The organism is Dyella sp. SG562, from assembly GCF_011759495.1.
Taxonomy (GTDB): Bacteria; Pseudomonadota; Gammaproteobacteria; order Xanthomonadales; family Rhodanobacteraceae; genus Dyella_D; species Dyella_D marensis.
Genome location: NZ_JAAOYS010000004.1, coordinates 1 through 400665, shown reverse-complemented (window position 1 = coordinate 400665; position 400665 = coordinate 1). Strand labels below are relative to the sequence as shown.

At 67.7% G+C, this 400665-nt stretch carries 338 protein-coding genes, 1 tRNA gene and 2 riboswitches; of the genes, 194 read left to right on the top strand and 145 right to left on the bottom strand.

The annotated features are described in order from the left end of the window. The first annotated feature begins 353 nt into the window (after nt 1-353). Nucleotides 354-803 carry a DUF192 domain-containing protein gene (locus FHW84_RS11060; RefSeq protein WP_167255381.1) on the top strand — a complete coding sequence of 150 codons (450 nt, stop codon included), beginning with the start codon at nt 354-356 and terminating at the stop codon, nt 801-803. A 233-nt stretch (nt 804-1036) separates the two neighbouring features. Here FHW84_RS11060 and FHW84_RS11055 read toward each other — a convergent pair whose 3' ends face one another. Continuing rightward, a complete protein-coding gene (locus tag FHW84_RS11055; RefSeq protein ID WP_167255379.1) occupies nt 1037-1222 on the bottom strand; it encodes a rubredoxin in 186 nt (61 codons plus the stop codon). A gap of 95 nt (nt 1223-1317) precedes the next feature. On the opposite strand from FHW84_RS11055, the gene thiE reads away from it, so the two are divergent. Both thiE and hemL read left to right on the top strand, forming a co-directional pair. Beyond that, complete coding sequence (thiE, locus tag FHW84_RS11050) at nt 1318-1956, top strand: thiamine phosphate synthase (protein ID WP_167255377.1); 639 nt, start codon at nt 1318-1320, stop codon at nt 1954-1956. Beyond that, nucleotides 1953-3233, top strand: a complete 1281-nt coding sequence (gene hemL / locus FHW84_RS11045) for a glutamate-1-semialdehyde 2,1-aminomutase (RefSeq protein WP_167255376.1) — start codon at nt 1953-1955, stop codon at nt 3231-3233. The genes thiE and hemL overlap by 4 nt, the downstream gene beginning before the upstream one ends. 53 nt (nt 3234-3286) lie before the next feature. On the opposite strand, the gene FHW84_RS11040 is transcribed toward hemL, so the two are convergent. The 5 genes from FHW84_RS11040 to FHW84_RS11020 all read right to left on the bottom strand — a co-directional run bounded on the left by FHW84_RS11040 (nt 3287) and on the right by FHW84_RS11020 (nt 8627). Beyond that, a complete protein-coding gene (locus FHW84_RS11040; RefSeq protein ID WP_167255374.1) occupies nt 3287-4522 on the bottom strand; it encodes an acetylornithine transaminase in 1236 nt (411 codons plus the stop codon). A gap of 603 nt (nt 4523-5125) precedes the next feature. Next, nucleotides 5126-6463, bottom strand: a complete 1338-nt coding sequence (locus FHW84_RS11035; RefSeq protein ID WP_167255372.1) for a sigma-54 dependent transcriptional regulator — start codon at nt 6461-6463, stop codon at nt 5126-5128. 213 nt (nt 6464-6676) lie between these two features. After that, the gene (locus FHW84_RS11030; RefSeq protein WP_167255370.1) at nt 6677-7099 is read right to left on the bottom strand and encodes a VOC family protein; all 423 of its coding nucleotides are present in this window, start codon (nt 7097-7099) and stop codon (nt 6677-6679) included. A gap of 12 nt (nt 7100-7111) precedes the next feature. Further along, on the bottom strand, nt 7112-7930 hold the full coding sequence (locus FHW84_RS11025; RefSeq protein WP_167255368.1) for an NAD(P)-dependent oxidoreductase: 819 nt from the start codon (nt 7928-7930) through the stop codon (nt 7112-7114). Nucleotides 7931-8033: 103 nt separating this feature from the next. Then, nucleotides 8034-8627 carry an LON peptidase substrate-binding domain-containing protein gene (locus FHW84_RS11020; protein WP_167255425.1) on the bottom strand — a complete coding sequence of 198 codons (594 nt, stop codon included), beginning with the start codon at nt 8625-8627 and terminating at the stop codon, nt 8034-8036. A gap of 108 nt (nt 8628-8735) precedes the next feature. On the opposite strand from FHW84_RS11020, the gene FHW84_RS11015 reads away from it, so the two are divergent. Both FHW84_RS11015 and FHW84_RS11010 read left to right on the top strand, forming a co-directional pair. Continuing rightward, on the top strand, nt 8736-9659 hold the full coding sequence (locus tag FHW84_RS11015; protein ID WP_167255366.1) for an ABC transporter ATP-binding protein: 924 nt from the start codon (nt 8736-8738) through the stop codon (nt 9657-9659). Continuing rightward, complete coding sequence (locus tag FHW84_RS11010; RefSeq protein WP_167255364.1) at nt 9656-11068, top strand: hypothetical protein; 1413 nt, start codon at nt 9656-9658, stop codon at nt 11066-11068. The genes FHW84_RS11015 and FHW84_RS11010 overlap by 4 nt, the downstream gene beginning before the upstream one ends. 19 nt (nt 11069-11087) lie before the next feature. On the opposite strand, the gene mpl is transcribed toward FHW84_RS11010, so the two are convergent. Then, on the bottom strand, nt 11088-12449 hold the full coding sequence (mpl, locus tag FHW84_RS11005) for a UDP-N-acetylmuramate:L-alanyl-gamma-D-glutamyl-meso-diaminopimelate ligase (protein WP_167255362.1): 1362 nt from the start codon (nt 12447-12449) through the stop codon (nt 11088-11090). A 95-nt stretch (nt 12450-12544) separates the two neighbouring features. Next, nucleotides 12545-13129, bottom strand: a complete 585-nt coding sequence (locus FHW84_RS11000; protein WP_167255360.1) for an adenylate kinase — start codon at nt 13127-13129, stop codon at nt 12545-12547. Between the two features lie 196 nt (nt 13130-13325). Here FHW84_RS11000 and FHW84_RS10995 point away from each other — a divergent pair, with 196 nt between their 5' ends. Further along, nucleotides 13326-14597: a 6-phosphofructokinase gene (locus FHW84_RS10995; RefSeq protein ID WP_167255358.1), complete on the top strand. Its 1272-nt coding sequence runs from the start codon at nt 13326-13328 to the stop codon at nt 14595-14597. Here the strand turns inward: FHW84_RS10995 and FHW84_RS10990 are convergent. Further along, nucleotides 14587-15294: an NAD(P)H-dependent oxidoreductase gene (locus FHW84_RS10990; protein WP_167255356.1), complete on the bottom strand. Its 708-nt coding sequence runs from the start codon at nt 15292-15294 to the stop codon at nt 14587-14589. The two genes, FHW84_RS10995 and FHW84_RS10990, sit on opposite strands and share 11 nt — an antisense overlap. A 95-nt stretch (nt 15295-15389) precedes the next feature. Here FHW84_RS10990 and gcvA point away from each other — a divergent pair, with 95 nt between their 5' ends. Beyond that, nucleotides 15390-16289, top strand: coding sequence for a transcriptional regulator GcvA (gcvA, locus tag FHW84_RS10985; RefSeq protein ID WP_167255354.1), 900 nt, complete (start codon nt 15390-15392; stop codon nt 16287-16289). A 106-nt stretch (nt 16290-16395) separates the two neighbouring features. On the opposite strand, the gene FHW84_RS10980 is transcribed toward gcvA, so the two are convergent. From FHW84_RS10980 to FHW84_RS10970, 3 genes are all read right to left on the bottom strand, one after another. After that, on the bottom strand, nt 16396-17163 hold the full coding sequence (locus FHW84_RS10980) for an alpha/beta hydrolase (protein WP_343203591.1): 768 nt from the start codon (nt 17161-17163) through the stop codon (nt 16396-16398). Continuing rightward, nucleotides 17164-17688 carry a hypothetical protein gene (locus tag FHW84_RS10975; protein ID WP_167255352.1) on the bottom strand — a complete coding sequence of 175 codons (525 nt, stop codon included), beginning with the start codon at nt 17686-17688 and terminating at the stop codon, nt 17164-17166. It abuts the gene before it with no gap. Nucleotides 17689-17755: 67 nt separating this feature from the next. Continuing rightward, nucleotides 17756-17989 (bottom strand): hypothetical protein, encoded by a 234-nt coding sequence (locus tag FHW84_RS10970; RefSeq protein ID WP_167255350.1) that lies wholly within the window; start codon nt 17987-17989, stop codon nt 17756-17758. A gap of 336 nt (nt 17990-18325) precedes the next feature. Between FHW84_RS10970 and FHW84_RS10965 the strand changes: the two genes are divergently transcribed. The 6 genes from FHW84_RS10965 to ppa all read left to right on the top strand — a co-directional run bounded on the left by FHW84_RS10965 (nt 18326) and on the right by ppa (nt 28469). Next, nucleotides 18326-18796, top strand: a complete 471-nt coding sequence (locus FHW84_RS10965; protein ID WP_167255349.1) for an RcnB family protein — start codon at nt 18326-18328, stop codon at nt 18794-18796. Between the two features lie 188 nt (nt 18797-18984). Then, nucleotides 18985-21036, top strand: coding sequence for a sodium-translocating pyrophosphatase (locus FHW84_RS10960; RefSeq protein ID WP_167255347.1), 2052 nt, complete (start codon nt 18985-18987; stop codon nt 21034-21036). 432 nt (nt 21037-21468) lie between these two features. Beyond that, nucleotides 21469-24594, top strand: coding sequence for a TonB-dependent receptor (locus FHW84_RS10955; RefSeq protein WP_208399740.1), 3126 nt, complete (start codon nt 21469-21471; stop codon nt 24592-24594). Nucleotides 24595-24767: 173 nt separating this feature from the next. Next, the gene (locus FHW84_RS10950; RefSeq protein WP_167255345.1) at nt 24768-26873 is read left to right on the top strand and encodes a prolyl oligopeptidase family serine peptidase; all 2106 of its coding nucleotides are present in this window, start codon (nt 24768-24770) and stop codon (nt 26871-26873) included. A 104-nt stretch (nt 26874-26977) separates the two neighbouring features. Next, complete coding sequence (locus tag FHW84_RS10945; protein WP_167255343.1) at nt 26978-27814, top strand: 2OG-Fe(II) oxygenase; 837 nt, start codon at nt 26978-26980, stop codon at nt 27812-27814. 115 nt (nt 27815-27929) lie between these two features. After that, nucleotides 27930-28469 carry an inorganic diphosphatase gene (ppa, locus tag FHW84_RS10940; RefSeq protein WP_167255341.1) on the top strand — a complete coding sequence of 180 codons (540 nt, stop codon included), beginning with the start codon at nt 27930-27932 and terminating at the stop codon, nt 28467-28469. A 70-nt stretch (nt 28470-28539) separates the two neighbouring features. Here ppa and FHW84_RS10935 read toward each other — a convergent pair whose 3' ends face one another. Both FHW84_RS10935 and FHW84_RS10930 read right to left on the bottom strand, forming a co-directional pair. Further along, the gene (locus FHW84_RS10935; protein WP_167255339.1) at nt 28540-29331 is read right to left on the bottom strand and encodes an SDR family oxidoreductase; all 792 of its coding nucleotides are present in this window, start codon (nt 29329-29331) and stop codon (nt 28540-28542) included. 96 nt (nt 29332-29427) lie between these two features. Next, on the bottom strand, nt 29428-29976 hold the full coding sequence (locus tag FHW84_RS10930; RefSeq protein ID WP_167255337.1) for an ester cyclase: 549 nt from the start codon (nt 29974-29976) through the stop codon (nt 29428-29430). A gap of 192 nt (nt 29977-30168) precedes the next feature. Here FHW84_RS10930 and FHW84_RS10925 point away from each other — a divergent pair, with 192 nt between their 5' ends. From FHW84_RS10925 to FHW84_RS10915, 3 genes are all read left to right on the top strand, one after another. Next, nucleotides 30169-30444, top strand: a complete 276-nt coding sequence (locus tag FHW84_RS10925) for a metal/formaldehyde-sensitive transcriptional repressor (RefSeq protein ID WP_167255335.1) — start codon at nt 30169-30171, stop codon at nt 30442-30444. A gap of 42 nt (nt 30445-30486) precedes the next feature. After that, a complete protein-coding gene (locus tag FHW84_RS10920; RefSeq protein WP_167255333.1) occupies nt 30487-31596 on the top strand; it encodes an S-(hydroxymethyl)glutathione dehydrogenase/class III alcohol dehydrogenase in 1110 nt (369 codons plus the stop codon). Between the two features lie 96 nt (nt 31597-31692). Then, nucleotides 31693-32418 (top strand): hypothetical protein, encoded by a 726-nt coding sequence (locus FHW84_RS10915; protein ID WP_167255331.1) that lies wholly within the window; start codon nt 31693-31695, stop codon nt 32416-32418. Nucleotides 32419-32422: 4 nt separating this feature from the next. Here the strand turns inward: FHW84_RS10915 and FHW84_RS10910 are convergent, their stop codons facing one another. Further along, nucleotides 32423-32785 (bottom strand): glyoxalase superfamily protein, encoded by a 363-nt coding sequence (locus FHW84_RS10910; protein ID WP_167255329.1) that lies wholly within the window; start codon nt 32783-32785, stop codon nt 32423-32425. Between the two features lie 40 nt (nt 32786-32825). Next, entirely contained in the window at nt 32826-33596 is a 771-nt protein-coding gene (locus FHW84_RS10905) for a hypothetical protein (RefSeq protein WP_167255327.1), read from the bottom strand. A gap of 361 nt (nt 33597-33957) precedes the next feature. Between FHW84_RS10905 and FHW84_RS10900 the strand changes: the two genes are divergently transcribed. Continuing rightward, nucleotides 33958-35724 (top strand): chloride channel protein, encoded by a 1767-nt coding sequence (locus FHW84_RS10900; RefSeq protein ID WP_167255419.1) that lies wholly within the window; start codon nt 33958-33960, stop codon nt 35722-35724. A 3-nt stretch (nt 35725-35727) separates the two neighbouring features. Here FHW84_RS10900 and FHW84_RS10895 read toward each other — a convergent pair whose 3' ends face one another. The 3 genes from FHW84_RS10895 to FHW84_RS10885 form a co-directional block, all read right to left on the bottom strand. Further along, the gene (locus FHW84_RS10895) at nt 35728-36624 is read right to left on the bottom strand and encodes a PD40 domain-containing protein (protein ID WP_167255325.1); all 897 of its coding nucleotides are present in this window, start codon (nt 36622-36624) and stop codon (nt 35728-35730) included. A gap of 137 nt (nt 36625-36761) precedes the next feature. Then, the gene (locus tag FHW84_RS10890; protein ID WP_167255323.1) at nt 36762-37586 is read right to left on the bottom strand and encodes a hypothetical protein; all 825 of its coding nucleotides are present in this window, start codon (nt 37584-37586) and stop codon (nt 36762-36764) included. Further along, complete coding sequence (locus FHW84_RS10885; RefSeq protein ID WP_167255321.1) at nt 37586-38494, bottom strand: LysR family transcriptional regulator; 909 nt, start codon at nt 38492-38494, stop codon at nt 37586-37588. Before FHW84_RS10885 ends, FHW84_RS10890 begins: the two co-directional genes overlap by 1 nt. Before the next feature lie 137 nt (nt 38495-38631). Here FHW84_RS10885 and FHW84_RS10880 point away from each other — a divergent pair, with 137 nt between their 5' ends. Together FHW84_RS10880 and FHW84_RS10875 are read left to right on the top strand one after the other, a co-directional pair. Continuing rightward, a complete protein-coding gene (locus tag FHW84_RS10880) occupies nt 38632-39369 on the top strand; it encodes an SDR family oxidoreductase (protein ID WP_167255319.1) in 738 nt (245 codons plus the stop codon). A gap of 32 nt (nt 39370-39401) precedes the next feature. Next, on the top strand, nt 39402-40304 hold the full coding sequence (locus FHW84_RS10875; protein ID WP_167255316.1) for an SDR family oxidoreductase: 903 nt from the start codon (nt 39402-39404) through the stop codon (nt 40302-40304). A 181-nt stretch (nt 40305-40485) separates the two neighbouring features. Here FHW84_RS10875 and dkgB read toward each other — a convergent pair whose 3' ends face one another. Together dkgB and FHW84_RS10865 are read right to left on the bottom strand one after the other, a co-directional pair. Beyond that, nucleotides 40486-41289 carry a 2,5-didehydrogluconate reductase DkgB gene (gene dkgB, locus FHW84_RS10870; RefSeq protein WP_167255314.1) on the bottom strand — a complete coding sequence of 268 codons (804 nt, stop codon included), beginning with the start codon at nt 41287-41289 and terminating at the stop codon, nt 40486-40488. Between the two features lie 28 nt (nt 41290-41317). Further along, nucleotides 41318-42529: an MFS transporter gene (locus FHW84_RS10865; protein ID WP_167255312.1), complete on the bottom strand. Its 1212-nt coding sequence runs from the start codon at nt 42527-42529 to the stop codon at nt 41318-41320. A gap of 101 nt (nt 42530-42630) precedes the next feature. On the opposite strand from FHW84_RS10865, the gene FHW84_RS10860 reads away from it, so the two are divergent. After that, entirely contained in the window at nt 42631-43521 is an 891-nt protein-coding gene (locus tag FHW84_RS10860) for a LysR family transcriptional regulator (RefSeq protein WP_167255311.1), read from the top strand. Between the two features lie 85 nt (nt 43522-43606). Here the strand turns inward: FHW84_RS10860 and FHW84_RS10855 are convergent, their stop codons facing one another. The 3 genes from FHW84_RS10855 to FHW84_RS10845 form a co-directional block, all read right to left on the bottom strand. Beyond that, a complete protein-coding gene (locus tag FHW84_RS10855) occupies nt 43607-44629 on the bottom strand; it encodes a DUF2333 family protein (protein ID WP_167255309.1) in 1023 nt (340 codons plus the stop codon). A 141-nt stretch (nt 44630-44770) separates the two neighbouring features. After that, nucleotides 44771-46651: a phosphomethylpyrimidine synthase ThiC gene (gene thiC, locus FHW84_RS10850; protein WP_167255307.1), complete on the bottom strand. Its 1881-nt coding sequence runs from the start codon at nt 46649-46651 to the stop codon at nt 44771-44773. A gap of 80 nt (nt 46652-46731) precedes the next feature. Then, nucleotides 46732-46826: riboswitch (TPP riboswitch) on the bottom strand. 61 nt (nt 46827-46887) lie between these two features. Then, entirely contained in the window at nt 46888-47538 is a 651-nt protein-coding gene (locus tag FHW84_RS10845; RefSeq protein WP_167255305.1) for a TetR/AcrR family transcriptional regulator, read from the bottom strand. An 89-nt stretch (nt 47539-47627) separates the two neighbouring features. On the opposite strand from FHW84_RS10845, the gene FHW84_RS10840 reads away from it, so the two are divergent. The 3 genes from FHW84_RS10840 (at nt 47628) to FHW84_RS10830 (ending at nt 50143) form a co-directional block, all read left to right on the top strand. Beyond that, complete coding sequence (locus FHW84_RS10840; RefSeq protein ID WP_167255303.1) at nt 47628-47963, top strand: hypothetical protein; 336 nt, start codon at nt 47628-47630, stop codon at nt 47961-47963. 168 nt (nt 47964-48131) lie between these two features. Then, nucleotides 48132-48791: a protein-L-isoaspartate O-methyltransferase gene (locus tag FHW84_RS10835; protein WP_167255301.1), complete on the top strand. Its 660-nt coding sequence runs from the start codon at nt 48132-48134 to the stop codon at nt 48789-48791. 35 nt (nt 48792-48826) lie between these two features. Further along, entirely contained in the window at nt 48827-50143 is a 1317-nt protein-coding gene (locus FHW84_RS10830) for a TolC family outer membrane protein (RefSeq protein ID WP_167255299.1), read from the top strand. 70 nt (nt 50144-50213) lie between these two features. Here the strand turns inward: FHW84_RS10830 and waaA are convergent, their stop codons facing one another. Further along, nucleotides 50214-51479, bottom strand: coding sequence for a lipid IV(A) 3-deoxy-D-manno-octulosonic acid transferase (waaA, locus tag FHW84_RS10825; RefSeq protein WP_167255297.1), 1266 nt, complete (start codon nt 51477-51479; stop codon nt 50214-50216). A 104-nt stretch (nt 51480-51583) separates the two neighbouring features. Between waaA and lpxL the strand changes: the two genes are divergently transcribed. Beyond that, nucleotides 51584-52510, top strand: a complete 927-nt coding sequence (lpxL, locus tag FHW84_RS10820; RefSeq protein ID WP_167255295.1) for an LpxL/LpxP family Kdo(2)-lipid IV(A) lauroyl/palmitoleoyl acyltransferase — start codon at nt 51584-51586, stop codon at nt 52508-52510. Between the two features lie 67 nt (nt 52511-52577). Next, the gene (locus FHW84_RS10815; RefSeq protein WP_167255293.1) at nt 52578-53492 is read left to right on the top strand and encodes a DUF535 family protein; all 915 of its coding nucleotides are present in this window, start codon (nt 52578-52580) and stop codon (nt 53490-53492) included. A 12-nt stretch (nt 53493-53504) separates the two neighbouring features. Here the strand turns inward: FHW84_RS10815 and FHW84_RS10810 are convergent, their stop codons facing one another. From FHW84_RS10810 to FHW84_RS10795, 4 genes are all read right to left on the bottom strand, one after another. After that, on the bottom strand, nt 53505-54296 hold the full coding sequence (locus tag FHW84_RS10810; protein WP_167255291.1) for a glycosyltransferase family 2 protein: 792 nt from the start codon (nt 54294-54296) through the stop codon (nt 53505-53507). After that, nucleotides 54286-55551, bottom strand: coding sequence for an O-antigen ligase family protein (locus FHW84_RS10805; protein ID WP_167255289.1), 1266 nt, complete (start codon nt 55549-55551; stop codon nt 54286-54288). The genes FHW84_RS10810 and FHW84_RS10805 overlap by 11 nt, the downstream gene beginning before the upstream one ends. An 87-nt stretch (nt 55552-55638) precedes the next feature. Beyond that, nucleotides 55639-56766, bottom strand: a complete 1128-nt coding sequence (locus FHW84_RS10800) for a glycosyltransferase (RefSeq protein ID WP_167255287.1) — start codon at nt 56764-56766, stop codon at nt 55639-55641. Between the two features lie 98 nt (nt 56767-56864). Then, entirely contained in the window at nt 56865-57074 is a 210-nt protein-coding gene (locus tag FHW84_RS10795) for a zinc-finger domain-containing protein (RefSeq protein ID WP_167255417.1), read from the bottom strand. 186 nt (nt 57075-57260) lie between these two features. On the opposite strand from FHW84_RS10795, the gene FHW84_RS10790 reads away from it, so the two are divergent. Beyond that, nucleotides 57261-58511, top strand: a complete 1251-nt coding sequence (locus tag FHW84_RS10790; protein WP_167255285.1) for a Yip1 family protein — start codon at nt 57261-57263, stop codon at nt 58509-58511. An 86-nt stretch (nt 58512-58597) separates the two neighbouring features. On the opposite strand, the gene FHW84_RS10785 is transcribed toward FHW84_RS10790, so the two are convergent. Together FHW84_RS10785 and FHW84_RS10780 are read right to left on the bottom strand one after the other, a co-directional pair. Further along, nucleotides 58598-59182, bottom strand: a complete 585-nt coding sequence (locus FHW84_RS10785) for a YceI family protein (RefSeq protein WP_167255283.1) — start codon at nt 59180-59182, stop codon at nt 58598-58600. A 52-nt stretch (nt 59183-59234) separates the two neighbouring features. Beyond that, a complete protein-coding gene (locus FHW84_RS10780) occupies nt 59235-59831 on the bottom strand; it encodes a malonic semialdehyde reductase (RefSeq protein WP_167255281.1) in 597 nt (198 codons plus the stop codon). Nucleotides 59832-59963: 132 nt separating this feature from the next. On the opposite strand from FHW84_RS10780, the gene FHW84_RS10775 reads away from it, so the two are divergent. After that, a complete protein-coding gene (locus FHW84_RS10775; RefSeq protein ID WP_167255279.1) occupies nt 59964-60947 on the top strand; it encodes a mitochondrial fission ELM1 family protein in 984 nt (327 codons plus the stop codon). Here the strand turns inward: FHW84_RS10775 and glnE are convergent. Beyond that, on the bottom strand, nt 60944-63805 hold the full coding sequence (gene glnE / locus FHW84_RS10770) for a bifunctional [glutamate--ammonia ligase]-adenylyl-L-tyrosine phosphorylase/[glutamate--ammonia-ligase] adenylyltransferase (protein ID WP_167255277.1): 2862 nt from the start codon (nt 63803-63805) through the stop codon (nt 60944-60946). The genes FHW84_RS10775 and glnE overlap by 4 nt on opposite strands. Nucleotides 63806-64043: 238 nt before the next feature. On the opposite strand from glnE, the gene FHW84_RS10765 reads away from it, so the two are divergent. After that, the gene (locus FHW84_RS10765; RefSeq protein WP_167255275.1) at nt 64044-65936 is read left to right on the top strand and encodes an LTA synthase family protein; all 1893 of its coding nucleotides are present in this window, start codon (nt 64044-64046) and stop codon (nt 65934-65936) included. 217 nt (nt 65937-66153) lie between these two features. Next, on the top strand, nt 66154-66579 hold the full coding sequence (locus FHW84_RS10760) for a hypothetical protein (RefSeq protein ID WP_167255273.1): 426 nt from the start codon (nt 66154-66156) through the stop codon (nt 66577-66579). Nucleotides 66580-66705: 126 nt separating this feature from the next. On the opposite strand, the gene FHW84_RS23235 is transcribed toward FHW84_RS10760, so the two are convergent. From FHW84_RS23235 to groES, 4 genes are all read right to left on the bottom strand, one after another. Beyond that, on the bottom strand, nt 66706-66933 hold the full coding sequence (locus FHW84_RS23235; protein ID WP_167255271.1) for a virulence RhuM family protein: 228 nt from the start codon (nt 66931-66933) through the stop codon (nt 66706-66708). Beyond that, on the bottom strand, nt 66873-67487 hold the full coding sequence (rhuM, locus tag FHW84_RS10750; RefSeq protein ID WP_243868063.1) for a RhuM family protein: 615 nt from the start codon (nt 67485-67487) through the stop codon (nt 66873-66875). Before rhuM ends, FHW84_RS23235 begins: the two co-directional genes overlap by 61 nt. Before the next feature lie 155 nt (nt 67488-67642). Beyond that, nucleotides 67643-69286, bottom strand: a complete 1644-nt coding sequence (gene groL / locus FHW84_RS10745; protein ID WP_167255267.1) for a chaperonin GroEL — start codon at nt 69284-69286, stop codon at nt 67643-67645. A gap of 59 nt (nt 69287-69345) precedes the next feature. Continuing rightward, nucleotides 69346-69639, bottom strand: coding sequence for a co-chaperone GroES (groES, locus tag FHW84_RS10740; protein ID WP_026634928.1), 294 nt, complete (start codon nt 69637-69639; stop codon nt 69346-69348). Between the two features lie 227 nt (nt 69640-69866). Here groES and cutA point away from each other — a divergent pair, with 227 nt between their 5' ends. Then, the gene (gene cutA / locus FHW84_RS10735; protein WP_167255265.1) at nt 69867-70190 is read left to right on the top strand and encodes a divalent-cation tolerance protein CutA; all 324 of its coding nucleotides are present in this window, start codon (nt 69867-69869) and stop codon (nt 70188-70190) included. Here cutA and FHW84_RS10730 read toward each other — a convergent pair. The 3 genes from FHW84_RS10730 to FHW84_RS10720 form a co-directional block, all read right to left on the bottom strand. After that, complete coding sequence (locus FHW84_RS10730) at nt 70154-70591, bottom strand: cupin domain-containing protein (RefSeq protein WP_167255263.1); 438 nt, start codon at nt 70589-70591, stop codon at nt 70154-70156. The genes cutA and FHW84_RS10730 overlap by 37 nt on opposite strands. A gap of 11 nt (nt 70592-70602) precedes the next feature. After that, the gene (locus FHW84_RS10725) at nt 70603-71616 is read right to left on the bottom strand and encodes a TlpA disulfide reductase family protein (RefSeq protein ID WP_167255261.1); all 1014 of its coding nucleotides are present in this window, start codon (nt 71614-71616) and stop codon (nt 70603-70605) included. A 97-nt stretch (nt 71617-71713) separates the two neighbouring features. Next, a complete protein-coding gene (locus tag FHW84_RS10720) occupies nt 71714-73156 on the bottom strand; it encodes a PLP-dependent aminotransferase family protein (protein ID WP_167255259.1) in 1443 nt (480 codons plus the stop codon). Between the two features lie 109 nt (nt 73157-73265). On the opposite strand from FHW84_RS10720, the gene FHW84_RS10715 reads away from it, so the two are divergent. From FHW84_RS10715 to purH, 12 genes are all read left to right on the top strand, one after another. Further along, nucleotides 73266-73967 (top strand): glutathione S-transferase N-terminal domain-containing protein, encoded by a 702-nt coding sequence (locus FHW84_RS10715; protein ID WP_167255257.1) that lies wholly within the window; start codon nt 73266-73268, stop codon nt 73965-73967. Between the two features lie 182 nt (nt 73968-74149). After that, a complete protein-coding gene (locus tag FHW84_RS10710; protein ID WP_167255255.1) occupies nt 74150-75049 on the top strand; it encodes a DMT family transporter in 900 nt (299 codons plus the stop codon). A gap of 160 nt (nt 75050-75209) precedes the next feature. Continuing rightward, nucleotides 75210-77342, top strand: a complete 2133-nt coding sequence (locus FHW84_RS10705; protein ID WP_243868062.1) for a protein-disulfide reductase DsbD — start codon at nt 75210-75212, stop codon at nt 77340-77342. Then, nucleotides 77342-77887: a TlpA disulfide reductase family protein gene (locus tag FHW84_RS10700; RefSeq protein ID WP_167255251.1), complete on the top strand. Its 546-nt coding sequence runs from the start codon at nt 77342-77344 to the stop codon at nt 77885-77887. The genes FHW84_RS10705 and FHW84_RS10700 overlap by 1 nt, the downstream gene beginning before the upstream one ends. 151 nt (nt 77888-78038) lie before the next feature. Then, the gene (gene aroQ / locus FHW84_RS10695) at nt 78039-78488 is read left to right on the top strand and encodes a type II 3-dehydroquinate dehydratase (protein ID WP_167255249.1); all 450 of its coding nucleotides are present in this window, start codon (nt 78039-78041) and stop codon (nt 78486-78488) included. A gap of 65 nt (nt 78489-78553) precedes the next feature. After that, nucleotides 78554-79012, top strand: a complete 459-nt coding sequence (gene accB / locus FHW84_RS10690; protein ID WP_167255247.1) for an acetyl-CoA carboxylase biotin carboxyl carrier protein — start codon at nt 78554-78556, stop codon at nt 79010-79012. A 19-nt stretch (nt 79013-79031) separates the two neighbouring features. Beyond that, nucleotides 79032-80396 carry an acetyl-CoA carboxylase biotin carboxylase subunit gene (accC, locus tag FHW84_RS10685; RefSeq protein WP_167255245.1) on the top strand — a complete coding sequence of 455 codons (1365 nt, stop codon included), beginning with the start codon at nt 79032-79034 and terminating at the stop codon, nt 80394-80396. Between the two features lie 197 nt (nt 80397-80593). After that, nucleotides 80594-81547 carry a 50S ribosomal protein L11 methyltransferase gene (prmA, locus tag FHW84_RS10680; RefSeq protein WP_167255243.1) on the top strand — a complete coding sequence of 318 codons (954 nt, stop codon included), beginning with the start codon at nt 80594-80596 and terminating at the stop codon, nt 81545-81547. A gap of 93 nt (nt 81548-81640) precedes the next feature. Then, nucleotides 81641-82435, top strand: a complete 795-nt coding sequence (locus FHW84_RS10675) for a zinc-ribbon and DUF3426 domain-containing protein (protein ID WP_167255241.1) — start codon at nt 81641-81643, stop codon at nt 82433-82435. Nucleotides 82436-82601: 166 nt separating this feature from the next. Next, nucleotides 82602-82889 (top strand): helix-turn-helix domain-containing protein, encoded by a 288-nt coding sequence (locus tag FHW84_RS10670; protein WP_051548587.1) that lies wholly within the window; start codon nt 82602-82604, stop codon nt 82887-82889. 37 nt (nt 82890-82926) lie between these two features. Next, nucleotides 82927-83373 carry a GNAT family N-acetyltransferase gene (locus FHW84_RS10665; RefSeq protein ID WP_167255240.1) on the top strand — a complete coding sequence of 149 codons (447 nt, stop codon included), beginning with the start codon at nt 82927-82929 and terminating at the stop codon, nt 83371-83373. Nucleotides 83374-83433: 60 nt separating this feature from the next. Continuing rightward, nucleotides 83434-85044, top strand: coding sequence for a bifunctional phosphoribosylaminoimidazolecarboxamide formyltransferase/IMP cyclohydrolase (gene purH, locus FHW84_RS10660; protein ID WP_167255238.1), 1611 nt, complete (start codon nt 83434-83436; stop codon nt 85042-85044). Between the two features lie 62 nt (nt 85045-85106). On the opposite strand, the gene FHW84_RS10655 is transcribed toward purH, so the two are convergent. Then, nucleotides 85107-86105 carry a bile acid:sodium symporter family protein gene (locus tag FHW84_RS10655; protein ID WP_167255236.1) on the bottom strand — a complete coding sequence of 333 codons (999 nt, stop codon included), beginning with the start codon at nt 86103-86105 and terminating at the stop codon, nt 85107-85109. Between the two features lie 95 nt (nt 86106-86200). Between FHW84_RS10655 and FHW84_RS10650 the strand changes: the two genes are divergently transcribed. Continuing rightward, nucleotides 86201-87115, top strand: a complete 915-nt coding sequence (locus FHW84_RS10650; RefSeq protein ID WP_167255234.1) for a LysR family transcriptional regulator — start codon at nt 86201-86203, stop codon at nt 87113-87115. Between the two features lie 43 nt (nt 87116-87158). Next, nucleotides 87159-87863, top strand: coding sequence for a glutathione S-transferase (locus tag FHW84_RS10645; RefSeq protein WP_167255232.1), 705 nt, complete (start codon nt 87159-87161; stop codon nt 87861-87863). 189 nt (nt 87864-88052) lie between these two features. Here FHW84_RS10645 and FHW84_RS10640 read toward each other — a convergent pair whose 3' ends face one another. After that, nucleotides 88053-88484: an EamA family transporter gene (locus FHW84_RS10640; protein WP_167255230.1), complete on the bottom strand. Its 432-nt coding sequence runs from the start codon at nt 88482-88484 to the stop codon at nt 88053-88055. A gap of 7 nt (nt 88485-88491) precedes the next feature. Further along, nucleotides 88492-88950, bottom strand: a complete 459-nt coding sequence (locus FHW84_RS10635; RefSeq protein WP_167255228.1) for a DUF2782 domain-containing protein — start codon at nt 88948-88950, stop codon at nt 88492-88494. Between the two features lie 163 nt (nt 88951-89113). Between FHW84_RS10635 and polA the strand changes: the two genes are divergently transcribed. Together polA and FHW84_RS10625 are read left to right on the top strand one after the other, a co-directional pair. Next, a complete protein-coding gene (polA, locus tag FHW84_RS10630) occupies nt 89114-91843 on the top strand; it encodes a DNA polymerase I (RefSeq protein WP_167255226.1) in 2730 nt (909 codons plus the stop codon). 341 nt (nt 91844-92184) lie between these two features. After that, nucleotides 92185-93219 (top strand): LacI family DNA-binding transcriptional regulator, encoded by a 1035-nt coding sequence (locus FHW84_RS10625; protein WP_167255224.1) that lies wholly within the window; start codon nt 92185-92187, stop codon nt 93217-93219. 99 nt (nt 93220-93318) lie between these two features. On the opposite strand, the gene FHW84_RS10620 is transcribed toward FHW84_RS10625, so the two are convergent. The 6 genes from FHW84_RS10620 to FHW84_RS10595 all read right to left on the bottom strand — a co-directional run bounded on the left by FHW84_RS10620 (nt 93319) and on the right by FHW84_RS10595 (nt 106316). Next, nucleotides 93319-94827: an MFS transporter gene (locus tag FHW84_RS10620; RefSeq protein ID WP_167255222.1), complete on the bottom strand. Its 1509-nt coding sequence runs from the start codon at nt 94825-94827 to the stop codon at nt 93319-93321. Continuing rightward, nucleotides 94824-97016: a Six-hairpin glycosidase-like protein gene (locus FHW84_RS10615; RefSeq protein WP_167255220.1), complete on the bottom strand. Its 2193-nt coding sequence runs from the start codon at nt 97014-97016 to the stop codon at nt 94824-94826. Before FHW84_RS10615 ends, FHW84_RS10620 begins: the two co-directional genes overlap by 4 nt. Nucleotides 97017-97058: 42 nt before the next feature. After that, on the bottom strand, nt 97059-99071 hold the full coding sequence (locus FHW84_RS10610; protein ID WP_243868061.1) for a glycoside hydrolase family 13 protein: 2013 nt from the start codon (nt 99069-99071) through the stop codon (nt 97059-97061). A gap of 216 nt (nt 99072-99287) precedes the next feature. Next, a complete protein-coding gene (locus tag FHW84_RS10605; protein ID WP_167255218.1) occupies nt 99288-101579 on the bottom strand; it encodes a TIM-barrel domain-containing protein in 2292 nt (763 codons plus the stop codon). A 47-nt stretch (nt 101580-101626) separates the two neighbouring features. Then, nucleotides 101627-103057, bottom strand: a complete 1431-nt coding sequence (locus FHW84_RS10600) for an alpha-amylase family glycosyl hydrolase (RefSeq protein WP_343203590.1) — start codon at nt 103055-103057, stop codon at nt 101627-101629. A 364-nt stretch (nt 103058-103421) separates the two neighbouring features. Further along, nucleotides 103422-106316, bottom strand: a complete 2895-nt coding sequence (locus FHW84_RS10595; protein ID WP_167255214.1) for a TonB-dependent receptor — start codon at nt 106314-106316, stop codon at nt 103422-103424. 448 nt (nt 106317-106764) lie between these two features. Between FHW84_RS10595 and FHW84_RS10590 the strand changes: the two genes are divergently transcribed. Both FHW84_RS10590 and FHW84_RS10585 read left to right on the top strand, forming a co-directional pair. After that, complete coding sequence (locus FHW84_RS10590) at nt 106765-108375, top strand: alpha-glucosidase family protein (protein WP_167255212.1); 1611 nt, start codon at nt 106765-106767, stop codon at nt 108373-108375. Between the two features lie 68 nt (nt 108376-108443). Continuing rightward, nucleotides 108444-108662 (top strand): hypothetical protein, encoded by a 219-nt coding sequence (locus FHW84_RS10585; RefSeq protein ID WP_167255210.1) that lies wholly within the window; start codon nt 108444-108446, stop codon nt 108660-108662. A 110-nt stretch (nt 108663-108772) separates the two neighbouring features. On the opposite strand, the gene FHW84_RS10580 is transcribed toward FHW84_RS10585, so the two are convergent. Then, nucleotides 108773-111049: an ATP-dependent DNA helicase gene (locus FHW84_RS10580; RefSeq protein ID WP_167255208.1), complete on the bottom strand. Its 2277-nt coding sequence runs from the start codon at nt 111047-111049 to the stop codon at nt 108773-108775. A 227-nt stretch (nt 111050-111276) separates the two neighbouring features. Between FHW84_RS10580 and FHW84_RS10575 the strand changes: the two genes are divergently transcribed. Beyond that, nucleotides 111277-111612, top strand: coding sequence for a hypothetical protein (locus FHW84_RS10575; RefSeq protein WP_026634959.1), 336 nt, complete (start codon nt 111277-111279; stop codon nt 111610-111612). A 23-nt stretch (nt 111613-111635) separates the two neighbouring features. Here the strand turns inward: FHW84_RS10575 and FHW84_RS10570 are convergent, their stop codons facing one another. From FHW84_RS10570 to FHW84_RS10560, 3 genes are all read right to left on the bottom strand, one after another. Beyond that, entirely contained in the window at nt 111636-112895 is a 1260-nt protein-coding gene (locus FHW84_RS10570; protein ID WP_167255206.1) for a heme biosynthesis HemY N-terminal domain-containing protein, read from the bottom strand. Then, on the bottom strand, nt 112892-113983 hold the full coding sequence (locus FHW84_RS10565; RefSeq protein ID WP_243868060.1) for a uroporphyrinogen-III C-methyltransferase: 1092 nt from the start codon (nt 113981-113983) through the stop codon (nt 112892-112894). Before FHW84_RS10565 ends, FHW84_RS10570 begins: the two co-directional genes overlap by 4 nt. A 75-nt stretch (nt 113984-114058) precedes the next feature. Further along, nucleotides 114059-114823 carry a uroporphyrinogen-III synthase gene (locus FHW84_RS10560; RefSeq protein ID WP_167255202.1) on the bottom strand — a complete coding sequence of 255 codons (765 nt, stop codon included), beginning with the start codon at nt 114821-114823 and terminating at the stop codon, nt 114059-114061. Nucleotides 114824-114981: 158 nt separating this feature from the next. On the opposite strand from FHW84_RS10560, the gene FHW84_RS10555 reads away from it, so the two are divergent. From FHW84_RS10555 to FHW84_RS10545, 3 genes are all read left to right on the top strand, one after another. Continuing rightward, nucleotides 114982-115449 carry a YiiD C-terminal domain-containing protein gene (locus FHW84_RS10555; RefSeq protein WP_167255200.1) on the top strand — a complete coding sequence of 156 codons (468 nt, stop codon included), beginning with the start codon at nt 114982-114984 and terminating at the stop codon, nt 115447-115449. Nucleotides 115450-115509: 60 nt separating this feature from the next. Then, nucleotides 115510-115926 (top strand): hypothetical protein, encoded by a 417-nt coding sequence (locus FHW84_RS10550; RefSeq protein WP_167255198.1) that lies wholly within the window; start codon nt 115510-115512, stop codon nt 115924-115926. Nucleotides 115927-116173: 247 nt separating this feature from the next. Next, nucleotides 116174-116617, top strand: coding sequence for a rhodanese-like domain-containing protein (locus tag FHW84_RS10545; protein ID WP_167255196.1), 444 nt, complete (start codon nt 116174-116176; stop codon nt 116615-116617). A gap of 62 nt (nt 116618-116679) precedes the next feature. Here FHW84_RS10545 and FHW84_RS10540 read toward each other — a convergent pair whose 3' ends face one another. After that, nucleotides 116680-117738, bottom strand: a complete 1059-nt coding sequence (locus FHW84_RS10540) for a 2Fe-2S iron-sulfur cluster-binding protein (protein ID WP_167255194.1) — start codon at nt 117736-117738, stop codon at nt 116680-116682. A gap of 63 nt (nt 117739-117801) precedes the next feature. Between FHW84_RS10540 and FHW84_RS10535 the strand changes: the two genes are divergently transcribed. Next, a complete protein-coding gene (locus FHW84_RS10535) occupies nt 117802-118245 on the top strand; it encodes a hotdog fold thioesterase (protein WP_167255192.1) in 444 nt (147 codons plus the stop codon). A 232-nt stretch (nt 118246-118477) separates the two neighbouring features. Continuing rightward, nucleotides 118478-119428, top strand: a complete 951-nt coding sequence (locus FHW84_RS10530) for a serine/threonine protein kinase (protein WP_167255190.1) — start codon at nt 118478-118480, stop codon at nt 119426-119428. Nucleotides 119429-119452: 24 nt separating this feature from the next. Here the strand turns inward: FHW84_RS10530 and FHW84_RS10525 are convergent, their stop codons facing one another. Beyond that, nucleotides 119453-122410, bottom strand: coding sequence for a LysM peptidoglycan-binding domain-containing protein (locus FHW84_RS10525; RefSeq protein ID WP_167255188.1), 2958 nt, complete (start codon nt 122408-122410; stop codon nt 119453-119455). 242 nt (nt 122411-122652) lie between these two features. Between FHW84_RS10525 and FHW84_RS10520 the strand changes: the two genes are divergently transcribed. From FHW84_RS10520 to rmuC, 6 genes are all read left to right on the top strand, one after another. After that, nucleotides 122653-123213: a DUF1190 domain-containing protein gene (locus FHW84_RS10520; RefSeq protein WP_167255186.1), complete on the top strand. Its 561-nt coding sequence runs from the start codon at nt 122653-122655 to the stop codon at nt 123211-123213. Continuing rightward, entirely contained in the window at nt 123213-124391 is a 1179-nt protein-coding gene (locus FHW84_RS10515; protein WP_167255184.1) for a glutathionylspermidine synthase family protein, read from the top strand. Before FHW84_RS10520 ends, FHW84_RS10515 begins: the two co-directional genes overlap by 1 nt. Nucleotides 124392-124533: 142 nt before the next feature. Then, entirely contained in the window at nt 124534-124971 is a 438-nt protein-coding gene (locus FHW84_RS10510) for a hypothetical protein (RefSeq protein ID WP_167255182.1), read from the top strand. Between the two features lie 106 nt (nt 124972-125077). Further along, nucleotides 125078-126256, top strand: a complete 1179-nt coding sequence (locus FHW84_RS10505; protein ID WP_167255180.1) for a class I SAM-dependent rRNA methyltransferase — start codon at nt 125078-125080, stop codon at nt 126254-126256. 47 nt (nt 126257-126303) lie between these two features. Next, nucleotides 126304-127212: a hypothetical protein gene (locus tag FHW84_RS10500; protein WP_167255178.1), complete on the top strand. Its 909-nt coding sequence runs from the start codon at nt 126304-126306 to the stop codon at nt 127210-127212. 60 nt (nt 127213-127272) lie between these two features. After that, nucleotides 127273-128715, top strand: a complete 1443-nt coding sequence (gene rmuC, locus FHW84_RS10495; RefSeq protein ID WP_167255176.1) for a DNA recombination protein RmuC — start codon at nt 127273-127275, stop codon at nt 128713-128715. A 114-nt stretch (nt 128716-128829) separates the two neighbouring features. Here rmuC and FHW84_RS10490 read toward each other — a convergent pair whose 3' ends face one another. Further along, the gene (locus FHW84_RS10490) at nt 128830-129645 is read right to left on the bottom strand and encodes a shikimate 5-dehydrogenase (protein ID WP_167255174.1); all 816 of its coding nucleotides are present in this window, start codon (nt 129643-129645) and stop codon (nt 128830-128832) included. A 156-nt stretch (nt 129646-129801) separates the two neighbouring features. On the opposite strand from FHW84_RS10490, the gene FHW84_RS10485 reads away from it, so the two are divergent. The 12 genes from FHW84_RS10485 to FHW84_RS10430 all read left to right on the top strand — a co-directional run bounded on the left by FHW84_RS10485 (nt 129802) and on the right by FHW84_RS10430 (nt 139986). Beyond that, on the top strand, nt 129802-130581 hold the full coding sequence (locus FHW84_RS10485) for a hypothetical protein (protein WP_167255172.1): 780 nt from the start codon (nt 129802-129804) through the stop codon (nt 130579-130581). Nucleotides 130582-130640: 59 nt separating this feature from the next. Further along, on the top strand, nt 130641-131240 hold the full coding sequence (gene folE / locus FHW84_RS10480; RefSeq protein WP_167255170.1) for a GTP cyclohydrolase I FolE: 600 nt from the start codon (nt 130641-130643) through the stop codon (nt 131238-131240). After that, nucleotides 131240-131575: an EF-hand domain-containing protein gene (locus FHW84_RS10475; RefSeq protein WP_167255168.1), complete on the top strand. Its 336-nt coding sequence runs from the start codon at nt 131240-131242 to the stop codon at nt 131573-131575. The genes folE and FHW84_RS10475 overlap by 1 nt, the downstream gene beginning before the upstream one ends. 101 nt (nt 131576-131676) lie before the next feature. Further along, entirely contained in the window at nt 131677-133041 is a 1365-nt protein-coding gene (locus tag FHW84_RS10470; RefSeq protein WP_167255166.1) for a TCR/Tet family MFS transporter, read from the top strand. Continuing rightward, a complete protein-coding gene (locus tag FHW84_RS10465; protein WP_167255164.1) occupies nt 133038-133544 on the top strand; it encodes a DUF1993 domain-containing protein in 507 nt (168 codons plus the stop codon). Before FHW84_RS10470 ends, FHW84_RS10465 begins: the two co-directional genes overlap by 4 nt. 94 nt (nt 133545-133638) lie before the next feature. Next, nucleotides 133639-134286, top strand: a complete 648-nt coding sequence (locus FHW84_RS10460; RefSeq protein WP_167255162.1) for a DsbA family oxidoreductase — start codon at nt 133639-133641, stop codon at nt 134284-134286. Nucleotides 134287-135263: 977 nt separating this feature from the next. After that, nucleotides 135264-137366, top strand: a complete 2103-nt coding sequence (dinG, locus tag FHW84_RS10455; RefSeq protein WP_167255160.1) for an ATP-dependent DNA helicase DinG — start codon at nt 135264-135266, stop codon at nt 137364-137366. Next, nucleotides 137363-137920, top strand: a complete 558-nt coding sequence (locus FHW84_RS10450) for a HutD family protein (RefSeq protein WP_343203589.1) — start codon at nt 137363-137365, stop codon at nt 137918-137920. Before dinG ends, FHW84_RS10450 begins: the two co-directional genes overlap by 4 nt. A gap of 39 nt (nt 137921-137959) precedes the next feature. Next, nucleotides 137960-138538, top strand: coding sequence for an NnrU family protein (locus tag FHW84_RS10445; protein ID WP_167255158.1), 579 nt, complete (start codon nt 137960-137962; stop codon nt 138536-138538). Nucleotides 138539-138712: 174 nt separating this feature from the next. Next, nucleotides 138713-138910, top strand: coding sequence for a hypothetical protein (locus FHW84_RS10440; protein WP_167255156.1), 198 nt, complete (start codon nt 138713-138715; stop codon nt 138908-138910). Between the two features lie 4 nt (nt 138911-138914). Continuing rightward, complete coding sequence (locus tag FHW84_RS10435) at nt 138915-139505, top strand: DUF938 domain-containing protein (protein ID WP_167255154.1); 591 nt, start codon at nt 138915-138917, stop codon at nt 139503-139505. 46 nt (nt 139506-139551) lie between these two features. After that, nucleotides 139552-139986 (top strand): YchJ family metal-binding protein, encoded by a 435-nt coding sequence (locus tag FHW84_RS10430; protein WP_208399737.1) that lies wholly within the window; start codon nt 139552-139554, stop codon nt 139984-139986. Between the two features lie 155 nt (nt 139987-140141). Here the strand turns inward: FHW84_RS10430 and FHW84_RS10425 are convergent, their stop codons facing one another. The 5 genes from FHW84_RS10425 to gltB form a co-directional block, all read right to left on the bottom strand. Further along, complete coding sequence (locus FHW84_RS10425) at nt 140142-140915, bottom strand: NRDE family protein (RefSeq protein ID WP_167255152.1); 774 nt, start codon at nt 140913-140915, stop codon at nt 140142-140144. Nucleotides 140916-140919: 4 nt separating this feature from the next. Beyond that, nucleotides 140920-141801, bottom strand: coding sequence for a methylglyoxal synthase (locus tag FHW84_RS10420; protein WP_167255150.1), 882 nt, complete (start codon nt 141799-141801; stop codon nt 140920-140922). Between the two features lie 140 nt (nt 141802-141941). Then, a complete protein-coding gene (locus FHW84_RS10415) occupies nt 141942-144722 on the bottom strand; it encodes a TonB-dependent receptor (protein WP_167255148.1) in 2781 nt (926 codons plus the stop codon). A 383-nt stretch (nt 144723-145105) separates the two neighbouring features. Then, nucleotides 145106-146518 (bottom strand): FAD-dependent oxidoreductase, encoded by a 1413-nt coding sequence (locus tag FHW84_RS10410; RefSeq protein ID WP_167255146.1) that lies wholly within the window; start codon nt 146516-146518, stop codon nt 145106-145108. Nucleotides 146519-146687: 169 nt separating this feature from the next. Then, a complete protein-coding gene (gene gltB, locus FHW84_RS10405) occupies nt 146688-151133 on the bottom strand; it encodes a glutamate synthase large subunit (RefSeq protein ID WP_167255144.1) in 4446 nt (1481 codons plus the stop codon). 396 nt (nt 151134-151529) lie between these two features. On the opposite strand from gltB, the gene FHW84_RS10400 reads away from it, so the two are divergent. From FHW84_RS10400 to FHW84_RS10390, 3 genes are all read left to right on the top strand, one after another. After that, complete coding sequence (locus tag FHW84_RS10400; protein WP_167255142.1) at nt 151530-153815, top strand: TonB-dependent receptor; 2286 nt, start codon at nt 151530-151532, stop codon at nt 153813-153815. 14 nt (nt 153816-153829) lie between these two features. Further along, nucleotides 153830-154558: a phosphatase PAP2 family protein gene (locus FHW84_RS10395; RefSeq protein WP_167255139.1), complete on the top strand. Its 729-nt coding sequence runs from the start codon at nt 153830-153832 to the stop codon at nt 154556-154558. 231 nt (nt 154559-154789) lie between these two features. After that, the gene (locus FHW84_RS10390) at nt 154790-156772 is read left to right on the top strand and encodes a UvrD-helicase domain-containing protein (protein WP_167255137.1); all 1983 of its coding nucleotides are present in this window, start codon (nt 154790-154792) and stop codon (nt 156770-156772) included. A 235-nt stretch (nt 156773-157007) separates the two neighbouring features. Here the strand turns inward: FHW84_RS10390 and FHW84_RS10385 are convergent, their stop codons facing one another. Next, nucleotides 157008-157700, bottom strand: a complete 693-nt coding sequence (locus FHW84_RS10385) for an XRE family transcriptional regulator (protein WP_167255135.1) — start codon at nt 157698-157700, stop codon at nt 157008-157010. A gap of 136 nt (nt 157701-157836) precedes the next feature. Here FHW84_RS10385 and FHW84_RS10380 point away from each other — a divergent pair, with 136 nt between their 5' ends. The 22 genes from FHW84_RS10380 to FHW84_RS10275 all read left to right on the top strand — a co-directional run bounded on the left by FHW84_RS10380 (nt 157837) and on the right by FHW84_RS10275 (nt 175770). Continuing rightward, complete coding sequence (locus FHW84_RS10380) at nt 157837-158523, top strand: hypothetical protein (RefSeq protein WP_167255133.1); 687 nt, start codon at nt 157837-157839, stop codon at nt 158521-158523. Nucleotides 158524-158820: 297 nt separating this feature from the next. Then, nucleotides 158821-159171, top strand: a complete 351-nt coding sequence (locus FHW84_RS10375) for a putative holin (RefSeq protein ID WP_167255131.1) — start codon at nt 158821-158823, stop codon at nt 159169-159171. Further along, nucleotides 159164-159445 carry a phage holin family protein gene (locus FHW84_RS10370; protein ID WP_167255129.1) on the top strand — a complete coding sequence of 94 codons (282 nt, stop codon included), beginning with the start codon at nt 159164-159166 and terminating at the stop codon, nt 159443-159445. Before FHW84_RS10375 ends, FHW84_RS10370 begins: the two co-directional genes overlap by 8 nt. Beyond that, nucleotides 159442-159915 carry a lysozyme gene (locus FHW84_RS10365; RefSeq protein WP_243868059.1) on the top strand — a complete coding sequence of 158 codons (474 nt, stop codon included), beginning with the start codon at nt 159442-159444 and terminating at the stop codon, nt 159913-159915. Before FHW84_RS10370 ends, FHW84_RS10365 begins: the two co-directional genes overlap by 4 nt. A 118-nt stretch (nt 159916-160033) precedes the next feature. After that, nucleotides 160034-160444 (top strand): phage tail terminator-like protein, encoded by a 411-nt coding sequence (locus FHW84_RS10360; RefSeq protein ID WP_167255127.1) that lies wholly within the window; start codon nt 160034-160036, stop codon nt 160442-160444. 92 nt (nt 160445-160536) lie between these two features. Further along, nucleotides 160537-161445, top strand: a complete 909-nt coding sequence (locus FHW84_RS10355) for a phage tail tube protein (RefSeq protein ID WP_167255125.1) — start codon at nt 160537-160539, stop codon at nt 161443-161445. Further along, a complete protein-coding gene (locus tag FHW84_RS10350; protein WP_167255123.1) occupies nt 161442-161834 on the top strand; it encodes a hypothetical protein in 393 nt (130 codons plus the stop codon). Before FHW84_RS10355 ends, FHW84_RS10350 begins: the two co-directional genes overlap by 4 nt. A gap of 68 nt (nt 161835-161902) precedes the next feature. Beyond that, nucleotides 161903-162115, top strand: a complete 213-nt coding sequence (locus FHW84_RS10345; RefSeq protein WP_167255121.1) for a hypothetical protein — start codon at nt 161903-161905, stop codon at nt 162113-162115. Beyond that, complete coding sequence (locus FHW84_RS10340) at nt 162108-163331, top strand: phage tail tape measure protein (RefSeq protein WP_167255119.1); 1224 nt, start codon at nt 162108-162110, stop codon at nt 163329-163331. Before FHW84_RS10345 ends, FHW84_RS10340 begins: the two co-directional genes overlap by 8 nt. After that, complete coding sequence (locus FHW84_RS10335) at nt 163324-163659, top strand: phage tail protein (RefSeq protein ID WP_167255117.1); 336 nt, start codon at nt 163324-163326, stop codon at nt 163657-163659. Before FHW84_RS10340 ends, FHW84_RS10335 begins: the two co-directional genes overlap by 8 nt. Then, on the top strand, nt 163656-164366 hold the full coding sequence (locus FHW84_RS10330; RefSeq protein WP_167255115.1) for a phage minor tail protein L: 711 nt from the start codon (nt 163656-163658) through the stop codon (nt 164364-164366). Before FHW84_RS10335 ends, FHW84_RS10330 begins: the two co-directional genes overlap by 4 nt. After that, a complete protein-coding gene (locus FHW84_RS10325; RefSeq protein ID WP_167255113.1) occupies nt 164363-165118 on the top strand; it encodes a C40 family peptidase in 756 nt (251 codons plus the stop codon). Before FHW84_RS10330 ends, FHW84_RS10325 begins: the two co-directional genes overlap by 4 nt. A 2-nt stretch (nt 165119-165120) precedes the next feature. After that, nucleotides 165121-165459, top strand: coding sequence for a hypothetical protein (locus FHW84_RS10320; RefSeq protein ID WP_167255112.1), 339 nt, complete (start codon nt 165121-165123; stop codon nt 165457-165459). A 64-nt stretch (nt 165460-165523) separates the two neighbouring features. Beyond that, complete coding sequence (locus FHW84_RS10315; RefSeq protein WP_208399736.1) at nt 165524-166192, top strand: tail assembly protein; 669 nt, start codon at nt 165524-165526, stop codon at nt 166190-166192. 2 nt (nt 166193-166194) lie between these two features. Beyond that, nucleotides 166195-169638 (top strand): host specificity protein J, encoded by a 3444-nt coding sequence (locus FHW84_RS10310; protein ID WP_167255110.1) that lies wholly within the window; start codon nt 166195-166197, stop codon nt 169636-169638. Next, nucleotides 169635-170012 (top strand): hypothetical protein, encoded by a 378-nt coding sequence (locus FHW84_RS10305; RefSeq protein ID WP_167255108.1) that lies wholly within the window; start codon nt 169635-169637, stop codon nt 170010-170012. Before FHW84_RS10310 ends, FHW84_RS10305 begins: the two co-directional genes overlap by 4 nt. Further along, nucleotides 169996-170184 carry a hypothetical protein gene (locus FHW84_RS10300; protein ID WP_167255106.1) on the top strand — a complete coding sequence of 63 codons (189 nt, stop codon included), beginning with the start codon at nt 169996-169998 and terminating at the stop codon, nt 170182-170184. Before FHW84_RS10305 ends, FHW84_RS10300 begins: the two co-directional genes overlap by 17 nt. 74 nt (nt 170185-170258) lie before the next feature. After that, nucleotides 170259-171389 carry a hypothetical protein gene (locus FHW84_RS10295; protein ID WP_167255104.1) on the top strand — a complete coding sequence of 377 codons (1131 nt, stop codon included), beginning with the start codon at nt 170259-170261 and terminating at the stop codon, nt 171387-171389. 108 nt (nt 171390-171497) lie between these two features. Next, nucleotides 171498-172478 (top strand): tail fiber domain-containing protein, encoded by a 981-nt coding sequence (locus tag FHW84_RS10290; protein ID WP_167255102.1) that lies wholly within the window; start codon nt 171498-171500, stop codon nt 172476-172478. Nucleotides 172479-172604: 126 nt separating this feature from the next. Further along, entirely contained in the window at nt 172605-173516 is a 912-nt protein-coding gene (locus tag FHW84_RS10285) for a tail fiber domain-containing protein (protein WP_167255100.1), read from the top strand. 112 nt (nt 173517-173628) lie between these two features. Next, nucleotides 173629-174555, top strand: coding sequence for a hypothetical protein (locus FHW84_RS10280; RefSeq protein WP_167255098.1), 927 nt, complete (start codon nt 173629-173631; stop codon nt 174553-174555). Nucleotides 174556-174633: 78 nt separating this feature from the next. Next, nucleotides 174634-175770: a carbohydrate binding domain-containing protein gene (locus tag FHW84_RS10275; protein ID WP_167255096.1), complete on the top strand. Its 1137-nt coding sequence runs from the start codon at nt 174634-174636 to the stop codon at nt 175768-175770. Nucleotides 175771-175789: 19 nt separating this feature from the next. Here the strand turns inward: FHW84_RS10275 and FHW84_RS10270 are convergent, their stop codons facing one another. After that, on the bottom strand, nt 175790-176821 hold the full coding sequence (locus FHW84_RS10270; RefSeq protein WP_167255094.1) for a hypothetical protein: 1032 nt from the start codon (nt 176819-176821) through the stop codon (nt 175790-175792). Between the two features lie 166 nt (nt 176822-176987). Between FHW84_RS10270 and FHW84_RS10265 the strand changes: the two genes are divergently transcribed. The 5 genes from FHW84_RS10265 to ubiE all read left to right on the top strand — a co-directional run bounded on the left by FHW84_RS10265 (nt 176988) and on the right by ubiE (nt 184123). Beyond that, the gene (locus FHW84_RS10265) at nt 176988-177878 is read left to right on the top strand and encodes an HAD family acid phosphatase (RefSeq protein ID WP_167255092.1); all 891 of its coding nucleotides are present in this window, start codon (nt 176988-176990) and stop codon (nt 177876-177878) included. 338 nt (nt 177879-178216) lie between these two features. After that, entirely contained in the window at nt 178217-179185 is a 969-nt protein-coding gene (locus FHW84_RS10260) for a hypothetical protein (protein ID WP_167255090.1), read from the top strand. A gap of 61 nt (nt 179186-179246) precedes the next feature. Further along, nucleotides 179247-181904 carry a glycerol-3-phosphate 1-O-acyltransferase PlsB gene (gene plsB / locus FHW84_RS10255; RefSeq protein WP_167255088.1) on the top strand — a complete coding sequence of 886 codons (2658 nt, stop codon included), beginning with the start codon at nt 179247-179249 and terminating at the stop codon, nt 181902-181904. Nucleotides 181905-181962: 58 nt separating this feature from the next. Next, nucleotides 181963-183321, top strand: coding sequence for an amidohydrolase family protein (locus tag FHW84_RS10250; protein WP_167255086.1), 1359 nt, complete (start codon nt 181963-181965; stop codon nt 183319-183321). 46 nt (nt 183322-183367) lie between these two features. Beyond that, complete coding sequence (gene ubiE / locus FHW84_RS10245) at nt 183368-184123, top strand: bifunctional demethylmenaquinone methyltransferase/2-methoxy-6-polyprenyl-1,4-benzoquinol methylase UbiE (RefSeq protein ID WP_167255084.1); 756 nt, start codon at nt 183368-183370, stop codon at nt 184121-184123. A 15-nt stretch (nt 184124-184138) separates the two neighbouring features. On the opposite strand, the gene FHW84_RS10240 is transcribed toward ubiE, so the two are convergent. The 4 genes from FHW84_RS10240 to FHW84_RS10225 all read right to left on the bottom strand — a co-directional run bounded on the left by FHW84_RS10240 (nt 184139) and on the right by FHW84_RS10225 (nt 187915). Continuing rightward, complete coding sequence (locus FHW84_RS10240) at nt 184139-185170, bottom strand: sensor domain-containing diguanylate cyclase (RefSeq protein WP_167255081.1); 1032 nt, start codon at nt 185168-185170, stop codon at nt 184139-184141. 160 nt (nt 185171-185330) lie between these two features. After that, on the bottom strand, nt 185331-185855 hold the full coding sequence (locus tag FHW84_RS10235; protein ID WP_167255079.1) for a hypothetical protein: 525 nt from the start codon (nt 185853-185855) through the stop codon (nt 185331-185333). Nucleotides 185856-186195: 340 nt separating this feature from the next. Then, entirely contained in the window at nt 186196-186915 is a 720-nt protein-coding gene (locus FHW84_RS10230; protein ID WP_167255077.1) for an RES domain-containing protein, read from the bottom strand. Continuing rightward, nucleotides 186902-187915, bottom strand: coding sequence for a hypothetical protein (locus FHW84_RS10225; protein WP_167255076.1), 1014 nt, complete (start codon nt 187913-187915; stop codon nt 186902-186904). Before FHW84_RS10225 ends, FHW84_RS10230 begins: the two co-directional genes overlap by 14 nt. Before the next feature lie 280 nt (nt 187916-188195). Between FHW84_RS10225 and FHW84_RS10220 the strand changes: the two genes are divergently transcribed. From FHW84_RS10220 to FHW84_RS10210, 3 genes are read left to right on the top strand one after another with little or no spacing between them, the layout of a single operon-like run. Continuing rightward, nucleotides 188196-188831 carry a TMEM175 family protein gene (locus FHW84_RS10220; protein ID WP_167255074.1) on the top strand — a complete coding sequence of 212 codons (636 nt, stop codon included), beginning with the start codon at nt 188196-188198 and terminating at the stop codon, nt 188829-188831. 17 nt (nt 188832-188848) lie between these two features. Beyond that, the gene (locus FHW84_RS10215; protein ID WP_167255072.1) at nt 188849-189508 is read left to right on the top strand and encodes a Pr6Pr family membrane protein; all 660 of its coding nucleotides are present in this window, start codon (nt 188849-188851) and stop codon (nt 189506-189508) included. Between the two features lie 58 nt (nt 189509-189566). After that, nucleotides 189567-190109, top strand: coding sequence for a hypothetical protein (locus FHW84_RS10210; RefSeq protein ID WP_167255070.1), 543 nt, complete (start codon nt 189567-189569; stop codon nt 190107-190109). Between the two features lie 5 nt (nt 190110-190114). Here FHW84_RS10210 and FHW84_RS10205 read toward each other — a convergent pair whose 3' ends face one another. The 3 genes from FHW84_RS10205 to FHW84_RS10195 form a co-directional block, all read right to left on the bottom strand. After that, the gene (locus tag FHW84_RS10205; RefSeq protein ID WP_167255068.1) at nt 190115-190801 is read right to left on the bottom strand and encodes a glutathione S-transferase family protein; all 687 of its coding nucleotides are present in this window, start codon (nt 190799-190801) and stop codon (nt 190115-190117) included. A 295-nt stretch (nt 190802-191096) separates the two neighbouring features. Beyond that, nucleotides 191097-191393: a cupin domain-containing protein gene (locus tag FHW84_RS10200; RefSeq protein ID WP_167255066.1), complete on the bottom strand. Its 297-nt coding sequence runs from the start codon at nt 191391-191393 to the stop codon at nt 191097-191099. Nucleotides 191394-191400: 7 nt separating this feature from the next. Next, nucleotides 191401-192330 (bottom strand): DMT family transporter, encoded by a 930-nt coding sequence (locus FHW84_RS10195; RefSeq protein ID WP_167255064.1) that lies wholly within the window; start codon nt 192328-192330, stop codon nt 191401-191403. A gap of 111 nt (nt 192331-192441) precedes the next feature. Between FHW84_RS10195 and FHW84_RS10190 the strand changes: the two genes are divergently transcribed. From FHW84_RS10190 to FHW84_RS23480, 3 genes are read left to right on the top strand one after another with little or no spacing between them, the layout of a single operon-like run. Continuing rightward, nucleotides 192442-192948, top strand: coding sequence for an Lrp/AsnC family transcriptional regulator (locus FHW84_RS10190; protein WP_167255062.1), 507 nt, complete (start codon nt 192442-192444; stop codon nt 192946-192948). A gap of 53 nt (nt 192949-193001) precedes the next feature. Beyond that, complete coding sequence (gene pip, locus FHW84_RS10185) at nt 193002-193958, top strand: prolyl aminopeptidase (RefSeq protein ID WP_167255060.1); 957 nt, start codon at nt 193002-193004, stop codon at nt 193956-193958. Beyond that, nucleotides 193882-194163, top strand: a complete 282-nt coding sequence (locus FHW84_RS23480; RefSeq protein WP_343203588.1) for a hypothetical protein — start codon at nt 193882-193884, stop codon at nt 194161-194163. Before pip ends, FHW84_RS23480 begins: the two co-directional genes overlap by 77 nt. Here the strand turns inward: FHW84_RS23480 and FHW84_RS10180 are convergent. Continuing rightward, a complete protein-coding gene (locus FHW84_RS10180; RefSeq protein ID WP_167255058.1) occupies nt 194145-194906 on the bottom strand; it encodes a hypothetical protein in 762 nt (253 codons plus the stop codon). The two genes, FHW84_RS23480 and FHW84_RS10180, sit on opposite strands and share 19 nt — an antisense overlap. Before the next feature lie 154 nt (nt 194907-195060). Here FHW84_RS10180 and FHW84_RS10175 point away from each other — a divergent pair, with 154 nt between their 5' ends. The 5 genes from FHW84_RS10175 (at nt 195061) to FHW84_RS10155 (ending at nt 200542) form a co-directional block, all read left to right on the top strand. Continuing rightward, entirely contained in the window at nt 195061-195693 is a 633-nt protein-coding gene (locus tag FHW84_RS10175; protein WP_167255056.1) for a glutathione S-transferase family protein, read from the top strand. A gap of 129 nt (nt 195694-195822) precedes the next feature. Next, nucleotides 195823-197694 carry a M1 family metallopeptidase gene (locus tag FHW84_RS10170; RefSeq protein WP_167255054.1) on the top strand — a complete coding sequence of 624 codons (1872 nt, stop codon included), beginning with the start codon at nt 195823-195825 and terminating at the stop codon, nt 197692-197694. 82 nt (nt 197695-197776) lie between these two features. Continuing rightward, complete coding sequence (locus tag FHW84_RS10165; protein WP_243868058.1) at nt 197777-198796, top strand: alpha/beta fold hydrolase; 1020 nt, start codon at nt 197777-197779, stop codon at nt 198794-198796. A 22-nt stretch (nt 198797-198818) separates the two neighbouring features. Continuing rightward, entirely contained in the window at nt 198819-199250 is a 432-nt protein-coding gene (locus FHW84_RS10160; protein ID WP_167255052.1) for a hypothetical protein, read from the top strand. 95 nt (nt 199251-199345) lie between these two features. Continuing rightward, nucleotides 199346-200542: an MFS transporter gene (locus FHW84_RS10155; RefSeq protein ID WP_167255050.1), complete on the top strand. Its 1197-nt coding sequence runs from the start codon at nt 199346-199348 to the stop codon at nt 200540-200542. A gap of 90 nt (nt 200543-200632) precedes the next feature. On the opposite strand, the gene FHW84_RS10150 is transcribed toward FHW84_RS10155, so the two are convergent. Further along, nucleotides 200633-201403, bottom strand: a complete 771-nt coding sequence (locus FHW84_RS10150) for a YgjP-like metallopeptidase domain-containing protein (RefSeq protein WP_167255048.1) — start codon at nt 201401-201403, stop codon at nt 200633-200635. A gap of 260 nt (nt 201404-201663) precedes the next feature. Next, entirely contained in the window at nt 201664-202581 is a 918-nt protein-coding gene (locus FHW84_RS10145; RefSeq protein WP_167255046.1) for a recombination-associated protein RdgC, read from the bottom strand. Nucleotides 202582-203028: 447 nt separating this feature from the next. Here FHW84_RS10145 and FHW84_RS10140 point away from each other — a divergent pair, with 447 nt between their 5' ends. Then, complete coding sequence (locus tag FHW84_RS10140) at nt 203029-206061, top strand: TonB-dependent receptor (RefSeq protein ID WP_167255044.1); 3033 nt, start codon at nt 203029-203031, stop codon at nt 206059-206061. 41 nt (nt 206062-206102) lie between these two features. Here the strand turns inward: FHW84_RS10140 and FHW84_RS10135 are convergent, their stop codons facing one another. The 3 genes from FHW84_RS10135 to ttcA all read right to left on the bottom strand — a co-directional run bounded on the left by FHW84_RS10135 (nt 206103) and on the right by ttcA (nt 209679). After that, nucleotides 206103-207464, bottom strand: coding sequence for a DUF2252 family protein (locus tag FHW84_RS10135; RefSeq protein WP_167255042.1), 1362 nt, complete (start codon nt 207462-207464; stop codon nt 206103-206105). A 110-nt stretch (nt 207465-207574) separates the two neighbouring features. Continuing rightward, complete coding sequence (locus tag FHW84_RS10130) at nt 207575-208777, bottom strand: amino acid aminotransferase (RefSeq protein ID WP_167255040.1); 1203 nt, start codon at nt 208775-208777, stop codon at nt 207575-207577. Nucleotides 208778-208806: 29 nt separating this feature from the next. Beyond that, nucleotides 208807-209679 (bottom strand): tRNA 2-thiocytidine(32) synthetase TtcA, encoded by an 873-nt coding sequence (ttcA, locus tag FHW84_RS10125; protein ID WP_167255038.1) that lies wholly within the window; start codon nt 209677-209679, stop codon nt 208807-208809. 140 nt (nt 209680-209819) lie between these two features. On the opposite strand from ttcA, the gene FHW84_RS10120 reads away from it, so the two are divergent. Further along, nucleotides 209820-210026, top strand: coding sequence for a DUF465 domain-containing protein (locus FHW84_RS10120; RefSeq protein ID WP_167255036.1), 207 nt, complete (start codon nt 209820-209822; stop codon nt 210024-210026). A gap of 111 nt (nt 210027-210137) precedes the next feature. Here FHW84_RS10120 and FHW84_RS10115 read toward each other — a convergent pair whose 3' ends face one another. From FHW84_RS10115 to FHW84_RS10090, 6 genes are read right to left on the bottom strand one after another with little or no spacing between them, the layout of a single operon-like run. Then, nucleotides 210138-211850 carry a Zn-dependent hydrolase gene (locus FHW84_RS10115; protein ID WP_167255034.1) on the bottom strand — a complete coding sequence of 571 codons (1713 nt, stop codon included), beginning with the start codon at nt 211848-211850 and terminating at the stop codon, nt 210138-210140. Between the two features lie 43 nt (nt 211851-211893). Then, nucleotides 211894-213099 (bottom strand): ABC transporter permease, encoded by a 1206-nt coding sequence (locus tag FHW84_RS10110; protein ID WP_167255032.1) that lies wholly within the window; start codon nt 213097-213099, stop codon nt 211894-211896. Continuing rightward, nucleotides 213096-213830, bottom strand: coding sequence for an ATP-binding cassette domain-containing protein (locus tag FHW84_RS10105; protein WP_167255030.1), 735 nt, complete (start codon nt 213828-213830; stop codon nt 213096-213098). The genes FHW84_RS10110 and FHW84_RS10105 overlap by 4 nt, the downstream gene beginning before the upstream one ends. After that, the gene (locus FHW84_RS10100) at nt 213827-215404 is read right to left on the bottom strand and encodes an alpha/beta hydrolase (protein ID WP_167255028.1); all 1578 of its coding nucleotides are present in this window, start codon (nt 215402-215404) and stop codon (nt 213827-213829) included. The genes FHW84_RS10105 and FHW84_RS10100 overlap by 4 nt, the downstream gene beginning before the upstream one ends. A gap of 54 nt (nt 215405-215458) precedes the next feature. Beyond that, the gene (locus FHW84_RS10095) at nt 215459-215665 is read right to left on the bottom strand and encodes a helix-turn-helix transcriptional regulator (protein WP_167255026.1); all 207 of its coding nucleotides are present in this window, start codon (nt 215663-215665) and stop codon (nt 215459-215461) included. A 4-nt stretch (nt 215666-215669) separates the two neighbouring features. Then, the gene (locus FHW84_RS10090; RefSeq protein ID WP_167255024.1) at nt 215670-216278 is read right to left on the bottom strand and encodes a hypothetical protein; all 609 of its coding nucleotides are present in this window, start codon (nt 216276-216278) and stop codon (nt 215670-215672) included. A 441-nt stretch (nt 216279-216719) separates the two neighbouring features. On the opposite strand from FHW84_RS10090, the gene FHW84_RS10085 reads away from it, so the two are divergent. The 5 genes from FHW84_RS10085 to FHW84_RS10065 all read left to right on the top strand — a co-directional run bounded on the left by FHW84_RS10085 (nt 216720) and on the right by FHW84_RS10065 (nt 222945). After that, nucleotides 216720-217253, top strand: coding sequence for a fimbrial protein (locus FHW84_RS10085; protein WP_167255022.1), 534 nt, complete (start codon nt 216720-216722; stop codon nt 217251-217253). Nucleotides 217254-217385: 132 nt separating this feature from the next. Continuing rightward, on the top strand, nt 217386-218123 hold the full coding sequence (locus FHW84_RS10080) for a molecular chaperone (protein WP_167255020.1): 738 nt from the start codon (nt 217386-217388) through the stop codon (nt 218121-218123). Then, nucleotides 218120-220891, top strand: coding sequence for a fimbria/pilus outer membrane usher protein (locus tag FHW84_RS10075; protein ID WP_167255018.1), 2772 nt, complete (start codon nt 218120-218122; stop codon nt 220889-220891). Before FHW84_RS10080 ends, FHW84_RS10075 begins: the two co-directional genes overlap by 4 nt. After that, complete coding sequence (locus FHW84_RS10070; protein WP_167255016.1) at nt 220891-221913, top strand: fimbrial protein; 1023 nt, start codon at nt 220891-220893, stop codon at nt 221911-221913. Before FHW84_RS10075 ends, FHW84_RS10070 begins: the two co-directional genes overlap by 1 nt. Before the next feature lie 96 nt (nt 221914-222009). Further along, entirely contained in the window at nt 222010-222945 is a 936-nt protein-coding gene (locus FHW84_RS10065; protein ID WP_167255014.1) for a fimbrial protein, read from the top strand. Between the two features lie 4 nt (nt 222946-222949). On the opposite strand, the gene FHW84_RS10060 is transcribed toward FHW84_RS10065, so the two are convergent. Then, a complete protein-coding gene (locus tag FHW84_RS10060) occupies nt 222950-223294 on the bottom strand; it encodes a hypothetical protein (RefSeq protein WP_167255012.1) in 345 nt (114 codons plus the stop codon). A gap of 301 nt (nt 223295-223595) precedes the next feature. Beyond that, the gene (locus tag FHW84_RS10055) at nt 223596-224342 is read right to left on the bottom strand and encodes an FAD-binding oxidoreductase (protein WP_167255010.1); all 747 of its coding nucleotides are present in this window, start codon (nt 224340-224342) and stop codon (nt 223596-223598) included. Between the two features lie 90 nt (nt 224343-224432). Between FHW84_RS10055 and FHW84_RS10050 the strand changes: the two genes are divergently transcribed. The 5 genes from FHW84_RS10050 (at nt 224433) to FHW84_RS10030 (ending at nt 228801) form a co-directional block, all read left to right on the top strand. Beyond that, complete coding sequence (locus FHW84_RS10050) at nt 224433-225401, top strand: ABC transporter ATP-binding protein (protein WP_167255008.1); 969 nt, start codon at nt 224433-224435, stop codon at nt 225399-225401. Next, entirely contained in the window at nt 225398-226174 is a 777-nt protein-coding gene (locus FHW84_RS10045) for an ABC transporter permease (RefSeq protein ID WP_167255006.1), read from the top strand. Before FHW84_RS10050 ends, FHW84_RS10045 begins: the two co-directional genes overlap by 4 nt. Before the next feature lie 5 nt (nt 226175-226179). Beyond that, complete coding sequence (locus FHW84_RS10040; RefSeq protein ID WP_167255004.1) at nt 226180-226899, top strand: pseudouridine synthase; 720 nt, start codon at nt 226180-226182, stop codon at nt 226897-226899. A 99-nt stretch (nt 226900-226998) separates the two neighbouring features. Continuing rightward, nucleotides 226999-227313 carry a metalloregulator ArsR/SmtB family transcription factor gene (locus FHW84_RS10035; protein ID WP_167255002.1) on the top strand — a complete coding sequence of 105 codons (315 nt, stop codon included), beginning with the start codon at nt 226999-227001 and terminating at the stop codon, nt 227311-227313. Nucleotides 227314-227397: 84 nt separating this feature from the next. Next, on the top strand, nt 227398-228801 hold the full coding sequence (locus tag FHW84_RS10030) for a DUF2867 domain-containing protein (RefSeq protein ID WP_167255000.1): 1404 nt from the start codon (nt 227398-227400) through the stop codon (nt 228799-228801). Here FHW84_RS10030 and FHW84_RS10025 read toward each other — a convergent pair. Genes FHW84_RS10025 through FHW84_RS10015 form a run of 3 tightly spaced genes read right to left on the bottom strand, consistent with a single transcriptional unit; the run spans nt 228796 to nt 233242 of the window. Next, on the bottom strand, nt 228796-229500 hold the full coding sequence (locus FHW84_RS10025) for a c-type cytochrome (protein ID WP_167254998.1): 705 nt from the start codon (nt 229498-229500) through the stop codon (nt 228796-228798). The genes FHW84_RS10030 and FHW84_RS10025 overlap by 6 nt on opposite strands. Nucleotides 229501-229510: 10 nt before the next feature. Further along, nucleotides 229511-232123, bottom strand: coding sequence for an MtrB/PioB family outer membrane beta-barrel protein (locus FHW84_RS10020; protein WP_167254996.1), 2613 nt, complete (start codon nt 232121-232123; stop codon nt 229511-229513). A gap of 12 nt (nt 232124-232135) precedes the next feature. Beyond that, the gene (locus tag FHW84_RS10015) at nt 232136-233242 is read right to left on the bottom strand and encodes a DmsE family decaheme c-type cytochrome (RefSeq protein ID WP_167254994.1); all 1107 of its coding nucleotides are present in this window, start codon (nt 233240-233242) and stop codon (nt 232136-232138) included. 220 nt (nt 233243-233462) lie between these two features. Here FHW84_RS10015 and FHW84_RS10010 point away from each other — a divergent pair, with 220 nt between their 5' ends. Both FHW84_RS10010 and FHW84_RS10005 read left to right on the top strand, forming a co-directional pair. Beyond that, entirely contained in the window at nt 233463-234416 is a 954-nt protein-coding gene (locus FHW84_RS10010; protein WP_167254992.1) for a LysR substrate-binding domain-containing protein, read from the top strand. A 130-nt stretch (nt 234417-234546) separates the two neighbouring features. Further along, nucleotides 234547-235473, top strand: a complete 927-nt coding sequence (locus FHW84_RS10005; protein ID WP_167254990.1) for a DUF2167 domain-containing protein — start codon at nt 234547-234549, stop codon at nt 235471-235473. A gap of 98 nt (nt 235474-235571) precedes the next feature. Here the strand turns inward: FHW84_RS10005 and FHW84_RS10000 are convergent, their stop codons facing one another. Beyond that, nucleotides 235572-236273: a helix-turn-helix transcriptional regulator gene (locus FHW84_RS10000; RefSeq protein ID WP_167254988.1), complete on the bottom strand. Its 702-nt coding sequence runs from the start codon at nt 236271-236273 to the stop codon at nt 235572-235574. A 374-nt stretch (nt 236274-236647) separates the two neighbouring features. On the opposite strand from FHW84_RS10000, the gene FHW84_RS09995 reads away from it, so the two are divergent. After that, complete coding sequence (locus tag FHW84_RS09995; protein ID WP_208399734.1) at nt 236648-238003, top strand: Fic family protein; 1356 nt, start codon at nt 236648-236650, stop codon at nt 238001-238003. Between the two features lie 55 nt (nt 238004-238058). Here the strand turns inward: FHW84_RS09995 and FHW84_RS09990 are convergent, their stop codons facing one another. Continuing rightward, nucleotides 238059-240290: an NADP-dependent isocitrate dehydrogenase gene (locus FHW84_RS09990; RefSeq protein ID WP_167254986.1), complete on the bottom strand. Its 2232-nt coding sequence runs from the start codon at nt 240288-240290 to the stop codon at nt 238059-238061. Nucleotides 240291-240549: 259 nt separating this feature from the next. Here FHW84_RS09990 and FHW84_RS09985 point away from each other — a divergent pair, with 259 nt between their 5' ends. Continuing rightward, entirely contained in the window at nt 240550-241032 is a 483-nt protein-coding gene (locus FHW84_RS09985; RefSeq protein WP_208399733.1) for a cupin domain-containing protein, read from the top strand. A gap of 69 nt (nt 241033-241101) precedes the next feature. Here FHW84_RS09985 and FHW84_RS09980 read toward each other — a convergent pair whose 3' ends face one another. The 5 genes from FHW84_RS09980 to FHW84_RS09960 all read right to left on the bottom strand — a co-directional run bounded on the left by FHW84_RS09980 (nt 241102) and on the right by FHW84_RS09960 (nt 250012). After that, a complete protein-coding gene (locus FHW84_RS09980) occupies nt 241102-241605 on the bottom strand; it encodes a hypothetical protein (RefSeq protein WP_167254984.1) in 504 nt (167 codons plus the stop codon). Nucleotides 241606-241619: 14 nt separating this feature from the next. After that, nucleotides 241620-241913 (bottom strand): LysM peptidoglycan-binding domain-containing protein, encoded by a 294-nt coding sequence (locus tag FHW84_RS09975; protein WP_167254982.1) that lies wholly within the window; start codon nt 241911-241913, stop codon nt 241620-241622. A gap of 136 nt (nt 241914-242049) precedes the next feature. Then, nucleotides 242050-245181 carry an efflux RND transporter permease subunit gene (locus FHW84_RS09970; RefSeq protein ID WP_167254980.1) on the bottom strand — a complete coding sequence of 1044 codons (3132 nt, stop codon included), beginning with the start codon at nt 245179-245181 and terminating at the stop codon, nt 242050-242052. A gap of 217 nt (nt 245182-245398) precedes the next feature. Beyond that, nucleotides 245399-248644, bottom strand: coding sequence for an efflux RND transporter permease subunit (locus tag FHW84_RS09965; RefSeq protein ID WP_167254978.1), 3246 nt, complete (start codon nt 248642-248644; stop codon nt 245399-245401). Nucleotides 248645-248749: 105 nt separating this feature from the next. After that, nucleotides 248750-250012 (bottom strand): efflux RND transporter periplasmic adaptor subunit, encoded by a 1263-nt coding sequence (locus FHW84_RS09960; RefSeq protein ID WP_167254976.1) that lies wholly within the window; start codon nt 250010-250012, stop codon nt 248750-248752. Between the two features lie 368 nt (nt 250013-250380). Here FHW84_RS09960 and FHW84_RS09955 point away from each other — a divergent pair, with 368 nt between their 5' ends. Continuing rightward, nucleotides 250381-250902 carry a c-type cytochrome gene (locus FHW84_RS09955; RefSeq protein WP_167254974.1) on the top strand — a complete coding sequence of 174 codons (522 nt, stop codon included), beginning with the start codon at nt 250381-250383 and terminating at the stop codon, nt 250900-250902. 125 nt (nt 250903-251027) lie between these two features. Here the strand turns inward: FHW84_RS09955 and FHW84_RS09950 are convergent, their stop codons facing one another. Genes FHW84_RS09950 through FHW84_RS09940 form a run of 3 tightly spaced genes read right to left on the bottom strand, consistent with a single transcriptional unit; the run spans nt 251028 to nt 252251 of the window. Then, entirely contained in the window at nt 251028-251324 is a 297-nt protein-coding gene (locus FHW84_RS09950) for a type II toxin-antitoxin system RelE/ParE family toxin (RefSeq protein WP_167254972.1), read from the bottom strand. Further along, nucleotides 251321-251596, bottom strand: a complete 276-nt coding sequence (locus FHW84_RS09945) for a YlcI/YnfO family protein (protein WP_167254970.1) — start codon at nt 251594-251596, stop codon at nt 251321-251323. The genes FHW84_RS09950 and FHW84_RS09945 overlap by 4 nt, the downstream gene beginning before the upstream one ends. Before the next feature lie 49 nt (nt 251597-251645). Then, nucleotides 251646-252251, bottom strand: a complete 606-nt coding sequence (locus FHW84_RS09940) for an ACP phosphodiesterase (protein ID WP_167254968.1) — start codon at nt 252249-252251, stop codon at nt 251646-251648. Between the two features lie 57 nt (nt 252252-252308). Between FHW84_RS09940 and FHW84_RS09935 the strand changes: the two genes are divergently transcribed. Both FHW84_RS09935 and zapE read left to right on the top strand, forming a co-directional pair. Further along, on the top strand, nt 252309-253001 hold the full coding sequence (locus FHW84_RS09935; protein WP_167254966.1) for an alpha/beta fold hydrolase: 693 nt from the start codon (nt 252309-252311) through the stop codon (nt 252999-253001). Between the two features lie 23 nt (nt 253002-253024). Further along, nucleotides 253025-254140 (top strand): cell division protein ZapE, encoded by a 1116-nt coding sequence (zapE, locus tag FHW84_RS09930; protein WP_167254964.1) that lies wholly within the window; start codon nt 253025-253027, stop codon nt 254138-254140. Between the two features lie 162 nt (nt 254141-254302). On the opposite strand, the gene FHW84_RS09925 is transcribed toward zapE, so the two are convergent. Both FHW84_RS09925 and FHW84_RS09920 read right to left on the bottom strand, forming a co-directional pair. Then, nucleotides 254303-255175, bottom strand: coding sequence for a serine protease (locus tag FHW84_RS09925; protein WP_167254962.1), 873 nt, complete (start codon nt 255173-255175; stop codon nt 254303-254305). A 431-nt stretch (nt 255176-255606) separates the two neighbouring features. Then, nucleotides 255607-256479, bottom strand: coding sequence for a serine protease (locus FHW84_RS09920; RefSeq protein WP_167254960.1), 873 nt, complete (start codon nt 256477-256479; stop codon nt 255607-255609). A gap of 262 nt (nt 256480-256741) precedes the next feature. On the opposite strand from FHW84_RS09920, the gene FHW84_RS09915 reads away from it, so the two are divergent. Then, a complete protein-coding gene (locus tag FHW84_RS09915) occupies nt 256742-258070 on the top strand; it encodes an amidohydrolase (protein WP_243868057.1) in 1329 nt (442 codons plus the stop codon). A 22-nt stretch (nt 258071-258092) separates the two neighbouring features. Here FHW84_RS09915 and FHW84_RS09910 read toward each other — a convergent pair whose 3' ends face one another. Next, nucleotides 258093-258953, bottom strand: a complete 861-nt coding sequence (locus tag FHW84_RS09910) for an alpha/beta hydrolase (RefSeq protein ID WP_208399732.1) — start codon at nt 258951-258953, stop codon at nt 258093-258095. Between the two features lie 66 nt (nt 258954-259019). On the opposite strand from FHW84_RS09910, the gene FHW84_RS09905 reads away from it, so the two are divergent. From FHW84_RS09905 to FHW84_RS09890, 4 genes are all read left to right on the top strand, one after another. Continuing rightward, nucleotides 259020-259400, top strand: coding sequence for a peptidase C13 (locus FHW84_RS09905; protein ID WP_167254956.1), 381 nt, complete (start codon nt 259020-259022; stop codon nt 259398-259400). Between the two features lie 125 nt (nt 259401-259525). After that, a riboswitch (cobalamin riboswitch) is annotated at nt 259526-259750 on the top strand. A gap of 151 nt (nt 259751-259901) precedes the next feature. Beyond that, entirely contained in the window at nt 259902-262415 is a 2514-nt protein-coding gene (locus FHW84_RS09900; protein ID WP_208399731.1) for a ribonucleoside-diphosphate reductase subunit alpha, read from the top strand. Between the two features lie 13 nt (nt 262416-262428). Next, nucleotides 262429-262656 (top strand): hypothetical protein, encoded by a 228-nt coding sequence (locus FHW84_RS09895; protein WP_167254954.1) that lies wholly within the window; start codon nt 262429-262431, stop codon nt 262654-262656. 32 nt (nt 262657-262688) lie between these two features. Continuing rightward, nucleotides 262689-263693 (top strand): ribonucleotide-diphosphate reductase subunit beta, encoded by a 1005-nt coding sequence (locus FHW84_RS09890; RefSeq protein ID WP_167254952.1) that lies wholly within the window; start codon nt 262689-262691, stop codon nt 263691-263693. 176 nt (nt 263694-263869) lie between these two features. Here the strand turns inward: FHW84_RS09890 and FHW84_RS09885 are convergent, their stop codons facing one another. From FHW84_RS09885 to FHW84_RS09875, 3 genes are all read right to left on the bottom strand, one after another. After that, nucleotides 263870-264547, bottom strand: a complete 678-nt coding sequence (locus tag FHW84_RS09885) for a DUF2076 family protein (RefSeq protein ID WP_167254950.1) — start codon at nt 264545-264547, stop codon at nt 263870-263872. Nucleotides 264548-264723: 176 nt separating this feature from the next. Next, nucleotides 264724-265605: a prohibitin family protein gene (locus FHW84_RS09880; RefSeq protein WP_208399730.1), complete on the bottom strand. Its 882-nt coding sequence runs from the start codon at nt 265603-265605 to the stop codon at nt 264724-264726. Nucleotides 265606-265611: 6 nt separating this feature from the next. Further along, the gene (locus FHW84_RS09875; RefSeq protein ID WP_167254948.1) at nt 265612-265809 is read right to left on the bottom strand and encodes a hypothetical protein; all 198 of its coding nucleotides are present in this window, start codon (nt 265807-265809) and stop codon (nt 265612-265614) included. A 440-nt stretch (nt 265810-266249) separates the two neighbouring features. On the opposite strand from FHW84_RS09875, the gene FHW84_RS09870 reads away from it, so the two are divergent. From FHW84_RS09870 to FHW84_RS09860, 3 genes are read left to right on the top strand one after another with little or no spacing between them, the layout of a single operon-like run. After that, nucleotides 266250-266636 (top strand): BlaI/MecI/CopY family transcriptional regulator, encoded by a 387-nt coding sequence (locus FHW84_RS09870; protein WP_167254946.1) that lies wholly within the window; start codon nt 266250-266252, stop codon nt 266634-266636. A 1-nt stretch (nt 266637) separates the two neighbouring features. Continuing rightward, nucleotides 266638-268710: a M56 family metallopeptidase gene (locus tag FHW84_RS09865; protein WP_167254944.1), complete on the top strand. Its 2073-nt coding sequence runs from the start codon at nt 266638-266640 to the stop codon at nt 268708-268710. Between the two features lie 30 nt (nt 268711-268740). Further along, complete coding sequence (locus FHW84_RS09860) at nt 268741-269652, top strand: hypothetical protein (RefSeq protein ID WP_167254942.1); 912 nt, start codon at nt 268741-268743, stop codon at nt 269650-269652. Nucleotides 269653-269850: 198 nt separating this feature from the next. On the opposite strand, the gene FHW84_RS09855 is transcribed toward FHW84_RS09860, so the two are convergent. Then, the gene (locus FHW84_RS09855) at nt 269851-272184 is read right to left on the bottom strand and encodes a S9 family peptidase (RefSeq protein ID WP_167254940.1); all 2334 of its coding nucleotides are present in this window, start codon (nt 272182-272184) and stop codon (nt 269851-269853) included. Between the two features lie 178 nt (nt 272185-272362). Here FHW84_RS09855 and FHW84_RS09850 point away from each other — a divergent pair, with 178 nt between their 5' ends. Beyond that, nucleotides 272363-272752, top strand: a complete 390-nt coding sequence (locus FHW84_RS09850; protein ID WP_167254938.1) for an acyl-CoA thioesterase — start codon at nt 272363-272365, stop codon at nt 272750-272752. An 87-nt stretch (nt 272753-272839) separates the two neighbouring features. Here the strand turns inward: FHW84_RS09850 and FHW84_RS09845 are convergent, their stop codons facing one another. Continuing rightward, nucleotides 272840-273739, bottom strand: coding sequence for a LysR family transcriptional regulator (locus FHW84_RS09845; protein ID WP_167254936.1), 900 nt, complete (start codon nt 273737-273739; stop codon nt 272840-272842). 122 nt (nt 273740-273861) lie between these two features. Between FHW84_RS09845 and FHW84_RS09840 the strand changes: the two genes are divergently transcribed. The 3 genes from FHW84_RS09840 (at nt 273862) to FHW84_RS09830 (ending at nt 276452) form a co-directional block, all read left to right on the top strand. After that, a complete protein-coding gene (locus FHW84_RS09840) occupies nt 273862-274854 on the top strand; it encodes an aldo/keto reductase (RefSeq protein ID WP_167254934.1) in 993 nt (330 codons plus the stop codon). Between the two features lie 41 nt (nt 274855-274895). After that, nucleotides 274896-275717 (top strand): NADPH-dependent 7-cyano-7-deazaguanine reductase QueF, encoded by an 822-nt coding sequence (queF, locus tag FHW84_RS09835; RefSeq protein WP_167254932.1) that lies wholly within the window; start codon nt 274896-274898, stop codon nt 275715-275717. A 159-nt stretch (nt 275718-275876) separates the two neighbouring features. Then, entirely contained in the window at nt 275877-276452 is a 576-nt protein-coding gene (locus FHW84_RS09830; RefSeq protein ID WP_167254930.1) for a hypothetical protein, read from the top strand. Nucleotides 276453-276564: 112 nt separating this feature from the next. On the opposite strand, the gene FHW84_RS09825 is transcribed toward FHW84_RS09830, so the two are convergent. Then, on the bottom strand, nt 276565-277575 hold the full coding sequence (locus tag FHW84_RS09825) for an NAD-dependent epimerase (RefSeq protein WP_167254928.1): 1011 nt from the start codon (nt 277573-277575) through the stop codon (nt 276565-276567). Beyond that, nucleotides 277575-278852 (bottom strand): Vi polysaccharide biosynthesis UDP-N-acetylglucosamine C-6 dehydrogenase TviB, encoded by a 1278-nt coding sequence (gene tviB, locus FHW84_RS09820; RefSeq protein ID WP_167254925.1) that lies wholly within the window; start codon nt 278850-278852, stop codon nt 277575-277577. Before tviB ends, FHW84_RS09825 begins: the two co-directional genes overlap by 1 nt. A 455-nt stretch (nt 278853-279307) precedes the next feature. On the opposite strand from tviB, the gene FHW84_RS09815 reads away from it, so the two are divergent. The 3 genes from FHW84_RS09815 to FHW84_RS09805 all read left to right on the top strand — a co-directional run bounded on the left by FHW84_RS09815 (nt 279308) and on the right by FHW84_RS09805 (nt 281957). Next, nucleotides 279308-279553 (top strand): hypothetical protein, encoded by a 246-nt coding sequence (locus FHW84_RS09815; RefSeq protein ID WP_167254923.1) that lies wholly within the window; start codon nt 279308-279310, stop codon nt 279551-279553. A 320-nt stretch (nt 279554-279873) separates the two neighbouring features. Next, nucleotides 279874-280161: a hypothetical protein gene (locus tag FHW84_RS09810; RefSeq protein WP_167254922.1), complete on the top strand. Its 288-nt coding sequence runs from the start codon at nt 279874-279876 to the stop codon at nt 280159-280161. Between the two features lie 14 nt (nt 280162-280175). Then, a complete protein-coding gene (locus FHW84_RS09805; RefSeq protein ID WP_167254919.1) occupies nt 280176-281957 on the top strand; it encodes a GGDEF domain-containing protein in 1782 nt (593 codons plus the stop codon). 43 nt (nt 281958-282000) lie between these two features. On the opposite strand, the gene FHW84_RS09800 is transcribed toward FHW84_RS09805, so the two are convergent. The 3 genes from FHW84_RS09800 to FHW84_RS09790 form a co-directional block, all read right to left on the bottom strand. Then, nucleotides 282001-283128, bottom strand: a complete 1128-nt coding sequence (locus tag FHW84_RS09800; protein WP_167254917.1) for a Fic family protein — start codon at nt 283126-283128, stop codon at nt 282001-282003. 156 nt (nt 283129-283284) lie between these two features. After that, nucleotides 283285-283361 (bottom strand) — tRNA-Arg (locus FHW84_RS09795). Nucleotides 283362-283508: 147 nt separating this feature from the next. Continuing rightward, a complete protein-coding gene (locus FHW84_RS09790) occupies nt 283509-285407 on the bottom strand; it encodes a M61 family metallopeptidase (RefSeq protein WP_167254915.1) in 1899 nt (632 codons plus the stop codon). 269 nt (nt 285408-285676) lie between these two features. Between FHW84_RS09790 and FHW84_RS09785 the strand changes: the two genes are divergently transcribed. Further along, the gene (locus tag FHW84_RS09785; RefSeq protein WP_167254909.1) at nt 285677-286270 is read left to right on the top strand and encodes an outer membrane beta-barrel protein; all 594 of its coding nucleotides are present in this window, start codon (nt 285677-285679) and stop codon (nt 286268-286270) included. Between the two features lie 76 nt (nt 286271-286346). Here FHW84_RS09785 and FHW84_RS09780 read toward each other — a convergent pair whose 3' ends face one another. The 9 genes from FHW84_RS09780 to FHW84_RS09740 all read right to left on the bottom strand — a co-directional run bounded on the left by FHW84_RS09780 (nt 286347) and on the right by FHW84_RS09740 (nt 301344). After that, complete coding sequence (locus tag FHW84_RS09780) at nt 286347-288251, bottom strand: M61 family metallopeptidase (protein ID WP_167254907.1); 1905 nt, start codon at nt 288249-288251, stop codon at nt 286347-286349. Between the two features lie 597 nt (nt 288252-288848). After that, nucleotides 288849-290282 (bottom strand): amino acid permease, encoded by a 1434-nt coding sequence (locus FHW84_RS09775; protein WP_167254904.1) that lies wholly within the window; start codon nt 290280-290282, stop codon nt 288849-288851. A 76-nt stretch (nt 290283-290358) separates the two neighbouring features. Further along, nucleotides 290359-291603 carry a sterol desaturase family protein gene (locus tag FHW84_RS09770; protein WP_167254902.1) on the bottom strand — a complete coding sequence of 415 codons (1245 nt, stop codon included), beginning with the start codon at nt 291601-291603 and terminating at the stop codon, nt 290359-290361. Then, nucleotides 291600-292292, bottom strand: coding sequence for a lysoplasmalogenase (locus FHW84_RS09765; protein ID WP_243868056.1), 693 nt, complete (start codon nt 292290-292292; stop codon nt 291600-291602). Before FHW84_RS09765 ends, FHW84_RS09770 begins: the two co-directional genes overlap by 4 nt. Nucleotides 292293-292585: 293 nt before the next feature. After that, nucleotides 292586-294865 carry a TonB-dependent receptor gene (locus FHW84_RS09760; protein WP_167254898.1) on the bottom strand — a complete coding sequence of 760 codons (2280 nt, stop codon included), beginning with the start codon at nt 294863-294865 and terminating at the stop codon, nt 292586-292588. A gap of 374 nt (nt 294866-295239) precedes the next feature. Next, a complete protein-coding gene (locus tag FHW84_RS09755) occupies nt 295240-296568 on the bottom strand; it encodes an ectonucleotide pyrophosphatase/phosphodiesterase (protein ID WP_167254897.1) in 1329 nt (442 codons plus the stop codon). Between the two features lie 64 nt (nt 296569-296632). Beyond that, nucleotides 296633-297727 carry a glycerophosphodiester phosphodiesterase gene (locus FHW84_RS09750; protein WP_167254896.1) on the bottom strand — a complete coding sequence of 365 codons (1095 nt, stop codon included), beginning with the start codon at nt 297725-297727 and terminating at the stop codon, nt 296633-296635. Between the two features lie 387 nt (nt 297728-298114). Further along, nucleotides 298115-300379, bottom strand: coding sequence for a TonB-dependent receptor (locus tag FHW84_RS09745; protein ID WP_243868066.1), 2265 nt, complete (start codon nt 300377-300379; stop codon nt 298115-298117). A 179-nt stretch (nt 300380-300558) separates the two neighbouring features. Next, the gene (locus tag FHW84_RS09740; protein WP_167254894.1) at nt 300559-301344 is read right to left on the bottom strand and encodes a helix-turn-helix transcriptional regulator; all 786 of its coding nucleotides are present in this window, start codon (nt 301342-301344) and stop codon (nt 300559-300561) included. Between the two features lie 97 nt (nt 301345-301441). Here FHW84_RS09740 and FHW84_RS09735 point away from each other — a divergent pair, with 97 nt between their 5' ends. Together FHW84_RS09735 and FHW84_RS09730 are read left to right on the top strand one after the other, a co-directional pair. Then, nucleotides 301442-302482, top strand: a complete 1041-nt coding sequence (locus tag FHW84_RS09735; RefSeq protein ID WP_167255397.1) for a DUF1501 domain-containing protein — start codon at nt 301442-301444, stop codon at nt 302480-302482. A 518-nt stretch (nt 302483-303000) separates the two neighbouring features. Further along, nucleotides 303001-303297, top strand: a complete 297-nt coding sequence (locus FHW84_RS09730) for a hypothetical protein (RefSeq protein ID WP_167254893.1) — start codon at nt 303001-303003, stop codon at nt 303295-303297. 116 nt (nt 303298-303413) lie between these two features. Here FHW84_RS09730 and FHW84_RS09725 read toward each other — a convergent pair whose 3' ends face one another. From FHW84_RS09725 to glk, 5 genes are all read right to left on the bottom strand, one after another. Then, the gene (locus FHW84_RS09725) at nt 303414-305159 is read right to left on the bottom strand and encodes an alkaline phosphatase (RefSeq protein WP_167254892.1); all 1746 of its coding nucleotides are present in this window, start codon (nt 305157-305159) and stop codon (nt 303414-303416) included. Between the two features lie 975 nt (nt 305160-306134). Continuing rightward, a complete protein-coding gene (locus FHW84_RS09720) occupies nt 306135-307211 on the bottom strand; it encodes a heparan-alpha-glucosaminide N-acetyltransferase domain-containing protein (RefSeq protein WP_167254890.1) in 1077 nt (358 codons plus the stop codon). Then, nucleotides 307208-309424 carry a family 20 glycosylhydrolase gene (locus FHW84_RS09715; protein ID WP_343203587.1) on the bottom strand — a complete coding sequence of 739 codons (2217 nt, stop codon included), beginning with the start codon at nt 309422-309424 and terminating at the stop codon, nt 307208-307210. The genes FHW84_RS09720 and FHW84_RS09715 overlap by 4 nt, the downstream gene beginning before the upstream one ends. Nucleotides 309425-309705: 281 nt before the next feature. Further along, the gene (locus FHW84_RS09710) at nt 309706-312477 is read right to left on the bottom strand and encodes a TonB-dependent receptor (RefSeq protein ID WP_167254888.1); all 2772 of its coding nucleotides are present in this window, start codon (nt 312475-312477) and stop codon (nt 309706-309708) included. A gap of 98 nt (nt 312478-312575) precedes the next feature. Further along, nucleotides 312576-313628: a glucokinase gene (gene glk, locus FHW84_RS09705; protein WP_167255393.1), complete on the bottom strand. Its 1053-nt coding sequence runs from the start codon at nt 313626-313628 to the stop codon at nt 312576-312578. 426 nt (nt 313629-314054) lie between these two features. Between glk and FHW84_RS09700 the strand changes: the two genes are divergently transcribed. The 5 genes from FHW84_RS09700 (at nt 314055) to FHW84_RS09680 (ending at nt 321047) form a co-directional block, all read left to right on the top strand. Further along, nucleotides 314055-315347, top strand: a complete 1293-nt coding sequence (locus tag FHW84_RS09700; protein WP_167254886.1) for a sugar MFS transporter — start codon at nt 314055-314057, stop codon at nt 315345-315347. Between the two features lie 95 nt (nt 315348-315442). Beyond that, entirely contained in the window at nt 315443-316573 is a 1131-nt protein-coding gene (locus FHW84_RS09695) for a LacI family DNA-binding transcriptional regulator (RefSeq protein WP_167254884.1), read from the top strand. A gap of 37 nt (nt 316574-316610) precedes the next feature. Beyond that, complete coding sequence (locus tag FHW84_RS09690) at nt 316611-317645, top strand: SIS domain-containing protein (RefSeq protein WP_167254882.1); 1035 nt, start codon at nt 316611-316613, stop codon at nt 317643-317645. After that, complete coding sequence (nagA, locus tag FHW84_RS09685; RefSeq protein WP_167254880.1) at nt 317645-318805, top strand: N-acetylglucosamine-6-phosphate deacetylase; 1161 nt, start codon at nt 317645-317647, stop codon at nt 318803-318805. The genes FHW84_RS09690 and nagA overlap by 1 nt, the downstream gene beginning before the upstream one ends. Nucleotides 318806-319025: 220 nt before the next feature. Next, the gene (locus FHW84_RS09680; RefSeq protein ID WP_167254878.1) at nt 319026-321047 is read left to right on the top strand and encodes an alkaline phosphatase family protein; all 2022 of its coding nucleotides are present in this window, start codon (nt 319026-319028) and stop codon (nt 321045-321047) included. A gap of 178 nt (nt 321048-321225) precedes the next feature. Here the strand turns inward: FHW84_RS09680 and FHW84_RS09675 are convergent, their stop codons facing one another. Beyond that, nucleotides 321226-322908: an LTA synthase family protein gene (locus tag FHW84_RS09675; RefSeq protein ID WP_343203586.1), complete on the bottom strand. Its 1683-nt coding sequence runs from the start codon at nt 322906-322908 to the stop codon at nt 321226-321228. A 246-nt stretch (nt 322909-323154) separates the two neighbouring features. On the opposite strand from FHW84_RS09675, the gene FHW84_RS09670 reads away from it, so the two are divergent. Next, a complete protein-coding gene (locus FHW84_RS09670; RefSeq protein ID WP_167254874.1) occupies nt 323155-325140 on the top strand; it encodes a bifunctional 2',3'-cyclic-nucleotide 2'-phosphodiesterase/3'-nucleotidase in 1986 nt (661 codons plus the stop codon). Nucleotides 325141-325365: 225 nt separating this feature from the next. Here FHW84_RS09670 and FHW84_RS09665 read toward each other — a convergent pair whose 3' ends face one another. Beyond that, nucleotides 325366-325893 (bottom strand): DUF2501 domain-containing protein, encoded by a 528-nt coding sequence (locus FHW84_RS09665; protein WP_167254872.1) that lies wholly within the window; start codon nt 325891-325893, stop codon nt 325366-325368. Between the two features lie 134 nt (nt 325894-326027). Between FHW84_RS09665 and FHW84_RS09660 the strand changes: the two genes are divergently transcribed. From FHW84_RS09660 to FHW84_RS09570, 19 genes are all read left to right on the top strand, one after another. Then, nucleotides 326028-326177: a hypothetical protein gene (locus FHW84_RS09660; protein WP_167254870.1), complete on the top strand. Its 150-nt coding sequence runs from the start codon at nt 326028-326030 to the stop codon at nt 326175-326177. A gap of 181 nt (nt 326178-326358) precedes the next feature. After that, on the top strand, nt 326359-327423 hold the full coding sequence (locus FHW84_RS09655; protein WP_167255391.1) for a homoserine dehydrogenase: 1065 nt from the start codon (nt 326359-326361) through the stop codon (nt 327421-327423). Continuing rightward, nucleotides 327420-328409, top strand: a complete 990-nt coding sequence (locus tag FHW84_RS09650; protein WP_167254868.1) for a homoserine kinase — start codon at nt 327420-327422, stop codon at nt 328407-328409. Before FHW84_RS09655 ends, FHW84_RS09650 begins: the two co-directional genes overlap by 4 nt. Beyond that, a complete protein-coding gene (gene thrC, locus FHW84_RS09645) occupies nt 328406-329734 on the top strand; it encodes a threonine synthase (protein ID WP_167254866.1) in 1329 nt (442 codons plus the stop codon). Before FHW84_RS09650 ends, thrC begins: the two co-directional genes overlap by 4 nt. A 703-nt stretch (nt 329735-330437) precedes the next feature. After that, on the top strand, nt 330438-332045 hold the full coding sequence (locus FHW84_RS09640; RefSeq protein ID WP_167254864.1) for a 2-isopropylmalate synthase: 1608 nt from the start codon (nt 330438-330440) through the stop codon (nt 332043-332045). Further along, the gene (locus FHW84_RS09635) at nt 332042-332983 is read left to right on the top strand and encodes a branched-chain amino acid transaminase (RefSeq protein WP_167254862.1); all 942 of its coding nucleotides are present in this window, start codon (nt 332042-332044) and stop codon (nt 332981-332983) included. Before FHW84_RS09640 ends, FHW84_RS09635 begins: the two co-directional genes overlap by 4 nt. Further along, nucleotides 332980-334392, top strand: a complete 1413-nt coding sequence (gene leuC / locus FHW84_RS09630; protein WP_167254860.1) for a 3-isopropylmalate dehydratase large subunit — start codon at nt 332980-332982, stop codon at nt 334390-334392. Before FHW84_RS09635 ends, leuC begins: the two co-directional genes overlap by 4 nt. A 101-nt stretch (nt 334393-334493) precedes the next feature. Further along, nucleotides 334494-335078 (top strand): 3-isopropylmalate dehydratase small subunit, encoded by a 585-nt coding sequence (gene leuD / locus FHW84_RS09625; protein ID WP_167254858.1) that lies wholly within the window; start codon nt 334494-334496, stop codon nt 335076-335078. After that, the gene (leuB, locus tag FHW84_RS09620; RefSeq protein WP_167254856.1) at nt 335075-336172 is read left to right on the top strand and encodes a 3-isopropylmalate dehydrogenase; all 1098 of its coding nucleotides are present in this window, start codon (nt 335075-335077) and stop codon (nt 336170-336172) included. The genes leuD and leuB overlap by 4 nt, the downstream gene beginning before the upstream one ends. A 168-nt stretch (nt 336173-336340) precedes the next feature. Next, nucleotides 336341-338062, top strand: a complete 1722-nt coding sequence (locus tag FHW84_RS09615; protein ID WP_167254854.1) for a dihydroxy-acid dehydratase — start codon at nt 336341-336343, stop codon at nt 338060-338062. Further along, complete coding sequence (gene ilvC, locus FHW84_RS09610) at nt 338059-339087, top strand: ketol-acid reductoisomerase (RefSeq protein WP_167254852.1); 1029 nt, start codon at nt 338059-338061, stop codon at nt 339085-339087. Before FHW84_RS09615 ends, ilvC begins: the two co-directional genes overlap by 4 nt. 137 nt (nt 339088-339224) lie before the next feature. Next, nucleotides 339225-341027 carry a biosynthetic-type acetolactate synthase large subunit gene (gene ilvB, locus FHW84_RS09605; RefSeq protein ID WP_167255389.1) on the top strand — a complete coding sequence of 601 codons (1803 nt, stop codon included), beginning with the start codon at nt 339225-339227 and terminating at the stop codon, nt 341025-341027. A gap of 10 nt (nt 341028-341037) precedes the next feature. Next, the gene (ilvN, locus tag FHW84_RS09600; protein ID WP_167254850.1) at nt 341038-341286 is read left to right on the top strand and encodes an acetolactate synthase small subunit; all 249 of its coding nucleotides are present in this window, start codon (nt 341038-341040) and stop codon (nt 341284-341286) included. Further along, nucleotides 341283-342866 carry a threonine ammonia-lyase, biosynthetic gene (gene ilvA / locus FHW84_RS09595; RefSeq protein ID WP_167254848.1) on the top strand — a complete coding sequence of 528 codons (1584 nt, stop codon included), beginning with the start codon at nt 341283-341285 and terminating at the stop codon, nt 342864-342866. The genes ilvN and ilvA overlap by 4 nt, the downstream gene beginning before the upstream one ends. 160 nt (nt 342867-343026) lie before the next feature. Then, a complete protein-coding gene (locus FHW84_RS09590; RefSeq protein ID WP_167254846.1) occupies nt 343027-345000 on the top strand; it encodes a S8 family serine peptidase in 1974 nt (657 codons plus the stop codon). 372 nt (nt 345001-345372) lie between these two features. Next, complete coding sequence (locus tag FHW84_RS09585) at nt 345373-345933, top strand: sigma-70 family RNA polymerase sigma factor (RefSeq protein ID WP_167254844.1); 561 nt, start codon at nt 345373-345375, stop codon at nt 345931-345933. After that, entirely contained in the window at nt 345930-346952 is a 1023-nt protein-coding gene (locus FHW84_RS09580) for a FecR domain-containing protein (RefSeq protein WP_167254842.1), read from the top strand. Before FHW84_RS09585 ends, FHW84_RS09580 begins: the two co-directional genes overlap by 4 nt. A 49-nt stretch (nt 346953-347001) precedes the next feature. Further along, entirely contained in the window at nt 347002-349860 is a 2859-nt protein-coding gene (locus tag FHW84_RS09575) for a TonB-dependent receptor (protein ID WP_167254840.1), read from the top strand. A 372-nt stretch (nt 349861-350232) separates the two neighbouring features. After that, nucleotides 350233-352764 carry a TonB-dependent receptor gene (locus tag FHW84_RS09570; RefSeq protein ID WP_208399729.1) on the top strand — a complete coding sequence of 844 codons (2532 nt, stop codon included), beginning with the start codon at nt 350233-350235 and terminating at the stop codon, nt 352762-352764. 120 nt (nt 352765-352884) lie between these two features. Here FHW84_RS09570 and FHW84_RS09565 read toward each other — a convergent pair whose 3' ends face one another. After that, nucleotides 352885-353235: a hypothetical protein gene (locus FHW84_RS09565; RefSeq protein ID WP_167254838.1), complete on the bottom strand. Its 351-nt coding sequence runs from the start codon at nt 353233-353235 to the stop codon at nt 352885-352887. 236 nt (nt 353236-353471) lie between these two features. Here FHW84_RS09565 and ubiA point away from each other — a divergent pair, with 236 nt between their 5' ends. Further along, nucleotides 353472-354365, top strand: a complete 894-nt coding sequence (gene ubiA, locus FHW84_RS09560; RefSeq protein WP_343203592.1) for a 4-hydroxybenzoate octaprenyltransferase — start codon at nt 353472-353474, stop codon at nt 354363-354365. Between the two features lie 449 nt (nt 354366-354814). On the opposite strand, the gene FHW84_RS09555 is transcribed toward ubiA, so the two are convergent. After that, on the bottom strand, nt 354815-355429 hold the full coding sequence (locus FHW84_RS09555) for a TetR/AcrR family transcriptional regulator (RefSeq protein ID WP_167254834.1): 615 nt from the start codon (nt 355427-355429) through the stop codon (nt 354815-354817). Between the two features lie 104 nt (nt 355430-355533). Between FHW84_RS09555 and FHW84_RS09550 the strand changes: the two genes are divergently transcribed. The 4 genes from FHW84_RS09550 (at nt 355534) to FHW84_RS09535 (ending at nt 362216) form a co-directional block, all read left to right on the top strand. After that, nucleotides 355534-356274, top strand: coding sequence for a 3-oxoacyl-ACP reductase family protein (locus FHW84_RS09550; protein WP_167254832.1), 741 nt, complete (start codon nt 355534-355536; stop codon nt 356272-356274). Further along, nucleotides 356267-357814 (top strand): MFS transporter, encoded by a 1548-nt coding sequence (locus FHW84_RS09545; RefSeq protein WP_167254830.1) that lies wholly within the window; start codon nt 356267-356269, stop codon nt 357812-357814. The genes FHW84_RS09550 and FHW84_RS09545 overlap by 8 nt, the downstream gene beginning before the upstream one ends. 305 nt (nt 357815-358119) lie before the next feature. Then, the gene (locus FHW84_RS09540; protein WP_243868055.1) at nt 358120-360633 is read left to right on the top strand and encodes a TonB-dependent receptor; all 2514 of its coding nucleotides are present in this window, start codon (nt 358120-358122) and stop codon (nt 360631-360633) included. A gap of 62 nt (nt 360634-360695) precedes the next feature. Beyond that, nucleotides 360696-362216, top strand: coding sequence for a CehA/McbA family metallohydrolase (locus FHW84_RS09535; RefSeq protein ID WP_167254828.1), 1521 nt, complete (start codon nt 360696-360698; stop codon nt 362214-362216). Nucleotides 362217-362261: 45 nt separating this feature from the next. Here FHW84_RS09535 and FHW84_RS09530 read toward each other — a convergent pair whose 3' ends face one another. From FHW84_RS09530 to FHW84_RS09510, 5 genes are all read right to left on the bottom strand, one after another. Next, nucleotides 362262-363518: a HipA domain-containing protein gene (locus tag FHW84_RS09530; protein ID WP_167254826.1), complete on the bottom strand. Its 1257-nt coding sequence runs from the start codon at nt 363516-363518 to the stop codon at nt 362262-362264. After that, complete coding sequence (locus FHW84_RS09525) at nt 363518-363862, bottom strand: helix-turn-helix transcriptional regulator (RefSeq protein ID WP_167254824.1); 345 nt, start codon at nt 363860-363862, stop codon at nt 363518-363520. The genes FHW84_RS09530 and FHW84_RS09525 overlap by 1 nt, the downstream gene beginning before the upstream one ends. A 113-nt stretch (nt 363863-363975) precedes the next feature. Further along, nucleotides 363976-364779: a thioesterase family protein gene (locus FHW84_RS09520; protein WP_167254822.1), complete on the bottom strand. Its 804-nt coding sequence runs from the start codon at nt 364777-364779 to the stop codon at nt 363976-363978. A gap of 21 nt (nt 364780-364800) precedes the next feature. Next, on the bottom strand, nt 364801-365520 hold the full coding sequence (locus FHW84_RS09515) for a ComF family protein (RefSeq protein WP_167254820.1): 720 nt from the start codon (nt 365518-365520) through the stop codon (nt 364801-364803). A 16-nt stretch (nt 365521-365536) separates the two neighbouring features. After that, nucleotides 365537-365743 carry a hypothetical protein gene (locus FHW84_RS09510; protein ID WP_167254818.1) on the bottom strand — a complete coding sequence of 69 codons (207 nt, stop codon included), beginning with the start codon at nt 365741-365743 and terminating at the stop codon, nt 365537-365539. A gap of 346 nt (nt 365744-366089) precedes the next feature. Here FHW84_RS09510 and bioB point away from each other — a divergent pair, with 346 nt between their 5' ends. From bioB to bioC, 5 genes are read left to right on the top strand one after another with little or no spacing between them, the layout of a single operon-like run. After that, a complete protein-coding gene (bioB, locus tag FHW84_RS09505; protein WP_167254816.1) occupies nt 366090-367151 on the top strand; it encodes a biotin synthase BioB in 1062 nt (353 codons plus the stop codon). 10 nt (nt 367152-367161) lie between these two features. Beyond that, a complete protein-coding gene (bioF, locus tag FHW84_RS09500; protein WP_167254814.1) occupies nt 367162-368355 on the top strand; it encodes an 8-amino-7-oxononanoate synthase in 1194 nt (397 codons plus the stop codon). Between the two features lie 25 nt (nt 368356-368380). Next, nucleotides 368381-369136, top strand: coding sequence for a sulfurtransferase (locus tag FHW84_RS09495; protein WP_167254813.1), 756 nt, complete (start codon nt 368381-368383; stop codon nt 369134-369136). Further along, nucleotides 369133-369903: a pimeloyl-ACP methyl ester esterase BioH gene (gene bioH, locus FHW84_RS09490; RefSeq protein ID WP_167254811.1), complete on the top strand. Its 771-nt coding sequence runs from the start codon at nt 369133-369135 to the stop codon at nt 369901-369903. Before FHW84_RS09495 ends, bioH begins: the two co-directional genes overlap by 4 nt. Then, entirely contained in the window at nt 369900-370781 is an 882-nt protein-coding gene (gene bioC / locus FHW84_RS09485) for a malonyl-ACP O-methyltransferase BioC (RefSeq protein WP_167254810.1), read from the top strand. Before bioH ends, bioC begins: the two co-directional genes overlap by 4 nt. On the opposite strand, the gene FHW84_RS09480 is transcribed toward bioC, so the two are convergent. The 4 genes from FHW84_RS09480 to FHW84_RS09465 all read right to left on the bottom strand — a co-directional run bounded on the left by FHW84_RS09480 (nt 370778) and on the right by FHW84_RS09465 (nt 374326). Then, nucleotides 370778-371647 (bottom strand): MBL fold metallo-hydrolase, encoded by an 870-nt coding sequence (locus FHW84_RS09480; RefSeq protein WP_167254809.1) that lies wholly within the window; start codon nt 371645-371647, stop codon nt 370778-370780. The two genes, bioC and FHW84_RS09480, sit on opposite strands and share 4 nt — an antisense overlap. A 334-nt stretch (nt 371648-371981) precedes the next feature. Continuing rightward, a complete protein-coding gene (locus FHW84_RS09475) occupies nt 371982-372551 on the bottom strand; it encodes a DNA-3-methyladenine glycosylase I (RefSeq protein ID WP_167254808.1) in 570 nt (189 codons plus the stop codon). Nucleotides 372552-372663: 112 nt separating this feature from the next. After that, on the bottom strand, nt 372664-373407 hold the full coding sequence (locus FHW84_RS09470; RefSeq protein ID WP_167254807.1) for an MHYT domain-containing protein: 744 nt from the start codon (nt 373405-373407) through the stop codon (nt 372664-372666). A 151-nt stretch (nt 373408-373558) separates the two neighbouring features. Beyond that, nucleotides 373559-374326 (bottom strand): hypothetical protein, encoded by a 768-nt coding sequence (locus FHW84_RS09465; protein ID WP_167254806.1) that lies wholly within the window; start codon nt 374324-374326, stop codon nt 373559-373561. 251 nt (nt 374327-374577) lie between these two features. On the opposite strand from FHW84_RS09465, the gene FHW84_RS09460 reads away from it, so the two are divergent. Next, complete coding sequence (locus tag FHW84_RS09460; protein WP_167254804.1) at nt 374578-375462, top strand: DMT family transporter; 885 nt, start codon at nt 374578-374580, stop codon at nt 375460-375462. Nucleotides 375463-375563: 101 nt separating this feature from the next. On the opposite strand, the gene FHW84_RS09455 is transcribed toward FHW84_RS09460, so the two are convergent. Together FHW84_RS09455 and FHW84_RS09450 are read right to left on the bottom strand one after the other, a co-directional pair. Beyond that, nucleotides 375564-376511, bottom strand: coding sequence for a pyridoxal-phosphate dependent enzyme (locus FHW84_RS09455; RefSeq protein ID WP_167254802.1), 948 nt, complete (start codon nt 376509-376511; stop codon nt 375564-375566). After that, nucleotides 376508-377518, bottom strand: a complete 1011-nt coding sequence (locus FHW84_RS09450; RefSeq protein WP_167254800.1) for an aldose epimerase — start codon at nt 377516-377518, stop codon at nt 376508-376510. The genes FHW84_RS09455 and FHW84_RS09450 overlap by 4 nt, the downstream gene beginning before the upstream one ends. Nucleotides 377519-377586: 68 nt before the next feature. Here FHW84_RS09450 and pepN point away from each other — a divergent pair, with 68 nt between their 5' ends. After that, the gene (gene pepN, locus FHW84_RS09445; protein ID WP_167254798.1) at nt 377587-380238 is read left to right on the top strand and encodes an aminopeptidase N; all 2652 of its coding nucleotides are present in this window, start codon (nt 377587-377589) and stop codon (nt 380236-380238) included. A gap of 36 nt (nt 380239-380274) precedes the next feature. Here pepN and FHW84_RS09440 read toward each other — a convergent pair whose 3' ends face one another. Beyond that, the gene (locus FHW84_RS09440) at nt 380275-380553 is read right to left on the bottom strand and encodes a hypothetical protein (RefSeq protein WP_243868054.1); all 279 of its coding nucleotides are present in this window, start codon (nt 380551-380553) and stop codon (nt 380275-380277) included. Nucleotides 380554-381056: 503 nt separating this feature from the next. Between FHW84_RS09440 and mnmG the strand changes: the two genes are divergently transcribed. The 4 genes from mnmG (at nt 381057) to FHW84_RS09420 (ending at nt 388234) form a co-directional block, all read left to right on the top strand. Continuing rightward, a complete protein-coding gene (mnmG, locus tag FHW84_RS09435) occupies nt 381057-382931 on the top strand; it encodes a tRNA uridine-5-carboxymethylaminomethyl(34) synthesis enzyme MnmG (RefSeq protein ID WP_167254796.1) in 1875 nt (624 codons plus the stop codon). 85 nt (nt 382932-383016) lie between these two features. Further along, nucleotides 383017-383790, top strand: a complete 774-nt coding sequence (locus FHW84_RS09430; protein ID WP_167254795.1) for an RDD family protein — start codon at nt 383017-383019, stop codon at nt 383788-383790. A gap of 145 nt (nt 383791-383935) precedes the next feature. Continuing rightward, nucleotides 383936-386269, top strand: a complete 2334-nt coding sequence (locus tag FHW84_RS09425; RefSeq protein ID WP_167254793.1) for a Tex family protein — start codon at nt 383936-383938, stop codon at nt 386267-386269. Nucleotides 386270-386389: 120 nt separating this feature from the next. Beyond that, nucleotides 386390-388234 carry an autotransporter domain-containing protein gene (locus FHW84_RS09420; RefSeq protein ID WP_167254791.1) on the top strand — a complete coding sequence of 615 codons (1845 nt, stop codon included), beginning with the start codon at nt 386390-386392 and terminating at the stop codon, nt 388232-388234. 83 nt (nt 388235-388317) lie between these two features. Here FHW84_RS09420 and FHW84_RS09415 read toward each other — a convergent pair whose 3' ends face one another. Both FHW84_RS09415 and FHW84_RS09410 read right to left on the bottom strand, forming a co-directional pair. Then, nucleotides 388318-389196, bottom strand: coding sequence for a DUF1481 domain-containing protein (locus FHW84_RS09415; protein WP_167254789.1), 879 nt, complete (start codon nt 389194-389196; stop codon nt 388318-388320). 303 nt (nt 389197-389499) lie between these two features. Beyond that, entirely contained in the window at nt 389500-392553 is a 3054-nt protein-coding gene (locus tag FHW84_RS09410) for a TonB-dependent receptor (protein WP_167254787.1), read from the bottom strand. Nucleotides 392554-392893: 340 nt separating this feature from the next. On the opposite strand from FHW84_RS09410, the gene FHW84_RS09405 reads away from it, so the two are divergent. Next, nucleotides 392894-393460, top strand: coding sequence for a helix-turn-helix transcriptional regulator (locus tag FHW84_RS09405; RefSeq protein WP_167254785.1), 567 nt, complete (start codon nt 392894-392896; stop codon nt 393458-393460). Between the two features lie 61 nt (nt 393461-393521). On the opposite strand, the gene glyS is transcribed toward FHW84_RS09405, so the two are convergent. Both glyS and glyQ read right to left on the bottom strand, forming a co-directional pair. Further along, nucleotides 393522-395669 carry a glycine--tRNA ligase subunit beta gene (gene glyS / locus FHW84_RS09400; RefSeq protein ID WP_167254783.1) on the bottom strand — a complete coding sequence of 716 codons (2148 nt, stop codon included), beginning with the start codon at nt 395667-395669 and terminating at the stop codon, nt 393522-393524. Next, nucleotides 395666-396586 (bottom strand): glycine--tRNA ligase subunit alpha, encoded by a 921-nt coding sequence (glyQ, locus tag FHW84_RS09395; RefSeq protein ID WP_167254781.1) that lies wholly within the window; start codon nt 396584-396586, stop codon nt 395666-395668. Before glyQ ends, glyS begins: the two co-directional genes overlap by 4 nt. Before the next feature lie 93 nt (nt 396587-396679). On the opposite strand from glyQ, the gene FHW84_RS09390 reads away from it, so the two are divergent. Further along, entirely contained in the window at nt 396680-398500 is a 1821-nt protein-coding gene (locus tag FHW84_RS09390) for a GspE/PulE family protein (RefSeq protein WP_167254779.1), read from the top strand. Between the two features lie 39 nt (nt 398501-398539). Continuing rightward, entirely contained in the window at nt 398540-399265 is a 726-nt protein-coding gene (locus FHW84_RS09385; RefSeq protein WP_167254777.1) for a glutamine amidotransferase, read from the top strand. Nucleotides 399266-399268: 3 nt separating this feature from the next. On the opposite strand, the gene FHW84_RS09380 is transcribed toward FHW84_RS09385, so the two are convergent. Further along, nucleotides 399269-399595, bottom strand: coding sequence for a DUF1820 family protein (locus FHW84_RS09380; RefSeq protein WP_167254775.1), 327 nt, complete (start codon nt 399593-399595; stop codon nt 399269-399271). A gap of 10 nt (nt 399596-399605) precedes the next feature. Next, nucleotides 399606-400289: a rhomboid family intramembrane serine protease gene (locus FHW84_RS09375; protein WP_167254773.1), complete on the bottom strand. Its 684-nt coding sequence runs from the start codon at nt 400287-400289 to the stop codon at nt 399606-399608. Between the last annotated feature and the right edge of the window lie 376 nt (nt 400290-400665).

The window sequence follows — 400665 nt, the reverse complement described above, 5'->3', positions numbered from 1 at the left end:
TGGACATGAATCCATCCAACGCAAGACGCCCACACAAGTCACCTGCGCACACTGTCAAAGATCAATCACTTGCGATCCGTTCTTCGAATCGCCCCGAGACGTTTCGTCCCGGGTGAGCCGCCCATTCTACATCGTCTTTCCGGTCCGTCAACACCTGCAGCGAAGAATTTTCATCGTGCCGTGTTGCCGTGGAACCCTTCGTCGAAGGCGTTTCGTCGAAGGGGCGAGAATCATATCGTCCATCCAGGAATCTGTGAAGGGGTTGCGCGGAAAATTTTTCCATCAGATGACAATCCGCGCCCCGCTACACTCGCGCGCATCCACTCACCTATAGAGAAGGACTCGAGGTAGCGATGAAAAGCCTGCTAGTAGCGCCCCTGTTGTTCGCCATCACCGCATGCGCCGCCGCGGCGCCTTCGTCACAGCCCAGCGTGACGCTGCACGGCAAGCGTTTCACCACCGAGTTCGCCACTACCGATGCCACGCGTGCGCGCGGCCTGATGATGCGCACCTCGCTCGCGCCCGATCACAGCATGCTGTTCGTGTTTCCCGATACCGATCAGCGCTCGTTCTGGATGAAGAACACGCTCATCCCGCTCGACATCCTGTACTTCGATGCCGACCGCAAGCTGGTCTCGATGCAGCTCGACGTGCCGCCGTGCAAGGCGGACCCGTGCGCCACCTATCCGAGCAATGCCCCGGCCCGCTACGTACTGGAGCTGCCCGCGGGCACCGCCGGCCGCATCTATGCGACGCCGGGCGACGAACTGACGGTGGAAGGAAACGTCGGCAAGGTGGAGTGATCGGCCGTTGCGGCCTGATCGTGTGCGATGGGCACGCCGATGCGGAACGGAATCAGCGATTCGGGAAGCAGCTTTTCCAGGGCATCCCAATCGTCTTCGAACGGTACGAACTGTTGCATGTGAGGCTCCCTGCTGAAGCGTCCCTCTGCGAGGGACGCGGGAGCATCAGAACACGCGGCCCGGTCAATGCGATGGCAAATTCGGGCCGCGTGCTGACAGAAGCGGGAGCGCGTTCAGTCGACCTCGACCATTTCGAAGTCGGCCTTGGTCGCGCCGCAGTCCGGGCAGGTCCAGGTATCGGGCACGTCTTCCCAGCGGGTACCCGGGTCGATGCCTTCGTCGGGCACGCCCTCGGCTTCGTCATAGATAAAGCCGCAGACCACGCACATCCACTTCTTGTTGGGAGAGCCCTGACTCATCGTTATTGCGCTGCTTGAAAAGGGAACAAGAGGCGCATTCTCGCAACTCGGCCGGCCGTGCGGAAGCGTACGGCGACCATTCGCCAGCAGATTCCATGCATCCGAAGCTCAGAAACCCCGGCCTCTACGCCATTACCGACGGCCCCCGCGACGGCCTGCTGGCCGCCGTGGCCCAGGCGCTGGAAGGCGGCGCCCGCCTGGTCCAGTATCGCGACAAGAGTACCGACCCGGCCCGCCGCCATGCCGAAGCCGCCGCGCTGCGGCAGCTCTGCGCCGGCCATGGCGTGCCGCTGATCGTCAATGACGACGTCCGGCTCGCCGCCGCCATCCAGGCCGACGGCGTGCATCTGGGCGAGCACGATCCCGCGCTCGCGGCCGCCCGCGCGGCGCTGGGCGCGCAGGCGATCATCGGCGTGTCCTGCTACGACTCGCTCGAACGCGCGCAGGAGCTGGCCGCCGCCGGCGCCGACTACCTTGCCTTCGGGGCCTTTTTCCCGTCGCCGACCAAGCCGCTGGCCCGCCGCGCCGCGCCGGAACTGCTGCGGCAGAGCGCCGCGCTGGGCCTGCCCCGTGTGGCGATCGGCGGCATCACGCCGGACAATGCCGGCTCCCTGGTGGACGCCGGCGCGGATTATCTGGCGGTGATTTCCGCCCTGTTCGGCGCCGCCGACGTGCGCGCCGCCGCGCAAACCTTCTCCGCCCTGTACACCACTGCTTCCGGAACCCCGCGATGACCAACCACGAACTCTTCCAGCGCGCCAAGCAACTGATGCCGGGCGGCGTGAATTCGCCCGTGCGCGCCTTCAAGTCGGTCGGCGGCGAGCCGTTCTTCACCGCGCGCGCCGATGGCGCCTATCTGTGGGATGTGGAAGGCAAGCGCTATATCGACTACGTGGGTTCGTGGGGCCCGATGATCGTCGGCCACAACCATCCGCGCGTGCGCGAAGCGGTGGAGCGGGCGATCAAGGACGGTCTTTCGTTTGGCACGCCCTGCCCCGCCGAAGTCACCATGGCCGAGACCATCACCCGCCTGGTGCCGTCGGTGGAGATGGTGCGCATGGTCAATTCCGGCACCGAAGCCACCATGTCGGCGATCCGCCTGGCCCGCGGCGCCACCGGCCGCAGCAAGATCGTGAAGTTCGAAGGCTGCTACCACGGCCACGGCGACAGCTTCCTGGTGAAGGCCGGCTCCGGCGCGCTCACCTTCGGCGTGCCCACCTCGCCCGGCGTGCCGAAGGCGGCGGCGGATCTCACGCTCACCCTCGCCTATAACGACCTGGCCGCAGCCGAGGCGCTGTTCGCCGAGCACGGCAGCGATATCGCCGGCCTGATCATCGAGCCGGTCGCCGGCAACATGAACTGCATCGCGCCGAAGGACGGCTATCTGCAGGGCCTGCGCGATCTATGCACGCGCCACGGCGCGCTGCTGATCTTCGACGAGGTGATGACCGGCTTCCGCGTGGCGCTGGGCGGCGCGCAGGCGCATTACGGCATCACGCCGGACCTGAGCACCTTCGGCAAGATCATCGGCGGCGGCATGCCGGTGGGCGCCTATGGCGGCCGCCGCGAGCTGATGGAACAGATCGCGCCGGCCGGCCCGATCTACCAGGCCGGCACCCTCAGCGGCAATCCGGTAGCGATGGCGGCGGGCCTGGCCATGCTGGAGCTGATCCAGGAGCCGGGTTTCTACGACCGCCTCGCCGCGCGCACGCGCCTGCTGGCCGATGGCTTCCAGGCGGTGGCCGACGGCGAAGGCGTGCCGTTCAGCACCAACCGCATAGGCGGCATGTTCGGCCTGTTCTTCACCTCGGAGAAGGTCGAAAGCTACGCCCAGGCCACCGCGGCCGACACTGCTGCGTTCAACCGCTTCTTCCACGGCATGCTGGAGCGCGGCGTGTATCTGGCGCCGTCGGCGTTCGAAGCCGGCTTCCTGTCCAGCGCGCACAGCGACGAAGACATCGCCGCGACGCTGGAAGCGGCCCGCCAGACCCTGCGCGCCACCCGCGCCTGAAACGAAACCGGCGCCGCGTTCGCACGCGGCGCCGGATACCCGTGCGAAGTGGATCAGCGCTTGCCGACGAAATCGGTCAGCGCCGCGCGCAGGCGCGACAGGCCTTCGGCCAGATCCGCATCGGTGATGTTCAGCGGCGGCACGAAGCGCAGCACATCGGGGCCGGCCTGCAGCACCAGCAAGCCGTGCGCCGCGGCGTGATCGAGCACTTCGCCTGCGCGCCCCTTGTATGCCTCCGCCAGCACCGCGCCGATCATCAGGCCGCGGCCGCGCACGCCCTCGAACAGGTGCAGTTCCGCATCGATCGCCGCCAGCCCATCGCGCAACGCCTGCGCCTGCCGCGCGACATTCGCCATCAGCTCCGGGGAACCCAGCTTGCGCAGCGCCACCCGCGCCACCGCCGCGGCCATCGGGTTGCCGCCGAAGGTGGTGCCGTGCGCGCCGTACTGCATCACTTCGGCCACCTTGGGGCCGGCCAGCATGGCCCCGACCGGGAAACCGCAACCCAGCGCCTTGGCCAGGGTGACGACGTCCGGCGTCACACCGTCCTGCGCATGCGCGAACAGCGTGCCGGTGCGGCCCATGCCGCACTGGATCTCGTCCAGCACCAGCAGCGCCTCGTGCGCGTCGCACAGTTCGCGCGCGCGGCGGATAAAGGCCGGCGAAGCGGGCACCACGCCGCCTTCGCCCTGCACCGGCTCCAGCATCACCGCGGCCACGTCGCCCTGGGCGAACGCCGCTTCCAGGCCGGCGACGTCGTTGAAATCGAGATAGCGGAAACCGCCCGGCAGCGGCTCGTACTGTTCCTGGTACTTCGGCTGCGCGGTGGCGGTCACCGCGGCCAGGGTGCGGCCGTGGAAGGAGCCGCGGAAGGTCAGGATCACGCGCTGTTCCGGCGCGCGGCCCTTGGAGGCGGCCCACTTGCGCACCAGCTTGATCGCGGCCTCGTTCGCCTCGGTGCCGGAATTGCACAGGAACACGCGCTCGGCGAAGCCCGAAGCCTGCACCAGCTCCTCGGCCAGGCGCAGCGGCGGCTCGGTGTAGAACACGTTGCTGCTGTGCCAGAGCTTGTGCGCCTGGGTCACCAGCGCGTCGAGCAGGTCCGGGTCCTGGTGGCCCAGCGCGTTCACCGCGATGCCGGCGCCGAGGTCCACGTAGTCGCGCCCTTCGGTATCCCACACGCGCGCGCCTTTGCCGTGATCCAGTACGACCTCGCGGGGTCGGTACACCGGCAGCCAGTAGCGCTTGCCGAGTTCGATCAGGGACGACGAGGAATCCTGCGCGTGCATGTAAAGGGCTCCGGGCATTGCCATGCGGCAACACCGCTGAATGGTTGAGTGGGAAAACGCCTGCTTGGGAGCGGGGCGTCCCGCATCGTAGAACCAGCGCCCGCGCATTTCCACGCGCCATGCGCGGGCGTTGTCCGCCCGGGCGTTACAGCGGCACGCCGGTGTTACATCCCTTCACGGAGGTTCCGCGCCTTGCCTGGCGCCATCGCGCTGCGCCGCGCCCCACCATCGGTGCAACACCGCTGTTACAGCAGCCCTGGAGGCGTTTTCGCAAGCCGTTGAAATTGCTCGGCACAGCCCGTGCCGGGAGGCTGGCACGCCACTTGCCCTATGAATCAGCGACCCAGTTCAAAGCCATCCCCTCCGATGGCGACGCGGGCGGTAACCCGGCGATCCCTGTGGCCGGGCACCAACGGAGGCCCCCGGCTGACCCCTGTAGGCCGGGGGCCCTCCGTCTCTTCCTTGCCCGCATTCCGGACCTGGACGTAGGTTGGGGTGAGCCAAAGGCGAACCCCAACAGTGCGAGACGTCAGGATGCGGCCATGTTGGGGTTCGCTGCGCTCACCCCAACCTACGGCGCTGCGCCGGAATGACGAACTGCGATCAGCGCAGCTGTTCCAGCGCCAGCCCATGCTTCTTGCACAGGCGATAGATGGTGACGCGCGAGACCTTCAGCCGCCGCGCGCACTCGCTCACGTTGAAATGGCATTCGCGCAGGCAGCTGATCACCGCCTCGCGCTCCGCGGCCACGCGCGCGCTGCCCAGCGTGGCGCGGCCCGAGGGCATCTGCGACACATGGGCCAGGTCCAGGTCTTCCGGCGTGATCAGCGCATCCTCCGCCACCACCGCCGCGCGCTGCACGCGGTTGAGCAGCTCGCGGACATTGCCCGGCCAGCCGAAATGGCGCATCGCCTGGCGCGCGGCGCTGCTGAAGGTGCGCGCGTGGCTGCCGTGGTGTTCGCGGAACGCGTCGAGGAAATGCTGGGCCAGCAGCACCACGTCGTCCTCGCGCTCGCGCAGCGCCGGCATATGCAGGCGCAGCACGTTGAGGCGGTAGTACAGGTCTTCGCGGAAGCGGCCCTGTTCCACCGCGCGCTCCAGGTCCACGTGCGTGGCCGCCAGCACGCGCACGTCCAGGGTGATCGACTGGCTGCTGCCCACGCGCTCCAGCGTGCCTTCCTGCAGAAAGCGCAGCAGGCTGGTCTGCGCGTCGGCCGGCAGGTCGCCCACCTCGTCGAGAAAGACCGTGCCGCCGGCGGCGGTCTCGAAATGGCCCAGGCGCCGCGCATTGGCGCCGGTGAAGGCGCCGCGCTCGTGGCCGAACAGTTCGGACTGCACCAGGTTCGGCGGCAGCGCGCCGCAGTTGATCGCCGCGAACGGCCGCCCGGCGCGCCGCGACAGGCTGTGCAGCGCGCGCGCCGCCACTTCCTTGCCGGTGCCGGTTTCGCCGGTGATCAGCACCGGCAGGTCCACCGGCGCGTACTTGCGCACGCTGGCGATCACCGCGCGGGTGGCCTTGCTGTGTCCGGTGATGCCCAAGTCGTCCGGCTCCGCCGCGACGATGTCGCCGCCGAGATAACCCAGGGAATCGAGCAGGCGGTCGACGTCGACCGGTGCGGTGAAGACATCGACGCAGGTGTCGATCATGCCGCCCAGGGCCGGCTCGCCGGCCGGCATCTCCGCCGGCATCAGCGCCAGCCACGGCAGGCCCGGGTGGGCGTCCATCACCAGTGCCATCGCGGTCATGCTCGCGGCCTCGGCTTCGCGCAGATCCGCCACCGCCACCACGGTATTGCCGCCGCGCGTGCCGATGCCGCCCACGGCGGAAGCGTCGGCGACGCGGACATACCAGCCGGCCCGGTTAAGACGCATGCGCTCGGTGGCGCTGGGCTGGCCGAACCACACGACGCAGCGCTTGGCGTCTGCCTTGCTCACAGCCATGGGCCTTTCCCCCGTCGCCGGTCTCGGACGTGGCGCGGTCTCCCAGCCGCACCCTGCGGTCACGTTCCGCAGTCCCTTCCCCCGGGGTTGCTACAGAAGTGTGATATGCCTCACACGTTATAGGTTCACGGGTGTCATGGGCACCGGCCGAATGGACGGCGCAGGGTCAGCCAGATGGGGGAGCGGGCGCGCGGTGCGCCCGCTGAACGGCACTCACCAGACGCCGGTATTGGCCATCGAGGCCCACGGTTCCTGCGGCGGCAGATGGCCGTCGCGCTGCAGCAGCTCGATCGAGATCAGGTCCGGCGAGCGCACGAAGGCCATGTGGCCGTCACGCGGCGGGCGGTTGATGGTGTAGCCCAGGTCCTGCAGGTGCTGGCAGGTGCGGTAGATGTCGTCGACCTCGAAGGCGAGGTGGCCGAAATTGCGCGCGCTGCCGTAATCCTCGTCGGAGCCCCAGTTGTAGGTGAGCTCCACCTCGGCTTCCGGCGAGGCCGGCGCGGCGAGGTAGATCAGGGTGAACTTGCCGGCGGCGCTTTCCATCCGCCGCGTTTCCTTCAGCCCCAGGCCTTCGCAGAAGAAACGCAGGCTGGCGTCGACGTCGCGCACGCGGACCATGCTGTGCAGGTACTTCATGGGTTGTCCTCTTCAATCCAGAAACAGATCGGGCAGCAGCGGCTTCGACGGATCGACGGCGTACGGGGCGAAGTCGGTGACGCCCGCCTCGCGCAGCACCTCCTCGTCGATCAGGAACTGCCCATGGAACCCCTGGGCCGGCCGCACCAGTACCGCATGCGCGGCGTCGGCGACGATCTCCGGCTTGCGGCAGCGGGGCACGTCGACGCCGGGAATCATGTTCAGCGCATCGGTGGCCACGATGGTGCGCGGCCACAGCGCATTCACCGCCACGCCCCGCGGGCCGAATTCGCCGGCCAGGCCCAGGGTGACGAAGCTCATGCCCATCTTGGCCAGCGTGTAGCCGGTATGCGGCGCCCACCATTTGGGATCGAGCGACGGCGGCGGCGCCAGCGTGAGGATGTGCGGATTGGCGGACTTCAGCAGATGCGGCAGGCAGGCCTGTGCGCACAGGAACGAACCGCGCGCATTCACCTGCTGCATCAGGTCGAAGCGCTTCATTGGCGTGTCGAGCGCGCCGGCCAGCCAGATCGCGCTGGCGTTGTTGACCAGGATGTCGATGCCGCCGAAGGCTTCGACGGTGGCGGCAACCGCCGCTTTCACTTCGTCCTCTTCGCGGATGTCGCACTTGATCGCCAGGCCCTTGCCGCCGGCGGCGTCCACTTCCGCCGCGGCGGTGTGGATGGTGCCGGGCAGTTTCGGATTCGGCACGCTGCTCTTGGCCGCGATGGCGACGTTGGCGCCGTCGCGCGCGGCGCGCAGCGCGATCGCCAGGCCGATGCCGCGCGAGGCGCCGGTGATGAACAAGGTCTTGCCCTGGAGACTCGCCATGGCCTTGCTTCCCGCTGGAAAACGCCAAGTGTAGGAGCGGCCAGGGCATGCGCAAAGCGCATGGAGGATCGGGCAAGTTTTAAACGTTCACGCCGTCTTTCGATCAGGCTTTCTGGAAGCGCGGCAGGATGTGCTGCAGCTCGGCCAGGCGGCGCACCGGGTCGGTCAGTTCCAGCAGGCGCTGGTGTTCTTCCAGTTCCAGCGGCAGCAGTTCGGCCAGGCGGAAGCCGAGCCAGCTGGCGTCGTCGTAATCGGCCATGGTGGCGTGGCGCCATTGCGGCGCCATGTGCTCGAGCAGGCGGCCCAGGATGGTCTGCAGCAGGGCGAACTCGACCGGCACCGTGTCGCTGCGCTCGGCGGGCCAGTGCTCCACCTGGCCGGTGACCAGGCCGTCGGAGCGCACGCGCGTGCGCGCCACGCGGAAACGTTCCTCGCCCTGCGCGACGATGCCGAGCAGGCCGTCGTCGCCATGGCTGAAGTCGATGATGCGCGCCAGCGTGCCCACCGCGGCCGGCATGGCCGGCTCGCCCACTTCCTGGCCCTTGAGGATCAGGCACACGCCGAAACCGGTGCCGCGGCGCGAGCAGTCGCGCACCATGTCCAGGTAGCGCCGCTCGAACACGCGCAATGACAGATGCCCGCCGGGATACAGCACGGTCGAGAGCGGAAACAGCGGCAGTTCGTCGGGCAGCGGCATGGCCATGGGGTGGCAGTGTAGCCAGTCGGCATCACTGGACGGCGACCGGCCCGGCACCGCACAGTGTTCCGACCCCATCGTGCCGTTTCCCCGCAGGAGCCCCGCCGGATGTCCGCCGCCGAACTGCCGCTCACCCTGCTCGACCCTGTCGCCCTGCCCGCCGCGCCCGTGTTGCAGGTGCGGGGCCTGGTCAAAGCCTTCGACAAGCGCGAAGTGCTGCGTGGCGTGGACTGGACGGTGCCGGCCGGGCGCGTGATCGGCCTGCTCGGCCGCAACGGCGCCGGCAAGACCACCTTGCTGCGCTGCCTGCTCGGGCTGTCGCCGATCGACGGCGGCGAAGTGCAGCTGCTCGGCGCGCCGATGATCGAACCGGGCGGCGAGCGCATGCATCGCATCGGCTTCGTGCCGCAGACCTTCGATCTGTTTCCGTGGATGAAGGTGCGCGCGTATCTGGATTTCACCGCCGCGTTCTACGCGCGCTGGGACCACGCGCTGGCCGCGCGCCTGCTGGAAAGCTGGGAGCTGGATCCGAAGCAGAAGATCGGCCAGCTCTCGCAGGGCCAGCGGCAGAAGCTGGCGATCGTGCGCGCGATCGCGCCGCAGCCGGACCTGCTGGTGCTGGACGAACCCGTCGCCAGCCTCGACCCGCAGGCGCGCCGCGCCTTCATGACGGAACTGCTGGAGCTGATGCGCCACCCGGGCAAGACGGTGATCTTCTCCACCCACATCACCGCGGACCTGGAACGCGCCGGCGCCGATATCGCGCTGCTGCGCGATGGCCGCATCCAGTTCACCCGTCCGCTGGCGGAACTGCGCGAGCGCTTCGTGCGCGCGGTGCTGACGCGGGCGGAAGGCTGGCCGCAGACACCGACCGTGGCAGGACTGTTGAAAGCCCATGCATCCGGCGCGGAATTGCAGATGCTGCTCGAAGACGCCGACCCATCCGCGCTGCGCGCGCTGGCCGAGGACAGCGGCGCGGCGCTGCGCACCGAAACGCCGTCGCTCGAAGACCTGTTCGTGGAACTCGCATGAAAGCGGTCTGGCAACTGTGGCTGCAGTTGTGGAAGCGCATGCCGGTGCTGGCCGTGCTGTCGATGCTGATGTGCCTGACCGGCCTGGTGCTGGCGCTGATCGCGATGCTGGATGCGCGCGTGGCCTACCTGGGCATGGGCTTCGTCGCCTTCGCCTCGTGGTTCTGGCATATCGGCCTGGGCCAGGTGCTGCGCGGCGTGTGCCGGCCGGAAAGTTTCCTGTTGCCGGGCTTCCGCTCGCGGCTGGCCTGGCTGGGCGTGGCCGGCGTGGTGCAGTGGGTGCTGCTGCCGGGCGCGCTGCTGGTGCTGGCGGGGCCGCCGCATGGCGCGCTGATCATCGCCGGCCTGTTCGTGGTCGCGTCGCTGGGCCTGGCGCTGGGTTGCGGGCGCCGCGTGAGCCTGGCGATCTGGGCAGTGTTTATCGCGGCCGGCTGGATGCCGCGGCTGGCCGCGCAGGTGACGACGGTTGCGCTGGCTTCGCCGTGGACCGCGCCCTTGCTGTTCCTGTGCGCGGCCTTGCTGATCCGCTACGCGCTGGCGCCGCTGCTGCGCATCCAGGATGTCGAAACGCCCACCTCGCCGCTGGAGAACGCCAGCATCGGCCGCAACAGCCAGTCCGCGCTCGACGACACGCCTTCGCGGCGCGGTGCGTGGAATCGCTGGCTGGGCGAATTGTTCGACCGCGCCGCGCAGCGCGCACTGGAGCGCAGCCTGCAGACGTATCGCCAGCGGCCCAGCGCCGCGGGCCGCCTCGCCCTGGTGCGGCGCCTGCTGCTGCCGCACGACAACCCGCAGGCGATCGCGCTGCGCCTGGTGCTGGTCGCCGGCATGGTGGCGATCTATTTCCTGGCGGTGATGCATCGCCAGCATTTCGATGCGGCGGTGATCGGCGCCTACGCCGTGCTGCTCACCATGGCGCGCTTCCCGCAGCTGGGCCGCGGCATGCTGCGCATGCGGCCGAACCTGGCCGACCTGTATCTGACCCTGGCGCCGGCCACGCGCGGCGAATACCAGAAGATCATGGTCGACGCGCTGATACTGCTGGTGCCGGTAAGCGTGCTGACCGCGCTGGCGTACACGCTGCTGGGCAGCGTGCTGGCACATGCGGCGGAGCCGCTGCGGATGCTGCTGACCGCGGCCATCGTCGCCACCTCCGCCAGCCTGGTGGCGCTGGCGGTGCATCTGATCGGACCGGAAGGCAGTTTCGGGCGCGGCGCGATCAACCTGGTGCTGATCTTCGGCGCGATGGCCACCTACTGGGGCGGCTACTGGCTGCTCGGCGCGCTGGGCCTGGCCTGGGGCGCGCTGGCGCTGGGCACGGTGACGATCAGTTTCGGCGGTGGCGTGTGGTACGCCGCGCAGCGCGAATACCAGCGGCGGGCGCCACGCTTCGACGCGCCGCTGGGCTGACAAACCGCAGGCTGAGGCTTTAGCCGCGCAGCGCTTCGACGAAGCGGCGCGGTGCGTTTTCAAAGCCGCCGTTGGACATGAACACCACGTGGTCGCCCTCGCGCGCCTGCGTGCGCAGCGAGGACACCAGCGCATCCACCGACGGCACGGTGGCGCCGCGGCCTTGCAGCGCGTCGGTGACGCGCTTGGCATCCCACGGCAGCTCGGGGCGATGCAGGAACACCACGCCGTCCGCATCGGCCAGCGACGGCGCCAGCCCTTCGGCATGCGCGCCCAGGCGCATCGAATTCGAACGCGGCTCCAGCGCCACCAGGATGCGCGCCTTGCCCACCTTGGCACGCAGGCCGGCCAGGGTGGTGGCGATGGCGGTGGGGTGATGGGCGAAGTCGTCGTACACACGCACGCCGGCTACTTCGCCGACCAGTTCCATGCGGCGCTTGACGCTTTCAAAGGTGGCGAAGGCCGGCAGCAGTGCGCGCGGATCGGCGCCGGCCGCGGTGGCGGCGGCGAGTGCGGCCAGCGCATTCATCACGCTGTGGTTGCCGAGCAGCGGCCAGCGCACTTCGCCCAGCAGCTCGCCGTTGCGGTGCACGGCAAAGGCCGAGCCGTCCGCTTCGAGCAGCCGCGCCTGCCAGTCGCCCTGGCCGATACCGAAGGTTTCCACCGGCGTCCAGCAGCCCATGGCCAGTACTTCGGCGAGGCGCTGGTCGTGCGCGTTGACGATCAGGCGGCCGTTGCCGGGCACGGTGCGCACCAGGTGATGGAACTGGCGCTGGATCGCGGCGACGTCGGGGAAGATGTCGGCGTGGTCGTATTCGAGGTTGTTGAGGATGGCGATGCGCGGGCGGTAGTGCACGAACTTGGAGCGCTTGTCGAAGAACGCGCTGTCGTATTCGTCCGCCTCGAGCACGAACGGCTTGCCGCTGCCGAGCCGCGCGGAGATACCGAAATTGCCCGGCACGCCGCCGACCAGGAAGCCCGGCGCCAGCCCCGCGCTTTCCAGCAGGTGCGCCAGCAGGCTGGTGGTGGTGGTCTTGCCGTGGGTGCCGGCGACGGCCAGCACTTCGCGCCCGGCCAGCAGCGTTTCGCCCAGCCACTGCGGGCCGGAGACATAGCGCAGCTGCTGGTCGAGCATGTACTCGATGGCGGGGTTGCCGCGCGTCATCGCATTGCCCACCACGATCAGGTCGGGCTTTTCGCGCCCCTGCAGATGCTCGGCGGTGTAGCCCTGCATCAAGGTGATGCCGAGCGCCTGCAGCTGGTCGCTCATCGGCGGGTAGACGTTGGCGTCGGAACCTTCGACCGGCAGGCCGAGTTCGCGCGCCAGCGCGGCGACGCCGCCCATGAAGGTGCCGCAGATGCCGAGGATGTGCAGACGCATGGAGAACCTGTCGAACGCGTGGCGCGGCGCGTGGCCGTCACGAAAAGAGAGAGGCCGGATGAAGAACGGGCCGCGCGTGGCGGCCCGTGTCCGGATCAGCCGTTGGCGGCTGCCGATTCCTGTGCGAGCGCGCGCTTGACGCGTGCGGTGACTTCGTCGAGCTCGCCCACGCCGTCGACCACCTGCAGCTGGCCGCGCTTGGCGAAGAAATCCGCCACCGGCGCGGTCTGCTCGGCATAGACCTTCAGGCGGTCGCGCACCACGGCCGGATCGTCGTCCTTGCGGTGCTCGGCTTTGAAGCGGATCTCGACGCGGCCGATGATGGCTTCGTCCGGCACGTCCAGCTTCACCACCGCGTCCAGCGGCTGGCCGATCTTGGCCAGCAGGTGGCCGAGCGCTTCGGCCTGGGCGACGTTGCGCGGATAGCCGTCGAGGATGAAACCGTTCTTGACGTCGTCCTGCGACAGGCGTTCTTCCAGCATGGCCAGCAGGATGTCGTCGGACACCAGCTTGCCCGCATCCATCACCGCCTTGGCTTTCAGGCCGGTGGGCGTGCCCGCGGCCACGGCCGCGCGCAGCATGTCGCCGGTGGAAATGTGCGGCACGCCGAGTTCAGCCTTGAGGCGCGCAGCCTGGGTACCTTTGCCCGAGCCGGGCGGGCCAAGAAGGACGAGTCGCATAATGCTCCGAGGTTCCGTGTCGCCGCGGCACGCTGCCGCTGGCCGCAGGAAAAGAAAATTGACAGTCACGTTAACGTCTGTGGGGGGTGCCGTCAAACGAGATGGCGCGCTCATTTGCGCCAAGTCACTGTTGCAAAAGCGTTCTCCCCACCGCGTACGATTGCCGCACTGCAACGATCATCCTAGGAGATAGCCCATGAAGCGTTCGTCTCGATCCTCTGCCGGCCGCCTTTTGTATGCCCAGTCCGGCGGCGTGACCGCGGTGATCAATGCCACCGCCGCCGGCGTGATCGAGGCCGCCCGGGCCAAGGGCGTGCAGGTGTACGCCGCGCGCAACGGCATCCTGGGCGCGCTGCGCGAGGAACTGATCGACACGTCGAAGGAAACCGCGGCCGCCATCGCGGCCCTGCGCCACACGCCGGGCGGCGCGTTCGGCTCCTGCCGCTACAAGCTCAAGTCGCTGGAGGCGAACCGCGCCGAGTACGAGCGCCTGATCGAAGTGCTGCGCGCGCACGACATCCGCTGGTTCCTCTATAACGGCGGCAACGATTCGGCCGACACCGCGCTGAAGATCTCGCAGCTGGGCAAGGCGATGGGCTACGACATCCGCTGCATCGGCGTGCCCAAGACGGTGGACAACGACCTGGCGGTGACCGACTGCTGCCCCGGCTTCGGCTCGGTGGCGAAGTACACCGCCGTCTCCACGCTGGAGGCGAGCCTGGACGTGGCCTCGATGGCGGACACCTCGACCAAGGTGTTCATCCTGGAAGTGATGGGGCGCCATGCGGGCTGGATCGCCGCGGCCGCGGGCCTGGCCGGCGACAGTGCGGATGCGCCGCCGCATCTGATCCTGTTTCCCGAGCGGGTATTCGACGAAGCCGCGTTCCTGTCCAAGGTGAAAGCGACGGTCGAGCGCGTGGGCTGGTGCACGGTGGTGGCTTCGGAAGGCATCCGCAATGCGGAAGGCCAGTTCCTTGCCGAAGCGGGCGGGCGCGATGCCTTCGGCCATGCGCAGCTGGGCGGCGTGGCGCCGGTGCTGGCGGCACTGGTGAAGGAGAAGCTCGGCTACAAGTACCACTGGGCGTTGCCGGATTATCTGCAGCGCTCCGCCCGCCATCTCGCTTCGAAGACCGATGCCGACCAGGCCTACGCGGTGGGCAAGGCGGCGGTGGAGTACGCGCTGGCCGGCCAGAATGCGGTGATGCCGGTGATCGTGCGCACCGCGGATGCGCCGTATCGCTGGAAGATCGAATCCGCGCCGCTTTCGAAGATCGCCAACCGCGAGAAGAAGATGCCGGCTTCTTTCCTTACGCGCGACGGCTTCGGCATTACGGCCGCGGCGCGGCGCTACCTCGCCCCGTTGATCCAGGGCGAGGCGCCGCTTCCGTATGGCAAGGATGGGTTGCCGAAGTACGTGCAGCTGAAGAACCTGGCGGTGGCCAGGCAGTTGCCCGCGTTCAAGCCATGACCGCGTGCTGGCCGGCGTGCTGCGCGCGCTCGGCCAGCAGGGTGTCGACCAGTTCGTCCACGGCCGCCTCGGCTGCGCTCAGCGAGGCCGCCAGGCGGTCGCCGGCGAATTCGTCGTACTCGACGGCAACGCTGCGCACATCGGTGATGCCGATGTAGCCGAAGGCCGTGCGTACGGCGGGTTCGACGTGATTCATGGCCTCGATGCGGCCGCCCGGGCCGTAGCCGTAGTCGCCGCGCGAACCCAGCAGCACCAGGGTGCGGGGGCGTTCGTCCAGCAATGGCCAATAGGGTTCGCCGGCGCGCGCGCGGTCGAAGCCGAAGCTGCGGCCCACGCGCACGATGTTGTCGATATACGCCTTGAAGCCGCTGGGCACGCCGAAGTTGTACATCGGCACGCCGGCGACGATCAGGTCGGCGCCGATCAGTTCGTCGACCAGCGCGTCGCTTTCGGCGAGGCGCTGCTGCATCCATGGAGCGCGCTTGGCCTCCGGGGTGAAGGCGGCATGGATCCAGGCGCCGTCGACCGGGGCGGGCGGGGATTGGCCGATATCGCGGTAGAGCACCGGGTCCGACGCGCGGGCGGCGTGCCAGCGGGCGGCGAAACGGGCGCTGAGGCGGCGGGTGTGGGAACCGTAGGCGTGGAGGTCGGAACGGCCGACGCGGGCGCTGGCGTCGAGATGCAGCACGGTGGTCATAAGGTTTCCTATGCATGAACTCCATTCACGGGATGGAGAATGAGGCGCATGCTAGGGAGGCTTTCTTACCCTGAAAAACGATGGTTTCTCACCCGATGGATGAGCTGAATTCATCTTTGGCCCGCCGCCTGCCGCCCCTGAGCGCGCTGAGGGCATTCGAGGCGGCCGCGCGCCACCAGAGTTTCCGGATGGCGGCGGAAGAGCTTTCCGTTACCGCCACGGCGGTGAGCCATCAGATCCGCCAGCTCGAACGCCTGCTCGGCGTGGCGCTGTTCGAACGGCAGGTGCGCAAGGTGACGCTCACGGCGGAAGGCCGGCTGTTGTTTCCGGCCTTGCGCGAGAGCTTCGACCTGATGGCGGCAGCGGTGGCGCCGCTGCTGCGGCCCAGGCGGCGGCGGATGCTTACGGTTTCCGCCACGCCGGCTTTTGTTGCGCGGCTGCTGGTGCCGCGCTTGGCGGCGTTCCAGGCCAGCCATCCGGAGCTGGACCTGCGCCTGCATGCGTCGACGCAGCCGGTGGATTTCGCCGCGCAGCAGATCGACGCGGCGATCCGCTACGGCAAGGGGCCTTATCGGGACCTGCGCAACGAACCGCTGCTGCATACGCAGTTCGCGCCGATGTGCAGCCCTGCACTGAAGCTGCGCACGCCGAAGGATCTCGCGCGCCATCCGCTGCTGCATTTCCAATGGCAGCCGAGTTTTCGGGAGCCGCCGGACTGGGCGGCGTGGCAGCGGGCGGCGGGGTTGCGCACGCTCGATGTTGCGCGCGGCGTTACTTTCAGTGACGAGACTCATGCGATCGATGCGGCGATCGCCGGCCAGGGCGTGGCGCTGCTGAACACCGCGCTCGTGGCCGACGAACTGGCACGTGGCACGTTGGTGCAGCCGTTCGGGCCGGCGCTGGATGGGATGGATTACCAGCTGGTGTATCCGCCGGCCGCGGAAAGCGACCCGGCACTCGCGGCGCTGCGCGAATGGCTACTCCATTTGAGTTGAGCCCCTTCTTCAACTCAAATGGAGTTGAATGCTTCCATTCCGCTTAATCACATCAAATTGAATTGAACGGGTTCTTCAAATCAATTTGATTTGAAGTGTCCGCACGCTACGGAAAGAAACGCGTGAGGCTGGCGCGGTACGCCAGATAGTCCTGGATATCGTTATGCCCCGCCTCCGGCACCACCTGCAGCAGCGGCGGCGTGGCGAAGCTGGCCGCCAGCGCGGCAGTGCGCTCGGCCGGCATCAGCTGATCCTCGCCGGCGCGCACGATCAGCACCGGGCAACGCACCTGCGGCGCATAACGCCAGGAATCGAAGCGATCGCGTGCCAGCCAGTCGACCGGAAACCACGGATAGAAGCCCTGCGCCACACGCACCAGGCTGTCGAACGGCGTCACCAGCGCCAGCCGCTCAACGGGCCGCCGCGCCGCCAGCTGCACCGCAACGCCACTGCCCAGGCTGCGCCCCAGCACGGCCACCGAAACGTGGTCCTTCGCCACCCGGTCGAACCAGGCAAGCGCATCGGCCACCAGCGCCGGCTCCGTCGGCTCGCCTTCGCTAGCCGCATAACCGCGATACGGCAGCAGATACACGGTGCGCTCGGGAAACCACCGCGCCAGCTCCTCGCGCGCATCCTCGACCCGTTCGCCATTACCGCCGAAATACAGCAGCGCACGCGGCTTGCCGGGATTCACCACCCAGCCGCGCAAGGTCACGCCCTGGTTGACCAGCACCAGGTCCGGCGCATGCGCCACGCGCCAGCTGAATTCGGGGTGGTAGATCATGCCGCGCTGGTTGAAGTACAGCGCGGCCGCGAAAGCGATGTAGAGCAATCCAGCCAATACGGCCATCACGCCGATAACGCGCAGGAACACTCAGCGATCCCTGCCCGCCGGCTGCTTCTCGTCGACCGTCTCGATACGCGTCACCCTGCCCGCCTTCAATGTGATGCGGATGGTCCGCTCCATGGCGCGCGACGATACCGCATCCGGCAGCACCAGCTCGCCGCTATACCACTCGGCGAACACCGGCTTGCCCGGCGCCACGCCGAACAGTTCCGGCAGCGTGGCGCGATGGCATTCGCCGGCATAGACGGCCGCGTCGATGCAAAGCCAGGTATCGATGTCCACCAGGTAGAGGCGGTCGTCTTCCAGGCGCCAGCGGCCGGTATAGCCGCGCTCGTCGTCGGTGGCGCTGCGCAACGGCGCCGGCATGAAGCGCGGCCGCTCGCGGCCGGCGTAGTGCTGGGCCAGCGGATCGCCCAGCACGTCGTAGGTGCGGCCATGCCATTCCAGGCGTTCCGGCGGGGAAAACGCCTGTGCGGCCCACGGCAGCAGCAGGCAGGACAGCGCGAGCCGCCCCGGCCACCTGTGCGCAAAGCTTTTCACTGGCCGCTTCATGGGGCGCAGCTTGCCACAAGGTCTTGCGAGCGCCTGTACGCCTTTCGGCAAGGGCGCGCGAGCCGCGTCACGCTTCCGCATCGGCCATTTCGCCAGCGACATGGAACAAGCCGACCGGCCGGCGCAGGTTGTCCATCCGCTCCTGCGGGGCCGTGCCGGCTCCCTTCACCAGGACCGTGTTCCGGCGGATCGTCTCGATCACATGGCGCACGGCAACGCCGATCTCACCGATGCGGTCGGACTGCCGCGACTGTTCGCGCTGATTCCCGTCACCGTGCGACACCTCCACGGCGCCTTCCACGATGCGCTGCAGTGCCTGCGGCCAGGGCCATGCCCCATGCCGGCTTCGACCATGCCGCGGCTGTCCTCGATCCGGTGGCGGAAGTCGCGTGCCGCCTCGGCGCGGCGCCGGGCCAGCCGGCGCACTCGCCGGCGACCACGGCAGCGGCCGTCCCGCTGCTGCAGCTCAGAAGAAATCTTATTTCAAATCAATCATTTCAATTCGATAGAACAACGGTGTCGTGGCGGTGACACGGCTGACCGCCAGATGAAGATCCTGTGACGAATAAGCCTCGGCGTTCAGACGCAGCTTTCTACGATCTTTCCTAACGACGGCAGTCCGTCGGGAGGAGCGCATATGAAGACGCCAAGCAAACAGTTCTTCGGCAAACAGTTCCTCGGCAGCCTGTTCCTCGCCGCCGGCCTGCTGCTCGGCAGCGGCGCCGCGCTGGCCGACAACGACCATGGCCGCGGGCACGACCGCGGCGACCGCCATGGCCACTACGACCGCGACCGCGGCCATGGCAACTGGGAACGCAGGGACGGTCATCGGGATTGGGGCCGCCGCGACTGGGACCGCCACGACCATTGGCGCGGCCCCGACCGCGGCTGGCACGACGACCGCCGCTACTACCACGGCGGCTACTACCGCCCGCACCATCGCTGGGCGCGCGGCGAGCGCTACTACGGCCCGGTCTACGTGGTGAACGACTACCGCTACTACCGCCTGCGCCCGCCGCCGTACGGCTATCACTGGGTGCGCGATGATGGCGGCTATCTGCTGGTCGCCATCGGTACCGGCATCATCCTGGACATGGTGCTCAACTAAGCGGCACGCGCGGCCAGGGAAGGAACTTGGTGAAGGCGGTGTCTACGGACACCGCCTTTTTCTTGCGCGGATGCAATCGTCATGGCCTGCGCGTTGCGTCGCACAACAGAAGCCTCGCCGACCTCTGCCTATACTCGCCGGACCCGCCCGCAAAGGGCGGTCACTACAACCGGGATGGGGAGGCTTCGATGCTGCAGCAGTATGGCTTGTGGATCGTGCTTGCATGTGCGGTCGTGGCAGTTCTGTATGGCGCGCTCTCGGTGCGCTGGATCTTGGCGAAATCACCGGGCAACGAGCGCATGCAGGAGATCGCCGCGGCGATCCAGCAAGGTGCGCGGGCCTACCTCAACCGGCAGTACGCCACCATCGGCGCCGTCGGCGTGGTGCTCTTCATCGTCATCGGCCTGGCCCTGGACTGGGGCACGGGCATCGGCTTCGCCATCGGCGCGGTGCTGTCGGGCGCCACCGGCTATATCGGCATGAATGTCTCGGTGCGCGCGAACGTGCGCACGGCCGAGGCGGCGCGCGGCGGCCTGGCCGCGGCGCTCAACGTCGCGTTCCGCGGCGGCGCGATCACCGGCATGCTGGTGGTCGGCCTGGCGCTGCTGGGCGTGGCGGCGTACTACGCGGTGCTGCGCCACCTGGGCTACGAGGGCATGCGCGCCCTGCACGCCCTGGTCGGCCTGGCCTTCGGCTCTTCGCTGATCTCGATCTTCGCGCGCCTGGGCGGCGGCATCTTCACCAAGGGCGCGGACGTCGGCGCCGACCTGGTCGGCAAGGTCGAGGCGGGCATTCCCGAGGACGACCCGCGCAATCCGGCGGTGATCGCGGACAACGTGGGCGACAACGTCGGCGACTGCGCCGGCATGGCGGCCGACCTGTTCGAGACCTACGCGGTGACCCTGATCGCCACCATGCTGCTGGGCGGCGTGATGGCCGAGCAGACCGGCGCCAACGGCGTGCTGTTCCCGCTGCTGCTGGGCGGCGCCTCGATCATCGCCTCGGTGATCGGCACCTTCTTCGTGCGCTCGCGGCCGGGCGGCAAGATCATGAATGCGCTGTACGCCGGCGTGGCGGTGTCCGCCGTGCTGGCGGCGATCGCGTTCTGGCCGATCACCAGCCAGCTGATGTCCGAATCCGCCTACGGCGTGGGCAAGCTCTACGGCTGCGCGCTGATCGGCCTGGCCCTCACCGGCGCCATGGTGGTGATCACCGAGTACTACACCGCCACCGAATACGGCCCCGTGCGCCACGTGGCGCAGGCGTCCACCACCGGCCATGCCACCAATATCATCGCGGGCATCGGCGTGTCGATGAAGTCCACCGCGCTGCCGGTGCTGGCGGTGTGCGCGGCGATCTGGGGCGCGTTCGCGCTGGCCGGCCTGTACGGCATCGCCATCGCGGCCACGGCCATGCTGAGCATGACCGGCATGGTGGTGGCGCTGGACGCCTACGGCCCGATCACCGACAACGCCGGCGGCATCGCCGAGATGGCCGAACTGCCGCCGGAAGTGCGCGGCGTCACCGACCCGCTCGACGCCGTCGGCAATACCACGAAGGCGGTGACCAAGGGCTACGCCATCGGCTCGGCCGGCCTGGCCGCGCTGGTGCTGTTCGCCGACTACACGCACAACCTCAGCCAGCACCTGGGCGTGAGCGACTTCCGCTTCGACCTCTCCAACCACTACGTGATCATCGGCCTGCTGATCGGCGGCCTGATCCCCTACCTGTTCGGCGCGATGGCAATGGAAGCCGTCGGCCGCGCGGCGGGTTCGGTGGTGGAAGAGGTGCGCCGCCAGTTCCGCGAGATCAAGGGCATCATGGAAGGCACCACCAAGCCGGATTACTCGCGCGCGGTGGACATGCTGACCAGGTCCGCGATCAAGGAAATGCTGGTGCCCTCGCTGCTGCCGGTGCTGGTGCCGGTGCTGGTGGTGTTCGGCTTCAAGTGGCTAGGCGGCGCCGAGGCCGGCGCGCAGGCGCTGGGCGGCGTGCTGATCGGCACCATCGTCACCGGCCTGTTCGTGGCCATCTCGATGACCACCGGCGGCGGCGCCTGGGACAACGCCAAGAAGTACATCGAGGACGGCCACCACGGCGGCAAGGGCTCGGACGCGCACAAGGCGGCCGTCACCGGCGACACCGTGGGCGATCCCTACAAGGACACGGCGGGTCCGGCGGTGAATCCGCTGATCAAGATCATCAACATCGTGGCGCTGCTGCTGATCCCGCTGCTCTGAATCCGGCGCCATCCATTTAGACGTCTAAACTTCGGACGTCCATACAGAAAAAGCGGCCCGCAAGGGCCGCTTTTTCTTTGCCCGTCACGTTCACGCAAGCAGGCAGCAAGTCCGGCGTAAGTTTCAGCGATCGTCGCGCAAGGCCCTACGGCCGCGCATGTCTCTGTAAATCATTGACGTCGCAGCAATGTGAAAAATACCTATACGTTTTTTGTTACGAACGTGTTGACCCATTCGTAAGTCTTCGCTAGAACCGATCTAGGCCGGAAGTCATCCGGCCACGGGGGAAACGCAATCCGACGCGCATTTCTGGTTCCTGGGGAGGAACCGGAGCAGGTTCTTGCGGCCTGCTGCCGCCGGAGTGCGTCCCCTTTTGACCGCGCGGGCCCGCACCCGCGCCTTTCGAATTCATCTCTGGGGGAGTCTGTTGTAATGACCATCACCACCTTCACGGCGGCGCGTTCGCTGCGCTATTCCGCACTGACGCTCGCCATGGGCCTCGCGTTCGCCAGCACCGGCGCGCTCGCGCAGTCCAACACCACCGGCTCGATCTTCGGCCAGATCGCCGCCAAGCAGGGCACCACGGTCGTCGCCGAAAACACCGAGACCGGCTTCAGCCGCACCGCTACCGTGGACGACAGCGGCCGCTACCGCTTCTCCACCCTGCCGGTGGGCAAGTACAAGGTGACGCTGCAGAACAATGGCGCCTCCGTCAGCACCCGCGACAACATCGTGGTCGCCATCTCCAGCGGTACCGAGGTGTCCTTCGGCGCGGCGGCCGCGGCCGGCGGCGACGCGAAGAACCTCGAGGGCGTGTCGGTGGTGGCCTCCGCGCTGCCGGCGATCGACGTGTCCTCGGTGGACACGCGCACCGTGCTCACCTCCGAGCAGCTCAACAAGCTGCCGATCGCGCGCAGCGTCGGCGCCGCCGCCCTGCTCGCGCCGGGCGTGGTGGAGAACTCCAGCTACAGCACCACCGGCTTCGGCAACATCCCGAGCTTCGGCGGCGCGGCTTCGTCGGAGAACGCGTACTACATCAACGGCTATGCCGTGACCAACCCGCTGCAGTCGCTGGGCGCCACCACCCTGCCGTTCGACGCGATCGACCAGGAGCAGGTGCTCACCGGCGGCTACGGCGCCGAGTTCGGCCGCTCCACCGGCGGCGTGATCAACATCGTCACCAAGCGCGGCTCCAACCAGTGGAAGGGCGGCGTCTACGCCATCCTGCGTCCGGAAGCGCTGCGCGCCAACCCGCGCAACAACTACTTCCCGAAGACCGGCTACTACGGCCCCGGCAGCGCCACGCCCACCGACGGCACGCTGTACTGGTACCGCAACAAGAACCAGTACTCGTACAACACCTACGGCGCCTACTTCAGCGGCCCGCTGATCAAGGACAAGCTGTTCTTCTACGTCGACGGCGAGATGACCAAGCAGAGCGGCAACGCCGTCGCTTCGTTCTCCAACTCGTCCAGCACCACCGCCAAGACCGGCTGGAACGACTACACCTACAAGATGCCGCGCTGGACGGCGAAGATCGACTGGAACATCACCGACAGCAACATCCTGGAATTCACCGGCGTCCAGGACAACATCGTCTACGACTCCAGCCGCTACGCGTTCAACTACGGCGACTCCTCGCACGGCAACGTCAAGAACGGCGGCGTGCACCAGAAGGACAGCAGCCGCCTGTACATCGCCAAGTACACCAGCTACGTCACCGACGACCTGACCGTGTCGGCGCTGGTCGGCAAGCAGAACCTCGAGCATCTGCAGCAGCCGTTCGGCTATGACCCGAACTGCCCGTACATCTCGTCCTCGGCGACGGTGCAGGCCCCGGGCCTGACCTACAACGCCTGCCAGCAGGGCGCGGTGACCTCGCTGCTGATCCCGGGCGCCAACGACAAGACCCACGGCTGGCGCCTGGACGTCGAGTACCGCCTCGGCGACCACACCCTGCGTGCCGGCTACGACGCGCAGACGGCCGAATCGCTCACCGGCTCGTCCTATCCGGGCGGCTACGCCTGGGTGTACGGCTGGCAGAAGGACCCGACCATCGGCATCGATGCCAGCCACGGCGTCGCCTCGCCGGCCTCGGCCGGCGGCCTGGGCACGCAGGGCTATTTCGTCTCGCGCGCCTACAACACGCAGAACGCCAAGGTGAAGACCGAGCAGCAGGCCCAGTTCATCGAGGACCGCTGGCAGATCTCCGACCGCTGGCTGCTCTCGCTGGGCCTGCGCAACGAGCAGTTCACCAACTACAACGGCAACGGCGAGGCCTATGCGCGCCAGCGCCACCAGCTCGCCCCGCGCATCGGCGCGGCCTGGGACGTCTACGGCGATTCCTCGCTGAAGCTGTTCGCCAACGCCGGCCGCTATCACCTGGCCATGCCCAATAACGTGGCGGTGCGCGGCGCCTCCGGCTCGCTGATCACCAACGAGTACTACACCTACACCGGCGTCGACCCGAAGACCGGCGCGCCGACCGGCCTGACCGCGGTCGCGGTGGACCGCAGCAAGGGCTACACCTGCGGCAACACCAATGCCATCTCCAGCAACCTGGAGTGCGGCACGGCGCCGGATCCGCGCACCGTGGCGGCGAAGGGCCTGAAGTCGCATTACCAGGACGAGTACATCGCCGGCATGGAGCAGCAGCTCTCCCCGACCTACAACTGGGGCGCCAAGCTTACCTACCGCAAGCTGCGCAGCGCGATCGACGACACCTGCGCCCCGGCGCTGGGCGGCGCCTGCTTCCTGTTCAACCCGGGCACCACCAACACCTTCCTGCAGGAACAGGCCGACGGCAGCTTCAAGGCCGTCACCTACACCCGCGAGCAGCTGGGCCTGCCCGAACTCAAGCGCAAGTACTACGCGCTCGACCTGTTCCTGGAGCATCCGTTCGCCGACAAGTGGTACGGCCGCGTCGACTACACCTACTCGCGCAACTACGGCAACACCGAAGGCCAGCTGGCCTCCGACCTGGATACCGGCAACGGCGGCCAGGCCGACGTGTCGACCACCCAGGACTGGGACCTGCCGCAGCTGATGGTCGGCTCCAACGGCCTGCTGCCGAACAACCGCAAGCACCAGATCAAGGCGTTCGGCTACTTCCAGGCCACCGAGGAATGGCGTTTCGGCGCGTCGCTGATCGCCGCCTCGGGCCGTCCGAAGAACTGCACCAGCCACTACCCGACGGCCGACAAGGGCCTGTACAGCGGTGCGGCCTACTGGTTCTGCGGCCTGTCCGGTTCGGGTACGGCTCCGGGCAGCGCGGGCTACAAGCCGGCGGCCGCGGACTACGCCTTCTCGCCGCGCGGCTCGCACGGCTCGGCGCCGTGGACCTACCAGCTGAACCTCAACGTGGCCTATTCGCCGGCCTGGCTGAAGGAGCTGACCCTGCAGCTGGACGTGATCAACGTGCTCAACCGCCAGGTGGCCACGGCCTACAACTATCGCTACGAGACCAGCTCGCGCAACACGCCGAACCAGCTCTACCTGCGTGAACTGAACGTGTCGGACCCGCGCTACTTCCGCATCACCGCGCGCTACGACTTCTAAGCGAAAGGCATTACACAACAACCGAGCCCGGCGCCAGGCATGGCGCCGAGGTCTTCGGGTCTCCCCGAGTGCCGCCGGTTCTCCCGGCGGCTTTTTTTTGCGTCGCGGGCCGGTTTCGTGTTCCATGGCGAACTGCTTGAATGGTCCGACCGCCTCCCCCGCAAGGAATCACGGTGAACAAGCTCGCCCTTTCCCTCCTGATGGCCTTTTCCATGACCGGCATCGCCCACGCCGCCACGCCTCCCGCCACCGACGCCAACCTGTGGCTGGAAGACATCGACGGCGCGAAACAGCTCGACTGGGTGCGCCAGCACAATGCCGAGACGGTAAAGAAATACGCCGACACGCCCGAGTTCAAGCAGCTCGACGCGCGCATCCTGGAAGTGCTCGACTCCAACGCGCGCATTCCGTTCGTGGCGAAGATCGGCGACCACTACTACAACTTCTGGCGTGACAAGGAACACCCGCGCGGCCTGTGGCGGCGCACCTCGCCCGCCGAGTACGCAAAAGAACAGCCTGCCTGGGAGACGGTGCTCGATCTCGACGCGCTGTCCAAGGCGGAGCAAGAAAACTGGGTGTGGCACGGCGCCGACTGCCTGAAGCCGGCCAATAAGCGCTGCCTGCTGATGCTCTCGCGCGGCGGCGCCGACGCCGACGTGGTACGCGAGTTCGACCTGGCCTCGAAGCAGTTCGTCAAGGACGGCTTCGCCCTGCCCGAGGCCAAGACCCAGGTCACCTGGAAAGACCAGGACACCTTGTACGTGGCCACCGATTTCGGCCCCGGCTCGATGACCGCCTCCAGCTATCCGCGCATCGTCAAGGAATGGAAGCGCGGCACGCCGCTGTCGTCGGCCGCCACCGTATACGAAGGCAAGCACGAGGACATGAGCATCTCCGCCGAGCGCGATCACACGCCCGGTTTCGAGCGCGACTTCGTGCACCGCCAGATCGCCTTCTACGACAGCGAGACTTTCCTGCGCGGCAAGGACGGCAAGCTCGTCAAGATCGACGTGCCCAGCGACGCCAGCACCGACGTGCAGCGCGAATGGCTGCTGGTCACGCCGCGCAGCGACTGGACGCTGGGCGGCAAGACCTACAAATCCGGCTCGCTGCTGGCGGCGAAGTTCGACGACTACATGGCCGGCAAGTACCGGGACGGCAAGCTGCCGCTCACCGTGCTGTTCGAACCCACCGAAAGCACCGCGCTGGACGCCCACTCGTGGACGCGCCATCACCTGATCCTCAACGTGATGGACAACGTGGTGAACCGCCTGGAGGTGCTCACGCAGCAGGATGGCGCGTGGAAACGCGAAAGCCTGGGCGGCGCGCCGGAGCTCTCCACCATCGCCGCGACCGGCATCGACGCGGACGACAGCGACGATTACTTCCTCACCGTCAGCGGCTTCCTGCAGCCGACCACGCTGTACGCCGGCACGCTCGGCAGCGGCGAGCCGCAGGCGATCAAGCACAGTCCGGCGTTCTTCGACGCCTCCAGGTACCGCGTCAGCCAGCATTTCGTGGCCTCCAAGGACGGCACGCGCGTGCCCTACTTCGAGATCGCCTCCAAGGACCTGAAGGCCGACGGCAAGAACCCCACCCTGCAGTACGGCTATGGCGGCTTCGAGATCTCGCTGCAGCCGGCCTACAGCGGCAGCGTGGGCCGAGCCTGGCTGGACAAGGGCGGCGTGTACGTGATCGCCAATATCCGCGGCGGCGGCGAATACGGCCCGCGCTGGCACAAGGCGGCACTCAAGGCCAACCGCCTGCGCGCCTACGAGGATTTCGCCGCGGTCTCGCAGGACCTGATCAAGCGCGGCATTACTTCACCGGCACACCTGGGCGCGATGGGCGGCAGCAATGGCGGCCTGCTGATGGGCAACATGCTCACGCTGTATCCGCAGCTGTACGGCGCCATCGTCAGCCAGGTGGCGCTGCTGGACATGCAGCGCTACACGCATCTGTCCGCCGGCGCTTCGTGGATGGCCGAATACGGCGATCCGGACAAGCCGGAGGAATGGGCCTGGATCAAGGCCTTCTCGCCCTACACCAATGCCAAGGCCGGACAGAAGTATCCGCCGGTGCTGTTCACCACCTCGACGCGCGACGACCGCGTCGGTCCGGTGCATGCCCGCAAGATGTACGCGAAGCTGGCGGGGCTGGGCTACGACGCCGCTTTCTACGAGAACATCGAAGGCGGCCATGGCGCGGCGGCGGACAACAAGCAGTCGGCCTTCATGAATGCGCTGGGCTATACGTACTTGTGGGAGCATCTGAAGTAGGGTGAGCCGAAGGCGAACCCCAACGGGTCTGGCATGGTCATCGCCGCGTTGGGGTTCGCTGTGCTCACCCCAACCTACTCACCGCCCCGTCCAGTCGATATCGCATGAAATCCTTCCACAAGACCCGCCCCGAACTGCGCGACTGGATCCTGGCCACGTCCCGCGGCGGCCACACGCCGCTGGAAGTGGTCAAGCTGATGCAGGAAGCCGGCTACGACCAGCAGCAATGCCACCGCGCGGTGGCCGAAGTGCTGGGCGTGCCGCTGGCCGCATTGAACGCCACCATCCCGCGGGCCGGGGCGAAGCGCACCACGCATCCGGCCGCGCCGTCCAGCATCGCGGACGGCCATCCGGTGCGCATCAGCACCAGCCTGGACAGCCCCGTGGTGCGCGTGCTCGACGGCCTGCTCACCGACGGCGAATGCGAAGCACTGATCGGCCTCGCTTCGCCGCGCCTGGCCCGCTCGCTGACCGTGGACGAAGCCGGCCGCCACCAGACCGACGAGCGCCGCACCAGCAACGGCATGTTCTTCAGCCTCGGCGAGACGCCGCTGATCGAACGCATCGAGCGGCGCATCGCGGAACTGGTCGATCTGCCGGTGGATCACGGCGAAGGCCTGCAGGTGCTGCACTACCGGCCCGGCCAGGAATACGAGCCGCATTTCGACTGGTTCGATCCCACCCAGCCGGGCTTTACCGCGGTGACCGCACGCGGCGGCCAGCGCATCGCCAGCATCGTGATGTACCTCAACACGCCCGAGGAAGGCGGCGGCACCGGCTTTCCGGCGGCCGGCCTCACCGTCACGGCCCTGCGCGGTTCGGCCGTCTATTTCGCTTACGACACCGGCGACCAGAGCTCGCTGCACGCCGGCCTGCCGGTGCTCAAGGGCGAAAAATGGATTGCCACCAAGTGGTTGCGCGAGCGCCCCTACCAGCGCTGAGCGCGCCGCGGCACTGACGCCGCCCTGAACCCGCCGGCCCGGCCTGCTGCGACGCAGCAGCCTTTGCCGTATGCTTGCGAGCTCTCCCCAAGCCTTATCCAGTCAAGGAATCACCATGGGTCTGCATCTCGTCTCCGCCGGCCGCGACGTGCCGAACGAAATCAACGTCATCATCGAAATCCCCAAGGATTCCGAGCCGGTCAAGTACGAGGTGGAGAAAGAAAGCGGCGCGATCTTCGTCGACCGCATCCTGTCCACGCCGATGCGCTACCCCTGCAACTACGGCTACGTGCCGGGCACGCTGGGCGGCGACGGCGACCCGCTGGACGCGCTGGTGATCCTGCCGCTGCCGCTGGTGCCGGGCTCGGTGATCCGCTGCCATCCGGTCGGCATGCTGAAGATGACCGACGAAGCCGGCGCCGACGAGAAGCTGGTGGTGGTGCCGGTGGCCAAGATCTTCAACGGCTACTCGCACATCAAGGACATCAAGGAAGTCTCCGGCCACTGGCTCGAGCGCATCGGCCACTTCTTCGAGCACTACAAGGACCTGGAGAAGGGCAAGTGGGTGAAGGTCGAGGGCTGGGCCAATGCGGACGACGCCAAGGCGGAGATCCTGAGCGGCATCGAGCGCTACAAGGCCGAGAAGAAGGGCTGATCCGCCGCTTCCGCCGTTGAAAAAAACGCCCCGCATCGCGGGGCGTTTTTGTTTGGACGGCTGCGAAAACTCAGATCGTATCGACCACGCCGCCATCCACGCGCAGCGACGCGCCCGTCGTCGCCGAGGCCTGCGGCGAGCAGGTGTACACCACCATGTTCGCCACTTCTTCCGTGCTGGCGATGCGCTGGATGATCGAGCTGGAACGGTGCGCCTTGACGAACTCGTCGCCGATCTGTTCGTAGCTCTTGCCTTCGCGCTCGGCCTGCTCGCGCACCAGGTCCTTGAAACCGTCGGACAAGGTCGGTCCCGGCAGCACGCTGTTCACGGTGACGCCGCTGCCCGCGGCCACCTTGGCCAGGCCGCGCGCGATCGACAGCTGCGCCGTCTTGGTGAAGCCGTACTGCACCATGTCCACCGGGATGTTGAGGCCCGACTCCGAGGAGATGAACACCACGCGGCCCCAGTTGCGCTCCAGCATGCCGCGCATGTAGTGGCGCGACAGGCGCACGCCGGACATCACATTGGTCTGGAAGTAGCGCTCCCATTCCGCGTCGTCGATATCGAAGAACGGAACGAGCCCGAAGATGCCGGCGTTGTTGACCAGGATGTCGACGCTGGGCACCGCATCGGTCAGCGCTTTTGCGCCCGCGGCGGTGGACAGGTCCGCTGCCGCGCCTTCGATGTTCGCGCCGTGCAATTGCTTGCGCAGCTTGTCGACCACCTCCTGCACGGTGCCGGGATGGCGGCCGTTGATGATCACGTTGGCGCCCGCCTGCGCCAGGCCGGTGGCGATGGCCAGGCCGATGCCGGCGGTGGAGGCGGTGACCAGGGCGTTCTTGCCGGAAAGATCGATGTGCATGGGCTTACCTCGGAAAGGAAATCAGCGGGTGATGGAAGCTGCGCGGCAACGGGCCATGCTGTCGCAGAGGGTGTTGCAAAAAGGTGCATGGAACGCTCAGGAAGACTTGCCCGGCGCCGGCAGCTGCCCCAGCTGCTGCAGCACGGTGAGGTTGTCTTCCAGATGCCAGTTGTCGGTGATGCGGCCGCCGGCCACGCGGTAGATGTCGGTGGCGATGAAATCGATCGCCTGGCCGCGGCCCTGCGTGTCCTCGAAGCGCCCGGTGAAATGCCCGCGGAAATGCAGGTGCGTCGCCACGCGGTCGCCGGCCACCAGCATCTGCTCGATCTCGCAGCTCAGGTCCGGGATCGCCGCGCGCATGGTCTTCGACGCCGCCAGCGGACCGGCCAGCCCTTGCGCACGGCCCGGCGGTGGCGTGCGGTCGGTGAAGCCCGGTGCCAGCGCGGCCTTGGCCAGCGCTTCGTCGCCGGTATTCCAGAACGTGTCGTAGCGGCGCGCGGCCAGCATCTGCGCCTCGGCCTGCGCCTTCGGCAGGCTGCCGTCGACGATCAGGGCGCGCGGCTGCAGCAGCGCAGGTTCGGCAGGTGCAGCGGCGGCGAGCGAAACGGCGGCGACGGCCGAAAGCGCACAGAGCGAGCGGAGCATGGGATCAACCTCGATAGTCGCCGCCGCGGGACGCGGCCGGCCGATGAGGGAGATGCTAGCTTTTCGATTTGCGACGACATAGCAGCCCGAAGCGTAGACAGCTTTTCCAAAACGGAAAAGATCGGCCTCGTGTTTGACCCCCGCCGCGCCCGCCTAGATACTCTACCCCAGTATAGATACCGGACCCCGGGCATGCCCCACTCCCTCCCCGAAAAAAAGCGCGTCCTCGGCCGCGTGCGCCGCATCCGCGGCCAGCTCGAAGCATTGGAGCGCGCGCTGGAAGCCGGCGCCGACTGCGCCCCGGTGATGCAGCAGATCGCCGCCGTGCGCGGCGCGGTCAACGGCCTGATGGCCGAGGTGATGGAGGCGCATATCCGCGAGGAATTCGGCGCGCCCGCCGCCTCCGACGAACGCCGCGCCGAACGCGTGCGCGAGATGACCGAGCTGGTCCGCTCCTATCTGAAATAAGCCCTGCCCTTTCTTTGTTGCCGTTTGCTGGAGACACACACCATGAAATCACGCGCCGCCGTCGCCTTCGGACCGGGCCAGCCGCTGCAGATCGTCGAGATCGACGTCGCCCCGCCGCGCAAGGGCGAAGTCCTGGTCCGCATCACTCATACCGGCGTCTGCCATACCGACGCCTTCACGCTCTCCGGCGACGATCCGGAAGGCCTCTTTCCCGCGGTGCTCGGCCATGAAGGCGGCGGCATCGTGGTGGAAGTGGGCGAAGGCGTCACCAGCGTGAAGCCGGGCGACCATGTCATTCCGCTGTACACGGCCGAATGCCGCCAGTGCAAATTCTGCCTCTCCGGCAAGACCAACCTGTGCCAGGCCGTGCGCGCCACCCAGGGTAAGGGCCTGATGCCGGACGGCAGCACGCGCTTCTCCTACAACGGCGAGCCGGTCTACCACTACATGGGCACCAGCACTTTCAGCGAATACACCGTGGTGCCGGAAATCTCGCTGGCCGTGGTGAATCCGCAGGCGCCGCTGGAAAAGGTCTGCCTGCTCGGCTGCGGCGTCACCACCGGCATCGGCGCCGTGCACAACACCGCCAAGGTGAAACCCGGCGACACCGTGGCCGTATTCGGCCTGGGCGGCATCGGCCTGGCGGTGATCCAGGGCGCGGTGCAGGCCAAGGCCGGGCGCATCATCGGCATCGATACCAATCCGGGCAAGTTCGAACTGGCGCGCGCGATGGGCGCCACCGACTGCGTGAATCCGAAAGATCACGCCAAGCCGATCCAGGAAGTGATCGTCGAACTGACCGACGGTGGCGTCGACTTCAGCTTCGAATGCATCGGCAACGTGGACGTGATGCGCGCCGCGCTGGAGTCCTGCCACAAGGGCTGGGGCGAGAGCGTCATCATCGGCGTGGCCGGCGCGGGCCAGGAAATCCGCACGCGTCCGTTCCAGCTGGTGACCGGCCGCGTGTGGCGCGGCAGCGCGTTCGGCGGCGTCAAGGGCCGCACGCAGTTGCCGGGCATGGTGGAGCAGGCGATGAACGGCGAGATCCGGCTCGATCCGTTCATTACGCACAACTTGCCGCTGGAGCGCATCAACGAGGCGTTCGACCTGATGCACGAAGGCAAGTCGATCCGCACCGTGATCCATTTCTGAGACCACCAGCGTCTTCTGACGCGGCAGCCATCACGTTTCTCTTGCGGGCGGGACCACAGCATCGTGGCCCCGCCTTTTTAGTTCAGGAGTCCCGCGATGTCCGGCAGCCAGCGTTTCCTGACCGTCTATTCCGGCGTGCTTACCGCCGTGTTCGCCGTCACCGTGCTGAGCGGTTTCATCGACGCACCGAAAAAGCTTTCGCTCGAGCAGCTCGACGTGCAACGCATCAATATCCGCGAACCGGACGGCACGCTGCGGCTGGTTGTGTCCAATACCGACAAGGCGCCGGGTATCTACATCAGGAACAAGGAATACCCGCACCCCAGCCGCAAGACCGCGGGCATGATCTTCCTCAATGACGAAGGCACCGAGAACGGCGGCCTGATCTTCGGCGGCGAAAAGAGCGCCGATGGCACCAGGCAGAGCTACGGCCATCTATCGTTCGACGCCTACGAGCAGGACCAGACCATGACCCTGGACGCGAGCCAGGACGGCGACGCGCACAGCAACCGCATCACCCTGATCGACCAGCCGCCCTTCCCCATCCTGGAGCTGATCCAGCTGCTGGACCAGATCAAGAACCTGCCGCCGGAAGAGCAGACCAAACGCATCGAGGCGTTCTACGCCTCGCACGGCGGCAAGCCGAAGACGCGCCTGTCGATGGGCCGCGGCCAGGACGGCACCGTCGGGCTGGGCATGATGGACACACAGGGCCGCCCACGCCTGCTGCTGATGGTGGCGGCGGATGGCACGCCCAAGGTGCAGACGCTGGACGAGCACGGCAAGGTCACCGGCGAGTTGCCCGTCGCCGCAGCGCACTGAGGCGCTACGGCTGCGCGTAGAAGATCAGGCGGTTGCCGAACGGATCGTGCGCCGCCAGCTCGCGCAGGCCCCACGGCATGGTTTCCACGCCGGGGCGGCCATAGCGGTACTGCTTCGCGCTCAGCTCGGCATGCAGGGCGTCGATATCGTCGATCGCGATGCGCACTACCGCGCCGGGGCTGGCGTCGCCGTGGTGCTCCGACAGATGCAGCGCGCAATCGCCGCGCGATACCTGCATGTACAGCGGCGTGCCCGGCTCGAAGCGGTGTTCCCAATCCACCGCGAAGCCGAGGAAGTCGAGATAGAACTCGCGCGCCTTGGCGATATCGAACATGCGCAGGACGGGAATCACGGGGCCGAGCTTCATGGACGGCGTCTCGCGGGAGGGCGGAGGCGCCATCGTACGCTCAGCGCTGCGCCGTGTAGCGCCGCATCGACTCCTCGAAGCTCAGCCGCGGCGCCACGATGCTGCCATCGGGCTGCAGCTTGCCGCCCAGCGGGTCGATCGGCTCGATCAGGTAGGCGTCCTGGCCGGGATCGAGGCCATCGACGATCACATCGAACGTCGTCGCGCGTGATGATGCCGGCGTAAACCAGTGGATGTTGTCCTTCTCGGTGGTCATCGCGGCGGCGTCGCCGATGCCGCCGACGTGATCGCCGGTGGGACGGATGCGCAGCGCGCCTTCTTCCTCGCCGATGCGGTCGAAGGTGCGGATGCGCACCTTGCCTTCCACCACCATATGCGCCGAAGCCATGTGCCGGTGCGCGTGCGGCGTGATCACGCTGGACGGACCGAACTCGAACAGCGCCGCGGCGTAGGCGAGATGGCGCGGCTCGCCCTGCGCGTCGAGGAAGCGCAGGCTGCGTTTCACCGGGTCGCGCATGAAAGGCACGTTGCGGGTGGCATGGGCGCGCATCGCTTCGGCCATCAGTTCGGCCACGTCCACTTCGCGCGCCAGGCGGTTGACCTCGTCATGCCAGGCCATGTGCGCGACCGTGCCGGCGCGCAGGGCGTGGGCCAGCTCGTCCTGGCGATCGATCCAGTAGCGGGCCGAGAGGCCGCGACGCGGAATCGCTTCCGTCGCGTGTGCTTCGCGCAGCAGGGCATAGAGTGCAAATGACGCGAATGAAGCCGTGCGCAGAAAGTTGCGGCGGCCTTGCTGCATTTCATCTGGCATGGCGACCCTCAATCCTCAAGAGCGAATCCTTCTCCTTTCGGGAGAAGGTGGCGGCAGCCGGATGAGGGTTCGGCCGGAGTACAACGCCCCACTCCGCCCCGACCCTCACACCGACGCTCTCCCGTCGGGAGAGGGGCTAATCCCTGCCGCCTGCGCAGCCTGCCCCACACTCAAGGCACCACCGCGACCACCGGATGGCGCTGTTCATTTTCCAGCCAGCTACGCGCCGCCGTTTTGCGTAACCTTGCGCGGCTGCACGCCTTCCTCAGGGTTCCTTCCCATGTATACGCCTCAAGAACCGCACTCGCGTGCGGCGCTTCCGCTCGCCCCTTCGCTGGACCCGTCGCTCGCCGATGCCCATATGCCGCGCCGGTTCCGGCCGCTCAGCACCCGCGTGGTGTGGATCGGTGCGCTGGCCATGCTGCTGGGCGCGCTCGTCGCCCTGGTGGCGCGCGCGCTCACCGGGCTGATCGGGCTGGTCACCAATCTCGCCTTCTACGGCCGCTGGAGCTTCGAGTTCTCCAGCCCCGCGGATAACCATCTCGGCCTGTGGGTCATCGCCATTCCGGTGATCGGCGGCCTGATCGTGGGCGTGATGGCGCGCTTCGGTTCTCGCGCCATCCGCGGCCACGGCATTCCCGAGGCGATGGAACAGGTGCTGCTCAACGAGAGCCGCATTCCGCCGCGCATCACCTGGCTCAAGCCCGTGTCCTCCGCCATCGCCATCGGCACCGGCGGCCCGTTCGGCGCGGAAGGCCCGATCATCGCCACCGGCGGCGCGCTGGGTTCCCTGGTCGGCCAGCTGCTGCATGTCACCGCGGAAGAGCGCAAGACCCTGCTTGCCGCGGGCGCGGCCGCCGGCATGGCGGCGGTGTTCAATGCGCCGGTATCGGCGGTGCTGCTGGCGCTGGAGCTGCTGTTGTTCGAACGCCGCGCGCGCTCGCTGATTCCGGTGGCGCTCGGCGCCGCGGTGGGCACCGGCGTGCGCTTCGCGCTGGAAGGCAGCGAGGCGATGTTCGCCATGCCCGCGCTGGCCGCGCCCGATATGCGGGCGCTGCTGGCCTATCTGGTGCTGGGGCTGATCATCGGCGCACTCAGTGTCGGCATCACGCGCGTGGTCTATGCGATCGAGGACGGCTTCGAGAAGCTGCCGATCCACTGGATGTGGTGGCCGGCACTCGGCGCCGTGGTCACCGGCATCGTCGGCTATGTCCTGCCCACCACGCTGGGCGTGGGCTACACCAATATCAGCGCGGTGCTCGGCGGCCAGCTCGGCCTGGGCGCGATGCTGGCGCTATGCCTGCTCAAGTTCGTGTCGTGGTCGATCTCGCTGGGCAGCGGTACCTCCGGCGGCACGCTGGCGCCGCTGTTCACCATCGGCGGTGCGCTCGGCGGCGTGTTCGGCACGCTGGCCGTCACCTATCTGCCCTGGCTGCACGTGGATCCGCGCATGGCCGCGCTGGTGTGCATGGCGGCGATCTTCGCCGGCGCTTCGCGCGCCTTCCTCACTTCGGTGGTGTTCGCGTTCGAGACCACGCAGGAACCGCACGGCCTGCTGCCGCTGCTGATCGGCTGCGCCGCCGCGTATCTGATCTCCGGCCTGCTGATGCGCAACACCATCATGACCGAGAAGATCGCGCGCCGCGGCGTGCGCGTGCCGGCCGACTACGCGGCCGATTACCTCGACCGCATCCTGGTGCGCGACGCCTGCTCGCGCGAGGTGGTGATGCTGCCGGCGGAGCAGACGCTGGAGGCGACGCGCGCATGGCTGGAGATCGGCGGTGTCCAGGCGCAGCACCAGGGCTTCCCGGTCGTGGATGCCAACGGCGCGCTGCGCGGCGTGGTCACGCGCCGCGACCTGCTCGACCGGCAGATCGCCGGCGACCGCACGGTGGGCGAGCTGGTGAAGCGCCCCGCGCTGGTGGTGCGCGAGGACCACAGCCTGCGCGAAGCCGCCGACCACATGGTCGAGGCGAATGTGGGCCGCCTGATCGTGCTGGGCGCGGATGGCGGCCACCGCATGGTCGGCATCATCACCCGCGGCGACCTGCTGGCGGCGCATGCACGGCGCCTGCGCGAAACCCACGTCACCAGCCAGACGCTGGGCCGCCGCCCCGCTACGCCCTGAGGCTTACTTCCGGCGCGCCGCGCCGGAAGTCTTCGCCTGGCCGCACATCGGCGGCCAGGCTTCTGCCCCCTGCGGCTGCCACACGAAGAACTCGCCCGACTCCGGCTCGCCCGTGTCGCGCGCGAACAGCAGCGACTTGCCGCTGGGCGAGAACGCCGCGCCGATCTCGCTGCCGTTGACGTTCACCTCGGGGCCGAGCTTTTCCTTCTTCGTCCACCGGTGGCCATCCCAGTGCGACTGGTACAAGCCGCCGTCGGCCATCACGATCAGGCGCTTGCCGTCCGGCGACGGCAGCGGCTCGTATTCGTCGCCCGCGGTGTTGATGGCGGGGCCGGCGTTCTCCACCGTCCACTGGCCGGGGCTGGTTTCCTTCGCGCGCCAGATATCGTTCTTGCCCAGGCCGCCGGCGCGGTTCGAACCGAAATAGAGCCAGCCATCCGGCGCCATGCGCGGGAACCACTCGGCCTCGCCGGAATTCACCGGTTCCGGCAAACGCACCGGCTTCTGCCAGCTGCCGTCGGCGTTGCGGTCGGCGCGCCAGATATCCAGGTCCTTGCTGTTCTGGCGTCCGGTGGCGCGGGTCGAGATGAAGTAAATGCTGCGCCCATCCGGCGTGAACCACGGATCGGCTTCCGCGCCCGGCGCCGCGAACGGCGCATCCACCGGCGTCGACCATTGCCTGCCATCGCAATGCGAGGTGAGGATGCGCCAGCCTTTGAATTCCTTGGAACTGCGCACGAAGTAGAGATCGCCGGTGCGCGGGTCGAAGGCGGGGTGGGATTCGAACAGGTCGCTGGAGACGCCGGCGGGAGTCCATGGGTGCACCGTCGATGGTGCTTCTTTTGCCGCGGCGCAGACCGGTATCAGCATGGCGAGCAAGGCGGACAGCGGACGCTTCATGGCAAGTACCGTGAGTTCTCCGGAGTGCGAGGATGGTATGCGCTGACGCTGCCGCCTGCCTTGGTACTTCTGGCACATGGGCAACGGCCGGGCGGTGCCGCGGCACTTCCTACACCGTCATTCCGGCGTGGTGGTGCTCAGGCCGACTGGAACAGTGCGAGGCTTTCGGTGCTGACCTTGCCGTCCGCGCGCAGCCACGATTCGGCTGCAATCACCTTGGTGCATGGACCAAAGCTCGCGACGCGCACGGGGCGGTGCGCCGCTTCACGCCTGATCGCACCCAGCACGCTACGCATCACCTCGCCAGTAAACGGCGTGTACAGATAGAACAGCGTCGCTTTCGAGAAATCGGCTTCGCGCGCATCGCCGCACTCGAACGCAACACGTCCAACGCCGAGGTTCTGCGCACACCGCTGCGCCGCATCCACGTACGCTTGCTCGCGCTCGACGCCGATAGCGCGTGCCGCGGTGGTCATGGCAACCAGCATGGGCACGATGCCCAGGCCGGCACCCAGATCCATCACCATGTCGTGCTCGCTCAGCTCCGCGCGGCGAATCAGTTCGAAGATATGCCGCGCCGGCGTGGGTTGGTAGAACACCATTTCCGGCGGCAATGGCGCGACGTCGCCCGGCTCGTCGAGTGCCAGCACGCCGCTGACCAGATCGTCGCGATCGTCGTAGCCATCGCCCTCGGGCGCGGCTTCCAGCGCATCGATCCACGGCGCCAGCGCGTTCTTTCCGTCGCGGATGTCCTGGCGAAGCGCGGCATAGAGGCCGCGGTTGATCTCTTCGAAGTTTGCGCGCAATGCCTCTGCGCGCATGAGCAGTTCCGCGTCGCCGCTGCTTTCCGCATGCAGCTCCAGGCGATCCAGCACGTCGAGCCGTTCGCGCAAGCGCATCGGCTCGCGCAAGGAAACTTCGCCTTCGGCGTATGCGATCCACTCCCGCAGCCCCGCCGGCATCAGCCCATCTCCCCGAACTTTTCGCGATAAAGCGTCGCCGCCCAATCGACGAACACGCGCACGCGCGGCGACAGCTGGCGGTGGTACGGATACATCGCCGACACCGGCAAGCCGGGCGAGCGCCAGCCGGAAAGCACCTCGACCAAGCTGCCGTCATCCAGGTGCTCCTGCACGCGATAGCGCGGCAGCTGGATCAAGCCGCAGCCTTGCTGTGCGGCGACCAGATAGCTCGAAGCATCGTTGACCGACAGCCACCCGGCCAGCTCGTACTCGCGCAACTGCCCGTCCACCACCAGCTCAAACGGATAGTTGTGATCGCGCCCGCTGGCGAAGAATCCCACCGCCTGATGGCGCAGCAGGTCTTCCGGATTCACCGGCACGCCATGCCGCGCCAGATAGTCCGGGCTCGCGCAGATCGCTTCCGGCATCACCGCCAGCCGCCGCGCGACCAGGCTGGAATCCTTCGGCGTGCCGGCGCGGATCACGCAGTCGATGCCTTCGCGCACCAGGTCCACGAGGCGGTCGCCGCTGCTGATCTTCAGCTCCACGTGCGGATAGCGCTGGCGGAACTCGTTGATCCGCGGCAGCACGATATGCGTGGCGTGCGCGCCGTGCAGGTCCAGCCGCAGGGTGCCGCGCGGGTTGGCGGCGGTGTGGCCAAGCGCGGCTTCGGCGTCTTCCAGTTCCGCCAGCAGGTGCACGCAGCGCTCGTAATAGGCCTGCCCGTCCAGGGTGGGGCGCACCTGGCGGGTGGTGCGTTCCAGCAGGCGGGTGCCGAGGCGGGCTTCCATGTCCTTGATGGCGTAGGTGGCCGTGGCGCGCGGCAGGCCGCGCTCGTCGGCGGCGCGGGAAAAGCTGCCGAGCTCGACGATGCGGGTGAACAGGCGCATGGCGTCCAGGCGGTCCATGGGGGCCGATTATTCAATATAGGCGAATAGATATGCCAGTTCCTGGCGATTTATCCGTGCCAGTCAAAACAAAAGAATGCTCCCCACACCAACCCACGGCCCGGTCCCGGGCCACCTGTCACCCTCGGAGAGCATCCATGAGTCAGCAGCAGAAGACAGCCCTGGTCACCGGCGCCTCGGGCGGCATCGGCCGCGCGATCGCGTTGCGCCTAGCCGCGGACGGCTTTGCCGTCGCCGTGCATTTCGCCGGCAACCCGGCCACCGCCGGCAAGGTGGTGAAGGAGATCGAACAGGCCGGCGGCCGCGCCGCCGCCATGCAGGGCGACGTCGCCGAACCGGAAGACATGCGCCGCGTGTTCGACGACGCCGCCCAGCTCACCGGCGCGGTCGACGTGGTGGTGCACAGCGCCGGCATCATGAGCAACCTGCCGATCGCCGGCGGCGACCTGGCGCAGTTCGACCGCCTGATCCGCACCAACCTGCGCGGCGCCTTCGTGGTGCTGGGCGAGGCGGCGCAGCGGGTGCCGCCGGGCGGCCGGATCATTGCGCTGTCCACCAGCGTGATCGGCAAGGCCTTCCCCACCTACGGCCCCTACATCGCCTCCAAGGCGGGCGTGGAAGGGCTGGTGCACGTGCTGGCCAACGAGCTGCGCGGCCGCAACGTCGCGGTGAATGCCATCGCCCCGGGCCCGGTCGGCACCGAGCTGTTCTACCAGGGCAAGAGCGAACAGCAGATCGCCCAGATCGCCAACCTCGCGCCGATGGAGCGCCTGGGCACGCCGGACGACATCGCCCGCGCCGTGGCCTTCCTGGCCGGCCCCGATGGCGCCTGGGTCAACGCGCAGGTGCTGCGCGTGAACGGCGGCATGGTCTGAAACCCCCACAGCCCGATTCGAGGAGAAACCCCATGCAGCAGATCATCCTGATCACCGGCGCCTCCAGCGGTTTCGGCGCGCTCGCCGCCCGCGCCATGGCCCGCGCCGGCCATACCGTCTACGCCAGCATGCGCGATACGCAAGGGCGCAATGCCGCGCAGGTGGAAGCCGTAAAGACTTATGCGAAAGAGCATGGCGTGGACTTGCGCACGGTCGAGCTGGACGTGCAGTCGCAGGACTCCGCCGATGCCGCCATCGCGCACATCGTGACCGCGCACGGCCGCCTCGACGTGGTGGTGCACAACGCCGGCCATATGGTGTTCGGCCCCGCCGAAGCCTTTACGCCGGAACAGTTCGCCCAGCTCTACGACGTGAACGTGCTGGGCACGCAGCGGGTCAACCGCGCCGCGCTGCCGCAGCTGCGCAGGCAGGGCCGGGGCTTGCTGCTGTGGGTGTCCAGCAGCAGCACGCGCGGCGGCACGCCGCCGTATCTCGCGCCCTACTTCGCCGCCAAGGCGGCGATGGATTCGGTAGCGGTGAGCTATGCGGGCGAACTGGCGCGCTGGGGCATCGAGACCTCGATCATGGTGCCGGGCGCGTTCACCAAGGGCACCAACCACTTCGCGCATTCCGGCACGCCGGCGGACAAGGCGCGCGCGGCGCAATACACGGAAGGTCCGTACCGGGGTTTCGAAGAGGAGATCCTGCATGGCCTGGCCGCGTGCGAACCGGCGGATGCGGATGTGGCCACGGTGGCGGATGCGATGGTCGACATCGTCAACCTGCCGTTCGGCAAGCGTCCGTTCCGCGTGCATGTGGATCCGGCGGATGACGGCGCGGCCGTGGTGGCGGCGGTGGCGGATCGGATCCGCGTGGATTTTCTGCGGAGGATTGGGCAGGAAGCGCTGCTGTCGCCGCGGGTGGTGGTGCAGTAACTGGACTCAGTTCCTCAAGCTTGAACCCTTCTCCCTTCGGCGACCCGAAGGTAGTCCCCGTGGGAGAGAAGGTGGCGGCAGCCGGATGAGGGTCCGGCCGGAGCGATGCACATCATTCTTGCGCTGCGCCCGTACCCTCACCCCAACCCCTCTGCCAGGGGGAGAGGGGCTCAAGCTCGTTTCAGTCCCAGGCCGGCGCCAGGCTCGCCGGATTGGCAAGACGCTCCCCACGATCCAGCGTGGCAATGCGCGCCATATCCTCATCGTCCAGCTTCAGCTTTTCCGCTTCGAGATTACCGGCAAGATTCGCCCGCTTGGTCGACGACGGAATCACCGAATATCCCAGCCGCAGCGCCCAGGCCAAGGCTACCTGCGCAGGCGTCGCGCCGTGCCGCCTGGCGATATCCACGATCACCGGATCCTGCAGCACCTTGCCGTAGGCCAGCGTCATGTACGACGTGAGATGGACACCCTGCGCCTTGGCGAATTCCGCCAGCTTGCGGTTCTGCAGATAAGGATGGATTTCCACCTGATTGGTGGCGATGTTCGCGGCGCCAGCCAGATCGATGCTCTGGCGCAGCAGGTCGACGGTGAAGTTGGACACGCCGAACTGCTTCGTCAGCCCCGCCGCCTGCGCTTCGCGCAGCGCATCCAGCGATTCGTTCAACGGCACCGCACCCTTGGGCGAAGGCCAGTGGATCAGGGTGAGCTCGACGTGATCCGTGCGCAAGCGCTGCAGGCTTTCGCGCAGGCTGGGGATCAGGCGCCCGGGCGCGAGGTTATCGGTCCAGATCTTGGTGGTGATGAACAGCTCGCTGCGCGGCAGCTGGCTGTCGGCCAGCGCCTGGCCGATATCGGCCTCGTTGTCGTAGATCTGCGCGGTGTCGATGGCGCGGTAGCCGACATCGAGCGCGTCGCGCACCGAGTCGATGACGGTCTGGCCCTTGAGGCGGAACGTGCCGAGGCCGAAGGCGGGGATGCTCATGGGGAGACTCCGTAACAGGGAAAGGAAATCAATGGCCGCCCGCGTAGGCCGAAGCGCGGCTTGCGATGGCGGCGAACTGCGGGTCGCGGCGGTCCAGGCGTCCGCTCCAGGCGGTGAGCGCCAGCGCGCCCAATACCACCAGCGCGCCGATCCACGCGGTGTGGATGAGGCCGACGTGGGCGACGATCAAGCCGCCGCCCCAGGCGCCGCCGGCGATGCCGAGATTGAACGCGGCGATGTTCAGGCCCGAGGCCACGTCCACCGCCTGCGGCGCATAACGCTCCGCCTGCTGCACCACGTACACCTGCAGGCCCGGCACATTGCCGAACGCCACCGCGCCCCAGGCCAGCACCGTGAGCAGCGCCAGCCACGGCACGTGCGCGGTGAAAGTGAGCACGCCGAGCACGGCGGCCAGGCCGAGGAAGATCACTTTCAGCGCGCCGATTGGGCCGCGCCGGTCGGCCAGCCTGCCGCCCCACAGATTGCCCACCGCCACCGACACACCGTAGACCAGCAGCACCAGGCTCACCGCGCCTTCGCTGAAACCGGTGACGTTCTGCAGGATCGGCGAGAGAAAGGTGAAGGCGACGAAGGAGCCGCCATAGCCCACCGCGGTCATCGCATACACCAGCAGCAGCCGCGGCTGGCGCAGCACGGCGGCCTGTTGCAGCAGCGAAGCCGGCGCCTGGTGCGGGATATCGCGCGGCACGAAGGCCAGGCTGCCGAGAAAGGCGATCACGCCCAGCGCCGACACCGCCAGGAAGGTGGACTGCCAGCCCAGGTGCTGGCCGATGAAGGTGCCCAGCGGCACGCCGGTCACCAGCGCCACGGTCAGGCCGGTGAACATGATGGCGATGGCGCTGGCGGCCTTTTCCTTCGGCACCAGGCTGGTGGCGATGGTCGAGCCGATCGAGAAGAACACGCCGTGGGCCAGCCCGGTGAGCACGCGCGCGATCACCAGCGCCTCGTAGCCCGGCGCCTGCCACGCCAGCAGGTTGCCGATGGTGAACAGCACCATCAGCGACAGCAGCAGCGCCTTGCGCGGCACGCGGCCGGTGAGCGCGGTAAGCAGCGGCGCGCCGAGCGCGACGCCCAGCGCGTACAGGCTGACCAGCAGGCCGGCGGACGGCAGGCCGACGCCGAGGTCGCCCGCGATGGTGGGGATGAGGCCGACGATGACGAACTCCGTCGTGCCGATGGCGAAGGCGCTGATGGTCAGCGCCAGCAGGGCAAGCGGCATGGTTGCGCTCCGGATCTTTGAAAGGATGCGCCTAGTTTCGGCACGCGACTCTTTCAGAAAAACCTGCTAAACAGCGAAAGAGTCTTGCCCAGGAAGCAATAATGAAGACCAGCTTGGACGAGTTGCAGACCTTTGCGACCGTGGTGGACACCGGCTCCATCACCGCCGCGGCCGAGCAGCTGGGCCAGACCGTCTCCGGCATCAGCCGCTCGCTGAGCCGGCTGGAGGGCAAGCTGGACACCACCCTGCTCCGCCGCACCACGCGGCGGCTGGAGCTGACCGAGGAAGGCCGGTTTTTTCTGGACCGCGCGCGGCAGATCGTGGCCGCGGTGGAAGACGCCGAAGACGAGATGACCGCGCGCCGGCAGAAACCGGCCGGGCGCCTGCGCGTGAACGCGGCCTCGCCCTTCATGCTGCACGTGATCGTGCCGCTGGTCGGCGGCTTCCGCGCGCGCTTTCCGGAGATCGAGCTGGAACTCAACACCAGCGACCAGATCATCGACCTGCTGGAACAGCGCACCGACGTGGCGATCCGCATCGGCGCGCTGCGCGATTCCACCCTGCATGCGCGGCCGCTGGGCCTGAGCCGCCTGCGCATCCTGGCCAGCCCGGCTTATTTGAAGCAGCGCGGCCAGCCGCGCCATGTGCGCGATCTGTCGCGCCACAGCCTGCTGGGCTTCACCTTCACCGAAACCTTGAACGACTGGCCGCTGCGCCACGCCCAGGGCGACAGCCTGCGCATCGCGCCCACCCTGCTCGCCTCCAGCGGCGAAACGCTGCGCCAGCTCGCGCTGGCCGGCGACGGCATCGCCTGCCTGGCCGACTACCTCACCGCGCAGGACCAGGCCGAGGGACGGCTGGTGCAGGTGCTGGCGCGCGACACGCTGGACGTGCGCCAGCCGATCAACGCGGTGTACTACCGCAATACGCAATTGGCATCGCGTATCCGCTGCTTTCTGGATTACGTCGCAGAGGCAATGACACCGGCGTAGGTTGGGGTGAGCCAAAGGCGAACCCCAACGTGGCGAACGCCCGCACGTCTGTTGGGGTTCGCCTGCGGCTCACCCCAACCTACGCCTACGCCGGATTCGGGGCTTTACGCAGCTCTTCGCACAGATCGAACACCGCATCGTCGATGCGTTCGACCGCGTCGGCCAGCGCCAGCGCGTGCTCGGGCAGGCGCACCATCGGCGCACCGTCCAGCGCCAGCGGATTGGCGGGGCCGGACTGCAGCGCTTCCAGCTCGTGGATGGCTTCGCGCAGGTCTTGCTTCGCCTGCTCGCTCTTCAGGGTGGGGCCGAAGTCGTGCTGGAACGCCTTCATCTGCGTCAGCAGGGTGGTGGTGTAGCCGCGCGCTTCGTACAAGGTCTCGTCGGCATGGCGCCACGGCAGGCCGCCGCGGCGCATGGCCAGGGCGGAGGCGACGATGGGCCAGCGCGGCGGCGTGAACTCGCCGGGATGCGGCGGGATCATGCCGGCGGCCAGGCGCTCCTGCAGCGTGTCGAGGCGGTCGCTGACCACTTCCAGGTAGTCGGCCAGCGCGGCGGCGCTGAGATAGAAATGCGCGTTGTCCGGGTCGTCGTCGGTCAGGCGGTCGAGATAATCGAGCAGATGGTCGGCCACCTTGCGGTACTGGCTTTCGGCGCTGCGCAGCGGCAGGTGGCCGGGACGGCTGGCGAGCAGCGCGTCGGCGGCGGCCAGGTCCTTGTCTTCCATCAGCGGCGCCTGCGGCCGCGCGAAGTCTTCGCGCAGGGCGTGCAGCAGATCGCGCGAGGCCATCAGCGAACCGCGCTCCCAGCCGGGCGTGTCCTGCATGTCCGCGCCCTGTGGATGATGGTGGCCGCGCAGCGGATGCGCATGCCGGCCGGCCAGGCCCTGCACCGCGCGTATCACGCTGATGGTGGTGGCGGCTCCCGGGGTCATCGGCCGCTTCATCGCCACCTGTTCGGTGCGCGGCGGCGTCGATGGGTTGACCAGGTTCGGCTCGCGGTCCCACCACCACAGCGCGATGCAGGCGATCAGCAGGGGCAGGGCCAGCGCGACCAAGGCCACGCGCAAGACGGCGTGGTTCGGCCTGGCGGTCGGGTCCGTCGCTTGCATCGGTGGATTTCCTCGGGCTCCGGTCGGGGCATGAACGCGCTAAAGGTAGCGCGGGATGACGCGGCGAGACAGCGCGGCGCTTCAGAAAAAAGCCGCGCGTCGCAGCGACGCGCGGCTTCGGCCGGGCCAGCGCCTCGCGGCTCAGGCGCGGTGGTAGACCTCCGAACCCTGCTCGCGGAACTCGGCGGCCTTCTCCGCCATGCCTTCGTCCAGCGCGGCGGTCTCGTCGACGCCGTGCTCGGCGGCGTAGTCGCGCACGTCCTGGGTGATCTTCATCGAGCAGAATTTCGGCCCGCACATCGAGCAGAAGTGCGCGGACTTGTGCGCGTCCTTGGGCAGCGTCTCGTCGTGGAATTCCTTGGCCTTTTCCGGATCGAGACCCAGGTTGAACTGGTCGTCCCAGCGGAACTCGAAGCGCGCCTTGGACAGCGCGTTGTCGCGCACCTGCGCGCCGGGGTGGCCCTTGGCGAGATCCGCCGCGTGCGCGGCGATCTTGTAGGCGATGATGCCGTCGCGCACGTCCTGCTTGTTCGGCAGGCCGAGGTGCTCCTTCGGCGTGACGTAGCAGAGCATGGCGGTGCCGAACCAGCCGATCATCGCCGCGCCGATGGCCGAGGTGATGTGGTCGTAGCCCGGCGCGATGTCGGTGGTCAGCGGCCCCAGGGTGTAGAACGGCGCCTCGTGGCACTTCTCCAGCTGGCGCTCCATGTTTTCCTTGATCAGCTGCATCGGCACGTGGCCGGGGCCTTCGATCATGGTCTGCACGTCGTGCTTCCAGGCGATCTGGGTGAGCTCGCCCAGGGTGTCCAGCTCGCCGAACTGGGCGGCGTCGTTGGCGTCGGCCACGCAGCCCGGGCGCAGGCCGTCGCCGAGGCTGAAGGACACGTCGTACGCCTTCATGATTTCGCAGATTTCCTCGAAGTGCGTATAGAGGAAATTCTCGCGGTGATGGGCCAGGCACCACTTGGCCATGATCGAGCCGCCGCGCGAGACGATGCCGGTGACGCGCCGGGCCGTGAGCGGCACGAAGCGCAGCAGCACGCCGGCGTGGATGGTGAAGTAGTCCACGCCTTGTTCGGCCTGCTCGACGAGGGTGTCGCGGAACAGCTCCCAGGTGAGTTCCTCGGCCACGCCGCCCACTTTCTCCAGCGCCTGGTAGATCGGCACGGTGCCGATCGGCACCGGCGAGTTGCGGATGATCCACTCGCGGGTTTCGTGGATGTTCTTGCCGGTGCTCAGGTCCATCACCGTGTCGCCGCCCCAGCGGATCGACCACACCAGCTTCTCCACTTCCTCGGCGATGCCGGAGGACACGGCGCTGTTGCCGATGTTGGCGTTGATCTTGGTAAGGAAATTGCGGCCGATGATCATCGGCTCGCTTTCCGGATGGTTGATATTGGCGGGGATGATCGCCCGGCCGCGGGCCACTTCGTCGCGCACGAATTCCGGCGTGATCAGGCGCGGCAGCGAGGCGCCGAAGGACTGGCCCGGATGCTGGTTGCGCAGCGCGCTCTCGGCCAGCGCCTCGAGCTTCTGGTTCTCGCGGATGGCGATGTATTCCATCTCCGGCGTGACGATGCCCTGGCGCGCGTAGTGCATCTGCGTGACGTTGGCGCCGGCCTTGGCGCGCAGCGGCTGGCGCAGGTGATGGCGGAAGCGGATCGGGTCCAGCTTGGCGTCGGCGGCGCGCTGGCGGCCGAAGTCGGAGCTGAGGCCGGTGAGGCGCTCGACGTCGCCGCGCTCTTCGATCCAGGCCGCGCGCAGGGTGGGCAGGCCGGCGGCCAAGTCGACCTGGTAGCTCGGGTCGGTGTACGGGCCGGAGGTGTCGTAGACGGTGACGGGCGGGTTGTCTTCGCCGCCGAACAGGGTGGGCGTCCTGGCCTGGCAGATTTCGCGCAGCGGCACGCGGAGGTCGGGGCGGCTGCCCTGCACGTGGATCTTCCGCGAACCGGGGATCGGCCGGGTAACGGCCTCGGAGAGTTCCTGCGCGGCGCGCGCGAGATCGTTGGGCTGGGCATTCATCGACGTGGCGTCCTTCGTGAGGCGGGGAAACACGAAGCGGCGGCGCCGGAGGCACGAACTGCCTGGGTTCAGCAGGCTTGGGATCGTGCGGCGAAGCTCCCTACACCGGTGCTAACCGGATCAGGTTCGAAGGGACTCTCTCAGCCGACCGTGGTCGGCACCCCCGCTTCCAGAAGGCTGACATTCAAGCACGAATCGCCGGATACGGGCGAGTACGCGGCGTGAAGAGGGGGGATTCAGCGCGGCAGGTAGGCGCGCAGGAAGGTGGACACGCCGGCGCGGGCGTTCGATTCCACCTCGCTGGCGAAGGCGTCCTGGCAGCCGTCGCAGCCGAACATGCGGCGCAGCACGAGGTCGCCCTTGATCAGGGCCAGGAACTGCACGCTGGCCTGGGCGACGTTCTCGATCTCCAGCTTGCCGTCGTCAACCGCCTGTTCCAGCAGGCGTTCCATCAGCTTGTGCGTGCGGGTGGGGCCTTCTTCCCACAGCAGCTTGCCGTAGCGCGGATTGCCCTGGCGGCAGTCGCTGAGGATGGCGCGGAAGGTGCCGACGTTCTTCGGGTCGCAGTCGATGTGGGCGTGGGTCATGGCGACGCGCATGAGCAGGTCGCTGATCTCCGTGGCCGGGTCGTACAGGTAGGTGTCTTCCGGCAGCAGGTCCTGGATGTGCGCGCGGATCACCTCGCGGAACAGGTTGTCCTTGTCGCCGAAGTGGCTGTAGACGGTGAGCTTGGACACGCCCGCCTCGGCGGCCACGGCGTCCATGCTGGTGCCGGCGAAGGCGTTGCGCACGAACAGGCCCTTGGCTGCCTCCAGGATCGCGGCGCGCTTCTCCATGTCCTTAGGGCGGCCAGGACCCTGGGGCTTGGTTTGCGCGATCGTGTTCATGCCGTTCTACACCTTCACAAAGGAATAACCGGGGTTTAGTATACGCGCCGGTTTACTTATTTTCCACCGCCGTCCTGAACGGCCGACCCATGACCTCTACTATCGCAGAACTCACTCTCAGCGGCCCTTATCGCCATGCCCAGCGCATGCTTGCCGCGTGGCTGGAGCATGGCCAGGCGCTTGCCCGTCGCCGCGCTTTCGCCGTGCGCGTGGCGCTGGCCGCGCTGAATGCGCCCGAGCGCCACCGCATCGCGCGCTGGCTGGCCTGGCTGGCGGTCGCGGCGGAAAGCCGCCGGCAGCCGGCCCTGCTGCCGCGCATCCGGCTGCTGGATGCAGCGCTCGGACAAGCGACCGAAGATGCGTTCGCACGCCTGCCGGTGGACATCGCCGCCAAGCGGGCGGATAACCGTCGCCTGACGGCTTGAGTGTCCGCGGACACCGCGCTGCGCATGACTTCCGTCAGCTCGTCGCGGTGACTTCCGGCACTTCGTGGGGAAGCAGGCAAGCTCCAGGCTTTTGAACATTGTCGGGACTGGTCTAAGCGCTTATCCTTTCTGACCTTTTTTCGACTTTGCACGGGACGTAGGCTGACCATGGCGATGAACTTCGAACAGGCGCGGCAGAACATGGTGGAAAACCAGGTGCGCCCCTGGGAGGTGCTGGACGCGCGCGTGCTCGACGTGCTCGGCCGCCTGCACCGCGACCAGTTCGTCGCCCCGGAGCATCGTGCGCTGGCCTATGCCGACGTCGGCCTTCCGATAGGCCATGGCGAGAGCATGCTCAAGCCGGTGCTGGAAGGCCGCGTGCTGCAGGCGCTGGAGCTGAAGGAAACGGAACACGTGCTGGAAATCGGCACGGGCTCGGGCTTCCTCACCGCCTGCATGGCCAGCCTGTCCGGCCATGTCACCAGCGTCGATATCCATGCCGACTTCATCGCCGCCGCGGCGCAGCGCATCGCGCAGGCGGGCATCGACAACGTGACGCTCGCCACGGGCGAGGCGGTCAAGGCCTGGCAGCCTGCCGGCCAGTTCGATGCGGTGGTGGTCACCGGCGCCGTGTATGAAATTCCCCAGCGTTTCCTCGGCTGGCTCAAGCCGGGCGGCCGCCTGCTGGCGGTGCGCGGCGAGTCGCCGGTGCAGCAGATGGTGCTGCTGACCCACGAGGGCGAAGGCCGCTATCGCGAGGAGAGCATCCTCGAGACCGACTTGCCCTACCTGGTGCACGCCGAGCCGCCGCGCAAATTCGTTTTCTGACCTGACCCGATTTCCCATTCCCCAAGAGGCAACCCATGCGTTTGAAGCTTCTGACCCTTGCCCTGGCCCTGACGGCGCTTCCGTTGTCCGGCCACAGCGAGGATTTGCTGGATGCATACCGAGAAGCCCGCGCTAACGATCCGGTGCTGGCGCAGTCCGACGCCAATCGCCAGGCCACCGGCGAGGGCATCACGCAGGCGCGCGCACTGATGCTGCCGCAGCTGAGCGCGGGGTTGACCTTCAACCAGTACAGCGGCAACAACAGCCAGGACTCCGCCGGCGGCCATTCGCGCTCGCGCACCGAGAACGCCACCCTGAGCCAGAGCGTGCTGGACATCAGCAAGTGGACGAGCCTGAAAACCGCCCGCTCGCAGTCCGACGCGCAGGAACAGCTCTACCAGGCCGCGCTGCAGAACCTGTACGTGCGCGTCACGCAGGCCTACTTCGGCGTGCTCACCGCGCAGGACACGCTGACCTTCAACAAGGCCAACGAAGAAGCCTACCGCCAGGCCTATGAGCAGGCGGACCAGCGCTTCAAGGTCGGCCTGGCCGCGATCACCGACGTGTACCAGGCCAAGTCGTACTACGAGCTGGCCAAGGCGCAGACCATCTCCGCCGAGAATTCGCTCAACGACGCCAAGGAAGCGCTGCGCCAGATCACCGGCCAGCCGGTCACCGAGCTGAAGAAGCTGCGCGACGACCTGCCGATGGACGCGCCCTCGCCGGCCGACCCGAACACCTGGGTGGAAGAGGCGCTCAAGCACAACCCGAACGTGCTCTCGCAGCAGTACAGCGTGGAAGCGGCCGAGCACAGCATCGACACGGCGCGCGCCGGCCACCTGCCGACCATCAACGCCACGGTCACCCGCGGCCAGACCAACGCCTGGGCCGAGAACGGCGGCCTGGTCACCCCCGGCAACGGCCGCTGGGGCACCACCGCCGGCCTGACCCTGTCGGTGCCGATCTTCGAAGGCTTCGGCACCCAGTCGCGCGTGCGCCAGTCGATCTACAACCGCGACGCGGCGCAGGATTCGCTGGAATCCACCCGCCGCCAGGTCTCGCGCGACACGCTCAACTACTACCGCTCGGTCGGCGCCGGCATCCTGCAGGTGCAGGCGAACCGCGCTTCGGTCGAATCCGGCCAGAAGGCGCTGGAAGCCACCCGCGCCGGCTTCGACGTGGGCACCCAGACCATGCTGAACGTGCTCAACGCGATTCAGACCCTGACCCAGGCGCAGAGCAGCTACTCGCAGGCGCGCCACGCCTTCATCCTCAACAAGCTGCAGCTGAAGCAGTCGGCGGGCACCATCGACATGCCCGACCTGGAAGCGGTCAACGCGCTGCTGCAGTAAGCAGGTTCAGCACGCGCAAACGAAAAGGCCGGGCATTGCCCGGCCTTTTTTCATGCCCTGAACGAGCCGCTCATTCCTGCAGCTGCTTGTCGATCAGCTCCATCACCCGCTGCACCGCGCCGCGCTCGCGGTCGAACACCACCTGCGCATGCAGGCCCATGCTCTTGCGCCGCTCCGCGTCGCGCAGCAGCTGCAGCACGGCGGTGCCCAGCTCGCTGGCGTCGTTGAGGCGCACCGCGGCGCCTTCGCCGATCAGGGTCAGGGTGATTTCCTCGAAATTGAAGGTGTGCGGCCCCACCAGCACCGGCCGCGACAGCGCCGCCGGCTCCAGCACGTTGTGCCCGCCGATCGGCACCAGGCTGCCGCCGACGAAGGCGAGGTCCGCCGCGGCGTAGAACTGCATCAGCTCACCCATGGCGTCGATCACGAACACCTGGTGCGCAGCGGTCGGCACGCGGTCGGCGCTGCGCGTGGCCATGCTGAAACCCAGGCTGCGCACCGCGCTTTCCACCAGCTTGAAACGCTCCGGATGGCGCGGCGCGATCAGCAGCAAGGCGTCCGGCAGGCGCTTGAGCACCTGCAGGTGCGCTTCCAGCACAGGCAGCTCCTCGCCCTCGTGCGTGCTGCCGGCGATCCACACCGGCCGCAGATGGCCCCATTGCCGGCGCAGTTCCTCGCCGGCCTGCACCGCGGCATACGGCACCGGCATGTCGAATTTCAGATTGCCGCTGACCACGATGCGCGCCGGCTCCACCCCCAGCAGCCGGTAGCGCGCCGCGTCCGTGCGCGACTGCGCCGCGATCTGCCGCACGCAGCTCAGCGCCGAGCGCACCAGCCCCTGCAGCGGGCGGTAGCCGCGCAGCGAGCGCTCGGACAGGCGCGCATTGACGATCATCAGCGGAATGCCGCGCTTCTTGCAGGCGAAGTAGAGGTTCGGCCAGATTTCGGTCTCCACGATGATCGCCAGCCGCGGCCGCACCCGCTGCATGAAGCGCGACACCGCGAACGGCAGGTCGTACGGCAGGTACACGTGGTACACGCTGTCGCCGAACAGCTGGCGCACGCGCTCGGAGCCGGTCGGCGTCACCGTGGTCACCACCAGCGGCGCATTGACGTAGGCCTCGCGCAGCGACTTGATCAGGGGCTCGGCCGCATTCACCTCGCCCACCGACACCGCATGCACCCAGATGCTGCCGCGCAGGGTCGGGCCGCGGTAGAAGCCGAAGCGCTCGCGCCAGCGCCGGTGGTAGTCGCGGTAGCGCACGCCGCGCGCCAGCAGCCGCATCACGATGATCGGCGTCACCAGGTACATCGCGAGGGTGTAGAGATAGCGCAACGGCGGGGCTCGAAGGGGCAGGCGCGGCAGTATAGCCAGTGCCTCCGCGCGGGGCAGGCAAACACCCGGCCGCGGCCCGCGCTCTTGCTACAATCGCGGCCCTCATGCCCGGTGCACCTCGTCCCTCCTTCCAAGCCAAGCTGCTGTCCCCGGTCCAATGGCCGGCGTGGCTGGGCGTGGGCATCCTGAAACTGGTCGCGCGCCTGCCGCGCCACGCGCTCATGGCCGTGGGCCGCGGGCTGGGCGTGCTGATCCAGCATTTCCCCTCGCGCCGCCGGCACATCGCCGAAGTGAACATCGCGCTGTGCTTTCCGGAGCTGTCCGCGGCGGAGCGGGCCGCCCTGGTGGACGCGCACCTGCGCGACATCGGCCTGATGATGATGGAGTTCGCGCTGGGCTGGATGGGCACCGAGCGCGCGATCGAGCGCGTGCCGGTGACGCTGGAAGGCCTGGAGCACCTGGAAGCCGCGCGGGCGCAGGGCAAGGGCGTGCTGCTGGTCGGCGGGCATTTCTCGCATCTGGAGCTGTGCGCGCGGCTGGTGTCGCGGCATATCCGCATCGCTGGCATGTATCGGCGCATGGATTCGGCGGTGTTCGAATGGGCCGTGCTGCGCGCGCGCCTGGACTACGCCGCCGCCATGTTCGACAAGGACGACATCCGCGGCACGGTGAAGTACCTGCGCAGCGGCGGCACGCTGTGGTACGCGCCCGACCAGGACATGCGCAGCAAGGACAATGTCTTCGTGCCGTTCTTCGGCGTGCCGGCGGCGACCATCACCGCGACGCATCACCTGGCGCGCCTGTCCGGTGCGCTGGTCGTTCCGTTCTTCCATCGCCGCCTGCCCGACGGCCGCGGCTATGCACTGCGCCTGGGTGCGCCGCTGCAGGATTTCCCCAGCAGCGACGCCGCGTTCGACACCGCACGCGTGAATGCGAGCATCGAGCAGATGGTGCGCGAAGCGCCCGAGCAATACCTGTGGGTGCACAAGCGCTTCAAGACGCGCCCGCCGCACAGCCCGGAAGTTTATTGAGCCGCGACAGGCAGGCGACAGACTGCTCAAGTACAAGGCATGCGCGGTTTCCCCATTCTTGCGCGCCATGTCCATTCGTTTGTTCTTGCGCTCGCTACGCCATCGTCATGACTGGCGCGGCGCCGCACCAAAACGCATCGCCTCCGGGCTGAAATACCTGCTGCGCTGCGCCCGCATGGCGCGGCGGCAATCCGCGTGGCTGCAGTTCGTGTACGGCTCGCCGCGGCTCAGCGCGATCCTCGCGCAGGATCCGCGGCTGCTGGAGCGTTGGCATCACCATTACATCAATCGCCGGTTCGGCCGCGCGCGCCGGATGGAGATCGTCGCCGATCATTTCCGCTTCGCCTTCGTGCAGTTGCCCGAAGACATGGCCGACGGCGTCTATCTGCACGGCGGCTACCGCATTGGCGCGCTGACGCTGAAGGACAACAGCGAGCTGCGCATCGAACTGCGCCGCCCCACCGGCCGCAGCCGCGAAGGCGAGCTGGCGCTGTGCCTGACCAACAGCCATGACCAGGTGCTGTCGTCCGCGGTGTTCACCGTGGCCGACGAAGGCAGCAGCCTGCTGATCGGCTGCATGCAGGGCGCGTCGGCGGAGCTGGGCCGCGAAGCGGTGCGCGAGCTGACCAGGCAGTGCCATGGCCTGCGCCCGAAGAATCTGCTGTTCTCGCTGCTGCTGGCTTTCGCCGCCGAATACGGCATCGAACGCGTGCGCGGCGTCGCCAATCTGGCGCATCCGTTCGCCGGCGAGGCGGACAAGATCAAGGCCGACTACGACGCCTTCTGGCAGGAATGCCAGGGCGAGCCGCTCACCGACGGCTTCTACGCCCTGCCCGCGCAGGAGCCGCTGCGCGACGAGACCCAGGTGGAGAGCAAGCACCGCTCCGCCTTCCGCAAGCGCGAGGCGCTGCGGCGCGAGGCCTGCGGGCTGCTCATCACGGCGCTGCGCGGCCAGGTGTGGCCGCTGGACCGGGCGGCATAAGCCAATGGACGGCTAAACGTCCTTGCGCTCCGGCGCAGGGATACGTGTTTCCCTCTGCTCCGCCCGCGTCGCCTCGTAAAGCTTGGCGTACTTCAGGAACGCATAGAACGCGTGGATGCGTGCGGCGATAAAGCCCGCCCAGCCCGAGCGGTAATGCCCGCGCAGCAGGTAGTAGCGGAAGAACGCGGCCCAGGCATTGGTGAGCATGCGCAGGCGCAGGCCGCTGGCGCGGCGGCCGGCCAGGTCCGCCACCTGCAGGCTGGAATAGCGGTTGGCCTTGTCCACGCGGCCGGCGATATCGCGCTCGCCGTAGTGGTCCATCACCAGGTCCAGCACGCCGACGCTGCCGTCGACGGTGACTTCCTCGTGCACGCGGTGGCCGCTCATGCGCGCGCGGCGGCGGTCGAACAGGCGCACATAGTGATTGAGGCGGCTGCGCGGCGACTGCCATTGCCAGAAGATCCATTCGCGGCGCCACAGCAGGTAGCCGGCATGCGCCGGCTGCGCGAGCACGTGCTGGATGATCTGCGCGGCGTTCGCCGGCATGGCTTCGTCGGAGTCGAGCAGCAGCACCCAGTCGTGCCGCGCCAGGTCGATGGCCGCCTGCTTCTGCGCGCTGTAGCCGGCGAAGGGCTGGCTCTCGACGCGCGCGCCGTAGTGCGCGGCGATGGCGAGCGTAGCGTCGGTGGAGCCCGAATCCAGCACCACCACCTCGTCGGCCCAGCGCACGCTGGCCAGGCAGGCGTCGAGCGTGGCGGCGCTGTTGTAGCTGGTCAGCACCACCGACAGGGGCTCACGCGCCATCGGCGTCCTCCGCGGCCACGTACAGGCTGGCGCACCACAGGCCCAGCACCCAGGCGAACAGCAGGCCCCACCACGCCGAATAGAAAGCCAGATGGGTATTGAGCGGGAACAGCATTACGCCCAGCGCCACCGTGGCGGGAAATGCGCGGGCGCGCGCCGCCGCTCCCGCCGCATGCCAGCGGCGTATCGCCAGCACCGCGCCGGCCAGCCACAGCGCGAGGCCGGCCAGGCCGGTTTCGCTCAGCACTTCCAGCACCACCTGGTGCGCATGGCAGGCGCCCTCGCCCGCGCCGCAGTTCTCGCCGGTGGCCACGAAGTGGTCGTCCGGCGGCGCCACCTGGCGATAGGCGTAGCGATAGCCGCGCACGCCGACGCCGTTGAGCGGATGCGCTTCGAACATCCACCAGCTGGTGCGCCAGATATCCAGCCGTCCGCTGAGCGCCATATCCACCGCGTGGTCCGACGCCCGGAAGGCGAGCAAGGTCTTTTCCATGCGCGCGTGGAAACGCTCCGAGGTCTTCCATGCCAGTCCGCCGGCGGCCGCGGCGACCAGGGTGCCGGCGCAGCAGATCAGCACGAAGCGCCTGGCCGAGCCGGCCTCGCGCCAGGCGAAGGCCAGCACCACCAGCGCGTAGGTAAGCCACGATGCACGCGATCCTGAGAGCAGCACCGGCCCGAGCAGGGCCAGCGCGGCCAGCACCAGCCCCAGCCGCCCCCGGCGCCAGCGCGCGGCCCACAGCGCGAACGGCGCCAGCACGGCGAGCGCGGGGCCGAGCTTGAGATTGTCGGCGCCGAAGATGCCGGACACGCGCTCCTGCTCCGCATGCCCGCCCAGGCTCCAGCCGGTCAGCGCCTGCACCCAGGCATCCAGCACCCACACGGCGAGCACGGCGGCGACGGCGACATAGAGCGCATCGAGCTTGCCGGCGCGGCGGATGGCGAAGCACGCATACAGCCCCAGCGGCACGTAGCGCAGCAGCGCCGCCACCGTCGACCAGCTCTTGCCCGGCGCCACCGCCCCGAAGCACGACAGCAGCGCCGCGCCGATATACGCGCCCAGCAGCCACAGCAGCAGCCGCGCGCCGGCATGCTCGCCCAGCGCGCGCGGATGCCGCGCGAACAGCAGCACGACGCCGAGCAGGCACAGGAAGGTGCCCAGCTCCGAGCTGCGCCCGAACGGCAGCAGTGCGATCACCAGCCAGAACGGCAACAGCGGCGAGCGCAGGGCGGCCTTGAGCGCAGGGAGAACAGGCATGCGGGAACCCGGTAGGAAAAGCCGGGGCATTGTAGGCGAGCCGCCACCCTGCTCGTCATTCCGGCGCAGGCCGGAATGACGAGCGAGTCAGCCGGCGACCACTTCCTCGTACAGCGCCAGCGTGGCCTGCTGCATGTCCGACAGGCGGTAGCTCTGCAGCATTGGGATTGGCGGCGCCACGCGCAGCAGCTCGGCCGCGCGCTCCACCAGGCGTTCGCGGTCGCCGACCGGCACGCGGCCGGCCGGATACAGCTCGGCCAGTAGCTCGCCGACGCCGCCGTGGGCATAGCCCAGCACGGGGCGGCACAGCGACAGCGCCTCGACCACGGTGCGGCCGAAGGATTCGGGCTTGTTCGACAGCTGCAGCACCAGCGCCGACACGGCGTAGATGTCGCGCACGTCGTTGCGCGGCGGGGTCAGCACCACCTGGGATTCGATGCCGCGCGCGCTGATCAGCTCGCGCAGCTCGGCCACGTAGGCTTCGCGGCCCGGCTCGATCACGCCCAGCAGCAGCAGGCGCGCGTCGATGCCGCGGCGCTTGAGTTCCGCGATCAGCTCGACGGCGTCGTGATGGCCCTTCAGCCGCGTGCCGCGGCCCGGCAGGGTCAGCAGCGGCGCGCCGGCCAGGCGCGGAAATTCGGTGAAGAAGGCTTTCTGCCAGGCATCGTCCGGACGGTGGCCGTACGGAAATGCCTCAGGGTCGATGCCGCGGGGAATCACCCGCACGCGCGAGGGTTCCAGCCAGCGGTAGTGGCTGAGCACGTAGTCGCGCAGGGTCTGCGAGACGGCGATCACCCGCTCGCCGCGCAGCATGATGGAGCTGTAGCGCCCGGGCGTATTCAAGCCGTGCACGGTGGTAACGAAATGCGGGCGCGGCTGCAGCCCGCGGATCGCCCACCAGCCCAGCCAGGCCGGCAGGCGCGAGCGGGCGTGCACGATGTCCGGCTTCAGCTGCGCCAGCACGCGGCGCAGGGCGCCCACCCGCAGCAGGGTGCGCAGCGACTTGCGGCCGATGTCCAGGCTGATGTGCTCGCTGCCCTCGGCTCCCAGCTGGCCGGCCAGGCGGCCGCCGGCGGAGATCACCACCGAACGGTGACCGGCCTGCACCAGCGCGCGCGCGACTTCCAGCGCCGACCGCTCGGCCCCACCGGACTGCAGGGCCGGGATCAGCTGGACCACGGTCAGCGACCGGGCTGGCGCGGCAACGGCGGACATGGACGGTTCGAGTAAAGCCTTCATCCTTGGGGACAAGCAGCAATCGTGCCGATTGCCGCCTGAAGTTCGATGCGGTGCCTTGCCTGGCCCCGGCCGGTTCAGTCGTTCAGGACGTAACGCGCGCCGCAGTAGGGACAGCTGGATTCACCGCCGTCCTCGACGATCGGCAGGTACACCTTCGGGTGCGAGTTCCACAGCGCCATGCCGGGCAGCGGGCAGGACAAGGGAAGGTCCTTGCGCGTCACTTCATAACGATTTTCGGCATTGGCCAAAATCTGCCGTGCGGGCTCGGCGGGGGAAGCGGGCATGGGATCAAGCTCCAGACTGGACATCGGGCCGACAATGGTAGCAGGCTGCACCGCCCGGCCGGCGCGGCGGGCACAGGGAAGAAACATGCTGTGAACCGGCTCCGGGCCGATTGTCATCGGGCGGCGGCATCATCGGCTGCCCCGGCGGACCACCGCCGCACCATCCAGCTTGAAGGGGAACATCCAATGGATTTCGGAAAGATCATGGCCCGCGCGCGGGCGATCCTCACCACGCCCAAGACCGAATGGCCGGTCATCGCCGCGGAGCCGGCCACCGTGCAGGGCCTCTATACCAGCTACATCCTGGTGCTGGCCGCGCTGCCGGCCGTCGCCGGCTTCATCAAGAACAGCCTGATCGGCGTCAGCCTGATGGGCATGACCTGGCGCGCGCCGTTCGGCTCCGGCCTGGCCGGCATGGTGCTGCAGTACGTGCTGTCGCTGGTGCTGGTCTATGTGATGTCGCTGATCGTCAACGCGCTGGCGCCGAGCTTCGGCGGCCAGAAAGAGCCGGTGCAGGCGCTGAAAGCCGTGGCCTATGCCTGGACCGCCAGCTGGGTCGCCGGCGCTGCGGTGATCCTGCCCTGGATCGGCTGGCTGATCGCCATCGCCGGCGGCATCTACTCGATCTACCTGCTCTACCTGGGCCTGTCGGCCACCATGCAAAGCCCGGTGGAGAAGACGGCGGGCTATACGGCCGTGAGCATCATCATCGGCATCGTGCTGGGCTGGATCGTCAGCATGATCGTGGCCGGCGTGGTCGGCACCGCGGCACTGACCGGCGCCGCCATGAGCGGCGGCCACGTCACCCTCAGCGGCGACAACGGCAGCGTCACCGTCGACAAGGACAGCGCGGCCGGCAAGCTGGCCGAGATGGGTGCGCGCGCCGAGCAGGCCAGCAAGGAGCTGGAGGCCGCGCAGAAGTCCGGCGACACCTCCGCCCAGCAGGCCGCGATGAGCAAGATGATGGGCAACGACGGCAACGTGCAGTCGCTGTCGGCCGACCAGATCAAGGCCTTCCTGCCCGACAGCGCCGGGGGCCTCAAGCGCCAGAGCCTGTCGGCCGAGCGCAGCGCCGGCGTGGGCGTGCAGATCACCGTCGCGCACGGCCAGTACGGCGACGGCAGCCGCAACATCGAGCTGGAAATCTCCGACACCGGCAGCATGAAGGGCATGATGGCGGTGGCCAATGCCTTCGCCGCCGAGTCCGAGCAGCAGACCGACAACGGCTACGAGAAGACCTACAGCAAGGACGGCCGCCTGGTGCACGAGTCCTGGGACAAGGTCAACAAGACCGGCGACTACACCGTGGTGGTCGGCCAGCGCTTCTCGGTGAAGGCCAGCGGCAACGCGGAGATCGACCAGCTCAAGGACGCCGTCAACAGCGTGGACCTGGGCAAGCTGGAGTCGCTGAAGAACGAAGGCGTCAGCAAGAACTGAACTTCCGCCAGCGGCACCAAGAAAAAGCCCGCGCCATCACGGCGCGGGCTTTTTTCATGCGGCGCCGCGAACGGCGCCGGCATGCATCAATCCGCCTTCGGCACCGAAGCCTCGGTGGTGATGTGGATCTTGATCTCGTCGCTGACGTTCGGCACGTAGGCGCCCATGCCGAAATCCGAGCGCTTCACCGTGGTGCTGGCGTCGAAACCCACGGTCTGCACCTTCAGCATCGGGTGCACGCCGCTCTTGTTGAGCTTGGCGTCCAGCACCACCGGCTTGGTCACGCCGTGCACGGTCAGGTCGCCGGTCACCTTGTACTTGCCGCCGCCGAGCGACTGCACCTTGGTGCTCTTGAAGGTGATGTTGGCGAACTTGTCGGCGTCGAAGAAATCCGGCTTCTTCAGGTGCTCGTCCAGCTTGGACACGTGGGTGTCCAGGTTGGCCAGCGGCAGGGTCACTTCGACCGAGGACTTGGCTGCGTCCTTCTCGTCGAACACCAGGGTGCCTTCGCCCAGGCCCAGGTTCGCGGTCGGGTTGGAGAAGCCGAAGTGGTTCCAGCTGAACAGCACATTGGTGTGGCCCGGGTCGAGCTTGTAGGTGACCGGGTCGGCCTGCGCGGTGACGGCGGCGCCGATCAGGCCGGCGAGAACGAGGTAACGAAGTGCACGCATGGGTAGTTCTCCGTGGAAGAGGGGGCTGCGGTTAAAGGCGGACGCATCGCGCTCAGGCGATGCGGCACGCCTCCTCGAACGACAGGCGCGGGTTGCGCGGGAACAGGTCGCGGCTGGCATCGCCGTAACCGAGATTGATCAGGAAGTTGGACTTCACGCTGGGCGTATCGGCGAAGAACGCCTTGTCCACGCCGGCGTTGTCGAAGCCGGACATCGGGCCGCAGTCCAGGCCCACCGCGCGCGCCGCGATGATCAGGTAGGCGCCCTGCAGGGTGGCGTTGCGGAATGCGGTGGTGTCGATCATCGGCTGGTTGCCGACGAACCAGCTGCGCGCATCGGCATGCGGGAACAGGCGCGGCAGGTGCTCGTAGAACTCGTGGTCGACGCCGACGATGGCGGTGACCGGCGCCTTCATGGTCTTGGCGCGGTTGCCTTCGGACAGGAATGGCTCCAGCTTGGCCTTGGCTTCGGCCGACTTCACGAACACGATGCGCGCCGGCGAGGAGTTGGCGCTGGTGGGGCCGAACTTGGCCAGCTCGTAGACCTGGCGCAGCACCTCGTCGCTCACCGGCTTGTCCAGGAAGGCGTTGTAGGTGCGGGCCTCGCGGAACAGCTGGTCGAGGGCGGCCTCGGAAAGCAACTCGCTCATGGGTATCCTTCGATAGAACGCGCCGGGCGGCGCCGTGGCCCCGAAGTGTACGGGCACGCAAGGGCGAACAGGACTGGGCGGGATAGAACGTACTGTGGCGAGAATCGAAACAATCCCGGGCCAGCACCCCGCATGACCAGGCTGCACGGCGAATGCTGGGTGGTCACCGACGGCCGCGCCGGCAACGACCGCCAGGCCCTGGCCCTGGCCGAAGCGCTGGGCCTGCCGTTCCGCCATCTGGTGCTGGGACTGCGCGCGCCCTGGTCCTGGTTCGCGCCGCGCCTGCTGCCCGGCGGCCGCTTCGCCCTGCCCGCGCCGCAGCGCCGCGGCATCGTGGTGCCGCCGTGGCCGGCGGTGATCGTCGGCTGCGGCCGCGCGGCGGCGTATTACACGCGGCTGGTGCGCGAACTGTCCGAAGGCGGCAGCTATGCGGTGCAGATTCTCGATCCGCGTATCGATCCGCGGCATTGGGACACGGTGATCGCGCCACGCCATGACGGCCTGGACGGACCGAACGTGCTGCATCCGCTGGGCTCGCTCAATCCGGTCGACGACGCCTGGCTGGCCGAAGGCCGCGACGTCTGCCCCGCCTTCGGCGACTTGCCGCAGCCGCGCGTCGCGGTGCTGGTGGGCGGGCCGCGCAAGGGGATTCCGATCGACGCTGCGTATGCCCACGCCCTGGCCGAGCGGCTGGTGGCGCAGCAGCGGCGCGACGGCGGCAGCCTGCTGGTGCTGGCCTCGCGCCGCACGCCGGCCGGCGTGGTCGCGGTGCTGCGCGAACGCCTCGCCGGCCTTCCCGGCGTGGTGTGGAGCAGCGAGGAATACGGCGCCAATCCCTACCCCGCCGCCATGGGCTGGGCCGACCGGCTGGTGGTGACGCCGGACTCGATCAACATGCTTTCCGAAGCCTGCGCCATCGGCTGCGCGGTGCAGACCCTGGTGCGCGCACCGCTGCCCGGCAAGTTCGCGCGGTTCCACCAGGCGCTGCGCGAAGCGGGGCTGCTGCATGGGCTGGACGACATGCCGCCCGCACGGCAGACGCCGCTGCGCGAAACCCGCGCCATCGCCGAGACGGTGCGCCAGCGCATCGCGGCGCGCAACGCCAGCCGCAGCTAGACCGTCGTCGCTTTCGCGGCGAACGCGAAGCCGAGCTCCGCCGTCACCCGCCGCACTTCTTCGCTCAATGCATCCAGCGCCGGCTCGCGCGGCGCGATGCGCGAACGCAGGTCCAGCGTGCAGGCCAGCGCACGGCGCAGCAGATCGCCATGCGCGCGCGCGAACACTTCCGCCTGCGCGTCGTCGAGCAGGCCGCTGGTACGGCAGGCTTCGATCAGCGCCGCGTTCGCGGTGGACAGCAGCAGCAGCGGCCGCTCCGCCGCGTGCGCCAGCACCAGGCCCTGCAGGGCGAACTCGATATCGAGCAGGCCGCCGTGGCCTTGCTTCAGATCGAACAGGCGCTCGTCGGAACGGTCGCGCTCGGCGCGCCAGCGCCGGCGCATGTCGCTGACGTCGGCCAGCACGCGGGCACGCTCGCGCGGCACGGCGAGGATCTCGCGGCGCACGTCGAGCAACTCCGCATTCAACGCGGCATCGCCGGCCACCGGGCGGGCGCGCAGCAACGCCTGGTGTTCCCACGTCCATGCGCGGCTGCGCTGGTATTCGGCGAAGGCTTCCAGGCTGCTGACGAGCAGGCCCTTGGAACCGTCGGGACGCAGCCGCGTATCCACTTCGTACAGACGCCCGGCGCGGGTCAGCACGGTCAGCCAGTTCATCACGCGCTGCGCCAGGCGCTGGTACCAGCGCGAGCCTTCGATCGGGCGCGCGCCATCGCTCATCGCATGGGCGCGGCGGGTGTCGTAGACGAAGACCAGGTCCAGGTCGGAGGCGAAGCCCAGCTCCTCGCCGCCGAGGCTGCCGTAGCCGAGCACGGCGAAGCCGCTGCCTTCGCCCGGCAGGCGGCCGTGCTGTTCGGTGAGTTCGCGTTCCGCCAGCGCCATCACCGCGATCACCACCGACTCCGCCAGCGCGCCGAGGCGGCGCGCCGTGGCGACCGCGTCGGCGCGGCCGTCGTTGAAGGCCAGGCCGAGGCGGAACGCCGTGCTGGCCTTGAATTCGTTGATGCGCTCCAGTTCCGCTTCGGCCTCGCGCTCGTCCAGCGTGCCCAGCACGCGGCTGATTTCCGCGCTGATATCGGCGCGCTTGAGCGGCAGTTGGTCGATGCGCGGATCGAGCACGTCGTCCAGCAGCAGCGGCTGCGCGATCACGCGTTCGGCGAGGAAGGCGCTGCGTGCGAACAGGTCGGCCAGGCGTCGCCGCGCCGCCGGCTGTTCTTCCAGCAAGGCCAGATACGAGGAGCGCCGCGCCACCGCCTGCACCAGCCGGCACAGGCGCAGCAGGCCCGGCACCGGCGCCGCGCTGTCGCGCGCCAGCGCCAGCAGCTGCGGCATCAGGCGGTCGAGCTGTTCGCGCGAACGCGGCGGCATGGCGCGCACCGTTGCGGCCTGCGGCAGCTTGAGCAGCGCCTCGGCGGCTTCGGCGCCGGGCTGGAAACCTGCCGCTTCGAGCAGGCCGGGATCGATCTCTTCCGCGCAGACGCGCCGCCACAGCGCCACGTCTTCCACCGGCACGCTCGCGGTGCGGCCGCCCTGCGGCACCAGCACCTCGGCGAATTCCTCGCTGACCACGGCACGATGGCGCGCCAGTTCCGCCGCCAGCGCTTCCCACGAGGCATGGCCCAGGCCGAGCGCGATGCGCTCGCGGCTCAGTGCGTCCTCCGGGATGTCGTGCGTCTGCGCGTCGCGCAGCATCTGCACGCGGTTTTCCACCCGGCGCAGGAACACATAGGCCTCGCGCAGCGCCTTGGCGCGCGAGGCGGCGATATGGCCGCGCGCCTCGCAGGCGGTCAGCGCCGGCAGCAGGCCGCGCACGCGCAGGCTCGGTTCGCGGCCGCCGCGGATCAGCTGGGTGAGCTGCACGATGAATTCGACTTCGCGGATGCCGCCGGGGCCGAGCTTGAGATTGTCGGCCAGGTCCTTGCGCGCCACCTCGGCGTCGATCAGCGCCTTCATTTCGCGCAGGCCGGCGAAGGCGGTGTAGTCCAGGTATTTGCGGAACACGAACGGCCGCAGCAGTTCCTGCAGCTGCTTGCCCGCATTGCGGTCACCGGCCACGGGGCGCGCCTTGATCCAGGCGTAGCGCTCCCAGTCGCGGCCTTCGCTCTGGTAGTACTGCTCCATCGCGCTGAACGGCAGCGCGAGGCGACCCGCATTGCCGAACGGGCGCAGGCGCAGATCGACGCGCGCGCAGATGCCGTCGACGGTGGGCTCGGCCAGCAGGCGCACCAGCTGGCGGCCCATGCGCACGAAGTATTCGCTGTTGTCGAGCGGCCGCGGGCCGTCGCTCTGGCCGCTGTGCGGATAGGCCAGCACCAGGTCGATATCGGAGGAGAAATTCAGCTCGCTGCCGCCGAGCTTGCCGAAGCCGACCACCACCATGCGTTGCAGGACGCCCTCGTGGTCGCGGCCGTGGCCATAGCGCGCGGCCAGCGCGCGCTCGGACCAGCCCAGCGCGGCGCCCAGCAGCGCCTCGTAGAGCACGCTGGTGGCGGACAGCGTCTCGGGCAATTCGTCCAGCCCGTTGACGTCGCGGAACACCAGGCGCAGCGCCTCGGCGTGGCGGAAGCGGCGCAGCGTGGCCATGCAGGCGGCTTCGTCCGGATCGAGCCTGAGCGTCTCGATGCGCGTGCTGGCGTCGCCACCGGCGCGCAGGCGTTCCAGCCCCTGCGGCGCCAGCAGCTGCGGCTGGCGGAACCAGATGTCGTAGGCGAAATCGCTGGCCAGCAGGGCGCGGCGGATGCGCTCGGCCACGCCGGCGTCGTCGTGCAGCGCAACACCGGCCAGGCGGCAGCGCGCGGCCAGTTCGGCGTAGCGGTCGTCGATCAGGGCGCGTAGCGCCGGGGATTCCTTGGGCTGCATCCGGACATTGTGCCTTCCGCGCCGGTGTGCCGTCTGCGCCCGTCCGCGCGATGCCAAGATGACCGGCAGATGACCGCGAGATCCTGCACGGCAGGGGCGCGTGCACGCACCGCTTCGCCATCACGTTGGCACTGCTCGAAAAGTACGCAAGCACCACGAACGCCGAACACCTGGTTCATGCCGGCATCGTTACATTCCGATGTCCGAGCCATGACAGCGCAATCCCCCTAGGACTGCCATGACCAAGACCCTCAATCCAGCCGCCAGGCCCGGCCTGGCCCGCCGCGTCGCCCTCCCCTTGATGCTGGCGGTGGCTTTCGTGCTGTTCACCGGCTGGCTCGACGGCGGCGAAGGCGTTGCGCCGCAGCAGCTGTTCCAGCAGCCGCTGTACCTGCTGGCCAATGCGCTGCCGGGGCTGCTGCTGGCCTTGCTGCTGATGGTGCTGAGCCGGCGGCCGCTGCTCTCGTTCGGCCTGGCCTTCCTGCTGCAGGGCGTGCTGTACGGCGTCAATGCGCTGAAGGTGAGGCAGCTGGGCACGCCGCTGATGCCGGCCGATTTCCGCATGCTCGGCCAGCTGCGCAAGGGCGGCCTGCATCTGCTCGGCGGCTATCTGCCGACCACGCCCTGGCCGTACCTGGCGCTGGCCGCCGGCATCGCCCTGGTGGTGCTGGCCTGGCGCAAGGAGCTGCCGCTGTTCCCGCGCCGCACCCGCGGCAAGCGCCTGCTCGCCGGCGCCTCGGTGCTGGTGGTGCTCGGCTCGCTGCTGGGCGGCGCGCCGGCATGGGGCCGCTTCTACGACGGCGAGACGCTGTGGATGGAGCCGTGGTCGGCCTCGTCCACCGCGCAGCATTCGGGGCTGGTCAGCTCGCTAATGATGTTCCATCTGCATTTCGGCCAGCAGCGCAAGAAGGCCGACCCCAATGCGGCGATGCAGCTGATCGGCCAGGCCGACGGCGCGCTGCGCGAACGCATGCGCGGCGCGTCGGGCGATACCGGCGCCATGCCCGACATCGTGGTGGTGCAGAGCGAATCGTTCTTCGATCCGGCCATCCTCAAGGGCTTCGAGCACCACGACCTCACGCCGAACCTGCACCGCCTGGCGCAGCAGGGCTACAGCGGCGCGCTGCACGTGCCGACCTTCGGCGGCGGCACCATCCGCACCGAATTCGAAGTGCTGACCGGCCTGTCGCTGCGCTACTTCGACGACCTGCAGTTCCCGTACCTGCAGCTCAACACCAAGGTGGTGCCGGGCATGGTGCGCACGCTGCGCTCGCACGGCTATCGCACGATGGCGATCCACGGCAACAACCCCGCCTTCTGGAACCGCAGCACGGCGTTCCGCGCAATCGGCTTCGACCGTTTCGTGTCGCAGGGCGGCTTCGTCAACGCCAAGGATCTGGACGGCCAGTACATGGCCGACCGCGCCATGACCGACGAAATCATGGCGCAGCTCAAAGATGCCGGCCCGCCGCAATTCCTGTTCGCCATCAGCATCGAAGCGCACGGCCCCTACGACGTGACGCCGGCCGATGCGGTCAAGCGCGATGCGATCCCCGTGCCGGACGGCCTTGCCGCGGAGGACAAGACCGAGCTGCGCAACTACCTCTATCACATGCAGCACGCCGACGAAGAACTGGGCCGCCTGGCCAGCCTGCTGGCGCAGCGCGAGCGCCCCACCCTGCTGCTGTTCTACGGCGACCACCTGCCGGGCCTGAGCGGCAGCTTCGAAACGCTGGGCTTCGTCGACGGCAAGGACATGCTGAGCGAGCCGGGCACCTGGCTGCTGGTCGATCCGCGCAATCAGGTGCAGCCGCAGCGCGAGGATCTCGCCTCGTGGATGCTGCCGGGCAAGGTGCTGGAGCAGGCCGGCATCCACGACGATGCGTACTTCGCGCTGACCCAGGTACTGGCGCCGCAGCTGGCCGCGCTCACCCGCGCACCGGGCGCGCCGCCGCAGGCCGAGGACGGCAGCGAGCAGCGCATCGACGCGGCGATGGAGAGCGTGGCGCTGCTGCGGCTGAAAGGAAGACTCGACCGCATGCTGCCGCGCGCCGATGCGCTTTCGGAACATACCGGCTTCGCGCAGGAAGGCGCCGCGCCCGCCGCCGCCACCGAAGGCGCGCATCAGTGATGCCGCGCAAGGCGCATTCCCACTAGCTGCGCGAAAGAAAACAAGAGTGCGCGGAACGCGTTTTTCATCGGCACGCACCGGCGATTCAGCGACATGTCCGCCGGCTTAAGCAAACCGGAGCAGCCCGAAAAAATTCAGGATTCAGCAGGCAAACCGCCTCTAGCGTGATTCCACCGCGGCACGTTGCGTCGCGGCACTCACATCGGAGGTTTACCCCATGCGTAAGACCCTGCTTGCTGCTCTCGTCCTCTCGGCCACCGTGCTGACCGCCCCCGCCTTCGCCCAGGCCCAGGCGGCCGCCAAGGCCGGCGCGAGCGTCAATGCCGGCACCTCGGTGCAGGACGCCACCAAGGCGAGCGCGAACCTCAACGCCGGCGCCGCGGTGCAGGACGTCACCAAGACGACGGACCAGGTTGCCACCAAGACCGCCGACAGCGCGACCGACACCGTGAAGAAGGCGACGCACAAGGCCAAGCACGCCGGCCACAAGGCGGCCAAGACCACCGAGTCGGCCGCGAGCAATGCCACCGGCGGCGCCGAAGCCGCCACCTCGGTGAAGGCCGGCGCGAAGGTCGAGACGCCGGTCGCCGGCGCCGCGGTCGGCGCGAAGACCGACGCCAAGGCGGAAGCCGGCGGCAAGTAAGCGATCAACCGACGCGGCGCCAAGGGCGCGCCCGCATCGAGCAACCCCGGGAGGTGGACTCCCGGGGTTTTCTTTTTCAGGCTTGGAGCTTCCACCACCGTTGGAAGCAGCAACAGAAACAGGCGATCAGGATTTCGGACGACGGTTGAGCCTTTGCTCAAGCGCCTTGAGTTCCGCCTCGTCCGCTTGATCGGCCTCGATCGCTTCCCGCTTCCGCCGCCGCTCGTCGAAATCCGCGTAACGCGCAGAGGTGATTTGCTCCATCTGCGCCTGGCTGATGGATCCGGCGTGGGTCAGCAGTGTGAAGCCGTTGGAAACAATGAGTTGGCCGACGTTCTCACGCCAGAACGCCATGGGGATAGGCTGGCGGCTCTTCGTACAAAGAATTCACCGGTCGCTCGATCTGTCTTGTCGTAATCCACGCTCAAGGCGAACAGGTCGCGCACCTTCTGGTAGAAGCGTTTCTCAGAGGCGCGGATGTCGCGGATGCGCGCAAGCATCTCGTCGAAATAATCCGGGCGACCATCGGGATTCTTCAGCCGCTCGTCGTCCATGACGAAGCCCTTGAGCAGATACTCCTTGAGCACGATGTTGGCCCACCGGCGAAACTGCACGCCGCGAGGCGAGCGCACGCGATAGCCCACCGCCAGAATGGCGTCCAGGTTATAGAGCGTGAGCGGACGCCGGACTTCCCGGCCTCCCTCCGCTTGAACTACCGAGGAATCCTCGGCAGTTGCCTCCCGGGTCAGCTCGCCATCTTCGTAGATGTTCTTGAGATGCAGACCGATGTTGTCCTGGCTCACATCGAACAAGTGCGCCATCTCGCGCTGGCTGAGCCAGACGGTGCCCTGCTCCGCACGGAGCTGGATCTGACTTTTGCCATCGTCGGTGGTGTAGAGAATCAGCATTTCAGGCATCCGCAGCGGGAAGTTCCACCCAGGCAACGAGCAAGTGGCGAGGAATTATCAGCCACTTCCCGAGAAGCTGGCAGCTCCCGTGCTCCCATAAAGAAAAACCCCGCCGGAGCGGGGTTCTTCTCGAAGCTGACAGCAGGTGGGGCGGATCAGAAATCCATGCCGCCCATGCCACCCATGCCGCCGCCCGCACCGTGCGAGTGGGCTTCTTCCTTCTTCGGCAGCTCGGTCACGGCCGCTTCGGTCGTGATGATCGAGCCGGCCACCGAGGCGGCGTACTGCAGCGCCGAGCGGGTGACCTTGGTCGGGTCCAGGATGCCGAAGGCGATCATGTCGCCGAACTCGCCGGTGGCGGCGTTGTAGCCGAAGTTGCCCTGGCCTTCCTTCACCTTGTTGGCGATGACGGAGGGCTCTTCGCCGGCATTGGCCACGATCGCGCGCAGCGGAGCTTCCAGAGCGGCGGTGGTGATCTTGATGCCGTGGTTCTGGTCTTCGTTGGCGCCCTTCAGGCCGACCACGGCCTTCAGCGCACGGATCAGGGCGACGCCGCCGCCCGGCACCACGCCTTCCTCGACGGCCGCACGGGTGGCGTGCAGGGCGTCTTCGACGCGGGCCTTCTTTTCCTTCATTTCCACTTCGGTGGCGGCACCGACCTTGATCACGGCCACGCCGCCGGCCAGCTTCGCCACGCGCTCCTGCAGCTTCTCGCGGTCGTAGTCGGAGGAGGTCTCCTCGATCTGCGCCTTGATCTGGCCGATGCGCGACTGGATCTTCTCCGCTTCGCCGGCGCCGTCGATGATCGTGGTGTTTTCCTTGGTGACCACGATCTTCTTCGCGCGGCCGAGATCGGCGATGGTCGCCTTCTCAAGCTGCAGGCCCACTTCCTCGGAGATCACCTGGCCGTTGGTCAGGATGGCCATGTCTTCCAGCATCGCCTTGCGGCGGTCGCCGAAGCCCGGAGCCTTCACGGCAGCCACCTTGACGATGCCGCGGATGGTGTTGACCACCAGGGTGGCCAGCGCCTCGCCTTCCACTTCCTCGGCGACGATCAGCAGCGGCTTGCCGGCCTTGGCCACGCCCTCGAGGATCGGCAGCAGCTCGCGCACGTTGGAGATCTTCTTGTCGTACAGCAGGATGAAGGGGTCATCCAGTTCGACCTGCTGCGACTGCTGGTTGTTGATGAAGTACGGCGACAGGTAGCCGCGGTCGAACTGCATGCCCTCGACCACGTCCAGCTCGTTGTCCAGGCCCGAGCCTTCCTCGACCGTGATCACGCCTTCCTTGCCGACCTTCTTCATGGCGGTGGCGATGATTTCGCCGATGGCCGAGTCGGAGTTGGCGGAGATGGTGCCGACCTGGGCGATCGCCTTGTCGTCGGCGGTCGGGTTGGAGAGCTTCTTGAGCTCTTCCACGGCCGCGACCACGGCCTTGTCGATGCCGCGCTTCAGATCCATCGGGTTCATGCCCGCGGCGACCGCCTTCAGGCCGTCCTGGATGAAGGCCTGGGCCAGCACGGTGGCGGTGGTGGTGCCGTCGCCGGCCACGTCGGAGGTCTTGGAAGCGGCTTCCTTGACGATCTGCGCGCCGATGTTCTCGTACTTGTCGGCCAGCTCGATTTCCTTGGCGACGGAGACGCCGTCCTTGGTCACGGTCGGGGCGCCGAAGCTCTTCTCGAGCACCACGTTGCGGCCCTTGGGACCCAGGGTCACCTTGACCGCGTTGGCCAGGGTGTTGACACCCTTGAGCATGCGGGCGCGGACGTCTTCGCCAAAGCGGACTTCTTTTGCAGCCATGATCTGTATTCCTTTGAATGCTTGAATGAGGGGATGGGAAGAGAAGCGGGAGAGGCTGCTTAGCCTTCGATCACCGCAACGATGTCGTCTTCCTTCAGGAAGACCAGCTCTTCGCCGTCGATCTTGATTTCCTGGCCGGCGTACTTGCCGAACAGCACCACGTCGCCTTCGTTCACCGACATCGGGCGGACCTTGCCGTCTTCCAGGATGCGGCCGGCGCCGGCGGCGATGACCTTGCCGCGGGTCGGCTTCTCGGTGGCGCTGTCGGGGATGACGATGCCACCGGCGGAAACGCGCTCTTCTTCGAGGCGCTTGACGATGACGCGGTCGTGCAGCGGACGCAGCTTGCTCATGGTGATGGGCTCCAGCTTGGGTTTGAGTGGATCGAAAAAGGGGTCCCCGGAACGGCGCCTGCGGCGCTGTTAGCACTCCCGGTGGATGAGTGCCAATTCTAGCGACGCAGGAATCCCCCGCAAGAGGCTTTGTTCCGAAGCTGCAAGGGCTAATGGGGAAGGCCGGCGGGGCTTTCAAGGGGCGGCGGGGCATGCGGCGGCGGGGAGCCCACGCTAGGCTCCCCACCATGACCGACCCCGTCCTGCTGTGCTACTGCACCTATCCCGACTCCGCCAAGTCCGCCGGATTCGCCAGAACCCTGGTGGAAGAAGGGCTGGCCACCTGCGTGAACCGCCTGCCCGGGGTGCGCTCGACCTACCGCTGGCAGGGCAAGGTCAGCACCGAGGTCGAGGAATTGCTCCTCATCAAGACCACCGCGGCGCGCTTCGAGGCCCTCAAGGCGCGCGTACTGGAACTGCATCCCTACGAGCTGCCGGAGCTGATCGCGGTGCCGGTGGAACGCGGCCACGAGGCTTATCTGGACTGGGTCCGGGCCGGCGTGCTGATCTGATCTGGCGCCGCCTGATCCGGCACGGTCAGCCGGGCATCCGGCCGGGCCACGAACACCACCAGGAAAGTCGCCGGCTCCGTGCCGCTGACATTCGCCGTGCCCAGGTGATGCGCCCCGGCCGGCTCGAACCAGCTCTCGCCGGGGCCGTATTCCCGCGCCGGCTCGCGGTCGACCTGGCTGCGCACGCGGCCGGACAGCATGTAGACGAAGGCGTCGGCCTCGTGATGGTGTGGCTTGGACTGCTGGCCGGGGGCGAAGGTGACGGTCAGCGCGACCAATTTCCTGCCGGGCGCCTGAGTCAGTGGCGCGGTGAGCAGCGGATGTTCCTCGGCCGCCAACGCCGGCAGAGCGACGCCGGCGACGAGCCCAAGCGCGAAAACACAGCGAAGCAAGGTAGACATGGCGGCCTCCCTCAACGCGCGGTCAAAGTCTTGAGCGCCTGATCCAGCGGCGCCCCGGCCTGCTCGACGCGGGCGGTGATGCGCCCCTGCGCATCGAACAGCAGCACCGTCGGCACGTGGGTCACGCGGAAGCGGCGGAACAGCGCGCCCGAATCGTCCAAGGTCAGCGGCATGCCGATGCGGTGCTCGTCGCGGTACTTCACCAGCTCGTCGTGCGCGGCCCACAGGCCGGAAGCGACGCCGACCCAGCGCAGCTTCGTGTCATGCGCCGACAGCGCGCCGACCTGTTCGCGCATCGCGCGGCAGCTCCTGGAAAGCTCGGGCCGGCTGGTCGCCAGGTAGGACTCGCACCAGGGCGACAGGAACACCAGCGCCGTCGGCTTGCCTGCTTCCGGCAGCGACAGATGCTTGCCGTCCAGCATGGCGGCGTCGAACGCGGGCACGCGGTCGCCGGTGTCGTAATGCGCCTCCTGCTTCGGCGCCGCCGCACCGGCCGCGGCCACGCCGCTGCTGCCGCGCGCCGCCCGCAGCGCGGCATCGAGCCTGGCGTTCGCCTCGTGGCCGACGTAGAGGATGCGGCCATCGCGCCCGATCACTACGTGCTGCGGCGTCACGCGCAGATGGAAGGCCTCGCCCAGCGAGCCGTCGTCGAACACCAGCGGCATCTTCAGGCCCATCTCGTCGCGGTACTTGCGCACGTCTTCGATGGTTTCGTCGAAGCCGACGCTGATGGCGATCACCGCCAGGTCGGGGCCGGCTTCCTCGTAGGTCTTCTTCAGATGCGGCATCTGCTCGCGGCAGGGCACGCACCAGGTGGCCCAGAACTTCAGATACACCGCCTGCTTGCCGTACAGGCTGGCCAGATCGATGGTCTTGCCGTCGATGGTCTTCACGGTGACGCGCGGCGCCGGCTGGCCGACCAGGCTCTTGCCGGCGGCTTCGGCGCGCTGCTGGCCGGATTGCGCCCAGGCCGGCGCGGCGGCCAGGCCCAGCAGGAGGAAACCGCAAAGGAGGAGGCGATGCATGGCGGGGCAATCCCAGGCTGAGAGTGGGCGCCATGCTCCGCTTCCGGTGGTCCGGTTTTAAGGACCACTTCCGGCCAATGCTTGGGGACCACTTCGCTCAGCGCGGCAGCAGCCGCGCGATGCGGCGCACCGCCTCCTCCATGCGCCGGGCCTCCATCAGCCCGTAGCCCAGCGCCAGGCCGTTGGAGGCGACGCGCCCGAACGTATAGCCATCCAGGCCTTCGATGCGCACGCCCTGCCCGGCCGCCTGTTCGACCAGCACATCCGTACGCACCTTGGCCGGCAGCCTGGCCGACAGATGCAGCCCGGCGTCGGAAGGCCAGGCTTCCAGTCCATGGCGCGCCAGCGCATCGAGCAAGGCCTCGCGCCGCTCCGCATAGACGTTGCGCATGCGCCGCACATGGCGCGCCAGATGCCCCTCGGCAATGAAGGCCGCCAGCGTGTCCTGCGCGGGCACGTCGCAATGCCAGTCGGCCAGTTCCTTCGCCGCCGCCAGCGCCGGCAGCAGCCATGGCGGCGCCACCACGTAGCCGATGCGCAGCGCGGGGAACAGGCATTTGGAAAAAGTGCCGACGTAGCAGACCGAGCCTTCGCGATCGAGCGTCTGCAGCGCATCCAGCGGCCGCCCGCCGTAGCGGAATTCGCCGTCGTAGTCGTCCTCGATCACCGTGGCGCCGCGTGCCGCGGCATGCGCCAGCAGCTCCGCGCGGCGGCGCGGCGACATCGACATGCCCAGCGGGAACTGATGCGACGGCGTCACGTAGATCACCCGCGCCTCGGCGGGAATCCGTTCCACCACGATGCCTTCGCCATCCACCGGCACCGGCACCACCTTGGCGCCCGCCGCGGCAAACGCCGCGCGCAGTGGCGTATAGCCAGGATCCTCTACCGCGACCACGGTGCGTCCCGGCGTCACCAGCACGCGCGCCAGCAGGTCGAAGGCCTGCTGCGCGCCGCTGGTCACCATCACGTCGTCCGGGTCGCAGGCCACCGCGCGCGCGAACGACACATGCTGCGCGATCGCCTCGCGCAGCACCGGCCGCCCGCGCGACTGCCCCGACATCGACGGCAACCGCGACACGCCGCGCAGCGCACGTGCCGACAGCCGGCGCCACACCTCGAACGGAAACTGCCGCGTATCCGGCACGCCCAGGCGGAAATCGTAGGCGAACGCGCCCGGCGGCGGCGACGGCGCGGGCGGGCGCGCCTCGCGCCAGTACGGCGCCAGCCGGCGGTCGCCGCCGGCCTCGGCCGCGGTGGAGCGCGCGCGGGCGCGGCGTTCCATCAGGTCGGCCACGTAGTTGCCGGCGCCGCGCCGCGCGACCACATAGCCCTCGCTCAGCAGCAGGTCGTAGGCCGCCACCACGGTGTTGCGCGACAGCTGCAGCGCCTGGGCCAGTTCGCGCGTGGCGGGCAGCCGCAGGCCGGGTTTCAGGCGGCCGTCCAGGATCGCCGCGCGCAGCTGCGCATGCAGCGCGGCCTGCCGCTGGCGCGACCCCTTGGCCGGCAGCTCCAGCGGGAACTCGAACGGATGATCCATGGCCTGCCCCGCAAAGTGGACCCCAATAATTGTCGCATTGTGGTCCTTTTGCCAGACCATCGAACGACCTAGCCTGCACCCGTCGCCATTCCCGCCTAAGGCCGCCGCCATGATCGAGCTCTACTACGCCGCCACCCCCAATGGCCTGAAAGCCCGCCTGTTCCTGGAAGAGGCCGGCATTCCCTACCGCCTGGTCCCGATCAGCCTGAGCAAGGGCGAGCAGTTCAAGCCGGCGTTCCTGGCCGTTTCGCCGAACAATAAGATCCCGGCCATCGTCGACCACGAGCCCGCCGACGGCGGCGCGCCGCTCACGATGTTCGAATCGGGCGCGATCATGCTTTACCTCGCCGAGAAGACCGGCCGCCTGATCCCGTCGGACCTGCGCGACCGCACCGAGGTGCTGCAGTGGCTGTTCTGGCAGATGGCCGGCCTGGGTCCGATGGCCGGGCAGATCGGGCACTTCAATGTGTACGCGCCGGAGAAGGTGCCCTACGCCATCGACCGCTACACCCGCGAAGTGCACCGCCTGTACGGCGTGCTCGATCGCCGGCTGGAAGGGCGCGAATTCATCGCCGGCGAATTCTCCATCGCCGACATCGCCTGCTATCCGTGGATCGTGCCGCACGAAGCGCACGGCCAGAACCTGGCCGATTTCCCCAACGTGGAGCGCTGGTTCCGAACCATGGCCGCCCGCCCCGCCACGCTGCGCACCTACGAAGGCGTGGAAAACGCCTACGCGCCGAAGCAGGCGCTGACGGAAGCGGAGCGGCAGGTGCTGTTCGGGCAGGGCAAATCAGCGACCGTGCCTTGATAGGAAACTCCACGAAGAAATCCTTCTCCCGCCGGGAGAAGGTGGCGGCAGCCGGATGAGGGTACGGCCGGAGCGATGCACATCACTCTTGCGCTCCGCCCGCACCCTCACCCCAACCCCTCTCCCGGTGGGAGAGGGGCTCAAGCTTCCAACTTCCCTCTTTCACCATGAGCCCTCACGCCATGAAGAAATCCGATCTCGCCGCGCTGCTCTTGCTGGGTGCCCTGTGGGGCGCGTCGTTCCTGTTCATGCGCATGGGCGCGGACCAGTTCGGCGGCATGGCGCTGGCCGGGCTGCGCGCGATCGGCGCGGCGCTGTGCTCGCTGCCGCTGCTGGCTTCGCGCGAGCGGCTGGCCGAGATGCGCCGGCACTGGCGGCCGATCGTGGTGGTGGGCATGAGCAATTCGGCGCTGCCGTTCGTGCTGTTCTCCTACGCAGCGATGAGTCTGCCGGCGGGCGTGTCGGCCATTTCCGACGCGATCGGGCCGCTGCTGGTGGCGCTGTCGGGCTGGCTGTGGCTGGGCGAGAAGCTGGACGGCGCGCGCTCTGCCGGCCTGGCCGTGGGTTTTGCCGGCGTGGTGTGGCTGATCGCCGGCAGCGTGGGCTTCGGCCATGGCGGCGGTTCGGCCTGGGCCATGGCGGCCTGCGTCGGCGCCAACGTCTGCTATGCCTTCGGCGCGCATTACGGCCAGCGCCGCCTGCGCGGCGTGTCGCCGCTGGCGGTGGCTACCGGCAGCCAGCTGGCCGCGGCCATCGCGCTGCTGCCGCTCACGGTGTGGCTGTGGCCGGCCAAGATGCCGGGCGCGCAGGCCTGGTTCGCCATGTTCGGCCTGGCCGCCGCCTGTACCTCGCTGGCCTACGTGCTGTTCTACCGCCTGATGGCGCGCGTCGGTGCGACCCGCACGCTGGCGGTGCTGTACCTGATTCCGGTGTTCGGCGCGCTATGGGGGCTGCTGTTCCTGGGCGAGCCGGTCACCTTGTCGATGGCCGGCGGCTGCGTGGTGATCCTGCTCGGCGTGGCGCTGACCACGGGGTTGATCCGCCCGCGCAGCCTTCCCGCGGCCACGCCGGAACAAGCCTGACGTCCCCGCTGTCCTCCCCCGGCCGGCGCTGCGCAGGCCGGCTGCGCCATAATCCGAGATCGCCCGCGTCCCCGCGCCGGGCACGCCCTTCGCTGGAGCCGCAATGCAACCGATCCGCCTGATCCGACCGACGGCGCGCTTCCCTGCCCTCGCCTGGCTAATGCTTGTCCTAATCCTGTCCGGCATCGGCAGCGCCTGGGCACAGGACGACGACGGCATCCTGCCGGTGACCGAGGCCTACAAGCTGAAGGCCGACGCCTCCACGCCGGGTGTGCTGAAGCTGCACTGGGACATCGCGCCGGACTACTACCTCTATCGCGGCCGCATGAAGTTCACCGGGGCGGAAGGCATCACCGCCGGCGAGGCGAAGCTGCCCGACGGCGCCAGGCATCACGACGAATACCTCGGCGACGTGGAGATCTACCACCACGAAGTGGACGCCACCGTGCCCTACTCCGTGGCCGCCGGCACGCAGCGGCTGAAGATCGCCGTGCGCTACCAGGGCTGCCACGAGGTGGAGCCGAAGATCTGCTATCCGCCGCATACCGAACAGCTGGACCTGCCGCTGCCCGCCGGCACCGCGCAGGCCGACGCCGCCGCGCCGCAGACCCTAGGCGCCGCGCTCGCCCAACTCGGCGGCACGCCGCCCGGCGCCGCACCCGGCACCGACAGCGCCCCGCTGCCGGCCGAGCAGGCGTTCCGCTTCGAAGCCCTGGCCCGCTCGCCGAACCAGCTGCTGCTGCGCTGGACCATGCCCAAGGGCTATTACCTGTACCGCGACCAGACTTCGCTGCATCTCAATGCCGCGGGCCTGAAGCTGGGCCAGCCGCAGTGGCCGCAGGGCACGACCAAGCAGGACCCGCACTTCGGCAACGTCACCGTGTACTTCGACCAGGTCGAGCTGCCGGTGGCGATCGAGGGCGACACCTCGAAGCTCAAGCAGGTGGCGGTCGAAGCCAGCTTCCAGGGCTGCCAGGACGGCGGACTGTGCTATCCGCTGATGTCGCGCGCGGTCACCGTGGACCTGGCCGGCGGCGCCGTCGCCACCGGCGAGACCGTGGCGGGCCCCGCGCCGGAAACGCGCCCCGCCGCCGCGCTGGACGTGAGCCTGTGGGCCGCCCTGCTGCTCGCCCTGGGCGGCGGCCTCGTGCTGAACCTGATGCCGTGCGTGCTGCCGGTGCTGTCGATCAAGGCGGTCGGCCTGATCGAAAGCGGCGAGAGCCCCGCGCACCGGCGCCGCCATGCGCTGGCCTATACCGCCGGCGTGCTGGTGAGCTTCGTGGTACTGGGCCTGGTGATCCTGTCGCTGAAAGCCGCCTGGGGCGCGCAGCTGCAGAAGCCGCTGGTGGTGGCCACGCTGTCGCTGGTGATGCTGGCGGTGGCGCTGTCGATGTCCGGCGTGGTGCAGTTCGGCGCATCGCTGGGCAATACCGGCAGCGGCCTGGCGAGCCGCGCGGGCCTGGCCGGCGATTTCTTCACCGGCGTGCTCGCGGTGGTGGTGGCCAGCCCCTGCACCGCGCCGTTCATGGGCAGCGCGCTGGCTTATGCGCTGGCCGCGCCGACCGCGCAGGCGATGCTGGTGTTCGTGATGCTGGGCTTAGGTCTCGCCCTGCCCTTCCTCGCCGTGGGCTACGTGCCGGCGCTGGCGCGCCTGCTGCCGCGGCCCGGCGCATGGATGGACACGCTCAAGCAGGTGCTGGCCTTCCCGATGTACCTGGCCGCCGCCTGGCTGGCCTGGGTGCTGGCCAACCAGCGCGGCGCCGACGCCGTGGGCCTGCTGCTGGTGGCGGGCGTGATGCTGGCGATGGCGCTGTGGTGGTTCGAGCGGGCCCGCTATCGCAGCGCCGGCGCGCGTGTCCTGGCCGTGCTGCCGCTGCTGCTTGCGCTCGCGCCGCTGTATTACCTGGCGCATCTGCCGCCGCCGGTGGCGGCCGCCAGCGCCGCGGAAGGCACCGTCGCCTTCACCCCGGCCAAGCTGGCCGAGCTGCGCAAGGCCGGCACCCCGGTATTCGTGGACATGACCGCCGACTGGTGCATCACCTGCAAGGCCAACGAGCACACCGTGCTGGCCACCGACGCCTTCCACGACCTGCTCAAGCGCACCGGCGCCGTCTATATGAAGGGCGACTGGACCAACGAAGACCCCGACATCACCGCCTTCCTGCAGCAGTACCACACGCCCGGCGTGCCGCTGTACGTGGTGTTCCCGAAGAACGGCGGCGAAGGCCGCAAGCTGCCGACGGTGCTGACCGCTTCCCTGGTCGAGCAGGCACTGACCGAGGCGGCGAAGTAATGCTCAGCCGCGGCAACTGGCTGATCCTCGGCGCGGCGGTGCTGGTCGCCGCGCTGGGCGGCTGGCTGCAGCACGCCAGCCGGCAGGCGCATGCGCCGGGCGGGGTGCAGGCGGCGAAGGTGGGCGACATGCGTCCGGACCTGGCCCTGCCGGGGCTGGACGGCAGGGAACATCGCCTGTCCGGGTTCCATGGCCGCCGCGTGCTGCTCAACTTCTGGGCCAGCTGGTGCGGCCCCTGCCTGGACGAGATGCCGGCGCTGGCCAGGGCGCAGGCGAAATTCGGCGAACGGGGCGCCATCATCATTGGCATCGCCATGGACGAACCGGCCCGGGCGCGCGCGTTTCTGGCCGCCCATCCGGTGAACTACCCCATCCTGCTCGGCCAGCTGGAAAGTCCCAGCACCTCGCTGCGGCTGGGCAACGCCGGCGAAGTGTTGCCGTACAGCGTGCTGCTGGACGGCAACGGCCGCATCCTCGATGCACGCCGCGGCGCCCTGGACGCCGCCACCCTGGAACGCTGGCTGGCAGCCCCGGCCGCGCCCTGAGGCCATTCCCGCAGCCATACGGCCTCGCACGGTTCAACGCGAACTTCTCCGCCGAACATCGCCGATCTGCGCCGAACTGGACAACATTGCCGACTGCGCGCACACTCCCGCCGGTCGCCGGGTCCTGCCCGGTCCCGTTGAAGGTTTCGGCGTGGCGAAGATCCTGGTCCTGCACGGACCCAACCTCAATCTGCTGGGCGTGCGCGAACCGGACATCTACGGCCGCGCCACGCTGGCCGACATCAACTCTGCCCTCGCCGCGCGCGCCCAGGCCGCCGGCCACGAGCTGGCCTGGTTCCAGTCCAATGCGGAGCACGAGCTGATCGGCCGCATCCACCAGGCTCGCGACGAGCAGGTGGCGATCATCCTGTTCAATCCCGGCGCCTTCACCCACACCAGCATCGCCCTGCGCGACGCGCTGGCCGGGGTGGCGATCCCGTTCGTGGAAGTGCACCTCTCGAACGTGCATGCGCGCGAACCGTTCCGCCGCCACTCCTACCTGGCCGACATCGCCGTGGGCGTGATCTGCGGCTTCGGCGCGGACAGCTACCGGCTGGCCCTGGAAGCGGCGCTCAGCCGCCTGGAGCGGGCCGCCTCCTGAGCGCCCGCCACCTCAAGCATTCCCTTCCCTGCCGCCGCGGCGGCACCAACGAAAAGGTTTGACCGATGGACCTGCGCAAGATCAAGAAACTGATCGACCTGCTCGAGGAATCCAACCTCGCCGAGCTCGAGATCAAGGAAGGCGAAGAAGTCGTGCGCCTGTCGCGCGTGCCGAAGGGAACCGTCAACGTGGCGGCCGCCCCCGTGATGGCGCCGGTGATGCAGGCCCCCGCCCCGGTCGCCGCTCCCGCGCCCGCCGCCGAAGCCGCTCCCGCCAGCACGCTGCCGGCCGGCCACGTGGTGAAGGCGCCGATGGTCGGCACCTTCTATGCCTCGGCCACCCCGGGCGCCGCTGCTTTCGTCAAGGTCGGCCAGCAGGTCAAGGCGGGCGAGACGCTGGGCATCATCGAAGCCATGAAGATGTTCAACCAGATCGAAGCCGACGTCGGCGGCACGGTGCAGGCCATCCTGGTGGAGAACGGCCAGCCGGTGGAGTTCGACCAGCCCATGTTCGTGATCGCCTGAGCGGCCGACGACCATGCCCATGCTGGAAAAAGTCGTCATCGCCAACCGGGGGGAGATCGCGCTGCGCGTGCTGCGCGCCTGCCATAGCCTCGGCATCAAGACGGTCGCCGTGCATTCCACCGCCGACCGCAACCTCAAGCACGTCGGCCTGGCCGATGAGTCGATCTGCATCGGCCCGGCGCCGTCGGTCGACAGCTACCTCAATATCCCGCGCATCATCGCCGCGGCCGAGATCACCGACGCCCAGGCCATCCACCCGGGCTACGGCTTCCTGTCCGAGCGCGCCGACTTCGCCGAGCAGGTGGAGCAGTCGGGCTTCATCTTCATCGGCCCGACCGCGGACGTGATCCGCCTGATGGGCGACAAGGTGGAAGCGATCCGCGCCATGAAGGCCGCGGGCGTGCCCTGCGTGCCCGGCTCCGGCGGCCCGCTTGGTGACGAAGTGGACGAGAACATCCGCATCGCGCGCGAGATCGGCTACCCGGTGATCATCAAGGCCGCCGGCGGCGGCGGCGGCCGCGGCATGCGCGTGGTGCGCACCGAGGCGCACCTGGGCAACGCCATCACCATGACCAAGCAGGAGGCCAAGGCGGCCTTCGGCAACGATCAGGTGTACATGGAGAAGTTCCTGGAGAATCCGCGCCACGTGGAAATCCAGGTGCTGGCCGACGGCCAGGGCCATGCCATCCACCTGGGCGAGCGCGACTGCTCGATGCAGCGCCGCCACCAGAAGGTGGTGGAAGAAGCACCCGCGCCAGGCATCACGCCGGAACTGCGCGAGCAGATCGGCAAGGTCTGCGTCGACGCCTGCCTGCGCATCGGCTACCGCGGCGCCGGCACCTTCGAATTCCTGTTCGAGGGCGGCCGCTTCTACTTCATCGAGATGAACACCCGCATCCAGGTGGAGCACCCGGTGACCGAGCTGATCACCGGCATCGACCTGGTGCGCGAGCAGCTGCTGATCGCCGGCGGCGAGAAGCTGTCGATCCGCCAGGAAGACATCAAGATCCACGGCCACGCCATCGAGTGCCGCATCAACGCCGAGGACCCGGACAGCTTCCTGCCCTCGCCCGGCACGGTGAAGCGCTTCGAGGCCCCGGGCGGCCCGGGCGTGCGCGTCGACACGCATCTGTACGACGGCTACAAGATCCCGCCGAACTACGATTCGATGATCGGCAAGCTGATCGTGCACGGCCCCGACCGCGAGACCGCCATCGCGCGCATGCGCCTGGCCCTGGCCGAGACGGTGATCGAAGGCGTGAAGTGCAACATCCCGCTGCAGCAGCGCATCATGGCCGACGTCGGCTTCCAGCACGGTGGACAGAACATCCACTACCTGGAAAAGCGCATGGCCGAGCAGAAGGACCAGCAGCACCAGCACTGACCTTCCACGCTGGAGTCCTTCTCCCTCCGGGAGAAGGTGCCGGCAGGCGGATGAGGGTTCGGGCGGAGCGGTGCGCATCACTCTTGCGCTCCGCCCGTACCCTCACCCCAACCCCTCTCCCGGCGGGAGAGGGGCTTTAGGTCGAGGTACTACCGACTCATGCCGCTAACCGCGGCCCACCACTGCGTTGCCGCCCCATGCCCTTTCTCGAACTCACCCTCACCATCCGCTCCGAACAGCAGCCGCGCGTGGAAGAAGCGCTCGAGGACATCGGCGCGCTGTCCGTGACCCTGCAGGACGCCGATGCGGAAACACCGGACGAGCAGGCCATCTTCGAACCGGGCGTGGGCGAGCTGCCGCTGTGGCCGACCATCACCTTGAACGCGCTGTTCGACGAGCACGCCGACCGGCGCGGCCTGACCGAGGCGCTGGGCGAACTGCTGCCGTGGCTGGAACCGGACCAGGTGCAGTACCGCGACGTCGCCGACCAGGACTGGGAGCGCGCGTGGATGGATACCTTCAAGCCGATGCAGTTCGGCCGCCGGCTGTGGATCTATCCGTGGAACATCGAACCGCCCGCCGATGACGAAGCGGTGGTGGTGCGCCTCGATCCCGGCCTGGCCTTCGGCAGCGGCACCCATCCCACCACGGCGCTGTGCCTGGAATGGCTGGATGCGCAGGCGCTGCAGGGCCGCACCGTGGTCGACTACGGTTGCGGCTCGGGCATTCTCGCCATCGCCGCGCTCAAGCTCGGCGCCGCCAGCGCGGTGGGCGTGGACAACGACCCGCAGGCGCTGACCGCCTCGGCCGACAATGCCGAACGCAACGAAGTGTCCGAGCGCCTGGCGCTGTTCCTCCCCGAAGACCTCATGCCGGAGGCCGCTCCTGCGCATCCTGCGCCCGCGGCACTAGCGCATCCATGCGCGTCGCCGGCGGACGTCTTCATCGCCAACATCCTGGCCGGCCCGCTGGCGGAACTGGCCCCGACCTTCGCCGCCGCGGCGAAGCACGGTGCCCCGTTCGCCATCTCGGGCATCCTCAAGGGCCAGGAAGAAGAACTGCTCGAGCGCTACGCCGAATGGTTCACGGATCTGCGCGTGGACGTGCGCGAGGACTGGGTGCGCATCAGCGGACGCCGCCGCGCCGCGTGAAGCCGGCGCCAAAGCGCCGATGCGGTTGCATATTCGCCGGCGCGTTTGCGGCTACCCTTTACAGGTCGACGCGCCACCGACTCTACTTGCCGCATGTACGCCCAATGCCCCGACTGCCTGACCGTGTTCTCGATGGATGCGGAAATCCTTGCGCAGGCGCGCGGCCGCGTCGTGTGCGGGCATTGCCATGGCCAGTTCGACGCGCTGGACAATCTCAGCGGCCAGCTGCCGCCGGAGCCGTTCCAGCGCCTGCCTGAGCGCGGCGCCGCCGGCGCGCCGCCGCAGGTGGAAACGGCGGTGTACCGGCCGCGCCCGGAGCCGCAGACCTTCGCGGCCGACGCCGGCGCGCCGGGCTCCGGCGAAGATTTCGCCCAGCTGAAGTTCTCCCCGCGCTTCGCGCGCGAAGCGCGCAGCAGCGGCGCGCGCCGCTGGCCGTGGCTGGTGGCGTGCCTCATCCTGCTGTTGCTGCTGTGCGCGCAGCTGGCCTGGGCCAAGCGCGAGGACCTCGTCGCCGATCCCACCACCGGCCCCTTGCTGCGCCAGCTCTGCGCAGGCGTCGGCTGCAACCTGCCGCTGGTGCAGGACACCACGCAGCTGCGCCTGCTGGCGCGCGACGTGCAAGCCCACCCGTCGGTGCCCGGCGCACTGCTGATCAGCGCCACCGTGCACAACGACGCCGGCTTCGACCAGCCCTGGCCGGTGGTGGTGGTGACCTTGTCCGACGTGGACGGCAAGCGCCTCGCCATGCGCCGCCTGCGCCCGTCCGAATACCTTGGCGACGGCGCCGCGGTCGCGCAGGGCCTGTCCGCCGGCGGCAATGCCGCGCTGGTGCTGGAAGTCGAAGACCCGGGCAACAAGGCGGTGGCCTTCGAGATCGGTTTCGAATGAACCGGGCCGTCCGCTAAGAAAATCAGTACTTAAAATTCTCCGGTCACAGGGGTAAACTCTCACCCCTTCGACTGCTGTTCGGCGTTCCATGCGAGCCGCCGCCCGCGGTACCAGCCAAAGCAACATGTGGCGACCCATGCAGTCGCCGCGAAGTCATGTGAGGGAGATGTCCGTGAACGCCGTCAGACTGCCTGCTGCCGAGGCCGCCAAGGAGTCCTCGTCGCAGAGCGCGTTGAGCGAATGCGTTACCCGCACCGTCCGTCGCTATCTCGCCGATATCGGCGACACCGAGTGCGCGGAAGGTCTGCACGCGCTCGTCATCCGCGAAGTGGAAGGCCCGCTGCTGCGCGAAGTACTCGCCTGGCACGACGGCAACCAGAGCCGCGCCGCCACCGCGCTCGGCATCAACCGCGCCACGCTGCGCAAGAAGCTCGCCGCCCACGGCCTGCTCTGAAGACTCGACGCGGCGCTGCCGCATCGAGGGGTCAAGGATGTCCACCGCTGTAATCCGCCCCGTCACCGAAGCCGACCACGCAGCGATCGTCGCCTTGTGGGAAGCCGCCGTGCGCGCCACGCATGATTTCCTCACCGAAGCAGACATCGTCTTCTTCCGCGGCTTCCTGCCCGGCATCTTTGGACATCTAAACGTCCAGGTCGCCGAGCTCGAAGGCCGCGTCGCCGGCTTCGTCGGCATTTCCGAGCGGCATATCGAAGCGCTGTTCGTGCACCCTTCGCTGCACCAGCGCGGCATCGGGCGGCAGCTGCTGGATGCGGTGGTTTCCAGCGATCCGCGCGTCCCCTGGACGGTGGACGTGAACGAGCAGAACCCCGGCGCCACGCATTTCTACGAGCGCTACGGCTTCGTGCGCATCGGCCGCTCCGAGCTGGATGCAAGCGGACGTCCATTTCCCCTGCTGCACCTGGTGCTGCGCCGCTGAGCGCGCCAACCCGGGGAGCCGCGGCGCTATAATTGCGCCTTTCCCGCAGGAACCCGCCTCATGTCCGCAGCTTCCACGGCGCCGATCCGCCGCGCCTTGCTCAGCGTCTCCGACAAACACGGGCTGATCGACCTGGCCCGCCGGCTGTCCGCCAAGGGCATCGAGCTGCTCTCCACCGGCGGCAGCGCCAAGGCGATCCGCGAGGCCGGCCTGCCGGTGCGCGACGTGAGCGACCTGACCGGTTTCCCGGAAATCATGGACGGCCGCGTCAAGACCCTGCACCCGAAGGTGCATGGCGGCCTGCTCGGCCGCCGCGGCACCGACGACGCGGTGATGGCGCAGCTGGAAATCGCGCCGATCGACCTGCTGGTGCTGAACCTGTATCCGTTCGAGGCCACCGTGGCGCGCGCGGACTGCACGCTGGAACAGGCCATCGAGAACATCGACATCGGCGGCCCGGCCATGCTGCGTTCGGCGGCGAAGAACTGGAACGACGTGGGCGTGCTCACCTCGCCCGACCAGTACGACGCAGCGCTGCAGGAGATCGAGCAGCACGGCGGCCTGTCGCGCGCCACGCGCTTTAAGCTGGCGGTGGCCGCGTTCAACCGCGTGTCCAACTACGACGGCGCGATCAGCGACTATCTCTCGTCCATCCATCTCAACGAGACGCAGGACGCGATCGCCAGCAAGGATCTGTTCGGCGCCCAGGCCAACGGCCGCTTCGTCAAGCTGATGGACCTGCGCTACGGCGAGAACCCGCACCAGCACGCCGCGTTCTACCGCGACCTGTACCCGGCGCCGGGCACGCTGGCCACGTTCCGCCAGATCCAGGGCAAGGAACTCTCGTTCAACAACATCGCCGACGCCGACGCCGCGTGGGAATGCGTGCGCAGCTTCGCCAAGCCGGCCTGCGTGATCGTCAAGCACGCCAACCCGTGCGGCGTGGCGGTGAGCCTCGAGGGCGTGGGCCGCGCCTACGACCTGGCCTACCAGACCGATCCCACCTCGGCCTTCGGCGGCATCATCGCCTTCAACCGCGAGCTCGACGGCGCCACCGCGCGCGCCATCGTGGAACGCCAGTTCGTGGAAGTGGTGCTGGCCCCGGCCTATGCGGAAGACGCACTGCTGGCCTTCGCCAGGAAGGGCAACGTGCGCGTGCTGCTGATCCCGCCGCCGGCCGACGGCGACCTGCGCAGCCCGCATCCGGGCGCCGACGTGCGCCGTGTGGGCTCGGGCCTGCTGATCCAGACCGCGGACCGCGGCATGGTCACCGCGGAAGACCTCAAAGTGGTGACCAAGCGCGCACCGACCGAAGCGGAAGTGCACGACCTGATCTTCGCCTGGAAGGTGGCCAAGTACGTCAAGAGCAATGCCATCGTCTACGCGCGCAACCGCCAGACCATCGGCATCGGCGCGGGCCAGATGAGCCGCGTGTACAGCGCGCGCATCGCCGGCATCAAGGCGGCGGACGAGAAACTCGAAGTGCGCGGCTCGGTCATGGCCTCCGATGCGTTCTTCCCGTTCCGCGACGGCATCGACGCGGCGGCGCAGGCGGGCATCACGGCGGTAATCCAGCCGGGCGGCTCGATGCGCGACGCGGAAACGATCGCCGCGGCGGACGAGCACGGCATGGCGATGGTGTTTACCGGGATGCGCCACTTCCGGCACTGATCGGTAAACCGACGTAGGTTGGGGTGCGCCGAAGGCAAACCCCAACTCACCCCAACCTGCGCCTAGGCGCCGCGCGTCTCCGCGGCGCCCTTCCACTCCGTCGAACGCGCCGCATACCGCCGCGCCAGCACCGCGCAGGTCATCAGCTGGATCTGGTGGAACAGCATGATCGGCAGCACGATCGCGCCCAGCGGATGGCCGGCGAACAGCACCTTGGCCATCGGCACGCCGCTGGCGAGGCTCTTCTTGGAGCCGCAGAACACGATGGTGATCTCGTCCGCGCGGTCGAAGCCCAGCGCGCGTGCGCCATAGCGCGTCACCAGCAGCGCGATCGCCAGCAGCACCGCGTTCATCACCAGCAGCCCGCCGAGCACCGGCAGCGGCACCTGCTTCCACAGGCCTTGCAGCACGGCGGCGCTGAAGGCGGTGTACACCACCAGCAGGATCGAGCCCTGGTCCACGTAGGACACCAGGCCGCGATGCTTCGCCACCCAGCCGCCGATCCAGCGCTGCGCGACCTGGCCGGCCACGAAGGGCACGAACAGCTGCAAGGTGATCGAGCCGATCGCCTCCCAGGACATGCCGCCCTGCCCGTGCGATTCCAGCATCACGCCCACCAGCAGCGGCGTGATCACGATGCCCAGCAGGCTGGAGGCCGAAGCCGAGCAGATCGCCGCGGCGACATTGCCGCGCGCGATCGAGGTAAACGCGATCGACGACTGCACCGTCGACGGCAGCGCGCACAGGAACAGCACGCCCAGGTACAGCTCCGGCGTCACCAGCGGCGCCAGCAGCGGACGCAGCAGCAAGCCCAGCAGCGGGAACAGCACGAAGGTGCTGGCCAGCACGGTCAGGTGCAGCCGCCAATGCGTGGCGCCGGCCACTACCGCTTCGCGCGACAGCTTGGCGCCGTGCAGAAAGAACAGCAGCGCGATGGCCACGTCGGTCAGCACCTCGAACACGCTCGCGGCGGCGCCACGGCAGGGCAGCACGGTGGCCAGCGTCACGGTGAGGATCAGCGCGCAGGTGAAACGGTCGGGAAGGAAGCGGCGGAGGGACATGGCCGTGGGCTGGTCGGGCGGGATCGGAGCCTATTGCAGCGTCCGGCCATTGATAAATCAAATCGTTTTATCTTATTCACTGATACGATCAGCGCATGAATGTCAGCCTGCGCCAGCTCCGCGCCTTCCTCGCCGTGGCCCGCCTGCAGCACTTCCGGCGCGCCGCCGAGAGCCTGCACCTGACCCAGCCGGCGATCAGCCGGCATATCGCGGAGCTTGAGGCCGAGCTGGACGTGCGCCTGTTCGACCGCAACACCCGCGAAGTCGTCCCCACCGAAGCCGGCCGCTATCTGCAGGGCGCGGTGGAGCGCGTGCTGGACGAACTGGAAGGCGTGCTCGCCCACGTGCATTCGGAAAGCGAACGGCGGCGCGGCAAGGTGCGCGTGGCCTCGGTGCCCACCCTTTCCGCGGGCCTGATGCCGGCCAGCATCGCCGCCTGCGCACGCGACTATCCGCAGCTCACGGTGCAACTGCACGACCAGGCGCAGACCCTGGTGCTGGACAGCGTGCGCAGCGGCGAAGTGGATTTCGGCCTGGCCATCGAACCGGCCGACCGCGAATCCTTCGATACGGAAACCATCCTGCGCGATCCGTTCGTGCTGGTCTGCCGCGCCGATCATCCCTTCGCCGCGCTGGCCGACGTGCCATGGAAGAAGCTCAAGGGCCAGCCACTGGTGCTGCTCGACCAGACCTCCGGCAGCCGCCGCCTGATCGATCGCCAGCTCGCCGCGCAGCGCATCGATCCGCAGGTCGCGCAGCAGGCCGGCCACACGCTCACCGCATTCCGCATGGTGGAAGCGGGCCTGGGCGTGAACGTTGCGCCGCAGCTGTCGCTGCCCGCGCCGGGCGCGCTGGTGGCGCGGCCGCTGGTGCCGGTGGTGCATCGCGAAGTCACCCTGGTCCGCCGCCGCCATCGCTCGCTGTCGCCGGTGGCGGCGCTGGTGTGGGAACGCATCCGCGATACCGCGGCGATCCTCGCCGACGCACGCCGGAAGATCACGCCGCGTTGAGCCGCGCCCGCCTAGCGTCGGCGGTTCGCCGCAGGAGAACGCCATGCGCTATCAGCTCTATTACTGGACCGGCATCCAGGGCCGCGGCGAATTCGTGCGCCTGGCGCTGGAAGACGCCGGCGCGGATTACGCCGACGTCGCACGCGAGCAGGGCGACGACGCCATCCTGCCGTTCCTGCGCGGCGAGCGGCCCGGTGCGCGGCCGTTTGCGCCGCCGTTTCTGAAGGCGGGGCGCCTGGTCATCGCGCAGACCGCGGAAATCCTGTTCTGGCTCGGTCCTCGCCACGCGCTGGTGCCGGACAGCGAAACCGGACGCCTGTATGCGCATCAGCTGGAACTGACCATTTCCGATCTGGTGGTGGAAGCGCACGACACGCATCACCCCATCGCCAGCGGCCAGTACTACGAAGACCAGCGCCCGGCCGCGAAGCAGCGCGCGGAGGATTTCCGCAAGCACCGCATGCCGAAGTATCTGGGCTATTTCGAAGACGTGCTCGACAAGGCCGGCGGCCACTACGCAGTGGGCCGCCATTCGTACGTCGACCTGTCGCTGTTCCAGGTGATGAGCGGCCTGGCCTATGCGTTCCCGGAAGCGATGAAGCGCATGCGCAAGAAAGTACCGCTGCTGAGCGCGCTGGCCGAAAGAGTCGCCGAGCGCCCGCGCATCGCCGCCTATCTGGATTCGCCGCGGCGCATTCCCTTCAACGAGATGGGCATCTTCCGCCATTACGCCGAACTCGATGGCTGACCGTAGGTTGGGGTGAGCCGCAGGCGACTGCGAAGGCAGGATGCCGTAGCGAACATCCGCGTAGCGGATGGCCCGAAGGGCTGGCTGCTGATGCAGCCAGTAACCCCAACATCGCCACCTTGATGCGTATCGCATCGTTGGGGTTCGCCGATGGCTCACCCCAACCTACGCCGTGCGTCGACCGATGCTTCAGAAGATCGCGATCACCAGTGCGCCCGCAAGAATCAGCGCGCCGCCCAGCAGGGTCGGCCAGCTCGGCTTCTCGCCCAGCACCAGCAGCCCCAGCACGATCACGAAGGCCACGCTGAGCTTGTCGATCGGCGCCACCTTGCTCACCGGCCCCAGCTGCAGCGCGCGGTAGTAGCACAGCCACGACAGGCCGGTGGCGATGCCCGACAGCACCAGGAACAGCCAGGCCTGCCACGACAGGCCGGCGGGCCGCGCCCACTCGCTGCGCAGGCTCAGGATGCCGGCCGTCACCACCAGGATCACCACGGTGCGGATGAAAGTGGCGAGGTTGGAATTGATCCCCGCCACGCCGAGCTTGCCGAACAGTGCGGTGAGCGCGGCGAAGAACGCCGAGCCCAGCGCAAACAGCAGCCAGCTCTCGCGCAGGTTCATGCCGGGCTTAGGAGCCGCAGGAGGGCTCGCCCTCGGCCGGACGGCTCTTGCCCCACTCCAGCACCTTGTACATCACCGGTTTTACCGGCTCGCGCGGGCCGCTCTGGCTGACCTGGCTGTAGTTGCCCTTGGGGTCGACCAGGTAGATCTGCTCGGGGCCGAACTTCGGCTTCACCACCACCTGGTACAGCGAGCCGCTGCGGCGGTATTCCTGGATGGTGTTGTCGTCCTTGGTGCACTCGGTGACCTGCGGCTCGTCGGCCGGCCTGGCACCCGGCTTCGCGGACGTGGCGGGCGACTTGGGCGAGCTCTCCGCCGTGGCCGGCTTCGGCGGCTGGGTGGCCTTGACGCCCGGGTCGTTCATGCCCGGCGGCGGCGGCGCCGGCGGCAGCGACTGGGCCGACTGCGCGAACACCGGCGCGGCGGCGAAAACACCCAGGGCAATGAACAAGGCGGCAGGCTTCATATCGGATCTCCTCGCGAAGTCCCGAGCATAGCAGCGGGGCCGCGCCGCACCGTGAAGCGCGGCAACACGGCACATCGGCGCTACACTCGCGCTTCCCTTCCGGCCGGCGACCGCCCGCATGGCGCGCGGCCTGCCTTCTTCTCCCAGGCTTCCCGTGGCGTCCATGTCCAAGCTCATCCTCATCGACGGCTCTTCGTATCTCTACCGCGCCTTCCACGCGCTGCCTCCGCTGACCAATTCGCAGGGCGAGCCCACCGGCGCGCTGTTCGGCGTGGTCAACATGCTGCGCGCCACCTTGAAGGCGAGGCCCGATTACGTGGCCTTCGTCAGCGACGCGCCGGGCCCCACCTTCCGCGACGCGCTGTACGACCAGTACAAGGCCAACCGCCCGCCGATGCCGGACGAACTGCGCGCCCAGGTCGACCCGATGCTGGCCATCGTCGGCGCGCTGGGTTTTCCGATCCTGCGCGTCGACGGCGTGGAAGCGGACGACGTGATCGGCACGCTGGCCGTGCAGGCGCATGCGCGCGGCATCGAGGTGGAGATCTCCACCGGCGACAAGGACCTCGCCCAGCTGGTGCGCCCCGGCGTGACCCTGGTCAACACCATGACCAACACCACCATGGACGACGCCGGCGTCATGGAAAAATTCGGCGTGCGGCCGGAGCAGATCATCGACTACCTCACCCTGGTGGGCGACTCGGTGGACAACGTGCCCGGCGTGCCCAAGTGCGGCCCCAAGACCGCCGCCAAGTGGCTGGCCGAATACGGCTCGCTCGACGGCCTGATCGCGCAGGCCGACAAGGTGGGCGGCAAGATCGGCGAGAGCCTGCGCGCGGCGCTGCCGCAGCTACCGCTGTCGCGCGAACTGGTGACGATCCGGCTGGACGTGCCGCTGGACCGCGGCGTGGAAGAACTGCAGCTGCGCGACCGCGACACCGGCCAGCTGCGCGAGCTGTACACCCGCTACGAATTCAAGGCTGCGCTGAAGGAGATGGAAGGCGGCGAGTCCGCCGCGCCCGCACCCGCCGCTGCAGCCGTGGCGTCCACGCCGGTATCGGCGCAGCCGACCGGCGATCTCAGCGGCCCCGGCCGCTACGAACTGGTCACCACCGAAGCGCAGCTCGACGCCTGGCTGGACAAGCTGCGCACGGCCGAACTGATCGCCTTCGACACCGAGACCACCAGCATCGACGCGATGCGCGCGGAAATCGTCGGCCTGAGCCTGTCGGTGGAAACCGGCGAAGCCTGCTACGTGCCGCTGACGCACGACTATCCCGGCGCACCGCAGCAGCTGCCGCGCGACGAAGTACTGGCCAGGCTGAAACCCATCTTCGAAGACCCCGCGCGGCCTAAGCTCGGCCAGCACGCCAAGTACGACATCAACATCCTGTCGCTCTACGGCATCGTGCTGCAGGGGCTGAAGCACGATTCGATGCTGGAATCGTACGTGTGGAACGCCACCGCCACGCGCCACGACATGGATTCGCTGGCGCGCAAATACCTCGGCTACGACACCGTGAAGTACGAGGAAGTGGCCGGCAAGGGCGCCAAGCAGATTTCCTTCTCGCAGGTGGACGTGGACACCGCCTGCCGCTACGCCGCCGAAGACGCCGACGTCACCCTGCGCCTGCACCGCGCGCTGTGGCCGCTGCTGCAGACCGAGCCGAAGCTGCTCGGCGTGTACGAGAACATCGAGATCCCGCTGGTGCCGGTGCTGGCCGGCATGGAGCAGCGCGGCGTGCTGATCGACGTATCGAGCCTGCGCCTGCAAAGCCAGCAGCTGGGCAAGCGCATGCTGGAACTGCAGCAGCAGGCGTGGAAGGCCGCCGGCCACGATTTCAGCCTGGACTCGCCCAAGCAGCTGCAGAATGTGCTGTTCGACGAACTCGGCCTGCCGGCCAAGCTGCGCACGCCGACGGGGCAGCCGTCGACCAACGAGGAAGCGCTGGAAGCGATCGCCGACGAGCATCCGCTGCCGCGCCTGATCCTGGACTACCGCGGCCTGGCCAAGCTGCGCTCCACCTATACCGAGAAGCTGGCCGAGATCGTCAACCCGCGCACCGGCCGCGTGCACACCAGCTATCACCAGGGCGCGGTGGCGACGGGGCGCGTGTCGTCTTCCGATCCCAACCTGCAGAACATCCCGGTGCGCACCGAGGAAGGCCGGCGCATCCGCCAGGCCTTTATCGCGCCGCCGGGCTGGAAGGTGATGGCGGCGGACTACTCGCAGATCGAGCTGCGCATCATGGCCCACCTGTCCGGCGACGAAGGCCTGCTGCGCGCGTTCCAGGAAGGCGGCGACGTGCACCGCGCCACCGCCGCCGAAGTGTTCGGCCTGCCGCCGGAACAAGTCAGCGCCAACCAGCGCCGCGCCGCCAAGGCGATCAACTTCGGCCTGATGTACGGCATGAGCGCATTCGGCCTGGCGCGCCAGCTCGGCGTGGACCGCGGCGAAGCCAGCGACTACATGGCGCGCTACTTCGCCCGCTACCCCGGCGTGCACGCCTTCATGGACGCCACGCGCGAGCAGGCGCACCGCGACGGCTACGTCGAAACCATCTTCGGCCGCCGCCTGTACCTGGAGAACCTCAGCAACCGCAACCAGGCCCTGCGCGCCGGCGCCGAACGCGCCGCGGTGAATGCGCCGATGCAGGGCAGCGCGGCCGACATCATCAAGCGCGCCATGATCTCGGTGGCCGCGTGGCTGAAGGGCCGCGACGACGCCCACATGCTCATGCAGGTGCACGACGAACTGGTATTCGAAGTGCGCGCGGACGCGGTTGACGAGGTACGCGCCGCGGTGGTGCAGCGCATGTCCGGTGCGGCCGAATTGCGCGTGCCCTTGCTTGTGGAGGCTGGCGTCGGCGCCAACTGGGACGAGGCGCACTGAGCTTTCGCGGCATTTGGAATTTCCAAATGAACAGCCAATGAATTTTTTTCGGAAACTTGCTGCAACTTTTCCAGCCTCGGACGTTCTATAGACACGGACGTACGCAACGGCGTCCGTGGCTCACCACCTCCCTGGATGAGCCATCGGCAAGGCGGACCTTCCCCTGGGATCCGCAGCCACGCCCCGAGGGTCCCCCCCTGGCCCTCGGGGCTTTCTTTTGCCCGCGGTCTTTTCCCCGTCGTCATCCTCTTTTCCCCCTGGCGAAAAGACGGCGCAAGGCCAAAACCGCTAGCATCCCCGCCTGACCCGGCCCATGCGTCCGCCGGGCGAGGTCGCGCCACGTGCAGAAGAAAGGCAAAGCCACTTCCTTCGATATCGCCCACCTGGCGGGCGTCTCCCAGTCCACGGTGTCGCGCGCCCTGCGCGGCAGCCCGCTGGTGAGCGAGGAAACGCGGCTGCGCATCCAGGAGGCGGCCGACCAGCTCAAGTACAAGGTCGACAAGAACGCCTCCAACCTGCGCACCCGCCACTCCGGCACGCTGGCCCTGCTGCTGTTCGAGGACCCCACCGCGGACGACTCGCACATCAACCCGTTCTTCCTGTCCATGCTCGGCTCGATCACCCGCGCCTGCGCCCAGCGCGGCTACGACCTGCTGGTCTCGTTCCAGCAGCTCTCGCACGACTGGCACGCCGACTACGCCGACACTCGCAAGGCCGACGGCATCCTGCTGCTCGGCTATGGCGATTACCTGGCCTATCGCGACAAGCTGGAGAAGCTGGTGGCCCAGGGCACCCACTGCGTGCGCTGGGGCGCGGTGCTGCCGGACCAGCCGGATGTCTCGATCGGCTGCGACAATTTCCGCGGCGGGCAGGACGTCACCACGCATCTGCTGGCCCAGGGCTGCAAGCGCATCGCCTTTCTCGGCGACGCCTCCAGCCATTACCCCGAATTCTTCGACCGCTACCGCGGCTATGCCGACGTGCTGGAGAAATCCGGCCTCAGCGTCGATCCCGCGCTGCAGGTGAACGGGGAAAGCACCGAGCAGTCCGGCTACACCGCCCTGGAAACGCTGCTGGCGCGCGGCGCGCGGTTCGATGCGGTGTTCGCGGCCAGCGACCTGATCGCCATCGGCGCGATGCGTGCGCTGGCCGACCAGGGGCTGAGCATCCCGGGCGACGTTGCCGTGGCCGGCTTCGACGACATCCCCATGGCCAGCTTCGTCAATCCGCAGCTGACCACGGTGCGGCAGGACACGCGGGAGGCCGGCGAGGCGCTGGTGGATAACCTGCTGCGGTTGATTCGCGACGAGCCGGCGGAGAGCGCGATGCTGCCGGTGAGGCTGGTGGTGCGGAAATCCAGTCTGCGCGGGCGCTGACATGTAGGTTGGGGTGAGCCGCAGGCGAACCCCAACATCGCCGCCTGCCAGCTCATCGCACTGTTGGGGTTCGCCTGCGGCTCACCCCAACCTACGCCATCACGCCGCACTCGGCTCGCGCACCCGCAGCACGCACAACCCCGACACGAACAGGCTGGCCCCGCCCAGCACCAGCGCATAGATTGGCTGGCCGTGGAAGAACGCGCGCAGCAGCAAGCCCAGCACGCTGGCCGCGAGCAGCTGCGGGATCACCACGAAGAAATTGAAGATGCCCATGTACAGGCCCATCTTGTGCGCCGGCAGGTTGTCCGACAGCAGCGCGTACGGCAGCGACAGGATCGAGGCCCACGCAAAGCCCACGCCCACCATCGACAGCAGCAGCCAGCGCGGATCGTGGATCAGCAGGAAGGACAAAAAGCCCGCGCCGCCCAGCCACACGTTCACCAGGTGGCTGATGCGGATGCCCCAGCGCCGCACCATCCACGGAATCACGATTGCCGCGATCGCGGCAAAACCATTGTAGGCGGCGAACAGCACGCCCACCCAGTTGGCGCCTTCGTTATAGGCCGCCGAATGCGGATCGCTGCTGCCGTAGTGCACCTGGGTGACGCCCGCCGTGGTGTAGATCCACATCGCGAACAGCGCGAACCATGAGAACAGCTGCACCCAGGCCAGCCGGCGCATCGCCTCGGGCATGCCGAACAGGTCGCCCAGCACCTGCGCCGCCGGCCCGCGGCTGGCGGTACGGCCCAGCCATAGCAGGGCGACGCCGAACAGGCTCATGCCGCCGGTCAGCAGGAACAGCTCCTTCTCCAGGTGCAGGCTCGCCACCACCAGGGTCAGCGCCAGGCCCGCCGCCAGCCAGCGCAAGCCCCAGCGCGAGGCGGAGCGGCGATCCACCGCGGTCTCCTCGGCCGGCTCGTGCCCGAATGCGCTCAGCTGCTCCGGCGGGTATTCGCGCGTGGAGCACACCGTCCACAGCACGGAACCGAGCAGCACCGCGCCGCCGGCATAGAACGCATAGCGCACCGTGTCCGGAATGCCGCTGGCACCCGGCGCATTGCTCACGCCCAGGCGCTCCAGCATCCACGGCAGCGCCGAGGCCACCACCGCGCCCAGGCCGATAAAGAAGCTCTGCATCGCATAGCCCAGCGGACGCTGGCGCGGCGGCAGCTGGTCGCCGACGAAGGCGCGGAACGGCTCCATCGAGACATTGATCGACGCATCCAGGATCCACAGCAGCCCCGCCGCTACCCACAGCGCCGGCGCATTGGGCATCCACAGCAGGCCCAGCGTAGCCAGCACGGCGCCGACCAGGAAATACGGGCGGCGCCGGCCCAGCGGCGTCCAGGTGCGGTCGGACAGATAGCCGACGATCGGCTGCACGATCAGCCCCGACAGCGGCGCCGCCACCCACAGCATGGGGATGTCGCCCACGTCCGCGCCCAGCGTCTGGAAGATGCGGCTGACGTTGGCGTTCTGCAGCGCGAAACCGAACTGGATGCCGAGAAAGCCGAAGCACATGTTCCAGATCTGCCAGAACGACAACGCGGGTTTTGCATTCGTTCTGCTCGTCGTGGGGCTGCTCGTCGTGGGGCTGCTCGTCATGGGGCAGTGCTTCCGGGCGCCAGAGGAGCGATCAGCATATCGCCGACCTCGGCCCGGTTCAGCGGTCCGCCATCGCCGCCCTGCCCGCCGGTGTAGTGGGCGAAGTGGCTCAGGTACGACATGTTGAAGCCCGGCGCCAGCTCCACGCTGCAATGCTGGCCCTGCCTGGCCTCGAAACCGCCGCTGGTGGAACGCTGCCTGCCTGCGCTGTGCGGCAGCACCAGCACCACCGGCTGGGCCTGGGCGCCTTCGCAACTGACGGTGGCGACCTGCACGGCGGCGGTGATGCCGGTGTTGATCGGGCCATGGTCGTTGGCGTAGTCGAGCGACAGCTGGAAGCGGCCGCTCGCAGGCGCCGTCCACGTGCGCGGCCAGGCGCCGCCGATGCGTGCTTCCGCGCCCTTGCAGACGGTGGGGCTGTGCAGCGATTCGATGCCGTGCCCGTCCACCCGCGTCAGGCTGAGGCACTGCTGCGCAGCCGCGCGCTCCAGCGTGACGTCGCGCACGGCGCCGCGCCGCTCGCCGTTGACGTACAGCACCAGGTCGCCATCCGCCTGGATACGCCATTGCTTGCCATCGGCCGTAACCTTGGGCGCGGCGGGCGTGGCAGGCGCATACAGCGGCGCGTCCCGCCGCAAGGCCGACGCATCCACGCGTATCGCCTTGAGCGCCACCTCGATGCTGTTGCCCTCGCGCTTTTCGCCGCCGGCCACCAGCAGGTTGCCGTCCAGCGCCGCGGGCCGCACCAGCACGATGCGCCGGCCGCCGAGATCCAGGCTGATGCGCTGCCCGTCGCCGAACAGCAGCGGCACCAGCGCCACCGGCAGCTTCGGCGTGACCTTGCCGTCCTCGCCCAGGCCGAACACGCCCTGGATCACCATGTCCAGATACGCGCCCACCGACCACAGCTGCCGCGGCGAATCGACCACCGGCCCGCTGAGCGGGCCTTCGTCGACGTGCACCGACTGCGTGGCCAGCTCGAAGTTTTCCATGTTCGATCCGGCCAGCGCGGCACCGCGCATCAGCGAGCGCAGCTCGTGCTCGATGCGCGCCGGATCGTTCACCAGGCGCGCCGCGCGCAGCGCGTACTCGCTGACGAAGGGCCAGATCGCGCGGTTGTGATAGATCGGCTGGTCCTTGCGCTCCGGCCAGATCACCGGGCTGCCGGCCTCCCAGGTTGGATAGGCAGCCAGGGCCTCGCGCGCACGCACGGGGTCCGCCACGCCGCTGGTGATCGCCAGCGAAAGACCCAGCATATCGTAGGCTTCGTACGGCACCGGATGATCCGCGCCGCCGATGTAGCTCATGTACATGTGGCGATCGGCGCGCCAGAAGTGCGCATTGATCGCCTGCTTCAAGGCGTCCGCCTGGGTTTCGTACGCGGCGGCCGATTCGCCGCGCCGCGGCGCGAGCTTCGCCGCCAGGCGCAGCGCTTCGTAATGCAGCACATTGGTGGACAGCGAGAACGACTGGCCGATAAAGGCTACGTTGTTCTTCGTCCACTCCGGATAGGTCTGCTCGCGCCAGTCGAGAAAGGACGTCTCGCCGCGATACAGCCCGAACGATTCATCGAACGCATAGCGCCGATCCTGCGCCAGCGTATCCAGCAGCGCGCGCCAGGTTTCGTCGGCGAAGGCCGCATCGTCCAGCAGATGCCGCGCGCCGAGGAACCACACCACGCGGTCCGTGCTGATCGGCCAGCTGCCGCCGGAACCGGTGTCCTGCATCGCATACAGCCCGTTCGGCACGCCTGGCGCGCGCACGTCGGAAAGCTTGAAACGCAACGAAGCTTTCGCGCGCTGCGGATCCAGCCGCCACAGCGACAGATCCACCGCGTACGAGAGATCGCGCGTCCACACGTAATGCCACTTCTCGCCGGTCTCGAAGCAAGCGCAGGGAATCGCCTGGCCGTGGTCGAAGGCGTCGTCGCGGATCGCCTGCACCGAATCCAGCCGCAGATCGTCCTGCGCCATCGCGAACAGGCCGTCGAACAGCGGACTGGCAGTGTGCGAAACCAGCTTCTGTGCGCCGATGCGGCGCTGGCCGAACGGGCCGTGCAGCATGTAGCTGCCGTCGGAGGCGGTCGTGACGACCGCCTCCTTGTCCTGCCAGTCCAGCTTGTCGCGCCAGCTGTCCGCCGCTCCCGGGCCGGCGGCGAGCATGCCGGCCAGGAGTGCCACCGTCAGCACGCGAACACCTTGCGCTTGCTCTGCATCGTCATCTGCCTCTGGTCATTGCGCGAGGATCGCGCCGTAGTGTCCATTGACGGACACCACTACGTTGCCGCCGCTCACCGTGTACGTGTTGCCGCTCAGCAGGTCGGTGACGGCGCTCCCGTTCGCCATGCTGAGCTGCCAAACCGGAACGGTGACCGAATGGGCGCTGCTGTCATTGTTAAGCGCCACCGCGATGCGATGGCTGGCATCGAAGCGGCCGTAGGCATAAAGCTTGTTGCCGTCGTCCGTAAGCAGGCTCATGAACGACCCCGTGCGCAGCGCCGCGTACTGGTTGCGGATGGCGATCAGCTTCTGCGTCAGCGCCACCGCCGCATTGGTCGTGGTGCCTTGCGTCCAATCGAAGGTGCGGCGGTTGTCCGGATCGTTGCCGCCCTGCATGCCGTACTCGTCGCCATAGTAGATCGTCGGCGTGCCCACGTAGGTCATCTGGAAGATCAGCGCCAGATAGGTTTTCCAGATATCGCCGCCGGCGCGCTGGCCGAAGCGCTGGATATCGTGGCTGCTGAGGAAGTTGGCCATGGTCTGCTGCACGTTGCCGGGATAATTGGCGCGCGTGCCGTGCAGCCAGCTGTCGAACTGGCTCGACGGAATGCTGGCGGCATTGCCGCTGTAATCCTGGCCGGTGATCCACTCCGACACCGGCTGCGTGAAGCCGTCATAGTTCAGTGCGCTGTCCCATTCCTTGCCGTTGCCGGTCCACGGGTTGGCATTGCCCCAGAACTCGCCCAGGATCTCGGCGTTCGCATTCACCGATTTCACCGCCGTGCGCAGTTCAGCCATGATCTGGTGGTTGGTGGCGTCGCTGCCGTTGTTGCCGCCGGCGTCGATGTACTGCGGCGCATCCAGGCGCCAGCCGTCGATGCCGTAGGGCGAAGCGAGCCAGGTCTTCACCACCGAGGTCGAGCTGCCATAGATCTGGTTGCGCACCGCCGACCCGCTGGCGGCGTAATCCAGCTTGGGCATGGTCGAGTAGCCATAGAAGCTGGAATACGTGTTCGGCCATTGCTGGAACGTGTAATAGCCGTACCACTGGCTCGACGTCGACTCGTACGCGCCCTGCGTGCTCCACCAGTTGTAGCGGTCGAACCACTGGCTGGTATCGCCGGTGTGGTTGAACACGCCGTCGAGCATCACATAGCCCTTCGGGCCGTTGCTGCTGGAGTGCACGTCGGCGATCAGTGTCTGCAAGGTGGTGTTGCTGCCGAAGGCCGGATCGACGTGGTAGTAGTCCTCGGTGTCGTACTTGTGATTGGTGGGCGAGGTGAACACCGGGTTGAGGTAGACGATGTTCGCGCCCAGCGTCTGCTTGATATAGCCCAGCTTCTGGTCCACGCCGGCCAGGTCGCCGCCGAAGAACACCAGGTTGTTGGAGCCGCTGCCGGTGGCGAACACGCTGCCGCCCCAGGCCACTTTCTGCGTGGACTGCTCGCCGTAGGTGTACTGGCCGGTCTGCACGTCGTTGCTGGTGTCGCCGTTGTAGAAGCGGTCCGGGAAGATCTGGTAGATCACGCCGTTCTTCATCCAGTCCGGCGTCTTGAAGCCCGGGATCAGATAGAAGTCGCCGGAGGATGGCTCGCTGCTGCTGGTGCCGGCCGCGTTGTACCAGGCGGTGGAACTGCCGTCGTTGAGCTGGAAGCGGTAGTACTTCTCGGACGAGCTGGCCGGCACGGTGCCCTGCCAGTAGTCGAAGGTGCCGGTGGCATCGTTCGATGCCCAGTGCATCGCCACCCAGTGGAACGCGCCGTCCGCGCTGTCGTAGTACTTGATGTTGGCGCTGGTGATGTCGCCCTTGTAGGTGCGGAAGCTGAGCGTGACGGTCTGCGCGGCCGTCGGCTCGGGGTGGTCGATAAACAGCGGACCCTGGTCGTGGAACAGGCCGGCCCATTCGACATTGTTGTCGTTGCTGGCCGCCTGCGCTGCCATGGGCAGCGCGAGGATGGCGCTGGCCAGGGCGGACAGCGCAAGGCCGCGTGCGGAACGGTGCATCGCTACGATCGAACGCATCATGTTGCCCCTCTCATCGGTGGATGGAACAACCCCCTTTCACCTACGGCTGTGCCTGATCCAGGCCGGTCGCCGATAGCCCGTCATCCCGGCGCAGGCCGGGATCCAGTGGCGACGAGGTTCGTTACTGCCTTATCGCCACCGGGGTAAAGCCTTGATACGCGCTCGCCGAACCAGGCGTTTCCGCTACTGGATCCCGGCCTGCGCCGGGATGACGGGCTAGATGTGCGGCGCTGCCAGCGTGATGTGTGCGCTTTGCCCTGCCCGCACGCGCACCCAGGTGACAGGCCCGAAGCGGTCGCTGCCGCGCGCCCATGCAGCGCCTTCTTGTGCGTGCAAGGCGCGCTCGTCCGTTACTTGCAGCAATGCCTTGCCGTCTTCATTCACGGCGCCTGCGGCGATGCCATGCACCTTCACCAGATACCAGCCCAGCGCGGGCTTGAAGCTTCCTTCCGGCACGGCGGTTTCAAAACTCACGCCTCGATCCGCACGCTGCACCGCCAGCGTCTGCAGGAAGTATTCGCCCTGCTCGTAGCCGTAGGTTGCACCGTCATCGTCGTAGTAAGGAAAGCTGGTGCGCTGCGCGGACGGAAACACTTCCAGCTCCACTTCGCGCAGCGGCCGCTGACCCACGTAATCCTCCGGCGCCTGCATCGGCACGATGGCGCCCTCGCGCACGAACAGCGGCAGGTCCGACCAGGTCTTCGCATCGAGTGCGTAATGGATCTTCTGCCCGCCGTCACAGGCCTTGCCGCTGGCGTAGTCGAACCAGCGCCCGGCCGGCAGATAGATGTCCTTCGATGCCTGGCCCTGCTCCACCACCGGCGAGGCCAGCAGATAGTCGCCGAACATCCACGCGTCCACGTCCTCACGCACGTTCGCATCGTCCGGCCAGCCGAACAGCAGCGGCCGCACCAGGCCGACGCCGGTAACGCGGCGCTGGTATTCGTAGCTGTAGATATAGGGCAGCAGCGCATAGCGCAGGCGGATCGCCGCGGCCGCGGCCCGCTCCGCCACCGGCCCGTAGACCCAGGGCTGGCGCTTGATGCCCAGCTCGCCATGCACGCGGAAGATCGGCGTGAACGCGCCGAACTGGATCCAGCGCGCGTAGTTCTCCGGCGTCAGCCCGCCCGTTACCGGATCGGCCTGCTTGCCGCTTTTCTGGAAACCGCCGCCGTCCATGCCCCATTGCATGGCGCCCGCATTGATCGCGCTGAGCATGCGCTGGCGCTGCGCCTTCATGCTGGCGAAGCCGGTGGCGATATCGCCGGACCACAGCCCATAGGCGTAGCGCTGCGCGCCGAGATAGAAGTTGCGGTTGATCGACCACACGCGCTGCCGGCTGTAGGCGCGCTGGCCGTCGTACAGCGCGCGCTGCATGTTGAGGAACTGCGTGTCGCTGTCCAGCGTGTCCGCCTCGTCGTTCCACCAGCCGGCCATGCCGGTATCGAAGGCGTGCTTCAAGGTGTCGTTGAAGAACCAGGTGCGCGCCGCGGGCTGGTCGAAGTCCAGGTCGCGCACGGTCTTGTGCGAGAAATAATCCGGCGCCGGCTTGCTCTTCGCCGACCACAGGCCGTGCTCGGTGGCATAGCGGCCTTCGGCCGTATCCACATGCAGGCGCGGCTTCATGATGCCGGTCAGGTGCATGCCCTTCGCCTCGAGCGCCGTCTTCAGGCTGCCGTCGGCGCCGCCGGGAAACTTGTCGGGATTCCAGCGGAACTCGCCGTACTGATCCGCGCCCCAGGCCTTCCAGTCGAAGTCCAGGGTGAAGTTGTCGAGCGGGATGTGCCTGTCGCGATACGTATCCACCAGCTGCAGCAGCTCCTGCTGGTCGATGCCCCACTGGCTGTTGGTAAAGCCCATCGCCCATTTCGGAAACAGCGGCGAAGGTCCGCTCACCCGCGCCAGCGCGGCGAACAAGGCCTTAGGTTGGCCAAGGAACACGTAGACCGTGCGGATCGGCTGCTGTTTGCGGCCACGTACGCGAAGCTCCCCGCCGTCGAGCGCGAAGTTCGCACCTTCCGCGTCCGCCAGCAGGCCGTAGCCGGCCGTGCTCCACACGAACGGGGCGCCGGCAAAGCCTTGCTCGCCCGCCTTGGCCACCTGCTTGCCGGCACGCTGCAGGCCGCCGTCCGCGCGCTCGAACGCGCCATAGCCGCGGATGCCGTACAACGGATCGGCCGCGGCATGGCGCGCCCGCACTTCGCCGCGGCCCAGCGCGGCGAGATCGACGCTGAGCAGCTCATGGCCATCGCGCAGCGCCACCAGGGCGCCATCGCGCAGCACCCAGTGCGCGGCCCGGCTGGCATCGCTGCCGGCCGGCGCCTTGTCGTCGAGTGCTGGATCGATCACCAGCGTGGGCGTGGGCTTGGCGCCATCGTTCGGCAGAAAGGCAATCCTGGCGATATCGGGCGCGAGGTAATGCACGGTCACGGAGCCCTGCGCCAGCTGCAGCGAAGCCGGCGCCGGCGGCTGTCCTGCCGCGTCCGTGGGTTCCGCCGCCGCCGTCATCGCGAACGCTCCGAGCAAAGCGAAAACCACAGCACTTCGGCGCAAGCTCACTGCAACACCACCGTCGCATAGGCCGGCAGCGAAAGTTGGCCGTTCGCCAGCGTCGCGCCCGGCGCCGTATGCAGGCGGATCGCGGAGAACGCCTTCGCGCTGTCCGCATCGAGCTTGAAGCTCACGGCTTTGCCCGACAGGTTGTGCACCACCAGCGCGCGGCTGTCCGCGGTGGCGCGCTCATAAGCCACCAGCGCCGGGTTGCCGGTGGCGACCACGCGCAGGCCGCCGTCGCGCAGCGCCGGCACTTCCACGCGCCAATGGATCAGCGTGCGATACAGATTGAGCAGCGAATCGGGCTGATCCTGCTCGGCCTGCACCGACACGTCGCCGCCCTGCTTCGCGCTATAGGCCTTCCAGCGGCTGTCCCCCGGCGCCCCCGGCGTTCGCTGCCAGCGCATCGGCTCGCGCAGGTTCTCGTCCGGCTTGCGGCCGAGCATGCCCAGCTCTTCGCCGTAGTAGATGTACGGCCGGCCAGGCAGCGTCAGCAGCAGCGCCGCCGCCGTGCGCATGTGCTGCTGGTTGCCGTCGAGCTGGCTCAGCACGCGCACCTGGTCGTGATTGGAGAGGAATGGCGCATCGGCGTAGTCGTCGCCGGCCGCCGCATGGAACGCGGCGTAGGTGTCGGTCAGCAGCGCGGGCAGCTTGCCGGCCCGTTCCTGTCCCGCACTGGCGATCATCTGCGCGGCCAGCGGGAAATCGAAGACTGAACCCAGCGCCGGCAGATACGGCGCCAGTTCGCCGGGCACCGTCGCCGATACTTCGCCGACCAGGTACACGCCCGGATGCGTCTGCCGCAGTCCCTGGCGGAATTCGCTCCACCACTGCGCGTTCTTGCGGATCGGTTCCGGCTTGCCGTTGTCGCTCTTGAGGTCGTCGTAGATATGCCGCGCGGCATCCAGGCGAAAACCGTCCGCGCCCTTGTCCAGCCAGAACTTGCCGATCGCGATCATCTCGCGGCGCACCGCCGGCTCGTCGTAGTTGAGGTCGGGCATGGCGCCGGTGAAGTCGCCCAGGTAGTACTGCTTGCCGTTGGCATGCCAGGCGGGGCTCAGCACCGCGCTGATCGCTTTCAGGTCGGTGCCCTTGCCGGCCCAGGTATACCAGCGGCGGTATTCGCTGTTCGGATCCAGCGCGGACTTGAACCACGGGTGCTGGTCGCTGGTGTGGTTGATCACCAGGTCCAGGATCACCTCGATGCCGCGCTTGTGCGCCTCGCTCACCAGCCGCTCGAAGTCGGCCATGCTGCCGTACTGCGGATTGATGCCTTCGTAGTCGGTAACGTCGTAGCCGTGATAGCTGGGCGAGGGGTTGATCGGCATCAGCCAGATGCCGCTGACGCCGAGCGACTGCAGATAGTCGAGCTTGGCGGTGACGCCGTTGAGATCGCCGATGCCGTCGCCGTTGGTGTCGTACCAGGCGCGCACGAAGATCTCGTACCAGACGCCGGAGCCTTGGCTTTTCGGAGCGGAGGGGGCGGCGGCGGGCGGGGTGGAGTCGGCGGCGTGAGCGACGCCAAGAGCCAGAACGAAAGCGGCGGTCAAACGGCTTAATGCGCGAAACAGCGGCATGACTTGCTCCAATCAGTACGCCAGGCCGAGCCTCTACGCCCTGGCTAGGGAATCCCTCTCCCGTCGGGAGAGGGTGCCGGCAGGCGGGTGAGGGTTCGGCCAGCGCGCAACGTTGAGGCTTCGCCGCACCCTCATCCGCCTGCCGGCACCTTCTCCCAGCGGGAGAAGGGAATCACTCGGAGAGTGTGCGCAATGGACGCCACACTCTCCTTATCGTTGCTTACAGCTTGAACTCCACGCCCAGATAGCTGGTGCGCCCGAAGTACTGGATGGTGCCCGTCTGCGACGGATCCGAACCGAAGTAGGTCTTGGTCGGCTGGTCGCTGATGTTGAGCATCTGGTACACGACGCGCCACTGCTTGTTGACGTCGTACGAAGCCTGGAAGTCGTACACCGTCTCCGAGGCGAAGGTCACCATCTGGTTGGTCACCGACATCTGCGTATCGGAGGCGAACTTCGAGCGGTAGTTGCCGGACAGGCGGGCCGAGAACGGACCGTTGTCGTAGAACACCGCCAGGCTGGCCACGCGCTTGGACAGGCCAGGCAGGCCGATGTACGAAGTGGCGCCGCCCAGCGTGGTCGGATTGCTGACCGAGCTGTCGGTGTAGGCCACATTGGCCTGCACGCCCAGGCCCTTCCACACGCCCGGCAGGAAGCCGGTCTTGGAGAAGGACGCTTCCACGCCGCGCACGATGCCGCCCTTGGCGTTGTAGGCCGTCTGGTACTGGCCGTTGAGGTAGGGCTTCTGGGTGGCCGGGTCGATCGGCACCGGGATGCCGGCCGAGGCGAAGTCGAAGTTGTTGTAGGTGACGGCCTGGATGAACGACTTGATCTTCTTGAAGAACACGCCGCCGCTGATCACGCCGGTGGAATCGTCGAAATAATGCTCGAAGGTGGCGTCGTACTGCGTGGCGCGCAGCGGGTCCAGCTTCGGACTGGTGCCGCCCCAGACGTTGTAGTGGCCGTTGTCCACCCACGAGCCGGAGCCGGCCATCATCTGGTTGATCGGCGGGCGCGCCAGCACCTTGCCGGCGGAGAAACGGCCCTGGTCGCTGTCGGTGAAGTGATAGATCAGGTTCATCGACGGCAGCCAGTCGGAGTACTTCTTGCCGACGGTGAGCGGCGCGTAGTCGAGGCTGGTGTTGCCGTTGCCGTCGGTGATCGGCACGCCGGCGCCGTTGCCGACCTGCTGCAGGCCGTAGCTGTTCTGGTTCTGGTGCGAATAGCGCACGCCGATGTTGCCGGTCAGGTCATGATCGAACAGCTGCGTGGCGATGTCGGCCATGAAGTACAGGTCGCGCGTCTGCTCGTCGACCTGGCCGCTCTGGATCATCGACCAGCTCTGGTCGGTGATGTTCTTCACCGGGTTGGCGGTGATGCCGTGGGCGGCGAGGATCGCCGGGCCGTTGAGCTGCATGAAGCAGGGGAAGCGGGAGAAGTCGCCCTTCCAGCAGGTCAGCTTGGCCGCGCCGGCCGGAATGGTCAGCGGCACGCCCTTGCTCTGGTCGGTGCCCCACTCCGAGCCGTACACATAGACCTCGCGGTCGGCGTTGTAGTTGTGGTTGTTCGCGTAGAAGCCGAATTCGATCGCCGACAGGAACGAGCTGTTGGGCAGGTCGTACTTCACGTCGGTGCGGAACGCCTTCATCTTGTCGTGATAGATGTAGGGATACACGCCGTAGCGCGACAGGCCCAGCGTGCTCAGGTCGGTATATTGGCCCGGATTGCCGTACGACACGCTGCCGATCTGCCGGCCGCGCAGCTGGTAGGTCACCGACTGCGCCGCCAGCGTCGGGCTGGAGGTGCCCAGGCCCACGTACGGATCGGCGGTGGTGTCGACATTGATCTGATTGCTGGAAGCGCGCGACAGCGACACGTCCGAATCCACGTGCCAGTTGCCGTGGTTCCACTTCAGGTTCAGGCCGCTGGAGAACACGCTGGTTTTGGTCGTGTAGTTGTCCGCGGTGGTCTCGTTGGAGAACTGCTGGTTGCCGCCGCTGCCGGTCACGGTGCCGCCGGTCATCGTGCCGTAGGGGCCAAGCACCGCATTGGTGACGGTGGCGCCGCTCTGGTAGATGTTCTGCGTGCGGAAGCCGTAGCCGAACGAGGTGTTCTTGAACTTCGAGTAGAACGCGTCGCCGCTGACGGTGAGCTCGTCGGTGGGCTTCCACACGATGGTGGCGACCTCGCCGGTGCGGCGCTCGTTGCCGCCGTTCTGCTGCAGCTGCAGGCCCTGCGTCAGGTAGGCCTGGCGGCCGTCGGCCAGCGTGTACTTGCTGCCGTCCGAAGCTTCGCCCACGAACTGCTCGGACACATGCGGCTGGTACATCTGCGCCACGCCCAGGCCGACGCCCAGCGTATTGTCGAGGAACTTGCCCTGGTAGGCCGCGCTGATGCGATAGCCCTTGGCGCTGGCGCCGGCCACGTCGTTGGCGCGATCGTTATAGCTGCCGCGCGCATCGATATTGAGGTTCTGCTCCTTCGGCGCTTCCAGCGGGTTGGCCGTCTGCATGCCGATGGTGCCGCCCACGCCGCCGGTGATCAGCGAGGCCTGGGTCGACTTGTACACCGTGGCCATATTGATCAGTTCGGACGGGTACTGGTCGAACTGGATGTAGTTGCTGCCGCTGGTGGACGGCTGCTCGCGGCCATTGAGCGTGGTCTGGATGAAGTTGCCCGACAGGCCGCGGATATTCACCTGCGAGGCCTGGCCGGCGATGCGCTCGGCCGAGACGCCCGGCAGGCGGGTCAGCGCGTCGGCGATCGACTGGTCGGGCAGGCCGCCGATGTCGGCCGAGGTGATCACGTTCTGGATGGTGTCGGCGTAGCGCTGGTAGTCGATCGACTTCTGCACGCTGTTGCTGTAGCCAGTCACGGTGATGCCGGCGAGGCTCTTGGCGAGCTGTTCTTCGTTGCTCTTCTTGCGGCCGTCCTGCGGATCGGACGTCTGCGCGGCGCTCGACTGCGGCGCGTCCTGGGCAGATGCGGATGCGGCGGGCTGCGTGGCGGCGGGCGCACCGTTACCGGTGCCGGCCGGAGCCGCCTGGATGCCGACGGTGAAGCACAAGCCGGCCGACGCCAGCGCCATGGCCAATACGTTGCGTTTCAGGATCACCTTGTCCCCTCCCCAGGGCTTGAATCGTCACTACGGGTGCAGGCTCGCGCGGGTGCTGCGGCCGGCTTGTCTTGTGAATCGCGTTTTCACGTGGCGGCCATGGTAGGACCGGCTTTCCGGAGGGGATGCAGTTATGCATACGTATTCATGCGGGGGTTTTTTTGTGCACTCATGACAAAAACCCGATGGCGCGGCCGTTGCGGATCACCTGCATCCGGCGCTGCTTCCCCTGCGACCGATGCCGCGCCTGGCGCTACTTGCCACGATCCAAGCCACGTCCGCGCACAGGCCGCGCGGATGCCGCACGCATGGTGCTGCGCTGCAAAATCCTCGTTTCCTGAATACGTATGCATGAAACCCGTTGCCGCCGTGGCCTGCCTTTAAGCTGCCCCGCAACCTGCACGCCGCCTTGCCGCCGCGTGCGCGAAAAGCCTCGGGATTACGGGACATGAGTGAAACACCCTGGTGGCGCGGAGCCGTCATCTACCAGATCTACCCGCGCAGCTTCCTGGATACCGACGGCGACGGCGTGGGCGACCTGCCCGGCATCGTCGACCGCCTGGACTACATCGCGGGCTTAGGCGTAGACGCGATCTGGATCGCGCCGTTCTTCCGTTCCCCGATGGCCGACTTCGGCTACGACATCGCCGACTACCGCGCGGTGGATCCGCTGTTCGGCAGCATCGAGGACTTCGACCGCCTGCTGGCGAAAGCGCATGCGCTGGGCCTGAAAGTGATGATCGACCAGGTGCTCAGCCACACCTCGGACCAGCACGAATGGTTCAAGGAAAGCCGCGCCAGCCGCGACAACGCCAAGGCGGACTGGTACGTGTGGGCTGACGCGAAGGACGACGGCAGTCCTCCCAACAACTGGATGTCGCTGTTCGGCGGCGTGGCCTGGCAGTGGGAGCCGCGGCGCGGGCAGTACTACCTGCACAACTTCCTGACCTCGCAGCCGGATCTCAACTTCCATCACCCGGACGTGCAGCGCGCGGTGCTGGACAACGTCCGGTTCTGGCTGGACAAGGGCGTGGACGGGCTGCGCCTGGACGCGATCAACTTCTGCTTCCACGACCGCCAGCTGCGCGACAACCCGCCCAAGCCGCAGGCGATGCGCGTGGGCCGCGGCTTCAGTCCGGACAACCCCTACGCTTTCCAGTACCACTACTACAACAACACGCAGCCGGAGAACCTTGCGTTTCTCGAAGAGCTGCGCGGCTTGCTCGATCGCTATCCCGGTGCTGCGGCGCTGGGCGAGATCTCCTCGGAAGACTCGCTCGCCACCATGGCCGAATACACCAGCGGCCATCGCCTGCACATGGGCTACAGCTTCGAACTGCTCACCGACGATTTCAGCGCGGCGCATATCCGCGGCACGGTGGAGCAGCTCGAAACGCAGATGACGGAAGGCTGGCCGTGCTGGGCCATCTCCAATCACGACGTGGAGCGCGTGCTCAGTCGCTGGGGTAACGGCGATGCGTCGGTGCGCCTGGCCAACCTGCTCACCGCGATGGTGTGTTCGCTGCGCGGCTCGGTGTGCGTGTACCAGGGCGAGGAACTGGCGCTGACCGAAGCCGAGGTTCCGTACGAAGCCTTGCAGGACCCCTACGGCATCACCTTCTGGCCTACCTTCAAGGGCCGCGACGGCTGCCGCACGCCGATGCCCTGGGACGAAACGGCGAACGCGGGTTTCAGCAGCGGCGCGCCGTGGCTGCCGGTGCCGGCCGCCCACCGCGCCTTGGCGGTGTCGCGGCAGGAGCTCGATCCCGCCTCCGCCCTGCACGGCTTCCGCGGCTTCATGCAGTGGCGGCATGCGCAGGCGGAACTGCGCTGGGGCGATATCCGTTTCCTCGACGCGCCCGAGCCGGTGCTGGCCTTTACCCGCACGCATGCGGGGCAGACGGTGCTGGCGGCCTTCAATCTCAGTCCGTCGCCCGTGACGATAGCGCTGCCGGCAGCCGGCGAGCGCATCGGCGGCCATGGGCTGGCCGAGGGCACGCTGGAAGGCGGCGAACTGCGCCTGCCGCCGCACGGTCTGCTGTTCGCCCGGCTGGCCTGAGCGGGGCGTCTTTTGCCTTCACGGTGGGCCGCCTATGATCGGCGCACCGTGTCGAAAGGAGTTCCCGCATGCGCGCTGTACTGATCGTTCTTGGACTGATCCTGGTCGCCGCCGGCATCTGGGTGCTGGCCGGACAAGCCTTTTACCAGCAGACCGACACGCTGGTGCAGCTGGGCTCGGCAAAGATCACCGCGACGCATGACAAGGCGGTGCCGACGTGGATGGGCATCGCCGGCATCGTAGTCGGTGCGTTGCTCGCCATCGGCGGCTTCGTGCGCAAGGGCTGAAGCAAAAACGCCAGGCGTAGGTTGGGGTGAGCGCAGCGAACCCCAACGTCACCGCCACGCAAACGCCACGTTGGGGTTCGCTGCGCTCACCCCAACCTACGCCGGCGCTTCTACAAAGGGGTCAGGTTGGCGTACGCCGCCACCAGCCACTTGCTCCCCGCCCCTTCGAAATTGATCTGCAGCCGCGTATGCGCGCCGCTGCCCTCGGCGCTCACCACCACGCCTTCGCCGAAGCTCGGATGGCTCACGCGCTGTCCGAGCTTCACCGGCAGATCCTCCTGCAGCGACGACGAAGCCGATTCGGCGAAACGGCCGGCATACAGCGGCCGCGTCACCTGCACGCGCGGGCGCACTTCGTCGACCAGGTCCGGCGGTACCTCGGCCAGGAAGCGCGACGGGCGCGCCAGCATTTCCACGCCGTGCATGCGGCGCGATTCGGCATAGGTGATCACCAGCCGCTCGCGCGCACGGGTGATGCCGACATAGGCCAGGCGGCGCTCTTCTTCCAGGCGCCCTTCGTCCTCGACCGAGCGCTGGCTGGGGAACAGGCCCTCTTCCATGCCGACCAGGAACACCACGGGAAACTCCAGGCCCTTGGCCGAATGCAGGGTCATCAGCTGCACGCAGTCGTCCCAGGATTCGCCCTGCCCTTCGCCGGCTTCCAGCGCCGCATGCGAGAGGAACGCCGACAGTTCGCTCAGGCCCGCCTCGATATCTTCCGCGGTCGGCTCGAAACGGCTGGCCACGTTGACCAGCTCGTCCAGGTTTTCCACCCGCGATTCGGCATTGCCGCGGCTGTCCTTCTCGTAGAAGTCGCGCAGGCCGGTATGGGTGATGGCGTGTTCCATCTGCTCTGAGAGAGCGAGCGAGGGAACGGGGAACGGGGAACGGGGAACCTGGGCGCTATCACCCATACCCGTATCGCCCGCGCTGTTCCCTGTTCCCCGTTCCCCGCTCCCCGCCCCACTAAACGTGCGCGCCATCTCGTCGATCATCTGCAGGAAGGCCTTCACCGCGTTCTTCGCGCGGCCGGCCAGTTCGCGGCCGCCGGCCAGCTCGTTCAAGGCCGCTTCCCACAGCGAGGTGCCTTCGCCGCGCGCGCGCTTGCGCAGCGCGTCGAGCGTGCGGTCGCCGATGCCGCGCGGCGGCGTGTTCACCGCGCGCTCGAAGGCCGCGTCGTCGTGGCGGTTGGCGGACAGGCGCAGATAAGCCAGCGCATCCTTGATTTCCGCGCGCTCGAAGAAGCGCAGGCCGCCGTACACGCGATACGGGATGTCGCGCTGGATCAGCTGTTCTTCGAAGTTGCGCGACTGCGCATTTGACCGATACAGGATGGCGCAGTCGCGCGCATCGCCATGCTCGGCGATGTATTCGCGGATGCGCTCGACCACATAGCGCGCCTCGTCCTGCTCGTTGTACGCGGCATACACGGCGATGCGCTCGCCGTCCTCGCCGTCGGTCCACAGCTGCTTGCCGAGACGGCTGCCATTGCGCGCGATCACCGCGTTGGCGGCCTTGAGGATGGTGGAGGTGGAGCGGTAGTTCTGTTCCAGCTTGATGGTCTTGGCGCCGGGAAAATCGCGCAGAAACTGCTGCACGTTCTCCACCTTGGCGCCGCGCCAGCCGTAGATGGCCTGGTCGTCGTCGCCCACCACGAATACTTGGCCCGTGCTGCCGGCGAGCACGCGGATCCACGCGTACTGCAGCGTGTTGGTGTCCTGGAATTCGTCGATCAGCAGATAGCGCCAGCGCTGCTGGTAATGCTCCAGCACCGCGGGGTTCTTCAGCCACAGCTCGTGCGCGCGCAGCAGCAGTTCGGCGAAGTCGACCAGGCCGGCGCGCTGGCAGGCTTCTTCGTAGGCCTGGTAGATCTGCACGAAGGTGCGCGTGACCGGATGGTCGCGATGCTCGATGCCGCCAGGCCGCTTGCCTTCGTCCTTCCAGCTGTTGATCTGCCAGGTGGCCTGGCGCGGCGGGAACTTGGCCTCGTCCAGGCCCAGCCCCGCGACCACGCGCTTGACGATGCGCTGCTGGTCGTCGGCGTCGAGGATCTGGAAACCTTCCGGCAACCCCGCCTCGCGCCAGTGCCGGCGCAGCAGGCGGTGCGCGATGCCGTGGAAGGTGCCGACGGTGAGGCCTTGCGTGCCGGCGCCGATCAGCGCATCCAGGCGGCCGCGCATTTCGCCCGCGGCCTTGTTGGTGAAGGTCACCGCCAGGATCGCCCACGGCGGCACCTGCAATACCTGGGTCAGCCAGCCGATGCGATGAGTGAGAACGCGGGTCTTGCCGGAACCCGCGCCGGCCAGCACCAGATAGTGCCCGGGTTGCGCACAGACGGCTTCGCGCTGCGCGTCATTGAGCTTGTCGATCAAATGCGAGACATCCATCGGGCAATTGTAGCCGGCCCGGACGGCTTGGCAGAGAGTCGGGAATCGGGAATAGGGAATAGAGAATCGGTGAAAGCAGGTGACCACGAGACTTGTGGCGACCCGCTCTTCCGATTCCCTATTCCCTATTCCCGATTCCCTTTCCCAAGCTGAACGCAAGAACCTGTCCGCGAACCGAGGCGGCGGAGCGCCGGTCTCCAGCATGTCTTCACCCGCAAGCTGCCGCCATGAACTGGTCGCCCAAGACGAAACCGCTGGACCACGATATCTGCGTCCACATCTTCACCGCCTCGGCCGCGATGGTCGGCGTGTGCATCACCGTTATCGGCATCCTGCGCGTGGCCGTCTCGATGCGCCGCATCGACCTGATCGGCAACGACCTGCTGGCGCTCAACACCATCCTCTACCTGCTCGCCTGCCTGCTTTCGTACTGGGCGCTGCGCACGCGCAGCCTCAGCCGCAATCACCGGCTGGAGCGCGTGTCGGACGTGCTGTTCCTGCTGGCGCTGACCTTGACCACGGTCAACGCGGGCTTTCTTACCTGGGCGGTGTCGAAGGGCTGAACCTGCCTTGCCGCCGCGGCGCCTTATTGAGGCAGGCGCGGCACGCCGTGTTCGCTGCGCTCTTCCACCGCCACCGGACGCGTATCCAGGCGCGGGCCGCGCAGCTTGTCCTGCGGCAGCGGCAGCACCGCGGCGCCGCGATGGAACGCCAGCGCGTTGCGGTAGCACTGCCTGGCCAGCGCGTCGTCGCCTTCGCCGGCATAGGCATCGCCCAGCGCCTCCCACACTTCGGCGGTGGGCTTGAGCGCGAGCGAGCGCTCCAGGTACGCGTGCGCCTTGCTCCACAGCTTCAGCCGCACGCACATGCGGCCCAGGGTGAGCAGCAGGTAGGGATCGTTCGGATGCGTGTCGAGCCAGCCTTCGGCGCGGCGCAGGCGCGCGTCGAGGCTGTCGTCGCCCAGCACGCCATAGGTTTCGATCAGCAGCGGCGACCATTCGCGGCGCAGCGCGGATTCCACTTCGTCCATCGCCGCCAGCGCCATGCCGAAGCCGGACGCGGCGCGCGCATAGGCGTCGATCGCGGCCGGCGCGCGGCGCTGCGACTTCGGCAGCTGCGACCACAACTGGTTGAGCGCGGCGCCATCCGGCGCGGCGCGCAGCGAAGCGGACAGGATCTGGCCTTCCAGCACGGCGTAATTCTTCGAGCCGAGCGCGCCGCTTTTCTGCAGCGGCTCCAGCGCCTCGCGGGCGCGGCGGAAATCGCCGGTGTCGAGCGCCGCGATGGCCAGCTCGCGCCAACCGCCGGGGCTGAGCGTGCCGGCGTCGGCCTCAGGCGCCAGCAGCGCCAGCGCTTCGGCGGCCTTGCCATCGCGGCGCAGCACGCGGGCACGCAGCACGCGCGCCGCGCGCGGCGAGGACTGGCCGGCTTCGGCCAATGCTTCCAGCGCGCGGCCATGTTCGCCGCGGCGCGACGCCGCTTCCGCCGAGGCGAGCAGCGCGGGACCGCGCAGGCTGTCCAGGCGGGAGGCGCGGTTGAGGTCGCGCTCGGCGTCGCCGTGGCGGCCTTCCATCAGTGCGACCAGGCCGTCGCCCAGGCGCTGCCGGCTGATCCGGCGATGGCGGCGCGACAGCGCGCCGAACGGCCAGCGCGCCAGCCGCCAGGCCAGCCCGAGCAGGCCCCAGACGACCAGCAGCGCGACCACGGCCGCGACCACCGACATCTCCGCCTGCCAGCCGCGCAATTGCACGAGCACATAACCAGGGTCCGCGGCCACCCAATGCCAGCCGAACGCGGCGACCGCGGCCACGGCCACCAGCAGCAGGATCCAGCGCCACAGGTTCATGGCCTGGCCCCGGCTTCGGGCTTCGCTTCCGCTTTCGTTTCCGCGGCGGGACGCAGCGCATGCACCGCGCGCAGATTGCGCAGCTCGCTGAGCGCGGCGCCCAGCTGCACCGGCGCGACCACCGGCAGCTGGTGCTGCAGCTCGGCCAGCTTCGCGCGTGCCTGCTGCACCGGTGCTGCGTTGACGTCGAACTGCGCGGCGAGGTTGGCGTCGGCGCGCTTGAGCGCATCCGCGTAGCCCTCGGCGTCATAAGCCAGCAGCGCGGCCTGCGCCTGCGCCAGGTCCAGCCCGACCAGTTCGCGCGCAAAGCGCGCATCGGCCACGGCCAGCGGCGCGGTGTTGGTGCGCTGCACGCGGATCACGTCGCCGAGCGAGCGGCGCACGCGCGCCCATGCGGTGTCGGCGGCGGCGGCATCCTCGGCATGATCCAGCGGCTTGAGCGGCCACGCGGCAGAAGCCGCGCGCAGCCCGGTGAGCGCGTCGAGCGCGGCGGCCTGGCCGGCCGGCTGGCTCCTGGCCAGCGCTTCGCGTTCGGCGCCGACGCTCTGGCGCAGGCCGGAGAAGGCGCCGTCGTTCACCGCGGCGAGGGTCTGGTCGGCCAGCGCGTAGGCCGCGGCGGCGCCCTGCGCGTCGTGGAACAGCGCATAGCGTTCCTTGCCCATGCGCAGCAGGGTTTCGGTTTCGTCCAGCAGCATGCCGTCGTGGCCGGACAAGGTCTTGTCCGACAGCTTGGCGACGGCGTCTTCGAGATTGCGCGTGCGCTCGGACTGGCCGAGCAGCTCCTCGCGCAGCGAGCGGTTGACCTGGTCGGCGTCGCCCAGGCGCTGGCGCAGCAGGCCGCGCTCGTTCTCCATCGCTTCGAGCGCGCGCTCCATGTTGGCCACGCGCGTCTCCAGTCCCGCGGCGGTCTGCGTAGCGCCGCGTACGCCGGTTTCCTGCACGTACTGGCGCCAGCCCACGTAGCCGGCGCCGCCGAGGGCGACCAGCGCGAGCAGCGTGGCAAGGGCGACGGTGCCGCCGCGGCGCGGCGCGGCGGAAGGGGCGGGCGCGGGCGCGCCGCTCGATGACATGGCGTTGTCCTGGCTCATGCGCGCCATGCTAGCAGCCCGCGTGCGCCGGTTCGCATCAAACGGGCGTGAAAAGCGTGCGTTTCGCGCCGAGGACTAGCGCCGCGCCGCGGCGGCCAGCAGATCCGCGGCCATGGCCGACGCGGCGATGCGCACGCGCGCGAAACCCGCGGCCCGCGCCGCCGCAGCCAGCCGTTCGCTGCTCGCGATGGCGGTGGCGGCGCACAGGCGGCTCCAGGCGGCGGGCGGCAACAGGGCGCGCAGGTTGTCCAGCGCCTCGGCGCTCGACAGCAATACGCGTGCCGAGCGCGGCAGCGCCGCCACCGCGTCGACATGCCGGCGCAGCAGCCGCGGCGCCACGCGGCGATAGACATGCAGCTCGCGCAGTTGCGCGCCGCGCGCGGCGAATTGTTCGCGCAGCAGGCCGCGGCCGCCGGGCGCACCGATCAGGGCCACGCGGCGTCCGCGCAGATCCTGCAGCGCGGGCTGATCGAGCAGGCCTTCGCTGTCCTGCCGCTGTGGCGCGATCGCCGCGATGCCGTGCCGGCGCAGTGCGCGCGCCGTGCCCTGGCCCACCGCCAGCACCGTGGCGCGCGTGCGCAGCGGCGCGAGCCGCGCGGCGAAGCGCACCGCGGCGGGACTGGTGAAGACCAGCACTTCATCGCGCAGCGCCGCGCGCAGCGCCGCGGTGGCACCGCGCGCATCCTCGGCGCCGCGCAGCGACAGGCCCGGCAGTGACAGCGGCTCGCCGCCGAGCGCGCGTACCTGGCGCGCCAGCGCGGCAGCGGTGCCGGCGGGCCGCGTGATCACCACCGCGCGGCCGGCGAGCGAACGGGGAACAGGGGCGCTGGCTCGGCTCATGGCTTGCCTGACAAGGAAACACCCGGAGTGTACCGAGGCCGCGCATGGCGCGCGTTCTTGCGGCGCCGCCACGCGACTTGCGGCCCATCCCGCGCCACCGGGACCACGCTAGACTTGGCGGCTCCCCATCCCCCGTTTCCCCGCGCGGCATCTTTCGTATGAGCATCACCGCCTCGTCCGCCCAGGACCTGATCGCCTTCATCCGCGACTCGATTCCCCTCGCGCACAGCATGGACCTGCGCCTGCACAGCCACGACGAGGGGCACCTGGCCGTGCTCGCGCCGCTGCCGCCGAACATCAACGACAAGGGCTGCGCCTTCGGCGGCAGCCTGGTCAGCCTGATGACGCTCAGCGGCTGGGGCCTGGTGGAGCTGGAACTGCGCCGCCGCGGCTTCGACTGCGATGTGTTCGTGGCCGAATCGAACGTGCATTACCTGGCGCCGGTGTGGGAGGACTTCCTCAGCGAGGCGCGCCTGGCCCACGGCGCCAGCTGGGACGCGTTCTTCCACACCTTGCGCACGCGCGGCCGCGCGCGCATCGAAGTGGCCTGCCAGGTGCCCGGCAAGCAGCCGGACAAGCCCGCCGCCACCTTGAGCGCGCGCTTCGTCGCAAAACGCCGGGACTGAGGAAGCGGGCGAGCCGCCGCTTGCGGCAGAATGGGCGGGTCTTTCTTGGGGGAATGCGCCATGCGCCGCCTGCTCGTCCTTGCCGTCCTGCTGTTCACCCTGCTGGTTTCGGGCTGCGCCTCCGACAAGCGCAACCAGTCCCTCACCAATACGCTCAATGCCTATGCCGGCGTGGTCCGCTGGGGCGATTTCGGCAATGCGCTGCAGTTCGTCGACCCCAAGGTGCGCGCCGAGCACCCGCCGACCCCGCTGCAGATGTCGCGCTTCGAGCAGTTCCGCGTGACCGGCTACGACGACGGCAACGGCCCCTCGCCCAGCGGCGAGAACGAAGTGCGCCAGGTGGTGGCCATCAGCATGGTCAACAACAACACCCAGGCCGAGCGCACGGTGATCGACCGGCAGATCTGGCATTACGACCCGGAAACCAACCATTGGTGGCTGATGACGGGGTTGCCGGATATCACGGCTGCGCAGTAAGCCTCGCCTCCATTCCCACACCTGGCCCTTCGCCCTCCGGGAGCACGCGGAAAGGGCACAGGGCCGTGCCCGGCTTTGAGGAGCGAGGAAGGCGCCGGCAGGCCGATGAGGGTTCGGCCGGAGCGGTGAACATCGCTCTTGCGCTCCGCCCGCACCCTCACCCCAGCCCCTCGCCCGACGGGAGAGGGGCTTACCCCCTATAATCGCCGGCTGACTCGCTATCACCGCCCGCGCGGACCCCATTCGCATGAACGATTTCCTGCACAAACTGCCCCAGTTCATCGGCAACCATCTGGCGCTCGCCGCGCTGTTCGTGATCCTGCTGGTGGCGATCATCGTGCTGGAAATCATGCGCCTGCTGCGCAAGTACAAGGAGCTGACGCCGGCCGGGCTCACCCTGCTGATCAACCGCGAGAGCCCACTGCTGATCGACCTGTCCGCCTATGCGGACTTCGAGAAAGCCCACGTCCCCGGCGCCCGCCACGTGGCCATGAGCCAGTTCGACCCCGAGCAGAAGGACCTGGCCAAGGCCAAGGAACTGCCGGTGGTGCTGATGGACAAGGACGGCCGCAGCACGGACAAGGCCGCGCAGCGCCTGATCAAGGCCGGTTTCGGCAAGGTCTACACCCTGGGCGGCGGCGTGCTGGCCTGGCAGCAGGCGCAGTTGCCGGTGGCCAAGGGCGGCAAGTAAGGCCCCGCCCCGCCTTCGTTGGATGCGGAAAGCGCGCCCCGGGGCGCGCTTTTTCGTCTGGCTCAGGCGTGGACCAGGCCGGCGCGGCCGGCCAGGATCTGCGCCAGCACGTCCGGCGCGTACTCGAAGGAGTCGTAGTACAGCCGCTCTTCCGGCAGGCCGGCGTCGAGGAACAGCTTGCGGCCGGCATCGATCATCGCCGGCGGGCCGCTCATGTAGACGTCGTGGCCGGACAGGTCCGGCAGGTCTTCCAGCAGCGCCTCGTGCACCAGGCCCATGCGCAGGCCGCTGGCGGCGGCCTGTTCCGGGTCGGACAGCACCGGATGGAAGCGCAGCGCATGCGCCGTGCGTTCCCAGCCGCGCGCCAGCTCCATCAGGTACAGGTCGGCGGCGTTGCGCGCGCCCCAGTAGATCTCGATCCGGCGGCGCGTACCGAGTGCGACGAAGTGCTCCACGATCGCCTTCACCGGCGCGAAGCCGGTGCCGCCGGCCATGAACACCATCGGCCGCTCCGAATCCTCGCGCGCCACGAAGGTGCCCAGCGGCGCCTCGATGCGCAGCCTGTCGCCCACGCGCAGACCGTCGGCCACCCACGAGGTGAAGCCGCCGCCGGCCACGTGGCGCACGTGCATCTCGATCGAACCGTCCGCGCGCGGCCCGCTGGCGATGGAGAACGGACGGCGCCGCCCGTCTTCCAGCAGCACGTCCAGGTATTGTCCCGGCAGCCAGTTCAGCCGCGCCTCGCCGGGGGCGGGCTCCAGGCGCAGGCCGACCACGTCCGGCGCCAGCGCGGTTTTTTCCGCCACCACCACGTCCAGGCGGCGGCGTGCGATGTCTTCCACCGAGGTCACTTCGCGCGCGGCGATCACCAGGTCGCCGCACGGCTCCGCCTGGCACAGCAGCACCGCATGCTGGGCCGGCGAGGTGCCGCTCAGGGCCAATGGAGGATTGCGCGGATACTCGCAGCGCCCCTCCAGCAGGGTGGCCTTGCAGCTGCCGCAGACGCCCGCGCGGCACGAATACGGCAGCGCGATGCCGGCGCGCTGCGCGGCTTCCAGCACGGTTTCGCCGGGCTCGACCGGGAAGCGGCGGCCGGACTGCTTGAGGGTGACGGTGAACACGGATCGATTGTCGCGGCGACAGCGGTCGACCGACAATGCGGTCTTCACCGCGGAGTATCAACCATGACAGCCATCTGGAAGCAGGACACAAGCCTCGACCGCCTCAACGGCTGGAGCCCCGATACCATGATGGAAGCGCTGGGGATCCGCTTCACCGCAGTCGGCGACGACTGGCTGCAGGGCACCATGCCGGTGGACCGTCGCACCCACCAGCCCTACGGCCTGCTGCACGGCGGCGCCTCGGTGGTACTGGCCGAGACCCTGGGCAGCACGGCGGCGATGCTTACCCTGGACCCGGCTCAAGAGGCCGCGGTGGGCCTGGACATCAATGCCAACCACATCCGCGGCGTGCGCAGCGGCATCGTGGTGGGCACCGCGCGCAAGGTGCATATCGGACGCAGCACGCAGGTGTGGGAGATCCGCATCGAGACCGAAGCCGGCGAGCTGGTGTGCATTTCGCGCATCACGATGGCGGTGATTCCGTCGCGGGTGGTCGGACTGAAGTAATCGTGGAGCCCTTCTCCCCGCAGGGGAGCACGCGGGGAGCGCACATGGATGTGCGCGGCTTTGAGGAGCGAGGAAGGTGCCGGCAGGCGGATGAGGGGCGGGTGCTCGCGGAAGAAGATCGACGAAGCGTCGCTCGCTTTTGCGTTCCCGCTTCATCGCTCCGTAGGTCCCCCTCACCCCAGCCCTCTCCCCGGAGGGGAGAGGGAGGCGAGAGCTGCGCGATAATCGCCGGATGTCCCAAGACGCCCCCTACGCCACCCTCACCCCGGACCACGTCCTCGATGCCGTCGCCGCCTGCGGCCTCTATCCCGATGGCCGCCTGCTCGCGCTCAACAGCTACGAAAACCGCGTGTGGCAGGTGGGCATCGACGATGCGCAGCCGGTCATCGCGAAGTTCTACCGCCCGCAGCGCTGGAGCGATGCGGCCATCCTCGAAGAGCACGCCTTCGCGCAGGAGCTGGCTGAGGCGGAACTGCCGCTGGTCGCGCCGCTCACCATCGCTGGACGGACGCTGCTGCATCACGCCGGCTTCCGCTACGCGCTGACGCCGCGCCGCGGCGGCCGCGCGCCGTCGCTGGAATCGGCCGACCAGCTCGAATGGCTGGGGCGGCTGATCGCGCGCATGCATCTGATCGGCGCGCGCGCGCCGTTCGCGCAGCGCGGCCGCATCGACCGCGCCACGTTGATCGAACAGCCGATGCAGGCCGTGCTGGCCTCGCCGCTGCTGCCGGCGCATGTGCAGTCGCGCTACCGCGTCGCCGCGCAGCGCGTGGACGAAGCGGTAGCGCTGCGTATGGAAGCCGTCGGCCCCGTGCGCCAGCTGCGCCTGCACGGCGACTGCCATCCGGGCAATGTGCTGTGGACCGATAGCGGCCCGCACTTCGTCGACCTCGACGATGCGCGCATGGGTCCCGCGGTGCAGGACCTGTGGATGCTCGCCAGCGACGACGCCGGCATGGAAGCGCTGCTCGCCGGCTACGAGCAGTTCCGCGAATTCGACCGCATCGAACTGGCCCTGGTGCCCGCGCTGCGCGCGATGCGCCAGCTGCACTACGCCGGCTGGATCGCCGCGCGCTGGCACGATCCGGCTTTTCCCGCGGCGTTCCCGTTTGCGGGCGAAGCGCGCTGGTGGGACCAGCACGTCGACGACCTGCACGAACTGGCGGACAGCCTGGGCGCCTGAGCGGCGCCCGGCTGTCGCCGGGTTTCAGTGATACAGCGGCGGATCGACGCCCAGCACGTTCTTCAGCACCACGTCGAGCTGATGCGCCGAGGCCGGCTTCTCCTCGCTGTTCACCGGGAACGGGTTGCCCGCGATGATGCTGCCGCGCATCAGCACGCCGGGGCCGCTGCCGAACAGGCCGTGGTCGACGTTGCCGGCGACCAGGCCGTTGTGGTTCGCCAGGTCGTCCCAGTTGCCGTCGTTGCGGTCGGTGCGCTGGAACTTGGCCGGGTCGCCGCCCACCGTATCGAGCGAGGACACCATCGCGCCGGCGAAGGTCTTCTGCTGGTCGGCGCCCAGGCCGTTGAACCAGGCCATGGTCTGCTGCGCATTCATGCCGTGCAGTTCGCCGTAGCGCATCAGCATGTTGGCGGCCGGCTGGTCGTCCTTGCTGTGCCAGGCGCCCAGCGCCTGCGCGGCGCTCTGGTTGTAGCCCAGGCCCTGCAGGAAGGCCTCGCGGCCCGGCACGGCGGCATCGTTGTCCTTCTTGCTCTGGTAGGCGATCAGGCCCACCGTGCCCAGCGCGACCAGGCCGATGCCGATCGGGCCGGCCCAGCTGCCCCAGCCCGCCCCGCCGGCCAGCGCCGCGCCGAGCATGCCCTCGCCGCCGACCGCGGCATTGCCCGCGGCCCACATGATCGAACCCACGCCGGTGGTGGCGTACAGCGCGCCCTCGGTACCGTCGCCCTTGCCGAAGGCGTCGACCGATTTCCAGATGTCGATGCCGCCGGACAAGATGTTCACCCAGTGATCCACCGAGCGCTGGCCCACCGTGCCCCACAGGCTTTCCTTCGGCGCCCAGCCCACGCTGGTCACCAGGCCCGCGGTCTTCTGGCTGAAGCCGGCGGCGCCGATCAGCGCGGACATGTCGTTGCGCAGTTCCTCGGTGCCGGTCTTGCCGGTACCGACCTTGTCGAAGGCATTGGCCAGGCTCAGGCCCGCGGCGCCGACGCTGAAGGCGCGGAACAGCGTGCTGACCGCCGTGCCGTTGTCGAAGCCCTTGATCTTGCCGAGCTTGCCGTCGGTGTCCTTGAGGCCCGACTTCAACGACTCGTTCAGCGCATCCGGCGTCTTGGCATCCTTGGCCAGCGCATCGAAGTCGGAAAGATTGCCCTTCAGCACGTCGGTGGCTTCTTTCAGGCTGCCGACCTTGTCGCCATCCAGGCCCAGCACCACCGCCAGCGACTTGTTGTTGCCCAGGTCGTCGAGCTGCTGGATCACCTTGGTGCGCGTCGCCACGTCATTGCTCCTGGACAGCTGCTCGCGCAGGTCGTCCAGGCGGCCCTTGACGTAGTTGGTGCCCAGCTCCTGGGTCAGCTTGCGGCCGGCCTGGTCGGCGACCTTGCCGTATTGCGCCCACTGGTTGAGCAGGGCCTGGCCCGGTTCGCCCTTGAGGATGGTCGGATCGTTCTGCACGGCCAGGCGCATGGCGGCGGCGTTGTTGTCGCTGCCGAGCAGCTTGCCGATGGTGTCGTTCACCGCCTTCTGGTCGCCCGGATGGTTTGCCGCCCACTGCGCCAGCGCGGTCTGCTGCGAGAGCAGCAGCTTGCCGTCGTCGGCGATCAGCTGCTGCGCATCGGCCACCTGCTTCTCCCAGTCCGGGCCCTTCATCTGCTTGTACTTGTCGATCGCCGCCTTCAGCTGGTCGGCCGTCATCGACTTGCCTTCCTTGGCGATCAGGCTGTTCAACTCGCCGGTGAGCTTGACGTACGAGTCGATCGCACCGTCCACGCGGTAATGCGTGTTCTCCACCGTCTTGAACAGTTCGGCCTTGGTCTGCTCCACCCAGGGGCCGGTGATGCGCTCGTAGCCGCCGTGGCTGACCTTGTCGACGAAGCTCAGCGCCAGGGTCGGATCGTCCGACTGCGCCGCCATCGAGGTAAGCATCGACTGCGTATGCATGCCGCCGGCGACGATGCGCGGGTCGGGCAGCTGGCCGGCGAGATCGTCCGCCAGCGATTGCGCCGCGGCCGGATCGCTCTGCCGCAGCGTGCCCACCACGGTGGACAGGCTGGTGAGGATGTTGCCGGAGTGGCGCTGCTCGTTGTCGTACAGAAACGCGAAATGCGTGAGCTGCTCCATCTGCGTGCGCCCCTGCGCGGCGATGGAGGCGCGCGCGGCGGGCGAACTCAAGCCCGCCATCAGCTCGGCGTAGCGGCCGGCGGATTCGTCGGCCTGCCTGGCCTTCGGCTCGATCTGGTTGCTGTTGGTGAGCTGCTCTTCCTTGTATGGCTGGGCGGCCCAGTTGGCAGCGTCCTGCACGGTCCTGGCGAAGCCGGGGTTCGCTTCGGCCAGCTTGCGCACCTGGTCGGAGCTGGCGTTCTTCAGCGAGGTGTCCAGCGCCAGCAGCTTGTCCTTCGGCGAGGTGTAGCCGGCGCGGTCGTTGGCGGCGACCAGGCTGTCGGCCTCCTGCTTGTCCACCGCGTGCTGGATCGCGGCATCGCCCTGGTAGCGGCCGAGGATGTCGGTACGCGCGGCCTTTTCGCGCTCGGCCAGGCTCGGCGGCTGTTCGCCCAATTGCTTGCGCTGCTGCGGGGTGAGGCCGTCGTTCACCGGTTCCTTCAGGCGCGCCTGCACTTCGTCGTTGACGGCCTGGTCGAGCTTGTCCTGCAGGCCGGGCAGGTCCGCGCTGCGGTTGTCGGCCACCGCCTCGTTGTAGTTGTTGAGCGCGCGGTTCACCTGCTGCTGCGGGGTGGGCACCGGCGTCGGCACGCCCGCCACGGCCGGCGCGTTCGCCGGAGGCATCTTCAGCACGTCGCCGGGCATGATGCGGCCGCCGGCAACGGCCGGATTGGCCTGCTGCAGCGCTTCCACGCTGGTGCCGAACTTCCTGGCGATGCCGTCGAGCGTGTCGCCGTGCTCCACCCGGTACTTCTCCGGCGGCGGCGGCGGGGGCGGCGGCGGGGTGTAGGCGGGGATGCCGAGATCGCGCGGGATCGCCATGGTCGTAAGCCTTTACGAAGAAAACGGGGGAGCCGCTATTGGAGAACCCCGCACCGGGAGCCGCCTACTGGGGCTAACCCTAGGTCGGGACTGGACTTCGCCCTGTCATGAACGCCGTCGCATTGTGACCGCCCCATGTCGCCCGCCCTCGAAAGAACTTGCCGGGCGGAACTTCCTTCCGAACTCCGGCGCGGGCATGCTTGCCGCTTCGCTACCGCGACCGACGCCAAGGGAAAGCCGGGATGAAACGCTCAAGGACCGCCGCCCTGCTGCTGATGAGCAGCGTGCCGCTCTGCCTCACCGCCTGCGGCGACGACGAGGCCACCCGCGAGGGCCTGTACACCTCGGTGGACGCCTGCGTGGCGCAGACCAGCGACCGCGCCACCTGCGAACAGGCCTTCGCCAAGGCCAAGGCCGACGCCGCCGAGAACGGCCCGCGCTTCGCCAACCGCCAGGAATGCGCGGCCACCTACGACTGGGACCGCTGCGAGGAACGCCGCGACAGCGGCGGACACTCCTTCTTCGGGCCGATGATGGCCGGCTTCTTCGTCTCGCAGATGCTGCGCAACGGCAGCGTCACCCCGGGCTTCACCGGCGGGCCGGCCTTCCGCAACACCGCGGGCCAGTGGCAGCAGCCCGATCCGAACGACCGCCGCACCACCCCAGGCGGCGGCGCGGGCGGCTACAGCGCCTACAGCGGCGGTTCGCGCGCGATGGTGCCGGTGAGCGCCACGCCCGACCGCGCCGTCACCGTCAGCCGCGGCGGCTTCGGTTCCTCCTTCCGCGGCCGGGCCGGCAGCTGATGCGCCGCATCGCCATCCGCGAGCGGCCGGACTGGCGCGCTCGCGCCGAGGACTGCGGCTTCGTCTTCCACACCATCGACGGCGAGCCGTACTGGGACGAGTCGGCCTACTACGCCTTCTCGCTGCGCCAGATTGAAGACGACATCGAAGCGCCGACCGAAGAACTGCACGCCATGGCGCTGGACCTGGTCGACGGCATCGTCGCCAGCGAGCAGCAGCTGCGCCGGCTGGCGATCCCCGAGCCGTACTGGGACTGGATCGCGCGCAGCTGGCGCGAACGCCAGCCGCATCTCTACGGCCGCATGGACTTCGCCTACGACGGCCGCGGCCCGGCCAAGCTGTACGAGTTCAACTACGACACGCCGACCTCGCTGTTCGAGGCCGCGTTCTTCCAGTGGGAATGGCTGGAAGACCAGCTCGCGCGCAACGGCCTGCCCGCCGGCGCGGACCAGTTCAATTCCATCCAGGAAGCCCTGGTCGAAGCCTTCGGCGCGATCGCGCGCGACATCGCGCGGCCGTTCCTGTTCGCCGCATTGCGTGAGTCGGCGGAGGATCAGGGCACCGTCGGCTATCTGCGCGACTGCGCGCTGCAGGCCGGCGTCGACAGCGGCGAGATCGCCATCGAAGACATCGGCATCAGCGCGGACGGGCGCTTCACCGACCTGGACGACCGCGTGATCGGCGCGCTGTTCAAGCTGTATCCGCTGGAGGATCTGTTCCGCGAGGAGTTCGGCCGCCATCTGCCGGCGTCGCGCCTGCAACTGATCGAACCGCCGTGGAAGGCCGTGCTCAGCAACAAGGGCATCCTGCCCCTGCTGTGGGAAAAGCACCGCGGCCACCCCAACCTGCTGCCCGCCGCGTTCGACGACGGCGCCGCGCTGCAGCCCGGCTGGGTGCGCAAGCCGCTGCATTCGCGCGAAGGCGCCAACGTCGCCATGCATCTGCCGGACGGGCGCCGCGTGGAAACCGGCGGCCCCTACACAGGGCCGTGCATCCGCCAGGCCTGGCATCCGCTGCCGGACCTGGGCGGCGCCTTTCCGCTGATCGGCAGCTGGGTGGTGGCCGACCGCGCCTGCGGCATGGGCATCCGCGAGGACCGCTCGCCGGTGACGCAGGACGGGGCGCGCTTCGTGCCGCATGCGATCGTGGATGAACCGCGCGGCGTGCTGATGGCGTAGGTTGGGGTGAGCGCCAGCGAACCCCAACACACACCCGCACCTTAGCGACGCCCATGTTGGGGTTCGCTGGCGCTCACCCCAACCTACGCACTGCCGTTCCGTCCGGCTAAGCTTGCGGCTCTTTGGCCGACGGAACCCTCGCGTGCGCAGCTTTCTTTTCCGCCTGATCGGCATCCTCGAAGTCGCCGGCGGCTTCTACGGCCTGGTGACCATGCTGCGCCGCCTGCTGCCGCTGGGCAGCACGCACGATTCGATCGTGGCGGTGATCGGGCTGGCGCTGTACGGCTTCGTGCTGGTGGCGGGCTTCGAGCTGCTGGGCAATACCGAGCGCGGCGTGACCTTCTCGCGCATCGCCCAGCTGCTGCAGCTGCCGCTGATCGCCATGCCGGTGCTCAGCTACGGCCTGCACTGCGGCGCCTTCGTGAATATCTACGCCACCCTGCAGTCCTCGCCGCACCTGGGCCTGGACTGGCATATCGGTTCGCAGGGCTTCGTGCTGGCGGTGGCCGGGCCGGCCGTGTCGCGGCTGGGCATCAATCTGCTGGCCCTGCTGTCCTGGCTGGCGCTGCGGTTGCGCTGATCAGGGAACGGGGAACGGGGATCAGGGAACGGGAAAAGCCGGGAGCGCGCGGCGCCTTTGTTCCCCATTCCCCGATCCCCGTTCCCCGCTCCGTTATCATTCTCCGATGAACAGCCCCGCTTCCCCCTCCCTGCCCGTCATCCGCCTGAAGTCCGACCGCACGCCCGGCCACCCCTGGGTGTGGTCCGCGCAGGTGCACAAGCCCGCCGAGCGGCTGCCGCCCGGCAGCGTGGTGGAGGTGCTGGACGCCAAGGACCGCTTCGTCGGCCGCGCGTTCTGGAACGGCCATGCGCGCATCGCGCTGCGCCTGCTCACCGCCGACGCGGACGAAGCCATCGATGCCGGCTGGATCGCCGCGCGCATCGCCCGCGCCGTGCAGCTGCGCCGCGACTGGCTGGCGCTGGACCAGGCCACCGACGCCTGGCGCGTGGTGCACAGCGAAGGCGACGGGCTCTCCGGCCTGATCGTGGACCGCTACGCCGACATCCTGGTGATCGAATACTTCGCCGCCGGCATGTGGAAATTCCGCGAGGCGATCCACGCCGCGCTGCTGCAGCACTTTCCCGGCGCGCGCCTGTACTGGTTCGCCGAAAGCCACGTGCAGAAGCAGGAATCCTTCGACTGCCGCGCCGCCGAGGCGCCCGCGCCGGTGGAAGTGCACGAGCACGGCCTGCGCTTCCATGCCGCGCCGGGCCTGGGCCACAAGACCGGCTTCTTCGCCGACCAGCGCGACAACCGCGCCCGTTTCGCCGAGCTGGCGCGCGGCCGCCGCGTGCTGGACCTGTGCTGCAACGCCGGCGGCTTCGCCGTGCATGCGCTGGCCGGCGGCGCCAGCGAGGCCACCGGCGTGGACATGGACGCGGGCATCCTGGAGGTGGCGCGCGCCAATGCGGTGGCCAACGGCGTGGACGCGAAGTTCGAACAGGCCGACATCTTCGACTGGCTGCGCGCGGCCGTCGCGCGCGGCGAGCAGTACGACGCCGTGGTGCTGGACCCGGCCAAGCTCACCCGCGACCGCAACCGCGTGGTCGATGCGCTGAAGAAATACTTCGCCATGAACCGCCTCGCGCTGGACGTGATCCCGCCGGGCGGCCTGCTGCTGACCTGCTCCTGCACGGGGCTGGTGAGCGAGGCGGATTTCCTGGAAATGCTGCGCCGCGTGGCGCTCAACGCCGGCCGCGAGATCCAGGTGCTGGAAGCGCGCGGCGCCGGCCCGGACCATCCGGTGCGCAGCGACGTGCCGGAAGGGCGTTATCTGAAAGCGGTGTTCTGCCGGGTCTGGTAAGGCCCGTCAGCCAACGGACACAAAAGGATCGAAGAGGAATCGACCGTATGCGCAGGATCGCCGCCAGCTTCGCGCTCGCTTGTCTGCCGTTGTGCGCCGTCCATGCCCAGGGCAATCCTGGCGCCAAGCCGCGCGTTCCGATCGAAGACACCTACATCATCGTGCCGAAGTACGCGGCGGAGTACACGCTGGCGCGCAGCGTGAACCACGGCGACGAGGGCCAGTTCGCCGGCGGCGTGGCCTTGACCTTCAGCGACTCGGCATCGCCCGCGCTCAGCACCGACATGATGATCTACCCCATCGGCGGCAGCGCCAGCGTCGCCTCGATGGAGGCGAAGTTCCGCGGCGACGTCGAGGTCGCCGAGGCGAAAGGCCAGTACATCGTCACGCAGTGGAACGACGCCACCGACTTTGTGCTGCGCCGGCCCGACGGCAGCGCGTGGCCGGGACGCATCATGTCGCTGCGCCTGAAGGCGGGGGACGGCGAAATCGACTCGCGTACGTATCTGTTCCACCACGGCATCTACGCCTACATGCTGCGCATCGACGTACCGGCCGGCCAGGGCGGCGACCTGCTCACCGTCGAAGACTCGCTGGCGCGCGCGCTGCTGACCTCGATCCAGGTGGTGAGCGTCGGCAGCTGCGGCAAGCAGATGAGCATCAGCATGCGCCCGCCCGGCGTACCGGCTCCCGCCGGCTATACGGACGGCATCTCGGCGGACGGTTTCAGCATCTCGGTCGGCCAGGAAGACGTCGAGAGCAACGGCAAGGAGCTGGTCGCCAACCTGCAGTCCGGCCGCGGCATGTTCGGCCGCATGCGCCTCGCCGCCGCGCGCCAGGTCGCCAACGGCTGCACCTCGACGCCCTACGCGCCGCCGGCCGCCTCGGACGAACTGGCCGTGCTGCGGCTGCATTTCCCGGCCGATTACTGGCAGCTCACGCCGGTACCGCACTGAGCGGTCCCGGCGGATGAGACGCGGGCGCGTACACTTGGCGCCTTGCCGTATGGAACCGCCATGTCGCTTACCGAAGTCCTGCTGCTTGTCCTGATCCTGCTCGTCCTGGCCGCGCTGGCCTTGCTGGCCGTGCTGCTGCGTTCGCGCGACGGCGGCGGCCTGCACGCACGGCTGGATGCGCTGAAAGACGATGGCGAGCGCCTGCAGCGCAGCCTGCGCGAGGAACAGCGCTCCGGCCGCGAGGAACTGCAGCAGGGCTTCGACCGCTTCCGCGTGCATATGGGCGAGCAGCTCGGCGGCATGAGCCAGCACCAGGCCGAGCGCATCGACGGCTTCGGCCAGCGCCTGAACGTGCTGACCGAACGCACCGACGCCGGCCTGCAGGCGCTGGCTCAGCGCCTGGCCGAGGACGCGCGCCACAGCCGCCAGGAGCTCACCCTCGCGCTCAACCGCTTCGGCGAACAGCAGCAGCAGCGCCTGGCCGCGCTCACCGCCGACAACGAAAAGCGCCTGGGCGAAGTGCGCGCCACCCTGGAGAGCAAGCTCAAGGCGATCCAGGACGACAACGCCGCCAAGCTCGAACAGATGCGCGCCACCGTCGACGAGAAACTGCAGAACACGCTGGAGACGCGCCTGGGCCAGTCCTTCCAGCTGGTCTCCGAGCGGCTGGAAGCGGTGCAGCGCGGCCTGGGCGAGATGCAGAGCCTGGCCACCGGCGTGGGCGATCTCAAGCGCGTGCTGACCAATGTGAAGACGCGCGGCACCTTCGGCGAAGTGCAGCTCGGCGCGCTGCTGGAGCAGATCCTGATTCCCGAGCAGTACGCCGCCAATATCGCCACCGTGCCCGGCTCGGCCGAGCGCGTGGAGTACGCCATCCGCCTGCCCGGCGGCCAGGACGAGCAGCCGGTGTGGCTGCCGATCGACGCGAAATTCCCGGTGGAGGACTACCAGCGCCTGCTCGACGCGCAAGAGGCGGCCGATGCCGACGCCGCGCTCGCCGCCGGCCGCGCGCTGGAAGTGCGCGTGCGCGAAGAAGCCAGGCGCATCCACGGCAAGTACGTGGCGCCGCCGCACAGCACCGACTTCGCCATCCTGTTCCTGCCCACCGAAGGCCTGTACGCGGAAGTGATCCGCCGCCCCGGCCTGTCCGACCTGCTGCAGCGCGACTACCGCATCACCCTGGCCGGCCCCACCACCCTCACCGCCCTGCTCAACAGCCTGCAGATGGGCTTCCGCACGCTGGCGATCGAAAAGCGCAGCAGCGAGGTGTGGCAGCTGCTGGCGGCGGTGAAGACCGAGTTCGGCAAGTTCGCCGGCGTGTTGGAGAAGACCCGCAAGAAGCTTACGGAAGCGAGCAATGTGATCGATCAGGCGGGTGTGCGTACGCGGGCGATCGAGCGGAAGCTGCGGCATGTGGAGACGCTGCCGGGGGAGCAGGTGCAGCAGTTGCTGGGGGAGGCGCCGAGCAGCGAGGCTGAGGAAGAGGACGAAGCGAGCGACTAGCAGGCGTAGGTTGGGGTGAGCGCAGCGAACCCCAACACAGGCACATCCGGGCGCATCGCATTGTTGGGGTTCGCTGCGCTCACCCCAACCTACGCCGAGCGATGAACTCGCCGCTTATGCCAGCGCGTGCGCCGCCGCCTCCGCGATCAGCCGATCCTCCGGCCGCACGCCCGTATACAGCACGAACTGCTCCACCGCCTGCAACACGATCACCTCCGCCCCGGTGATCACCAACTTCCCCTTCGCCCGCGCCAGCCGTATCACCGGCGTCTCCGGCGGCAACGCCACCACGTCGAACACCACGCTGGCGCGCTCCACTTCCGCCTCGGTGAACGCCAGCGCATCCACCTCCGGCCCTTCCATGCCGATCGGCGTCACGTTGATCAGCAGCTGCGCCTCGACACCGCGCATATCCGGCGCCCACGCATAACCGCAACTCTCCGCCAGCGCCCGGCCCGTGGCCTCGTTGCGCGCCACGATATGGCCGCGCTTGAACCCCTTGTCGCGCAACGCGCAAGCCACCGCCTTCGCCATCCCGCCGCTGCCGCGCAGCGCCAGCGTGAGATCCGGCGAAACCCGATGCTGCTCGATCAGGCGCGCCACTGCGATGTAATCGGTGTTGTACGCACGCAGCTGTCCATCGTCGTTGACGATGGTGTTGACCGAATCGATCGCCTTGGCCGAGGCATCGATCGCATCGACCAGCGGAATGCAGGCTTCCTTGAACGGCATCGACACCGCGCAGCCGCGGATGCCCAGCGCGCGGATGCCGCCGATGGCTGCGGGCAGGTCGCGCGTGGTAAAGGCCTTGTAGACGTAGTCCAGGCCGAGCGCTTCATACAGGTAGTTCTGGAAACGCGTACCGAAATTGCCGGGGCGGCCGGACAGCGACATGCACAGCTGGGTGGTACGGGAAATGCGCAGGGTCATGGCGTACTCGCTACTTGAATCGTCAGCGGGACCATAAAGAGCCGGGGTGCGATCGATCAACCCCATATCCATCGACCGCAGACCCATCAACCCCGTCGGCCGCGGCAAGGCGTTCCATCCCACGCATCGAGCCGCGATGCCTGCCGGAGCCTTCCCATGAAAACCCTGCTGATCGCGCTGGCCCTCGCCGCCGGCCTGGCCCACGCCGCACCCGCCAGTGCCGTGGGCCGCCTGCTGGATCTGAGCGTGTACGACCGCGACACCGGGCGCAGCCTGCCCGTCTACCAGCACCACGGCCGCTACTACGTGGCCGGCGAACCGGGCCACCGCTACCGCATCGCGCTGCGTAGCCGCAGCGGCGAGGATCTGCTGGCGGTGCTGTCGGTGGATGGCGTCAATGCCGTCTCCGGCCAGACCGCCGGCTGGTCGCAGGCCGGCTACGTGCTGGACCCGCGCGCGAGCACCGACGTGCTGGGCTGGCGCAAGAGCCTCAGCCAGGTGGCCGATTTCGTCTTCACCGATATCGGCCAGAGCTACGCCGCGAAGACCGGGCGGCCGGACAACGTCGGCGTGATCGGCGTGGCGGTGTTCCGCCGCAAGCCGCAGCCGGTCTATGAGCCGCCGATGGTGAGCGAGATAGCGGCCTCGCCCGCGGCACCTGCCGCAGCCGACGCCGCCGCCGCTCCGTCCGCAATGCGCGGCGCGGAGCAGCGTGCCGCCAAGGCCAGCGCACCGCTGGGCACCGGCCACGGCGAGCGTGAGTATTCCTCGGTTACCGAAGTGGAATTCGAACGCACCTCCAGCTCGCCGGACGAAGTGGTCACGCTGTACTACGACACCTGGAACAACCTCGCCGCGCAATGCGTGATCCCCTGCGAACGGCCGCGCCCGGTGCGCCCCGAGCCCTTCCCGGGCCGCTTCGTACCGGACCCGTGAGGCGCCGGGGCTTGACGCTGGCGCTACACTTGACCGCCTGCGCCACGTAAGGAACCCCCATGAGCGATCAGCACCCCAGCGACGTCACCCCCGAGCAGGCCGAGGAAGCGGTACGCGTGCTGCTGCGCTGGGCTGGCGAGGATCCGTCGCGCGAAGGCCTGCTCGACACGCCCAAGCGCGTGGTCAAGGCCTACCGCGACTGGTTCTCCGGCTACCTCACCGATCCGGGCGAGTATCTGCGCCGCACCTTCGAGGAAGTGGCCGGCTACGACGAGATGGTGGTGCTGCGCGACATCGAGTTCGAAAGCCACTGCGAGCACCACATGGCGCCGATCGTGGGCCGCGCCCACGTCGGCTACCTGCCGACCAACCGCGTGGTCGGCATCAGCAAGCTGGCGCGCGTGGTGGAAGCCTATGCGCGCCGCTTCCAGGTGCAGGAAAAGCTCACCGCGCAGATCGCGCAGTGCATCCAGGAAAACCTGCACCCCGCCGGCGTGGCCGTGGTGATCGACGCCAGCCATGAATGCATGACCACCCGCGGCGTGCATAAGCGCGGGGTGTCGATGGTCACCAGCCAGATGCTGGGCTCGTTCCGCGACGACGCGCGCACCCGCGCCGAATTCCTGCAGTTCATCGGCATCCGCGGCGGCGTGCGCTGATGCGCGCCGTGCTGGCGGCAGCCCTGCTGGCGCTGCCGTGCCTGGCCGCCGCGCAGGGCTATCCGCGCACGCCGGCCGAATACCTCAGGCTGATGGATACCGACGGCGACGGCCGGGTCAGCGAGCAGGAGTACGTGGATTACCTGAGCGCCGGCTTCCGCCGCATGGACGCCAACGGCGACGGCGTGCTGGAGCCGGAGGAACTGCCCGGCGGCCATGGCAAGCCGATCACCCTGCGCAGCCACCAGGACAATCTGCGCCGCCAGTTCCACAAGCTGGACCGCAACCACGACGGCTACCTGGACGCGAAGGAACTCGCGGCACCGCCGGCCTGAGGGTTTTACCCCGGACCGGCGCGAACGGAGGATGATGCGGCGCTACAACGCGCATCACGCACCTTGCGCTATCGTTCGCGCTTTCATCCCGCCGGCCGACCATGGACCAGCCAGTCACCACCGTCACCGAGCCGCGGCGCCGCGCGGCGGTAGCGTTTATCTTCGTCACCGTCCTGCTGGACATGCTGGCCTTCGGCATCGTGATCCCCACGCTGCCGCATCTGCTCGAACAGCTCGCCGGCGGCGGCATCGCCACGGCGGCCTCGTGGGTGGGCATCTTCAGCACCGTCTTCGCCGTGGTGCAGTTCATCTTCGCGCCGATCCAGGGCGCGCTGTCGGACCGCTTCGGCCGGCGCCCGGTGATCCTGATCTCCAACCTCGGCCTGGCCGTGGATTTCATCGTGCTGGCGCTGGCGCCCACGCTGTGGCTGTTGCTGCTGGGACGCATCCTGCTGGGCATGACCGCGGCCAGCTTCACCACCGCCAATGCCTATATCGCCGACATCACGCCGAAGGAAAAACGCGCCGCCGCGTTCGGCATGCTCGGCGGCGCCTTCGGCCTGGGCTTCATCATGGGCCCGGGCGTGGGCGGCGTGCTGGGCGAGATCTCGCTGCGCCTGCCGTTCTGGGTGGCCGCGGGCCTGGCGCTGTGCAATTTCCTCTACGGCCTGTTCGTGCTGCCCGAGTCGCTGCCGAAGGAGCACCGCACCGCGCGCTTCGAACTGCACAGCGCGCATCCGCTGGGCTCGCTGAAGCTGCTGCGCCGCGACCCGGTGCTGCTTGGGCTGGGCACGGTGATGTTCCTGGTCTATCTGGCGCACTACGTGCTGCAGACCACCTTCGTGCTGTATGCCGACTACCGCTACGGCTGGGGCACCCGCGCCGTCGGCCTGGTGCTGATGCTGGTGGGCGCCTGCGACGGCTCGGTGCAGGCCTTCCTCACCGGCAAGCTCACCCCGCGCTGGGGCGAGCGGCGCGTGCTGGTGGCCGGCATGCTGTGCGGCATCGGCGCCTTCCTGCTGATGGGCCTGGCCAACGTGGGCTGGGTGTTCCTGCTCGGCATTCCGCTGCTGGCGCTGTGGGGCCTGTCCGGCCCGCCGGTGCAGGCGATCATGACGCAGCAGGTCGACCCCAGCGAACAGGGCCGCCTGCAGGGCGCGATCACCAGCCTGGGCAGCTTTGCCGGCATCTTCGGCCCCACCTTGTTCGCGCAGATCTTCTCCTTCTCGATCATGCCCGGCACCCCGCTGCACCTGCCCGGCCTGGCCTTCGTGGTGGCAGCCGCCCTGCTGGTGATCGGCACGCTGATCGCCGCGCGCACCGCGCGGCGCGTGACCGATCCCTCGCTGACCCGCCACGAGGAACCCACGCCCTGCGCCGCCGCCGTACCCCATGACCTTTCGCCGGTTGCCGCCACGCAGCCGGCCGATGCCGACCCCGTCCACTCCTCGGAGCCATCCTCATGACGCTTTCCATGTACCAGGCCTCGGTGCCCGTATTCCTGCGCGCGCTGGCCAACCTGCAGCACGTGCTGAAGAAGGGCGAAGCCCACGCGCACGCCAAGGGCATCACTTCCGACGTGCTGCTGCAGACCCGCCTGATCCCCGACATGCACCCGCTGGTGCGCCAGGTGCAGATCGCCACCGACATGGCCAAGAACGGCACCGCCCGCCTGGCCGGCGTGGAGCCGCTGAAGTTCGAAGACACCGAAACCAGCTTCGAGCAGCTGCATGCGCGCATCGAGCGCGCGGTGGAATACATCAAGGGCTTCAAGACCGAACAGCTCGACGGCAGCGAAGGCCGCACCGTCACCATCAAGACCCGTACCGGCGAACAGCAGTTCGAAGGCCAGGCCTATCTGCTGCACTTCGTGCTGCCGAACCTGTTCTTCCATTGCACGACGGCGTACGCGATTTTGCGTGCGGCGGGGGCGGAGTTGGGGAAGTCGGATTTCATGGGGAAGATGTAAATCCCCTCTGCAGCGCCGTCCGCATGGGCGGCGCTGACTTGATTGCACCCGCCCAGGCCGCATCTCCCATCCGTTCCCCTATCGGATACCCGCCATGGCCAACAAGCTCAAGATCGATTTCGTTTCCGACGTGGTCTGCCCCTGGTGCGCGGTGGGCCTGGGTTCGCTGGACGAGGCGCTGCGCCGGCTTGAGGGTGAGGTGGAAGTGGAGATCCATTTCCAGCCGTTCGAGCTCAATCCGCAGCTGGCGCCGGAGGGCGAGGATGTGGGCGAGCATCTGGCGCGCAAGTACGGCAGTACGCCGGAGCAGATGAAGCAGAACCAGGAGGCGATCCGCCAGCGCGGGGCCGATGTGGGTTTCACGTTCAACCTGGATAAGCGCAGCCGCATCTACAACACCTTCGATGCACACCGCTTGCTGCATTGGGCGGAAACACTAGGGCGCCAGGGTGAGCTCAAGCGCGCGCTGCTGGGTGCGTATTTCACCGATGGGCGCAATGTGAGCGACCGCGAGGTGTTGGTGGATGCCGCCAGCAAGGTCGGCCTGGATGCGGCCGAGGCGCGCAAGGTGCTCGACGAGGGTCGCTATGCGGATGAGGTGCGGGCGCAGGAGGCGTTCTATCAGTCGCAGGGGGTGCGGGCGGTGCCGTCGGTGATCGTCAATGATCGGTATTTGATTCAGGGTGGGCAGCCGCCGGAGGTGTTTGAGGATAGCTTGCGGCGCATCGCTGCTGAGGGGTGATTGGGCGCTTGCGCGTCGGCTCTTTGCTCGTCATCCCGGCGTAGGCTGGGATCCAGTGACTGTATCGCTCGGTTTTCGCGGTGACGCGATTTGGCCGCTTATGCAGCGGGCATTTCGGACGCCTGCCGGCGCCCGAGTCACTTTCTCTTTGCTGGCTCAAAGAGAAAGTAACCAAAGAGAAATAGCCTCAAGTCAAAGGCTCGCGACGCGACTAGAAGGAGCAGTGGGCGGCTGCGGTAAACGGATTAACCTGGGTCTACACGAAACATCAGTGCGTTTACGTAACGGGTGCTTCAACGTGCCGTGGCCGAGAGGATGTTCAGTGACCGAGGCCAGCTTCTGTTCTTCGTTCCCGCCTGCCTCACCACTTCACCCCTCTCCCCTCCGGGGAGAGGGCAGGGTGAGGGGCCGGGCGGAGCACAACGTTAATTCTTGCCGTGGCGTAGGTTGGGGTGAGCCGCAGGCGAACCCCAACACCGGCACCTTCACGCGCCTCGCCATGTTGGGGTTCGCCTGCGGCTCACCCCAACCTACACCGTGCGCTTACGCGACGAACAGGGCTAAGCCTAAAAGCTGGCCTCAGTCACTGAAAGTCCTCTCGGCAACGGCACGTTGAAGAAGCCGTTACGTAAACGCACTGATGTTTCGTGTAGACCCAGGTTAATCAAGTTACCGCAGCCGTCCACTGCTCCTTCTAGTCGCGTCGCGAGCCTTTGCTCTAAGGCTATTTCTCTTTGGTTACTTTCTCTTTGAGCCAGCAAAGAGAAAGTGACTCGGGCGCCGGCAGGCGTCCGAAATGCCCGCTGCATAAGCGGCCAAGTCGCGGCCACGCGAAAACCAGGCGATACAGTCACTGGATCCCAGCCTTCGCTGGGATGACGAGCAAGGGGGGCCGAGCCCCCCAACCCCCTCCCCACCCCCTACAATCAACAACCACCCAAAAAAGCCGCCCCCCGGCGCGGCCCCGCCGCCCCCCCATGCTCACCGACGAAACCAAGGAATCCATCCGCACCGCGTACACGCGCCTGAAGGAAGGCCTCCCCGGCTTCCGCGCCCGCGCGTCACAAGGAAAGATGATCGCCGAGGTCGCCAAGGCCCTGTCGGTAGAAGGTGGCGCCGCCATCATCGAAGCCCCCACCGGCACCGGCAAATCGATGGCCTACCTCATCGCCGGCGTCGAAGTCGCGCGCGCGCAGAAAAAGAAACTGCTGATCGCCACGGCCACCATCGCCCTGCAGGAACAGCTCGTCCAGCGCGACATCCCGCTCTACCTCAAGCTCAACGGCCGCGAAGCCAAAGTCGCCCTCGCCAAAGGCCGCGGCCGCTACGTATGCCCGCGCAACCTCGCCATGGCCGCCAACAGCCTGCAGGACACCGCGCAGATGGGTCTCGGCTTCGAGGCGGACCTCGCCCTGTGGTCCAAGCCCCCGGCCGAACGCGACAAGCAGGTGCTGAACAAACTCGTCGGCGCATTCGACCGCCACGAATGGGACGGCGACATGGACAACGCGCCGGAAACCCCCGGCGACCTGCTGCGCGCCATGATCACCACCAGCGCGGGCGGCTGCACCGGACGCAAATGCGCGCAGTTCATGGCCTGCCCGTTCTTCGCCGCGCGCCGCGCGGTGGGCGATGCGGACATCATCGTCGCCAACCAGGACCTGGTGCTGGCCGACCTCACCATGCCGCGCGAGGAAGACGGCTTCGGCGGCGTGATCCTGCCCAAGCCCGACGAAGTGCTGTACATCTTCGACGAAGGCCACCACGTACCCTCGAAGGCCATCGACCGCGGCGCCGCCGAAGTGCATATGAGCGCCACCGTGCGCCAGCTCAGCCGGCTGGGCCGGCAGATCCACGCGGCGTACTCGCTCACCGACAAGGAAGTGATCGGCAAGCTCGCGCTGGATGCCGGCGACGAAAAACTGCAGGAACTGAGCGACGCGCTGGAAGAACTGGAAAAAGACATCCGCCTGCACTGGCTGCCCTCGCCCAACGACGACGAGCCGATGTACCGCGGCTCGCTCGGCCAGCTGCCGGAATCCTGGGTGGAGCATGCGCGCGTGCTGTACGTGTTCACCGGCGAGATCGAGCGCTGGGTCGGCGCCGTGCGCCGCGCGGTGCTGGAGATGACCGAGAGCGGGCCGACCAACGAGGCGCTGTCGCGCGAGCTGGGCATGGCGCTGGAACGCATCGACCGCCAACTGCGTACCTGGCGCGCCTGGTCCAGCGAGGACCGCGAAGGCGGCCCGCCGCTGGCGCGCTGGGTCACGCTGTCCGGCGACCAGCAGCTGGTCTGCCATGCGTCGTCGGTATCCGCCGGCGGCCTGCTGCGCAGCGTGCTGTGGGAGAACGCGAGCGCCGTGGTGATGACCTCGGCCACGCTCAGCGCCGGCGGCAATTTCCGCACCTTCGCGGATGCTGTCGGCCTGCCCGACAGCGCGGTCACGCTCAGCCTGCCCTCGCCGTTCAATCTCGCCGCGCAGGCACGGCTGGAAGTGCCGGCGCTGCGCGCCATGCCGGATGCGCGCGAGGAACACGCGCAGGAGATCAGCGACTGGCTCGCCGCGAATCTGGACTGGGCCGCAGGCAACCTGGTGCTGTTCACTTCGCGCGCCAAGCTCGACCGCGTACTGCAGAAGCTGCCGATCGAATGCGTGCGCAAGGTGCGCGCGCAGGGCTCGCTGGGCAAGGCGCAACTGGTCGCCGAGCATATTGCGGATGTCGAAGCCGGCAAGGGCAGCACGCTGTTCGGCCTGGCCTCGTTCGGCGAAGGCCTGGACCTGCCCGGCAAGCTGTGCGAGACGGTGGTGATCACCCAGCTGCCGTTCGCCGTGCCCACCGATCCGGTCGGCGCCACTTACGCGGAATGGCTGGAATCGCGCGGGCGCAATCCGTTTATCGAAGTGACCGTGCCCGATGCCACGCGTCTGCTCACGCAGTACTGCGGCCGCCTGATCCGCACCGAGACCGACCACGGCCGCATCGTGCTGCTGGACCGCCGCGTGGTGACCAAGCGCTACGGCGAGCGCATGCTCAATGCGCTGCCGCCGTTCGCGCGCGCGATCGAGCGCGCGGCGTGAGCATCGTGCGCGGTGCCGATATCGCGGTGACGCCGTGGAAGAACGGCATGGGGCGCACGCGCGAATTGGCCGTCCATCCGGCGGGTGCGGCCCTGAGCGATTTCGATTGGCGCGTGAGCGTGGCCGAGGTGGACAGCGCGGCGCCGTTCTCCGCGTTTCCCGGCGTGGATCGGCAGATCGCGCTGCTGGAAGGCGCGGGTTTCGCCATGCGCTTTGCGGACGGCAGCGAGCATCGGCTCGATGAACTCCGCACGCCGTTCGCCTTTGCCGGCGAGGCATCGGTGGACGTCACGCTGATCGAAGGCGCCACGCGCGATTTCAACCTGATGCTGCGGCGTGGCGTGGCGGACGGCCGCATCGAAACCTGGCGCGCGGGCACGCATGCACTGGCTGGCGTGGTTCTCATCTATGCCACCCGCGCGGAAATCGTCACGCCGGAAGGCCGCCTGCAGGCCGGCGACGTGTGGCATGTGCCGGATGGCACCCAAGGCACGCTGGCGCTGGACGGCGAATCCATCGCGCTCGCCGTACGCCTTCATCGGCGCGCCGTTTAGCGCTCTATACTCGCCCCATCCATCCGGAAGGGGTTCCCGATGACACTGCTGATCCTGGGTCTGCTGCTGTTCCTGGGCGTGCATTCCATCAGCATGCTCGCTCCCGGCTGGCGCACGCGGCAGATCGCGCGCTTCGGCGACATGGGCTGGAAAGGCCTGTACTCGCTGGCCTCCATCGTCGGCCTGATCGTGCTGATGATCGGCTTCCGCGACGCCCGCCTCGCACCGGTGCTGCTGTACGTGCCGCCGCTGGCGCTGCGCCATCTCAATGCGCTGTTCACCCTGGTGGCCTTCGTGCTGTTCGTCGCCGCCTACGTGCCGCGCAATCACTTCAAGGCCCGGCTCGGCCATCCCATGCTGGCCGGCGTGAAGGTGTGGGCGTTCGGCCATCTGCTGGCCACCGGCATGCTGCACGACGTGCTCCTGTTCGGCGCCTTTCTGCTGTGGGCGACTACCGATTTCGTGATCTCGCGGCGGCGCGACCGCGCGGCCGGCACGGTCTACCCGGCCGGTACGCTGCGCGGAACCCTGGTGACGATCGCCGTCGGCGTCGCCGCCTGGGCTTTCTTCGCGTTCTACCTGCATCTGCGCTGGATCGGCGTCAACCCGATGCACTGAACCCGCACGTTCTTGCGCCCATGGCTCAGCGTAGGTTGGGGTTCGCCTGCGACTCACCCCAACCTACGTCGGATTTGAGAAGTGGATCGAGGGGTGTAGGGAGTCATCTCCCCCATCGCAACGCAGCGCGCTAGAGTGCTCGCACCCTTTATCCGTTCCCGTAAGGAACCCTCCATGGCCGCTTTCCTGCTCTGGCTGTTGCTGCTGGTGTTCTGCTGGCCGATCGCCCTGCTGGCGCTGGTGCTGTATCCCATCGTGTGGCTGCTGACCCTGCCGCTGCGCCTGGTGGGCATCACGGTCAACGCAGTGTTCTCCTTCCTCGGCGCCTTGCTGATGCTGCCGGCGCGCATCCTGCGCGGCCGTCCCGCCTGAGCGGGTGGAGAAACCGAACGCCCCCTCCTGCGACCGCAACCGCGAGCCTATCCTCGCGGTGCTGCGCGAACACTTCGCCGGCCGGCGCGACGCGCTGGAGATCGGCAGCGGCACCGGGCAACACGCGGTGTACTTCGCCGCGGCGATGCCCTGGCTGAGCTGGCAATGCTCGGACCGCGTGGAAAACCTGCCCGGCATGCAGCTGTGGCTGGACGAAGCCGGGCTGCCCAATACGCCCGCGCCATTGCAGCTCGACGTCGGCGGCGCCTGGCCGGCGCACCGCTACGACGCGGTGTTCAGCGCCAACACGCTGCACATCATGAGCTGGCCCGAAGTCGAGACCTTGTTCGCGCGCTTGGCCGACGCCACCACCGGCGACGCCGTGCTGGCGATCTACGGCCCCTTCAACTACGGCGGCCACTACAGCAGCGACAGCAATGCAATCTTCGATCAGTGGCTGAAGGCGCGCGGCGCGCATATGGCCATCCGCGATGCCGAGGCGGTGAACGCACTGGCCGCGCGTGCGGGCTTCCATGCGGTGGCCGATATCGCCATGCCAGCCAACAACCGCTGCCTGGTCTGGCGTCGCGGCTAGTCCATTTGGCCGGCTCGCCGTGCCAAGCGCCGCCACGGGTGGCATCATGGCCTATCGCCACACGCCGGCTCATCTATCCGTGCAAGCCATCGACACGCTCACGCCCTGCCCTTGCGGCAATCCCGCCGGCTATCTGCGTTGCTGCGGGCCGCTGCACGAAGGCGCGGCGGCGGCCACGGCCGAAGCGCTGATGCGTTCGCGCTACAGCGCCTACGTGCTCAAGCGCGAGGATTACCTGCTCGCCACCTGGCACGCCAGCACACGGCCGGCCACGCTCAAGCTCGGCGCGCAGCAGCCGGCGCCGACCTGGCTGGGGCTGACCGTGAAGCGGCACGAGAGCGAAGGCGACCGCGCCATCGTCGAATTCATCGCACGGCTGCGCTACGGCGGCGGCAAGGCGCAGCGGATGCATGAGATCAGCAGCTTCGTGCGCGAGGATGGGCGGTGGTACTACGTCGACGGCAGCTTCCCTGACGCGTGACGTAGGTTGGGGTGAGCCACAGGCGAACCCCAACGATGCGCAAGGTACCAAGGTGGCGAACGTTGGGGTTACTGGCTGCATCAGCAGCCAGCCCTTCGGGCCATCCGCTACGCGGATGTTCGCTACGGCATCCTGCCTTCGCAGTCGCCTGCGGCTCACCCCAACCTACCGCCGAAGCTCATCGCCGTCTCACCCTCGTCGCGCCCATTCGGCCCGAAGCGCCGCTCCACGATCACGCCGCGCCCATCGTGCCCCAGCGCCACCACTGTGCTGGCACGCGTGCCGTACAACTCGCCGCGGATGAAAGCCGAAGACAGCCAACGCTCGCGTTCCAGGCCCACGCCGGTGTCGGGTAGTTGTTCGTCCGGTGCGCGATGTTCGTCGGCCAGCGCGGCGAACAGCGGCGCGAAGTCGTCGCCCTCGCCATGCTTGGCCAGCCAGCTTTCCAGATGCCCCATCAAGACGCGCGTCTTGGGCCACGGCGTATTGAAGTCCGCATTGGACAGGCCATGCACGCCCGCCACCACCGCCTGCGCCTTCGGCACGGGACGGTTGCCGAGATAGAACGCCGCGGCCGTATCGAAGGTGAGCAGGTTGAACGGCCGGTAGCCCGGCGCCGCGGCCTGCAAGGCCTGCGCATGCGACGCGGCATCGGCCGCGCCGGCGAGGTAGTCCGTCGCCAGCAATCCACGCGAGGCGCCGAGCTGCGGATCGCGCGGGTCGCGCACATTGGTCACCACGCAGCAGCGGCCGGTATCGGTCACGCCCAGCCAAGTGCCGCCCGCCTCCAGGTCGCGGCCGCCGATCGTCACGCCGTCGCTCCAGCGCGCCAGCGGCGCGCTCGGACGCGCATGGAACTCGTCGCGGTTGCCGGCCAGCAGCAGGCGCCAGCGCGGGTGGGCCTGCCAGGCGAACGCGATCAGGCACATGGCGTCAGCACGGCCGCTGCCCGGCGCGGCGGCGCACCGCCTCGGCCCAGCGGCGCGCGACGGCGGGGGAAGTCATGCACACCGCGTCGTCGGTGACGGTGGTGACGGCGCGCTCCAGCAGCTGGATATCGGCCTCGTGCTGGCGCGCTACGTGCGGGTCTTCGAAGAACAGCGCGCGCTGGCAGCGCCGCTCCAGCACCAGGTCGGCGATCTGCGCATCGCCGCCCATCGGGCCGCTCTGGTAGCGCTGCACCCAGTCCTGCTCCTGCGGCCAGCCGCGGCTCCAGGCCAGTTCGTTGAGGCGCTGGCCGGTGGTGCCGGTGGCGATGCGTTGCGCGAAACGCGACAGCACGTCGAAATGCTCGGCGGCGTAGGCCACCATCTGCGGCTTCATCGCATCGTGCGCGATCAGCGCCAGCGTCTGGCGCTCCAGCGCGTGCAGCGCGTCGGCGCCCGGGTCCGGCGCGAAGCCGGCCAGGATGCGCTCCTGCTCCACCCAGTCGCGCGCCGAGGCCACGGTGGAGATAAACGGCTTCTGGTGGATCACGCACTGGCGCTTCAGCGCAATCGCTTCGGGGAAGATCGACGAAGGGTCGACCGGATGCATCAGGTACACCGCGCCATCGAGCACGCGCCCGGATTCGGGCAGGCCGACGATCTCCGCCACCAGCTTCATCAGGCCACCGTCGCGGCCGTAGGGATAGCGCACCAGGCCGTCGTAGTCGCCCAGCACGCCGTCGCGCACGATCGCATCGTAAGTGCGGCCCACCGCATGCAGGCGGATGCCCAGTTCGCGGATGCCTTGCCGGCTGGCGCGCAGCCAATGGAACAGCGCGGATTCCGCATGGCTGTGATGGGCTTGATTGGCGGCCAGGCCGATGCGCATCTGCGGTTTCCCCTGCGGGTGGATGGATCGAACGCAGAGCGTACCGCGCGCGGCTGCATGGCGGGGACAAACGCCGGCTTCCTCGGCACAAAAAAAGCGGCGCGCCGGCTACCGGCGCGCCGCCTGGATTCCCCTCCCGTTCAGAGCTTCAGTTTCACGCCCAGGTTGTAGAAGCGGCCGACCAGGCCCGCCTGCGCGTAGGTCGGGTTGTAGTTGGCGCCGCCGCCGGCATAGTTGGACGGATCGAACGGTGCCTTGCGGTCGAACAGGTTCATCACCGAGCCGGTGATCGCGATGTGGTCGTTGATCTGGTAGCTGCCGGTCAGGTCCATGTAGGTGAACGAGCCGATGCGGCAGCTGACCGGGATCACGGTCAGGCAGTTGCTCGGATCGGTGCCGGCATCGAGCGCGTAATTGGCCATGCCGCTGACGTGGTACAGCGTGCCGGTGATCGTGGCCGGACCCCACTCGAAGGTGTTGGCCCAGGACATGCGCCGCCGCGGCGTGCCGGCGCCGGAGGAGAGCTGGTACGGCCCATGCGTGCCCACGAACTGCTGCTTGGTGCCGTCCGGCAGGGTCAGCGTCCAGTTGAAGATCTGCGTGCCGCTGAACTGGCTGATGTAGTGCATGTCGTGGTTGAAATCGAAATGGGCCTGCAGGTCCACGTCGATGCCGGTGGTCTTCAGCGAGGTGGCATTGATGTACAGGCTGTCGATCTCCGCCGGCCGCGGCAGCGCGTTCGGATGCAGCGGGTCAGGCGTATCCGGGATCACGATCACGCCCGGCGCCTGCGGCAGGCCCGCGTAGTAGTTGGCCAGCGCGGCGGAGGCGTCGGCCGGTCCGATCACGTTCTCCTTCTTGATGTTGAAGTAGTCGACCGACACGTTCAGCCAACTCGTCGGCTGCACCAGCACGCCCAGGGTGTAGTTGCGCGCCTTCTCCGGCTTGATGTCCTTGTTGGCCAGCGTGGCCAGCGACAGCGCGTACTGATTGACGTAGCCGTTGCCGCTGCCGCCGTGCGCGGCGATGAAATCCGCCGGCGGCGTGTGGTTGATGAAGCCCTGCGACGAGCTGGAACCGTTCTCGGAGAAGCTGGGCGCGCGGAAACCCTTGGAATAGGTGCCGCGCAGCGCGATCCAGTCGAACGGCTTCCACTTGATGCCGACCTTGGGCGTGAAGTGCGTGCCCACGTCGGAGTAGTGGTCCAGGCGCCCGGACACGTCCAGTTCCAGCGATTCGAGCAGTGGCGCGTTGAACTCCACATAGCCGGCAGACACATTGCGGCTGCCCTTGGTCTGCGCATTGCCCAGGCCCTGGAACTCGAAGTTCGGATTGAGCGTGGGATCGTCGATCGACTCGTGGCGGAACTGCGCGCCGAGGGCGAAGCCGAGCGGACCGCCGGCCATGTCCCACAGCGAGCGGTTGGCGGCCAGGTCCAGCGAGTCCAGGTCCGAGGTGGAGGTCTTGTCGTAGCCCGGCGCCAGCGCCGCGCGCACCCGCGGGCTGTTCGCCGCGGGGTTGGCGAAGTTGTAGGTGCCGTTGGTGACGGCGTCGAGCAGCGCGGCGTAGTTGATATAGCCGTACTGCTTGGTGTCCAGCCAGTCGTGGTTGATCACCGCGGTGACGTCGTAGTTCCACTCGCCGAACGCGCCGGACACGCCGCCGACGATGCGCGCGTTGTGGTTGTCGTAATTGAAGCCGTTGGCCATGTCGCCGAACGCGTAGTTGATCAGCGCATAGTCGTTCGGGAACGGATTGCTCGGATTGCCCGGCGGCAAGGCAATGCTGTTGGTGTTGTGCGGCGTGCTGGACTGCAGCTGCCGCGGCAGGCCCGGCACCCAGGTCTTGGCCTCGAAGTAGCTGGCCGACAGATAGGCCCGCGTGGTGTCGTTGATCTTCATGGTGAAGCGGCCATAGATGCCGCCCTGCTCCATCGCCGGCTGCACCTGGCCGTACAGCGACTGGAAGTTCTGCTCGCAGTAGCTGCCCGTGTCGTCGGTGACGCCGATCGAATTGCTGCCGCAGGGACGCAGCGGCTGCGCCAGCGCGCCGGCGTTGGGCGTGCCGCTGGTGAGATCGCCGGGGCGGGTCAGCGAGCCGGGCGTCACCGAGCCGTACACCGAGCCGGTGCGCTGCCCCGGCTGGCCGATGTTGAGGTCGGGGCCGCCGATCGAGCGCAGGTCCTGCGTGTTGAACGGGAAACCGCGCTGGCGCAGCCAGATCGGGTTGTCCTTCTGGTACTGGATGGCGATGTAGCCGTTGTGGCCGTCCTTCTCCAGGTCCCCCGCGCCGGCCAGCAGGGTGGCCTTGCGGGTAAAGCCGCCGCCGTGCTGCGAGGTGCCGACGTCGACGGTGCCCTCCACGCCCTTGTAGTTGGGCTTGAGGATGATGTTGACCACGCCGGCGATGGCATCGGCGCCGTACAGCGAGGAAGCGCCGTCCTTCAGCACTTCGATGCGGTCCACCGCGGCCAGCGGAATGGTGTTGAGGTCGACGAAGGAACGCTGGCCGTCGTCCGCCACCGGATAGCTGGCGGCGCGATGGCCGTCGACCAGCACCAGGGTGGAGTTCACCGTCAGGCCGCGCAGCGCGACGCCGGAGGAACCGGCCGCGAAGCCGTTGGCGAAGGCGTTGGGAATCGAGCCGCTGTTGTCGGCGGAGATCGAGCGGACCACGTCCGAGACCGTGGTCATGCCGCTGCGCTGGATCTGCTGGGCGGTGAGCACGGTGACCGGCGACGGCGTTTCCACGTCAATGCGCGGCACGGCCGAACCGGTCACGGTGATGGTCTGCAGTTGCTTCGCCTGCTCCTGCGGAGGCGGCGGCGGTGGAGCTGGAGTGGCTGCGTCTTGGGCAAACGCAGCCCCGACCGGAGCAAACAATAAACCGGCCAGGGTCAGTGCAAGCTGGTTGCGCTTCATGGGGATGGCCTCTCTTTGTTTGTTAAGGCATTGCGCCAGAGAGCCCATCAGCCGGGTGGGGGAACGCGCCGCGTCGGGCGCATGCTTAATGGGCTCGAAAGAGAGTCAAGCACTTTAAGGTTGGCTTCACAAGTCCATTACAACGCAAACTAAGTATTTGATGGCGCAATATTTTGCGCGCAATGTAGTTTGCATAAGGCGTGCCTGAAAGAGCCCGACATAATCAGGACATATTAGGCGGAAGCGGATTTATCCATTAATCCGCTTATTTGGAACGTTCCAAGCCGGTCGGGTAATTCCGGAAATTCCCGAATAATCATTCGGCAAGAAAAAAAACGCCGCCCTTCCGGGCGGCGCAGGTTTTTTCCGATGCCGGGACCGGCTCAGGCCAGCAAGGCCTGCGCGATCGACCCGCCCGCTTCGCGTCCGTCATACACCGCGCGCACCACCAGGTCCGCGCCGCGCACGTTGTCGCCGCCGGCGAAGATGCGCGGATGGCTGGTCTGGTGCGGCAGCTGGCCGGCGGCGCCGGTGACGATGCGGCCGGAGCGATCCAGCGCCACGCCGTGCGAGCGCAGCCAGTCCGGCGGGCTGGGCAGGAAGCCGAAGGACTGGATCACCACGTCGGCGCGAAGCTCGGCCTCGGTGCCGGGCACGTTCTGCGGACGCGCGCGGCCGTGGCCGTCCTTGACCAGGGTGGTGTCGATCACGCGCACCGCGCGCACCTTGCCCTCGGCGTCGCCCAGGATCTGCAGCGGCTGGCGCTGGAACAGGAATTCCACGCCTTCCTCGCGGCTGTACTTCACCTCTCGCGCGGAGCCGGGCATGTTCGCTTCGTCGCGGCGGTAGACGCAGGTGACCGAAGCGGCGCCCAGCCGGATCGCGGTGCGGTTGCAGTCCATGCCGGTGTCGCCGCCGCCCAGTACCACCACGTGCTTGCCGCGGAAGTCGAAGGCGTGCGGCGCCGGTTCGTCGCGCAGCAGGCGCTCGGTGTTGGCGATCAGGAACGGCAGCGCGTCGTGCACGCCGTGCAGTTCGCGGCCCGGCAGTTCCGCGTCCACGTAAGTGTAGGCGCCGGTGCCGACGAAGACGGCGTCGTAATCGTCCAGCAGCTGGCCGAATTCCACGTCGCGGCCCACTTCGCGGCCGAGCAGGAAACGCACGCCCATGCCTTCGAGCACGTCGCGGCGCGTGCGCACCACGCCCTTGTCCAGCTTGAACGGCGGGATGCCGAAGGTGAGCAGGCCGCCGATCTCGTTCTGGCTGTCGTACACGTCGGCGGCGATGCCGGCGCGGCGCAGGCGGTCGGCGCAGGCCAGGCCGGCCGGGCCGGCGCCGACGATGGCCACGCGCTTGCCGGTTTCGCGCACGCGCGAGAGATCCGGCCGCCAGCCCTGGCGCAGCGCCTCGTCGGTGACCCAGCGCTCGATGCTGCCGATGGTGACCGCGCCGAAATCGGTCTGCTCCAGCGTGCAGGAGCCTTCGCACAGGCGATCCTGCGGGCAGACGCGGCCGCAGATTTCCGGCAGCGGATTGGTTTCGTGCATCAGCGTGGCCGCTTCGAGGATGCGGCCGTCCTGCACCAGCTTCAGCCAGTTCGGAATGTAGTTGTGCACCGGGCAGGCGTGTTCGCAGTACGGATTGCCGCAGTCGATGCAGCGCTCGGCCTGGCCGGCCGCCTGCGGCGCCGCGAAGTCGCCGGCGATCTCGCCGTAGCCGAGCACGCGGATGGCGACCGGCACGGTGCGCGGCGTCTGGCGTTCGACGTGGAGGAATTGGAATGACTTATCTGGCATGGGAGCTGGGAGTCGGGAATAGAGAATAGGGAATAGGTGCACTAGGAAAGCGTGAGGGAATTCGGCGGTTTTCGCTCGATGGGACGAAGCGAGGCGCCCATGGCTACCGCGACCTCATGCCTATTCCCTGTTCCCCATTCCCTGTTCCCTTGCGCTGGCGGCAGCCCCATCACGCCGCACTCCTCAATTCTTCCGCCAGCGCATCCAGGCTCGCGGCCTTCGGCTTCACCAGCCAGAACTTGTACTGCAGGCCGCGGAAGTCGCGCAGGATCTGCCGGCCCCAGTCGCTGCCGGTCAGCTCCACATGGCGCGACACCAGGCCGCGCAGGTGCTGCATGTAGTGCTCCATGCCTTCCGGCGAGATGCGCAGGATGTCGACCAGCTCGTGGTTGTAGCAATCCACGAAGTCGCGCTCCAGGTCGAGCACGTAGGCGAAGCCGCCGGTCATGCCCGCGCCGAAGTTCAGGCCCACCTTGCCCAGCACCGCCACCACGCCGCCGGTCATGTATTCGCAGCAGTGGTCGCCGGCGCCCTCTACCACCGCCAACGCGCCGGAGTTGCGCACGGCGAAGCGCTCACCCGCGCGGCCGGCGGCGTACAGCTCGCCGTCGGTGGCGCCGTACAGGCAGGTGTTGCCGATGATCGCGGCGTCCTGGCTGGCGAACGGCGAGTCCAGCGGCGGACGTACCACGATGCGGCCGCCGGCCATGCCCTTGCCCACGCCGTCGTTCGCTTCGCCGACCAGGTCGATATGCACGCCGCCGGCATTCCACGCGCCCAGGCTTTGCCCGGCCGCGCCTTCCAGGCGCAGCACGATCGGCTGGTGGTCCATGCCGTGGTCGCCCCAGCGGCGCGCCACCTCGCCGGACAGCCGCGCGCCGATGGCGCGGTCGGTGTTGGCGATGGCATAGCGGAATTCGCCGCCGCTGCCATTAGCCACCGCTTCGCGCGTGTCGTGCCCGATGCGCGTGGCCAGCGCCGCGTCGTCGCGCATCGGATTGCGCGGCAGGGTGCAGGCGAAGTCGACGTCCGCGCCCAGCGTCTCGCCCTGGATCAGCGGGCGCAGGTCCAGCTTGTGCTGCACCGGCGTGGCGCCTTCCAGCTGCTGCAGCAGGTCGCTGCGGCCGATGATCTCGGACAGGCTGCGCGCGCCCAGCCGCGCCAGATGTTCGCGCACGTCTTCGGCCACGAAGCGGAAGTAGTGCATGACCATTTCCGGCAGGCCGATGAAGTGTTCCTTGCGCAGCACCGCGTGCTGGGTGGCGACGCCGGTGGCGCAGTTGTTCAGATGGCAGATGCGCAGGTACTTGCAGCCCAGCGCCACCATCGGGCCGGTGCCGAAGCCGAAGCTTTCCGCGCCCAGCAGCGCGGCCTTCACCACGTCCAGGCCGGTCTTCAGGCCGCCGTCGGTCTGCAGCCGCACGCGGCCGCGCAGGTCGTTGCGGCGCAGGGTCTGCTGCGTCTCGGCCAGGCCCAGCTCCCACGGCGTGCCGGCGTACTTGATCGAGGTGAGCGGGCTGGCGCCGGTGCCGCCGTCGTGGCCGCTGACGGTGATCAGGTCCGCGCCGGCCTTCACCACGCCCGCGGCGACGGTGCCGACACCGGCATGGCTGACCAGCTTCACCGAGACCAGGGCGCCGGGATTGACCTCCTTGAGGTCGTGGATCAGTTCGGCCAGGTCTTCGATCGAATAGATGTCGTGATGCGGCGGCGGCGAGATCAGGCCGATGCCCGGCTTGGCGTAGCGCAGCCGCGCGATGGTGGCGTCCACCTTGTGGCCCGGCAGCTGGCCGCCCTCGCCCGGCTTGGCGCCCTGGGCGATCTTGATCTGCAGCACTTCGGCGTTGACCAGGTAGGCCGGCGTGACGCCGAAGCGCCCCGAGGCGACCTGCTTGATCTTGGACATCTTCTCGGTGCCGTAGCGCGCCGGATCTTCGCCGCCCTCGCCGGAGTTGCTGCGCGCGCCGAGCCGGTTCATGCCGATCGCCAGCGCCTCGTGCGCTTCGGGCGACAGCGCGCCCAGCGACATGCCGGCCGAGTCGAAGCGCGACAGGATGCTCTGCACCGATTCCACTTCGTCCAGCGGCACCGCCTCGCCCAGCGGCTGCGGGCTGAGCAGGTCGCGCAGCGCCGATGGCGGGCGGCGGTCGACGAAATCCGCATAGGCGCGGTAGTCGGAGGCCTCGCCGGAACGCACCGCCTTCTGCAGGCTGGCGATCACGTCCGGGTTGTACATGTGGTATTCGCCGCCGTGCACATACTTGTACAGGCCGCCGGCGCGCAGCGACTGCGCTTCGTTCCAGGCCTCGGCCGCGAGCAGGCGCTGGTCCTGCTCAAGCTCGGCGAAACCGGCGCCGCCGATGCGCGAGGGCGTGCCGGGGAAGCACAGCGCCACCACCTCCGGCGCCAGGCCGACGATCTCGAACAGCTGCGCGCCGCGATAGCCGGCGACGGTGGAGATGCCCATCTTGGAGAGGATCTTGAGCAGGCCCTTGCGGATGCCGCGGCGGTAGCTGCGGCCCACTTCCATGCGGTCGCTGGCGATATGCCCTTCGCGGCCCAGCTCGAACAGGCTCTGGTAGGCCAGCCACGGATAGATGGCGGTGGCGCCGTAGCCGATCAGGCAGGCGAACTGGTGCGGATCGCGCGGCGCGGCGGTCTCCACGATGATGTTGCATTGACATCGCAGGCCTTCGTCGATCAGGTGCGCATGCACCGCGCCGGTGGCCAGCAGGGAGTGGATCGGCAGCAGGCCGCGCTCCGGGTAGCGGTCGCTGAGGAAGACCAGCGCGCCGCCCGCGCGCACCGTCTGCGCCACCTCGCGGCAGAGCCGGCGCAGCGCGTTCTCCAGGCCTTCTTCCGGCGCGTACATCAGGTCGAAGCGCGGCGTGCCGCCGAACTGCGGCAGGGCCAGCAGCTGGCGCAGCTTGCGCTGGGAGAGGATCGGCGAGTTGATCAGGATCTGCTTCGCGTTCTCCGGCTGCAACTCGAACGGATTGCCCTCCGGACCGATCTGCGTCACCAGCGACATCACCAGCTTTTCGCGCAATGGATCGATCGGCGGATTGGTCACCTGCGCGAACGCCTGCCGGAAGCGGTCGAACAGCGGGCGCACCTGGCGCGACATCGCCGCGATCGGGGTGTCGTCGCCCATCGAGCCGGTGGCTTCCATTTCCAGCTCGGCCAGCGCCTTGAGCACCGACTCGCGCTCTTCGCGCGACAGTCCGTAGAGCTTCTGGTAGCAGCGCAGCTGCTCGGCCGGCAGCGGTTCGGCGGCCAGCGAGGGGTCGATCAGGTCGGATTCGAGATAGCTGACGCCCGCGCGCAGCCAGTCGCGGTACGGCGCGCGGCGGCGGTTGATGTCGTCGATGTCGGCGTTGCGCAGCAGGCGCCGGTTGGCGAAGTCGACGGCGATCATCTCGCCGGGGGCGAGGCGGCCCTTGGCGACCACGCGCGCGGAGGGCACGTCCCACAGGCCGGCTTCGGAGGCGACGATCAGGTGGTTGTCGTCCGACAATGCCCAGCGCGCCGGGCGCAGGCCGTTGCGGTCCAGCGTGCAGGCGGCGTAGTGGCCGTCGCACATCACCAGGCCGGCGGGGCCGTCCCAGGGTTCGCTGTGCAGGGCGTAGTACTCGTAGAAGGCGGCGAGGTCCTCGTCGATGCCTTCGCGCGCGGCAAAAGCCGGCGGCACCAGCACGCGCATCGCGGCGATCAGCTCCAGGCCGCCGGTGGTGAGCACTTCCAGCGCGTTGTCGAGGCTTTCGGAATCGGAACCGGTCTGGCGCACCAGCGGCCCGAGGTCGCCCAGCTCCACCAGCGGCGAGCGCAGGATCGATTCGCGCGCCTGCATCCAGCGCCGGTTGGCTCGGATGGTGTTGATCTCGCCGTTGTGCGCCAGCAGGCGGAACGGCTGGGCCAACCTCCACTGCGGCGTGGTGTTGGTGGAAAAGCGCTGGTGGAACACCACCGCGTCGGAGACCAGGGCGGCGTGGCCCAGGTCCGGATAGACCTCGCGCAGGCGCCCCGGCGCGGCCATCGCCTTGTAGCCGATGACCTGGGCGGACAGGCTCACCACATAGAAATGCGCATCCTGCGCCAGCGCGGTTTCGGCGCGGCGGCGGGCGCGGAACAGGGCGCGCTCGAAGGCGTCGTCGTCCTGGCCCTGCGCCTCCACGAAGATCTGCCGCACGCGCGGCCGCGCGGCGGCGGCAAGCGGGCCGCAGGCGTCGGGATTGACCGCCACCTCGCGCCAGCCGGCCACGCGCAGGTTTTCCTCGCGCACGAAGGCTTCCAGGGTGGCGCAGGCTTCGTCGCCCCCGCCGGCCGGATCAAGAAACACCAGCCCCGCCGCGAAACGCTCGCCCACCGACAAGCCCGCTTCTTTCGCCAGCGCCGCCAGCCAGGCCTGCGGTTTGTGCACCAGCACGCCGCAGCCGTCGCCGCTGATACCGTCGGCGTTGACGCCGCCGCGGTGCGAAAGTTTGGCCAGCGCGTCGAAGGCGGTATCGACCACCCATGCGCTGGCGCGGCCGTCGATCTGGGCGACCAGACCGAAACCGCAGCTGTCGTGTTCGAACGCGGCGTCGTACAGCGCCGGTGCACCTGCCTGGACCATCTTGCCTCCCCGGCCGACGGATATGAGGGACACACACTCTCAGCGGTGCGTGACGCACCACTGCCCGCGCGTGGGTGTTGAATCGACTAAAGCATAGTTGGTGCGCCGCGTCAAAGCGATTCGGACGGCCAAATGACGGGCAACTTTCGGATATGTTTTAGATCTGACCATACCAGTCCTGGCGAACCGGCCTGGACCCGGCCGCGAAAAACCCCCGCCATCTAAGCTCCAGCTAAGGCTGATCTGGCATCGCGCGCGCGTTGCGGCGAGCTTCGTTTAGGCGTCCAAACGGCCATACCAGTTTCTTTGCGCAAGTCACACCAGCGCAACGGAATCGTCAAATATCCCGCCCACGATGCGCCGCTTTAACTCCTTCCCAACACAGCGGCGCCTCGCATGCCCATTCCGAACCGCAAGTTCTTCGTCCGCGCCGCCCGCGCGGACCTCCCCGCGCTGAGCGCCCTGGTGGCCGGTATCCGCCGGCATGTGCTGCCGGCGCCGTGGTGGCTGCTGGCGGCCGGTTTCTGCGTGGCCGGCACGGCCGCGGCGACGGATACGCCGACCGAGAACCCCGCGCGCCCCGCCGCCCAGCCGGCGGCCAGGCAGCTGGAAGAGGTGGAAGTCCGCGCCAATACCGCCAGCTCGGCCCTGGTGCAGGCGCCGACCCAGGCCGAGCTCGACATCACCCAGCCGCAGTCGGTGATCGGGCTGGACTACATCGCCAACCACGTGGCGCCCACCGCCGACTACGCCGCCATCGCGGCGATCGCGCCGGGCGTGTCCACCATCGGCGTCAGCGGCCCGGGACTGGGCGAAGCCAAGCAGATGACCATCCGCGGCTTCAACGACAACCAGTACAACGTCACCTACGACGGCATCCCGTTCGGCGATACCAACGACTTCAGCCACCACACCAGCAGCTATTTCCCCGCCAAGATGATCGGCCAGGTCACCGTCGACCGCGGCCCCGGCGGCGCCAGCCAGATCGGCCAGGCCACCTTCGGCGGCACGGTGGCGCTGCGCTCGAAGGATGCGCGCGACGAGTTCTCGTTCATCCCCACCCTGAGCTACGGCAGCTACGACACCACGCTCACCCACCTGGAACTCAACAGCGGCCGCCTGGACAGCCTGGGCGGCGCCAAGCTGATCGCCAGCGCGCAGTACAACGACACCGACACCGCCCGCACCCACTCGCCGATGAGCCGCAAGACCGGCTACATCAAATACGTGCAGCCGCTGGGCGAGGCGACCGAGCTGACCTTCCTCAGCAACTACAACTACATCCGCTTCAACAACCCGGACAAGACCGACCTCACCCAGCAGCAGATCGACACGCTGGGCCGCGACTTCGGCCTCAACACCAACCGCGCCAGCACCGACTGCTATTGCTACAACTACCAGACCAAGCAGACCGACCTGGAATACCTGGGCCTGAGCAGCGCGCTCAGCGACACCTGGCGCCTGGACGACAAGCTCTACACCTACGCCTACGACAACAACAGCCACGAAAGCCCGTACGTCGGCACGGCGGCGTCGAAGACCAACATGGGCGGCTACAACAAGATCAACAACTACCGCGCCTGGGGCAACACGCTCGAGGCCACGCACACTGACGACCACGGCCAGCTCAAGCTGGGCGGCTGGTACGAATACATCGACAACACCCGCTACAGCGTGGCGCTGGACTACGGCCTGGGCGGCATCCACGACGTCAAGAAGGGCAAGCCGGACAGCAGCGCCTACAAGTACACGATGGTCGATCGCCTGCGCACCACCCAGCTGTATGCCGAATACGCCTGGCGCGTGACCGACGCCTTCACCCTCACGCCCGGCGTGAAGTACGACCGCGCCACGCGCTATATCGACGCGCCGATCAACCAGACCACCAAGCTGCCGCTGAACTACCAGCAGACCTGGGACAAGACGCTGGGCTCGCTCACCGCCAATTACCTGCTGAGCAGCGAGTGGAGCGTGTACGCGCAGGCGGCGCAGGGTTTCCTGTCGCCCAACCTCAACCAGTTCTATGTGCCGAACCCGCGCGAAAGCCGCACCAAGCCGCAGGAAACGATGAACTACCAGGCCGGCACGGTGTACAAGACCGACCGCTTCAACGCCGATGCGGACGTGTTCTATATCGACTACCAGAACTTCCCGCTGATCGGCACCGACCCGGTCACCCACGACCCGATCTACGCGCTGGCCAAGGGCGCCACCATGAAAGGCGCGGAAGCGGAAGCGACGTATTACGTCGGCGAAGGCATCAGCCTCTATGCCAACGGCTCGGTGATCGACGCGACGTTCAAGCGCTCCAACCTGCGCATGCCCACCGTGCCGTCCGGCACCGCGGCGCTGGGTTTCCTGTACGACAACGGCGGCTTCTCCGGCTCGCTCACCGGCAAGTTCGTCGGCGGGCAGCGCGTGTACAACAGCGACCTCAATCCCGATGTCGCCGCCTCCGCCACCGCCAGCGGCCACAGCAGCGGCTGGTGGACCACGGCGCTCAGCCTCGGCTACGGCCAGAACCTCGCCGGCTCGGTGATCAAGAGCTACAAGATCCGCCTGCAGGTGGACAACCTGTTCGACCAGCACAAGCAGGTGATCGACGCGATCAAGGGCACCACGCCTTACTACCTGGTGCTGCCGGGCCGCAGCTGGTTCGCCTCCGTGTCGCTTGCCCTGTGATCCGGGAGATATCGATGATCCTCGCCCACTCCGTTCGCCGCGCGCTGCTGTGCGGCCTGCTGCTGCTTGTCGGCGCCGCTCACGCCGACGGCGCCACGCGCTACCTCGACGATGCACGCCTGCACCAGCTGCAGTCGGTGCTCGCGCCGCCTTCGGTGCCGGGTTCGCCGGAAGACCAGGCCGACCGCGCCGTCACCGACCAGGCCTACGCTCATCGCAGCGATGCCGATAACGCACTCTCGCACCAGGAAGAAAGCTTCGACGTGTTCGCCTTCGCCCGCGTGCTCGGTCCCGGCTTCGATGCCGCCAGGCTGCCGCGCACCGCGGCGCTGTTCGCCGAAGTGCAGAAGGAAACCGGCAAGGCGGTGAAGGAAGCCAAGAACCACTGGGAACGTGAGCGCCCATGTCCGCTGGACAGCTGCCGCAAGGACCCGGAAGGCGACGAAAAGGATCTGAAGAAAAAGAGCTACGGCTACCCGAGCGGGCACAGCACGCGCGCCACGGTGTTTGCCATCCTGCTGGCCCAGGCCCTGCCGGGCCGCGCCGATGCGGTCGCCGGCTATGCGCGCGACGTGGGCTGGCGCCGGGTGGTGCGTGGCGTGCATACGCCGCAGGACATTTATGCGGGGCGGGTGTTCGGGCAGGCTTTGGCGGCGGCATTCCTGGCCAATCCGGCGCTGCGGCGCGACCTGGATGCCGCTGCGAAAGAACTGAAAGACGCCGGACTCGCCGCCGCTCCCTGATTGAGTCCTTCTCCCTCCGGCGACCCGAAGGTAGTCCCCGTGGGAGAGAAGGTGGCGGAAGCCGGATGAGGGTCCGGCCGGAGCGAAGCACATCACTCTTGCGCTCCGCCCGTACCCTCACCCCAACCCCTCTCTCCCACAGGGACTACCTTCGGGTCGCCGAGGGGAGAGGGGCTCAAGCCCGCGGCTCTTTGCTACCATTCCGGACCGCCTTCCGCCTGCCGCCCGTCCATGCTCAACCCGCAACAATTGGCCGCAGTCGAGCACTGCGACAGTCCCCTGCTCGTGCTGGCCGGCGCCGGCTCCGGCAAGACCAGCGTGATCACGCAGAAGATCGCCTACCTGATCCAGCGCCGCCGGCTGGCGCCGTCGAAGATCGCCGCGATCACCTTCACCAACAAGGCGGCGAAGGAAATGCGCGAGCGCGTGGCCAAGCTGATCAGCAGCGAGGACGCCGCCGCGCTCACCGTGTGCACCTTCCACGCGCTGGGCCTGAAGTTCCTGCAGATCGAGCATGCGCGCGCCGGTTTGCGCAAAGGCTTCTCGGTGCTGGACGCCGACGACAGCGAAGTGATCATCAAGGAACTGGCACCCAAGGGCGCCAAGCCGGACGTGCTGTTCGGCATCCGCAACCTGGTCAGCCGCGCCAAGAACGCCGGCCTGTCGCCGGAAGAAGCCACCGCCGCCGCGCGCAGCCCGCGCGAGCTGGACGCGGCGATGATCTACACGCTCTACCAGTCGCGCCTGGCCGCGTTCAACGCGGTGGACTTCGACGACCTGATCCGCCTGCCGCTGCGCATCCTGGAAAGCGACGAGGAGTGCCGCAACGCCTGGCGCGAGCGCCTGCGCTACCTGCTGGTGGATGAATACCAGGACACCAACGACGCGCAGTACCGCCTGCTCAAGGCCCTGGCCGGGGAGCGCGGCGGCTTTACCTGCGTGGGCGACGACGACCAGTCCATCTATGCCTGGCGCGGCGCCAATCCGGAAAACATCGACCAGCTCAGCAAGGACTGGCCGTCCCTGCGCGTGATCAAGCTGGAACAGAACTACCGCTGCGGCCGCCGCATCCTGCGCGCGGCCAACAAGCTGATCGCCAACAATCCGCATCTGCACGAAAAGAAGCTGTGGAGCGAGCATCCGGAAGGCGCGCAGATCCGCGTGCTGGAGTGCAAGGACAACGAGCACGAGGCCGAGCGCATCGCCGCCATGGCCGTGACGCTGGCGGAGAAGCACAAGGCGCGCTGGCATGAGATGGCCATTCTCTACCGCGGCAATTTCCAGGCCCGTCCGCTGGAAAAAGCGCTGCGCTTGGCGCGCGTGCCGTATCACCTGACCGGCGCGCTGAGCTTCCTCGACCGCGCCGAGGTGAAGGACCTGCTGTGCTATCTGCGCCTGCTGACCAACCCCAGCGACGACGCGGCCTTCCTGCGCGTGGTGAACGTGCCCAAGCGCGAGATCGGCGCCACCACGCTGGAGAAGCTCGGCCAGATCGCGCAGACGCGCAACGCCTCGCTGCTCGACGCGGCGCGCAGCGATGGCGTGCTGCGCCAGCTTTCGCCGCGCCCTGCCGCCGCGCTGGCCGGCTTCACCCAGCTGATGGACGAATTGCGTAGCGCCTCGGTGCATTCGAGCGCGGCGGATCTGGTGGAAACGGTGCTCAAGCGCACCGGCTATGCCAGCGAGATCGCCGCCAGCACCACCGACACCGCCTTGCGCGAACGCCGGCTGGGCAATTTGCGCGAGCTGGCGGACTGGTTCCGCGCGATGCAGCGCAATGACAGCACCACGGGCGACCTGGCGGCGCAGCTGGCGTTGCTGAGCCATGCCGATCGCGACGAACCCGGCAATGCGCTGCGCATGATGACGCTGCATGCGGCGAAGGGATTGGAGTTTCGCTTCGTGTTTATCGTCGGCTGCGAGGAGGGCACGCTGCCGCATGACGGTGCGATGGACGAGGGGCGTGTCGATGAAGAGCGCCGCCTGATGTACGTGGGTATTACGCGTGCCAAGGAAATGCTGACCTTGTCGTGGTCGTCCAAGACCAAGCGCTACGGCGAGGTGCACAGCAACCAGCCGAGCCGGTTCCTGCATGAGCTGCCGCAGGACGATCTGCATTGGCAGGGGAAGGATCCGGAGGCGGACAAGGAAGTGGTGCGCGAGACTGCCGAGTCGCATATGGCGAAGATCAAGGCGATGCTGGCGGGGAATTGAAGAGCGGGCGGGTGAGGCGACGCTCGGCTTCTCGCTCCGGCCGGCCCCTCACCCCAGCCCTCTCCCCGGAGGGGAGAGGGGGCACGATGAGGTGATCGGGATGCGTAGCCTCCAAGTTGGAACTCTTCTCCCCTCCGGGGAGCACGCGGGGAGCGCACAGGGATGTGCGCTGCTTTGAGGAGCGAGGAAGATGCCGGCAGGCAGATGAGGGGCCACTCTTGCGACGCCCCATCGCTCAATGCCGCCGGCGGCGCCGGCGGTGTTCCATCATGGTGCCGATGATGCTGCCGGGATTCGCCGCATTGACCACCACGGTCGGGTAGTCCGCATTGAGCGGCACCAGTTCGAAGATCTCGTGCCCTTCCACATCGCGGCCGCGGCTGCGGTACTTCTTGAAGGTGGCGCTGCCGTCGCTTTCGATGCGCGCCACCACGAAGTCGCCCGGCAGGGGCTTTACCGCCGGGTCGATGATGACGATGTCGCCGGGGTGGAATTCCTCCAGCATCGACTCGCCGGTGATTTCCAGCGCAAAGGCCAGCCGGCCCAGGTCCTGCGCCAGCTCCGCGTCCACGCTCACGCTCTGCTCGGCGTAGCCGCGCGGATAGGGATCGGCCGCCTCGCGGCCGTGGCCGGCCTGCACCATCGAGATCACCGGCAGCTGGCGCACGTCCGGCTGGGCGGCGCGCAGGCCGCTGGGCACCTCGCCGCGGCTGTCGTCTTCCTTGCCGGTGCGTAGGTAGCGCACCGAGACGCCCATGATGCCGGCGGCCATCTCAAGCGCCGCGACGCGGATGTTGTCTGCTTCGATCACACCCGCCTCCCACTGGCTGATGGCCGACCCGGAATACCCGATGCGGCGGCCCAGCGCGCGCTGGGAGATGCCCGCGTGCTCGCGGGCGGCTTTGAAGCGTTCGGCGAAGTTACTCATGCGTTAAGTCTACTTGGCGTTCTGCTAAGTGTAATTGACAAAAGGTGCCAAGTAAACTTATCATTGTCCTACGGGAATCGTCCGCTCCGGACGCCTCGCCCGACGCTCCATCCATCGCCGAACAGGGAGGAATTCGATGAACGTACGCAAGCTCCTGGCCCGCCTCAATCCTTCGATCGCACGCTTCGAAGTGCACCATGGCGGCCAGTCCGAACTCACTCCCCAGGACATCGCCGGCGCCTTGGGCATGATCGAGGACCGCCTCGCCCGCGAAGTGCTGTGCACCGTGTGGTGGCCCGATGGCGCCCAGCTGCAGCGCGCCGAGCTGGACCGCATCGTGCGCGAGGCGCAGCTGCGCGAATGGATGCGCCTGCGCCGCGAGCTGGAAGCCGCGAAGCTCGCGCTGCACGTGGCCGAGGACGATATCGACGGCACCCACGGCACCCGTAACGCTCAGCGCGCCGCCTTGCAGCGCGCCACCGAAACCCTGGACGAAGTGAAGGCGCGCCAGTGGCCCGCGGTCGGTCCGATCTACCGCGCCGTGCGCAACGCGGTGCTGACCGAACTGGCCACGCCGCAACTGTGCACGCATTGCGAGGGACGCGGCGAAGTGTTCGCGCAGGACCGGCTGGTGGCCTGCCCGCACTGCGCAGGGCACGGCCGCACGCCGGTGAGCGACCGCAAGCGCGCGGCGATGATCGAGCGCGACGAAGCGGGTTATCGCCGCGTGTGGCGTCCGGTGTACGAGTGGACGCTGGCTTTGTGCGCAGGCGCGGAAACACGCGGCGCTCGTGCGCTGGAACATGCACTGGCACCTGCATGATCGCGTGCAGATGCGGAATCGACGCTTCCGCACTTCCCAAGGAAAATGCATAGCGTGGGATGTTTCGGCGAACGACGCATCGCATCGGATCTTCGCATCAAGGCCGCTCACCGAGCGGCCTTTTTATTTTCATGGTTCGCCGCTGCGGAATCGACGCTTCCGCACTTTCCGACGAAAATACGCAGCATGGGCCATCGAGCGAACGACGCACACGCCGCGCCCCTCACGCGTAGACACGCAACGCCCTCCCCTCCCCAGGCCGCCATGCGCGGCCTTTTGCTTTCATGGAGATCACTCATGACCGAACCCGCCATGGCGATGGCGGCCGCCGCCAGCCTGGGCCTCGCCGCAGCGCTGCCTGGCGTGGACGGCAACGCGCTGATCGGCGCGTTCGCCGGCGCCACGCTGTTTGTCGTCTCGTCCAAGGAGCTGCCGATCTGGCGGCGCCTTGCCTATCTCGGCGTGTCGATCGCGCTGGGTTACCTGGCCGCGCCGGAGGTGATGCGCTGGCTGCCGTTGCAGGCGTCGGGTGTCGCTGCGTTTCTCGGTGCGGCGCTGGGCGTCACCGTCACGCTGGGCCTGCTCGAGCGCGGCCGCACCTTCGACCTCGACGCCTGGCTGCGCAGCCGGGGAGGCCCGCATGCGTGACCCCGTCGAACTGCTCACCCTGTTCGCCTGCAGCTCGATCTGCCTGCGGCTGATCACCTACCGGCGCGCGCCGGATGCACGCTACCGCCCCTGGGTCTCGGCCTGCGCCTGGCTGCTGATCGTGTGCAGCGGCGGCCAGGCCATCCATATCGCGCTGGGCCACGCGGCGCCGGGCGAGACCACGCCGTGGCAGCTCGGCATCCTGCTGGTGCTGGCCGCGCTGCTGCACGTGGCGCGCGGCAATCTGGCGCGCGTGCTGAGGCTGGACGCATGAACGCCATGGGCATGCACACCAGCGCGCTCGGCGTGGCGCTGATCAAGCAGTTCGAAGGCTTGCGCACCTGCGCTTATCTCGATGCCGCGGGCATCTGGACCATCGGCTACGGCCACACCGGCGATGACGTGCGCTCCGGTTTTCGCATCGATGCCGCGCAGGCGGACGCGCTGCTGCGCAAGGACCTGGGCACGGCGGAAGAAGCCGTGCGCGCCTGGGTCACGCAGCCGCTCGCCCAGCCTTCGTTCGATGCGCTGGTGAGCTTCGTGTTCAACGTCGGCGCCACCGCGTTCGCCGGTTCCACCCTGCTGCGCAAGCTCAACGAGGGCGACATGGAAGGCGCCGCCGCCGAGTTCGAACGCTGGCGCTACGCCGGCGGCCGCGTGCTGCCGGGGCTGCTGCGCCGGCGCATCGCCGAGCGCACGCTGTTCCTGTCGCCGCATCCGGCCGGCGTCGCGCTGCGGAAGTGACGCTTCCGCGCTTTCACCCCTAATCTGGCTACAACGCGACATCGCATCCAACGCAGCGCCACGCATCCGAACCCGCCCATCGAGGCGGGTTTTTCTTTTTCCGCCACGGGAACCCGCCATGAGTTTCACCAACATCAATGCCGCGCTCGTCGCCGGCTACCAGGCCGCCGCGCTCAACCTGCCCACCGCCTACGAAGGCACCGACTTCGCGCCGACCACCGGCCAGCCCTGGGCCGCCTTATCCGTGCTGCCGCTGCCGGTTGTCGGCGGCAGCCTGGGCGCGGCCGGCAACGACCGCCACACCGGCACCTTCCAGATCGACCTCAACGACGCGCCGGGCGGCGGCATCGCACGCCTGCTGTCGCTGGCCGACACCCTGCGCGGCTATTTCAAGGCCGGCCGCCAGCTCGACGGCAACGGCCTGCCGGTGCTGGTCAACAGCACCAGCCGCAGCGTGGTCACCAGCAAGGACGGCTGGCTGCGCATGTCGGTGATCGTCGCCTGGTCCGCCTGGACCGACCACGGCTGAGCCGTGACCTCTCCGCTTGTTCGACCCGGGCCTTCTCGGCCCCACCCGTGCGGCCGCCTGCCGCGCGTTTCTTTCCATCAAGGAGCATCCGCATGACCATCGCCACCGGCAGCCGCCACAGCCTCGCCTACATCGCCGAGGCCACCTACGGCGCCACGCCCGCCACGCCGGCGTTCCGCCAGCTGCGCCACAAGAGCACCACGCTCGCCCTCACCAAGAACACCTTGCAGTCCGAAGAACTGCGCGGCGACCGCCAGATCGCCGACCTCCGCCACGGCACCGTCCAGGTGGGCGGCGACATGCAGGGCGAGCTGAGCTACGGCGCCTACGACGACCTGTTCGCCGCCGCGCTCGGCGGCAGCTGGAACGCCAACGTGCTCAACGCCGGCACCGCGCGCACCAGCTTCACCCTCGAGCGCCACTTCGCCGACATCGGCCAGTACCTGCGCTACACCGGCTGCGAGATCAACGGCCTGCATTTCGACGTGCAGCCGGGCGCCATCGCCAACGTCACCTTCGACGTGATCGGCCAGGGCGAAGCCGTGGACGCCAGCGCCGTGGCCGGCGCCACCTACGTCAACGCCGCGGCCAACCGCCCGATGGATGCGCTCAGCGGCGCGATCAAGGAAGGCGGCGCGGTGCTGGGCGTGGTGACGGAGCTGAAGCTGGACCTGGCCAACGGCATCGAGCCGCGCTTCGTGATCGGCAGCGCCAAGACCCTGCAGCCGAGCATCGGCCGCAGCAACCTCACCGGCACGCTCACCGCGTATTTCCTGGACGGTTCGCTGCTGTCGAAGTTCATCGGCGAGACCGAGAGCTCGCTGGAGCTGACCCTGTCCGACGGCACCAACAGCTATGTGCTGTACCTGCCGCGCATCAAGTACACCGGCGGCCAGGCCGACGTGGCCAACGACGGCCCGGTCACCTTGTCGCTGCCGATCCAGGCCCTGTACGACAGCGCGACCGGCACCCAGCTGCGCATCACCCGGAGCGGCGCATGAGCGGCATGGACGACTTCAGCATCCGCCAGCGCGCCAACGACGGCCGCCGGATCGCGCTGAGCCTGCCCGACGGTTCACCCACCGACCACTGGCTGCAGATCCGCAGCCGCTGGTCGGATGCGTTCCGCCAGGCGCGCGACGAAGCGATGCAGCAGGTGGCCCGCGTGGCGCAGGCCGGCGAGGCGGAGCTGGAAGCGGCGGTGGAGCAGAGCACGCTGGCGGTGCGTGCCGCGCTGGTCTCGGCGTGGAGCTTCGACGAGCCCTGCGTGGCGGCGAACGTGCAGGCCTTCCTGCGCGAAGCGCCGCAGATCGCCGAGCTGGTGGACCGCGCCGGCGCCGACGATCCGGCTTTTTTCGGCAACGCCTTCGCCAGCTCGCCGACTGGCTGAAGGCGCAGCAGCAGCTGGCCCGCCCGACGGGCGCGGGCGGCCAGCCGCTGCAGCGGCATCTCGAAGCGGTGCAACGCCAGCTCGGCCGCATGCCGGCCGAGCTGGCCGACCGCCCGGCATGCCCGGCGGAACTGGCCTATCTGGCCGAGTGGCTGGCGCAGCTGCCCACGCCGCTCACCCATACGGAACTCCATCACTGGACGCAGCTCACCGCCCGGCGACTCGATCGCTGGGAAGTGGAAGCGCTGGTGATGCTCGACAGGATACGCAGCGATGGCTGATATCGACAGCAACAGCCTCAATAATTTCGTGACCGCCTTGAACAAGGCGAGCAAGTCGCTGGGCGACATGCAGAAGGCGATGGATGCGGCGACGAAGTCGGCGCAGAGCGCTGGCAAGGCGGCGGATAGCGCTGCCAAGGAAGCCGCCAAGCCCGAGTCGACCGAGAAAGCCGTCAGCGGCTCGGCGCAGAAGATCAAGGACGATTTCGCCAAGGACCTGATGGCGGCGTTCAACGCGGATGGCAAAGCCGCCCGCGATGCGCGCATGAAAGCCCGCGACGATCTGTACAACGATCTCAAGCGCGGCGTCGCGGACACCACCAGCTACGGCCTGGCGGATGCGGCACGCACGAGCTACGACGGCGACAACAAGTATGCGAAGGCTTTCCTCGGCGCTTTCGCCAAGAACCCGGAAGCGGCGAAAAGCGGTGCCGCGACGGACGCCGCCAAGGCGGGTGGCGATGCGGCAAAGGGTGGCACCGGCAAGACCGAAGACGAGGTCGCCAAGAGCACGGACTTCATGGTCGATCTCGCTGCGCAGGCGGGCGAACGGATCCGCGGTTCATTGGGCACGATGCTCTACGACACGCTCGACGGCAACTTCAAGAACGTGGGCAAGAGCTTCCGTTCGATGCTGCGCCAGATGGTCGCCGACGTGGCGGCTTCGCAGATCTCCAAGCTCGCCGGATCCGCGCTGGGACTGCTCGGTAATTTCGTCGGCGGCCTGTTCAACAACAACACCTGGCCCGGCCTGAACAGCCCGAACATCCTGGGCGGCGATTCGTATATGGGTCCCGGCTCGACGCTGACCAGTTGGACCGCGGGGGCCGACGCCCTGCGCTACGGCGTGCCGGTCATAAGCAACACGTTCAAGCCGTTCGCCCGCGGCGGCATCGTCAGCAGCCCCACGCTGTTCCCGATGGCCACCGGCACCGGCCTGATGGGCGAAGCCGGCCCGGAAGCGATCATGCCGCTCACCCGCGGCGCCGATGGCCGCCTCGGCGTGCGCAGCAGCCGCGATGGCGGCAGCGGCGTCAATAACAACATCAGCATCACCGTCAACGTCGGCGCCAACGGCAACGCGCAGAGCGATACGCAGGCGCAGAGCGACGACGCCGGCCGCCAGCTCGCATCGATGGTGGAAGGCAAGGTCAAGGAAGTCATGGCGCGCGAGCAGCGCCAGGGCGGCATTTTGTGGAGGATGCAGCATGCCTGAAGTATTCAGTTGGGTTCCGCAGGTGGAGCCGCAGGGCCAGACCACCTTCCGCGTGCGCAGCGCGCAGTTCGGCGACGGCTACACCCAGACCGTCACCGACGGCATCAACAACCGCGTGGACAGCTGGCCGCTCTCGTTCGACGGCGACGGCAGCTACATGGCGCCGATCAAGGACTTCCTCGATCGCCACGCCGGCGCCGCCTCGTTCCAGTGGACCCCGCCGCTGGGCGCGCCGTCGCTGTTCCGCTGCGCCGGCTACACCCTGGTGCCGCGCGCGGCCGGCAACTACACGTTGTCGGCTACCTTCCAGCAGGTGTTCGCGCCATGAGCGTCTACGCCGATATCCAGAAGCTGGAACCCGGCGCGGAGATCGAGCTGTTCGAGCTGGATGCGCGCTCGATCACCGGCGGCGGCACGGGCGACGTGCTGCGTTTCCACGGCTATACGCAGGTCGGTTCGATCTGGTGGCAGGGGCTGGAATACGCGCCCTGGCCGATCCAGGCCGAAGGCTTCGAGCTCAATCCCGACAAGCCGCCGATGCCGATGCTGAGCGTGGGCAATGTCGATGGCCGCATCACCGCGCTGTGCCTGGCCTACCAGGATCTGGTCGGCGCGCTGCTGGTGCGCCATCGCACCTTCGGCCGCTATCTCGATGCCCGCAACTTCGCCGACGGCAACGCCAGCGCCGATGCCACGCAGGAGTTTCCGCCGGACAAGTGGTTCCTGGAACGCAAGGCCAGCGAGACCAGCACGCTGGTGCAGTTCGAACTTGCCAGCGCGCTGGACTTCGGCCAGCAGCAGTTGCCGGGGCGCACGATCATCGCCAACAGCTGCAGCTGGCTGCAGCGCGGCGGTTATCGCGGGCCGTATTGCGGCTACACCGGCGGCCCGGTGGCGAAGGCGGACGACACGCCGACCAGCGATCCGGCACAGGATGTGTGCGGTGGGCGGCTGTCGTCGTGCAAGCTGCGCTTCGGCCAGAACAACCCGATCCCGTTCGGCAGCTATCCAGCCGCCGGGTTGCTGCGCACATGAACCCGGCCACCCTGGATGCCTTCCGCGCCCACGCGACGGCCGACTATCCGCAAGAAGCCTGCGGGCTGGTGGTGGTGGCCAAGGGGCGCGAGCGCTATATCGCCTGCCGAAACCTCGCCACCACGCCGAGCGAGCATTTCGTGCTGGCCGCGGAGGACTATGCGGCAGCCGAGGAGCTGGGCGAGATCGTGGCCGTCATGCATTCGCATCCCGATACGCCGGCGCGTGCGTCGGAGGGTGATCGGGTGGCGTGCGAGGCGTCCGGGTTGCCGTGGTGGATCGTGGCGGTTGTCGTCGGTGCCGATGGCAATCCGCAAGCGGGTGAGCTTTCGTGCATCGAACCCAGCGGCTATGAAGCGCCGCTGGTCGGAAGGCCGTTCCATCACGGTGTGCTGGATTGCTGGACGTTATGCCGCGACTGGTATGCGCGCGAATGGAACCTCGCGCTGCCGGACCCGATGCGGCACGACAACTGGTGGGACGATGGCTGCTCCGATCTTTATACCGACAACCTCGCCGCCGCCGGCTTCGTGCCCGTCGATGCCAAGGACATCCGGCGTGGCGATCTGGTCCTGATGCAGATTCGCAGCCGCAACCTGGTGCCGAATCATGCGGGCATCTACCTTGGCGATGGCTTGATGCTGCATCACATGTATGGGCGCCTGTCGAGCCGGGATGTGCTCGGCGGCTACTGGCTGGAGAACCTGCGGCTGGTGGCAAGGTACACTGCGTCGACAACGGCCAAGGAATAGACATGCGCAAGAACTGGGCGGCGATACTGGCGGTAATCGCGTTGACGGCTTGCTCCAGCGTCACGGACCTCCAGCGCAAAGGCCCCGACGGAACATTCACCAGCGCCAGGAGCGTCCAGTCGGTCAGCGCCTGCGTGTCCCAGGCGTGGCAATCGCACAACAAGGCAGTCAACGCCACGCCGCTGGAGAATGGCACGCGAATCAACATGATCTATCCCGAGTACATGACGCCCATCGGCTTTGTCGACGTCACGGCGTCGGGAACGGGATCGAAGATTCTTTACTACAAGGGCGACGGATTCACTTCCTGGGCAAAGGACGATGTCGTCCACTGCCTCTGACCGCAACCCGACCTCTTTCTACACGAAGCCCGCGCAAGCGGGCTTTTTTTCGTCTGGAGATCCTATGCAGCAGCTTCGAACCGTACGCCTATACGGCCGCCTCGGGGCTTTATTCGGTCGTAAATTCAGCTTCGCGCTCGAAACGAATACGCCCGCCGAAGCCATCTCGGCCCTTTGCTCCCAGTTGAAGGGATTCCGCGAATACCTGACCAGCGCCAAGGATCGTGGCATGGGCTTCATGGTCTTCGTGGGCAAACGCAATCTGAGCGAGGACGACCTCACCAGTCCATCCGGTGCGGATGACATCCGCATTGCCCCGGTCCTGCTCGGCAGCAAGAGCGGCCTGGGCAGCATTATCCTCGGCGCGGTCCTGGTGGTGGTGGGCGCCTTTGTCACCGGCCTGAGCTACGGGTGGGCGGCACCGGTCGGCGGCGCCATCTCCAAGGTCGGCATCAGCCTTATCGTCGGCGGTGTCGTGCAATTGCTGTCGCCGCAGCCGAAGGCGCTGCAATCCGGCGACCGCCCCGACAACCAATCCAGCTACGTCTTCAACGGCGCCGTCAACACCCAGGCCCAAGGCAACCCCGTCCCCGTGCTCTACGGCCGCATGATCGTCGGTTCCGCCGTGGTCTCCGCGGGCATCCATGCCGAGGACTACGCACCGGCCACCGCTGGCGTCGGCGTCGGCGTGAATCTCAACGGCCGCATGCTCAAGAATTTCTACGAGAGGTAGACATGACTTCCACTCTTCAAGGCGCCAAGGGCGGCAGCAAGCAGCGCACGCCCGTCGAGTCGCCGGACAGCCTGCGCTCGATCGCCTATTTCCGCATTCTCGACCTGGTGAGCGAAGGCGAAATCGGCGGCCTGGTCAATGGACTGCAATCGATTTACCTCGATGAAACGCCGCTGGCCAACCCCGACGGCTCGCTCAATTTCCAGAACGTGCACGTGGAAACGCGCACCGGCACGCAGGACCAGGAGGAAGTGCCTGGCTATCCGGCGGTGGAGAACGAGATCAACGTCGGCGTGGAGCTCAAGCAGAGCACGCCGTGGATCCGTTCGCTGAGCAACATCTCGCTGTCGGCTGTGCGCGTGACCATTGGCGTGCCGGGCCTGTCCAAGGCCAATACTTCGAACGGCGACATCAACGGCTATTCGGTGCAGTACAAGATCGAGGTGCAGACCGACGGCGGAGCGTGGCAACTGGCCTACAACGGCGCAATCACCGGCAAGACCACCACCAAGTACCAGCGCAGCCACCGCATCGACCTGCCGGCGGCGCAAAGCGGCTGGAACGTGCGCGTCACGCGGATCACGCCGAATGCCAACAGCTCGGCCACCGCCGACATCACCACCGTCGATAGCTATACCGAGGTGATCGATGCCAAGCTGCGCTATCCCAACAGCGCATTGCTCGGTATTTCTGGCGACGCCGCGCAGTTCAGCAATATTCCCAGCCGCGCCTACGACCTGTGGGGTCGCATCATCCAGGTGCCGAGCAACTACGATCCGCTCGCGCGCAGCTACAGCGGCGTGTGGGACGGCAGCTTCAAGCCGGCGTGGACGGACAACCCGGCGTGGATCTACTACGACCTGTCGACGCACCCGCGCTATGGCCTGGGCCATCTGATCACCGCGGCCCAGGTGAACAAGTGGGAGTTGTACCGTATCGCGCAGTATTGCGACCAGCCGGTGAGCGACGGCAAGGGCGGCACCGAGCCGCGCTTTACCTGCAATGTGTTCCTGCAGACCGCCAGCGACGCGTACAAGCTGCTGAGCGACCTGGCCAGCGTGTTTCGCGGCATCTCGTTCTGGACGGGCGGCGCCATCACGGCTTCCGCCGATATGCCGGCGGACCCGGTGTATGCGTACAGCGCAGCCAACGTGATCGGCGGCCAGTTCACCTATGCGGCGAGCACGCGCATGACGCGCTACACGACCGCGCTGGTGACCTGGAACGACCCCAGTGATTTCTATCGCGCCAAGGTCGAGTACGTGGAAGACCGCACGGGCCTGGCACGCTATGGCATCCAGCAGACCACGCTCACCGCGTTCGGCTGCACCTCGCAGGCGCAGGCTCAGCGCGCGGGCCAGTGGGTGCTGCTTACCTCGCGGCTGGAAACCGATACGGTGACGTTCAAGGTCGGCCTGGATGGCACCATCGCGGCGCCGGGGCAGATCGTCCGTATCACGGACCCCGCCCGTGCCGGCAAGCGCCAGGGCGGGCGTGTCCATCAGGCCACGCGGACCGTGGTGACGGTGGACCAGGCGCCGGAGCAGGTGACGGTTGGCGATCGACTGACGGTGATGTTATCCACCGGCATGTCGGAGACGCAGGCCATTACGGCGATCGACGGTGCCCAGCTCACCGTTGCCGCTCCGGGCTTCTCGGTACAGCCGGAAAATGAAGCCGTGTGGATGGTGGAGAGCGACACGCTCGCCGCGCAAACCTACCGCGTGCTGTCGGTGATCGAGGACAAGTCGTCCAGCGATATCAGCTACACCATCACGGCATTGCAGCATGTGCCCGGCAAGTTCGCAGCGATCGACAACGGCGCGATCATCCAGATCCCGCCGATCAGCGCGCTGCCGGCTTCCACCCAGACGCCGCCGGCCAATGTGCAGCTCAACGGCCACGTGGTGATCACCCAGGGCATCGCCACCAATGTGGTGACCATCGCGTGGGATGCCGCGCCGGGCGCCACCGGCTACCAGGTGGAATGGCGGCGCAACGACGGCGAATGGGTGAGCGCGGGACGCACCCCAGGCTTGTCCGTCGACGTGGAAGGCATCTATACCGGCACCTATGTCGCACGCGTGCGGGCGGTCAGCCCCGGCGGCGTGGTGTCGGTGCCGGTGCTTTCGGTGGCGACGGACATCGTGGGCAAGACCGGCGCACCGCCGGTGGTCGCCACCTTCAAGGCGACGCCAAAAGTGTGGGGCATCCATCTGGAATGGAGCTTCCCCGCCGGCACCGACGATACGCAGCGCACCGAAGTCTGGCGTTCGAAGACCGCCAACCTGCAGGACGCCACCAAGATGGCGGACCTGGCCTATCCGCAGAACTCGCTGGAGATCGACGGCCTGGCCGCGGGTGCGTCGTTCTACTTCTGGCTGCGACTGGTGGACAAGACCGGCAACGTCGGCGCGTTCTATCCCGACGGCGCCGGTCTACCTGGGCAAGCCAGTGCCAATGCGGCCGACTACGAGCCGGTGATCACCGGCTTGATCGAGCAGACCCAGCTCGGCCAGGAGATTCTCGAAGGCGTGGACCTGGCCAACTCCGACATGGCCGGCGACGCCAGTGATTGGGCGGGCGATACCACCCACTACGCCGGCACCTGGACCTTGCTCGACGCGGTGCAGGACGGCGACCGCTCCATGGCCAAACGCGTGGACCTGGTGCAGGCCACCGTGGACAGCACCACCGCTGCCGTGCAGCAGACCTCGCAGGCACTGGTCGATCTCAACGGTAAAGTCAGCGCGACCTGGACGGTGAAGTGTCAGGTGAATGCGGCTGGCAAGGCGTATGCGGCCGGCATGGGGCTGGGCGTGGAGCAGCAGCCAGACGGCACATACCAGTCGCAGATCCTGTTCCAGGCCGATCGCTTCGCCCTGCTCAATGTAAGCAACGGCCAGACCAGCACGCCCTTCGTGATCCAGAACGGCCAGACCTTCATCAGCCAGGCCTTCATCGCGGACGGATCGATCACCAACGCCAAGATCCAGAACGGCAGCATCGACTCGGCCAAGATCGCCACCGCCGCGATCACCACGGCGCACATCGGCACGGCGCAGATCGACACGCTGCGCATCCAGGGCGAGGCGGTCACCGTGCCGCGCTCGTACAAGAATACCAACGCCACCGTGGGCGCTGGCGACGTCGCCGTGCTTGCCGTCACCGTGGATCCGGGCATGACTGTCAACTTCATGATCACCGCGACGGCGTATTTCTTCGGAACCTACACCGTCAACGACTGGTCGCAGGCCAGCCTGTACGTCGACGGTGCGCTGGCCGAAAGCATCGCTGCCTCCCACAACGTGCCGCCTCAGTTGCAGGTCTCGAAGATGATCGCGCTTACCGAAGGCAGCCACGTGATCAAGCTCAATGCCTCATCCAGCTCCACCAGCGCCAACTTCACCGGCTCCTACATCGTCGCACTGGGAGTGAAGCGATGAACTTCTCGATCTATGACAACACCGGCGTCTTCGTCGGCAATCTGTTCAGTCCGTATGCCAGCGATGCCGAACTCATGGTGCAGCTGGTGGGCGCGGCCGGTTTCGTTCAAGGCGATTACGACGCCGCCACGCGATGGTACGACCGCTCCACCGACCAGGTGCTTTTGCGCCAGTCCTTGCCCGTGCATCTGGACGGCATGCGGCTGCTTGGCGTACCGGCGGGTGCCATCGTTTCCATCCAGGGCGCAAGCCACATCGCGGACGGAAGCGAGATTGACCTGTCGTTCGACCAGCCCGGCCACTACGAGATCAAGGTCAGCCAACCGCCCTTCCTGCCATTCGAGAGCAGCATCGATTATGAAAATTCACACTAAAGGCGACTATCGCGCCGCGCGCCGCGCGCGCTATCCGGAACTTGGCGAACAGCTGGATGCCATCCTCGCACTGGCTGAGCACCTGCGCGCCAGCGGGCAGGCGTTGCCGGAGAAAACCCTGCGCTGGCTCGACGCCTGCCAGGACGTCAAAGCACGCATCCGCAAAGACTGACTCCGCCGCTCACGCGGCGCCGACCCACCCTCCGCCAAGCCGCCGCATGGCGGCTTTTTTAATGGAATCCAACGATGGCACAACAGCACATCAACCTCGGCGCACAATCCGATGGCAAGGACGGCGACACCAACCGCCAGGCCTGGGAAAAGACCGAGTACAACTTCAACGACTTGTACGGCGGTGCCATGTCGGTGCAGTCGATGAAGAACAAGATCATCAACGGCAAGCTCGACGTCTGGCAGGCCGGTGCCACCGCCACTGCATCGTCGGTCAACGCCATCGCCTGGGGACCTGACCGCTACCTGGGCCAGGCCTACAACGGATCCAACGGCAGCGGCAGTTCGACCATCAGCCTTAACCGGCTGGCGTTCGCACCCGGCCAGACCGCAGTGCCCGGCAACCCGAAATACTTCGCCCGATTGCAGGCCACGGCGCTCGGCACGCAGGGCGGTACCGGGCCGATGATACGGACGCTGCAGTATATCGAGGACGTTTCGACCTTCGCCGGCGGCAATGCGACGTTCTCGGTCTGGCTGAAGTCCGATTCGGTGCGCAGCGTCGGCTTGATGTTGCAACAGAATTTCGGCACGAACGGTTCGGCGGCGGTAGTCGCCGCGCAGACAGTGTTTACGGTTAACACGACGTGGCAGCGCTTTACTTTCACCTGCACTTTGCCGTCGGTAGCGGGTAAGACCATCGGCGACAACAGCAGTGTTTCGCTGGCGCTTTACCTCTACAAGCAGGACAACGGAGACGGCTCCAACTTTGCCCCGCTCGGCGCCTGGGCCACGGCCGGTTATCTGGACTTTGCCATGATGCAGCTCGAAGCGGGCGTGATCGCCACCGACTTCGACGACCGGCCCTTTGCGTTGGAGGAGCTGTTGTGCAAGCGTTATTGCACGACGAGCAAGGCATTCATCATGGGCCGGTGGGGTTCGGCCAGCAGCGTCCGCCTTTTCAACGACTTTGAGGTGCCGATGCGGCGGCTTCCGGATGCCTCGCTGCAGTCGAGTACCATCGAGGTCGAGTCGACCCAGGTCGCGATCTACACCATGAGCAATCTCCAGATCACTTCGTGCAACGGTGACAACCGGCGCGTGCAAGTCGACATCGTCGGTTCGGTAGCCACAGGCACGCCGTCGACAGGCGCCATGGCGCAACTCGATCGTCTGCAGGCCATTCTTTTCCGCGCCGAATTCTGAGGCTTTGGCGGCCTGACCTTATGACGACGAAGCCCTTAGCCGGTGCAAAGGGCCATTGACCCCAGCCCGCGCACGCCACGTGCAGGGGCTGCATTTGTACGGAAACCTATGACCATCCAACTGATCAATCTCGGCGTCCTGCCCAAAGGCGAGGGCGGCGACACCAGCCGTACTGCGCTGGAAAAGTGCAACGTCAACTTCACCCTTCTGGACGCGCAAGTGACCTCCGCGCAGGCCTCTGCCGACAGCGCTGGCCAGGCCGCAGACACGGCGAATGGCACCGCGAATGCCGCCAAAGCCACGGCCGACCGAGCCATGCCCAATGCCAATCCTAACTTCACCGGCAGCATCGGCAAGACCGGGGTGACCAACGAATTCTGTTATCGCGTATCCAACACCGGCGTCGACCGCGGCATCGGCGGCCCGTGGGCCGAGTGGACGCAAAATCGGACACCGGCACTGCAGGTCGACGCGCAGAACAATACGTCGGCCTATATGGTGGTCCGAGCGACGCACTGGGGCGTGCGCCATCTCGCCGCAATCGACATGTACGAAGGCGGCTCCGATTCAAGCCATCCCGTAGTCAGTTTGCACGTGGGCTCGACGATCAACGCCTTCCAGTTCTACGAATGGGGCAATGCGACGTTTGCGGGCACGCTGGCACAGAATTCCGACTACCGAATCAAGCGCGACGTGGCCGATATCGATGGCGCGGCCGCGGCATCGAGCCTCAGGGCCGTGCGTCCCGTCGAGTACACCGATAACCGCGACCCGTCGGGTGCGCCAAGGCGCGCCGGCATGATCGCCCACGAACTCGCGCATCAGTTTCCCCTGCTGGTCGAAGGCACCAAGGATGCGGTGCGCAAGGTCGCGCACATGGTCGGCGATACGACGCCGTACGCACCAGGAACGGAGCCCGCTGGATATACGCCTCCGGTCCCGGTCGAGCGCGAAGAGCCCGTGCTGCAGAACGTCAACTATATCGGCACCGTGCCTTACCTGATCGCCGCGTGGCAGCACACCGACGAACTGCTGCAACAGGCGATGGCGCGCATCGCGGCGCTCGAACAGAAGCTTCCGTCTGCGTGACGTGGCCGCTGCTGCCTTGGCATAAGCGAAGCGCGGCAGCATAGGCACAATCGAATTCATCGGAACCCGCAAGCCCGTTTCGCGGCGCACGGCGCGGGCGGCTTCGCGAACCACCATGGAAATGACATGACCATCGAATTGATCAATCTCGGCACACCGCCGAAGGGCGAGGACGGCGACACCAGCCGCACCGCCAACCTCAAGTGCAACAACAACTTCTCCGAACTCGACACCCGCGCCAAGACCGCGCAGGACACGGCGGATGCAGCCAAAGCCGCCGCCGCTGCGGCCAAGAGCACGGCAGACGCCGCCCTGCCCAAGGCGGGTGGCGCTGTCGCCGGGGCGCTCGCCGTGGCCGGCAAGCTCTCGGCCACGGGCGGAACGCTGCAGGTTGGCGCCGACACCGGTACCTACTGGACCGTTACCTATCCCGGCGTCATCACCCGCAGCATTCCTTCCTCGCCCGGCAACGGAGCCTATACGCTGGGCGTAACGACCAGCGGCTCGTTCGGAGGCGGCTACGGACTGAAGGACGGAAGCTACAACATCGGGCTGTGGTCCAGTTTCGGCAATCTCATCATCGGCTTCGGTACGAACGACGGGCCGCTGAATGGCGTCTGCCAGATTTCTGCCAACGGCAACATGACCATCAACGGCACACTGACGCAGTCCGACTATCGGCTGAAGAACGTCGAGCGCGATCTCGATCCAGCCGAGGCACTGGCTTCGGTGATGGCGACGCGCATCGTCCTGTATCGATTGCGCAACGATCCGGCGAAACGCCTTATTGCCGGCGTGCTTGCGCATGAATTGCAGGAGGTCATGCCGGACGCGGTGGTCGGCGAGAAGGATGGTATGAGCGTTGCGCCGTCGGGCGATGCCTCGGACATCGGCATGGCGGAGGCATACCAGGCGGTGGACTACAACTCGGTCTTTGCGCGCACGCTTTCGGCGATTCAGTGCCTGGCAGCGAAGCTCGAGCGCCAGGAGGCCCTGATCGACTCCTTGCGCGAGCAGCTCTCCTCCCGGCCGGCCTGACCGCGGCGAAGCACCGCCTTGCACTAGCGCCGCCGGCCCGCTCCCGTTAGCGTGTGCAGCCTCACGAGGCGGCCATGGCGTTCACCGGTGCCGCTCTGCACAAGGACGTCGCATGAACCACCCCGCCCAGCGCTCGAACCTCCCCTGGCTCGCCGCCGTCACCGCCATGCTGATGGTGGTGGCGTGGCATTGCGTCACCTTCGGCCTGATGATGCTGCGCGCGCCGTCGGATAACGAACAGATCTTCACTTATCTGACGATGACGCTGAAGACGATCGGCGAAGGATTGCTGGTGCAGGGCGGGTTGGCGTTCCTGGTCGCGCAGTGGCACGGCGAGCGCCGTCAGGAATGGGCGTTCCAGCGGCCGCTGCTGCTGATGGCTGTGTTCGCCGGAAGCTTGCTGGGCTGGGACATCGTGATCATGGTGCTGTACCAGGGCATGTTCATGCTGTTCGGCACGGCGATGATGGGGCATGGCTTGCAGACCGGCATCTTCGCTTTCGGCCTGGCGCTGGACGTCGTGGTCATCGCATCGTCGTGGTGGCTGGCCTTGCTGGTCTGCCGAAAGGACAGGATCGCCATGCCGCCGCCGGCGGGCCAGCGCACGCGTGCGGCGGGCCTCGCCGGATGGATGCAGGCGACGGCGGTGGTCGTGGGCATGGCGCTGCTGTATCCGTTGGTCAACGCGTACGACGCCTATTCGCCGGTGATCGTGATAAGCACCTGGATCGGCGCACTGCTGGCCGGCGCGCTCGCCTTCGGTGGCGCATGGCTTGGCTTGCCGCGCAACCTGTCGCTGGTGCGGGTGGGCCGGCTGTTGAGCGCGAGCGTGCTTGCGTTCGTGTGTGCTTATCTGCTGCTGGCCGGTGTTGGCGTCGTGGTGGCGCTGCTGATCTTCGGCGGCAGCGGCCACGTGGACGACGTAATCGCCATCGCGATCCTGGTCGCTCTTGGCCTGATCCCGCTGCTGGGCATGCTCGGCTTCCAGTGGCTGTGGACGCGCGTGCTCTATACAAAGGTGCGGCGCGCAGCGAACTAGCCCTCTCGGCTAGCTTTTCATCCCGTCAAGCGGCCTTCCGGCTTCGTCCGGAACGGGCCGCTTTGCCGTGCCTGTGGCATGGCCATCCCAACCTCTTGCCGCCCACGGGCAATCTCACAGGAATCGCCATTCATGGCACAGCAGCACATCAACCTCGGCACCCAATCCGACGGCAAGGACGGCGACACCAACCGCGTTGCCTGGCAGAAGACCGAAGCCAACTTCAACGAGCTTTACGGCGGCGCGCTCAGCGTCGCCACTTTCAAGAACCGCATCGTCAACGGCAGCTTCGATATCTGGCAGCGGGGCACCAGTTTCTCGTCGACGGGTTACTGCGCCGACCGATTCCTGGTGCAGCAGACCGGGACCACGATCAATGCCACGCGGCAGGCGTTTGCGATCGGCCAGTCCGCGGTGCCCGACAATCCGGCGTACTTCATGCGCTGCGCCGTCAGCTCCGTCGCCGGAGCAGGCAATGCCTGCTATCTGGCGCAGCGCATCGAAAGCGTAGCCTCGCTCGCCGGCAAGCGGGTAACCGTGTCGTTCTACGCCAAGGCCGATGCCGCCAGGAAGATCGCGCTCGAAGCCACGCAATATTTCGGCAGCGGCGGGCCGGCTTCCATCAATGCCATCGGAGTCACCAGCTTCAACGTGACCGGCGACTGGCAGAGGTTCTCCGCGACCTTCGACGTTCCCGCGCTGGTCAATACCGCCATGGGCCCGTACGGTGACGATTTCCTGCAGATAGCACTGTGGATGGATGCGGGCGGCAACTACAACGGCCGGACGAATACGCTGGGCCAGCAATCCGGCACGTTCGACTTCGCTCAGGTACAGCTGGAGATCGGTGGCGCCGCGACGTCCTTCGATGTGCGCCCCAAGGCGATCGAACAGCAGCTGTGCAACCGCTATTGCTATGCCTTCAACGCAGCGATCGGCACGGGCATTGGGGTAGGCACGCAGCACAACGCCACCAGCACCTTCGTCCCGCTGCCGCTTCCCACGGCCATGCGTGCCTCGCCGTCGATGCGCAATCTCGGATCGCCTATTCGCTGGGTGGGTGCAGCTTCCAATACGAGCGACCCCGCATTGGGCGTGATCAATCAGGGGCTGGTATGCCTGATTTTCACGGTGTCCGGCGGCGCGCAATGGTCCAGCGGCTATGCGGCTTCGTCGGGCGGTCCGCTTTCTCTGTTGATGGAAGCGGAGTTGTAACGGCCGAGGGACTGCGCGATTAAATCAACCGCTCCGCCTCCAACTCACTCTTGAGATACGCATAGTAAATCGGCGCCGCCACCAACCCCGGCAGCCCGAATGCCGCCTCCACCAGCAACATCGCCACCAGCAATTCCCACGCACGCGAACGGATCTGCGTCCCGACGATGCGCGCGTTGAGGAAGTACTCCAGCTTGTGGATCAGGATCAGGAAACCCAGCGCCGCCACACCCACGCCCAGCGATACCGACAGGCCGGCGATGGTGATGGCGGTGTTGGAGATCAGGTTGCCGATCACCGGCAGCAGGCCGACGATGAAGGTGAGTACCACCAGGGTCTTGGCCAACGGGATGTGATAGCCCATCAAGGGCATCACGCCGAGCAGGAAGATCGCGGTGAACACCGTGTTGATCAGCGAGATCTTGATCTGCGCGAACACGATGTTGTGGAAGGCCTCGGCCAGGCGCTGGCAGCGCAGGCCGAGCGCGGCGGCCAGCGGGCCGACCTGGTGCGCGGGGCGCGTGCGGCTGAGCGCGACGATGCCGCCCAGCACCATGCCGATGATGATGTGCACCAGCACGCGGGCGGTTTCCTTGCCCAGCGACTGCAGGCTTACCGAGTGCTTGTGGGTGAGTTCCAGCGCCATCACGCGCAGCTCGTCCACGCTGTCCGGCAGCCAGCCCACCACGGCGGCGGGCAGCTGCTGGCGGGCTTTTTCCACCAGCGGCATCAGCTGGTCCTGCCACAGCAGTTCCGGGTTGCCCAGCTCGGTGCGGAAGAAGCTCAGCGCGCCGAGGATCAGCAGGATCAACAGGCCGACCACGATCACCGCCAGCAGCGCCACCACCAGCACGCGCGCGCGGTCGCCGGGAATGCGCTTGCCGAGCAGCGGCGCGCTCGATTGCACGATCTCGTACACCAGCAACCCGGCGAACAGCGCCGGCAGCAGGCGCAGGCACAGCACCAGCAGCAGGGCGGCGCCGGCCAGCACATAGGTGGTGATGCGGATCGGCAGGCTGGGCTGGCGAGGCTGGGGCAGGCTGGTTTCCATGCGGGCTTGGGGCAGTCCAGGGAGCCCGCAGTCTGTCAGCAGCGCATGGCGGTCGCCACCCCGGGAAGGCAGGGGTGGGAGCGTGGCTTCAGGAAAGCCGGCAGGGTCTTTCCCCTGGCGTAAACTGCGGCGATTCTGTCCGCTCGCTTTATCTACAGGGAAAACCATGCGTATTCGTCTGACGGCGTCCTGCGCCGCCCTTGCCCTGCTCGCCGGCTGCTCGGCTCAGCATGCCGCCAAGCCCTCCGCTGTTGCGCCAGCCACGCAGGCGGCGGCCGCTAGGCCCGCCGCCGACGACAACCTCAACGCCGTGGCCTGGTCGCAAAGCGCGATCGAGCACGACCTGATCTACCTGCAGACCTACCGCGACGCCCAGGCCCGCCTGCCGGCCGCGCTGAAGGACAGGAGCTGGGACGCGCTGAGCAAGGAAGACCGCGCCGCGCCGCTGAAGAACCAGAAGCCCGCGGTGGTGCTGGATATCGACGAAACCGTGCTGGACAACTCGCCCTACCAGGCGCGCCTGATCCGCAGCGGCGGCGAATTCAACGAGGCCGACTGGGCCGCCTGGTGCAAGGAGCAGAAAGCGCGCGCCCTCCCGGGCGTGGTGGAGTTCACCCAGTTCGCCGCCAAGCATGGTGTGGCCGTGATCTATATCTCCAACCGCGCCAAGGATCTGGACGAAGCGACCCTGGGCAATCTGCGCAAGGCGGGCCTGCCGGTGTCCGGCCCGGAAGCCTTTCTGGGCCTGGGCACCTTCGTGCAGGACTGCGAGCAGATCGGCACCGAAAAGGGCTGCCGGCGTCAGCAGATCAGCAAGAAATATCGGGTTTTGATGCAATTTGGCGACCAGATCGGCGATTTTGTCACCGTGCTGGCCAACAACGCCGAGGGCCGCAGCAAGGCCATGGCGCCGTATCTGAACTGGGTCGGCACGCGTTGGTTTGTGCTGCCGAACGCCACCTATGGCTCCTGGGAGCCGGCCCTGTTCAACAACGACTGGTCCGCCCCGCGCGAAGAGCGGCATCGCTTGAAAGTCAACGCCTTGCGCGTGGACTGAGATTCTCGATCACGAATAATCAATGACTTAGCGCACCTAACGAAAGTGTTGCCTTAGCTTTCAGGATGCGGTTAAGATCGCCGCGCCGACCCTGCTGCTGACCACAGATTCTGCGGGCAAGGCCATTTCCCTTCCGGCTCTGCCGGATTACCCCGCGAGGCCCAACGCCCGCGGGGTTTTCTTTTGCGCGGTTCACGGATCGTGAACGGCGCAGCGGATTTGGCACCCTCTGCCCTTGTCTCGCCGAAGCGGGCGCCCTTACGCTCCGCCGCTCATCGTCCTGCCCGCCTGGTCCTACCCACCGACGGTGCGGCGATCCACTCCGCGAGATCCCTCCCATGCGTCATCGTCCGCTCCGTCTTCTACTGCCCGGGCTGCTGGCCGTGGCCGCATTGGCGGCCTGCCATGACAAGGACAAGCAGAAGGAAGCCGAACTCACCGGCGGCGCCACGCCGGAGGCGGCGATCCAGGACGAAGTGAAGCTGATCCGCGCCGGCGACTTCGTCGGTTTCTGGAAGCACTCCCTGCCCGCGGCCGACTACGCCACCCTGCGCGCCGACTGGCCGCGCGAGCACGCCGTCGAACCGCCCAGCGCGGAGGACCGCGCGCAGTTCGAGGCGAAGATGAAGGAGCTCACCGAGCCCGGCGCCGAGGACAAGCTCTATGCGGAAGCCAAGCCCAAGCTCGCTCAGCTGCAGCAGCAGTACAGCGACCAGCTGCCGGTGATGCTCGGCATCGGCCAGGGCATCGCGCGTACCGCGATCGATCAAAGCCACGCCATGACGGCGGTGCAGAAGAAGCAGGCCAACGACGTGCTCGACGTAGTGGTGCCCTGGGCACAGCAGCAGTCGTGGTTCGACCAGGCCAAGGCCAGGCAGGCGATCGCCACCCTGGTAGCCACCGCACGCAAGCTCGACATCAAACATGCCGACCAGCTGCGGGCGCTGGATTTCGACACCGCCATGCAGAAGTACAGCACCGGCTATCTCGGCCTGCGCGACGTGCTGGCCATCTACGGCCTGTCGCTGGACCAGGCGCTGGATTCGGTGAAGGTGACCACGCTGGAAAACGCCTACGGCTATGCGCGGGTGAAGATCGACTACGTGTTGCTGGGCAAGCCGCTCAGCACCGAGTCCACCCTGATGCAGCAGGACGGCCGCTGGTACAGCGAAGACTTGCTGAAGAACGTGCGCGATGCGCATCAGCGCCTGAGCACGCCCGCCGTCGCGGCGAGTGCGCCGATGCCGGCAGCTGCGGCCAGCACGCATGCGGCCACCGCGCCGGCGACCGCACCGCCCAAGCGTTAAGAGCTCGTTGCCCCAAACCCCGCCTACCGGAACGGGCGGGTTCACCCGGTACAATGCGCGGATGCTGAACATGTCGACCGCGGAACTTCCCGCCCGCAGCCGTGCGCCCTGGTGGTTCAACCTGGCCGGGCAATTGCTCGAACCCTGGTTGCGCCTGCGGCGCGACCCGGCCGAACCCGCGACCCTGCTCAAGCCCGGCCTGCCGGTGTGCTACGTGGTGGAACGCGATGGTTTCTCCGACGCGCTGATCCTGGAACGCGCCTGCCGCGAAGCCGGCCTGCCCAGCCCCATGCAGCCGCTGCAGGGCACGCGCCGCCGCCGCTCGATGTTCGCGCTGGTGCGCCGTGACGGCTGGCTGTTCGGCCGCAACCGCCACCGTGCGCCCACCGAAACGCTGAGCCAGCTGGTGCGTACGCTGGAGGCCGACCCGGAGCGCGACATCCAGATCGTGCCGGTATCCATCTATGTGGGCCGCGCCCCGAACCGCGAGTCCGGCTGGTTCAGCGTGCTGTTCTCCGAGAACTGGGTGATGGTCGGCCGCTTCCGCCGCCTGATCGCGCTGCTGCTCAACGGCCGCGACACCGTGGTGCACTTCTCCACGCCCGTGTCGCTGCGCTCGGTGATGACCGAAGCGGGCGACATCCAGCAGCCGGAGCGTTTCGCGCGCAAGATCGCCCGCGTGCTGCGCACGCATTTCCGGCGCATCCGCGCGGCCGTGATCGGACCCGACCTTTCGCACCGCCGCACCGTGGTCGACTCCGTGCTCAATGCGGAACCGGTCCGCGACGCCATCGCCGCCACCGCGGCGCGCGAGAACATCAGCCCCGCCAAGGCCTGGCGCAAGGCGCACGACATGGCGATGGAAGTCGCCGCCGACTACTCGCACCCGGTGGTGCGCTCGGTGTCGTTCCTGCTCTCCAATTTCTGGAACAAGCTGTACGACGGCATCGCCATGCATCACTTCGACAAGGTCCGCGCCGCCGCGCCGGGCCACGAAGTGGTGTACGTGCCCTGCCACCGCAGCCATGCCGACTACCTGCTGCTGAGCTATCAGCTGCACCAGGCCGGCGTGGTGGTGCCGCACATCGCCGCGGGCGTGAACCTCAACCTGCCGGTGATCGGCCCGCTGCTGCGCCGCGGCGGCGCGTTCTTCCTGCGCCGCAGCTTCAAGGGCAATGCGCTGTACTCGGTGGTGTTCAACGAATACCTGGCGCAGCTGATCGACCGCGGCGTGCCGATCGAATACTTCATCGAAGGCGGCCGCTCCCGCACCGGCCGCCTGCTGGCGCCGCGCGCCGGCATGCTGGTGATGACCGTGCGCGCCTTCCTGCGCGCGCCGCGCCGCCCGGTGCTGTTCCAGCCGGTGTACATCGGCTACGAGAAGCTGATGGAAGGCAAGAGCTACGTCGGCGAGCTGTCCGGCAAGGCCAAGGAAAAGGAATCGCTGATCGGCCTGCTGCGCGGCCTGAAAGTGCTGCGCCAGCGCTACGGCCACGTCGCGCTCAACTTCGGCGAACCGATCGAGCTCAATCCGCTGCTCGACGCCGCCAGCCCCGACTGGCGCACCGCCGGCGGCGATCCGGACGTCAAGCCGGAATGGCTCAACGGCCTGGTCGACGACCTGGCCGAGAAGATCCACGTCAACATCAATCGCGCCGCCGACGTCAATCCGATCAACCTGCTGGCGCTGGCCCTGCTGGCCACGCCCAAGCACGCGATGGCGGAGAACGACCTGCTCGCCCAGCTGGAGCTGATGAAGGCGCTGCTGGAAGAGCTGCCCTATTCCGACCGCATGACCCTCACCCCGATGGACCCGGCCGGCATCATCGCCTACGGCGAACAGATGGGCTGGATCAGCCGCGTGCGCCATCCGCTCGGCGACGTGCTGATGACCGAGGGCGAGCAGGCGGTGCTGCTCAGCTACTTCCGCAACAACGTGCTGCACCTGATGGCCACCGCCGCGTGGGTGGCCTGCTGCTTCCTCAACAACCGCCGCATGACGCGCGCCTCGGTGCTGCGCCTGGGCCGCATCATCTATCCCTTCATCCAGGGCGAGCTGTTCCTGCCGTGGGATGCGGACGGCTTCGGCCAGCAGGTGCAGGCCACCATCGACTTCTTCGTGCGCCGCGGCCTGCTGGAAGCCACCAGCGAAGGCCGCGTGCTGGAACGCGGCCCCGGCCAGGACGATGCCGCCTACCAATTGCGCGCCATCGCGCGCAGCCTGATCCAGGCCTTCGAGCGCTACTACATCACCATCGCCGCGCTGGTGAAGAACGGCTCGCACGTACTGACGCCAGCGGAGCTGGAGAACGCCTGCACGCTCACCGCGCAGCGCCTGGCCCTGCTCAACGAGCTGTCCGCGCCGGAGTTCTTCGACAAGGCGCTGTTCCGCGGCTTTATCCAGAAGCTGCGCGAGAGCCGCATCATCTGGACCGACGAAGGCGGCAAGCTCGATTACGACACCGCGCTGGAAGTGATGGTGCGCGATGCGCGCGTGATCCTTGCGCGCGAAGTGCGCCATTCCATTCTCAAGATGACGCCCGGCGGCGACAGCGAGAAGGACGAGCAGCGTCCCGCGCCCCTGGCCGAAGAAGCCGTACAGATGGCCGAACCGCCGGCCGCCGGGCCGCCCGCAGCCGACGAGCCGACCACCAGCGAAACCCTGCACGAGCGCCACGTCGACACGGAACGGCACGAGCACCACAAGCCGCAGCCATAAGCGGATGGCGGCGGGCCTCCGGTCCGCCTAGGATGCGGCTTCCGCCAAGGAGGTCGCCATGCACGCCCGTCTCGCCTTCGCAGTCGCCGCCGTCGCCATGCTTCCGCTGACCGTGCGGGCGCAGGAAGCTCCGCCAGCCGGCGGGCACGACCTCAGCGTGCTGCGCTGCGCGCGGCTGTTCGATCCGGCGGCGGGCAAGATGCTCGGCCAGTCCACGCTGATCGTTGAGGACGGCCGCGTCAAGGAAATCCGCAGCGGCGCGGTCGACCCCGAGCCGTATCGCCAGGCCGCCGCGGGCCGGCGCTTCGCCTACGTCGATACCGGCGACAGCACCTGCCTGCCCGGCCTGATCGACTCGCACACCCACCTCACCTCCGAGACCAGCCCCACCGGCTTCACCGATCAGTTCCGCTGGAACGTCGCCGACTACGCCGTGCGCTCCACCGTCTATGCGCGGCGCACTCTGCTGGCCGGCTTCACCACGGTGCGCAACCTGGGCGACGGCCAGAACGAATCGATCGCGCTGCGCAATGCCATCAACGCCGGCGTGGTGGTGGGCCCGCGCATCTTCACCGCCGGCAAGCCGATCGGCTCCACCGGCGGCCATGCCGACCCCACCGACGGCTACCGCATGGACCTGGCCGGCGACCCGGGCATCAAGGACGGCATCGTCAACAGCCCGGAAGACGCCGTCAAAGCCGTGCGCCAGCATTACAAGGACGGCGTGGACCTGCTGAAGATCATGCCCTCCGGCGGCGTGCTGGACGAGAGCGCCAGCGTGGACAACGCGCAGATGACCATCGAGGAGATCAAGGCCGTGGTCACCGCCGCGCACGACTATGGCTACACCGTCGCCGCACACGCGCACGGCGCCGAGGCGATCCGCCGCGCGGTGCTGGCCGGCGTCGACTCGATCGAGCACGGCACCTTCATGAACGACGAGGACATGCAGCTGATGAAGCAGCACGGCACCTGGTACGTGCCCACCATCACCGCCGGCAAGTACGTGCAGCAGATGGCTGGAAAGCCCGGCTACTACCCGCCCCAGGTGGCGGCCAAGGCGAAGCAGGTCGGGCCGATCATCCAGGCCACCGCGGGCAAGGCGTACAAGGCCGGGGTGAAGATCGCCTTCGGCACCGATGCCGCGGTCTATCCGCACGGCCAGAACGCGCGCGAATTCCAGTACATGGTGGAGGCCGGCATTCCGCCCGTGGCCGCGCTGCAGGCGGCCACCACGCACGCAGCCGAGCTGCTGCACAAGTCGGACGAACTGGGCCAGATCGCCCCGGGCCGCCATGCGGACGTGATCGCGGTGCCCGGCAATCCGCTGGACGACATCAAGGCCATGCAGCAGGTGAGCTTCGTGATGAAGGACGGGGTGATCTACAAGATGGACGGCAAGGCTTTCGAGCCCTGAGACTCCGGCCGGGGCGCCGGAACAGGCCATCCTGTAGCATATGCCCATGAGCGAACAGCAGCCCAAGACCACCCATTTCGGTTTCCGCGACGTCCCGGTCGGCGACAAGCAGAAGCTTGTCGGCCGCGTCTTCACCTCGGTGGCCGGCAGCTACGACCTGATGAACGACCTGATGTCGTTCGGCGTGCACCGCCTGTGGAAGCGCCATTTCGTGGCCATCAGCGGCGTGCGCAAGGGCGACCGCGTGCTGGACCTGGCCGGCGGCACCGGCGACATCGCCGCGCTGCTCAAGCCGGTGGTCGGCGCCGAGGGCGAGGTGGTGGTGGGCGACATCAACGCCGCCATGCTTACGGTCGGCCGCGACCGCCTCACCGACCGCGGCCTGGTCGGCGGCCTGCGCTGGGCCCAGCTCAACGCCGAATGCCTGCCGTTCCCGGACAACAGCTTCGATGCGGTGACCATGGCCTTCGGCCTGCGCAACGTCACCGACAAGGACAAGGCCCTGGCCGACATCTGCCGCGTGCTCAAGCCCGGCGGCCGTGCGCTGGTGCTGGAATTCTCCAAGGTGCAGAGCGAGCTGTTCGGCAAGCTGTACGACTTCCACTCGTTCAAGGTGCTGCCGAAGCTGGGCCAGCTGTTTGCGGGCGACGCCGACAGCTACCAATACCTGGCCGAATCCATCCGCAAGCATCCGGACCAGCAGACGCTCAAGGGCATGATGGAGCGCGCCGGTTTCGGCAAGGTCGAGGTGCGCAACCTCACCAACGGGATCGTGGCGATCCACAAGGCCTACAAGCTGTAAGCCCCCCGCGCGCGGTCAGGCGATGCCGGCCGCCATGCGCTTGCGCTGGCGCTTGTCCGCATACATGGCCGCATCGGCCTGCGCGATCAGGGCTTCGGCATCGTGCGCATCGCGCGTGGCGACGATCATGCCGATGCTGGGGCCGGCATAGTCGATCGCCGCACCGGCCAGTCCGAAGTGCCCCGACGTGGCGAGCTGCAGGCGCGCACGCATCGCCATCGCGGCGACCTCGGCATCGCTCTCATGCGGCGTGTGCGACAGCACCACGAATTCGTCGCCGCCCAGGCGCGCCACGAAATCCCCGGCGCGCAGGGCGCTCTGCAGGCGCCCGCCGATCGCGGCGAGGAACTGGTCGCCGACCTCGTGGCCGTAGTGGTCGTTGATCGCCTTGAACTTGTCGAGGTCGACGAAGGCCACCGCCAGCGCGCCGCCCTCGCGTCCCAGCGCGGCCAGCCGGCGCCGCATCTCTTCCATCAGCGCGCGGCGGTTAGGCAGATGGGTGGTGGTATCGGTCAGGGCGCTGACCGCCAGCGAATCGTTGGCCTGGCGCAAGGCGTGCACCAGCCGCTCGCGCTCGATCTGCTGGCCGATCAGGCGCGAGAACATGTAGAGAATCTTTTCCGCGCCGTCGGCCAGCGGCTTGCGCTCGCCGCTGGCGGCGCAGAGCGTGCCGTACAGCGTGCCGTCCTCGATGCGCACCGGCGTGCTGGTGTAGGTGGCGATGCCCAGCGCCATCGCGGCTTCGGAGTCGGCCCAGCAGTTGGCCACGTCGTCGGTGTAAAGCCGGCCTTCCTCCAGCGCGCGCTTGCACAGGGTGCCTTCCCAGGGCACTTCCAGGCCCTCCGGAATCTGCAGGCGCAAGGTATTGCGCGCGTACACCACGTGCTGCACGCCCGCCGTGGTGTCGATCCGCGTGAGGTAGGTGGATTCCAGGCCGGTCACCGCCTGCAGCAGTTCCAGCAGCGGACGGACCAGTTCCTCCAGCGATTGCGCGCCGGTAACGGAATCCGCAAGCACACTGACGAAATCGATGGATGCGTAGCTCATGGGGAGCGGCGATAACTTGCGGCGACGACTCTCATCGCATGGCTTCTGTCACAAAGGAAGGGCGGCCGCCGGTGACCATAAAACGCGCCGCCGTGTCTTGCAACGGCGGCGAGCGCGAACGGATTCACATCGACGACAGCCAGCCCGGGACCAAAAGCCCTTACGGATTCGCCGGTGCGGGCAAGGCGCCGCGCAGCTCGCGCCGCATCGCAAACAGCGCCGCGATCCACAGCCCCACGCAAGCCATGAACACCGCAAACGCATTGCCCATCGGCTGCGGCATGCACATGCCCAGGATCGAGGTGAACACCAGCGCTGCGCCGAGCACGTAGAACTGCCGGAACGGAATGCCATACGCCATCGGCAGGAAGTGCAGGCCGGCGACCAGCGCAATCGCCGCGAGCTTCAGTTCCGGATGACCGAGGTTATTGGCCACGTTGATCGCGATCAGGATGCCGACGCCCTCGCCGATCGTGGCCCACTGCACCACCTTCTCGGCACGCTGCGTGAGCTTGCGGATCTGCCCTTCCCTGGAAATGGCCCGATGCACGCTGCGCGCATACACCGCGAACACCGCTACCGGTATCGCCAGGTACGGACTGCGCGCGCTGTCGAGCTGGACGATGCCGGCGACGGCGAACACCGTGCCCCAGAAACTCATGATCATCGCGCCCCAAAAGCCCATGCCGCCTTCCCCTTCCTGGTGATTGTCGATCGAACGATGGCTGCCATCGGCTGCGCGAAGCCGGCGTGGCTCGCGCAGTGACGGTTGATCTGCAGATGTTCCCCTTGGCTCTGCGGCCTTGGCAGCGATGGCGCTGCCACTGGGTGGAGAGGTCCAGTTTCACCATGCGCCATGGCGGCCCACAACAGAAAGCCTGCGACTTACGCGGAGCATTCGCTTCGGGCAGGGCCGCCGCATCGGTGATGCTGCGTATCTCATCATGCCGGCGGGGCGCGCCCCAATCGCCGGCGTCATCGGGAAGATATGACAGGCGTCAGGACGCCGGTTGGTGCGTGCCTGTTCAGATCGCACCGGGCTCCGGTTCGTAGTCGCCGCCGGCCGGATCGGCCAGCCACGCGTATCCCGCATGGGCCAGCGCATCGGCAATGAAAGCCTCGCCTTGCGGCGTATCGAGTGCGATGACCTGGATCAGCGACCAGTCCTCGCGCTGAAACGGCGGCTCGTAAAGCAGATAGACCACGGCATGCGGCGCCTGGATCGACGGCCAGCTCAGCCCGCCATGCTCGAAGCCCGCCGCTCGCACCTGCTCGTAGACGGCCAGCGCCGCCGCGTGGGTATCGCGATGGTCGGCGGTACTGATCAGCTCGCGCCAGCGCGCCTCGCGCCACGAATCCGGGTCCGGCACCACGATGCGCCGATCCGGCAGCCCCAAGGGAATGATGTCCAGTGGACGGCGCAGCTCCACCAGCGCAAGGCACTGCCCCCGTAATTTGTGCCGAGGAAGATAGACCTGGCGCTTCGGATAGATGGCGGCATGGCGCAGCAGCGCCTCGAACAGCGCACCCGCCGACGTGGTTGCCGCGTAGAACATGCCTAGCGCCGGGGCCCTGGCCACCAGCGCCGGTTGAATGGCCATGCGCGCGGTGGAGCGCGGATTCGCGCTCAGCGGATCGACCGGACTGCCGTCCTGCAGCCGCGCCGGATGCACGCGTGCGTAGATCGTCGCGGGCATCGTGTCGAAAGCGATCCGCTCGAGCAGTGCGTCCTCACCATGCGTCATGCGTGTCCGCCCCCGTCATGGCGCGAGCGGCCTCGATCACTGCGGCGGGCTCGGTGGCGAAGACGTCCGCGGGCGCACGCGCCGCGCCGTTCGCGCCGGCGAGAGCCAGCGTCGGGCCATGCAGCCAGAAGGCGCGGCGCCAGCCGCCCTTGTCCGCTTCGGGGGTGAAGTCCGGATTCGCCGACAAGGCGGCCAGCAGCTCCTTGACGAAGGGCCGGATCGCCCCGGTCTCGTCGAACTGGAACGTCGGATGGCGGAACGTGCGCTCGTTGGCGGACCAGACGCCGAACAGCTCGCCGCGGTCGCGGCGGTCCTTCGCCCACTGGCCCTTGTTGCCGGCCTTGCTGCCATGGCTTTCGCCGACCTCCGCCGAGGTCGGCCAGCCCAGGCCGAGCAGCTGGTCGCGCAGCGCGGCCGAAGCCTGGACGGGTGTCCGCGCCGGTGCGCTGATCGCGACAGGGCTGGTTTCGGCTTCGATGGCTGTCGCGGCACGGAAGCTCCGGCTGAAACCTTCGAACAGCGAACGCAGCGTGGCGCTGGGATCGTACTGTTCGATCTCGAACAGCACGCCGGACGACGAGCCGGCCTGATCCGCACGCTTCAGCATGCGGCTTGCCCGCTCCGCAAGCTCGGTGGCGCGCACTTCCTGCACGGCCTGGTCGGCGAACAGTTCGAAGTAGCGGACTGCCTGCGGGCTCCTGTCCTGGCGAAGCCTGGGCGACTTGCCGGCGGCTGCCGGCTGATCGAACGCGTCCATGCGGCGGGTGGCCTCCAGCAGCTTTCTGGCCAGCTTCTCCAGCTCGGCGATCTCGGTCCTGCTCAACCAGTCGGCATCGCTGTCGGGACGGAACACCCGGAGCACGCCTTTGGAGTCCGGCCTGCCGAGGCCTGGCGACGCGGCTCCCGCGGAGCGGATGAAGGATGCCAGCGGCCGGCTGCCGAAACGAACGTCGCCATCGGCCGGAATTTCCATGATCGCCACGTGGCCATGGATGCTCATGTCGCGTCTCCTTCCAGCCATGGGGTACACGGCCGCATAAGCATGGTGCCCCATCTTATTCTCCTTATCAAGCTTATCCTGCATGAATCCCTCGGTTCCCATCTTAGGGCGGCCGGGCACGGCAAGGAATCACGAACACTCCCAAATATCGATTAAATTCATTGAGATAGATCGCACCGGCTCGTACACGTCTGAGCCGTGGCTGCCCGAAGGCCCGCTTCGCTAGACAACGCCCCCGCTCTCCCGCAGCATCCCGCCCGATCCAGGGGAGCCGCACCGCATGAGCAACAACGCCTCGCAACTCGAACGCCTCACTTTCTTTTCCGACGCCGTCTTCGCCATCGCCATCACCCTGCTGATCATCGAGGTGCACGTGCCGCACGTCGGCGCCATCGACGATGCGTCGTACTGGCAGGCGCTGGGCGAGCTGCGCGGGAGCCTGCTGGGTTTCATGCTGAGCTTCCTGGTGATCGGCCTGTTGTGGATGGCGCATCACCGCGTATTCGGATTGCTGCACGACTACAGCCCGAAGATCATGTGGCCGAACCTGCTGTTGCTGATGACGGTGGCCTTCATGCCCTTTGCCACCGCCTTGATGAGTTCCAATCCGCGGGCGCGCGTGCCGGAGCTGATTTATTCGGGCACCTTGCTGGCGGCTGGCCTGTTGCAGCGTCGCCTCTTCAACATGGCGCTGCGCTCGCCGCACGTGCGCACCGACGTGCCCACCGCGGAAGTCGAAGCCGCGCGCTGGCGCTCCTGGGGCCTGCCGACGACCGCCGCCCTGTCGCTGATCGCCGCGTGGTACGCGCCGGGCTGGAACAATTTCCTGCTGCTGGGCATTCCTGTCATGGTGCGGCTGTATGCTGCCGCCGGCCGGCGCCGCGCACTGCGCCAACAGGCGGTGGCCGGCGCCTGATCGCTTCCGGAGCCGGCATGTCCACACGCTTTCGCCTGTTCGCCGCCGCGGCCGCCGCGCTGGGGTGGTTCGCGCTGATCCTGCAGTGGCTGTTGTCGATCCAGTTGACCATGGCGAACGGACAAGGGGCGCTGGCCGGCACGTGGATCTTCTTCGGCTTCTACACGATCCTGACCAATATCCTGGTGGCGCTGGCCTTCACCGCCGGCGCGCTCGGACCGCGCGGAGCGTTCACCCGCTTCTTCCATCGCCCCGGCACCTGCACGGCGGTGGCGATGAGCATCGTGGTGGTCAGCGCGGTCTATAACGTGATGCTGCGGCAGCTGTGGCATCCGCAGGGCTGGCAGCTGTTCGCCGACGCCACGCTGCACGACGCCATGCCGCTGGCCTTCCTTGCGTATTGGTGGTTCGCGGTGCCGAAGGCCTCGCTGGCCTGGCGGCAGATCATCGCCTGGCAGGGTTATCCGGTCGCCTATTTCGCCTATGCGCTGGCACGCGGCGCGGTGAACGGCTGGTATCCCTATCCCTTCCTGGACGTCACCAGCCTGGGCTATGCGCAGGTGGTGATGAATGCGCTGCTGGTGCTGCTGTTCTTCATCGCCGTGGCGTTGGCGCTGGTGGCCTTGGCACGCTGGCAGGCACGCCGCGCGGCGCAGACAACCACCCAGCCCGCCTGACGCTTCCGTCACGCGCTTGCGGCAGAATGCGCGCACGCGCCAACCACCCCGGACCGCCATGCGTATCCTGTCGATCGGTTTCGCCCTGCTGCTCGTTACCGCGCCCGCGCTCGCCCAGGACGGCGATGCGGCGGCTTTTTTCGTCAAGCTCTACGCGGAAACGTGCATGAAGCACTACAGCAAGCCCGACACGCTGAAGGCGGAATTCGAGGCGGCCAAGACGCCGGAACTGCCCGCCTCCACCGCGGGTTTCTTCCTCGGCGGTATGCCTGGCAAGGCCTGGCCGCAGCGCGGGCCGGGCCAGGGCCGTTTCGTGGTGTCGCTGCGTGATGACGGCATCTGTGCAGTGTTCGCGCAGCACGCGGATGACGTGGCCGTGGAAAAGGGCTTCCGGAATCTGGTATCCACAAGCCCGCCGCCACTTACCGCCGCCGCGGACAAGGACGAACACGCGATGTCGCCAACCGGTCCGATCCACACGCTGAGCTATACGTGGTCGCGCCCCGGCGACAGCAGCGAGTTGCTGTTCACCCTGACCACCGCCGTCTCGCCGGATGCACCGGTGCAGGCCATGGCCTCGCTCGGGCTTACCAGGAAATAAGCGAATCAACTACCGGTTCGAAGGTCTTCCAGCCACTCGCCGGCGAGATGGGTGTGGTCCTCGTGATCGGTATCGCGCCACGGTTCGCGCAACGCCTCTTCGTACCAGCGGCGGCAGGAAGGCAGGGCGCGCAGGCGTTCCGCATAAGCGGCTGTTGCCGCCGACACCGGCAGGTCGTAGGTCTGGATGCGGTACGCCACCGGCGCGTAGAACGCATCGACGGCGCTGAAGCGCGCACCGGCAAGGAACGGCCCGCCGAAACGCTGCAATCCTTCCGTCCATAGCTCATCCAGCCGGGCCAGATCCGCCTTCAACGCTTCCGGCTGATGGAACAGCCGCACGCGGATGCCGCAGCTCATCGAGGCGTGCTCGCGCAGCGCGCCGAAACCGGCATGCATCTCCGCCGCCGCACAGCGGGCCCAGGCGCGCGCGGCGGGATCCTCCGGCCACACGCCCGGATGCCGCTCGGCCAGGTATTCGGCGATCCCCATCGAATCCCACAGCACCGTGTCGCCGTGGTGCAGGCACGGCACCTTGCCGTTCGGCGCGAAGCGGCGGAAGTTCGCCCAGTTATGGTTGCCTTCGAAGCGCACTAGCCGCTCCTCGAAAGGAATGCCCAGCTCGTGCAGCAGCAGCCAGGGGCGCATCGACCAGGACGAGTAGTTCTTGTTGGCGATGTAGAGGGTGTACATGCCGGCCTCTCCCCATGCGGCGTGGACTTGAGCGCCAAGCCTAAGCCGGAAGGCTGGGGAATGGCAGCCGCAAGGGTCGGAAAGCGCCTACGTGCCGCGCAGCAACTCTCGGCACGTACTTTCGGAATCGTTCGATTTCCCCTCTGGCGAAAAACAACTCAAGCCGAGGCATTGCGCGAATCCGTGGACGCCCTGGCGCTTGCGCTACCGCGTGGATGTGGTCGTGACGCCGATGGACAGCCGCCGGATGGCCTATGGGCCCTGAGTCAGATCGGTCCGATCATCGGCCGCCAACTCAGCTATCGATGATCACCAAGGTGCCATGGCTCCCCGCCGCCACCGCATGCGGCACGCCCGCCGGCACCACGTACAGCTCGCCGGCGCCGACGCGCACCACGGCGCCGCCGATCTCCAGCAGCATCTGCCCGTCGAGTACCAGCAGGCCTTCCGGGTAGTCGTGGCACTCGTCCGGATACGCCGACGCATCCATCCGCACCACTTTCAGACGGGCGCCGCCGAAACGCGCCAGCACGTGCGACTTCCATGCCTGCGGCAGCTGGCCGGCGGCCTCGGCCAGGGCGATCAGCGTCATGCGCGCCTCAGCACGGCTTGGCCGGCGTGGCCGCCATCGACGCGGTGGACGCCGGCGCCGCCGGGCGCTTGCGCGCATTGGCCAGGATCACGCCGCCGACGGTGATCGCACCGCCTACCACGGTGAGCAGCGCCGGGCGCTCGCCCAGCCAGACCCAGCCGATCAGCACCGCGATCGGCGGCGAGAAGTAGATGAAGCTGCTCACCTGCGAAGCGGAAGCACGCTGCAGCGCCGCGTTCCACGCGATATAGCCGATGAAGGTGGGCGCGATGCCCAGCCACAGCAGCGAGCCGATATGCGCCATTGGCGCATGCGCCAGCGCGTGCGGCAGGCCCAGGCCCAGCGGCAGCGCGGCCAGCGCGCCGGCGAAGAAGGTAAAGCCGGTGACGCCCAGCATGCTGTTGCGCGCGAACAGCGGCTTCTGGCCCACGAACAGCACCGCCGAACAGACCACGCTGACCAGCACCAGCGCCGCCATCGGCTCGAACTTCACGCCCTTGCCGCTGGCCAGTACCACTACCACCACGCCGACCAGGGCTATCCCTAAGCCGGTGAGCGTGCGCGCCGACAGCCGCTCGCGCAGCCATACCGCGGACAACGCCGCGGTGGCGGCCGGGATCAGCGAGATGATGATCGCCGCCGTGCCGCTGGCGACGCGGGTTTCGGCGGTGTTGAGGCAGAAGTGGTAGGCGGTCAGGCCCAGCACGCCGAGCACCGCCAGCTGCGGCCAGTCCTTGCGCGCCGGCAGCGGCACGCGCTTGAACAGCAGCAGGGCGGCGAAGCACAGCGCGCCGATGCCCAAGCGCGCGAAAGCCACCTCGCCCGGGGTGAACGAACCCAGCGCGTGGGCGATCGCGGCATAGGCCGAGGACCAGGTAAGCAGGGCGATGCCGATATAGGCCAGGGCGCGCCCGTCGAGGCGTTCCGGGGTGTTCATGGGGATGGTTCCTGGGGCGGAAACAGGGGGAAATCGTAGATCGGCGCCGGCCGCCCCGGAATGATGAATCGGCGTAGGATGGGCATGTTTCGCCAACGATCGAACCATTCCATGAACGCTCTTACCTTCGAATCGAAACCCACCTGGGACACCAAGGACTGGCAGATCCTGGAAGCCCTGCAGCAGGACGCCCGCCTGGGCTATGCCGAGCTGGGCCGCAAGGTGCGGCTCTCCGCGCCGGCCGTGGCCGAGCGGGTCAAGCGCCTGGAGGAAGCCGGGGTGATCACCGGCTACCGCGCCCAGGTCGATCCGCGCCGGCTCGGCTATGACATGGAGGCGATGATCCGCCTGCGCTGCGACGGCGGCACCTGCGCCCGCGTCGGCGCCCTGGTCGCCGGCATCCCCGAGGTACTCGACTGCCGCCGCCTGGCCGGCGAGGACTCCGCGCTGCTGCGCGTGGTGGCGATGTCGGTGCCGCACCTGGAAAACGTGCTGGACCGGCTGCTGAAGATCCATCCGAGCATCAGCACCACCACCCTGGTGGTGCTGCAGACCTCGCATGCCAACCGGCCGATCACGCAGGCGATGCGCAACGCGGCCAACGCCACGCTGGGTTGAATGCCTGGCGATCGCGCGGGTTATGCTCGCGCGGTTGCCAAGGAGCCAAGCGCATGCGCGAGCTGTATCCCCAGATCGAGCCGTACCAGACCCAGCGCATCGCGGTGGACGGCCTGCACACCTTGTTCGTGGAGGAATGCGGCAACCCCGACGGCTTGCCGGTGATCTTCCTGCACGGCGGCCCGGGCGCTGGCGTGTCGCCGTACCACCGCCGCTTCTTCGATCCGCAGCGCTACCGCATCGTGCTGTTCGACCAGCGCGGCGCCGGCCGCTCCACGCCGTTCGCGGAATTGCGCGACAACACCACCTGGCATCTGGTGGCCGATATCGAAACCATCCGCGAGGCGCTGGGCATCGAGCGCTGGGTGGTGTTCGGCGGCTCATGGGGTTCGACGCTGGCGCTGGCCTATGCGCAGGCGCATCCGGAACGCGCGCTGGGCCTCGTGCTGCGTGGCATCTGGCTGGTGCGCGACGAGGAAATCCGCTGGTTCAACGAGCTGGGCGGCGGCGCGGCCTTCGTGCGTCCGGTGGAATGGAACCGCTATCTCGCCCACATCCCCGAAGCCGAACGCGGCGACATGGTGGAAGCGTACTGGCGCCGCCTGGACGACGCCGACCCGCAGGTGCGCCTCAGCGCCGCGCTGGCCTGGGATGCCTGGGAAAGCAGCTGCATCGCGCTGGCCGACACCCCGTACGACCCCGCCGACGCAGGCACGCAGGAATCGGCGATCAGCAAGGCGCGCGCCGAAGTGCATTACTTCCGCCACCGCGCGTTCCTGGAGCCGGGGCAATTACTGCGTGACGTGGACAAGATCCGCCGCATTCCGTCGACCATCGTGCATGGCCGCTACGACCTGATCTGCCCGGTGAAGAACGCATACGACCTGGCCGAAGCATGGCCGGAGGCGGATTTCCACGTGGTGACGGCCGGGCATGCGGCGTATGAGACGGAGATCGTGGATGTGCTGGTGCGGGCTACCGACGCGCTGGCGGATCGATACGCCGCCTAAGGGAAAGCTTTCTTGCAAGAGCGCGGAGATTTACGTGACCAGGAACACCAGCAGCCAAGATGCATACGACGCTTGGTTCAGAGCACAAGTCATAGAGGGCATGGAAGATCACCGACCTGCCTTTTCCCACAGGCAAGTCATGGATGAAGCCCAAGCTCTTCTCGAACGAAAGCAATTGGTGCGGATTTACGGCAAGCCAACGTAGCTCCGCTTGAACTTCACCGCCTGCGCCATCCCCGGCACCCTCCACTCGCCCAGCACGGTGAGCTGCTTGCCATCCGGCGCGAGCTGCCAGCGTTGTTCGAGCTGCGAGCCGTCGGCGTACTGGATCGATACGCGCAGGCCGTCGGCTTCGCGGAAGCCGGCGACCATCGCGTTGCCGGACAGCGATTGGCGGCGTTGCCCATCGAGGCGTACGTCCATGTTCTGGCCGTTGGCGAAACGGACCTGCACCGCTTGCGCGTCCTGCTGCACCAGCAGCACGTTGTCCTGTTCGAGCGTGGGCGGCAGCGCGTAGTCGCCGCGGAAGTCCTGGGCCTTGTCGTCCTTGCTGCCGTCGCTGGAAGCGCTCTTGCCGCCATGGCCGCCATGGCCGCCGCCCATATGGCCGCCTCCGCCCATGCCGCCGCCACCCATACCTCCACCGCCCATGCCGCGCCCCATGCCACCACCACGGCGGCCACCGCCACTGCGCGCGCCTTGCGCCGGCGCGCCGCTCGACGAAGCCGCCGCAGGCGCGGCCATGCCGCGCGCCGCTTCGCGCAGCAGGCCCTGCACGGTGTCGGGGGTGTCGCTGTTGCGGTCGTCGAGGCGCCAGGCGCCGGCATAGCTGGCGGTCTGCGCCTGCTCGGCATGCAGGTCGCTGGCAATCAGCGCGACCGCGCCGAGAATCGTCAGCTGCAAAAGCAGCAAGAGAAAGCCGTGGCGGCGGCGAAAGCTCCGGGCCATAGATGCAACCGTCAGTCACCCCTCAATGGGCATAAAGAGGGATGACGCGCGAACCGGGCCGCGGTTGACATCGCGCTGACACATCGCAAGAAACGGAGGGGCTGGACATCGCGTTCGCGCCATATTGCGCGCAACCGAAGCGTGGAATGCCCCGATGCTCACCCTGTACGACTACCTGCCCTCGCAGAACGGCTGGAAAGTGCGCCAGCTGCTGCAGCATCTGGACCTGCCCTATCGCACCGTGCCGGTGAGCATCTTCGAAGGCGAAGGCCGCCAGCCCGAGTTCCTGCGCATCAACCCCACCGGCACCGTGCCGGCGCTGCAACTGGACGACGGCCGCAGCCTGGCCGAGTCGAACGCCATCCTCGCCTACCTCGCCGAAGGCACGCCCTATCTGCCAGGCGACGCCTATGGCCGCGCCAAGGTGCTGCAGTGGCTCAACTTCGAGCAGGAGCGGGTGGAGTCGGTGATCGGCTCGCTGCGCTACTGGACGCTGACGGGGCAGCTGGCCCAGCGCGGGCCGGCCCTGGTGGCATTGAAGCGCGAAGCGGGGCTGCGCGCACTGGCCATCCTCGATGCAGAGCTGGCCGCCCGTCCCTTCATCGCGGGCGAGCGCTACACCATCGCCGATATCTCGCTCTTTGCGTATACCAGGCTGGCAGGCGATGCGGGATTCGAGCTACAGCCTTACGCGCATCTGCGCGCATGGATGGCGCGCGTGGAAGCGCAGCCCGCGCACCTGGGCGAGCGGTTCCCGTACACGGTCGATCCGCACGCACCGGCTTGAGCGCAAGCCACGCGCGGGTCTGTACGAGGAGGCTGCCCGGTTTATACCCGGCGTCTCTCAGTACTCCCGGTACGGGCCGCCCCGCCGGGGCAATGGCATACTCGGCGCTCCCGTTGACCGGAGCATCCCATGCGCCTCCTTAGCGCCTTCGCCATCGGCGCCTTCAGCCTGCCGCTGGCCGCCTACGCCGCCGATCCCCATTCCTACGCCCAGCCCGACCAGGTGCGCGTCACCCACCTGGACCTGGACCTGAAGATCGACTTCCCGCACAAGCAGCTCGACGGCGTGGCCACGCTGAAGCTGGACTGGAAAGACGCCAAGGCGCAGGCGCTGGTGCTGGACACGCGCGACCTGAAGATCGCCAAGGTGGAAGCGGTGGATGCCGCCGGCAAGGCCAGCGCGCTGAAGTACGCCTTGGCGCCGGCCGACAAGCAGCTTGGCAGCAAGCTCACCATCCAGGCACCGCAGCATCCGGCGCAGGTGCGCATCGCCTACGTCACCGCGCCCACCGCCTCGGGACTGCAGTGGCTGACGCCGGAGCAGACGGCCGACAAGAAAGCACCCTTCATGTTCTCGCAGTCCGAATCCATCCACGCGCGCTCGTGGGTGCCGCTGCAGGATTCGCCGGCGATCCGCTTCACCTACAGCGCGCATGTCAGCGCGCCGAAGAACGTGCGCGTGGCGATGAGCGCGCTCAACGACGCCAAGCACGCGCTGGACGGCGATTTCCGCTTCGACCAGCCGCACCCGATCCCGTCCTACCTGCTGGCCGTCGCCGCCGGCGATATCGACGTGAAGGAAACCGGCCCGCGCTCGGCCGTGTATGCCGAACCCAGCGTGGTCGGCAAGGCCGCCAAGGAATTCGAGGACACCGAGAAGCTGATCAAGGCCACCGAGCAGCTCTACGGCCCCTACGCGTGGGGCCGCTACGACCTGCTGGTGCTGCCGCCGTCCTTCCCGTTCGGCGGCATGGAAAACCCGAACATGACCTTCGCCACGCCGACCGTGCTGGTGGGCGACAAGAGCCTGGTCTCGCTGGTCTCGCATGAGCTGGCGCATTCCTGGTCGGGCAACCTGGTGACCAGCGCCGCGTGGCGCGACATCTGGCTCAACGAAGGCTTCACCACCTACGTGCAGGGCCGCATCACCGAAGCGGTGTACGGCAAGACGCTGGCCGACGAGGAAGCGCTGCTGTCCGCGCGCGACCTGCAGAAGCATATCGGCGAGATGCCGCAGAACTCGCAGAAGCTGGCGCCGGAACCGCACGGCGTGGACGCGGACGACACGCTGTCCGACGTGGCCTACACCAAGGGTTCGTGGTTCCTGCGCACGCTGGAGCAGCGCTTCGGCCGCAGCACCTTCGATGCGTACCTCAAGGGCTATTTCGCCCACTTCGCATTCCAGAGCATCGACACCGAACAGATGCTGGAGTACCTGAAGGCCCATCTGTTCGATCAGAACCCGGGCAAGATGGACTGGGCCGAAGTGAAGGAATGGGTGTACGAGCCGGGCATTCCGAAGAACGCGCCGCTGCCCGTCTCGCCGCGCTTCGACGCTATCGACAAGGAACGCGCCGGCTTCCTCGCCGGGTCGCTGGCGGCCGACAAGCTCGACGCCCGGGGCTGGAACACGCAGGAATGGATGTACTTCCTGGACGGCATGCCCGACGTCGCGCCGCTGGAGAAAATGCAGCAGCTCGACGCCGCCTGGCATCTCACCGGCACGCCGAACGCCGAGATCGGCATGCGCTGGTACAGCCACGCCATCGCCGCCGGCGACAAGGCCGTGTGGAGCGCCGCCGCCGAGCATATGACGCGCATCGGCCGCCTGTACCTGACCACGCCGCTGTACCGCGCCTTCGTCAAGACGCCGGAAGGCCTGGCCTACGCCGAGCAGGTGTATGCGAAGGCGAAGTCCGGCTATCACCCGATGACCCAGGACGCCGTCCAGCGGATCATCGACAAGGCCAGGCACCCGGCGGCGAAGAAGCCGGCCAAGTGATCGACGCCGCACGGCGCGCCGGGCTTGATCGGCGCGCCGTGCGACCCGACATGCTCTCCTTTCTCCTGCGCGGATCGTCACGATGACCAAGTCCACCCTTCCCGCCGCCGGCCAGGGCAGCCAGCGCCCCTTGTGGCAGCGGCTGCTGATCCGCCGCCTGAAATTCCTCGCCATCGTGGCCCTGGTGCTGGGCCTGGGGCTGGGCGGCTGCTATCTGTTCGCGCCGCAATGGCTGCTGCGCGCGGAAGTGGCGCGCAAGGCGATGGCCGCGCACGTGGAAACGCATTCGGTGCAGGTGGGCGACACCAAGTGGGTCTACTACGAAGGCGGCAAGGGGCCGACCCTGCTGCTGCTGCACGGCTTCGGCGCCGACAAGAATGTGTGGCTGGAACAGCTGCGCCTGCTCACCCCGAATTTCCACGTGATCGCGCCGGACCTGCCGGGCTGGGGCGATTCCACCCGCGTCGACGGCGCCAGCTACAACATCGATGCACAGGCCGCGCGCCTGCAGGGCTTCGTCGCGGCGCTGCGGCTGCAGCAGGTGATCCTGGTCGGCCATTCGATGGGCGGCGCCATCGCCGGCACCTACGCGGCCGATCATCCGGAGCACGTGGCCGCGCTGGCGCTGATCGATGCGTTCGGCCTGAAGACCAGGGAGAACGACTTCGTGCGCCAGTCGCTGGCCGGCACGAACCTGTTCAACTACGACGACCGCGCCGGCTTCGAACGCGCCACCTTGCTGGCCTTCGAGAAGATGCCCAGCATCCCGGGCCGCTTCGTCGACGTGCTGATCAAGAAGAACCAGGACGAACGCCCCTTCACCGACCGCACCTTCCACGAACTGCTCGATCCCTCGCAGTACCTGTCGGTGCAGAACCGCCTGGACCGCCTGACCATGCCGGTGCTGGGCCTGTGGTGCCACGACGACAAGATCATCGACATCTCCGGGCTGGACAGCCTGCGCAACGGCCTGACGCATTCCAGCGCGATCAGCTCCTCGGTGCTCAGCGGCTGCAATCACATGCCGGTGCTGGAGAAGCCGGAGGAGACCTCGCGGATCCTGGGCGCCTTCGCCGTGCAGCACATGCCGCTGGGCGGCTGATGTTCGACGAAGGGAGTCCGGCATGCTGATCGAAGGACGCTGCCACTGCGGCAACATCTCGTTCGTGCTGGACTGGCAGCCCGATCCCGAGAGCATCCCGGCGCGCGCGTGCACCTGCACCTTCTGCACCCGCCATGGCGGCCTGTGGACGTCGAATCCCCAGGGCAGGCTGCAGGTGCGCGTGGCCGATCCCGCGCGCGTCTCGCGCTATGCCTTCGGCACCGAAACCGCGGCGTTCCAGATCTGCATGACCTGCGGCGTGGTACCGCTGGTCACCAGCCGCATCGACGGGCAGCTGTACGCGGTGGTCAACGTCAATACCTTCGAGAACGTCGATCCCTCGCTGCTGCAGCGCAGTTCCAGCACCCTGGACGGGGAAGGCGTGGGCGATCGCCTGGCGCGCCGCCAGCGCAACTGGATCGGCCAGGTGGATTTTCCCGCGGCCGACGGCTGAATTTAAAAGTTTCTTTAGTCGCCGCAGCCATGCTGCTCTGCGACAATAGGCGACGCCGCGCCCCGCCTGCTTCGCGGTCTGCCCGAAAGAAATCCATGACTACCGCTATCCACGACGAGCCCCAGGGCCTGCGGCTGACCTGGCGCATCGTCCAGATCGTCAGCTTCACCTTCCTGGCCTACCTGGTGATCGGCCTGCAGCTGGCCGTGCTGCCGCCGTTCGTGCACAGCGACCTGGGCTACGGCGCGGTGCTCGCCGGCCTGGTGGTGAGCACGCAGTACATCGCCACCTTCCTGAGCCGCGGCTTTGCCGGACGCACTTCCGATACCGCGGGCCCCAAGCGCGCGGCGATGATCGGCATGGCCGCCTGCGGCGTCAGCGCCGTGCTGATGATCGTCGCCGCCCTGCTGCGGCCGTGGCCGCTGGCGTCGCTCGTGCTGCTGCTGCTCGGGCGCCTCGCGCTGGGCGTGGGCGAAAGCTGCGTGGGCACGGGCTGCATCATGTGGGGCATCGGGCGCGTGGGGCCGGCGCATACGGCCAAGGTGATTTCGTGGAACGGCGTGGCGACGTACGGTGCGCTCGCCGCGGGTGCGCCGCTGGGCGTGCAGCTCGCCAGCGCGTTCGGTTTTATCGGCATCGGCATCGCGGGCGCGCTGCTGATGGTGGCGGGCCTGTTGCTCGGATGGCGCCGGCCGGCGGCGAAAGTGGAATCCGGCGAACGGCTGCCGATGCATCACGTGTTCGGCCGCGTGTTCCCCTACGGCATGGGCCTGGCCCTGGGCGCGATCGGCTTCGGCGCGCTCGCCACCTTCGTCACCCTGTACTACGCGGCGATGGGCTGGAGCGGCGCGGCGGCCACGCTGAGCGTGTTCGGCGCGTGCTTCGTCGGCGTGCGCCTGGTGCTGGGCGGGGCGATCTCGCGCTTCGGCGGCTATCGCGTGGCGCTGGTGTCGTTCACGCTGGAATGCGTGGGCCTGATCGTGCTCGCGTCGGCGGGCAGCGCGGCCATGGCCATGTTCGGCGGCGCGCTGACCGGCCTGGGTTTCTCGCTGATTTTCCCGGCGCTGGGCGTCGAAGCGGTGCAGCGGGTGACGCTGAGCAATCGCGGCTCCGCCCTGGGCGCGTATTCGGTGTTTACCGACCTGGCGCTGGGCGTGGCCGGTCCGCTGGGCGGATGGCTGGTGTCGGGCGGGCGCTATGGGCCGCTGTTCGCCACGGCGGCGGGGTTTTCGGTGGTGGCGATCGCGCTCACCGCATGGCTTTATCTGCGCTACGGCCGCCGCATTGCGTAGGTTGGGGTGAGCGCGGCGACCCCCAACGGTGCAAGCCTCGTGCGCACCGCACTGTTGGGGTTCGCTGCGCTCACCCCAACCTAGCGCGGGTCAATCCGCGACGTCGGCCACCAGCCGGTCCAGCTCCGCCTTCAGGATCGCCCCGTTCTGCCGCAGCCAGTCGCGCTGCTCGCGCCAGTCGGGGAAGAGGTGCTCCACCTGCGCCCAGAAGCGCGGCGAATGGCTGCGCACTTTCAGATGGCACAGCTCGTGCGCCAGCACGTAGCGCAGGGCCGCGGGCGGCGCGAGGGCCAGTGCGAGATCGAGGTTGATGCGATCGCGCGTGTCGAGGCTGCCCCACAGGCTTTTCATCGGGCGGATGCGCAGCGCGGTGGGCGCCAGGCCCAGCTGCGGCACATAGCCGGCCATCCAGCGTGCCACGTCGCGGCGCATCAGCGTTTCGAAATACGAGGCGAGCAGGCCGCGCGCCACCGGCAGCGCGCGCGTATGCGGGCGCGGCAGCACCAGGGTGAGGCCGCCTTCGTAGGGTTCGACTTTCGGATACGGGCCTTCGGCCCAGTCCAGCAAGGTGGTTTCGCCGCGCAGCGGGAATTCGGTGGCATAGCCCAGGCGCAGCGGCGGCAGCGGCTTGGTCACCAGGTTCAATTCGTCGAGCTTCTTCTCCAGCCAGTCGACGTGGCTGCGCAGGAAGGCGCTGACCTGGGCCGGGTGCGTGCCGTGCGGATAGGAAACGCGCGCGCCCTTCGGCGTGACGGTGAGACGCAGGCGGCGCGCGCGCGGATGCGCGGACTTGAGCACGCGGATGGTCCCGCCGCTCGTCGTCGACAATTCCAGCCAGTCGCCTTCCAGATGCTGCGTCATCGGTACTACCCCGCCTTGCTGTCTATGCTGCTCCCGGCCGCCCTGTCCCGCCATTGTCCGCCCGCCACTGTGGGGAGAGCATGCAGGCTATGCAAGACGGCTGGGTGACGCCCGGCGCAGGGACGCCGGGAACCCGGATAGATGGGGTTCGGCAGGAAAAATTCCAGCCGTGGCGGGGGTTTCGGAGCATTGGCCGCATAACCGCGCGGCCTGGCGGGCGGCAGCTCGACGCTTTCGAGCCGCCGTTCAGCCTGGCCGGCTCAGCCGTCGGCGGGGCGGGGCAGGCCGAACCACTCCTCCAGCTTGCCCAGCAGGCGCTCCAGCTCCAGGGTCAGCAGGGCGAAGCTGGCATCCATCTCGGCGGCGGCGTCCTGGTGGCTGTCGCCCATCTCGTCCAGAACGACGTCCAGGAACTTGAGCTTGCGCACCACCAGGTCCTCGCCCAGCACGAAGCTCATGCGGTCGTCGAACACCAGGCCCAGCTGGAACACCTGCTTGCCGTTGCGCAGGTGCTCCTTCATCTCCTCGCTGTCCAGCTCCTGGCGGCGGCAGCGGGCGATGGCGCCGGTGGCGGTGGCCGGGTCGCGCAGCTCGCATTCGTCGCCCAGGGCCAGGCCGGCCGGCAGGTTGCCAGTGGCCAGCCAGTCGGTCATCAGCACGCGCGGGCCTTCCTCCGGCGCCAGCGGCACCGCGGGGAAGCTGCCCAGGGCCTCGCGCATCTGGGTCAGCGCGTTCTCGGCGGACTTGCGGCTGGAGGTATCCAGCACCAGCCAGCCGTGGCGCTTGTCCACGTAGGCCGACAGGCGCGAGCTGCGCACGAAGGCGCGCGGCAGCAGTTCGGTGAGCAGGTCTTCCTTGAGGCGCTTGCGCTCGCGGCCGCCGACCTTGCGGCCTTCTTCCTCGGCGATCTTCTGCACCTTGCGCTGCAGCTCGTCGTTGACCACGGCGGCGGGCAGCAGCTTGTCCTCGCTGCCCACGGTGACCAGGGTGCAGGCCTTCACCGCATGGGTGAGCGCCGCTTCCTCGCCCCGCCCTACCGGCGGCACGAAGCCCTTGGTGCCCATTTCCAGCGGCCCGCAGGGGCGCAGGCGGTGCTCGGCCAGGACTTCGTCGAGTCGGTTGAGGTCTTCGGCCACGGCGGGGGAAAAGCGGAACAGCGTGAGATTGCGGAAGAACATGACTGGGCTGGGTATCCGGGCGGTCTGGCGGCCCCGGACCGGGGCGCACGAAACGACCATCATACCGGATGAGGCCGCCCCGGCCCTCGCTCATGCCGTCCGGGGCATGTCGATATGCCGGTTCTGGACACATCGCCGCTGCCGCGGACCTGCGGCTCAGGAAAAAGTACGAAGCCGTGCACGGATTCGTTTAGCCATCTATACATCCAAAAAACTTTTCGCTATAACGGACTCGCATGCCGCATCGCAACATTCTGGGAGAAGTTGCGCGGTCATGTCTCGAGCGAAAAGCGTCGGCCGCGCCAGCGGCTTCCGGCAGCGTCGCTTTCGACCATCCATCGGATTGAACAGCACCATCCAGGCACTGCGGGCACCGCAGGGCTCAGCCGCGGCATGCCATGTCCGCGGGGAGCTTCCGCGCCCGCTCAATGGGGAGAGCACGACGCAATGACTAACTCGGGCAGCAAACGATTCCTGGCACTGGCCATCGGCCTGTGCATCAGCGGCGGCGCGCTGGCGCAGGCCACCACCGGCGGCATCTTCGGCCAGGTGGCGTCGGGCCAGGGCGACAGCGTGCTGATCAAGAGCAGCACCGGCCTGAGCCGCGAAGTGCCGCTGGACGACAAGGGCCGCTACAGCGTCGCGCAGCTGCCGCTGGGCACGTATACGGTGACCTTGCAGCGGCAAGGCCAGGTGGTGGAAACGCGCGACAACATCGCGATCCGCGTGGGCGCGGGCACCGAAGTGTCGTTCGCCGGCGCGGTGTCGGCGCAGAATCTCGGCGGCGTCAGCGTCACCGCGAATGCCTTGCCGGCGATCGACGTGTCCAGCGTCGACTCGCGCACCGTGGTCACCTCCGACCAGCTCGCCAAGGTGCCGCTGGGCCGCAGCTCCGAAGCCATCGCCTTGCTGGCGCCGGGCGTGGTGAACAACGGCGGCAGCTTCAGCGGGCCCACCGGGCAGTCGCTGGTGAGCTTCGGCGGTTCCTCGGCCAGCGAGAACGCGTACTACGTCAACGGCTTCAACACCACCGACCCGCTGCGCGGCTTCGGCGGCCTCACCCTGCCCTATGGAGCGATCGACCAGCAGGAGGTCTACACCGGCGGCTACAGCGCGATGTACGGCCGCTCCGACGGCGGCGTCATCAACGTGGTGGGCAAGCGCGGTACCAACCAATGGCACTTCGGCACGCAGGTGCTGTGGGAGCCGGCATTTGCCCGCGCGCGCCAGCGCGACCGCTTCTACGAAAGCGGCCTGCCGGCCACGCCGGTCGCCGGCAATCTCTACGCACCGGACAGCGCCGACCGCAGCTGGACCACCACGGTCAGCGCCTACGCCGGCGGCCCGCTGGTGAAGGACAAGCTGTTCCTGTTCGTCGCCGGCGAATACGAGCGGCAGGAAGGCAATACGGTAAACCCGGTCAGCGGCTTTCTTTCCGGCAAGCCGTATGTCGACTATCGGCACAACGACCCGCGCTGGTACGGCAAGCTGGACTGGAACATCACCGACAACCACATCCTCGAAGTCACCGGCGCTTCCGACAAATACAACAGCTCGGGCACCATCTACCGCTACGACTACGTCAACCGCGCGCAGGGCGCGCGCATCGGCGCGGACGACAACATCAAGAGCGGCGGCGACGTGTACACGGCCAAGTACACCGGCTATCTCACCGACGCGCTCACGCTTACCGCGCAGTACGGCCGCATGAAGACGTCCGACTACGACGTGCCGGGCGGCTACGACCCCTCGCTCACCTACGTCGACGGCGTGACCAACCAGAACCCCGCGCTCAACGGCGGTGTCGGCCGCGGCAACAGCCAGACCATCGTCTCGCTGTTCGATCCGGGCCGCGGCAACCGCACCACCAATACGCGCATCGACCTGACCTACAAGCTCGGCGACCACACCCTGAGCGCGGGCATCGACAACCAGACCGCGAAGGCGCTCAACCAGGGCTCCAACACCTCCGGCCCCGGCTATTACTGGGCCTACGACCAGGCCGATCCGAACACGCCGCTGTCCACCGGCCTGGGCGTGCCGGCTACGGGCGGCTTCCCGAACGGCGCGCAGGGCTACTACGTGGTCAAGACCGTGGCCAACAGCCTGGCCACCGTGCGCTCCAGCCAGCGCGCGCAATACATCGAAGACAAATGGCAGCTCACCGAGCGCTGGCTGCTCTCCATCGGCGTGCGCAACGACCAGTTCCGCAACTACAACGCCGACGGCCAGGCCTACATCACCCAGCACAAGCCGCAGTGGGCGCCGCGCCTGGGCTTCGCCTGGGACGTGTACGGCGATTCCAGCTTCAAGATCTACGGCAATGCGGGCCGCTACTACCTCGGCCTGCCGCTGAATCCTTCGCTCAACGCGGCGGGCGCCTACGTCAGCACCTCGCAGTACTACACCTACAGCGGCATCGCCGCCGACGGCACGCCCACCGGGCTGACCGCGATGTCGGGTCCGGTATCGGCCAACAATGCGTTCGGCATCCTGCCCGACCCCAAGACGGTGAGCACGCAGGATCTGAAATCCGAATACCAGGACGAGTTCATCCTCGGCTTCACCAAGACCGCCGGCACCGATTGGGTCTACGGCGCCAAGCTCACCCAGCGCGTGCTGCGCAGCGCGATCGACGATTACTGCGATATCGACCGCGTACTGGCCAAGGCGCAGTCGCTGGGCTACGACGTCACCACGTCCAGCAATCCGGTGAGCTGCTGGCTGTTCAATCCCGGCAAGGCCAATACCTTCACCCTGGTCGACACCTCCGGACGCTACGTCAGCGTGCCGCTCAACAACGCGGAGTTCGGCTTCCCCACGCTCAAGCGCAAGTACTACGGCCTGGAGACCTTCCTGGAGCATCCGTTCGACGGGCAGTGGTACGGCAAGCTCACCTACGTGTTCTCGCGCAGCTACGGCAATACCGAAGGCCAGCTGCGTTCGGACCTGTACCGCGAATCGCGCGGCACCGGCCAGACCGCGGTGTCGACCACGCAGGACTGGGACAACTCCTGGATCATGGCGTACAGCAACGGCGCGCAGAACAACGATCACAAGCACCAGCTGAAGTTCTTCGGCTATTACCAGCTCACGCCGGAATGGCTGGTCTCCGCCAACCTCAGCCTGATCGCCGGCGCGCCCAAGCCCTGCCTGGGCTATTACGGCCCGGACCGCGCCGACCCCGCCGGCTACGGCAACAGCTACCACTTCTGCTTCGGCGAACCCTCGCCGCCTGGCAGCCAGGGGCGCCTGCCGTGGATCCGCCAGCTGGACCTGGGCGTGAGCTATCGGCCCGCGTTCGCGGCCAGCCGGCTGGCCTTCAGCGCCAACGTGTTCAACGCGCTGAACGAGCAGCGCGTGCTCGCGATCTTCCCCAACGGAGAGTCCTCGCCGAACAAGGCCAATCCGCTGTACGGCACGCCGACCTCGCGGCAGCTGCCGCGCTATGTGCGGCTGAGCGTGAGCTACGACTACTGAGGACAGGGAGGGCGGCGCGCGCGCCGCCCTCCTTCGCTTACTCAGTACAGCGGCGTGCCGGCGTTGTACGCGCCGACGAAGGACTGCCAGTCCAGATTCACCTGGTCCGCGTAGCCGAACGCAAAAGTGGCGATTTCCGATTCCAGCCCGCTCTTGCTGCTCACCGCATTCGTGACCTGCTTGTCGATGCTGTACGGCACGATGCTGCTGTCGTAGTCCTGGTCGGAGATGGCGTGTGCGGAGGCCAGCGCCTGGCCCAGGTAGGTGGCGGCGGTGTTCAGCTTGCCGGCGCTGCTCAGCTTGGTCGGATCGAAGTCTTCCGCGTAGGGCGACTTCTCGTGCACGTAGAACGCCATGCCGTTGATGGTCGCGTAGCCGGCCAGCACGTCGGCGTTCAAGGTCTGCGCCTTGGCGGTCATCGCCACGCGGTCGCCTTCGTGGTTGTTGTAATCGGCGGCCGGCAGCTGGCCGTCGTCGACTTCGGCGACGGCGCTGGACACCTCCTGCTTCAATTCCAGGATCACATCGTCCGACGTCGACGTGGACGGCCCCTCGACCAGCACGTAATAACGCAGCCGGCCCAGGCTGCCGATGCCGGAGCCGAGCTTCTGGCGGATGTCCTTTACCTGGTAGTAGCTGGCGGCATAGCGCTTGGACGAGGCGATGGTGTTGACGTAGCCGCCGATCGCCGCGGCGATGTTGTTGTAAGTGCTGCTGTCGACGGTGGCGAGCGTGCCGGCAATCGTCTGGAACTGGCGCGTGCTTCCGCCCACCTGCGTGTACTTCGCCAGCAGATCGGAACGCGCATCGCCCTTGGACTTGGCGATGGTGTCGTTCACCACGCCGGAGGTATTGCCGTTCTTGAGCTGGAAGCTCAACTCGGCGCTGCTGCCCTTGAAATCGTCCATCTTGTCGACATAGGCACCGACCATGGTGTCGATCGCGGTCTTGATGTCGCTGTCGGCCAGGCCACTGGCGCGGCCGGCCAGCACCATGCTGGTGGCGAGGCGGCGCAGGTCCCACACGTACTGGCCGAGATACCCCTCGTCGAAATCGTCCACCGAGAACACCGTGTTGCCGCCGCTGTCCTGCCAGGCGCCGAAGTTGCCGATATGCGCGTCGCCGCCGATCCAGGTGTAGCCGGTCTGCATGGTGGTGTAGCTGGACGCCGGCAGGGTCTGCATATCCTGGTAGAAGATATGCGCGGTGCCGCGATAGAAATTGAACGCGCTGGCCGCCATGGTCGACATCTTGGTGCCGAGCTCCGCGCTGTCGGTAGCGGCGAACGGATGGTTATAGCCATACACCTGCGACACCACCCAGCTGGTGCGCGTGCTGGCGGCGTGCGCGGCGGAAGCGCACAGCAGGCTGGCGAGCGACAGGACGATCCATGCTTTCTTCATGACGGCTTCCTCCGGGCAAGAAAAAAAGGCGCGGCCTTGCAGCCGCGCCTTCGGTCGAACCGGAATTCAAACGGTCACGCGTGACGCCGGTGTGACGTGCGTTCTTGCGTTCAGTTCTTGCTGACCGCCGCCACCGCCGCGGCCACCGTGTCCAGGTTGGAACGGTTCAGCGCCGCCACGCAGATGCGGCCGGTGCCGATCGCATAGATGGCGTACTCGTCGCGCAGGCGATCCACCTGGGCCTTGCTCAGGCCCGAGTACGAGAACATGCCGGCCTGCTGCTGGATAAAGCCGAACTGCGGTGCGCCGTGCGCCGCCAGCTTCTCCACCATGCCGGCACGCATCGCGTGGATGCGCTCGCGCATCTCGCCCAGCTCCTGCTCCCACATCGCACGCAGCTCGGGGCTGTTGAGCACGCCGGCCACCAGGGCGCCGCCGTGGGTGGACGGGCTGGAATAGATCGAGCGGATGGTGCGCTTGACCAGCGACTGCACGCGCAGGGCTTCGTCGCGGTCAGCGGCGACGAAGCTGAGCGCGCCGGCACGCTCGCCGTACAGCGAGAACGACTTGGCGTACGAGCTGGTCACCACGAAGGACTCCAGGCCCGAGGCGGCGAACAGGCGCACCGCGGTGGCGTCGGCGTCGATGCCCTGGTCGAAGCCCTGGTAGGCCATGTCGATGAAGGGCAGCAGCTGGCGCTCCTTCACCACCTCGACCACCTGCTGCCACTGTTCGGCGTTGAGGTCCACGCCGGTCGGGTTGTGGCAGCAGGCGTGCAGCAGCACCACGGTGCCCGGCTCCAGCTTGCCCAGGTCCGCCAGCATGCCGGCGAAATCCAGGCCGTGGGTCTGCGGGTCGTAGTAGGTGTACTCGACCACCTCGAAGCCGGCGGCGAGGAACACGACGCGATGGTTTTCCCAGCTCGGGTTGCTGATGGCGATCTTGGCCTTCGGCAGGGCCTTCTTCAGCACGTCCGCGCCCACGCGCAGCGCGCCGCTGCCGCCGACGGTCTGCGAGGTGGCCACGCGGCCGGCCGCCAGCAGCGGCGATTCGGCGCCGAACACCAGCTTCTGCGTGCCCTGGGTGTAGGCCGGCAGGCCGTCGATCGGCAGGTAGCCGCGCGGTTTCGCTTCCTGCGCCAGGCGCTGCTCCACTTCGTGCACGGCACGCAGCAGCGGGATCCGTCCCTGTTCGTCGTAGTAGATGCCCACGCCAAGGTTGACCTTGCCCGGGCGCGCATCGGCCAGGTAGGCCTCGGTGAGTCCCAGGATCGGATCGCCCGGAGTCATTTCAACGGATGCAAAGTGCGACACGGCGTTACTCGCAAGTGAGGGGGGAGGGATCAGGCTTCGGCTGGTTCTTCGGGCGCACCGGCCAGCCACTGGTGCGCGTCCGCGCGGGACGCGCCTTCGCGCGTGCCGAGCGAGGCGAAATCGAACAGGTTGCGGTCGGCCAGCTGCGAGGGAGCGACCGCGCCCAGCGCGCGGAACATGGTCTCGCTGCGGCCGGGGTACTGCTTCTCCCAATCTTCCAGCATGCGCTTGACCACCTTGCGCTGCAGGTTCTCCTGCGAGCCGCACAGGTTGCACGGGATGATCGGGAACTGCTGCAGCTGCGCGTACTCGGCGATGTCGGCTTCCTTGCAGTACGCCAGCGGACGGATCACCACGTGGCGGCCGTCGTCCGAGCGCAGCTTCGGCGGCATCGCCTTGAGGCTGGCCTGGTGGAACAGGTTGAGGAAAAACGTGCCGAGGATGTCGTCGCGATGGTGGCCCAGCGCGATCTTGGTGATGCCGTTGGCCGCGGCCCAGGTGTACAGCGCGCCGCGCCGCAGGCGCGAGCACAGGCTGCACATGGTCTTGCCCTGCGGGATCACGCGGGTCACCGTGCTGTAGGTGTCCTGCTCGATGATGTGGAACGGCACGCCGCGGGCGGTGAGGTAGTCCGGCAGCACGTGCTCGGGAAAGTCCGGCTGCTTCTGGTCGAGGTTCACCGCGATCAGCTCGAAGCGCACCGGCGCCTTCGCCTGCAGCGACAGCAGGATGTCCAGCAGGGTGTAGGAGTCCTTGCCGCCGGACAGGCACACCATCACCTTGTCGCCGTCCTCGATCATGTTGTAGTCGGCGATGGCCTGGCCGACCTGGTGGCGCAGGCGCTTGGCCAGCTTGGCGGCCTCGTACTGCTGCTTGCGGGTGGCTTCGGGCTGGGCGGACATGGCGTGGCATCGGCGAGCGAATGGCCGCCCATTGTAGCGGCCCTGCCCCGGCCCCGCCCTGTCTTCCGGCAACTCCACCGGCCCCGGCCCGGCGGAGTACACTCGGGTTTCGTCCTTTCGCCAGCCGCCAGCCGCCGCCCATGCAGGTCCAGGATCCCGCCGAGATTGCCCATCTGCTGGCCGAACTGCGCGTCGAGCACCGCGATCTGGATATCGCCATCGACGCCCTGGCCGCGGCCATGGGCCGCGACGAGCTGCAGCTGACGCGGATGAAGAAGCGGAAATTGCTGCTTAAGGATGCGATCGCTCGCTTGGAAAGCCGGTTGATTCCGGACCTGGATGCTTGATGCTGCGGATCGGGAAAGAGCTTTTAGGTCTTTTCCGATCTTGAGCTCACTGCTCCGCCCGGCCCCTCACCCCAGCCCTCTCCCCGGAGGGGAGAGGGGGTAGCGGTGGGGCTACTTGGAGGGCTGCTGCAGGCCGAGCACGTCCAGGCCCTGCTCGAACACGATATCCACCGGGATCTTCGCCCCGTCCAGCTTCTTCAGGTCGCCGGCCAGCTCGGCATCCACGTTGCCCATGCTGTCGGTGAGCTTCCTGGCGGTGTCGTAGTCGCCGTCGCCCTGGATGGTCAGCAGCTTGGCCGACAGCGCGTTCATCGCCGCGGTCATCTTGTCGAAGTCCACGCGGTAGCGGCCCGTCGCCGGGTCGCGGCTGAAGGCGCCCTGCTGCTTGAAGAAGTTGAAGCGCACCATGTTCGCCTTCGCATGCGCGTCGCTGGCGCCGAAGCGCACCGAGCGCAGGATGCCGGCCAGGAAGGTGACGTAGTTGTCCATCAGCCTGGCTTTGTCCAGCTCGCCCTTCTCGGCCAGCTTGCTGACCATGTACAGGCCCAGGATGTCGGCCTTGCCTTCCTCGAAGCTCGAGGCCTGGTCCTTCAGCGCGGCGCGCACCAGGCCCTTGTCGGTCAAGGTGTTCTTGATGCCGAGGCCGTGCGCCACCTCGTGGAACATGGTGTTCTCGAAGAACGCATCGAAGGTGAGATGCGACTGCTGGTCGCCGGCGATCAGTTCCTTGGCGATCGGCAGCATGATCTTGTCGAACTTCGCCTGCATCACGTTTTCCAGCTGCAGGCGGCGCGTGCCCTTCTTCAGCTGCACTTCCTCGTCGTTGGGCAGGTTGATCGCGATGGTCTTGGCGCCGACGTTGGCGTCGCCGGCGTAGTACACGGCGAAGTAGGCGTTGAGGTCGGCGTCGGAGCCCGGCTTTTCGGCCTTGTATTTCGCCTCCACCGGCAGCTCGCGCTGCAGTTCCGGCAGGTATTTGACGAAGCGCGAGAGCTTCTCGCTCCAGGCCTGGTCCTTCACCAGCACATAGCTTTCGTAGCTGGCCTTGTAGCCGAACAGCTGGTCTTCGTAGGTCTCGATCGGGCCGATCACGATGTCGACCGGGTTCTTCTTCATCGCCATCCAGGCGAAGTCGCTCTTGCGGTATTCGTCGCTGAGCAGCGCGTCGGCGCGCAGCTTGAGGTAATGGGCGAAATCCTTGTCGGCGGAAAGCTCCGCCGCCTGGCGCAGCAGGCCGGCGGCCTTTTCCAGGTCGGCTTTGTAGGCCTCGTGGAAGGGCACGGTCATCAGCTTGCCCTGCGCGTCGCGGCGCAGCAGGGTGTAGAGCGAGGCCTTGTCCTTCAGGTCCGCCTTCTCGAACTCGTCCTTGTCCATGTCGGCCGGATAGAACTGCACACCGGCGGGACGCGGGCCGATGCCGGCGACGAAGGGCTGGTCGTCGTGCAGGCGGTCCCACGGGCCATAGTTGATCTCGGCGTAGCGGCGGGTGTCCTCGTCCGGAATACGCTGCATCAGCGCTGCCTTGTCGCCCCAGGACTGCTGCCAGTACAGGCTGTTGGTGACGTCGGCCGCCTGCACCAGCAGGGCCAGCATCTGCTTCTGCTGGTCGTCGAAGCCGGAGAGGTCGGCGCTCAGCTTCACCGTGGCGTAGTCGCCCATGCGCTGTTTCGCCAGGTCCGCATCGGTGGACGGCGGCGCCGGCTGGGCCGGGGCGGTGGCGGTCGGGGCGGGCTTGGGCTCCGCTGGAGCGGCGGCGTCCTGGTGGGACGAGCTGCAGCCGGCCAGGGCGGCGGCAAGGCTCACGGCGAGCAGGCGGTAACGCATGGGGGCTTCCTCGAGGCCGGGAAACCCCCATGGTACCCGCAGCTCAGGAGGAGATCGCCAGCCGCTCCGAGCGGTACAGCTGCATCGTCACCAGCAACAGCAGCAGCGCCGCGGCCAGGGTGCCCAGCACGCAGGTAGCCAGCTGCTGCATGTCGACCGCGTCGCCGCGCAGCAGGCGCATCACGCCCAGGTGCTGGCCCAGCACCGGCACCGCGTACATCCAGCTTTGCGGCTTGATCGGCATGAAGGTCAGCAGCAGGCTCGGCAGCGCCGGCACGAACATCAGCAGCGACACGTAGGTCTGCGCCTCGCGGTAGCTCTTGGCGAACGCCGCGACGAGCGACTGCAGCACCGCCAGCAGCAACAGCAGCGGCAGCATCAGCAGGAACACGTGCGAGCCGAAATGCACGCCCAGGTCCAGCTCCATGCCCAGCTTCTCGGTCGGCACCAGCCGGCCGACCAGGGCGAACGCCACCAGGCTGATCACCAGGCTCACGCCGGAGAACGCGCAGATCGCCGCCAGCTTGCCGGTAAGGATCTTCCAGCGCGCCACCGGATTGGCGAACAGCGGCTCCAGCGACTGCCGCTCGCGCTCGCCCGCGGTAAGGTCGATCGCCAGGTACATGCCGCCCATGAACATGGTGATGATGAAGAAGTACGGCAGCATGCCGAACATCAGCACGCCGCGCGCCTGCGCCGTGGCCTGGTCGCGCCTGGCCACGGCGATCGGCCAGGCGGTGCCGGGCGACAGGCCGCGCGCCACCAGGCGCATCGCGCCCTGCTGGCGCGCATAGCCTTCCACCAGCTTGCTGACGCGCTCCACCGGCGTATTGGTGTCGCTGCGCGAGGAGTCGAACAGCACCTCCACCTGCACCGGCTCGCCCTTGCGCCACGCCGCGGGGTAATCCGGGCTGATGCGCACCACCACGTCGGCATCCTGCTTGCGCACCGCCTGCTCGGGATTGCCGATGCCCGGCTGCGGCACCACGCCACCGGCCTTCAGCGCACCGACCAGGTTGGGCGCGTACTCGGCGCCGATCACCGGCACCTTCAGCGGCTGCTCGGCTTTCTCCAGCTCGCGGTTGAGCGAGGCCTTCACCAGCATCACGAAGATCAGCGGCCCCAGCAGCGGGCCGGTCAGCAGCGCGCTGATCAGGGTGCGGCGGTCGCGCAGGTTCTCGCGCACTTCTTTCAGGAACACGGTAAGGAAGGCGTTGGCGCGGCGCGCCTTGTAGGCAACGGTGTTCATGCGGCGAGGCCCTCCTCGCTGCCGATGATCTTCACGAAGGCATCCTCCAGGTTCGCCGCGCCGGTCTGCTCGCGCAGCGCCTGCGGGGATTCGTCGGCCACCACGCGGCCGTGCGCGATCACCACGATGCGATCGCACAGCGCGGCCACCTCCTGCATGATGTGGCTGGAAAACAGCACGCAGCGGCCTTCCGCCTTCAGTTTCTGCATGAACTGGCGCAGCGCGCGGGTGGCCATCACGTCCAGGCCGTTGGTCGGCTCGTCCAGGATCACGTTGCGCGGGTCGTGGATCAGCGCGCGGGCGATCGCGGTCTTCACGCGCTGGCCCTGCGAGAAGCCCTCGGTGCGCCGGTCGGCGATCTCTTCCATCTCCAGCGCCTTGATCAGCGCCTCGCGGCGCGTGGCCAGTTCGTCCTCGGGCAGGCCTTGCAGGCGCGCGAAATAATCGATGTTCTCGCGCACGCTCAGGCGCTTGTACAGGCCGCGCGCGTCGGGCAGCACGCCGAGCTGGCGGCGCACCGCCAGCGGATCGGCGGCGGCGTCGATGCCGTCGACCAGGATCTGGCCGCGGTCCGGCTTCATCAGCGTGTACAGCATGCGCAGGGTGGTGGTCTTGCCGGCGCCGTTGGGGCCGAGCAGGCCGGTGATCTCGCCGTCGCGCGCGGTGAAGCCCACGCCGTCGACGGCTTTGACCGTGCCGAATGCCTTGTGCAGGTCCCTCACCTCGATCATGGCGCGGCTCCGTTGAAATCGATGAATTGCGGGGTGGCTTGCAGGCGCTCCAGGCACTTCGCGTCGAGCTTGGCCGGCGCCAGGTCTTCCACGAAATGCTTGAGCAGGTCCGGCGCGCAGCCGGCCGTCACCACGTTGTGGCCCTGTCCCTTGAGCACGAAGTGGCGGCCGTTGGCGAAGCCCTTCAGCACGGTGTCGCCATAGGCCGGCGGCGTCACCGGGTCGTACTCGCCGGAGAACAGCAGGGCGGGCTTGTCGCTCTTCACCGGCTGGTGGAAGTCGGCCGGGCGCGTGCCCTTGGGCCACACCGAACACACCGCCTGCAAGGTGTCGAGCACGCGGGTGCCGAGCATGGAGTGCGCGTCCTGCGGGCGCGGCGTGAACAGGTCGGCGTCCTCGCTGCAGATCACCGAGGACTGCATGCCGCCGTTCATGGTGTCCGACAGATCGCCCGACAGCAGCTTGGCCTGGCCCAGCAGCGGGCCGACATCGCCATGCGCGGCCGCGTCGATCGACACCGGCAGCAGCGCGGCGGTGATCGGGGAGTAAGCGAACATGCGCACCACGCTGGCCAGCGAGTACTCGCTCAGCACGCGCTGCACGCTCTGGTAGTTCTGCGGATCGCGGAAGCTGACCTGGTGCGGATTGGCGCGCAGCGCATCGCGCAGCTGGTACAGCGTCTGGTAGGGGTCGCCGAAGCGCTCGTGGCAGGCCTTGTCCGCCGTGCAGCGTGCGAACTGCGCCTTGAGCGCGCTTTCCAGGTTCTGCGCGAAGTCTTCGCCCAGCACCAGTTCGTTCGGCACCACGCCGTCCAGCACCACCGCGCGCACCGCCTCCGGATGGCGCATCAGGTACTGCTGGGCCATGCGCGTGCCGTAGGAAACGCCGACCAGGTCGAAGCTCGGCGAACCCAGCGCGCGGCGCAGGTCGTCCAGATCCTGCGTGGCCACCGTGGTGGTGTAGTAGCGCGGATCGGCCTTGCCTTCGAGCTGCTTGAGGCAGGCCGCGGTTTCGGCGCGCAGCCTGGCGGGGTCGAAGGCGAGCTCTTCGTCGCTGCCCGGCTTCGCTTCCGCCGGCTTGCAGGTCAGCGGGTTGGAGCCGCCGGTGCCGCGCTGGTCCAGCAGCAGCACGTGGCGGTGCGCCAGCAGCGGCTGCAGCGCGGGCGCCACGCCGGGCCAGGTTTCGGTGGCCGCCTGGCCGGGGCCGCCGGCCAGCAGCACCACCATGTCGTCGGTGGCGACCTGGGCGCTGCTGCGGATCACGCCGAACTTCAGCTTGATCTTGCGGCTGTGCGGGTCGTCGCGGTTCTCCGGCACCTCGAACGGCGCGCACCAGGCGGCGGTGGTCATGCCGCTGTTGGGCTGGCCCAGCTCGCATGGCGTCAGCGTGAGCGAACCGAGCCGCCAGGTTTCCGGCCGGGCCGGCGCGGCGGATGCCGCGGCGGCCGGCGTGCCGTCGTCCGCCGCGGCCGCGTCGTTGCCGCCGCCGCGCGCATGGAACTGGTTCCAGGCCAGCGCGCCCAACCCCAGCGCGACGGCGGCGATGCGCACCATGGTGCGTCCCTTGATGGCCATTGCTTGTGTTCCCCTCGCTCATGCGGCCGTGCGGCCGCTGTCATCCCCAATGCGTCAGTGCCCCGCCTCGCCGTCCGGCTGGAAGATCGCTTCGATCGGCTGCTCGAACAGCCGCGCGATCTTGAAAGCCAGCGGCAGGCTGGGGTCGTACTTGCCGGTTTCGACCGCGTTGACGGTCTGCCGCGACACGTCCAGCCGCGCGGCCAGGTCGGCCTGCGACCAGCCGCGCCCGGCGCGCAGTTCGCGTACCCGGTTCTCCATCGCGTCAGTCGCGGTAGCGGCGCTTGGCCCAGGCCAGGGTCGGGCCGTAGACCAGCATCAGCGCCGGAAACACCAGCAGCAGCACGGTGCCGTCCAGGCTGACCACCTTGGCCGCGGCCAGAAAGCCGACGGCCACGCTGAGCACCGCCACCACCCCCGCGGCCAGCGCCAGCGCCTGCAAGTGCAGGCGCTGCATGAATTCGTCGCTGGCGGTGACGTAGCGGAACAGCGAGACCGCCATCGCCGCCACCGGCAACGCCGGCGCCAGCGCGATCAGCGCCTTCAGCCAGGCCGTGCCGGTGGTCTTGTGCAGCGGCCATACGAACAGCATCAGGGCGAAGTACACCGCCATGGCCGGCACGAATTCGGCGAGGTAGCGGCGGTCCTCGCGGCGCATTTCGCCGTCCGCTTCCGAACAGGCCGTGGCGCGCGACACGTAGGCGAGCAGCCAGGTCAGCGCGACCAGCAGCACCAGGGTCAGCACGCGCGAGCCGGTGCCATGCAGGCGGGCCATCAGCCCGACGACCGCGAAATACCCCGCCATGATCAGCCCCAGCAGCAGGCGCCGGGCCCACGCCGGCCAAGCCGCCATGCGCCTGGTCAGACTTTCCATCGCCCCCTCCATACGCCTCGCTCCCCCGTCGATCAGGACGCCTGCCGTGTCAAGCAAGCTTGACAGCACGCTAGGCAGGGCCCGGCGCGATGTCAAGCACGCTTGACAGGAGCACTGTAAACCTGGGCGTTTGTACGATTTTTTGCGTACAGGCAAGGACTTGGCCCACGGAGGTCACTTTTTGACCCTCCATGTCCTCGACAAATTTTTGACGTTGCTTAATCGTTGGTAGGAAAATTCTGAGAGATTGTTCTCAGATTTAAGTGTCAACTAGATCACGTTTTTTGGCATGGCTTCTGCATAGGCCCATCGCCAACGAGGGAAGCGCCGGCAGCGCCCTCCCCTCGGAGAAAGACGCAGGGGGACGAGAGACCAAGCCCGCGTCCGGAGCGCAACCACTGCCGTACCCAACCAAAAACCCGTTAAGGACAAAGGCATACCATGAAGAACGTTCTCGCCACCGCCCTGATCGCCGCCCTGGGCTTTGCCGCCCTGGCCCCGAACCAGGCTTCGGCCGCCGACGGCACCATCAACATCACCGGCTCCGTCAACGCCTCCACCTGCAAGATCAACGGCGCCAACAGCCCGGCCACGGTCAACGTGACCCTGCCGACCGTGTCGACCACCTCGCTGAGCGCCGCCGGCACGACTGCTGGCCGCACCGCCTTCGCGCTGGCCCTGAGCAACTGCGGCTCGCTGACCAAGGCCCAGACCTTCTTCGAGCCGGGCCCGACCATCATGGCCGACGGCAACCTGAAGAACGGCGGCAGCGCCACCGGCGTCGAAGTGCAGCTGCTCAACAGCGACTTCAGCGCGATCAACCTGGCCGGCACGGCCTCGACCCAGAACTCGCAGCAGGTCGCCCTGACCAGCGGCGCCGGCAACCTGAACTACTACGCGCAGTACTTCGCGACCGCCGCCGCCGGCGCCGGCAACGTGACCACCTCCGTGCAGTTCACGATGCTTTACCAGTAAGTCCCGCCCGGCTAGGCGGTCAGTTGTAGAGGCAAGTCCGCGCCGGAACCCATGGGGCTCGACCCCATGCGGTTCCGGCGCCCACTCCGCCGCCACCGGCGGAGCATCTCAAGTTCGCAGCGAGGGAAATCCATGAGGAAGTTTGTCTGCGCCCTGGGCGCGGGCCTGCTGGCCCTGTGTCTCGGCGCTCCGGCCGCGCACGCCAATGTATTGATCGGCGGCACCCGCGTGGTCTTCCCCGCGAAGGATGGCGAAGTGACCGTGCGCCTGACCAACGACAACGACCACCCCGTGCTGGTCGAGTCGTGGATCGACCGCGGCGATGTGCATAGCACCCCCGAATCCGTCGATGTGCCCTTTCTGATCACGCCTCCGCTGTTCCGCATGGAGCAGAAGAAGGAGCAGAGCCTGCGCATCGTCTACACGCACGAGCAGCTGCCGGCCGACCGCGAGTCGCTGTTCTGGCTCAACGTGCTGGAAGTGCCGCCCAAGCCCACCGGCCCGCAGGCCGAGGGCCAGAACCTGCTGCAGCTGGCGCTGCGTTCGCGCCTGAAGCTGTTCTACCGCCCGGCCGGCCTGCAGGGCGATCCGCTGAAGGCGCCGTCGCAGCTGACCTGGAAGGTCGACGCCGACGGCAAGGCGCTGGTGGCGCACAACCCCACGCCGTTCCACGTCACCATTTCCGAGCTCAGCGTGAGCGTCGGCGGCAAGGCCGTCGCCGCGGAGCTGGGCATGGTCGCGCCGCTGTCGGACCTGCGCCTGCCGCTGCACGACGGCGCGCCGAAGCCTGCCGCCGGCAGCGTGGTGAAGTTCACCGCGATCAACGATTTCGGCGCCGCCGACAGCTACACGGGCGCCATCGCCCCGTGAGCTTCCTGCGCGCCAGCCACGGCAGCGACCGCAACGGCGGCCACTGTGGCCGGCGTGCGCTGCTGTGCCTGGCGATCGCCGGCGCGCTGGGTGGCTGGAGCCTGGGCGCGCTCGCCGCCGCGCCGGCGGCGGCGAACGGCGCGGCCGCTTCCGGCGCCGACGCCTCCGCGCCGGTGGAAGCGAGCTTCGACCGCAACCTGCTGTCGGGCGCCGGCCGCAACACCGGCGACCTCTCGCGCTTCGAGCGCGGCACCATCGTGGTGCCCGGTGTCTACCGCACCGACATCTTCCTCAACGGCGCCTGGGTGGCGCGCGGCGACGTGCGTTTCGCTTCGCCCAAGCCCGATGCCAACGCCATCCCGTGCCTGTCGAAGGAACTGTTCGACCGCCTCGGCCTGCCGCTGCAGAAGCTGTCCGCCGAACAGCAGGCCAAGCTCAACGACGCGCAGGGCTGCCTGGACATCGGCAGCCTGATCGACGCGGCCAGCATGAACTTCGACCAGCCGAACCTGCGCCTGGACGTGAGCGTGCCGCAGGCCTGGCTGGGCACCCGCGCGCGCGGCTACGTGAGTCCGGAAAACTGGGACCGCGGCGTCAACGCGGCGCTGCTCAACTACAGCTTCAACAGCTACCGCACGCGCAACGGCGGCGTCAGCCAGACGTCGTCCTTCCTCGGCCTCAACACCGGCATCAACCTCGGCGGCTGGCAGCTGCGCCACGATTCGACGCTGCTGATGCAGTCCGGCGCCGCCGGCGCACCGTCGCGCCGCCACTGGGAAAACATCGACACCTATCTGCGCCGCGACCTGCCGTCGCTGCGCGCGCAGATGACCATCGGCGATTCGTATACCGGCGGCGAGCTGTTCGACAGCGTCAGCATCCGCGGCGTGCAGATCGCCACCGACGACCGCATGCTGCCGGATTCGTTGCGCGGCTACGCGCCGACCGTACGCGGCGTGGCCGAGTCCAACGCCAAGGTGACGGTGCGCCAGAACGGCATCGTGCTGTACGAAACCACGGTGTCGCCGGGTCCGTTCGTGATCTCGGATCTTTACTCCACCGGCTACGGCGGCGACCTCAATGTCACCATCACCGAAGCCGACGGCCGCATCCGCAACTTCACCGTGCCCTACGCCTCGGTGCCGCAGCTGCTGCGCCCGGGCGTCACGCGCTTCTCGGTGGTGGCCGGCGAGCTGCACGACACCTCGATCCACGCCAAGCCGGCGATCGCGCAGGCCACCGTGCAGCACGGCTTCAGCAACCTGCTCACCGGCTACGCCGGCATCGTCGGCACCTCCGGCTACGGCGCGGTGCAGGTGGGCGGCGCGTTCAACACGCACTACGGCGCGATCGCGCTGGACGTCACCGCGGCGCGCACCGAGATCCCCGGCCAGTCCAGCCAGGACGGCCAGAGCGTGCGGCTGAGCTACAGCAAGATCATCCCGGAGAGCAACACGTCCTTCAGCGTGGCCACCTACCGCTATTCCACCAGCGGCTACCTGGGCCTGCGCGACGCGCTGCTGACCCGCGACATCGCGCGCGGCTACCGCTACGTGGACCCCACCACGCTCACCACCATCAACGGCGTGAGCACGCCGGACCTGCTCACGCCGGAGCAGCGCCAGGCGCTGCAGGGCGCGTCCAACAGCTTCACCAGCTTCACCCGCCAGCTCGACCGCCAGCGCAGCCGCTTCGACATCAACGTCAACCAGCGCCTGGGCCAGAGCGGCGGCACCGTCTACGTCACCGGCTCCGCGGTGGACTACTGGAGCCGCAGCGGCACCGACGTGCAGTTCCAGGTGGGCTACAACAACGCGTTCCGCCGCCTGAGCTACAACCTGTCGGCCACGCGCGTGCGCGACGTCAACGGCCGCTTCAGCAACCAGTTCTTCGCCAGCATCTCGCTGCCGCTGGGCGACAGCGTGCACGCGCCGACCTTCGGCGCCACCGTGAGCCACGACAGCAGCGGCCATTCGCTGGCCCAGGGCACCTTGAGCGGCACCGCCGGCGTCGACAACGAATACAGCTACGGCGCCACCGCCACGCACGACAACGGCGGCAACGGTACGGATTCCAGCAATGCCGGCACCGTGTACGGCGGCTACCGCAGCCCGTTCGCGCAGTTCAACGCCAGCTACGGCAAGGGCAGCGGCTACTCGCAGGCCTCGGTCACCGTGGCCGGTTCCGTGGTGGCGCATCCGGGGGGCGTGACCTTCGGCCAGCCGATGGGCGACACCGTGGCGATCGTCTCCGCGCCGGACGCCAAGGGCGCGCGCGTGCTCAACGCCGCCGGCGTGCGCATCAACGGCGCCGGCTATGCGCTGGTGCCCTACCTCACGCCGTACAACCGCAACACCGTGCAGATCGACCCGAAGGGCCTGCCGCTGTCGGTGCAGATGGAAAGCACCAGCGCCGAAACGGCGCCGCATGCCGGCGCCGTGGTGATGCTGCGCTACAAGACCGAAAGCGGCCGCTCGATGATCGTGCGCGTGAAGCAGGCCGACGGCCGCGTGGTGCCGTTCGGTGCCGAAGTGGTGGACGAGAACGGCAAGAACGTGGGCGTGGTCGGCCAGGCCGGGCGTATCCTGGCCCGCGTCGCGGGCGACCGCGGCGTGCTGAGCGTGCAGTGGCAGGATGCCGACGAGAACGCGCTGCGCTGCCAGTTCCCCTATCAATTGCCCGCTGCGGCCAAGGGCGCGGCGGACAGCTACCAGAAGTTCGACGCCACCTGTACCGCGGCGGTGTCGGGCAGCGGGAGCCACCCGTGATGCGCATGTTCCATTTCTCGCGACGCATCGGCGGCCTGTTGCTGCTGGCGCTGCTGCTGTGCCTGCTGCCGCTGGGCGCCAGCGCGGCGGTGAACTGCACGATCACCAACAATACGCTGAGCATCGGCAACGTCAGCGTGTCGCCCAGCGCGCCGGTGGGCACGGTGCTGGCTACTTCAGGCACCGCGCCGATCACCATCAGCTGCACCGGCATGCCGTACGACAACACGGCGCAGGGCAAGGTGGTGACGATGCAGGCGGGCAACCTGGCGCCGCGCGATCCCAGCGATCCGCCCAGCGGCGGCGGCATCGCCTTCGACACTAATGTGCAGGGCGTGGCCCTGGTGGTCACCGCGACGCCGGTGCAGGCCTCGGACAGCGCCTGCCTGCGCTGCGGCCCGGGCAGCACGGCGGGCTTCGAAGCGGTGACGGTCAACTACCCCACCACCAGCGCGACCTCCACCTTCACCGCCAAGCTGGTCAAGACCGGCCCGATCACGCCCGGTGCACTGGGTTCGATCCAGCTCATGCAGTTCTGGTGGTACATCTACGGCAAGACCTCCAGCGTCGGCCCGCTGTCCAGCCTCACCTTCAGCGGCGGCAATGTCAGCGTGATCGCCTGCTCGGTGAATACCGATTCGCAGACGCTCAACGTGGCCCTGCCGCCGGTGAGCACCAGCGCGCTGACGGCCGTCGGCGCCACCGCCGCGACCACGGCGTTCAAGATCAACCTCAGCTGCCAGTCGGGTTCGAACGTGTCCATCACGCTGGCCACGTCCACGCCGGGCACCGGCGCTGGCGTGATCGCGCCGGCCACCGGCACCGGCAAGGCGGCGAACGTGGGCGTGCGCCTGCTCGACGGCAGCCGCAATCCGGTGACCTTCAACACGGCGAAGTCGCTGGGCGCCACGCCCAACGGCACGCTGAGCATTCCGTACTACGCGCAGTACTACCTGACCGCCACGCCGGCCGGCAGCGGCCAGGTGACGGCGACGGCTACTTACACGCTGACCTACCAATAGCGCCGTGAGCGCCAGTCAGCACGGCCAGCCGCGGCTGGCCGCCATCCGCCGCCGCTGCCGGGGAAGGCACGGCGGCATGCAGGGGGAAACAACGTGATGCGCCGGATTCTGCTGCTGCTCGCGGCAACCATGCTCTTGCTGCCGCTGGGCGCGCAGGCCAGCTGCAGTTTCACCAGCGGCAATACCGCCAACGTCAACATCTCGTTCGGCAGCACCACGATCACGATCGACCCGAACCTGCCGGTGGGCGCGACGCTGGCCAGTTCCGGCCAGTTCTCGCCGACGCCGATCTCGCAGATCTCCTGCAACAGCACCACCACCATCGGCGTGGTCAACGTGGCCGGCAGCCAGCCTGCCTCGGGCGCCACCATCTTTCCCACCGGCGTGGCCGGCGTCGGCTATCGCGTGACGCATCCGGATACTTCCAGCTATCTGCGCGCCTATCCCGGCGATTCGATCGCCAGCGGCAGCTACCAGATGTCGGTGACCTCCGGCCTGGAGTTCGTCAAGACCGGCACTATCGCCAACGGCGCCACGGTGGGCAGCGGCACGATGGGCTACTGGCGCTACGACAACAACCGGCGCATCGAGAACTTCAACCTCAGCACCACGCTCACCTTCGTCTATCCCTCGTGCTCGGTGAATACCAGCACGATCAACATCGTGCTGCCCACGGTGTCCAATACCGCCTTCAATGGCGTGGGTACGGTGGCGGGCGCGACGGTGGTGCCGATCGCCCTGCAGTGCGCGGCGGGCAGCCAGATGTACATCCAGTTCGATACGGCCAACGCCGCCAGCGGCGCCACCGGCGTGATCGCGCCGGCCACCGGCACGGGGCGCGCGCAGAACGTCGGCGTGCAGCTGATCGACAAGACCTTCGTGCCGGTCAGCTTCGGCACGCCCGCGCTGGTCGGCACCACCCCGAACGGGCCCCTCACCCTTACCTACTACGCGCGCTACTACCAGACCGCCACGCCGGTCGCGGCCGGCTCGGTGAGCGCGACGGCGACGTTTACCCTGTCGTACCAGTGAGGCTTCAGTCGTAGGTCTGCGTGACCAGTTTCGGCTGCGCGCTCAAGTATTGGCCGAAGTAGACGATTAAGGGGTCTGAGGCGAGCGGCGTACCGACGGTGTCGCTCACCGACAGCGCATACGACTGCGCGAGCTGGCCAGGCGTGGGATGGGCCCCCTCCGAACAGCGATAGCGATGCGCCGCATTCGCGCCTTGCGCATCGCCGATGCGCTGGGAGCTCGCCGAACAGGTCGGTTCGACGATCCTTCCCGAGAAGACGATCGTCCCGCCATCGGCCATCGCCGCCGCCGGCGCGAAGGCCATCGCGACCAGGCCAGCCACCAGCGTCTTGCGTATCCAGATCCGCATCCCGACCTCCCTGCGCCCCTCAATCGGATGAGCGCTTTTCCGGTCTGTCGGCTGCCCGGGACCGGGCTTTAATCCGAAAACTGTTGCGAATTCGGATTTGTGATGAGCGTCACAATGCGTGGGCGTATGTCGAACGGTCTATGGCCGAAAGCTCGATGTAAATCAAAGCTTTGTGATTAATTTGTTTGGGCCGGATGCAGAGTTGCCGCTAGCCTGCGGCAGGCGCAGGGGATTTTTGGGGCGGGTATTCGAGCCCGCCCGATCGGGTACCAGGAAGGTGTCGGCCCGCCAGCCGGAAACTTCAGCGCGAGGAGACGTATTTCTCGCGGCGGATCTGCGGCACCGGCAGGCCGTATTCCTTCAGCGCATTGAAGGCGCCGTCGACCATGTTCGGATTGCCGCACAGATAGGCGATATCGCGGTCGGCGCTGGGCGAGAGCTCCGCCAGCACGCCCTGCACGTGGCCGCTGCGGTCGTTCGGACGCGGCACGGCGCGGGCCTGGCGGCTCAGGCAGGCGTGGAAGGAGAAACCCGGGTTCTCGCGCTCGAAGGCTTCGAATTCGGCGCCGTACAGCAGCTCGGTCTCGTTGCGCGCGCCGTACAGCAGGGCCACTTCGCGCCCGCCCTGGGCCAGCAGCTCGCGCAGCAGCGGCAGCATGGCGCGGTACGGGGTGACGCCGGTGCCGGTGGCCAGCAGCAGATAGCGCGGATGCGCGTCGCCCGGCTGCAGGCAGAAGCGGCCATAGGGGCCGCTGGCTTCGACAGTCTGGCCCGCTTCCAGGCTGCCCAGCAGCCTGGTGGCGGCGCCGCCTTCGACGTAGCTCACGGCGATTTCGATGCGCTGCGCCGGCGAGCGGCCGTCGCCGACGGTGGCCACGGAATAGCTGCGCTTGGTCGGCGTGCCGTCGTCGTACTGGAAGTGCACCTGCAGGAACTGCCCGGGCACAAACGCGAGCACCTGCCCGTCGGCGCGCTCGAACACCAGGTGGCGCACGGTGGGAGCCAGCATGTAGCTGTCGACGAGGCGGAGGGTGAAATGATCGGCCATGGGAATCCGGAAACAGTGAGTGCGCCCCGCGGAACCGGCCGGCGGGAACCAGCCCGCTATAATAGGAGGCTGGCCCCTTCGGTGCAGCCCATGCCCACCCCGCCATCCTCATCCGCCCCCGCCCTCGTCGTCGACAACCTGCGCAAGACCTACGCCAACGGGGTGGAAGCCCTCAAGGGCGTCAGCCTGACCGTGGAACCCGGCGACTTCTTTGCCCTGCTCGGCCCCAACGGCGCCGGCAAGTCCACCCTGATCGGCATCCTGTCCTCCCTGGTCAACGCCAGCGGCGGCGACGCGCGCGTGTTCGGCGTGTCGGTCAACCAGCAGCGCGGCAAGGCCATGCAGCTGATCGGCCTGGTGCCGCAGGAAATCAACTTCAATGTGTTCGAGAAGCCGTTCGACATCTGCGTGAACGAGGCCGGTTTCTACGGCATCCCGCGGCGCATCGCCACCGAGCGCGCCGAGAAGTACCTGCGCGAGCTGCGCCTGTGGGACAAGAACCAGGAGCAGGCGCGCACGCTCTCCGGCGGCATGAAGCGCCGCCTGATGATCGCCCGCGCCATGATGAACGAGCCCAAGCTCTTGATCCTCGACGAGCCCACCGCGGGCGTCGACATCGAGATCCGCCGCTCGATGTGGCAGTTCGTCAGCGGCATCAACGCGGCCGGCACCACAGTGATCCTCACCACGCATTACCTGGAGGAAGCCGAGCAGCTGTGCCGCAACATCGCCATCATCGACCGCGGCACCATCGTGGAGAACACCACCATGAAGCGCCTGCTGTCGACGCTGGACTCGGAAACCTTCGTGCTCGACGTGTCCGGCGTGCCGGGCGAACTGCCCGCCCTGCCCGGCGTCAACCTGCGCCGCCTGGACGACCACACGCTGGAAGCGGAAATGTCCCGCGCCCACGACCTCAACTCCATGTTCACCGCGCTGTCCTCGCACGGCGTCACCGTCACCTCGATGCGCAACAAGACCAACCGCCTGGAAGAACTGTTCGTGCGCCTGGTGGAGCAGGGCCGCAACGCCAAGTCCGCGCAGGAGCAGGCCGCATGAATGCCACCGGCAACCTCGTCGCGCTGGGCACCATCGTCCGCCGCGAAATCGTGCGCATCCTGCGCATCTGGACGCAGACGCTGATCCCGCCGGCCATCACGATGACGCTTTACTTCGTCATCTTCGGCAAGCTGATCGGCAGCCGCATCGGCACCATCGAAGGCGGCTTCAGCTACATGCAGTACATCGTGCCGGGCCTGGTGATGATGAGCATCATCACCAACAGCTACGGCAACATCTCCAGCTCGTTCTTCGGCGCCAAGTTCAGCCGCGCGGTGGAGGAGATGCTGGTGTCGCCGATGCCGAACTGGGTGATCCTGCTGGGCTACGTCACCGGCGCGGTCACGCGCGGCATGATCGTCGGCGCGCTGGTGCTGGTGATCGCGCTGTTCTTCACCCACCTGCAGGTGGTGCACCCGCTGATCACCTTCGTCTCGGTGCTGCTGGGCGCGACCATCTTCTCGCTGGCCGGCTTCGTCAATGCGGTATACGCGAAGAAATTCGACGACATCGCCCTGGTGCCGACCTTCGTGCTCACCCCGCTCACGTATCTGGGCGGCGTGTTCTATTCGGTCAACATGCTGGCCGAGCCGTGGCAGAGCATCTCGCGCGTCAACCCCATCCTGTACATGGTCAACGCCTTCCGCTTCGGCGTGCTGGGCGTGAGCGACGTGAACATCGGCGTGGCCTTCGTGGTGATGCTTCTGTTCGTCGGCGGGCTGGCCGCGGTGGCGCTGCACCTGCTCAAGCGCGGCGTGGGCCTGCGTTCGTAACCGGCATGCGCGTCAACAAGTACATCAGCGAGGCCGGCCTCTGCTCGCGCCGCGAGGCGGACGAGCTGCTGCTGGCCGGACGCGTCACCATCAACGGCGAAGTCGTCAGCACCGGCGCCAAGGCGCTGGAAGGCGACGAGGTGCGCGTGGACGGCGAGATCGTCAAGGCGCGCATCCTGGCGGCGACGCCGGCGGCGAAGCGCGCGGTGTACATCGCGCTGAACAAGCCGGTGGGCATCACCTGCACCACCGACCAGAGCGTGTCCGGCAATATCGTCGACTTCGTCGACCACCCGCAGCGCGTGTTTCCGATCGGCCGCCTGGACAAGGACTCGGAAGGCCTGATCCTGCTCACCAGCAACGGCGACATCGTCAACGAGATCCTGCGTTCGGAAAACAACCACGAGAAGGAATACCTGGTGGCGGTGAACAAGCCCGTCACCGATGCCTTCCTCGCCGGCATGGCCAAGGGCGTGCGCATCCACGGCCAGCTGACCAAGCCGTGCCGCACGCGCAAGATCGCCAAGTTCGGCTTCGCCATCGTGCTGACCCAGGGCCTGAACCGGCAGATCCGCCTGATGGCCGCCGAGTTCGGCTACCGGGTCACCCAGCTGCGCCGCGTGCGCATCGTCAACGTGAAGCTGGGGCACCTGAAGCCGGGCCAGTGGCGCAACCTCACCGAGGCGGAACTCAAAGGGCTGCTGCCCAACCGCACGCAGTGGTGAGGTCTCTTCCCTGCACACTGCTTGCTTGAACCGGGCCGCTTGACGCGGCCGGATTCCGCGGCTATATATTTAGCAACTTCGTTAATTGCTTAAGAGCTGATGGCCGTCGACCTGTTCTTCGAAGCCCTGGCCTCCCGCCCCCGGCGCGAAATCCTGGCCTATCTGTCGGCCCAGGAGCTGACCGCGGGCGAGATCGCCAGCCGTTTCTCGATGAGCGCGCCGGCCATTTCGCGCCACCTGTCCGTGCTGGAAGGCGCGGGGCTGGTGAGCAGCGAGCGGCGCGGCCAGTACGTGGTGTACCGGCTCAACAAGGACAACCTGGTCAATACGCTGACGGGGTTCGCCTTCGAAATCTGTCCCAAGGCCGGACCGTTGAAGCGCGAGTCGCGCCGGCTCGCACGCAAGGAAAGCTGACGCGGCGAAAGCGCCAGCCCAGGGGAATCCAATCGAGCGGTTCGTACCGGTGGTGCCAGCGGCGCCGCCACGGAGAAGTGCGTCATGGCGATACAGACACGCAGCACCGGCAGTTTTCCCACGGCGACGATCGCCTCGCCGCATGGCGGGCTGCCGGTGGAGGTCAGCTTGATCGCGCAGCTCGGGCATGGCGTGGGCGACCAGATGCATGCCAGCGCCTCGGCGCTGCAGCGGGCGCATCCGGCCTTTGTCGACGAGCTGGACGAGCCCTCGACCAAGCTGGGCGGCACCGATTTCGCCAAGGGCGATGCCACCGCGCTGTACACCTTCGCGGTGGGCACGAAGGGACATCCGTTCCATCGCCATGCGGGGCACCGCGTGTTTACGGCCGTCTCCGGCAGCGGCGGCGCGCAGTTGCGCTTCTCCACGGCGACCAGCGCCGAACTGGCCGACGATCCCGCGCACTTCGCGCGCACCCTGCACCACATCGATATTCCGCCGGACTGCATGTTCACCGTGCGCTTCAACGGCACGACCTGGCACCAGTTCGCGCCGCTGGACCCCGCGCACCCCGCGCTGTTCGCCATCTCCTGCCACACCAACGAACTGGGCGGCGAGCTGAGCGAAGCCGTGCGCCAGCAGGTGCTTGCGGGCACCGCCTCGATTCCCTCGCTCACCGAAACCCTGCCCGGCGCGGTGCTGCGCTGGCTGGCCGCCAACCCGCCGGCATCCGAAGACATTCCCACCATCGCACTCGCGCTGGAAGCGGCGCCGGGTTCGCTGCAGAGCCGCCTGTGCCGCGTCGCGCGCGGCATGCTCGGCCGCCTGCGCGGCCTGTGCGCCACCTGCCGCAAGGCCGGCGGCTTTTTGTGGGAATCGCAGGGGCGCCTGCCGGTGCAGGCCATCGAGCCGCCGATGGACTCGCTGCTGCGCGGACAGCTCGAACACAGCCACCAGCACGAGGACATGGTGCGCATCCGCCTGCGCGATCCGGCGCTGGCACGCGCCGGCGCGCCGCGCCTGCTGGCCGGGCTGCTGGACGGCTTCCTGCGCAATCCGCCTTCGAGCGTGTCGCGCATGATGGCGGTGCGCAACACGCTGGTGCGTCCGCTCGGCCTGCGCACTTCGCCGCTGGGCTGCCCGGTGTCCTCGCTGCTCTCGCACCAGGCGGGCGAGACCTTCGACGGCCGCTTCCCGGTGCTCGCGCAAGCCGTGGATGCGCGGCATGCGCAGGTCATCCTGGGCGCCGACGACAAGCACCTGCGCTTCCGCTCCTGCGTGGCGGTACGCATCGTCGACGACGCGCACGTCGAACTCACGCTCGGCACGCGCGTGCACTGCAAGAACCTGTTCGGCGATATCTATATCGGGCTGATCGAACGCATGCACCGCCACCACGTCAGCCCGGCAATGCTGCGGCTGGCGGCCGAACACGCCTTCATGCGCCAGCCCGTGCGCAGCTCGCCGCTGCGCGTGCTGCCGCTATAGCGACTGGATGTAGGCGGCCAGCGCCTGGATATCTTCATCGTCCAAGTGCTGCGCCACGCCTTCCATGATCCTGCCGTTGCTGACGCCGACGCGCTTGCCATGGCGGTAGTCGCCCAGCTCCTGCCCGACATAGAACGCCGACTGCCCCGCCAGGCGCGGGAAGGTGTGCCACGCGGTATCCGGCGCGCCCGACCACGGACTGGCCGGCCCCTGCCCCGCCGGACCATGGCAACCCTGGCATGGCGGCACGCCTTTGGCCGGATCGCCCGCCAGGAACAACTGCGCGCCGCGCGACGCGGCATCGGGCTTGCCCGCCGCCTTGGCCGGCAGCGCGGCGAAGTGCGCCGCGAGGTTGCGCATGTCCTGGTCGCTGAGCGTCGCGGCCTGGCCGGTCATGATCGGATCGCTGCGCTGGCCGCCCTTGAACGCCTTCAGCTGCAGATAGAGATACGTCGCCGACTGGCCGGCGAGGTTCGGGAAGTTCGGCGCTATCGCGACGCCTTGCGGACCATGGCAGGCGCCGCAGACGGCCGCCTTGGCCGCGCCGGCCTTCGCATCGCCATGGACCGGCGGCTGCGCGCGCACGTCGAGCATCGCCACCGGCTTCGCGGCAGCGCTCGCCGCGGGTGCCGGCGCGTCCTGCGCGAAGGCACACGGCATCGCCAGCAAGGAAACCGCGAGCGAAAGTTGGCGGATCATCGCGGCCTCCTTACAGCTTCACGTTGAACAGGGCGCCCAGCATGGTCACGCCGTAATGGTGCTGCGGCCCCTTGTCGGTATAGATGCGCTGGCCATAGCTCAGCGTCTGGTCGAACCCCAGGTAATGCCAGTCGGTGAAGCTGCCGGTTTCGCGGCGGCCGAACAGGCGCATGCCGAAGCGGCGGGTGAAGTCGAAGTTGAAGCCCAGGTCCAGCGTATTGCTGCGGTACTTGTTGTCCGGGAAGGCGTTGCCCGCCGCCGTAGCCGCATCCGGTGCGCGGTAGGCGAGGGCGCCGATGGTGGCGTAGCTGTAGCCGACGTGGCCGAACGAGCCGCTGTAGTTGTAGCTGAGGTCGGCGCGCACGCGGCCGAAATCGTGGGTGAGGGTGAAGCCGGCATTGCTGTTGCGCTCGCGGTCGAATTCCCACCACTGGTTGCCGTACGGATACAGCGGCCCGCCGAGATTCGGGTTGGTCTGCCCCGGTGTGCCCAGCGCCGCGCCGGCCGCGCCGCCGTCGGAGTCGCCCACATTGGCAATGCCCATATGCGAAGTCTCGATGCCCAGATACGCGCTGGCGGTAGTGCGCGCGCCGGGCTGCCAATCCCACTGCAAGGTGGCGCCGTTGCTGCGCGTGTCCTGGCGGCCGATCGGCGTGGCGTACTGGTCGCGGTTGCCGTAGAAGGTGGCGGAAACCGTGGTGGCGTCGCCGAACGGATAGGTGACGATCAGCCGCGCCTTGCTTTCGTTGCGGTCCGAGAGATCGTACTTGCGCATGTCGGCGACCGTATGCGCGGGCAGGCCGTTGGCAGGATCCATAAAGCCCGGCAGCGATTCGGAGAAGAACTGCGCATAGGGATCATAGTTGTACGGCCCGCCGCGTCGGCGTGCGTATTCATAGCTGGCGCGCAAGGTCGCATCGCCGAACGAGCGCGACATCCATGAAATCTTGATGCGGTGCTCGTCCACCCGCTTGCGTTCGCGATACTTCGGTTCGTTGTGGTCGAAGGTATAGGCCACGCCCAGGCTGTTGCGCCGCCCGAACTGCCAGTCGCCGCCCAACTCGAACAGCGTGTCGTCGTAGCCATACGGCACGTTGCGCACGGTGACATTCGACGACCAGTACAGCGGATTGCGCGGATCGAAAATGCCCACCTCGCCCGGCACGATGCTGCCCTGCGAGCCGTTCTCCGAGATATAGCCGTACTGCCCCGTCTGCGGGTTGTAGGCGAGATAGCGCGTCTTGTTGTCTTCGCGATACCAGCGCAAGCCGGCATGCCAGCCAAAGCTGGACGACGGATGGAAATTCACCCGCGCATCGACCAGGCCGGTATCGATCCGCGCATTGGCATTGCGCTGCGACAGCGCGGCCGGCGTGTTCCAGTCGGCGCAAGGCAAGGTGTAGTTGGGGCCGCCGATCGGCGTCATGTCGACACCCAGCACGCCGGCGCAGGTCACCGGCGGACGCAGCGCTGCGTTCTGGCGCATGGTGCCCCACGCGGCGGCAACGCTGAATTGGCCGTTGCCCTTCAGCTCGCGCGACAGGTCCAGGCGCAGGTTGTGGTAGTCGTTGTCCGGCTCCAGCGAGAACTCGCCCTGGTAGATATTCGCCACCTGCGGCACGCCCACCACGTTCTGCAGCTGGAACGGGCTCTGGTAATCCAGGTAGTCCTTGTGGTTGCGGAAGAACGAGCCGGTGTACGTGCCGACGAAGTGCCACACCCTGCCCACCTTGCGCAACGACAGGTTGACGTCGGTGGTGGAGAAATCGACCGGCCGCACCGTCTCGTTGATGCCGCCCTGCAGATCGTTGAAGGCGAAGAACATCGGCCCGCCCCACAAACGCGTGCCCTTGCGTTCCTCGTTGCTGATCGCCGCGGTGCCGATCCAGCCGCGGTACAACTCGCCTTCCAGCGACAGGCCGCTGCGGGTGCGGGTCAGTCCGATGCTGCGCCTCGGCACGGCCGCGGAAGCAGCGGCGATCTGTGCAGGCGTGCTGGCGCCGGGTGTGAGCGAAGCGGGCAAGGTGAGGTTGCTGCTACCGATGCCATTCCAGATCGGGAAGGCGTTGGTCGACACCGTATGCGGCATATCGCGGTAGAACGCTTCGATCCGGTAGCTGCCGTATTTGCCGGCGCGCAAACGGTAGTACTGGTCGTCGGCGCTCAATCGGCTGGCGCGGAACTCCACGTATTCGCCGGTGCGCCGGTTGTCGAACATCAATCCCAGATAGCCCAGCGCGAAGCCGTTCTTCCAGTCGCTGTACTGGCGGAAGAATTCCGCGTTGCGGTCGCCGTTGAGGTGGATATAGCCGAGCTGCAATAGTCCGCGATAGGTCCAGTCGCTGCCCGGCGCGACAGGCGTGCCGTCATCGGCCTGCGGCGGATACGGATATGGCACACCGGTGGGCGTGCGCTTCATGCCCGCATGCAGCCACGACATGCCGTTTGAGAGCAGCCCGTCCTGGATCCCCGCCATCATCGGCGTCCACCCGCGCGGATCCAGCGCATTGCCGTACTGCATGTCGCCCACGCGCATGGTGTCGCTGCCGTCCGCCACCTGCGCGGAAGCGGCGCCCGCCGCCAGGCCCGGCAGCGCGAGGAGAAGGAGCTGGAGCTTGCGCATCGTCCGCCTCCCTCACTTGTGGAATTTCGGTCCGGACGGGTTGTTGGACCCGTGGATATTGGTGTGGCAGGTCAGGCAGCCGCGGCCCATGATCCGCTCGTCCGGCGACACGCCATTGCCCAGGCCCGCGGCGCTCTGCAGGTCGTTCGGATGCTGCGTCATGGTGTGGCACTGCTGGCACAGCATCGGGATCGGCGCCACCAGCAAGGTCTGCTGGTTGGAGCCGTGCACGTCGTGGCAGTTGAGGCAGTTCTGCCGCACCGGCGCGTGCTCGAACAGGAAGGGGCCGCGCTTTTCGGCGTGGCAGCCGTAGCAGGTCTCGTTGACCGTGTCGGTCTTCAGCAGCGGCTTGGTGATGGTGCCGTGCGGGTTGTGGCAATCGGTGCAGGCGACCTGCCCTTCCGGCAGCGGCATGTGCGAGCGGCGGTTGAACTTGGCGCGGATGTCCTGGTGGCAGCCGCTGCACACTTCGTTGATCGACGGCTTGGCCAGCACGCCTTCGGGCGACAGCCGCGCCATCGGGTTGTGGCAATCGCTGCAGGAAAGGCCGCGGTTCTCGTGCACCGACCCCAGCCAGTGCTGCCGCGCGCCGCCGGCATGGCAACCGAGGCAGACCTGCGTCTGCGCCTGCACGGGCGTGCCGCCGTCGTGCGTGAAAGCGATGATCGAGCCTTTCGCCGCGGGGTTCTTCGCGTGCAGCGAGCCGGGGCCATGGCAGGTCTCGCAAGCTGCCTGCGGCCCGCTGTGTGCCGCGCCGACACGGAACGAAGCGACATGCAGCGAATGCGAGGCCTGCACGTTTTCCAATGCGTGGCAGGCCATGCAGGTCCTGGCGCCGACAGCATCGGCGTCGGGCGCCAGCGGGTTCTTCGGGATGGGGGCCGAATCGAACGGCGTGGCGGGCGAGTCGCTGACGGGACGCAGATGCGGGTCGCGGTTACGCGCATCGTTGGCGCCCATGTCGGTGGCCGGCAGCATCCGCGCGATATCGCTCTGGCTCAGGCCGGACGACCCGGCCGGGGCCGCCTGCTGCGCCTGCGCACCCGGTGCCGGCAGCGCCGCCAGCAGCCCGATGGCCGCGCAAAGCAACGTCCCTGGCAGAAACGGGAACACACGCATGGCGTAACCCCATTGGCTAGCGTGATGCGCCGGCGTGTCGTCCCCTGTGGCCGGTGCCGCCAGGAGTATTCACCCTCGCCCGAACGGGAATAAGCCCTCGCGCCGAAAATGATTGTCCAAGGCGCGAGAACAATCGCAGCCTGTGGCGACGCAACATCGCGCCGCCAAAGCTTGCGGTAGCCTGAAAAGCGGGGGCTCATCCCGCGACGGGAGCCGGGACATGCAGGATCTCAACGACATCCTCTATTTCGTGCAGGTCGTCGAGCACGGCAGCTTCACCGCCGCGAGCCGCGCGATGGGCATGGCCAAATCGCAACTGAGCTTCCGCATCGCGCGGCTCGAGGAACATCTGGGCGTGCGCCTGATCCAGCGCACCACGCGGCGTTCTCACGTCACCGACATCGGCCGCCGCTACTACGACCAGTGCTGCCTGATGCTGGCCGCCGCCGAGCGCGCGCAGGAAGTGATCGACGATGCGCAGGCCATTCCGCGCGGACGCCTGCGCGTGGCTTGCCCGGTAATGTTCGCGCAGCTGCTGCTGGCGCCGGTGCTTGTAGGTTTCCTGCGCCGGCACCCGGATGTGCAGGTGGATCTGGATATCTGCCATCACCAGGTCGACGTGGTGGCGAACGGCTACGACATCGCTTTCCGCGTGCGCGCGTCGGTGCAGGATTCCAGCCTGGTGGTGCGCAGCTTCGGCATGGATCCGCAACTCCTGGTGGCCAGCCCCGAACTGCTGCAGCGTGCGGAGCCGCCGCAGCAACCCGCCGACCTGCGCCATCTGCCGAGCGTCAGCGTGCTGTCCTGCGAAGGCCGCCATTTCTGGACGCTGCTCGATGCCGCCGGCCACGCGCAGCGCGTGGAGCATCACCCTGCTCTGGTGAGCGACGACCTGCAGGTGCTGTATCAGGCGGTGACCGGCGGGCTCGGCATCGCGCAGTTGCCGCGCTTCATCTGCCGCGAGCCGATCGCCCGTGGACAACTGGTCCCGGTACTGCCGGCATGGAGCCTGCCGCCGGGCAACGTGCATGCGGTGTATCCGTCACGCCACGGCCATACGCCGGCGATGCGCTGCTTCATCGATTACATCGCCGAGCACCTGCCGGATGCGCTGGCGCGCGTGCAGCGCGGCGTGCCGGGCGGCGACGTGAAACCGCTGCTGGCGGTGGCCTGAGCCGGCATGGGGCTGGCAAAAACCTGCCCCTCCCTGCAAGAATTCACGAACCATCGCGCCGAAGGGGGAGCGATGGACGCGCGCCGGCACCGGACGCACCCATATCAACGGACGATTCCAGGGACTACACATGCAAAGCAAATTCCTGCCGGCACTCGGCCTGCTGGCCGCCTTCGCTTGGACCTCGCCGCTGCTCGCCGCGCCGGCCGACACGCCGGCCGCCGAAGACAGCGTGCCCGCCGAGGCGCAGGCCTTCCTCAAGTCGCTGCACCCGGCCACCGGCGACGTGGTGGTGCCGGGCGCGCAGGCCACGCTGAAACTGGACAAGGGCTACAGCTTCCTGCAGGCGAAAGAAGCGCAGGACGTACTCACCCGGCTGTGGAACAACCCGCCGGACCAGGACGTGCTGGGCATGATCCTGCCCAGCGAGAACATGAACGTGCTGCTCGACGACAAGGCCTGGGCGGTGGTGGTGACCTTCGTCGACGAAGGCTATGTGTCGGACGAGGACGCGGCCAAGCTCGATTACAACCAGATGCTCAAGGACATGCAGGAGGCCAGCAAGGACGAGAACGCCGAGCGCCTCAAGCAGGGCTATCCGGCGATCGAGCTGGTCGGCTGGGCCGAGCAGCCGCATTACGACGCGGCTTCGCACAAGCTGTACTGGGCGCGCAATCTCAAGTTCAAGAAGGCCGACGGTTCTTCCGACGGCGCCTCGCTGAACTACGCCATCCGCGTGCTCGGCCGCCGCGGCTATCTGTCGCTCAATGCGGTGGCGCCGATCGACCAGCTGGCCCAGGTGCGCGCAGACATGCCCAAGGTGCTGGAGATGACCGAGTTCAACGACGGCGAGCGCTACACCGACTACAACTCCAAGACCGACAAGGTCGCCGCCTACGGCATCGGCGCGCTGGTGGCCGGCGGCATCGCGGCGAAAGCCGGCCTGTTCGCCAAGCTCGGCGTGCTGCTGCTGGGCTTCAAGAAGGTGATCATGGTGGGCGTGGTGGCGATCGGCGGTTTCTTCGCCAGGTTGTTCGGGCGCAAGAAGGCGCAGTAAACCGCGGAACGTAGGTTGGGGTGAGCCATAGGCGAACCCCAACACCGCCAGCTCCAAGCGCAGCGCAACGTTGGGGTTCGCCTGCGGCTCACCCCAACCTACAACGGGGTGTCCAGCCTCACGCCCAGCGAGGACAGACAACGCAGGCCGTCGGCGCTGGGCACCAGCGCACGGCCCTGCGTGGCGCGGCGCAGCCAGCCCGCATCGAGCATGGCCGACGTCATCGCCACGCCGAGCGGGCCACCCACGTGCAGGCGGCGCTCGGTCCAGTCCAGGCAGCCGCGGCCGTGCAGGCGCAGCAGCTGGCCGGTGGCTTCGAGTTCAAGACCGGCTTCGCTCAGCGCCCGCGCACCGGCGGGCAGCAGGCGCAGGCCTTCGCTGGCCGCTTCCAGGTAATCGCGCGCCAGCAGGCTTTCGCACAGCGCCACACCGAGCTGGCCGGCGAGATGGCGATAGCAGGTGCGCGCGCGGCGCACCGCCGCATCGGCGGACGTCTTTGGCGGCGCGCTGCGCGTGCGCGGCATGGCGAGTGCTTCGAGCATCGCCGAGACTTCATCGTCGGCAAGGCGGTAATAGCGATGGCGGCCCTGAACGTGCAACGCCAGCAGGCCGCCATCGAGCAAGCGCTTGAGATGTGCACTGGCGGTTGCAGCCCCGACGCCGGCCACGCGGGCCAGCTCGCCCGCCGGGCGCGCGGTGCCATCGGACAGCGCCAGCAGCATGGCCGCGCGCGCGGGCTCGGCCAGCAGCGCACCGACTTCGGCGAGCTGGTAGCGGGTCATGGCGGGGGCGTCGGACATGCGGTGCAGTCTAGTCGGGGGAAGGATGCAGACGGTTCGTTCGAGAGCGAAGAGTGGTCACGCGCCATCGCGCCGGACGAGGCCTCGACCGGTCCATCTTTCTGGTTGCCCATGCGGCGGGGAGATGCGGAAATTTGGGACGTGCGTAGGCTTGGAGAGGGAACTGGCGGCTTCAGCGCGTCCCTTTGAGCCCCTCCTGCTGGCGTGATCTGACGCGATCAAGGTGAATCACTTCATAATGACGTGATTGTGACGCAATCCGCCCAAATCACGTCATAATGACGGGGTTCTGATAAAATCACGTCATCGCGGTCGAACGAGCGGCCAATCCACGCTCCAGGCCGGCCTATCAGCCAACGACGGAAACCAGGCCCATGGAAACCAGCCGAGCGCTCGTGCTCCAGGCGATGCATGACCTTGCGGCAGGCGGCAAAGGATGGGCATCGATCACGGAGGTGGCTGCGCAGGCGAACGTGTCCGTATCCACGGCGCTGCGCCAACTCGGCCGGCTGGTCGACAGCGGGGACGTGATCACGGAAGGCAGGGCGCGCGCCACTCGCTACGCGCTCGCCGCCGGGCCGCGCCAGGCTCCTGTCAACCAGATCCATGACCGGCCAGATCCACCGGCTGGAGACATTCCCTGGTCACCCGCTGCCATTGCCCTGTTGCAAAAGCTTGCGGCCCCCATGACGGCGCGCGAACCCGTGTCCTACCGGCGCGCGCTGCTGGACGGCTACAGCCCCGGTATCAGCTCGCTGCTGCCGCCGAAGCTTGCTGCCGAACTCCTGGCCGAAGGCCGATGGCCCGACCAGCAACCCGCTGGCACCTACGCCCGAAAAGTGCTCGAACAGCTCCTGGTCGAACTCTCCTGGTCGTCTTCCAAGCTGGAGGGGAATACCTACTCGCTGCTCGATACAGAACGACTGTTCCAGCAAGGCGCGCACGGCACGGACCAGGATGCCGTCATGCTCTTGAACCATAAGCGCGCCATCGAGTTTCTGGTCGACGACGGTCCGATGCGCGGCCTCACCACGTCGACGGTGCGCAATATCCATTCGCTGCTCATGGATGGTCTGATGCCGGAAGCCCAGCTGGGAACGATCCGCACCACGCCCGTGTACATCACCGGAACCACGTTTATTCCGCTGCAGGTTCCGCATGTACTGGGCGAGCTGCTCGATCTCATCGTGGCGAAGGCGCGTGCGATTCCCAATCCGATCGAGGCGGCTTATTTCCTTTGGGTGCAGATCGCGTACCTGCAGCCCTTCATCGACGGCAATAAACGAACAAGTCGCATCTGCGCCAATATTCCGCTCACCCTTTACAACTGCTCGCCGCTGGCTTTCATGGATGTCGGACGCCACGAGTATGCGCAAGCCATGCTGGGCATCTATGAATTCAACGACTTCAGCGCGGCCACCGACCTGTTCGTCTGGACCTATCGGCGGTCCATCAAGCGATACCGCACCATCATGGAATCCATGGGCTCGCCCGATCAGCTCGCAGTGCGCTACAGGGCAGCTTTGACGTCTGCCATAGGCATGATCGTGGGCGAAGGCGCGACCGTGGGCCACGCGGTTGAAGCCCAAGGCTTGAAGCATGAGGAGGCTGCACCGTTCCGCAGCCTGCTCGAAGAGCGCCTCGATTCGCTGCAGCCATACAACAGCGCCAGGTATCGCATATCGGAGGAACGGGCGCGACGGTGGATCGATGCCGGGCGCCCGAGATAGGTGCATGAAAAAGGGCGCCATCGAGGCGCCCCTTCTTCATCGCGGCAGGCCGTGCTTACTTCGCCAACCCATCCACCACCGCATTGAACGTCGCGCTCGGGCGCATCGCCTTGCCGAGCAGCGCGATGTCCGGGTGGTAGTAGCCGTGGATGTCCACCGCCTTGCCCTGCGCGCCGTTGAGCTCGCCGATGATCTTGTCTTCGTTCTCGGTCAGCGCCTTGGCCACCGGCGCGAACTTGGCCTTCAGCTCCGCATCGTCGTTCTGCCCGGCCAGGGCCTGCGCCCAGTACATGGCCAGGTAGAAGTGGCTGCCGCGGTTATCCAGTTCACCGACCTTGCGCGCGGGCGACTTGTTGTTGTCGAGGATCTTGCCGTTGGCCTGGTCCAGCGCCTTGGCCAGCACGCCGGCCTTGGCGTTGTCGTAGCGGTTGCCCAGGTGCTCGAAGGAGGCGGCCAGGGCCAGGAATTCGCCCAGCGAATCCCAGCGCAGGTAGTCCTCTTCCAGGAACTGCTGCACGTGCTTGGGCGCCGAGCCGCCGGCGCCGGTCTCGAACAGGCCGCCGCCGGCCATCAGCGGCACGATCGACAGCATCTTGGCGCTGGTGCCCAGCTCCATGATCGGGAACAGGTCGGTGAGGTAGTCGCGCAGCACGTTGCCGGTGACCGAGATGGTGTCCTGGCCCTTGCGGATGCGCTCCAGCGAGAAGCGGGTGGCCTCGACCGGCGACAGCAGGCGGATGTCCAGGCCGCTGGTGTCGTGGTCCTTGAGGTAGCGCTCGACCTTGGCGATCAGCTGCGCATCGTGCGCGCGCTGCGGATCCAGCCAGAACACGGCCGGCGTGTTGCTGAGGCGCGCGCGGGTGACGGCCAGCTTGACCCAGTCCTGGATCGGCGCGTCCTTGGTCTGGCACATGCGCCAGATGTCGCCGGCTTCCACCGCGTGCTCCAGCAGCACCTTGCCGGCATCGTCGATCACGCGCACCACGCCGTCGGCGGCGATCTGGAAGGTCTTGTTGTGCGAGCCGTATTCCTCGGCGGCCTGCGCCATCAGGCCCACGTTCGGCACGCTGCCCATGGTGGCGGGGTCGAAGGCGCCGTGCGCCTTGCAGTCCTCGATCACCGCCTGGTACACGCCGGCGTAGCTGCGGTCGGGGATCACCGCCTTGGTGTCCTGCAGCTTGCCCTGCGCGTTCCACATCTTGCCGGAGTCGCGGATCATCGCCGGCATCGAGGCGTCGACGATCACGTCGCTGGGCACGTGCAGGTTGGTGATGCCCTTGTCGGAATTGACCATCGCCAGCGCCGGGCGGCGCGCGTACTCGGCCTGGATGTCGGCGGTGATTTCCGCCTGCTTGTCGGTCGGCAGCGCGTTGAGGCGGGCGTAGAGATCGCCGATGCCGTTGTTCGGATCGAAGCCGATCTGCTTGAGCGTGTCGGCGTGCTTGGCCAGCACGTCCTTGTAGAACTCGCTGACCACGATGCCGAACATGATCGGATCGGAGACCTTCATCATGGTCGCCTTCAGATGCAGCGAGAACAGCACGCCCTGCTGCTTGGCATCGGCCACCTGGGCGTCGACGAAGGCGGCCAGCGCCTTGCGGCTCATCACGGCGGCGTCGATGATCTCGCCCGCGCTGATCGCGGTCTTGTCCTTCAGCACCGTGCTCTTGCCGTCCTTGCCGGTCCACTCGATCTTCACCGAGGTGGCCTGGGCGACGGTGGCGGACTTCTCGCTGCCGTAGAAATCGCCGCCGTCCATGTGCGCGACGTGCGACTGCGAGTCCTTGCTCCACGCGCCCATCTTGTGCGGATGCTTGCGCGCGTAGTTCTTCACCGAGAGCGGCGCGCGGCGGTCGGAATTGCCTTCGCGCAGCACCGGGTTCACCGCGCTGCCCTTGGTACGGTCGTAGCGCGCCTTGGCGTCCTTCTCCTGCTCGTTCTTCGGCTCGTCCGGGTAGTCCGGCAGCGCGTAGCCCTGCTGCTGCAGTTCCTTGATCGCGGCCTTCAGCTGCGGCACCGAGGCGCTGATGTTCGGCAGCTTGATGATGTTGGCGTCCGGCGTGGTGGCCAGCTGGCCCAGCTCGGCGAGATCGTCGGCGATCTTCTGCTCGGGTTTCAGCAGGTCGGGGAACTGGGCCAGGATGCGGCCGGCCAGCGAGATGTCGCGCGTTTCCACGGCGATGCCGGCGGAACCGGCGAAGGCTTTGACGATCGGCAGCAGCGACTGCGTTGCAAGGAACGGCGCTTCGTCCGTGAGGGTGTAGATGATCTTCGGAGTGTTGGACATGTCTGGCCTCTTGCAACGACGTTGACAGGAAGGGGGCGCCGCTGGACGGCGGGCGGAACCGGTCACATGGCGACGGCATCCGCGAAAGCCAAGCATTGTCGCGTTTTCGCCGGGGGGACGGAACCGCTGCGGCACGCGTTTGCCCAATACTCCGAACAAGACGTACGGCGCGGTATGGGATCGGGCAAGCGACCGGCGCATGGATACGCCCCACGAAACATCGGACCATGGCCCGACCCCCGACCCGCAAGGACACGCCATGCCCCGCCTCGTCCAGGCCTTCCTCGCCGTGCTGGCACTGACGGCCGCCGCCAGCCCGGCCCCGGCCGCCGAAAGCACCACCCTGCTCAAGACCACGCGCTCCTGGGACGGCACGCCCTACCCGGCCTACGCGTCCGGCCAGCCGCAGATCACCGTGCTGCGCATCGTCATTCCCGCGCACAGCACGCTGGCCTGGCATCACCATCCGGTGATCAATGCGGCGTATGTGCTCAAAGGCGCGCTCACGGTGGAGAAGCGCGCCGAAGGCGTGAACGCCACCTGTTCGCTCGCCGAAGGCGAGGTCTTGCCCGAGCTGGTCGGCCAGGTGCATCGCGGCTACACCGGCGAGCAGGCCGCGACCTTGATCGTCTTCTATGCCGGCACCGAAGGGGCGGACATCACGGTGCCGGACGTGCTGCCGGCGCGGGACACGCCCGCGCGCGCCGCGCCGGCCTGCCATGAGCTGGCCACCCGCGGCTGAGCGTGCGCCTGAAGCGACGAAGGGCGCGGTCTCCCGCGCCCTTCGTAACGACTGCATGATCCAAGCCGGTTACTTCACCGAGAAATCCTTGGTCCCCGCCGGCTGCCCGTTCAAGGTGACGTCCACCTTGTAGTTGCCGGCCGGCCAGCCGTCCGGCTTGCTGATCTCGAACGAGGTGGTGGCCGGGCCGATGGGGGCGATGGTCTTGCTGTCTTCCTTCACCGTCTGGCCGTCCTGGTAGGTCCACTTCACCGCGATGGTGGCATTGCCGCTGCCGCTGGTGCTCACGGCGGCGTAGATGCTGTCCTTCGGCGTGAAGGTGGTGGTGGCGGTGGTGACCTTCTGGTCGGCGCCGACAGCGCTGCCCAGGTCGATCGAGACCAGGCTGACGGCCGGCGCGGGTGCCGGGGCGGCCGCGGGCGGCGTGGCCGGCTGTGCGGCGGTGGCCGCGGGTGCGGCGGTCGGCCCGGCGGCGTCTTCTTTCTTGCCGCAGGCGGCCAGGCTCAGGGTGGCGGCGAGCGCGAAGGCGATCAGGTACGGGGTCTTACTGATCTTATTGGCGGTGATCTTCATGCGTGTCTCCTCTCTCAGTCCTTGGCGGGGATCTTCAGCACCTGGCCCGGCTTGATCAGGTCAGGATTGCTCAGCTGGTCGCGGTTGGCGTCGAAGATGCGTTTCCAGTCGGCGTTGCCGTAGAAATGCTTGGCGATCTTCGAAAGGTTGTCGCCGGCGACGACCGTATAGGTCTGGTCTCCATCCGGCGCGGTCGAAACGACCTTGCTCTCCACGTTGCTGAAGTCCGCCTTGGGCGCGTCGGGCGCCGTCGACTGGACATCGCTTTGCACGTTGGAGAAATCGGGTTTTCCTGTTTCATTGCCCATCGAACACTCCTCCTTCCCGAAAGGAGCGGGCAGTGTTCCGAGTTGGGGGTTAACGCGCCGTTATTGGTTGGCAAGCGCATTCAGGCGGGCGGGTGGCGCTGTTGGGGTTCGCTCGCGCTCACCCCAACCTACGAGGCTACGAGGCCCGCACCACGGCCTGCCGCGAGCGCTCGCGGCGGCGTGCGCGCGCCGCCTTCCAGCGATCGGCCAGGCAGGTGAAGATCACATACAGCGCAGGCGTGCTGAGCAGGGTCAGGCTCTGCGAGATGATCAGGCCGCCGATCAGCGCGATACCCAGCGGGCGGCGCAGCTCCGAGCCTTCGCCCAGGCCGATGGCGATCGGCAGCGCGGCCAGGATCGCCACCATGGTGGTCATCATGATCGGGCGGAAACGCACCACGCAGGCTTCGCGCGCCGCTTCCAGCGGGGACTTGCCGTGCTCGCGCTGCGCCACCAGGGCGAAGTCGATCATCATGATCGCGTTCTTTTTCACGATGCCGATCAAGAGCACCAGGGCGATCTGCGCGACGATCGACAGCTCCGTATCGGTCAGCCACAGCGCCAGCAGCGCGCCCATGCCCGCCGCCGGCAGCGTGGAGAGAATGGTCACCGGATGGATCAGGCTCTCGTAGAGCATGCCCAGCACGATGTATACGGTGACCACCGCCGCCAGCAGCAACAGCAGCATGCCGCCCTGCGACTGCTGGAAGCGGCGGAAATCGCCGCCCACGTTGAGGCGGATGTCGCCGGGCATGCGCATATTGGTGACGGTGGCCTGCACGATCTGCATTGCCTCGCCCATGCTGACGCCGGGGGCGAGGTTGAAGCTCAGGTCCATCGTCGAATACTGGTTCTCGTGCGAGATGGTGGACGGCGCCACGCCCGGCTGCTGCCGCGCGAACGCGGTGAGCGGCACCATCTCGCCCTTGGTGTTGGCCACGTACAGGCGGTTGATCGCTTCGGGCGTGGCCGTCTCGTTCGGCAGCGCGTTGAGCACCACCTTGTACTGGTTGATGTCCGAGTAGATGGTGGAGATCTGGCGCTGGCCGAAAGCGTTGTACAGCGCGCTGTCGATGGTGCCGATGCCCACGCCAAGGCGCGCGGCCTTGTCGCGGTCGACCACGATGTTCTGGCGCAGGCCGGCATCGTCGATGTCCGAACCCACGTCCTTCAGCTTGGGATTCTTCTTCAGCTCGTTGACCAGCTTGGGCAGCCAGGCCTGCAGCTCGTCGATGTCGTTGCCCTGCAGCGAAATCTGGTACTGCGCGCCCTGCCCGCTGCCGCCGAAGCCGCCGCTGGGCAAGTCCTGCAGCGGACGCAGGCGCAGGTTGAGGTCGGGGAACTTGGCGGCCTTCGCGCTGAGGCGGTCCAGCACCTGGAAGGTGGTTTCGCGGCGGCCTTCGGCGCGGGTCTTCAGCTCGATGCTGAAAGAGCCGCTGGTGCCGGTGCGGCTGGTGCCCAGGCGCGAGCTCACCGACTTCACCGCCGGGTCGTTCTGCAGCATCGCGGTGATGCGCTCCTGCCGCTTGATGGTCTCGCCGAACGACACCGTGGCACTGGACGTGGAACGCCCCCAGATCAGGCCGGTGTCCTGCTGCGGGAACAGGCCGGTACGCACGGAGCCGGCCAGGAACACGGTGGCGACGATCAGCGCCAGCGGCGTCAGTGCGAACAGCAAGGTGTGGCGCAGCGAGAAATTCAGCGCCGTGGTGTAGACCGCCAGCATGCTCTCGTGGAACTTGTCCAGGGCGCGGTCGAGGCGCGACGGCTGCTTGCGCTTCCTGTCGTCGTGCGCGCGCAGGAAGCGGCCGCACAGCGAGGGCGTCAAGGTCAGCGACACCAGCATCGACATCACGATCGCCGCCACCAGGGTCAGCGTGAACTCGTGCATGAACAGGCCGGTGAAGCCGCTGGCGAACAGCAGCGGAATGAACACGGCCACCAGCGAGGCGGTGATCGACACGATGGTGAAGCCGATCTCGCGCGCACCCAGCAAGGTGGCCTCGAAGCGCGACAGGCCTTCGTCCATGTGCCGGATGATGTTCTCGATCACCACGATCGCGTCGTCCACCACGAAGCCGATCGCGATCACCAGCGCCAGCAAGGTGAGGTTGTTGAGCGTGTAGCCCATCAAATACATGCACACGAAGGCGCCGGCCAGCGACAGCGGCACCGCCACCGCGGCGATCAGGGTGGGCGCGAGCCGGCGCAGGAACAGCGCCATGGTCAGCACCACCATGGCCAGGCTGATCAGCAGTGTCGCCTGCACCTCGTGCAGCGAGGCGCGGATGGTCGGCGTGCCGTCGAAGTACGGCATCAGCCTGGTGCCGGGCGACAGGAACGAGCGCAAGGTCGGGATCAGCTCGCGCACCGCGTCGACGGTGGCGATCACGTTGGCGTCCGACTTCTTGTACACGTACATCAGCACCGCCGGCTTGCCCTGGTACCAGGCCGCCTGGAAGGCGTCCTGCTGGCCGGAATAGACCTTGGCCACGTCCGACAGCCGCACCGGCGTGCCGTTGCGCGTGGCGATCACCAGGTCGGCGAATTCCTCGGCCGTGTGCAGGTTGTCGTTGGCGGTGATCGCCATCAGGGTCTGGCCGTTGTCCAGGAAGCCCTGCGGCGAAGTGACGTTGGCGGCGATCAGCGCGTTGCGGATCTGGTCGGGCGACAGGCCCATCGCATTGACCGCGCGCAGGTTGAGGTCGACGCGGATGGCCGGCGTCGCCGCGCCGGCGATATCCACCGAGGACACGCCTTCGAGCTGGCGCAGGCGCTGGGCCAGCAGCGAGTCGGCCACGTTGTAGAGCGCGGCGGCCGATTGCGTGTCCGAGGTGAGCGCGAAGGCGATGATCGGGTCGTCGTTCGGGTTGGCCTTCTGGTAGCTCGGCTGGCTGGTCAGGCCGGTCGGCAGGTCCGGCTGCGCGGCATTGATCGCCGCCTGCACGTCGCGCGCGGCGGCATCGAGGTTGCGCCCGCTCTGGAACATCAGGAACACCGAGGCGCTGCCTTCGGAGCTGCGCGAGCGCATGGTGTCGATGCCTGGCACCTGGCCGAGGTGGCGCTCCAGCGGCGCGGCCACGGTGGAGGCCATATTGCTGGCGTCCGCGCCGGACTGAGCGGCCTGCACGAAGATCACCGGGAACTGGATATCCGGCAGGGCGGCCACGCCCAGCAGCGAATAACAGATCACGCCGAGCACGAACACGCCGATGGCGAGCAGCGAGGTGCCGATGGGACGGCGGATGAACGGGCCGGAGATGTTCATGCGGTAAGCGTAGCGGGGGAATGGCCGGCGCGGCGCAGGCGTCGGGCGAGGCGGGGTTTCATCAACTGAACGCACCGGCCGGGTATCGGTTGAACATGCGGGCCGGGGCCTTCTGGCACTGGTGCGGATCGCCAGGCCCAGGACGCCGAAAGGGGCGGAGCCTTCCGGCTCCACCCCTTGGTCGCGTCACCGCGTCGTTTATCCGGCCCTGGCGGCCTCACGCCGCCGCGCTTCCGCCGGTCGCCGCGCGTTCGAGCGCGCGGCGTTCGCGGCGCACCCGCAGCCAGTCGGAGAAGCGTTCCATGTACAGGTAGATCACCGGCGTGGTGTACAGCGTGACCAGCTGCGACAGCAGCAGGCCGCCGACGATCGACACGCCCAGCGGACGGCGCAGCTCCGCGCCGATGCCGTTGCCCAGCGCCAGCGGCAGGGCGCCGAGCATGGCCGCCGCGGTGGTCATCATGATCGGACGGAAGCGCAGCAGGCAGGCGCGGCGGATCGCTTCCGGCGGACTCATGCCGGTGCGCTGCGCCTCGATGGCGAAGTCGATCATCATGATCGCGTTCTTCTTCACGATGCCGATCAGCAGCACGATGCCGACGATGCCGTCCACCGACAGGCTCATGCCGCACAGGATCAGCGCCAGCAGCGCGCCCACGCCGGCCGGCGGCAGGGTGGAGATGATGGTCAGCGGGTGGATGTAGCTTTCGTACAGCACGCCCAGCACGATGTAGATGACCACGATCGCGGCGAGCAGCAGCAGTACTTCGTCGCCCAGCGAGGAGGAGAACTCCGCCGCCTTGCCGATGAACTGGCCGCGCACCTGCGGCGGGAAATTCTGCTGCTGTTCGATCTCGTGGATCGCCTTGACCGCATCGGACAGCGAATAGCCCTGCGCCACGTTGAACGACAGCGTCACCGCCGGCAGCTGCTGCTGGTGGCTGACCACCAGCGGCGCGCTGGTCACTTCGGCATTGGCCAGCGAAGCGATCGGAATGGTGCCGCCGGCGCCGACCTGGAAGCCGACGTTGCCGGTGTTGCCGATGCCCGCCGGCGTGGCCGAGTTGCTCGACGCCACCTGGCCGAAGGTGGTGGCGTTGCTGCCGGTGAGCGCGCCGTTGCCGTTGCCGCGCACGGTGAGCTTGTTCAGCAGGTCCTGGCTGGTGCGGAATTCCGGCGCGACTTCCATCACCACGCGGTACTGGTTGAGCTGGGTGAAGATGGTCGAGATCTGGCGCTGGCCGAACGAGTCGTACAGCGTGTCGTCGATGGTCTGCACCGGCACGCCCAGGCGGCTGGCCTTCTCGCGGTCGATGGTGAGCTTGAGCGCGTTGCCGCTGTCGGCCAGGTTGTTGTCCACGTCCGACAGTTCCGGGCGCTGGCGCATGGCCTGGGTCATCTGGTTGGCATAGCCGGCCAGTTCCGCCGAGTTCACCGCGGACATCGAGTACTGGTACTCGGTGGCGGCCACGCGGCTGTCCAGCGTCACGTCCTGCACGGGCTTGAGGTACAGCGCCACGCCGGGGATGCCGGCCACGGTCTTCTGCAGGCGCGGCAGGATGTCGTCCAGGCCGCCGCGGTCGCCGCGGTCCTTCAGCACGATGCTGAGCTGGCCCTGGTTGAGCGTGGGGTTGATCGAACCGGCGCCGATGAAGGCCGCCACGCCGCTCACGGCAGGGTCCTTGCGCAGCGCCTCGGCCACGGCCTGGGTGCGCTGCTCCATCTGCGGGAAGGCCACGTTCTGGTCGGCCTGCACCACGCCGGTGATCAGGCCGGTGTCCTGCTCGGGCAGCAGGCCCTTCGGAATCACCACATACAGGAACACGGTGACCACCACGGTGACCAGGGCCACGAACATGGTGAAGCGATGGTGGTCCAGCACCCAGCCCAGGGTGCGGTCGTACAGGTCGACCGTGCGCGACCACACCGTGCGCTTGCCGGCGGCGGCATGGCGCTCGTGCGCGTCGTCGCCTTCCGGCAGCGCGTCGGGCTTGAGCAGGTAGGCGCACATCATCGGCGTCAGGGTCAGCGACACCAGCATCGAGATGGCGACCGCGATGGTCAGCACCCAGGCGAATTCGTGGAACAGGCGGCCGGTGACGCCGGGCATCAGCAGCAGCGGCAGGAACACCGCGATCAGCGACACGGTCAGCGACAGCACGGTGAAGCCGATTTCCCTGGCGCCGATCTCGGCCGCTTCCTTGCCGCTCTTGCCCTGCTCGATGTAGCGGACGATGTTCTCGATCATCACGATCGCGTCGTCCACCACGAAGCCGGTGGCCACGGTAAGCGCCATCAGCGAGAGGTTGTCCAGCGACATGCCGGCGAAGGCCATCACGCCGAAGGTGCCCATCAGCGACAGCGGCACCGCCACCGACGGAATGATGGTGGCCCACAGGCGGCGCAGGAACACGAAGATCACCGCCACCACCAGGAACACCGTGAGCACCAGCGTGAACTGCACGTCCTCCACCGAGGCGCGGATGGTCACGGTACGGTCGGCGAACACGTCCAGGTGCACGTCGGCCGGCAGCACGCTGCGCAGCTCCGGCATGATCCCGCGGATGTGCTCCACGGTCTGCACGATGTTGGCGCCCGGCTGGCGGCGCACGTCCAGCAGCACCGCCGGCTTGCCGTTGGCCCAGGCGGCGAGCTGGTCGTTCTCGACGCCGTCGATCACCCGCGCCACATCGGACAGGCGCACCGGCGCGCCGTTCTTGTAGCTGATGATGGTGTTCTTGTATTCGGCCGCGTCGATCAGCTGGTCGTTGGTGCCGATGCTGTAGCTCTGCGTCTTGCCGTTGAGCGTGCCCTTGGGCGCGTTCACGTTGGCCTGGGTGAGCGCGCTGCGCACGTCCTCCATGGTCAGGCCGAGATTGGACAGCTGCGCCGGATTGACCTGGATGCGCACGGCCGGACGCACGTTGCCGGCGATCGAGACCAGGCCCACGCCCTGCACCTGCGACAGCTTCTGCGCCAGGATCGAGTCGGCGATGTCGTTGATATTGCGCAGCGGCAGCGTGTCGGAGGTGAGCTTCAGCGTGAGGATCGGCGCGTCGGCCGGATTCACGCGGTTGTACACCGGCGGATACGGCAGGTTGTTCGGCAGCGTGCCCTTGGCCTGGTTGATCGCGGCCTGCACGTCCTGCGCGGCGATGTCGATGTCGCGGTCCATGGCGAACTGCAGCACGATGGTCGACAGGCCCGCGGAGGAGTCCGAAGTCATCATCGCCAGGCCGGAGATCTGGCCGAAGTTGCGTTCCAGCGGCGTGGTAATCAGCGCCGCCATGGTGGACGCGCTGGCGCCCGGATACTGGGTGGTGACCACCAGGCTGGGCGCGTCGATTTCGGGCAGCGCCGAGACCGGCAGCTGGCGATAGCCCAGGATGCCGAGCAGCATCACCGCCACCATCAGCAGCGAGGTGGCGATCGGCCGGCGGATGAAGAGCGTCGAGAATCCCATGGTTACCTGGATGGCCGTCCGTTGTGGACTTCAAGGCGCGGCGCGTCTATGCGCCGCGCGTGGCGCCGGGCGTCGCGCTCATGGCGCGCGCCCGGCCGGTGTGGCTTAGCCGCCGCGGCGGCCGCCGCCGTTGCGCTGACCCTTCTTGCCCTGCTGCTGCAGCTCTTCGGCGGTGGGCGCGGCCGGCACTTCGCCCGGCTTGAGGCCCTTCACCTTGCTGCCCGGCTTCAGGCGGAACTGGCCTTCGGTGACCACCTGGTCGCCTTCCTTCAGGCCCGTGCCGATCATCACGTGGCTGTCGCCGACTTCGCCGGCCACCTTCACCGGCTGCATCTTGACCGTGCTGTCGGCCTGCATCTGGTAGACGTAGTCGCCGTCCGGACCGCGCTGCACCGCCTGCGACGGGATCACCAGGCCACCGGCCACGGTGCGCACCTGCAGCCGCACGTTGACGAACTGGCCGGGCCACAGGTCGTTCTTCTCGTTGGCGAACTGCGAGCGTAGGCGGAAGGTGCCGGTGGTAGTGTCGATCTGGTTGTCGATCACCTTCAGCTCGCCGCCGTCGGCGATCGGATGCGCGTCGACGCGGTCCAGCGCGGTGACCGCCAGCGGCGTGCTGCTGTCGCGCACGGCATTGCGCACCATCTCCAGGTTCTGCTCCGGCAGCGTGAACATCACGTAGATCGGATGCAGCTGGGTGATGGTGACGATGGTGCTGGTGGTGGTGACCAGGTTGCCCGGGTCGACGCCGCGGATGCCGGTGACGCCGTCGATCGGCGAGATCACCTTGGTGAAGCCCAGCTGCACCTGCGCGCTGGCGATCGCCGCCACGTCGGCCTGGATGGCCGCCTCGTACTGCGCCACCGAGTTGCGCTGGGTATCGATGTCCTGCTTGGAGACATAGCCCTGAGGCAACAGGTTCTGGTTGCGGGCCAGGGTGGCGCGCGCGGTGGCGAGCAGCGCCTCGTCCTGCGCCTTCTTGCCCACGGCCTGCTGGTAATTGGCCTGGAAGGTGCGCGGGTCGATCTCGGCGAGGACGTCGCCCTGCTTCACTTCCTGGCCTTCCTTGAACTTCAGGCTCATCAGCTGGCCGGACACCTGCGGATTGATCGTCACGGTGTTGAGCGCCTGCACGGTGCCCAGCGCGGTCAGGTAGACCGGCACGTCACGCTTGACCACCGGCTCGACCGTCACCGGCACCGGGGCTTCCTTGTCCTTGCCTTCGCCGCCCTTGCCCGGGCCGCCCTGGCCGTTGCCGGCCGCCTGTCCGCCCTGGCCTTCGCCCGGCTTGTGCAGCAGACGGAAACCGACTCCTCCGACGATGATCACGGCGATCACGATCAGCGCGATCTTCCAAAAACGCGACATGAAAAAAGCTCCTGGATGATAGGCGGGCCCCTACCCGACCCCGCCGCGCGCGGTTGCGCGCCTGTTTTGATACGACGGCGAAAGGATAGGGGCAGTTCAACGAAAAGGGACAATGCCAGTTGACAGGGGGGGCGCATGACCGATGGCAGGGATGAGCCGCGCCACTATGCGGTCCGACGATGTCCGTCCGGTGTCGGCATGAGGGACCGGACCGGCCCGCATCCGGTTCCCTCGCCGCCCATGGTGCCATGGCTGGAAGACAGGCCGGTCCGTTCGTCTATAATCCGGGACTTCATTGCCTGAACCCGCGGTCCGGCCAGGCCCGATGGTTCGCCCACCGAAAACGGGAGTATTGCGTGAGCGGTTCCATGACCAAATCCGACCAGAGCTTCATGCGCAGCTTCTCGTTGCTGATCGCTGGCCTGGGTGTGCTGACGCTGCTGCTGATCGGCGGCGCGTGGATGATCTACGACGCCGAACCCAAGGAAACCAATCCGGACGCGGCCAAGAAGGTGGCCGAGCGCATCGCTCCGGCGGGCGCCGTCTACGCCGGCGACACCGGCCGCGCCGCCATGCAGGCCGCCGCCGACGCCGCCGCCAAGGCCGCCGCGTCGCAGGTCGCCTACGGCGGCAGCACCGACGGCAAGACCATCTACGACAACCTCTGCCACAGCTGCCACACCGCCGGCGTGGCCGGCGCGCCGAAGCTGGGCGACAAGGGCGCCTGGGGCTCGCGCATCGCGCAGGGAGTCGACACCCTGGTCAAGCACGCCATCGAGGGCTACCACGGCCCGGACGGCAACTTCATGCCGGCCAAGGGCGGCAACCCGGCGCTCACCGACGAGCAGGTGAAGAACGCCGTGCATTGGATTGTGGATCAGGCGAAGTAAGCCAGCTTCAATCGGATCAAAGCAAAACGCCGCCCACAGGGCGGCGTTTTTCGTTCGCCCCTTCTCCCCGCCGGGAAGAAGCTTGGGATGAGGGGAGCTCGCGGAGGCGCCCGTCAGCTCCCATCTCAGTGGTAGTCGTCCTCACGCTGATGCCTCACCGCGAGCACATGCACCTCGCTCCCGCGGATCTCGAACAGCGCCACATAGCCCGCATCGCCGAAGCCGATCAGCAGCTCGCGCAGGAACGGGTCGGACTCGTCCGCCTTGCGGCAGGCGTAGGGAAAATCCTTAAGCAGCTCGGTCGCCTTGGCGACAGCGGCAAGCGCGCGCCCGGCTGCACGACGGTCGCGGCTGAGCAGGATGTCGAAGCAGCGCAGCAGGTCGTCGCGGGCTTCTTCCGTGAAGCGGACGCGACAAGTCACTCATCGCCCTCGTGCCGGGGCGCCGCCCCAAGCCGGGCAGAGAGCTGGCCCAGCATGTCGTCGGCCTCGACGTAACGGCCACTGCGCTGCGCCTTCTCCGCCGATGCCCGCCCGCGCTCGATGAACTCGCGCTGGGCGGTGCGCCGGTGGATCTCGGCACGCAGCGAGGCTTCGGTGAAGGCCGACAGGCTTTCGCCCTGGTGGAGCACGCCCAGCACCTGTTCGCGGAATTCGGGGTCGACGCGCAAGGGAGGAATGACCGCTGTCTTCATGGATGGAGCGCCATGTATAGCAATTGCTATGCAGCTTAGCACAGCCTTTTCAGCGCAATTCGGAGACTTCCCCATGGGCGATCCAGTCCGCCGCAAAGGCGCGCAGCTGCGGGAAGAACGCCTCGAAGCGCTCGCGCAGTTGCGGTTCCAGCTCCACCAGCACGGGCATCGCCTCGCCCACTGGGTTGGCCCGGCTCAGGCGTGCGGACACACCGTGCAGCGCGCGCTCGATCTCGGTGCGTTCGGCGTAGCCGGCGGGGAGATCGTGGGCTTCCATATAGATAAGGAAGCGCTTCAGTCCGTCCGGCAGCAGGCCGTGGTGCCGGTGCAGCAGCGCGCGCAGTCCTGCGGAATACGTATCCAGCGGCTGGCCGCTCCAGCGCGCGAAATCCCGCGCCAGCTCATGGTCGAACCACATGTCCAGCAGGATCCCGCCGAAGCGGCGGTAGGGCGAAGGCAGCAGGCGCCGCGCTTCGGCGACTTCCAGATGGGCGTCGGTGTACACGTCGATCGCGCGGTGCAGGCGGATGCCGTCGATCACCCGCGCCGGAAACCGCTGCGGATCGGGCGTCCCATGCACGAAGTCGCCCAGCATGCCGCCCAGGCGCAGCTCGTCGTCATCGCCCGCCAGCAGGGCATGCGCAAGATGGTTCATGTCCGAGCTTGCCGCACGAGCGGGCGGCGGACCGGCCCGGCGGTTATCATTCCGCGTATGACTCCCATCGCCTTCCCCAACGATCCGGATCAGTTCCCCGGTGAAGAAGCCAGCTTCGCGCTGAGCGGCCCGGCCGGCAAGCTCGAAACGATCAGCAACGTCGCCGAACCGGCCGACGCGCGCCGCGGCGTGGCCGTGATCTGCCACCCCAACCCCGTGGAAGGGGGCACCATGCATAACAAGGTGGTGACCATGGTGGAGCGCAGCCTGCGCGAGCGCGGACTGGACACGGTGCGCTTCAACTTCCGCGGCACCGGCGAATCCGAAGGCCAGCACGACTACGGCAACGGCGAGCGTGACGACCTGGCCGCCGTGGTGCGCTGGGTGCGCACGCGGCGGCCCGGCGATGCGCTGTGGCTGGCGGGGTTCTCGTTCGGCAGCTATGTGACCCTGCGCAGCGCGGTCGAGCTGGATGCGGACGCGCTGATCAGCATCGCGCCGCCGGTGGCGCGCCGCCATTACGAGTTCGACGCCATTCCGCTGCCGTCCTGCCCCTGGCTGGTAGTCATGGGCGAGAGCGACGAAGTGGTCGATCCGCAGGCGGTGTTCGACTGGATCGACAGCCTGCACAAGAAACCCGAACTGGTGCGCATGCCGGACACCGGGCATTTCTTCCACCGCCGCCTGATGGACCTGCGCGGCGCGATCAAGCATGTGGTGCAGGACTGGCTGCCGCCCCCGCGCGGCTGACGCGCCCTTCCGCGATTTCTCCCATGAGCGAAACACTTACGATCGCGCCAAGCGCGCGCTACCAGGAAGGCGTCGCCGCGCACCGCTGGGAAAGCGACCCGGCCCAGCTGGCGGTGCTGCCCGAATTCGACCGCATGCATGCGGCGCTCACCGCCGCCCGCGAAGAGAACGGCGGCCTGTTCGGACGGTTGAAGTCGCTGCTCGGCGCCGAGCCGCGCGAAGCCGTGCCGGGGCTGTACCTGTGGGGCAGCGTGGGCCGCGGCAAGACCTTTCTGATGGATCTGTTCGTGGCCAGCCTGCCGCAGGGCATGGCGCTGCGCCGCCACTACCACCGCTTCATGGGCGAAGTGCACGAGCGCCTGCGCGAACTGGGCAACCGCCAGGATCCGCTGCCGGAAGTGGCCGAGGGCATCGCCGCGCGTTGCCGCGTGCTGTGCCTGGACGAGTTCCTGGTCAACGACATCGGCGACGCGATGATACTGGGCACCCTGCTGGAGGCGCTGTTCGCCCGCGGCGTGAGCCTGGTCACCACCTCCAACACCGAGCCGAAGAATCTCTACAAGGACGGCCTGCAGCGCGCACGCTTCCTGCCTGCGATCGCCCTGCTGGAACAGCAGTGCCACGTGGTGGAGATGATCTCCTCGCGCGACTGGCGCCTGCGCGCGCTGACCCAGGCGCCGGTGTACTTCACCCCGCCCAGCGCCGAGGCGGAGCGCTCGCTGGCGCGCATCTTCAGCACCCAGGCGCAGGGCGACACGACGGAAGGCGGCGACATCGTCGTCAACGACCGCGCCATCCCCGTGCGCAAGCGCGCCGAAAACATCCTGTGGTTCGACTTCGACGCCCTGTGCGAAGGTCCGCGCGCCGTGGCTGACTACATCGCCATCGCCAAGGCGGGACCTGCGGTGATCGTTTCCAACGTGCCGCAGTTCAGCATCTACAGCGAAGATGCCGCGCGCCGCTTCGTGCTGCTGGTAGATGAGTTCTACGACCGCCATGTGAAGCTGATCCTTTCCGCTGCAGCGCCAATCACCGAGCTGTATGACGGCGAGCGGCTGCGTGCGGAGTTCGGGCGTACGGAGTCGCGGCTGATCGAGATGCAGAGCGAGGAATACCTGGCTTCACCGCATCTGGCGTGAACGAGCCTGTCAGCGGTTAACCGATCGCACTGGTGCCCGCTTCCCTTGGCTCGTTGGCATGCCTGCGCATGCCAACGAGCCAGGGTTTTGCATTGCCGCCCGAGTCAAGCGGCATGCATCGCATCGCCATCCCTGTCTCGGCAAGCCGCAGGAAAGCGGCTCCTAGCGACGGCCCGAACCGACCATAGGCAGTTGCTTACCCGGCCCTGCCTTCACCCAGATAAACTTCAGGCTGTTCCACAGCTCGCCCGAACTAAGATCGACATATGCAGCAGGTTCTCCCTGCGCTGCGCAAGGAAGACCACCGAATGAGACCACCCCGATCTGGTAGACGCGGCCACCGATACTACGAATGATGGGACTGCCACTGTCGCCATGACAGGCTCCTTGTCCGCGCACTCCAGCGCAGAAATAAGTGCTCAGATCATCGCCATATGCGGCCGCGCACTCGTCGTGTGCCAGCAAAGGCACGTCCACCGCACGCAATCGATCCGGAAGAAAGGGGATATCCGGATCCGTGTTGCCCCATCCCATGACCGTCACAAATTGACCGGGTCGGTACAAGGCATCGCTGCCCAGCGTGGGCAAGCTGACCGGGACGACGCCGCTGACCCGCTTGTCCAGAAAGACCAGCGCCAGATCGGAGCCCGGGGCCGTGCTGACCGCTACCGCGCTGACGCCTCGCCGCTGCGCTCCAATGTTGTCTGAAAGCAGGGTTTGCCCAATGGTGACCGAGAGCCCCGCCGCATTCCCGTCGGTTACGTCGTTGACACAATGCGCAGCGGTAATCACCACGTCCCGGCGATAAAGCGACCCTCCGCAGAAATGCCGCCCGCCAGATTGCAGGGAGGCCATGAACGGGTACTTTCCCCTGGAGACCTCATGACCACCAATGATGCGCGGATCGATGCGTGGGCCGTTCTCGACGGATATCTGGGACTTCGCAAAAGCCAGGCTCGCAGTGGTGAGAGCGAGCATGCTGGCCATCCAAGCCACGATGCTGACGATTGCCTTCTTGTTCGAACGCATTTGCATGGGACTTCTCCAGGTCATGGAAGAGGATTAGCCATTGCATTGCGATAAGCCCGCTAAAAGCCAGCGCTTACGCGGCTACAAGTAAACACATGATCTTTGCTTCCTGGATATCGCAGAAGTACGAAAGTCTTCTCTGACATGCAGCTCCATGAAGCTGGCCTCTTCCGCTACTGCGCCGACCACTGAGCTGTACGACGGGAGTAGCTGCGTGCTGAGTTCGGGCGCACGAAGTTGAAGTTGGTCGAAATGCGGAGCGAGGAAAATCTCGCGTCGCCGCATCTGGCGTGAGGGACGGTTACCAGGAGCGGATCACTCCGGGCGGCCGTGCCCTCCTCGACCATGGCGTGCCAGCAGGCACGCCATGGTCGAGCATTGCCGCCGAGTCACGGCTTGCATCGCCGTTCCGCCGTACGGCTGCTTGGGAATCAGGCCTAGCGACGGTTCGATCCGACGGTATGCAGTCCTTTATTCCGCGCCGGTTGCACCCAGATAAACCGCAGGCTATTCCACAGCTCGCCTGAGCTGAGGTTGGCATACACCCCAGGCGCACCCTGCTCCGCGCATCCCTCGCCGAACGAGACGACGCCGATCTGATAGACACGGCCACCTATGCTGCGAATGATCGGTCCGCCGCTATCGCCCTGGCAGGAATCCTTGCCACGGACACCTGCGCAGAAGTAGGTGCCCAGCTCGTATCCTTCATAGCTGGCGGCGCACTCCTCCGGCGCAAGAATGGGCACGTCCACTTCCCGAAGCCGATTAGGGAAGTACGGCAGCTCCGCATCGGTGTTGCCCCAGCCCATGACCGTTGCCGTCTGCCCGGGCCGGTACAAGGCATCGCTGCCCAGCGTGGGCAAGCTGACCGGAACGACGCCGCTGACCCGCTTGTCCAGAAACACCAGAGCCAGATCGGACGCCGGGAGCGTACTGATCGCCACTGCCCGGATCCTTCGCCGCTGCGCGCCGATGCCATCCGAAAGCAGGGTCTGCCCGATGGTGACCGTGAGCTCCGCCGCGTTGTCGTCGGTTACATCGTTGACGCAGTGAGCAGCAGTAATCACCACATCCTGGCGATAAAGCGATCCTCCGCATAAATGCTGCCCGTCGAATTGCAGCGAAGCCATGAATGGGTACTTCCCCCTGGATACTTCATTGCCACCGATGATGCGCGGATCGATGCGCGGGCTGTTTTCCACGGATGCCCGCGGCGTGGCGATAGCGAGACTCGCGGCGGTGAGCGCGAGCATTCCCGCCATCCAGGCCATGACCCTGACGGCCGTCTTCTTTCTCGAACGCATTTGCATGGGACTTCTCCAGTTCATGGAAGAGGATTAGCAACTGCATTGCGATAAGCGTGCAGAACGCCAGCGCTTACGCGACTATGAGTAGACGCTCAGTCGCGCCTTTCAGATATCGAAGAAATACGAAAGTTGTCCCCGACATATCAGCTTCGCGGCGCGCGGCACACTGCATATCCGGAATACTCCCAATTGCTGCTCTCAAAGCCGCCATCGATGCAGCGCTGCGCATACGCTTCGCAACGGACATCCACGCCGGAGAATGCTCATGATGCGCAGCGCCTTGCTCATGCTGTCCCTTGCCGCCGTATCGGCCGTACCTGTCCATGCCACCGATGTGGCGCAAAGCATTCAGGACGAACTGCCCCAGGTCGTCGCATGGCGCCACGACATCCACCTGCATCCCGAACTGAGCAATCGCGAGACGCGCACCGCCGCACTGGTTGCCGCGCAGCTGAAGAAGCTCGGCCTGGACGTGCGTACCGGCATCGCGCACCACGGCGTGGTGGGCGTTCTAAAAGGCAGCAAGCCCGGGCCGAGGCTGGCAATCCGCGCCGACATGGACGCGCTGCCGGTCACCGAGGAAACCGGCCTGCCGTTTGCCTCAGCAGCGCTGGGCGAATACCGCGGCAAGTCCACCGGCGTGATGCACGCCTGCGGCCACGACGCGCACACGGCCATGCTGCTGGGCGTCGCCACCGTGCTCGCCGGCATGAAGCAGGAGCTGCCGGGCGAGGTGATGTTCGTCTTCCAGCCGGCGGAGGAAGGAGCGCCAGCGGGCGAGCAAGGCGGAGCCGCGCTCATGCTGAAAGAAGGCGTGTTCCGCGACTTCGCGCCGGACGCCGTATTCGCCATGCATGTGATCAGCACGCTCAACGTCGGCACGGTGGCGCTGCGGCCGGGACCCGCGCTGTCCGGTGCGGACGGCTTCAAGCTGGTGGTCCACGGACGCCAGACGCACGGCGCCATGCCGTGGAACGGCGTCGATCCCATCGTCACCGCGGCGCAGATCGTCGAGCAGGCGCAGACCATCGTCAGCCGCCGGCTGGATATCGGCACGCTGCCGGCCGTGCTCAGCTTCGGCATCGTCGAAGGCGGCACGCGCCACAACATCGTGCCGGACAAAGTGGAACTGCAGGGAACCCTGCGCAGCTTCGATCCCGCCATGCGCCAGCAAGCCATCGACCATCTGCGCGGCATCGCCGAACACGTGGCCGCCGCGAACGGCGCCACGGCGGAACTGCGGATCCCGATGGGCGACAGCTATCCGGTCACGGTCAACGACGCCGCATTGACCGCACGGGTACGCAGCAGCCTGGTCAAGGCGGTCGGCCACGCGCATGTGGTCGAGGCTCCGCCGGCCATGCCCTCGGAGGATTTCGCTTATTTCGCCAAAGAAGTGCCCGGCGTGTACTTCTTCGTCGGCGCCACCCCAGCCGGCCAGGATGCGGCGAAGGCGGCAGCCAATCATTCGCCGCGGTTCTTCATGGACGAGGGCGCCATGAAGGTAGGCATGACCTCGATGCTGCAGGCGACGCTGGACTATCTGCAGGCCCCATCCACCGAAACGGATCACCAGAAGCAAGCAGCGAGCTGAGCAGACGGGGGTGGAAAGCCCGCTACTCGTCCGGCTTCTGGCGAACCGACACGCCCGCCAAAGCCGGTGGCGTGCCGCAGCGGCCGGAGCGCAGCGCATCCAGATAAGCCGACACCAGCGTCGTCGTGCTCTTCTGCGCACCCGCGGCGAACTGGCCGCCGCCTAAGTTCATATGGTTGGCGCCATCCACCACGGCCAGCCAGCGGCAGCCCGGCCCCAGTCCATCGAAGGCCTGCATGCGCCAGCCGTAGTCGCCGCCCAGCCCCTGGTCCCGCGTGCCGGTGACCAGCAGCGTGGGCGCGGCGATCGGTGCCCATGCGCCTTCGGGGAACACCGGTCCCGGCCCTTCCGGCGATAAGGCCACGTAGGCGTCGAAGCTGCCCTTCGGCGCCAGCCCCAGCTTGTTGTGCGCACCGGCTTCCAGCATCACCGTGATCGCGCCCATCGAATGGCCGAGCAGCGCCTTGAACGATGCGTGGCAGCGCTGTTCCGACCACGCCAGCGCCGCGTCGATGTCGAGAAAGCGCGCCCGATAAGCCGGCGCATCGGTGACCAGGGCGGTGATGCCGCCCTTGAAGCCATCGCTGCGCAGGTCCTGCTTCAGCACCGGCAGGCCGCTTTCGCGGTGCCCCATCACCACCACGCGCCAGCCGTCGGCGCTCAAGGCCTCGCCTACATAGCGCAGGCCCTGCTCACTTCCGCCGGCGCCGTGCGACACCAGCAGCAGCGGCGGGCAGGTTTTCGCCGCGGCAGGCTCGTACACCATCAGCGGCGTGCTCGCGCCATCGGAACGCGGCACCTCGATGCGTTCCGCGGCCCAGGCCTGCACGGTGGCGGCCAGCGCCAGCAGTACGGCCACGATCTTCGGCGACGTCGTCGACATGCTTCGCTCCCCTTCGATGGCCTGCACTGCGGTAACGTGGCGGCCTTTCCTGCACGGAGCCCCGCCATGACCAGCCTGCTCTTCCTCGCCCTGCTGTCCGCGCCCGGCATGCCGGCGGACGATTTCTCAACGCGGGTGCAGCAGGCCAAGTTGACCGAGGGCGCCAAGGACGGGCCGGACTACCAGAAGAAGATGTGGGCCGCGATCGGCGACCGCACCACCGACGCGCTCAAGGGTTGCATCGCCACCCTGCCCAAGCCCGACAAGTCCCCTTTCGTGCTGGTCGCCGACGTGCACGCCGACGGCAGCCTGGGCCGGGTCGAAGTCCGCGCCCCCACCGACGTAGCCACCTGCCTGCTCAGCCGCTTCGCCGGCTGGAAGCTGCCGGCCCCGCCGGCCAGCCCGGCGCCGTATCCGATCGAGGTGGATTTCAGCATCGCCCCCTGAGCGCCCGGGCAGAACCGATCGCCAAGATTTTTCGCATGGCCGCCAGGCCGCGCCAGGCCTTGAATTACCCCACTTATCCACCGATATATGCACAATGGCTTGGGTTGACCTTCCCTGCCTTACCCCTATATGTTGTGTCGGTCGGTGCCTTTCTCAGACCCACGGTCGGATTGGCTTAATAGGGAATCCGGTGCGAATCCGGAACTGCCCCGCAGCGGTAAGCGGAAACGAAAGCTCCCATCGCACTGGCCTTCCAAGGCTGGGAAGCGGGGGCGAGTAGGTCGGATCGGTCGCCAGCGAACGGTCCATGTCTGCGAGTCCGAAGACCTGCCGGCACATCGCGGCCTTCAGCGCCGCGGTGAGTGATGGCGGCTTCCGCGGGGAGGCGCGTCGTGGCGCGGAGCCTTCGCTCCGCCGCACGGCCGTCCCCGCCTACACCGCCTTCGTCTCAGCCCTGCGCGCGGGAGCAGGTCGTTGAAGCCTTTGGCCTGGAGCGATGCCATGCAACCTATCGACACCGACTCGCGCGAGCGCACCGACGACCGCGCGGATGCATCCGCCTTCCCTGCCGCCGACGCAGCTGCCGCCGCGCCGGAGCCCGTTCGCATGGAAGCCGTGGCGGAGACCCCCTTCGCCCTCACCCCGCCGCACAACCCCGGCCAGATGCGCGTGACCAAGCGCAACGGCAGCCAGGAGATCGTCGACGTCAACAAGATCGTGCGCGCGGTGACCCGCAGCGGCGAAGGCCTGCATGCGGTCGATCCGCTGCGCGTGGCGCTGAAGACCATCGGCGGCCTGTACGACGGCGCCACCACGCGCGAGCTGGACGAGCTGTCGATCCGCACCGCCGCCGCGCTCACCGCCGAGGAACCCGAATACGGCCAGCTCGCCGCGCGCCTGCTCGGCGCCTACGTCGACAAGGAAGTGAGCGGCCAGGAAATCCAGAGCTTCTCCCAGTCGATCGCGCGCGGCGCGGAGCTGGGCATCCTCAACGCACGCCTGCGCGACTTCGTCGCCGCCAATGCGCGCAAGCTCAACGACGCCATCGATCCGCTGGCCACGCGCCGCTTCGAATACTTCGGCCTGCGCACCGTGTACGACCGCTACCTGCTGCGCCACCCGCAGCTGCGCAAGGTGATCGAGACGCCGCAGTACTTCTTCATGCGCATCGCCTGCGCGCTGGGCGGCAACGAGATCGGCGAGACGCTGGAGCTGTACCGCCTGCTGTCCTCGCTGGAATACATGGCCAGCTCGCCCACCCTGTTCAACGCCGGCACCGCGCACGAGCAGCTCAGCTCCTGCTTCCTGCTCGACTCGCCGACCGACTCGCTGGAGTCGATCTACGAGAAGTACGGCGACGTGGCCAAGCTGAGCAAGTTCGCCGGCGGCATCGGCCTGGCCTACTCGCGCGTGCGTTCGCGCGGCTCGCTGATCCGCGGCACCAACGGCCATTCCAATGGCCTGGTGCCGTGGCTGAAGACGCTGGATGCCTCGGTCGCCGCGGTGAACCAGGGCGGCAAGCGCAAGGGCGCGGCCTGCGTGTACCTGGAGCCGTGGCACGCCGACATCGAGGAGTTCCTCGAGCTGCGCGACAACACCGGCGACGAGGCGCGCCGCACGCACAACCTCAACCTGGCCAACTGGATTCCCGACGAATTCATGCGGCGCGTGGAGAGCGACGGCGACTGGTCGCTGTTCGATCCGAAGATCGTGCCGCACTTCGTCGACAGCTGGGGCGAGACCTTCGAGCGCGCCTACCGCGAAGCGGAAGCCGCCGGCATCGCGGTGAAGAAGGTGAAGGCGCGCGAGCTGTACGCGCGCATGCTGCGCACCCTGGCCCAGACCGGCAACGGCTGGATGACCTTCAAGGACCGCAGCAACGCCACCAGCAACCAGACGGCCAAGGCCGAGAACGTCATCCACCTGTCCAATCTGTGCACCGAGATCCTCGAGGTGACCAATGCGGGTGAGACCGCGGTATGCAACCTGGGTTCGGTGAACCTGGCGCGCCACGTGGTAGACGGCGTGTTCGACTTCGACAAGCTCGCCGCCACCGTGCGCACCGCGGTGCGCCAGCTGGACCGCGTGATCGACCTGAACTTCTATCCGATCGACACCGCGCGCACGGCCAACCAGAAGTGGCGCCCGGTGGGCCTGGGCGTGATGGGCCTGCAGGACGTGTTCTTCAAGCTGCGCCTGCCGTTCGATTCGGCCGACGCGCTGGCGCTGTCCACGCGCATCGCCGAGGAGATCTACTTCCACGCGCTGAGCATGTCCAACGAGCTGGCGCGCGAGCACGGCGCGCATCCGGGCTTCGCCGAAAGCCGCGCCGCCAACGGCGAGCTGCAGTTCGACTACTGGCCGCAGGCCAGGCCGAACGACATGCCGCGCTGGGATTCGCTGCGTGCCAGCGTGAAGGAACACGGCCTGCGCAACTCGCTGCTGATCGCGATCGCGCCGACCGCCACCATCGCCTCGATCTCCGGCTGCTACGAGTGCATCGAGCCGCAGGTCAGCAACCTGTTCAAGCGCGAGACGCTGTCCGGCGACTTCCTGGTGGTGAACCGCTACCTGGTCGAAGAGCTCAAGACGCTGGGCCTGTGGACGCCGGAAGTGCGCGACGCCATCAAGCTGGCCGAAGGCTCGATCCAGGGCATCGCCAACATCCCCGAGCGCCTACGCCAGATCTACCGCACGGTGTGGGAGCTGCCGCAGAAGGCGCTGATCGACCTGGGCGCCGCGCGCGGCGCATACATCGACCAGAGCCAGTCGCTGAACCTGTTCATGGAGAACCCGAACATCGGGCAGCTGAGTTCCATGTACATGTACGCGTGGAAGTCCGGCATCAAGACCACGTACTACCTGCGTTCGAGGCCGGCGACCAAGATCGCCAAGACCACGGTGGCCGCCGCCGCGCCGGCAGCCAGGCCGGCGCCGGAAGCCGAGCAGGAACAGGCCAACGCCGCGGTGTTCTGCTCGCTGGAGAACCCGGAATACTGCGAGGCCTGCCAATAAGGCAACGCACCCGATGAAGCCGTACCGGAACCGCAGCGGGAAATCCGGTGTCGCCGCCTACGAAAGCGGCGAAGGCTACATCCGGGTGCGTTTCATCCACGACGGCACCTACGAATACGACGCCACCCGGCCCGGCCGCCTGCACGTAGGCAACATGCAGAAGCTGGCCGACGCCGGGATCGGCCTGTCCACCTATATCAGCCGCTTCGTGCGCGAACGCTACGCGCGCAAGCTCGATTGAGCGCCGGCGGCGCCCGCAGCAAAGGAATTCCCATGTCGCACATCCTCGATCCCGGTTTCGAACTCACCCTGCGCCCGATGCGCTATCCCGAGTTCTACGAGATGTACCGCAACGCCATCAAGAACACCTGGACGGTGGAGGAAGTGGACTTCTCGCTGGACGTGACGGACCTGAAGTCCAAGATGAGCGACGCGGACCGCCATCTGATCCATCGCCTGGTGGCCTTCTTCGCCACCGGCGACACCATCGTGGCGAACAACCTGGTGCTGAATCTGTACCAGCACATCAATGCGCCGGAAGCGCGCATGTACCTGTCGCGCCAGCTGTACGAGGAAGCGCTGCACGTGCAGTTCTACCTCACCCTGCTGGACACCTATATTCCCGATCCGGCCGAGCGCAACAAGGCCTTCGGCGCGATCCAGAACATCCCCTCGATCCGCCAGAAGGGCGAGTTCTGCTTCAAGTGGATCGACTCGATCCAGAACCTGCAGCGCCTGGAAACGCGCGAACAGCGCCGCCAGTTCCTGCTCAACCTGATCTGCTTCGCCGCCTGCATCGAAGGCCTGTTCTTCTTCGCGGCATTCGCCTACGTGTACTTCCTGCGTTCGCGCGGCCTGCTGCACGGGCTGGCCTCCGGCACCAACTGGGTGTTCCGCGACGAATCCGGCCACATGGGCTTCGCCTTCGAAGTGGTGCGCACGGTGCGCGCGGAAGAGCCGGACCTGTTCGACGAAACCATGCGCGCGCAGGTGGAAGAAATGCTGGAAGACGCCATCGCCTGCGAAACGCAGTTCGCCGAGGACGTGCTGTCCGGTGGCGTGGCCGGCCTGTCGGTGAAGGATATGCGCCAGTACCTGGAGTACTGCGCCGACCAGCGCCTGGTGCAGCTGGACCTGCCGAAGAAGTACGGCGCGAAGAACCCCTTCGACTTCATGGACCTGCAGGACGTGCAGGAAGTGACCAACTTCTTCGAGCGGCGCGTGTCGGCGTATCAGGTGGGCGTCGAGGGAGAAGTGGCGTTCGATATGGCGTTCTGACGCCTTGGCCCCCTCTCCCCTGCGGGGAGAGGGTTGGGGTGAGGGGGACCTACGGAGCGCTGAAGCGGAAGCACAAAAGCAAGCGACGCTTCATCGATCTTCTTCCGCAAGCACCGCCCCTCATCCGGCTGCCGCCACCTTCTCCCCGGCGGGGAGAAGGATTCCACATGCAGGCGTTACACCCAGCTGTTGTCGTTATCGTCGTCGAAGCCCACGTCGCCGACGTCGCTCAGGTCACCGTTGAAATCGCTGTTGTCCTGCGCGAACGCGTGGTCGTTCTGCAACGCGTTGCCGCTGTTGTTGTCGTCGTAGAAATTGTTCTGCGTGATGTTCTCCACCACGGTCTCCTGCCCGCCGCCGCCGAAGAAACCGCCGCCGCCGTGGTGGCCGCCCAGCAGGCTTTCGATGCCGTTGAACAGGAACATGCCGCCGGCCACGCCCGCGGCCGTGGTCGCGGCGCTGGCGAGGAAGCTGGGTGCGGCTGCCGGCTGCTGAGGCGCCGGTGCGGCGCCGCCGAACAGGCGCTCGCGCCAACCCGGCGCGGCCTGCTGCTGCGGCATCGGCGGAGGCGCCGAGGGCTGCTGCGGCTGGCTCCAGCCGCCGGCCTGGCCGCCGAGGAAGCTGCCGCCGCCCTGCCCGCTCACCTGTGCCTGCAATTGCGCGATCTGCGCCTTGGCATTCTCCAGCGCCTGCTGCTGCAGCAGGCTGCGCTGCACCAGCAGGTAGAGCGCATCGGGGTGGCCGGCCAGGCGCTGCTGGATCAGCGCGTCGGCCTGCGCGTCCTTGGCCACGCCGCCGGCGGCGGCCAGGCGCTGCAGGAAATCGTCGAGAAGTTGCTGTTCCTGGGGAGTCATGGGTGCTACCTCGTGGTGGTGGGCGACGGCTTGGTCCGCGCGCGTAAGTTGCCAAGTATGCGTGCGGCGGATGACATCAAGGCCACCCTGCCATCGGTTGGGCTGCGCGCGTTCAGCTCGACAAGAACTTGCGCCGGTTGAAATGAAGGCGGAGCCCGCAGGCTCCGCCATTTGCCTTACTTCGACGCCTCGCGCGCCTGCAGGTTCACGAACGGCAGCATGCCGCCGCCGTTGTAGGTGGGCAGGTGGCCGTCCCATTTCTCGATGGCCGACATCTGCACCACGTTCGGGTTCTGCCGCAGCGCGTCGCCCTTCAGCGAGATCGCCTTGGCTTCCGCTTCGGCGATGGTCACCGCGGCCTTGGCCCGGCCTTCGGCTTCCGCCTCCACCTTCTGCGCCTCGGCCTGCGCCTGCGCCACTTCGTTCTGGCGCTGCTCGGCCATCTGGGTGGCCTGGATCTTGGCGTTGATCGACTGCACCACGTTGTCCGGCAGGCGCAGTTCGCCGATCCAGTAGATCTTCTCGATCACGATGCCCACCGGCGCCACCTCCGCGGCCACGTCGTTCTGCACCGCATCGATCAGATGCGCCTTGCCCTTGCCGTAGACCGATTCGATATCCAGGTTCGCGGCTTCCTTCACCAGAGCGTCGCGCACCATGTTGCGCAGGTAGACGTCGGTGATCTCGTCGATGCCCTTGCGGTACTTCTGGAAGATCAAGGTCACCTTGGTCGGGTCGATGTGATAGGTGATGCCCACGTCGGCGTTGACGATCAGGCCCTGCGCGGTCTGGAAGCTCAACGACTCGTCGACCGGGCGGCCTTCGTTCGAGGAACGCGTGAACACGTAGGTCTGCGTGAACGTGGGGAAGGTGTACAGCTCATAGCCCCAGCCCACCCAGTAACGGCCCGGCGGCAATTCCTGCAGCGCGCCCTTGCCGTCGCCATAGAGCTGGAACTTCACGCCCACGTTGCCGGCCGGCACCTTGTCGCAGGCCGCCAGCAGCAGCGCGCACAGCGCAATGGCAACCATCGAGAAACGTTTGATCGTGCGATTCATAAACAGTCATTCCTTGTGACGAAGAAGGCGGCTGAGCAGGCGATAGCTCCAGGCCGCAAGCAGGACCAGCAGGACCAGGCCGGCGATCACGGCGAACGTGCTCGTGGCGGAGATCAGCTGCGGGCCGACGAAACCCAGGTACAGCAGCAGGCACAGCGCAAGCAGCCAGGGGCTGGCCAGCATCTGCGCGAACAGCGCTTTCATGGCGGCGACTCCTTGATGGAAGTTCATGGCGGATGCGAAGCGATCCGCGCATCGCCACCCGGCGCGTGCGCGCACGCGGGCAGCAGGCGATGCGCCGATGGTTTCGGCGTGGGCCTTAAGCGAGGGTTGGCGGTCTCAGGTCCGGCGGACGGAGATGGCGGCGCGGTGGGGAGAGGAAGCCAGGCGACGAGCGTCGAAAGTCTTCATATGCGCACTCCGGTGCGCGGGGTCGGGTGGTGATGGCGGTGCATCTTACTCCTGCTTTTTCGCGCCGGAGCGAAAACGCTACATCGTTACAGTGCGGGGAACGGGGAGCGGGGAACAAAAGCGCGCAACTTGCGAGGCCCCGTTCCCCGTTCCCCGTGGCTACCAGCCTATTGACTACACCTGTAGTCAAGGCGTAGCGTGCCTACATCTGTAGTCACACCGGATGACCTGCCATGTCCAAGCCTTCGATCGGCGACCAGGAACTCGCCCTGCTGCATTACCTGGCCGAACACGAGCCCGCCTCGGTCGGCGAAGTGGCCACCGGCTTCGGCGAGGCGCGCGGCCTGGCGCGCTCCACCGTGCTGACCATGATGGAACGCCTGCGCGGCAAGGGTTATCTGCGCCGCCGCCAGGGCGGCGGCGTGTACCGCTACAGCACCGCCACCGGTCCCGGCGAAGCGATGCGGCAGGCGGTGGATCAGTTCGTGGAGAAGACCCTGGCCGGTTCGGTGTCGCCATTCGTGGCGTGGATGTCCGAGAAGGCCGAGGTCAGCGACAACGAGCTGGCCGAACTCGAAGCCCTGGTCAATCAACTGCAGTCGCGGCGCAAGGAGAAATGATATGGACGGCTATTTCCGTTTCGCCGACCTGCTGCTCGACCGCCTGGTCTGGACGTCCATCCAAGCTGCCGCCCTGATCGGCGCGGTGTGGCTGCTGTGCCGCTGGCTGCCGCGCTGGTCGCCGGCCATGCGCTGCCTGCTGTGGTGGCTGGTGGGCCTGCAGCTGGTGCTCGGCCTCGTCCTGGGCCGTCCGCTGGAACTGCCGCTGCTGACGCCGTCGGTGGAAACCACCGCGCTGTCGGGCGAGCAGGCGCAGGAACATGGCATCGCCATCCATACCGCGGTCACCGGCGACCCGCTGGCCTCGATCCCGGTGCCGCTCGCCGCGGCGGCTAAAGCGGCCGATGCGCCGCCGGCCAAGCCCTGGCCGTGGCGCGAAACCCTGGCCAGCCTGTGGCTGCTCGCGATGGCGCTGCAGCTGGCCGCCGCGCTGCGCGAATGGCGCGAGACGCGCGCGGTGATGCGCAGCGCCGAACCGGTACGCGATACCCGACTGCTCGCGCAGTGCGCCGAACAGGCGCGCGCGCTCGGCCTGCGCCACTGCCCGGAACTGCGCCGCTCCGACGTGATCGTGTCGCCGCAGGTCGCCGGGCTGTGGCGCCCGGTGGTGCTGCTGCCGACCGAGCACACGCTGGATGCGGACGACTGCGCCATGGCGCTGGCGCATGAACTGGCGCATCTGCGCCGCGGCGATCTGTGGCTGGGCTGGATTCCGGCCATGGCGCAGCGCGCGTTCTTCTTCCATCCGCTGGCGCGCTGGGCGATGCGCGAATACGCGTTTCACCGCGAGGCCGCTTGCGACGCGCAGGTACTGGACCGCTCCAGTGCCGAGCCGCAGGACTACGGCCGCCTGCTGCTGCGCCTGGGCGTGGCGTTCCCGGTGTCTTCCGGCCTGGCCGGCGCCTCGCCCACCTTCCAGAACCTGAAACGCCGCCTCACCCTGCTGCAGCAGACCGACCGCGTGCCGCCGCGCCTGGGCGCCTGGCTGCTGGTGGTGCTGGTGGCCGTCGCCGGTGCGCTGCCTTATCGCGTCACCGCGCGCGGCATGGATCAGCAGCAGGCAACGTCCTCCGCGCCGGCGGCGAATGCCGCGCCCGCGGTCGCGCCGCAAGCCGCACCCGCACCCGCACCGCTGGTGTCGCCCACGCGCGTCGTCGCGGCGCATCCGCTGCCCGCGGTCGCGGCGGCACCCGCGCCGGTCGCGCCCGTGGCTACGACGGTAACGCCGGCTCCCGCCGCGAAGCCCGCCGCCCGCGCCATGGCCGCTCTTGACCCGATCACTGCTCCGCCGCCCGCGCCGATGGCGCCCATGGAGCCGATGAGCCCGCCGCCGCCACCGCCGCCACCGCCGGTCGCACCGGTGCCGCCGCCCGCTCCGCCGGCACCGCCGTCGCCGGTACGCGTGGGCAAGGCTTCGCACGTCGACCTCGACCTCGATAACGGCGCGCCCCGCGGCTTCGCCATCGTCGAGCCGGATTTCCTCACCGTGCAGGGCAGCGAGAACGATCTGGCCAACGCACGCGCCCTGCAGAACGGCAACGCGCCGGTGCTGTGGATCCGCCGCGGCGACAAGGCCTATGTGGTGCGCGACCATGCGCTGCTGCAGCAGGCCAAGGACGCTTATGCGCCGATGCGCGATCTCGCACGCCAGCAAGGCGAGTTCGCCGGCAGGCAGGGCGAGCTGGCCGGCCGCCAGGATGGACTGGCCGCGGAAGTCGAAGCGCTGTCGGTGCGCCGTTCCGAGCTGGACAGCGAACGCGTCGCCCTGACCCGGCAGCGCGAGCAGCTGCGCATGCAGGGCAAGGCCGACAGCGCGGAGGCGGCCGGCATCGCCGCCTCGTTCGAAGGGCGCCTCAGCGGCATCGAGGCGCAGCGCGCCGACCTGCAGCGCCGGCAGGCCGACATCGACCGGCGGCAGGCCGACTTCAGCCGCAACCAGGCCGAGCTCTCGCGCCAGCAGGCCGAACTGTCCAAACGCGAGCGCGAAGTCTCGCGGCAGGTCTACAGCCAGCTGGACCGCTTGATGGACCAGGCCGTCGCCGACGGCCAGGCCCAACCCAGCACGCGCCTTTGATCGCCCCTTCTCTCTGACGAGGCCTTATCGATGAAGCTGCATCCGCCCGCTCTCCGACTGCCGCGCCGCGCCGAATGGCGGGTGGCGATCTTCTCCGCACTGCTGCTCGCGGCCCCGCTCACCCTGCTGGCCGCGCAGTACACGCCGCCGCCAGCGCCGCCGGCCGCGCCGCCACCGCCACCGCCGCCCCCTGCTCCGCCCCCGCCGCCGGTGCCGCCCGTTCCGCCGTCGCCGCCACCACCGCCGCCGCCGGCCGATTTCGGTGGTTTCGGCGCCCGCCACGTGTCGATCCACACCCGCGGCGAAGCCGCCGAAGGGCTGGCGCTGATCGATGGGGATTCGGTGATGTTCGATGGCGCCGACCGCGACGTGGAAGCGGTGCGCCGCCTGCAGGACGGCAAGGGTTCGCTGCTGTGGTTCCGCCGCGGCGGGCAGGCCTGGGTGATCCGCGACCAGGCGTATCTGGATCGCGCCAAGGCCGCTTACGCCGAGGTGGAAACGATCGGCAAGGAACAGGGCAAGCTCGGCGGCGAACAAGGCAAGCTCGGTGCGCAGCAGGGCAGCCTGGGCCAGCGCCAGGGCATGCTCGGCTCGCGCCAGGGCAGCCTGGCCAGCAAGGAAGCGGAGCTGTCCAGCCGCGAAGCGCAGCTTGCGGGGATGGAGGCGCAGGGCAAGCCGGCGGCCGACCTCGCCGCGGGACGCCAGAAGATCGCCGCCGCGCGCGCCGACCTGGAAGCGCAGCAGAAGGCGCTGGAACGCGAGCAGGAAGCCCTCGCGCACGACCAGGAGGCACTCGGCAAGCAGCAGCAAGCCCTGGGCGAGAAGCAGGGTGCGCTGGGCAAGCGGCAGGAACTCGCCAACCAGAAGGCGCATGCGCAGCTCGATGCCTTGATCAAGGAAGCGCTGGCAAAGGGCGTGGCCAAACCGGTGGAAACACTCTAGCTACGAAGAACTCTTCTCCCCTCCGGGGAGAAGATGCCGGCAGGCAGATGAGGGGCGGGTGCTCGCAGGAGCGGATCGACGAAGCATCGCTCGCTTTTCCGATCCCGCTTCTACGCTCCGTAGGTTCCCCTCACCCCAACCCTCTCCCCGGAGGGGAGAGGGGGTAGAAAAAAACGGGCCCTGGTGGGCCCGTTTTTTTCAATCCTTCGGCATCTTCAACTCGTATTCCTTCGGCGGCGTCGCTTCCATCAGATACCGCACGAAGTAATCCCAGCGCTTGCGCGTCATGTACAGGCTGGCCGCGCCATAGCCATGGTGCGCATTCGGGATCAGCAGCAGATCGAAGTCCTTGTTGGCCTTGATCAGCGCATCCACCACCAGCAGCGTCTGGTACGGCGGCACGTTGTCGTCCATGGTGCCGTGCGCCAGCAGCAGATGGCCCTTGAGCTTGTCGGCATAGACCTGGTTGGCCTGCTTGTCGTAGTTGCTCTTGCCGTCCTTGTCCTTCACCAGCAGGCCCTGCCACTTCTCCGCCCAGTCGTCTTCGTAGTTGCGGTTGTCGTGGTTGCCGCTTTCGGCGATGCCGACCTTGAAGAAGTCCGGATACATGAACATGGCGCCCACGGTGGCGTTGCCGCCGCCGGAGTGGCCCCACATGCCGACGCGGTCCAGGTCGATCCACGCATAGCGCTTGCCCAGTTCCTTCAGGCCCGCCACCTGGTCCGGCAAGGTGTTGTCGATGATGTTGCCGAAGTAGGCATCGTGGAACGCCTTGGAGCGCCACGGCGTGCCCATGCCGTCGATCGCCACCACGATGAAGCCCAGCTCCGCCAGCGCCTGGTTGTCGCGGCCGACGCTGAAGCTGCGCGTGCCGACCGAGCCGGTCTGCGGGCCGGGGTAGACGTAGTCGACGATCGGGTACTTCTTGCCCGGGTCGAAGTTCGTCGGCTTGTACATCAGGCCGTACAGGTCGGTCTTGCCGTCGCGGCCCTTCACGGTGAACGGCTCCGGCGCCTTCCAGCCGGTGGCGAGCAGGCGGCCGATGTCGGCCTTGGCCACCTGGGCCACGGTGCGGCCGTCGTCGCTGGAGCGCAGCACCGTCACCGGCGGCGTGGTGCTGGTGGAATAGGCGTCGACGAACAGCTTGCCGTCGGGCGACGGCACGACGGTGTGGTCGGCGGGCTCCGGCGTGAGCAGGGTCGGCTTGCCGCCGTCGATGCTCACCTTCCAGTACTGCTGGTAATACGGATCGACGCCGGCGGTGCGGCCCACGCCGCGGAACCACAGCGTGCGCGACTTCGCGTCCACCCGCAGCACCTGGGTGACGTTGCCCTCGCCGGTGGTGATGGCGCGCTTGAGCTTGCCGGTGTTGAGGTCGTACAGGTACAGGTTGCCCCAGTTGTTGCGCTCGCTGAACCAGATCGCCTCGTGGGTTTCCGGCAGGTAGCTCCAGTTGACCTTGTCGTTGCCGCTCTCGTAGTAGGTCTTCACCTTCTCGTCGAACACCGTGCGCACTTCGCCGCTCTTGGCGTCGGCGATGCGGAACCAGGACTGCTTGTGGTCGCGCGAGGTGGACACGAAGGCCAGTGTCTTGCCGTCCGCCGCCCACTGCACGTCGTCCCAGCCGCCGTCGCGGCCGCAGCTGATGTCGTCGCACAGGGTGGAGCGGTGCTGGTCCGGCTGCATCTTCAGGCGCAGCACTTTCTTGGCCGGCACGTCGATGATCACGCGCTCGATCATGGTGATGTGCTCGTCGCCGACCAGCGGGTACTTCCACTTCTCCAGCTTCGGATGGCCCACGTTGGTGGTGACCAGGTACATGTCGCCGGTCTTGCGCTGGTCCTGCTGGAAGGTGGCGATCTGGGTCGAATCCGGCGACCACACCAGGATGGCGCTGTCGGTGTGCTTCCAGCCGGCGTTGTCGGTGGCGTAGCCGTAGTCTTCGACGCCGTCGGTGGTGAGCTGGGTTTCCTTGCCCGTGGCGACGTCGCGCAGCCACAGGTTCCAGTGGCGGATAAAGGCTTCGGTCTTCTTGTCGGGCGAGAGCACGCCCGGCTCCTCGCCGGCGTCGCCGTGCCTGGGCTGCGCGCACACGCCTTCGCCCTTGAGGTCGCACAGGTAGTGCTTGCCGCGCAGGCTGACGTCGAGCTGGCCGTCGGCGGCCACGTCGAATTCGGTGATGCCGAGCTTGCTGGCGTCCACCGGCTTGCCGGCGGCCTTGCTCAGCGCGGCGGCGAGTTTGGCCTGGTCGAATGCGGGTTCGGCCTTGCCGGTGGCGGCGTCCATGCGCAGGTAACGGTCGCCCTGGGCGTCGTGGTCGCGGTACCAGAAGTGGCTGTCGTCGAGCCAGCTGGCGCTGGTCACCGCGTGGTCGATCAGCGGCGCGGCGCGGTAGTACATGAAGCTCTCGGCGCGGGCGTAATCGTCCGCCGTCAGCGTCCTGGCCGGTGCCGCCTGTGCGGCCGCGCCGGACGACAGCGCGCTCAATACCAGCGCGCCGAGCAGGCGCGAACCATCCATCTTCAAACCCATTGTCGACTCCCCTTGAGGATTGGCGCGATACGAAGCCCGCCGTGGCTTGCCGGAAGCTGTAGCCGGCGATCCAAAGTCATGGATCGTAGTCCGGAGGTCATGCCCCGACCCCTGCCAGAAGTCCCTGGGGGGAAACATGCGTCAAAATACGCGTTCTCCCCACCCAAGACCGCACGCCATGACCAAGCACGCCGCCGCCCTGCCCGAAGCCACCCTGCTGGAGATGGTGTTTCCCGACCACACCAATCATCTCGGCACCCTGTTCGGCGGCCAGGCGCTGGCGTGGATGGACAAGGCGGCGTTTATCGTCGCCTCGCGCCACGCGCGCCGCATCGTGGTCACGGCGCGCTCGGAAGAAGTGAGCTTCCGCGTGCCGGTGCGCAAGGGCCAGCTGGTGGAACTGCTGGCGCGCATCGTCGAAGTGGGCCGCAGCTCCATGCATGTGGAAGTGGAAATGACCGCCGAGGACCCGCTCACCGGCGACCGCCGCGTCTGCACCACCGGGCGCTTCGTGATGGTGGCGCTGGATTCCAACGGCACGCCGACGGACGTGCCGCCGCTGGCCTGAGCGGCCGCGTAGGTTGGGGTGAGCGCCAGCGAACCCCAACACCCACGGTCGCCGGCAGCGTTGGGGTTCGCTGGCGCTCACCCCAACCTACGCCAGGGTTGATACCAGCCCCGCCACCCAGTCGATGAACACGCGCAGCCGCAGCGGCAGCTGCCGCTGGCGCAGATACGCCACGTGCAGCGGCATCGGCGGCGGCGGCGTGTCGGTCAGCAGGGCCACCAGCTGGCCGCTGGCCAGCGCATCGCCGAAGCGGTAGCGCGGAAACTGCGCGATGCCCAGGCCCGCCTCGCAGCAGGCGGCGTAGGCGTCGGAACCGTTGACGGTGACCATCGACGGCAGGCTCACCTCGCGCAGGCTGCGTCCCACCATGAATTCCAGTGGCACCGCGCGGCGCGTGTTCGGCGAGGCCCAGTTCACCGCCAGGTGGCCCTTGTGCAGGTCGGCCAGGCTGGCCGGCATGCCGTGGCGCCGCACGTAGTCGGCGCTGGCCATGGTCACCTGCTGCATCGAGGCGATGCGGCGCGCCACCAGTTCGGAATCGGGCAGCTCGCCCGAGCGCACCACGCAATCCACGCCTTCGCGCACCAGGTCGACGTAGCGGTCGCTGGTGCCCAGCTCCAGTTCCACCTGCGGATAGCGCTTGAAGAAATCCGGCAGCGCCGGCGCGATCAGGTGGCGCGCCAGCGTGGCCGGCATGTCCACGCGCAGCCGCCCCTTGGGCTGGGTGGCGGCGTCGCGGAAGCCGGCTTCCACCTCGTCCACGTCGGCCAGCAGGCGCACGCAATGGCCGTAGTAGGTCTCGCCGTCGCGGGTGGGGCTGACGCTGCGCGTGGTCCGCTGCAGCAGGTGCGCGCCCAGCCGCGCCTCCAGCCGCTTGATGGTGTGGGTGAGCGTGGCGCGCGGCAGGTTCAGGTCGTCCGCGGCGCGGGTGAAGCTGCCCAGCTCGACGATGCGGGCGAACACGCGCATGGCTTGCAGCTGGTCCATGGCCGGGGCTTCCCATTGTTGATATGAATGAAACAGACCTGGCGATTATTGAGCATTTATCCATCAACGATGCAAGCGCAGCATGTGCCCATCTTTTCTCCCACCTGAAAGAGAGTCCCGCGATGCAAACACGACTGCTTGGCCGCAACGGCCCCAAGGTTTCCGCCCTCGGCCTGGGCTGCATGGGCATGAGCGAGTTCTACGGCGCGCGCGACGACGCCGAGTCCATCGCCACCATCCACCACGCGCTGGACCGCGGCCTCACCCTGCTGGACACCGCCGACATCTACGGCCCGTACACCAACGAGGAACTGGTCGGCAAAGCCATCCGCGGCCGCCGCGAACAGGTATTCCTGGCCACCAAGTTCGGCATCGTGCGCGACCCCGCCAACCCGCAGGTGCGCGGCGTCAACGGCCGGCCGGAATACGTGCGCGAGTCCGTCGACGGCAGCCTCAAGCGCCTGGGCGTCGAGCAGATCGACCTGTACTACCAGCACCGCCTGGATCCGCGCACGCCGATCGAGGACACCGTCGGCGCCATGGCCGAGCTGGTGCAGGCCGGCAAGGTGCGCTACCTGGGCCTGAGCGAGGTTTCGGCCGAGACGCTGGAACGCGCGCACAAGGTGCACCCCATCGCGGCCGTGCAGAGCGAGTTCTCGCTGTGGACGCGCGACCCGCAGGAAAACGGCGTACTGGCCATGTGCCGCCAGCTCGGCGTGGCCCTGGTGGCTTACTCGCCGCTGGGCCGCGGCTTCCTTACCGGCGCCTACAAGAGCCCCGAGGACTTCGACGCCGACGACTACCGCCGCAGCAGCCCGCGCTTCCTGGGCGAGAACTTCACCCGCAACCTTGAACTGGTGGACAAGGTGCAGGAACTGGCGAAGGACAAGGGCTGCACGCCCGCGCAGCTGGCCCTGGCCTGGGTGCTGGCCCAGGGCGAGGAAGTGATCGGCATCCCCGGCACCAAGCGCCGCGACCGCCTGGACGAGAACCTGGGCGCGCTGGATGTCGCCCTCAGCGCCGCCGAGCTCGCGGCCATCGACGCGGTGTTCCCGCCCGATGCCGCCGCCGGCCCGCGCTATACCGAGGCCATGCTCAAGTTCCTCAACGCCTGACCGGCACGGCAATACGGCTCATGGCGGGTAAAATGCCCGCCATGAGCACTCCCGAACACTCCCCCCTCGGCAAGACCACCGTCTACGCCGACCGCTACGACCCGTCCCTGCTGTTCCCCATCCCCCGCCAGGCCAAGCGCGACGAGATCGGCGTGAGCGCGCCGCTGCCGTTCCACGGCGTGGATATCTGGAACGCCTACGAGCTCTCCTGGCTGGATGCGCGCGGCAAGCCGCGCGTGGCGCTGGCCGAATTCCGCGTGCCGGCGGCCTCGCCGAACATCATCGAATCGAAGTCGTTCAAGCTGTATCTCAACGGCTTTGCGCAGGAACGCATCGACGATGCGCAAGCCCTTGCAGCGACCCTGCGCCGCGATCTCTCCGCCGCGGCCGGCGCCGAGGTGGACGTGCACCTGAGCGAGCCGAGCGCGAAAGCGCATGCGGTGGTGGATCTCGAAGGCGCCTCGATCGATGCGCTGGATATCGACATCGACGACTACGGCCCGCCCAAGTCCGATTACCTGCATGCCGATGCGGGCGAGGTGGTGGAAGAAGCCCTGGTCTCGGACCTGCTGCGCTCCAACTGCCCCGTCACCGGCCAGCCCGACTGGGGCAGCGTGCAGATCCGCTACCGCGGGCCGCGCATCGACCGCGCGGGCCTGCTGCGCTACCTGGTCTCGTTCCGCAATCACAACGAATTCCACGAGCAGTGCGTGGAACGCATCTTCGTGGACGTGAGCCGGCACTGCGCGCCGCAAAGCCTGAGCGTTTATGCGCGCTATACGCGGCGCGGCGGCCTGGACATCAATCCGTTCCGCGCCAGCGCCGCGTCGGCGCCCGGCAATCCGCGCGGCGCGCGCCAATAGCATGGCGTGCGGAGGCGGCGCGAAACGTTCGTAAAAAACCTGTCGCGCCGCGCCCGCCGCTAATGGCGGCTTCATCGCGACAGGCCTAGCTTGGCGCTGCGGGAACGCCATGCGTTTACTCCGTTCATCCATGGATCGACGACCGGAAGGGGGATTGCCATGCATCGCTTTCAACGCCACGCCGCCGGCGGTTGTTGCCTGATCGCCGCGCTCGCGCTGGGCGCCTGCGGCAAGCACGAAGCAGCACCGCCCGCCGCCGCGCCGGCAGCAGCGGCCAGCGTGCCGGCCAGGGCGCCCGCGACGGCGCCGGCCGCCGTTCCGGACATCACGCTGCCGAAGGCTTCCACCGCATCCACCGCCAAGGCGGCTGTCACGGCGGCGCCGGTGGACCGGGCCTTCCGCGTAGCCAGTGTCACCATCGGCGACGATGTCTCGCCGGACCATCGCGTCACCGAAGCGAAGACGCGTTTTGCGCCGAGCGTGAAGACGATCTATGCCGCGGTGGAAACGCAAGGACTGACCGACAGCGCCACGCTGAGTGCGACGTGGAGCTATCTGGAAGGAAGCTCGCGGCAGATCGTCAGCACCAGCCAGTCGATCGCCACGGACGGGCCGGCGGTGACCACGTTCGAGGTGCGCAATCCGAACCAGTGGCCGCTGGGGAAGTACCAGGTGGTGATCGCGGTGGATGGGAAGGTGGTGTCGACGCAGGATTTCGAAGTCGCAAAAACCTGAGCCTTGAAGCCGGCGTAGGCTGGGGTGAGCCGCAGGCGAACCCCAACATCGCGGCCACGGACGCTGCGCACCGTTGGGGTTCGCCTGCGGCTCACCCCAACCTACGAGGTCGTCAGGTCTTGTAGTACTCGCGATACCACGCCACGAACGCCGCGATGCCCTGCTCCACCGAGACCTTCGGCCGATAACCCACGGCCTCGACCAGGCTCGATACATCCGCCTCGGTCTCCGGCACGTCACCCGCCTGCAGCGGCAGCATTTCCATGGTGGCCTTGCGCCCCAGGCACTGCTCCAGCACCTCGATATAGCGCAGCAGCTCCACCGGATGCTCGTTGCCGATGTTGTACAGGCGATACGGCGCCACGCCGCTGGTGGCCGGATCCGGATGCGTGGCATCCCAGGCCGCATCCTTGCCCGGCACCGTATCCAGCGCGCGCACCACGCCTTCGACGATGTCGTCGATATACGTGAAGCTGCGCTTGTGCCGGCCCTCGTTGAACACGCGGATCGGTTCGCCCGCGAGGATGGCCTTGGTGAACAGGAACAGCGCCATGTCCGGGCGTCCCCACGGGCCGTACACGGTGAAGAAGCGCAAGCCGGTGGCAGGCACGCCGTACAGATGCGCGTAGCTGTGCGCCATCTGCTCGTTCGCCTTCTTCGTCGCCGCGTACAGCGTCAGCGGATGCTCGGCCGGGCGATGCTCGGAAAACGGCAGATCGCGATTGGCGCCATACACCGAACTGGTCGAAGCAAACACCAGATGCTGCACGGCATGCTGGCGGCAACCCTCCAGCACATGCAGGAAACCGGTGACGTTGCTGCTCACGTACACATGCGGATTGGTCGCCGCATAGCGCACACCCGCCTGCGCCGCCAGATTCACCACCCGCTCGGGCTTGTGCGTTGCGAACGCCTTCTCGATCGCCGCGCGGTCGGCCAGGTCCGCATGCACGTGCGTATAGCCCGGATACGCCTGCACCCGCGCCAGTCGCGCCCGCTTCAAACCCACGTCGTAGTAATCGTTGAGGTTGTCCACACCGATCACTTCATCGCCGCGCGCCAGCAGCTTGCGCGCCACGTGCGAACCGACGAAACCGGCGGTACCGGTCACCAGCACTTTCATCACAGCCTCCCGTCCACCGCTTCGCGCGGCAGCACGTATTTCACGTCGTAGACCACCGACTCGGGCTTGCCGAACGCACGGATGCCCGCGGCACCCAGCGCCTTGAACTGGCGATGGCCCACGGCGACGATCACCGCGTCGTAGTGGCCTTGCGCCGGCGCGCCCAGCGTCGCCAACCCGTATTCGTGCTCGCATTCGGCCGCATCCACCCAGGGGTCGTGCACGTCGACCTGCGCGTTGTAGCCGCGCAGCGCCTGCACGATGTCGATCACGCGGGTGTTGCGCAGGTCCGGGCAGTTCTCCTTGAAGGCCAGACCCAGCACCAGCACTTTCGCGCGCACCGGGTTGATGCCCTTGCGCACCATCAGGCGCACCACTTCACCGGCCACGTAGGGACCCATGCCGTCATTGGTGCGCCGGCCCGCCAGGATCACATCCGGGTGGTGCCCTACTTCCTGCGCCTTGTGCGTCAGGTAATACGGATCGACGCTGATGCAATGGCCGCCGACCAGGCCCGGACGGAATGGCAGGAAGTTCCATTTCGTCCCCGCCGCTTCCAGCACTTCGAGCGTGTCGATGCCGAGCTTGTTGAACAGCATCGCCAGATCGTTCACCAGCGCGATGTTGAGGTCGCGCTGGGTGTTCTCGATCACCTTCGCCGCCTCCGCCACCTTGATGCTGCTGGCCTTGTGCGTGCCGGCGGTGATGATGCTGGAGTACAGCGCGTCGACGTAGCTGGCCGCCTCCGGCGTGGAGCCGGAGGTGACCTTGAGGATCGTCGTCACACGATGCTGCTTATCGCCCGGGTTGATTCGCTCCGGGCTGTAGCCGGCGAAGAAATCCTGGTTGAACTTCAGGCCCGAGCCAGCCTCCAGCAGCGGCACGCAGACTTCTTCGGTGCAGCCCGGGTAGACCGTGGACTCGTACACCACCACGTCGCCGCGCTTGAGCACCGTCGCCAGCATCTGGCTGGCCTTGACCAGCGGCCCCAGGTCCGGCCGCTTGGCCGCGTCGATCGGCGTGGGCACCGTCACGATATAGACGTTGCGGTCGCGCAGATCTTCCAGCGCATCGCTGTAGCGCAGGCGCGCGGAGGAGCGCAGCTCGTCCGCATCCACTTCCAGCGTCGAATCCTTGCCGGCGCGCAGTTCCTCCACCCGCGCCGCGCGGATATCGAAGCCCACCGTGTCGTATGTCTTGCCGAATTCCACGGCCAGCGGCAGGCCGACATAGCCCAGGCCGACGATGGCGATCCGGGCCTCTTCCAGGTTCCGCATGCAGGGCGCCTTCCACAAAGAACGGCCTCGGCGGCCGCAACGACACAGGCTAGCAGGAGCGGAGCGTATCGCGGCTGTGACGGCCGGCCGGCGGGTCGCTTTCGGCCGAGCCGCGGCCCGCCTTAAGTGACATCGACACGCCCCCGGGCCGCGCCTAACCTGCGTTTCCGCCCGCGCTTTGCAGGAGCGAAAGGCGAGTAACGAGGGCACAAGCCTGTGCGCGTACGTCCCCTGTCACGCGCGGCTAGGCTCTGTCGGCGAACCGGCCGGGCGTGTACGTGACGGCGCCCTCGCTACTCGCCTTTCGCTCCTGGCTTGCCTATCGGTGGAAAGCCATAGGCCAGGCATAGCCGGCACGAGGTAGAGGATTTCCCCGCGCGCCCGCGCAGAATCGGCGCCGAAGCTCACGCGAAGGTCCATCACGAAGGTCCATCACGCAAGGGGAGGTGGACATCATGCGCATCACGCCGGTCGCTTTGATCGAATTCCTCGGCCTGGCGCCCGCCGGCCGCGAAACCGCCGCGCCGAAGCGCCGCCCGCCGGGCGCGCTCGACTACCAGCTGCCGGGCCGCGACTGGGCCGCGCTGTTCGGCGGCATCGCCTGCCTGGGCGCCCTGCGGCCGATCGTGTTCCTGCACCTGGGCGCCGAAACCGAAGCCGAACCCGAGGCCGAAGCCACCATCTGGCATCGCATCCACTGAAGCCGCGCCCTGCCGGAAGCCACCCCGACCCCTGGCATACAAGCTGCTTCAGCGGTTTTTCCATCACACGCCGCGCAAAAAGCCGGGCTATGATGCCGGGGACCGTCCGCGCGGAGGCTCCATCGGTGCCGCACGGACCCAGGGTCGGGGGACATCGCAACGCTCCATGTCTGACGCCGCCGCCGCGCGGCGGCGTTCCCGTTCCCTGCGTGCAGGTCGTGCCGGTTGTTCGCTCGAGCCGATAAAAAGCGGTCTCCATAAATGATGGCGCCGTACGCGGGCCATCGCACAAGCTGAAGAACGGATCACAGGGGGAGTACATGTCCGACATCATCGAGTTCCTGGAGCGCATGGGCGAAGACGCCCGCCTGCGCGATGCGTCCGCTGCCGAGCTGGAACTGGCCCTGGCCGGGACGCGCCTGGAACCTGCGCACGAAGCTGCCGTGCTGGCCCGCGATGCCGCCGGCCTGCAGGCCCTGCTGGGCCTGGGTGCGCTGATGGCCGTGCAGCTGCCCGCCGAAGAGGAAGAAGAGCAGGAAGACGAGGGCGAAGGCGACGAACCGTCGCCGGCCGAAGAAAGCCTGCGGCGCGAGGCCGCCGTCGCGTGAACGCGCGCCCCGGCATGCGGCGCCTTTACGGGTTCCTCCTTGCCGGGGCCTGCCTGCTGTGCCCGCTGGCCGCGGCCGCCGCGGAGGCCGGCGCGGCTGACGCCCCGCCCGCCCTGCTGGAGGTAGCCGACAGCATCAAGACCTCCGACCACGGCACCTTCGCCAAGCTGCTGCTGCAGATGGAGCCGGAGGCATCGAAGCTGTCGCCGCAGCAGCAGTGGCACCTGCGCTACCTGAAGGCCTGGGACGTGGCCTACTACGGCGACTACGAACGCGCCGGCCCGCTGCTGGACGAGGTGATCGCGCAGGACGTCGACGCCACCCTGCGCTTCCGCGCCACCGCCACCTCGATCAACATCCTCGGCATCGGCCACCGCTACGAAGAGGCCTTCACCCGGCTGGACAAGCTCACCAGCCAGCTGCCGCAGATCACCGACAAGCGCGCCCGCCTGCAAGGCCTGGGCGAAGCGGCGCAGCTGCTGGTCGCGGCCGGCCAGTACGACCTCGCCGCGCAGTACGCGGACGAGATGCTGAAGAACCTGCCGCCCGGCGAAGGCCCGTGCAAAGGCCTGTTCTTCAAGGCCGAGTCGGCCTATCGCGGCGAGAAGCCGAACGCGCGCGAGCAGCTGGACCAGGCCATCGACCGCTGCGTCTCCGTCGGCGAAACCGTCTACGCCAACACGCTGCGCGCCGAACTGGCCGTGGCCGACCTCGAGCGCGGTGAAGCCACCCAGGCCATCGCCGTGCTCACGCGCAACTACGCCGACGTGCAGCACGACGGCTACCAGACCCTGATCGCGCAGTTCGACGCGGCCCTGGCCAAGGCGCACCTGAGCCTGGGCAACCTGGCCGAGGCGCGCAAGCACGCGCTGGCCGCGGTGCAGAACAGCATCAAGGGCGAATACACCGCGCCGCTGGGCATGGCCTACCAGGTGCTGTACCGGGTGGCGCGCAAGCAGGGCGACCTGGCCGCGGCGCTGGCCTATCTCGAGCAGTACATGGCGGCCGACAAGGGCTATCTCGACGACGTCTCCGCCAAGGCGCTGGCCTACCAGGTGGTGAAGCAGCAGGTGCTGTCGGGCCGGCTGCAGCTGGACACGCTCAACAAGCAGAACCAGATCCTGCAGCTGCAGCAGGCGCTGGACCGCAAGGCGGTGGAAGCCAGCCGCCTGTACATCGTGCTGCTGCTGATGGCGCTGGGCTTCATCACGCTGTGGATCTACCGCCTCAAGCGCTCGCAGCTGCGCTTCATGTGGCTGTCGCGGCTGGACAGCCTCACCGGCATCTGCAACCGCAAGCATTTCATCGAAGAAGCCGAAACGGCCCTGCAGGCGGCGGCGAAGACGCGCCAGCCGGCCGCGCTGGTGATCCTGGACCTGGATCATTTCAAGTCGATCAACGACACCTTCGGCCACGCCGTGGGCGACCACACGCTCAAGCACATCGTGGAAGCCTGCCGCCCGCTGCTCAGCGCGCGCGAAGTATTCGGCCGCCTGGGCGGCGAGGAATTCGCCGTGCTGCTGCCGGATTGCACGCCCGAACAGGCCCTGGCCCGCGCCGAACAGCTGCGCGCGGCGATCGGCGCGCTGTCGCCGCTGGAAAGCGGCGAACTCTCCGTCTCCGCCAGCCTGGGCGTGGCCGACACGCACAGCGCCGGCTACGACGTCAGCGAACTGCTGGTGCGCGCCGACCACGCGCTGTACCGCGCCAAGAGCGAAGGGCGCAACCGGGTGGTGGCCACGTGGATGGGCGCGGCGGCAACGCGCGTGGTGGCGGGTGCGTCGGCGAGCGTTTAGCGCGCTGGGTTGAGAGGCTCCCGCGGACGCCTGCCGGCGAAGCTCAGTGCTTCACGTGATAACGCGTACTGCGGCCGCCGCCCGGCAGGCGCTCCAGGTAACCCTTCTCGACCAGGTCGGCCAGGTGGCGCGTGGCGGTGGCCTTGGACACCTTGGCTACCACTTGGTATTTCGACGCGCTGATGCCCTGCTCGAAGCCGCGCTCGCCGCCATCGAGCAGGCGATTGAGCACCTTGAGCTGTTCCGGCAACAGGCCCTGGTACGAGTGCTGCAGCCAGAAGCGCGCCTTGTCCAGCACGCGGTCGATGCGCTGCAGAGCCTCGTTCAAGCTGTGCTGCAAGGTGGCGAGAAACCACCGCAGCCACGGCGTGACGTCCAGCGTGGCCTTCTGGCTGGTTTCGAGCACGTGGTAGTAGCCGGCGCGGTCGGCCAGGATGCTGGCCGACATGGTGTAGAAGCGGATCGCCTGATGTTCGGCCTGCGCCAGGGCCAGGTCGGTGATGGCGCGGGTCAGGCGGCCGTTGCCATCGTCGAACGGATGCAGGGTGACGAACCAGAAGTGCGCCAGCCCGGCGCGCAGCAAGGGATCGAGCGCGGCGTCGCCGCGGCTGCTGTTGAACCAGGCCAGGAAGGCATCGAGCTGCACCTCCAGGCCGGCGCGGGGCGGCGCTTCGAAATGCACGATCGGCCGGTCGAGCCGGCCGGATACCACCTGCATCGGCTCGTCGCCGCGCAGGCTGCCCACGCGGATGGGCCGTGCGAGCAGCGAATCCTGCTGCGCGAACAGCCAGGCATGCCAGTCGAACAGGCGCTGCGCGGTCAATGGCTCGCGATAGCGCTGGGTCGCGTCGAGCATCAATTCGGCCAGGCCTTCGCTGCGCGGGGTGGTGGCCGCTTTCGCGTCCTGCACTACGCCCAGCCGCCGCGCGAGCGAGGAGCGCACCGAGGCCACGTTGAGGCGCTCACCCTCGATCGCCGAGGAAGTGATGATGTTCTGCAGCAGGGTGTCGAGTTCCCCTTCGACCTGTTCGTCGCCCGCGATCGCACCGGCCATGCCGAGCAGGCGGCCCTGCAGCTGCTGGCAGGAGCGCAGCAGGGGCGCCAGCGTCCTGGCGTGCCAGCGGAAGGTGGGCCAATCCGGCTGTTGCCAGATCCAGCGGGGGTGATCCATGCGGCGGACTCCCAAGGGGGTGAGCCGATTACGCCACTTAATCGGCTCACGGAATGAGCCGATTATGGTCGATATTCGGCTCACACGCCATGGGGCACCGCAGGGCCACGGCACCTGCGGCGCGACGGTATCGCGTTGCTTTTGATTCAAGGGAAATGGCGCGCCCGGAGGGATTCGAACCCCCGACCAATGGCTTCGGAAGCCACTACTCTATCCGGCTGAGCTACGGGCGCGTGGTGCGGCGAGGCCGCCGGCGGCCTGTCGGGCGGCGGCGGAGCGCGGAGTATAGCGGCTTGGGGCCATGCGTGCGACGAGGGCGGCCGATAACGAAAAGGCCCGCCTTGCGGCGGGCCTTTCGTAGCGTGAGCCCGATGGATCGCTCAGCGCGCCTTGAGCAGCTCCGAGAGCTGGTCCGGCTTGCCTTCGATGCGCTCCAGGTGCGGGTACTTCAGGCCGTCGTGGTAGTCGATGCGCAGGGTCTGGTACTGATCGAAATTCTTCACCAGCAGTTCGACCGGCTTGCTCTTGTCCTTGGCCGCTTCGGTCACCGCGTCCTTGACGGCGTCGCTGGAGAACTCCTTGCCGTTCACCGCCACGATCTTCATGCCCGGCGACAGGCCGGCCTTGAAGGCGGGGCCGTCCCACAGCACGTCCATGATGTCGCCGCCCTTGCCCAGCGACACGCCCAGCGAATACACCAGGTTGGCGCCGCCGAAGCGGGCCTCGGCCGCCTTCACCACCGGCGAGGGCTTGTCGTTGTAGACCAGCTTCCAGCCGTGCGCCTCGATGCCGCCGATCAGCGGGCCGTGGCCGTCAAGGCGCTCGCGCAGGTAGCTGGCCCAGTCGAACGGCTGGATGTCGTTGAGCGTCTTCACCACGTCCTCGAAGGTGTAGGTGTTGACCGCCCACTCGCCATTGTTCATGCCGAAGAAGGCCTTGCCGAAATCGTCGATCGACTTCTTGTTGCCCGACAGCGAACGCAGCTTGCCGTCCACTTCCAGCCAGATCATCTGGCCGCCGGAGTAATAGTCCTCGCTCATCTGGTAGTTGCGGTAGGGCAACGGCCGGCGCTGCGCGATGATCGGATCGTTGGTGGTGTCCTGGATATTGCGCCACTGCTGCAGGCCCGGACGGCCCTTGTCGTAGTTGGCGGCGACGTTGGCGAGCATGTCGCGCGCCTCTTCCGGCTTCCACAGGCCCGAGCGCGCGGCCATCACATAGCCCCAGAACTGGGTCTGGCCTTCGTACACCCACAGCAGGCTGTCCTGCATCGGCACGTTGAAGTTCGGCGTGGACAGATCCGCGCCGCGGCGGTACTTGCCGTCCCAGGAGTGGTTGAACTCGTGCGGCAGCAGATCGCGCGCCAGCACGTTCTTGTCCCACTCGGTGAAGTAGCCGGGGCCCACGCCGTTCTCGCTGGAGCGGTGGTGCTCCAGGCCGTTGCCGCTCATCTTGTCGCTGAGCGAGAACAGGAAGTCGTAGTGGTTGTAGTGGTGCGCGCCGTACATCTTGTACATCTGCTGCACCAGGTTCTGATGCGCCTTCAGCTGTTCCGGCTTGATTTCCAGGTACTTCGGGTCATCGGCCACGATGTTGAGGAACACCGGCGTCTTGGCACCCGGGTCCAGGTCCACGCGCTTGAAGTACTTGCCGGCGTAGATCGGCGAGTCGACCAGGTCGTCGAACTTGATCGGCTTGAAGGTCACCGTATCGCCGTCGCGCGAAGCCTGCTCCAGCGCGGTGCCGAACTGCCAGCCGGCCGGGAACTTCACGCTGGCCTCGGCCTGGATGCGGGCGGCGACATAGCCGGCCGGATACAGCGTGACCGTATTCCACTGCACGTTGAGCATTTCCGGCGTCATCACCACGCGGCCCTGGCGGGTGTCCTGCGGGGAGAGGAACTGGAATTCCACGTCCACGCTGCTGGCGCCCTGCGGCACCTCGACGTGGAAGGCGTAGACGTTGAGCGGATCGCGCGTCCACTTCAGCTCCTTGCCGTTGGCCGACACCTTCAGGCCCGCCAGCTTGTCGATCGGGCCGGACGGCGAATGGTTGCCCGGCAGCCACTGCGGATACAGCAGGGTCAGCGGGCCGGGCTGCGCCGGCACCGATTCGCGCACGCGGAAGATGCGGCGGGCGATGTCGGTGGCATCCACGCTCACCTTGAGCGTGCCGTTGAACGGCACGTCCTGCGGCGCCGGGACGTCGGCTTGAACAGCGAAGCCGCACAGGCCGAAGCCCGCGGCGAGGATGGCGGAAGCGAGGCGCGAAGCTTTCAAAACGGTCTCCTGATGGCAGACGCGCAACGCCCATGGGCGGACGTTGAACGGAATATGACCGTCCGATGCTAGACCGCGGCGGCATGCCGCACCCCCTGCCAGAGGTCATGCGGCAGGCTGAACCATGCCTTGCTTCAAATCCCGCCGGGGGTTTGGAAATGTAAAAACGCCCTTATCCTTCGTGGCCCGCGCTACCCCACGCGGGCCGCAGCGACGATTTCCCCCTCAGATCGCGCCGCGGAAAACCCAAAAAGAAAATGGAGTTCTCCATGAACAAGCTTCTGCTCTCGGCCGTGCTGGCCGCTGCTGCCCTGTCCCCGTTCGCTGCCCAGGCCGATGACGCCGCCAGCAGCAACCAGCTCAACAACTTCTTCGTGACCGGCAACCTCGGTCAGAGCAACTACCGCGTGGGCGGCCTGTCCGACAAGTCGGACGTGTTCCAGAGCGTTCGCTTCGGCTGGCGCTGGAACAACATCGTCGGCGCCGAAGCCGGCTACACCTCGCTGGGCCAAGCCAAGCAGTACATCGGCCCGGTCACCGTCGGCTTCCAGCCGAAGGCCGTGATCCTCGGCGTGAACGCCAAGTACGGCTTCTACGGCAACTGGTTCGTCACCGGCCACGGCGGCTACCTGCGTTCGCGCACCACCGCCAGCACCACCTACGGCGACCTGCGCGCCACCGAGAAGAGCTGGAACAACGGCTGGTACGCCGGCGTGGGCGTGGGCTACAACGTAACCGACAACGTCGCGCTGGCGCTCAACTACGACAACTACCGCGTGAAGTACGGCCGCGCCGGCGCCAGCCAGTCGCAGGCCAACGTCAACGTGGCGGCCTACTCGGCGTCGATCGAGTACCGCTTCTAAGCGCAGCTTTTCGCGCAGGCAACAAAAAAAGGGCGCCCCAGCGGGCGCCCTTTTTCTTTTCACCATGCAACGCGGGTTACTTCAGCGGCGCGGCAATCTGTCCCAGCCGGTCTGCCCCGCTTGCGCGCGTGAGGTGCGGATAGCGCAGGCCGTCGCGGTAGTCGATCGATACGGTCTGGAAGAACTCGTTGTTCTTCACCAGCAGCTGGATCGGCGTGCCCTTGTCCTTGGCCGCCTTGATCGCGTCCTTCAGCCCGTCGGCCGAGTAGTCGCGCCCGTTTACCGCGACCAGCTTCAGCCCCGGCACCAGGCCCGCCTTGAACGCCGGCCCGCCCCATTGCACGTCGGTGACCTTGCCTTCGCGGTTGAGCGCCAGGCCCATGCCGTACAGCAGGTTGACCGAATGGCGCACGCTCTCCATCGCCTTCTGCATGGACGAGGGCTGGTCGTTGTATTCCAGCTTCCAGCCCGCCTGCTCCACGCCCTGCTCGGGCAGCTTGTCGCCCGTGTAGTCCAGGCGCTCGTGCAGGAACTTGGCCCAGTCGTAGGGCTGCACCTTGTTCAAGGTGGCCACCACGTCGTCGAAGGTGTAGGTCAGCGGCACCTGGCTGCCATCCTGCACGCCGTGGAAGGCGCGCACGAAATCGTCCAGCGAACGCTTGCCGCCGCTGAGCTCGCGGATGCGGCTGTCCGCCTCCAGCCACAGCAGGGTGCCTTCCGGGTAGTAGTCGACGCCGCGCATGCGGTTGGCCCAGCGCGAACCCTGCGAGGAGGTGAGCTGCACCGCGTCGGCGGTGTCCTGCAGCGAACGCCACTCGCGGCCGGTGCGGTTGACCATCGCCGCCTGCGTCTCGGCGATCCAGTCGCGGTACTGCTCCGCCGTCCACATGCCCGAGCGCGCGGTCAGCACCTCGCCGTAGTAATTGGTGAGGCCTTCGTAGACCCACAGCAGATCGCCCTGCATCGGCACGTTGTAGTTCGGCGTCCACAGGTCGTGCGGCCGCCGGAACTTGCCGTTCCACGAATGCACGAATTCGTGCGGCAGCACGAAGGCGGCCGACAGGTACATGTTGTCGTCGGTCAGGAAGGCCGGCGGCAGGCGGTCATCGCTGGACTGCTGGTGTTCCAGCCCGAACGAGCCGTTGTGGTCAGACAGCGTCAGCAGGAAATCGTAATGCGCGTAATGCCGCGCCCCGAACAGCTTCACCGCCTGCACCGCCAGCGCCTTGTGCTGCGCCTCCTGCTTGTCGCTGAGCTTCAGATTGCCCGGGTCGTCGGCGACGATATCCAGATACACCGGCCCCTTGGCATCCGTGCTCAGCTGCACGCGCTTGAAGTATTCCCCCGCCACCAGCGGCGAATCCACCAGCTTCTCCAGGCTGACCGGCTTGAACGCCACCTGCGCGCCGCTCTGCCCGCTCACCTCCAGCGCACTGGCGAATTTCCAGTCGCGCGGCAGGGTCACCGTGGGCTGCACCTCGATGCGGCTGGCGTAGTAGCCGGCCGGATAGAACAGCACCTGGTTGAATTCGATATCCACCAGCTTCGGCGTGGCCGACCCGGTGGCGCCATACAAGCCGCCGCCCTCTTCCCCCGGCGCCAGGAACTGGAAATCCAGCTGCAGGCTGCTGGTGCCTTCGGGCACATCCAGGTTCAACGAGAACATATCGCGCAGATCGCGCCGCCACGGCAGCTGCTTGCCGTTGGCCGTAATCACCAGGCCACTGACGTTGTTGATCGGCCCCGACGGAATGTGCTCGCCCGGAATCCACTTCGGGTAATACAAGGTGAGCGGCCCCGGCTTGACCGGAATGGTCTGCGCGACCCGGTAGATGCGCTTGGGCGCATCGGTGACATCCACCTTGAGCGTCAAGGTCCCCGGATAAGCCTGATCCACCGGATCCGCCACCTGCGCCTGCGCCAGCGGCACCGCGCCCAAAGCCAACGCAACCGACCAGCCCAGCAACGTCCTGGCGAACATACGGCGTCTCCCCTTCGGTGAGTAATGCCCCGGGATGCTAGGCCGATGCGATCGCCACACCGCATGCCAGAGGTCATGTGAAAAGCGGCCTCACGCGCGGCTTCAGCGCCCGACATGGCGCGGCGCACGAAGGTGTCGGATTGGGTCTGCCTGCGGCTCCCCCAACCTATGCCAGCGCCTCGAGATTGAACGGTGCGCTCCGCCCGGCCCCTCACCCCGCCCTCTCCCCGGAGGGGAGAGGGAGAAGTGGGGTGGTGTCGCATACAGGAACGAAGAGCAAAAGCTGGCCTCGATTCTTGAACATCCTCTCGGCCACGGCACGTTGAAGCAGCCGTTACGTAAACGCACTGATGTTTCGTGTAGACCCAGGTTAATCAAGTTACCGCAGCCGTCCACTGCTCCTTCTAGTCGCGTCGCGAGCCTTTGCTCTCAGGCTATTTCTCTTTGGTTACTTTCTCTTTGAGCCAGCAAAGAGAAAGTGACTCGGGCGCCGGCAGGCGTCCGAAATGCCCGCTGCATAAGCGGCCCATTCGCGTCACCGCGAACACCAGGCGATATCGCCACTGGATCCCGGCCTGCGCCGGGATGACGGACAAGTCAAGCCTTCTCCAGCTTGCTGTGATGCATCCCATAGAAGAAATAAACAGCCAGCCCAATAGTCACCCAAATCAAAAACACCTCCCAGGTAACCAACGGCAACTCCGCCAACAACCAAATCGAAAACGCGATCCCCACCACCGGCACCACCGGCACCCACGGCGTCCGAAACGACCGATGCAAATCCGGCTTCCGCTTCCGCAAAATCAACACAGAAGAACAAATCACGATAAACGCCGACAACACGCCAATATTGACCAGCTTGGCGACCTCCTCAATCGGCAACAGCCCCGCCACCAAGGCGGTGAACACACCGAGCACCACCGTCGGCCGATGCGGCGTCCCAAACCGCGGATGCGGCTTCGCAAACCACCCCGGCAGCAACCCATCGCGCGCCAGCGCAAACCAGATCCGCGTCGCCCCCAGCATGAAGGCGAACAGCACGCTGATCAGGCCGAACACCGCCGACACCGACACCGTCAGCGCCACCCAATGCAGCCCCAGTGCCTTGAACGCATCCGCCACCGGCGCATCGGTCTTCAAGGTGGTGTAGTGCGCGATGCCGGTCAGCACCATCGACACCGCCAGGTACATGGTCATCGAGATGCCCAGCGACAGCAGCACCGCGCGCGGCAGGTCGCGCTGCGGGTTCTTCGATTCCTCCGCCGCGGTGGTCAGCGTGTCGTAGCCGAACACCGCGAAGAACACCACGGCCGCCGCGGTCGCCACACCCTGGAAACCGAAATGGCCGACGCCATCGGGGCCGACGATGCGCTGCGGAATAAACGGCACCCAGTTCTCCGGCTTCACGTAGAACACGCCGACGCCGATCACCAGCGCCACCGCCGCGACCTTGATCGCCACCACCAGGGTGTTGAAGCGCGCGCCCCACTCGGTGCGGAAGATCAGCAGCGCCGACACGCCCAGCGTCACCAGAGCGGCCACCACGTTGAACACGTGGCCTTCGCCGGTGCCGATCGCGCCCTTGGCCCATACCGGCATGTCCACGCCGACACTGGCCAGCGCCGATTGCACATAGCCGGACCAGCCGATCGCCACCACCGCGACGATGAGCGCGTACTCCAGCAGCAGGTCCCAGCCGATCAGCCAGGCCGCCAGCTCGCCCAGCACCGCATAGCCGTAGGTGTAGGCGCTGCCGGTGACGGGGATCAGGCCGGCGAATTCCGCGTAGCACAGAGCCGCCGCGGCGCTGGCGATGCCGGCGATCAGGAACGAGATCGCCACCGCGGGGCCGGCGTTGAGCGCCGCCTGCTGGCCGGCCAGCACGAACACGCCGACGCCGATGATGCCGCCGATGCCGATCGCGGTGAGCTGCCACAGCCCGAGCACGCGGCGGAAGTCGCCGCGCTTGCCGACGTCCGCCTGCAACTGCTCGACCGACTTGTGGCGGATTAGCTTGCTGACCACGCTCATCGCTGGATATCCCACGCAAAGGAAGCGGCGATGATAGCGAATGCCCCCTGCCCCGCCATGCTGCGGGTGCGCGCGGTCAGGCGGGCTGGCGCGTACGCAGGCGGATGGTGGCGAGCGCGGCGGCGCTGCCCAGGCACAGCGCCACGATGGCCGGCGCCAGCGCCGGCGGCGCGGCGGCGGCGCCGAACCAGCCGCCGGTGATCACCGCGGCCAGCGCCGTCGCGGCCAGCCGCGCCGCTTCCAGCCAGCTGCCGGCGCGGCGGCCTTCCAGCAGCACGCCCAGCGCAGTGAGGCTGAAGAGCAGGAAGGCCGCATAGGCCAGCAGCGCGGAGGCCGGCATGCGCTTGGCCATGTCCAGGAACCACACGCCCATCAGCAGCAGCAGCGCGAACTGTGCGATGCCATAGGCGCCAAGGCCGCGCGGCAAGGCAGGCGCATAGCGCGGGCGGGCCATGTCGAAAGCCGGCTTGGGAAACCGCTCGGCCACGTCGGCCGGCCGCCAGCCCGGGGGCTTCAGCCACACCAGCAGCTTGTCGCGCCAGCGCCGCGCATGCCATGCGTCCTTGGCCGTGGCCCAGTACACCTCGGCATTCGCCCACAGCGGATTCCAGCTGCGCAGCGGCGCGCGCGTGCCGTACACCGGCGGGTCGCTGTCGTCTTCCTCGATAAAGGTGCCGAACAGGCGGTCCCACAGAATCAGGATGCCGCCGTAGTTGCGGTCGAGGTAACGCTCGTTCACCGCGTGGTGCGCGCGATGGTTCGACGGCGAGCAGAACACGCGGTCGAACCAGCCCAGCCGCCCCACCAGCTCGGTATGCACCCAGAACTGGTACAGCAGGTCGATCAGCGCCACCACCGCGAACACCTCCAGCGGGTAGCCCAGCAGCGCCATCGGCAGATAGAACAGCCAGCCCAGCAGCACGCCGCTGCCGGTCTGGCGCAGCGCGGTGCTGAGGTTGTAGTCCTCGCTCTGGTGATGCACCACGTGCGCGGCCCACAGGATGTTCACCTCGTGCCCGGCGCGGTGCAGCCAGTAATAGAGGAAGTCGTACAGCAGCAGGCCGCTCACCCACACCCACCAGCGGTCGGCCGGCAGCGCCCAGGGCGCCAGGTGCGCGGCGCACCAGGCGTAGATGCCAAGGGTGAGCAGCTTGGAAAACACCGCGACGATCTGCGAGATCACGCCCAGCGACAAGCTATTGACCGCATCGCTGGCGTGGTACACGCGCCGGCCGCGCCACTTCGCCACCAGCAGCTCCAGCGCGATCAGCGCGAAGAAAGCGGGCGTGGCCCAGCCGATGATGACTTCTTGGGTGTTCACGCCAGCGCCGCGTCCTCCGGCGACGCACGCATCACCGAACGCGCCAGCAGCCACAGCGCGCCGAAGTAGCTGCCGAGTATCCACAGCGCCGCCAGCGGCAGGCTGATGCGGAAGCGGTTCCAGGCCAGCAAGGTGTCGCTGAGCATGAACAGGATCGAGCCCGCGCCGGCCAGCCAGGCCGGGTTCGCCAAGGCATCGCGGGTCAGCGCGTGGTACCAGGCGCGGCCCACCGCCTGTCCGCCCATCAGGGCCAGCACCAGGGTGTAGATCACGATCGGCAGGTGCAGCTCCACCGGCAGGGTGGGCCACAACGACCACATGCACAGCGCCGCATAGCCCAGGCAGATCAGCAGCGCGATCGGCCTGGCGCCCAGGCGCACGTCGCCGGTGAGCGCCACCAGAAAGCACAGATGCGCGAACAGGAAGGCCACCAGGCCTTCCACGAAAAGGTCCTGCGGCAGCATCAGCAAGACGTCGCCGACCAGGGCCAGCCCCAGGCCACCGAGCACCCAGGCGCGGTAGCGCGCCGAGATCGGCTCGCGCACGCGCCACGCCAGGGCAAATACCAGCCCGGTCGCCAGCGGCTTGCAGGCCCAGTGCAGCCACATCCACTGGCTGCCGTCCTCGGTGTCGGCCAGCATCGCGCCGGCAATGGCGCCCAGCGCCGACAACAGGACGCCAAGGGCCATCCAGCGGGGAACGGCTTGGATCGGAACAGCAGAAGAAATGGCGGCCATGCGGGCGGATCGGGCGGAGATACGCCGGCGATCATAAGTGGGGCGGGGCGTTCCCGGAATCGCTACTTTATTTTTCCCGGGTGCAGGTCGCGTTTGGGGCTGGGCGATGAGCCCCTCTCCCATCGGGAGAGGGGTTGGGGTGAGGGTACGGGCGGAGCGTAACGCTGCGCTCCGCCCGTACCCTCATCCGGCTGCCGCCACCTTCTCCCGAGGGGAGAAGGGTCCAACTTTGGAGGACTGACGGCTCAGAAGCGCAAGGTTGCCGTAAGCATCGCCGCGCGCGGCGCGCCCACCTGCATGGTGGCGAACTGGCCCTGCGGGTCGCTGGCCACGAAGCCGTTGGTGCCGATCGAGCCGAAGTACTTCTTGTCGGCCAGGTTGGTCACGTTGAGCGCCAGCTTCAGGTCCTGCACCACGCCGAGCTTGCCCACGTCGTAGGCGGCCGAGGCATTGAACAACCAGTACGAGGGCACCGCGCCGTCATTGATATAGGTGTAGTAGCGCTTGCCGGTGTAGTTGGCCGACGCGCGCAGGTCCCACGGACCGGACACCCAGGCCAGCTCGGTGAAGAACAGCTGCTTGGGGCTGTCCACCACGGTCTTGTCCTTGGTCGGCACCACCACGCCGCCGTCGACGTAATTGTCGTCGTAGCGCGAGCGGTTGTAGGACAGCGAGTTGCGCCAGCGCAGTTCCTGCGTGAGCTTGAAGTTCAGCGCCAGCTCCGCACCGCGGCTGCTCACCGAGCCGACGTTGGCGTAGGCGCTGGGGCAACCCACGATACCGCTGCAGCGCGAGATCGCCAGCAGGCGGTTGTCGAACTTCACGTCGTACAGCGCCAGCGAGGCCTCGTAGAAGTCGGACACCGCGCGCAGGCCGCCTTCGAAGGTGCGCGACTGTTCCGGCTTGAGCGAACGGCCGAAGGTGTCGAACGCCACCTGGGTGGTGGCCAGCGGGCCGGAGACGCCGGCCTGGAACGCGGCGATGTTCTTGGAGTACGAACCGAACAGCTCGTAGCCGCCGCCCAGCTGGTAGGCCGCGCCGATCTGCGGCAGGAAATTCTTCTTGGCCACCAGGTCGCCCGACGCATAGGCGCGCGCGGTGCCCGGCAGGTTGGTCGCTTCCACTTCGGTGCGCGGCGCCTTGAAGCCCACGTCCACGCTCAGGCGGTCGTCCAGGAAATGCATGCTGTCCTGCACGTAGAACTGGCGCGTGGTGGTTTCGTAGTGCTGGTAGAACAGGCGCAGGTTCGGGTTCTCGAGGAACTTGCGGTCGTCCACCGGGCCGGTGATGAAGTAGTAGTTGCGCTGCACGTTGTGGTTGCTGTCCTCGTACCACACGCCCGCTTCCAGGTGATGCGCGCCCAGGTCCCAGGTCAGCGCCGCGGTGCCGCCGGCGCGGTCGATGCCGTACTCGGTGGTGCGGATCGAGATCGGGGTTTCCTGCGCGGTGCCCGGGAAGGACGCCTGGTACGGCGTGAACCAGTGGCCCTGGCCGCGATCGTAGTGGTAGTAGCCGGTGGCCTTCAGGCGCACGCCCTCGGCCAGCGCGAAGTCGCCGAACAGGCTGGCGATGCGGTCCTTGCGCACGCCGCGGCCGGCGTAATAGGCGTCGTCGGCATTGGTCACGCCGCCGGTGTAGATGCCCTTGGCCGCATTCACCGCGCGGTTCCAGTCCGGCGCGTAGTTGTCCCAGTTCCAGCCCAGGCGATGCAGCATGTCCAGCGAGAGATCCTGGTAGTCGGTCTCGTCGCGGTCGGAGGTGGTCACCAGCGCGCCGATGCGGCTGTCGCCGAAATCGTAGGTGGCCTTGCTGTTGAACTGCATCTGCTCCTGGTCGCCGTCGCCCTTCCACTTGTTGACGTCGGAATAGGCGCCGGAGATGTACATGGCGAAGCCGTCGACATTGCCCGTGTCCAGGCGCACGAAGGTGCGGCGCGCCGCATCCGTGCCGAAGCCCTGCGCGAACTGCACGCCGTACTTGGGCAGCGGGTCGGACGAGTAGAACTGCACCGTGCCGCCGAGGTCGCTGGTCGACGCCGTGCCGAGCGCGCCGATGCCTTCGGCCAGTTCCGCGCTGCCGAGGTTCTCGGCGATCAGCGCGCGGCTGATGTGCAGGCCGTTGTTGTTGCCGTAGCTCATGTCGCCGAGCGGGATGCCGTCCAGCGTGAAGCCCAGGCGGTTCTGGTTGAAGCCGCGCAGGCTGAAGCGGGTCGACCACTCGTAGTTGCCGAACGGATCGGACGATTCGAAATGCACGCCCGGCTTGCCGGCCAGCACCTTCAGCGCGCTGGTGCCCGGCGGCAGGATCTTCACGTCTTCCACGGTGATGCGCTGCACCTGGCGCACTTCGCCCTGGCCGATCGCGGAGACCGACTCCAGCGTCTTGGCCTTGTCGGCGGCGGCATCGGCCGGCGCGGCGGGCGTGGTGTCGTTGTCGCCGGGAGCTGCGGCGGCCGTGCCGTGCAGCGCCGCGAACAGCGCGAGCGCGAGGCCGGTAAGGCGGATGGAACCCTTGCGGACTGACATGCGTACGTTTCCTTTGCGCAGCCGTTCCCCTCGCGGGGAGCCACGTCGACAGGTGGAACAGGTGAGTGGGAAAAAAGAACGGCTGCCCCTTCGGCGGACGCATCACCCCTTCGCGTCCTGAAGCTGCCCTGCAAGGACGACATGACGCGACCGCCAGCAGCCGTTGGTGTGCAAGCTTGCTGGGGATTTGTGAAATCGGATTTACATCTGCGTGTCAGTGGACGCGGATGTGCGTTGGCGCGGATTCCCGGCCCACGACAGGAATAGGGCGTAGGTTGGGGTGAGCCGCAGGCGAACCCCAACGATGCGGTGCATTGGGACGTGGCGATGTTGGGGTTCGCCTGCGGCTCACCCCAACCTACGCGGGCATGGCGTTATGGCGAGAACAACACCTTGCCCTGCGCCGCCGGCAACGCCACCCCCAGCGACTTCGCCAGCGTCGGCGCGATATCGCGCATGTCGATCGCACCGAGGTTCTTGCCCACCGGCACGCCCTTCCCTTCCACCAGGAACGTCGAGCGCATCATCGGCCACGCCGGGTCGTAGCCGTGCATGCCGCGGTAATGGCTGGGCGCCGGCAGCGGCGTGTCGGGCTTGATCGCCATCTCGTAGCCGGCCTTGAACAGCACGAACCACGAGGCCTGCGCCGTGCCGCCGCGCGCCACCGCCTGCGCATGATCGAGCACGCGCTCGATGCCGTACGCCGGATTGCCCTGCAGCTGCGCGAGCAGGCCCTGCACCTTGGCCACCGTCGCCGCGTCGCCCGGATCCTTCAGGACGATCGCCGCACTGCCGCCGTCGTTCCACGGCATCGCCTGCCAGTCGGCCACGGCGCCATCCTTCAAGGTGATCAGGCCGGCCTGGATAAAGGGCGCATAGAGATTCACGTCCTGCTGTACCGGCGCAAAGCCGTGATCGGATACCACCGCGATCACGCCATCCGGGTGCACGCGGCGCGCCGCCGCCACCATCTCGCCGACCAGGCCGTCGATGCGCTCCAGCGTGCGCTTCGATTCCGGCGTATCCGGGCCGCTGTGGTGCTGCTCGTGATCGAGCGAAGCCAGATACGCCGTCATGAAGGCGGGCTGGCGCTCCTCCAGCAGCTTCACCGCAAAGCGCGTGCGGTTCTCGTCGCCGGCCAGGGTCTCGTCGATGCCGTCGGCATAGGGGCCGAGTTCTTTCTCCAGTGCCGGCAGCAGGCCGGGCGTGGCCAGCGCGGCGAGCAGCTTGCGGTCGTCCGGCAGGCCGGTGCGCCAGATCTGCGGCAGGTTCCAGTCCACCTGCGCGCCCACGCTCACCGGCCAGTGCACGTTGGCGGTGCTCAGGCCCGCGGCATGCGCGGCGTCCCACAGCGTGGGCACGCGGATATCGCTGGCGTACCAGGCCCAGCCCTGCTGGTTCTTGTTGGTGGGGTCGAAGGTGAGATTGCCGGCGATGCCGTGCTTATCCGGCGATACGCCGGTCAGCAAGGTGGTGTGGCTCGGATAGGTCAACGTCGGCAGCACGCCGCGCACGTCGGTGGCGTAGCTGCCTTCGCTCATGAAGCGCTGCAGGTTGGGCAGCTTCAGGCCGTGCTGCGCGGCCTGCAGCACGTCGGCCGGGCGCAGGCCGTCGATCGAGATCAGCAGCACCGGTACCGCGTGGACCGGTGCGAGAAAAGCCAGGCCGAGCAGGCCGGCCGCGAAGCCACGTTGCAGACGCATGGAGTCACCGCGCAAGGAATGAACGGGCGAGTGAACCCGTTCGCGGTGACAGCGTGATGGCAGCTCAGCGACCGTCCACCGCTTTGCGGCCCAGTGCCGGGTCGTCGGTAAAGAAGGCATCGACGCCGGCATCCAGATAGGCGCGGATTTCCGCGATGGAACCGGCCTCGTTGAAGGTCTTCGGGTCGCTGCCCTGCCAGAAGTTCTTCGCCTGGAAATGGTTCTCCGGGCGGAACGTGTACGGGTGCAGCTCCAGCTTCGCCGCATGCGCGTCGTGCGCCAGCACGGTGGGCTGGCCCAGCGTGCCGTCCTTGTCGAGCGGGATGATGGCGCGGATGTTCGGGCCGATCGCGTCGGCATAGCCGGCGATCTCGCGCAGCCCGGCCGGCTTCATCATGTCGGCATAGGTGAGCTTGCCGCCCGCCGCCGCCACGTCGTACGGCTGCTCCTTCGGATCGTCCAGCAGCTGCAGCAGGCGCACGTTCGGATGGCTCTTGCCCAGCTTGCCGCGCAGGTAGCGCAGGTTGGCGATTTCGAAGGACTGGATCTCCACCGGCGCGGTGCGCGTGTAGCTGTGCGCGTCGAGGATGGCCAGCACGCGGTCTTCCATCGGCAGGCCGGCCTTCTGGAAATACGTGCCGTGCTTGATCTCGGGGATCAGGCCCACCGTGCGCCTTTGCGCGGCGGCTTCGGCAGCGACGAAATCGATGATTTCATCCAGGGTGGGAATCTGGAACTGCCCGTCGTATCTGGTGCCGCGGAATTCCGGCAGGCGCTCGCGCGCGCGCAGGGTTTTCAGTTCCGCCAGGGTGAAGTCTTCGGTGAACCAGCCGGTGACCGCGTGGCCGTCGACGGTTTTGGTCGTCTTGCGCCCGGCGAACTCCGGGTGTGCCGCCACGTCGGTGGTGCCGCCGATCTCGTTCTCGTGGCGCGCCACCGGCACGCCGTCCTTGGTCATCACCAGGTCCGGCTCGACGAAGTCGGCGCCGTCGGCGATCGCCTTGGCGTACGAGGCCAGGGTGTGCTCCGGCCGCAGCGCGCTGGCGCCGCGATGGCCCAGGACGAGGACCTTTGCAGCAATCGGTTTTTCGGCAGCGTGGATGGCGCAGGGCAAGGCCAGGCTCAAGGTGGCTAGGGCTAGCCAGCATAACGGTTTCATTGGGTGCTCCTGACCGGGCTAGTAACTCTACTTCCAGGAAAGAGTCCTTCTCCCTCCGGCGACCCGAAGGTAGTCGCCGTGGGAGAGAAGGTGGCGGCAGCCGGATGAGGGTACGGCCGGAGTCGTGCGCATCACTCTTGCGCTCCGCCCGTACCCTCACCCCAACCCCTCTCCCGGAGGGAGAGGGGCTCAGCGTCGTGGCGACCATCGACGCTGTGGTTTTCCTCGAGTCTTCAAGTTTGGAACCCTTCTCCCTCCGGGAGAAGGTGGCGGCAGCCGGATGAGGGTGCGGGCGGAGCGATGCACATCACTCTTGCGCTCCGCCCGCACCCTCACCCCAACCCCTCTTCCGGGGGGAGAGGGGCTCTACCGTACGGCATCGCTGGCTTAGAACTTCACATCCAACGTGAGGAAGCTCTGCCGCGGCGCACTCGCATGAAACGCCAGCTGCCGCCCGTTCGGATCGGTGTTGGCAAACGCCGTCAGGTTCGACGCATAGCGCTTGTCGGTCAGGTTGCTCACGTTGAGCGACAGCCGCACATCCTGCGCGAACCACGCCGCGCCGAAGTCGTAGCCGGCGCCGAAGTCGAACGAGGTATAGCCGCCGAAGCCCTGGTCGTTGGTGTAGGTGTAGTAGCGCGAGCCGGTGTACTTGCCGCGCAGGCTCAGGTTCCAGGGGCCGTAGGTCCAGGCGATCTCGCTGGCGAACATGCGCTTGGGCGTGTCCACCGTGACCTTGCCCTTGGTCGGCACCACCGCGCCGTTCTGCACGTAGTTGTCGTCATACGTGGAGCGGTTGAACGAGGCCGAGTTGTACCACTGGAAATGCTCGAACGGCTTCCAGATAAAGGTGAACTCCGCGCCGTGGCTGCTCACCGAGCCGACGTTGTAGAAGCGCGTGGCGCACGCCGCCGTGGTGCCCTGCTGGATGCTCGGGCAGGGGTTGAGCGAAAGCAGGCGGTTGTCGAACTTCACGTCGTACACCGCGGCCGATGCCTCGAACTCGCGCTGCACGATGCGGTAGCCGCCTTCGATGGTGCGCGACTGCTCGGGCTTGAGGTTGCCGCGGGTGGCGTCGAACGAGGCCTGCGTCACCAGCAGCGGGCCGCTGGCGCCGCCGCCCTGGAACGCGGCGATGTTCTTGGCGTACGACAGGAACAGCTCCTGGCCGGCATCGAGCTTGTAGCCCACGCCCACCTGCGGCAGCAGGTTCTTCTCGGCCTTCAGCGTGCCGTTGGCCACCGGCGCCTCGTAGTTGCCCGGCGCCTGGCGCGCGGTCATGGTCACGTGCGGGCTCTTCACGCCGATATCCACGCTCAGGCGGTCGTCCAGCAGCTTGAAGCTGTCCTGCAGATAGGCCTGGCGCGTGGTGATGGTGTAGGCCTGGTTGAACAGGCGGCGGTCCGGATCGCTCAGATAGGTGTCGTCGCTGATCGGGCTGCTGAGCGCGTAGGGGATGTAATAGAAGTTGCGCTCGACGTTGTGGTGGTTCTGCTCGTACCACACGCCGCCTTCCAGGTGATGGCTACCCAGGTCCCAGCCCAGCGACGCCAGCACGCCGTTGCGGTTGATCTTGTAGTTGGTGCTGCGGATCGAGATCGGCAGCTCCTGCGCCGTGCCCGGGTTGGACTTCTGGCCCGGCGACCACCAGTGGCCCTGGCCGGCATTCTCGTGGTGATAGACCTGCGCATGCACGGTCACCGCGTCGCTGGGATAGAAGTCGCCGGCGAGGTAGTACAGGTCGTCGCGGCGCAGCGCGCGGCTCTGGTAGTAGGCGTCGTCGATATTGTCCACGCCGCCGGAATAGCCGCAGCGCGCGTCCTTCACGCCCTTCACGGTGTAGGCCGGCGCGCAGTACGCCGCGGCCAGCGCGCGCTTCCAGTCCGGCGCGTACAGGTTCCAGTCCCAGCCCAGGCCGCGCGCCATGCCGCTCTTGGACAGATACGCGTAGTCGGCCTGCGAAGTGCGCGAGGTATCGGCGAAGGCGGTGATGCGGCCGCCGTCGAACTGGTACACCGCCTTGGCGTTGAACTGCTTGGTGGTGGTCGGCGATTCCGGCGGCGCCCACATGTCGGCGGTGGCGCGCACGCCCGACAGGTACATGGAGAAGCCGTGGAAGTCGCCCGTATCCAGGCGCAGATAGGTGCGGCGGTTCTGGTCGCTGCCGAAGGTCTGCGCGAAGCGGCCGCCGAAGGTCGGCAGCGGATCGGCGGAGAAATACTGGATGGCGCCGCCCAGGTTGCTGGTCGAGGCGATGCCTAAGCTGCCGATGCCCTGCGCCAGTTCGGCGCCGGCGGCGTTCTCGGCGATCAGCGCGCGGCTGATGTTCAGGCCGTTGTAGTTGCCGTAGGCGTTGTCGCCCAGCGGCAGGCCGTCCAGCGTGTAGCCCAGGCGCTGGCCGTTGAAGCCGCGCAGGCTGATGGTCTGCGACTCCTCGTTGGCACCGAAGGCGTCGTTGGACTGCACGTTCACGCCCGGCATCCGGTTGAGGATCTTCTGCAGGCTGGTGCCCGCGGGCAGCACCGCGACGTCCTTGGTGGTCACGCGCTGCACCTGGCGGGTTTCACCCTGGCCGATCACCGAGACGCCTTCCAGATTCTTGGCCGCGTCGGGCTTGGCGGTGGCGTCGGCGGTCGGCAGGTCCTCGGCCATGGCACCGTGGGACAAAGCGGCGAGCGCGACGGCGGTGGCCATCGCCAGCAGGTTCTTCTTCATGAGATGCAGAGCTCCAGGAGATCGGGGCGCCGCGCGTGGGGGCGCGGACGTTCAAATATCGTGAAGCGGGCAGATGTCGATTCTTTGACGATGGGATGACGGAGGCGCTGGCGCCGTCACAAAGCGGGCCGTCCCTCGACCTGGCGCAGGTATTCGGTGGGGCTGGCGCCGATGATGCGGTGGAACATGCTGCAGAACGCACTGCAGCTGGCATAGCCGGCCTCGCGCGCTACCGTCTTGATCGGACGGCCCAGGCTCATCTGGCTGATCGCCCGCGCCAGCCGCACGTGCTGGCGCCAGCGCACAAAGGACATGCGCAATTCGCTTTCGAACAGGCGCGCCAGCGTGCGGCTGCTGGCGCCGGCGCGCGCTGCCAGCTGTTCAAGCGTATCGGGCCGCGTGGCATCGTCGAGCAGGCGCTGGCAAGCCTTTTTCAGGCGCGGGTCCGCCGGCACCGGGATGCGGAACGGCGCTTCGTCCGCCTTCAGCAGCGCATGCAGCAGTAATGGCATAGCCAATTGCAAAGTGGACGCATCGCGTTCGCCATGCGCCTGCACCGCGGCCAGCACCAGCTCGCGCAGCAGCGGCGACACCGCCAGCACGCGGCAATGCGTGCCGAACGGCGCGCTGGTGGCGCGGTCGAGATAGAGCATGCGCACCGCCACGCGCCCTTCCATCAGGATCTCGTGCGGCATGCCGATCGGAATCCACAGCGCGCGCTGCGGCGGCACGATCCAGATGCCTTCGCGCGTGGTCACCTGCATCACGCCGCTGGCGGCGTAGATCAGCTGGCCGCGGCGATGCCGGTGCCTGGGCACGTGGCAGCCGCGCGGGTAGTCCTTGGCCAGCGCGGTCATCGGCCACGCGGTGGCGCGCTTTGCTGGCTGTCTGATTCGCGACACAGGATGGCTGCCGTTCGATGGATGGACAGGGCTAGCTTAAGTCTGTGCCCGCGGCACCCCGCGCCGCAACGGCTTTCCCCCACTAACGGCCACGCTTATGCCAACCCATTCCCCTTCCCGCCGCAGCCTGCTGAAGGCCGGCCTTGCCGCTGCCGGCGCATTGGCGCTCGGCCCCTTCGATGCCTTGGCATCGCCACGCGAGCGGCCGGCGCTGGTGGTGCTGTGGTTGAACGGCGGGCCGGCCGGCTTGTTCAACAGTGCCGATGCGTTTCTTGCCAACGGCGCGTTTGGCGTGACATCCGGCAATGTCCGCGCGCTGGGCAACGGATTGTATGTCGACGCCGCTTCGCTGGGCGCATTGCCGGCCGTCGCGCTCGCGCATATGGCAGCCGTGCCGTTCAAGCATGGGTTGTACAGCCACAACGATGCGCGCGTGGCGATGCTGCAAGCGGGGCCGCGCAGCCAGTTGCTGCGGATGGCTGCGGCCTTGCCGGGCAGTCCCCTGCCCTGCGCGATCGTCAACCGGCTCGGTCTTCCTGTGGGTGTTGCGTCCGATCCACCGGCGGAGCGCGGCGTCGCGTGGCAGCACGTGCGCCGCTTTGCCGATGCGGGGCTTGCTGCTGCCGAACGCGAAGATATTCGCCATGCGTATGGCGTGACTCCGAGGCTCTCGGCGGTGGAGGATCTGCCCGGCACGTTCGCGGCCGTCGAAGCGCTGGTCCGTGCCGATACGAGCGTGGTCTTCGCCCAGATCGCTTTCACCGGCCGCGAGGACAGGCAGTTCGATACGCATCACGACGATAGCGGCAAGCTGGCGCGGCAGATCATGGCGCCGATCACGCCGGGCCTTTCGGTATTCCTGCAGCGCATGCTCACCTTGCGCGGCCGCAATGTGGTGACGCTGCTGACCGGCGAGTTCAGCCGCACGCTGCCGGGCGCCGATCATGCGCAGGGCGGGACGGCGACGGTGATTGGGAAATATCTGAGAACGGGTTCCGCGGGACGGCAGCTGCCCGATGGTTCGCCATCGGAAAATTCTGCTGCGCCAGAGGCGCTATGGGCTTTTCTGGCCGCCGCCTTGCGCGTGGATGGCGCCGCAGCTTTCGGCACCCATCCACATTCGCAACTACTGATTTGAATTTTTCAGATTTCGACTAAAGACAAGGCGAGGTTGCCTTGCTAGTTTTGCAGGTGTTGTCCGCGGAGTGATTTCAAGCGCGTCGCGGACAACCATGGCAGCAATGTCGTGAGAGCGCGGGCCAAGGGTGTTTCGACCACCCCTGACCCGCTGACCATCACCAACTGAAGGAGAGTTGATCATGGCTGTGCCAGATCATACGTCACTCGTACGCCCGCCGATCCCCAGGGCGGCACATCCGCCGGCCCATGGGGCTGTCCGCCGTCTTCGCGGACACGGTTGAAGAACCGCGGACTTAAGAGTTTTCGCAGGTAATGAGTCCTAGCCGTGCAACCCGGCGCGTTGCTTCGTGCAACGGCGAAAGCGACTGAAGCCGCAACCCACTTCATCAATCAAGCCGCCCGGCGCCTGTGTTCCAGGTGGTCGGCCAGCCTCGAGTCCGTGTGGTCGCGGCACGTCGTGCTGTCCGGCGGCGTGCCGTTCTCGGAACGGGGGCGGCGCATGGCAAGGAGTTGCTTATGGATATCTATGGCGAAGCGTGGATCACACGCCACGTGGAGTATTTTTCGGATCCGGAGGCGGGGCCGGATGCGTTGTTGAACGATGCCACCGAATGGCTGTATTACGCGCATAACGCGATCCGGTGGCTGGCGGAACTGGCTGACGAACACGGCAGCGTGAATACGCAGCGCTTGCCGGTGATGCTGGAAAGCATCGCGGTGTTTATCGACATGGGGACGCGCTGCGCGACGCAGGCGCATTTGCGGATGCAGTGGTTGCAGGTACAGAGTGAGGCGGCACAGCCGCCTGCGTAGGTTGGGGTGAGCCAAAGGCGAACCCCAACGATGCGATGCGTACCCGCGTTGCCATGTTGGGGTTCGCCTGCGGCTCACCCCAACCTACCCGCTACCCGCCGGTGGTGTGGCGATCCTTACTTGACGCTCACCTGCTTCAACCAAGCCTCATACGTCGGCCGCTCCACCGGCACCCCCTCCGCATTGCAGCTCCCCAGCTTGCACAACTCCTCGCGCAAGCGCGGCGCGTTCTGCACGATCACATGGAAGATCGCGTTCTGCTCGATCTCCCCATGAAACGCCGCCGCGCCCGGACCATTGGCAAAGATCGCCACATCCTCGCCACCATGCGTCTCGCCCTTCAACGGTACGATCGACTCCTGCATGTAATCCGGCGCCGCCGTATCGACCTTGGTCAGATCCGGCCGGCCCTTCTTCGCCAGCGAGTACTCATTGGGATTGTGCGGATAACGCTTCGGCCCTTCCGGCTGCTTGTCGGTGGCGCCGGTATAGCCCGGGCCATTGGCAAACCCCAAGGTGGTGTACGGCTTGCCGGTGGCATCGCGCGCCAGCCCGGCGCCGCCTTCCTCGTCGTAGCTGTCGGTATGGCCCTGCACCAGCCCGAGGATGTCGTTGCCGCGCTTCGGGTAGCCGGCGAAGGTCATCGTATGCGCGTGGTCGGCGGTGACCACGATCAGCGTGTCCTTGGGATCGGTATGGGCAAGCGCCGCCGCCACCGCATCGGCCATCGAGATGGTCTCGTCCAGCGCACGGTAGGCATTGCCCGCATGCAGCGCATGATCGATACGGCCGCCTTCCACCATCAGGAAGAAGCCATTCGGATTCTGCTTGAGCACATCGATCGCCGCCGTGGTCATCTCGGCCAGACTCGGCTCGCCGGCCTTGTCCTGCGGGCGCTCATGCTCGTAGTTCATATGCGAAGGCTCGAACAGGCCGAGCAGGCGCGGCGTCTTCGACAGATCCAGCCCCTTGAGCTGCTGCTCGTTCCATACGTAGGCGCCGCCGGGATGCTTCGCCTTCCACTCCGCGATCAGATCGCGGCCATCCAGTCGCTGCCCCACTTTGTTCGCATATTCCGGATCGGTCTCGCCCGCCGGCATGAACTCGGTGCGGCCGCCGCCCATCGCCACGGTAAGCCCGTCGATGGCGGGAAAGTCGACCAGCTGCGCCGCGAAATCCTTGCAGCCCTGCGCTTTCGCCTGCGCGCTGAGCTCGGCATCCACTTCCCAGTTGCGCTCCGGCAGATGGCCATAGGTGGCCGCCGGCGTGGCGTGGGTGATGCGCGTGGTGGTCACGGCGCCGGTGCTCATGCCCGCGGCTGCCGCCAGTTCCAGCGTGGTCACCAGTTCCTGCCCCTTGCTGGCCGCGCAATCCTGCCGGCGCGGCACCTGCGAGATGCCGATATAGCCGGCGCGCGTCTTCACCCCGGTCATGATCGCAGTCATGGTGCCGGCGGAATCCGGCGTCTGCTGATCCGTCTCGTAGGTGCGGCTGAAGGCGCTGAACGGAAACTGCTCGAAGCTCAGCTTGTAGCTCTCGCCATCCACACCCTTGCGCTGACCGGCGCGCACGTGCGCGGCGGCGATGGTGGGGATGCTCATGCCGTCGCCGAGAAACACGATGACGTTCTTGGCGCGCTGGCCCTGGATGCTGGCCTGGGCGGAGACGTTGGCCGCTTGCGCGGCGCCGTTGCGGAACCACCATTGGGGGGTTTCGCCTTCGGGGCGCTTGATCTGCGGGACTTCAATCGCTGCCGCGGTGTGCTGTTGGGCTGGCGCGATGGGCTGGCTGGCGCAGGCGGTGATCAGCGCGCTGAGGGAGAGTGTCAGTGCGCGTTGCGCTAGCTTGGACGAATGGGTCATGGGTGATCTCTCGTCGGTGGGGCGGGTGCGGCAAGCCGCGGATGATAGCTCACGGGTGTGGGCTGTGATTCCGCCTTGTTCGTCATCCCGGCGTAGGCCGGGATCCAGTAGCGACTAGGTGGGGCTGTCGCGACTTGGCCGCTTATGCAGCGGGCATTTCGGACGCCTGCCGGCGCCCGAGTCACTTTCTCTTTGCTGGCCCAAAGAGAAAGTAACCAAAGAGAGAATGGCCTAAGAGCAAAGGCTCGCGACGCGACTAGAAGGAGCAGTGGACGGCTGCGGTAACCTGATTAACCTGGGTCTACACGAAACGACTTTGCGTTTGCGTAACGGGTGCTTCAACGTGCCGTGGCCGAGAGGATGTTCAAGAACTGACGCCCGCTTGAGCGGTGCGCTCTGCCTCAGCTTCTCAAGTTGAACCCCTTCTCCCCCTGGGAGAAGGTGGCGGCAGCCGGATGAGGGTTCGGGCGGAGCGCAACGTTACATCTGCCACGCCCGCGTAGCCCGCGTAGGTTGGGGTGAGCGTAGCGAACCCCAACGTGGCGAGGCGCGTGAAGGTGCGGGTGTTGGGGTTCGCCTGCGGCTCACCCCAACCTACGCCACGGCAAGATTTAACGTTGCGCTCCACCCGGCCCCTCACCCTGCCCTCTCCCCGGAGGGGAGAGGGGTGTAGTGGTGAGGGAGGCAGGAACGAAGAGCCAAAGCTGGCCTCAATCCTTGAACATCCTCTTCGCCACGGCACGTTGAAGCAGCCGCTACGTAACCGCACTGCCGTTTCGTGTAGACCCAGGTTAATCAAGTTACCGCAGCCGCCCACCGCTCCTTCTAGTCGCGTCGCGAGCCTTTGACTTGAGGCCATTTCTCTTTGGTTACTTTCTCTTTGGGCCAGCAAAGAGAAAGTGACCCGGGCGCCGGCAGGCGCACGGAATGCCCGCTGCATAAGCGGCCAGTTCGCGGCCACGCAAAAAAAGCGCGCTACAGCTTGAGGTAGACCCGCCGGCGATCCATCGCCCACACAATCACCCACCAAACAGCGACAAAAACCATCGCATAAGCAAGCGACGCGACATACGGGCCCGCCAACGGCGTAATCCACCCACCGAACACCGTTCGATACAACGGATCCTGTATCCCCAAACCAGGCAGAAGTATCTGCATGAACTCCGAACCGGCGTAGGCGGCCACCGCGTTGACGCCAAACCGCCGCCCCCACGCCGGCCACCCACGCAAATCCACCACCACGTGGAACACCAACAAGGCCAACGTGGCCCACCCAGCCGTCCACAACACAAACGACGGCGTCCAAAGATTCTTATTGAGCGGCAGCAACAGCGCCCACAGCGCGCCAAGCAACACATAGGCAGTGCCACTCAACAGCAACGCGCGGCGATCGTTGCCGCGCAACCCATGCCCCGCACGCAGCCCAAGCAGCGTCGTCGCGATAGAAGGCAGCGTACCGAGCAAGCCCTCTGGGTCATGCCCCAACCCCGTGGCAGGGAAATAGCGATACGCGTAATGACCGAAGACCGCCGTATCGGCACGGCTCACGACATTATGGAACGGCTCCAGCGTGCCGCCGAACACAAGTAGCGCCGCGTAGCCGACCAGCAACAGCACAATGGCCCCCCACTGCACCCGCGCATTCGCATAAAGCTGAAACGCGGCCACCGCGCCAAAACAAATGCCGATCCGCTGCAGCACGCCGGGAATGCGCATATGCGCATCCGGCAGAATCAGCGCCGCCGCCGCATTGATCAGCAAGCCGAGGCCGACGATGCGCAGCGCACGCACCATCGCCGCGCGCAACAGCACCCCGCGGTCCGCGCCCTGCTCCATCCGCGGCGCGATCGCCAACGCCACCGACACACCCACCACGAACAGAAAGAACGGAAACACCAGATCCGTCGGCGTGCAGCCATGCCACTGCGCATGTTCCAGCGGCCAGTACACGTGGCCCCAGTCGCCCGGATCGTTGACCAGCAGCATCGCCGCGACGGTGCAGCCGCGCAGGGCGTCGACCGAGGCGAGGCGATGCGGGCTGGCGGGGGTCATGGCTGGGCGGTCGGGGTCAGGCTGGCGCGCTCGATGCCGTACAGCGGGCCGGTGATGGGAGCGGTGAAGACCAGGCAGAGGTCGTGCACGCCGCGCTGGTCGGGCAATGCGGCGGCGAGCTGGAAGCGGCGTGGGCCGGACGGGTCGGGCAGCGGCATGCTGGCGAGCACTTCGCCGTCGCAGCGGTCCTTGTGCACCACCATTTCGCCGTGCGCGGTCCTGGCCGGACGCGACACCACCAGCTTGGCCTCGTGCGCGAGCTGGAAGTTGCGCTCCAGCCGCACGGCTTCCACCTGGATGCTGCGAATGCCGTCGAGGCGCGCCTCGGGATAACGCTGGCAGGTGTCGAAGATATTGATGCTGTAGGCCGGCGCCATGCTGGTGGCATCCGGCAGCGGCTGCACGCGCAGGCGGAAATCGCTGCCGGGGCAGTTGCGCAGTTCGGCGTTCTCGCGGGTCAGCAGCTGGGTGGCGTCGAGCACGCGCTCGCGCGGCGCGGCCAGCGGATGGCCGCTGGCATCCAGCGCGATGGCCCGCACGGTGGTGGGCAGCTTCACCTCGAACGGTGCCTGGTAGCGCGGCGATTGCGCGGTGGGCTCGCTGCCGTCCAGCGTGTAGTGCAGCTCGCCGAACTTCGTCTGGTTGCCCAGCGTGACGCTCGCCTTGCCGGAAGCCAGCGCGGCATTGCGGTCCACCTCGATCGATGGCGCGAACGCGCTGTCCGCATAGCCGACGTTCTGCGCACGGTAGCGCGCCAGCTGCGCGGGCAGGCGCGCGAGGAAGCCCGGCCAGTCGCGCGTGGCCACCGGCGACCACACCACTTCGGCCAGCGCGTCCAGGCGCGGATAGATCGTGTGCTGCAGCAGCGCGTCGCTGGTGATGTATTCGGTCCACACATTGGCCTGGGCGCCGAGCACGTGGCGCGCCTGCGTGGCGTCGAGTTCCTTCGGCACCGCTTCGAAGGCGTAGATGCTGGCCAGGTCCTGCACCGGCTCGCGGCCGGCGCTTTCGTCGGCGCGGTCGCTCTGCAGCTGGTTGAGGTACAGGTCCGGCGAGGGCGAGGACACCACGTCGTGCCCCTTCTGCGCCGCCTCGATCGCACCCTTGATGCCGCGCCACGACATCACCGTGGCATCGGCCGGCACGCCGCCTTCCAGGATCTCGTCCCAGCCGATCAGGCGGCGCCCATGCGCTTTCAGGTAGGTGCCCATGCGCGCGATAAACCAGCCCTGCAGCGCGTCTTCGTTCTTCAGGCCCAGCGCATGCATCTTCGCCTGCACCGCGGGCGAGGCCTGCCACTGGTCCTTCACCGCCTCGTCGCCGCCCACGTGGATATAGCGCGAGGGGAACAGCGCCATCACTTCGTCCAGCACGTGCTGCATGAACACGAAGGTGGCGTCGTCCACGTTGTACAGATAGGTGTGCACGCCCCAGTCCACCGACACCGGCGGACGCTTGCCGGTCACGCCCAGCTCCGGATACGAGGCGACGGCCGCCTGCGCATGGCCGGGCATGTCCAGCTCCGGCACGATGGTGATGTGGCGCGCGGCCGCATAGGCCACCACGGCGCGGATCTCGTCCTGCGTATAGAAGCCGCCGTGACGCAGCGGCACGCCGTTGCTGCCGGCATCCGGCGGCGTGCGCCAGGCGCCGATGCGGGTCAGTTCCGGATAGCGCTTGATCTCGATGCGCCAGCCCTGGTCGTCGGTGAGATGCCAGTGCAGCACGTTGAGCTTGTGCAGCGCCATCTGGTCGATCAGCGCCTGGATCTCGGCGACGCTCTGGAAATGCCGCGCCGAATCCAGCATCAGGCCGCGCCAGGCGAAGCGCGGCGCATCTTCGATATGCACGAACGGCGCGGCGGCCTTGGCCTCGTCCTGGGTAAGCAGCTGCCACAGCGTCACCGCGCCGTGGAACAGGCCGTCGCCGTCGCGCGCCACGATGCGCGCGCCCTGCGCGTCGACGTCGAGGGTGTAGCCCTCGGCCGGCGTGGATGCCTTGGCGTCGTGGCTAAGCACGATGGCAGGCGCGTTGCCTGCCTTGTCGACGATGCGCAGCTCCACGCCGCGGCTGCGCTTGATCTGCCCGGCCAGCCAGCCGGCGGTGCGGCGGCTTTCGGCATCGGCGGCGACCAGCAAGGTGCCGGCGTCGATGGCGAAGCTGCCGTCGGCGCGGGTGAGCTTGGCAGGCAGGGGAATGAGGGATAGCGGCACGTCGGAGCGTTGCTCCGCGGCGAACGTAAAAGACGGAAGAATGGCCAGTGCGGCCAGCATCAGGGTCCGGCCAAGGCGTAGTGCAAAAGTCACTGGCTGCGTTCCTCGTCGCTCAAGTCTGGCGTAGGTTGGGGTGAGCGCAGCGAACCCCGACGAAAGCACGTGTCCGGACGTCCGTTGGGGTTCGCTGCGCTCACCCCAACCTACAGCTTTTCGGGGCTCCTCCCAAAGAAGGGCCCGGACAAGCCGGGCCCAATGGGGAGGTTGTTGCTCAGTGTGCCTCAATACTTCAACCGGAGGTTGAGGTAGTACTGGCGTCCGTTGACGTAGAAGGCGTACGGCTGATTACCGATGCCCGCGACGTTGGTGTAGTACTTGATCTTGGGATTATTGAGGTTCATCGCGTCGAACGACAGCGAGGCCCAATCGTTGATCTTGTAGCCCAGGGACAGCGCGAGATTGCCGAGGCCCGACTGGTAGTACGTGTCGGTGCGGCTGACGCCGGCGAAGAACGACGAACGGTAGGTATAGCTCAGGCGAGCATTGAAGCGCTCGTTCTCGAAGTAACCGGAAACGTTGTAGGTATTCTCCGAGGTGCCCTGCAGCGGCTTGCCCGTGGAGGTGCTGCCGTCGGCATAGGTGTAGTTGGCCGCCACGCCGAAGTTTTCGCCGATGGGCTGCGTGTAAGCCAGTTCGATACCGCTGATATGGCCGTCCACGTTCACTGGCACGCTGACCAGATAAGTGTTGAACACATCCTGGCCGCTGTTGTTGCTCGCGTTCTGGTCCTTGTAGGTGCGGCTGACCGGACCGAAGTTCACGTAGTCCTTCAGATCCATGTAATACGCACCGGCCGACAGCAGGCCGCGTGGCGTGAAGTACCACTCCAGCGCCGCGTCGAAGTTGGTGGAGACGATCGGCTTGAGCTGCGGATTGCCGCCGCTACCGGTATGGGTCAGGTCGTCCAGCGACACCGAGCCCGCCAGCGCGGAGTAATCCGGCCGCGTCATGGTCTGCGACGCCGCGAGGCGGCCGATCAGATCGTCGGTGAAGCTGTACTTGAAGTTGGCGCTCGGCAGGAACTTGCTATACGTGTGGTCGTACTTGCTCTTGTAGTAGGCGCCGAATGCCGAGCCAGTGATCGGGCCCGCCACGGTGTACTGCTCAGGATTGCTGGTGTTGTAGTTGATGTTCTCTTCGGTGCGCACCCAGCGGCCGCCGATGTTGCCGCTCCAGCGCTCGCCGTTGAAGTTGGCCTGCAGGTAGGCCGCCGTGACCTTTTCCTTCACCTTGTAGATGTTCTGCCAGTTGAAGCGCGCCACCGGGTCGCGATTGGCGAACTGGCGGTCGATCTGGGCGAGCTGGCCCGGCGTGTAGTACCAGATGTTGCCGGGTACGCTGCCGCCGAGATCGCTGGTGAAGTCGCTCGGATAGTTGGCATGGCCGGCCGGATAGTTGGCGGGGTTCTGCCAGTCGGTGGCGAAGTTCGGGCCCTGGCCGATGTCGCTCTTGTTCTGACGGGTGTGGTCCGAATAGCGCGCACCGAAGTCCAGCGAGGACAGTACGCCGCGGTCCAACGCCCATTCGCCGTCGCCGCCGATCCAGTTCTCCTTGTCGGTGACCTCAATGGCCTGATCGCCGAAGATCCAGCCGTCCTGCGGACGGATACCTGAAGGCGTGCTGTTGTCGCCGCCCAGCGACCAGCTGGCCGGATGATCGAGTCCGCTCATTGCCCACGAAGCGCCACCGCCGCCGCCCGTACCCAGCTCGAGCACATCCTGGGTGGGACTGCTGCCCTTGCCCTTGGTGGTGCCGACCTGTCCCTTGAAGGTGAGCGACTGGGTCGCGCGCCATTCGCCGTCCAGGGTGACGTAGCGCGACTGTGAAGCCGCGCCCGGGCGGGAAATCTGGTCGTAGACGCCCCACGAGGTGTTGGTGCACGGCGTGGCGCCGCACATCACGCTGGGATCGGTCACCTTCGGATAGACGGCGTTGGTGATCACGCCGTTCTTCACCGAGTAGCTGCTGGGCACCAGATACGGCGCGAAATGGCTGCTCCACAGCATGTAGTTGCGGTTGTAGTTGTCCGCTTCGAGCTTCGAATAGAAGCCGCTCAAATTCAGCGTGACGGTGTCGCTGGGCTTGAATTCCAGGTCGATCACGCCGCCCTTGCGTTCACGCTGCTGCGTGAAGAGCGTGGCGCCGAGCAGGTTCGGGTATGACAGGCCGGCGAGCTTCGGATCGGCCACGGCAGCCGGGTCGGTGGCGGCGATCTTGCCGTAGCCGCCCACCACTTCCTGGCCGTTGCGCTGCAGGCTGCGCTTCTCGTAGAAGCCCTGCACCATCACGCCGAAGGTGTTGTCGTTGTTCTTCCAGTTGAACAGGCCGCTGAACTGCGGCTTGGTATCGCTGGGCAGGTCCGAATAGACGCCGCCAATGGAAGCTTCCGCGGTGAGCTGCTTGGCGAACTCCAGCGGCTTGCGCGTGATGATGTCCACCGAGCCGGCGCTGCCGCCCTCGACGATCTTCGCCTCGGAGCTCTTGTGCACTACCACCTGGCTGACGATTTCGGACGGCAGCAGGCTGTAGCTCACACTGCGTCCCACCGTCTGCACCTGGCTCAGCACGAACCAATCGCCGGTGCCCACGGTGTGTCCGTTGACCAGAGTCTGGGTCATGCTGGGATTGGTGCCGCGCAGGCTGACGCGGTCGGCTTCATCGAAGCCGCCCTCGCTGGCGCTTGACGAGCTGATGTTCACGCCGGGCAGGCGCTGCAGCGTGTCGGCCACATTCTTGGCCGGCAGCTTGCCCACGTCCTCGGCGGTGATGACGTCGACATGCGAGTCGGCGTACTTCTTGAATTCGATCGATTCTGCTTCGGTGTCGCGGATGCCGGTGACCACGACCGTGCCCAGCTCCTTGGCTTTGTTCTTGTCGGCACGGTTCTGCGTGGTGCCGGCATTGCTGGTCTGGGCATCCTGCGCGAAGGCGGCGCCGGAAAGACAGAGTCCGGCGATGATGCTGGCGGCTAGTAGCGTCTTGCGGTGTGACATGGTTTCCTCCCCTCAAAGGATCGCTGGTGCGGATGCAATGGCGACGTCGATATCCGCTAGGCGGTAACAGGGCTCGCGCCCGGTGGTTGCTACGCTGACTACGATGGCTGTGTTGCTGCGCTTTCCGGCGGATGCATGCTGCTGCCGTCCAGGTACATGCCAGCCGCGCCGATGACGCCGAGCTGGCCGTGTTCCATCAGGCGCACGGGCACTTGCTGCAAGAAGGCCCGCATCACGCCCTTGTTGAAGAAGCGCTCGCGGAAGGTGCTGGCCAGCAGCACTTCGCGGATCTGCGGCAGGATGCCGCCGGCGAGAAACACGCCGCCGCGCGCGCCGTAGAGCAGGGTGAGATCGCCGACGAAGCTGCCGAGCAGGCCGCAGAACACGTCCAGCGCTTCCACCGCCGCGGCATCGCTGCGCTCCAGCGCGGCGCGGGTGATGTCGCTGGGTTTGGCCAGCACCGGCGTTTCGGCGCGCAGCACGCACAGCGCGCGGTAGAGATTGAGCAGGCCGGGGCCGGACAGCGCGTGTTCGAACGACACGTACGGACGCTCGCCCGACAGCACGCGCAGGATCTCGATCTCGCGCTCGTTGCCCGGCGACAGGGCGATCTGCCCCGCCTCGGTCGGCAGCACCGTGGCGTGCGGCTTGCCCGGCAGCAGCACCGCCGAACCCAGGCCGGTGCCCGGGCCCATCACCAGCACGGGGCCGGCGCCGCCGGGCGTCTGCGCCTCGATCACCGGCGTGGTGTCGGCCTGCACCAGGAACTGGGTGGCATAGGCCACCGCCTCGAAATCGTTGACCACCGCCAGCTGCTGGATGCCTAAGCTGTCGCGGATGTCGCGGATGGACACCGGCCAGGGCAGGTTGTCGTTGACGATGGCATCGCCCAGCACATAGCCGGCGCTGGCCACGGCGCACTGGTCCACGTGCACGGTGCCGCCGAGCTGGCTGACGAAATCCTTGAGCACGGCGGTGAGGCTGGGCCATTCGGCGCAGGCGTAGCGGTGGTACTGCAGCACGGTCACCGGCCGCGCGCCGTCCGGGCGCTGGCTGACCAGCCCGATCCGCGCATGGGTGCCGCCGACATCCGCCGCCAGGAAAAGCGCGCCCTGCGAGGCACCCTTCAGCCCGACGCCCTGGTTGGCCAGTTCCGCCACAAGCCCCTCCCCGTTTCACGATCGACGCGGTCATGCCGACGTCATGCTGCTGTCACAGCCCCCGATGGAGGCGGAATATGGGAGCGCGATGACAACGTTGTCAACAGGTCGAATTTCCTAGACCCGCAAAGACGTTTCCGCGACGCAGCAAACACTTCGCCATAACGCAGGTGACGGCCATGCCAAAAGCCCGCCGATCCGCATGGTTGCGCCACTTAGCACGGTTTTTGCCGGATCCGGAACGGCCATGCCGCGGCGCGCCATGGCCGGGCGCACAGGGGGATGATCCGGGCTGCCCCGCCCTGGCCGGCCGGGAACGCCGATTGACAACGTTGCTAGTTAGCGCCGATAAAACGAGCGGGAGGCGACGCGGCCCGCGGGCTGTCGTCGGCATCGGCACATTCGGGGAGTCAATACATGTCGTCCACAACGCTAGCTACCGGCGATACGCACGCCCGGGCCTCCGGCCTGGTGCCGATGCTGATCATCGGCCTGCTGTTCTTCATCTTCGGCTTCGTCACCTGGCTCAACGGGCCGCTGATCACCTTCGTCAAGCTGGCGTTTTCCCTGGACGACGTGAACGCCTTCCTGGTGCCGATGGTGTTCTATTGCTCGTACTTCTTCCTCGCCCTGCCCTCGTCCGCGGTGCTCAAGCGCACCGGCATGAAGAAGGGCATGGCGCTGGGCCTGTTCGTGATGGCGGTCGGCGCGGTGCTGTTCGGCCAGTTCGTGTCGATGCGCGTGTACGGCGGCGCGCTCTCGGGCCTGTTCGTGATCGGCGCGGGCCTGGCCCTGCTGCAGACGGCGTCCAATCCGTACATCAGCATCCTGGGTCCGATCGACAGCGCCGCGCAGCGCATCGCCTTCATGGGCATCTGCAACAAGATCGCCGGCGCGCTGGCGCCGTTCGTATTCGGCTGGCTGGTGCTGAGCGGCATCGACACCTTCGACCAGCAGGTCAAGGCCGCGCCGACGCCGGAAGCGCGCGAAGCGCTGCTCAACACCTTCGCCGCCAAGGTGCACATGCCCTACATGGCGATGGCCGGCCTGCTGGTGGTGCTGGCGGTGTGGGTGCTGCGCTCGCCGCTGCCGGAGATCAAGCCGTCGGGCGCCAACAGCGAGACGGAAATCGGCCACGCCAAGGGCAACCTGCTGAGCTTCCCGCACCTGTGGCTGGGCGTGCTGTGCCTGTTCCTCTACGTGGGCGTGGAAGTGATGGCGGGCGACGCCATCGGCACCTACGGCCAGGGCCTGGGCCTGCCGCTGGACGCCACCAAGCATTTCACCTCGTACACGCTGATCGCCATGCTGGCCGGCTACCTGGCCGGCCTGGTGCTGATCCCCAAGATCATTTCGCAGCAGAGCTACCTGGCCGTATCGGCCGTGCTCGGCGCGATCTTCACCATCGGCGCCTGGCTCACCACCGGCTATACCTCGGTGGGTTTCGTGGCCGCGCTGGGCTTTGCCAACGCCATGATGTGGCCGGCGATCTTCCCGCTGGCGATCAAGGGCCTCGGCCGCTGGACCGAGGCCGGCTCGGCGCTGCTGATCATGGCGATCGTCGGCGGCGCGCTGGTGCCGCAGGCCTTCGTGCACCTGAAGCAGCATTACGACTTCCAGCTGGTCTTCATGCTGCTGATGGTGCCCTGCTACCTGTACATCCTGTTCTACGGACTGCGCGGGCACCGCGTGGGCCAGCACGCGCCGTGAGGTAGTCAGGCGGGGCCGTTTGTCACGGCTCCGCCATCCTCACTGCAACTTGCTGGGCTACGATGCCCGTCCTGTTTCCCCCGGAGTCTCCCGCGTTGCGCAACCCCACCATCAAGGACGTCGCCAAGTCGTCCGGCGTCTCGCTGAAGACGGTCTCCCGCGTGATCAACCGCGAGGCCTCGGTGCGTGCCGACACGCGCGAAAAGGTGGAGCGAACGATCCAGGCGCTCGGCTACCAGCCCAATCCTTCCGCGCGCGGCCTGCGCAGCACGCATGCGTATGCGATCGGACTGGTCTACGACAACCCCAACGCGCACTACGTGATCAGCATGCAGGAAGGCGTGCTGTCGGCCTGCCGCGAACGCGGTTTCGGCCTGCAGATCCACCCTTGCGATTCCTCCTCGCCCGGCCTGGAACAGGAACTGTGCGCCCTGGTGGAACGCAACCGCCTGGCCGGCCTGGTGCTGGCGCCGCCGATGTCCGAGCAGCATGAGCTGGTGAGCGCGCTGTCGGCGCAGGGCATCGACTTCGTGCGCATCATTTCTTCGCGCGACGACCCGCACGACGGCTCGCCCTGCGTCTACGTGGACGACCGCAGCGCGGCCTATGCCATCACCGAGCATCTGATCCAGCTCGGCCACAAGCGCATCGGCTTCCTGTGGGGCGAGCCGCATCACCGTTCCAGCCCCGAGCGCTACCAGGGCTATGCCGACGCGCTGAAGGACTACGGCGTGGTGCAGGACCCGAAACTGGTGCTGCCCGGCCGCTACGCATTCGACGACGGCTTCCGCGGCGCGCGCAACCTGCTGGCGCTGGACGATCCGCCCACCGCGATCTTCGGCAGCAACGACGAGATCGCCGCCGGCGTGCTCGCCGCGGCGCGCTCCAGCGGGCTGGACGTGCCGTGGGATCTGTCGATCGCCGGCTTCGAGGACAGCCCGTTCTCCAAGCAGGCCTGGCCGGCGCTGACCACCGCGCGCCAGTCCACCCGCGAGATCGGCCGCCACGCCGCGCTGCACCTGATGGCCGACCTGCAGCGCGAGAACGGCGACACCGTCGCCGAGCCGCCGAACGAATGCTTCATCCCCGAGCTGGTGGTGCGCGGCTCGACCGCGCCGCCGAAGAACAACACCCCGAAGCACGCATCCAGGAATGCTCCCGCCAAGAGCGCCTCCGCCAAGAACACCTCCCCCAAGAGCGGCACGCGCCCGACCCGCAAGGCTTGACGCGCCGCCGCTGCACGCATCACCGAGAACGCCATCCATGAAGCAAGCCAGCGACACCCTGATGTACCGCGAGGCCCACGAGGCCGCCGACGTGGTCGAGCGCCAGCTCGCCGCCAATGCCGGCGTGCTCAAGGCCCTGGGCGAACGCCTGCGCGCCGAGCCGCCGCGGTTCATCGTCACCTGCGCACGCGGCAGCTCCGATCATGCGGCGGCGTATGCCAAGTACGTGTTCGAGACGCGGCTGGGCCTGCTCACGGCCTCGGCCTCGCCGTCGGTCGCCTCGATCTACGACGCCGACCTGAAGCTGGACGGCGCGCTGTTCCTGGCCATCTCGCAGTCCGGCAAGAGCCCCGACCTGCTGCGCAGCGCGCAGGCGGCGAAGGATGCGGGCGCCCTGGTGGTGGCGATGGTGAACGTGGAGGACTCGCCGCTGGCCGCGCTGGCCGATACGGTGATTCCGCTGCGCGCCGGCCCCGAAGTGAGCGTGGCGGCAACCAAGAGCTACCTCGCCACGCTGGCGGCGGTTCTGCAGCTGACCGCGCACTGGGGCAACGACGACACCTTGCACGCCGACGTGGCGCGCCTGCCGGCCGACCTGCGGCGCGGCTGGGACGCCGACTGGAGCGCGCTGGTCGACGGCCTGCGCGAGGCGCGCAACCTGTTCGTGGTCGGCCGCGGCTATGGCTTCGGGCCGGCGCTGGAAGCGGCGCTCAAGCTCAAGGAAACCTGCGGCCTGCACGCCGAGGCGTTCAGCGCGGCGGAAGTGAAGCATGGCCCGATGGCGATCGTCGGCGCGGGTTTCCCGGTGCTGTTCTTCGCCCAGGGCGACGACACGCTGGACAGCACCCTGGCGGTGGCCGAGGAATTCCGTGCGCGCGGCGCGCGCGTGCTGGTGGCCAAGCCCGGCGCCAGCGGCCCGGACGCGCTGCCGCTGCCGGCCGGCATGGATTCGATCGTCACCCCGCTGCTGGCCGTGCAGAGCTTCTATCGCGCGGCCAGCGAGCTGGCGCTGGCGCGCGGCTTCGATCCGGACGTGCCGCCGCATCTGCGCAAGGTGACGGAGACGGTGTGATGAGCGCAGCGCAACCGCTTACCGCCCTGGTCAATGGCCGCGTGCTGGGCGAACACGGCACGCGCGGCGATCTCGCCGTGCTGCTGCGCGGCGGCCGCATCGAGGCGCTGGTGCCGGCGGGCGATGCTTCGCTTAGCTACGCCGAACGCCACGATCTGCAGGGCCGCCTGCTGCTGCCCGGCTTTATCGACGTGCAGGTCAACGGCGGCGGCGGGCTGCTGTTCAACGCCGCGCCCACCGTCGAAACATTGCGCGGCATCGCCGCCGCGCACCGCCGGTTCGGCACCACCGGCATGCTGCCGACGCTGATCACCGACACCGCCGAAGTCATGCACGCGGCGCTGGAAGCCGTGGACGCCGCCATCGCCGAAGGCGTGCCGGGCATTCTCGGCATCCATCTGGAAGGGCCGTTCCTGGCGCCGGCGCGCAAGGGCATCCACGACGTCAACCTGTTCCGCCTGCCCGATGCGGCCGATATCGCCGATATCGCGCGCCGGCACCGCGGCGTGGTGATGATGACCCTGGCGCCCGAACGCGTGCCGCTGGAAACCATCCGCCAGCTCAGCGCCGCCGGCGTGATCGTGGTGGCCGGCCATACCGCCGCCGACTACGCCACCACCCGCGCCGCGCTCGATGCCGGCGTCAGCGGCTTCACCCATCTGTACAACGCGATGACCCCGCTGGGCAGCCGCGAACCCGGCGTGGTCGGCGCGGCGCTGGACGATCCGCACAGCTGGTGCGGCCTGATCGTGGACCTGCACCACGTGCATCCGGCCAGCCTGCGCGTGGCCATCGCGGCCAAGGCGCGCGGCAAGAGCGTGCTGGTCACCGACGCCATGCCGCCGGTGGGCGCGGACGATCCCACCTACGTGCTCAACGGCCAGACCATCGTGGCCCGCGACGGCATCTGCCAGAGCGCTGATGGCGTGCTGGCCGGCTCGGCGCTGGACATGGCCACCGGCGTACGCCACCTGGTCGACGCCGTAGGCCTGCCGCTGGCGGAAGCCTCGCGCATGGCCAGCGCGTATCCGGCCGCCTGGCTGGGGCTGGAGCGCGAGCTGGGCCGCATCGTGGCCGGGCAGCGCGCGGATTTCGCCGTGCTGGACGACGGCCTGGTCGTGCGGGAAACCTGGATCGGCGGCGTGCGCTACGCCGCTTAGAGCCCCTTTCCCTCTGGGAGAGGCGTTGGGGTGAGGGTACGGGCGGAGCGCAAGAGTCAGGTGCATCGCTCCGCCCGTACCCTCATCCGGCTGCCGCCACCTGCCTCGCTCCCCGCGTGCTCCCGGCGGGAGAAGGGCTCAAGTCCCGGCGGCGACACCAAACTGCAACACCCTTTGCCCAGCATGGCCGGCTCGCTCCTCCCATCGACCGAGGTCTCGCATGCCCCCGCTCCATCGCCGCGCCCTGAAATCCGCGGCCGCCCTGCTGCTCGCCGCCATCTACGCCAGCCCCGCCCTGGCGGCTCCGCACCGGGTGATCCTGTTCGTATGGGACGGCATGCGCCCCGACGCGGTGAGCGAGGAGGACACGCCTAACCTGCTGGCCCTGAGCAAGCGCGGCACCTGGTTCGAGGACAACCACTCGACCTACCCCACCTTCACCATGGCCAACGCCTCCACCTTCGCCACCGGCAGCTTCCCGGGCCCGCTGGGCTTCTACGGCAACCGCTTCTGGGCGTCGCGCGAGACGGGCCTGAAGAGCGAGCCGGTGGCGCGCACCACTACCGGTGAGGACGTCAGCTTCCGCAACCCGGTCTACACCGAGGACGACCTGGTGCTGCGCGCGCTGGACAAGGCCAGCAAGGGCGACCTGCTGGAACTGCCCACGCTGTTCGCCGCCGCGCAGAAGGCGGGGCTGAAGACCGCGGCCATCGGCAAGTCCGGCGCGGCCTTCCTGCAGAACTACCGCCTGCCCAACCAGGGCGACCCGGACAAGGTCGGCCTGCTGCTGGACGAGCGCGTCGCGCTGCCGCTGTCCTTCGCCAAGGAACTGCAGGCCGCGGGCTATCCGCTGCCCAAGACCGCGCCGAACATCTACGCCGAAGGCGAAGTGACGCTGAGCGAAGAGAACGCCGACCCCACCGAGCGCGCCAAGGCCGCCAAGCTCAAGGACGGCGCCACCAGCGACGCCACCGCCGGCGGCGACACCCCGCCCACCGCGGCGAACGCGTGGATGATGAAGGTCTACCTGGACCAGGTGCTGCCCAGGCACAAGCCGGACCTGAGCGTGGTGTGGATGCGCAATCCCGACACCACCCAGCACATCTACGGCGTGGGCGCGCCGGAATTCCATCTCGCGCTGCAGGCGCAGGACGCGCTGCTGGGCCAGCTGGAAGCGAAGCTGCGCGAGCTGGGCATGGCCGAAGACACCGACATCATCGTGGTCTCCGACCACGGCCACAGCAATATCGCCGGTGCGCGCGACCTGTTCCCGCTGCGCCAGATCAACGACGGCCGCGTGGCCGGCGTGGACAACGAATGGGGCTATTCGGTCTCCGGCGGCATCCGCATGGCGCACGAGCTGACCACGCGCGGCGGCATTCCGTCCTTCGACGGCCTGGGCTGCGTGTACTCGCCGGTGATGACCGGCATCCGCGCCGACGGCTCGCAGCTGCTGCCGACCCGCTACGACGACGACGGCCGCCTGTGCGGCAAGCCGATGCCCTACACCACGCCCAGCTACGTGGTGCCGGACAAGCTGCCCAAGGGCGCGCTGGTACTGGCCCCCAACGGCGGCACCGAATATTTCTACCAGCCCGAACACAACGCCGAGGTAGTGAAGCGCGCCGTGCGTTTCCTGCAGTCGCGCGAGTACGTGGCGGCCGTCTTCGTGGCCAAGCGCTACGGCGACCTGCCGGGCACCCTGCCGGCGGAGAACGTGCACCTGGAGAACGCGGCGCGCGGTCCGGACATCATCGTCAGCTATGCCTGGGACGCCGATGCGGTGATCCAGGGTTTCCGCGGCACCGAGTACTCCACGGTCTATCCGGAATCGCCCAGCGAACGCGGCGAGCACGGCAGCTTCAGCCCGATCGACGTGCACAACACCTTGCTGGCCGCCGGCCCCGGCTTCCGCGGCGGCTTCCGCGACGCGCTGCCGAGCGGCAACGTCGACGTGGCCCCGACCATCGCCGCCCTGCTCGGCCTGAAGCTGCCCCAGGCGCAGGGCCGCGTGCTGAGCGAGGCGCTCGGCGGCGCGCTGGGCAAGGCGGCGGACAGCTATCGCGTGACGCCGACGGAACTGCGCCCGGCGCAGGCGTCGACCGGCCTGAGCATGCAGCGTGTGGACGGCAGTGCGTTGCCGGCTTCGAGCTACAACTTCAGCCTGCAGTTGAAGCAGCTCGAGAGTGCGGATGGGAAACGCTGGACGTATTTTGATTACGCCAAGCCCGAGCGTCACTGACGCCCGGCGTAGGTTGGGGTGAGCCGTAGGCGAACCCCAACGATGCGATGCGTTTGAACGTACCGATGTTGGGGTTACTGGCTGCATCAGCAGCCTGCCCTTCGGGCCATCCGCTACGCGGATGTTCGCTACGGCATCCTGCCTTCGCAGTCGCCTGCGGCTCACCCCAACCTACGCCTTACTCTTCGTACACGTGCAGATGGTTGAAGGTCCACGCGTGGTACGACTTGACCAGGTCCTGGTCGATGCAGTCGGTGTACAGGCCCTTGCAGCGCTCGCGCAGCACCGTGGCCGCGGAGAAGTACGGATCCATCGGCACGCCCGCCGCCTGCAGCACCATGTTCGGCAGGTGGGCGATATCGAGCATCGGGTAATTCGGCAGCGTCCGGCCCGGCACGTTGCTCTTGATCATGTAGTAGGACAGATAGTCCTTGTACGGCTGCAGCGCCGGCGGCCAGCTGCGCTCCATCTGGCGGATCAGGCCGTTGAACGAGGGCTGGTGGTCGCCGAAGTGCATCAGCACGGTGGGCTCGGGGCGATTGAGGAAGGCCTTCTCCAGCTGCGCCATCGCGGCATCCGAGTTGTGCAGGTTGGAGAGATAGGTGTTGAAGTTCAGCGCCGGCTTCTCCGCCAGGCCTTTCAGCAGCGGACGGTTGAACGGCGCCGGCAGGGTGGACAGCGGGTCCATGTCGTGCGGCCCGTGCTGGGCCAGGGTCAGGATCATCACGAACACCGGCTGGCCCGGCTTCTTCACCTTGTCGTAGACGCGCTTGGCGGCGTCGAACATCTGCGCGTCGGTTTCCTCCCACTCGTCCAGCCCCAGGTCCTTGGCGTCGTAGAACTGGTCGAAGCCATAGGCCGTGTACGCGTTGCGGCCGTTGAGGAAGGCGCCGTTGGTGGGGTAGATCGCCACGGTGAGGTAGCCCAGGCGCTGCAGCTGCTGCGGCAGCGAGTCGCGCACGTGCGGCGCCAGCACGTAGGGCGCGTACATGCCGCCGGGACCGAAGATGTCCTGCGGCATGCCGGTGAGCACGGCGAATTCGCTGACCCAGGTGCCGCCGCCGAAGGTGTGCACGCGCAAGGGGCCGTGGGCCAGCGTGTACTTGTCCGGCTTGAACATCTGCACGCGGCACTGCGGCACGTTGCACACGGTGAAATTGGACGGGTCGAAGGTGCTTTCCTCCAGCACCTGCACGATGTCCGGATACGGCGGCTCCGCCGCGCCGTGGCCGCCGTGCGCGGTGGCGCTCCACTCCTGCTCGGCCAGGGTGTCGTCGGTCATCGGCGGCAGCGCGACGTTGGAGTCCTGCAGGTTGACGAAGAAGTTGGTGAGCTGGGCGTCGTCCGACAGCTTCTGCCACGCATTGCGCGCATGCACCTGGGCGAATGGGCCGTTCGGCAGCAGGCAGACCCAGAACGCCAGCGCGCAGGCCGCCGCGCCGCCGACGCGCACGGCCAGCGCCTTGGGCCGCGACAAGCCGTTCAACATGCGCCGGTCGCCGCGCCATACCAGCCACAGGCCCAGCGGCACCAGCACCGCCACGCCCAGGCTCAGTTCCCACAGGTGCGGGTAGTGGGCCAGGGTTTCGACCAGGCTGGAACGCAGGTAATAGACGAAGTCCGACGGCATCAGCGGCGCGTCGAGGTATTGCTGCTTTATTTCCGAAATGAAATCCAGGCCCAGGAACAGAGCGCCGGTCACCACCAGCGCCATGGCCACGCGCGCGAACGCGAACAGCAGCACGCCGCAGGTGCACAGCATCAGCGCAAAGACGAAGCTCTGCTGCTGCAGCACGGGTTCCTGGCCGGCGGTGGCGCGCACGCAGCCGGCGAAGAACAAGGTGGCACACAGCCACGCCACGCTGTTCCGCGTGAAGCGAAACGACCATCTCTGCATGTTGCGTTGGCCCCCTGTTCCGGCCGGTCCGTCATCAGGGCGCCATCTTACGTTCTCATTTCTTTCACAGACAGAACCAGAGGTAACAGGCAGCCCGCGCCGCGCAAGGGTTCAGCCGGCGTTGCCCGGTGCCCATGCGGCGCCGAGGCATCGCCCGCCATGCCGATCTGCTAGCTTGCGCGGCTTGCTTTGGTCCGTAGGGAATCCACCATGCCGCTCCGCCAGCTCCCCCTCGCCGCCCTGACCGCCGTGCTGCTCGCCGGCTGCGCCGCCCAGGGCGCCCGCACCGACCGCGTGCCGGACGGCAGCCACGCCCAGGTGGCGATCCTGGAGACCACCGACATCCACTCCAACGTGCTGAGCTACGACTATTACAAGCTCAAGCCGGATGCCACGGTGGGCTACGAGCGCACCGCCACCTTGATCCGCCAGGCCCGCCAGCAGTATCCGAACAGCTTTCTGTTCGACAGCGGCGACACCATCCAGGGCAGCGTGCTGGCCGACTACGAAGCCCAGGTGAAGCCGGTCGGCTGCAAGCAGGAGCTGTCGATCTACGCCGCCATGGACGCCATCGGCTACGACGGCGGCACCGCCGGCAACCACGAGTTCAACTACGGCCTGCCGTTCCTGTCGCAGGCCACCGGCACGCCGATGAACGTCGACGGCGGCCGCAGCGACCGCTGCGCCGGCCCGCATTTCCCGCTGGTGCTGGCCAATGTGTTCAGCGCGCGCGACGGCGCGCCGATCTTCAAGCCGTGGACGGTGGTGGAGAAGACCATCCAGGTCGACACGCCCGGCGGCGGCAAGCGCGCCGTGCCGCTGCGCGTGGGCATCATCGGCTTCACCCCGCCGCCGATCCTGGAATGGGACAAGCAGAACCTGGAAGGCAAGGTCACCGTGACGGGCGTGGTGGAAGCGGCGAAGAAATACCTGCCGGAACTGCAGGCCCAGCATCCGGACCTGATCGTGGCGGTGCTGCACGGCGGCCTCAACACGGCCACCTATACCTCCGACATGGAAAACGGCGGCTGGTACCTGGCCGCCGTGCCCGGCATCGACGTGCTGCTGCTGGGCCATTCGCACACCGAATTCCCCGGCCCGCACTACCAGGACATGCAGGACGTGGACGCCCGGCGCGGCTTCGTGCGCGGCGTGCCGGCGGTGATGGGCGGCTTCTTCGGCAAGGACCTGGGCGTGGTCGAGCTGGCGCTGGCGCGCCGCGACGGCCGCTGGACGGTCGACAAGGAGCACACCCACAGCGAAGTGCGCCCGATCTGCCCGAAGAAGAACGAATGCGTGGCGGCCGACCCCGCCATTGCCCCGCTGGTGGCCCAGGCGCATGCGGCGGCCGTGGCGCACGTGAGCACGCCGATCGGCGAGACGCGCCTGCGGCTGAGCAGCTATTTCGCCGACGTGGGCAATATGACGGCGCTTTCGGTGGTCAACGCCGCCGAGCGCGACTACGTGCAGGCCGAACTGCCCAAGACCCATCCGGAACTGGCCAAGGTGCCGGTGGTGGCCTCGGCCGCCGCCTTCCGCACCGGCTTCGGCGGCCCGGACGACTACACCGACGTGCCGGCCGGCCCCTTGAGCCTGCGCAGCGCCGCGGACCTGTATTTCTATCCGAACACCCTGGCCGCGGTGAAAACCGACGGCGCGGGCCTGAAGGCGTGGCTGGAGAAGTCGGCCGAGCGCTTCCGCCAGATCGACCCGTCCGCCACCGCCGAACAGCCGCTGCTCAACGACCGCATGCCCGGCTACAACTTCGACCAGCTGCAGGGCGACATCAGCTATGTGATCGACGTGACCAAACCAGCCGGCGCCCGCATCGTCGACTTGCGCTGGAAGGACAAGAAGGTGGATCCGCAGCAGCCCTTCGTCATCGTGACCAACAACTACCGCGCCAGCGGCGGCGGCAATTTCCCGGGCCTGGACGGCAAGAACATCGTGCTGGCGGCGCCGGACGGCACGCGCGAGATCCTGGCCAAGTGGCTGGAGCGCCAGCGCACGCTGGATGCGAAGGCCTTGCCGAAGCGTTCCTGGCGCTTCGCGCCGGTGAAGACGCGCGGCCCGGTGGTGTTCAAGGGCGCGGCGGGCAAGGAGGCGGAGGCGCGCGAGGCCGGGGTGAAGAACCTGCGGCAGGTGAAGGACAACGGCGACGGGACGGCGGTGTACGCGATCGACCTGTCCAAATAAACCGCCACCTGCCCCCTCTCCCCGCCGGGGAGAGGGCTGGGGTGAGGGGGACCTACGGAGCGGTGAAGCAGCAACGCAAAAGCAGGCGTCACTTCGTCGATACCTCGTGGCGAGCACCCGCCCCTCATCCGGCTGCCGCCACCTTCCTCGCTCCTCAATGCAGAGCACATCCATGTGCTCTCCCCGCGTGCTCCCCGGCGGGGAGAAGGGTTCCACCAGGCAGCACTACATCCCCAAAAACGACTTGCCCTGCTTCAGCACCGTGTTGCACACCTTGGTGGTGATCTGCGACTTCAGGTCGCTGGAACCGCCGCCCACGCTGGACAGGTCCAGGCTCTTGCCATTGCTGCCCTGCAGGACGCCCTTGGCGCCGCTGAGATAGCTCGGATCGCGGCTGGGATCGCCGCCCGCCGGCTGGCTGGAGTTCTTCTTTTTCTTGCCCATCAGCCCGCCCAGCACGTCGCCGCCCGAGGCCGCCTCGCCGCTGGTGGAGGCGCCGCCGCCGGCACCGAGCTTGCCCATCAGCTGGTCCTTGATGCCCGAGGCGCCGGAATCGCCGCCGAGGTAGTTGTTCTTCACGCAGTACTGCAGCAGGCCGGCGACGTTGCCCATGCTGCCGGAGCTCATCGAGCTGCCGCCTCCGCCCAGCAGTCCGCCGAGCTTGCCTAGGTCCTGCGCGCTGCCGGTGCCGCAGGCCAAGGCCAGGCAACACGCCAGGCCGCCGGCGGCGAAGCCGCGGGTGCGCTTGTTCATGGGGATCGCTCCTTGTTGTTGAGTCCGCGGGATTCAACACCGCGCCTCGTTACGCGGGTGTCACTGCGGCCTGCTCCTAAAGTTTCAGTTGCACCTGTTGACTGCGGTGCAGCATGGCCCGTATGGTCGGTCGCATGTCGCCGATTGCTTCCTCCATCCGCATGCTTTCCAACCCGGTCCTCACCGGGCGCATGCCGCTGGCCGGCGCCATCGCTTCCTCCGCCACGATTATTACCACCGGTACCGGTACCACCGGCCACGGGTGGGTGTCCGCGCGCGAGTAGCTTCATCACACGCAACGGCCCCGCCCCTCGAAGAGGCGGGCCGGGCCACTCCGAACCGCCAAGCGAGAGACGGGGCTCCCAACCCAAGGAGACCTCCGTGAACGCCCTCGCCCCACAACTGGAACATCCCAAACACCCCGTGCTTGCCCGGGCGCTGCCGACGACCACTCCACGCCGCCGCATGCTGGCCGTGGGTCTGATCGGCCCCGGTCGTGTCGGCAGCGCCCTGCTCACTCAATTGCGTGCGGCGCAGACGCGCCTTTCCGAAGCCGGCCTGGAACTGAAGCTGTGCGGCGTGGCCGCCAGCAAGCGCATGTGGCTGGACTGCGACGACCCCGACCTCAACCGCCGCTGCGACCGCGCCCAGACCTGGCGTCCCGCCGACCTGCGCCAGTTCGCGCGCCACGTGCTCGGCGAAGGCGGCCGCCACGCCATGCTGATCGACTGCAGCGCCAACGATGAAGTGGCCGCGCACTACGCCGGCTGGCTCGCCGAGGGCGTGCACGTGGTCACTCCCAACAAGCTCGCCGGCAGCGGCCCGCTGGAGCGCTGGCAGGCGATCCGCGCGGCCAGCCATGCCGGCGCGCGCTTCCGCTACGAAGCCACCGTCTGCGCCGGCCTGCCGGTGGTGCAGACGCTGCGCGACCTGCTCGACACCGGCGACGAGCTGCTCGCCGTCGACGGCATGTTCTCCGGCACGCTGGCCTGGCTGTGCAACCGCCACGATGGCGGCCGCCCGTTCTCCGCGCTGGTGCGCGAGGCGCATGCGCTGGGCTATACCGAACCCGATCCGCGCGACGACCTGTCCGGCCTGGACGTGGCGCGCAAGCTGGTGATCCTGGCCCGCGAAGCCGGCTGGGCGCTGTCGCTGGACGAGGTGAACGTGCAGAGTCTGGTGCCGGCGGAACTGGCCGCGCTGGACCCCGAAGCCTTCATGGCGCGCCTGCACGAACTGGACGCGCCCATGGCCGCGCAGCTGGCCATCGCCCGCGCCGAGGGCGGCGTGCTGCGCCACGTCGCCAGCCTGGACCGCGACGGCCGCGCCAGCGTGAAGCTGGCCGTGCTGCCCGCGTCCCACCCTTTCGCGCACACGCGCCTGACCGACAACGTGGTGCAATTCACCACGCGCCGTTACCACGATAATCCGCTGCTGGTGCAGGGACCGGGCGCCGGGCCGGAAGTGACGGCCGCGGGCGTGTTCGGCGACCTGCTGCGCATCGCCGAGTCGCTGGAGGCGCGCGCATGAACGCCCAACTTGCCCGATCACCGGAACCGATGGCCCGCTCTCCCCAACGCGCTCTTTCCGCCCAGGCCCTGGCGCCGGCCAGCGTCGGCAACGTCGGCGTCGGCTTCGACGTGCTCGGCCACAGCCTCGCCGGCGCCGGCGACCGCGCCACGGTGCGCCGCATCGAAGAACCCGTGGTGCGCATCGCCGCCATCGAAGGCGTGGTGGTCGACCTGCCGCTGGACGCCGCGCAGAACACCGCCGGCATGGCGCTGATGGCGCTGCGCAAGGCGCTGGGGCTGCGCCACGGCTTCGAGCTGGTGCTGCACAAGGGCATCGCGCTGGGTTCGGGCATGGGCGGCTCGGCCTCGTCCTGCGTGGCCGCGTTGGTGGCCGCCAACGCGCTGCTGGAACGCCCGCTGCCGATGGAGGCGCTGTACGGCTTCGCGCTGGAAGGCGAGGCCGTGGCCAGCGGCGGCCGCCACGGCGACAACGTCGGCCCCATGCTGCTCGGCGGCCTGGTGCTGGCCACGCGCGACCGCCTGGTGCGCGTGCCGGTGCCGGAGGCCTGGCATTGCGCCCTGGTCCATCCGCATATGGTGCTGGAGACGCGCAAGGCGCGCGCCGCGCTGGCCGGCGCCTACCAGCTGGGCGAATTCGTCGCGCAGAGCGCCAATCTCTCGCTCACCCTGGCCGGCTGCTGGCAGGGCGATGCGGCGCTGGTGCGCGAAGGCTTGAACGACGTGCTGGTGGAACCGCGCCGCGCACCGCTGATCCCGGGCTTTGCGCGGGTGAAGCAGGCGGCGATGGATCACCGCGCGATGGGCGCCAGCATTTCCGGCGCCGGTCCCAGCGTGTTCGGCTGGTTCGAACGCCGCGAAGAAGCCCAGGCCGCGGCGGCCGCCATGGCCGCGGCCTTCGCCGAAGCGGGCCTGGACAGCGACACCCTGGTCTCGCCCGTCGCCGGGCCGGCCGCCGCATTGATCGACGTGGAGCGCAAGGCATGAGTGAACCGCTGCTCTATCACAGTACCCGCGGCGCCGCGGAAGGCGCCGGCATCGGCGAGGCGATCGCCGCGGGCCTCGCACCCGATGGCGGCCTGTACGTGCCGGAAGCGCTGCCCAGCCTCAAGCCGGGCGACTTCGACGCGCAGGGCAGCCTCGCCGACACCGCCGCGCGCCTGCTGCGCCCGTTCTTCGCCGGCCATGCGCTGGCCGCCGAACTGCCGGCCATCTGCGCCGAGGCCTTCGCCTTCGACGCGCCGCTGCGCCCGCTGCCGCAGCACCCCGGCGCCGCCATGCTGGAGCTGTTCCACGGCCCCAGCGCCGCGTTCAAGGATTTCGGCGCCCGCTTTCTCGCCAGCTGTTTCCGCCGCCTGCGCCATGCGGGCGAGCCGCCGCTGACGATCCTGGTCGCCACCTCCGGCGATACCGGCGCGGCGGTGGCCGCCGCGTTCCACCGGCAGCCGGGCGTGGAGGTGGTGATCCTCTATCCCGACGGGCTGGTCTCGCCGCGCCAGGCGCACCAGCTGGGCTGCTTCGGCGACAACGTGCGCGCGCTGCGCGTGGCCGGCCGCTTCGACGACTGCCAGCGCATGGTCAAGGCCGCGCTCAACGACAAGGCGCTGCAGGCGCAGCGGCCGCTGTCGTCCGCCAACAGCATCAGCCTCGGCCGCCTGCTGCCGCAGATGGCCTACTACGCGCACGCTTCGCTGCGCTGGTGGCACGAGCACGGCCGCCCGCTCAACTTCGTGGTGCCCACCGGCAATCTCGGCAATGCGCTCGCCGCGGTGTGGGTGCGCGAGATGGGACTGCCGGTCGGCGCCATCGAGCTGGCCTGCAATGCCAACGAGACGCTGCCGGATTACTTCGCCGGCGCTGCGTACACGCCGCGCGCCGCGGTCGCGACGCTGGCCAATGCGATGGACGTGGGCGCGCCCAGCAACTTCGAGCGGCTGCGCTGGACCTTCCCCTACGACACGGATCTGCGCCAGCAGCTTTCCTCGCATAGCGTGAGCGACCAGACCATCCGCGCCACCGTGCGCAGCCACGCCGCGCATGGCGAAGTGTTCTGCCCGCACACCGCTACCGCCATGCACCGGCTCGACCTTCGCGCGGACCGGGCCGACTGGGCCGTGGTGGCCACCGCGCATCCGGCCAAATTCGAAAGCGTCATCGAACCGCTGATCGGGCGGACCGTACCCTTGCCGCCCGCACTGGCCGCCATGTTCGGCCGGCCGGCGCATGCCGAAGCGCTGGAAGCCAGCGACGAGGGGCTGAAGGCATGGCTGCTGGATGGAGCCGCGCCGCGGCAGGCGCGCCGGCTGGGTTGAATGTCCGGGCGAACGCGCGAGACGGACGCATGGGCGAACTGCAACCTTGGTTCTGCTGACCGGTGAGGCCATCGGCACGCCCCGGCGGCCTCACCCGATGTACGCGATCGACCGCTTTTTTGTGCCCCGCCGCAAGCGCTTTTCGCCCCGGTAAAGTTGGCCTCGAATGACTCCGTACGCCACTGCATGGTCTTGCATGCAGCTCGACGTACCAGTGGACGCAAAGCGCTGAAATGCGTCGACTTACTTGTCGACCTTCGATGCGATCTGTAGGAATGGTCTGATTTCCAGGCTTTTCCTCGATCCATGCGCCTCCACGAAATCACCACGAATAATCGCGATCTCATCGCATCCAGCCATCTGGACGTCCAAATGTGATCGAGCAAACTTTTTTCGATCATTACACAAGAAACTGTTGACACGCCCCGACGAGCCCCGTTAGGGTCGATGACATGTCGCATCGCAACACCACCGCCAGCATCGCCGAAAGGACCCGCCCTCCAGCGGTTCACGGCCTGCTGCGGCTCCGCGGCAACCTCCTTCTTGCCCTTGTACTCGTACTCCTTATTACCAACGGAGGTGCGGGCTGAGGGCGTGTGTCCAGGTAAAGCAAGACTGACCTGAATACTCCTAAAGAACCCCGCACCCGAACAGGATGCGGGGTTTTTTGTTGCCCTCGGCCCAGCACCGCAACGGAGCCGACATGACCAACGACACCCAGCACAGCAACGACAGCAGCGAGGACGGCGTAGTAGCCGACGACCGCGTGCGCATCTTCGACACCACCCTGCGCGACGGCGAACAGGCGCCCGGCTTCGGCATGGACCGCCGCGCCAAGCTGCGCATGGCGCATGCGCTCGAAGCGCTGGGCGTGGACGTGATGGAAGCGGGCTTCCCGCAGGCGTCGCCGGACGACTTCGCCGCCGTCGCCGAGATCGCCAGGTCCGTGCGCCACTCCACCGTCTGCGCGCTGGCGCGCTGCCAGGCGGCGGATATCGACACCGCCGGCCGCGCGCTGGAAGCCGCGCAGCACTCGCGCATCCACGTGTTCCTGTCGACCAGCCCGCTGCACCGCGAGCACAAGCTGGGCATGAGCAAGCAGCAGGTGATCGACACCGCCATCGCCGCCGTCGAGCGCGCGAAGGCCTTGTGCCACGAAGTGGAGTTCTCCGCCGAAGACGCCATGCGCACCGAGCCCGATTACCTGGCCGAAGTGTTCAGCGCCGCGATCGCCGCCGGCGCCACCACGGTCAACGCACCGGACACGGTCGGCTACGTCACCCCTGCGGAAATCGCCGAACGCTTCGCCTACCTGCGCAAGCACGTGAAGGGCGCCGAGCGCGTGGTGTTCTCCTCGCACTGCCACGACGACCTCGGCATGGCGGTGGCCAACAGCCTCGCCGCGGTGAGCGCCGGCGCGCGGCAGATCGAGTGCACCATCAACGGCATCGGCGAGCGCGCCGGCAATGCCTCGCTGGAAGAAGTGGTGATGGCACTGCGCGTGCGCGGCCCCTACTTCGGCGTGGATTCGCGCATCGACGCGCGCCGCCTGGTGCAGACCTCGCGCCTGCTGACCCAGCTCACCGGCCAGGCCGTGCCGCGCAACAAGGCCATCGTCGGCGACAACGCCTTCGCGCACGAATCGGGCATCCACCAGCACGGCATGCTCAAGCACCGCGGCACCTACGAAATCATGCGTCCGCAGGACGTCGGCATGGGCGAGACCAAGCTGGTGCTGGGCAAGCATTCCGGCCGCCACGCGCTGCGCTCGCGCCTGCAGTCGCTGGGCCACAGCCCGGAAGAAGCCGCGATGGACGAGATCTTCGCGCGCTTCAAGACGCTGGCCGACAAGAAGCGCGAGATCCACGACGAAGACCTGGAAGCGCTGGCGCTGGGCCAGGACCCGGATGCCGCCGGCCCCTGGCGCATCGTGCAGCTCAATTCCACCTCGCACCTGGGCGGCAGCGCGTCCGCCTCGGTGCGCCTGGCCCACGACGACGGCCGCGAGGTCGGCGAAGCCGCCATCGGCGACGGCCCGGTCGACGCCGTGCTGCGCGCCATCGAGCGCGCCACCGGCACCGGCCTGGAGCTGACCCAGTTCCAGGTGCGCGCCGTCAGCGAAGGCGGCGACGCCCAGGGCCAGGCCCAGCTCACCGCGCGCCACGCCGCGCGCGACTGGCGCGGCAACGGCGTCAGCACCGACATCGTCGAGGCCACCGCGCTGGCCGCGCTTTCCATCGTCAACCGCATCGAGCGGCAGGCCGCCCCGACCGCCGCCGCGCAACCGCAAGTCCAAGGAGCCACCGCATGACCACGCCCTTTCTCTGGCACAACGGCCAGATCAAGCCGTGGACCGAAGCCACGGTCCACGTCAGCACCCACGCGCTGCACTACGGCTCCTCCGTGTTCGAAGGCGAGCGCGTGTACGCCACGCCGCAGGGCCCGGCCTATTTCCGCCTGGCCGACCACACCCGCCGCCTGTTCGAGTCGGCGCGCGTGTACGAGATCGAGATCGGCTACAGCGAAGATGAGATCAACGCCGCCTGCATGGAAGTGATCCGCGCCAACCGCATGAGTTCAGCCTACGTGCGCCCGATCGTGTTCCGCGGCGCGGGCGGCCTGGGCGTGCTGGCCAAGCCCGGCGCGCCGGTGGACGTGGCGATCATGGCGATGGAATGGGGCGCCTATCTCGGCGATGCGCGCGAGCACGGCGCCGACGTGTGCGTGTCCTCCTGGCAGCGCCCCGCGCCGAACACCGTGCCGAGCTGGGCCAAGGCCGGCGGCAATTACCTGAGCAGCCAGCTGATCGGCCTGGAAGCGCGCCGCGGCGGCTACGCCGAAGGCATCGCGCTCGGCCACAACGGCCTGCTGAGCGAGGGCGCCGGCGAGAACGTGTTCGTGGTGAAGAACGGCAAGCTGCTCACGCCGCCGACCAGCGCCGGCATCCTGGCCGGCATCACCCGCGACACCGTGATGACGCTGGCGGAAGACCTGGGCATCAAGGTCGAGGAACGCGACCTGCCGCGCGAAGCGCTGTACACCGCCGACGAAGTGTTCATGACCGGCACCGCCGCCGAGATCACCCCCGTGCGCTCGGTCGACCGCAAGCCGGTCGGCACCGGCCGCCCCGGCCCGGTCACCCGCGCCCTGCAGGACGCCTTCTTCGGCCTGTTCGACGGCACCACGGACGACCGCTGGGGCTGGCTGACGCCGGTGCACACGCAAGCCACCGAGCAGGTGGCCGCATGAGCGCGCGCACCCTGTTCGAGAAATTGTGGGATGCGCATGTCGTCGCGCCCGAAACCGCCGACACGCCGGCCATCCTGTACATCGACCTGCACCTGGTGCACGAAGTCACCTCGCCGCAGGCCTTCAGCGAACTGCGCGAGCGCGGCCTGAAACTGCGCCGCGCCGACCGCACCCTGGCCACGCTGGATCACTCCACGCCCACGCTGCCCGCGAACGACAAGGGCGAGCGCCCCTACGCCAACGAGGAAGCGAAAGCCCAGGTCGCCCAGCTGGAAGCGAATTGCCGCGAGTTCGGCGTCGAGCTGCACGGCTGGGACAGCAGCGAGCGCGGCATCGTGCACGTGATCGGCCCGGAGCTGGGCGCGACCCAGCCGGGCATGACCATCGTCTGCGGCGACAGCCACACCTCCACGCACGGTGCGTTCGGCGCGCTGGCGTTCGGCATCGGCACCACCGAAGTCGGCCACGTGATGGCCACGCAGTGCCTGCTGCAGCGCAAGCCCAGGACGCTGGCCATCCACGTCGACGGCCAGCTGCCCAAGGGCGTGGGCGCGAAGGACCTGATCCTGCACATCATCGGCGAGATCGGCGTCGACGGCGGCACCGGCCACGTCATCGAATACCGCGGCGAAGCCATCGAGGCGCTGTCGATGGACGAGCGCATGACGGTGTGCAACATGTCGATCGAAGCCGGCGCGCGCGCTGGCCTGATCGCGCCGGACGAGGTCACCTTCGATTGGCTGAAGGGCCGTCCGCGCGTGCCGCAAGGCGCCGCCTGGGACGCTGCCGTTGCCAAGTGGCGCGCGCTGCGCACCGACGCCGGCGCCAGCTACGACCGCGAAGTGCGCATCGACGCCAGCAAGGTCAAGCCCACCGTCACCTATGGCACCCATCCGGGCATGGCCATCGCCATGGACGTGCCGGTGCCGGCCGCACGCACCGCGCAGGAAACCCGCGCGCTGGACTACATGCGCGCGCAGCCGGGCAAGCCGATGCAGGGCACGCCGGTGGATGTCGTCTTCATCGGCAGCTGCACCAACTCGCGCCTGTCCGATCTGCGCGAGGCGGCCGAGATCCTGCGCGGCCGCCGCATCGCCGACGGCGTGCGCATGCTGGTGGTACCGGGCTCCGAAGCGGTGCGCCGCGATGCCGAGCGCGAAGGCCTGCACCAGGTGTTCACCGCGGCCGGCGCCGAGTGGCGCGTGCCGGGCTGCTCGATGTGCATCGCCATGAACGGCGACCTGGCGCAGCCGGGCCAGCTGGTGGTGAGCACCTCCAACCGCAATTTCGAAGGCCGCCAGGGCAAAGGCGCGCGCACCGTGCTGGCCAGCCCCGCCACCGCCGCCGCTTCCGCCCTGGCCGGTTCCATCGCCGACCCGCGCGAATACCTGGTGGAGGCTGCCGCGTGATTTCGATGTGCGCTACCGCGAGCACTCGCCCCTCATCCGCCCCTTCGAGGCACCTTCTCCCCGGCGGGGAGAAGGGCATCTGTCCTTCGGGAGTTTATTGAATGAAGCCCGTCACCCGCCTCCATTCCCGCACCGCCGTGCTGGCCGACGAGAACATCGACACCGACCGCATCATCCCGGCGCGCTTCCTCACCACCACCGAGCGCGCCGGCCTGGGCAAGCTGTGCTTCAACGACTGGCGCTACCTGCCGGACGGCAGCGACAACCCCGCCTTCCCGCTCAACCAGCCGCAGGCCAAGGGCTGCGCCATCCTGGTCGCCGGCCGCAACTTCGGCTGCGGTTCCTCGCGCGAACACGCGCCGTGGGCGCTGCTGGACTACGGCATCCAGGCCGTGCTGTGCAGCGAGATCGCCGACATCTTCCGCAACAACGCGCTGAAGAACGGCCTGCTGGCCATCGTGGTGTCCGAAGCCGAGCACCACTGGCTGCTGACCCACCCCGGCACCGAGCTGACCATCGACGTGCAAGGCCAGTACATCGCCCTGCCCGATGGCGGCCGCATCCCGTTCCAGCTCGAACCCTTCGCCCGCCATTGCCTGCTGAACGGCGTCGACCAGCTCGGCTACCTGCTGCAGCACGCCGACGCCATCGCCCACTACGAACAGCATCTGGAGCAAGCCGCATGAAAGCCCGCATCGTCACCCTGCCCGGCGACGGCGTCGGTCCGGAAGTCACCGCCGCCGCCGTCGCCGTGCTGGAAGCCGTCGCCGCCCATTACGAGCACAGCTTCGAGTACGAGGAACACCTGATCGGCGGCTGCGCCATCGACGCCACCGGCGAGCCGCTGCCGGCCGATGCGCTGGCCGCGTGCCAGTCCGCCGACGCGGTGCTGCTGGGCGCGGTGGGCGGGCCGAAGTGGTCCGACCCGTCCGCGCCGGTGCGCCCCGAGCAGGGCCTGCTGGCGCTGCGCGCGGCGCTGGGTGTCTACGCCAACCTGCGTCCGCTGCAGGTGCATCCGGCGCTGACCGCGCTGTCGCCGCTGAAGGACGACAAGCTGCGCAACGTGGACGTGCTGTTCGTGCGCGAACTCACCGGCGGCGCCTACTTCGGCGCCAAGACGCGCACCGCCGACACCGCCACCGACGAGTGCAAGTACACCGTGGCCGAAGTCGAGCGCGTGGTGCGGCGCGCCTTCGAGCTGGCACGCGGCCGCCGCCACAAGGTCACCTCGGTGGACAAGGCCAACGTGCTGGAAACCTCGCGCCTGTGGCGCAGCACGGTGCAGCGCATCGCCGCCGACTATCCGGACGTGAAGCTCGAACACCAGCTGGTCGACTCCATGGCCATGCTGCTGCTGACCCAGCCGGCCAGCTACGACGTGGTGGTCACCGAGAACCTGTTCGGCGACATCCTCACCGACGAAGCCGCCGCGCTGGCCGGTTCGCTGGGCCTGCTGCCCTCGGCCTCGCTGGGCGAAGGCGCGCGCGGCCTGTACGAGCCGATCCACGGCTCCGCGCCGGACATCGCCGGCAAGGGCGTGGCCAACCCGGTCGGCGCGATCCTGTCCACCGCCATGCTGCTGCGCCACTCGCTGGGCCTGGAAGAAGAAGCCGGCGCGGTGGAAGCGGCCGTGGAGCACGTGCTGCAGCACGGCCCGCGCAGCCGCGACATCGGCGGCGACGCCGGCACCGCGGCGATCCGCGCAGCGGTGGTCGCGGCGCTGGACGAGCACGTCGCCAACTCGGAAGCCTTTTTCAGCGGAGCGCGCGCGTGCGGCTAACGGCTGCCCGCGCGGCCTCCGTGCCGCCTGCTTCCCCCTGCGCGCGGCGGGATATGAGGGCGTCGCTCACTCCGCCCCGAGTGAACGCCACTCCCCGCGCCCTGTCCCGCGTGCCCCTGCGCGCAGGGGGAGCAACCTGTTGTCATGCCATCCGGAGCGTTTCTTTCCATGCGCAGTGATCTCATCAAGACCGGCGCCGACCGCGCCCCCGCGCGCGCGATGCTGCGCGCCACCGGGCTGGACGACGGCGCCATCGCCAAGCCGCTGGTGGCGGTGGTGCATACCTGGTCCAACGTCAGCCCCTGCAATCTCAACCTGCGCGAACTGGCCGAGCACGTGGCCGAAGGCATCCGCGCCGCCGGCGGCACGCCGGTGGAGTTCAACACCATCGCGGTCACCGACGGCATCGCCATGGGCACGCCCGGCATGCGCGCCTCGCTGATCAGCCGCGAAGTGATCACCGACTCGATCGAGCTGGCCGTCGACGGCCACTGCCTCGACGCGATGGTGGTGCTGTGCGGCTGCGACAAGACCATCCCCGCCGCTGCCATGGCCATGGCGCGCCTGGATATCCCGGCGGTGGCGCTGTACGGCGGCACCATCGCGCACGGCACGCACGACCAGCACCCGATCACCATCCAGCAGGTGTTCGAAGCGGTCGGCGCGCACGGCGCGGGCAAGATCGACGACGCCGAACTGGCCTCGGTCGAGCGCGACGCCTGCCCCGGCGCCGGCGCCTGCGGCGGCCAGTTCACCGCCAACACCATGGCCATGGTGCTGACCACGCTGGGCCTGTCGCCGATGGGCTTCAACGACATTCCCGCCACGCATCCGGCCAAGGCCGCCGCCGCGCGCCGCTGCGGCGAGCTGGTGATGGACTGCCTGCGCGAGCAGCGCACGCCGCGCGGCTTGATCAACCGCACTTCGCTGCGCAATGCCGCGCGCATGGTCGCCGCCACCGCCGGCTCCACCAATGCGGTACTGCATCTGCTGGCGATCGCGCGCGAAGCCGGCGCACCGTGGACGCTGGAGGATTTCGAGCCGGCCTCCGTGCATACGCCGGTGATCGCCGACCTGCTGCCCGGCGGCCGCTACACCGCGGTGGAAATGTTCGGCGCCGGCGGCGCCGCGCGCGTGGCGCAGGAACTGATTGCTGCGGACATGCTGGAAGACGCCCCCACCGTCACCGGCCGCAGCCTGTTCGAGGAAGCCGCGGCGGCGCCGCGCGCGGCGGAGCAGGACGTGATCCTGCCGGTCGCCCGGCCGCTCAAGCCGCGCGGCGGCTATTCCATCCTGTACGGCAACCTCGCGCCGGAAGGCTGCATCCTGAAGATTCCCGGTAAGAGCGGTGCCGGCAAGGGCGCCACGCATTTCGAAGGCACTGCCCGCGTGTTCGAAAGCGAGGAGCAGGCCTTCGCCGCCGTGCAGCAGGGCCGCATCGCCAAGGGCGACGTGATCGTGATCCGCAACGAAGGCCCGGCCGGCGGCCCCGGCATGCGCGAGATGCTCGGCGTCACCGCCGCGCTGATCGGCCGCGGCCTGGGCGACGACGTCGCGCTAATCACCGACGGCCGCTTCTCCGGCGCCACCCACGGTTTCATGGTCGGCCACATGGCGCCCGAAGCCGTGCGCGGCGGCCCGATCGCGCTGCTGCGCGACGGCGACCGCATCCGCATCGACGCCGGCCTGCGCGCCATCGAAACCGACGCGGACCTGGCCGAGCGCCGCAAGCACTGGACCGCGCCCGCACCGAAAGTCACCACCGGCGCCCTGGCCAAGTACGCGCGCCTGGTCGGTTCCGCCTCCGACGGCGCCAACACCCATCCGAACACCGCTGTCTCCACCCCCACACACGTCCAAGTCACCGCTACCGAAGGAGTCACCGCATGAGCAGCACCACTTCCAACCCGACGCTGGCCAACGCCCGCATCGCCGTGCTCGGCTACGGCAGCCAGGGCCGCGCGCACGCCCTCAACCTGCGCGACTCCGGCCTCGACGTCGTGGTCGGCCTGCGCAAGGGCGGCCCCTCGTGGGAGCGCGCCACCGCCGAAGGCTTCAAGGTCGCCGAGCCGGGCGACGCCGTGCGCGGCGCCGACCTGGTCGCGGTGCTGACGCCCGACATGGTGCAGCCGGCGCTGTACAAGGAATCGATCGAGCCGAACATCAAGGCCGGCGCGGCCCTGCTGTTCGCGCACGGCTTCAACGTGCACTTCAAGCAGATCGCCCCGCGCGAGGACATCGACGTGATCCTGGTCGCGCCGAAGGGCCCGGGCGCGCTGGTGCGCCGCGAATACGAGATCGGCCGCGGCGTGCCCAGCATCTGGGCGATCCACCAGGACGTCACCGGCGAGGCCGAAGCCAAGGCCAAGGCCTATGCCGACGGCATCGGCGGCGGCCGCGCCCTGCTGATCAAGACCGACTTCAAGGAAGAGACCGAGACGGATCTGTTCGGCGAGCAGGCCGTGCTGTGCGGCGGCGCCAGCTCGCTGGTGCAGGCCGGCTTCGAGACCCTGGTGGAAGCCGGCTACCAGCCGGAGATCGCCTACTACGAAGTGCTGCACGAGCTGAAGCTGATCGTGGACCTGTTCTACGAAGGCGGCATCGCGCGCATGCTGGAATTCGTCTCCGAGACCGCGCAGTACGGCGACTACGTCAGCGGCCCGCGCGTGATCGACGCCGGCACCAAGGCGCGCATGAAGGACGTGCTCACCGACATCCAGGACGGCACCTTCGCGCGCAACTGGATCGCCGAGTACCAGGCAGGCCTGCCCAACTACAAGCGCTTCAAGCAGGCAGACCTGGAGCATCCGATCGAGCAGGTCGGCGCCAAGCTGCGCGCGCGCATGTCCTGGCTGCAGGCCGGCGCCGCCGCGGCCGGCAAGCCCGCCGCCGAGCCGCTGAAGAAAACCGGCTGAACCGCCCCGCCCCTCGCCGCGACGGCGAGGGGTTTTCATTTGCCATGAGGATTCGCGACACCATGAACGCCCTGCTGCCGGACATCGCCGACGCCACGCACGCCGACGACGCCACCCATCCCCTCAACGCGCTGCGCATGAGCGGCGCCGAGGTGGTGGTCCAGGTCCTGGCCGACGAGGGCGTGGACGTGCTGTTCGGCTACTCCGGCGGCGCCATCCTGCCGGTGTACGACGCGGTGTTCCGCTACAACGCCACCCACATCGGCCCCAGCGGCGGCGAACCGCTGCCGCTGATCGTGCCGGCCAACGAGCAAGGGGCCGGCTTCATGGCCGCCGGCTACGCCCGCGCCTCGGGCAAGGTCGGCGTGGCCATCGTCACCTCCGGTCCCGGCGCCACCAACATGGTCACGCCGGTGCGCGATTCGATGTCCGACTCCATACCGATGGTGGTGCTGTGCGGCCAGGTGCCGACCACCGCGATCGGTTCCGACGCGTTCCAGGAAGCGCCGATCGCCAACATCATGAGCGCCTGCGCCAAGCACGTGTTCCTGGTCACCGACGCCGAAAAACTGGAAGCCACCCTGCGCACCGCGTTCGAGATCGCGCGCAGCGGCCGCCCGGGGCCGGTGGTGGTGGATATCCCGAAAGACGTGCAAAACACCTTGCTGCCCTTCCACGGCGAAGGCCTGCTGCCGATGCCGGGCTATCGCGCGCGGCTGGAACGGCTGGAGCAGTCGGTGCTGGACGACGCGCAGTGCGCGGCCTTCTTCGAAGCGCTGGCGCAGTCGAAGCGTCCGCTGATCTATGCCGGCGGCGGCACCATCGCCTCCGGTGCTTCCGCCGAGCTGCGCGCCTTCGTGGCCGACTACGGCCTGCCCGTCACCACCACCCTGATGGGCATCGGCGCCTACGACACCACCGAGCCGCTGGCCCTGCACATGCTGGGCATGCACGGCACGGCCTATGCCAACTACGCGGTGGAGGATTGCGACTTCCTGTTCACCCTGGGCGCGCGCTTCGACGACCGCGTGGCCGGCGTGCCGGACAAGTTCGCGCCGCAGGCGAAGTTCATCGCGCAGATCGACATCGACCCGGCCGAGATCGGCAAGGTCAAGACGGTCCACTGGCACCACACCGGCGACCTCTCCCGCACGCTGGCGCAGCTGCGCGCCTGGGGCGAGCGCCACGGCTGGCGCGAGAAGCTGTCCGAACGCTACGCACCGTGGCATCGCCACGTGGCGGACCTGAAACACACGCACGCGCTGGACTACGACCGCGCCAGCCCGCTGATCCAACCCTATGCGGTGATCGAAGAGATCAACCGCCACACCCGGGGCCACGCGGTGATCAGCACCGGCGTCGGCCAGCACCAGATGTGGGCGGCGCAGTATTTCGATTTCCGCGAGCCGCGCCATTGGCTGAGCTCCGGCTCGATGGGCACCATGGGCTTCGGCCTGCCCGCGGCGATCGGCGCGCAGTTCGCGCGGCCCGGCGCGGTGGTGATCGATATCGACGGCGACGCCAGCATCCGCATGAACCTGGGCGAGCTGGAGACCGTCACCACCTACGGCCTGCCGGTGAAGGTGGTGGTGCTCAACAATATCGGCGACGGCATGGTGAGGCAGTGGCAGAAGCTGTTCTTCCGCGGCCGCTTCGCCTCCTCCGATAAGAGCCTGCACCGCAAGGACTTCATCAAGGCCGCGCAGGCCGACGGCTTCGAATGGGCGCGCCGCCTGGAGCGCAAGGAAGAACTGGCCGCCACCATCGCCGACTTCCTCGCCCATCCGGGCCCGGCCTTCCTGGAAGTGATGATCGACCCCGATGCCGGCGTGTATCCGATGGTCGGCCCCGGCGCCACCTACGCGCAGATGATCACCGGCGGCCACATCGCCTCGCGCCAGTCGGTGCAGGCCGACGGCGCCGCCAGCGACATGTTCTGACGAGATACTCATGAAACACACGCTTTCCATCCTGCTGCAGAACGAGGCCGGCGCCCTGGTGCGCGTGGCCGGGCTGTTTTCCGCGCGCGGCTTCAATATCGATTCGCTCACCGTGGCCGCCACGCAGGACCCGGCCGTCTCGCAGCTCACCCTGGTGATGCACGGCGCCGACGAGGCGGTGGACCAGCTGATCAAGCAGGCGCGCAAGCTGGTGGACGTGATCGAAGTCAGCCATCCCGCCGCGGAAGCCCTGCAGTGAACGCGGTGGCCGCCGACCGGCCGCCGGCGGAAGACGCGGACCACGACCTGCTGCGGCGCACGCTCGCTTCGCGCGTCTACGAAGTGGCGCGCGAATCCGCGCTGGAAGCAGCGCCGCTGCTGTCCGAGCGCATCGGCCAGCAGGTGCTGCTCAAGCGCGAAGACCAGCAGCCGGTGTTCTCCTTCAAGCTGCGCGGCGCCTACAACAAGATGGTGGGCCTGGATGCCGCGCAGCGCGCGCGCGGCGTGATCGCCGCTTCCGCCGGCAACCATGCGCAGGGGGTGGCCCTGGCCGCGGCGAAGCTCGGCCTGCGCGCGGTGATCGTGATGCCGGTGACCGCGCCGCAGGTAAAGATCGACGCGGTGCGCCGCCTCGGCGGCAGCTGGGTGGAAGTGGTGCTGGCCGGCGATTCCTACAGCGACGCGCAGGCCGAAGCCGCGCGCCTGGAACAACAGCACGGCTACACCTTCGTGCATCCCTTCGACGACCCGGCCGTGATCGCCGGCCAGGCCACCGTGGGCATGGAGATCCTGCGCCAGCATCCGGGCCCGCTGCATGCCGTGTTCGTGCCGGTGGGCGGTGGCGGCCTGCTGGCCGGCGTGGCGGCGTACATCAAGGCGCTGCGGCCCGAAGTGAAGGTGATCGGCGTGCAGACGGTCGATTCCGACGCCATGGCGCAGTCGCTGGAACAGGGCGAGCGCGTGACGCTGGACGAAGTCGGCCTGTTCGCCGACGGCACCGCGGTCAAGCGCGTGGGCGCGGAAACCTTCGCGCTGTGCCAGCGCCACGTGGACGCCATGCTGCGCGTCGACACCGACGCCATCTGCGCGGCGATCCGCGACGTGTTCCAGGAAACCCGCTGCGTGCCGGAACCCTCCGGCGCGCTCGCCCTGGCGGGCCTCAAGCAATACGCCGCCATGCACGATCTGCACGACGCCACCCTCGTCGCCATCGTCTCCGGCGCCAACCTCAACTTCGACCGCCTGCGCTTCGTCGCCGAGCGCGCCGAAGTGGGCGAGCAGCGCGAGGCGGTGTTCGCCGTCACCATTCCGGAAGAACGCGGCAGCTTCCGCCGCTTCTGCGCCACGCTCGGCCAGCGCTCGATCACCGAGTTCAACTACCGCATCGGCGATGCGGCGAACGCGCATATCTTCGTCGGCATCCAGATCCGCCAGCGCGACGAGCGCGAGGCGCTGACCGCCGCCTTCGCCGCCGAAGGCTTCGGCGTGCTCGATCTGACCGACGATGAACTGGCCAAGCTGCACCTGCGCCACATGATCGGCGGCAGCTCGCCGCTGGCGCGCGATGAATTGCTGTACCGCTTCGAGTTCCCCGAACGCCCGGGTGCGCTCACGCGTTTCCTCGGCCATATGCATCCGGACTGGAACATCAGCCTGTTCCATTACCGCAATCACGGTGCGGATTACGGCCGCATCCTGGTCGGCATCCAGGTGCCGGCGGATGAGCGGGCGATGTTCCAGCAGTTCCTGGCCCAGTTGGGTTACCCCTGCCGGGACGAGAGCGGCAACCCCGCGTATCGGCTGTTGCTGCGCGACGCGACGCATCCGGCCGCGGCATAAACCCGAGTTTTTCGTCCTCGCACCGGTCACCCGGATACCGGCATGCATGCCGGACATCGGTCTTGGTGTCTCCCTGTCGCCCGATGCACGGCAAGGCGGGTTCGCCGTCATCTGATATCGGCGAGGCCGCTCCCGCCTCGTCTCGATACGGGGAACTCCCATGCCAAGAATCGATGCCCTTGCGCTCGCGCTGCTGGTCTCCACGGCGCTCGGCGGCACTGCTCACGCCCAGCAGCTGCGCGGCGACAACGCGCCGCCTGGACTGTCCGCGCTGGAACGCTCCACCGGCACCAATGCCAAGCTCGACAACGCGCTGCTGCGCATCAAGCGGCAAGCTGCGGCCCTCACTTCCACCGGCCGCTCGGCCACCGCACGGCCGGCCAGCGCAGAACCCCATGTCACGGTCGACATCGTGGCGAAGGGCGACGTGGCCGCCGTGCGTACGCAGCTGGAAGCGCTGGGCTTCGAAACCGGCGCCGTCTACCGCAACGACATCGGCGGACGCCTGCCCGTTTCGAAGATCGACCAGGCAGCGGCGCTCCCCGGCGTGCTGACCATCAGCGTGCCGGAGAAGCGCACCCGCGCCGGCCTGGTGAACTCACAGGGAGACTCCGCGCAGCGCAGCAAGGCATTGCGCGAAACCGGGCGGATCCGCCTGGCAGCCGCAGACGCCGCCGCGCTCACGGCCATAGACGGCAGCGGCCTGACCATCGGCGTGATTTCTGACAGTTTCGACTGCCAGGCCGGCCAGGCCGAAGACATCGCCAACGGCGACCTGCCCGCGCGTATCACCGTAGTCAAGGAGTCGAGCGACTGCCTCGGTTCCGGCTCGGACGAAGGCCGCGCGATGGCGCAGATCATCCACGACGTGGCGCCCGGCGCGAGCATCGCTTTCTATTCGCCCGATACGCTGGCCGACTTCGCCCGGGGCATCAAGACGCTGGCCTTGCCCACCGACCAGACCGATGAGCATGGCCGCCGCGGCACCGGTGCGCGGATCATCGTCGACGACCTGGGCTTCTTTAACGAGCCGCTCTACCAGACCGGCCTTGCCGGCGCCGCCATCGACGAGGTCGTCCGCACGCATGGCGCCGCTTATTTCACCGCCGGCGGCAACGACGCCAACCGCGGCCGGGCCGCATACGACAACAACCACGCCAGCTTCGCCAACGCCGCCGTTCAACGCGGCGATGGCGGCTTACGTGCGCCGCTCAACCTCGGCGAACGCCTGCTCGACTTCGATCCGGGCAGCGCCACCACGCTGGAGAACCTGCCCATCACCGTCAGAGCGCGCTCGACCACCATCATCGGCGTGTACTGGGATCAGCCCATGACCTCACCCAATGCCAGCAGCTCGCTCAACCTCTGCCTCGGCGACCAGCGGGGCAAACCGATCCGGGCCGGCCTGTGCACGGGCCGCTCCGTGATCGGCCAGCCGGCGCAGCTGCGCCTCAACATCACCAATCCGGGAGCAGCCTACCGGGGCACGCTGCGCCTGGGGCTCGCCGACGGTCCGGCACCGGCGCGGGTGCATCTGATCGTCCTGGCCGGCGGCTCCACCATCGACAGCCACGGCACCGATACCGGCACGCTCTACGGGCATACCCTGTCGGCGAACGCCATGACCCTGGGCGCCGCCGACTATTTCCGCACGCCGTACTGCAACTCCGCCCGGCAGACGGCCATGCTGGAATCATTTTCCTCCGCCGGCGGCACGCCGCTGCTGTTCGACAACGACGGCGCGGCATTGGCGGACGCCGCCGTCCCGCGCAAGCCGGACTTCGTCGCCCCCGATGGCGTGACCACCACCTTCTTCGGCCAGTCCAGCGCGAACGCCGGTGCGGACGAGGCGGACGTCGCCGACTGCCGCACCTATCCGGATTATCTGTCGTACCACTTCTACGGCACCTCGGCCGCGGCCCCGCATGCCGCCGCCGTCGCCGCCCTGCTGTGGCAGGCCGAACCCACCGCCACGGTGGCCGACCTGTACCAAGCCATGCAGGCCTCGTCGCTCGATATGGCGAGCGCAGGTTTCGACCACCGCTCCGGCCACGGCTTCATCCAGGCCGACCAGGCCCTGGTCAATCTGCGCGAGAAGCTGGACGCCGCCAGCGCCGGGCAGAAGACGCCCTGACCCCCGCCACCCGCCTCCCGGCATCCGCCCGGGAGGTAGGGGGTTTCCTCGTCCTTGCGTTTATCTCCTCAGGTGACCGGAAAAATCCCGGTGGATTTTGCCGTAGCCGTCCGTCGCCTCCGGGCGCGGGCGGCGCGGCGCCGATTTCCCTCTGGTGCCCCCGGAGGGGAGCGCAAGACGCACGGATCGCGGATTGTGGGCCTCGTCCTCCCCTGAAACGAGGCCAAACCCTGGCAACAGGGGCTACCCCCCTCCCTCGTGCTTGGGCACGGGGGAGGGGTTTTACCCACGCTGGCGCGGTCTCCGAGCGAGGTAGCCTTGAACAATTGCGATACTCTGGCCCTCGGGGGTTTCCGCGTACGGAATCAGGGTATGGGTGGAAGTTCGGCCGACGGCGAACAGCCGGGTCGCCAGGTGGGAAATGCACTGCGTTTCGACAGCTTCGTGCGCGAACAGCGCCAGTCCCTGCTGGCCTTCCTGCGCCGCCGCGTGTCGTCCGAAGAAGACGCGCAGGACATCGCCCAGGAAAGCCTGGTCCGCCTGATCCGCTATCGCGAACATGCCCCGGAGTCCTGGAGTTCGCTGCTGTACCGCATCGCCATCAATGCGCTGAACGACCGCGCCCGCCGCGCGCAGACGCATTACCAGCACGACCACATCAGCCTGGACGAGTACGCGCACGGCCTGGTCTCCGACGACCAGGACCACGACCAGCGCATCGCCAACCAGCAGGAGCTCGCGCGCCTGCAGCAGGCCCTGCTCGGACTCCCCTCGCGCTGCCGCGAGATCTATCTGCTCAATCGCATCGAAGGCATGAGTTACCCGGAAATCGCAAAGCACTGCGGCATCTCGGTCAAGGCCGTGGAAAAAAACATCAGCAAGGCGCTTGCGCTGCTGCGCAAGAAGCTGGGCGACAGGGGGCAGGCCGGATGAACGCCAACCAAGCAGATTCACCCCGCGACTGTCCCACCAGCGCCGAAAGCTGGCTGGCCCGCCTGCACGCACCGGACTGCGGTCCCGCCGAACGCGCCGCGTTCGAGCATTGGCGCGCGCAGCACCCGGACCATGCGCAGGCCTATGCCCAGGCCGAGCGCCTGCACGCCAACGCCGCCCTGCTCGCCGGCGACCCGCTGCTGCGCGCCGCGAGCCTGGCCGCGCGCCGCCGCACCGCGGCGCGGCGCGACCAGCGGCGCCTGCTGGCGCGGCTGTTGCCGATGGCGGTGGCGGCCTCGGTGCTGCTGGCCTTCGGCGTGCCGTACCTGCTGCGCGGCACGCACGTCGACCATGGCGGCTTCTCGCGCCGCTACGCCAGCGCCACCGAGCTGCCGCGCAGGCTGACCCTGGACGACGGCACGCGGATGATCCTGGATGCCGACTCCACCGTGACCACGCATTTCGACGCGCAGCGCCGCCTGGTGACGCTGGAGCGCGGGCGCGCCGAATTCGCCGTCGCGCACGCGGCGGCGCCGTTCGAAGTGCATGCCGGCGGTAATGTGATCCGCGATACCGGTACCGTGTTCCAGGTAAGCAAGGAGCGCGACGCCGTGGTGGTGGGCCTGCTCGCCGGCTCGGTGGAAGTCACCCATGGCCAGCAGACCCAGGCGCTGTCGCCCGCGCAGCAGCTGCGCATCGCCGCCGACGGCAGCAGCGCCGTGGTCGGCGCGCTGGACACCCAGGCCGCGCAGGCCTGGGGCCAGGGCGAGCTGGTGTTCCGCGAACGCCGGCTGGATTCGCTGTTGGCCGAGATGAACCGCTATTCCGACACCAAGCTGCTGCTGGGCGACCAGCGCCTGGCCGACCTGCGCATCAGCGGCAGCTTCCACGCCGGCGACCAGCAGGCCCTGGTCAAGGCGCTGGATGCCGGCTGGGGCCTGCGCGCGGTGACCACCGGCAGCCATGAGCTGACGCTTTACCCCGGATCGCCCTCGAACGCCGGAGGCGCGCGCCGCTGAGTAGCCCGCTGCGTCCCGCGTTGCCGCAACCCCGGCGCTGCTAGCAGGCATGCGCGCAGGCCGTCTGTTTCCGCTTCTGGCCGCGGCCCTGGTGCTGCTGTGGCCGGCGCGGGCCGCGCATGCGCTGGAAGACCGCGATTACCGCATCGCCGCCGGCACCCTCGACGACGGCCTGCGCGCCTTCGCCCGGCAAAGCGGCACGCAGCTGCTGTACGCGCCGGAGCTCGCCACCGGCCGGCGCAACGCCGGACTCAGCGGGCATTACTCGGCCGACCGTGCGCTGCAGCAGCTGCTGCGCGGCAGCGGCCTGCGCGCGGTGGCGGTGGACGAACACACCTATGTGCTGAAGGCCGCCGCGGCGGCCGCGCTGAAGCTGCCCGCGCAGGAGCTGCCGCCGATCGAACGCCCTTCGCCGGCGCCGCGCCTGGCGCCGGTGGAAGTGACCGGCACGCATATCCGCCGTACCGACGTGGAAACCGCCTCGCCGCTGACCGTGATCGATCACGAACAGATCGAGCGCAGCGGCTACCAGACCCTGTTCGACCTGCTGCGCGCGCAGCCGGGCATCCGCGTGAGCAATGCGCCGGTGGCGATGACCGAAGGCGAGCTGTATCAGAACAACGGCCTGGCCACGGCCACCGGCGCGGCCTCGGTGGATCTGCGCGGGCTCGGTTCCTCGGCCACGCTGTTCCTGGTCGACGGCCAGCGCATGGCCGGCTATGGCCTGAGCCAGAACAACTTCAGCACGGTCAACGATCTCAACAGTATCCCGCTGGCCCTGGTGGAGCGGGTGGAGATCCTGCGCGACGGCGCCTCGGCCATCTACGGCTCCGACGCCATGGCCGGCGTGATCAACGTGATCATGCGCAAGGACGCTCCTGGTGTAAGTCTCAGCAGCAGCTACGGCATCTCCGGCCACGGCGACGCGCAGCAGCGCCGCGTCACCGCCAGCGCGGGCGGCATGGTCGGCCACGAACTGCATGCGCTGGTGAGCGTGGATTACCTCAACCGCCAGCCGCTGCTCGGCGGCGCGCGCGACTGGAGCCGGCAGCGCCAGTCCGGTTCGGACGACAGCAGCGGCGATGCCAGCGCCTTCGTGCTGGACGGCGCCAACCTGCGCTACCTGGCCGGCGGCTGCTCGGCGCGGCAGCGCAACGCCAGCGGTGTGTGCATCGACGACGACGCGCAGCTCACCAGCCTGCAGACCGGCCTGCTCAGCCGCTCGCTGTTCGCGCACCTGGACCGCCGCTTCGGCGCGCTGCAGGCCTATGCCGACCTGCGCTGGACCAAGATCGACCAGCGCCAGCAGATGGCGCCGCTGCGCGACAGCTTCATGCTGCCGGCCAGCCATCCGGACAACCGCAGCGGCGACGACGAGCCGATCTACGACCACAGCTTCAGCGACCTCGGCCCGGTTCGCGACCGCTCCGTATCGACCAACCGCTTCGTCACGCTGGGCCTCAAAGGCCACTGGGACGAATGGGACTGGGACGTGCACGCCAACGACCAGCGCAACCGCAGCGACGACCAGCTGCGCGGGCTGCTGCGCGTGGACAGCTTCGCCAGTTCGCTGCGATCGGGTTCGTTCCGGCTGGATGCACCCAACGACGCCGCGGTGGTGCAGGCGATCTCGCCCGTGCTGATGCGCCACGCCACCGCCGCCAAGACCAGCCTGAGCGTGCAGCTGACCGGGCCGCTGGCGCAGTTGCCGCACGGCCCCTTGTCGATGGCGATCGGCGCGGAGACCTGGCGCGACCGCCTGGACGACCGCCCCGATCCGCTGCTGCTGCGCAACCTGGTGCAGCAGTTCGACAGCCCCTACCAGCGCCACGAGAACCGGCACAGCCTGGCCGCCTATACCGAGTTCAACGCGCCGCTCACCGCACGCCTGCAGGCCAACCTGGCCTGGCGGCTGGACCGTACCCAGCCCTATGGCGCCGCCGTGTCGCCCAAGCTCGGCCTGAAATGGGACCTGCGCGACGACCTGAGCCTGCGCGGCACCTGGGCCAAGGGCTATCGCGCCCCTACCCTGTTGCAGCTCAGCCGTCCACCGACGCTCGCCGCCACCCGCTTCATCACCCAGGTGGCCAACAGCGCGCTGCCCTGCGTCAACGCCACGCCGGCCACCGACGACACCTCGTTCTGCCAGGTGCAGGCCAATTCGGTCAGCAATCCGAACCTGCGGCCGGAGACTTCGCGCAGCTACACGCTGGGCGTCGTGTGGGCGCCGAGCAGCGCGTTCGGCGCGGCGCTGGATTTCTATCGCATCCGCCGCGACCACGAAATCATCCAGCTGCCGCTGAGCTATGCCCTGCTGCATCCGGACAGCTATCCGCAGCTGTTCCAGCGCAGCCGCCGCGGCGTGCTGTACGCGCTCAACCAGCAGCTGGTGAACCTCGGGCATACCGACGCGCGCACCATCGACCTGGATCTGCGCTACCGCCACCAGACCGCGCGCTACGGCCGCTACGACATCCACCTGGGCGTCGATTACCTGGACCGGCTGGACCGCCAGATGATCGAGGGCGATCCCAGCATGCGCTATGCGGGCTACGCCTCGCAGCCGCGCGTCAGCGCATTGGCCAGCCTGGACTGGACGTACCGCGACTGGAGCCTCGGCGCCAACCTGCGTTTCACCGGGCACTACCGCTACGAGCCTTATGCCGGCAGCCCGCTGACCTGCCCGGACGATTTGCAGCAGAACGGCAAATGCAAGACGCCGGCCTTCAGCGTGCTCGACCTGCATGCCGCGTACAGCGGCATCGCGCATTGGTCCTTCAGCTTCAACGTGCACAACGCGCTCGATCACCAGCCCGTGTATTACGGCTCGCCCGGCATCGCCTACAACCCGATGTTCGACGATGTGGTGGGGCGTTATTACCTGATCGGCATAAGCTACCGGCCTTAGAACGCCTGGGCTTCCGTCGCGGTTCCGTGCTCCTGCTTCTGTGCTCCGTGGGTCCCGCTCACTCCAACCCTCTCTCCGCAGGGGAGAGGGAGTTCATCGCGCGCATCTCTTCGAGGCGCCGCAACTGACGCGAAGCTTGCACCGCGCACACGCAAACTACGTAAGTACCGACGCAATACGTCACGAGCACGTGAAGCGCGATATCGCATACGCCGCATCGTCTACGCATTTGATGATGCCGTTCGCGCTTTGGGGATAATTACGCTTGACACGAATTTTCCTGCAGCGCACGTTCGGACCCGGGAGGCGGCAGTCGCATGTTCATGCGTGCTGCCACGTTGTCGCCTCGCGCGACTTCATCGGGAGAAGTGCATGTCACGTCGTTATGTGTCGCGTCCGCAAGGACGCGTCTGGGTCAGTGCGCGCCAATGCAGCCTGGCCATGCTTGGATTATCGATGGCGCTGGCGGCCAACGCGCAGGACAGCGCGCCGGCCGACCAGCAGAAAGCCAAAACACTCGAAGGCGTGCAGGTCGTCGGCTCGCGTGCCAAGGACCGCACCGCGGCGGAGACACCGGCACCGGTCGACGTGATCGGCCGCGAGCAGCTGGAGAACGCCGGCGTGGTCGAAGTGGGCCAGGCGCTGCAGATGCTGGAGCCGAGCTTCAACTTCTCGCGCACCTTCGTCAGCGACGGCACCGACACCATCCGTCCGGCCACCTTGCGCGGCCTCGGCCCCGACCAGGTGCTGGTGCTGGTCAACGGCAAGCGCAGGCACCAGCAGGCGCTGGTGAACGTGCAGCAGACCATCGGCCGCGGTTCCGCCGGCACCGACATCAATGCCATTCCGATCTCCGCGATCGAACGCATCGAAGTACTGCGCGACGGCGCGGCGGCGCAGTACGGTTCGGATGCGATCTCCGGCGTGATCAATATCGTGCTGAAGAAGCAGGTGGGCCAGACCGACGGCTCGGTCACCGCCGGCCAGACCTACAAGGGCGATGGTTTCACGCGCCAGGGCGGCATCAATACCGGATTCCGCCTGGGCCAGGACGGCTATCTCAACCTCACCGCGGAATACCGCCATCGCGATCCCACCAATCGGGCCGGCCCGGATTCGTTGCGCGTGAGTCCGCCGCGGGTGACGCAGAAGCTCGGCGACGCCGACACCAAGGACGCCTACTTCTGGCTCAACGGCGGCCTGCCGATCGCCGGCGGCGAGCTGTACTGGTTCGGCGGCATCTCACAGCGCAAAGGCAATTCGTACGGCTTCTTCCGTCCGGCCGGCGACAACCGCACCATTCCGTCGCTGTATCCCAACGGCTTCCTGCCGAACATCGCCACCAACGTGAAGGACGCGTCGCTGGCGGTGGGTTATCGCGGGCCGCTGGCCGACAAGTGGGACTACGACATTTCGCTGATCCACGGCCGCAGCCAGTTCGGCTTCGACGAGCGCAATTCGGCGAACGTGAGCTGGTGGTACGAACCGCGCGACCCGGCCAATCCCGCCGCCGGCATCTACGGCGCCTCGCCCACCTCGGCCGACACCGGCACGCTGCGGCTCAACGAGACCACCTTCAATGCCGACGTGCGCGGCCCGATCGACTGGGGCATCGGCCACGATGCGCTCAATCTCGCCTTCGGCTTCGAATGGCGGCGCGACAGCTACCAGATCCTGCCGGGCGATCCGGTGTCGTACATGTACGGCCGCACCGACAACCGCGCGATTCCCATCTACGGCCAGACCGGCGACATCGCGCAGCCCGGCATGCAGGGCTTCCCCGGCTTCTCGCCGTCGGAAGCGGTGAACCAGGCGCGCCACAACATCGCGTTCTATGCCGATGCCGAATCGCAGGTGACCGAGCGCGTGCTGCTCGGCGCCGCCGTGCGCCACGAGCATTACTCGGACTTCGGCGGCACCACCACCGGCAAGCTCTCGCTGCGCTTCGACGCCAACGACAGCTTCGCCGTGCGCGGCACCCTGGCCACCGGCTTCCGCGCGCCTGGCGTACAGCAGCTGTTCTACAGCCAGCGCTCCACCAACCTCGATCCCAGCGGCACGCTGACCGACACACTCACCGCGCGGCAGAACAGCGCCGTGACGCGCGCCTTCGGCATCCAGCCGCTGAAGCAGGAGACCTCGCACAGCGGCACCGCGGGCATCGTCTACAAGCCCGGCAACGACATCACGCTGACCGTCGACGTGTTCCGCATCGACATCAAGAACCGCATCATCTTCTCCAGCAATATCGTGCCGGAGAGCGTGGGCACCGACGGCAATCCCTGCGCGGCGAACAATGCCAACTGCCCGATCCGCGGCATCCTGCAGCCGTTCGGCGTGGGCCAGGTGCTGTTCTTCACCAATGCGATCGACACGCGCACCAAGGGCATCGACGTGGTGGCGGAGAAAGGCTTCCGCTTCGACGACAGCTCCACCCTCGACCTGACCGCCCTGCTCAACTACAACAAGACCGACGTCACCAAGCGCAAGTCGCAGTCCGCCATCCTGCCGCCGGACAAACTGTTCGACGACACCCAGGTGACCCTGATCGAGCAGGGCCAGCCGCGCGTGCACCACATCCTGCAGGGCATCTACCGCACCGGCCCGTGGGACTTCACCCTGCGCGGCAACTACTTCGGCCAGGTCAGCGGCCAGGGCTTCACGCCCGGCGTGATCCAGACCTGGAGCGGCAAGTGGCTGGCCGACATGGCGGTGGGCTACCGCTTCTCGCGCAACCTGAAGCTGACGGTGGGCGCGGACAACGTGTTCGACACCTATCCGGACAAGTGGAATCCGAAGACGGGCGCGCCGTTCCCGCAGCTGGGCTTCGTGTATGGCTGGGAAACGCTGCCGTTCGGCGTGAATGGCGGGTATTACTACGCGCGGCTGGATTTCAAGTTCTAAGGCGACGTCAACCCAGCACCTTGGCGTAGGTTGGGGTGAGCCGCAGGCGAACCCCAACGTGGCGAGGCGCGTGAAGGTGCGAGTGTTGGGGTTCGCCTGCGGCTCACCCCAACCTACGCCTCAAGTGGCATCCAGCTCGAATACGTGGTTGTCGTAGTCGCTGAAGTACAGCGCGCCATCGCCGCGCGCCAGCTGGTACTCGATCTTCAGCACGTTCAGGCGTTCCGCGCAGGCGCGCAGCTCGGCCGGGTCCACCGCCAGGGCGATATGGTCGCCATGGCGGGTGGCCGGGCCCATGCCCTTGACCAGCACGAAGCGCACGCCGGCCAGTTCCACGTGGGCTTCCTGGTGATGGCTGTCGTCGGGTTCGGACACCAGGGTGCGGGCGTCGGGGAAGACCGCGGAGAACAGGCGAGCGGTCTGGTCCGGGTCGTGCACGATCAATGCGATGTGGCTGATGGCCTTGGGCATGGCGGCTCCTCGGGCGACGCGTGAGAGTATGCGCGCCGGTGTGACGATGTCGATGACAACGGCGTTTCAGGGCGCTCGCCACGCCAACCTCGGCGACGGCCCAGGCTAAACTTCGGCGCATGGCTCCGACATCCCGCAAGCGCCAGCGGCGCGTTACCTCCTCCGGCTCGGCGCGCCCGCGCCCCGCCGCCGCTCCGCCGGCCCGGCCGGCCGACAGCTCCACCCGCGCCACCCGCGTGCTGGACGTGCTGCTGCAGCGGCTGCCGCCGCATTACCGCGAGAAGGCCCGCGATTACCTGGTGCTGACCCGCATGGACCGGCCGATCGGGGCGCTGCTGCTGCTGTGGCCGACCTGGTGGGCGTTGTGGCTGGCGGCGGGCGATTTTCCGCCGGTGAAGGCGCTGGTGATCTTTACCCTGGGTGTGTTCGCCATGCGGGCGGCGGGGTGCGCCATCAACGACTATGCGGACCGGAAGCTCGACCCGCAGGTGGAGCGTACGGCGGGGCGGCCGATTGCGGCGGGGCGGGTGACGCCGCGGGAGGCGTTGATCGTGTTCGCTGCGCTGTTGGTGTTTTCGTTTCTGCTGGTGCTGTTTACGAATGCGCTGACGATCAAGTTGTCGTTTGCCGGGGCGGCGCTGGCGGCGCTGTATCCGTTTACGAAGCGGTATACGTATATGCCGCAGGTGGTGTTGGGGGCGGCGTTCGGGTGGTCGATTCCGATGGCGTTTGCGGCGGTGGCGGGGACGGTGCCGCCGCTGGGGTGGCTGCTGTTTATCGCCAATATTCTGTGGTCGGTGGTTTACGACACGCAGTATGCGATGGTGGATCGGGATGACGATTTGAGGGCTGGGGCCAAGTCCACCGCCATTTTGTTTGGGGATGCGGATCTGCCGATTCTGGGCATTCTGATGGGGACGTTTTTGTTGTCGATGGTGTTTGTGGGGCAGCGGGCGGCGTTGGGGTGGGTGTATTGGCTGGGGTTGGTTGGCGCGGCCGGGTTGTTTGGGTGGCAGTTGTGGCGGATTCGTACGCGGGATCGCGTGGCTTGCCTTTGGGCGTTTCGCAATAACAACTGGTTGGGGATGGTTTTGTGGGTGGGGATTGTGCTGGCGCTGGCGGTCAAGTAGGCGTTACGCCTTGCTCGTCATCCTGGCGCAGGTCTCCCTACTCGTCATCCCGGCGTAGGCCGGGATCCAGTTTCCGTATCGCTTGGTTTTCGCGTTATCGCGAATGGGCCGCTTATGCAGCGGGCATTCCGGACGCCTGCCGGCGCCCGGGTCACTTTCTCTTTGCTGGCCCAAAGAGAAAGTAACCAAAGAGAAATGGCCTCAAGTCAAAGGCTCGCGACGCGACTAGAAGGAGCAGTGGACGGCTGCGGTAGCCTGATTAACCTGGGTCTACACGAAACCACAGTGCGTTTACGTAGCGGGTGCTTCAACGTGCCGTGGCCGAGAGGACTTTCAGTGACCGAGGCCAGCTTCTGTTCTTCGTTCCTGCCTACCTCACGACTTCACCCCTCTCCCCTCCGGGGAGAGGGCAGGGTGAGGGGCCGGGCGGAGCGAAGACGAGGGAGCGTTCAAGTCGCCCCAACCAGCCCCACCCAAGCCTTCATCGCACAATCCACCACCCCCATCAGCTGCTTGCGTGACGCGCCGTCGCGCGCCTGAAGGGAAAGGCCGTTGAGGACCGTGGCGTAGAAGGCGGCAACGGTGCTGATGTCGACCTTGGACGGCACGTCACCGTCAGCCACACCCTGCTTCAAGCGGCGGCGGATCAGCGACTGGGTTTCGTTGCGGCGTTCGGCCAGGTCGTGGAACACCGCCTCGTTTTCGGTGGTGCGATGCGTCGCGCCCAGTACCACCAGGCAGCCGCGGCCTTCGCCGAAGCGGCGGGCGGCTTCGCGGAGCATGGCTTGGATGGCTTCGCGGGCGGTGACGTCGCGCTTGTGGAGTTCGTCGCGGGTGCGGGGGCCGGCGGAGGTTACGTACAGGTCCAGGGCTTCGCGGAACAGGGCTTCCTTGCAGCCGAAGGCGGCGTAGAGGCTGGGGGCGTTGATGCCCATGGCGGTGGTGAGGTCGCCCACCGAGGCGCCGTCGTAGCCGCGGTCGAGGAAGACCTCCATGGCCAGGCGCAGGACCTGGTCGCGGTCGAATTTGCGCGGGCGGCCCCGCTCTTTTGTCACAGCCGTCATCGGAAGCACCTTTCTGTAGCGGTCAATACATAAAGTCCTTGACAGCTCCCGTCAAGGGCTGCTCCTATTTATGTATCGACTACTACATAAAAGGCAGCACGAGCATGAGCACTCTCAACGGCAAGGTGTCCCTGGTGACGGGCGGTTCGCGCGGGATCGGTGCGGCGATCGTGCAGCGGCTGGCGCGGGATGGCGCGGCGGTGGCGTTTACCTATGTGAGCTCGCCGGACAAGGCGCAGGCGCTGGTGCGCGAGATCGAAGCAGCCGGTGGCAAGGCGCGCGCTTATCAGGCGGACGCGGCCGATCCGGCGGCGCTGCGCGCCACGGTGGATCAGGCCGCCGCCGACTTCGGCCGGCTGGACATCCTGGTCAACAATGCCGGCATCTTCCTCGGCGGCGTGTTCGAGGAAACCACGCTGGACGACTACGAGCGCACCATGGCGGTGAACGTGCGCGCGGTGTTCGTCGCCTCGCAGGCAGCGGCGCGGCATCTGGGCGAAGGCGGGCGCATCATCAGCATCGGCAGCTGCCTGGCCGACAGCGTGCCGTCGCCGGGCATGACGCTGTATTCGATGAGCAAGTCCGCGCTGTCGGCCTTTACCAGGGGGCTGGCGCGCGATCTCGGCGCGCGCGGCATCACGGTGAACCTGGTGCAGCCCGGTTCCACCAACACCGACATGAACCCTGCCGACGGCGAGCGTGCCGACGGGCAGCGCACCCGCATGGCGATCCCCCGCTACGGCGATGCTTCGAATATCGCCGGCATGGTGGCCTGGCTGGCCAGCGAGGAAGGCCGCTTCGCCACCGGCGCGGCGTTTACGGTGGACGGTGGCGCCAATGCCTGACGGCGCCGCTTCCGCCAAGCCGCACAGCCTGCGCGACCGCCTGCTGGTCCTGGCGGCGGTGTGCCTGGCCGGCCTGGGCATGCCGCTGAGCTTTACCGGCCCGGCCATTGCGCTGCCGGCGATCGGACAGGCGCTGGGCAGCGACCCGCGCCTGCTGTCGTGGGCGGTGAATGCCTTCATCCTCGCCTTCGGCGGCAGCGTGATGGCGGCCGGCGCCCTGGCCGACCAGTACGGGCGCAAGCGCATCTTCACCCTCGGCATCGGCTTGTTCACCGGCTTGTCGGTGCTGCTCGCGCTGTCGCGCAACCTGTGGTGGCTGGATCTGGGCCGCGCCGCGCAGGGCATCGCGGCGGCGCTCACCATGTCGGCCGGCGCGGCGTCGCTGGCGCAGGAGTTCGAAGGCCATGCGCGCACGCGGGCGTACAGCCTGCTCGGCACCACGTTCGGCCTGGGCCTGGCCTTCGGGCCGCTGTTGTCGGCGTGGCTGATCGACTCCCTGGGCTGGCGCGCGGTGTTCCTGTCCACCGCGGCCATCGGCGTCCTGGTGCTGCTGGTCGGCGTGCCGCGCATGCGCGAAACCCGCGACCCCGGTGCGCAAGGGCTGGATCTGCCGGGCAGCCTGAGCTTTACCGCGGCGCTGGTGCTGCTCACCTTCGGCATCATCGAAGCGCCGCGCCATGCGAACGGCTATCTGCCGCTGCTGCTGGTAGGCGCGGCGGCGGCCATGCTCGCGCTGTTCGTCTACGTGGAACGCCGCGTGCCGCGGCCGATGCTGGACCTGTCGCTGTTCCGCAACCCGCGCTTCCTCGGCGCGCAGGCGCTGCCGCTGGCCACGGCGCTGTGCTACGTGGTGCTGCTGATCTTCCTGCCGCTGCGTTTCGTCGGCGTGGAAGGGCGCAGCGAAGTGGCGGCCGGCCTGCTGATGATCCCGCTGTCCGTACCGATGCTGGTGGTGCCGTTTGTCGGTGCGCTGCTGACGCGCTGGCTTTCCGCCGGGCTGCTCTCCGCGCTGGGCCTGGGCCTGGCCGCCGCCGGCCTGTTCTGGTTGCGCGCGGCCGCCGTGCCGGGTGCGGATTGGCATGCGCTGCTGTGGCCGCTGCTGCTGATCGGCGCCGGCTCCGGCCTGCCCTGGGGCTTGATGGACGATCTCGCGGTGAGCGTGGTGCCGAAGGAGCGCGCCGGCATGGCCACCGGTTTCTTCACCACCACGCGCGTGGCGGGCGAGGCGATCGCGATGGCGGCGGTGGGCACGGCGCTGACGGGCCTGATCGAAACGCAACTGGCGGCGGCGCCGCATGAGCAGGCGGTGGCGGCGGCCGCAAGCCTTGCCACCGGCAGCATGGCGCATGCGGCCAGGGTGGCTCCGGCGATCGGCCGCGACGCCTTGCTGCATGGCTACAGCGGTGCGTTCGGCGGCTTGCTGGTTGGCCTGGCGGCGTTGACCTTAGCGCTGGCCGCGGCGTCGTTCGTCCTGCTGCGCCGGCGCCGCGCTCACGCACCGGCAACCGCCGCCGCGCACGAACCCTGCAACGCCCATTGATCCGGGTACATAGGCAGAGGGGCGGTCATCCGCCCCTCCATGACTCGTTACACAACGTTTTCATGACAGTTTTGGACGTCTAAACCCAAGCTGTCGGCTGGCCGTCATCCCCCCTGAGCTTCGCTGTCACAGCGCCGCTTTAACTTGCGCCGCGTCAGAGCCTGTGTCCGGGCCAGGGAAGCCTTCACACGATACCCAGTGCGATCCCATTGGTGCGATCCCATGGGATCAGCACACGGTGTCGATCGTGCTGCGGTTGTCCGTACGCAAGGCTCCGTCATTCCCTCTTCCCCGGAGTCACGACGTTGCGCACCACATCGATCAGCCACGCCATCGGCCTGGCCCTGCTGGGCGGCCTGCTCTGCTCCTTCGCGCCGCACGCCGGCGCGCAGGACAGTAACGCTTCCACCGGCGACAACAGCAAGCCCGCCGCCGACCGCGCCAAGAACCTCGACGGCATCGTGGTCACCGCCCGCTCGGGCGTGGAGACACGCACCAAGGCCGAGACCAGCTATTCCATCACCACCATCGACGAAGACCGCCTGCGCATGCAGGCGCCGACCTCGGTGACCGAGGCGATGAAGTCTGTGCCGGGCTTCTGGGTGGAAGCCTCCGGCGGCGAGGCCAGCGGCAATATCCGCGCGCGCGGCATCCCGGTGGACGGCTTCGGCTCGGTCAACCTGCTGGAGGATGGCGTGCCGGTGCAGCACGATCCGGCGCTGGGCTATCTCAATGCCGACCAGGCCTTCCGCCTGGACGAGACGATCGAGCGCATTGAAGTGGTGCGCGGCGGCCCGTCCTCGGTGTTCTATTCGAACGCGCCGGCCGGCGCGATCAACTTCATTCCGCGCAAGGTGGGCGACAAGGCCGAGGGCCTGGTGAAGTTCACCGTCGGCGACTACGGCCTGACCCGCGGCGACTTCTGGGTCGGCACGCCGGTGGGCAATGGCTGGAAGCTGAGCGCGGGCGGCTTCTACCGCACCGACAGCGGCATCCGCGACCCCAAGTTCAATGCCAACGACGGCGGCCAGATCCGCCTGAACCTGGCGCGCGACTTCGAAGGCGGCAGCTTCAGCGCCGACGTCAAGCACCTGGACGACAAGGTGGCGCTGTACCTGGGCATCCCGATGCGCACCACCGCGAACGGCGATATCCGCGCGGTGCCGGGCTTCGACGGCAACTACGGCACGCTGGCCGGTCCCGAGACCGAGCACGTGCTGATGAAGATGGGCAACGGCGGCCCGTACAACTTCGACAACAGCGAAGGCACGCATGTGAAGCGCGACCAGCTGACCCTGAAGTTCGATTACGAACTGGGCGGCGGCTGGAAGCTGGCCGAGTCGCTGCGCTACGACGACACCCATACCCAGCGCAACGGCGTGTTCCCCAACTCGCTGATGAGCGCCACCAAGTACCTCGCCTCGGTGGCCAGCCAGAAGCCGGCCGGCGCCGCCGGCCTGCAGCTGCGCTACGCGGACAACCCCGGCCAGGTGTTCGACAACGCCAGCCAGAACGGCAACGGCCTGGTGGTGCTGGGCGGCCTGCGCGGCGTGACCATGCCGGTGAAGGAGTTCATCAACGATACGCGCCTGCTGCGCAAGTTCGACCTCGGCGGCCAGACCCACGACGTCACCTTCGGCTACTACTACGCGCGCTTCGACCAGGACTTCAGCCGCTACTCCTCGGTGGCCCTGCTGGACGCCACCAACAATGCGCGCCTGCTCGACCTGGTGGCGGTGAACGCGGCCGGCCAGCCGGTTTCCACGCTCACCGACCACGGCATCTCGCGCTACGGCTACGAGTGGGAGAACGCCACCGGCACCTCGACCACCAACGCGTTTTATCTGTCCGACGAGTGGCAGGTGAACGACGAGCTGCGCATCGACGGCGGCGTGCGCTGGGAACAGGTCAACACCCGCGGCAAGACCGAGACCAAGCAGACGGTGAACCTGGGCACGCCGGCCACCTCGCAGATCATCACCGGCACCGGCCAGTACGTGCCGTGGGACCACACCTTCAACAAGCTGGGCTGGACCCTGGGCGCCAACTGGCAGTTCTCGCCGCGCTCGGGCGTGTTCGCGCGCTGGACGCCGACCTTCCGCCTGCCCAACTTGAGCACCTACATCACCAACCCCACCGCCGTGCCGGTGACCCAGACCATGAAGCTGGGTGAAGTCGGCTACAAGTACACCGACCGCCAGCTCGACCTGTACGCCACCGCGTTCTACACCAAGTACAACAACGTCGGCTTCAGCAACTACGTGTTCAGTCCCAACGGCAATACCTCCACCACCCAGCAGGGCTATGCCGACACCAAGACCAAGGGCCTGGAGCTGGAAGGCACCTGGTATCCGGTGGACTGGTTCGACGTGCAGGTCACCGCCACCCTGCAGGACCCGCAATACAAGGGCCTGCGCTATACCGAGCTGGTGGCCGGCGCGCCGGTGCTGCGCGATTACGAAGGCAACCAGCTGATCCGCGTCCCCAAGCAGAGCTATCGCGTAGTGCCGGGTGTGAACCTGCTGGGCGGCAAGCTGCGCCTGCAGCTGGCCTACGAGTACGAAGGCCAGCGCTACGTGGATACCGCCAACTCGGTGAAGCTGCCTTCGTACGACGTGTGGAGTGCCAGCGCGCGCTACGACATCTCGCCGATGTGCTCGCTGTTCTTCTACGCGGACAACATCACCAACTCGCTGGGCCTGACCGAGGGCAACCCGCGCGCGGGCGAGCTGGCCAGCGCGGATGCCGGCGCCAACACGTTTATCGCGCGTCCGATCCTGGGCCGCGCGTATCGTGCGGCGATCATGTATCGCTTCTGAGGCTGCGGAGCCGGGCGCCGGCCCGGCTCCCGGCTGCATGCTCAAAAAGGTTCCGCAAAGCCATGAAGATCCGCCTGTTCCGTTCCCTGTCCCTGCTGCTCGGCTGCGCGCTACCGTTCGCCATGCACGCGGCGGAGGCCGAAAAACCCGATGTGGTATTGCATGGCGAACTGGCCGGCAAGGACCACCAGACCTACCGCACACTGCCGTTCGACGTGCCGGCCGGCACCACCCGCATCACCGTGCAGTTCGACTACAGCGGCCGCGAGGAGAAGACGGCAGTGGATCTGGGCCTGCTCGGCCCCGACGGTTTCCGCGGCCAGGACGGCTTCCGCGGCTGGAGCGGCGGCACCAGGAAGCTGTTCACCGTGTCTGCTACCGATGCCACGCCGTCCTACCTGCCTGGGGCGATCCGCCCCGGCCGCTGGCAACTGCTGCTTGGCATTCCGAATATCCGCAAGGAAAGCCATAGCAACTACACCGCCAACATCTGGTTCGGCCATGCCAACGACCCGGCATGGGAACCGGCCGTGCTTAATCCGCCGCTGCGCAAGGAAGCCGGCTGGTATCGCGGCGACCTGCATATGCATACGGCGCACAGCGACGGTGGCTGCAAGAACCAGAGCGGCGAACGCGTGCCCTGCCCGCTGTTCTTCACCGTGCAGGCTGCCGCGCAGCGCGGACTCGACTTCATTGCCATTACCGATCACAACACCGTGTCGCACGCCAATGCGATGCGCGAGCTGCAGCCCTACTTCGACCAGCTGCTGCTGATCCCCGGCCGCGAAGTCACCACCTTCACCGGCCACGCCAACCTGTTCGGCACCACGGCGCTGGTGGATTTCCGCGTCGGCAGCAAGGAGGTGCCGGACTGGAATGCACTGCTGAAGGCCATCGCACCGCTGCATGGCGTGATCTCTATCAACCACGCCATCCGCCCCAGCGGCGAGATATGCATGGGCTGCGGATGGACGGCCAAGCCGCCGGTGGATATGAGCCTGGTGCAGGCGGTGGAAGCGGTGAACGGCAGCGATATCGGCACGCCGATTTCCGGCCTGCCGTTCTGGGAATCGCAGCTGGCCAAGGGCTACCGCCTCACCGCCATCGGCGGCAGCGACAACCACGAGGCGTTCCAGCACGAGGCGCGCATCGGCACCGATCCGACCGGCGTGCCGGCCACCGTGGTGTATGCGCAGGAGCTGTCGATGCCGGCGATCCTGGATGGCATCCGCGCCGGGCACGTGTTCATCGACACCGAAGGCAGCCGCGACCGCGTGCTGGAACTGGGCGGCGAAGCCGATGGCGCCAAGGCCAGCATGGGCGACGCCCTGCGCGTGCCAGCGAATGGCACTGCCTCGTTCGACGTGCACGTCGCCCATGCGAAGGGCGCCAGCCTCGCCGTGCTGCTCGACGGCAAGCCGTTCGCGCCTGCCGTCGCGGCACAGGTCGACACGGACGACCTGCACCGCAAGTTCAGCTGGAACAGCGATGGCAAGGCGCATTGGCTGCGGGTGGAGGTGCGGGATGCGGCCGGCAAGGCATTGCTGGTGGGGAATCCGATCTACCTGAATCCCACGCGCTGATTTCGGCAGGATGAGCCCCGCAGGTTACGGGCGGACAAGCGAGCGTCAGCGAGTTGCGTCGATGACCGCCGACATGCGCGTTATCTCGCGACGCGAGGCACCAGCGTCAGCGGCGACCTCGCGCCACGCCGCCACCGATTGGCGCACTTCTCGCTCGATCGCTTCGAGCCGCTTTCTGGAGACGCGATAGAAGTCCGCGGTGCTCTTCCATAAAGCGCTGTCCGAAGTCGGATCGACATCATCGATCGCCAGGACATGCGCATCTTTTTCGGGATTGGGGTTGATGTCGAAGGCCGGCGACAGGCGCCAGCCATTGCCTTCGCGCAGGAAGCCGTGGTTGCGCAGGTGATCGTCGCGGTTGCCGATAAGGATCGTGAAGAGCACGCGCCGGCATAGCTGTTCGAGGTCGGAGCCGATATGGTTTGCGACGCCGTTGTTCTCGATGGCCTGCACGATGTCGAGGTACGAAGCACCGTCGCTCTGATCGAGATCCGTCAACGTCAGCGCGGAGGCATAGGCGCGGCGCGAATCGCTCTGGCGGTCGAAGCGGCGGACAAGATAGGTGTGGCCGCGATCCGAGAACTGCATGACGCGCGCGTCAGGCATATCGATACCAGCCGCACACGCAAGCCGATAGGTAATGAATTCCCACAGGCCGATGTCATGGCGATCGTCATTCGAAGGAAACTTTGCCAGCCATAACGAGCCGTCGACGTCGCGCACGGCCGCCTTGGGGCGAGCCCCGCCGAGCGCCGAGCCGGCAGCGGCCAGGTGCATCAGCCATTCGATGCGCTCGGGCGTGTCATCGTCGTCGTTGCGCTCTACTTCGGCCGTGATCGCTTCGAGTTCGCGCAGCTCCGCGATGGGCGGCGCCTGCAAGCGATCCGCATCCACGAACTGCTGCGTATCCGGACTGAAGAGCCGCAGGGCGCCCATGCGGGTTTCATCGCTGACACCTGCAAGGTAGTCCCAGTCGCTCAGCACGCGCGGCGCTTCACCGCGCTGGCGCGATCGGATCCGCTCGCGCCGCTCGATCAGCATGCAGCCCCAGCGGTCGGGCGATGCATCCTGGAATGCAGGGGAAAGTCGATTGGCGCCCGCCCGTGCGTAGAGACGCCCCGGCCCCGCGAGCAACTGGTGATCGAGATCGAACGGAGCGATATCGCCAGTGCCGGCGATCCAGCCCTCCGCATATTCGAAGCCGATGACCTGACGGCCGCGGTTGATGCTTCGCTGCAGGTGACCGACCAGCGCGCTGCCGCCGAGGCTTGCATCGTCGAGCCGGACGTCCAGATCGTTCATTACTTGCTCCGCTCCGGCGGCACGGCCTTGGCCGTGCGGCGACCGCTGGGGCGCGGTGGAGCGAGCAGTGCATCCTGAAGTTCGCGCCCCAGCTTGTCGTCAGCGGCAAGCTTGTCCAGGTCCGCCGCCAGGTTGAGCACGGACAGAACGCGAAACATGGTGGCGAGGCTGGTCGACGGATCGCCATCCTCGAGCTTGGCCAGCGTAGGAACACTCACGCCCACACGCTCGGCCATCACCGCCTGAGTCATTTTCCGGCGCAGGCGTGCGGCGCGCAGGCGCTGGCCTAGCGCCTTGATCGCACGCTGGGCGGCGGGGTGGCTTGGGGGAGTGCGCTTAGCCATACCAATTAAATTACATTGGATACGCTTTCAATGCAATTTAATTTCGTATTTTTATCCTTGCCTGTTCAGGTTTGCTCGATCATTTCAGCCAGGATCCAGCGGACGCCAGCCACTCACCCAAACACCACCACGCTCTGCCGGCTCAACGCCACCGCCTCCCCCTCGGGACTCCACAAGGTGGCGCTCTGGTTGAGATAGCCGTGGCTGCCCGCGGTGACTTCGGTATCCATCAGCCACAGGCCTTCGCGGGCCGGGCCGAAGTCGTCCGACAGCAGTTCCAGCGTCCAGGTGAGCGAGCTGGCCATGGTCGGCTGTTTCAGCATCGACAAGCCGGGTGTGGGAACGATGTCGGCGTAGCCGATGATCTGCGCTTCGCCCAGGGCGCCGGGGCCTGCATAGGGTTCGTCGCGAAAGCCGACGTAGATGCCGGTTCGCGGCTCCTCCCTGCCTTGGAAGATCGACACGCCGCCGAGCCAGCGCGTCGCCACGTGCTGCGTGAAAGCTGGAGCGATGCCTTCGACATAGGTGAACGGCTTGGCGGCTTCAGCCGGCGGCAGAACGGGCCGCGGCGGTTTGATGTCGAGCGCCGATGCGCGCGCCTCGCCGAACACGCCGAACAGCAGGCAGGCGGTCTGGCCCTGATCGAGCACGCGTGCTTCGATCTGCGTCACCGATTTGCCTCGGCGCAATACGTTCGCTTCGATCCGCACCGGCCCCGGTGCGATCGGCGCGATAAAACTTGCCTGCAATACGCGCAAGGGCACCGCTTGCGGCACCAGGTCGCGCATCGCGCGCACGGCCAGCGCCGCTTGCAGGCCACCGAAGATGGTACGGCCCTGCGCCCAGCTTGCCGGGACCTCGGCGGTCCAGCCGCCGTCGTGGCTACGAAGGCCGGCGAGCACCTGCGAATACAGCATGTCTTTTCTCCATCGGTGGTTTCAGCGCGCCGGTGCGCGGGCCAACGCCCACGCATCCACCCGCCGCACGCCGGCTCGCTTCAGCACGCGCGCGCATTCGGCCAGGGTGGCGCCGGTGGTCATCACGTCGTCGAACAGGGCGATGTGATCGGGCAGCACAGCGCCCGCGCGCAGCCGGAACGCGCCGCGCACGTTGCGGCGGCGGGCGGTGCGATCCAGTTCGGTCTGGGCGGAGGTGTCGCGGGTGCGCACAAGCACGTCGGGTCCCAGCGCAAGGCCCAGCATCGCCGCCAGCGGACGCGCCAGCTCCAGCGCCTGGTTGTAGCCGCGCTGGCGCAGGCGCGAGCGGTGCAGCGGCACCGGCACGATCAGGGCCGGCCGTTCGGACGGGACCGGTTCGCCGCGCCATAGCGCCGCCAGCGTGCGGCCGGCAGCAAGGTCGTCGCCGAACTTGAAGCGCGTCTCCAGCCGGTCCAGCGGCCAGCCATAACGGAACGGCGCCCAGGCCGTCTCCCACGGCGGCAGCCGGCGCAGGCATTGTCCGCAAGCGGCGACCGCGACCGGCAGCGGCAAGGCGCAGCGCGCGCAGCAGGAATGATTGCGCGGCATGTCCTTCGCGCAGGCGGTGCACAGGTCGATGCCCGGCGCACCCGCAGCGCCGCACAGCAGGCAGCGCCATGGCAGCACCGTGGCGTGCAGGCGATCGAGCCCGCGCTGGAGCAGACGAACCGGCGCCTCCATGCGCATCCGGCCGGCCTCAGGCCTTCGGCTTGAACATCGCCGCATCCAGGATCGACCACAGGTGGATGATCCACCCCAGCCATACGATCCACAGCACGCCGGCCAGCACGAACATCACGATGGCGATCAGCAGGCGCCCCTGCACCAGCTGGCCGAGGCCAGGGATGAAGAAGCTGCAGATAGCGGCGAGCACATTGCCCGTACTGCCTTGTCCGGTGGTCATGCATGGGCTCCTGGATGGGCTGACTAGGGCGATCGTAGCTTAGGGCTCGTCATTCCGGCGCAGGCCGGAATCCAGTAGCGGGATGCCATATGAAGTGACTGCATCCAAAGGCCTGCTCTGGCATCCCGGCGACAACCAGGCATTGTCGTTACTGGATGATTCGCTTCGCTCACCCCTTCGGGGCCGCCCTGCGGGCGTTCTTCGCGCTACGCGCTCGTCCGGCCTGCGCCGGAATGACGAGCACGGGGCCATACGTCCCCGCATCGTCAACCTCATTACCACTGTTTCGGTTGACAGACGCCGCGGCGCTGCCAGACTGTCGCCCTTCCCCGCCAGAGCCATCCCCATGACTCAAGCTCTCCGCCACGACTGGACCCGCGACGAGGTCGCCGCGCTGTTCGCGCTGCCGTTCAACGAGCTGCTGCACCGCGCGCACTCGCTGCATCGCGAGCACCACGACCCCAACGCCGTACAGGTCTCCACCCTGCTGTCGATCAAGACCGGCGGCTGCCCGGAGGACTGCGCCTACTGCCCGCAGGCGGCGCGCTACGACACCGGGGTGAAGGCGCAGAAGCTGATGAGCGTGGATGCCGTGGTGGCGCGCGCGCAGGCGGCCAAGGACGCCGGCGCCAGCCGCTTCTGCATGGGCGCGGCCTGGCGCAGCCCGAAGGACCGCGACGTGGCCAAGGTGGCCGAGATCGTCTCGGCGGTGAAGGCGCTGGGCCTGGAAACCTGCGCCACCCTGGGCATGCTCGACGGCAATCAGGCGCAGGCGCTCAAGCGCGCCGGCCTGGACTACTACAATCACAACCTGGACACCGCGCCGGAGTTCTACGGCGAGATCATCCACACCCGCGACTACCAGGACCGCCTCGACACGCTCGAACACGTGCGCTCGGTGGGCCTGAAGACCTGCTGCGGCGGCATCGTCGGCATGGGCGAGACGCGCACGCAGCGCGCCGGCCTGCTGCAGACCCTGGCCAACCTGCCGGAGCATCCGCAGTCGGTGCCGATCAACCAGCTGGTGCAAGTGGCCGGCACGCCGCTGGAAGGCACCGAGGCGCTGGATCCGTTCGAATTCGTGCGCACCATTGCGGTGGCGCGCATCCTGATGCCGGCCTCGATGGTGCGCCTGTCCGCCGGCCGCCAGCAGATGGACGACGCGGTGCAGGCGCTGTGCTTCTTCGCCGGCGCCAACTCGATCTTCTACGGCGAGAAGCTGCTCACCACCGGCAACCCGGACGTGGAGCACGACCGCCGCCTGTTCCAGCGCCTGGACCTGCATCCGCTGCAGGTGGTGGAAGAAGCCGGCACGGTGCACGCCGATATCCTGGAAGACGCGGCCGCTTCGGAAGGTTACGGCGCAGGCAGCTGCGGCAGCGCTTGCGGCTGCAGCGCGGCGGCCTGACCGCGGCGCCATGCCACGCCCTTCCCTGCTCGCACGCCTGGCGCAGGCCACGCAGGAGCGCGCGCGGTCAGGCCTGCTGCGCCGGCTGCGCACCGTCGAGCATGCCGAGGGCCCGTGGCTGGAAAGCGGCGGGCAGCGCCTGCTCGGTTTCTGCGGCAATGACTATCTGGGCCTGGCGCAGCATCCGCTGGTGATCGCCGCGTTCAAGCGCACCGCGGACGACGAAGGCGTGGGCAGCACCGCCGCGCATCTGATCTGTGGCCATCGCGCCGAACACGCGGCGCTGGAAGAAGCGCTGGCCGACTGGACCGGCCGCGAGCGCGTGGCGCTGTTCTCCACCGGCTACATGGCCAACCTCGGCGCGATGCAGGCGCTGCTGCGCGCGGGCGACGTCTGCGTGCAGGACAAGCTCAATCACGCCTGCCTGCTCGATGGCGCCGCGCTGGCCGGCGCGGAACTGAAGCGCTATCCGCACAACGACGTCGATGGCGCCGCGCGCCAGCTCGCCAGCCGCACGGAGGCCGGCGCATTGCTTGCCACCGACGGCGTGTTCAGCATGGACGGCGACCTCGCCCCGCTGCGCGAACTGGCGAAGCTGTGCGAGGCGCAGGACGCCACCCTGATGGTCGACGACGCGCATGGCCTGGGCGTGCTCGGCGACAACGGCGCCGGCACGCTCAGCCTGCTGGCGCTGGGCCAGCGCGAGGTGCCCGTGCTGATGGCGACCCTGGGCAAGGCGCTGGGCTGCCATGGCGCCTTCGTCGCCGGTTCCGCCGGCCTGATCGAAGGCCTGCTGCAGTCCGCGCGCACCTACGTCTACACCACCGCCATGCCGCCGGCCGTCGCCGCCGCCGCGCTGGCCGCGGTGCGCGTGGCGCGCGAGGAAAGCTGGCGGCGCCAGAAGCTGGCCGCGCTGATCCGCCGCTTCCGCGGCGGCGCACACCAGCTGGGCCTGCCCCTGATGCCCTCGGATACCGCCATCCAGCCGCTGCTGCTGGGCGAGGCCGGCACGGTAATGGCCGCCGCCGGCGCGCTGGAGCAGGTGGGCTTCCTGGTCGGCGCGATCCGCCCGCCCACCGTGCCCGCCGGCAAGGCGCGGCTGCGCATCACGCTGTCGGCGGCCCACGAGGAAGAGCACGTGGACATGCTGCTGGAGGCCCTGTCCGGCCTGGCGCCGGACCAGGCAGCCACCCCGCCGCTATAATGGCGCGCTACCTGCCGTATCCCTCATGCCGATCGTCAATCTCTCCGCCTATAAATTCGTCAGCCTGGAAGACCTTCCGGCGCTGCGCGAGCGCGTGCTCGAACGCTGCCTGGCGCTGTCGCTGAAAGGCACCATCCTGTTGGCGCCGGAGGGGATCAACCTGTTCCTGGCCGGCCCGCGCGAAGCGACGGACGCGTTCATGGCCTGGCTGCGCGAGGACGCGCGCTTCGCCGACCTCGTGCCGAAGGAGTCGTTGTCCGACGACGTGCCGTTCGGCCGCATGCGCGTGCGGCTGAAGAAGGAAATCATCACCATGCGCCGGCCCACGATCCGCCCCGAAGGTGGCCGCGCACCGTCGGTGGCGCCGGCCACGCTGCGGCGCTGGCTGGAACAGGGCCGAGACGACGACGGGCGCGAAGTGGTGCTGCTGGATACGCGCAACGACTACGAAACGGAGGTGGGCCGGTTCGAGCACGCCGTGGATTACCGCATCGCCAGCTTCACCGCCTTCCCTGAAGCCGTCGCCGCGGATCGCGCGCGCTTCGAGGGCCGCACGGTGGTGTCGTACTGCACCGGCGGCATCCGCTGCGAAAAGGCGGCGCTGCATATGCAGGATATGGGCGTGGCAAACGTGTTCCAGCTCGAAGGCGGCATCCTGAAGTATTTCGAGGAAACCGACGGCGCCTACTGGCGCGGCGGCTGCTTCGTGTTCGACGAACGCGGCGCGGTGGACAAGGAACTCGCTCCTTCCGCCATCGGCGGCGACGGAGCGGACGCATGAGCCTGCACGTGGACGTGCGCGGCACGGGCCCCGTGCCGGTGGTGATGCTGCACGGCTGGGCCATGCATGGCGGCGTGATGGCGCCGCTGGCCGAGGCGCTGGAACAGCGCTGCACCGTCTATGTGGTGGATCTGCCGGGCCATGGCCATTCGCGCGACTGCGGTATTCCGCTGGCGCCTTCGGCCTGCGCCGCGGCCATTGCCGACGCGACGCCGCCCGCTTTGTGGCTGGGCTGGTCGCTGGGCGGCCTGATCGCGCTCACCGCCGCGCTGGAACGCCCGCGCCAGGTGCGCGGCCTGGCCATGGTCTGCGCCACGCCCAAGTTCGTGCGCGACGACAGCTGGCCCTACGGCAGCGACCCCACCCTGGTGCGCCAGCTCGCCACCGACCTGGAAACCGACTACCACGCCACGCTGGAGCGCTTTCTCGCGCTGGAAGCCATGGGCAGCGCGGACCCGCGCGCCGAGCTGCGCCATCTGCGCGCGCTGGCTTTCGAGCGCGGCGAGCCGGACCTGCGCGTGCTGCAGGAAGGCATCCGCATCCTGGACGACGCCGACCGCCGCGCCGCCCTGCCGGACCTGGCGGTGCCCAGCGCCTGGATCGCCGGGCACCGCGACCGCCTGGTGCATCCGCAGGCGATGCAGTGGTCGTCCACCCGATGCGGCGGCCGCTACGACGAGATCGCGCGCGCCGGCCACGCCCCGTTCTTCGGCCACGCCGAGGCGGTGGCGCAGGCCCTCAACCCTTTGCTGGACAGCTGGCGATGAGCGACTTCCATATCGACCGGCGCCAGGTCCGCCGCAACTTCGGCCGCGCGGCGCGCACCTACGAGCAGCACGATGCGCTGCAGCGCGAGGTGCAGAACCTGCTGTTCGAGCGGCTGGATTTCTATCTGGAAGCGCCGGCCCTGGTGGTCGACGTCGGCGCCGGCACCGGCCGCGGCGCGGCGCTGCTGAAGAAGCGCTATGCCAAGGCGCAGGTGCTGGCGACGGATCTCGCGCTGCCGATGCTGCGCGCGGCCAGGCAGCATGCGAGCTGGCTGAAGCCGTTCCAGCGCGTGTGCGCGGAAGCCACCGCGCTGCCGCTGCCGGACCACAGCGTGGACGTGCTGCATTCCAACCTGTGCTTCCAGTGGATCGACGACCTGCAGGCGCTGTTCGGCGAATGCGTGCGCGTGCTCAAGCCCGGCGGCCTGCTGCTGTTCTCCACCTTCGGCCCCGACACGCTGAAGGAACTGCGCGCGGCCTGGGCGCAGGCCGACCAGCAGCCGCACGTGAGCCGCTTCCTGGACATGCACGACCTGGGCGACGCCATGATCGCCGCCGGCCTGCGCGACCCGGTGCTGGACGTGGACCGCTACACCCTCACCTACAGCGAGCCGCGCCTGCTGCTGAAGGAACTGCAGGGCCTGGGCGCCACCAATGCCGACACCGCGCGCGAGCGCGGGCTGACCGGCAAGAAGCACTATCGCCAGATGCTGGATGCCTACGAAAGCATGCGCGTCGACGGACGCGTGCCGGCCACCTGGGAGGTGGTGACGGCGCATGCGTGGGGTCCGGCGACCGGCCAGTCGCGCCGCGTGAAAGGCGGCGGCGAGATCGCCAGCTTCTCGGTGGACAGCCTGCGCGGTTCGCGCCGCCGCTAGGCGCCGAACCGGTTGAGCGGCAGGCGCAGGTAGCGCACGCCTTCCTCGCCCGGTGGCGGCAGGCGGCCGCCGCGGATATTCACCTGCAGCGCCGGCAGCAGCAGCCGCGGCACGGGCAGCGTGGCGTCGCGCGCGGTGCGCAGGGCGACGAAGGAGGCTTCGGTCGCGCCATCTTTGACGTGCACGTTGCCGTGGCGCTGCGCGGGGATGCTGGTCTGCGCCTCCGCGCCGCGCGAAGCGGGCGGATAGTCGTGGCACAGGAACAGCCGCGTTTCCGGCGGCAGCGCGAGGATGCGCTGGATCGACGCGTACAGGCGCGAGGCATCGCCGCCGGGGAAATCGCAGCGCGCGGTGCCGGTTTCCGGCGCGAACAGCGTGTCGCCCACGAAGGCCGCATCGCCGATCAGATAGGTCAGCCCGTCGTCGGTGTGGCCCGGCGTGGCCATGGCGCGGATCTCCATCACGCCCGCATGCAGCGCGTCGCCATCGCGCAGCAGGCGGTCGAACTGGCGGCCGTCCGGCACGAATTCCTCGCCCAGGCCGAACAGCGCCTTGAAGCGCGACTGCACGCGCACGATGCCTTCGCCGATGGCGAGTTTCGCGCCGAACGCATTGCGCAGGTGGTCGCCTGCGCTGAGGTGATCGGCATGGGCATGGGTTTCCAGGATCCATTCGACCGTTAGCCGCTGTTCGTGCACATAAGCGATCACGGCATCGGCCGAGGCGCTCGACACGTGGGCAGCGGCCGCGTCGTAGTCCAGCACCGGGTCGATCACCACGGCGGAGCGGCCTTCGTGGACGACGTAGGAGAAGGTGTGGGTGTCGGCGTGGAAGAACGCGCGGACGATGGGTTGGAGCGGGGACATCGGTATTACCTCGCCGGCGTGGCGGTGACGCAGCGGACATAGTGCAGCGCGCCGGTTGTTCTTGTCACCGCTCCTGCTGAAACTCTTCTCCCCGCTGGGGAGCACGCGGGGAGCGCACATGGATGTGCGCGGCGTTGAGGAGCGAGGAAGATGCCGGTCCCACGGGGACTCCCTTCGGTCGCAGCAGATGAGGGGCGGGTGCTCGCGGTGGCGCTTTACGGGGCGAAGAAAAACTTTGGCGCTTGTAGCGGCCCTCCGCGCACCGCTCCGCCCGGCCCCTCACCCCAGCCCTCTCCCCGGAGGGGAGAGGGAGCAAGAGCTGCGGCGTCGCTGATTATTTGGCGTTGTGGCGGAAACAACCGGTGATGTGGTCGTCCACCATGCCGGTGGCCTGCATGAAGGCGTAGCAGATGGTGCTGCCGACGAAACGGAAGCCGCGCTTTTTCAAGTCCTTGCTCATGCGGTCCGACACCGCCGTGCTGGCCGGCACCTCGCTGCGCTCGCGCCAGCGGTTCTTCAGCGGCTTGCCGTCGACGAAGGACCATAAATGCGCATCGAGGCTGCCCATTTCGTCGATGACCTTGAGCGCCGCCTGCGCATTGCCGCGCGTGGCGGAGAGCTTGAGGCGGTTGCGCACGATGCCCGGATCGAGCATGAGCTTTTCCAGTTCGCGGTCTTTCATCGCCGCCACGCGCGCGATCTCGAAGTTGTGGAACACCTCGCGGTAGTGCTCACGCTTGACCAGCACCGTGCGCCACGAAAGGCCGGCCTGCGCGCCTTCCAGGATCAGGCATTCGAACAGCAGGCGGTCGTCGTGCAGGGGCACGCCCCATTCGCTGTCGTGGTAGTCGCGTTCGATCTCGCTGCCGTCGGCCCAGGCGCAGCGGGTAAGAGGCTTGGCCATGCGTCGTGCTCCGGAAGGGAGACGAAGCATAGATGGGGAACGGGGAACGGGGAACGGAAGAGCGTCGGTCGAGCGCCCTTGATCCCCGCTCCCCATTCCCCGTTCCCTGCTTTCAGATCGTGATCGCCTCGCGCCGCCGCTGGCGCATATGGTTGAGCACCAGCACCACCACCAGCAGCACCAGCACCACGGCGAAGATGCTGACGCCGAGGTTGTCGCCGCGCAGGCCGGCGGCATAGCCGGCGGGCAGCTGGCTGCCGTTGTCTTCGATATTCACCGCGGCCATGCCGGTGTAGTGCATGCCGCACACGGCGATGCCCATCACCAGGGCACTGCCGACCATCTGCGCCATGCCGCGCAGATTGAAGGCCAGCCATAGCGCGGCGATCGAGGCGACGATGGCGATCAGCACGGACAGCGCCACGATGCTCACGTCGTAGGTGATGAAAGCGCCCATCAGCACCGCCGCCATGCCGAGGTAATGCATGCCGGCCACGCCCAGGCCCATGCACACGCCGGCCGCCACCAGCTTGGGCCAGCTGAAACTGCCGCTGCCGGCGATGGCCAGGCCCATCGAGCAGGCCGCGAACGCAAGCACCGCCGACAGCGAGGTGCGCGCCAGGTCGTAGGTGACCGGCATGCCCATGTCGCAGGCGAGCATGGCAATGAAATGCATCGCCCAGATCGCGCCCACGCCCATCGCCGCACCGGCGGCGAGGATGGCGGCGGTGCGCTGGCGGCTGCTTTGCGCCAGTGGAATGCCGACCGCCAGTTGCAGCGCCGTATACGAACCGAGCACCGAGATCAGGTAGGAAAGAACGATCAGCATCCAGCTGTAGCTTTGATGCGCAGCCATGGCATTTCTCCTTAGGTTCGCGTGGAAACGGGTTCGTGCGGAAATCGGTCGCGTGGAAATTCGAAAAAAGCCCGCCTGCGGCGCGGCTGCGCCGTGGGTGTCTGCCATGGGTCCGGGCCGGGACCGGTCCCCCCTGCCTACTGCACGTCCGTCAGTGCGAGATTTCGAGAATGCAGCTCGCCGCGCCGTGGCTGCGGCAGAACAGGTTGCGTACGAACACGGTCTGCGGCTCGACGGATCCGCCGAGCACGCCTTCGATATAGCCACTGAAGAAACGGCAGCCGGACTGGCTGCCGGGCGAACACAGCGGGCTGTTCTGGATCAGCAGCTGGCCGTCGCGCCAGTCCACGCTGGCCAGCTCGCGCATCGCCGGCACGGCGATGCGCTTGATCGCGTCGACCAGGGTGAGCTTGGCGCCCATCGCGTATTCGCGCTTGTACACCCATGCGCCGGTGCGGCGGCCGGCCAGATGCAGCGAGGCTTCGCGCGCATCGGCCGCCACCGCGTGCTCGAGATTGCGCAGCCAGGGATAGATCTTGGGATAGTCGCGCGCCAGCTGCGGCAGCGTGCTTTCCACCTGGTGCACGTCGGGGCCGGCGCTCTGCGTCAGCGGCGCCGGCGGCGCCAGCGGCGCGGGCCCGGGCGCGGATGCCGCCTGCGCTATCGCCGCCATCGCCGGACGGCCTTCGGCCAGGCCCGCTTCGAAGCTCAGCACGCGGCTGTGCGTGGCCAGCGCCTCTTCCATCGCGAGCTGCCGGTCGGTGGGACCGCGCACGATCATGGTCAGCCAGGTTCCCCGGCTGTCCTGGGACAAGCGTTGCCGCACCAGGGTGAATCCGTTGGCCACGACCACGCGGCCAAGCTCCACCAGCAATCCTTCGCGGCGGTCCGAGAGGACCTGCACCTCCAGCTCGATCATCTTTCCCCCTGTGGTCGATGCTGGTTTCAATTGTGGACGGCAACATGATTCATGCGATCCAGGCAAAATGTGATGTCTTTCTAGAAACTCGCATTGCGCCTCGCATTCAATGATCGGCTCGGCCTGCGTTGTACACGCGCTCTTCACGCAAGCGCGTCGACGCACGTCGATCCATCGCCAAGCTTGCGCATTGCTGACCTCTTTCCACTCACGCCGCGCACCGGCGCGGCGAAAAAATTTGCGCAGGCCACATGTCTTCGAATGCTTCCAGGCGCGGCGCGATCGCCGCGATGCTCGTCACCATCCTCATCTGGGCTTACAGCTGGGTGGTGATGAAGCAGGTACTGCAGCATGCGGGGCCGTTCCAGTTCTCCGCGCTGCGCTACACGCTGGGCGCGCTGGTTCTGTTCGGCGTGCTGCTGGCGACGCGGCAGCCGCTGCGTCCACCGCCGCTGCTGCCGACGGCGCTGATCGGCTTGTGCCAGACCGCGGCGTTCCAGGGCCTGGGCCAGTGGGCGCTGGTGGAAGGCGGTGCGGGACGCGTCGCGCTGCTCGCCTACACCATGCCGTTCTGGGCGGTGCTGCTGGCGTGGGTGGTATTGCGCGAGGAACCCACGCCGCGGCATTGGGCGGGACTCGCGCTCGCCGCGCTGGGCCTGGTATGCATCATCGAGCCCTGGCGCGGCCTGGGCACCGGCGGCAGCACCTTGCTGGCGATCGCTGCGGGCGCGGCCTGGGCGATGGGCACGGTGCTGAGCAAGCGCATGTTCCAGCGGCACAAGCCGACGCCGCTCAACCTCACCGCGTGGCAGATGCTGTTCGGCGCGCTGGGCCTGTGCGTGGTGGCGCTGCTGGTGCCGCAGCGGCCGATCGACTGGACCTGGGAGCTGATCGCGGGCCTGGCCTACAGCGTGGTGCTGGCGTCGAGCGTGGCCTGGGGTCTGTGGCTGCTGGTGCTGCAGCGCCTGCCGACCGCGGTGGCGAGCCTTTCGAGCCTGGGCGTGCCGATTGTCAGCGTGCTGCTGGCGTGGGCGATCCTGCACGAGCAGCCGTCGGCGATGGAATGGGTGGGTATTGCGCTGGTTCTTGCCGGCTTGCTTGCGGTGAGCGGTTTGAAATTGAAGAGGCCGGCGTAGGTTGGGGTGAGCCGCAGGCGAACCCCAACGTCGCCACCTTCAAGCGCCTCGCAACGTTGGGGTTCGCCTGTGGCTCACCCCAACCTACGCGGTGAGGGCGCTTACCAGGGCAAGGCGTCGAGATCGACGTTGCCGCCGGTCAGCACCAGGCCGACGCGGCGGCCGGCGAAATGCTCGGGCTGCTTCAGCACCGCGGCCAGCACGGTGGCGCTGGACGGTTCGATCACCAGCTTCAGTTCGCGCCACAGCAGCTTCATCGCCGCGACCACTTCTTCGTCGCTGACGGTGATCACCTGCGTGCGATGCGTGCGCAGCGCTTCGAAGTTCGGCTCGCCGACCAGTGCGCGCAGGCCATCGCAGATGGTGTCCGGATGAAAGGACTCGATGCGTGCGCCGCGCGCCAGCGACTGCGCGATATCGTCCGCACCCGCCGGCTCCGCGCCGAACATCGCCAGCTCCGGCTTCAGGCCATGCGCGGCAATCGCGCAACCGGCGGCAAGCCCGCCGCCGCCGAGCGGCGTGATCAGCGCATCGATGCCTTCCACCTGGCGCAGCAGCTCCAGCACCAGCGTGCCCTGCCCCGCCATCACGCGCGGGTCGGCATAGGGATGCACCATTTCCGCGCCGGTCTGGCGCTGCACCTCGGCGGACATCGCCTCGCGCGCCGCTTGCGTCGGCCCGCAGCGGTGCAGCACCGCGCCGGCCTGTTCGATCGCATCCAGCTTGGCGCGCACCGCGCCTTCGGGCACCACCACATGAGCGGTGATGCCGCGCGTGGCGGCCGCCATCGCCAAGGCATTGCCGTGATTGCCGGAGGAGTGCGTGACCACGCCGCGCGCAGCTTGTTCGTCGTCCAGCGACCACACCGCATTGCACGCGCCGCGGAACTTGAACGCGCCGCCGCGCTGCAGGTTCTCGCATTTGAAATGCAGTCCCGCGCCGGCCAGCGCATCCAGGCGCGCACTGCGCAGCACCGGCGTCACCACGGCGTAAGGAGCGATGCGCGCGGCGGCGTCGCGAATCTGGTCGAGGTCGGGCAGTGCACTCATGGCAGTTCGATCTCCACGCCGCAGCGGAAGCGGCGTTCGGTTCCGGGTTCGAGGCGGATGGCATCGGCGCAATCCGCCCGGTTGAAGGCATCGGCCCAGCTTTCCATCGGCTCCAGCGCCACCGAGCGGCGCACGTCGCGCGTGACGGTGTCGGCGGTGAACACCAGCATCACGCCGGACTCCTGCCACACGGCCAGGCCCAGGCCGCTGTCGGGATCGCGCAGGCGGGTGCGGGCGCGGCCGTCCTCGTCCAGGCGCAGCTGCGCGTAAGCATGGTTGATCTCGTGTGCGCCGATCGGGCGCGGGCGGCGGAAATCCAGCGCGGGCTCTTCCTGCATCGGCACGTGCGCCGCCTTGCCGGGCAGCGGGATGTAGTGGGCGTCGGTGCGCACGATGGTCTCGGCGGGAATCTGCAGTTCCCAGGCATCGGCCGGCGCGTCGCCCAGGCGGAAGTACGGATGCCAGCCGAAGAAGCACGGCGCCGCGCGGTCGCCGACATTGCGCATGCCGGCTTCCAGCGTGAGGCCGTCGGCATCGAGCAGGTAGCTGATGCTGAGGTCGATCGCGAAGGGGTAGCCCGGATGCACGCCGGGGCGGATCGCCGAGGTGCGGAATTCGACATGCGCACCCAATTCGTTCGCGCCGAAACCGGCCAGCTCGAAATCCACGCCGCGCACGAAGCCATGCCGCGCCGCCCGCTGCGCGCCCTCGATGCCCGGCTGCAGGTCGTGGGTTTCGCCGTCGAAACTGTAGCGCGCATCGTCGATGCGGTTGGCGAACGGCGCCATGATGGCGAAGCGCGAGCTGGGGCGGCTGTCCAGCTCGGCGGCGTCGCGGTAGCCGTCGGCCAGGTCCAGCGTGGCCGCGCCCAGGGTCTGTTCCAGCCCGATCACGGTGGCGCCGCGCCGCGCGATGCGCACGCGGCGGCCGCGGGAAGGGTCTTCCAGGATCACGATCTCGTGGGGTCCCACGCTGCTGCGTCCGGCGCGGTAGGCATGGCTCGGCATTAGCTTGTCCTGCTGCGAAAATGCCGCATGTTAGCCTGAACCGTCTCCGCAGCCTGCCAATGTCCCCCATGAGCGCACGCGACCAGCTTTCCGCACCCACCATCCGCCTCAGCGATTACCGCGCACCCGCCTGGCGGGTGGAGCGCGTCGAACTGGAGTTCGACTTAGGGATCGACGTCACCGAGGTATCGTCCCGCTTGCTCCTGCGCCGCGACCCCGCGCAGGACGAACCGCTGCGGCTGGATGGCGAAGGACTGGAACTGCTTTCCATCGCGCTGGATGGCCAGCCGCTGGACGCCGGCCGCTACCGCCAGAACGAAGGCGAGCTGGAAGTGGACGGCGCGCGCGACGGCAGCGTGCTGGAAACGCGGGTGCGCCTGCAGCCGGCGCGGAACACGGCGCTGGAAGGCCTGTATCTGTCAGGTTCGCGCGAGAGCGGCTTCCTGCTGACGCAGTGCGAGGCGGAAGGGTTTCGCCACATCACGTTCTTTCCCGACCGGCCGGACGTCCTCGCCCGCTACACGGTGACGCTGCGCGCGGACAAGACGCGCTTCCCGGTGCTGCTGGCCGGCGGCAATCCGGACGGCGCGGGCGAGATGCCGGACGGGCGGCATTGGGCGCGCTTCGTCGATCCGCATCCGAAGCCGAGCTATCTGTTCGCCACGGTGGCCGGGCGGCTGGAGAAAATCGAGCACGATTACCGCACGGCGGACGGGCGCGACGTCAAGCTGGTGATCTGGTCCGAAGCTAATGTGATCGACCGCTGCCATTACGCGATGGACGCGCTGGAGCGTTCCATGCGCTGGGACGAGCAGGCCTACGGGCGCCATTACGACCTGGACGTTTTCCACGTGGTCGCCACCCACGATTTCAATATGGGCGCGATGGAGAACAAGGGCCTCAATATCTTCAACGCGAAATACCTGCTGGCCGATCCGGATTCGACCACCGACGACGAATACCGCGCGGTGGAAGCGGTGGTGGCGCACGAGTATTTCCATAACTGGAGCGGCAACCGCGTCACCTGCCGCGACTGGTTCCAGCTGTCGCTGAAGGAAGGGCTGACGGTGTTCCGCGAGCAGCAGTTCTCGGCGGACATGAATTCGCCGGCGCTGAAACGCATCGAGGACGTGGCGCTGCTGCGCCGCGCGCAGTTCCCGGAAGATGCCGGCCCGCTGGCGCATCCGGTGCGTCCGGCGCAGTACAGCGAGATCAACAACTTCTATACCGCGACGGTGTACGAGAAGGGTTCGGAGCTGGTGCGGATGATCGCGGGGCGGCTGGGCGAGCAAGGTTTCCGGCGCGGCATGGATCTGTATTTCTCGCGCAACGATGGGCAGGCGGCGACGATCGAGGATTTCCTCGGCGCGTTGGGCGAGGCGAACGGGATCGATCTGTCGCCTTATCTGGCCTGGTATGCGCAGGCGGGTACGCCGCGCCTGCGCGCCAGCGGCCGTTACGACGCGATGCGGCGCGAGTACGCGCTCACGCTGGCCCAGCACACGCCGCCTACGCCCGGGCAGGCGGAGAAGCGGGCGTTGCCGATTCCCGTGAAGCTCGCGCTGTTCGCGCGCGATGGGCGGATGCTGCCGCTGCATGTCGACGGACATCCGCAATCGGGTGCGACCGAGCTGGTGGTGGTGGCCGACAAGGCCGAACAGCAGATCGTGTTCCGCGATGTCGACGCCGCGCCGGTGCCGTCGCTGCTGCGTGGCTTCTCGGCGCCGGTGATCCTGGAAGGCATGGACGCCGCGGCCGACCTCGCCCTGCTGCTGCGCCACGACGCCGACGGCTTCAACCGCTGGCAGGCCGGGCAGCAACTGGCCACCTGCGCATACGAGGCGCTGCGCGAACATGGCGGCGGCGAGGCGGTGGAGGCGTGGAGCGGTGCATTGGCGGGGCTGTTCGCCGAAGACGGCGTGGATCCCGCCCTGCTGGCCGACCTGATGACGCCCCCCGGCGAGGTGGAGCTGGCCGAGCGCGAGCGCGAAGCGGATCCGCAGCGCATCCATGCCATGCGCGAACAACTGCAGCGGCGGCTGGCCGAACGCCTGGGTGCCGAGGCCATCCTGGCGCGCTATCAGGCCTTGTCCGCCCGGACCAGCGCAAAGCTCGACGCCGCCAGCCAGGCGCAGCGCCGGCTGAAGCGGCGCATGCTCGACCTGCTCGCCCTGCTCGATACGCCACGTGCTCAGGCTCTGGCCGAGCAGCAATACGAACACGCGCCCGGCATGACCGACCGCCTCGCCGCGCTGGCGGTGCTGGTGCGCACCGGCGCGCCGCAGGCCGCGGAGGCGCTGGCGCATTTCCGCCAGCGCTATGCGGACAACCCGCTGGCGCTGGACAAGTGGTTCAGCGTGCAGACCCAGCAACCCGGCGAGCCGGCGCTGGCGACCGTGCAGGCGCTGGAGCGGGACGCCGCGTTCACGCTGAAGAATCCCAACCGGGTCAATTCACTCTATGGCGCCTGGGCGCGCAGCAACCCGTCGGGTTTCCACCGCACCGACGGGGCAGGCTATCGGCTGCTGGCGGAACGGCTGGCCGCGCTGGATGCGCTCAATCCGCAGATCGCCGCCCGGCTGGCCACCGTGTTCAACGGCTGGCGCCGGCTGGAGCCGGTGCGCCGCGCACGCGCCAGGGAAGCGATTGCCGCTTTGGCGGAACGGGAAGGCCTGTCGCGCAATCTCGGCGAGATCGTGCAGAGCATGCTGCACGAGTAGGCGAAGCGAGCGGGTGGCCCGGCGCGCCGGGCCGCTTCAGACGACGAGGTGATCGAGCTCGCTGCGCAGGCGGTGCATGCGCGATTCCAGCCGGGGACGCAGCGAGCGGCGCTCGTCGTCGGCGCGCTGATCCAGATGCTCCATCGCCATTTCCACGCGACCCATTTCGATCAGCAGATCGTGGTGCGGAAAGAACGCCTTGAAGTCGATGCTCATGTCCATGGCCTTGCCCCCTTGAAACGCTACGGCGGGGAAGGCGAAGCAACCGGCGTGCCATTGTTTGTGATGTGCATCACGTGTCACCTGGATACTCATCACGGAATTCCCGGGCACGGATCACGAAATGACGCAGGACGTCAGCTGCTGCCGCGCTCCGGCACAAATCTCCGTTTTAGTCACCCCATGTTCACGCTGCAGGGGCAATTATCGCCTTCACGACGAGGCGGCAGCGCCGCCTGCGCCCACCGCATTCACGGTTTCTGGCGCCCGGCAACACGGTCATCCTGGATTCCCCCTGTTCCTGAGACCGCCGGGCGCCAGATCTTATTCTGGCCGGACCCAAGCTTCTCCCAGCCTCCGGCAAGCAGAAAAAACGACGGCGCCCAATGGGCGCCGTCTTGCTTCCTCTCCCCGGCACGCGACCGAACCCCTGTCCGTTCGGTCTCTGCGCGCGTCTCCGCGCAGCGTCTGCCCAGTGAAAGTGCACAGGGATAAAAGCAGGATCCGTGCCAGGAAAATGGCTCGACGTGCTAAGGCACTGATCGAGTTACCATATCGCTTTCTCCGCTCCACTCAGGCGCCCGCAGGCGGTCTTCACCATGCTTCACCCGATTCCCTACGACGTCATCGTGGTCGGCGGCGGCCATGCCGGCACCGAGGCCGCGCTCGCCGCGGCCCGCACCGGCGCGCGCACGCTGCTGCTCAGCCACAACATCGAGACCATCGGCCAGATGAGCTGCAACCCGGCCATCGGCGGCATCGGCAAGGGGCATCTGGTCAAGGAAATCGACGCCCTGGGCGGCGCCATGGCGCGCGCGGCCGACCGTGCCGGCATCCAGTGGCGCACGCTCAACGCCTCCAAGGGTCCGGCCGTGCGCGCCACGCGCTGCCAAGCGGACCGTGCGCTGTACAAGTCGGCAATCCGCCGCATCGTGGAAACCCAGCCCAACCTCGAACTGTTCCAGCAGGCCGTGGACGACCTGCTGCTGGAAGGCGGCCGCGTGGTCGGCGTGATGACCCAGATGGGCCTGAGCTTCCGCGCCCGGGCGGTGGTGCTCACCGCCGGCACCTTCCTGGCCGGCAAGATCCATATCGGCCAGGCGCAGTACGCCGGCGGCCGCGCCGGCGACCCGCCGGCCACCACCCTGGCGCAGCGCCTGCGCGAGCTGCCGGTGGCGGCCGACCGCCTGAAGACCGGCACGCCGCCGCGCATCGACCTGCGCAGCATCGACTTCACCGGCCTGGAAGAGCAGCCCGGCGACGATCCCGCCCCGGTGTTCTCCTACCTCGGTTCGCGCGGCGAGCACCCGCGCCAGGTCAGCTGCTGGATCACCCACACCAGCGAGCGCACCCACGAAGTGATCCGCGGCGCGCTCGACCGCTCGCCGCTGTACACCGGCCAGATCGAAGGCGTGGGCCCGCGCTACTGCCCCTCGATCGAGGACAAGGTGGTGCGCTTCGCCGAGAAGTCCTCGCACCAGATCTTCATCGAGCCGGAAGGGCTGGATACCTTCGAGATCTACCCGAACGGCATTTCCACCTCCCTGCCCTACGACGTGCAGCTGGACCTGGTGCATTCGATCAAGGGCTTCGAGCGCGCGCACATCACGCGCCCCGGCTATGCCATCGAATACGACTACTTCGACCCGCGCGGCCTGCAGCCCTGGCTGGAAACCAAGGGCATTCCCGGGCTGTACTTCGCCGGGCAGATCAACGGCACCACCGGCTACGAGGAAGCCGGCGCGCAGGGCCTGATCGCCGGCCTCAACGCCGCGCTGGCCACGCAGGGCAAGGCGCCGTGGTATCCGCGCCGCGACGAGGCCTACATCGGCGTGCTGATCGACGACCTCACCAGCAACGGCACCATCGAGCCCTACCGCATGTTCACCTCGCGCGCCGAGTACCGGCTGCATCTGCGCGAGGACAACGCCGACCTGCGCCTCACCGAAACCGGCCATGCGCTGGGCGTGGTGCCGCAGCAGCGCTTCGATGCGCTGCGCGCCAAGCGCGAAGCGGTGGAACGGGAAACGCAGCGCCTGGGCACGCTGTGGGCGGCGCCGAACAACGCGCTGGGCGCGGCGATCGAGCGCCAGCTCGGCATCGCGGTCAGCCGCGAGAGCAACGCGCTGGACCTGCTGCGCCGCCCGGAACTGGACTACGCCCGCCTGGCCACCGTGCCGGAACTGGGCCCCGCCGTGAGCGACGCCGACGTCGCCGCCCAGGTGGAAGTGCAGGCCAAGTACGCCGGCTACCTGGAGCGCCAGCGCGAGGAAATCGAACGCCAGCGCCGCCACGAGCAGACGGCCATTCCCGACGGCTTCGACTACGACAAGGTGCGCGGCCTGTCCGCCGAGGTGCTGCTCAAGCTCAAGCGCGCGCTGCCGCAGACCATCGGCCAGGCCTCGCGCATCAGCGGCGTCACCCCCGCGGCGATCTCGCTGCTGCTGGTGCATCTGAAGCGCCGCGCGGCCTGAGAGGCCCGCGGCGCCGCCGCGCACGGGCATGGAACCGCTGCGCGGGCGTGGCATGATGCGGCTTCCACCGATGGGAGCACGAACGATGGAAGTCTGGATCGGCCGGGATGGCGAGCGGCATGGCCCCTATAGCGAAAGCGACGTGCGCGAGTGGTTGCGCACCGGCAAAGTGAGCCCGGACGACCTGGGCTGGTACCAGGGCATGGCGGATTGGAAACCGCTGTCCGCGCTGTTTCCCGAAGAGCCGCCCGCGCTCGACCGCGTGTATTCCCCGCCCAAGGCCCCGCTGCAGACCGCACCCGGCGCCGAGCGCTCGCTGGAAGACCACGCCGGCTTCTGGAAGCGCGTGGTGGCCTACATCCTCGACTACATCGTGCTGGTCATCCCCAATCTGCTGATCAGCAAGATGCTCGGCGCCGATGCCGCGCAGAGCGCGCTGATGCAGAGCGCGCAGAGCGCCAGCGGCGATCCTTCCGCGCTGATGTCCGCCTACAGCGCGTTCTACGGCGCCATGCTGCCGGCGATGCTGGTGCAGATCGTGATCGCCTGGCTGTATTTCGCGCTGTGCGAGAGCTCGTCCTGGCAGGCCACGCTGGGCAAGCTGGCGATGGGCATCCGCGTGGTGGATCTCAAAGGCAACCGCATCAGCTTCCTGCGCGCCACCGGCCGCTATTTCGCCAAGATGCTCAGCGGCATGATCCTGTGCATCGGCTATCTGATGGTGGCCTTCACCGAGCGCAAGCAGGGCCTGCACGACATGATCGCCGGCACCCTGGTGCTGAACGGCCGCGCCAACGAACTGGCGAATGCCGCATCCGCGCCGCCGAACGAGACGAACAAGGGTTCGTTCAACGCCTGACCCCTGAGCTCGCGCACCGAGCCCGCGCAGGGAGCCCTGGCGTTCCCTGCGTTTTTCGGCCTTTCCCACGCTTGTTATCATTCCACGCCCGACCGGCGCGGCATGCCGCGCCCCTTTGTGTCTTCCAAGGAATCGTCAGTACCCCATGCTCAGCATCGAACATCGCATTGCCCAGGACATCGCCGCCAAACCGGACCAGGTCATCGCGGCCGTCGACCTGCTGGACGGCGGCGCCACCGTGCCGTTCATCGCGCGCTACCGCAAGGAAGCCACCGGCGGCCTCGACGACACCCAGCTGCGCCTGCTCGAAGAACGCCTGCGCTACCTGCGCGAGCTGGAAGACCGCCGCGGCGCGATCCTGGCCAGCGTCGAGGAACAGGGCAAGCTCACCGATGCGCTCAAGCGCGACATCCTCGACGCCGACACCAAGGCGCGCCTGGAAGACCTCTATCTGCCGTACAAGCCCAAGCGCCGCACCAAGGCGCAGATCGCGCGCGAAGCCGGCCTGGAGCCGCTGGCGCTGGGCCTGCGCAACGATCCCACGCAGGCGCCCGAGGCCTTCGCCGCGCAGTTCGTCGACGCCGAGAAGGGCGTGGCCGACGTGCGCGCCGCGCTCGACGGCGCGCGCGCGATCCTGATGGAAAGCATCGCCGAAGACGCCCACCTGGTCGGCGAGCTGCGCGACTGGCTGTGGGACAAGGGCCAGATCCGCGCCAAGGTGGTGGAAGGCAAGGAGAACGAAGGCGCGAAGTTCCGCGACTACTTCGACCACATGGAAGCGATCGGCAAGATCCCCTCGCACCGCCTGCTGGCGCTGATGCGCGCGCGCAACGAGGGCGTGATCGAACTGGAACTGGCGCCCACCGCCGACGCCGAGCAGGGCCACCTGGAAGGCGAAGGCCGCGTGGCCGCGCATGCCGGCATTCATGACCGCGGCCGCCCCGCCGACGCCTGGCTGCGCGAAACCGTGCGCCTGACCTGGCGCGTGAAGCTGCACCTGCACCTCACGCTGGACCTGTTCGGCCGCGTGCGCGAAAGCGCCGAGGACGAAGCGATCCGCGTGTTCGGCGACAACCTCAAGGACCTGATGCTGGCCGCGCCGGCCGGCGCCAGGACGGTGATGGGCCTGGACCCGGGCATCCGCACCGGCGTGAAGGTCGCGGTGGTGGACGCCACCGGCAAGGTGCTGGCCACCGACACCGTGTATCCGCACGAGCCGCGCAACCAGTGGGACCAGTCCATCGCGCGCCTGGCCGTGCTGTGCAAGCAGCATGGCGTGAACCTGATCGCGATCGGCAACGGCACCGCCTCGCGCGAGACCGACAAGCTGGCCGGCGAGCTGATCAAGAAGCACGCGGACCTGAAGCTGTCGAAGATCGTGGTGAGCGAAGCCGGCGCCTCGGTGTATTCGGCCTCGGAAGTGGCGGCCAAGGAATTCCCCGACATGGACGTGAGCCTGCGCGGCGCCGTATCCATCGCGCGCCGCCTGCAGGACCCGCTGGCCGAGCTGGTGAAGATCGAGCCCAAGGCCATCGGCGTGGGCCAGTACCAGCACGACGTGAACCAGGTGAAGCTGGCGCGCGCGCTGGACGCCAGGGTCGAGGACTGCGTGAACGCGGTGGGCGTGGACGTGAATACCGCTTCGGCCGCGCTGCTCACCCGGGTGGCGGGCTTAAGCGCCAGCGTGGCCGAGAACGTGGTCAAGCACCGCGACGCCAACGGCCCGTTCCCCAACCGCATGGCCCTGCTGAAAGTGCCGCGCCTGGGCGAGAAGGCGTTCGAGCAGTGCGCAGGCTTCCTGCGCATTCCCAGCGGCGACAATCCGCTGGATGCGAGCTCGGTGCATCCGGAAGCTTATCCGGTGGTGGAGCGCATCATTGCTCAGTGCGGGCGCGAGGTGAAAAGCATCATCGGCGACAGCGGCTTCCTGCGCGGCCTCAAGCCCGAGCAATACACCGACGAGCGCTTCGGCGTGCCGACCGTGCGCGACATCCTGAAAGAACTGGAGAAGCCCGGCCGCGACCCGCGCCCAGAGTTCGTCGCGCCGAGCTTCGCCGAGGGCGTGGAAGACCTGAAGGACCTGCGTCCCGGCATGATCCTGGAAGGCCGCGTCACCAACGTGGCCGCGTTCGGCGCCTTCGTCGACATCGGCGTGCACCAGGACGGCCTGGTGCACGTGTCGGCGCTGTCGCACACCTTCGTCAAGGATCCGCGCGATGCGGTGAAGGCCGGCGACATCGTCAAGGTCAAGGTGATGGAAGTGGACCTGCCGCGCCAGCGCATCGGCCTGTCCATGCGCCTGGACGACGAGCCGGGCCAGGCCCGCGGCGGCCGCCCGGCCGGCGGCGGCAACAGCGACAACCGCGGCGGTCCGCGCGACGGCCGCGGACCGCGCCCGGGCGGCGGCGCGCCCAAGCCGGCGGCGGCGCCGGCCAACAGTGCGTTCGCGGATGCGCTGTCGCGCGCCATGAAGCGCTGAGCCCGGCCCTGTCCGACCATGCTGCGCTGCGATGCAGCGCAGCATGCGCTGACGTATGGGCATGCATTACCGTAACGCGCGAATAACAAAAGCCATCCCGGCTCAAGGAGCGTTACCGACATGCCCCGCATCCGCCATCTCGCCGGCGCCATCGCCGCCGGCCTGCTGTTCAGCACTGCCGCCGCCGCCACCGACTTCAGCAAGGTCGTGGTCATCGGCGACAGCCTCAGCGACGCCGGCAACATCGCCAAGCTGTCGGGTTCGCCGACCCCGCTGCGTTTCACCACCAACCCCGGCACCACCACGGCGGAGAACGTCGCCGCGGCACTGGGCCTGCCGGTGACGGCGTCCCTCTCCGGCGGCACCGACTACGCCTTCGGCGGCGCCGGCCTGCAGCACAACTCGCCGGGCACCCCGGCCGGCGTGCCGATGCTGCCGCAGCAGTTCCAGATGTACCTGGCGGCGAACGGCGGCCACGCCGACGGCAAGGCGCTGTACCAGGTCTGGGGCGGCGCCAACGACATCTTCTACCTGACCGCCAGCTCGACCAATCCGAACGTGCTGGCCGCGGGCGCCGTGTCCGCCGCGCAGACCGAAGTGGGCCTGATCGGCCAGATGCAGGCTGCCGGCGCCAAGTACGTGGTGGTCTACAACCTGCCCGACATCGGCAAGACCCCGTCCGGCCTCGCCGGCGGCGCGGCCGCCTCGGCCGGCGCCACTCAGCTGTCGCTCGCCTTCAACGGCGTGCTCAATGCGGGCATCACCCAGCTGAGCAACAACGGCCTGAACGTGATCCCGGTGAACACCTTCCAGCTGCTCAACGAGGTGATCGCCAACCCGTCGGCCTACGGCTTCACCAATGTCACCACGCCGGCCTGCAACGGCAGCTCGGTGCAGTGCGGCCCGGCCGGTTCCGGCCTGCCCTTCAGCTACGCCGCGGGCACCAACAACACCTATCTGTTCGCCGACGGCGTGCACCCGACCACCGCCGCCCACGCCATGCTGGGCCAGTACGTGGTGTCGCTGATCCAGGCGCCGGGCCAGATCTCCATGCTGGGCGAAGCCCCGCTGGCCGCTGCTGCCGCGCAGACCCGCGCCATCCGCAACGAGATGCTGGCCGACGCTGTGGGCAGCGACACGCGCTTCTTCGCCAACGTCGACTACGCCCACCAGCGCTTCGACGAGCAGAGCAGCTCGCCCAAGACCACCAGCAACAACGTCAACCTGACCGTCGGCGCCGACGTGCGCGCCAGCGAGCACATCTCGATGGGCGTGGCGCTGGGCATCGGCCAGCACAATGCCGATTTCGCCGGCGGCGGCGGCTACAAGCTGCAGGACATCAGCGGCCTGGGTTACCTCACGTACCACAACGGCGGCGGCTACATCGGCGGCTACCTGAACTACGCGCAGTCGAACTTCACCGACATCGAGCGCCGCATCCAGCTCGGCGCCATGTCGCGCAGCGAGAGCGGCAAGGCCGACGGCAATCGCCTCGGCGGCGGCGCCACCGGCGGCTGGTGGTTCAACTTCGACTCGATCCGCACCGGTCCGTTCGCCACGGTGGAATGGCAGACCGTGAAGGTCAACGGCTACACCGAAAGCGGCAATGACAGCACCACCATGTGGTTCGGCCGCCAGCAGCGCGACGCGCTGATCTCCACCCTGGGCTGGCGCCTGCAGGGCCATTGGCAGGCCGGCGGCATGATGCTGGCGCCGTACGCCGAGCTGGCCTGGAACCACGACAGCAAGGCCGACCCGCGCAGCGTCACCGCCGGTGTGGTCAGCATGCCCGGCCAGTTCGCCCTCACCGGCTTCCTGCCGGACAAGACCTGGGGCACCGCCGACGTGGGCGTGTCCGCCCAGTTCAGCGAGAACGTCACCGGCTGGGTGGGCTACAGCGGCCGCTTCGGCGACGACAGCCAGAAGTACAACAGCGTCAACCTGGGCGTGAAAGTCGGCTTCTGAGCCGGCTTTCCAGCCACGCCAAATAAAAAAGCCGTCCGCGCGAGCGGACGGCTTTTTTCATGCCCTGAAGGCGGCAGCGGCGCTTACTTGTTCTTGCCGTTGGTGGCCAGGCTCAGGATGCTGGTGGCCTGCTTCTGCAGGCTGGCGGCTTCGTCGTCGGCCAGCGCGTCGGTCTTGCTGCCGGCCTGTTCCTGCTTCAGCACCAGGGCGCCGTCGGCGTTCCAGCCGGCGCGCTCGGTGGAGCTGGGCTTGCCGTCCTTGCTCGGCTTCTTCTGCTGCACCACGACCCACGGCTTGCCGTCCTTGTAGGCGTAGTCGGTGGTGGTGAAGCCCTTGTCGCCGTAGTCCACCTGCTCGCGGATGAACTTCACTTCGCCGGCTTCGCGGAACACCTGCCAGCCGCGCGAGACCTTGTCTTCCAGCTTGGTGCCGCTGGTGATCTTCATGCCGCCGATCTGCTTCTGCACCGCATTGAACGCGGCCAGTTCCTTCTCGCCCGGGGTCTGCTCGCCCACCAGCTGGATCGACACCTGGTTGCCGGCGCCCTTGGTCAGTACCGGCGTCTGCAGCGGCGCGGTGTAGCGGCGGTCGCCGTCGGTCAGCACGGCCTGCACGATGTACATGCTGTTCGGGTTGACGTCGGCCGGATTGAATTCCAGCTCGAACGACTGCGGCAGGTTCGCCACCGGATCGATCGTCTTGCTGGCCAGCGGGGTGCCGTCCTGGGCCGGATCGAGCAGCTTGATCTCAAGCTTGGCCTGCGGGGACACCTGGCTGGCGGCATCGCGCAGCGCCACGGTGCCGCTGACCGCATTGGCCTTGGTCGGCTGCTGGCCGGGCGCCGAAGCCGCCGGCGCGGACTCGCCGCCAGCCGACGCCGCGGGCTGCGACGAATCAGAAGAATTGCAGCCGGCGAGAGCGAGCGCTGCTACCGACACCAGTGACCAGACGATCCTGCGCATTGGGGAACCTCAATCAATCGATACAAACACGGTCACGAAAGCTCTGGCGCTCAGGGGCGCGAGTCATTTTCGCGGGGGAAGTTCGGAGAATACCCCAAAATTTATGAATCGGACAAAGTCAAGATTACTTTATGCATTCCATACGTCATCGCATGGAAATAGTCGACTCGACAATGGTAATAGCCATCGAATCAGTCATTTAGATAAAAATCTTACAAAAAAGAGGCCGCATGTCGCGTGCGGCCCAGGGAGATCCCCGCCCGTGAGAGCGGGGCATTTATTGGAAGAATCCCTACGGCTAAGTCAGAGCGAGAAGTCGTACTGAGCTGCCACACGCACATAGCGCGGCGTCTGGTAGCTGGTCGGCGTCCCGAAGGTGCTCTGGTAGTAATCCGTCGCATTGGTCTCGCCCGCCTCGTCGATGGTCAGCGGGGTGTGGCGGTTGAACACGTTGGTGATGTCCATGCTCAGCTGCAGACCCTTGGCCCATGCCGGCTTGTAGTTCACGCCCAGATCCAGGTTCCACAGGGTCTTGGTGCGACCCAGGCTGCCGCGCGCCACCGGCTGGCCCTGGCAATAGAAGTAGGAGGCGTTGCTGCCGTAGCCGGCATACGCATCCCAATCTTCATTCACGCCAAAGCAGTTCTTCGGACGTCCGGTCTGCACCAGCAGATTGGCGCCCACCATCCATTCCGGGGTGACCTGCCAGGAGCCGTACACCTTGATCGTGTGCTTGCGATCATTCGGCAGGTTGCCGTTGCTGTAGTACATCAGCTCGGGATAGTCGAAGTCCTGCGTGGTGCCCGTATCGGCCTGGCCGATGTCGGACTTCACCAGGCCTTCGGTGTTGCCGTAGCTCTTGGCCCACACGTACGAGGCCTTGACGTACCACTTGTCGTTCCAGCTCTTCTCGGCCGACAGCTCCACCGAGGAGAACGAACGCTTGGCCTTCGGCTGGCCCAGGTCATGCGAGGACAACTTTACGTGGCGCGAGATGCCGGCGTCGGCGTCGTCCTGGGTGAGCGGGATGTTGAGATCCACGCCGCGGCCCGGGTTGAAGATGTAGCAGCCCGGCACGCCGCTGGGCGTGCTTTCCGGTACGCCGCCCGGATTGGCGTCGCTCTGCGGCGGCAGGCCCAGCACGTTCACCGCGTAGTTGTAGAACGGGCGCCAGTCGCAGGCGTCGTCGATGGCGTTGCGCAGCTTGCGGTGCATCAGGCGGATGCCGACGGTCCAGTCGTTGTCCAGCTGCTTCTGCGCGCCGAGGATGAACTCGTCCTGCTTGTACGGCTTGAGATCCTTGTCGGCCACCCACGAAGCCTGCGGCGTCCTGCCGTTGGCGCCGTTGGCGTAATAGGTCTCCGCATAGGCGACGCGATCGTGGTTCGGATCGGCATCCGGAATGTTCTGCAGGCCGATCGGCGCGCCGGTGATCGGATTGACGCCGGTGTAGTACTGGTCGTGGATGCTGTAGATCGACGCGCTGGCCGCACGCAGCGCCACGTTCGCCGCGATCGGCAGCGAGTAGGTGCCGGCGGTGCCATAGATCTTCAGCGACGAATCGCCCATCACGTCCCAGGAAAAGCCCAGGCGCGGCTGCCAGATGTTGCTTTGCTTGACGTAGCTTTCGCCGGCGCCGTTCTTGTTGTTGAAGCCGTCGTTGCGCACGCCGACGTAAGCGAGGAAGCGGTCGGTGATCGCCCAGTTGTCTTCGATGTAGAAGGCCTTCTGCTCGATGTCGACCTTGCCGCCGGTCTGGAAGGCGATCGAGCGCACGTAGCTGGTTTCCGGCGAACCGGAGTTGTCCACGCCGCGCGCCGTCGGACGGGTGTAGTAATTGAAGTACACGCCGCCTTCGTACAGCGACTGGCCGGTGTCGGACATCCACTTGTCCTTGGTGTAGCCGGCGTGCAGGTCGTGGCTGTCGAGCTTCCATTCCAGGTCGATGCGGCCGGACTTCTTGTCGTCCTTGCCGCCGACCTTGTCGAAGGTGCTGGCGAAGTTGCAGGACGCGTACGGGTTGAGCGTCTTCAGCGTCGCCACGGGATAGCGGCGGTCGGCCACGGTCACGCAGCCCGGCTGGTTGAAGTCGCCGACCACGCCGTTGTACGACTCGTACAGGCCGTCCTTGCTCACCGCATAGGTGGTGCGCGCCGAACGCAGCTGGCCGTACATCGCGGTCAAGGTCAGCGTGTCGGTCAGATAGCTGGTGTAGTTGAGGATGTCGGTGCGGCCGCCGGTCTTCCAGTACTGCGTGCCCTGGTAAGAGCCGCGCAGCGGACGCTTGCTGGCATCCATGCCGCCCTTGTAGACGCGCTCGCTCTGGTGTTCGACGTCGCTGAAGCCGGTGTATTCCAGCACGTTGTTGTCGTTGATGTTCCAGTCGAGCTTGACCAGCCAGTACGGGTCTTTCCAGTGGTCGTCCAGCATGCCGCGCGAGCCGAGATCATTGCCGGGGCTGGAGTAGGTGCCGCCGTAGGTGGTGCGGTCGGTGTCGGTCTGGCTGTACAAGGCGTAGAAGAACAGCTTGTCCTTGATCAGCGGACCGCCCAGCCACACGCTCGCGATGCGCTCACTCTGCTCGTTCTTCTCGCGCACCGTCGCGAGGCGGCCGTTGTTGTAGTACAGGTTCGGATTGTTCGCGCGCAGGCTTTCCGGCGACCAGTCCACGCGTGCGCCGCCGGTCCACTCATTGCTGCCGCGCTTGGTGATCACGGACATCACGCCGCCGGTCGAATAGCCGTAGCGCGCGCCATAGCCGCCGCTCTTCACTTCCATCTGGCCGATGCCCTGGAACGGCACCTGCGAGTAGTTCAGGCCATTGAACTGGTTGGTGACGTTGAAGCCGTTGACGTAGTAGCTGTTCTCGGCCACCGACGAGCCGTTGAAGCTGGCCAGGTTGCCGAACTGGGCATCGCCCTTGGTCACGCCGGGAGCCAGCAGGGCCACCGCGGTCTGGTTCTGCGCGATCGGCAGATTGCGCAGCTGCGCGGCGGTGAAGACGGTGGCGGTTTCCACCTGGGCCACGTCGATGGAAGGCATCGCGTTGGCCGACACCTGCACCACGCCCAGTTCCTTCGCGCTCTTGCTCGCGCCGGGGCTGAGGTTGAGGTTCTGGCCGGCCACGACGGTGACTTCATGCGTCGACGGCGTGCCGTTTTCGTTGACGGTCAGCCGGTAGGTGCCCGGCGGCAGCGAACCGATGTTGAAGCGGCCATCGGCGCCCACCGTGACCTGGCGGCTGAAACCGTTGCCGGTGTTCTCCGCCTGCACGGTCGTGCCGGCGGCGGCGTTTCCGTAGATCGAACCCACCGTGCTCTGGGCGAATGCGACGCCACCGGTGAGAGTCAGGCTCAAAGCGAGTGCCAAGCGGGCACGGCGCAATTGCCGTGCGGCAATGACGGTATGCGAAACCATTTCGTTGTTCTCCCCTTGAATCACCCGGGCAATATTCCCGGGAAAAGTGAATTGCGATTTCTTCGCTCGCGCGTATTCCCAAATGGGAGTTCGTGCGTTTCCCCGCTCAGAAATCGACTTTCTTACGACAGCTTCACGTAAGAAATATCGACGCTAGATGAAGATCAGATAAACGTCAACCCTTTCGTAACAACTTGCCGTGTTATAGCCCGGCTAATACGTAAGCGGCCCGAAAGGCTGGCTTGCAAAAGTCAACTGCCAGACTACCCAGGAGATCCCCATGGCTACGCAAATAACTACGACGCCGCCGATCGGGGGCACCTTCGCCGATCGAGTCAAAGTGCTGATCCAGCGGGTCGGCAGCGTGACCGAGATCGCGCGAATGTGCGGTTTCTCCGAGGGCGTCGTGCGCAGCTGGCGCGACGGCAATACCGATCCTTCCCGTGCTCGTTGCGTGACGCTGGCCAAGACCATGGGTATTTCCCTGGTGTGGCTGGTGGCCGGCGAAGGTTCGATGATCCAGTCCGAAGCGATCACCTCCGGCGAAGAACTGGGCACCGAGACTTCGCTCACCAACCGCCAGCGCACCAAGCTGCGCACGGCCGCCGATACGCTGCATGCGAGCGGCGTGGCGATGGATCCGCACCGCCTGAACACGGCGCTGCGCATCCTGCAGTCCGAACTGGATCTGGCTGAGAGCAACCTGTCGCTGGCGGACAATGCGGACCTGCTGGCCGACCTGTATGAGATTCTCGGCCCGGGCGGCAACGACGTGGATGCGGCGGCGATGGTGGCGTTCAATCATCGCCTGGGCGACCGCCTCAAGCGCGATCGCCACCTGGCCTGAGCCAGGCGAATAAAAAAACGGCAGCCGCATGGCTGCCGTTTTTCGTTGTGCCGGCGAAAGTTCAGAGCCGCGCGATATCCGCGATGGCCGTGAACTGCGCCTGCAGCTGGCCGAGCAAGGCCAGGCGGTTCGCGCGCACCGCGGGATTTTCCGCGTTCACCAGCACGCCGTCGAAGAACGCATCCACCGGCGCCTGCAGCTGGGCCAGGCGGGTGAGCACGGCGGTGTAGTCGCCCGCCTGCAGGGCACCGGCCGTTTCCGACTTCGCCGCTGCCAGCGCCGACGCCAGCGCGCGCTCCGCATCCGCTTCGAAATGCGCGGGGTCGACCGCGCCCTGCACCGCTGGCGCGCCAGCTTCTTCGGCCTGCTTGCGCAGGATGTTCGCCACGCGCTTGTTGGCGGCGGCGAGGCTGAGCGCCTCCGGGCGGCGGCCGAATTCCGCCACCGCGCGCAGGCGGCGGTCGAAGTCGGCCAGCGAGGCCGGCGCCACCGCCAGCACGGCTTCGAACTGCTCGCCATTGAAACCTTGCTCGGCGTAGTAGCCGCGCAGGCGCTCGATGACGAAGTCGTACAGCTCGTCGACCAGCGCGGCGCGGCGCTTGCCGGCGTCCAGCGCCGGCACCTTGCCGTCCTTGCCGGGCTTCACGCCGGCGGCGAGCGCGGCTTCGGGGATCAGCTCCAGCGCCTCGGTGAAGCTGGCCTTGAGGTCCAGTTCCAGGCCGCCTTCCACCAGGGTGCGCGCCAGGCCGAGCGCGGCGCGGCGCAGGGCGAACGGGTCCTTGTTGCCGCTGGGCTTGAGGCCGACGGCGAAGATGCCGGCGAGGGTGTCCAGGCGCTCGGCCACGGCCAGCACCTGGCCGACCTTGCCCGCGGCGATGGCATCGCCGGCGAAGCGCGGCTGGTAGTAGCTGTCCAGCGCGGCGGCCACTTCGGCGGTTTCGCCGTGATGACTGGCGTAGTAGCGGCCCATCACGCCCTGCAGCTCGGGGAATTCGCCGACCATGCGCGTGAGCAGATCGCACTTGCTGAGCGCGGCGGCGCGGGTGGCCTGGCCGGCGTCGACCTCGACGCGATTGGCCACGATGCGCGCCAGTTCCGCCACGCGCACGCTCTTGTCCCACAGGCTGCCCAGCGACTGCTGGTAGGTGACGTTCTTGAGCTCGTCCTGGTAGCCGGCCAGCGGCGTCTTCAGGTCCTCGTCCCAGAAGAACTTGGCGTCGGCGAAGCGCGGGCGGATCACGCGCTCGTAGCCTTTGCGGATCTCGGCCGGATCCTTGCTCTCGATATTGGCGATGCCGATGAAATGCTCGGTGAGCTTGCCGCCGGCGTCGAACACCGGCACGAACTTCTGGTTGGTCTCCATGGTGGTGACCAGGGCTTCCGGCGGCACGGCCAGGAACTCGCGCTCGAAGGTGCAGGCGATGGCGGACGGCCATTCGGTGAGGTTGGCGATCTCGTCGAGCAGGGCGTCGTCCAGGCGCGGCAGGCCGCCGGTCTGCGCGGCGGCCCTGGCCACCTCGGCGCGGATGCGCTGGCGGCGCTCGGCCGGGTCGGCCAGCACGTGGGAGGCGCGCATCGAATCCAGCCAGATGTCGGCGTCGGCCACATGCACCGGATGCGGATGCAGGAAGCGATGGCCGCGCGACTTGCGGCCGCTCTTCAGGCCCAGCGCCTCGCCTTCCACGATGTCGGCGCCGTGCAGCATCACCAGCCAGTGGGCCGGGCGCACGAAGCTGTAGTCGTGATTGCCCCAGCGCATCGGCTTGGGGATGGGCAGGCTCTTGAGCGTTTCGTCGAGGATGTCCGGCAGCAGCGCGGCCAGCGGCTGGCCGGGCTTCACGGCGCGGAACACGAACCAGGCGCCCTTGTCGGTTTCGAGTTTTTTCAGCTGCTCGACAGTGACGCCGCAGGACTGCGCGAAACCTTGCAGCGCCTTGCTCGGGTTGCCTTCCGCATCGAGCGAGGCATTCACCGCTGGGCCGCGGCGCTCGATCGTCTGCTCCGGCTGCTGCGCGGCGACCTGCGGGATATGGACGGCCAAACGGCGCGGCGAAGCGAAGCCGCGCGCCAGATCCAGCGCGGCTTCGACGCCGCGCCTGGCCAGGCCGTCGCAGATGCCGCGCTGGAACGCGGCGGCGAGTTCGTCCAGCGCCTTGGGCGGCAGTTCTTCCGTGCCCAGTTCGATCAGCAGTGACTTGGCGGCGCTCATGCGGCCTGCTCCTTGGACGGCTTGGATTGCTTCTTCAGGCCCGGAAAACCGAGCTTTTCGCGCTGCGCGACGTAGGCCTCGGCCACCGCGCGGGCCAGCGTGCGCACGCGCAGGATGTAGCGCTGGCGCTCGGTGACGCTGATGGCGCGGCGCGCATCGAGCAGGTTGAAGGTGTGGCTGGCCTTCATCACCTGCTCGTAGGCCGGCAGCGGCAGGCCGGCGGCGATCAGCTTGTTGGCTTCGCCCTCGCATACGTCAAACCAGCGCAGCAGCTCCGGCACGTTGGCGTGCTCGAAGTTGTAGGTGCTCTGCTCGACTTCGTTCTGCAGGAACACGTCGCCGTAGGTGACGGTGCCATGCGGGCTTTCCGTCCACACCAGGTCGTAGACGTTGTCCACGTTCTGCAGGTACATGGCCAGGCGCTCGAGGCCGTAGGTGATCTCGCCGGTGACCGGCTTGCACTCCAGGCCGCCGGCCTGCTGGAAGTAGGTGAACTGGGTGACTTCCATGCCGTTCAACCACACTTCCCAGCCCAGGCCCCAGGCGCCCAGGGTGGGCGATTCCCAGTTGTCCTCGACGAAGCGCAGGTCGTGCACCAGCGGGTCCAGGCCCAGCTCCTTGAGCGAGCCGATGTACAGCTCGAGGATATTGTCCGGATTGGGCTTCATCACCACCTGGTACTGGTAGTAATGCTGCAGGCGGTTGGGGTTCTGGCCGTAGCGGCCGTCGGTGGGACGGCGCGAGGGCTGCACGTAGGCCGCGGCCCAGGGCTCCGGACCCAGCGAGCGCAGGAAAGTGGCGGGATGGAAGGTGCCGGCGCCGACCTCGGTATCGAGCGGCTGCAGCAACACGCAACCCTGCGCCGCCCAGTAGCGGTTGAGGGTCTGAATCACATCCTGGAAGGTACGTGCGGACATGGCTTTCCGTGACCTGGAATAAAGCGGGTTAGTATAGCCGCGCGCTATGCTCATGGCCTGATCGCGCGCAGAAAACCGAGGGGAATCCGACGCATGGCCGCCTCACCGCAAATCGCTTCGCTGCTGGGTCGACGCGGCAAGCTCACGCTCGACGACGTGCTGGCCGCCCTGGTGGTGGACGGTTTCGTCCAGGCCGAGGACGCCAAGAACGTCCGCATGGGCAACCGCAGCGGCCGCTCCTCGGTGGAGCTGCACCCGCTGGTGCTGATCGCCAACGCCAAGCTGCCGAACCTGCGCGACCCCGGCCGCCCGCTGAGCCTGGAGGTGCTGACCGAATGGCTGGCGAACCATGCGGGCCTGCCGTATCTGAAGATCGACCCGATGAAGATCAACGTGGCGGCGGTGACCCAGGTGGTCAGCAACGCCTACGCCACGCGCCACCGCATCCTGCCGGTGGCGGCCTCGCCCGGCGAGGTGACGTTCGCCACCTGCGAACCGTTCGATGCCGGCTGGGCGACCGATCTTTCCCACATGATCCGCCGCGACGTGAAGCGGGTGGTGTCCAATCCGCTGGACATCAATCGCTACCTGCTCGAGTTCTACGGCGTGCAGCGCTCGATCCAGCTGGCCCAGGACGCCAAGGCCAGCGGCTACGACTCCTCCGCCATCCTCAACTTCGAGCAGCTGGTGGAGCTGGGCAAGAGCGGGGAGGTCGGCGCGGACGACCGCCACGTCGTGCATATCGTGGACTGGCTGCTGCAGTACGCGTTCGAGCAGCGCGCCTCGGACATCCACCTGGAACCGCGCCGTGAAGCCGGGCTGATGCGTTTCCGCATCGACGGCGTGATGCACAAGGTGTTCGAGCTGCCGCCGCCGGTGATGACCGCGGTGACCGCGCGCATCAAGATCCTGTCGCGCATGGACGTGGCCGAGAAGCGCCGCCCGCAGGACGGCCGCATCAAGACGCGTTCGGCCGGCGGCCGCGAAGTGGAGCTGCGTATTTCCACCATGCCGACGGCGTTCGGCGAGAAGGTGGTGATGCGTATCTTCGATCCGGATATCGTCGCGAAGGATTTCTCGCAGATCGGTTTCTCGCCGGAAGAAGGCGCGCTATGGCGCAGCATGGTGGAGCGCCCGCACGGCATCGTGCTGGTCACAGGCCCTACCGGCTCGGGCAAGACCACCACGCTGTACTCCACGCTCAAGTACCTGGCCACGCCGGAACTCAATGTCTGCACGGTGGAAGACCCGATCGAAATGGTCTCGCCGGAACTCAACCAGATGCAGGTGCAGACCTCGATCGACCTGGATTTCGCCGCCGGCGTGCGCACCCTGCTGCGCCAGGATCCGGACATCATCATGGTGGGCGAGATCCGCGACCTGGAAACGGCGCAGATGGCGGTGCAGGCTTCGCTGACCGGCCACCTGGTGCTGTCGACGCTGCATACCAACGATGCGCCGAGCGCGGTGACGCGCCTGCTCGATCTGGGCGTGCCGCATTACCTGATCCAGTCGACGCTCACCGGCGTGGTGGCGCAGCGCCTGGTGCGTACGCTATGCCCGCATTGCAAGCAGGCAGCCGCGCAGGATCCGCACGAATGGACGGCGCTGACCCACGGCTGGTCGGTGCCGCTGCCGACTACGGTATTCAAGCCGGTGGGCTGCCTGGAATGCCGCAATACCGGCTTCATGGGGCGCACGGGCATCTATGAGATGATGATTCTGTCGGCGCGCCTGCGCAGCTTGCTGTCCTCGCAGCTGGATCTGGGCCGCTTCGGCACCGCCGCACTGGCCGAGGGCATGCAGCCGCTGCGTATATCGGCGGCGGCGCAGGTGGCGCGAGGACTCACCACGGTGCAGGAAGTGCTTACGGTGCTGCCGCCGATCGAGTTGCCGGAAGGCCATTCCCACTGACTGCGTTGAAGCTCGCCTGTTGATGAAACCTGCCTCTCGATGAAACCCGTTCTGATCATTCGTACCGGTCGTGCACCCGACCCGATCCGCGCCCGTCATGGCGATTTTCCGCACTGGTTCCGGCTCGGCGCGCAGCTTGCGCCGGAGCGGGTGCGTGTTGTCGATGTAGCCGCGGGCGAGGCTTTGCCGCCTCCTGGCGAAGTGGCCGGTGCGTTGATTACCGGCTCCGCGGCGATGGTGACGGAGCGCGCGGCATGGAGCGAGCGCACGGCGGGGTGGATCCGCGATGCGATGGATCTGGAGTTGCCGCTGTTCGGCGTCTGCTATGGCCATCAGCTGATGGCGCATGCGCTGGGTGGGCGGGTGGATTATCTGCCCGGCGGGCGCGAGATCGGCACGATGCTGATCCGGGTGGCGGAGCACGCCAAGAACGATGCGGTGGCCTCGACTTTGCCGGCTTCGTTCCGGGCGCACACCACGCATGAGCAGAGCGTGCTGGAGCTGCCGAAAGAGGCGACGGTGCTCGCGGGTTCGGAACGCGATCCCCATCATCTGCTGCGCTATGGCAAGAATGCGGTGAGCGTGCAGTTCCATCCGGAGTTCAACGCGGATGTGATGCGTGCGTACATCCATCGCAAGCGTGCCGACATGCATCGGGAAGGTTTCGATCCGCACCATACCTTCCGCCAGGTGGCGCCGACGCCGATCGCGCGGCGGCTGATGCGGTACTTCTCGCGCCATCACGGGATGGCGGCGCTGCGCTGACGATCAACGGTTGCCGCGTGGCGGCATCGGGAACGGCGTGACCTTCTGCCCGTCGCTGGCGTCGCGGATGGCCAGCGAGCCTTTGCGCTCGACTTCTTCGATCCGGATAACCGACTGCATGGGCAGATGCAGGACGCGGGTGTCCTTGAATTCCTCGCGCAGTTTTTCTTCGGTCGGGTCGACCAGAATGCCTTCGCCAGCGGGTTCGAACACGAGTTCACCTACTTCGGTGAAGCCCCATAGCGCGCTGGAAGCTACGTGCCGGGCGTAGAGCTCGTAGCTCTTGCCCAGATGCAGGAAGGTGACTTTGTAGAGTTTCTTGCTGCGCATGGATGCAAGTTTATCCGCGCATGCGCCGGACGACGGCATTGCGCGACAGCAGCGCATAGATCACGCCGAACAGGAAACCCGCGATGTGAGTCCACCACACGACGGCGCCGTAGCTGGGGCCGGCGTAGCTGAAAAGCAGCTGCAGCAATACCCAGATGCCAATAAGCAGGAAAGCGGGTACGCGAACGAATTCCAGGTAGAGACCCAGTGGCAGCACCAGGCCCAGGCGCTCGCGCGGAAATAGCGCGATGTAGGTGCCGAGCACGGCGGAAACCGCGCCGCTGCAGCCGATGATGGGGGAGTGCACACCGGCGAGCGAAAGTGCGCCGACCAGGTTGGCGACGATGCCGCCGAACAGGAACAACAGAAAAAAGCGCGCCGAACCGAGCGTGCGTTCGGATGGCAGTCCGAAGATCACCAGGAACAGCATATTGCCGAGCACATGCAGCCACGCGACGTGGATGAAGAGCGCGGTGACCAGGCGCAGCAGCGATGGATCGTGCAGCTGCGCAAGGATCGGTTCCTTGGCGTCGAAAATATTCGCCGGCACCGTGCCCCATTCGAGCAGCAGTGACAGGCGCTGGCGCGGCGGCAGCACGGCGAGTCCGATAAAGCTCAGCACGCAGGCCAGCACGAGCAACATGGTGACCCACGGCGTACGTTGCCGGCGGCGGGTTTCGACTTGGACAAACACGCGGTGATCCCCCGATTGGCGCATGGGTCCCTGAAGAGTCGAATCATAGGCCAAGCGGGTGTGGCGTATGGGCGTTCTTTGCTTGCTGTTTGGCGTTGTGGACGGTCGGATGGCCAAGCAGGTGGCGGTAGTGCGCTATTTACGCGGCTGGAACGCTGCCGCGGATTATGTGTACGGATTAACTCGTGTCGAATAGAGCGCTTATGACGTTATCGATATCGAGCACAAGGCGGAGCTAATGCAGTGATTATGTTTGGTGCAAGAAAAAACCCTCACCGAGGCGGTGAGGGTTTTAGGATAAAGCCCCTGGCGATGACCTACTCTTGCATAGCAAGCTACACTACCATCGGCGCAGCTGCGTTTCACTTCCGAGTTC

What these genes read in the sequence shown, in the direction of transcription:
- FHW84_RS11060 (WP_167255381.1), top strand. Translation starts at nt 354, where the DNA reads ATGAAAAGCCTGCTAGTAGCGCCCCTGTTGTTCGCCATCACCGCATGC.
- FHW84_RS11055 (WP_167255379.1), bottom strand. Translation starts at nt 1,222, where the DNA reads ATGAGTCAGGGCTCTCCCAACAAGAAGTGGATGTGCGTGGTCTGCGGC.
- thiE (WP_167255377.1), top strand. Translation starts at nt 1,318, where the DNA reads ATGCATCCGAAGCTCAGAAACCCCGGCCTCTACGCCATTACCGACGGC.
- hemL (WP_167255376.1), top strand. Translation starts at nt 1,953, where the DNA reads ATGACCAACCACGAACTCTTCCAGCGCGCCAAGCAACTGATGCCGGGC.
- FHW84_RS11040 (WP_167255374.1), bottom strand. Translation starts at nt 4,522, where the DNA reads ATGCACGCGCAGGATTCCTCGTCGTCCCTGATCGAACTCGGCAAGCGC.
- FHW84_RS11035 (WP_167255372.1), bottom strand. Translation starts at nt 6,463, where the DNA reads ATGGCTGTGAGCAAGGCAGACGCCAAGCGCTGCGTCGTGTGGTTCGGC.
- FHW84_RS11030 (WP_167255370.1), bottom strand. Translation starts at nt 7,099, where the DNA reads ATGAAGTACCTGCACAGCATGGTCCGCGTGCGCGACGTCGACGCCAGC.
- FHW84_RS11025 (WP_167255368.1), bottom strand. Translation starts at nt 7,930, where the DNA reads ATGGCGAGTCTCCAGGGCAAGACCTTGTTCATCACCGGCGCCTCGCGC.
- FHW84_RS11020 (WP_167255425.1), bottom strand. Translation starts at nt 8,627, where the DNA reads ATGCCGCTGCCCGACGAACTGCCGCTGTTTCCGCTCTCGACCGTGCTG.
- FHW84_RS11015 (WP_167255366.1), top strand. Translation starts at nt 8,736, where the DNA reads ATGTCCGCCGCCGAACTGCCGCTCACCCTGCTCGACCCTGTCGCCCTG.
- FHW84_RS11010 (WP_167255364.1), top strand. Translation starts at nt 9,656, where the DNA reads ATGAAAGCGGTCTGGCAACTGTGGCTGCAGTTGTGGAAGCGCATGCCG.
- mpl (WP_167255362.1), bottom strand. Translation starts at nt 12,449, where the DNA reads ATGCGTCTGCACATCCTCGGCATCTGCGGCACCTTCATGGGCGGCGTC.
- FHW84_RS11000 (WP_167255360.1), bottom strand. Translation starts at nt 13,129, where the DNA reads ATGCGACTCGTCCTTCTTGGCCCGCCCGGCTCGGGCAAAGGTACCCAG.
- FHW84_RS10995 (WP_167255358.1), top strand. Translation starts at nt 13,326, where the DNA reads ATGAAGCGTTCGTCTCGATCCTCTGCCGGCCGCCTTTTGTATGCCCAG.
- FHW84_RS10990 (WP_167255356.1), bottom strand. Translation starts at nt 15,294, where the DNA reads ATGACCACCGTGCTGCATCTCGACGCCAGCGCCCGCGTCGGCCGTTCC.
- gcvA (WP_167255354.1), top strand. Translation starts at nt 15,390, where the DNA reads ATGGATGAGCTGAATTCATCTTTGGCCCGCCGCCTGCCGCCCCTGAGC.
- FHW84_RS10975 (WP_167255352.1), bottom strand. Translation starts at nt 17,688, where the DNA reads ATGAAGCGGCCAGTGAAAAGCTTTGCGCACAGGTGGCCGGGGCGGCTC.
- FHW84_RS10965 (WP_167255349.1), top strand. Translation starts at nt 18,326, where the DNA reads ATGAAGACGCCAAGCAAACAGTTCTTCGGCAAACAGTTCCTCGGCAGC.
- FHW84_RS10960 (WP_167255347.1), top strand. Translation starts at nt 18,985, where the DNA reads ATGCTGCAGCAGTATGGCTTGTGGATCGTGCTTGCATGTGCGGTCGTG.
- FHW84_RS10955 (WP_208399740.1), top strand. Translation starts at nt 21,469, where the DNA reads ATGACCATCACCACCTTCACGGCGGCGCGTTCGCTGCGCTATTCCGCA.
- FHW84_RS10945 (WP_167255343.1), top strand. Translation starts at nt 26,978, where the DNA reads ATGAAATCCTTCCACAAGACCCGCCCCGAACTGCGCGACTGGATCCTG.
- ppa (WP_167255341.1), top strand. Translation starts at nt 27,930, where the DNA reads ATGGGTCTGCATCTCGTCTCCGCCGGCCGCGACGTGCCGAACGAAATC.
- FHW84_RS10935 (WP_167255339.1), bottom strand. Translation starts at nt 29,331, where the DNA reads ATGCACATCGATCTTTCCGGCAAGAACGCCCTGGTCACCGCCTCCACC.
- FHW84_RS10930 (WP_167255337.1), bottom strand. Translation starts at nt 29,976, where the DNA reads ATGCTCCGCTCGCTCTGTGCGCTTTCGGCCGTCGCCGCCGTTTCGCTC.
- FHW84_RS10925 (WP_167255335.1), top strand. Translation starts at nt 30,169, where the DNA reads ATGCCCCACTCCCTCCCCGAAAAAAAGCGCGTCCTCGGCCGCGTGCGC.
- FHW84_RS10920 (WP_167255333.1), top strand. Translation starts at nt 30,487, where the DNA reads ATGAAATCACGCGCCGCCGTCGCCTTCGGACCGGGCCAGCCGCTGCAG.
- FHW84_RS10915 (WP_167255331.1), top strand. Translation starts at nt 31,693, where the DNA reads ATGTCCGGCAGCCAGCGTTTCCTGACCGTCTATTCCGGCGTGCTTACC.
- FHW84_RS10910 (WP_167255329.1), bottom strand. Translation starts at nt 32,785, where the DNA reads ATGAAGCTCGGCCCCGTGATTCCCGTCCTGCGCATGTTCGATATCGCC.
- FHW84_RS10905 (WP_167255327.1), bottom strand. Translation starts at nt 33,596, where the DNA reads ATGCCAGATGAAATGCAGCAAGGCCGCCGCAACTTTCTGCGCACGGCT.
- FHW84_RS10900 (WP_167255419.1), top strand. Translation starts at nt 33,958, where the DNA reads ATGCCGCGCCGGTTCCGGCCGCTCAGCACCCGCGTGGTGTGGATCGGT.
- FHW84_RS10895 (WP_167255325.1), bottom strand. Translation starts at nt 36,624, where the DNA reads ATGAAGCGTCCGCTGTCCGCCTTGCTCGCCATGCTGATACCGGTCTGC.
- FHW84_RS10890 (WP_167255323.1), bottom strand. Translation starts at nt 37,586, where the DNA reads ATGCCGGCGGGGCTGCGGGAGTGGATCGCATACGCCGAAGGCGAAGTT.
- FHW84_RS10885 (WP_167255321.1), bottom strand. Translation starts at nt 38,494, where the DNA reads ATGGACCGCCTGGACGCCATGCGCCTGTTCACCCGCATCGTCGAGCTC.
- FHW84_RS10880 (WP_167255319.1), top strand. Translation starts at nt 38,632, where the DNA reads ATGAGTCAGCAGCAGAAGACAGCCCTGGTCACCGGCGCCTCGGGCGGC.
- FHW84_RS10875 (WP_167255316.1), top strand. Translation starts at nt 39,402, where the DNA reads ATGCAGCAGATCATCCTGATCACCGGCGCCTCCAGCGGTTTCGGCGCG.
- dkgB (WP_167255314.1), bottom strand. Translation starts at nt 41,289, where the DNA reads ATGAGCATCCCCGCCTTCGGCCTCGGCACGTTCCGCCTCAAGGGCCAG.
- FHW84_RS10865 (WP_167255312.1), bottom strand. Translation starts at nt 42,529, where the DNA reads ATGCCGCTTGCCCTGCTGGCGCTGACCATCAGCGCCTTCGCCATCGGC.
- FHW84_RS10860 (WP_167255311.1), top strand. Translation starts at nt 42,631, where the DNA reads ATGAAGACCAGCTTGGACGAGTTGCAGACCTTTGCGACCGTGGTGGAC.
- FHW84_RS10855 (WP_167255309.1), bottom strand. Translation starts at nt 44,629, where the DNA reads ATGCAAGCGACGGACCCGACCGCCAGGCCGAACCACGCCGTCTTGCGC.
- thiC (WP_167255307.1), bottom strand. Translation starts at nt 46,651, where the DNA reads ATGAATGCCCAGCCCAACGATCTCGCGCGCGCCGCGCAGGAACTCTCC.
- FHW84_RS10845 (WP_167255305.1), bottom strand. Translation starts at nt 47,538, where the DNA reads ATGAACACGATCGCGCAAACCAAGCCCCAGGGTCCTGGCCGCCCTAAG.
- FHW84_RS10840 (WP_167255303.1), top strand. Translation starts at nt 47,628, where the DNA reads ATGACCTCTACTATCGCAGAACTCACTCTCAGCGGCCCTTATCGCCAT.
- FHW84_RS10835 (WP_167255301.1), top strand. Translation starts at nt 48,132, where the DNA reads ATGGCGATGAACTTCGAACAGGCGCGGCAGAACATGGTGGAAAACCAG.
- FHW84_RS10830 (WP_167255299.1), top strand. Translation starts at nt 48,827, where the DNA reads ATGCGTTTGAAGCTTCTGACCCTTGCCCTGGCCCTGACGGCGCTTCCG.
- lpxL (WP_167255295.1), top strand. Translation starts at nt 51,584, where the DNA reads ATGCCCGGTGCACCTCGTCCCTCCTTCCAAGCCAAGCTGCTGTCCCCG.
- FHW84_RS10815 (WP_167255293.1), top strand. Translation starts at nt 52,578, where the DNA reads ATGTCCATTCGTTTGTTCTTGCGCTCGCTACGCCATCGTCATGACTGG.
- FHW84_RS10810 (WP_167255291.1), bottom strand. Translation starts at nt 54,296, where the DNA reads ATGGCGCGTGAGCCCCTGTCGGTGGTGCTGACCAGCTACAACAGCGCC.
- FHW84_RS10805 (WP_167255289.1), bottom strand. Translation starts at nt 55,551, where the DNA reads ATGCCTGTTCTCCCTGCGCTCAAGGCCGCCCTGCGCTCGCCGCTGTTG.
- FHW84_RS10800 (WP_167255287.1), bottom strand. Translation starts at nt 56,766, where the DNA reads ATGTCCGCCGTTGCCGCGCCAGCCCGGTCGCTGACCGTGGTCCAGCTG.
- FHW84_RS10795 (WP_167255417.1), bottom strand. Translation starts at nt 57,074, where the DNA reads ATGCCCGCTTCCCCCGCCGAGCCCGCACGGCAGATTTTGGCCAATGCC.
- FHW84_RS10790 (WP_167255285.1), top strand. Translation starts at nt 57,261, where the DNA reads ATGGATTTCGGAAAGATCATGGCCCGCGCGCGGGCGATCCTCACCACG.
- FHW84_RS10785 (WP_167255283.1), bottom strand. Translation starts at nt 59,182, where the DNA reads ATGCGTGCACTTCGTTACCTCGTTCTCGCCGGCCTGATCGGCGCCGCC.
- FHW84_RS10780 (WP_167255281.1), bottom strand. Translation starts at nt 59,831, where the DNA reads ATGAGCGAGTTGCTTTCCGAGGCCGCCCTCGACCAGCTGTTCCGCGAG.
- FHW84_RS10775 (WP_167255279.1), top strand. Translation starts at nt 59,964, where the DNA reads ATGACCAGGCTGCACGGCGAATGCTGGGTGGTCACCGACGGCCGCGCC.
- glnE (WP_167255277.1), bottom strand. Translation starts at nt 63,805, where the DNA reads ATGCAGCCCAAGGAATCCCCGGCGCTACGCGCCCTGATCGACGACCGC.
- FHW84_RS10765 (WP_167255275.1), top strand. Translation starts at nt 64,044, where the DNA reads ATGACCAAGACCCTCAATCCAGCCGCCAGGCCCGGCCTGGCCCGCCGC.
- FHW84_RS10760 (WP_167255273.1), top strand. Translation starts at nt 66,154, where the DNA reads ATGCGTAAGACCCTGCTTGCTGCTCTCGTCCTCTCGGCCACCGTGCTG.
- FHW84_RS23235 (WP_167255271.1), bottom strand. Translation starts at nt 66,933, where the DNA reads ATGGCGTTCTGGCGTGAGAACGTCGGCCAACTCATTGTTTCCAACGGC.
- rhuM (WP_243868063.1), bottom strand. Translation starts at nt 67,487, where the DNA reads ATGCTGATTCTCTACACCACCGACGATGGCAAAAGTCAGATCCAGCTC.
- groL (WP_167255267.1), bottom strand. Translation starts at nt 69,286, where the DNA reads ATGGCTGCAAAAGAAGTCCGCTTTGGCGAAGACGTCCGCGCCCGCATG.
- groES (WP_026634928.1), bottom strand. Translation starts at nt 69,639, where the DNA reads ATGAGCAAGCTGCGTCCGCTGCACGACCGCGTCATCGTCAAGCGCCTC.
- cutA (WP_167255265.1), top strand. Translation starts at nt 69,867, where the DNA reads ATGACCGACCCCGTCCTGCTGTGCTACTGCACCTATCCCGACTCCGCC.
- FHW84_RS10730 (WP_167255263.1), bottom strand. Translation starts at nt 70,591, where the DNA reads ATGTCTACCTTGCTTCGCTGTGTTTTCGCGCTTGGGCTCGTCGCCGGC.
- FHW84_RS10725 (WP_167255261.1), bottom strand. Translation starts at nt 71,616, where the DNA reads ATGCATCGCCTCCTCCTTTGCGGTTTCCTCCTGCTGGGCCTGGCCGCC.
- FHW84_RS10720 (WP_167255259.1), bottom strand. Translation starts at nt 73,156, where the DNA reads ATGGATCATCCGTTCGAGTTCCCGCTGGAGCTGCCGGCCAAGGGGTCG.
- FHW84_RS10715 (WP_167255257.1), top strand. Translation starts at nt 73,266, where the DNA reads ATGATCGAGCTCTACTACGCCGCCACCCCCAATGGCCTGAAAGCCCGC.
- FHW84_RS10710 (WP_167255255.1), top strand. Translation starts at nt 74,150, where the DNA reads ATGAAGAAATCCGATCTCGCCGCGCTGCTCTTGCTGGGTGCCCTGTGG.
- FHW84_RS10705 (WP_243868062.1), top strand. Translation starts at nt 75,210, where the DNA reads ATGCTTGTCCTAATCCTGTCCGGCATCGGCAGCGCCTGGGCACAGGAC.
- FHW84_RS10700 (WP_167255251.1), top strand. Translation starts at nt 77,342, where the DNA reads ATGCTCAGCCGCGGCAACTGGCTGATCCTCGGCGCGGCGGTGCTGGTC.
- accB (WP_167255247.1), top strand. Translation starts at nt 78,554, where the DNA reads ATGGACCTGCGCAAGATCAAGAAACTGATCGACCTGCTCGAGGAATCC.
- accC (WP_167255245.1), top strand. Translation starts at nt 79,032, where the DNA reads ATGCTGGAAAAAGTCGTCATCGCCAACCGGGGGGAGATCGCGCTGCGC.
- prmA (WP_167255243.1), top strand. Translation starts at nt 80,594, where the DNA reads ATGCCCTTTCTCGAACTCACCCTCACCATCCGCTCCGAACAGCAGCCG.
- FHW84_RS10675 (WP_167255241.1), top strand. Translation starts at nt 81,641, where the DNA reads ATGTACGCCCAATGCCCCGACTGCCTGACCGTGTTCTCGATGGATGCG.
- FHW84_RS10670 (WP_051548587.1), top strand. Translation starts at nt 82,602, where the DNA reads ATGTCCGTGAACGCCGTCAGACTGCCTGCTGCCGAGGCCGCCAAGGAG.
- FHW84_RS10665 (WP_167255240.1), top strand. Translation starts at nt 82,927, where the DNA reads ATGTCCACCGCTGTAATCCGCCCCGTCACCGAAGCCGACCACGCAGCG.
- purH (WP_167255238.1), top strand. Translation starts at nt 83,434, where the DNA reads ATGTCCGCAGCTTCCACGGCGCCGATCCGCCGCGCCTTGCTCAGCGTC.
- FHW84_RS10655 (WP_167255236.1), bottom strand. Translation starts at nt 86,105, where the DNA reads ATGTCCCTCCGCCGCTTCCTTCCCGACCGTTTCACCTGCGCGCTGATC.
- FHW84_RS10650 (WP_167255234.1), top strand. Translation starts at nt 86,201, where the DNA reads ATGAATGTCAGCCTGCGCCAGCTCCGCGCCTTCCTCGCCGTGGCCCGC.
- FHW84_RS10645 (WP_167255232.1), top strand. Translation starts at nt 87,159, where the DNA reads ATGCGCTATCAGCTCTATTACTGGACCGGCATCCAGGGCCGCGGCGAA.
- FHW84_RS10640 (WP_167255230.1), bottom strand. Translation starts at nt 88,484, where the DNA reads ATGAACCTGCGCGAGAGCTGGCTGCTGTTTGCGCTGGGCTCGGCGTTC.
- FHW84_RS10635 (WP_167255228.1), bottom strand. Translation starts at nt 88,950, where the DNA reads ATGAAGCCTGCCGCCTTGTTCATTGCCCTGGGTGTTTTCGCCGCCGCG.
- polA (WP_167255226.1), top strand. Translation starts at nt 89,114, where the DNA reads ATGTCCAAGCTCATCCTCATCGACGGCTCTTCGTATCTCTACCGCGCC.
- FHW84_RS10620 (WP_167255222.1), bottom strand. Translation starts at nt 94,827, where the DNA reads ATGACGAGCAGCCCCACGACGAGCAGCCCCACGACGAGCAGAACGAAT.
- FHW84_RS10610 (WP_243868061.1), bottom strand. Translation starts at nt 99,071, where the DNA reads ATGATGCGTTCGATCGTAGCGATGCACCGTTCCGCACGCGGCCTTGCG.
- FHW84_RS10605 (WP_167255218.1), bottom strand. Translation starts at nt 101,579, where the DNA reads ATGACGGCGGCGGCGGAACCCACGGACGCGGCAGGACAGCCGCCGGCG.
- FHW84_RS10590 (WP_167255212.1), top strand. Translation starts at nt 106,765, where the DNA reads ATGAGTGAAACACCCTGGTGGCGCGGAGCCGTCATCTACCAGATCTAC.
- FHW84_RS10585 (WP_167255210.1), top strand. Translation starts at nt 108,444, where the DNA reads ATGCGCGCTGTACTGATCGTTCTTGGACTGATCCTGGTCGCCGCCGGC.
- FHW84_RS10580 (WP_167255208.1), bottom strand. Translation starts at nt 111,049, where the DNA reads ATGGATGTCTCGCATTTGATCGACAAGCTCAATGACGCGCAGCGCGAA.
- FHW84_RS10575 (WP_026634959.1), top strand. Translation starts at nt 111,277, where the DNA reads ATGAACTGGTCGCCCAAGACGAAACCGCTGGACCACGATATCTGCGTC.
- FHW84_RS10570 (WP_167255206.1), bottom strand. Translation starts at nt 112,895, where the DNA reads ATGAACCTGTGGCGCTGGATCCTGCTGCTGGTGGCCGTGGCCGCGGTC.
- FHW84_RS10565 (WP_243868060.1), bottom strand. Translation starts at nt 113,983, where the DNA reads ATGAGCCAGGACAACGCCATGTCATCGAGCGGCGCGCCCGCGCCCGCC.
- FHW84_RS10560 (WP_167255202.1), bottom strand. Translation starts at nt 114,823, where the DNA reads ATGAGCCGAGCCAGCGCCCCTGTTCCCCGTTCGCTCGCCGGCCGCGCG.
- FHW84_RS10555 (WP_167255200.1), top strand. Translation starts at nt 114,982, where the DNA reads ATGAGCATCACCGCCTCGTCCGCCCAGGACCTGATCGCCTTCATCCGC.
- FHW84_RS10550 (WP_167255198.1), top strand. Translation starts at nt 115,510, where the DNA reads ATGCGCCGCCTGCTCGTCCTTGCCGTCCTGCTGTTCACCCTGCTGGTT.
- FHW84_RS10545 (WP_167255196.1), top strand. Translation starts at nt 116,174, where the DNA reads ATGAACGATTTCCTGCACAAACTGCCCCAGTTCATCGGCAACCATCTG.
- FHW84_RS10535 (WP_167255192.1), top strand. Translation starts at nt 117,802, where the DNA reads ATGACAGCCATCTGGAAGCAGGACACAAGCCTCGACCGCCTCAACGGC.
- FHW84_RS10530 (WP_167255190.1), top strand. Translation starts at nt 118,478, where the DNA reads ATGTCCCAAGACGCCCCCTACGCCACCCTCACCCCGGACCACGTCCTC.
- FHW84_RS10525 (WP_167255188.1), bottom strand. Translation starts at nt 122,410, where the DNA reads ATGGCGATCCCGCGCGATCTCGGCATCCCCGCCTACACCCCGCCGCCG.
- FHW84_RS10520 (WP_167255186.1), top strand. Translation starts at nt 122,653, where the DNA reads ATGAAACGCTCAAGGACCGCCGCCCTGCTGCTGATGAGCAGCGTGCCG.
- FHW84_RS10515 (WP_167255184.1), top strand. Translation starts at nt 123,213, where the DNA reads ATGCGCCGCATCGCCATCCGCGAGCGGCCGGACTGGCGCGCTCGCGCC.
- FHW84_RS10505 (WP_167255180.1), top strand. Translation starts at nt 125,078, where the DNA reads ATGAACAGCCCCGCTTCCCCCTCCCTGCCCGTCATCCGCCTGAAGTCC.
- FHW84_RS10500 (WP_167255178.1), top strand. Translation starts at nt 126,304, where the DNA reads ATGCGCAGGATCGCCGCCAGCTTCGCGCTCGCTTGTCTGCCGTTGTGC.
- rmuC (WP_167255176.1), top strand. Translation starts at nt 127,273, where the DNA reads ATGTCGCTTACCGAAGTCCTGCTGCTTGTCCTGATCCTGCTCGTCCTG.
- FHW84_RS10490 (WP_167255174.1), bottom strand. Translation starts at nt 129,645, where the DNA reads ATGACCCTGCGCATTTCCCGTACCACCCAGCTGTGCATGTCGCTGTCC.
- FHW84_RS10485 (WP_167255172.1), top strand. Translation starts at nt 129,802, where the DNA reads ATGAAAACCCTGCTGATCGCGCTGGCCCTCGCCGCCGGCCTGGCCCAC.
- folE (WP_167255170.1), top strand. Translation starts at nt 130,641, where the DNA reads ATGAGCGATCAGCACCCCAGCGACGTCACCCCCGAGCAGGCCGAGGAA.
- FHW84_RS10475 (WP_167255168.1), top strand. Translation starts at nt 131,240, where the DNA reads ATGCGCGCCGTGCTGGCGGCAGCCCTGCTGGCGCTGCCGTGCCTGGCC.
- FHW84_RS10470 (WP_167255166.1), top strand. Translation starts at nt 131,677, where the DNA reads ATGGACCAGCCAGTCACCACCGTCACCGAGCCGCGGCGCCGCGCGGCG.
- FHW84_RS10465 (WP_167255164.1), top strand. Translation starts at nt 133,038, where the DNA reads ATGACGCTTTCCATGTACCAGGCCTCGGTGCCCGTATTCCTGCGCGCG.
- FHW84_RS10460 (WP_167255162.1), top strand. Translation starts at nt 133,639, where the DNA reads ATGGCCAACAAGCTCAAGATCGATTTCGTTTCCGACGTGGTCTGCCCC.
- dinG (WP_167255160.1), top strand. Translation starts at nt 135,264, where the DNA reads ATGCTCACCGACGAAACCAAGGAATCCATCCGCACCGCGTACACGCGC.
- FHW84_RS10445 (WP_167255158.1), top strand. Translation starts at nt 137,960, where the DNA reads ATGACACTGCTGATCCTGGGTCTGCTGCTGTTCCTGGGCGTGCATTCC.
- FHW84_RS10440 (WP_167255156.1), top strand. Translation starts at nt 138,713, where the DNA reads ATGGCCGCTTTCCTGCTCTGGCTGTTGCTGCTGGTGTTCTGCTGGCCG.
- FHW84_RS10430 (WP_208399737.1), top strand. Translation starts at nt 139,552, where the DNA reads ATGGCCTATCGCCACACGCCGGCTCATCTATCCGTGCAAGCCATCGAC.
- FHW84_RS10425 (WP_167255152.1), bottom strand. Translation starts at nt 140,915, where the DNA reads ATGTGCCTGATCGCGTTCGCCTGGCAGGCCCACCCGCGCTGGCGCCTG.
- FHW84_RS10420 (WP_167255150.1), bottom strand. Translation starts at nt 141,801, where the DNA reads ATGCGCATCGGCCTGGCCGCCAATCAAGCCCATCACAGCCATGCGGAA.
- FHW84_RS10415 (WP_167255148.1), bottom strand. Translation starts at nt 144,722, where the DNA reads ATGAAGCGCAACCAGCTTGCACTGACCCTGGCCGGTTTATTGTTTGCT.
- FHW84_RS10410 (WP_167255146.1), bottom strand. Translation starts at nt 146,518, where the DNA reads ATGCCAGATAAGTCATTCCAATTCCTCCACGTCGAACGCCAGACGCCG.
- gltB (WP_167255144.1), bottom strand. Translation starts at nt 151,133, where the DNA reads ATGGTCCAGGCAGGTGCACCGGCGCTGTACGACGCCGCGTTCGAACAC.
- FHW84_RS10400 (WP_167255142.1), top strand. Translation starts at nt 151,530, where the DNA reads ATGCCCATTCCGAACCGCAAGTTCTTCGTCCGCGCCGCCCGCGCGGAC.
- FHW84_RS10395 (WP_167255139.1), top strand. Translation starts at nt 153,830, where the DNA reads ATGATCCTCGCCCACTCCGTTCGCCGCGCGCTGCTGTGCGGCCTGCTG.
- FHW84_RS10390 (WP_167255137.1), top strand. Translation starts at nt 154,790, where the DNA reads ATGCTCAACCCGCAACAATTGGCCGCAGTCGAGCACTGCGACAGTCCC.
- FHW84_RS10385 (WP_167255135.1), bottom strand. Translation starts at nt 157,700, where the DNA reads ATGAGTAACTTCGCCGAACGCTTCAAAGCCGCCCGCGAGCACGCGGGC.
- FHW84_RS10380 (WP_167255133.1), top strand. Translation starts at nt 157,837, where the DNA reads ATGAACGTACGCAAGCTCCTGGCCCGCCTCAATCCTTCGATCGCACGC.
- FHW84_RS10375 (WP_167255131.1), top strand. Translation starts at nt 158,821, where the DNA reads ATGACCGAACCCGCCATGGCGATGGCGGCCGCCGCCAGCCTGGGCCTC.
- FHW84_RS10370 (WP_167255129.1), top strand. Translation starts at nt 159,164, where the DNA reads ATGCGTGACCCCGTCGAACTGCTCACCCTGTTCGCCTGCAGCTCGATC.
- FHW84_RS10365 (WP_243868059.1), top strand. Translation starts at nt 159,442, where the DNA reads ATGAACGCCATGGGCATGCACACCAGCGCGCTCGGCGTGGCGCTGATC.
- FHW84_RS10360 (WP_167255127.1), top strand. Translation starts at nt 160,034, where the DNA reads ATGAGTTTCACCAACATCAATGCCGCGCTCGTCGCCGGCTACCAGGCC.
- FHW84_RS10355 (WP_167255125.1), top strand. Translation starts at nt 160,537, where the DNA reads ATGACCATCGCCACCGGCAGCCGCCACAGCCTCGCCTACATCGCCGAG.
- FHW84_RS10350 (WP_167255123.1), top strand. Translation starts at nt 161,442, where the DNA reads ATGAGCGGCATGGACGACTTCAGCATCCGCCAGCGCGCCAACGACGGC.
- FHW84_RS10340 (WP_167255119.1), top strand. Translation starts at nt 162,108, where the DNA reads ATGGCTGATATCGACAGCAACAGCCTCAATAATTTCGTGACCGCCTTG.
- FHW84_RS10335 (WP_167255117.1), top strand. Translation starts at nt 163,324, where the DNA reads ATGCCTGAAGTATTCAGTTGGGTTCCGCAGGTGGAGCCGCAGGGCCAG.
- FHW84_RS10330 (WP_167255115.1), top strand. Translation starts at nt 163,656, where the DNA reads ATGAGCGTCTACGCCGATATCCAGAAGCTGGAACCCGGCGCGGAGATC.
- FHW84_RS10325 (WP_167255113.1), top strand. Translation starts at nt 164,363, where the DNA reads ATGAACCCGGCCACCCTGGATGCCTTCCGCGCCCACGCGACGGCCGAC.
- FHW84_RS10320 (WP_167255112.1), top strand. Translation starts at nt 165,121, where the DNA reads ATGCGCAAGAACTGGGCGGCGATACTGGCGGTAATCGCGTTGACGGCT.
- FHW84_RS10315 (WP_208399736.1), top strand. Translation starts at nt 165,524, where the DNA reads ATGCAGCAGCTTCGAACCGTACGCCTATACGGCCGCCTCGGGGCTTTA.
- FHW84_RS10310 (WP_167255110.1), top strand. Translation starts at nt 166,195, where the DNA reads ATGACTTCCACTCTTCAAGGCGCCAAGGGCGGCAGCAAGCAGCGCACG.
- FHW84_RS10305 (WP_167255108.1), top strand. Translation starts at nt 169,635, where the DNA reads ATGAACTTCTCGATCTATGACAACACCGGCGTCTTCGTCGGCAATCTG.
- FHW84_RS10300 (WP_167255106.1), top strand. Translation starts at nt 169,996, where the DNA reads ATGAAAATTCACACTAAAGGCGACTATCGCGCCGCGCGCCGCGCGCGC.
- FHW84_RS10295 (WP_167255104.1), top strand. Translation starts at nt 170,259, where the DNA reads ATGGCACAACAGCACATCAACCTCGGCGCACAATCCGATGGCAAGGAC.
- FHW84_RS10290 (WP_167255102.1), top strand. Translation starts at nt 171,498, where the DNA reads ATGACCATCCAACTGATCAATCTCGGCGTCCTGCCCAAAGGCGAGGGC.
- FHW84_RS10285 (WP_167255100.1), top strand. Translation starts at nt 172,605, where the DNA reads ATGACCATCGAATTGATCAATCTCGGCACACCGCCGAAGGGCGAGGAC.
- FHW84_RS10280 (WP_167255098.1), top strand. Translation starts at nt 173,629, where the DNA reads ATGAACCACCCCGCCCAGCGCTCGAACCTCCCCTGGCTCGCCGCCGTC.
- FHW84_RS10275 (WP_167255096.1), top strand. Translation starts at nt 174,634, where the DNA reads ATGGCCATCCCAACCTCTTGCCGCCCACGGGCAATCTCACAGGAATCG.
- FHW84_RS10270 (WP_167255094.1), bottom strand. Translation starts at nt 176,821, where the DNA reads ATGGAAACCAGCCTGCCCCAGCCTCGCCAGCCCAGCCTGCCGATCCGC.
- FHW84_RS10265 (WP_167255092.1), top strand. Translation starts at nt 176,988, where the DNA reads ATGCGTATTCGTCTGACGGCGTCCTGCGCCGCCCTTGCCCTGCTCGCC.
- FHW84_RS10260 (WP_167255090.1), top strand. Translation starts at nt 178,217, where the DNA reads ATGCGTCATCGTCCGCTCCGTCTTCTACTGCCCGGGCTGCTGGCCGTG.
- plsB (WP_167255088.1), top strand. Translation starts at nt 179,247, where the DNA reads ATGCTGAACATGTCGACCGCGGAACTTCCCGCCCGCAGCCGTGCGCCC.
- FHW84_RS10250 (WP_167255086.1), top strand. Translation starts at nt 181,963, where the DNA reads ATGCACGCCCGTCTCGCCTTCGCAGTCGCCGCCGTCGCCATGCTTCCG.
- ubiE (WP_167255084.1), top strand. Translation starts at nt 183,368, where the DNA reads ATGAGCGAACAGCAGCCCAAGACCACCCATTTCGGTTTCCGCGACGTC.
- FHW84_RS10240 (WP_167255081.1), bottom strand. Translation starts at nt 185,170, where the DNA reads ATGAGCTACGCATCCATCGATTTCGTCAGTGTGCTTGCGGATTCCGTT.
- FHW84_RS10235 (WP_167255079.1), bottom strand. Translation starts at nt 185,855, where the DNA reads ATGGGCTTTTGGGGCGCGATGATCATGAGTTTCTGGGGCACGGTGTTC.
- FHW84_RS10230 (WP_167255077.1), bottom strand. Translation starts at nt 186,915, where the DNA reads ATGACGCATGGTGAGGACGCACTGCTCGAGCGGATCGCTTTCGACACG.
- FHW84_RS10225 (WP_167255076.1), bottom strand. Translation starts at nt 187,915, where the DNA reads ATGAGCATCCATGGCCACGTGGCGATCATGGAAATTCCGGCCGATGGC.
- FHW84_RS10220 (WP_167255074.1), top strand. Translation starts at nt 188,196, where the DNA reads ATGAGCAACAACGCCTCGCAACTCGAACGCCTCACTTTCTTTTCCGAC.
- FHW84_RS10215 (WP_167255072.1), top strand. Translation starts at nt 188,849, where the DNA reads ATGTCCACACGCTTTCGCCTGTTCGCCGCCGCGGCCGCCGCGCTGGGG.
- FHW84_RS10210 (WP_167255070.1), top strand. Translation starts at nt 189,567, where the DNA reads ATGCGTATCCTGTCGATCGGTTTCGCCCTGCTGCTCGTTACCGCGCCC.
- FHW84_RS10205 (WP_167255068.1), bottom strand. Translation starts at nt 190,801, where the DNA reads ATGTACACCCTCTACATCGCCAACAAGAACTACTCGTCCTGGTCGATG.
- FHW84_RS10200 (WP_167255066.1), bottom strand. Translation starts at nt 191,393, where the DNA reads ATGACGCTGATCGCCCTGGCCGAGGCCGCCGGCCAGCTGCCGCAGGCA.
- FHW84_RS10195 (WP_167255064.1), bottom strand. Translation starts at nt 192,330, where the DNA reads ATGAACACCCCGGAACGCCTCGACGGGCGCGCCCTGGCCTATATCGGC.
- FHW84_RS10190 (WP_167255062.1), top strand. Translation starts at nt 192,442, where the DNA reads ATGAACGCTCTTACCTTCGAATCGAAACCCACCTGGGACACCAAGGAC.
- pip (WP_167255060.1), top strand. Translation starts at nt 193,002, where the DNA reads ATGCGCGAGCTGTATCCCCAGATCGAGCCGTACCAGACCCAGCGCATC.
- FHW84_RS23480 (WP_343203588.1), top strand. Translation starts at nt 193,882, where the DNA reads ATGCGGCGTATGAGACGGAGATCGTGGATGTGCTGGTGCGGGCTACCG.
- FHW84_RS10180 (WP_167255058.1), bottom strand. Translation starts at nt 194,906, where the DNA reads ATGGCCCGGAGCTTTCGCCGCCGCCACGGCTTTCTCTTGCTGCTTTTG.
- FHW84_RS10175 (WP_167255056.1), top strand. Translation starts at nt 195,061, where the DNA reads ATGCTCACCCTGTACGACTACCTGCCCTCGCAGAACGGCTGGAAAGTG.
- FHW84_RS10170 (WP_167255054.1), top strand. Translation starts at nt 195,823, where the DNA reads ATGCGCCTCCTTAGCGCCTTCGCCATCGGCGCCTTCAGCCTGCCGCTG.
- FHW84_RS10165 (WP_243868058.1), top strand. Translation starts at nt 197,777, where the DNA reads ATGACCAAGTCCACCCTTCCCGCCGCCGGCCAGGGCAGCCAGCGCCCC.
- FHW84_RS10160 (WP_167255052.1), top strand. Translation starts at nt 198,819, where the DNA reads ATGCTGATCGAAGGACGCTGCCACTGCGGCAACATCTCGTTCGTGCTG.
- FHW84_RS10155 (WP_167255050.1), top strand. Translation starts at nt 199,346, where the DNA reads ATGACTACCGCTATCCACGACGAGCCCCAGGGCCTGCGGCTGACCTGG.
- FHW84_RS10150 (WP_167255048.1), bottom strand. Translation starts at nt 201,403, where the DNA reads ATGACGCAGCATCTGGAAGGCGACTGGCTGGAATTGTCGACGACGAGC.
- FHW84_RS10145 (WP_167255046.1), bottom strand. Translation starts at nt 202,581, where the DNA reads ATGTTCTTCCGCAATCTCACGCTGTTCCGCTTTTCCCCCGCCGTGGCC.
- FHW84_RS10140 (WP_167255044.1), top strand. Translation starts at nt 203,029, where the DNA reads ATGACTAACTCGGGCAGCAAACGATTCCTGGCACTGGCCATCGGCCTG.
- FHW84_RS10135 (WP_167255042.1), bottom strand. Translation starts at nt 207,464, where the DNA reads ATGAAGAAAGCATGGATCGTCCTGTCGCTCGCCAGCCTGCTGTGCGCT.
- ttcA (WP_167255038.1), bottom strand. Translation starts at nt 209,679, where the DNA reads ATGTCCGCCCAGCCCGAAGCCACCCGCAAGCAGCAGTACGAGGCCGCC.
- FHW84_RS10120 (WP_167255036.1), top strand. Translation starts at nt 209,820, where the DNA reads ATGCAGGTCCAGGATCCCGCCGAGATTGCCCATCTGCTGGCCGAACTG.
- FHW84_RS10115 (WP_167255034.1), bottom strand. Translation starts at nt 211,850, where the DNA reads ATGCGTTACCGCCTGCTCGCCGTGAGCCTTGCCGCCGCCCTGGCCGGC.
- FHW84_RS10110 (WP_167255032.1), bottom strand. Translation starts at nt 213,099, where the DNA reads ATGAACACCGTTGCCTACAAGGCGCGCCGCGCCAACGCCTTCCTTACC.
- FHW84_RS10105 (WP_167255030.1), bottom strand. Translation starts at nt 213,830, where the DNA reads ATGATCGAGGTGAGGGACCTGCACAAGGCATTCGGCACGGTCAAAGCC.
- FHW84_RS10100 (WP_167255028.1), bottom strand. Translation starts at nt 215,404, where the DNA reads ATGGCCATCAAGGGACGCACCATGGTGCGCATCGCCGCCGTCGCGCTG.
- FHW84_RS10095 (WP_167255026.1), bottom strand. Translation starts at nt 215,665, where the DNA reads ATGGAGAACCGGGTACGCGAACTGCGCGCCGGGCGCGGCTGGTCGCAG.
- FHW84_RS10090 (WP_167255024.1), bottom strand. Translation starts at nt 216,278, where the DNA reads ATGGAAAGTCTGACCAGGCGCATGGCGGCTTGGCCGGCGTGGGCCCGG.
- FHW84_RS10085 (WP_167255022.1), top strand. Translation starts at nt 216,720, where the DNA reads ATGAAGAACGTTCTCGCCACCGCCCTGATCGCCGCCCTGGGCTTTGCC.
- FHW84_RS10080 (WP_167255020.1), top strand. Translation starts at nt 217,386, where the DNA reads ATGAGGAAGTTTGTCTGCGCCCTGGGCGCGGGCCTGCTGGCCCTGTGT.
- FHW84_RS10070 (WP_167255016.1), top strand. Translation starts at nt 220,891, where the DNA reads ATGCGCATGTTCCATTTCTCGCGACGCATCGGCGGCCTGTTGCTGCTG.
- FHW84_RS10065 (WP_167255014.1), top strand. Translation starts at nt 222,010, where the DNA reads ATGCGCCGGATTCTGCTGCTGCTCGCGGCAACCATGCTCTTGCTGCCG.
- FHW84_RS10060 (WP_167255012.1), bottom strand. Translation starts at nt 223,294, where the DNA reads ATGCGGATCTGGATACGCAAGACGCTGGTGGCTGGCCTGGTCGCGATG.
- FHW84_RS10055 (WP_167255010.1), bottom strand. Translation starts at nt 224,342, where the DNA reads ATGGCCGATCATTTCACCCTCCGCCTCGTCGACAGCTACATGCTGGCT.
- FHW84_RS10050 (WP_167255008.1), top strand. Translation starts at nt 224,433, where the DNA reads ATGCCCACCCCGCCATCCTCATCCGCCCCCGCCCTCGTCGTCGACAAC.
- FHW84_RS10045 (WP_167255006.1), top strand. Translation starts at nt 225,398, where the DNA reads ATGAATGCCACCGGCAACCTCGTCGCGCTGGGCACCATCGTCCGCCGC.
- FHW84_RS10040 (WP_167255004.1), top strand. Translation starts at nt 226,180, where the DNA reads ATGCGCGTCAACAAGTACATCAGCGAGGCCGGCCTCTGCTCGCGCCGC.
- FHW84_RS10035 (WP_167255002.1), top strand. Translation starts at nt 226,999, where the DNA reads ATGGCCGTCGACCTGTTCTTCGAAGCCCTGGCCTCCCGCCCCCGGCGC.
- FHW84_RS10030 (WP_167255000.1), top strand. Translation starts at nt 227,398, where the DNA reads ATGGCGATACAGACACGCAGCACCGGCAGTTTTCCCACGGCGACGATC.
- FHW84_RS10025 (WP_167254998.1), bottom strand. Translation starts at nt 229,500, where the DNA reads ATGATCCGCCAACTTTCGCTCGCGGTTTCCTTGCTGGCGATGCCGTGT.
- FHW84_RS10020 (WP_167254996.1), bottom strand. Translation starts at nt 232,123, where the DNA reads ATGCGCAAGCTCCAGCTCCTTCTCCTCGCGCTGCCGGGCCTGGCGGCG.
- FHW84_RS10015 (WP_167254994.1), bottom strand. Translation starts at nt 233,242, where the DNA reads ATGCGTGTGTTCCCGTTTCTGCCAGGGACGTTGCTTTGCGCGGCCATC.
- FHW84_RS10010 (WP_167254992.1), top strand. Translation starts at nt 233,463, where the DNA reads ATGCAGGATCTCAACGACATCCTCTATTTCGTGCAGGTCGTCGAGCAC.
- FHW84_RS10005 (WP_167254990.1), top strand. Translation starts at nt 234,547, where the DNA reads ATGCAAAGCAAATTCCTGCCGGCACTCGGCCTGCTGGCCGCCTTCGCT.
- FHW84_RS10000 (WP_167254988.1), bottom strand. Translation starts at nt 236,273, where the DNA reads ATGTCCGACGCCCCCGCCATGACCCGCTACCAGCTCGCCGAAGTCGGT.
- FHW84_RS09995 (WP_208399734.1), top strand. Translation starts at nt 236,648, where the DNA reads ATGGAAACCAGCCGAGCGCTCGTGCTCCAGGCGATGCATGACCTTGCG.
- FHW84_RS09990 (WP_167254986.1), bottom strand. Translation starts at nt 240,290, where the DNA reads ATGTCCAACACTCCGAAGATCATCTACACCCTCACGGACGAAGCGCCG.
- FHW84_RS09985 (WP_208399733.1), top strand. Translation starts at nt 240,550, where the DNA reads ATGCCCCGCCTCGTCCAGGCCTTCCTCGCCGTGCTGGCACTGACGGCC.
- FHW84_RS09980 (WP_167254984.1), bottom strand. Translation starts at nt 241,605, where the DNA reads ATGAAGATCACCGCCAATAAGATCAGTAAGACCCCGTACCTGATCGCC.
- FHW84_RS09975 (WP_167254982.1), bottom strand. Translation starts at nt 241,913, where the DNA reads ATGGGCAATGAAACAGGAAAACCCGATTTCTCCAACGTGCAAAGCGAT.
- FHW84_RS09970 (WP_167254980.1), bottom strand. Translation starts at nt 245,181, where the DNA reads ATGAACATCTCCGGCCCGTTCATCCGCCGTCCCATCGGCACCTCGCTG.
- FHW84_RS09965 (WP_167254978.1), bottom strand. Translation starts at nt 248,644, where the DNA reads ATGGGATTCTCGACGCTCTTCATCCGCCGGCCGATCGCCACCTCGCTG.
- FHW84_RS09960 (WP_167254976.1), bottom strand. Translation starts at nt 250,012, where the DNA reads ATGTCGCGTTTTTGGAAGATCGCGCTGATCGTGATCGCCGTGATCATC.
- FHW84_RS09955 (WP_167254974.1), top strand. Translation starts at nt 250,381, where the DNA reads ATGACCAAATCCGACCAGAGCTTCATGCGCAGCTTCTCGTTGCTGATC.
- FHW84_RS09945 (WP_167254970.1), bottom strand. Translation starts at nt 251,596, where the DNA reads ATGAAGACAGCGGTCATTCCTCCCTTGCGCGTCGACCCCGAATTCCGC.
- FHW84_RS09940 (WP_167254968.1), bottom strand. Translation starts at nt 252,251, where the DNA reads ATGAACCATCTTGCGCATGCCCTGCTGGCGGGCGATGACGACGAGCTG.
- FHW84_RS09935 (WP_167254966.1), top strand. Translation starts at nt 252,309, where the DNA reads ATGACTCCCATCGCCTTCCCCAACGATCCGGATCAGTTCCCCGGTGAA.
- zapE (WP_167254964.1), top strand. Translation starts at nt 253,025, where the DNA reads ATGAGCGAAACACTTACGATCGCGCCAAGCGCGCGCTACCAGGAAGGC.
- FHW84_RS09925 (WP_167254962.1), bottom strand. Translation starts at nt 255,175, where the DNA reads ATGCAAATGCGTTCGAACAAGAAGGCAATCGTCAGCATCGTGGCTTGG.
- FHW84_RS09920 (WP_167254960.1), bottom strand. Translation starts at nt 256,479, where the DNA reads ATGCAAATGCGTTCGAGAAAGAAGACGGCCGTCAGGGTCATGGCCTGG.
- FHW84_RS09915 (WP_243868057.1), top strand. Translation starts at nt 256,742, where the DNA reads ATGATGCGCAGCGCCTTGCTCATGCTGTCCCTTGCCGCCGTATCGGCC.
- FHW84_RS09910 (WP_208399732.1), bottom strand. Translation starts at nt 258,953, where the DNA reads ATGTCGACGACGTCGCCGAAGATCGTGGCCGTACTGCTGGCGCTGGCC.
- FHW84_RS09905 (WP_167254956.1), top strand. Translation starts at nt 259,020, where the DNA reads ATGACCAGCCTGCTCTTCCTCGCCCTGCTGTCCGCGCCCGGCATGCCG.
- FHW84_RS09900 (WP_208399731.1), top strand. Translation starts at nt 259,902, where the DNA reads ATGCAACCTATCGACACCGACTCGCGCGAGCGCACCGACGACCGCGCG.
- FHW84_RS09895 (WP_167254954.1), top strand. Translation starts at nt 262,429, where the DNA reads ATGAAGCCGTACCGGAACCGCAGCGGGAAATCCGGTGTCGCCGCCTAC.
- FHW84_RS09890 (WP_167254952.1), top strand. Translation starts at nt 262,689, where the DNA reads ATGTCGCACATCCTCGATCCCGGTTTCGAACTCACCCTGCGCCCGATG.
- FHW84_RS09885 (WP_167254950.1), bottom strand. Translation starts at nt 264,547, where the DNA reads ATGACTCCCCAGGAACAGCAACTTCTCGACGATTTCCTGCAGCGCCTG.
- FHW84_RS09880 (WP_208399730.1), bottom strand. Translation starts at nt 265,605, where the DNA reads ATGAATCGCACGATCAAACGTTTCTCGATGGTTGCCATTGCGCTGTGC.
- FHW84_RS09875 (WP_167254948.1), bottom strand. Translation starts at nt 265,809, where the DNA reads ATGAAAGCGCTGTTCGCGCAGATGCTGGCCAGCCCCTGGCTGCTTGCG.
- FHW84_RS09870 (WP_167254946.1), top strand. Translation starts at nt 266,250, where the DNA reads ATGTCCAAGCCTTCGATCGGCGACCAGGAACTCGCCCTGCTGCATTAC.
- FHW84_RS09865 (WP_167254944.1), top strand. Translation starts at nt 266,638, where the DNA reads ATGGACGGCTATTTCCGTTTCGCCGACCTGCTGCTCGACCGCCTGGTC.
- FHW84_RS09860 (WP_167254942.1), top strand. Translation starts at nt 268,741, where the DNA reads ATGAAGCTGCATCCGCCCGCTCTCCGACTGCCGCGCCGCGCCGAATGG.
- FHW84_RS09855 (WP_167254940.1), bottom strand. Translation starts at nt 272,184, where the DNA reads ATGGGTTTGAAGATGGATGGTTCGCGCCTGCTCGGCGCGCTGGTATTG.
- FHW84_RS09850 (WP_167254938.1), top strand. Translation starts at nt 272,363, where the DNA reads ATGACCAAGCACGCCGCCGCCCTGCCCGAAGCCACCCTGCTGGAGATG.
- FHW84_RS09845 (WP_167254936.1), bottom strand. Translation starts at nt 273,739, where the DNA reads ATGGACCAGCTGCAAGCCATGCGCGTGTTCGCCCGCATCGTCGAGCTG.
- FHW84_RS09840 (WP_167254934.1), top strand. Translation starts at nt 273,862, where the DNA reads ATGCAAACACGACTGCTTGGCCGCAACGGCCCCAAGGTTTCCGCCCTC.
- queF (WP_167254932.1), top strand. Translation starts at nt 274,896, where the DNA reads ATGAGCACTCCCGAACACTCCCCCCTCGGCAAGACCACCGTCTACGCC.
- FHW84_RS09830 (WP_167254930.1), top strand. Translation starts at nt 275,877, where the DNA reads ATGCATCGCTTTCAACGCCACGCCGCCGGCGGTTGTTGCCTGATCGCC.
- FHW84_RS09825 (WP_167254928.1), bottom strand. Translation starts at nt 277,575, where the DNA reads ATGAAAGTGCTGGTGACCGGTACCGCCGGTTTCGTCGGTTCGCACGTG.
- tviB (WP_167254925.1), bottom strand. Translation starts at nt 278,852, where the DNA reads ATGCGGAACCTGGAAGAGGCCCGGATCGCCATCGTCGGCCTGGGCTAT.
- FHW84_RS09815 (WP_167254923.1), top strand. Translation starts at nt 279,308, where the DNA reads ATGCGCATCACGCCGGTCGCTTTGATCGAATTCCTCGGCCTGGCGCCC.
- FHW84_RS09810 (WP_167254922.1), top strand. Translation starts at nt 279,874, where the DNA reads ATGTCCGACATCATCGAGTTCCTGGAGCGCATGGGCGAAGACGCCCGC.
- FHW84_RS09805 (WP_167254919.1), top strand. Translation starts at nt 280,176, where the DNA reads ATGCGGCGCCTTTACGGGTTCCTCCTTGCCGGGGCCTGCCTGCTGTGC.
- FHW84_RS09800 (WP_167254917.1), bottom strand. Translation starts at nt 283,128, where the DNA reads ATGGATCACCCCCGCTGGATCTGGCAACAGCCGGATTGGCCCACCTTC.
- FHW84_RS09785 (WP_167254909.1), top strand. Translation starts at nt 285,677, where the DNA reads ATGAACAAGCTTCTGCTCTCGGCCGTGCTGGCCGCTGCTGCCCTGTCC.
- FHW84_RS09780 (WP_167254907.1), bottom strand. Translation starts at nt 288,251, where the DNA reads ATGTTCGCCAGGACGTTGCTGGGCTGGTCGGTTGCGTTGGCTTTGGGC.
- FHW84_RS09775 (WP_167254904.1), bottom strand. Translation starts at nt 290,282, where the DNA reads ATGAGCGTGGTCAGCAAGCTAATCCGCCACAAGTCGGTCGAGCAGTTG.
- FHW84_RS09765 (WP_243868056.1), bottom strand. Translation starts at nt 292,292, where the DNA reads ATGGCCCTTGGCGTCCTGTTGTCGGCGCTGGGCGCCATTGCCGGCGCG.
- FHW84_RS09760 (WP_167254898.1), bottom strand. Translation starts at nt 294,865, where the DNA reads ATGTCAGTCCGCAAGGGTTCCATCCGCCTTACCGGCCTCGCGCTCGCG.
- FHW84_RS09755 (WP_167254897.1), bottom strand. Translation starts at nt 296,568, where the DNA reads ATGCGTCTGCAACGTGGCTTCGCGGCCGGCCTGCTCGGCCTGGCTTTT.
- FHW84_RS09750 (WP_167254896.1), bottom strand. Translation starts at nt 297,727, where the DNA reads ATGAAACCGTTATGCTGGCTAGCCCTAGCCACCTTGAGCCTGGCCTTG.
- FHW84_RS09745 (WP_243868066.1), bottom strand. Translation starts at nt 300,379, where the DNA reads ATGGCCGAGGACCTGCCGACCGCCGACGCCACCGCCAAGCCCGACGCG.
- FHW84_RS09735 (WP_167255397.1), top strand. Translation starts at nt 301,442, where the DNA reads ATGCCAACCCATTCCCCTTCCCGCCGCAGCCTGCTGAAGGCCGGCCTT.
- FHW84_RS09730 (WP_167254893.1), top strand. Translation starts at nt 303,001, where the DNA reads ATGGATATCTATGGCGAAGCGTGGATCACACGCCACGTGGAGTATTTT.
- FHW84_RS09725 (WP_167254892.1), bottom strand. Translation starts at nt 305,159, where the DNA reads ATGACCCATTCGTCCAAGCTAGCGCAACGCGCACTGACACTCTCCCTC.
- FHW84_RS09720 (WP_167254890.1), bottom strand. Translation starts at nt 307,211, where the DNA reads ATGACCCCCGCCAGCCCGCATCGCCTCGCCTCGGTCGACGCCCTGCGC.
- FHW84_RS09710 (WP_167254888.1), bottom strand. Translation starts at nt 312,477, where the DNA reads ATGTCACACCGCAAGACGCTACTAGCCGCCAGCATCATCGCCGGACTC.
- FHW84_RS09700 (WP_167254886.1), top strand. Translation starts at nt 314,055, where the DNA reads ATGTCGTCCACAACGCTAGCTACCGGCGATACGCACGCCCGGGCCTCC.
- FHW84_RS09690 (WP_167254882.1), top strand. Translation starts at nt 316,611, where the DNA reads ATGAAGCAAGCCAGCGACACCCTGATGTACCGCGAGGCCCACGAGGCC.
- nagA (WP_167254880.1), top strand. Translation starts at nt 317,645, where the DNA reads ATGAGCGCAGCGCAACCGCTTACCGCCCTGGTCAATGGCCGCGTGCTG.
- FHW84_RS09680 (WP_167254878.1), top strand. Translation starts at nt 319,026, where the DNA reads ATGCCCCCGCTCCATCGCCGCGCCCTGAAATCCGCGGCCGCCCTGCTG.
- FHW84_RS09670 (WP_167254874.1), top strand. Translation starts at nt 323,155, where the DNA reads ATGCCGCTCCGCCAGCTCCCCCTCGCCGCCCTGACCGCCGTGCTGCTC.
- FHW84_RS09665 (WP_167254872.1), bottom strand. Translation starts at nt 325,893, where the DNA reads ATGAACAAGCGCACCCGCGGCTTCGCCGCCGGCGGCCTGGCGTGTTGC.
- FHW84_RS09660 (WP_167254870.1), top strand. Translation starts at nt 326,028, where the DNA reads ATGTCGCCGATTGCTTCCTCCATCCGCATGCTTTCCAACCCGGTCCTC.
- FHW84_RS09655 (WP_167255391.1), top strand. Translation starts at nt 326,359, where the DNA reads ATGCTGGCCGTGGGTCTGATCGGCCCCGGTCGTGTCGGCAGCGCCCTG.
- FHW84_RS09650 (WP_167254868.1), top strand. Translation starts at nt 327,420, where the DNA reads ATGAACGCCCAACTTGCCCGATCACCGGAACCGATGGCCCGCTCTCCC.
- thrC (WP_167254866.1), top strand. Translation starts at nt 328,406, where the DNA reads ATGAGTGAACCGCTGCTCTATCACAGTACCCGCGGCGCCGCGGAAGGC.
- FHW84_RS09640 (WP_167254864.1), top strand. Translation starts at nt 330,438, where the DNA reads ATGACCAACGACACCCAGCACAGCAACGACAGCAGCGAGGACGGCGTA.
- FHW84_RS09635 (WP_167254862.1), top strand. Translation starts at nt 332,042, where the DNA reads ATGACCACGCCCTTTCTCTGGCACAACGGCCAGATCAAGCCGTGGACC.
- leuC (WP_167254860.1), top strand. Translation starts at nt 332,980, where the DNA reads ATGAGCGCGCGCACCCTGTTCGAGAAATTGTGGGATGCGCATGTCGTC.
- leuD (WP_167254858.1), top strand. Translation starts at nt 334,494, where the DNA reads ATGAAGCCCGTCACCCGCCTCCATTCCCGCACCGCCGTGCTGGCCGAC.
- leuB (WP_167254856.1), top strand. Translation starts at nt 335,075, where the DNA reads ATGAAAGCCCGCATCGTCACCCTGCCCGGCGACGGCGTCGGTCCGGAA.
- FHW84_RS09615 (WP_167254854.1), top strand. Translation starts at nt 336,341, where the DNA reads ATGCGCAGTGATCTCATCAAGACCGGCGCCGACCGCGCCCCCGCGCGC.
- ilvC (WP_167254852.1), top strand. Translation starts at nt 338,059, where the DNA reads ATGAGCAGCACCACTTCCAACCCGACGCTGGCCAACGCCCGCATCGCC.
- ilvB (WP_167255389.1), top strand. Translation starts at nt 339,225, where the DNA reads ATGAGCGGCGCCGAGGTGGTGGTCCAGGTCCTGGCCGACGAGGGCGTG.
- ilvN (WP_167254850.1), top strand. Translation starts at nt 341,038, where the DNA reads ATGAAACACACGCTTTCCATCCTGCTGCAGAACGAGGCCGGCGCCCTG.
- FHW84_RS09590 (WP_167254846.1), top strand. Translation starts at nt 343,027, where the DNA reads ATGCCAAGAATCGATGCCCTTGCGCTCGCGCTGCTGGTCTCCACGGCG.
- FHW84_RS09585 (WP_167254844.1), top strand. Translation starts at nt 345,373, where the DNA reads ATGGGTGGAAGTTCGGCCGACGGCGAACAGCCGGGTCGCCAGGTGGGA.
- FHW84_RS09580 (WP_167254842.1), top strand. Translation starts at nt 345,930, where the DNA reads ATGAACGCCAACCAAGCAGATTCACCCCGCGACTGTCCCACCAGCGCC.
- FHW84_RS09575 (WP_167254840.1), top strand. Translation starts at nt 347,002, where the DNA reads ATGCGCGCAGGCCGTCTGTTTCCGCTTCTGGCCGCGGCCCTGGTGCTG.
- FHW84_RS09570 (WP_208399729.1), top strand. Translation starts at nt 350,233, where the DNA reads ATGTCACGTCGTTATGTGTCGCGTCCGCAAGGACGCGTCTGGGTCAGT.
- FHW84_RS09565 (WP_167254838.1), bottom strand. Translation starts at nt 353,235, where the DNA reads ATGCCCAAGGCCATCAGCCACATCGCATTGATCGTGCACGACCCGGAC.
- FHW84_RS09555 (WP_167254834.1), bottom strand. Translation starts at nt 355,429, where the DNA reads ATGACGGCTGTGACAAAAGAGCGGGGCCGCCCGCGCAAATTCGACCGC.
- FHW84_RS09550 (WP_167254832.1), top strand. Translation starts at nt 355,534, where the DNA reads ATGAGCACTCTCAACGGCAAGGTGTCCCTGGTGACGGGCGGTTCGCGC.
- FHW84_RS09545 (WP_167254830.1), top strand. Translation starts at nt 356,267, where the DNA reads ATGCCTGACGGCGCCGCTTCCGCCAAGCCGCACAGCCTGCGCGACCGC.
- FHW84_RS09535 (WP_167254828.1), top strand. Translation starts at nt 360,696, where the DNA reads ATGAAGATCCGCCTGTTCCGTTCCCTGTCCCTGCTGCTCGGCTGCGCG.
- FHW84_RS09530 (WP_167254826.1), bottom strand. Translation starts at nt 363,518, where the DNA reads ATGAACGATCTGGACGTCCGGCTCGACGATGCAAGCCTCGGCGGCAGC.
- FHW84_RS09525 (WP_167254824.1), bottom strand. Translation starts at nt 363,862, where the DNA reads ATGGCTAAGCGCACTCCCCCAAGCCACCCCGCCGCCCAGCGTGCGATC.
- FHW84_RS09520 (WP_167254822.1), bottom strand. Translation starts at nt 364,779, where the DNA reads ATGCTGTATTCGCAGGTGCTCGCCGGCCTTCGTAGCCACGACGGCGGC.
- FHW84_RS09515 (WP_167254820.1), bottom strand. Translation starts at nt 365,520, where the DNA reads ATGGAGGCGCCGGTTCGTCTGCTCCAGCGCGGGCTCGATCGCCTGCAC.
- FHW84_RS09510 (WP_167254818.1), bottom strand. Translation starts at nt 365,743, where the DNA reads ATGACCACCGGACAAGGCAGTACGGGCAATGTGCTCGCCGCTATCTGC.
- bioB (WP_167254816.1), top strand. Translation starts at nt 366,090, where the DNA reads ATGACTCAAGCTCTCCGCCACGACTGGACCCGCGACGAGGTCGCCGCG.
- bioF (WP_167254814.1), top strand. Translation starts at nt 367,162, where the DNA reads ATGCCACGCCCTTCCCTGCTCGCACGCCTGGCGCAGGCCACGCAGGAG.
- FHW84_RS09495 (WP_167254813.1), top strand. Translation starts at nt 368,381, where the DNA reads ATGCCGATCGTCAATCTCTCCGCCTATAAATTCGTCAGCCTGGAAGAC.
- bioH (WP_167254811.1), top strand. Translation starts at nt 369,133, where the DNA reads ATGAGCCTGCACGTGGACGTGCGCGGCACGGGCCCCGTGCCGGTGGTG.
- bioC (WP_167254810.1), top strand. Translation starts at nt 369,900, where the DNA reads ATGAGCGACTTCCATATCGACCGGCGCCAGGTCCGCCGCAACTTCGGC.
- FHW84_RS09480 (WP_167254809.1), bottom strand. Translation starts at nt 371,647, where the DNA reads ATGTCCCCGCTCCAACCCATCGTCCGCGCGTTCTTCCACGCCGACACC.
- FHW84_RS09475 (WP_167254808.1), bottom strand. Translation starts at nt 372,551, where the DNA reads ATGGCCAAGCCTCTTACCCGCTGCGCCTGGGCCGACGGCAGCGAGATC.
- FHW84_RS09470 (WP_167254807.1), bottom strand. Translation starts at nt 373,407, where the DNA reads ATGGCTGCGCATCAAAGCTACAGCTGGATGCTGATCGTTCTTTCCTAC.
- FHW84_RS09465 (WP_167254806.1), bottom strand. Translation starts at nt 374,326, where the DNA reads ATGATCGAGCTGGAGGTGCAGGTCCTCTCGGACCGCCGCGAAGGATTG.
- FHW84_RS09460 (WP_167254804.1), top strand. Translation starts at nt 374,578, where the DNA reads ATGTCTTCGAATGCTTCCAGGCGCGGCGCGATCGCCGCGATGCTCGTC.
- FHW84_RS09455 (WP_167254802.1), bottom strand. Translation starts at nt 376,511, where the DNA reads ATGAGTGCACTGCCCGACCTCGACCAGATTCGCGACGCCGCCGCGCGC.
- FHW84_RS09450 (WP_167254800.1), bottom strand. Translation starts at nt 377,518, where the DNA reads ATGCCGAGCCATGCCTACCGCGCCGGACGCAGCAGCGTGGGACCCCAC.
- pepN (WP_167254798.1), top strand. Translation starts at nt 377,587, where the DNA reads ATGAGCGCACGCGACCAGCTTTCCGCACCCACCATCCGCCTCAGCGAT.
- FHW84_RS09440 (WP_243868054.1), bottom strand. Translation starts at nt 380,553, where the DNA reads ATGAGTATCCAGGTGACACGTGATGCACATCACAAACAATGGCACGCC.
- mnmG (WP_167254796.1), top strand. Translation starts at nt 381,057, where the DNA reads ATGCTTCACCCGATTCCCTACGACGTCATCGTGGTCGGCGGCGGCCAT.
- FHW84_RS09430 (WP_167254795.1), top strand. Translation starts at nt 383,017, where the DNA reads ATGGAAGTCTGGATCGGCCGGGATGGCGAGCGGCATGGCCCCTATAGC.
- FHW84_RS09425 (WP_167254793.1), top strand. Translation starts at nt 383,936, where the DNA reads ATGCTCAGCATCGAACATCGCATTGCCCAGGACATCGCCGCCAAACCG.
- FHW84_RS09420 (WP_167254791.1), top strand. Translation starts at nt 386,390, where the DNA reads ATGCCCCGCATCCGCCATCTCGCCGGCGCCATCGCCGCCGGCCTGCTG.
- FHW84_RS09415 (WP_167254789.1), bottom strand. Translation starts at nt 389,196, where the DNA reads ATGCGCAGGATCGTCTGGTCACTGGTGTCGGTAGCAGCGCTCGCTCTC.
- FHW84_RS09405 (WP_167254785.1), top strand. Translation starts at nt 392,894, where the DNA reads ATGGCTACGCAAATAACTACGACGCCGCCGATCGGGGGCACCTTCGCC.
- glyS (WP_167254783.1), bottom strand. Translation starts at nt 395,669, where the DNA reads ATGAGCGCCGCCAAGTCACTGCTGATCGAACTGGGCACGGAAGAACTG.
- glyQ (WP_167254781.1), bottom strand. Translation starts at nt 396,586, where the DNA reads ATGTCCGCACGTACCTTCCAGGATGTGATTCAGACCCTCAACCGCTAC.
- FHW84_RS09390 (WP_167254779.1), top strand. Translation starts at nt 396,680, where the DNA reads ATGGCCGCCTCACCGCAAATCGCTTCGCTGCTGGGTCGACGCGGCAAG.
- FHW84_RS09385 (WP_167254777.1), top strand. Translation starts at nt 398,540, where the DNA reads ATGAAACCCGTTCTGATCATTCGTACCGGTCGTGCACCCGACCCGATC.
- FHW84_RS09380 (WP_167254775.1), bottom strand. Translation starts at nt 399,595, where the DNA reads ATGCGCAGCAAGAAACTCTACAAAGTCACCTTCCTGCATCTGGGCAAG.